The organism is Asticcacaulis sp. DW145 (genome assembly GCF_037101385.1).
GTDB lineage: Bacteria > Pseudomonadota > Alphaproteobacteria > Caulobacterales > Caulobacteraceae > Asticcacaulis > Asticcacaulis currens.
This window is the reverse complement of the sequence record NZ_AP029024.1, coordinates 1,502,798-1,957,063: the sequence shown is the minus strand read 5'-3', so window position 1 is coordinate 1,957,063 and position 454,266 is coordinate 1,502,798. Positions and strand designations below refer to the sequence as shown.

424 protein-coding genes, 4 tRNA genes, 3 other RNA genes and 2 riboswitches (1 of these 433 running past the window's edge) are annotated in these 454,266 nt (G+C 62.1%); of the genes, 235 read left to right on the top strand and 196 right to left on the bottom strand.

Annotated features, from left to right (window positions below):
- The first annotated feature begins 177 nt into the window (after nt 1-177).
- From zwf to AACH73_RS09030, 6 genes are all read left to right on the top strand, one after another.
- Nucleotides 178-1,659 (top strand): glucose-6-phosphate dehydrogenase, encoded by a 1,482-nt coding sequence (gene zwf / locus AACH73_RS09055; RefSeq protein WP_338734629.1) that lies wholly within the window; start codon nt 178-180, stop codon nt 1,657-1,659.
- Entirely contained in the window at nt 1,652-2,383 is a 732-nt protein-coding gene (pgl, locus tag AACH73_RS09050; protein ID WP_338734628.1) for a 6-phosphogluconolactonase, read from the top strand. Before zwf ends, pgl begins: the two co-directional genes overlap by 8 nt.
- 29 nt (nt 2,384-2,412) lie before the next feature.
- Nucleotides 2,413-4,230: a phosphogluconate dehydratase gene (gene edd, locus AACH73_RS09045; protein ID WP_338734627.1), complete on the top strand. Its 1,818-nt coding sequence runs from the start codon at nt 2,413-2,415 to the stop codon at nt 4,228-4,230.
- Nucleotides 4,231-4,236: 6 nt separating this feature from the next.
- Nucleotides 4,237-5,253, top strand: coding sequence for a glucokinase (locus tag AACH73_RS09040; RefSeq protein ID WP_272742490.1), 1,017 nt, complete (start codon nt 4,237-4,239; stop codon nt 5,251-5,253).
- 55 nt (nt 5,254-5,308) lie between these two features.
- The gene (gene eda / locus AACH73_RS09035) at nt 5,309-5,938 is read left to right on the top strand and encodes a bifunctional 4-hydroxy-2-oxoglutarate aldolase/2-dehydro-3-deoxy-phosphogluconate aldolase (protein ID WP_126421265.1); all 630 of its coding nucleotides are present in this window, start codon (nt 5,309-5,311) and stop codon (nt 5,936-5,938) included.
- 165 nt (nt 5,939-6,103) lie between these two features.
- Nucleotides 6,104-7,162: a LacI family DNA-binding transcriptional regulator gene (locus AACH73_RS09030; RefSeq protein ID WP_272742489.1), complete on the top strand. Its 1,059-nt coding sequence runs from the start codon at nt 6,104-6,106 to the stop codon at nt 7,160-7,162.
- 5 nt (nt 7,163-7,167) lie between these two features.
- Here the strand turns inward: AACH73_RS09030 and AACH73_RS09025 are convergent, their stop codons facing one another.
- The 3 genes from AACH73_RS09025 to AACH73_RS09015 all read right to left on the bottom strand — a co-directional run bounded on the left by AACH73_RS09025 (nt 7,168) and on the right by AACH73_RS09015 (nt 8,725).
- Nucleotides 7,168-7,485 (bottom strand): DUF6624 domain-containing protein, encoded by a 318-nt coding sequence (locus tag AACH73_RS09025; protein ID WP_338735724.1) that lies wholly within the window; start codon nt 7,483-7,485, stop codon nt 7,168-7,170.
- Complete coding sequence (locus AACH73_RS09020) at nt 7,437-8,201, bottom strand: hypothetical protein (RefSeq protein WP_338734626.1); 765 nt, start codon at nt 8,199-8,201, stop codon at nt 7,437-7,439. Before AACH73_RS09020 ends, AACH73_RS09025 begins: the two co-directional genes overlap by 49 nt.
- A gap of 83 nt (nt 8,202-8,284) precedes the next feature.
- On the bottom strand, nt 8,285-8,725 hold the full coding sequence (locus AACH73_RS09015) for a hypothetical protein (RefSeq protein ID WP_338734625.1): 441 nt from the start codon (nt 8,723-8,725) through the stop codon (nt 8,285-8,287).
- Nucleotides 8,726-8,822: 97 nt separating this feature from the next.
- On the opposite strand from AACH73_RS09015, the gene AACH73_RS09010 reads away from it, so the two are divergent.
- The 3 genes from AACH73_RS09010 to AACH73_RS09000 all read left to right on the top strand — a co-directional run bounded on the left by AACH73_RS09010 (nt 8,823) and on the right by AACH73_RS09000 (nt 14,088).
- The gene (locus AACH73_RS09010; RefSeq protein ID WP_338734623.1) at nt 8,823-11,414 is read left to right on the top strand and encodes an exo 1,3/1,4-beta-D-glucan glucohydrolase; all 2,592 of its coding nucleotides are present in this window, start codon (nt 8,823-8,825) and stop codon (nt 11,412-11,414) included.
- Between the two features lie 137 nt (nt 11,415-11,551).
- Complete coding sequence (locus tag AACH73_RS09005) at nt 11,552-12,472, top strand: 5'-methylthioadenosine/S-adenosylhomocysteine nucleosidase (RefSeq protein WP_338734622.1); 921 nt, start codon at nt 11,552-11,554, stop codon at nt 12,470-12,472.
- Nucleotides 12,473-12,768: 296 nt separating this feature from the next.
- Entirely contained in the window at nt 12,769-14,088 is a 1,320-nt protein-coding gene (locus AACH73_RS09000; RefSeq protein WP_338734621.1) for an NCS2 family permease, read from the top strand.
- Here AACH73_RS09000 and AACH73_RS08995 read toward each other — a convergent pair.
- The 5 genes from AACH73_RS08995 to AACH73_RS08975 all read right to left on the bottom strand — a co-directional run bounded on the left by AACH73_RS08995 (nt 14,085) and on the right by AACH73_RS08975 (nt 17,149).
- Nucleotides 14,085-14,324: a hypothetical protein gene (locus tag AACH73_RS08995; protein WP_272742483.1), complete on the bottom strand. Its 240-nt coding sequence runs from the start codon at nt 14,322-14,324 to the stop codon at nt 14,085-14,087. The two genes, AACH73_RS09000 and AACH73_RS08995, sit on opposite strands and share 4 nt — an antisense overlap.
- 113 nt (nt 14,325-14,437) lie before the next feature.
- Entirely contained in the window at nt 14,438-14,635 is a 198-nt protein-coding gene (locus AACH73_RS08990; protein WP_338734620.1) for a hypothetical protein, read from the bottom strand.
- 217 nt (nt 14,636-14,852) lie between these two features.
- On the bottom strand, nt 14,853-15,068 hold the full coding sequence (locus tag AACH73_RS08985; RefSeq protein ID WP_338734619.1) for a DUF6587 family protein: 216 nt from the start codon (nt 15,066-15,068) through the stop codon (nt 14,853-14,855).
- Complete coding sequence (locus AACH73_RS08980; protein WP_338734618.1) at nt 15,065-16,897, bottom strand: ferrous iron transporter B; 1,833 nt, start codon at nt 16,895-16,897, stop codon at nt 15,065-15,067. Before AACH73_RS08980 ends, AACH73_RS08985 begins: the two co-directional genes overlap by 4 nt.
- 15 nt (nt 16,898-16,912) lie before the next feature.
- Nucleotides 16,913-17,149, bottom strand: a complete 237-nt coding sequence (locus tag AACH73_RS08975) for a FeoA family protein (protein ID WP_013479430.1) — start codon at nt 17,147-17,149, stop codon at nt 16,913-16,915.
- A 225-nt stretch (nt 17,150-17,374) separates the two neighbouring features.
- Between AACH73_RS08975 and AACH73_RS08970 the strand changes: the two genes are divergently transcribed.
- From AACH73_RS08970 to AACH73_RS08955, 4 genes are all read left to right on the top strand, one after another.
- Nucleotides 17,375-18,643, top strand: coding sequence for a 3-phosphoshikimate 1-carboxyvinyltransferase (locus AACH73_RS08970; RefSeq protein WP_338734616.1), 1,269 nt, complete (start codon nt 17,375-17,377; stop codon nt 18,641-18,643).
- Nucleotides 18,644-18,832: 189 nt separating this feature from the next.
- Nucleotides 18,833-19,576, top strand: a complete 744-nt coding sequence (gene modA, locus AACH73_RS08965; RefSeq protein WP_338734615.1) for a molybdate ABC transporter substrate-binding protein — start codon at nt 18,833-18,835, stop codon at nt 19,574-19,576.
- 4 nt (nt 19,577-19,580) lie between these two features.
- Nucleotides 19,581-20,258 carry a molybdate ABC transporter permease subunit gene (gene modB / locus AACH73_RS08960; protein ID WP_338734614.1) on the top strand — a complete coding sequence of 226 codons (678 nt, stop codon included), beginning with the start codon at nt 19,581-19,583 and terminating at the stop codon, nt 20,256-20,258.
- Entirely contained in the window at nt 20,255-20,941 is a 687-nt protein-coding gene (locus AACH73_RS08955; RefSeq protein WP_338734613.1) for an ATP-binding cassette domain-containing protein, read from the top strand. Before modB ends, AACH73_RS08955 begins: the two co-directional genes overlap by 4 nt.
- 37 nt (nt 20,942-20,978) lie before the next feature.
- On the opposite strand, the gene AACH73_RS08950 is transcribed toward AACH73_RS08955, so the two are convergent.
- From AACH73_RS08950 to AACH73_RS08930, 5 genes are all read right to left on the bottom strand, one after another.
- Nucleotides 20,979-21,230, bottom strand: coding sequence for a hypothetical protein (locus AACH73_RS08950; protein ID WP_338734612.1), 252 nt, complete (start codon nt 21,228-21,230; stop codon nt 20,979-20,981).
- 71 nt (nt 21,231-21,301) lie between these two features.
- Nucleotides 21,302-22,063 (bottom strand): glucose 1-dehydrogenase, encoded by a 762-nt coding sequence (locus AACH73_RS08945; protein ID WP_338734611.1) that lies wholly within the window; start codon nt 22,061-22,063, stop codon nt 21,302-21,304.
- Entirely contained in the window at nt 22,053-22,865 is an 813-nt protein-coding gene (locus AACH73_RS08940; RefSeq protein WP_338734610.1) for an alpha/beta hydrolase, read from the bottom strand. The genes AACH73_RS08945 and AACH73_RS08940 overlap by 11 nt, the downstream gene beginning before the upstream one ends.
- 10 nt (nt 22,866-22,875) lie before the next feature.
- Entirely contained in the window at nt 22,876-24,570 is a 1,695-nt protein-coding gene (locus AACH73_RS08935; protein WP_338734609.1) for a beta-xylosidase, read from the bottom strand.
- A gap of 49 nt (nt 24,571-24,619) precedes the next feature.
- Nucleotides 24,620-26,986, bottom strand: a complete 2,367-nt coding sequence (locus AACH73_RS08930) for a glycoside hydrolase family 2 TIM barrel-domain containing protein (protein WP_338734608.1) — start codon at nt 26,984-26,986, stop codon at nt 24,620-24,622.
- A gap of 197 nt (nt 26,987-27,183) precedes the next feature.
- Here AACH73_RS08930 and AACH73_RS08925 point away from each other — a divergent pair, with 197 nt between their 5' ends.
- Nucleotides 27,184-28,095, top strand: a complete 912-nt coding sequence (locus AACH73_RS08925) for an SMP-30/gluconolactonase/LRE family protein (RefSeq protein WP_338734607.1) — start codon at nt 27,184-27,186, stop codon at nt 28,093-28,095.
- Nucleotides 28,096-28,230: 135 nt separating this feature from the next.
- The gene (locus tag AACH73_RS08920; RefSeq protein WP_338734606.1) at nt 28,231-30,345 is read left to right on the top strand and encodes a malate synthase G; all 2,115 of its coding nucleotides are present in this window, start codon (nt 28,231-28,233) and stop codon (nt 30,343-30,345) included.
- Between the two features lie 15 nt (nt 30,346-30,360).
- Here AACH73_RS08920 and AACH73_RS08915 read toward each other — a convergent pair whose 3' ends face one another.
- From AACH73_RS08915 to AACH73_RS08905, 3 genes are all read right to left on the bottom strand, one after another.
- On the bottom strand, nt 30,361-31,209 hold the full coding sequence (locus tag AACH73_RS08915; protein ID WP_272742468.1) for an IclR family transcriptional regulator: 849 nt from the start codon (nt 31,207-31,209) through the stop codon (nt 30,361-30,363).
- Nucleotides 31,210-31,272: 63 nt separating this feature from the next.
- A complete protein-coding gene (locus AACH73_RS08910; RefSeq protein ID WP_338734604.1) occupies nt 31,273-31,668 on the bottom strand; it encodes an MliC family protein in 396 nt (131 codons plus the stop codon).
- A 265-nt stretch (nt 31,669-31,933) separates the two neighbouring features.
- Nucleotides 31,934-34,120 (bottom strand): prolyl oligopeptidase family serine peptidase, encoded by a 2,187-nt coding sequence (locus AACH73_RS08905; RefSeq protein WP_338734603.1) that lies wholly within the window; start codon nt 34,118-34,120, stop codon nt 31,934-31,936.
- Nucleotides 34,121-34,328: 208 nt separating this feature from the next.
- On the opposite strand from AACH73_RS08905, the gene AACH73_RS08900 reads away from it, so the two are divergent.
- Both AACH73_RS08900 and AACH73_RS08895 read left to right on the top strand, forming a co-directional pair.
- The gene (locus tag AACH73_RS08900) at nt 34,329-34,943 is read left to right on the top strand and encodes a hypothetical protein (RefSeq protein ID WP_338734602.1); all 615 of its coding nucleotides are present in this window, start codon (nt 34,329-34,331) and stop codon (nt 34,941-34,943) included.
- Between the two features lie 3 nt (nt 34,944-34,946).
- Entirely contained in the window at nt 34,947-35,252 is a 306-nt protein-coding gene (locus tag AACH73_RS08895; protein ID WP_126421220.1) for a transcriptional regulator, read from the top strand.
- A gap of 83 nt (nt 35,253-35,335) precedes the next feature.
- Here AACH73_RS08895 and carB read toward each other — a convergent pair whose 3' ends face one another.
- Complete coding sequence (gene carB / locus AACH73_RS08890) at nt 35,336-38,632, bottom strand: carbamoyl-phosphate synthase large subunit (RefSeq protein ID WP_338734601.1); 3,297 nt, start codon at nt 38,630-38,632, stop codon at nt 35,336-35,338.
- Nucleotides 38,633-38,912: 280 nt separating this feature from the next.
- On the opposite strand from carB, the gene AACH73_RS08885 reads away from it, so the two are divergent.
- Together AACH73_RS08885 and AACH73_RS08880 are read left to right on the top strand one after the other, a co-directional pair.
- Complete coding sequence (locus AACH73_RS08885) at nt 38,913-39,716, top strand: PASTA domain-containing protein (protein ID WP_338734600.1); 804 nt, start codon at nt 38,913-38,915, stop codon at nt 39,714-39,716.
- Nucleotides 39,713-40,261, top strand: a complete 549-nt coding sequence (locus AACH73_RS08880) for a hypothetical protein (RefSeq protein WP_338734599.1) — start codon at nt 39,713-39,715, stop codon at nt 40,259-40,261. Before AACH73_RS08885 ends, AACH73_RS08880 begins: the two co-directional genes overlap by 4 nt.
- On the opposite strand, the gene carA is transcribed toward AACH73_RS08880, so the two are convergent.
- Entirely contained in the window at nt 40,258-41,430 is a 1,173-nt protein-coding gene (gene carA, locus AACH73_RS08875; protein ID WP_272742461.1) for a glutamine-hydrolyzing carbamoyl-phosphate synthase small subunit, read from the bottom strand. The two genes, AACH73_RS08880 and carA, sit on opposite strands and share 4 nt — an antisense overlap.
- A gap of 336 nt (nt 41,431-41,766) precedes the next feature.
- Here carA and AACH73_RS08870 point away from each other — a divergent pair, with 336 nt between their 5' ends.
- Nucleotides 41,767-41,958, top strand: a complete 192-nt coding sequence (locus AACH73_RS08870) for a hypothetical protein (RefSeq protein WP_272742460.1) — start codon at nt 41,767-41,769, stop codon at nt 41,956-41,958.
- Between the two features lie 42 nt (nt 41,959-42,000).
- Here the strand turns inward: AACH73_RS08870 and AACH73_RS08865 are convergent, their stop codons facing one another.
- Complete coding sequence (locus tag AACH73_RS08865) at nt 42,001-42,240, bottom strand: DUF2798 domain-containing protein (protein WP_338734598.1); 240 nt, start codon at nt 42,238-42,240, stop codon at nt 42,001-42,003.
- A 188-nt stretch (nt 42,241-42,428) separates the two neighbouring features.
- On the bottom strand, nt 42,429-44,384 hold the full coding sequence (locus AACH73_RS08860; RefSeq protein ID WP_338734596.1) for a sialate O-acetylesterase: 1,956 nt from the start codon (nt 44,382-44,384) through the stop codon (nt 42,429-42,431).
- Between the two features lie 343 nt (nt 44,385-44,727).
- Between AACH73_RS08860 and AACH73_RS08855 the strand changes: the two genes are divergently transcribed.
- The 7 genes from AACH73_RS08855 (at nt 44,728) to AACH73_RS08825 (ending at nt 53,578) form a co-directional block, all read left to right on the top strand.
- Nucleotides 44,728-45,789, top strand: coding sequence for a LacI family DNA-binding transcriptional regulator (locus tag AACH73_RS08855; RefSeq protein ID WP_272742458.1), 1,062 nt, complete (start codon nt 44,728-44,730; stop codon nt 45,787-45,789).
- A 229-nt stretch (nt 45,790-46,018) separates the two neighbouring features.
- Nucleotides 46,019-47,194, top strand: coding sequence for a fumarylacetoacetate hydrolase family protein (locus tag AACH73_RS08850; protein ID WP_338734594.1), 1,176 nt, complete (start codon nt 46,019-46,021; stop codon nt 47,192-47,194).
- Between the two features lie 87 nt (nt 47,195-47,281).
- Nucleotides 47,282-48,031: an SDR family oxidoreductase gene (locus AACH73_RS08845; RefSeq protein ID WP_272742456.1), complete on the top strand. Its 750-nt coding sequence runs from the start codon at nt 47,282-47,284 to the stop codon at nt 48,029-48,031.
- Between the two features lie 134 nt (nt 48,032-48,165).
- Nucleotides 48,166-49,077: an SMP-30/gluconolactonase/LRE family protein gene (locus tag AACH73_RS08840; protein WP_338734593.1), complete on the top strand. Its 912-nt coding sequence runs from the start codon at nt 48,166-48,168 to the stop codon at nt 49,075-49,077.
- A 9-nt stretch (nt 49,078-49,086) separates the two neighbouring features.
- Nucleotides 49,087-50,871: an IlvD/Edd family dehydratase gene (locus tag AACH73_RS08835; protein ID WP_338734592.1), complete on the top strand. Its 1,785-nt coding sequence runs from the start codon at nt 49,087-49,089 to the stop codon at nt 50,869-50,871.
- 328 nt (nt 50,872-51,199) lie between these two features.
- The gene (locus tag AACH73_RS08830) at nt 51,200-52,630 is read left to right on the top strand and encodes a sugar porter family MFS transporter (protein WP_338734591.1); all 1,431 of its coding nucleotides are present in this window, start codon (nt 51,200-51,202) and stop codon (nt 52,628-52,630) included.
- An 84-nt stretch (nt 52,631-52,714) separates the two neighbouring features.
- Nucleotides 52,715-53,578, top strand: a complete 864-nt coding sequence (locus AACH73_RS08825) for an aldose 1-epimerase (protein ID WP_272742452.1) — start codon at nt 52,715-52,717, stop codon at nt 53,576-53,578.
- Nucleotides 53,579-53,580: 2 nt separating this feature from the next.
- On the opposite strand, the gene AACH73_RS08820 is transcribed toward AACH73_RS08825, so the two are convergent.
- The 8 genes from AACH73_RS08820 to fucP form a co-directional block, all read right to left on the bottom strand.
- The gene (locus AACH73_RS08820; protein WP_272742451.1) at nt 53,581-53,994 is read right to left on the bottom strand and encodes a cupin domain-containing protein; all 414 of its coding nucleotides are present in this window, start codon (nt 53,992-53,994) and stop codon (nt 53,581-53,583) included.
- 205 nt (nt 53,995-54,199) lie between these two features.
- Nucleotides 54,200-54,937, bottom strand: a complete 738-nt coding sequence (locus AACH73_RS08815) for an SDR family oxidoreductase (protein WP_338734590.1) — start codon at nt 54,935-54,937, stop codon at nt 54,200-54,202.
- 169 nt (nt 54,938-55,106) lie between these two features.
- Nucleotides 55,107-56,306 carry a UxaA family hydrolase gene (locus AACH73_RS08810; protein ID WP_338734589.1) on the bottom strand — a complete coding sequence of 400 codons (1,200 nt, stop codon included), beginning with the start codon at nt 56,304-56,306 and terminating at the stop codon, nt 55,107-55,109.
- Complete coding sequence (locus AACH73_RS08805; protein WP_272741511.1) at nt 56,299-56,607, bottom strand: UxaA family hydrolase; 309 nt, start codon at nt 56,605-56,607, stop codon at nt 56,299-56,301. Before AACH73_RS08805 ends, AACH73_RS08810 begins: the two co-directional genes overlap by 8 nt.
- A gap of 14 nt (nt 56,608-56,621) precedes the next feature.
- Entirely contained in the window at nt 56,622-57,629 is a 1,008-nt protein-coding gene (locus AACH73_RS08800; protein ID WP_272741510.1) for an aldo/keto reductase, read from the bottom strand.
- Nucleotides 57,630-57,793: 164 nt separating this feature from the next.
- Complete coding sequence (locus AACH73_RS08795) at nt 57,794-58,573, bottom strand: IclR family transcriptional regulator (protein WP_013479394.1); 780 nt, start codon at nt 58,571-58,573, stop codon at nt 57,794-57,796.
- Nucleotides 58,570-59,424, bottom strand: a complete 855-nt coding sequence (locus tag AACH73_RS08790; protein WP_338734588.1) for an amidohydrolase family protein — start codon at nt 59,422-59,424, stop codon at nt 58,570-58,572. Before AACH73_RS08790 ends, AACH73_RS08795 begins: the two co-directional genes overlap by 4 nt.
- 1 nt (nt 59,425) lies before the next feature.
- Nucleotides 59,426-60,727 (bottom strand): L-fucose:H+ symporter permease, encoded by a 1,302-nt coding sequence (gene fucP, locus AACH73_RS08785; RefSeq protein ID WP_272741508.1) that lies wholly within the window; start codon nt 60,725-60,727, stop codon nt 59,426-59,428.
- A 296-nt stretch (nt 60,728-61,023) separates the two neighbouring features.
- On the opposite strand from fucP, the gene AACH73_RS08780 reads away from it, so the two are divergent.
- Nucleotides 61,024-61,971 carry a Gfo/Idh/MocA family oxidoreductase gene (locus AACH73_RS08780; protein ID WP_338734587.1) on the top strand — a complete coding sequence of 316 codons (948 nt, stop codon included), beginning with the start codon at nt 61,024-61,026 and terminating at the stop codon, nt 61,969-61,971.
- A gap of 144 nt (nt 61,972-62,115) precedes the next feature.
- Nucleotides 62,116-62,505, top strand: a complete 390-nt coding sequence (gene cdd, locus AACH73_RS08775; protein ID WP_272741506.1) for a cytidine deaminase — start codon at nt 62,116-62,118, stop codon at nt 62,503-62,505.
- 56 nt (nt 62,506-62,561) lie between these two features.
- On the opposite strand, the gene pyk is transcribed toward cdd, so the two are convergent.
- A complete protein-coding gene (gene pyk, locus AACH73_RS08770; protein WP_272741521.1) occupies nt 62,562-64,010 on the bottom strand; it encodes a pyruvate kinase in 1,449 nt (482 codons plus the stop codon).
- Nucleotides 64,011-64,600: 590 nt separating this feature from the next.
- Here pyk and AACH73_RS08765 point away from each other — a divergent pair.
- The 4 genes from AACH73_RS08765 to AACH73_RS08750 all read left to right on the top strand — a co-directional run bounded on the left by AACH73_RS08765 (nt 64,601) and on the right by AACH73_RS08750 (nt 69,246).
- Complete coding sequence (locus AACH73_RS08765) at nt 64,601-65,950, top strand: sugar MFS transporter (protein ID WP_272741505.1); 1,350 nt, start codon at nt 64,601-64,603, stop codon at nt 65,948-65,950.
- Nucleotides 65,951-66,146: 196 nt separating this feature from the next.
- Nucleotides 66,147-67,070 carry an ROK family protein gene (locus AACH73_RS08760; protein ID WP_338734586.1) on the top strand — a complete coding sequence of 308 codons (924 nt, stop codon included), beginning with the start codon at nt 66,147-66,149 and terminating at the stop codon, nt 67,068-67,070.
- Between the two features lie 15 nt (nt 67,071-67,085).
- Complete coding sequence (locus tag AACH73_RS08755) at nt 67,086-68,555, top strand: carboxylesterase family protein (RefSeq protein WP_338734585.1); 1,470 nt, start codon at nt 67,086-67,088, stop codon at nt 68,553-68,555.
- A gap of 193 nt (nt 68,556-68,748) precedes the next feature.
- The gene (locus AACH73_RS08750) at nt 68,749-69,246 is read left to right on the top strand and encodes a hypothetical protein (protein ID WP_272741502.1); all 498 of its coding nucleotides are present in this window, start codon (nt 68,749-68,751) and stop codon (nt 69,244-69,246) included.
- A 40-nt stretch (nt 69,247-69,286) separates the two neighbouring features.
- Here the strand turns inward: AACH73_RS08750 and AACH73_RS08745 are convergent, their stop codons facing one another.
- From AACH73_RS08745 to AACH73_RS08725, 5 genes are all read right to left on the bottom strand, one after another.
- Nucleotides 69,287-70,519 (bottom strand): ROK family transcriptional regulator, encoded by a 1,233-nt coding sequence (locus AACH73_RS08745; RefSeq protein ID WP_338734584.1) that lies wholly within the window; start codon nt 70,517-70,519, stop codon nt 69,287-69,289.
- A 267-nt stretch (nt 70,520-70,786) separates the two neighbouring features.
- The gene (locus tag AACH73_RS08740) at nt 70,787-71,761 is read right to left on the bottom strand and encodes a hypothetical protein (protein WP_338734583.1); all 975 of its coding nucleotides are present in this window, start codon (nt 71,759-71,761) and stop codon (nt 70,787-70,789) included.
- A gap of 120 nt (nt 71,762-71,881) precedes the next feature.
- Nucleotides 71,882-72,817 carry an alpha-E domain-containing protein gene (locus AACH73_RS08735; protein ID WP_272741499.1) on the bottom strand — a complete coding sequence of 312 codons (936 nt, stop codon included), beginning with the start codon at nt 72,815-72,817 and terminating at the stop codon, nt 71,882-71,884.
- Between the two features lie 225 nt (nt 72,818-73,042).
- Nucleotides 73,043-74,500 (bottom strand): circularly permuted type 2 ATP-grasp protein, encoded by a 1,458-nt coding sequence (locus AACH73_RS08730; RefSeq protein ID WP_272741498.1) that lies wholly within the window; start codon nt 74,498-74,500, stop codon nt 73,043-73,045.
- A 188-nt stretch (nt 74,501-74,688) separates the two neighbouring features.
- Nucleotides 74,689-76,614 carry a class II glutamine amidotransferase gene (locus tag AACH73_RS08725; protein ID WP_338734582.1) on the bottom strand — a complete coding sequence of 642 codons (1,926 nt, stop codon included), beginning with the start codon at nt 76,612-76,614 and terminating at the stop codon, nt 74,689-74,691.
- 369 nt (nt 76,615-76,983) lie between these two features.
- Here AACH73_RS08725 and AACH73_RS08720 point away from each other — a divergent pair, with 369 nt between their 5' ends.
- The 4 genes from AACH73_RS08720 to AACH73_RS08705 all read left to right on the top strand — a co-directional run bounded on the left by AACH73_RS08720 (nt 76,984) and on the right by AACH73_RS08705 (nt 83,042).
- The gene (locus tag AACH73_RS08720; protein WP_338734581.1) at nt 76,984-80,283 is read left to right on the top strand and encodes a transglutaminase family protein; all 3,300 of its coding nucleotides are present in this window, start codon (nt 76,984-76,986) and stop codon (nt 80,281-80,283) included.
- A 61-nt stretch (nt 80,284-80,344) separates the two neighbouring features.
- Nucleotides 80,345-81,235 (top strand): tetratricopeptide repeat protein, encoded by an 891-nt coding sequence (locus tag AACH73_RS08715; RefSeq protein ID WP_338734580.1) that lies wholly within the window; start codon nt 80,345-80,347, stop codon nt 81,233-81,235.
- A gap of 56 nt (nt 81,236-81,291) precedes the next feature.
- Nucleotides 81,292-82,170: an SIMPL domain-containing protein gene (locus AACH73_RS08710; RefSeq protein WP_272741494.1), complete on the top strand. Its 879-nt coding sequence runs from the start codon at nt 81,292-81,294 to the stop codon at nt 82,168-82,170.
- On the top strand, nt 82,170-83,042 hold the full coding sequence (locus AACH73_RS08705) for an SIMPL domain-containing protein (protein WP_272741493.1): 873 nt from the start codon (nt 82,170-82,172) through the stop codon (nt 83,040-83,042). Before AACH73_RS08710 ends, AACH73_RS08705 begins: the two co-directional genes overlap by 1 nt.
- 58 nt (nt 83,043-83,100) lie before the next feature.
- Here AACH73_RS08705 and AACH73_RS08700 read toward each other — a convergent pair whose 3' ends face one another.
- A complete protein-coding gene (locus AACH73_RS08700) occupies nt 83,101-83,766 on the bottom strand; it encodes a hypothetical protein (RefSeq protein ID WP_272741492.1) in 666 nt (221 codons plus the stop codon).
- A gap of 486 nt (nt 83,767-84,252) precedes the next feature.
- Here AACH73_RS08700 and AACH73_RS08695 point away from each other — a divergent pair, with 486 nt between their 5' ends.
- The 3 genes from AACH73_RS08695 to AACH73_RS08685 all read left to right on the top strand — a co-directional run bounded on the left by AACH73_RS08695 (nt 84,253) and on the right by AACH73_RS08685 (nt 87,262).
- Complete coding sequence (locus AACH73_RS08695; protein ID WP_272741491.1) at nt 84,253-85,434, top strand: patatin-like phospholipase family protein; 1,182 nt, start codon at nt 84,253-84,255, stop codon at nt 85,432-85,434.
- An 82-nt stretch (nt 85,435-85,516) separates the two neighbouring features.
- Nucleotides 85,517-85,933, top strand: a complete 417-nt coding sequence (locus tag AACH73_RS08690) for an Rrf2 family transcriptional regulator (RefSeq protein ID WP_272741490.1) — start codon at nt 85,517-85,519, stop codon at nt 85,931-85,933.
- A 3-nt stretch (nt 85,934-85,936) separates the two neighbouring features.
- Nucleotides 85,937-87,262 carry a BNR repeat-containing protein gene (locus AACH73_RS08685; RefSeq protein WP_338734579.1) on the top strand — a complete coding sequence of 442 codons (1,326 nt, stop codon included), beginning with the start codon at nt 85,937-85,939 and terminating at the stop codon, nt 87,260-87,262.
- Nucleotides 87,263-87,267: 5 nt separating this feature from the next.
- Here AACH73_RS08685 and AACH73_RS08680 read toward each other — a convergent pair whose 3' ends face one another.
- The 4 genes from AACH73_RS08680 to AACH73_RS08665 form a co-directional block, all read right to left on the bottom strand.
- Nucleotides 87,268-87,711, bottom strand: a complete 444-nt coding sequence (locus AACH73_RS08680; RefSeq protein WP_338734578.1) for an NUDIX hydrolase — start codon at nt 87,709-87,711, stop codon at nt 87,268-87,270.
- Nucleotides 87,712-87,822: 111 nt separating this feature from the next.
- A complete protein-coding gene (egtB, locus tag AACH73_RS08675) occupies nt 87,823-89,970 on the bottom strand; it encodes an ergothioneine biosynthesis protein EgtB (protein WP_338734577.1) in 2,148 nt (715 codons plus the stop codon).
- Between the two features lie 344 nt (nt 89,971-90,314).
- Nucleotides 90,315-90,389, bottom strand: a tRNA-Val gene (locus AACH73_RS08670).
- Nucleotides 90,390-90,839: 450 nt separating this feature from the next.
- Nucleotides 90,840-91,196, bottom strand: coding sequence for a response regulator (locus tag AACH73_RS08665; RefSeq protein WP_013479366.1), 357 nt, complete (start codon nt 91,194-91,196; stop codon nt 90,840-90,842).
- 110 nt (nt 91,197-91,306) lie between these two features.
- On the opposite strand from AACH73_RS08665, the gene AACH73_RS08660 reads away from it, so the two are divergent.
- Nucleotides 91,307-92,176 carry an N-formylglutamate amidohydrolase gene (locus AACH73_RS08660; protein ID WP_338734576.1) on the top strand — a complete coding sequence of 290 codons (870 nt, stop codon included), beginning with the start codon at nt 91,307-91,309 and terminating at the stop codon, nt 92,174-92,176.
- 354 nt (nt 92,177-92,530) lie between these two features.
- Here the strand turns inward: AACH73_RS08660 and AACH73_RS08655 are convergent, their stop codons facing one another.
- Complete coding sequence (locus AACH73_RS08655; protein WP_272741485.1) at nt 92,531-93,346, bottom strand: DUF599 domain-containing protein; 816 nt, start codon at nt 93,344-93,346, stop codon at nt 92,531-92,533.
- Nucleotides 93,347-93,559: 213 nt separating this feature from the next.
- On the opposite strand from AACH73_RS08655, the gene ppa reads away from it, so the two are divergent.
- Both ppa and AACH73_RS08645 read left to right on the top strand, forming a co-directional pair.
- A complete protein-coding gene (gene ppa / locus AACH73_RS08650) occupies nt 93,560-94,096 on the top strand; it encodes an inorganic diphosphatase (protein WP_272741484.1) in 537 nt (178 codons plus the stop codon).
- Between the two features lie 474 nt (nt 94,097-94,570).
- Nucleotides 94,571-94,828 (top strand): hypothetical protein, encoded by a 258-nt coding sequence (locus tag AACH73_RS08645; protein WP_272741483.1) that lies wholly within the window; start codon nt 94,571-94,573, stop codon nt 94,826-94,828.
- Between the two features lie 145 nt (nt 94,829-94,973).
- Here the strand turns inward: AACH73_RS08645 and AACH73_RS08640 are convergent, their stop codons facing one another.
- Entirely contained in the window at nt 94,974-95,156 is a 183-nt protein-coding gene (locus tag AACH73_RS08640) for a DUF1508 domain-containing protein (RefSeq protein ID WP_272741482.1), read from the bottom strand.
- An 88-nt stretch (nt 95,157-95,244) separates the two neighbouring features.
- Nucleotides 95,245-95,607, bottom strand: coding sequence for a DUF983 domain-containing protein (locus tag AACH73_RS08635; RefSeq protein ID WP_272741481.1), 363 nt, complete (start codon nt 95,605-95,607; stop codon nt 95,245-95,247).
- A 170-nt stretch (nt 95,608-95,777) separates the two neighbouring features.
- On the opposite strand from AACH73_RS08635, the gene AACH73_RS08630 reads away from it, so the two are divergent.
- The 9 genes from AACH73_RS08630 to AACH73_RS08590 all read left to right on the top strand — a co-directional run bounded on the left by AACH73_RS08630 (nt 95,778) and on the right by AACH73_RS08590 (nt 105,935).
- Complete coding sequence (locus tag AACH73_RS08630) at nt 95,778-96,728, top strand: metalloregulator ArsR/SmtB family transcription factor (RefSeq protein ID WP_272741480.1); 951 nt, start codon at nt 95,778-95,780, stop codon at nt 96,726-96,728.
- A gap of 31 nt (nt 96,729-96,759) precedes the next feature.
- Nucleotides 96,760-97,686, top strand: coding sequence for a methylenetetrahydrofolate reductase [NAD(P)H] (metF, locus tag AACH73_RS08625; protein ID WP_272741479.1), 927 nt, complete (start codon nt 96,760-96,762; stop codon nt 97,684-97,686).
- A gap of 17 nt (nt 97,687-97,703) precedes the next feature.
- The gene (locus AACH73_RS08620; protein ID WP_338734575.1) at nt 97,704-98,426 is read left to right on the top strand and encodes a class I SAM-dependent methyltransferase; all 723 of its coding nucleotides are present in this window, start codon (nt 97,704-97,706) and stop codon (nt 98,424-98,426) included.
- Between the two features lie 144 nt (nt 98,427-98,570).
- A complete protein-coding gene (locus AACH73_RS08615) occupies nt 98,571-99,635 on the top strand; it encodes a homocysteine S-methyltransferase family protein (RefSeq protein WP_272741477.1) in 1,065 nt (354 codons plus the stop codon).
- Nucleotides 99,636-99,642: 7 nt separating this feature from the next.
- The gene (locus AACH73_RS08610; RefSeq protein WP_338734574.1) at nt 99,643-100,632 is read left to right on the top strand and encodes an ATP-grasp domain-containing protein; all 990 of its coding nucleotides are present in this window, start codon (nt 99,643-99,645) and stop codon (nt 100,630-100,632) included.
- 117 nt (nt 100,633-100,749) lie between these two features.
- The gene (locus tag AACH73_RS08605; protein ID WP_338734573.1) at nt 100,750-101,142 is read left to right on the top strand and encodes a hypothetical protein; all 393 of its coding nucleotides are present in this window, start codon (nt 100,750-100,752) and stop codon (nt 101,140-101,142) included.
- A gap of 6 nt (nt 101,143-101,148) precedes the next feature.
- On the top strand, nt 101,149-103,806 hold the full coding sequence (gene metH, locus AACH73_RS08600) for a methionine synthase (protein WP_338734572.1): 2,658 nt from the start codon (nt 101,149-101,151) through the stop codon (nt 103,804-103,806).
- Between the two features lie 249 nt (nt 103,807-104,055).
- Entirely contained in the window at nt 104,056-105,306 is a 1,251-nt protein-coding gene (locus tag AACH73_RS08595) for a Xaa-Pro peptidase family protein (RefSeq protein WP_272741473.1), read from the top strand.
- Nucleotides 105,303-105,935 carry a DUF4272 domain-containing protein gene (locus AACH73_RS08590; RefSeq protein WP_272741472.1) on the top strand — a complete coding sequence of 211 codons (633 nt, stop codon included), beginning with the start codon at nt 105,303-105,305 and terminating at the stop codon, nt 105,933-105,935. The genes AACH73_RS08595 and AACH73_RS08590 overlap by 4 nt, the downstream gene beginning before the upstream one ends.
- Here AACH73_RS08590 and AACH73_RS08585 read toward each other — a convergent pair.
- Entirely contained in the window at nt 105,932-106,216 is a 285-nt protein-coding gene (locus AACH73_RS08585; protein ID WP_272741471.1) for a DUF1294 domain-containing protein, read from the bottom strand. The two genes, AACH73_RS08590 and AACH73_RS08585, sit on opposite strands and share 4 nt — an antisense overlap.
- Nucleotides 106,217-106,279: 63 nt before the next feature.
- Nucleotides 106,280-107,005, bottom strand: coding sequence for a hypothetical protein (locus AACH73_RS08580; protein WP_272741470.1), 726 nt, complete (start codon nt 107,003-107,005; stop codon nt 106,280-106,282).
- A gap of 182 nt (nt 107,006-107,187) precedes the next feature.
- On the opposite strand from AACH73_RS08580, the gene AACH73_RS08575 reads away from it, so the two are divergent.
- The 5 genes from AACH73_RS08575 (at nt 107,188) to rnpB (ending at nt 109,987) form a co-directional block, all read left to right on the top strand.
- A complete protein-coding gene (locus tag AACH73_RS08575; RefSeq protein WP_338734571.1) occupies nt 107,188-107,865 on the top strand; it encodes a TerB family tellurite resistance protein in 678 nt (225 codons plus the stop codon).
- Between the two features lie 238 nt (nt 107,866-108,103).
- On the top strand, nt 108,104-108,349 hold the full coding sequence (locus tag AACH73_RS08570) for a hypothetical protein (protein WP_338734570.1): 246 nt from the start codon (nt 108,104-108,106) through the stop codon (nt 108,347-108,349).
- Nucleotides 108,350-108,417: 68 nt separating this feature from the next.
- Nucleotides 108,418-109,155, top strand: coding sequence for an N-acetylmuramoyl-L-alanine amidase (locus tag AACH73_RS08565; protein WP_272741468.1), 738 nt, complete (start codon nt 108,418-108,420; stop codon nt 109,153-109,155).
- A complete protein-coding gene (locus AACH73_RS08560) occupies nt 109,156-109,527 on the top strand; it encodes a hypothetical protein (RefSeq protein ID WP_272741467.1) in 372 nt (123 codons plus the stop codon). It begins immediately after the preceding gene.
- Nucleotides 109,528-109,561: 34 nt separating this feature from the next.
- Nucleotides 109,562-109,987, top strand: an RNA gene (rnpB, locus tag AACH73_RS08555) — RNase P RNA component class A.
- A gap of 344 nt (nt 109,988-110,331) precedes the next feature.
- Here rnpB and AACH73_RS08550 read toward each other — a convergent pair.
- Nucleotides 110,332-110,622 carry a putative quinol monooxygenase gene (locus tag AACH73_RS08550; protein WP_272741466.1) on the bottom strand — a complete coding sequence of 97 codons (291 nt, stop codon included), beginning with the start codon at nt 110,620-110,622 and terminating at the stop codon, nt 110,332-110,334.
- Between the two features lie 397 nt (nt 110,623-111,019).
- On the opposite strand from AACH73_RS08550, the gene AACH73_RS08545 reads away from it, so the two are divergent.
- The 8 genes from AACH73_RS08545 (at nt 111,020) to murD (ending at nt 120,434) form a co-directional block, all read left to right on the top strand.
- On the top strand, nt 111,020-111,472 hold the full coding sequence (locus AACH73_RS08545; RefSeq protein ID WP_338734569.1) for a division/cell wall cluster transcriptional repressor MraZ: 453 nt from the start codon (nt 111,020-111,022) through the stop codon (nt 111,470-111,472).
- Complete coding sequence (gene rsmH / locus AACH73_RS08540) at nt 111,469-112,464, top strand: 16S rRNA (cytosine(1402)-N(4))-methyltransferase RsmH (protein WP_338734568.1); 996 nt, start codon at nt 111,469-111,471, stop codon at nt 112,462-112,464. The genes AACH73_RS08545 and rsmH overlap by 4 nt, the downstream gene beginning before the upstream one ends.
- On the top strand, nt 112,461-112,919 hold the full coding sequence (locus tag AACH73_RS08535; protein WP_272741463.1) for a septum formation initiator family protein: 459 nt from the start codon (nt 112,461-112,463) through the stop codon (nt 112,917-112,919). The genes rsmH and AACH73_RS08535 overlap by 4 nt, the downstream gene beginning before the upstream one ends.
- Nucleotides 112,916-114,715: a penicillin-binding protein 2 gene (locus AACH73_RS08530; protein ID WP_338734567.1), complete on the top strand. Its 1,800-nt coding sequence runs from the start codon at nt 112,916-112,918 to the stop codon at nt 114,713-114,715. The genes AACH73_RS08535 and AACH73_RS08530 overlap by 4 nt, the downstream gene beginning before the upstream one ends.
- 87 nt (nt 114,716-114,802) lie before the next feature.
- Nucleotides 114,803-116,266, top strand: a complete 1,464-nt coding sequence (locus AACH73_RS08525) for a UDP-N-acetylmuramoyl-L-alanyl-D-glutamate--2,6-diaminopimelate ligase (RefSeq protein ID WP_272741461.1) — start codon at nt 114,803-114,805, stop codon at nt 116,264-116,266.
- Between the two features lie 35 nt (nt 116,267-116,301).
- Nucleotides 116,302-117,690, top strand: coding sequence for a UDP-N-acetylmuramoyl-tripeptide--D-alanyl-D-alanine ligase (gene murF, locus AACH73_RS08520; RefSeq protein ID WP_272741460.1), 1,389 nt, complete (start codon nt 116,302-116,304; stop codon nt 117,688-117,690).
- 9 nt (nt 117,691-117,699) lie between these two features.
- Nucleotides 117,700-118,809 (top strand): phospho-N-acetylmuramoyl-pentapeptide-transferase, encoded by a 1,110-nt coding sequence (gene mraY, locus AACH73_RS08515; protein WP_272741459.1) that lies wholly within the window; start codon nt 117,700-117,702, stop codon nt 118,807-118,809.
- A gap of 218 nt (nt 118,810-119,027) precedes the next feature.
- Complete coding sequence (murD, locus tag AACH73_RS08510; protein ID WP_272741458.1) at nt 119,028-120,434, top strand: UDP-N-acetylmuramoyl-L-alanine--D-glutamate ligase; 1,407 nt, start codon at nt 119,028-119,030, stop codon at nt 120,432-120,434.
- Between the two features lie 124 nt (nt 120,435-120,558).
- Here murD and AACH73_RS08505 read toward each other — a convergent pair whose 3' ends face one another.
- Together AACH73_RS08505 and AACH73_RS08500 are read right to left on the bottom strand one after the other, a co-directional pair.
- The gene (locus tag AACH73_RS08505; protein ID WP_338734566.1) at nt 120,559-121,296 is read right to left on the bottom strand and encodes a TorF family putative porin; all 738 of its coding nucleotides are present in this window, start codon (nt 121,294-121,296) and stop codon (nt 120,559-120,561) included.
- A 47-nt stretch (nt 121,297-121,343) separates the two neighbouring features.
- Nucleotides 121,344-122,288, bottom strand: a complete 945-nt coding sequence (locus AACH73_RS08500) for a nitronate monooxygenase family protein (protein WP_272741456.1) — start codon at nt 122,286-122,288, stop codon at nt 121,344-121,346.
- 77 nt (nt 122,289-122,365) lie between these two features.
- Between AACH73_RS08500 and queF the strand changes: the two genes are divergently transcribed.
- Nucleotides 122,366-122,827, top strand: coding sequence for a preQ(1) synthase (queF, locus tag AACH73_RS08495; RefSeq protein WP_013479332.1), 462 nt, complete (start codon nt 122,366-122,368; stop codon nt 122,825-122,827).
- A gap of 247 nt (nt 122,828-123,074) precedes the next feature.
- Here queF and AACH73_RS08490 read toward each other — a convergent pair whose 3' ends face one another.
- The 3 genes from AACH73_RS08490 to AACH73_RS08480 form a co-directional block, all read right to left on the bottom strand.
- Entirely contained in the window at nt 123,075-123,512 is a 438-nt protein-coding gene (locus AACH73_RS08490) for a hypothetical protein (protein ID WP_338734565.1), read from the bottom strand.
- A gap of 115 nt (nt 123,513-123,627) precedes the next feature.
- Nucleotides 123,628-124,863 (bottom strand): hypothetical protein, encoded by a 1,236-nt coding sequence (locus AACH73_RS08485; RefSeq protein ID WP_338734564.1) that lies wholly within the window; start codon nt 124,861-124,863, stop codon nt 123,628-123,630.
- Between the two features lie 101 nt (nt 124,864-124,964).
- Nucleotides 124,965-125,597: a nitroreductase gene (locus tag AACH73_RS08480; RefSeq protein ID WP_338734563.1), complete on the bottom strand. Its 633-nt coding sequence runs from the start codon at nt 125,595-125,597 to the stop codon at nt 124,965-124,967.
- A 78-nt stretch (nt 125,598-125,675) separates the two neighbouring features.
- On the opposite strand from AACH73_RS08480, the gene AACH73_RS08475 reads away from it, so the two are divergent.
- The 3 genes from AACH73_RS08475 to AACH73_RS08465 all read left to right on the top strand — a co-directional run bounded on the left by AACH73_RS08475 (nt 125,676) and on the right by AACH73_RS08465 (nt 127,649).
- On the top strand, nt 125,676-126,347 hold the full coding sequence (locus AACH73_RS08475; RefSeq protein ID WP_338734562.1) for an NUDIX hydrolase: 672 nt from the start codon (nt 125,676-125,678) through the stop codon (nt 126,345-126,347).
- Nucleotides 126,348-126,362: 15 nt separating this feature from the next.
- Nucleotides 126,363-127,190 (top strand): serine O-acetyltransferase, encoded by an 828-nt coding sequence (gene cysE, locus AACH73_RS08470; RefSeq protein WP_126419648.1) that lies wholly within the window; start codon nt 126,363-126,365, stop codon nt 127,188-127,190.
- A gap of 258 nt (nt 127,191-127,448) precedes the next feature.
- Complete coding sequence (locus AACH73_RS08465; RefSeq protein ID WP_272741450.1) at nt 127,449-127,649, top strand: DUF3126 family protein; 201 nt, start codon at nt 127,449-127,451, stop codon at nt 127,647-127,649.
- Between the two features lie 6 nt (nt 127,650-127,655).
- On the opposite strand, the gene AACH73_RS08460 is transcribed toward AACH73_RS08465, so the two are convergent.
- From AACH73_RS08460 to rpmH, 5 genes are all read right to left on the bottom strand, one after another.
- Entirely contained in the window at nt 127,656-128,471 is an 816-nt protein-coding gene (locus AACH73_RS08460) for a DUF3445 domain-containing protein (protein ID WP_338734561.1), read from the bottom strand.
- A gap of 50 nt (nt 128,472-128,521) precedes the next feature.
- Nucleotides 128,522-129,217: a ribosome biogenesis GTP-binding protein YihA/YsxC gene (gene yihA / locus AACH73_RS08455; protein ID WP_338734560.1), complete on the bottom strand. Its 696-nt coding sequence runs from the start codon at nt 129,215-129,217 to the stop codon at nt 128,522-128,524.
- 208 nt (nt 129,218-129,425) lie between these two features.
- Nucleotides 129,426-131,402: a membrane protein insertase YidC gene (gene yidC, locus AACH73_RS08450; protein WP_338734559.1), complete on the bottom strand. Its 1,977-nt coding sequence runs from the start codon at nt 131,400-131,402 to the stop codon at nt 129,426-129,428.
- 19 nt (nt 131,403-131,421) lie between these two features.
- Nucleotides 131,422-131,760: a ribonuclease P protein component gene (gene rnpA, locus AACH73_RS08445; protein ID WP_338734558.1), complete on the bottom strand. Its 339-nt coding sequence runs from the start codon at nt 131,758-131,760 to the stop codon at nt 131,422-131,424.
- 514 nt (nt 131,761-132,274) lie between these two features.
- On the bottom strand, nt 132,275-132,409 hold the full coding sequence (rpmH, locus tag AACH73_RS08440) for a 50S ribosomal protein L34 (protein WP_013479320.1): 135 nt from the start codon (nt 132,407-132,409) through the stop codon (nt 132,275-132,277).
- Nucleotides 132,410-132,656: 247 nt separating this feature from the next.
- Here rpmH and AACH73_RS08435 point away from each other — a divergent pair, with 247 nt between their 5' ends.
- Genes AACH73_RS08435 through AACH73_RS08420 form a run of 4 tightly spaced genes read left to right on the top strand, consistent with a single transcriptional unit; the run spans nt 132,657 to nt 135,435 of the window.
- Nucleotides 132,657-134,300 (top strand): HAMP domain-containing sensor histidine kinase, encoded by a 1,644-nt coding sequence (locus AACH73_RS08435; protein WP_272741443.1) that lies wholly within the window; start codon nt 132,657-132,659, stop codon nt 134,298-134,300.
- A gap of 1 nt (nt 134,301) precedes the next feature.
- The gene (locus tag AACH73_RS08430; RefSeq protein ID WP_272741442.1) at nt 134,302-134,712 is read left to right on the top strand and encodes a DUF1801 domain-containing protein; all 411 of its coding nucleotides are present in this window, start codon (nt 134,302-134,304) and stop codon (nt 134,710-134,712) included.
- Between the two features lie 46 nt (nt 134,713-134,758).
- The gene (locus AACH73_RS08425) at nt 134,759-135,064 is read left to right on the top strand and encodes an autorepressor SdpR family transcription factor (RefSeq protein ID WP_272741441.1); all 306 of its coding nucleotides are present in this window, start codon (nt 134,759-134,761) and stop codon (nt 135,062-135,064) included.
- Nucleotides 135,061-135,435, top strand: a complete 375-nt coding sequence (locus tag AACH73_RS08420; protein ID WP_338734557.1) for an ammonium transporter — start codon at nt 135,061-135,063, stop codon at nt 135,433-135,435. Before AACH73_RS08425 ends, AACH73_RS08420 begins: the two co-directional genes overlap by 4 nt.
- Here the strand turns inward: AACH73_RS08420 and pip are convergent.
- On the bottom strand, nt 135,432-136,424 hold the full coding sequence (gene pip, locus AACH73_RS08415; protein WP_338734555.1) for a prolyl aminopeptidase: 993 nt from the start codon (nt 136,422-136,424) through the stop codon (nt 135,432-135,434). The genes AACH73_RS08420 and pip overlap by 4 nt on opposite strands.
- Nucleotides 136,425-136,476: 52 nt before the next feature.
- Here pip and AACH73_RS08410 point away from each other — a divergent pair, with 52 nt between their 5' ends.
- On the top strand, nt 136,477-137,697 hold the full coding sequence (locus AACH73_RS08410; protein ID WP_338734554.1) for an MFS transporter: 1,221 nt from the start codon (nt 136,477-136,479) through the stop codon (nt 137,695-137,697).
- 37 nt (nt 137,698-137,734) lie between these two features.
- Nucleotides 137,735-137,971 carry a hypothetical protein gene (locus tag AACH73_RS08405; protein ID WP_272741437.1) on the top strand — a complete coding sequence of 79 codons (237 nt, stop codon included), beginning with the start codon at nt 137,735-137,737 and terminating at the stop codon, nt 137,969-137,971.
- Nucleotides 137,972-138,317: 346 nt separating this feature from the next.
- On the opposite strand, the gene pheT is transcribed toward AACH73_RS08405, so the two are convergent.
- Nucleotides 138,318-140,699 carry a phenylalanine--tRNA ligase subunit beta gene (pheT, locus tag AACH73_RS08400; RefSeq protein ID WP_338734553.1) on the bottom strand — a complete coding sequence of 794 codons (2,382 nt, stop codon included), beginning with the start codon at nt 140,697-140,699 and terminating at the stop codon, nt 138,318-138,320.
- 54 nt (nt 140,700-140,753) lie between these two features.
- A complete protein-coding gene (gene pheS, locus AACH73_RS08395) occupies nt 140,754-141,827 on the bottom strand; it encodes a phenylalanine--tRNA ligase subunit alpha (RefSeq protein WP_338734552.1) in 1,074 nt (357 codons plus the stop codon).
- A gap of 454 nt (nt 141,828-142,281) precedes the next feature.
- Here pheS and fumC point away from each other — a divergent pair, with 454 nt between their 5' ends.
- Entirely contained in the window at nt 142,282-143,676 is a 1,395-nt protein-coding gene (gene fumC, locus AACH73_RS08390; protein ID WP_272741520.1) for a class II fumarate hydratase, read from the top strand.
- Between the two features lie 917 nt (nt 143,677-144,593).
- Nucleotides 144,594-144,929, top strand: coding sequence for a quaternary ammonium compound efflux SMR transporter SugE (gene sugE, locus AACH73_RS08385; RefSeq protein WP_303651422.1), 336 nt, complete (start codon nt 144,594-144,596; stop codon nt 144,927-144,929).
- Nucleotides 144,930-144,946: 17 nt separating this feature from the next.
- On the opposite strand, the gene AACH73_RS08380 is transcribed toward sugE, so the two are convergent.
- The 3 genes from AACH73_RS08380 to AACH73_RS08370 all read right to left on the bottom strand — a co-directional run bounded on the left by AACH73_RS08380 (nt 144,947) and on the right by AACH73_RS08370 (nt 149,529).
- Complete coding sequence (locus tag AACH73_RS08380; RefSeq protein ID WP_272741434.1) at nt 144,947-146,125, bottom strand: DUF1501 domain-containing protein; 1,179 nt, start codon at nt 146,123-146,125, stop codon at nt 144,947-144,949.
- Between the two features lie 93 nt (nt 146,126-146,218).
- Nucleotides 146,219-147,673, bottom strand: coding sequence for a DUF1800 family protein (locus AACH73_RS08375; protein ID WP_338734551.1), 1,455 nt, complete (start codon nt 147,671-147,673; stop codon nt 146,219-146,221).
- A 167-nt stretch (nt 147,674-147,840) separates the two neighbouring features.
- Nucleotides 147,841-149,529, bottom strand: a complete 1,689-nt coding sequence (locus AACH73_RS08370; protein ID WP_338734550.1) for a glycosyltransferase family 39 protein — start codon at nt 149,527-149,529, stop codon at nt 147,841-147,843.
- Nucleotides 149,530-149,691: 162 nt separating this feature from the next.
- On the opposite strand from AACH73_RS08370, the gene AACH73_RS08365 reads away from it, so the two are divergent.
- A complete protein-coding gene (locus tag AACH73_RS08365) occupies nt 149,692-150,423 on the top strand; it encodes a glycosyltransferase family 2 protein (protein WP_272741431.1) in 732 nt (243 codons plus the stop codon).
- 152 nt (nt 150,424-150,575) lie between these two features.
- A complete protein-coding gene (locus AACH73_RS08360) occupies nt 150,576-151,031 on the top strand; it encodes a hypothetical protein (protein WP_272741430.1) in 456 nt (151 codons plus the stop codon).
- A gap of 182 nt (nt 151,032-151,213) precedes the next feature.
- On the opposite strand, the gene AACH73_RS08355 is transcribed toward AACH73_RS08360, so the two are convergent.
- Together AACH73_RS08355 and phaR are read right to left on the bottom strand one after the other, a co-directional pair.
- Nucleotides 151,214-151,468, bottom strand: a complete 255-nt coding sequence (locus AACH73_RS08355; RefSeq protein WP_272741429.1) for a hypothetical protein — start codon at nt 151,466-151,468, stop codon at nt 151,214-151,216.
- A gap of 173 nt (nt 151,469-151,641) precedes the next feature.
- Nucleotides 151,642-152,286 carry a polyhydroxyalkanoate synthesis repressor PhaR gene (phaR, locus tag AACH73_RS08350; RefSeq protein ID WP_272741428.1) on the bottom strand — a complete coding sequence of 215 codons (645 nt, stop codon included), beginning with the start codon at nt 152,284-152,286 and terminating at the stop codon, nt 151,642-151,644.
- Between the two features lie 424 nt (nt 152,287-152,710).
- Between phaR and AACH73_RS08345 the strand changes: the two genes are divergently transcribed.
- The 3 genes from AACH73_RS08345 to AACH73_RS08335 all read left to right on the top strand — a co-directional run bounded on the left by AACH73_RS08345 (nt 152,711) and on the right by AACH73_RS08335 (nt 155,877).
- Nucleotides 152,711-153,904 carry an acetyl-CoA C-acetyltransferase gene (locus AACH73_RS08345; RefSeq protein WP_272741518.1) on the top strand — a complete coding sequence of 398 codons (1,194 nt, stop codon included), beginning with the start codon at nt 152,711-152,713 and terminating at the stop codon, nt 153,902-153,904.
- A gap of 205 nt (nt 153,905-154,109) precedes the next feature.
- The gene (gene phbB / locus AACH73_RS08340) at nt 154,110-154,835 is read left to right on the top strand and encodes an acetoacetyl-CoA reductase (protein WP_272741427.1); all 726 of its coding nucleotides are present in this window, start codon (nt 154,110-154,112) and stop codon (nt 154,833-154,835) included.
- A 253-nt stretch (nt 154,836-155,088) separates the two neighbouring features.
- Nucleotides 155,089-155,877: a DUF4908 domain-containing protein gene (locus AACH73_RS08335; RefSeq protein WP_272741426.1), complete on the top strand. Its 789-nt coding sequence runs from the start codon at nt 155,089-155,091 to the stop codon at nt 155,875-155,877.
- A 9-nt stretch (nt 155,878-155,886) separates the two neighbouring features.
- On the opposite strand, the gene gloB is transcribed toward AACH73_RS08335, so the two are convergent.
- A complete protein-coding gene (gloB, locus tag AACH73_RS08330) occupies nt 155,887-156,633 on the bottom strand; it encodes a hydroxyacylglutathione hydrolase (protein WP_338734549.1) in 747 nt (248 codons plus the stop codon).
- A 65-nt stretch (nt 156,634-156,698) separates the two neighbouring features.
- Here gloB and AACH73_RS08325 point away from each other — a divergent pair, with 65 nt between their 5' ends.
- Nucleotides 156,699-157,439 carry a methyltransferase domain-containing protein gene (locus AACH73_RS08325; RefSeq protein WP_338734548.1) on the top strand — a complete coding sequence of 247 codons (741 nt, stop codon included), beginning with the start codon at nt 156,699-156,701 and terminating at the stop codon, nt 157,437-157,439.
- A 362-nt stretch (nt 157,440-157,801) separates the two neighbouring features.
- On the opposite strand, the gene AACH73_RS08320 is transcribed toward AACH73_RS08325, so the two are convergent.
- From AACH73_RS08320 to rpmI, 3 genes are all read right to left on the bottom strand, one after another.
- Nucleotides 157,802-159,832 (bottom strand): phospholipase C, phosphocholine-specific, encoded by a 2,031-nt coding sequence (locus AACH73_RS08320; protein ID WP_338734547.1) that lies wholly within the window; start codon nt 159,830-159,832, stop codon nt 157,802-157,804.
- A 213-nt stretch (nt 159,833-160,045) separates the two neighbouring features.
- On the bottom strand, nt 160,046-160,405 hold the full coding sequence (rplT, locus tag AACH73_RS08315; protein WP_272741422.1) for a 50S ribosomal protein L20: 360 nt from the start codon (nt 160,403-160,405) through the stop codon (nt 160,046-160,048).
- 13 nt (nt 160,406-160,418) lie between these two features.
- Nucleotides 160,419-160,616 carry a 50S ribosomal protein L35 gene (gene rpmI, locus AACH73_RS08310; protein ID WP_013479283.1) on the bottom strand — a complete coding sequence of 66 codons (198 nt, stop codon included), beginning with the start codon at nt 160,614-160,616 and terminating at the stop codon, nt 160,419-160,421.
- 160 nt (nt 160,617-160,776) lie between these two features.
- On the opposite strand from rpmI, the gene AACH73_RS08305 reads away from it, so the two are divergent.
- A complete protein-coding gene (locus AACH73_RS08305) occupies nt 160,777-161,253 on the top strand; it encodes a GFA family protein (RefSeq protein ID WP_338734546.1) in 477 nt (158 codons plus the stop codon).
- Here the strand turns inward: AACH73_RS08305 and AACH73_RS08300 are convergent.
- A complete protein-coding gene (locus tag AACH73_RS08300) occupies nt 161,244-161,843 on the bottom strand; it encodes a glycoside hydrolase family 19 protein (RefSeq protein ID WP_338734545.1) in 600 nt (199 codons plus the stop codon). The genes AACH73_RS08305 and AACH73_RS08300 overlap by 10 nt on opposite strands.
- A gap of 167 nt (nt 161,844-162,010) precedes the next feature.
- On the opposite strand from AACH73_RS08300, the gene AACH73_RS08295 reads away from it, so the two are divergent.
- From AACH73_RS08295 to AACH73_RS08285, 3 genes are read left to right on the top strand one after another with little or no spacing between them, the layout of a single operon-like run.
- Complete coding sequence (locus tag AACH73_RS08295; protein WP_272741419.1) at nt 162,011-163,165, top strand: putative peptidoglycan glycosyltransferase FtsW; 1,155 nt, start codon at nt 162,011-162,013, stop codon at nt 163,163-163,165.
- A 48-nt stretch (nt 163,166-163,213) separates the two neighbouring features.
- Entirely contained in the window at nt 163,214-164,350 is a 1,137-nt protein-coding gene (gene murG, locus AACH73_RS08290; RefSeq protein ID WP_338734544.1) for an undecaprenyldiphospho-muramoylpentapeptide beta-N-acetylglucosaminyltransferase, read from the top strand.
- 60 nt (nt 164,351-164,410) lie between these two features.
- On the top strand, nt 164,411-165,469 hold the full coding sequence (locus AACH73_RS08285; protein ID WP_272741417.1) for an AI-2E family transporter: 1,059 nt from the start codon (nt 164,411-164,413) through the stop codon (nt 165,467-165,469).
- Here AACH73_RS08285 and AACH73_RS08280 read toward each other — a convergent pair.
- Complete coding sequence (locus AACH73_RS08280) at nt 165,466-165,756, bottom strand: type II toxin-antitoxin system RelE/ParE family toxin (protein ID WP_338734543.1); 291 nt, start codon at nt 165,754-165,756, stop codon at nt 165,466-165,468. The two genes, AACH73_RS08285 and AACH73_RS08280, sit on opposite strands and share 4 nt — an antisense overlap.
- Nucleotides 165,749-166,012 (bottom strand): type II toxin-antitoxin system ParD family antitoxin, encoded by a 264-nt coding sequence (locus AACH73_RS08275; RefSeq protein ID WP_272741415.1) that lies wholly within the window; start codon nt 166,010-166,012, stop codon nt 165,749-165,751. The genes AACH73_RS08280 and AACH73_RS08275 overlap by 8 nt, the downstream gene beginning before the upstream one ends.
- A gap of 244 nt (nt 166,013-166,256) precedes the next feature.
- On the opposite strand from AACH73_RS08275, the gene murC reads away from it, so the two are divergent.
- From murC to AACH73_RS08240, 7 genes are all read left to right on the top strand, one after another.
- Nucleotides 166,257-167,684, top strand: a complete 1,428-nt coding sequence (gene murC / locus AACH73_RS08270; protein ID WP_272741414.1) for a UDP-N-acetylmuramate--L-alanine ligase — start codon at nt 166,257-166,259, stop codon at nt 167,682-167,684.
- A 6-nt stretch (nt 167,685-167,690) separates the two neighbouring features.
- Nucleotides 167,691-168,119 carry a DUF4375 domain-containing protein gene (locus AACH73_RS08265; protein WP_338734541.1) on the top strand — a complete coding sequence of 143 codons (429 nt, stop codon included), beginning with the start codon at nt 167,691-167,693 and terminating at the stop codon, nt 168,117-168,119.
- A gap of 26 nt (nt 168,120-168,145) precedes the next feature.
- Nucleotides 168,146-169,072 carry a UDP-N-acetylmuramate dehydrogenase gene (gene murB / locus AACH73_RS08260; RefSeq protein ID WP_338734540.1) on the top strand — a complete coding sequence of 309 codons (927 nt, stop codon included), beginning with the start codon at nt 168,146-168,148 and terminating at the stop codon, nt 169,070-169,072.
- Nucleotides 169,073-169,106: 34 nt separating this feature from the next.
- Nucleotides 169,107-169,976, top strand: a complete 870-nt coding sequence (locus tag AACH73_RS08255) for an NAD(P)-dependent oxidoreductase (RefSeq protein ID WP_272741411.1) — start codon at nt 169,107-169,109, stop codon at nt 169,974-169,976.
- 91 nt (nt 169,977-170,067) lie between these two features.
- Nucleotides 170,068-170,490: a hypothetical protein gene (locus AACH73_RS08250; RefSeq protein WP_272741410.1), complete on the top strand. Its 423-nt coding sequence runs from the start codon at nt 170,068-170,070 to the stop codon at nt 170,488-170,490.
- A gap of 75 nt (nt 170,491-170,565) precedes the next feature.
- Nucleotides 170,566-171,381 (top strand): dihydropteroate synthase, encoded by an 816-nt coding sequence (gene folP / locus AACH73_RS08245; RefSeq protein WP_338734539.1) that lies wholly within the window; start codon nt 170,566-170,568, stop codon nt 171,379-171,381.
- A gap of 227 nt (nt 171,382-171,608) precedes the next feature.
- Nucleotides 171,609-171,902: a hypothetical protein gene (locus AACH73_RS08240; RefSeq protein WP_272741408.1), complete on the top strand. Its 294-nt coding sequence runs from the start codon at nt 171,609-171,611 to the stop codon at nt 171,900-171,902.
- Here the strand turns inward: AACH73_RS08240 and AACH73_RS08235 are convergent, their stop codons facing one another.
- Together AACH73_RS08235 and AACH73_RS08230 are read right to left on the bottom strand one after the other, a co-directional pair.
- On the bottom strand, nt 171,903-172,265 hold the full coding sequence (locus AACH73_RS08235) for a hypothetical protein (protein ID WP_272741407.1): 363 nt from the start codon (nt 172,263-172,265) through the stop codon (nt 171,903-171,905).
- A gap of 2 nt (nt 172,266-172,267) precedes the next feature.
- On the bottom strand, nt 172,268-172,507 hold the full coding sequence (locus AACH73_RS08230; RefSeq protein WP_272741406.1) for a DUF1653 domain-containing protein: 240 nt from the start codon (nt 172,505-172,507) through the stop codon (nt 172,268-172,270).
- A gap of 91 nt (nt 172,508-172,598) precedes the next feature.
- On the opposite strand from AACH73_RS08230, the gene thiD reads away from it, so the two are divergent.
- Complete coding sequence (gene thiD / locus AACH73_RS08225; protein ID WP_272741405.1) at nt 172,599-173,378, top strand: bifunctional hydroxymethylpyrimidine kinase/phosphomethylpyrimidine kinase; 780 nt, start codon at nt 172,599-172,601, stop codon at nt 173,376-173,378.
- A gap of 125 nt (nt 173,379-173,503) precedes the next feature.
- Here the strand turns inward: thiD and AACH73_RS08220 are convergent, their stop codons facing one another.
- Nucleotides 173,504-173,914, bottom strand: a complete 411-nt coding sequence (locus AACH73_RS08220; RefSeq protein ID WP_272741404.1) for a hypothetical protein — start codon at nt 173,912-173,914, stop codon at nt 173,504-173,506.
- A 228-nt stretch (nt 173,915-174,142) separates the two neighbouring features.
- On the opposite strand from AACH73_RS08220, the gene AACH73_RS08215 reads away from it, so the two are divergent.
- Entirely contained in the window at nt 174,143-175,321 is a 1,179-nt protein-coding gene (locus tag AACH73_RS08215) for a phosphoserine transaminase (protein ID WP_272741403.1), read from the top strand.
- 4 nt (nt 175,322-175,325) lie between these two features.
- On the opposite strand, the gene AACH73_RS08210 is transcribed toward AACH73_RS08215, so the two are convergent.
- Nucleotides 175,326-175,598: a hypothetical protein gene (locus tag AACH73_RS08210; RefSeq protein WP_272741402.1), complete on the bottom strand. Its 273-nt coding sequence runs from the start codon at nt 175,596-175,598 to the stop codon at nt 175,326-175,328.
- 303 nt (nt 175,599-175,901) lie between these two features.
- On the opposite strand from AACH73_RS08210, the gene AACH73_RS08205 reads away from it, so the two are divergent.
- The 3 genes from AACH73_RS08205 (at nt 175,902) to AACH73_RS08195 (ending at nt 179,427) form a co-directional block, all read left to right on the top strand.
- A complete protein-coding gene (locus tag AACH73_RS08205) occupies nt 175,902-177,191 on the top strand; it encodes an adenylosuccinate synthase (protein ID WP_272741401.1) in 1,290 nt (429 codons plus the stop codon).
- A 354-nt stretch (nt 177,192-177,545) separates the two neighbouring features.
- A complete protein-coding gene (locus AACH73_RS08200) occupies nt 177,546-178,346 on the top strand; it encodes a response regulator (RefSeq protein ID WP_272741400.1) in 801 nt (266 codons plus the stop codon).
- Between the two features lie 166 nt (nt 178,347-178,512).
- Nucleotides 178,513-179,427 (top strand): aspartyl protease family protein, encoded by a 915-nt coding sequence (locus AACH73_RS08195; protein ID WP_338734538.1) that lies wholly within the window; start codon nt 178,513-178,515, stop codon nt 179,425-179,427.
- A gap of 43 nt (nt 179,428-179,470) precedes the next feature.
- Here AACH73_RS08195 and AACH73_RS08190 read toward each other — a convergent pair whose 3' ends face one another.
- The 5 genes from AACH73_RS08190 to folE form a co-directional block, all read right to left on the bottom strand.
- The gene (locus AACH73_RS08190; RefSeq protein ID WP_272741398.1) at nt 179,471-180,349 is read right to left on the bottom strand and encodes an MBL fold metallo-hydrolase; all 879 of its coding nucleotides are present in this window, start codon (nt 180,347-180,349) and stop codon (nt 179,471-179,473) included.
- A gap of 114 nt (nt 180,350-180,463) precedes the next feature.
- Nucleotides 180,464-181,366: an RNA polymerase sigma factor RpoH gene (rpoH, locus tag AACH73_RS08185; protein WP_338735723.1), complete on the bottom strand. Its 903-nt coding sequence runs from the start codon at nt 181,364-181,366 to the stop codon at nt 180,464-180,466.
- Nucleotides 181,367-181,569: 203 nt separating this feature from the next.
- The gene (locus AACH73_RS08180) at nt 181,570-182,574 is read right to left on the bottom strand and encodes an RluA family pseudouridine synthase (RefSeq protein ID WP_338734535.1); all 1,005 of its coding nucleotides are present in this window, start codon (nt 182,572-182,574) and stop codon (nt 181,570-181,572) included.
- Nucleotides 182,575-182,672: 98 nt separating this feature from the next.
- Nucleotides 182,673-183,110: a biopolymer transporter ExbD gene (locus tag AACH73_RS08175; protein ID WP_338734534.1), complete on the bottom strand. Its 438-nt coding sequence runs from the start codon at nt 183,108-183,110 to the stop codon at nt 182,673-182,675.
- A gap of 244 nt (nt 183,111-183,354) precedes the next feature.
- Nucleotides 183,355-184,023 carry a GTP cyclohydrolase I FolE gene (gene folE / locus AACH73_RS08170; protein ID WP_272741395.1) on the bottom strand — a complete coding sequence of 223 codons (669 nt, stop codon included), beginning with the start codon at nt 184,021-184,023 and terminating at the stop codon, nt 183,355-183,357.
- Between the two features lie 218 nt (nt 184,024-184,241).
- Here folE and cysS point away from each other — a divergent pair, with 218 nt between their 5' ends.
- From cysS to AACH73_RS08140, 6 genes are all read left to right on the top strand, one after another.
- Nucleotides 184,242-185,633 (top strand): cysteine--tRNA ligase, encoded by a 1,392-nt coding sequence (gene cysS, locus AACH73_RS08165; protein WP_272741394.1) that lies wholly within the window; start codon nt 184,242-184,244, stop codon nt 185,631-185,633.
- Between the two features lie 3 nt (nt 185,634-185,636).
- A complete protein-coding gene (locus AACH73_RS08160) occupies nt 185,637-186,074 on the top strand; it encodes an SRPBCC domain-containing protein (RefSeq protein ID WP_272741393.1) in 438 nt (145 codons plus the stop codon).
- A 121-nt stretch (nt 186,075-186,195) separates the two neighbouring features.
- Entirely contained in the window at nt 186,196-186,615 is a 420-nt protein-coding gene (locus tag AACH73_RS08155) for an iron-sulfur cluster assembly scaffold protein (protein ID WP_272741392.1), read from the top strand.
- Nucleotides 186,616-186,701: 86 nt separating this feature from the next.
- Nucleotides 186,702-186,941, top strand: a complete 240-nt coding sequence (gene yidD / locus AACH73_RS08150; RefSeq protein ID WP_272741391.1) for a membrane protein insertion efficiency factor YidD — start codon at nt 186,702-186,704, stop codon at nt 186,939-186,941.
- A 133-nt stretch (nt 186,942-187,074) separates the two neighbouring features.
- Nucleotides 187,075-188,997 (top strand): threonine--tRNA ligase, encoded by a 1,923-nt coding sequence (gene thrS / locus AACH73_RS08145; protein WP_272741390.1) that lies wholly within the window; start codon nt 187,075-187,077, stop codon nt 188,995-188,997.
- A gap of 17 nt (nt 188,998-189,014) precedes the next feature.
- Nucleotides 189,015-190,010: a glycosyltransferase family 2 protein gene (locus tag AACH73_RS08140; RefSeq protein ID WP_338734532.1), complete on the top strand. Its 996-nt coding sequence runs from the start codon at nt 189,015-189,017 to the stop codon at nt 190,008-190,010.
- A 123-nt stretch (nt 190,011-190,133) separates the two neighbouring features.
- On the opposite strand, the gene AACH73_RS08135 is transcribed toward AACH73_RS08140, so the two are convergent.
- The 3 genes from AACH73_RS08135 to AACH73_RS08125 all read right to left on the bottom strand — a co-directional run bounded on the left by AACH73_RS08135 (nt 190,134) and on the right by AACH73_RS08125 (nt 192,779).
- A complete protein-coding gene (locus AACH73_RS08135) occupies nt 190,134-191,087 on the bottom strand; it encodes a DUF2807 domain-containing protein (RefSeq protein WP_272741388.1) in 954 nt (317 codons plus the stop codon).
- Between the two features lie 248 nt (nt 191,088-191,335).
- Entirely contained in the window at nt 191,336-192,337 is a 1,002-nt protein-coding gene (locus tag AACH73_RS08130; RefSeq protein ID WP_338734531.1) for an alpha/beta hydrolase, read from the bottom strand.
- A gap of 43 nt (nt 192,338-192,380) precedes the next feature.
- A complete protein-coding gene (locus AACH73_RS08125) occupies nt 192,381-192,779 on the bottom strand; it encodes a YccF domain-containing protein (protein ID WP_272741385.1) in 399 nt (132 codons plus the stop codon).
- Nucleotides 192,780-192,976: 197 nt separating this feature from the next.
- On the opposite strand from AACH73_RS08125, the gene AACH73_RS08120 reads away from it, so the two are divergent.
- The 6 genes from AACH73_RS08120 (at nt 192,977) to AACH73_RS08095 (ending at nt 198,106) form a co-directional block, all read left to right on the top strand.
- On the top strand, nt 192,977-193,174 hold the full coding sequence (locus AACH73_RS08120; protein ID WP_272741384.1) for a DUF4169 family protein: 198 nt from the start codon (nt 192,977-192,979) through the stop codon (nt 193,172-193,174).
- A 190-nt stretch (nt 193,175-193,364) separates the two neighbouring features.
- Nucleotides 193,365-193,613, top strand: coding sequence for a ribbon-helix-helix domain-containing protein (locus AACH73_RS08115; RefSeq protein ID WP_272741382.1), 249 nt, complete (start codon nt 193,365-193,367; stop codon nt 193,611-193,613).
- Between the two features lie 83 nt (nt 193,614-193,696).
- Complete coding sequence (locus AACH73_RS08110) at nt 193,697-196,015, top strand: UvrD-helicase domain-containing protein (protein ID WP_338734527.1); 2,319 nt, start codon at nt 193,697-193,699, stop codon at nt 196,013-196,015.
- On the top strand, nt 196,015-196,836 hold the full coding sequence (locus AACH73_RS08105) for a peptidylprolyl isomerase (RefSeq protein WP_338735722.1): 822 nt from the start codon (nt 196,015-196,017) through the stop codon (nt 196,834-196,836). The genes AACH73_RS08110 and AACH73_RS08105 overlap by 1 nt, the downstream gene beginning before the upstream one ends.
- Before the next feature lie 284 nt (nt 196,837-197,120).
- A complete protein-coding gene (locus tag AACH73_RS08100) occupies nt 197,121-197,756 on the top strand; it encodes a hypothetical protein (RefSeq protein WP_338734526.1) in 636 nt (211 codons plus the stop codon).
- Nucleotides 197,753-198,106, top strand: a complete 354-nt coding sequence (locus AACH73_RS08095) for a RusA family crossover junction endodeoxyribonuclease (protein WP_272741379.1) — start codon at nt 197,753-197,755, stop codon at nt 198,104-198,106. Before AACH73_RS08100 ends, AACH73_RS08095 begins: the two co-directional genes overlap by 4 nt.
- Before the next feature lie 10 nt (nt 198,107-198,116).
- On the opposite strand, the gene AACH73_RS08090 is transcribed toward AACH73_RS08095, so the two are convergent.
- The 5 genes from AACH73_RS08090 to adh form a co-directional block, all read right to left on the bottom strand.
- Nucleotides 198,117-200,276 carry a serine hydrolase domain-containing protein gene (locus AACH73_RS08090; protein WP_272741378.1) on the bottom strand — a complete coding sequence of 720 codons (2,160 nt, stop codon included), beginning with the start codon at nt 200,274-200,276 and terminating at the stop codon, nt 198,117-198,119.
- A 27-nt stretch (nt 200,277-200,303) separates the two neighbouring features.
- Nucleotides 200,304-200,825, bottom strand: coding sequence for a ClpXP protease specificity-enhancing factor SspB (locus AACH73_RS08085; protein WP_272741377.1), 522 nt, complete (start codon nt 200,823-200,825; stop codon nt 200,304-200,306).
- Between the two features lie 275 nt (nt 200,826-201,100).
- Nucleotides 201,101-201,453: a transfer-messenger RNA gene (gene ssrA / locus AACH73_RS08080) on the bottom strand.
- A gap of 16 nt (nt 201,454-201,469) precedes the next feature.
- Nucleotides 201,470-202,504: an alcohol dehydrogenase AdhP gene (gene adhP / locus AACH73_RS08075; protein ID WP_272741376.1), complete on the bottom strand. Its 1,035-nt coding sequence runs from the start codon at nt 202,502-202,504 to the stop codon at nt 201,470-201,472.
- Between the two features lie 256 nt (nt 202,505-202,760).
- The gene (adh, locus tag AACH73_RS08070; protein WP_338734525.1) at nt 202,761-204,278 is read right to left on the bottom strand and encodes an aldehyde dehydrogenase; all 1,518 of its coding nucleotides are present in this window, start codon (nt 204,276-204,278) and stop codon (nt 202,761-202,763) included.
- Nucleotides 204,279-204,517: 239 nt separating this feature from the next.
- On the opposite strand from adh, the gene AACH73_RS08065 reads away from it, so the two are divergent.
- Nucleotides 204,518-205,570, top strand: a complete 1,053-nt coding sequence (locus AACH73_RS08065; RefSeq protein ID WP_272741374.1) for a helix-turn-helix domain-containing protein — start codon at nt 204,518-204,520, stop codon at nt 205,568-205,570.
- Here the strand turns inward: AACH73_RS08065 and AACH73_RS08060 are convergent.
- The 5 genes from AACH73_RS08060 to miaA form a co-directional block, all read right to left on the bottom strand.
- Nucleotides 205,552-206,397: an MCP four helix bundle domain-containing protein gene (locus AACH73_RS08060; protein ID WP_338734524.1), complete on the bottom strand. Its 846-nt coding sequence runs from the start codon at nt 206,395-206,397 to the stop codon at nt 205,552-205,554. The two genes, AACH73_RS08065 and AACH73_RS08060, sit on opposite strands and share 19 nt — an antisense overlap.
- Nucleotides 206,398-206,667: 270 nt before the next feature.
- Nucleotides 206,668-208,479, bottom strand: a complete 1,812-nt coding sequence (locus tag AACH73_RS08055; protein ID WP_338734523.1) for an IlvD/Edd family dehydratase — start codon at nt 208,477-208,479, stop codon at nt 206,668-206,670.
- A 27-nt stretch (nt 208,480-208,506) separates the two neighbouring features.
- Entirely contained in the window at nt 208,507-209,658 is a 1,152-nt protein-coding gene (locus AACH73_RS08050; protein ID WP_338734522.1) for an aldose epimerase family protein, read from the bottom strand.
- Between the two features lie 229 nt (nt 209,659-209,887).
- Nucleotides 209,888-211,840 carry a prolyl oligopeptidase family serine peptidase gene (locus tag AACH73_RS08045; protein WP_338734521.1) on the bottom strand — a complete coding sequence of 651 codons (1,953 nt, stop codon included), beginning with the start codon at nt 211,838-211,840 and terminating at the stop codon, nt 209,888-209,890.
- A gap of 117 nt (nt 211,841-211,957) precedes the next feature.
- Nucleotides 211,958-212,812 (bottom strand): tRNA (adenosine(37)-N6)-dimethylallyltransferase MiaA, encoded by an 855-nt coding sequence (gene miaA, locus AACH73_RS08040; protein ID WP_338734519.1) that lies wholly within the window; start codon nt 212,810-212,812, stop codon nt 211,958-211,960.
- 77 nt (nt 212,813-212,889) lie between these two features.
- On the opposite strand from miaA, the gene AACH73_RS08035 reads away from it, so the two are divergent.
- From AACH73_RS08035 to AACH73_RS08025, 3 genes are read left to right on the top strand one after another with little or no spacing between them, the layout of a single operon-like run.
- Nucleotides 212,890-213,996: an Mrp/NBP35 family ATP-binding protein gene (locus AACH73_RS08035; protein WP_272741369.1), complete on the top strand. Its 1,107-nt coding sequence runs from the start codon at nt 212,890-212,892 to the stop codon at nt 213,994-213,996.
- A gap of 55 nt (nt 213,997-214,051) precedes the next feature.
- Nucleotides 214,052-214,366: a type II toxin-antitoxin system RelB/DinJ family antitoxin gene (locus AACH73_RS08030; RefSeq protein ID WP_272741368.1), complete on the top strand. Its 315-nt coding sequence runs from the start codon at nt 214,052-214,054 to the stop codon at nt 214,364-214,366.
- Nucleotides 214,363-214,641, top strand: a complete 279-nt coding sequence (locus tag AACH73_RS08025) for a type II toxin-antitoxin system RelE/ParE family toxin (protein ID WP_272741367.1) — start codon at nt 214,363-214,365, stop codon at nt 214,639-214,641. Before AACH73_RS08030 ends, AACH73_RS08025 begins: the two co-directional genes overlap by 4 nt.
- A gap of 19 nt (nt 214,642-214,660) precedes the next feature.
- Here the strand turns inward: AACH73_RS08025 and AACH73_RS08020 are convergent, their stop codons facing one another.
- A complete protein-coding gene (locus AACH73_RS08020; RefSeq protein ID WP_272741366.1) occupies nt 214,661-215,866 on the bottom strand; it encodes a heparan-alpha-glucosaminide N-acetyltransferase domain-containing protein in 1,206 nt (401 codons plus the stop codon).
- A 151-nt stretch (nt 215,867-216,017) separates the two neighbouring features.
- Here AACH73_RS08020 and AACH73_RS08015 point away from each other — a divergent pair, with 151 nt between their 5' ends.
- Nucleotides 216,018-217,112: an NADH:flavin oxidoreductase gene (locus tag AACH73_RS08015; RefSeq protein WP_272741365.1), complete on the top strand. Its 1,095-nt coding sequence runs from the start codon at nt 216,018-216,020 to the stop codon at nt 217,110-217,112.
- Nucleotides 217,113-217,358: 246 nt separating this feature from the next.
- Here the strand turns inward: AACH73_RS08015 and AACH73_RS08010 are convergent, their stop codons facing one another.
- On the bottom strand, nt 217,359-217,880 hold the full coding sequence (locus AACH73_RS08010) for a dihydrofolate reductase (RefSeq protein WP_338734517.1): 522 nt from the start codon (nt 217,878-217,880) through the stop codon (nt 217,359-217,361).
- A 153-nt stretch (nt 217,881-218,033) separates the two neighbouring features.
- A complete protein-coding gene (locus tag AACH73_RS08005) occupies nt 218,034-218,840 on the bottom strand; it encodes a thymidylate synthase (protein WP_272741363.1) in 807 nt (268 codons plus the stop codon).
- A 53-nt stretch (nt 218,841-218,893) separates the two neighbouring features.
- Between AACH73_RS08005 and ilvC the strand changes: the two genes are divergently transcribed.
- Nucleotides 218,894-219,898 carry a ketol-acid reductoisomerase gene (gene ilvC, locus AACH73_RS08000; protein ID WP_272741362.1) on the top strand — a complete coding sequence of 335 codons (1,005 nt, stop codon included), beginning with the start codon at nt 218,894-218,896 and terminating at the stop codon, nt 219,896-219,898.
- A 124-nt stretch (nt 219,899-220,022) separates the two neighbouring features.
- Here ilvC and AACH73_RS07995 read toward each other — a convergent pair whose 3' ends face one another.
- From AACH73_RS07995 to argB, 6 genes are all read right to left on the bottom strand, one after another.
- Nucleotides 220,023-220,466, bottom strand: a complete 444-nt coding sequence (locus AACH73_RS07995; protein WP_272741361.1) for a hypothetical protein — start codon at nt 220,464-220,466, stop codon at nt 220,023-220,025.
- 47 nt (nt 220,467-220,513) lie between these two features.
- Nucleotides 220,514-221,374: a 2,3,4,5-tetrahydropyridine-2,6-dicarboxylate N-succinyltransferase gene (gene dapD / locus AACH73_RS07990; protein ID WP_338734516.1), complete on the bottom strand. Its 861-nt coding sequence runs from the start codon at nt 221,372-221,374 to the stop codon at nt 220,514-220,516.
- A gap of 97 nt (nt 221,375-221,471) precedes the next feature.
- Nucleotides 221,472-222,275, bottom strand: a complete 804-nt coding sequence (locus AACH73_RS07985) for a DUF2145 domain-containing protein (protein WP_272741359.1) — start codon at nt 222,273-222,275, stop codon at nt 221,472-221,474.
- Nucleotide 222,276: 1 nt separating this feature from the next.
- Nucleotides 222,277-222,618 carry a hypothetical protein gene (locus AACH73_RS07980; RefSeq protein ID WP_272741358.1) on the bottom strand — a complete coding sequence of 114 codons (342 nt, stop codon included), beginning with the start codon at nt 222,616-222,618 and terminating at the stop codon, nt 222,277-222,279.
- Nucleotides 222,619-222,707: 89 nt separating this feature from the next.
- On the bottom strand, nt 222,708-223,358 hold the full coding sequence (locus AACH73_RS07975) for a pyrimidine 5'-nucleotidase (RefSeq protein ID WP_338734515.1): 651 nt from the start codon (nt 223,356-223,358) through the stop codon (nt 222,708-222,710).
- Between the two features lie 241 nt (nt 223,359-223,599).
- Nucleotides 223,600-224,541 carry an acetylglutamate kinase gene (gene argB / locus AACH73_RS07970; RefSeq protein WP_272741356.1) on the bottom strand — a complete coding sequence of 314 codons (942 nt, stop codon included), beginning with the start codon at nt 224,539-224,541 and terminating at the stop codon, nt 223,600-223,602.
- Between the two features lie 179 nt (nt 224,542-224,720).
- Here argB and AACH73_RS07965 point away from each other — a divergent pair, with 179 nt between their 5' ends.
- A complete protein-coding gene (locus AACH73_RS07965; protein WP_338734514.1) occupies nt 224,721-225,137 on the top strand; it encodes a cupin domain-containing protein in 417 nt (138 codons plus the stop codon).
- A gap of 116 nt (nt 225,138-225,253) precedes the next feature.
- Nucleotides 225,254-226,411, top strand: coding sequence for an ionic transporter y4hA (locus AACH73_RS07960; protein ID WP_338734513.1), 1,158 nt, complete (start codon nt 225,254-225,256; stop codon nt 226,409-226,411).
- A gap of 269 nt (nt 226,412-226,680) precedes the next feature.
- Here AACH73_RS07960 and rpmE read toward each other — a convergent pair whose 3' ends face one another.
- On the bottom strand, nt 226,681-226,905 hold the full coding sequence (gene rpmE / locus AACH73_RS07955) for a 50S ribosomal protein L31 (RefSeq protein ID WP_013479216.1): 225 nt from the start codon (nt 226,903-226,905) through the stop codon (nt 226,681-226,683).
- A gap of 134 nt (nt 226,906-227,039) precedes the next feature.
- Between rpmE and AACH73_RS07950 the strand changes: the two genes are divergently transcribed.
- The 3 genes from AACH73_RS07950 (at nt 227,040) to AACH73_RS07940 (ending at nt 230,679) form a co-directional block, all read left to right on the top strand.
- Nucleotides 227,040-228,890 (top strand): ABC transporter transmembrane domain-containing protein, encoded by a 1,851-nt coding sequence (locus AACH73_RS07950; RefSeq protein WP_272741353.1) that lies wholly within the window; start codon nt 227,040-227,042, stop codon nt 228,888-228,890.
- A gap of 283 nt (nt 228,891-229,173) precedes the next feature.
- Complete coding sequence (locus AACH73_RS07945; protein ID WP_338734512.1) at nt 229,174-230,034, top strand: SDR family NAD(P)-dependent oxidoreductase; 861 nt, start codon at nt 229,174-229,176, stop codon at nt 230,032-230,034.
- The gene (locus AACH73_RS07940; protein WP_272741351.1) at nt 230,035-230,679 is read left to right on the top strand and encodes a TetR/AcrR family transcriptional regulator; all 645 of its coding nucleotides are present in this window, start codon (nt 230,035-230,037) and stop codon (nt 230,677-230,679) included.
- Nucleotides 230,680-230,751: 72 nt separating this feature from the next.
- Here the strand turns inward: AACH73_RS07940 and AACH73_RS07935 are convergent, their stop codons facing one another.
- A complete protein-coding gene (locus AACH73_RS07935; protein ID WP_272741350.1) occupies nt 230,752-231,546 on the bottom strand; it encodes an inositol monophosphatase family protein in 795 nt (264 codons plus the stop codon).
- Between the two features lie 161 nt (nt 231,547-231,707).
- Nucleotides 231,708-232,274, bottom strand: coding sequence for an elongation factor P (efp, locus tag AACH73_RS07930; protein ID WP_272741349.1), 567 nt, complete (start codon nt 232,272-232,274; stop codon nt 231,708-231,710).
- Between the two features lie 164 nt (nt 232,275-232,438).
- Between efp and AACH73_RS07925 the strand changes: the two genes are divergently transcribed.
- Together AACH73_RS07925 and AACH73_RS07920 are read left to right on the top strand one after the other, a co-directional pair.
- Nucleotides 232,439-233,119 (top strand): hypothetical protein, encoded by a 681-nt coding sequence (locus AACH73_RS07925; protein ID WP_272741348.1) that lies wholly within the window; start codon nt 232,439-232,441, stop codon nt 233,117-233,119.
- Nucleotides 233,120-233,185: 66 nt separating this feature from the next.
- Nucleotides 233,186-234,349 (top strand): hypothetical protein, encoded by a 1,164-nt coding sequence (locus tag AACH73_RS07920; protein ID WP_272741347.1) that lies wholly within the window; start codon nt 233,186-233,188, stop codon nt 234,347-234,349.
- On the opposite strand, the gene thiE is transcribed toward AACH73_RS07920, so the two are convergent.
- The 3 genes from thiE to AACH73_RS07905 form a co-directional block, all read right to left on the bottom strand.
- On the bottom strand, nt 234,324-234,941 hold the full coding sequence (thiE, locus tag AACH73_RS07915; RefSeq protein ID WP_272741515.1) for a thiamine phosphate synthase: 618 nt from the start codon (nt 234,939-234,941) through the stop codon (nt 234,324-234,326). The genes AACH73_RS07920 and thiE overlap by 26 nt on opposite strands.
- A 76-nt stretch (nt 234,942-235,017) precedes the next feature.
- Nucleotides 235,018-235,536 carry a DUF1465 family protein gene (locus AACH73_RS07910; RefSeq protein ID WP_272741346.1) on the bottom strand — a complete coding sequence of 173 codons (519 nt, stop codon included), beginning with the start codon at nt 235,534-235,536 and terminating at the stop codon, nt 235,018-235,020.
- Between the two features lie 144 nt (nt 235,537-235,680).
- Nucleotides 235,681-235,905: a DUF1192 domain-containing protein gene (locus AACH73_RS07905; RefSeq protein WP_272741345.1), complete on the bottom strand. Its 225-nt coding sequence runs from the start codon at nt 235,903-235,905 to the stop codon at nt 235,681-235,683.
- A gap of 138 nt (nt 235,906-236,043) precedes the next feature.
- Here AACH73_RS07905 and AACH73_RS07900 point away from each other — a divergent pair, with 138 nt between their 5' ends.
- From AACH73_RS07900 to AACH73_RS07880, 5 genes are all read left to right on the top strand, one after another.
- On the top strand, nt 236,044-237,015 hold the full coding sequence (locus tag AACH73_RS07900) for an NAD(P)H-quinone oxidoreductase (RefSeq protein WP_338734511.1): 972 nt from the start codon (nt 236,044-236,046) through the stop codon (nt 237,013-237,015).
- Nucleotides 237,016-237,139: 124 nt separating this feature from the next.
- Nucleotides 237,140-237,850 carry a cell cycle transcriptional regulator TrcR gene (locus tag AACH73_RS07895; RefSeq protein WP_272741343.1) on the top strand — a complete coding sequence of 237 codons (711 nt, stop codon included), beginning with the start codon at nt 237,140-237,142 and terminating at the stop codon, nt 237,848-237,850.
- Nucleotides 237,851-238,052: 202 nt separating this feature from the next.
- Nucleotides 238,053-238,841, top strand: coding sequence for a type ISP restriction/modification enzyme (locus tag AACH73_RS07890; protein WP_272741342.1), 789 nt, complete (start codon nt 238,053-238,055; stop codon nt 238,839-238,841).
- Between the two features lie 232 nt (nt 238,842-239,073).
- Nucleotides 239,074-241,524: an alkaline phosphatase PhoX gene (locus tag AACH73_RS07885; protein WP_338734510.1), complete on the top strand. Its 2,451-nt coding sequence runs from the start codon at nt 239,074-239,076 to the stop codon at nt 241,522-241,524.
- Nucleotides 241,525-241,650: 126 nt separating this feature from the next.
- Entirely contained in the window at nt 241,651-243,609 is a 1,959-nt protein-coding gene (locus tag AACH73_RS07880) for a sialate O-acetylesterase (RefSeq protein WP_338734509.1), read from the top strand.
- 217 nt (nt 243,610-243,826) lie between these two features.
- Here the strand turns inward: AACH73_RS07880 and AACH73_RS07875 are convergent, their stop codons facing one another.
- Nucleotides 243,827-244,027, bottom strand: a complete 201-nt coding sequence (locus AACH73_RS07875) for a DUF465 domain-containing protein (RefSeq protein ID WP_272741339.1) — start codon at nt 244,025-244,027, stop codon at nt 243,827-243,829.
- Between the two features lie 239 nt (nt 244,028-244,266).
- Here AACH73_RS07875 and AACH73_RS07870 point away from each other — a divergent pair, with 239 nt between their 5' ends.
- From AACH73_RS07870 to AACH73_RS07860, 3 genes are all read left to right on the top strand, one after another.
- Nucleotides 244,267-244,845, top strand: a complete 579-nt coding sequence (locus tag AACH73_RS07870) for a UbiX family flavin prenyltransferase (protein ID WP_272741338.1) — start codon at nt 244,267-244,269, stop codon at nt 244,843-244,845.
- Nucleotides 244,838-245,344 carry a TIGR02444 family protein gene (locus AACH73_RS07865; RefSeq protein WP_338734508.1) on the top strand — a complete coding sequence of 169 codons (507 nt, stop codon included), beginning with the start codon at nt 244,838-244,840 and terminating at the stop codon, nt 245,342-245,344. Before AACH73_RS07870 ends, AACH73_RS07865 begins: the two co-directional genes overlap by 8 nt.
- A gap of 84 nt (nt 245,345-245,428) precedes the next feature.
- The gene (locus AACH73_RS07860) at nt 245,429-245,857 is read left to right on the top strand and encodes a DUF465 domain-containing protein (protein ID WP_272741336.1); all 429 of its coding nucleotides are present in this window, start codon (nt 245,429-245,431) and stop codon (nt 245,855-245,857) included.
- Nucleotides 245,858-245,899: 42 nt separating this feature from the next.
- On the opposite strand, the gene AACH73_RS07855 is transcribed toward AACH73_RS07860, so the two are convergent.
- Complete coding sequence (locus tag AACH73_RS07855; RefSeq protein WP_338734507.1) at nt 245,900-246,793, bottom strand: hypothetical protein; 894 nt, start codon at nt 246,791-246,793, stop codon at nt 245,900-245,902.
- A 244-nt stretch (nt 246,794-247,037) separates the two neighbouring features.
- On the opposite strand from AACH73_RS07855, the gene AACH73_RS07850 reads away from it, so the two are divergent.
- The 3 genes from AACH73_RS07850 (at nt 247,038) to AACH73_RS07840 (ending at nt 248,961) form a co-directional block, all read left to right on the top strand.
- Nucleotides 247,038-247,445 carry a thioesterase family protein gene (locus tag AACH73_RS07850; protein ID WP_272741334.1) on the top strand — a complete coding sequence of 136 codons (408 nt, stop codon included), beginning with the start codon at nt 247,038-247,040 and terminating at the stop codon, nt 247,443-247,445.
- A gap of 11 nt (nt 247,446-247,456) precedes the next feature.
- Nucleotides 247,457-248,281: a protein phosphatase 2C domain-containing protein gene (locus tag AACH73_RS07845; protein WP_272741333.1), complete on the top strand. Its 825-nt coding sequence runs from the start codon at nt 247,457-247,459 to the stop codon at nt 248,279-248,281.
- A gap of 116 nt (nt 248,282-248,397) precedes the next feature.
- A complete protein-coding gene (locus AACH73_RS07840) occupies nt 248,398-248,961 on the top strand; it encodes an OmpA family protein (protein WP_272741332.1) in 564 nt (187 codons plus the stop codon).
- Between the two features lie 200 nt (nt 248,962-249,161).
- Here AACH73_RS07840 and nagA read toward each other — a convergent pair whose 3' ends face one another.
- The 12 genes from nagA to AACH73_RS07780 form a co-directional block, all read right to left on the bottom strand.
- Nucleotides 249,162-250,298, bottom strand: a complete 1,137-nt coding sequence (nagA, locus tag AACH73_RS07835; RefSeq protein WP_272741331.1) for an N-acetylglucosamine-6-phosphate deacetylase — start codon at nt 250,296-250,298, stop codon at nt 249,162-249,164.
- The gene (locus AACH73_RS07830) at nt 250,295-251,194 is read right to left on the bottom strand and encodes a BadF/BadG/BcrA/BcrD ATPase family protein (RefSeq protein WP_338734506.1); all 900 of its coding nucleotides are present in this window, start codon (nt 251,192-251,194) and stop codon (nt 250,295-250,297) included. Before AACH73_RS07830 ends, nagA begins: the two co-directional genes overlap by 4 nt.
- Nucleotides 251,195-251,205: 11 nt before the next feature.
- Nucleotides 251,206-252,477: a sugar MFS transporter gene (locus tag AACH73_RS07825; RefSeq protein ID WP_338734505.1), complete on the bottom strand. Its 1,272-nt coding sequence runs from the start codon at nt 252,475-252,477 to the stop codon at nt 251,206-251,208.
- Between the two features lie 166 nt (nt 252,478-252,643).
- The gene (locus tag AACH73_RS07820; protein WP_338734504.1) at nt 252,644-253,780 is read right to left on the bottom strand and encodes a heparan-alpha-glucosaminide N-acetyltransferase domain-containing protein; all 1,137 of its coding nucleotides are present in this window, start codon (nt 253,778-253,780) and stop codon (nt 252,644-252,646) included.
- Between the two features lie 82 nt (nt 253,781-253,862).
- Complete coding sequence (locus AACH73_RS07815) at nt 253,863-254,600, bottom strand: GntR family transcriptional regulator (protein WP_338734502.1); 738 nt, start codon at nt 254,598-254,600, stop codon at nt 253,863-253,865.
- A 148-nt stretch (nt 254,601-254,748) separates the two neighbouring features.
- Nucleotides 254,749-257,001: an EAL domain-containing protein gene (locus tag AACH73_RS07810; RefSeq protein WP_338734500.1), complete on the bottom strand. Its 2,253-nt coding sequence runs from the start codon at nt 256,999-257,001 to the stop codon at nt 254,749-254,751.
- A gap of 113 nt (nt 257,002-257,114) precedes the next feature.
- Nucleotides 257,115-258,743 carry an ABC-F family ATP-binding cassette domain-containing protein gene (locus AACH73_RS07805; RefSeq protein WP_126420829.1) on the bottom strand — a complete coding sequence of 543 codons (1,629 nt, stop codon included), beginning with the start codon at nt 258,741-258,743 and terminating at the stop codon, nt 257,115-257,117.
- Nucleotides 258,744-259,074: 331 nt separating this feature from the next.
- Nucleotides 259,075-263,334: a translocation/assembly module TamB domain-containing protein gene (locus AACH73_RS07800; protein WP_338734499.1), complete on the bottom strand. Its 4,260-nt coding sequence runs from the start codon at nt 263,332-263,334 to the stop codon at nt 259,075-259,077.
- Nucleotides 263,334-265,526, bottom strand: a complete 2,193-nt coding sequence (locus AACH73_RS07795; protein ID WP_338734498.1) for a BamA/TamA family outer membrane protein — start codon at nt 265,524-265,526, stop codon at nt 263,334-263,336. Before AACH73_RS07795 ends, AACH73_RS07800 begins: the two co-directional genes overlap by 1 nt.
- A gap of 207 nt (nt 265,527-265,733) precedes the next feature.
- Nucleotides 265,734-266,123, bottom strand: a complete 390-nt coding sequence (locus AACH73_RS07790) for a hypothetical protein (protein ID WP_338734497.1) — start codon at nt 266,121-266,123, stop codon at nt 265,734-265,736.
- A gap of 114 nt (nt 266,124-266,237) precedes the next feature.
- Nucleotides 266,238-266,588: a DMT family protein gene (locus AACH73_RS07785; protein ID WP_338734496.1), complete on the bottom strand. Its 351-nt coding sequence runs from the start codon at nt 266,586-266,588 to the stop codon at nt 266,238-266,240.
- 144 nt (nt 266,589-266,732) lie between these two features.
- Nucleotides 266,733-268,622, bottom strand: a complete 1,890-nt coding sequence (locus AACH73_RS07780) for a hypothetical protein (RefSeq protein WP_338734495.1) — start codon at nt 268,620-268,622, stop codon at nt 266,733-266,735.
- 254 nt (nt 268,623-268,876) lie between these two features.
- Here AACH73_RS07780 and ruvC point away from each other — a divergent pair, with 254 nt between their 5' ends.
- The 12 genes from ruvC to ftsH all read left to right on the top strand — a co-directional run bounded on the left by ruvC (nt 268,877) and on the right by ftsH (nt 281,180).
- Entirely contained in the window at nt 268,877-269,455 is a 579-nt protein-coding gene (ruvC, locus tag AACH73_RS07775) for a crossover junction endodeoxyribonuclease RuvC (RefSeq protein ID WP_338734494.1), read from the top strand.
- Nucleotides 269,452-270,069, top strand: coding sequence for a Holliday junction branch migration protein RuvA (gene ruvA, locus AACH73_RS07770; protein ID WP_272741319.1), 618 nt, complete (start codon nt 269,452-269,454; stop codon nt 270,067-270,069). The genes ruvC and ruvA overlap by 4 nt, the downstream gene beginning before the upstream one ends.
- A gap of 65 nt (nt 270,070-270,134) precedes the next feature.
- Nucleotides 270,135-271,178: a Holliday junction branch migration DNA helicase RuvB gene (gene ruvB / locus AACH73_RS07765; RefSeq protein ID WP_272741318.1), complete on the top strand. Its 1,044-nt coding sequence runs from the start codon at nt 270,135-270,137 to the stop codon at nt 271,176-271,178.
- 184 nt (nt 271,179-271,362) lie between these two features.
- On the top strand, nt 271,363-272,067 hold the full coding sequence (locus AACH73_RS07760; RefSeq protein WP_272741317.1) for a MotA/TolQ/ExbB proton channel family protein: 705 nt from the start codon (nt 271,363-271,365) through the stop codon (nt 272,065-272,067).
- A gap of 13 nt (nt 272,068-272,080) precedes the next feature.
- Nucleotides 272,081-272,563, top strand: coding sequence for an ExbD/TolR family protein (locus AACH73_RS07755; RefSeq protein ID WP_272741316.1), 483 nt, complete (start codon nt 272,081-272,083; stop codon nt 272,561-272,563).
- 2 nt (nt 272,564-272,565) lie between these two features.
- Nucleotides 272,566-273,372, top strand: coding sequence for a hypothetical protein (locus AACH73_RS07750; protein WP_272741315.1), 807 nt, complete (start codon nt 272,566-272,568; stop codon nt 273,370-273,372).
- 13 nt (nt 273,373-273,385) lie between these two features.
- Complete coding sequence (gene tolB, locus AACH73_RS07745; protein WP_272741314.1) at nt 273,386-274,696, top strand: Tol-Pal system beta propeller repeat protein TolB; 1,311 nt, start codon at nt 273,386-273,388, stop codon at nt 274,694-274,696.
- Between the two features lie 294 nt (nt 274,697-274,990).
- Complete coding sequence (gene pal, locus AACH73_RS07740) at nt 274,991-275,545, top strand: peptidoglycan-associated lipoprotein Pal (protein WP_272741313.1); 555 nt, start codon at nt 274,991-274,993, stop codon at nt 275,543-275,545.
- 225 nt (nt 275,546-275,770) lie between these two features.
- Nucleotides 275,771-276,706 (top strand): CsgG/HfaB family protein, encoded by a 936-nt coding sequence (locus AACH73_RS07735; RefSeq protein WP_272741312.1) that lies wholly within the window; start codon nt 275,771-275,773, stop codon nt 276,704-276,706.
- A 215-nt stretch (nt 276,707-276,921) separates the two neighbouring features.
- Nucleotides 276,922-277,830 (top strand): tetratricopeptide repeat protein, encoded by a 909-nt coding sequence (locus AACH73_RS07730; protein ID WP_272741311.1) that lies wholly within the window; start codon nt 276,922-276,924, stop codon nt 277,828-277,830.
- 26 nt (nt 277,831-277,856) lie between these two features.
- The gene (gene tilS / locus AACH73_RS07725) at nt 277,857-279,101 is read left to right on the top strand and encodes a tRNA lysidine(34) synthetase TilS (RefSeq protein ID WP_338734493.1); all 1,245 of its coding nucleotides are present in this window, start codon (nt 277,857-277,859) and stop codon (nt 279,099-279,101) included.
- Between the two features lie 177 nt (nt 279,102-279,278).
- A complete protein-coding gene (gene ftsH / locus AACH73_RS07720; RefSeq protein WP_272741309.1) occupies nt 279,279-281,180 on the top strand; it encodes an ATP-dependent zinc metalloprotease FtsH in 1,902 nt (633 codons plus the stop codon).
- A gap of 49 nt (nt 281,181-281,229) precedes the next feature.
- Here ftsH and AACH73_RS07715 read toward each other — a convergent pair whose 3' ends face one another.
- Nucleotides 281,230-282,009, bottom strand: coding sequence for a phytanoyl-CoA dioxygenase family protein (locus tag AACH73_RS07715; protein ID WP_272741308.1), 780 nt, complete (start codon nt 282,007-282,009; stop codon nt 281,230-281,232).
- A gap of 397 nt (nt 282,010-282,406) precedes the next feature.
- Between AACH73_RS07715 and AACH73_RS07710 the strand changes: the two genes are divergently transcribed.
- The 7 genes from AACH73_RS07710 (at nt 282,407) to ligA (ending at nt 292,881) form a co-directional block, all read left to right on the top strand.
- Nucleotides 282,407-283,291: a cell division protein FtsQ/DivIB gene (locus tag AACH73_RS07710; protein ID WP_338734492.1), complete on the top strand. Its 885-nt coding sequence runs from the start codon at nt 282,407-282,409 to the stop codon at nt 283,289-283,291.
- Between the two features lie 12 nt (nt 283,292-283,303).
- Complete coding sequence (ftsA, locus tag AACH73_RS07705; protein ID WP_272741306.1) at nt 283,304-284,662, top strand: cell division protein FtsA; 1,359 nt, start codon at nt 283,304-283,306, stop codon at nt 284,660-284,662.
- A 419-nt stretch (nt 284,663-285,081) separates the two neighbouring features.
- Nucleotides 285,082-286,749 (top strand): cell division protein FtsZ, encoded by a 1,668-nt coding sequence (ftsZ, locus tag AACH73_RS07700; protein WP_338734491.1) that lies wholly within the window; start codon nt 285,082-285,084, stop codon nt 286,747-286,749.
- A 232-nt stretch (nt 286,750-286,981) separates the two neighbouring features.
- Nucleotides 286,982-287,875 (top strand): UDP-3-O-acyl-N-acetylglucosamine deacetylase, encoded by an 894-nt coding sequence (lpxC, locus tag AACH73_RS07695; protein ID WP_338734490.1) that lies wholly within the window; start codon nt 286,982-286,984, stop codon nt 287,873-287,875.
- 94 nt (nt 287,876-287,969) lie between these two features.
- Entirely contained in the window at nt 287,970-288,878 is a 909-nt protein-coding gene (locus tag AACH73_RS07690; RefSeq protein ID WP_272741303.1) for an outer membrane protein assembly factor BamD, read from the top strand.
- 51 nt (nt 288,879-288,929) lie between these two features.
- A complete protein-coding gene (gene recN / locus AACH73_RS07685) occupies nt 288,930-290,639 on the top strand; it encodes a DNA repair protein RecN (protein ID WP_272741302.1) in 1,710 nt (569 codons plus the stop codon).
- A 148-nt stretch (nt 290,640-290,787) separates the two neighbouring features.
- Nucleotides 290,788-292,881 carry an NAD-dependent DNA ligase LigA gene (gene ligA, locus AACH73_RS07680; RefSeq protein ID WP_272741301.1) on the top strand — a complete coding sequence of 698 codons (2,094 nt, stop codon included), beginning with the start codon at nt 290,788-290,790 and terminating at the stop codon, nt 292,879-292,881.
- Nucleotides 292,882-292,924: 43 nt separating this feature from the next.
- Here the strand turns inward: ligA and AACH73_RS07675 are convergent, their stop codons facing one another.
- From AACH73_RS07675 to AACH73_RS07645, 7 genes are all read right to left on the bottom strand, one after another.
- On the bottom strand, nt 292,925-293,179 hold the full coding sequence (locus AACH73_RS07675) for a hypothetical protein (RefSeq protein WP_272741300.1): 255 nt from the start codon (nt 293,177-293,179) through the stop codon (nt 292,925-292,927).
- A gap of 92 nt (nt 293,180-293,271) precedes the next feature.
- The gene (locus AACH73_RS07670; RefSeq protein WP_272741299.1) at nt 293,272-295,104 is read right to left on the bottom strand and encodes an aminopeptidase P family protein; all 1,833 of its coding nucleotides are present in this window, start codon (nt 295,102-295,104) and stop codon (nt 293,272-293,274) included.
- Nucleotides 295,105-295,176: 72 nt separating this feature from the next.
- Entirely contained in the window at nt 295,177-297,006 is a 1,830-nt protein-coding gene (locus AACH73_RS07665) for a TonB-dependent receptor (RefSeq protein ID WP_338734489.1), read from the bottom strand.
- A gap of 120 nt (nt 297,007-297,126) precedes the next feature.
- Nucleotides 297,127-297,317, bottom strand: a riboswitch (cobalamin riboswitch).
- Nucleotides 297,318-297,493: 176 nt separating this feature from the next.
- Nucleotides 297,494-298,528, bottom strand: coding sequence for a sulfate ABC transporter ATP-binding protein (cysA, locus tag AACH73_RS07660; RefSeq protein WP_338734488.1), 1,035 nt, complete (start codon nt 298,526-298,528; stop codon nt 297,494-297,496).
- Nucleotides 298,529-298,539: 11 nt separating this feature from the next.
- Nucleotides 298,540-299,385 carry a sulfate ABC transporter permease subunit CysW gene (gene cysW / locus AACH73_RS07655; protein ID WP_272741295.1) on the bottom strand — a complete coding sequence of 282 codons (846 nt, stop codon included), beginning with the start codon at nt 299,383-299,385 and terminating at the stop codon, nt 298,540-298,542.
- Between the two features lie 2 nt (nt 299,386-299,387).
- The gene (cysT, locus tag AACH73_RS07650) at nt 299,388-300,281 is read right to left on the bottom strand and encodes a sulfate ABC transporter permease subunit CysT (RefSeq protein WP_272741294.1); all 894 of its coding nucleotides are present in this window, start codon (nt 300,279-300,281) and stop codon (nt 299,388-299,390) included.
- A 13-nt stretch (nt 300,282-300,294) separates the two neighbouring features.
- Nucleotides 300,295-301,323 (bottom strand): sulfate ABC transporter substrate-binding protein, encoded by a 1,029-nt coding sequence (locus tag AACH73_RS07645; RefSeq protein ID WP_338734487.1) that lies wholly within the window; start codon nt 301,321-301,323, stop codon nt 300,295-300,297.
- A gap of 242 nt (nt 301,324-301,565) precedes the next feature.
- Between AACH73_RS07645 and metC the strand changes: the two genes are divergently transcribed.
- A complete protein-coding gene (metC, locus tag AACH73_RS07640; protein WP_272741292.1) occupies nt 301,566-302,738 on the top strand; it encodes a cystathionine beta-lyase in 1,173 nt (390 codons plus the stop codon).
- Between the two features lie 193 nt (nt 302,739-302,931).
- Complete coding sequence (locus AACH73_RS07635; RefSeq protein ID WP_272741291.1) at nt 302,932-303,663, top strand: YafY family protein; 732 nt, start codon at nt 302,932-302,934, stop codon at nt 303,661-303,663.
- Between the two features lie 165 nt (nt 303,664-303,828).
- Here AACH73_RS07635 and AACH73_RS07630 read toward each other — a convergent pair whose 3' ends face one another.
- The 7 genes from AACH73_RS07630 to AACH73_RS07600 form a co-directional block, all read right to left on the bottom strand.
- Nucleotides 303,829-304,305, bottom strand: coding sequence for an Hsp20 family protein (locus AACH73_RS07630; protein ID WP_272741290.1), 477 nt, complete (start codon nt 304,303-304,305; stop codon nt 303,829-303,831).
- A 258-nt stretch (nt 304,306-304,563) separates the two neighbouring features.
- Nucleotides 304,564-305,604: a class II fructose-bisphosphate aldolase gene (fba, locus tag AACH73_RS07625; RefSeq protein ID WP_272741289.1), complete on the bottom strand. Its 1,041-nt coding sequence runs from the start codon at nt 305,602-305,604 to the stop codon at nt 304,564-304,566.
- A 136-nt stretch (nt 305,605-305,740) separates the two neighbouring features.
- Nucleotides 305,741-306,934: a phosphoglycerate kinase gene (locus AACH73_RS07620; RefSeq protein WP_272741288.1), complete on the bottom strand. Its 1,194-nt coding sequence runs from the start codon at nt 306,932-306,934 to the stop codon at nt 305,741-305,743.
- A 49-nt stretch (nt 306,935-306,983) separates the two neighbouring features.
- Nucleotides 306,984-307,349: a hypothetical protein gene (locus AACH73_RS07615; RefSeq protein WP_338734485.1), complete on the bottom strand. Its 366-nt coding sequence runs from the start codon at nt 307,347-307,349 to the stop codon at nt 306,984-306,986.
- A gap of 60 nt (nt 307,350-307,409) precedes the next feature.
- Nucleotides 307,410-308,432, bottom strand: a complete 1,023-nt coding sequence (gene gap, locus AACH73_RS07610) for a type I glyceraldehyde-3-phosphate dehydrogenase (RefSeq protein WP_272741287.1) — start codon at nt 308,430-308,432, stop codon at nt 307,410-307,412.
- A gap of 180 nt (nt 308,433-308,612) precedes the next feature.
- Nucleotides 308,613-310,193 (bottom strand): ATP-binding protein, encoded by a 1,581-nt coding sequence (locus AACH73_RS07605; RefSeq protein WP_338734484.1) that lies wholly within the window; start codon nt 310,191-310,193, stop codon nt 308,613-308,615.
- 12 nt (nt 310,194-310,205) lie between these two features.
- Complete coding sequence (locus tag AACH73_RS07600) at nt 310,206-310,931, bottom strand: response regulator transcription factor (RefSeq protein ID WP_272741285.1); 726 nt, start codon at nt 310,929-310,931, stop codon at nt 310,206-310,208.
- Nucleotides 310,932-311,104: 173 nt separating this feature from the next.
- On the opposite strand from AACH73_RS07600, the gene AACH73_RS07595 reads away from it, so the two are divergent.
- Nucleotides 311,105-311,575, top strand: coding sequence for an EF-hand domain-containing protein (locus AACH73_RS07595; protein ID WP_272741284.1), 471 nt, complete (start codon nt 311,105-311,107; stop codon nt 311,573-311,575).
- 22 nt (nt 311,576-311,597) lie between these two features.
- On the opposite strand, the gene AACH73_RS07590 is transcribed toward AACH73_RS07595, so the two are convergent.
- From AACH73_RS07590 to tkt, 4 genes are all read right to left on the bottom strand, one after another.
- Nucleotides 311,598-312,299, bottom strand: a complete 702-nt coding sequence (locus AACH73_RS07590; protein ID WP_338734482.1) for a pseudouridine synthase — start codon at nt 312,297-312,299, stop codon at nt 311,598-311,600.
- The gene (locus AACH73_RS07585) at nt 312,296-313,300 is read right to left on the bottom strand and encodes a class I SAM-dependent methyltransferase (protein WP_272741282.1); all 1,005 of its coding nucleotides are present in this window, start codon (nt 313,298-313,300) and stop codon (nt 312,296-312,298) included. Before AACH73_RS07585 ends, AACH73_RS07590 begins: the two co-directional genes overlap by 4 nt.
- 87 nt (nt 313,301-313,387) lie before the next feature.
- Complete coding sequence (locus AACH73_RS07580) at nt 313,388-313,597, bottom strand: cold-shock protein (RefSeq protein ID WP_013479141.1); 210 nt, start codon at nt 313,595-313,597, stop codon at nt 313,388-313,390.
- A gap of 258 nt (nt 313,598-313,855) precedes the next feature.
- Entirely contained in the window at nt 313,856-315,814 is a 1,959-nt protein-coding gene (gene tkt, locus AACH73_RS07575; protein WP_272741514.1) for a transketolase, read from the bottom strand.
- Nucleotides 315,815-316,041: 227 nt separating this feature from the next.
- Here tkt and AACH73_RS07570 point away from each other — a divergent pair, with 227 nt between their 5' ends.
- Both AACH73_RS07570 and zapA read left to right on the top strand, forming a co-directional pair.
- Nucleotides 316,042-316,353, top strand: coding sequence for a DUF4164 family protein (locus tag AACH73_RS07570; RefSeq protein ID WP_338734481.1), 312 nt, complete (start codon nt 316,042-316,044; stop codon nt 316,351-316,353).
- Entirely contained in the window at nt 316,353-316,682 is a 330-nt protein-coding gene (zapA, locus tag AACH73_RS07565) for a cell division protein ZapA (RefSeq protein ID WP_013479138.1), read from the top strand. The genes AACH73_RS07570 and zapA overlap by 1 nt, the downstream gene beginning before the upstream one ends.
- Before the next feature lie 94 nt (nt 316,683-316,776).
- Here the strand turns inward: zapA and AACH73_RS07560 are convergent, their stop codons facing one another.
- Nucleotides 316,777-317,166, bottom strand: coding sequence for a glyoxalase superfamily protein (locus tag AACH73_RS07560; RefSeq protein WP_272741280.1), 390 nt, complete (start codon nt 317,164-317,166; stop codon nt 316,777-316,779).
- A 1-nt stretch (nt 317,167) separates the two neighbouring features.
- Nucleotides 317,168-319,447 carry a beta-glucosidase gene (locus AACH73_RS07555; protein WP_338734479.1) on the bottom strand — a complete coding sequence of 760 codons (2,280 nt, stop codon included), beginning with the start codon at nt 319,445-319,447 and terminating at the stop codon, nt 317,168-317,170.
- 199 nt (nt 319,448-319,646) lie between these two features.
- Here AACH73_RS07555 and ssrS point away from each other — a divergent pair.
- The 5 genes from ssrS to AACH73_RS07530 all read left to right on the top strand — a co-directional run bounded on the left by ssrS (nt 319,647) and on the right by AACH73_RS07530 (nt 323,643).
- Nucleotides 319,647-319,811: non-coding RNA, 6S RNA (gene ssrS, locus AACH73_RS07550), on the top strand.
- Nucleotides 319,812-320,112: 301 nt separating this feature from the next.
- A complete protein-coding gene (locus AACH73_RS07545; protein ID WP_272741278.1) occupies nt 320,113-321,132 on the top strand; it encodes a TerC family protein in 1,020 nt (339 codons plus the stop codon).
- Between the two features lie 173 nt (nt 321,133-321,305).
- Nucleotides 321,306-321,893 (top strand): 5-formyltetrahydrofolate cyclo-ligase, encoded by a 588-nt coding sequence (locus AACH73_RS07540; protein WP_338734478.1) that lies wholly within the window; start codon nt 321,306-321,308, stop codon nt 321,891-321,893.
- Nucleotides 321,893-322,726: a TIGR00282 family metallophosphoesterase gene (locus tag AACH73_RS07535; protein ID WP_338734477.1), complete on the top strand. Its 834-nt coding sequence runs from the start codon at nt 321,893-321,895 to the stop codon at nt 322,724-322,726. Before AACH73_RS07540 ends, AACH73_RS07535 begins: the two co-directional genes overlap by 1 nt.
- Before the next feature lie 158 nt (nt 322,727-322,884).
- A complete protein-coding gene (locus AACH73_RS07530) occupies nt 322,885-323,643 on the top strand; it encodes a YebC/PmpR family DNA-binding transcriptional regulator (protein WP_338734475.1) in 759 nt (252 codons plus the stop codon).
- 84 nt (nt 323,644-323,727) lie between these two features.
- On the opposite strand, the gene AACH73_RS07525 is transcribed toward AACH73_RS07530, so the two are convergent.
- Nucleotides 323,728-323,865 carry a hypothetical protein gene (locus AACH73_RS07525; RefSeq protein ID WP_338734474.1) on the bottom strand — a complete coding sequence of 46 codons (138 nt, stop codon included), beginning with the start codon at nt 323,863-323,865 and terminating at the stop codon, nt 323,728-323,730.
- Between the two features lie 232 nt (nt 323,866-324,097).
- Between AACH73_RS07525 and AACH73_RS07520 the strand changes: the two genes are divergently transcribed.
- The 7 genes from AACH73_RS07520 (at nt 324,098) to AACH73_RS07490 (ending at nt 331,785) form a co-directional block, all read left to right on the top strand.
- On the top strand, nt 324,098-324,898 hold the full coding sequence (locus AACH73_RS07520; protein WP_272741273.1) for a TVP38/TMEM64 family protein: 801 nt from the start codon (nt 324,098-324,100) through the stop codon (nt 324,896-324,898).
- A 189-nt stretch (nt 324,899-325,087) separates the two neighbouring features.
- Nucleotides 325,088-326,131 (top strand): rod shape-determining protein, encoded by a 1,044-nt coding sequence (locus AACH73_RS07515; protein ID WP_272741272.1) that lies wholly within the window; start codon nt 325,088-325,090, stop codon nt 326,129-326,131.
- Between the two features lie 235 nt (nt 326,132-326,366).
- Complete coding sequence (gene mreC, locus AACH73_RS07510; protein WP_272741271.1) at nt 326,367-327,437, top strand: rod shape-determining protein MreC; 1,071 nt, start codon at nt 326,367-326,369, stop codon at nt 327,435-327,437.
- A gap of 4 nt (nt 327,438-327,441) precedes the next feature.
- The gene (locus tag AACH73_RS07505; protein WP_272741270.1) at nt 327,442-328,065 is read left to right on the top strand and encodes a hypothetical protein; all 624 of its coding nucleotides are present in this window, start codon (nt 327,442-327,444) and stop codon (nt 328,063-328,065) included.
- Complete coding sequence (mrdA, locus tag AACH73_RS07500) at nt 328,062-330,041, top strand: penicillin-binding protein 2 (RefSeq protein ID WP_272741269.1); 1,980 nt, start codon at nt 328,062-328,064, stop codon at nt 330,039-330,041. Before AACH73_RS07505 ends, mrdA begins: the two co-directional genes overlap by 4 nt.
- A gap of 7 nt (nt 330,042-330,048) precedes the next feature.
- Nucleotides 330,049-331,212: a rod shape-determining protein RodA gene (rodA, locus tag AACH73_RS07495; protein ID WP_272741268.1), complete on the top strand. Its 1,164-nt coding sequence runs from the start codon at nt 330,049-330,051 to the stop codon at nt 331,210-331,212.
- A 33-nt stretch (nt 331,213-331,245) separates the two neighbouring features.
- Nucleotides 331,246-331,785 carry a hypothetical protein gene (locus tag AACH73_RS07490; RefSeq protein WP_272741267.1) on the top strand — a complete coding sequence of 180 codons (540 nt, stop codon included), beginning with the start codon at nt 331,246-331,248 and terminating at the stop codon, nt 331,783-331,785.
- A gap of 159 nt (nt 331,786-331,944) precedes the next feature.
- Here the strand turns inward: AACH73_RS07490 and AACH73_RS07485 are convergent, their stop codons facing one another.
- Nucleotides 331,945-332,652: an NAD-dependent deacylase gene (locus AACH73_RS07485; protein WP_272741266.1), complete on the bottom strand. Its 708-nt coding sequence runs from the start codon at nt 332,650-332,652 to the stop codon at nt 331,945-331,947.
- Nucleotides 332,653-332,656: 4 nt separating this feature from the next.
- On the bottom strand, nt 332,657-334,357 hold the full coding sequence (gene ggt, locus AACH73_RS07480) for a gamma-glutamyltransferase (RefSeq protein WP_338734473.1): 1,701 nt from the start codon (nt 334,355-334,357) through the stop codon (nt 332,657-332,659).
- Nucleotides 334,358-334,754: 397 nt separating this feature from the next.
- Between ggt and AACH73_RS07475 the strand changes: the two genes are divergently transcribed.
- Complete coding sequence (locus AACH73_RS07475) at nt 334,755-336,440, top strand: methyl-accepting chemotaxis protein (protein WP_338734472.1); 1,686 nt, start codon at nt 334,755-334,757, stop codon at nt 336,438-336,440.
- A gap of 118 nt (nt 336,441-336,558) precedes the next feature.
- On the opposite strand, the gene AACH73_RS07470 is transcribed toward AACH73_RS07475, so the two are convergent.
- Nucleotides 336,559-336,635 (bottom strand) — tRNA-Arg (locus tag AACH73_RS07470).
- Nucleotides 336,636-336,831: 196 nt separating this feature from the next.
- Here AACH73_RS07470 and AACH73_RS07465 point away from each other — a divergent pair.
- A complete protein-coding gene (locus AACH73_RS07465; protein WP_272741263.1) occupies nt 336,832-336,966 on the top strand; it encodes a hypothetical protein in 135 nt (44 codons plus the stop codon).
- Nucleotides 336,967-337,076: 110 nt separating this feature from the next.
- Here the strand turns inward: AACH73_RS07465 and AACH73_RS07460 are convergent, their stop codons facing one another.
- On the bottom strand, nt 337,077-338,375 hold the full coding sequence (locus AACH73_RS07460) for an MFS transporter (protein WP_272741262.1): 1,299 nt from the start codon (nt 338,373-338,375) through the stop codon (nt 337,077-337,079).
- Nucleotides 338,376-338,488: 113 nt separating this feature from the next.
- Between AACH73_RS07460 and AACH73_RS07455 the strand changes: the two genes are divergently transcribed.
- The 3 genes from AACH73_RS07455 (at nt 338,489) to AACH73_RS07445 (ending at nt 340,988) form a co-directional block, all read left to right on the top strand.
- Nucleotides 338,489-339,778: a DNA-directed DNA polymerase gene (locus AACH73_RS07455; protein WP_338734471.1), complete on the top strand. Its 1,290-nt coding sequence runs from the start codon at nt 338,489-338,491 to the stop codon at nt 339,776-339,778.
- Between the two features lie 77 nt (nt 339,779-339,855).
- A complete protein-coding gene (locus AACH73_RS07450; protein ID WP_272741260.1) occupies nt 339,856-340,113 on the top strand; it encodes a hypothetical protein in 258 nt (85 codons plus the stop codon).
- 5 nt (nt 340,114-340,118) lie between these two features.
- A complete protein-coding gene (locus tag AACH73_RS07445; RefSeq protein WP_272741259.1) occupies nt 340,119-340,988 on the top strand; it encodes an SDR family NAD(P)-dependent oxidoreductase in 870 nt (289 codons plus the stop codon).
- Nucleotides 340,989-341,045: 57 nt separating this feature from the next.
- Here AACH73_RS07445 and AACH73_RS07440 read toward each other — a convergent pair whose 3' ends face one another.
- Together AACH73_RS07440 and AACH73_RS07435 are read right to left on the bottom strand one after the other, a co-directional pair.
- On the bottom strand, nt 341,046-342,788 hold the full coding sequence (locus tag AACH73_RS07440) for a gamma-glutamyltransferase family protein (RefSeq protein WP_272741258.1): 1,743 nt from the start codon (nt 342,786-342,788) through the stop codon (nt 341,046-341,048).
- 36 nt (nt 342,789-342,824) lie between these two features.
- On the bottom strand, nt 342,825-343,583 hold the full coding sequence (locus tag AACH73_RS07435; RefSeq protein ID WP_272741257.1) for an alpha/beta fold hydrolase: 759 nt from the start codon (nt 343,581-343,583) through the stop codon (nt 342,825-342,827).
- Nucleotides 343,584-343,680: 97 nt separating this feature from the next.
- Here AACH73_RS07435 and AACH73_RS07430 point away from each other — a divergent pair, with 97 nt between their 5' ends.
- From AACH73_RS07430 to clpB, 4 genes are all read left to right on the top strand, one after another.
- On the top strand, nt 343,681-344,799 hold the full coding sequence (locus AACH73_RS07430) for a glycosyltransferase family 4 protein (protein WP_272741513.1): 1,119 nt from the start codon (nt 343,681-343,683) through the stop codon (nt 344,797-344,799).
- Nucleotides 344,800-344,951: 152 nt separating this feature from the next.
- Complete coding sequence (gene infC / locus AACH73_RS07425) at nt 344,952-345,473, top strand: translation initiation factor IF-3 (protein ID WP_272741256.1); 522 nt, start codon at nt 344,952-344,954, stop codon at nt 345,471-345,473.
- Between the two features lie 74 nt (nt 345,474-345,547).
- Nucleotides 345,548-345,895 carry a cupin domain-containing protein gene (locus AACH73_RS07420; protein WP_272741255.1) on the top strand — a complete coding sequence of 116 codons (348 nt, stop codon included), beginning with the start codon at nt 345,548-345,550 and terminating at the stop codon, nt 345,893-345,895.
- A 129-nt stretch (nt 345,896-346,024) separates the two neighbouring features.
- Nucleotides 346,025-348,604, top strand: coding sequence for an ATP-dependent chaperone ClpB (gene clpB, locus AACH73_RS07415; protein ID WP_272741254.1), 2,580 nt, complete (start codon nt 346,025-346,027; stop codon nt 348,602-348,604).
- Between the two features lie 95 nt (nt 348,605-348,699).
- Here the strand turns inward: clpB and AACH73_RS07410 are convergent, their stop codons facing one another.
- Complete coding sequence (locus AACH73_RS07410) at nt 348,700-349,560, bottom strand: methyltransferase (protein ID WP_272741253.1); 861 nt, start codon at nt 349,558-349,560, stop codon at nt 348,700-348,702.
- 129 nt (nt 349,561-349,689) lie between these two features.
- Here AACH73_RS07410 and AACH73_RS07405 point away from each other — a divergent pair, with 129 nt between their 5' ends.
- Nucleotides 349,690-350,721 carry a polyprenyl synthetase family protein gene (locus AACH73_RS07405; protein WP_272741252.1) on the top strand — a complete coding sequence of 344 codons (1,032 nt, stop codon included), beginning with the start codon at nt 349,690-349,692 and terminating at the stop codon, nt 350,719-350,721.
- A 90-nt stretch (nt 350,722-350,811) separates the two neighbouring features.
- Here the strand turns inward: AACH73_RS07405 and AACH73_RS07400 are convergent, their stop codons facing one another.
- Nucleotides 350,812-351,573 carry an SDR family oxidoreductase gene (locus AACH73_RS07400; RefSeq protein WP_272741251.1) on the bottom strand — a complete coding sequence of 254 codons (762 nt, stop codon included), beginning with the start codon at nt 351,571-351,573 and terminating at the stop codon, nt 350,812-350,814.
- Complete coding sequence (locus AACH73_RS07395) at nt 351,566-351,763, bottom strand: hypothetical protein (RefSeq protein WP_272741250.1); 198 nt, start codon at nt 351,761-351,763, stop codon at nt 351,566-351,568. Before AACH73_RS07395 ends, AACH73_RS07400 begins: the two co-directional genes overlap by 8 nt.
- 18 nt (nt 351,764-351,781) lie before the next feature.
- Between AACH73_RS07395 and AACH73_RS07390 the strand changes: the two genes are divergently transcribed.
- Nucleotides 351,782-352,255 carry an NUDIX domain-containing protein gene (locus AACH73_RS07390; RefSeq protein WP_272741249.1) on the top strand — a complete coding sequence of 158 codons (474 nt, stop codon included), beginning with the start codon at nt 351,782-351,784 and terminating at the stop codon, nt 352,253-352,255.
- On the opposite strand, the gene AACH73_RS07385 is transcribed toward AACH73_RS07390, so the two are convergent.
- Nucleotides 352,188-353,387, bottom strand: a complete 1,200-nt coding sequence (locus AACH73_RS07385; RefSeq protein WP_338734469.1) for an acyltransferase — start codon at nt 353,385-353,387, stop codon at nt 352,188-352,190. The genes AACH73_RS07390 and AACH73_RS07385 overlap by 68 nt on opposite strands.
- Before the next feature lie 157 nt (nt 353,388-353,544).
- Between AACH73_RS07385 and uvrC the strand changes: the two genes are divergently transcribed.
- From uvrC to AACH73_RS07365, 4 genes are all read left to right on the top strand, one after another.
- Nucleotides 353,545-355,461, top strand: a complete 1,917-nt coding sequence (gene uvrC, locus AACH73_RS07380; RefSeq protein WP_338735721.1) for an excinuclease ABC subunit UvrC — start codon at nt 353,545-353,547, stop codon at nt 355,459-355,461.
- 314 nt (nt 355,462-355,775) lie between these two features.
- Nucleotides 355,776-355,949, top strand: coding sequence for a YezD family protein (locus AACH73_RS07375; protein ID WP_272741247.1), 174 nt, complete (start codon nt 355,776-355,778; stop codon nt 355,947-355,949).
- Nucleotides 355,950-356,029: 80 nt separating this feature from the next.
- Nucleotides 356,030-358,402, top strand: a complete 2,373-nt coding sequence (locus AACH73_RS07370) for a TonB-dependent receptor (RefSeq protein ID WP_338734468.1) — start codon at nt 356,030-356,032, stop codon at nt 358,400-358,402.
- Nucleotides 358,403-358,480: 78 nt separating this feature from the next.
- Nucleotides 358,481-359,515 carry a sulfate ABC transporter substrate-binding protein gene (locus AACH73_RS07365; protein ID WP_338734467.1) on the top strand — a complete coding sequence of 345 codons (1,035 nt, stop codon included), beginning with the start codon at nt 358,481-358,483 and terminating at the stop codon, nt 359,513-359,515.
- Here AACH73_RS07365 and AACH73_RS07360 read toward each other — a convergent pair whose 3' ends face one another.
- Nucleotides 359,516-359,827: a rhodanese-like domain-containing protein gene (locus tag AACH73_RS07360; RefSeq protein ID WP_272741244.1), complete on the bottom strand. Its 312-nt coding sequence runs from the start codon at nt 359,825-359,827 to the stop codon at nt 359,516-359,518.
- A gap of 212 nt (nt 359,828-360,039) precedes the next feature.
- Between AACH73_RS07360 and AACH73_RS07355 the strand changes: the two genes are divergently transcribed.
- The 7 genes from AACH73_RS07355 to AACH73_RS07325 all read left to right on the top strand — a co-directional run bounded on the left by AACH73_RS07355 (nt 360,040) and on the right by AACH73_RS07325 (nt 367,091).
- Nucleotides 360,040-360,687, top strand: a complete 648-nt coding sequence (locus AACH73_RS07355) for an OmpW family outer membrane protein (RefSeq protein ID WP_272741243.1) — start codon at nt 360,040-360,042, stop codon at nt 360,685-360,687.
- A gap of 395 nt (nt 360,688-361,082) precedes the next feature.
- Complete coding sequence (locus tag AACH73_RS07350) at nt 361,083-363,467, top strand: glycoside hydrolase family 3 N-terminal domain-containing protein (protein ID WP_338734466.1); 2,385 nt, start codon at nt 361,083-361,085, stop codon at nt 363,465-363,467.
- 167 nt (nt 363,468-363,634) lie between these two features.
- A complete protein-coding gene (locus tag AACH73_RS07345) occupies nt 363,635-363,871 on the top strand; it encodes a hypothetical protein (protein WP_272741241.1) in 237 nt (78 codons plus the stop codon).
- 118 nt (nt 363,872-363,989) lie between these two features.
- Nucleotides 363,990-364,175 carry a (2Fe-2S)-binding protein gene (locus tag AACH73_RS07340; protein ID WP_013479094.1) on the top strand — a complete coding sequence of 62 codons (186 nt, stop codon included), beginning with the start codon at nt 363,990-363,992 and terminating at the stop codon, nt 364,173-364,175.
- Nucleotides 364,176-364,222: 47 nt separating this feature from the next.
- The gene (bfr, locus tag AACH73_RS07335) at nt 364,223-364,708 is read left to right on the top strand and encodes a bacterioferritin (RefSeq protein ID WP_272741240.1); all 486 of its coding nucleotides are present in this window, start codon (nt 364,223-364,225) and stop codon (nt 364,706-364,708) included.
- 113 nt (nt 364,709-364,821) lie between these two features.
- Nucleotides 364,822-365,730, top strand: a complete 909-nt coding sequence (locus tag AACH73_RS07330; protein ID WP_272741239.1) for a methyltransferase — start codon at nt 364,822-364,824, stop codon at nt 365,728-365,730.
- Between the two features lie 32 nt (nt 365,731-365,762).
- On the top strand, nt 365,763-367,091 hold the full coding sequence (locus AACH73_RS07325) for an alpha/beta fold hydrolase (protein ID WP_338734465.1): 1,329 nt from the start codon (nt 365,763-365,765) through the stop codon (nt 367,089-367,091).
- Between the two features lie 106 nt (nt 367,092-367,197).
- On the opposite strand, the gene hisN is transcribed toward AACH73_RS07325, so the two are convergent.
- The 8 genes from hisN to ubiA form a co-directional block, all read right to left on the bottom strand.
- On the bottom strand, nt 367,198-368,025 hold the full coding sequence (hisN, locus tag AACH73_RS07320; protein ID WP_338734464.1) for a histidinol-phosphatase: 828 nt from the start codon (nt 368,023-368,025) through the stop codon (nt 367,198-367,200).
- 196 nt (nt 368,026-368,221) lie between these two features.
- Complete coding sequence (locus AACH73_RS07315) at nt 368,222-368,605, bottom strand: helix-turn-helix domain-containing protein (protein ID WP_013479089.1); 384 nt, start codon at nt 368,603-368,605, stop codon at nt 368,222-368,224.
- Nucleotides 368,606-368,704: 99 nt separating this feature from the next.
- Complete coding sequence (locus tag AACH73_RS07310; RefSeq protein ID WP_338734463.1) at nt 368,705-371,569, bottom strand: insulinase family protein; 2,865 nt, start codon at nt 371,567-371,569, stop codon at nt 368,705-368,707.
- Between the two features lie 63 nt (nt 371,570-371,632).
- The gene (locus AACH73_RS07305; protein WP_338734462.1) at nt 371,633-373,222 is read right to left on the bottom strand and encodes a phospholipid carrier-dependent glycosyltransferase; all 1,590 of its coding nucleotides are present in this window, start codon (nt 373,220-373,222) and stop codon (nt 371,633-371,635) included.
- Nucleotides 373,223-373,282: 60 nt separating this feature from the next.
- Nucleotides 373,283-373,621, bottom strand: a complete 339-nt coding sequence (locus AACH73_RS07300) for a VOC family protein (protein WP_338734461.1) — start codon at nt 373,619-373,621, stop codon at nt 373,283-373,285.
- On the bottom strand, nt 373,618-374,262 hold the full coding sequence (locus tag AACH73_RS07295) for a 50S ribosomal protein L11 methyltransferase (RefSeq protein ID WP_338734460.1): 645 nt from the start codon (nt 374,260-374,262) through the stop codon (nt 373,618-373,620). Before AACH73_RS07295 ends, AACH73_RS07300 begins: the two co-directional genes overlap by 4 nt.
- The gene (locus AACH73_RS07290; RefSeq protein ID WP_272741232.1) at nt 374,259-375,050 is read right to left on the bottom strand and encodes a DUF3298 and DUF4163 domain-containing protein; all 792 of its coding nucleotides are present in this window, start codon (nt 375,048-375,050) and stop codon (nt 374,259-374,261) included. The genes AACH73_RS07295 and AACH73_RS07290 overlap by 4 nt, the downstream gene beginning before the upstream one ends.
- A 26-nt stretch (nt 375,051-375,076) precedes the next feature.
- The gene (ubiA, locus tag AACH73_RS07285) at nt 375,077-376,003 is read right to left on the bottom strand and encodes a 4-hydroxybenzoate octaprenyltransferase (RefSeq protein ID WP_338734459.1); all 927 of its coding nucleotides are present in this window, start codon (nt 376,001-376,003) and stop codon (nt 375,077-375,079) included.
- Nucleotides 376,004-376,223: 220 nt separating this feature from the next.
- Between ubiA and AACH73_RS07280 the strand changes: the two genes are divergently transcribed.
- Genes AACH73_RS07280 through AACH73_RS07270 form a run of 3 tightly spaced genes read left to right on the top strand, consistent with a single transcriptional unit; the run spans nt 376,224 to nt 377,961 of the window.
- Nucleotides 376,224-376,589 carry a PadR family transcriptional regulator gene (locus AACH73_RS07280; protein WP_272741230.1) on the top strand — a complete coding sequence of 122 codons (366 nt, stop codon included), beginning with the start codon at nt 376,224-376,226 and terminating at the stop codon, nt 376,587-376,589.
- Between the two features lie 5 nt (nt 376,590-376,594).
- Complete coding sequence (locus AACH73_RS07275; protein ID WP_272741229.1) at nt 376,595-377,161, top strand: DUF1700 domain-containing protein; 567 nt, start codon at nt 376,595-376,597, stop codon at nt 377,159-377,161.
- 17 nt (nt 377,162-377,178) lie between these two features.
- Entirely contained in the window at nt 377,179-377,961 is a 783-nt protein-coding gene (locus tag AACH73_RS07270; RefSeq protein WP_338734458.1) for a DUF2807 domain-containing protein, read from the top strand.
- A 43-nt stretch (nt 377,962-378,004) separates the two neighbouring features.
- On the opposite strand, the gene AACH73_RS07265 is transcribed toward AACH73_RS07270, so the two are convergent.
- On the bottom strand, nt 378,005-378,574 hold the full coding sequence (locus tag AACH73_RS07265) for a hypothetical protein (RefSeq protein WP_338734457.1): 570 nt from the start codon (nt 378,572-378,574) through the stop codon (nt 378,005-378,007).
- 138 nt (nt 378,575-378,712) lie between these two features.
- On the opposite strand from AACH73_RS07265, the gene AACH73_RS07260 reads away from it, so the two are divergent.
- The gene (locus AACH73_RS07260; RefSeq protein ID WP_338734456.1) at nt 378,713-379,075 is read left to right on the top strand and encodes a VOC family protein; all 363 of its coding nucleotides are present in this window, start codon (nt 378,713-378,715) and stop codon (nt 379,073-379,075) included.
- On the opposite strand, the gene AACH73_RS07255 is transcribed toward AACH73_RS07260, so the two are convergent.
- Together AACH73_RS07255 and AACH73_RS07250 are read right to left on the bottom strand one after the other, a co-directional pair.
- Nucleotides 379,068-380,429 (bottom strand): ATP-binding protein, encoded by a 1,362-nt coding sequence (locus AACH73_RS07255; RefSeq protein ID WP_338734455.1) that lies wholly within the window; start codon nt 380,427-380,429, stop codon nt 379,068-379,070. The genes AACH73_RS07260 and AACH73_RS07255 overlap by 8 nt on opposite strands.
- Nucleotides 380,430-380,617: 188 nt before the next feature.
- A complete protein-coding gene (locus AACH73_RS07250; protein ID WP_013479076.1) occupies nt 380,618-381,319 on the bottom strand; it encodes a response regulator in 702 nt (233 codons plus the stop codon).
- Nucleotides 381,320-381,565: 246 nt separating this feature from the next.
- Here AACH73_RS07250 and AACH73_RS07245 point away from each other — a divergent pair, with 246 nt between their 5' ends.
- Complete coding sequence (locus AACH73_RS07245; protein ID WP_272741224.1) at nt 381,566-382,888, top strand: nucleoside transporter C-terminal domain-containing protein; 1,323 nt, start codon at nt 381,566-381,568, stop codon at nt 382,886-382,888.
- Nucleotides 382,889-383,074: 186 nt separating this feature from the next.
- Here the strand turns inward: AACH73_RS07245 and AACH73_RS07240 are convergent, their stop codons facing one another.
- From AACH73_RS07240 to AACH73_RS07230, 3 genes are all read right to left on the bottom strand, one after another.
- Entirely contained in the window at nt 383,075-383,563 is a 489-nt protein-coding gene (locus tag AACH73_RS07240) for an Hpt domain-containing protein (protein WP_338734454.1), read from the bottom strand.
- Between the two features lie 187 nt (nt 383,564-383,750).
- Entirely contained in the window at nt 383,751-384,509 is a 759-nt protein-coding gene (locus tag AACH73_RS07235; protein ID WP_272741222.1) for an NAD kinase, read from the bottom strand.
- A 49-nt stretch (nt 384,510-384,558) separates the two neighbouring features.
- Nucleotides 384,559-385,512: a DUF2336 domain-containing protein gene (locus AACH73_RS07230; RefSeq protein WP_338734452.1), complete on the bottom strand. Its 954-nt coding sequence runs from the start codon at nt 385,510-385,512 to the stop codon at nt 384,559-384,561.
- A gap of 272 nt (nt 385,513-385,784) precedes the next feature.
- On the opposite strand from AACH73_RS07230, the gene AACH73_RS07225 reads away from it, so the two are divergent.
- From AACH73_RS07225 to AACH73_RS07215, 3 genes are all read left to right on the top strand, one after another.
- Complete coding sequence (locus tag AACH73_RS07225; protein WP_272741220.1) at nt 385,785-387,161, top strand: hypothetical protein; 1,377 nt, start codon at nt 385,785-385,787, stop codon at nt 387,159-387,161.
- A 223-nt stretch (nt 387,162-387,384) separates the two neighbouring features.
- Entirely contained in the window at nt 387,385-388,737 is a 1,353-nt protein-coding gene (locus tag AACH73_RS07220; protein ID WP_338734451.1) for a hypothetical protein, read from the top strand.
- Nucleotides 388,737-389,822, top strand: coding sequence for a D-Ala-D-Ala carboxypeptidase family metallohydrolase (locus AACH73_RS07215; protein WP_338734450.1), 1,086 nt, complete (start codon nt 388,737-388,739; stop codon nt 389,820-389,822). The genes AACH73_RS07220 and AACH73_RS07215 overlap by 1 nt, the downstream gene beginning before the upstream one ends.
- 67 nt (nt 389,823-389,889) lie before the next feature.
- Here AACH73_RS07215 and AACH73_RS07210 read toward each other — a convergent pair whose 3' ends face one another.
- Nucleotides 389,890-390,657, bottom strand: coding sequence for a PhoH family protein (locus AACH73_RS07210; protein WP_272741217.1), 768 nt, complete (start codon nt 390,655-390,657; stop codon nt 389,890-389,892).
- Between the two features lie 477 nt (nt 390,658-391,134).
- Between AACH73_RS07210 and AACH73_RS07205 the strand changes: the two genes are divergently transcribed.
- The 3 genes from AACH73_RS07205 (at nt 391,135) to AACH73_RS07195 (ending at nt 394,353) form a co-directional block, all read left to right on the top strand.
- Nucleotides 391,135-391,656 carry a gamma carbonic anhydrase family protein gene (locus AACH73_RS07205; RefSeq protein ID WP_272741216.1) on the top strand — a complete coding sequence of 174 codons (522 nt, stop codon included), beginning with the start codon at nt 391,135-391,137 and terminating at the stop codon, nt 391,654-391,656.
- A gap of 98 nt (nt 391,657-391,754) precedes the next feature.
- Nucleotides 391,755-393,869, top strand: a complete 2,115-nt coding sequence (locus AACH73_RS07200; RefSeq protein ID WP_272741215.1) for a TonB-dependent receptor — start codon at nt 391,755-391,757, stop codon at nt 393,867-393,869.
- A 97-nt stretch (nt 393,870-393,966) separates the two neighbouring features.
- Nucleotides 393,967-394,353: a zf-TFIIB domain-containing protein gene (locus AACH73_RS07195; RefSeq protein WP_272741214.1), complete on the top strand. Its 387-nt coding sequence runs from the start codon at nt 393,967-393,969 to the stop codon at nt 394,351-394,353.
- Nucleotides 394,354-394,422: 69 nt separating this feature from the next.
- Here AACH73_RS07195 and rnhA read toward each other — a convergent pair whose 3' ends face one another.
- Nucleotides 394,423-394,866, bottom strand: a complete 444-nt coding sequence (gene rnhA / locus AACH73_RS07190) for a ribonuclease HI (protein ID WP_272741213.1) — start codon at nt 394,864-394,866, stop codon at nt 394,423-394,425.
- 1 nt (nt 394,867) lies between these two features.
- Entirely contained in the window at nt 394,868-395,830 is a 963-nt protein-coding gene (gene ispH, locus AACH73_RS07185; RefSeq protein ID WP_272741212.1) for a 4-hydroxy-3-methylbut-2-enyl diphosphate reductase, read from the bottom strand.
- Nucleotides 395,831-396,009: 179 nt separating this feature from the next.
- On the opposite strand from ispH, the gene AACH73_RS07180 reads away from it, so the two are divergent.
- The gene (locus AACH73_RS07180) at nt 396,010-396,684 is read left to right on the top strand and encodes a Tat pathway signal sequence domain protein (RefSeq protein ID WP_272741211.1); all 675 of its coding nucleotides are present in this window, start codon (nt 396,010-396,012) and stop codon (nt 396,682-396,684) included.
- A gap of 108 nt (nt 396,685-396,792) precedes the next feature.
- Nucleotides 396,793-397,557: an NYN domain-containing protein gene (locus AACH73_RS07175; RefSeq protein ID WP_272741210.1), complete on the top strand. Its 765-nt coding sequence runs from the start codon at nt 396,793-396,795 to the stop codon at nt 397,555-397,557.
- On the opposite strand, the gene AACH73_RS07170 is transcribed toward AACH73_RS07175, so the two are convergent.
- A complete protein-coding gene (locus AACH73_RS07170; protein WP_272741209.1) occupies nt 397,554-397,739 on the bottom strand; it encodes a hypothetical protein in 186 nt (61 codons plus the stop codon). The two genes, AACH73_RS07175 and AACH73_RS07170, sit on opposite strands and share 4 nt — an antisense overlap.
- Nucleotides 397,740-397,899: 160 nt before the next feature.
- Nucleotides 397,900-397,989, top strand: a riboswitch (glycine riboswitch).
- 153 nt (nt 397,990-398,142) lie between these two features.
- Here AACH73_RS07170 and gcvT point away from each other — a divergent pair.
- From gcvT to AACH73_RS07140, 6 genes are all read left to right on the top strand, one after another.
- Nucleotides 398,143-399,264 (top strand): glycine cleavage system aminomethyltransferase GcvT, encoded by a 1,122-nt coding sequence (gene gcvT / locus AACH73_RS07165; protein WP_338734449.1) that lies wholly within the window; start codon nt 398,143-398,145, stop codon nt 399,262-399,264.
- Between the two features lie 42 nt (nt 399,265-399,306).
- A complete protein-coding gene (gcvH, locus tag AACH73_RS07160) occupies nt 399,307-399,675 on the top strand; it encodes a glycine cleavage system protein GcvH (RefSeq protein WP_126420758.1) in 369 nt (122 codons plus the stop codon).
- Between the two features lie 167 nt (nt 399,676-399,842).
- Nucleotides 399,843-402,689, top strand: coding sequence for an aminomethyl-transferring glycine dehydrogenase (gene gcvP, locus AACH73_RS07155; RefSeq protein WP_338734447.1), 2,847 nt, complete (start codon nt 399,843-399,845; stop codon nt 402,687-402,689).
- Nucleotides 402,690-402,971: 282 nt separating this feature from the next.
- On the top strand, nt 402,972-405,272 hold the full coding sequence (locus AACH73_RS07150; protein WP_272741206.1) for a TonB-dependent receptor: 2,301 nt from the start codon (nt 402,972-402,974) through the stop codon (nt 405,270-405,272).
- Between the two features lie 212 nt (nt 405,273-405,484).
- Entirely contained in the window at nt 405,485-406,774 is a 1,290-nt protein-coding gene (locus tag AACH73_RS07145) for an IS4 family transposase (protein ID WP_338734446.1), read from the top strand.
- 314 nt (nt 406,775-407,088) lie between these two features.
- Nucleotides 407,089-407,604, top strand: coding sequence for a PGPGW domain-containing protein (locus AACH73_RS07140; RefSeq protein WP_338734445.1), 516 nt, complete (start codon nt 407,089-407,091; stop codon nt 407,602-407,604).
- 49 nt (nt 407,605-407,653) lie between these two features.
- Here the strand turns inward: AACH73_RS07140 and AACH73_RS07135 are convergent, their stop codons facing one another.
- The 6 genes from AACH73_RS07135 to AACH73_RS07110 form a co-directional block, all read right to left on the bottom strand.
- Complete coding sequence (locus AACH73_RS07135) at nt 407,654-408,760, bottom strand: succinylglutamate desuccinylase/aspartoacylase family protein (RefSeq protein WP_338734444.1); 1,107 nt, start codon at nt 408,758-408,760, stop codon at nt 407,654-407,656.
- Between the two features lie 216 nt (nt 408,761-408,976).
- The gene (locus AACH73_RS07130) at nt 408,977-410,395 is read right to left on the bottom strand and encodes an NAD(P)(+) transhydrogenase (Re/Si-specific) subunit beta (RefSeq protein WP_338734443.1); all 1,419 of its coding nucleotides are present in this window, start codon (nt 410,393-410,395) and stop codon (nt 408,977-408,979) included.
- Nucleotides 410,395-410,730 carry a proton-translocating transhydrogenase family protein gene (locus AACH73_RS07125; RefSeq protein ID WP_272742769.1) on the bottom strand — a complete coding sequence of 112 codons (336 nt, stop codon included), beginning with the start codon at nt 410,728-410,730 and terminating at the stop codon, nt 410,395-410,397. The genes AACH73_RS07130 and AACH73_RS07125 overlap by 1 nt, the downstream gene beginning before the upstream one ends.
- Nucleotides 410,731-410,740: 10 nt before the next feature.
- Nucleotides 410,741-411,868 carry a Re/Si-specific NAD(P)(+) transhydrogenase subunit alpha gene (locus tag AACH73_RS07120; RefSeq protein ID WP_272742770.1) on the bottom strand — a complete coding sequence of 376 codons (1,128 nt, stop codon included), beginning with the start codon at nt 411,866-411,868 and terminating at the stop codon, nt 410,741-410,743.
- A 172-nt stretch (nt 411,869-412,040) separates the two neighbouring features.
- Nucleotides 412,041-412,880 (bottom strand): DUF817 domain-containing protein, encoded by an 840-nt coding sequence (locus AACH73_RS07115; RefSeq protein WP_272742771.1) that lies wholly within the window; start codon nt 412,878-412,880, stop codon nt 412,041-412,043.
- A 47-nt stretch (nt 412,881-412,927) separates the two neighbouring features.
- Nucleotides 412,928-413,170 carry an aa3-type cytochrome c oxidase subunit IV gene (locus AACH73_RS07110; RefSeq protein WP_272742772.1) on the bottom strand — a complete coding sequence of 81 codons (243 nt, stop codon included), beginning with the start codon at nt 413,168-413,170 and terminating at the stop codon, nt 412,928-412,930.
- 199 nt (nt 413,171-413,369) lie between these two features.
- Between AACH73_RS07110 and AACH73_RS07105 the strand changes: the two genes are divergently transcribed.
- Entirely contained in the window at nt 413,370-414,026 is a 657-nt protein-coding gene (locus AACH73_RS07105; protein WP_272742773.1) for a YitT family protein, read from the top strand.
- 3 nt (nt 414,027-414,029) lie between these two features.
- Here AACH73_RS07105 and AACH73_RS07100 read toward each other — a convergent pair whose 3' ends face one another.
- Nucleotides 414,030-415,853 carry a M3 family oligoendopeptidase gene (locus tag AACH73_RS07100; RefSeq protein WP_272742775.1) on the bottom strand — a complete coding sequence of 608 codons (1,824 nt, stop codon included), beginning with the start codon at nt 415,851-415,853 and terminating at the stop codon, nt 414,030-414,032.
- A gap of 197 nt (nt 415,854-416,050) precedes the next feature.
- Between AACH73_RS07100 and AACH73_RS07095 the strand changes: the two genes are divergently transcribed.
- Complete coding sequence (locus AACH73_RS07095; RefSeq protein WP_272742776.1) at nt 416,051-417,526, top strand: sigma-54 dependent transcriptional regulator; 1,476 nt, start codon at nt 416,051-416,053, stop codon at nt 417,524-417,526.
- Here AACH73_RS07095 and AACH73_RS07090 read toward each other — a convergent pair whose 3' ends face one another.
- The 4 genes from AACH73_RS07090 to ykgO form a co-directional block, all read right to left on the bottom strand.
- Nucleotides 417,527-418,114 (bottom strand): DUF3833 domain-containing protein, encoded by a 588-nt coding sequence (locus tag AACH73_RS07090; RefSeq protein WP_338734442.1) that lies wholly within the window; start codon nt 418,112-418,114, stop codon nt 417,527-417,529.
- Between the two features lie 54 nt (nt 418,115-418,168).
- Nucleotides 418,169-418,570 carry a hypothetical protein gene (locus AACH73_RS07085; protein WP_338734441.1) on the bottom strand — a complete coding sequence of 134 codons (402 nt, stop codon included), beginning with the start codon at nt 418,568-418,570 and terminating at the stop codon, nt 418,169-418,171.
- Between the two features lie 71 nt (nt 418,571-418,641).
- On the bottom strand, nt 418,642-418,911 hold the full coding sequence (locus AACH73_RS07080; RefSeq protein ID WP_013479044.1) for a DUF2312 domain-containing protein: 270 nt from the start codon (nt 418,909-418,911) through the stop codon (nt 418,642-418,644).
- Between the two features lie 192 nt (nt 418,912-419,103).
- On the bottom strand, nt 419,104-419,229 hold the full coding sequence (gene ykgO, locus AACH73_RS07075) for a type B 50S ribosomal protein L36 (protein WP_013479043.1): 126 nt from the start codon (nt 419,227-419,229) through the stop codon (nt 419,104-419,106).
- A gap of 271 nt (nt 419,230-419,500) precedes the next feature.
- Here ykgO and AACH73_RS07070 point away from each other — a divergent pair, with 271 nt between their 5' ends.
- From AACH73_RS07070 to AACH73_RS07015, 12 genes are all read left to right on the top strand, one after another.
- Nucleotides 419,501-420,724 (top strand): acyltransferase family protein, encoded by a 1,224-nt coding sequence (locus tag AACH73_RS07070; protein ID WP_338734439.1) that lies wholly within the window; start codon nt 419,501-419,503, stop codon nt 420,722-420,724.
- 9 nt (nt 420,725-420,733) lie between these two features.
- The gene (locus tag AACH73_RS07065; protein ID WP_338734438.1) at nt 420,734-422,011 is read left to right on the top strand and encodes a hypothetical protein; all 1,278 of its coding nucleotides are present in this window, start codon (nt 420,734-420,736) and stop codon (nt 422,009-422,011) included.
- Nucleotides 422,012-422,015: 4 nt separating this feature from the next.
- Nucleotides 422,016-422,318 carry a transcriptional regulator gene (locus tag AACH73_RS07060; RefSeq protein ID WP_272742782.1) on the top strand — a complete coding sequence of 101 codons (303 nt, stop codon included), beginning with the start codon at nt 422,016-422,018 and terminating at the stop codon, nt 422,316-422,318.
- Between the two features lie 80 nt (nt 422,319-422,398).
- The gene (locus tag AACH73_RS07055) at nt 422,399-423,727 is read left to right on the top strand and encodes a lytic murein transglycosylase (RefSeq protein WP_338734437.1); all 1,329 of its coding nucleotides are present in this window, start codon (nt 422,399-422,401) and stop codon (nt 423,725-423,727) included.
- Between the two features lie 745 nt (nt 423,728-424,472).
- On the top strand, nt 424,473-425,342 hold the full coding sequence (locus tag AACH73_RS07050; RefSeq protein WP_272742784.1) for a MotA/TolQ/ExbB proton channel family protein: 870 nt from the start codon (nt 424,473-424,475) through the stop codon (nt 425,340-425,342).
- 6 nt (nt 425,343-425,348) lie between these two features.
- Nucleotides 425,349-425,786: a biopolymer transporter ExbD gene (locus AACH73_RS07045; RefSeq protein ID WP_272742785.1), complete on the top strand. Its 438-nt coding sequence runs from the start codon at nt 425,349-425,351 to the stop codon at nt 425,784-425,786.
- Between the two features lie 83 nt (nt 425,787-425,869).
- On the top strand, nt 425,870-426,520 hold the full coding sequence (locus AACH73_RS07040; protein WP_272742786.1) for an energy transducer TonB: 651 nt from the start codon (nt 425,870-425,872) through the stop codon (nt 426,518-426,520).
- 354 nt (nt 426,521-426,874) lie between these two features.
- Nucleotides 426,875-427,588, top strand: a complete 714-nt coding sequence (locus AACH73_RS07035) for a hypothetical protein (RefSeq protein ID WP_272742787.1) — start codon at nt 426,875-426,877, stop codon at nt 427,586-427,588.
- Nucleotides 427,589-427,730: 142 nt separating this feature from the next.
- Nucleotides 427,731-428,507 (top strand): M48 family metallopeptidase, encoded by a 777-nt coding sequence (locus AACH73_RS07030; protein ID WP_338734435.1) that lies wholly within the window; start codon nt 427,731-427,733, stop codon nt 428,505-428,507.
- A 107-nt stretch (nt 428,508-428,614) separates the two neighbouring features.
- A tRNA-His gene (locus AACH73_RS07025) sits at nt 428,615-428,690 on the top strand.
- 124 nt (nt 428,691-428,814) lie between these two features.
- A complete protein-coding gene (locus AACH73_RS07020) occupies nt 428,815-429,897 on the top strand; it encodes an FAD-dependent oxidoreductase (protein ID WP_338734434.1) in 1,083 nt (360 codons plus the stop codon).
- Between the two features lie 63 nt (nt 429,898-429,960).
- Nucleotides 429,961-430,827, top strand: a complete 867-nt coding sequence (locus tag AACH73_RS07015) for a transglycosylase SLT domain-containing protein (RefSeq protein ID WP_338734433.1) — start codon at nt 429,961-429,963, stop codon at nt 430,825-430,827.
- Between the two features lie 133 nt (nt 430,828-430,960).
- On the opposite strand, the gene AACH73_RS07010 is transcribed toward AACH73_RS07015, so the two are convergent.
- Complete coding sequence (locus AACH73_RS07010; RefSeq protein ID WP_338734432.1) at nt 430,961-432,727, bottom strand: HAMP domain-containing sensor histidine kinase; 1,767 nt, start codon at nt 432,725-432,727, stop codon at nt 430,961-430,963.
- Nucleotides 432,728-432,916: 189 nt separating this feature from the next.
- Here AACH73_RS07010 and AACH73_RS07005 point away from each other — a divergent pair, with 189 nt between their 5' ends.
- Complete coding sequence (locus AACH73_RS07005; RefSeq protein ID WP_272742792.1) at nt 432,917-434,068, top strand: DUF2336 domain-containing protein; 1,152 nt, start codon at nt 432,917-432,919, stop codon at nt 434,066-434,068.
- Between the two features lie 38 nt (nt 434,069-434,106).
- On the opposite strand, the gene AACH73_RS07000 is transcribed toward AACH73_RS07005, so the two are convergent.
- From AACH73_RS07000 to AACH73_RS06980, 5 genes are all read right to left on the bottom strand, one after another.
- Nucleotides 434,107-434,787 carry an ABC-type transport auxiliary lipoprotein family protein gene (locus AACH73_RS07000; protein ID WP_338734431.1) on the bottom strand — a complete coding sequence of 227 codons (681 nt, stop codon included), beginning with the start codon at nt 434,785-434,787 and terminating at the stop codon, nt 434,107-434,109.
- Nucleotides 434,787-435,749, bottom strand: a complete 963-nt coding sequence (locus tag AACH73_RS06995; RefSeq protein WP_272742794.1) for an MlaD family protein — start codon at nt 435,747-435,749, stop codon at nt 434,787-434,789. Before AACH73_RS06995 ends, AACH73_RS07000 begins: the two co-directional genes overlap by 1 nt.
- Before the next feature lie 71 nt (nt 435,750-435,820).
- A complete protein-coding gene (locus AACH73_RS06990; RefSeq protein ID WP_272742795.1) occupies nt 435,821-436,630 on the bottom strand; it encodes an ABC transporter ATP-binding protein in 810 nt (269 codons plus the stop codon).
- On the bottom strand, nt 436,630-437,763 hold the full coding sequence (locus AACH73_RS06985; RefSeq protein ID WP_338734430.1) for an ABC transporter permease: 1,134 nt from the start codon (nt 437,761-437,763) through the stop codon (nt 436,630-436,632). The genes AACH73_RS06990 and AACH73_RS06985 overlap by 1 nt, the downstream gene beginning before the upstream one ends.
- Nucleotides 437,764-437,984: 221 nt before the next feature.
- Entirely contained in the window at nt 437,985-438,233 is a 249-nt protein-coding gene (locus AACH73_RS06980) for a DUF3253 domain-containing protein (protein ID WP_272742797.1), read from the bottom strand.
- Between the two features lie 39 nt (nt 438,234-438,272).
- Here AACH73_RS06980 and AACH73_RS06975 point away from each other — a divergent pair, with 39 nt between their 5' ends.
- Complete coding sequence (locus tag AACH73_RS06975) at nt 438,273-438,719, top strand: PaaI family thioesterase (protein WP_272742798.1); 447 nt, start codon at nt 438,273-438,275, stop codon at nt 438,717-438,719.
- A gap of 163 nt (nt 438,720-438,882) precedes the next feature.
- Here the strand turns inward: AACH73_RS06975 and AACH73_RS06970 are convergent, their stop codons facing one another.
- The 5 genes from AACH73_RS06970 to AACH73_RS06950 form a co-directional block, all read right to left on the bottom strand.
- The gene (locus AACH73_RS06970; RefSeq protein WP_338734428.1) at nt 438,883-439,527 is read right to left on the bottom strand and encodes a 3-oxoacid CoA-transferase subunit B; all 645 of its coding nucleotides are present in this window, start codon (nt 439,525-439,527) and stop codon (nt 438,883-438,885) included.
- A gap of 2 nt (nt 439,528-439,529) precedes the next feature.
- Nucleotides 439,530-440,237 carry a CoA transferase subunit A gene (locus tag AACH73_RS06965; protein ID WP_338734427.1) on the bottom strand — a complete coding sequence of 236 codons (708 nt, stop codon included), beginning with the start codon at nt 440,235-440,237 and terminating at the stop codon, nt 439,530-439,532.
- A gap of 85 nt (nt 440,238-440,322) precedes the next feature.
- Nucleotides 440,323-441,552, bottom strand: coding sequence for an FAD-dependent oxidoreductase (locus AACH73_RS06960; protein WP_338734426.1), 1,230 nt, complete (start codon nt 441,550-441,552; stop codon nt 440,323-440,325).
- A 3-nt stretch (nt 441,553-441,555) separates the two neighbouring features.
- Nucleotides 441,556-442,461 (bottom strand): bifunctional methylenetetrahydrofolate dehydrogenase/methenyltetrahydrofolate cyclohydrolase FolD, encoded by a 906-nt coding sequence (gene folD / locus AACH73_RS06955; RefSeq protein ID WP_338734424.1) that lies wholly within the window; start codon nt 442,459-442,461, stop codon nt 441,556-441,558.
- A gap of 33 nt (nt 442,462-442,494) precedes the next feature.
- Nucleotides 442,495-443,310 carry an N-formylglutamate amidohydrolase gene (locus AACH73_RS06950; protein ID WP_338734421.1) on the bottom strand — a complete coding sequence of 272 codons (816 nt, stop codon included), beginning with the start codon at nt 443,308-443,310 and terminating at the stop codon, nt 442,495-442,497.
- Nucleotides 443,311-443,439: 129 nt separating this feature from the next.
- On the opposite strand from AACH73_RS06950, the gene AACH73_RS06945 reads away from it, so the two are divergent.
- Nucleotides 443,440-445,284, top strand: a complete 1,845-nt coding sequence (locus AACH73_RS06945) for a monovalent cation:proton antiporter-2 (CPA2) family protein (RefSeq protein WP_338734420.1) — start codon at nt 443,440-443,442, stop codon at nt 445,282-445,284.
- Between the two features lie 416 nt (nt 445,285-445,700).
- On the opposite strand, the gene AACH73_RS06940 is transcribed toward AACH73_RS06945, so the two are convergent.
- Nucleotides 445,701-445,775 (bottom strand) — tRNA-Val (locus AACH73_RS06940).
- Nucleotides 445,776-445,830: 55 nt separating this feature from the next.
- Complete coding sequence (locus tag AACH73_RS06935; RefSeq protein WP_338734419.1) at nt 445,831-446,517, bottom strand: HAD-IA family hydrolase; 687 nt, start codon at nt 446,515-446,517, stop codon at nt 445,831-445,833.
- A 91-nt stretch (nt 446,518-446,608) separates the two neighbouring features.
- Here AACH73_RS06935 and glmU point away from each other — a divergent pair, with 91 nt between their 5' ends.
- From glmU to AACH73_RS06905, 6 genes are all read left to right on the top strand, one after another.
- The gene (glmU, locus tag AACH73_RS06930; RefSeq protein ID WP_338734418.1) at nt 446,609-447,985 is read left to right on the top strand and encodes a bifunctional UDP-N-acetylglucosamine diphosphorylase/glucosamine-1-phosphate N-acetyltransferase GlmU; all 1,377 of its coding nucleotides are present in this window, start codon (nt 446,609-446,611) and stop codon (nt 447,983-447,985) included.
- Nucleotides 447,986-447,988: 3 nt separating this feature from the next.
- Nucleotides 447,989-448,681, top strand: coding sequence for a ribose-5-phosphate isomerase RpiA (gene rpiA, locus AACH73_RS06925; protein WP_272742220.1), 693 nt, complete (start codon nt 447,989-447,991; stop codon nt 448,679-448,681).
- Between the two features lie 11 nt (nt 448,682-448,692).
- On the top strand, nt 448,693-450,069 hold the full coding sequence (gene gor, locus AACH73_RS06920; protein ID WP_272742219.1) for a glutathione-disulfide reductase: 1,377 nt from the start codon (nt 448,693-448,695) through the stop codon (nt 450,067-450,069).
- A 119-nt stretch (nt 450,070-450,188) separates the two neighbouring features.
- Nucleotides 450,189-451,469, top strand: coding sequence for an O-antigen ligase family protein (locus tag AACH73_RS06915; RefSeq protein WP_338734417.1), 1,281 nt, complete (start codon nt 450,189-450,191; stop codon nt 451,467-451,469).
- A gap of 115 nt (nt 451,470-451,584) precedes the next feature.
- Nucleotides 451,585-452,958, top strand: coding sequence for a 3-deoxy-7-phosphoheptulonate synthase class II (locus AACH73_RS06910; RefSeq protein ID WP_272742217.1), 1,374 nt, complete (start codon nt 451,585-451,587; stop codon nt 452,956-452,958).
- 134 nt (nt 452,959-453,092) lie between these two features.
- Nucleotides 453,093-454,266 carry the 5' portion of an MATE family efflux transporter gene (locus AACH73_RS06905; RefSeq protein ID WP_272742216.1) on the top strand. Its footprint extends 200 nt past the window's final position, so 1,174 of the gene's 1,374 nt are visible here — the first part of the coding sequence; the start codon lies at nt 453,093-453,095; its stop codon lies off the right edge, out of view.

The window sequence follows — 454,266 nt, the reverse complement described above, 5'->3', positions numbered from 1 at the left end:
GCGGAATGATCTAGTAAAAATCATTCCGCTCTAAAGCGTAATTCCCGGCTTGACCCGCAGGCGGGCGCGCGTTATGACAGCGCTGTCAAAAATTTTTTGACGCGCCGTGACGTTTGCGTAATAAGCCGCCTGCTAAAAAGGCCCGACGTCACCTCGCCAAGACCCAGGAACCCTATCGTGAGCTTATCGACTTCTTCCGCGAACCGTAAACCCGTCTTCGTCCTTGTCGGCGGCACTGGCGATCTGGCGCTGCGCATGTTGTGGCCGTCTCTGGCCATGCTGGATCAGGACGGCTTTCTGGACAAGGACCTGCGCATCATCTCGGTGGCGCGTGAGGCGGTGGACCGCCCGGCCTTCGTTGAGCGCGTGCGCGCCGCCGTGCAAAAGCGCATCGGGGTCGATCTCGAAGCGACCACGCTCGATCAGTTCCTGCCGCGCCTCAGCCATATCGCGCTTGATGCCTCCGACCCGCAATGGGGTGCCAAGCTCAAGGCCGAACTGGGCGAGGTCGAGGCGCTCAACGTCGTCTATTTCCTCTCCGTGTCGCCGTCGCTGTTCAAGCCGATCTGTGAGCATCTGGAAAGCGCAGGCCTGAGCAAGGCCCCCAATCGCGTCATTATCGAAAAGCCGCTGGGGCGCGATCTGGCCTCGTCGAAAGTGATCAACGATTCGGTCGCCCACGCCTTTGACGAAGCGCGCACCTTCCGCATCGACCACTATCTGGGCAAGGAGACCGTACAGAACCTGCTGGCCCTGCGCTTTGCCAACACGGTGTTTGAGCCCCTGTGGAACGCGCAGTCGATCGACCACGTGCAGGTGACCGTTTCCGAAACCGTCGGGACCGGCGATCGTCTGGGCTATTACGACGATTACGGCGCGCTGCGCGACATGGTGCAGAACCACTTGCTGCAACTGGTCTGCCTGCTGGCCATGGAGCCGCCGTCGAACTTCAATGCCGATGCGCTGCGTGACGAAAAGGTCAAGGTGCTGCGCTCCCTGAAACCGATCACCGCCGATACGGTGCGCGATGTAACGGCGCGCGGTCAGTACGGTCCGGGCTTTGCCGAAGGCAAGCAGGTCGCGGGTTATGAAGCCGAAAAGGGCTCGCCCTCCAACACCGAAACCTATGTCGCCATCAAGGCCGAAATCGCCAACTGGCGCTGGGCCGGGACGCCCTTTTATCTGCGCACGGGCAAGACCCTGCCGTCGCGCACCACCGAGGTGGTGATCCAGTTCCGCCCGGTGCCGCATTCGATCTTCGGGTCGGCGGCGCAGCCCAACCGTCTGGTCATCCGCCTGCAACCGGACGAAGACATCAAGCTGACGGTGATGAACAAGGCACCGGGTCTTAGCGCTGACGGTATGCAGCTTCAGCCGCTTGACCTGTCGCTGTCGCTGCAAAGCGCCTTCGACAGTAATGGTGACAAGCCGCCGCGCCGTCGCATCGCCTATGAACGCCTGATCCTCGATGCGCTGAACGGCAACAACGCCGCCTTCGTGCGCCGCGATGAGGTCGAAGCCGCCTGGGCATGGGTCGATGGTATTTCGGCGGCGTGGGCCGAAGCCTATCCCAAGCCGCAAATCTACCCCGCCGGGACCAATGGTCCGATGAGCGCCTATATGCTGCTCGACCGCGACCATCGGGTGTGGAATGACTGAGGCCCTGGGCATTCACAGCCTGCGCACCTTCGACAGCGCGGCCGAGGCTGAAACCGCCGTGCTGGCGGCCATTGCCGAGGCCCTGTCGGCCGCCATTGCCGAGCGCGGTCAGGCCCTGTGGATCGGGGCGGGGGGCGGTACGCCGAAGCCCGTCTATCAGCAGTTAGATACGCTGGACCTGCCGTGGGACAAGGTGACCCTGTCGCAGGTCGATGAGCGCTTTGTGCCGGTCGATGACGCAGCCTCCAATACGAAGATGATGGCCGAGGCCGCCGCCCAGGTGATCGCCAAAGGGATGCGCTTTGAGACCCTGATCCGTGATCTCAGCGACGCGGGCCGGTGTGCGCAACAGGCCGAGACCCTGCTGCGCGGTTTTAATACCGGCGAACCGCCCGTCTTTGACCTGACTCTGCTGGGCATGGGGCCGGACAAGCACTACGCCTCGATCTTCCCCGGCCATGCGCTCAATGACACGGTCTATGAGACGGACGCGCTGGTCCTGCCGGTCGCTCCGGCCAGCGGCGGCGCAGAGCCAAAACTGCCGCGCATCACATTGACCGTGAAGGCCCTCAACCGTTCCCGCCGGATCGTGCTATATATCACCGGTCAGAAAAAGCGCGACGCGCTCATGGCCGCCATCGCCGATCCCAACCCCGACACCGCGCCCATCGGTGCCTTCCTCGCCCAATGCCCCGTGCCCGTTGACATCGTCTGGTGTCCGTAACGGCCGGCCTTCAACAGCGAAAAGATAACATGACCACCGAGCTTCATCCCGTTCTCAAGTCCGTCACCGATCGCATCATCGCGCGTTCCAAGGCTATGCGCGCCGAATATCTGGCCCGCGTCGAGCGTTACAAGTCGCGTGAGCCGCGCCGCAAGAAGCTGTCCTGCGCCAACTACGCCCACGTCGCCGCCCCGATGACCGAGGCCGACAAGCTGGCTCTGGCGCTCGATAAGGTGCCCAATATCGGTGTGGTCACCGCCTATAACGACATGCTGTCGGCGCACGCCCCCTATTACCGCTATCCGGAAAAGATCCTCGACTATGCCCGTCACGTGGGCGCTACGTCTCAGGTGGCGGGTGGCGTCCCCGCCATGTGCGACGGTGTGACTCAGGGCAAGCCCGGCATGGAGCTGAGCCTCTTTTCGCGCGATGTTATCGCCATGGGCACGGCCATTGCGCTCAGCCACGACGCGTTTGACTCCGCCCTGATGCTCGGTATCTGCGACAAGATCGTGCCGGGTCTGGTCATGGGGGCGCTGGCCTTCGGGCACCTGCCGGTGATCTTCGTGCCGTCGGGTCCCATGCCGTCGGGCCTGCCCAATCCGGAAAAGGCCAAGATTCGCACCGCCTATGCCAAGGGCGAGGTCGGGCGCGACGCGCTGCTGGCCGCCGAAATGGCCTCCTACCATTCCGAAGGCACCTGCACCTTCTACGGCACGGCCAATTCCAACCAGATGCTGATGGAAATCATGGGCCTGCACGTGCCGGGCGCGGCCTTCGTGCCGCCGCGCGGTGAATTGCGTGACGCCCTGACGCGTGCGGCGGTCGAGCGCGCGGCGAAGGCTTCGGCGCTCAGTGATGCCCCCGCCTATATGGCCGATGTGATTGATGAACGCGCCATCGTCAACGGCGTCGTCGGGCTTCTGGCCACCGGCGGTTCGACGAATCACGCGCTGCACCTGCCGGCCATGGCGCGCGCCGCCGGTATTATCCTGAAGCCGGAAGACATGAACGACCTGTCGGGTGTGGTGCCGCTTTTGGCGCGCGTTTATCCCAACGGCTCGGCCGATGTGAACCACTTCCACGCGGCGGGCGGTATCGGCTTCGTCATCAAGGAACTGCTGTCGGCCGGTCTGCTGCACGGCGATGTCAACACCGTCTGGGGGCCGGGTCTGGCCGCCTATGGCAAGGAGCCGAGTTTACGCGACGGGCAACTGGTGTGGGTCGATGCCCCCGCCGAATCGCTCGACCTCGACATCCTGCGCCCGGTGACCAACCCGTTCTCGCCCGAAGGCGGATTGCGTGAGCTACGCGGCAATCTGGGTGTGGCGGTGACCAAGATTTCGGCGGTCAAGCCGGAACACCGCGTCGTAGAAGGCCCCTGCGCCGTTTTTGACGATCAGGACGATTTTTTGAAAGCCTTCAAGGAAAATAGGCTCCCGGAAGGCGATTTTATTTGCGTTGTGCGCTTCCAGGGGCCAAAAGCCAACGGTATGCCTGAGCTGCACAGCCTGACCCCCTCGCTGTCGGCCATGCTGGATCAGGGCCGCAAGGTGGCCCTCGTCTCGGATGGACGCATGTCGGGGGCCAGTGGTAAGGTGGCTTCGGCCATCCATTTGACCCCAGAAGCCGTCGAAGGCGGACCGATCTCAAAACTACGGTCAGGGGACATTGTGCGCGTGGACTGTGAAAACGGGAACCTGAGCTTCATAGGTGATGAAGCGCAATTGATGGCGCGGGAAAGCGCACCCCGACCGGCGGATGCCGACGGTCTGGGGCGTGAGCTGTTCGCGCCGTTCAGGCGTCTGGTCGGCGAAGCCGTCTCAGGCGGCTCCGTTTTCTGGTAAGGTATAATGACGGCGCTTTTTGACAATCAGACCACGTTTTCAGCCTCGTCACAGGTGTTCAAAGGGCTTGTCGGTGATATCGGCGGGACCAATGCGCGCTTTGCCATTGCCGAACGGGGCGGCGGTCAGACGAAGCTGACGGAGTTCAAGAGCTTCCATACGGATGGCTATAAGGACCTGTACGCCGTCATCGACGACTATTTCGGTGGTTTGAGCGGGCGTCCGGATCTCGATTTTTCGGTCATCGCCGTGGCCGGGCCGGTCAATGACGGGGCCATAAAGTTCACCAATCTCGACTGGCTGGTGACGGAAACCGAGCTGGCGCACCACACCTCGGCGCGAAAGGTGCGCCTGATCAACGACTATGCCGGTCTGGCCTATGCCCTGCCGCATCTTCAGGACGAAGACACGCGCCGCATCGGGCCGGTACGCGAAGGCAAGGGCAATGTGCACGCCGTCATGGGCGCGGGCACCGGCTTCGGCGCGTCTGTACTGGTCGGCGGACCCTACGGACCCTATTGCCTTTCGACCGAAAGCGGCCATGCCTCGTGGGCGCCGGTCAATGATTTCGAGCGTGAAATCCACCGCTTTCTGTCGAAAAAGCACGGGCGGGTGACCATTGAAATGGTGCTGTCCGGCCCCGGTCTGGTCAATCTCTATAAGGCCGTGACAAATGTGCGCGGCGAACCGACGCTCAGCCTGACGCCCGCGCAGATCACGCACCTCGACGGTCCGGATGCGCAGGGCTCGCGCTATACGGTGGAAACCTTCCTCGATATTCTGGCTTCGGTGTCGGGCGACCTCAGCCTGTGCCACGGCGCGACGGCGGGTCTGTTTATCGCCGGCGGTATCGCGCCCAAGCTGGCCAAATATATCGACGAAGCGCGCTTCCGTGCCCGCATGGAGGCCAAGGCCCCGCTGGTGGCCTATGTTGAGGCCATTCCGTCGCGCATCATCACCCATGAATGTGCGGCCCTGATCGGGGCGGCGAACGCCTTGACGGACGCCGAAATCCTCGCTTAGAGCCATATCCCTCCCTGCAAGGCCAGGGAGGGGAATTACACAACAAGGATACGCCATGACCAAGCCGCTCGACGTTCACACCATCATGACCACGGGGCCCGTCCTGCCGGTGATGGTCATTCCGGATATCGAGATGGCCCTGCCTCTGGCTGACGCCCTCATGGCCGGTGGCATCAAGGTACTGGAAATCACCCTGCGTACCGATTGCGCGCTGGACGCCATCAAACTGATTGCCAAAGAGCGCCCGGACGCGATTGTCGGCGCAGGCACGCTGCTGACTCCCAAGGACGCCGAAAAGGCCGCCGAGGCCGGGGCCAAGTTCGGCGTCTCGCCGGGCCTGACCAAGACTCTGGCCAAGCAGGACTCCCTGCCGCTGCTGCCGGGCGTTTCGACCGCCTCCGAAGTGATGAAGGCGCTGGAATGGGGCTTTGAGCGCCTGAAATTCTTTCCGGCCGTCCCGGCGGGCGGTGTGCCCATGCTGAAGGGCATCGGGGGCCCGCTGCCGCAGGTCAAGTTCTGCCCGACGGGGGGCATTGGCCTCAACAATGCCGCCGATTTTCTGGCGCTGGACAACGTCCTGTGCGTTGGCGGTTCCTGGGTAGCCCCGGAAAAGGCGATGAAGGAAGGTCAGTGGGGCGAAATCTCCAAACTGGCCGCCGAAGCAGTGCAGAAATTTGCAGGCTAAACGCCCCGAACCCCCGGATCAGATATGATCCATAGTGTGCATTGACGGCGCAGTGTCCTTGACAAGAGGGCCTGCGCCGTTCTTCTTTGGTCTGACCAAAAAAGGCAGGAAGGGAATCAGGGGATTGGCCGCGCAGGATAAACACCGCACCGCAGGGATTCGGGCATGAGAACGCCGAAGGACCGGGGTGTGCCGGGGGCCGGCGGGACATCGACCATCAATGATGTGGCGCGGCTGGCGGGGGTGTCGATCAAGACCGTCTCGCGCGTGATGAACAACGAGCCCAATGTGCGCCCCGAAACGCGCCAGAAGGTTCAGGAAGCCGCTACCCTTCTGCATTACCGCCCGAACCTGCTGGCCCGTTCACTGGCCGGGTCACGCAGCTTCCTGATCGGCCTGTTCTACGACAACCCGAACGCCGCCTATATTACCGACATGCAGCGCGGCGTTATCACCCGGGCGCGCGAGCAGGGCTATCACCTGCTGATCGAGCCGCAGGACAGCCACGCCCCGGATCTGGTATCGAAGATTTCCAGCCTTCTGGCCACCATCCGCCTGGATGGCGTTATTTTGACGCCGCCCCTGTGCGATATGGCGGTGGTGCTGCACGCCATCGAGGCGGCGGGCGTGCCCTATGTGCGCGTTTCGCCCTTCCTCAATCCCGGTCGCTCGCCCTGCGTGCGCATGGATGAGACTCAGGCCGCCTATGAGATGACGCGCCACCTGATCGCCATGGGGCACAGGGATATCGGCTTTATCCGCGGCCACCCGGAACACGGCGGCAGCCATCAGCGTTATGAAGGCTTTGTGCGGGCCCTGCGTGAAAGCCAGATTGAGCCGCGCCCGGAATGGGTCAAGCAGGGCTACTTCTCCTACGAATCCGGCGTCGAAGCCGGGCGGTCGCTGTTTGCGGAAAAGACGCGCCCGACGGCGGTCTTTTCGTCCAACGACTATATGGCGTTCGGGGTGATGGCGTCCGCTCAGCAGGCCGGTATCCGCATCCCGGAGGACGTCTCCATCACCGGCTTTGACGACGTGCCGGGCGCCATGCTGGTGTGGCCGCACGTGACGACCATCCGTCAGCCGGTCGAAGCGCTGGCCTATGCCGCCGCCGATATTTTGCTGACGCGTCAGGAAGGGGAAGAGGGCGAACCCGCGCCACAGGCCCCGGATCGCCTGCTGCCCTTTGCCCTGATCGAACGGCAATCGGTGCGCAGGGCGTAAGCCGCTTATTTCTCGGAGGGCGGGACCATGGCCAGTGTGCAGAAGGTGAAAATCGCCTCATACTCCGCCTGAGGCATAAGGCCGACCGAGGCCCGCCTCGCATCGAGCTGGTCCGGATTTTCAACCTCAAAAGCCTTCCATTTTTTGTCGCCTATGCAGCGCCCTTGTGTGCCGTAGCGCTGAGGCCGCTTTTCAGCGACGGCGACCCGGTCATAGAGGTAGGCATAGTTGCCGGGCGAGGTCTCCTTAAGAGGAACCAAAGGCTCAAGCAGGCTCAGTACCTGTTTCTGGAAAGCGACATCGTGATCGGCGTGCTGAACCAGAACCCACGCATTTTTGTCGGCATTGGCACCGTAAACCGATACGCGGAACCACCCGATTCCGCCAGTTGCGATTTCAGCCACATTGTATTGTCGATATCTGCGGCACAGGTGTGGGCATAGATGATCGCACTGAGATAAAGATGTACCGGCTCCGCAGCGCCTTGCGCCCAAAGGCGTTTTTCTGAGGTGATCTGCGCGGAGCGCCGCTCGAACTGATCGCGCGCTACGCGCTGCGCCAGTGTGCGGCCCTTTTCGGTTGGTTCATGCTGACTGGCGGCGATCTGACCGGCCACCGCATCGAAATCGGCCTCTGTCTTTTCCTGTTTTTGCAGCAAGCCCCAGATGCGATCCCAGTCGGCGAGACGCTTTCTGGCATCGTCGCGGTAGAGGGTCCACGTCGCGCGATCCGAAGCCGACAGGGCCAGCAGGAGGCCGGCGGAAACGAGCGCGTTCCATTGCGGCAGGCGACAGCCGGAAACCACGTCTCCTACCGGTATGTTGGCCTCTGCGTAGGCGAGGGCGGTAAGCGCCGTAAGGACAGCTCCCGTCTGATCGTCGCCAATCTCGGTCTTGAGGCTGTAATAGGTATCGAGATCCGGCGGCGGATGGGCGGCCAGTGCGCGGGCACGCTCTTCGGCCGTTTGGGCCAGTGCGGGCGTTATTACCGCCAGTGCCATCACGCCAATGGCGTAAAGTGTCAGAAAAACCCGTCTCATTGCCCCCCCCGATCGTGTCAAAAGGTCAATGAAAATGACCCTTCATGCCCCGGTTTATCAACTTATGCGCGTGGGGCGGGCGGTTAACAAGCAAAAAAAACCGGCAGACCGGATGAACCGGGCTGCCGGGTATAAGGCCATTGCCACCTGAATAATGCCAAATCCAGATGACGATTTAAAATCCTGCGGGCGCGCGACCGTGAAAAAGGGAAAGAAGCCGCGCTCAGCCAGGATTTTAAACTCAGATTCGAACGGTCGGAGGGACCGTTCAAAAAGGAGCACCAACGGGTAACAAAGGATTGCGATAATCTGACAGCGCTGTCAAGTGCGTTTTTGACGAAAGCGACGATAAGCGCGGTCAAAATTCGGCGCTGACGTGAAAAAGCCAGAAAAAATCCCCGCAGCGTCAATAATTTAAAGCCGGGGCTTTTTTTGACGCTGCGGGCGATAAAATCGTTTTCACACGCCTTTCCCTTGCCTGTCTGGGTGCCTCGTCGCTTGACGCTCCCTGATAGCGCTGTCATTAAGTGGGGCGGTCAGGCGTGGCGGTTGCACGCTGCCCGACCCGATATACAAATAAGACCGGCAAACGAAACGCCGCGGGAAGAAGGAAGAGAAGACATGCGCAAATCCATGAAGGGCGCGCTGAAAGCCAGCGTGCCCGCAGGCCTTTTGCTGACGGCCCTGGCGACTTCGGGCTGCGTCACCATTATCGAGAGCAAGGGCAAGGCGGAGCCGACACCTGTGGCGGCGACCCCGGCGGAGGTGGCGAAGCCCGCCGCCGTTGAGGTCAACCCCGTGTGGCCGACGACGAAGGATGCGGGTCTGATCGACGCCGATGTCGAAGCGAAGATCGACGCCCTGATGGCCGACATGACGCTGGAGGAAAAGGTCGGTCAGACCGTTCAGGCCGATATTTCGGCCATCAAGCCGGAAGACCTCAAAACATACCCGCTGGGCTCGATTCTGGCCGGTGGCAACTCGGCCCCCGGCGGCAATGAGCGCGCCACGCCGCAACAATGGCTCGATCTGGCCGACGCCTACTGGCGCGCCTCACTGGAATATCCGTCGAAGACGAAGATTCCGCTGCTGTTCGGGATCGACGCCGTGCACGGCCACTCGAACCTCGTCGGGGCGATCATCTTCCCGCACAATGTCGGTCTGGGGGCTACGCGCAACCCGCAACTGATGAAGGATATTGCCCGCGTTACCGCCTATGAAATGTCGCTGGCGGGCGTGGACTGGACCTTTGCGCCGACGGTCGCCGTGTCGCGCGACAAGCGCTGGGGCCGCGCCTATGAGTCGTATTCGGAAAACCCCGCCGATGTCGCGGCCTATGCCGGTAAGGTCGTCGAAGGCCTGCAAGGCGACACGGGCGGTGATGAGGGCATAAAGCCCGGACACATCATGGCTTCGGCCAAGCACTTCCTCGGTGACGGCGGCACGCTGAACGGCAAGGATCAGGGCGACGCCCAGATCAGCGAAGAGGAACTGGCCACTATCCACAATGCCGGCTATCCGCCGTCGATCGAAGCCGGGGCCCTGTCGGTCATGGCCTCCTTCTCCTCGTGGAACGGGGAAAAGCTGACCGGCAGCAAATATCTGCTAACCGACGTGCTGAAACACCGCATGGGCTTCAACGGCTTTGTCGTGTCCGACTGGAACGCGCAGGGTCAGGTGCCGGGGTGTACCACCACCTCGTGCCCGCAGGCCTTCAATGCCGGGATCGACATGTTCATGGCCCCGGATTCGTGGAAGGGCATCTATGAGAACACGCTGGCTCAGGTGAAGTCCGGCGAAATCTCCGAAGACCGCCTGAACGACGCCGTGCGCCGCATCCTGCGCGCCAAGATCAAGGGCGGCCTGTTCACGCTGGGCGCGCCCAAGGATCGCCCGATGGCCGGTCACTGGGAAAATCTGGGCAAGGCCGAAAACCGCGCCGTGGCGCGTCAGGCCGTGCGTGAGTCTCTGGTCCTGCTCAAGAACAATGGCTCGCTGCTGCCGCTGAAGGGCGGGGCGACGGTGCTCGTTGCCGGTGACGGGGCCGACAATATCGGCAAGCAGTCGGGCGGCTGGACCATCACCTGGCAGGGGACGGGCAATGCCAATTCCGACTTCCCCAACGGTCAGTCGATCTTCGGCGGCATCAGCGACGCAGTGAAGGCGTCGGGCGGCAAGGCCACCCTGTCGGTCGATGGAACATTTAAGGGCAAGAAGCCGGACGTTGCCATCGTGGTGATCGGCGAAGACCCCTATGCGGAGTTCCAGGGCGACCGTCCGAACCTCGACTACCAGTCGGGGGATCGCAAGGATCTGGCCCTGATCAAAAAGCTGAAAAAGGCGGGCATACCGGTGGTCACGGTCTTCCTGTCGGGCCGTCCGATGTGGGTCAACCCGGAAATCAACGCCTCTGACGCCTTTGTGGCGGCCTTCCTGCCGGGCAGCGAAGGCGGCGGCGTGGCCGATGTGTTGATCGGCGACAAGGCGGGCAAGGCGCGCAACGATTTCAAGGGCAAGCTCAGCTTCTCGTGGCCGAAGTTCGCCAATCAGCAGCCACTCAACCTCAACACGCCGGGCTATGACCCGCTGTTTGCCTATGGCTACGGCCTGACCTATGCCGACAAGGGTGATCTTCTGCCGCTGTCCGAAGACTCCGGTCTGAAAGACGCCGGCGTGGTCAATGTCGATACCTACTTCAATGCCGGCCGCGTGCGGGCACCGTGGAAGTTCTACCTCGCCGACGCCGATGGCGCGGTGACGGGTGATCACGGCACGATCAAGTCGCCGAAGGGCGTGGTCACTCAGGCCACGGTCGATGCCGGGGCTCAGGAAAACGGCCGCCTGCTGACCTTTACGGGTCAGGGCAAGGGCGAGGCCTATTTTGCCAGCGACGTGGTTGACCTCAGCCGTCAATCGACCGGCGAGCTGGCCATCTCCATCACCTACAAGCTTGATGCCGCCCCGACCGGTCCGGTGCTGCTGGCGCTGGGGCGTGACCGCTTCGTCTTCCAGGAAATGAATGTGGCCAGCCTGCTGAAGGCCGACGGTCAGTTCCATACGCTGAAGGTCAAGCTGAACTGCTTCGCCGCTATCGGTCAGAACATGGCCCAGATCGGTATGCCGTTTGCGCTCCGTTCGGAAAAGCCGCTGAAACTGACCTATACGGCGGTCAAGCTGGCCTCCAACGAAGGCGATGCGGTCTGCCCGAAATAGGCGACTCTTGGCCTCAACCCACAAGGCGCGGTGGAGCCACTCCACCGCGCCTTTTTTATGATCTGAGCCCGGATCGGATTCCATTTGCCAGAGGCCGTGGGTCGCGTTAGCTTTTCGCATTTGCGAAGGGGTGACGTATGCGGTTTTGGACCCTCTGTCTGGCGATGGTGATGAGCGTAATGATGACGATGACGGCGCAGGCGGCGGCCTATCTGGATAAAACCCCGCGCATCGGCGTCATCTCGGCCTTTGAGCCGGAATGGCAGGCCCTGATAGGGCGACTGAAAGACGCCCAAAGCTACAGCCTCAACGGCATGAAATTCGTCACCGGCACGCTGGAGGACAAGCCCGTTGTGCTGACCATGTCGAGCATGTCGATGGTCAATGCGGCGATGAATACGCAGCTCCTTATTGACCGCTTCCACGTCGAGCGCATCGTCTTTTCGGGCATAGCCGGGGGCATTGACCCGTCCCTGAAGATCGGCGATGTGGTCGTCCCGGCGCGCTGGGCGCAGTCGCTGGAAACCATTATGGGGCGCAAGACCGCCACGGGCTTCGTCAAGCCGGACTGGCTGACCTGGGCACCGTATGGCATGGAAGCCTATGGCATGATCATCCCCAATTCGGTGGTGGTGGGCAGCGCCAAACACGCGCCCGCGCCGAAGGTGTGGTTTGAGGCCGATCCGGCCATGCTGGCGGTCGCCGCTAAACTTGAGCAGACGGAACTGGCCCACTGTACGGCGGACGGGCGCTGCCTTGATCACAGGCCGCAACTGCATGTGGGCGGGGACGCGGTATCGTCGCCGGCCTTTGTCGATAATGCCGATTACCGCGACTATCTGCACCGGGCCTTCAATGCCCGCGTGGCGGATATGGAAAGCGCAGCCGTGGGGCAGGTGGCCTTTGCCAATGATGTGCCGTTCATCGTCTTCCGCAGTCTGTCCGATCTGGCGGGCGGTGACGAACACGCCAATCAGATGGCGACCTTCATGGCACTGGCCTCGGAAAATTCAGCAACAGTCGTGTGCCGGTTTATCCGGGCCTTGCCGGCACAATAAGGGCCGAAAGGTGCGCTTGCGTCTTCATACCTCCCCAGCGTGCTGGGGAGGGGGACCGCACGAAACGGCGCAGCCGTTGAGATGCGGTGGTGGGGTTAAAGCGGCGGGTTTTAACCCCACCGTCTTTGACGCCTAAGCGGCGTCAAATCCACCTCCCCTGAAATCAGGGGAGGAACTTAGAGCGGATTTCGTTAGGGCTGAATCGAAATTCCGCTCTAAGATTTTGTTTTGTCGCGCATTTGATTCCGAAAACCGTGGCACACTTTTCGGAATGCGCTCTATGGAGTGGGGACGATATGGGCTTTCTCGACAGATATTTTGGCCTGAGCGCACAGGGCACCACGGTGCGGACCGAGGTGATGGCCGGTTTCACCACCTTCCTGACCATGGCCTATATCGTGCTGGTCAATCCGGCCATCCTGTCGCAGACGGGGATGCCGCTGGCGGCGGTGGCGGCGGCGACCTGCGCATCGGCGGCCTTTGCCTCTATCCTGATGGGGCTGGTGGCCAACTATCCGCTGGCCATGGCACCCGGCATGGGGCTCAACGCCTATTTTACCTTCACCGTGGTCAAGGGGATGGGGCTGCCGTGGCAGACAGCGCTGGGCTGCGTCTTTCTGTCGGGGGTGTGCTTTCTGTTGCTGACGCTCGGCGGGGTGCGTCAGATGATCGTCAACGCCATCCCCAAGCCCCTGTTCGCCGCCGTAGCGGGCGGGATCGGCCTGTTTATCGCCTTTATCGGCCTGAAAGAGGCAGGCATCATCGTCGCCAGTCCGGCCACCACCGTGGCGCTGGGTGACCTCAAAACACCGGCCTCGGCGCTGGCCTTGCTGGGGCTGCTGATTATCGCCGTCCTGAGCGCCTGGCGCATTAAGGGCGCGGTGCTGATCGGCATACTGGCGACCACCGGAGCGGCGTGGGGTCTGGGGCAGGTGACCTATCAGCCCACGCCCTATGACCTCAAGGCGCTGACGGCGACGGCCTTTGCACTGGATATTCCGGCGGCGCTCGATATTGGCAAGACGGGCTTCGGCATCCTTGAAATCGTCTTCGTGTTTCTGTTTGTCGATCTGTTCGACAATGTCGGCACGCTGGTCGGCGTCTCCAAGCGCGCCGGGCTGATGCAGCCGGACGGCAGCATCCCGCGCCTCAACAGGATCCTGTTCACCGACTCGATCGCCTCGATGGCCGGCGCGGTAATGGGCACCTCGACCGTCACCAGCTATATCGAAAGCGCGGCGGGTGTGGCCGAAGGCGGCCGCACGGGCCTGACGGCGGTGGTGACGGGGTTGCTGTTCCTCGTGGCGCTGTTCTTCGCCCCCTATGCGCAGTTTATCCCTGCGGCGGCCACCGCTCCGGCCCTGATCATCGTCGGCGCGCTGATGATGGCCCCGCTGAGAGAGATCGACTGGGAAGACGCGGTTATCGCCGTCCCGGCCTTCCTGATTCTGATCGGGATTCCCCTGACCTTTTCCATCGCCAACGGGCTGGCCTTCGGCATCACGGCCTATGCGGTGATCAAGCTGCTGCGCGGTCAGGCGCGGCTTGGCGACTGGCTATTACTGGTGCTGGCCGGGCTGTTTGTGGCGCGCTTTATCTGGTTGAGTGCCGCTTAGGGGTTTGAAGTCCCCGTCTTGTCCACGCGATTGGCGTCATAGGCCGCATCCGGACCTTTGGCGGTTGGGCTGTCGCGGTTGGTGGCCGTAAAGGCGACGACAAATCCGATCAGGACGATCACAAGGGCGATAATGCCCCACGGCAGACGACGGCGCGGCAGGTTGCCGGGGCCTTCGGGGCCGCTGCGGGTCAGCGCGTCGCCGCGCGCGTGCAACGGGTCTTCGGAATGGGTCATGACAGGGCTCCTGTACAAAGACTCTCAGCATGCGCCCTGCGACGGAAAACCACAGTGCAAAAAGCCCGCTCGTTTGTAAGAATGCCCTATCGACGATCTGTGTTGCGTTGCATTCACAAACCCCATTGCGTTTGTAACTTTTGTTGAAGAGGCTTGCCGCTTAAGGCCTTGCGTTTTGCTGCATCGCAAACTAAATTGGAGATGTTCAGCGCGCTGCGCTGATTGCCCTTCCTGGGCGTTTCCTCCCTGTAAACTTTTAAGCCGCGCCGCAATGCGCGGCTTTTTTTTGCCCTGAGTTCGGCCAGTCTCAAAGACGCGCCCAGATGGGAATGATTTTAGATAGAAGACAAGCTCTCATAGCGCCTCCCCTGATTTCAGGGGAGCCGGGCGGCCGGTGCCGGTGGCGCGTAGCGCCGGGTGGGGTTAAAGCGGTGGTATTAACCCCACCGTCTTTTGTCGCTACGCTCCAAAATCCACCTCCCCTGAAATCAGGGGAGGTGCTTGGCGATTACATCAAAAGGCATTCCGTTACTTCTTAGGGGGCAAATCGAAATTCAGCGTCTTGCAGCCATTGCACGACGCGCAGCCGGAGTCGCACCCGGCGGCAGGTTTGGCAGCGGGCTTAAGCCCCAGACGGCGGGCCACGGCTTCAGCGGTTCTGGGGAACAGGCGGCGCGCCATCATGGCCGCAGCCACGGCCACAATGACCGCAACGATCAGCGTCTGGATCAGGTCGTAGCTCATCCCGTCACCATCTTCGTTACGCTATAGGTCAGGAACGAGGCCAGATAGGCCAGAGCGAACAGGTAACCGGCCGTAATCCCGACGAACTTCCACGAATTGGTTTCGCGGCGAATGACGGCAAGCGTCGAAAGGCACTGCGGCGCAAAGATGTACCAGGCCAGAAGCGAGAAGCCGGTGGCCAGCGACCATTGCGTCGCGACCGTGGCCTGCAACTGATTGGCCACGGCGTCTTCGGAACCGGAAATGGCATAGACGGTCCCCAGCGCCGACACGGCCACTTCGCGGGCGGCCATGCCGGGGATCAGGGCGATACAGATTTCCCACGTAAAGCCGATGGGGCGGAAGATCGGCTCGATGGCGTGGCCGATCATACCGGCGAAGGAATAGTCGATGGCCGGCTGCGTGGCATTGGCAGGCGGGCGCGGGAAGGTGGCCAGCACCCACAACAGCGTGTTGGCGGCGAAGATGACGCCGGTGATTCTGCGCATGAAAATGCCCGCACGCTCCCACAGGCCCAGCGCCAGATTGCGCGGATTGGGCAGGCGGTAGGAGGGCAGCTCCATCAGCAGCATGGCCGGGCTCTTGTCCGTGCGCAACAGCTTCGTCACCCAGGCGACGATCAGGGCCGACAGGATACCGGCGATGTAAAGGCCGAACAGCACAAGGCCCTGAAAGCTGAGGACGCCCCACACCTGACGCTCAGGTATGAAGGCGGCGATCAGCAGGGCATAGACGGGCAGGCGCGCCGAACAGGTCATCAGCGGCGCGATCATGATGGTGGTCAGACGGTCGCGAATATCGTGGATCGAGCGCGTGGCCATGACACCCGGAATAGCGCAGGCAAACGACGACAAAAGCGGGATAAAGGCCCGCCCGGTCAGGCCTGCCCGCGCCATCAGTGTATCGAGCAGGAAGGCGGCGCGCGGCAGGTAGCCCGACTCTTCAAGCACCAGAATGAAGAAGAACAGGATAAGGATCTGCGGCAGGAAGACCAGTACCGAGCCCACCCCGCTGATCATGGCGTCGGCGATAAAGCTCTGCAGCAGGCCTTCGGGCATATGGGCGCGTACCATGTCGGCGGCCCAGCCAAACAGGCCCTCAATCCCGTCCATCATCGGCGTCGCCCAGGCGAAGACCGCCTGAAACACCACGAACATCAACAGGGCGAGGATGGGCAGGCCAAACACCGGATTGAGCAGGACGCCATCCAGTTGGTCGTCGATCTTCGCCGTAAAGCTCGGCATGGTGACGGCGGCATTGAGAATATCGCGCACCTCAAGGTGCACGTCGCGCTCGGTCCCGGCGATCTTCGGGGCCTCGATCGACTGCGTATCGATGTGTTCGATCAGGTGTTTGGCACCGCCCCCGGCAATGGCCACGGTCTGGATGACCGGAATGCCCAGCCGGGCCTGAAGCCGGTCCTGATCAATATGGATGCCGCGCTTGTGCGCCGCGTCCATCATGTTGAGCGCCAGCACCATCGGGCGGCCCAGCTTGCGGATTTCCAGCACAAAGCGCAGGTTGAGGCGCAGATTGGTCGCATCGGCCACGCAGACGATCACGTCGGGCGCGCCGACTTCGGCCACCTTGCCCATACAGACGTCGCGGGTAATGATTTCGTCGGGGCCCAGCGCATCAAGGCTGTAGGCACCGGGCAGGTCCAACACCTTGATCGTGCGGCCGGACGGGGCGGTAAAGCTGCCTTCCTTGCGCTCGACCGTCACACCGGCGAAGTTGGCGACCTTCTGGCGTGCGCCGGTGAGCTGGTTGAACAGGGCGGTCTTGCCGCAATTGGGATTACCCACCAGCGCGATCAGCAGTCCGGACATCTCAGCACGCGCTCCTTACGCTGTACGCACCTGAACCCGGTCGGCTTCGGCGCGGCGCAGCGCGAAACGGGTAAAGCCAATCTGGATCAGCAGGGGTTCGGCCCCGAACGGGCCTTTGGCCACGACCTTTACCGGCTCATCGGCGACGAAGCCCAGTTCGCGCAACCGACGGCCGACGCGGTCATCGGCACCGAGATCGGCGACATCGACGACGATGGCGGCGCTATGCAGAGGCAGATCGCTGAGTTTCATATCGGGGACGCGGGTCAAACTTGCAAGTGAGAATGATTATAAAGTGGCTCTTACGCAATTGAAACCGTCCTGACAACGGTTTTGTCCGGGCATGTGATCTCAGGCGTCAGGTAAACGGTTTCAGATGCAATAAAAACAAGCGACTGCGCGGCCTGCGGCGGATGGCTGCACCCTTTACGAACGCCGTCTCAGTGTTTAGGAAGCGCCTGTATCGCGGAGTTTGTTATGAATATCGACGCCTTCCCTCAGCTTGAAATCGTGCCGGTCACGGGGCCGATCACCGGGGCCGTGGTGGTGCCGGGCTCGAAATCCCTGACCAACCGCGCCTTTCTGGTGGCGGCCTTGGCTAGGGGGGAAAGCACGCTGTCGGGGGTGCTGACCAGCGACGATACGGTGCATATGGCGACCGCCCTAAAGCAGATGGGGGTTGAGATCGAGGCGGTCGATGCCACCACGGTCAGGCTGCGCTCGTCGGGCAAGCTGAAAGCGCCGGCTGAGCCGTTGTTTCTCGGCAATGCGGGTACGGCGACGCGCTTTCTGACGGCGGCGGTGGCGCTGGCCGACGGGGCGGTAGTGATCGACGGCGACGCGCACATGCGCAAACGGCCTATCCTGCCGCTGGTCGAGGCCCTGACGCGGCTGGGGGTCGAGGTGTCGGCCCCGACTGGCTGTCCGCCGGTGACGGTGATAGCGCGCGGCGGCTTTTCTGGCGATGTCGTAGACATCGACGCGGGATTGTCGAGCCAGTACGTGTCGGCGCTTCTGATGCTGGCGGCCTGCGGCGAGACCGCGGTTGAGGTGCGGCTGCGTGGCGATCACGGCATCGGCGGGCGCGGCTATATCGACCTCACGCTCGGTGTCATGCAGGCCTTTGGCGCGAACGTCTCACAGCCGTCTGACGGCGTGTGGCGCGTGGAACCCACCGGCTATGTGGCGGCAGACTATCCTATCGAACCCGACGCTTCCTCCTGCACCTATCTGTGGGCGGCCGAGGTGCTGACCGGTGGCCAGATCGACTTTCAGATGGACACGGCGGCCCTGACCCAGCCGGACGCCAGGGCGCGCGACGTCATCATGAGCTGGCCGCACATGCCCGCCGTCATCGACGGCTCGCAGATGCAGGACGCCGTGCCGACGCTGGCCGTGCTGGCGGCGTTTAACCAGACGCCGGTGCGCTTTGTCGGCATCAGTAATCTGCGGGTCAAGGAATGCGACCGGGTGAGCGCCGTGTGCGACGGGCTGAACGCCCTGCGCGCCGGGCTGGCCCACGAAGAGGGCGACGACCTGATCGTCCATGCCGATCCGGCGCTGATCGGGGCGACGACAAAAGCGGTGATCGACACGCACAATGACCACCGCATCGCCATGTGCTTTTCGCTTGCTGGGCTGATGATGTCGGGCGTGGTGATCGACAATCCGAAATGCGTGTCCAAGACCTTCCCGACCTATTGGGACGTGCTGGAAAGCCTTGGCGTGGGGTTGAAGCATCCGTAGGCTTTAGCCACCAAAAACACGAAAAGTCACGAACACTGCGCGTGTAGAAACGGCTTTGCCCGCAGGGCCATTTTCCGTCTGTGACACACACAATAATCAGACGCTTCGCGCTTAGACTGCGCGCAATGAAGTTCGTGTCTTTTCGTGTTTTTCGTGGCTAAATTTTTCTTCCCATGCCAGCATGACCCCATGCAAACCCTTCGTCGTCTTCTGCTGATCGCCCTTGCGCTGTTTACCGTGCCGGCTTTGGCACGGGCGGAAGAGGTGCGCGTCGCCGTCGCCGCCAACTTCACCGACACAGCCAGACTGATCGCCAGCGCCTTTGAAAAGAAGACCGGCCACACCGTCACCCAGAGCTTCGGGGCGTCGGGTCAGTTTTATGCGCAGATCAAGAACGGTGCGCCCTTTGATGTCTTCCTCAGCGCCGATGCCGAACGCCCATTGCGCCTTGAGGCCGAGGGGCTGACGGTCAAGGGGACGCGCTTTGTCTATGCCTATGGCAAGCTGGTCCTGTGGAGCGCCGATACCCGCGTGGACGCCAAGGGCGCGGTCCTCAGCAAGGGCGCGTTGGACAAGCTGGCCATTGCCGACCCGGCGGCGGCCCCCTATGGCGTGGCGGCGGTCGAGACCCTGACCCGGCTGGGCCTCTATGACCGCCTGCAAGCGAAGATCGTAAAGGGCGGTAATATCGCACAGACCTATACCTTCGTGGCCACGGGGGCGGCGGAACTGGGCTTCGTCGCCCTGTCGCAGGTGCAGGGCAAGGGGGGATCGTCGTGGCGGGTGCCGGCCCACCTTTACACGCCCATTGATCAGCAGGCCGTGCTTCTGAGTACCAGCGCAAGTAACCCCGCCGCCAGGGCCTATATGGCCTTTCTGCGCTCGCCGGAAGCGGTGAAGATCATTCGTTCGCACGGTTACGAGGTCCGCTGAATCCATGTGGGAGGCCATCCGCGTCACCTTGCTGCTGGCCGCCGTGACCACGCCCCTGCTTCTGCTGCTGGCGACGCCGCTGGCGTGGTGGCTGGCCAAAGGGTCGGGGTGGGTGCGCGATACGGTGGCCGCCGTAGTGGCCCTGCCCATTGTCCTGCCGCCAACGGTGCTGGGCTTTTACCTGCTGATTGCGCTGGGGCCGCACAGTCCGCTAATGGTGGTGTTGCAGCCGTTTGGCGTTCGCACCCTGGCCTTCACCTTTACCGGGCTGGTCATCGGCTCACTGGTCTATTCGCTGCCCTTTGCCGTGCAGCCCATACGCAATGCGTTTGAGGCCATGGGGTCGCGCCCGCTGGAGGTTGCCGCCACCTTGCGCGCCTCGCCCTGGGACGCCTTCTGGTCAGTCGCCCTGCCGCAAGCACGGCGCGGCTATGTGACGGCGGCGCTGCTGGTCTTTGCGCACACCATCGGTGAATTTGGCGTGGTGCTGATGATTGGCGGGGCCATTCCCGGTCAGACCGAGGTCGTTTCCATCCGCATCTTTCAGGCGGTGGAACAGCTCAACTTTGCCGAAGCGCATCTGATCTCCGGCGGCCTGCTGGCCTTCTCGTTCGTGGCCCTGATGATCATGCTGGTCATCGACCGGCGCTTCGGCGCGCGCTCGGCGGGGATACGGCCATGATTCAGGTCGATCTGAGCGGGCGGGTCGGTGATCTTGCGCTGTCGGTGCGCTTTGAGGCCGGGTCCGGACTGACTGCGCTGATGGGGCCGTCCGGGTCCGGCAAGACGACGCTGCTGCGCGCTATTGCCGGGCTGGAGCGCCTGAGCGGGCGGGTACAGGTGGGTGATGCCGTCTGGCAGGCGGAGGACCACTTCGTGCCCGTGAACAAACGCGCTGTCGGCTATGTGTTTCAGGAGCCCTCACTCTTCAGCCACCTGTCGGTCGAAGGCAATCTCGATTTCGCGCTCAGGCGCAGTCCGAAAACAGTCGATAAAGGCGCGATTGTCGATCTGCTGCGTATCGGTGCCTTGCTGCCGCGTCAGGTGGCGCGGCTATCGGGCGGTGAGCGTCAGCGCGTGGCCATGGCGCGGGCGCTACTGTCCGGGCCGGAGCTGCTGCTGATGGATGAGCCGCTGTCGAGCCTCGATCAGGCGGCGCGGGCCGAAATCCTGCCGCTGATCCGCGATGTGGCTGAGCGCGTGCCGGTGCTCTATGTCAGCCACGACCCGCTGGAGGTGGCGCGCCTCACGCAGCAGGTTCTCTACATCCAGAACGGACGCCTGAGCGCGCGCCCGGCGGTGACGCTGGAGGGCCTGTCACAGGCCGAAATCGAGGCGCTGGCACTCAAGGCCTTGGGGTCATAATCTACACCTCCCCGACAAGTTGGGGAGGTATAAAGGATTACATACCCGTCGAGATGGCGGCGGTGGCATCGGGCACTTTTTGTAGTTCCGAGGCCGCGACCTTGCCGACCGGAAAGCGGTCATCGTCCCACACCACATGCACCATGTCGTCCCCGACCTTACGCGCTTCGCCGGGCGGCACGATCAGGTTGTCATCGGCGGGGTCATGGCTGACCGTGCCAAGACCCTTTTCGGCGTGTTCGACGCGCTCGCCGTCTTCAAAGCTGTGCGGGGGGATGTCGTCGGTCATGGGCACGCTCCTTGTCACAGAAGGCGCCATGATCGAAAAACCGGCATAAGGGGGCAATAGGATAAGCTGCGTCAGGGCATATACTGCCCGCCATTGATGTGCACGATCTGACCGGTGACGTAGCCGCTCATGCGATCGGAGGCCAGATAGAGCACCGTGCCCACGCAGTCCTCCGGCGTGCCGATGCGCCCCAGTTGCGTGGCGTTCTTCATCGCCTCCATGCGCTCGGCCAGCGTCGCCGCGTGGAAGGGCGTGCCGATGACGCCGGGCGCAATGGCGTTGACGCGGATGCCGCGTTTGGCGAGGTCGCGCGCCATGTGCCGCGTCAGATTGTGGACGTAGGCCTTGGCGCAGGCATAGTGGCCCGACCCCGGCCCGCCGCCATCATTACCGGCAATCGAGCCGACATTGATGATGCTGCCGCTGCCCTGCTGTTCGATCAGCGGCACAGCGGCCTGAGAGGCGTTGATCACGGCGCGCACATTGAGGTTCATCACCGTGTCATAAAGCGCGTCGTCGATTTCCATGAACGGACGGCGGCCGCACAGGCTGCCGGCATTGTTGACGAGGATGTCGAGCTTGCCGAGCTTTTGCACGGCCGCCTCGACCATGCCTTTCGCCGTTTTCGGGTCGGTCAGGTCGGCCTGCACGATGACTGCCGTGCCGCCCGCCGCCGTGATGGCGTCGGCCACGGCCTGAGCGCCTTCGGCATTGGAGGCGTAGTGGATGGCGACCGCCGCGCCGCAGTCGGCAAAGCCCCTGGCGACGGCGGCGCCTATGCCCGACGATGCGCCGGTGATGAGTACGGATTTGCCTTTGAGGTCATTCAACATAGGTGGTCCAGTCTGGAGTCGGCATCCGGGCCATCTGGCCCAGAACCGTGGGAGCGAGTTTGGTGAAGTCCGGATGATGGTCCGAGCCGGTGAGGGGCATAAAGCGCACCCTGACATGGGCGCTGCTGGCCGCCAGGCTCAGGGCCTGCCCCTCGCTGAAGGGGATCACGTCGTCCGCTGTGCCATGGATCACCAGAAGCGGCGCCTTGATCTGCGTCACGGCTTTGAGGTTGTCGAAGCGGTCGGGCAGGATCGGCCGGGCATAGGCCGGGGCCATGGCAGACAGGGTGGTAAAGGCCCCAAGTGTGACCACGCCGGCCACGTCTTCACGCGTTGCGGCCTCAAGGACGACCGCGCCCCCCAGCGAATGCCCGAACAGATAGACGGGTGCGCCGGGTTGCAGGGTGCGGCCATAGGCGAGGAAGGCGGCGGCATCGGCGCGCAGGCCCGTTTCGCTGGGCGTGCCCGGATTGTCGCCATAGCCGCGATAATCGGCAATCAGCAGTCCGTCACCCTGCGCCGCCAGCGGGGCGGCATAGCGGGCGGCGGTGTAACGGTTGCCGCCATTGCCGTGGAAGAAGACGATCAGACGCTTTCCGGCCTCACGCGGCGGGTAGTAATAGCCTTTGAGGTTCAGGCCATCGGCGGTGGTGACGCTGACCTCACGCGGGGCCTCGCCCGGCCATTGGGCCGAAGCGGGCAGGGGATCGGGCAGATAGACATAGCTGCGCACCACCGGGGCGCAGGCACTCAGGCAGGTAACGGCCAACACCGCCAGAATGGCGGGCAAAATGGGTTTCATGGGGATCCCCTTATTCGATAATCAGCAAGGTGACGCCTTGCCGCACCAGCCTCAGGTTCAGAGTGGCCTGTCCTTTTGCCACCGTCAGCGGTTGCAAGGTCTGCGGGTGCATTACGGACGCGGCTTCGAGCTCTTTATACTGATCCTGATCCGGTGAAGGCGGCGCGCCCATCCTTTGCCACGCGGTATAGGCATTGCCGGTATCCGGATCAACGCGGTATTGGGTAACCTTGCGCGAAGCGCCCTTGCCGAGACCGTTCAGGGTCAGGGCGATCTGGGCGTCCGGCCCTTTCAGGTCGTCATCATTATAGTGCCAAAGCAGCACGGCGATGCGTTGACCATCGCGCGTGGCCATGACGCCGACGTCGTTTTTCTGAGTGACGCTGGCCATCATCTCATCCAGCGGCACCTGCGCCGAAGAGGTGGCGCTGAGCCGTTCCGGTCCCAGCTTCGCATACAGGCGGAAGACATTGAGCACGGGCAGGTCGATGCCATTAGTGGCCAGTTGCCGATAGCCGGCAAACCACGGCTGATCTTCAAAGGTGAAGGCCCAGGTCAGGACGCCTTCCAGATTGACCTTATGCCGCTCGGACAGCTCCCAGATGCGGGCAAAGGAGGCCGCCGTATAGCTGGAATACATGGTGCCGTTGCGATAGCCATTGGCCTTGCCCGGACAGGCGGCGCAGCCTTCGGGGTCGCTTTCGCCAATAACAATGGCCTTGTCCTTCAGTTCCGGGACGGCGGCGATTTTTTTGAAGCCGGTGTCGATGGCCTTAAGCTGGCTGACCATGCCCATGCGGACGTAGCCCCCTTCCCTGGCATCACCGACGAAGGTCGGCTGCCCCTTGGCATGGAAGGCGAGGAAGTCCGTCGGCGTGCCGGTCTGTCCCGTAGCGTAGTTGGTGCCGGAGACGACGTGTTTTAAAAACCCGTCCATAAAGGCTCCGCCGGAACCGGCCACGTCCGGCCCACCCACCTGCGCTTCGGGCAGGGCGCGCTTGACGCCCGCGATGGCGTAGTCGTGCGTCTTGTAAAATTCTTCCGGCGTGCCCTTCCAGTAGGAGGGGCCGTTGGGCTCGTTCCACACCTCGAAATACCACGTCAGAACTTCGTCGCGGCCATAGCGTTCGACATTGTGCTTCGTCCACTGATAGACCAATTCCTCCCATTTGCCGTAGTCCTTGGGCGGAGAGTTCCAGCCGCCTTCGATCAGCTCATAGCGAAAGCCCGGCCGCCACGCATGGCGATAGGGGGTACCTTCCGGGGCCGACGACAGGGCCTCAGGCATAAAGCCGATCTGCAGATAGGGCCGCACGCCGCGCTGAAGATAGGAGTCGATGATCCTGTCGGTGATCATCCAGTTATAGACGGGTTTGCCGTCCTTATCTTCGGTATAGGCATTGGTGGAGCCCCACTTGAAGGCCGGAGTGCCGTCGCCGGTATTCAGCAGATTGTGGGCGCGGAAATAGATCTGCCGGGGTTTGAGCGCCCCCAGATGGTCGAGCAGTTTTTGCCCGTCCTTCATGGTGGCGTAGTTGGGCTCATCCGCTCCGAAAAAGCGCCAGACGGGTTTGAGGGGACCGATGGTTTGGGCGGCATCGACCGTCACGCTCACCGGGAAGGACTCTTGCGCCAGCGCCGGCAGGGCCAGTAAGGGCAAGGCCAGAGCGAGCAGGGCGGTGGTGAGGGCAAGAAGACGCATCATGGACATCCTGTGGCCCCTCTCCCGCGCGGGAGAGGGTTGAGGTAAGGTGTTACTCTTTCGCATCCAGCGTCACCGTGGCGGGTTTCAGGCCCTCACCGGAGACCGTGATGCGAATCTTGCCCGTTGTGTCGGTGGCACGCACCATGACCAGCGCCCGGCCATTCCACGCCTTGCGGCTGGGGCACGAGAAGAGGGTCGAGTCGGTGGGCGAGCCATTGTCAAAGGCCGCCAGTTGCCCCGCGCCTTCGATGGTCACACTCAGGGTCTGGGCCGCATCTGGCACGCGCACGCCGTTCTTGTCCACCACCTCGGCCCGGACGAAGCCCACATGATCAAAACCGGGTTTCAGCGCGGTCTGTTCCGCCGTCAGTCGCACCGCCACGGGGGCGGAGGCGGTCTTCAGCTCATCCTGCGCCACGACCTTCCCGGCGGCATCATAACCCACCGCGCGGATTGTGCCGGGGGCGAAGGGGACGTCGTATCTGATGGCACTGTCGTCGGCGTTCTTCGGCTTCCTGCCCAGCGACTTCCCGTTGAGGAACAGCTCGACCGTAGGCGTATTGGCGACGATTTCGACCTTTTCGCTGTGCGGGCCGTTGGCCTGCGGCGTCCAGTCATTGAGCACGCCCGGCCCCTTCGGCTGAGGCATGGCGACGCCCACCATGGTTGGCAATTCCGAGGTGTCGATCACTTCGGTGACACGGCGCCCGATCCTGACCACGGGGGTTTCCGCCCACCACGAGGCGCGCTCCCAGCCGATGGGCTTCACCACGTCCGTGCGGTCCACCAGCCCCGACGGGTTGGAAATAAGCGGCCACCCGGCACGGTCGGCTTCGCCCAGATAGTCCGCCCCGGTCCACAGGAACATGCCGGCATAGGGGGCATAGTCGCGCACCGGCACCCAGGAGGATCGGTTCTTGGAATTTTCCGTGCCGATGATCTTGCGCGTCGGCTTGTCCTTATGCGCCTGAATCAGCTCGTTTTCGCGATAGTTCTGCCCCACCACGTCCAGCAGGTCGGCTAGGCCGTTCGTATAGTCGCCGGTGGTGTTCGGGCGGAACAGGGCCATGGTCACCGGGCGCGACGGGTCTTCTTCGTGGAAGATGTTTTGCAGACGGGTCAGGATCGACTTGGCGACAATCGGATAGGGCGTATCGTGGATTTCATTGCCGATGGACCAGATGATGACCGACGGATGGTTGCGGTCGCGTCGGGCGAAATCGCGGGCGTCCAGCGACGACCAGTCGGTAAAGAACAGGTGGTAGTCCTTCGGGCTTTTGGCCACCGTCCACATATCGAAGGCCTCGTTCATCACTACGATACCGAGGCGGTCGCACAGGTCGAGGAATTCCGGCGAAAAGGGGTGGTGCGCCGTGCGGATGGCATTGACCCCCAGAGCCTGAAGGCCGCGCAACCGCCGCTCATAGAAGCTGAGCGGCACGGCCATGCCAAAGGCCCCGCCGTCGGCATGGATGGCCGTCCCTTTCAGCTTGATATTGCGGCCATTGAGCCAGAAGCCGTTATCGGCGCGGAATGCGATGGTGCGCACGCCAAAGGTCGAACGATCGGTTTCCAGCACCTCGCCCGTATCGGCCACCACCTTGACCTCGGCGGTATAAAGGTTCCCCTGACCGATATCCCATAGCTTCGGCTGGCTCAGCGCCCCTTCGGCACTCAGCTTGGTGACGCGCCCGGCGGGCAGGGTCTGCGCTGTGCCCTTGAACGTCCCGGCGGGCTTGCCATCCGGGCCGGTGAGGGTGATTTCCAGATGCGCCGTGCGGTCGGTCTTCGATTGATTGCGGAGGGCGCTTTCGACCTTCACCGCGGCCGATGCGGCGTCGATTTTGGGCGTCGTGACAAAGGTGCCCCAGCCATCGACATGGATGTCGCCAGTGACGATCAGTTTGACGTGGCGATAGATGCCGCCGCCAGCGTACCAGCGTGACGCCGGCTGAGCGGAGGTGTCGGCGCGCACGGCGATCACATTGTCACCGTCCTTCAGGTGGTCGGTGATCTCATAGCGCACGCTGGAATAGCCGTTGGGGCGATGGCCGACGTGCATCCCGTTGATCCACACGCCGCCGCGTTCCATAACGCCGTCCAGTTCGATAAAGACGCGCTTGCCCTTCAGCTCCGGCCTCAGGGCAAAGCTCTTGCGATACCAGGCCACACCGGTCGGTAACCAGCCGCCTGAGCCCGTCGAGGCCGCATTCTGATCAAACGGTCCGGCAATGGCCCAGTCGTGCGGCAGGGTGACGGGCTTCCAGTCGGCGGCCCCGCCGGCCACGCTTTCCGCGCCTTCGATATCGCCTTTGGCGAAGGTCCAGCCCGCATCGAAATTGACCGTTTCACCGGCCATGGCGCCGGATGAAGCCAGCATCAGCGCGGCCACAGCCACGACGTATCGTTTCAGCATGTTGTTTCCCTGTTTCGCCCGCCGTTTCCCGGCCTGTGTCGTTTAACGATGTGAAGCGCTGGTGCCGTCGGGGCGTTGCGCTTTTTTGGTTAGTAATGACTGAAATTGAGCAATGGGCAAGCGAATTATATGATGATTGCGGCGGGTTTGCCTTCGGGGGCCGCTCCAGTGTAGCCAGAGGAAAACGGAGATATCGCATGTGGCAACCGTCAGAGATTTACCCCGATCCGTCCATCGAAAGCCTCGATCCGCGCTTTGACGCATACCGCCTGTCGCTGGCGGCGGTGGAGCGGCTCTATGAAGGCACGCGCTGGGGCGAGGGGCCGGTGTGGTTCGGCGACGGGCGCTACCTGCTGTGGAGCGACATCCCCAATGACCGCATCCTGCGCTGGGACGAAGAGACAGGCGCGGTGTCGATCTTCCGCAAGCCGGCGGACTTTGCCAATGGCCACACGCGCGACCGGCAGGGGCGGCTGATCTCGTGTCAGCACGGCACGCGCTGCATTACGCGCACCGAATATGACGGCACGCTCACGACGCTGGCCAGCCATTATCAGGGCAAGCGCCTTAACTCGCCCAATGATGTGACGGTCAAAAGCGACGGCTCGGTGTGGTTCACCGACCCGCCGTTTGGCATCCTGGGCGATTACGAAGGCCATCGCGCCGACCCCGAACTGCCGACGCATGTCTATCGCTGGACGGAGGCGGGCTTAAGCGTGGTGACCGACGCTATCGACCGGCCCAACGGCATCTGTTTTTCGCCGGATGAGCGGCTGTGCTATATCGCGCAGTCGGGCGAACCCAAACGCATCTGGGTTTTTGAAGTGACGGGCGACAGCCTGACGAACGGGCGGGTGTTTGTCGAATGCGCGCCGGGGCAGCCGGATGGCTTCCGCTGCGACGAAGACGGCAATCTGTGGTGCGGGTGGGGTGGTGGGCCGGGCCTCAATGGGGTGCGCGTCTTCGCCCCGGACGGCACGGCCATCGGCCATATCCACCTGCCCAATCGCTGCGCCAATCTGGTGTTTGGCGGACGGGCCCGCAACCGCCTGTTCATGACGGCAGGACAGTCGTTGTTTGCGCTCTATGTGAATACGCGCGGGGCATAGTGCCAAAAGTGGAAATTATTTATCAAGCAAATTCATATATTTATATTAAAATTGAATTCTGGAAATAATTTCCGGAAAAATTGACCCCTTGGGCGATGAGCGGTTATCCTCGCATCAGTTAAAGAGGAAACCGCTATGGCCTACACCCCTGTCTTCGGTATCGAGGTTGATGACATCCTGTGGCGCTTTGTCCGCGAAGAGGCCCTGCCGGGCTCCGGCGTGGCGGAGGCGGCGTTTTGGGACGGGCTGGCGGGGCTGATCCGCGACTTCGCGCCGCGCAATGCCGCCCTTCTGGCGCAGCGCGACGCCTTGCAGGCGCAGATAGACGACTGGCACCGCCGCCACGCCTTTGAGCCGGTCGCTTATAAGGCTTTTCTAAGCGAAATCGGCTATCTGCGGCCCGAACCGGCGGCGTTCACCGTCACGACGGCCAATGTCGATGACGAGATCGCGCGCCTGAGCGGGCCGCAACTGGTCGTGCCGGTGTCCAATGCCCGCTATGCCCTGAACGCCGCCAATGCCCGCTGGGGCAGCCTCCATGACGCCCTCTATGGCACGGATGCGCTGGGGTCGTTTCCGGCGGCGGGCGGCTATGACGCCGCGCGCGGTGCCGCGGTGCAGGCGGCGGCCAAGGCCTATCTCGATGAATTTGTACCGCTGGAGGGTCTCAGCCACGCCGGTGTCACGGCCTATGCGGTCGTGGACGGACAGTTGCGGGCCAATGGCGCGCCGCTGAAAGACCCGTCGCAATTTGTCGGTTTCAGCGGCCCGGCCGACGCGCCGCAGTCGATCCTGCTGCGCCATAATGGCCTGCATATCGACATTCGTATCGACCGCAGCAGTCCGGTGGCCGATGCGGCGGGCGTCGCTGACGTCGTGCTCGAAGCCGCCCTGTCGGCCATTATGGATATGGAAGACAGCGTCGCCGCTGTCGATGCGGCGGACAAGGTCGGCCTCTATCGCAACTGGCTGGGCCTGACGCGCGGCGACCTGAGCGAGCAGTTCCACAAGGGCGGTCAGGTGCAGACGCGCCGCCTCAATCCCGACCGCACCTATACGGCCCCTGATGGTCAGGCCTTCACCCTGCATGGGCGTAGTCTCATGCTGGCGCGCAATGTCGGTCTGCATATGTATAGCGACATGGTGCGCCACAACGGGGAGGCCGTGCCGGAGGGGCTGATCGACCTGATGATCACCGCCCTGATCGCGCGCCACGACGCCGGCAGCAACAGCCGCACGGGCTCGGCCTATATCGTCAAGCCCAAGATGCACGGGCCAGACGAGGTGGCTTTTGCGGTCGCAAGCTTCGCCTTTGCCGAGCGCGCCGTGGGCCTGCCTGACCGCACGCTGAAGATCGGCATTATGGACGAGGAGCGCCGCACCAGCGTCAATCTGAGGGCCTGTATCGAAGCCGCCAGCGACCGCGTCTTCTTCATCAATACGGGCTTCCTCGACCGCACGGGCGATGAAATACATACTGCTATGGATGCCGGCCCGGTCCTGCGCAAGGGCGAGATCAAGGGTGCGGTGTGGATCAAGGCCTATGAGGACTCCAATGTCGATTGCGGCCTGATCGCCGGCCTGCCCGGCCACGCCCAGATCGGTAAGGGCATGTGGGCCGCCCCCGACATGATGGCCGATATGATGGCGCAGAAGATCGGTCATCCGAAGGCCGGGGCTTCGACCGCCTGGGTGCCGTCACCGACGGCGGCCACCCTGCACGCCCTGCATTATCACCGCGTCGATGTCGCCGCCGTGCAGGCGCAGTTGCGCGCCCGCCCGCGCGCTTCGGTTGATGATATTCTGACGCCGCCACTGGCGACGCGGACCTACAGTGCCGAAGAGATCGCCGAAGAACTGGACAACAATCTGCAGGGCATTCTCGGCTATGTGGTGCGTTGGGTCGATCAGGGCGTGGGCTGTTCCAAGGTGCCGGATATCCACGATGTCGGCCTGATGGAAGACCGCGCGACCTTGCGCATCTCCAGCCAGCACGTGGCCAACTGGCTGCGGCACGGCTGGGTGTCTGAGGCACAGGTGTTGGAGCGCCTGAAACACATGGCCAAGGTCGTCGATGCGCAAAATGCCGGTGATCCCTTCTATCGCCCGATGGCGCTGACCTATGACGGCGAGGCGTTCAAGGCGGCCTGTGACCTGTGTTTTGAGGGTGCGCAACAGGCCAATGGCTATACGGAGTTCATCCTGCACGCCCGGCGACAGGCGGCGAAAAAGGTGGTGGAGTTGGCATAACACCCTCTCTCCCGTTTACGGGGAGAGAGGGTTCAACAGGTGCCCGCCGATCAGCGCGCTGATGCGGGCGGCGGTTTCGCGCACCTGTTGCGCCAGTTGCGGCAAGCGCTCATCGCTGAGGCGTAAGGACGGGCCGGACAGCGATATCCCGGCGCGCGCTTCGCCATATTCATTGAACACCGGTGCGGCGACGCAGCGCATCCCTATATGCGCCTCTTCGTCGTCCAGCGACCAGCCGCGCGCCCGGATGGCGCTCAGATCGCCGCGCAGGGCTTCGGGGGTAATCAGGGTCTTGGGCGTGTATTGCGGCAGGTCGCAGCGCTTCAGCAGGGCCTCCAGAGTGCGGTCCTCAAGCTGCGCCAGCAGGGCCTTACCGATGCCGGACGCATGGGCCGAGCGGCGGTCGCCGATGCGGAAAAAGGCGCGGATAGGCGCTTCGCATTCGACCTGCGCCACGAACACCACCTCAAAGCCGTCAAGCATGGCCAGATTGACCGTCTCGCCCGTCGCCTCCATCAGGCGCAGCATTTCCGGTCGCCCGGCGGTAAGGATGCGGTTACGGCGCTGAAAGGCCATGCCGATACGCAAAGCCTCGATGCCGATGGACCATTTCTGCGACGGCTCATCCCAACTGACCAGATCGTGCGCCGACAGGGTGGCCAGAAGCCGGTGCGCCGTCGAGGCGGCCAGTCCCGCCTCACGCGACAGTTCGGTCAGGCTCATTCCGTCGTGGGCCGACAGGACTTTCAGCAGGCCCAGCGCCTTTTCCAGCGACTGATTGGTCGCCGGGGCGTCGGGCTTCAGCCGGTCTTCGCGCGGACGACCGCGCGGACGGGACGGGGTGGGTTCGGGAGACATGACCATAAATGGAAACTATTTCCAAAACGCCGCCCCGTCAAAACATTCCAGTCTATGCCTTGAGGGCTATCAGGCCTTGGTACAGACCTCGTCCGCCGAGCCCCAGGTGGCGTCATTGCCCTTGGTGTGCAGGCTATAGCCCGCGGCCTGATAAAGGGTGCCTTCGGTCGAGGGCGTCTTCAGCAGGGTGACCTTGCGGTTGCTGTCGGACAGGACCGTCACATCGGCCTTGTCGTCGGAAAAGACGACCGACAGTTTTGTGCCCATGGCGCAGGTGTAGCTGATCGGGTCGGAGACGGCGAAGTCGGCGGCGGCCGACGACATGGCGTCCTTGGCATCGGTGGCCATTTCGGACGTGGTTTCCTGTACCTCTTCGACGGCCTGCTGGGCTTCGGGCTTGGAGCAGGCCGACAGCGAGGCGGCAGTCAGCGTCATCAGGGCGACGGCAGTGGCGATCTTGCGCATGGGGGTGATCCTCCTTCAGTGGTCCTTCGGAGGTATCAGCCTGCGCGTAAGGAAACGATCAGATCGCCCCTTATCGAAGATTAACGAGAGGGAAGAAAAACCCCCTCTTCCGCCGGGAAGAGGGGGATGGAGCGGAATGATTTCTAATGGAATCATTCCGCTCAAGCCGCCATTGAGGCGGCGGCCAAGGTGGCGCAAGCCACCGCCCGGCGAGGGGCTAAACAAAAATCTAGATCATTATGTTTCTACCAGAAATCATAATGATCTAATCCATCAGCTTCTGCGCCAGATAGGTATATTCCAGCGCGTTCCGCTTGGCGGTTTCCTTGAGGTTGGCGGCTGCGGAGTGGCCGCCATCGGTGTTTTCGTAATAGAGGAAGGGCAGGCCCATATCCCCCATCAGCGCCGCCATCTTGCGGGCGTGGCCCGGATGCACGCGGTCGTCCTTGGTCGAGGTGACGAAGAAGGGCTCCGGATACTTCACCCCGGCCTTCAGGTTGTGATAGGGCGAGATGGTCTTGAGGAAGGCGGCTTCTTCCGGCACGTCCGGACGGCCATATTCGCCCTGCCACGAGGCCCCGGCCAGAAGCGTGTGATAGCGCAGCATGTCGAGCAGCGGCACCTGCACCACGACGGCGTTCCACAGGTCCGGGCGCTGCGTCAATTGCACGCCCATCAGAAGCCCGCCGTTCGAGCCGCCCATGATACCCAGACGACGCGGCGAGGTGATCTTGCTCTTGATCAGGTCTTCGGCCACGGCCTGAAAATCGTCATAGATGACCTGACGCTTGGTCTTGAGGCCCGCTTCGTGCCACTTCGGCCCGAACTCCCCGCCGCCGCGGATATTGGCCAGCACATAGGCACCGCCCTTTTCCAGCCACAGCTTGCCGATGGCTCCCGAATAGGACGGGGTCAGCGAGATTTCAAAGCCACCATAGGCGTAGAGCAGGGTCGGCGTATTGCCGTCCAGCTTCGTATCCTTTTTCATCACCACAAAATACGGCACCTTGGTGCCATCCTTTGAGGTGGCCCAATGCTGCTCGACCTTCAGGCCCTCGGCATTGAAGCGTTCCGGGCTGGCCTTCAGCTTGGTCACCGTCGTCTTGTCGGCGTCGGCGATGTACAGGGTCGAGGGTTGCAGATAGCCGGTGGACCAGGCGAACAACTGATCCGACTCGTCATCGGTCGAGCCGAGGCTGAGCGACGAGTTCTCCGGCAGGGGCAGGGGTTTCAGCACCCATCGGCCATTCACGAAGCTGACCGACTGCACCTGACCGGTGACGTTGGACAGGATCGACAGCACCAGATGGTTCTTCGTCTGACCGATGCCGGCGACGCTCTGATGGTCGTTCGGGGCGAAGATCACCGAAGGCTCGACGTTTTTGGGGTCTTTCAGCGCGGCCTTCAGGTCAAAGGCGATCACGGCACCGGAGGGGTATTTGGTGCCCTTGGCGCTGGTCCAGTCGTCTTTCAGCGAAAAGACGGCCTGACCCTTATAGTAGGCGTTCATTTCCGAGGTCAGCGGCAGGGGCAGCTTCACTTCGCCGGTCTCGGTGAACCAGGTCGTATCGACCTCAAAGAAGCTGGGGCGGCGCTCGGCATAGTCCATGACGTAATTGCCGTCGATGTCGCGCAGTACGGTGCGATAGGCCATCATGTCGGTCTTGTCACCGCGATGGATCTCCACCGCCTGATCGAGGCTCTGACCGCGCTTGAGCACCTTGGTGACGAAGGCGTAGCCCGACGGCGTCACTTCGCCCGGCGTCCATTCGCGTGCCACATAGAGTGTGTCCTTGTCCTTCCAGGTGACGATCTGCTTGCCTTCGGGCAGGCTGAAACCGCCTTCGACGAAGCTCCTGGTCGTCAGGTCGTATTCGCGCACCGTCACGGCGTCCTTGCCACCGTTCGACAGGTTGATCAGGCAGCGGGTGTTTTGCGGTGGCAGGCAGGACGCGCCCTTATAGACCCAGTTCTGGCCTTCCTCCTTGGCCAGAGCATCGAAGTCCAGCAGGATGTCCCACTTGGGTGCCCCGGCCAGATAAGAGGCCTTGTCCGTGCGGCGCCAGATGCCGCGCACATGGTCCTTGTCCTGCCAGAAGTTGTCGATGAAGCCGCCGGTGGCAAAGCCGGGCGAGGGGATGCGGTCGGTGGCTTCGACGATCTTCAGCACATCGGCTTCGTATTGCGCAAAGCGCGGATCACTGGTCAGGCGCTTCAGGCTGCGCTCGTTCTGCGCCTTGACCCAGGCGAGGGACTTTTCGCCCTCGACCTCTTCCAGATACTGACGCGGATCCGCCGCATCGGGCGTCAGGGTGGCGGGGTTGGCCGGAGTGGATTTGGCGACGGTGGTGATATTGGTCATCTGGGCCTGCGAGGTGAGGGGCATGGCTCCCAAGATGAGCAGCGAGGCGGCCATGCGCAAGGCCTGACGCGACAAGGACGTATTTGACATGTGGAGGGTTTCCCGTGGTTGGTTTTGTCTGAAACTAACCTCGCTTGCGCCCCCCTTGGCAAGCCCGGACGGCAATCTTACGAAAATATAATGACGAATGTGCATAGAGCACTTTACAAAGTAAAGTACTTCATCCATAACACACTCAGGCCGCTCACACAGAGGGCCACGACGAGATCAAACGCTGCCTTATGGAGGGGCAAACCCAATGGACTCGAACACACTCAAAAGCGATATCGACTATCTCAAGTCTCTGGCACTGGATGGCGGGCGCGCCCCGGTCATGAACGGCGGCGCGCTCTTTTGGGCCGGCATCTGTTTCTCGGCGGCGGCCGTGGTGCAGTATCTGGTCATGGACGGTGTTCTCACGGTTCCCAATCCGTGGTTTCTGGCCCTGAACTGGGGCGTAGCGGCGGCCATCTATGCCGTTCTGTGTATCGCCTCCGTCGCCGCCTCCAAGCGCCGCTACGGGGTCGGCAATGCCATGAACCGCGCCATCGGTTCGGTGTGGTCGGGCGTCGGCTTTGCCATCTTCGCCCTGTTCGTCACCCTGAATGCGGCAGGCGTCGGCATGAAGGCCATGGAACAGATGACACCCCTGTTCGCCCCGGCGATTGTCATCCTTTATGGGGTCGGCTGGTGGGTGGCGTCGGTCCTGTCGGGGCGCAAGTGGATGGGTTTCGTAGGCCTGCTCAGCTTCGCCAGCGCGCCATTCCTCGCCTTCGTCGGCGGTCAGCCGATCCAGATGCTGGGCTATGCCATCACCCTGACCCTCATTGCCACCATTCCGGGCCTGGTTCTCATGCGCTCATCGGAGGGCTGAGACATGCCGGATGAGTTCAATATCGAGCGTATCGACGACGTTATTCATGGCCGTCTGAGGCTGGGCATCATGGCCTTTCTCTCGACGGCCGGGTCGGCGGACTTCACGACGCTGAAAGCCAAGACGCAATCCACGGACGGCAATCTGTCGGTGCAGGTGCGCAAGCTGGAAGAGGCGAACTACGTCACGGTGGACAAGGCCTTTGTCGGCAAGAAGCCGGTAACGACCATCACGCTCACCGAAGCGGGCCGCGCGGCCTTTGTCGATTATCTCGACGCCATGCGTCGCCTGATCGACGAAGCGGGCTGAAACCCTATACCTCCCTGCACGTTAGTGCGGGGAGGGGGACCGCACGAAAAGCAAAGCCCCGGTTTTCACCGGGGCTTTCTTCGTTACGCGTATTCCTGAATGGACCGGACGTCGAGTTCGCCCTTAAGGCCCGATGCGATGGCCCGCACCGCCGCCACAGCGCCATTGGCCGTGGTGTAGTAGGGGATCTTCATCATCAGGGTCGTGCGGCGGATCGAGAAGGAGTCGAGCAGGGCCTGCTTGCCTTCGGTGGTGTTGAAGACCAGCGCGATCTCGCCATTCTTGATCGCATCAAGGATGTTGGGGCGCCCTTCGAGCACCTTCTTGATGGTGTCGATCTTCACGCCCTGCGTTGCCAGATAGTCGGCCGTGCCCGCCGTGCCGCACACCTCGAAGCCGAGGCTGAGCAGGGTGCGGATGGCCTCAACGATCACCGGCTTGTCCTGATCCTTGACGGAGACGAAGACGCGGCCCCCGGTCGGCAGCTTCGTACCGCCGCCCAGTTGTGACTTGGCAAAGGCGCGGGCAAAGGCGTCGATCATCTCTTCGCCATCGCGCACCCAGTCGAGGCCCATGACCTCACCGGTCGAGCGCATCTCAGGCCCCAGCACCGTATCGACATTGGCAAAGCGCGCGAAGGGGAAGACGGCTTCCTTGACCGCCACGTGGCGGTAATCGCGCGGCGTCAGGCCGAAGGACGACAGGGACTGACCGGCCATGACCTTGGCGGCGATCCCGGCCAGCGGCTTGCCCAGCGTCTTGGCCACGAACGGCACGGTCCGCGAGGCGCGCGGATTGACCTCCAGTACGTAGATCTTCGGGTCGGTGTAGGGGTTCATGATGGCGAACTGCACGTTCATCAGCCCCTTGACCTTCAGCGCGCGCGCCAGCTCGACCGTCTGACGCTCCAGCTCCTTCACCGTTTCCGGCTTCAGCGAGAAGGGCGGCAGCGAACAGGCCGAGTCGCCGGAGTGCACCCCGGCCTCTTCGATATGCTCCATGATGCCGGCAACAAACACACCGGTTTCATCGGCCAGCGCATCGGCATCGACTTCGATGGCGGCGCTTAAGTACTGGTCGATCAGCACCGGCGAGTCGCCGGACACCTGCACGGCTTCGCGCACATAGCGGGTCAGTTGCTCGTCGTCGCGGATGATTTCCATGGCGCGGCCGCCCAGCACGTAGGACGGGCGGATGACGATGGGATAGCCGACCTCATGCGCCGCCTTGAACGCCTCTTCCGGCGTGCGGGCGATGGCGTTGACCGGCTGGGTCAGGTTGATCTCTTTCAGCAGTTGCTGGAAGCGTTCGCGGTCTTCGGCCAGGTCAATGGCGTCGGGCGACGTGCCGAGGATGGGGATACCTTCGTCTTCCAGCGCCTGCGCCAGTTTCAGCGGCGTCTGACCACCGAACTGCACCACCACACCGGCCAGCGTCCCGTTCGATTGCTCAACCGCGATCAGTTCCAGCACGTCTTCGGCGGTCAGCGGCTCGAAATAGAGGCGGTCGGACGTGTCGTAGTCGGTCGAGACCGTCTCCGGGTTACAGTTGACCATGATAGCCTCAAGGCCCATGTCCTTATAGGCAAAGGCCGCGTGGCAGCAGCAGTAGTCGAACTCGATGCCCTGACCGATACGGTTCGGCCCGCCGCCCAGGATGATGGCCTTCTTACGGTCGGACGGTGCGGCTTCACATTCCGGCACCTGACCCAGAGCGCCGGATTCGTAGGTCGAATACATGTAGGCGGTCGATGAGGCGAATTCGGCAGCGCAGGTGTCGATGCGCTTAAACACCGGGCGCACATTCAGGCCGCGACGCGCAGCGCGCACGTCCTTTTCCGTGGTGCCGGTCAGCTTGGCCAGCCGCACGTCGGAGAAGCCCATGGCCTTCAGCTTGCGCAGCTCATGCGCGGTCTTCGGCAGGCCCAGCGCACCGATCTTCGATTCCTCAGACACGATGGTTTCGATCTGACGCAGGAACCACGGCTCATAGTGACAGGCCGTGTTGATCTCTTCGACGCTGAGGCCGTGGCGGAAGGCCTGAGCGATGACGCGCAGACGATCCGGCGTCGGACGGCCCAATTCGCGCACCACGGCTTCCTTGATGGCATGAACGCTGGCTGCACCGGCGACGCCGGGGATTTCGACCTCATCAAAGCCCGACAGGCCGGTTTCCAGACCGCGCAGGGCCTTTTGCACCGACTCGGCAAAGGTGCGACCGATGGCCATGACTTCGCCGACCGACTTCATCGAGGTGCCGAGCAGCGGCTCGGAGCCCGGATACTTTTCGAAGGCGAAGCGCGGGATCTTGGTGACGACGTAGTCAATCGACGGCTCGAACGAGGCCGGGGTGACCTTGGTGATGTCGTTGGTCAGTTCGTCCAGCGTGTAGCCGACGGCCAGCTTGGCGGCGATCTTGGCGATGGGGAAGCCCGTGGCCTTCGACGCCAGAGCCGAGGAGCGCGACACGCGCGGATTCATCTCGATGACGATCATGCGGCCATCGGCCGGGTTCAGCGCGAACTGCACGTTCGAGCCGCCGGTTTCGACGCCGATTTCGCGCAGCACGGCCAGAGAGGCCGAACGCATGATCTGATATTCCTTGTCGGTCAGGGTCAGCGCCGGGGCGACCGTGATCGAATCGCCGGTGTGCACGCCCATCGGATCGACGTTTTCGATGGAACAGACGATGATGCAGTTGTCCGCCTTGTCGCGGACGACTTCCATCTCGTATTCCTTCCAGCCGACGATCGACTCTTCGATCAACACCTCGGTGGTGGGGCTGAGGTCGAGGCCACGCGTGACGATGTCGCGGAACTCTTCCTGATTGTAGGCGATGCCGCCGCCGGTCCCGGCCAGCGTAAACGACGGACGGATGACGGCGGGCAGGCCGCCGATGGTCTTCAGCGCCTCAACCGCCTCTTCCCAGCTATGGGCGACGGCGGATTTGGCCGATTCAAGCCCCAGCTTGTCCATGGCGTCGCGGAACTTCTGACGGTCTTCGGCCTTGTCGATGACCTCGGCCTTGGCACCGATCATTTCGACATTGTACTTGGCCAGCACGCCGTTGTTTTCCAGCGCCAGCGCCGTGTTGAGCGCCGTCTGACCGCCCATGGTGGGCAGAAGGGCGTCCGGGCGCTCCTTGGCGATGATCTTTTCGACGAATTCCGGGGTGATCGGCTCGATATAGGTCGCATCGGCCACGTCCGGATCGGTCATGATAGTGGCCGGGTTGGAATTGACCAGAATGATGCGGTAGCCTTCCTGACGCAGGGCCTTACAGGCCTGCACGCCGGAATAGTCGAACTCACAGGCCTGACCGATGACGATGGGCCCCGCGCCGATGATCAGGATGGACTTGATATCTGTACGTTTGGGCATGTCTCGGTCTTTCTTTACTTTGGGGCCGCGTCCGGTCCGAAAACCGGCGCTGGCTTAGGGGGGGCACACCGCAAGGGACTGGGCGCGCAATAAGGTGCGGGCAGCCGTAAAGCTGTCCGTGTAGCGCTTGTTTCTGTTTTCAGGCTAAGCGGGTGCTTTAGTGCCTTAAGGGGGGGGATGCAACCCCTTTTCTCACGAAGATCGAGGTGAGGCTTTCGCGTCATGGCGAGGGTGAAAGAACAGTGGTAGGGTTAAGGCGTGCAATAGCCGGGAGCGGGGAATGCAGGTGGGTTTCAGACAGGCTTTGGGACTGATCCTGTGCATGGGTGCGCTCATGGATGGCAGCGCGCTGGCCAGCCCCCGGACGACGGTGGCCCAGGTGCCCGCTGACAAGACTGACCCGTGTAGCCCTCCGGCGATCCGCCGGGCGGCGGCGCAGCAAACGGCACCCGCCCTGACCGGTTGCCGGTACGAGGCGGTCGCCGCACCGGTGACCCGGTTTTTCATGACCTTGCCGGTGGCGCGCAAGACGGAGGATGAGGCCCCGATGGGGACGATCATCGGCCAGAACCCTCAGGCCGGACAACCGCTCAAGCCGGGTGGGCGGCTGGTGCTCAGTGTCTCGACAGGCCGGGCACCGAAAATGGAAGACGGCACATCTGTGGGTTCGGCAGGGGAGACATCAAACTCCGCAGGCTCTGTCTCTTCGCAGAGCGTACCGGAGCGTCCCGACACGCCGATACCGCAGGCTGAACCCCCGGCCACCCCCTCGTCTCAGGCGTCCGAAGTGCCGCCGCCGGCGCTTCCCGCTGACAAAACGCCCCCTGCGCCCATAGAAAACGCGGCACGACCACAAGAGACGACGCCCTTGCGCGACATGCCCACGCACATCCCATGGCTATGGATCGCCGCCGTTGTGGCGCTGGTGCTTTTTGCAGGGCTGGCCGTCGCCTCGGCACGGAAGCCACGCCGGATACGCGGCCGCGGCGGCTTGGCACCCAATGTGTCGCTGCGTCTGACGCCTGGTGCGGCGCGGCTAAAGGTCCGCGGATCGCTGGTCAGCGGACGAAAGGGGCGCTCATGAACGAGACGATCAACGATCTTCTCACGCCCGAAGCGCGTCAGCGGCTGGAGGCGCAGGTCACAAGGGCTGCGGACAAGGATCGCGCGCTGCATCGCTTCCTGAATGGCGTCCCACTGGCCAAAGGTCTTATTCGTACGGCTCTGGATACGGCTTTGCGCAGCGATCCGTTTGCCCTTCTGGCCGAGGGCTGGCGCACCTCAAAGGATATTCGTACCTTCTATCAGGGCGAACGCGCGCAACTGGGGGAGCCGGTCGTGGTAAAACTGGCCGCGCACGATATCGAGCGCGACCTGACGCCGGAAGTGGTGATCCATGTGGGGGCCGAGCGGCGTTTTCCGCTCAGGCTGGCCCTGACCCTGTGCGGGGCGTTCGAGGGTGTCGAACTGTCGATCCTCGACAGGGATATGATCGCCGTCGGGTCTGGGCGCTGCCATCTGTCGCTCAAGCTCCGCGTGGCAGGGCGTACTCTGGAAAGCCTGACGCTGGGCAAACTGACCCTGCCGGGCGAGCATCGATTGACGCCCGCCCTGCCGCTTTACAGCTAAGCCGCCACCTTGGCGTCGCGCATGTATTGCGCAAAACGCTCAAACAGATAGAGCGAATCGACCGGGCCGGGCGAGGCTTCGGGGTGGTGCTGGACGCTGAACACCGGCTTGCCGGCCAGAGCGATACCGCAGTTGGTGCCGTCAAACAGCGAGACGTGGGTTTCGACCACACCGGCGGGCAGGCTGTTGCGATCGACCGCAAAGCCGTGGTTCATCGAGACGATCTCGACCTTGTTGGTGGTCAGGTCCTTCACCGGGTGGTTGGCGCCGTGGTGGCCCTGTTCCATCTTGAGCGTCTTCGCCCCCAGCGCCAGAGCCAGCATCTGATGGCCAAGACAAATGCCGAAGACCGGCAGACCGGCTTCGACCAGCGTCTGAATCTGCGGCACGGCATAGGCCCCGGTGGCCGCCGGGTCGCCCGGACCGTTGGACAGCAGCACGCCATCGGGCTTCATCGCCAGAATCTCTTCGGCCGGGGTTTGAGCCGGGACGATCTTTACCGCCGCACCGACGCTGATCAGGGCGCGCAGGATGTTCTGCTTCACGCCATAGTCGATGACGACGACGTTGAAGTCCGCCTTCTGACCGTCCTTATGGCCCTCGGACCACTTCCACAGGTCGGAAGTCCACTGCGCCGCCTGCGTCGAGGTGGCGTCCTTGGCCAGATCCAGCCCGACAAGGCCCGCCCACTCGGCGGCCTTTTGCGTCAGGGCGGGGATGTCGAACTGACCTTCGGGGTTGTGGGCGATTACGCCGTGCGGCATGCCCTTTTCGCGGATGCGCTTGGTCAGCGCGCGCGTGTCGATCCCGGCGAGGCCGACCACGCCGCGCGAGGCCATCCACGCATCGAAGCTGAGGGTCGAGCGCCAGTTGGCGGGCGGCGTCGGCACGTCGCGGAAGATCGCGCCCCTGCCGGCCCGGCGGGGGTCATCGCCCAGTTGCTCCACGTCTTCGGCATTGACGCCGACATTGCCGACGTGCGGGAAGGTGAAGGCGACGATCTGATCCATATAGGACGGATCGGTGAGGATTTCCTGATAGCCGGTCATGGCCGTGTTGAAGCAGACCTCGCCCAGCGCATCGCCGGTCGCGCCACAGCCCAGGCCCTGAAACACGGTGCCGTCGGCCAGAACCAGAACCCCCGTAACGCCGGGAAGAAGGTCAGTCATGGTCAAATACTCCTATAGGAAGGCCAGAGGCGGGCAGGGCTGCGGGTAAACGGCCGCACACATAGGGATTTGGTCCCGCCGGGTCAATGACGAATTGCCCTCGGGCGGTCACGATTGTGCGCGGGGTCTGTCGCTCTGCGTAACATACCGGGACTCTACCGTGGAAAAGCCCGATTTCGCCTCATTGCGGCTTTATTTGGCGGCGATAGGTCTCGATCTTTTCCGGCGGGGGATCGCCCGGCGCGGTTTCGACTGTCTCGAAACGACGCCTCCACCTTTGACGCGCGTCCTATCCACAAGGCTTGACCTTTGGGATGCGTTTACGGGAGAGCCCTGATGTATCGAATCTTTTTCCTCAATGCCGAAGATGCCGAAGTGACCTCGGTGCCGTGGGGATCGGACCTCAATCTGGCCATCGACCACGCCAAGGCCCACCTGCCGGCCCACAGCCGCTGGCACGGCGCGACTCAGGCACGCATCTACGACGTCAACACGCAGCAACTGGTCTTTCAGTACCCCAATCCGTGATGTGTGCCCTCTCCTCCGGGGAGGAGAGGGTCTTTTTGAGGTTTATGGTTCGGCGACCACCAGCCTGACGATGCGTCTGACCAGAGGCAGCACCATCAGAAGTGTGGGGAAGGCGATCAGCCAGGACAGGCCCCAAGCGGGCAGCCAATGGCCGATAAAGCCTGCGGAAACCCCCACAGCCTTTAGCGTCGAAATCAGCGACACCACAAAAGTCATGAAGATCGACAGGATAAAGGGCAGGGCGAACGCGCCATAGCGCGCCGGTAAGCGTGGAAACAGCATAGTGTCTCTTTCGGGAATAATGTCAGCACAGGGCACCTTTGATCAGGCCCCGTCCACTGACGGGGGGTGAGGTGCGTTGCTTGACGTTACACGCTTACGGTCGGTTGCCGACGCCATCACTCTAGCAAAGGCGGTGAACGGGGGCAAGTCATGCCGCGGATGCCCCCGTCACCGCCTGAGCAATCGGCCTACGGGATGTCGATCTGAAACGGGGCGACCGGCAGGTCGCTGGCGCTGAAGAGATTGACATAGGGCGAGTCGGCCCAGCCATAGCGGACCTGTCTGGCCGTCGCCGCGCCTTTCAGCACCACCGCATCGCCTTCGACCGTGGCGCTGACATAGCGGCAGGCGCCGTCGCAGGCTTCAAAACCGATGGCCTGATCCGATGAATAGGTCAGGAGCTTTCCACCCGTGTCGCGGAACCGGATCACCACATCCGCGCCGCGGCGGGTGGCTGAGACGGGTTCGGGCGACAGGGCGACGGTTTCGCCATAGGCCGCCTTGCGCATCCCGAGCGCCACGCGCTCACCCACCACCTTTTTCTGAGTCGGATGGATGTCGGTGCGGTCGCCCACATCGAGGCTGACGGCCAGAGCGGTCTTCGCGTCGGCATCGACACTCAGGCGCTGGGATTCGCGTAAGGCCGCCCATTGCGACGGGGCGGGGCCGTTCACCACCGGCCCGAAATTGGCCAGTTGCACGACGACGACGGGCAGGTCGGGTTGACGGAAGCTGGCGCGCCAGTCGGCAAACAGGGCAGGCAGCAGACGGCTATATTCCCTGTCATTACTGGCATTGGCTTCGCCCTGATACCAAGCCACCCCCTTAAGAGTATAGGGGGCGATCGGCGCGATCATCCCGTTATAGAGGGTCGCCAGCCCGGAGGTGGGCAGCCACGGTGTGGTCGGCACATCGCTGAGGCCCGACATCGGTGTGGAAATTTTGTATTTCCATACTTCCGGAATTTGAATAATATTGCCATCGCTGAGGTAAAGTCCGCGGGGCTTGGGGTCACCCCACATGCCGCCACCGCCGCCCGTATCGACGGCGCGCAGAGCGATGACATTGCGTCCGGCCTTCAGCACGCCTTTAGGAATCTCATAGCGACGCGGTGTGTTCCAGCCTTCGCTGGAGCCTATGACCTGACCGTTGATGAAGGTGGTATCGGCATCGTCCACCGCCCCCAGCACCAGCGTGGTGGCCGATTTGACCTGCGCTGCGCTCAGGGTGATCTCGCTGCGATACCACACCACGCCGTCAAAACCCGCAAGGGCCGGGTCGCCCGACTCTTCCCAGAAGTGCGTCGTGTCCATGGTCTTCCAGTCGCGGTCGTCATAGGTGGCGGTCGCCCATTGGCGCTTTTCGGCCGCCTGAGGTTCGTGGGTATCCCACCAGGTCTGCGTCACCTTTTGCCAGCCCTTTTGCGCCGCCTGCGGGTCGCGGGCATAGAGGTTCAGCGTCTCAAGGCCGGTATCGTAGCTTTTGAGCTGACGCAGGGTCGATTGGCTCAGCCACGACTGGATCATGGTGCCGCCCCACGACGAATGGATCATGCCGATGGGGACGCCCGTCTTTGCCGCCAGCGCCTTCGACATGTAGTAGCAGACGGCGGAGGTGTCGCCGGTCGTTTCCGGTCCGACGGCGCGCCACGCCGGGGCCTTGGGCAGGTCGCTCAGCGGGCCGGCGGGTTGTGCGTCCTTTTCGACCGTGACGAAGCGGATACGATCATTGGCCGAGCTCATGATCTCGTTATAGGCATTGGTGGCGTATTTGGTGGTGAACTCCATGTTCGATTGCCCCGAACAGAGGAACACGTCCCCGACCAGAAGGTCTTTCAGTGTTGCTCCACCTGCCAGGCTGAGCTCGTAAGGGCCGCCTGCGGGCAGGGGGGACAGGGTCGCCTCCCAGCGGCCCGATGCGTCGGCCTTTGCGGTCGCTGTCTGACCGGCGATGCGCAGCGTGACCGTTTCGCCCGTGTCGGCGAAGCCCCATATCCGTACCGGGGCCTCTCGTTGCAGGACGGCGTGATCGCCAAAGATGGCGGCAAAACGCGGTGCAGCTTCAGCCGTCGCAGGCCCCGTCAGGGGGGCGATCAGGGACAGGCTCAGCAGGGCGCTGGTCAGGCGCAGGGATGTCAGTGTCATGGGACCGTCTCCATTGCGTGGGGGGGATAATCGTCGCTCGGTAAGGGCCGTGACGCACAGCCGCGTCCGGTCGGTTCAGACGTGAGTCGCGATCCGCAGGCGAGAGTCGTTACGCGCATTTGGGCGGTCATAAGGTCGTCTTCCCTGATCGTCTCGCTTCTGTTTTTCGGTCGAGATCGCGTCTTAGGCTTATGACAGCGTTTACTTTTTTTCAAGTGAGAATTTATTTCACCAATGAAAGCAAGGGGTCCGTCCCCCTTTACCTTTGCTGGTTTGACGTGCGACAATTGTACGAGTGTATCCGATTCAGCGTCCTGTGGCGCGGCACGCAAGGGGTAGAGCATTGGCGCGTAAGGTCAGTCGTCGCGGCGGTAATATCGTCACCATTCATGACGTGGCCCGGCATGTCGGCGTGTCGCCTATGACCGTGTCGCGCGTCATCAACGGCGAAAAGAACGTCCGCGAAGAGACACGCAAAAAGGTGGCCGAAGCTATCGAGGCGCTGAACTATTCGCCCAATATGGCGGCGCGCTCTCTGGCGTCTCAGGATTCGTCGCGCATCGCCCTGATTTATTCCAACCCGTCCATGTCCTTCCTGTCGGAACTGCTGCTGGGCATACTGCACCAAAGCTCGCAAAGCGGCTGTCAGTTGATCATCGAAAGCTGCGAAGGCCCCGAAGGCGTGGCCGACGTGCTCGACAAGCTGAAATCGCTGGGGGTGGATGGCGTGGTCCTGCCGCCCCCTCTGTCGGATTCCACGCGCGTGGCTAAGGCCCTGCGTGAGATGGGCCTGCCGTTCGTCGGGGTGGCGACCTCGCGCCCCTCGCCCGATGCGGCCAGCGTCTCCATCGACGATTTCAAGGCGGCCTTTGCCATGACGCAGCGTTTGATCGCGCTGGGTCATCGCCGCATCGGCTTCATCAAGGGTCACCCCAACTCCTACTACAGTCAGTTGCGGCACGAGGGCTACATCGCCGCCCTGACCAAGGCCGGTCTGACGCCGGAAGACAAGCTGGTCGGGCAGGGCTATTTCACCTATCGCTCCGGCTTCGATGCCGCCGAAAGCCTGCTGATGCGCGATGAGCGTCCGACGGCCCTGTTTGCCTCCAATGATGACATGGCCGCCGGTGCCGTGGCCTCGGCCCACCGGCTGGGCCTCGATGTGCCGAAGGATGTGACGATTGTCGGGTTTGATGACACCTCGATGGCCTCCTCTGTGTGGCCGGAACTGACCACGGTGCGTCAGCCGATCTCGGACATGGCGTCTTTGGGGTTGAAGATGCTGCTGGAGCAGATTCGCACGCGCCGTTCGGGGCAGCCCTACGCCCCGGTGCACGAAATCCGCGACTTTGCCATTATCGAGCGTCAGTCATCTTCCCCGCCGGGCGAAGACGCCACCGATTGACGCGTTACAAAATACACCCGCACGGGTCTCGCCTCTTGACAAGAGGCCCCGACTTCTGTGAATGGTAGCGCTATCACTCGCCTGTTTTCAACACGGCCGTCGCCGTGGAGTGTGGCGTGTGCAAAAAACAGAAATAAGTCCGGGGGTTTTCACCCGGATGCTACAGGTTGAGCAGAGTCCATTTCCTTCCGGCTGCCCGGACGATTCGTAACAGCAAAGGTTCGTCACCATGACCGATTCCCTCCCTGCCGCCATGCTCCCGGTGGATTGGCGCGACGCCACGCTGGTGGGACGTGTTCTTCTGCCCGAAGGCCCGACCCCGGTCCTGGTCAGGGGGGGCGAGGTGTTTGACATGAGCGCGGTGGCTCCGACTGTGGCGCAGCTTCTCGCCGCGTGGCCGGAAAAGGGCGCTCCCGCGGGGGGCAGGAGCCTCGGTAAGCTCGAAGACTTCGCGTTCCAGAAGTCCTGGGAAGGCCAATCGACCCTTCTGGCCCCCATCGACCTTCAGGTGGTCAAGGCGGCCGGCGTGACCTTCGCCGTGTCGGCGGTGGAGCGCGTGATCGAAGAACGCGCGCGCGGCGATTACAACAAGGCTCAGGCCATCCGTGACGATCTGGCGGCGCGTGTGGGCGGCGATATCCGCTCGGTCGTGCCGGGCACCGAAGCGTCCGCCAAGCTGAAAGAGGCGCTGATCGCCGATGGCCTGTGGTCGCAATATCTCGAAGTCGCCATCGGCCCGGATGCCGAAGTCTTCACCAAGGCGCCAGTCCTGTCGTCGGTCGGCTGGGGCGAAGAGGTCGGCGTGCGCTCCGACTCGACCTGGAACAACCCCGAACCCGAAGTAGTGATGGTCGTTGATCCGAAGGGCCGGGCGCTGGGTGCGACTCTGGGCAATGACGTCAATCTGCGCTGCTTCGAAGGCCGCTCGGCGCTCCTGCTGGGCAAGGCCAAGGACAACAACGCCTCGTGCGCGCTGGGGCCGTTCATCCGCATGTTCGATGAGGGTTTCACGCTTGATGATGTGCGTTCCGCCGTGCTCGATCTGCGCATCGACGGACCGGAAGGCTATGTGCTGGAAGGTCGCTCCTCGATGGACCAGATCAGCCGCGATCCGCTGGAACTGATCCGTCAGGCGCTCAGCGAGCATCATTATCCGGACGGCTTCGTCCTGATGCTGGGTACGCTGTTCGCGCCGACGCAGGACCGTGACACGCCGGGCCGCGGCTTCACGCACAAGGTCGGCGACATTGTCACCGTGACCTCGCCGAAGCTCGGCACGCTGGAAAATCGCGTCACCACCTCGAAAGACGCGCGCGCCTGGACCTTTGGTATTGTCGCCCTGATGCAGAATCTGGTTTCGCGCGGCCTGCTGAAGGTCGAAACCTTTAAGGCCGACGCGGCCTAGATGTAATTAAACGTGCATCCTTTATAAGAAACGCAGAAACCGTTTCCGGGTGCCCCTTGGTGTTTGTTTGTAGAAAGTCCAGAAGACATGTCGTCTGCCATCTATCCGAGCCTGAAAGGGCGTAAGGTTCTCATCACCGGCGGGGGGTCGGGTATCGGCGGAGGGCTGGTCAAGGCCTTCGTCAATCAGGGGGCGAAGGTGCATTTCATCGACCTCGTGGATGAGGTTTCCGCCACCATCGACACGGGAGTTCTGGGCGTTGCGCCGGTCTATCATCAGTGCGACCTGACCGACACGCCGGCGCTGGAAAAGGTGCTGGCGACCATTCAGGCCGACGGGCCGGTGACGATTCTGCTCAACAATGCGGCGCGCGACGACCGTCATTCGCTGTCGGAAATCACGTCGGAATTTTTCGACAAGAATATTGGCGTGAACCTCAAGCATATGCTGATGGTTACCCGCGCCATTGCGCCGGGCATGAAGGCTGCGGGCGGCGGGGCCATCATCAATTTCGGCTCGATCTCCTGGCACCTCGGTCTGCCGGACCTGACGCTCTATGAAACGGCCAAGGCCGGTATCGAGGGCATGACGCGCGCTCTGGCCCGCGAACTGGGCCGTGACAATATCCGCGTCACCACCATCATCCCCGGCAATGTCAAAACGCCGCGCCAGATGAAGTGGTACACGCCCGAAGGCGAGCGTCAGATCGTTGAAGCCCAATGCCTCGACGGCCGTATCGAGCCGCAGCACGTGGCCTCTCTGGCCCTGTTCCTCGCCTCTGACGACGCCGCCCTGTGCACCGGCCACGGCTACTGGATCGACGCCGGTTGGCGATAAGCCTGACCGAGGCGGTTTCGGTGGTTTGACTTGTTTATGCCTCCCTGCCCCTGGGGGCGGGGAGGGGGACCGTTTGATCTAGCAAATGGTGGTGGGGGAGGGGGTGTTGCCTCACTCTCCGTCGGAGGAAACCCATGACCCAACTGTTCCAACCGACCTGTGTTCTCGACCTCAGGGCCACGCTGGGCGAAGGACCAGTATGGTCGGCACGCGATCACGCCCTGTGGTTCGTCGATATCAAACAAAAGCGCGTCCACCGCTACGATCCCGACATCGGTTCGCATCAGTCCTTCCTCGCCCCGTCCGAGCCGGGCTTCCTCGCGCCCAAATCACGCGGCGGCTTTGTCGTTGGTTGCAAGACGGGCCTGTACGATTTCGACCCCAAAACCGGCACCTTTACCCTGCTGAGCCATGTCGAGCCGGGCCTGCCGACCAACCGCCTCAATGACGGCTTTGTCGATGCCAGGGGCCGCCTGTGGTTCGGGTCGATGGACGATGATGAAGAAAAACCCACCGGTCGGCTCTATCGCTACGACGCGCGCGGCCTGAAGGTGATGGACGACGACTACGTCATCACCAATGGCCCGGCGGTCAGCCCGGACGGCAAGACCCTCTATCATAACGATACGCTGAAAAAGCACATCTACGCCTTCGATCTCGACGACCACGGCGACATCCATAACAAGCGCCTGTTCGCGCAACTGGACGCCACGGGCAAAACCGGGGGCAAAACCGGCGCGCACGGCGAAGGCTATATGGATGGCCCGATCGTCGATAGCCAGGGCCAGGTGTGGGTCGGGCTGTTCTTCGGCTGGGGCGTGCATGTCTATGCGCCGGATGGGACTCTGATCCGCAAGGTTGATCTGCCGGTGTCGAACGTCACCAAGATCGCCTTTGGCGGCCGCGACCTGAAGACCGTCTATGCGACGACGGCGGCCAAGGGCTTAAGCGCCGATGATCTGAAATCGCAACCGCTGGCCGGGGGGCTGTTCAGCTTCCGCAGCGACGTGGCGGGTCAGCCGCAAAACGAAATAAATTTCCTCTGAGGGCAATCCATGAGCCGTAAACCCGCGACCCCCAATGGCCGTTTCCGTTCACAGGAATGGTTCGAAGCCCCCGGCCATATCGACATGGCGGCGCTCTATCTGGAGCGCTTCATGAACTACGGCATCACGCCGCAGGAACTGCGGTCGGGGCGGCCCATTATCGGTATCGCGCAGTCGGGGTCGGACCTCAGCCCGTGCAACCGCATCCACCTCGATCTGGCGCAGCGCGTGCGCGAAGGCATCCGCGATGCGGGCGGCATCTGCATGGAATTTCCCTGCCATCCCATCTTTGAAAACTGTCGCCGTCCGACTGCCGCCGTCGATCGCAACCTCAGCTTCATGACGCTGGTGGAAATCCTGCATGGCTATCCGCTCGATGCGGTGGTGCTGACGACCGGCTGCGACAAAACCACCCCGGCGGGCATTATGGCCGCCACCGCCGTCGATATTCCGGCCATTGTGCTATCGGGCGGGCCGATGCTCGACGGCTGGCACGACGGCGATCTGGTCGGTTCCGGCACGGTCATCTGGCGCTCACGCCGCAAGCTGGCTGCCGGTGAAATCACCGAAGACGAATTCCTCGAGGCCGCCTGTGCCTCGGCCCCGTCGGCGGGGCATTGCAACACCATGGGCACGGCCTCGACCATGAACGCCGTGGCCGAAACCCTTGGCCTGTCGCTGCCCGGCTGCTCGGCCATTCCGGCACCCTATCGGGAGCGAGGGCAGATGGCCTATGAGACGGGCCGCCGCATCGTCGAAATGGCCTATGAGGACCTCAAGCCCTCAAAAATCCTGACCAAGGCCTCTTTCCTCAACGCCATTGCGGCGGTGGCGGCGCTGGGCGGTTCGACCAATGCTCAGCCGCACATCGTGGCCATGGCGCGCCACGCCGGGGTGGAGCTGACGCCGAAAGACTGGATGGCGGCCTATGACATCCCGCTGATCCTCAACATGCAACCGGCGGGCAAGTATCTGGGCGAGCGCTTCCACCGTGCGGGCGGCGTCCCGGCCATCCATGTCGAGCTGTTGAAGGCCGGGATGCTGGACGGCACGGCGGCGACGATCACCGGCAAGACGATTGCCGAAAACGTCGAAGGCCGTGAAACCCACGACCGGGAAATGATCCGCACCGTGGCTGAACCGCTGATGGAGCGGGCGGGCTTCCTGGTGCTCAAGGGCAATCTGTTCGACTTCGCCATCATGAAGACGAGCGTGATTTCGCCCGAATTCCGTCAGCGTTATCTGTCTGAACCGGGCCGCGAAGGCGTGTTCGAAGGCCGCGCCATCGTCTTTGATGGCTCGACCGACTATCACGAGCGCATCAATGATCCGGCGCTGAATATCGACGAGCATTGCATTCTGGTCATCCGCGGTTCCGGCCCGGTCGGCTGGCCGGGGTCCGCCGAAGTGGTCAATATGCAGCCGCCCGACGCGCTGCTGAAAAAGGGTATCACCTCACTGCCGACCATCGGCGACGGGCGTCAGTCGGGGACGGCGGACTCCCCCTCCATCCTCAACGCCTCGCCCGAAAGCGCGGTGGGTGGCGGGCTGGCCTGGCTGCGCACAGGCGACACCATCCGCATCGACATCAATACCGGGGCCTGCGACATGCTGGTCTCCGCCGAAGAGATCGAAAAGCGCAAGGCGGACGGTATCCCGGCCTATCCGGAGTCCATGACCATGTGGCAGGAAATCTATCGTCAGACCGTGGGCCAGTTGCACACGGGCGCGGTGATGGAACCGGCGCTGAAATACACGAAGATCGCTGACAAGATGCCGCGGCATAATCATTAGTCAAAAATCTCCTCCCTGTTGCTGCGCAACAGGGAGGAGGGATGTTGCGCAGCATTTTTGCGGTAAAACCTAGTCCTCAGATGTTAGCGCTATCAGCTTTTCACTTGCCAGACTGAAAATTTAAGGCACATTAACCACGCCCGCCGCGCGGTGCGCTAAAGAACCGGTCTCACTTTTTGAGAGAGCGGTCTTTACGATTCGCTGCGCGCGGTTCAGTTTCATTGCGCCTATCCGCCACGCCCGACCACCAACGATACACAGGGACCAGAGAGCGGAAGGTGTCACACGTCTGCAATCCTTCGATTGCACTCAGGGAAGGGAAAATTGAATGTCCTCATCACTTGGAAAGGTGAATATGGGGCTGGTCATGGGGCTCGCCATCGGCGCGGCTCTGGGCGGCCTCCTGTTCGGCTACGATACCGCCGTGATTTCCGGCGCGGAAGAAGCCATCGTCCATAACTTCGTCACGCCGCGCACCGACCTCACCGAGGTGGCGCGCAACTCTCTGGCCGGTACGGCCATCGGCATCGCGCTTCTGGGCTGCGTGCTGGGCTCGCTGATCGCCGGGCCGCTGTCCACCTCGCTCGGCCGTCGCGCCGGGATGCTGATTGCGGCCTTCCTCTTCTTCGCTTCGTCAATCCTGTCGGGCTTTCCGGAACTGGGTCTGGCGCCTATCGGCGGTCTGGGCGTTGAGGGTCTGACGCCCTTCATGATCTATCGCTTTATCGGCGGGGTGGCCATCGGCATGGCGTCGCTGATTTCGCCGCTGTACATCGCGGAAATCGCCCCGGCGAAGCAGCGCGGCCTGCTGATCACCTTCCAGCAGATCGCCATCGTCGGCGGCATGTTGCTCGTCTATTTCGTCAATCTGAAGATCGCCGAATTCGGCACGGACGAGTGGGTACTTTCGACTGGCTGGCGCTACATGCTGGCCTCGGCCGGCATCCCGGCGGCCCTGTTCTTCCTCGCCGCCTTCCTGATGCCCGACACGCCGCGCTGGTACGTCATGAAGCAAAAGGAAGACAAGGCGCGCAAGTTGCTCAGCGAACTGAACGACCCGCGGGAAGCGCAGGCGACCATGGACGAGATCCGCGGCTCGCTGAACGAACATTCGGGCAAGCTGTTCTCCTTCGGCGTCGGCGTCGTCGTGATTGGCGTCCTGTTGTCGGTGTTTCAGCAGTTCGTCGGCATCAATGCCGTGCTCTATTACGCGCCGCTGATGTTCAAGAATATCGGTTCGGGCACCGATCAGGCCCTGTTCCAGACCGTGCTGGTCGGCGCGGCCAATGTGGTGTTCACGCTGGTGGCCACCTTCACCGTCGATAACTGGGGCCGCAAGCCGCTGCTGATCCTCGGCGCTCTGGTCATGGCTGTCTCGATGGCCGCGCTCGGCATCCTGTTCCAGCAGAAGCAGGAAGGTACGCTACTGCTGTACGCCGCCATGCTGTACATCGCCGGTTTCGCCCTGTCGTGGGGCCCGGTCGTGTGGGTGCTGCTGGCTGAAATGTTCCCCAACTCCATCAAGGGTAAGGCCATGGCCATCGCCGTGGCGGCTCAGTGGATATCGAACTACATCGTCACCTGGTCGTTCAAGGTGATCGACGGCGACAGCGCGCTGAACGCCACCTTTAACCACGGCCTCAACTATTACGTCTATGCGGCCTGCTCGGTGCTGGCGGCGGTCTTCGTCTGGAAGTTCGTGCCGGAAACCAAGGGCCGGACCCTTGAGGCGATTGAAAGCCTGTGGAAAAAGTCGTAACATAAAGAGACACAGTAAAGGGCGGCGGAGCTTCGATCAGGCTCCGCCGTTTGCGTCTGAAAAACAAAATTATGGAAATGCCACATGATCGCTCTTTCGACGCTGACCCTGACGGCGCGCGAAACCGCGCTGGAATTGAATCCGGATCTGGGCGGGGCCATTGAAGCCTTACGCCATAAGGGTCGCGACTATATGCGCCCAACGCCGGAAGACGCGCGCGACGTGCTGGAGACGGCGTCGTTTCCGCTGGTGCCCTTCTGTAACCGCATCCGCAATGGCAGCTTTTCTGTCGGCACGCAAAAGGTCAAGATGGCCCCCAATCTGGGTGACCATCCGCACACCCTGCATGGTCAGGGCTGGCGCGCGCGCTGGAGCGTGGTTGAGCAATCGCCGTCGCGGGCCGTCCTGACCTATCGTCATCAGCCGGACGAATGGCCGTGGGCCTATGAAGCGCGGCAGGTGTTTGAGCTGCGACCGGCCGGCCTGCGTGTCTGGCTGAGCGTCAAGAACCTCAGCCCCACCGCCATGCCCGCCGGACTGGGCTTTCACCCCTATTTCAACCGCACGCCGCGGACGCGGCTCAAGGCGCAGGTGGACGGCGTGTGGATGGCGGATGCCGACTGCCTGCCGACCGAATGGCACGCCGGTGTGTGGCGCAAGGACTGGACGCTGGGGGATTTCGTCAACGACACCGGGCTGATCGACCATTGTCATACGGGCTTTGCCGGGCGCGCCGATATCTATGAGGACGGTACGCCGGTCCTTACCTTACGCGCCTCACCGGATTGTCACTGGCTGCACATCTATGTGCCGCCGGGCCAGGACTATTTCTGCGCCGAGCCGGTCAACCATATGCCCGATCCCTTCCACCACGCCAATTCCGGCCTGCGCTGCCTCAAGCCCGGCGAAGTGGCGCTGATCTGGATGGATATAAGCCTGCACAGTTAGGCCTATTTCGTGCGGGCTTTCAACGGGTACGAAATAATAAGGGTCAGCGGCTCATCGCCCATCTGTGTGATGCTGACCTGCGCCCCCTCATAAAGATAAGCCGTCATGCCCTCGGTGAGGGTATGGGTCACGCCGTCCGATTCCACAATGCCGGTGCCGGAAACGACGTAATAGACCTCATCGTGGTCGATAGGGTGAACGCCGATGGCCGCGCCCTTATGCAGGCTGCGCTTGCGGAACTCCATACTGCGCTGTGGGGCCTTGTCGCTGATGCGCCAGGCGGTGGACATACCGATCTTACCGTGCGGAGGAGCCTCTTCGACCACCGTGTCCTTTTCGTCGATAATGACCATGGGCGGGGCTCCGAGGGCGAACGAAGGCAGGGCGATCAGCGCAACCGCAAAGATCAGGCGCATGGGGTTCCTCCTGTTTGGGAAGAGTTAGCCACGAAACGCAGTTCGGCGCAGCCAAAAACACGAAAAGACACGAACTTCATTGCGCTGATTAATCGTGCGAAGCGCCATAAATTACGCTTGCCGCAAATAATCAGAAGCCCTTCGGGCCCCATGTTCCTACGGTTCGGAGTTGGTGATTTTCGTGTTTTTGGTGGCTAAAAAGCCCTTACATCACCCAACCGCCGTCGATGATGTGGGCGCGGCCTGTGGTGAATTTGGATTCGTCCGAGCCCAGATAGACGGCCAGTGCCGCCAGTTCTTCCGGCTTGCCGAAGCGGCCCATGGCCTGACGCGCGGTGAAGTCCTTATAGGCCTGCTCAAAATCGCCCGTGTCGTGCAGGCGTTGCAGCAGCGACGGCGTCTCCACCGTGCCGGGGCAGATGGCGTTGCAGCGGATGCCCTGCGCCACGAAGTCCGCCGCCACCGACTTGGTCAGGCCGATCACCGCCGCCTTGGTGGCGCAATAGGCGAAGCGATTGGGGATGCCTTTGACCGACGAGGCGATCGACGACATGTTGATGATCGAGCCGCCCCCGCGTGCGATCATGTTGGGCAGGATGGCGCGGATCAGGCGGTATTGCGCCGTGACGTTCAGGCTGTTGGAAAAGGCCCAGTCCTGTTCGTCGCAATCGAGAATGGTCCCGGCGTGCACGAAGCCGGCGCAGTTATAGAGGATGTCGAAATTCGGGAACTCAGCGGCGATGGCCTTGACGGCTTCGGCGTCGGTGACGTCGAGCTTGCGCGCGATGACATTCTCCAGCGCCGCCAGTTCCGTCAGGCTGGCGTCGTTGATGTCGGCGGCGATGACGGTGGCCCCTTCGCGCACATAGGCTTCGACGGTGGCGCGGCCAATGCCTTGCCCGGCGGCGGTGATCAGGGCGGTTTTTCCGGAAAGTCGTGACATGGTGCGGTCTCTTGAAATCATTCCCCTCCCCCGTTTTATGGGGAGAGGGTTGGGGTGAGGGGCAAAGACTCTGACGGTGACGGTCTGCGCATTCAGAACCCCCACCACCGCATCTCAGCTTCGCTTCGTGCGGTCCCCCTCCCCAGTAAACTGGGGAGGTATAATTAGGTTACGCCCGGCGCAGCGGGAGGCAGGCCGGGCCCAGCGGGTCGAAGGCCTTATAGGTCAGGATGAACTCCTGATGGCCGAGCGCTTCGGATTTTGTCGGTGCGCCACCGGCGACGGCCAGCACGCTGTCGATAATCTCCTGCCCGACCTCATCCAGCGTGGCGCGACCTTCCATGATCTTGCCGGCGTCGATATCCATATCCTCGCTGAGCTTGCGATAGGTGTCGGGATTGGCGCAGACCTTGATCACGGGCGAAATGGCCGAGCCCACCACAGAGCCGCGGCCCGTGGTGAACAGGGTCACGTGCGCGCCACAGGCGATCAGTTCGACGATTTCCGCATTGTCCGAGATGTTGGGGAAGCCGAAACGCGGCTCACCATCCGGCACCACATCGAGCAGGTAGAGACCGCCCGTCGGCGGCAGATCACCGGGTTTCAGTATGCCGCAGATGGGCGCCGATCCCGACTTGGAATAGGCCCCCATCGACTTTTCTTCCTGCGTGGTCAGGCCGCCTTCGGCATTGCCTGGTGCGAACGACCCAAAGCCCATGACGGTGTAATAGGCCTCGGCCTTCTGAACGCAGGCTTCGAGTTCGGCCCCCAGTTCCGGCGTGACGGCGCGGCTGGCCATGATGGTTTCGCAGCCGACAAGTTCGCCGGTTTCTTCGAACACGCAGGCCGCCCCTTGCGCCCCGAACCAGTCGAAGGCGCGCCCGACCGCCGGATTGGCGGTGATGCCTGACGTGCCGTCCGAGCCGCCGCAGATGGTGCCGATGACCAGCTCCGACACCGCCATCTCGACCACCGGGGCCTGCGCGGCTACGGCTTGCAACCGGGCCACGGCCTCAAGGCCCTTCTGAATGGTCGAAAGCGTACCGCCCGACTGCTGGATGACCAGGGTTTCGCACGGCCGGCCCGACGCCTCGATGGCGGCCTTCAGGCGCTCACGGTTGAAGCTCTCACAGCCCAAAGAGATCAGCAGCACCCCGCCGACATTGGGGTGCGTGGTCACCGCCGACATCACCTTGAAGGCGTAGTCATTGGGATAGCAGCCCGGAAAGCCGATCAGGTGCACGTCGCTATTATCGGACTTGGTGACGATCTGGCGCGCCACGTGGTGGGCGCATTCGACCAGATAGGCCACGGCGATGACATTGCGGATGCCCTTTCGGCCATCAGGCCGCAGATAGCCCTTAAGCATGTGCACCTCCGGAGGCTTCGCGGGTGTGGGACGAGATATAGTCGCTTTTCATATTGTGCATGTGGACGTGGCCACCCTTGGGCGTGTCTTTGGTCATCGAGCCGATGGGCGCGCCGTATTTGAAGATCTTGTCCCCGGCCTTCAGATCACGCACGGCGACCTTGTGACCCACCTCAATGGCCTCGGTAATCGACAAAGCCTCGGCGCCTACCGTCACCACGCTGCCCGCCGCTATCGCCGCGCGGCACACCGCTACATTGTCAGAAGCGTGCAGTAAAATCAGAGGGGAGGGCAGGGACATGGACACTCGAACTCTTACGCTTGCGAAACATCACCGGCCGGCGCATCGGCGCGCAGCAGACCGGCGTCTTTCAGGTCGTGCCACAGCTCGGCAGGGATGGGATGGCTGAACAGCTCGATATTGCGCGCCACCTGCTGCGGGCGGGCCATGCCGACGACGGTACTGGCTACGACTGGATGGAAGCCGGGGAATTGCAACGCCGCGGCGGCCAGCGGCACATGGTGGCGGGTGCAGACGGCCTCGATGTCGCGCACGCGGCTCAGGATGGCCGTCGGCGGAGCCTCATAGTTGAAGTGCGCGCCTCCGGCCAGCAGGCCCGAATTAAACGGGGCCGCCGCCAGAACCGAGACCCCGCGCGCCGCGCAGCGTTCAAACAGGCCATCCAGCGGCGTCTGTTCCAGCAGGGTATAGCGTCCGGCCAGCATCAGGACGTCGATATCGGCTTCGGCTATAACCAGATCGCAGATGGCCGTCTCATTGACACCCAGCCCGATGGCCTGCGTCAGGCCCTGCGCCTTCAGTTCGTGCAGGGCGCGCAGACCACCGCCCAGAAAGGCGGCGAGGTGCCGGGCATGGTCGCTGCCGTGGGTTTCGACCCCCAGATCGTGGACCAGCAGCATGTCGATGCGTTGGCGCTTCAGCCGCTTCTGACTGTCCTCAAACGACCGCATTACGCCGTCATAGCTGTAGTCGAAGTGTTCATCGAAGGGGTCGCCATCGACAAAGCCGTGGCGTTCGGTGCCGGGCGGCGGGGCGGGGATGGGGGTCAGGACCCGCCCCACCTTGGTGGACAGGGTGGCGTCGGCGCTTAGGTCGGCGAGACGGCGCTCGGACAGGCCGTGGCCATAGCGCGGAGCGGTGTCGATATAGCCGATGCCGCCGTCCGTTACGGCCTTGAGCGTCGCTGCCGCCGTAGCGTCATCGACCGGGCGATACAGGTTACCGATGGCCGCCGCGCCGAAACCCAGCGCGCTGACCCGGACCTGTGTGCGGCCTATGGTATGGAGATCGCTGACTGGCACGGTGCATCCCTGTTCATTTTTAAAAATGATTATCGCTTATGAAAAAGTATGTATAGCCGACCTAACGCCGACGCAAGAGGCCTCAGACGCGATTGCGCCGAGCGCGCGCATTTTCCTTTTCGCTCATGAAATCAGCGCGCTGCCGATTTTTAAATTGGCAAAACCTATCCGCCCAGCGTGCGCGACAGCGCTGCCGCCGTGCCTTTCAGGCGCGCCACCGTGTCTTCGAGGCTCAGGCAGCCGTGCGTCTTTAGCCAGGGGATGGTCATGGCCGCGATGACCGTGGTGTCGTTCATCACCGGGCAGGACACGTCCAGCACGCCATCGACGAAATCGCTCTTGGCCTGCACATAGCCCTGATGCAGGGCGCGTTCGGCCACGGTTTCAAACAACTGCCATTCCTGCGGCGTCGCCGTGCCGCGCAGCATGTGCTTCATCTGCTCCTTCAGCTTGGGCGGCTGAAAGGCATAGAGAACGAGGCCAGAGGTCGATTGCACCAGTTGCCGCTGATAGCCGACGCGTACCGAAAAGCCGAGATCGCCCGGCGCTTCGATTCGGGCAATGACCACCATATGGTCGTCGGAGGCAATGGCCAGATGCACGGATTGGCGCACCTGTTCGGACAGGGCCTGCATCAGGGGCAGGGCCGAGGCCAGCAGGTTCTGGCTGGGGCCGCGGCTCATGCCCAGCGAGAACAGCTTGTTGGTCAGTTCCAGCCCGTCGCCCTTTTGCGATTGCGCCACATAGCCGCGATTCTCCAGCACCTGCACCATGCGGAACAGTTCGGACACCGAGCGGTCCAGCCGGTGGGAAATCTGCGACAGGGTCATGGGCCGTTTGTTGGCGGCCAGAAGCTCAAGCACGTCGAGTCCTTTTTCGAGGGCCGGTGCGCGGTATTTCATAGCCTTTTCACCGTCGCTGTGACGGGTATCTTCGCTGATCATGGGACCCCCTGTAGGTCATAAATTCTTTTTGCATTAGTGAAAAAGATGGCCTGACGCTCTGGCGGCGTCAATGGATTTAATTGGTCTGCAAGCCAGTCTTGCCATACCCGCCATTCGCCCTTCAGCCGCACCACGGGCCAGTCAGAGCCGAACAGCAGGCGCTGCGGGCCGAACGTCTGCAGCAGATGCGCCACATACGGAGCGGCTTCATCGAACGGCTGATCGGGGCGCATTTCGGTAAACAGGCCCGACAGTTTGCACACCACATTCGGGTGACGCGCGATGGCCGTCATGGTCTCGGTCCAGTCGCGCGTGTCTTCGGGCTGTGTCTGAGTCGTAGCGATCGGGGGCTTGGCGGCGTGGTCGATGACAATCCGCAAATCCGGATAGCGCTGCGCCACAGTATCTATGGCGGACAGATGGCGCGTAAAAACCAGCGCATCGAAGACCAGCCCCGCCGCCTGCATGGCCGACAGGGCCGGGGCGACGTCCGGGCGCAGAATCCAGTCGTCTTCGGGCAAGCCCTGCAACATCGGACGCAGGCCCTTGAGCTTCGGGTGACGGGCCAGTTCGGCGACCCGTGCCGCTGCGTCCGGGGCCGACATATCGGTCCAGCCGACGACGCCGAGGATCAGCGGCTCGCTTTCGGCGAGGTGAAGCAACCACTGCGTATCGGCGTCTGAGGGCTGCGACTGCACGGCCACCGCGCCGTGCAACGCCTCCCCAGCCGCCGCGCGCAGGTCCGCCGCCGCAAAGTCACGATAGATGGCCGTCAGGTCGGGAGTCGGCCATTCAAAGCCGTGGCGCCCGACCTGCCACAGGTGGAAATGGGCGTCGATGACCGGCGACATCTCAGTGACCGGTCATCTGTACGGGGCCCGTGGCGTCCTTCGGCGCGCGGAAGGCATAGAGGGCGATCACCGCAAAGCAGGCCGCCGTGACCACGAAGGCCGTGCGGATATGGCTGTGGTCGGAGATGAAGCCCATGACCGCCGTCAGGACCGCCCCGCCGACAATGCTCATCACCAGCAGCGACGAACCGGTCTTGGTCAGGTTGCCAAGCCCGGCGACCGAGGTGGCGAAGATGGTCGGGAACATGATCGACATGAAGAAGCTGGAGGCCACCAGCGCCCACAGGCCGTTTTCCCCGCCGGTCACGACGGCATAAAGCATCAGACCGATATTGATCAGGGCGAACAGGCCGAGAATCAGGGTCGGGCGCACCTTGGTCATCAGGCCGGTGCCGATAAAGCGGCCCACGGCGAAGGCGATCAGGGTGTAGTAGAGATAGGTGGCGGCCACCTTGTCGGTCAGGCCCATCTCGGCCTGCGCATAGCGGATCATATAGCTCCAGATACCGACCTGCGCCCCGACATAGAAGAACTGCGCCATGACGCCGAACATGAAGCGCGGGCGCTGGAGCAACTGAACGACCGACTGGAAGAAGCCGACCTCTTCGCCGCTGTCCTCGTGCGCGTTTTGCGTCGCCGCCGCCGGGAATTTCGACAGGAAGACCAGCAGCGCCCACAAAAGCACGACGCAGCCGATGACTAGATAGGGCCCCTGCACGGCTTTGACTTCGGAAATGTAGAAGGCCTGACGCGCGGCGTCGGTCATGGCGGCGAGCGCGGTCTCATCGTGTTCGATACCCGACAGGATGAAATGCTGGCCGATGAAGATACCGGAGAGAGCCCCCAGCGGATTGAAGCTCTGCGCCAGGTTGAGGCGGAAGGCCGCCTTGTCCGGCGACCCCAGCACGGTGATCAGCGGATTGGCCGAGGTTTCGAGGAAGGCGAGACCGGAGGCAATGACGAACAGGCCGCCGAGGAACCAGCTATACTGGTGATTGTTGGCCGCCGGATAGAAGATGAAGGCCCCGGTCGCGTACAGCAGCAGACCGACGACCACGGCGGTCTTGTAGCCCAGCTTGCGCATGACGAAGGCGGCGGGCAGGGCCAGCAGGAAATAACCCATATAAAAGGCCGACTGCACCAGACCCGATTGCAGATCGGTCAGCACAAAGGCCTTCTTGAACTGCGGGATCAGGACGTCGTTGAGGTTATTCGCCACGCCCCAGAAAAAGAACAGGCTGGTAATTAGGATCAGCGGCCACAGGCTTTTCAGGCCCCGGCCCGTCGCGGTTTCGGAGGTCATGTGCGTTTCTTTCCCATTGCGACCGGATCGTTGAAGCCGGTCGTCGTGGCGGGCAGGGCACCACATATGAAGTCTCTTGTCAAATATGAAATCAGCCTGACGTTACCGCTGCGGGGGTGCCGAGAGCCTTTGACAGGTTGTACAGGCGTGATATGGGCTTTTGGGCAATTGTCCGGGTTAATGGATTCAATTATCGTATAAATATTGCGGGAGCGGCTCGGGCCGTGATAACGAAGTCTTCCGCAGTACAGTCTGGCCGCAGGACAAGCCGGCCAAAGCACACATAGGAAGCGTCGATGTTCGGGAAGAAAAAGGTCAAGCCGTTGAAGATCGGTCTGGTGGGGCTGGGCAAGATTGCCGTCGATCAGCACATCCCGTCGATCCGCGCCAACACAGCGCTGGAGCTGGTGGCCGGGTGTTCGCCCAATGCCCGCCCGGACGGCGTGACCGCCTACGATTCGCTGGAAGAGATGCTGGCGGCCCACCCAGAAATCGAGGCCGTGGCTATCTGCACCCCGCCGCAGATTCGGCACACCATCGCCAAACAGGTCATCGCGGCGGGCAAGCACGTGTTTCTTGAGAAGCCCCCCGCGGCCACGCTGGGCGAAGCCGAGGCCATTGCCGATCTGGCGCGCACCAGGGGCGTGACAGTGCTGGCAAGCTGGCACTCGCGCTATGCGCCGGCGGTGGAAACGACCCGTCAGTGGATCGCCGGACGCAAGATCAAATCCATCCATGTCGTGTGGAAGGAAAATGTCCGCCAGTGGCATCCGGGTCAGAAGTGGATCTTCGAAGCCGGTGGCATGGGCGTCTTCGATCCGGGCATCAATTCGCTGTCCATCCTGACGCGCATCGTGCCGGAAAAGGTCATCGTCAAAAAGGCCGATCTGCATATTCCGGTCAATTGCGATGCGCCGATTCAGGTCGAGATGGACATGACGACCGAAAGCGGCGTTGCCATCCGCGCCGATTACGACTTCCTGCAAACCGGTATCCAGACCTGGTCGATCTTCGTCGAGTCCGAAAAGGGTGAAAAGCTGGAGCTGAGCATGGGCGGCACGGGCCTGACCATCGACGGCAAGGAGATCATGAAGGAAAAAGAGGCCGAATATCCCGGCCTCTATGCCCACTTTGAAAAGCTGGTGCGCGCGGGTCAGTCGGACGCCGACTTCTCGCCGCTGCGCATCGTGGCCGACGCCATGCTGCTGGGCAAGCGCATCGACGCCCCGGAATATATTGAATAGCGCACAGTGAAACGCGCTGCGTTTCACTGTGGACTGAATATAGTCAGCTCAGGTCTCGGGGCGGCCCTTCGACCTGAGCTGGCTTTTTTTGTAGATATTTATTGTGACTGGTGACAAGCTCTGCGGCCATAAACGGAGCCAGACTTGTCTCACGATCTGTTTGAAGCGGCCAAGGCCGCAGCGGCTTTCAGCCACTCCCCCTATTCCGGTTTTCCCGTCGGCGCGGCCATACGCACGCCGGACGGGCGTATCTTCAGCGGCACCAATGTCGAAAACCTCGCCTTCCCGCAGGGCTGGTGCGCGGAAACCTCGGCCCTGGCCCAGATGATCATGGGCGGCGCGAAACAGGTGGCCGAAATCGCCATCTTCGCCCCCAAAAAAGCCGCCTGCCCGCCGTGCGGCGGCTGTCGTCAGAAGCTGGCCGAGTTTTCCAACGGCTCGGCACAAATCCATCTGTGCGATGACGAGGGCATAGCCCAGACGGTCACGCTGGCGGAGCTTTTACCCATGATGTTCCGGACCGAACTGAAATAGCAAAGCCCGGCAGGTGATCCTGCCGGGCTTTGGTTTTGCGAACATCCAAACGGCGATCAGCCTTCGAATTCCGGCTCGTTCATCGCCGTGCGGGTCACCTTGGCGACGCGCAGCGCATTCGTCGAGCCTGACTTGCCGAAAGGCATACCGGCGACGATGACGATGTCCTGACCGGGTTCCGAAATCCCTTCTGTGCGGGCGATCTGATTGGCCACCTGCACGGTTTCCGACATGGAGTGCGTCACCGGCGCGGTCTTGGCGTGCACGCCCCAGGTCAGCGCAAGGCGACGGGCGGTCTCCAGATTGGGCGTCAGACCCAGAATCGGGGCCGTCGGGCGCTCACGCGCGACGCGCAGCGCCGTGTTGGCCGAATTGGTCAGGGCGACGATAGCCGAAGCCTCGATGGTCTGAGCCACCTGACGCGCGGCGGTAGCGATAGCCCCGGACACCGACTTTTCCGTTTCCGGGCGGCGGCGGTCGGTCTGCATGCGCCAGTCACCGTCCTTTTCGACGCGATCGACAATGCGGTCCATGATGGTGACGGCTTCGACCGGATACTGACCCGCCGCGGTTTCCGCCGACAGCATGACCGCATCGGCACCGTCATAAACCGCCGTGGCCACGTCCGACGCCTCGGCGCGGGTGGGGGTGGGGGCCGAGATCATGGATTCCAGCATCTGGGTGGCGACGATCACCGGCTTGCCCAGCGCACGGGCGGCCTTGATGATGCGCTTTTGCGCCAGCGGCACTTCTTCGGGCGGCAGTTCGACGCCGAGGTCGCCGCGCGCCACCATGACGGCGTCGCTAAGCGCGAGGATTTCGTCCAGATTGTCGAGCGCCTGCGGCTTTTCGAGCTTCGACAGCACCCAGGCGCGGCCATTGATCAGACCGCGCGCCTCAATGACGTCTTCGGGGCGTTGCACGAAGCTGAGGCCGATATATTCGACGCCGCGTTGCAGGGCGAACTCCATATCCGCGCGGTCTTTTTCGGTCAGGGCCGGGATGGGCAGCACCACGTCAGGCACGTTGACGCCCTTGCGGTCCGACAGGCGGCCACCGGTTACTACGATGGTTTCCAGATGGTCTTCGCGCACATGGGTAACGCGCAGCTTCAGCTTGCCGTCATCGAGCAGCAGGTGCGAGCCGATCTGCGCCGCGCCGATGATTTCCGGATGCGGCAGGTTGGCGCGCGTCAGATCGCCGGGCGTCGGGTTGAGATCGAGGCGGAAGGTCTGCCCCGGCGTCAGCACAATTGCGCCGCCCATGAAACGACCGACCCGCAGCTTCGGGCCCTGCACATCGGCCAGAATGCCGATCGGGCGACCGGTCTTGGCCTCCAGATCGCGGATCAGGTCGATATTGCGGCCGTGGTCTTCGTGGCTGCCGTGCGAGAAGTTGAGGCGGAAGACGTCGGCTCCGGCCTGAAACAGTTGTGCCAGCATGTCGGCATTGGACGAGGCGGGGCCGAGGGTGGCGACCAGTTTGGTGCGGCGGCGGCGAAGTATTTTCAAAGGACCAACTCTTCTTGGAACAGGGACGCTAAGGTCATTGCGCTTCGTGTGGCATTGGGACGGCTCTGGGCAGCTCTTGTTCCCCCGAAATGCGCGCTTTTGGGTTCGTGCAGACCAAAGTCGTGTTCTGTCCCTTGGGTCAAGTCACATTTTGAGTAACAAACGGCCAGGGTTTGACAAAAGCCCTGAGAAAGGAAGCGGTACTCCGAAGCCGATGTGGCGCGTCTTCGCCGTTTCGGCTTTGGTGACACTTATGTTGCGCAGCATAAGCGTGCGAGATGACAACATGTGAGGGAGGCCGGCGTCCCCAAATACCCCTCTGTGCAGAAGCCTGTGGTCCGTCCGGGCGCGTCTGTAGTAATGACATCGCTGTCAAAGCTGTGGATAATATCACCGTTATCTTGTCTGACAATTTGTCGTGCAAATGAAAGAAATTGTTGGTAAATGCCAGTTTGATCGTCACCGTTAAATTTTTCGATTGCAAAAATCCGGAATTGCTGGATTTTTGATATTTGATTTATTTAATCGGTGCGGGCCTAAAAAACGTCTGTGAAAAGTCACTCGCAACCTACAGGTAGGGGTACATGTCTGAATCATCCAGCACCGCCAAAGGCGGCAGCGGTCTCGCGCTAGCCGTCGTCTATGTGACCACGCTCTTCTTTATCTGGGCCGTCGTCACCAATCTGCTCGATCCGCTCGTGAAGACCATGAAGACCGTCTTCACCCTGACGCCCGTTCAGGCCATGCTGACCGGCTTCGCCTTCTTCATCGCCTATTTCGTCATGTCCCTGCCGTCGGCAGCCTTCCTGTCGCGCTTTGGTTACGCCAAGTCGGTCATGGTCGGGCTGGGCGGCATCGCAGCGGGGTGCTTTATCGCCATCGCGGCGGCCAAGCTGCACATCTACACCGTCTTCCTAGTGGCGCTGTTCACCATGGCGTCGGGCGTGACCCTGCTTCAGGTGGCGGCCAACCCGCTGATCGCGTCTATGGGTAAGCCCGAAGACTCGGCCTTCCGCCTGAACCTGTCGCAATCCTTTAATTCTCTGGGTGCGGCCTGCGGCCTCTTCTTCGGCGCGTCGTTCCTGCTGAACGGCGACATCTTCAAGAAGGACGTGGTCATCACCGAGGTGATGAAGCAGGAAGCTCTGGGCTTTGTGACCAACGTCTATATGGCCATCGGCGTGGCTCTGGTCATCTTCATCGCCCTGATCTTCATGGTCCGCGAAAAGATCACGGCGGCGGCCCCCAAGACCGGCCAGCTCGTGTCGCCATTTACCGCCCTGACCTCTAAGTGGGCGAATCTCGGCTCCATCGGCATCTTCCTCTATGTCGGTGCCGAAGTGGCCATCTCGCTCAACCTGCTGCTGTTCCTCGAACAGACCAGCATCCTGAACCTCGAAGCGCAGTCGGCCGGTCACCTGACCACCTTCTACATGCTGTTCGCCATGATCGGCCGTTTCGCCGGTTCGGCCCTGCTTAAGGTCGTGCGTGACTACGTTATGCTGACGGTTGTGGCCGTGGGTGCCATCGCCCTGTCGCTGCTCGTCATCTTCACCAAGGACATGGTGCCGTCGGAACCGACCGGCATGGTCAATGTGATCCTGACCAGCGTGCCGGTGACCACCGGTCTGATCCCGGCCTTCGCGGCCCTGCTGATCGGCCTGTTCAACTCGATCATGTTCCCGACCATCTTCACCCTGACTCTGCAACGTTCGACCGCGCCGACCTCGGCCACGTCGGGCCTCTTGTGTATGGCTATCGCCGGTGGTGCCGTTCTGCCGCTCGCCTTTGCCAAGATTCAGGAAATGACCGGCTCCATGTCGATGGGCTTCATCGCGCCGCTCCTCTGCTACGTCTATGTTCTGTGGTTCTCGTTCGCCTGCCGTAAGGCACCGACGCACGCCATCGAAGAAGGCGTATCCGGCGGGCACTAGAGCCTTCGGCGGCTCTGTTGAGCCGCTTCAGGTCTCTAGTCTTTTAGTAACGCCTGATGTGTTTCCGAAAAGTGGCCTCCACTTTTCGGCATGAGGCTCACCCCCCCCCCCTGCCGGGCGGTTCGTCACGGGGGCGAACCGTCCGGTATCTTCAACCATAAAAGACCCCGGCTGAGAAACTCCGGAAGGCAGACCTATGCTGTATATTGGCGTGGATTTTGGCGGCACCAAGATCGAAGCGGCGGCCTTATCCGACCGCGGAGACGTTCTGGCCCGCTGGCGTGAGCCCAATCCCGGCGATTACGATGCAGCCCTTCATCTCGTTAAAAATCTGATCGCGCGGGTCGAAGCCGAAGCGCGACAAACCCACCCTGATTTAGCCGATGTGCCCGCCAGCATCGGTATTGGCTCGCCCGGTTCGGTATCGCCGCGCACGGGCTTGATGCGCAATTCCAACTCCCTTTATCTGAACGGTCGCACCTTCCGCGAAGACCTTGAGGCCACTCTGGGCCGACCGGTGCGTCTGGCCAATGATGCCAACTGTCTGGCCCTGTCCGAAGCGATTGACGGGGCCGCCGCCGGGGCGTCCAGCGTCTTTGCTATCATCGTCGGTACGGGCTGCGGCGGGGGGCTGGTCGTCAACGGAAAACTGGTCAACGGGGCCAATGGCATTGCCGGCGAATGGGGCCACATGCCCCTGCCGTGGCCACAGTCCGCCGAATATCCCGGTCCCAAATGCTGGTGCGGTCAGCACGGCTGCCTCGAAACCTGGGTCTCAGGCACGGGCTTTGCGCGCGATTTTCAGCAGACGACGGGCCGCGACCTGAGGGGCGAAGAGATCATCACCGCCATGCGCAACGGCGATGCCGAAGCCAGGGCGGCCTTTCAGGCCCTGCTGTCGCGACTGGGGCGCGGCATGGCGGCCATCGTCAATATTCTCGATCCCGACATCTTCGTTTTCGGCGGAGGCCTGTCCAATGTGCCGGAAATCTATGACTCCTTGCCGGGCCTGATCCGGCCCTATGTCTTTTCCGACGGCTGGGACGCCAAACTGGCCCCGGCGCGCTGGGGCGACTCTTCGGGCGTGCGCGGTGCCGCCTATCTGTGGAAACAAGGCTAAACGGGTGAGGCGGGCATGAAACGGATAATGTTCGCCATCGGCCTGTTACTGGCGACGCCCGCCCGGGCGCAGGACGTCCCGCTTGTCCATCTGCCGCAGGGCGATCTGCGCGGTCAGACGCAGGACGGTATCAGCCGCTTCAAGGCCATTCCCTTTGCCGCGCCACCGGTTGCCGAGGCCCGCTGGACCGCCCCGCGCCCGCCGCAGCCGTGGACGGGTGTGCGCGACGCCACCGAGAGCGCGCCCGCGTGCGCACAGGTGTCCTATGGCTGGAACGATAAGGCCGCGCAGAGGGCGTCCGAAGACTGCCTCTATCTGGAAGTCGCCACCCCGGCCCTGAAACCTGCACATCCCCTTCCGGTCATGGTCTTTATCCATGGCGGGGGCAATCGCGCCGGTGACGGCGGCGGCACCATCTATTCGGCCCTGCCGTCGCAGGGTGTGGTGCTGGTGTCTATCCAGTACCGTCTCGGCGTATTCGGGTTCCTGTCGCATCCGGCCCTCAGCGCCGAACAGGGTGGGGCGTCGAGCAACTATGCCCTGATGGATCAGATCGCGGCCCTGACATGGGTGCGCGACCATATTGCGGCCTTTGGCGGCGACCCCGGCAATGTCACCCTGTTCGGCCACAGTGCAGGGGCGCAGGATGTGGGGCTGCTGCTGGCGGCCCCAAAGGCGCGCGGCCTGTTTCATAAGGCGATCCTGCAATCGGGGACACCGCAATTCGGCCTGCCGCCGCGCACCCTGACGCAGAACGAAGCGCTGGGGACCACTTTGGCCAAGGGCTTCAGCGGCGCAAAGCCCGACAGCGCTGCCGCCCTGAGCGACCTGCGTCACGCCCCGGCCAGCGCCTTGCTGACGGCAGCGGAAAAGCTCGACTCCCCCATCGACGACGACAGCTTCATCTGGCTTCAGCCCACGGTCGATGGCCGTGTCCTGCCGCGTGCCCCCGAAGAGGTATTCCGCGCCGGGGAGGGCGCGAAGATCCCCGTCATTATCGGCGTGTCGGCGCGCGAACTGGGGCTTTATGGCGATGTCGCCACCCGCATCCGTGAGGCCTTCGGGCCCCATGGCGAAGCGGCCATCAACATCTACAAAAAAGGCCCCGATCCGGTCACGGGCCCGCCCGACCTGACTCTGGCCACCGACCTCGCTTTCCGCTGCCCGGCCGACTGGCTGGCGCGGCAGCGCACGGCAAAGGGCGGGCAGGTCTGGCTTTATCAGCTTGAGGTCAATCGCCCGGCGGATCAGCCGGTGCATCACGGCTCTGAACTGACCTTTGTGTTTAACCGCAGGCCGGCCGGTGAGGGAGCGGGCTGGCCCGATCTGGGCGCGCGATGGGTCCGCTTCGCGCGTGAGGGCACGCCCGGTGACGACTGGCCGACCTATGGGTCCAAGGCCCGCAGCCTGCGCTTCACCGCTGCCGGGCCACAGGCGGCCATGGCCTTGCGGGGGCCTCTGTGCGGGTGGCTGGATCGCCCCTGAAACGGTTTGAGTACGCGTAACACCGAGGGGCATTGAAAATGCTCCTGATCTGACTTTCGCATACCGAAACGTGTGAAGCGGTTTTCGGGTTCAAATGCGCGGCATAAAAATGAGAACCGGGTTTCGCGTCCCTGCGAACGAACCCCGGCTCTGAAAAGACCGGAAGATCCGGCGTATTGATGAGGAGGACACGATGAAAGAACTGACACGCAAAGGGTTTCTGGCCGGTGGGCTGGCCCTTCTGGCCGCCGGGGCCGCACGGGCGCAAAAAGGCCCGATGCTGGCCTATGCCGACGGTCTGAAAGAGGGCTGGTGGATCGGCGGATGGGCCAAACAGACCCCGGCAGTGCCGCTGGAGGATCAGAAGCCGGTGGAAATCACCATGGCCGCCTGGAACGTCTTTACCTTCCAGACCTGGCAGAAGCTGAACGGCGCGGACTTCAAGACCCTGACCCTGCTGGTGCATGGCGGCCCAAAGGGCAAGCAGGAATTTACCCTGCGCCTGAGACTGGGGGAAAAGGCCTATGAAAGCCAGGTGACTCTGAAAGGCCTGAAGGGGAAGTGGGCGCGCTACGATGTGCCGTTCAAGGACCTCAAAATCAAGGACGGTCAGTTCGATACGATCGAACTGCGCAACGCCTCGGCGGAAACGCTTGAACCCTTCTACGTCAACTACGTGATTCTGCAATAACAGGCATGGCCGAAGAGGCTGAGCCTCTTTACGCCGGAAATCACGCCGACTTCATGAGCGCTTCTCGGATCGGCAGGAAGCGCTCATTGAACGGCAATATGCCCGCCCCGCAGGCACAGGCGTCGATGGCCAGGGCCGCCCGGCGCACGGGCGCTACCGGCGGCAAACGGCGATCCGACAGCCGGGCATAGAGGCTGTTCAGTCGCGCGCACAGGCCGTCGATGATCGCCGCCGGCATACGTCCGCCAATGAAGTGCGCTTCGGGATTGAGGGCGCAGTTGAGCGTCAGGAACGGCATATAGAGGTGCTGTGCCGCCTCATCGAGCCAGCTATCGACGACGGCCTGGGCCTGCGGCGACAGGCTTTCCAGATCGGCGGGCACGCAGGTGCGGATTCCGTGGCGCGCCAGACGCTCATAGAGGGCATAGAGGGAAACGACATCCTGAAGCGTCGTCTCGCTCTGCGCATCACTGCCGATGGGCAGGAAGCCAATTTCGCCGGAGCGGCCATCGGCCCCACGGAAATAGTGGCCGTTGATGACCAGCCCTCCGCCCAGACCGGCGGAGATCAGCGTGTAGATGAAGGAGCGCGATTGCATGCCGTGCCCGAACTGCATCTCGCCAATGGCGGCGGCCGCCGCGTCGTTTTCCAGCACGACCGGTGCGTCGATCAGACCGGCAAACAGGGCCTGCACGTCGATTTCCGACCACACCTCATAGGCTTCGGGGCGGTGGGGCAGGCGGACCCGACCCAGATCGTCGGGCATACCTATGCCCATGCCGATCAGGCGGTCGAAGTCGATCAGCCGCTTGCGCCGCAGGATGTCCAGGGTTTCGGCTACAAAGGCGCGCACCTCGTCCGGCATGGCGAAATGCACTTCGCGGCTGGTGCGAAAACGCACCTGGCCTACAAAGTCGAGCGCCACGATGGTGATGTGGTCGCGGTCGATATTGAGACCGATCGAGAAGGCACCGTCCGGATTGACGATCAGTTGGGTCGCGGGCTGACCCCGCCCGCCCGTCAGGCGTCCCGCCTTGAGCACAAGCCCTTCGTTGAGCAGACGGCGGGTAATGTTGGCAATGGCCGGGGCGGTCAGGTTGGTGATATCAGCCAGATCGGCCCGCGTGATGGGACCGCGCGCACGGATGGCCTGAAGCGTGACCCGCTGATTGTGGTCACCGGCGCGTTCCAGATTGGTTCCGGACAGCCCCTCCTCAGAGGCCGGGGTCCGGGCGGCCATGCGAAGATCAATTGGGAACGCTTCCAAGGTCATATGCTCGTTTCCGTAAGGCGCTGAGTCGCCCGGCGGCCGTCCTGCGGCGAATATCAAACAGAATCCCCCCACCAGATCGGCAAGCCGTCGCTTCCCAAGCCCTGTTCCGGAACCGATGGCGTCAAAGACAGGCTGTATTGGGTTGCCCCAATACGGCTGCCCCGTCAGCGATGAGGATCCTTCGGTGGTCCTATACAGGTTAGGCTGCTTCCGGCCGTCTTACAAGACGTTATGTCATACCTATTCTTGCCCGGAGACGGAGATAGGTCAGGCCGGGGTTTCGCTTAGCACCCAGTTTTCGCGATGGAGGCGGCGCTCGTCGCCCTGACCGATATCGCGGACAGACTGACACTCGGCGCGGCCGACCAGACCGGTATGCAGGCTGATGCGATAGCGGCAGGTAGTGCCGATATCGAGACGAATATCCCCGACCGGCACCGGGGCTTTTTTGCGCACCCGGGCCGTGCGCGCCGCCGTCTGCTCAAGAGTCGGGCGGATCTGGCGGGCGTAGGCGTCCAGCGCTTCGCGCGTCGGGCCGGATTCATAAAGGACTTCGGCCTGTCCGGCGGCCTCGTCCCACGCCGTCAGCGTCAGGGTTTCCCGCGCGCTGATCGTGCCGCCGAACGGGCCGTTGATCCGCGAATCCAGCCGGTAGGGGTTGTTAAGACTGAGGCCCAGATTGTGCGGAATGGCCAGAAGCGCGTCTTCGGGCAGGAACTGCTCGGCCGCCGTTTCTGCGGTCATGGGGCCATAGAGGGCATCGAAGGCATCGCCTTCGCGGGCATTGATCGCCCCGGTGCGGCGCATGGCGGCCTTAAGCCGGTTGCGAAGCTGCGGCCAGTTTTCGAGCCGCAGCGGCGTCAGGCTGACATCGGCAATATAGGTGATATCGCTGATGCTGGCGGCGGCCTGCATCACCTTTTCCAGCTCCAGCCGGTCCGTATCCGTCTCCGCGCCTTCGACGCGAAAATCATTTTTCAGACGGCTTTTGACGACGCGAAAGCCGTCCGGGTGGCGGGAAATCTGACTGAGATATTCCGCATTGAGTCGTGTCGTGACCACCTTGCCATCGGTTTCGGTCTGGGTGGTGCGCGTCAGGGTCTGCTTCACAGCGCCCCCTGCCGGCAGGGTGAGGCGAAGCTGGTAATATTCGACCTGAACCGGTGCCGCCGGTGTTTCTGCCCACGCCGTCGCCGCCATGCCACCGGCAATGCAGGCTGCGATGACAACCGCCCTGATCATGGTTCGCCCTTCCTGTTTTCAGGAACACACCCTTTAAATACGGTGTTTATGGCGCGACTTTGGGTCAACTCTGTGACGATCAAATCCGCCCAGAGGTCATTTGCCATGACCCTGAGGGGATCAGTCCTTGAAGAAGGTTTCGTACACGGACTGATCCAGCCGGTTCAGACCCAGCTGATATTCGTCGATGAACTCATGCAGGCCCGAGGCGATGAGGGCGGTGGCGTCGGCCTCCATCAGGCGGGTGCGCAGGGCCTTCATATCGTTGAGCGCGGCGCAGTGCGGCTTTTTCTCACAGATGGCCTCCATGCACACGGTGGCATAGTCCAGCGAGAAGCGCACCGAGCGCGGGAACAGCCTGGAGAACAGCAGGAACTGCGTCACGTCGCGGTAATTGATCGAATGGTATTCCTGCCGGTACATTTCCAGCGCATTGACCGATTTCAGCACCGCGCCCCACTGCACATTGTCATAGGGGCTATCGACCTGCTCTCCACGCGGCAAAAGCAGAAAGTATTTCACATCCAGCAGGCGCGCCGTCTTGTCCGCGCGCTCCAGCAACTGACCCATGCGAGCAAAGTGCCAGCCGTCGCCGCGCGACATGGCGTTGATCATCATGCCGGCAAAGTGGGTCCCCGACTGACGCACCTCGGTATAGTAGGCTTGCAGTGCCTCGACCGAGCGTTTGCGGCTGTGGGCCTGCGTCAGGTGGTAAAGCTCGTTGATTTTTTCCCATACTTCGACCGGGATCACTTCGCGCACCGTGCGGGCGTTTTCGCGCGCCCGGTAGATGGAGGACAGGATGGAGTTGGGATTCCTGTCGTCAAAGGTCAGAAAGCGCACGATGGATTTCTCATCGGCGGTGGCGTAGCGCTTGTTGAAATCCTCATCGTCGCCGGAGGTGGCGATCAGCGGATACCACTGCGTCTCCTCGACGCTCAGACCCAGATCGAGCATCAGGTGGGTATTGACGTCGATGAAGCGCGCGACGTTTTCCGCGCGCTCCAGATAACGCGACATCCAGTAGATTGAGTTGGCAACGCGGCTTAACATCATGCGGAATGTCCTGAACGGCGGTGGCCGCGGCTGCCACGGCAGTCTGTCGAATGGGCAAGGCGGAGCGGTATCATATCGTGTATTCCCCCACTTGTGGCGGAGGTGGCTCGGCGAAGCCGAGATGGTGGGGGGCTATGGATGCGGCACAAGGCCCCCACCACCCCGCCCTTCGGGCGCGGTCCACCTCCCCAGCAAGATGGGGAGGTATGGACTTTGGCAGAGCCTTCATTCCGCGACTCCGTAATAGTTCTCTTCGCCAAGCACCCAGGTGTCCTTCGACCCGCCGCCCTGAGACGAGTTAACAACCAGCGAGCCTTTTTTGAGCGCCACGCGCGTCAGGCCGCCAGGCAGGGTGAAGACCTCTTCGCCAAACAGCGAATAGGGGCGAAAATCGACGTGGCGGCCTTCGATCCCGTTGCCGATCAGGGTGGGGGCGCGCGACAAGGACAGGGTGGGCTGGGCGATATAGTCGCGCGGCCGGGCGCGTATCTTTTCGGCAAATTCCTTCTGCTCGGCCTTGGTGCTCTTGGGGCCGATCAGCATACCGTAACCGCCCGACAGGTTCACCGCCTTGACCACCAGCTTGTCGAGATTGGCCAGCACGTAGTCGCGTTCCTTATCGTCCTCGCAGATATAGGTGGGCACATTCTGTGCGAGGGCCTCTTCCCCCAGATAGTATTTCACGATCTTGGGCACGTAGGCATAGACGGCCTTGTCGTCGGCAATGCCGGTGCCGGGGGCGTTGGCCAGCGCCACCTTACCCTTCCGATAGGCGTTCATGATGCCGGGGACGCCCAGCAGCGAATCCTTGCGGAAGACCTGCGGGTCGATGAACTCATCATCAATGCGGCGATAGATAACATCGACCTGTTTCAGCCCTTGCGTGGTGCGCATATAGACGGTATCGCCCTCAACCACGAGGTCGGAATTCTGGCACAGGGGCACGCCCATCTGCTGCGCCAGATAGGCGTGCTCGAAATAGGCGGAATTGTAGATGCCGGGCGTAAGCACGACGATATTCGGCTCATCCTTGCCTTCGGGGGCGATGAATTTCAGAGTCTTATAGAGATGGTCGCCATAGTTGGAGACAGGGCGCACCTTCAGGGTCTGAAACGCCTTGGGCAGGATGCGCTTTTGCACGGCGCGGTTTTCCAGCACGTAGGAGATGCCCGACGGGCAGCGCAGATTGTCTTCCAGCACGTAGAATTCGCCGTCGCCATCGCGCACAAAATCGGTGCCTGAAATATGAGTCCACACGCCTTTCGGCGGCGACAGGCCCTCACAGGGCTTGAGGTAGCAGGCTGAGGAAAAGATCAGTTCGGCCGGGATCACCTTGTCCTTGAGAATCTTCTGATCGTTATAGATGTCCTGAATGAACAGGTTGAGGGCGCGGATACGCTGATTAATGCCGCGCTCCAGCTTGTCCCAGTCCGCCGCCGACACAAGGCGCGGAATGATATCAAACGGCAGGATTTTTTCGGTGCCCTTCTTGTCGCCATAGACGTTGAAGGTGTTGCCCGACTGATAAAGGATGTCTTCGGCCTGTTTCTGGCGGCGTTTCAGGTCGGCCCGGCTGAGCGCGTCCAGCTGCTCGACCAGGCCCGCGGCGGCCGCATGAGGCACGCCGTCGCTGGCGAACAGCTCGTCGAAAAACCCTTCGGTTTTATAGGATTCCAGACTCACGCGGGTGCCTCCCCAAAGCGAATAAACTCAAAAAAATACGCGTACTTTCAGACCTTTTTCCGATGCCCGTCAGCGCATCGTTACATAAAAAATCGAAAAATGCTGACGGGCCGGCCTCAGGCATTTTCACCGTCTTTTTCCACTTGAAAGTACCGCAGACGAAGCCAAGGGCACTCTCAAGTGAGTTATCATAGATAGACCTCGTTCATCGTCACCTGCACGCGCAACTCCTCCTTGCCGCCGCCGCGATAGATGGTGCCGGAGGTTGGCGTCGCATCGAGATAGTTGCGCCCACACGCCACACGCACATGGTCCTGCGACACGAGGCAGCCATTGGTCGGATCGAAGCCGCGCCAGCCGATATAGGGGATATAGACCTCGGCCCAGGCGTGGCTGGCGTCGGACTGAATCTTGTTCTCGTAATTGGCCCCGGTAAAGATGTAGCCCATGCGATAGCGCGCCGGGATGCCGAGAAGCCGCGCCAGCGTGATGAACAGGTTGGCGAAGTCCTGACAGACGCCCTTACGATTGGCATAGACATCAAAAGGCGTGGTCGAAAACGAGGTCGACCCGGGCACGTACTGATAGTCGCGGTATATGGTCAGGTTGATGTCGTTCAGCGTGTCCATGACGTGACCGGCATTGCGCTCGGAGAAGGCGCGCGCATAGAGCAGCAGTTCGGCAATCTGGGTTTCCGGCATTTCGAGCAGCAGCAAATAGGGCTCCATCACCTGAAGCTGCCACGGCATCCACGAAATGGGGAAGCGCGCCTGACGCTGTGCCGGGCCGTAATCGTCCGGCGCCTGTCCAAAAATCTTTACCAGAGAGCGGCACGAGACGGTCAGTTGCTTGTAGGGCTTGATGATCGAATAGTGGATGTTCTGATTACCGAACACGTCCTCAAAGCGCACATCCTCGCCTTCGGCCGAAATGGTCAGAGTCGAATGGATGACCTCCTGAAGCTGATCTTCGACCGGCAGCAGGCGGAAGGTGTGGGTCGAATGTTCAACGGCCTTCTCATAGGTGTATTCCGTCGAATGCACCACATCATAAAGCCGGTAGGTGAGGGGGCTGCCGTCCGGGGCGTGGGTGACCGAACGGGCATTGATCACGTTCGACTGCACGTGGCTCATGCTGGCCAGCTTGGCGACGATGGAGGCCTGCTGCGACTGGGCCTGCACGCTGGCGAACAGGGCGTTGCGCTCGGTGATCTTCTCCAGCGGCCCGCCCTGAAGGATGGGCGAAGACAGGGCCGACGGGCGGTCCGGCTGCTGCGGCGGCACCGGCAGTTTCGACGGCGCTTCCTTCTTGTTGGTCCAGATGACCGCGCCGCGCCGCGCGATGATCAGTTGCCCGCCCTGCATCGGCGTCCAGTTACCGGAGGCGAACGGCGAGGAGGCGAAGACCACCGCCGTGCGGAAGGTGTCGCGCGGATTGTTGAGCGCGAAGGAGGCGGCGTCCGACTGGAACCCCTCGGTGGCGTGCGGCGGCTTGATGCGGCTGTAATAAAGGCTCGACTGTGACTTGGAGCCGTAGAAGACCGCCACGGTCACGCCATCGGAAATGGCCATGTCGGCGGAACCCAGATCATCCAGTTGCAGGAACCAGCTCAGAAGCACGCTGTGGTCGATGGCCGCCAGCGTGCGCGCGCCGTAATCCTCTATCTTGCCCAACAGGAAGACCAGAGCCAGCTCTGAGTCTGTGCGCCCGAGCGGCTCCAGAAAGATCGACTTGTTGTGGTGTAGTCCCTTGATGGCTTCCTTGTCGAGGTTGCCATTGTGCATGAACACCCAGTCCTGACCGGCAAAGGAGCGGGTAAAGGGCTGGGTTTCCAGATGGGTATAGCCGGTGGCCGCGCCGCGCACCTTGCAGAAGAAGACGGTCGAGCGGAACCCTTCCCAGTCGCTCATCGCCCCTTTGAGCGAGACGGTGTCCTTGGCCGCCGGGTCCTTGGCCACCATTGCGGCCTTGTTATCCGCCGGGTACCATGCCAGACCCCAGCCGAGCGTATGGTCGCCCTTTTGCGGGCCGGTGCGAAACTTCAGGTCGATGAGCGGCGAACTTAAGCCGTCGAAACTAAACGCAAAGATGTCGCTCGAAATATCGCTGAACAACGGGTGGTCCTTCTCGCTCACAGAAAACTAAACGGCCTTGGCCGGGACTTGTCCATATGCCGTGCCGTATCAGAGTTACACATTTTTTTTGTCTTCGTTACAGTTCTGTGACGTGATTTTGTGGGGAAAGCGGACGTAAGCTGACGGATTGAAACGAAGCCTCTCACATCATACCTCCCAGCTAGCTGGGGAGGGGGACCGCACGAGGCGCGAAGCGCGAGATGCGGTGGTGGGGGCCCTCAAGCGGCCCGGCGATTCTGTAGATTACAGGTCGCAGGATATTTACCACCTCTCCCTGCCGGTGCAGGGAGGTGTAAGACTGCCATCTCTCCCTGCCAGAGCAGGGAGGGTGTAAGACTGGATGAGTGAATGACCATACTGACGGCGCTGCATCACGTTACTGACTACCGTTATGAGCGGCCGATCGGCATGGGGCCGCAGGTCATCCGGCTGCGGCCCGCCCCGCATACCCGCGCTCACGTGCAGTCTTACCGGCTGAAAGTCGAGCCGGAAAACCACTTCATCAACTGGCAGCAGGACCCCTTTGGCAACTGGCTGGCACGTATCGTCTTTCCGGACAAGGTGGCGCAGTTTCGCGTTGAGGTCGATTTGGTCCTTGAAATCAAGGTTTTCAATCCGTTCGACTTTTTCCTCGAAGACACGGCGACCCACTATCCGTTCAGCTATGCGGAGTCGCTCAAAGAGGAACTGACGCCCTACTTGGAGATCAAGGAACGCGACGCCCTGCTGATGGAGTTTGTGCGGTCCATGCCGGACCTTAACCCGGCGACGGGCGAAAAGTGGGGGACGGTCGATTTTTTGGTCGCCTTCAATCAGAAGGTCAATGCGCACCTCAACTACACCCTGCGCATGGAGCCGGGGGTACAAACCTCGGCCGAAACCCTGACCCTGCTTCAGGGCTCGTGCCGCGACATGGCATGGCTGGCCTGTCAGGCCCTGCGCCACAAGGGGTTCGCCACGCGCTTTGTCTCTGGCTATTCGATCCAGCTCAAGGCCGATGTCGAATCGCTGGACGGGCCGTCGGGCGTCAGCGAGGATGTCACCGACCTGCACGCCTGGTACGAGGTCTATCTGCCCGGTGCCGGCTGGATCGGGCTTGATCCGACGTCGGGTATGTTCACCGGCGAAGGCCATATCCCGCTCTGCTGCGCCCCCAACCCAACCTCGGCGGCCCCCATCACCGGCGCGCACGAACCGGCGCAGTCGCAGTTCAGCTATGAGATGGGGGTGACGCGCGTCTATGAATCGCGTCGCGTCACCCAACCCTATACGGACGGCGAATGGCAGCGCATCGACGCATTGGGGCATAAGGTCGATAAGGCCCTGACGGCGCAGGATGTGCGCCTGACCATGGGCGGCGAGCCGACCTTCGTGTCGCTGGACGACCGCACAGGCGATGAGTGGCATTTTACGGCCCTGTCTGACACCAAGAAGAAACTGGGTTTCGACCTGTTCAAACGCCTGTCGGCGCGCTTTGCCAAAGGCGCGCTGGCGCAGCACGCACAGGGCAAGTGGTATCCGGGTGAAATCCTGCCGCGCTGGGCGATGAACGCCTTTTGGCGGCTGGACGGTAAGCCCTTCTGGCTCAATGCGGACCTGCTGATCGACCCAGAAGCCGCTGCGCATGAGCCGCAGTTGACGGCGCGCACCTTCCTGCGCACGCTGGCCGGGGCGCTGGGCCTGCACGAAGGCCTCGTCATTGACGCCTATGAGGACATTCCGTACCACCTGTGGAAGGAGCAGCGCCTGCCGCTTGAGGGCGAGATGCTGAAGGCCGATGTCTATGAGGCGACGGAGCGCAAGCGGCTTCAGGCCCTTCTGGACAACGATCTGGGCCAGCCGACCGGTTTCGTCCTGCCCTTGCAGTACTCGGCGCGTTTCGACGGCTGGATGTCGAACCCGTGGCGTTTCCGCACCGAGAAGATGATGCTTTTGCCCGGCAACTCGCCGGTCGGTTTGCGCCTGCCGCTGGGGGCGCTGCCGTTTGTTGATCAGGTTGAGGTAGACGCGCATCTCTTCCCGCCGCGCTCGCCCTTCGCGCCGACCGAGGCCCTGCCGGAGGCGCAGGCTCTTGTGCCGCGCTTTGCCAGGGCTATCGGCACGGTAGGCGATCCGCAACGCTGGGCCGGGCCCAATGGTCTGGTGCGCTCGGCCCTGTGCGCCGAGGTGCGGCACGGTAAGTTGTTTCTCTTCCTGCCGCCGACCGCCTATGCCGAGCACTATTTCGAGCTGATTTCGGCCATCGAAGCGGTGGCTACGCACCTCAAGGTACCGGTGGTCATCGAAGGCTACGGCCCGCCGCGCGACCACCGCATCGAGTCCTTAAGCGTAACGCCCGACCCCGGCGTCATCGAGGTCAATATCCAGCCGGCGCGCGATTGGGACGAGCTGAAAGGCATCATCACTACGGTTTATGAGGAGGCGCGTCTGGCGCGGCTGGTCGCTGACAAGTTCCTGATCGACGGCAAGCGCGTCGCCACGGGTGGTGGCAACCACATCGTCATGGGGGCGCAGAAGCCGGAGGATTCGCCGTTTTTGCGCCGTCCCGACCTGCTGGGCTCGATGATCCGCTTCTGGCAGAACCACCCCAGCCTATCGTACCTGTTTTCGGGTCTGTATATCGGGGCGACCTCTCAGGCGCCGCGCATCGACGAGGCGCGCCACGAGTCGCTCTATGAGCTGGAAATCGCCCTGTCCAACCTGCCCAAGGGCGAGGCGGAACAGGCCCCGTGGCTGGTGGACCGGCTGCTGCGTAACCTGCTGGTCGATCTGACCGGCAATACGCACCGGGCGGAATTCTGCATCGACAAGCTCTATTCGCCGGATTCGGACCGCGGGCGGCTGGGTCTGCTTGAAATGCGCGGCTTTGAGATGTCGCCGCATCCGCAGATGAACCTCATTCAGGCGCTGCTGATTCGCGCCCTGATCGCCGTCTTCTGGAAAAAGCCCTATACGGGGAAGCTGGTGCGCTGGGGCACGCAGTTGCATGACCGCTTTATGCTAGGCCATCAGGTGCGTGAAGATCTCCATGAAGTGCTCGATTTTCTGAAAAGCCACGGCTATGCCTTCAGCCGCGACTGGTTCATTCCCTTCTTCGACTTCCGCTTCCCGTCACTGGGCAGTGTGCAGATCGGCGGCCTGACGCTGGAGTTGCGCGCTGGGCTGGAGCCGTGGCCGGTGATGGGTGAGGAGCCGTCCGGCGGCGGCACGTCGCGCGGCGTCGATTCCTCGGTCGAGCGCATGGAGGTGGTGCTGTCCGGCGCGGTAGGTGATCAGCACGTCGTCACCTGTAATGGCCGTCGCCTGCCGCTGCACCCGACGCGCGACGCCCATATTCAGGTGGCCGGTGTGCGCTATAAGGCCTGGGCCCCGTGGTCGAACCTGCACCCCAACCTGCCCGTCAATACGCCCCTGCAGTTCGATGTGATCGACACGCGGCTGGAACGCTCGGTCGGCGGCTGCCGCTATCACGTCATGCACCCCGGCGGGCGCAATTACGAGCAGTTGCCGCTGAATGAGAACGAGGCTGAGGGGCGCCGCCTGTCGCGCTTTGAGGCCCCAACCCATACGCCGGGCCGCGTGCGCGTGCCGGCCCTGCATATCAACCCGGACTACCCGATGACGCTCGATCTGCGGCGAAAAGACTGAGGCTTCTCACCGCCTCTGTCTGTGCTATGCCTGAACCTCTGACCCATAAGGGGGGTAATATATGCGTAAATCGACGGGTGGAGTCCGTGCCTGGTATGTGCTGCTGCCGGTTATTCTGGTGGTGGCGGTGGCCGCAGGGGTGTTTTTCACGGGCAAGACCGGGCCGACCGGTGAAAACGAGTGGGTCACCTTTATCAAGGCAAACACCGGGGACGCGCAGGCGCAGTATCTCAGTGGTCTACCCTATGACAAGCGTCGAGGGGGGATAGATGACGCGGCTCGCGCCTCAGGCTGGTACGAAAAAGCCGCCGCGCAAGGTCATATGGACGCGCAGATCGCACTGGCCGACCTGTACAATGACGATAAAGGCGTCGCCAACCGCGATAAGGCCTTCGCCCTTTATAAGGCAGTAAAAGCCCCTTCGCCTGACATCAAACGCAAGCTGGCCGAATTTTACCTGACGGGACGCGGTAGTGTTCCAAAAGACGTCGAAATAGGCGAGCGTCTGTTGCGCGAAGCTGCGCAAGCGGGCGACAAGGCCGCAGAAAAGGCGTGGGGACAGAGGCTCAATAGTGCGGGCGACCGCGAGGGGGCAAAGCTCTGGCTGATTAAATGCGCTGATCGCGGTGATACGCAATGCCTCACCGATATGGCTTATCTGTTTTACAACACCGGTGATCAGCCCAAAGCAATCAGCTATTTCAATCGCGCGGCGGATCGCGGAAACGCCGACGCGCAAATCCGCCTGAGTATGCTGTACTTTAACGGTATGGCCGTGAAAAAGGACCTGGCTGTGGCCTATAAATGGGCGCTTCTGGCCCGCAAGGGACCGAAGGGAAGTGCCGCCGTATCCGAAGCGCGTGAAGCGGTTCCTTTTATTGAAAGCCGGCTGACGCCCGATCAGAAGGTTGAAGGCCAAAAACAAGCCGACGCCTTCAAACCGGCGTCGTAAATCAGCCGCAATAGGGCATCAGCCTGTCAAAATCATCGCTATTCAGGGAGACGACTATGCGTAAATGGGTGTTGGGTATGGCTCTGCTGGCCGTGGCCGGGGGGGCGGTCGCTCAGACGACGACCAATAATTATCAGGCCTCGGACTACGACCGCGCGCCTTGGTGGATGAAGACACCGGTCATCACCCAGACGGGCTATGTGCGCACCGAAATCGACGCCAACCGCGCTAATTTTTCGGCCTCCTTCCTCGCCGTGGGCAAGACGGCGGATGAGGCGCAGCAAAAGGCCGTGGCGCAGACGCGCGCCCTGACCGATGCGCTGAAAAAGCTGGGCAAGGACGCGGTACGCGTCAACACCTCTTTCTCCATGCGCGTCCTCTATGAGCAGTACCGCGACAAGGAAGGCAACCGCATCGAAAACCAGCGCGGCGACAAGATCGAAGCCTATCAGGTCAGCATGGGCCTTGATGTAAAGGTCTATGATCTGCGGACGCTGGAACGCGCCTATGCGCTGGTGCTGGCCGCGTCGCCCACGGCGTCGCAGCCGGTCTATTTCTCGCTGGAACCCGATAACGCCACCAAGACCTGGCTGTACAATGAGGCGGTGAAGGACGCGGCGCGCCGGGCGCGTCAGGCTGCCGAAGCCGCGGGCGGCAAGCTGGGGGCGGTCAAGGTGATCGACCCGACGGGTCGCGCCTGTCAGACGGATATTCTGGCGCGGGGGGAACCGCGCGGCGGGCAGGATTTTGAGCCGACGACGGTGGCCTATGCGATGGCCCCGCCGCCACCGCCGCCCGCGCCCGTTATGGAGATGTCGGCTCGTGGCAGCGCGGTGGAGCAACTCGAAGCCAAGGCCGCGCAGAATGCCTTTATTCAGGCCCCGCCGCTGAATGAACTGACGGCGCAGGCCTGCGTTGTTTATGGGCTGAACTGATGCGCCGCGTGTGGATAGGCCTGTGCGCCCTGCCGCTGCTGGCGGCCGGGGCCGAGGCCGCGCCGCCTGTAAAGCCGGTCGAAAGCGCCGATCGCTTTGACGCCGCGCCGTGGTGGATGGAACGTGCGGTGCTGCCGCAGTCCGGCTATGCAGAGACGGAGGTCGAGGCCAATCGCGCCACCTTCGCCGCCCGGTTCAAGGGCACGGGCAAGACGGCCAGCGAGGCGCAGCGTCAGGCGGTCGCGCAGGCCGAAACCCTGATCTCCGCCCTGCGGCAGCGCCCTGCGGAGGCGGTGCGTGTCAGGACTGACTTTGCGGTGCAGGCCTTTTACGAGCAGTATCGCGACAAGGACGGGCGGCAAATCGCCAATGTCCGCGGCGACAAGATCCGGGGCTATGACGCCAACCTGACCCTGCGGGTTGAGGTGCGCGATATGGCCGTGCTGGAGCCGGTCTACGCGCTGGTTCTGGCGGCCGCCCCGACGCAGGTGGATCGCGTGGCCTTTGCCTTGCAGCCCGACAATGCTCTGCGGGACCGGCTGCGCAATGAGGCCGCGCGCGATGCGGCGGCACGGGCGCAAGGCGCCGTCGAGGCCACGGGCAGCACGCTGGGTTCTATTCGTCTGATCGACCCTTCGGGCCGCGCCTGCCGCGCCGATATTCTGGGGCGTGACACGCACGAGGACGACGACGCACCGCGTCTGCAAACCTCGATGAACATGAAACGAGCCACAGCGGATACGGCTGATGTCGTGGTATCCGGGAGCCGGGCCCCAACCCTCGAAGCCCGCGCGGCGGAAAATGCCTTTATTCAAACGCCGCCGCTGTATCGGGTTCAGGTGCAGACCTGCGTTGTTTATGATCTGAAGTGAAAAAGGCGGTCCCGCAAAGGACCGCCTTTTTTTTTGTTTCTGCCGTCACTCAGCCCGATCAGAATTTAACGGTCAGGCCCAGTTGCAGGACGGGCCACGTCTTGGCGTCCTTGACGTCGTTCTGAAGCTCCTGACGTTCCTTTTCCAGCGCCGCCTTGTAGGCCGGGTCATTGGCATAGGTGCCGTCCGAGGTCAGGGTCACGCTGGGGTCATCGCCCAGCACAGCCCCGGCCAGAACGCGGAAGCCAAACCGGCCATCCGAGCTGAAGGTGTTGTCGAAGCCCAGCCCGACAAACGGGGCACCGTCGCCCATATCGGCCTGCGCGCGCAGCGTGCCGATCTGCGCCGGGGTGAAGGGCACGCCACCGATATTGGTGGTGCCGGTCGGACGCGCGTCGAGTTTCACATTGCGATCACCGGTTACATAGCCGCCGGACACAAAGAAGGAATTACGGAAGGGGTGGACGTCAACGGCAAAGGTGAAGGGCTTGAAGTCCAGCTCGCCATTATAGTTGACGTCGTCCGAATTGAAGTCGTCACTGTGCTTCAGCACGTCGTAATCGGCGCGCAGCACAAAAGTGTCGTTCAGCTTGTAACGCGCACCGATACCGACGCCGGTGGTGCCGCCATGCACATCGACGGCGACAGGGCTGTTCTGGGCCGTAGCGGCGGTGGCGGTAAGGGCGCCGAGGGCTACGGCGGCGAGAAGGGCGGGCAGACGCATGAAGGCTATCCTTTGCGGGCTTAGAGCGCATTCCGAAAAGTGTGCAACGACTTTCGGAATCAAATGCGCGACAAAACAAAAGGTTAGAGCGGAATTTCGATTCAATCTGACCGAAATTCGCGCCCAAAAAACAGGGGGGCCGTAGGCGCAGATTAACCTTAAGGCTTAACCAAAGCCTTAAATCGCCTCGTTTTCGCCACGCGCCCGTGATGCCTTGCCAAAGGCTGCACGGTTTATACCAACGGCCGAAGAGGCAGACCGCCTCCGGCCGTTGAAACTCGAGAATTTCTCATATGTGTCAATGACATGAAAAATTCTCGAAAAGTATACCAAGAGTCATTTTCAATGACCCTTGGTATTACACGGCACGACTCTGCGCCGGGGCCCGGCCTGAGACCTTCAGATTTGTGTGAAGTGCCGTAAAAATGATGCGCGGGGCCGGATTCCGGTACATAAAGTCATAGTAAGCGTCCGGAGCTGCCTCTTATGGATCAAAGCCGTCACGATTTTGCCGCCGCCGAAGCCGTTACCAATCCCGGCGCGGCCTATGATCAGACGGTACTGGTGCTTCAGGGGGGCGGGGCGCTCGGTTCCTATCAGGGCGGGGCCTATGAGGTGCTGCACGCCGGCGGGGTCCGGCCCAACTGGGTGGCCGGGGTCTCAATCGGTGCCATCAATGCCGCCATTATCGCCGGCAATGCGCCGGACAATCGCGTCGAAAAGCTGCGGTCCTTCTGGGCGCAGATCACCTCTGAGAGCCCGGCGGACACGCTGAGCGGCTATAATCCGTGGCTGAAAAGCGCTTTTCGGCAATGGAGCGGCTATATGAGCGCGCTGAACGGCGTGCCCGGCTTCTTCCGTCCCGCCGCCCTGACGCCCTTTTTCGCGCCGTGGGCCCTGCCGTCGGAAACCAGCTTTTACGACGTGTCGCCCTTGCGTGACACCCTGTTGCAGCACGTCGATTTTGACCGGCTGAACGGGGGGGAGGTGCGCCTCAGTGTCGGGGCGGTCAATGTGCGCACGGGCAATTCGGTCTATTTCGACAGCCATCTGACACCGATCACGCCGGAACACATCATGGCGTCGGGGGCTCTGCCGCCCGGCTTTCCGGCGGTGACCATTGACGGCGAAGCCTACTGGGATGGCGGTGTCGTCTCCAACACGCCCCTGACCTATGTGCTGCACGAAGCGCCGGCGGGGCTGGATGGCGACACGCTGGTTTTTCAGATGGACCTGTTTTCGTCGCGCGGTGAGGTGCCCAAAACGCTGGATGAGGTCTATGGCCGCGTCAAGGATATCACCTATTCCAGCCGCACGCGCCTCAATACCGATGCCTTTCTGGAGCGCTATCGCCTGCGTCAGTCGATCCGGCACATGTACGAAAGACTGCCGCCGGAGGTGCAGGCCGAGCCGTCCGTGGCCGCCTGCTACGCCAGGGCGGCGCATTTTCGCGTCTCGCTGGTCCATCTGATCAATTCCGGTGCGGGCGATCACGGCCAATCCAAAGACTATGAGTTTTCACGCCTGACCATGAACGAGCACTGGGCGTCGGGGCGGGTGGATGCCGAACGCGCCATGAAGCGCCGCGTGTGGCGCGAACCCCCGCCGGAAAAGGACGGCATCCGCGTCTATGACTTTGCCGCCGAAGAGCGCGCCGGGCCCAGATAGGGTTTCGGACTTATGGCTTTCGTAACCGGGTTCGTGCTAAGACGCCGATACGAAACATAAAAATACAGGTTACCCCGCCGCCATGTTGTCTCAGCGTGCCAAATACGCCATTCGCGCCATGCAGGAAATGGCCCGTATCCCTGCCGGTCAGACGGTTCAGGCGGGCGAACTGGCCGAACGGATCAAGGCCCCGTTGCACTTTCTCGAAGGCATACTGCTCGAACTGCGCCGCGAAGGCTTCCTGATGTCGAAGCGCGGCCGTTCGGGCGGCTACATGCTGGCGCGACCGTCGGACATGATCAGCATGGCCGACCTGATTCGCCTGATCGACGGGCCTCTGGCCCTGACGCCCTGCGCCTCGCGCACCGCCTATGCCCGCTGTGAAGATTGTCCGACCCCGGATGATTGTCAGTTGCGTCTGGTCCTGCTGGCGGCGCGCGACGCCATGGCGCGTGTGCTGGAAAGCTCCACCCTCGCCGATCCGCTGCCGCGGGCCTGAGCCATGCGCAGAGCCGTTATCCGGGCGCTGAGCATGGGGCTTGTCGGCCTGAGCCTCCTCACCGCGGCAACGGCGCAGACCACAAATCCCCCCGAAGCCATTGACCGCGTGTGGGCGGGCCACAGCGTGCGCTTTGCCATGGCGGTGTCAAAGACGCATCTCTATGTCGCCTATTACGATGCCAACCGGCAACTGACGGTGGCGCAGCGCCCGCTGAACAATGCGGCGCACTGGATCTATCACAAGGTCGATACCTGGCTCGGCTGGGACAGCCATAATTCTGTCGCCATGGCGCTTGACCGGTCGGGTGCCCTGCACGTGGCGGGCAATATGCACGTCGATCCGCTGACCTATTTCCGCAGCGATGCGTCGGGCGATGTCCGCACGCTGAAGCGGGTGCCGGTGATGGTCGATGCCGCGCGGGAGTCGCAGATGACCTATCCAGTCTTTCTGCACAATGCCGAAGGGCGGCTGGTCTATAAGTACCGCGATGGCTCCAGCGGGCGCGGCAACGAAGTCTATACGGTCTATGACGAGGCCGCCGGGTGCTGGTCGGCTCTGACCTCGGCCCCGCTGGTCGATGGCGAGGGGCAGCGCAACGCCTATTTCGTCGGGCCGGTAGCGGGGCCGGACGGATGGTTTCACATCACCTGGGTGTGGCGCGACAGTCCGATGGCCGAAACCAATCACGAGCTGTCCTATGCGCGCAGCCGCGACCTGATCCACTGGGAAAAGGCCGACGGCGCGCCGCTCCCGCTGCCGATCCGGCTGAAGGACGCCGAAATCGTCGATCCGGTGCCTGTCAAAGGCGGCATGATCAACAACAACACGGTCATTGGCTTCGATGCCGATAAGCGCGTGACCATCACCTACCACAAATACGACGCCGCCGGGAACACGCAGATCTGGCTGGCGCGCCGTGAAGGCAAGAAGTGGAACCGCCAACAGATAAGTGCCTGGACCGACTACCGCTGGGACTTCAAAGGCGGCGGGTCGCTCAACAGTGAATTATTCGTCGAAGGGGCGCGGCCCGGTCCCGCCGGTCAGTTGAGCGTGCCGGTGACGCGATTGGGTCAGGCGCTGGAATTTGTCGTCGATGCCCGCACCCTGACGCCGATCGCGGAACGCCAGGTCGAAAGCCTCAATGCCCGTGCGGCGGCGCGCCTCGGGGTCACGGATGTCACCCGCGTTCAGACCGCGCAAACGACCGGCCCGGACGGGCGCGTCTATACGCTGGTCTGGCAGGCCCTGCCGCCCCATCGTGACCTGCCGCAACCGCGCATTCCGGAACCGTCCGACCTGATCCTGCTGACGGATATGCCGCAGTAAGGGGGTCAGCGTGCCTTGGGAAAGCGGTTGGCGAACCGCCGCACAATCTTGCGCAAGGATTCGATTTCGATGGCGTGCAGGGCCTGTTCCGGCGTCAGCCACACCATGCTGCGCTGACCCATTTCCGGCCACAGCGTCAGTTGCTGCGTCACCCGCATGGCAAACACCTCGACCGCGGGGATGAACTGTGCCGTGGGCTGACCCTGATCCTTCACATAGGCAAAGCGTCCGATGGGGTGCGGATCGACCTCACCCAGAATACCGGCCTCCTCAAAGGCTTCGCGCGCCGCCGTTTCCTGTGGTGTCAGGTCGGGAATCGGCTTGCCCTTGGGGATGATCCACTGCCCGCTGCCGCGTGAGGTGATCAGCAGAAACTCGACCTCGCCCCCGCGCGTCTCACGAAAGGGGAGGGCCCCAAACTGAGTCGCGGGCGGCGTGTGCTGATCCAAGCGGAGTGGTCCTGATAAATGTCCGTGTACGGGGCAATTATCTGTGTAGGCCGCCTGAGGCCAAAGCTCAAGTGCCGCTGCGTAAATATCTGGCCTGGCCCGGCGGGCGGCTCAGGACAGTACGAAAAGGCCGAAGGCCGGAGCCGGGCTGATCCACTGATGCGCGACCGTCCATCCGGCGTCATGGCACAGGGCGGCGAAGCTGTCCGGCGTGAACTTATGAGCATTTTCCGTATGCAGACGTTCGCCCGCCGCAAACGTGAAACTCTGCCCGGCGACGGCCACGCGCTGATCGCGGCGGCTGACCAGATGCATTTCAATCCGGGCGCGCTCAGCGTTCCACAGGGCCAGATGCGCGAAGGCGTCAAGGTCGAAATCCCCCTGCAATTCGCGGTTCATCCGCACCAGCAGGTTTTTGTTGAAGGCCGCCGTCACGCCTTCGGCATCATCATAGGCGGCGTGCAGCGTGGCTTCCTCCTTGACCATATCGGCCCCCACGATCAGTTGCGCCTGTGGCCCCAGCAGGTGCCGGAAGGCCCGCAGCAGGTCACGGGCTTCGTCCGGGCTGAAGTTGCCGATGGTCGAGCCGGGGAAGAAGCCGACGCACGGCCTGTTTTCAAGGGCGTCGGGCCGGGGCAGGGCCTGCGTGAAATCACCCAACAGCGGCACGACATTCAGATGCGGATAGGTGCTTTGCAGCCGCGCCGTCGCCGCGTGCAAGGCGTCCGGGCTAATGTCGATGGGCACATAGGTGCGCAGGGCCGGGCAGGCGTCGAGCAGAATCCGCGTCTTGTCGCTGGCCCCGCTGCCAAATTCGACCAGCACGGTTTCGGCGGTCCAGCCCGCCACCAGCGCATCGGCAATGTCGTGCAACAGGCGCGTTTCGGTGCGCGTCGGGTAATATTCCGGCGTGCGGCAGATGGCCTCAAACAACTCGGAGCCTGCCGCATCGTAAAAATACTTGGGCGAAAGGGATTTGGGCTGTGCCGACAGACCGGCGATCACATCGGCCGCGAAGCCCTCATCGCGGCTCTCTGCGGCGGTCTGATCGCGCGCCAGACGCAGACCCGCGCGCACCCAGCGCTTTTCCGGCGCGAAGAAGTTGCGATAGGTGGCGCGCGCATGACCGCCAGGCGTAAAGGCGCTGCCGCCGCGCAGGCTCATCTGCCCGCTCATGAACTTGCCATTATATTCGCCGACGGCACCCGCGCCCGGACGAAAGCCCGGATAGCCGAGATAGGCGCTGGCCGTCCATTGCCAGGCGACGTCATCCACCTGCTGCAAAAGGCCTTGACGCGCGGCGGCCTCCCATTCGGCCTCGGTCGGCAGACGCGCTCCGGCCCAGCGGGCAAAAGCATCGGCCTCGTAGAAGCTGATGTGCGTGACGGGGGCGTCCGGATTGACCGGGTGCAGGCCGCGCAGGCTGAAGTCTTGCCACTGCTCGCCGTCCGGCCGCCAGTAAAGGGGGGCGCGCCAGCCCTCGGCCTGCACGCGGGCCCAGCCATCGGACAGCCACAGCTCCGGCCGCGCATAGCCGCCGTCGTGCATAAAGGCCAGCCAGTCGCCATTGCGCACCAGCCGATCGGCGATCTGATAGGGCTCCAGCCAGACCTTATGGCGCGGCCGCTCATTATCGAAGGCAAACCCGTCGCCGGTCGCGCCGATCTCGACCAGCCCCCCGGCGCAAGAGATAAACCGGGCCTCGCCCGCCGGGGCGTCGGCAACAAAGGCGGGATCATAGGCCGGGGCCATCGGCGATAGGCTGAACAGGTGCAAAATGTCCATCAGCAGCAGTTCCTGATGCTGCTCCTCGTGCGCCAGACCGAGCGCCAGCAGGGCCTCGCTCTCGGCATCGAGCCCGGCGGCGATCAGGTCGCGCATATGATGATCCACGTGCTGACGATAGGCCAGGATATCGCTCAGGGTCGGTCGGGTGAGGACACCGCGCTGGGCGCGCGGCTGACGCGCCCCCTTGGCTTCGTAATAGGAGTTGAACAGATAGCTGTAGTGCGGATCGAACGGCGCATAGCCGGGGCGGAGACTGAGCAGAAACGTCTCAAAGAACCAGGTGGTGTGCGCCAGATGCCACTTGGCCGGGCTGGCGTCGGGCATGGACTGCACGACCATGTCCTCCGCCGACAGGGGCGCAGCAAGACGCAAGGTCGCGGCCCGCACCTCAGAGTAACGCCGGTCGCAGGTGCTCTGCGAAGCGTCAGTACAAAGCGGGCGTCCCGTGGTCGGGTGGCTGTGGCCGTCCATCTCAATCTCCCCCGTTGCGCACGGTGCCGCTGACTATATCGGTGTCGAATGTAAGTTTTAAATTCGCGGCGTCAGACTGCGCCTACGGCTGACCTGTTTGTGGCAGCAGGCGTTGGGCGCGGCGCGCCAAGGCGAGTACGAAAGGGGCGGGGAAAAGGTTACACGGCCGAAGCGGCGTGCGCCTGACACACAGTGCCTAGGATTGTGGCGGGCCCATAAGCGTATGTGGAAAAGGCGCGAAGCGACCAGCGACCAAGCGGGAGCGCAGCCTACGCGGCACCAAAGGCGAAGCCTTTGAGCTCAAACCGAAAAACATTTTCGATGTTTTGGAAAAATGAAGGAAATGGTGGACCCGACAGGGATTGAACCTGTGACCCCTACGATGTCAACGTAGTGCTCTCCCGCTGAGCTACGAGTCCACAATTGTGTTCGGCAACGCTGTGCCGGTGCGAGGAGCGGGTGTATAGCCGCCGAAAATGGCGGTGGCAAGGGCTTTTGCGATCAAAAATGTGGAAAGTGTGCGAAAGGGCGGCGTGGGCTGAAAGAGCCCCCACCACCGCATCCGCATCGGCGGTCTGATCACCGCCTTTGGCGGTTCGTGCGGTCACTCTCCCTACCAGAGGTGGGGAGGTATAATATAGACCGCGTAACCTAACCCCTCAGGCGGCGATCAGGCGTTCGACTTTGGTGACGATTTCGCCCGCGCTCAGGGAGCGAAGCGTTAGCGCCACTTAAAATCTGCGCGGGCCGCCCGCACTGGCCCATCAGGCGGCGATCAGGCGTTCGACTTCGGTGACAATTTCGCCCGCGCTCAGGGAGCGAAGCGTTAGCGCCACTTAAAACCTGCGCGGGCCGCCCGCACTGGCCCGTCAGGCAGCGATCAGGCGCTCGACTTCGGTCACGATTTCGCGCAGATGCACCGGCTTTTCGAGGACCTTGGCTTCGGGGGAGGCCTTTTGCGCATTGAGCGCCACGGCGGCAAAGCCGGTGATGAACATGATCTTGAGGCCCGGCTGGCGCTGCGAGGCGACCTTGGCCACTTCGATACCATCGGCGCCGGGCATCACAATGTCGGTCAGCAGCAGGTCATACGGCCCCTGATCGAGGGCTTCGATGGCGCTGTCGCCATCGGGGCAGCTCACGACATCATAGCCGGCGCGCTGAAGGGCGCGCGTCAGGAAGCTGCGCACGGAATTTTCGTCTTCCGCGAGGAGAATCTTGGTCATTAATCCCGGTCCTGTGGGAAAGGGGCCCCGTTTCGTCTGAGAGTAGATGATTAGGGCTCAGGTGTAAATTAGGGGTGAAGACAGCGCAGAATTGTCTTATCACGGGTTTAATGCCCGACCGTTCATCCCCAGCTCAGACCGTTCCTGCCGTCGATGTGCGCCGCCCGGCGGTGAGCGGCAGCGGGCTGGTCTTCGGCCTGCCGCATTCCGGGGCGTACCTGCCGGAGGCTTTTGTGGCGGCCGCGCGCTATGACGCGCCGCACCTGCGCATGACCGAAGACGCCTTTGTTGATGCGCTGGTCGGGTTTGAGGCGCTGGAAGGCGTGTGGGCCGTCCGCGCCAATTATAGCCGCGCCTATGTCGATGTGAACCGTCATCCGCTGGAGCTAGACCCGCGCCTGATCCGCGGTGCCCTGCCGAAAGGGGCGCTCAGTCAGTCGCTGCGCGTGCGCTCGGGTTACGGCGTCATTCCGCGCTGCCTGTCGGGCGGGCGGGAGATTCATGCTCAGCCGATCGCCTATGACGAAGCGGTGCAACGGCTTGAGGCGGTGCATACCCCCTATCACCGGGCCCTGACCGAGGTGCTGACCGAGGCGAAATCGGCGCATGGACGGGTAACGCTGATCGACTGGCACTCCATGCCGTCGGGCACGCTGAAGGGCGCGCCGGGCGCGGCGTCTTCGGCCAGACTGGCCGACATTGTGCTGGGGGACCTGCACGGTGAGGCCTGTGCAGCGGATCTGACGGCCTTTGTGCGGCAGGTGTTTGAGGCGCACGGTTTCCGCGTGGCGCACAACCATCCCTTTGCCGGGGGCTATACGCTGGAACGCTACGCCCGGCCGCACAAGGGGGTGGAGGCGTTGCAGATCGAGCTGAACCGCGGGCTGTACATGGATGAGGCGTCCCTGACCCTCAGCCCGCAGGCCGAGCGGATGCGCGTGGCGGTCGCGGCGGTCATCGACGGGCTGAAGCGAAGGTAATCCCAAGGGTCATTGAAAATGACTCTTGGTATGCCTTTCGAGACTGTCTCATGTCACTGACACATATGAGACAGTCTCGTTTCTTCAACGGCCGGATGCGGCCAGCATCTTCGGCTGTTGGTACAAGGGACGTATTCGGCCAAAAAAAAGCCGCGCTACACGAGCGCGGCTAAGTCTACAGGGAGGAAACGCCCAGGAAGGGCATCGACGTAAAAACGTCGAACACTCACTTTATACGCTGCGATGCAAAAATCCACAAGCTAAAAAACCATTTGTATGATCACGTATCGTTACAATGGTTCCGTAAGGAACGATTTTAAGTCAAGCAAACCTTTGCGTTATTTAGAAAACGATCTAGCCTGCTTTCGTTTCTATATTTGTTTCATCTTGCTGCGGCGCACCATTTTCTCTTTCCGCCTCGAACCGGCCCTCATAGATGGGGCGCGTGCGGGTCGGGTAGGGGTGGTCTTCGAGCAGTTCACGCATACGCCGCAGACCACGCGCCGCTTGTGAACGCGACTGCCGCCAGGCCAGAAGCACGGTGGCCCCGATACTGGCTATGGCCAGAGGGATCGGCCCGAACAGCCACGCGGCGGCGGCCAGCGAGAAGTAGTAGCCGCGCACCCCTTGCGAAAAATTGGACATGGCCGGTTCGAAGATGTCGGACACAGCTTCGGTAAAGGCCTGAGCGGTTTCGTTGTCGATATTTTCGGGCACGGCCCCCATGGCGGCCACCGCATAGTTGGTCTGGCGCAGGGCCCAGATGAAGTTGAGAAGGCCGCGCGACAGGCAGATCATCACCAGTGCCAGTTTCATCAGCAGCAGGGCCGAAGACGAGGTGTCGATGCCCAGCGCGTGCGCGCTCTTGTACGACAGGTCGCCGGTGAAGATGGCCCCGGCTACGGCCGCGATCAGGATGAGGTTGGCCGAGGCGAAGAAGCTCATCGAATTGACGCCATGACCGATCAGGTTGGAGTCGTAGAGCTTGAATGAGCGGATGACCATTTCCTTCATCCAGGCGCGCCGCACAATGGTCAGATCCTTGAAGATCACACCTGATTTTTTCGACAACGCCTTGAGCACGGGCTCATAGCCCAGCCAGCAGAAGATGAAGACCAGAAGGGCGCTGAAATCCTGCCAACTGCCGAACAGTTTGACGATAAGTTGCATGGGTGAGGTCTTTGTAAGTGTCTGTTGTTATCCGACTTTGGTCTAATTGAGGCGCTTCGCCGACGCCTGACAAGGGATAATTGCCTGCCGGGTAACAAATTGTAGCAAAGTTCGAAAAGAAAAAACGCAGACTTCGCTTGTGCGAGAGAGGCTGAACGCTTATGACAGCCCGCAAACAATATCATCAATGCCTTTTAACATTAAAGACATCCTATGAATCTCGATAAGATTTCCGTCGGCCCGAACGCTCCCTGGGACATCCACGCCGTCATCGAAATTCCGCAGGGCGGCATGCCCGTCAAGTACGAAATGGACAAGGATTCCGGCGCGCTGTTCGTCGATCGGTTCCTCTATACCTCGATGTACTATCCGGGCAATTACGGCTTTATCCCGCACACCCTGGCTGACGATGGCGACCCCTGCGACGTGCTGGTGGTGGGGCCGACGCCGGTCTACCCGGGTGTGGTCATCCGCTCGCGTCCGATCGGCGTGCTGCTGATGGAAGACGAGGCGGGCAAGGACGAAAAAATCCTGGCCGTGCCAGTGGACAAGCTGCACCCCTATTACACCAATGTGTCGAGCTATCGTCAGATGCCGGCCATCCTGATCGAGCAGATCACCCACTTCTTCGCCCACTACAAGGATCTGGAGAAGAACAAGGAAACCCGCGTCATCGGGTGGGGCGATCCGGAACAGGCGGCCCAACTGATCCGCGAAGGTCAGGAACGTCTGGCCAAGAAGATCGGTTGATCTGGTCTTCTGTGAAGTCCAAAGCCCGCCACACGGCGGGCTTTTTTTGTGCCTGTTTTGCAGCCTTGTGAAAATATGTCACATAATGAAATAGGGATTGACCTTCGGTAAGCCTCGTGCAATCCTTTCGAAATAAAGAAAAGGCTGCGGTAATTATTGCATTGTCGAATTGCATATATTCGCAAATGTCGATATTATTTCGCGAATAAAGCGCTTCCACTCGGATAAATTCGTTTATTGCGCCCGGTGGCGCGCATAAATTTCCCGCGTCTTTTGAAATTTCATTTAAAATCAAAGCCCAACTTGCCGGCCGACTTTCAGAGCGCAAAAGGGTCGCTTATGGATTTCGCAGGAAGGCGCATGATATTATGCCGTAACGGTATAACGCGTTGTATCCGCAGCCTGAGCGTGTGTTTGTACGGGACTGCGGTTTTTCCTCCCCCAAAAGACGTCCCCGTCAGAAGAATATCAAATATGTCCGATAGCTCATCCAATGTGGCGTCGCGCCTGTACGCTCTTGCCGTTGCGCGCGACACTGCCAATCTGGTCGATCTCGACGCCTCCCTCGCCCTGGCCCGCGCCTCGGTGCGGACCCTGATGGCCCTGTCGCCGCAGGCCGCGATGCTGATGCGCAGCTTCGCTCAGGAAGAAATCGACCGCCTGCACATGGAATGCACCGAAGAATCTCAGGGCTCGATCGCCATTATCCGCGATACACTGAATATGGCCTGAGATTTAGGCCTGAGATTTAGGCCTGAGATTTGGGCCTGAGTTTGGGGCCTGAGCCTGCATCGTCCGGTGAAAACGAAAAAAGCCCGCAGGCATCGGCCTTCGGGCTTTCTCGTTTTTGACAGTGGTGCCGGGAGACTGTCGCCGGCTACTCGGCCGTCTGGTCTTCGATTTCGGCGTCGGGCCCGTTCTTTTTGAGGGACTCGATGGCATTCTTGGCCGAGGCCTTGGAGGCATAGCCTTCGGTCCAGAAAATCGTCTCGGAATTATAGACGAAGTAGGCGACGAACTCGCCGGCCTTGTTCTTCTTGATCAGGAATTTGTGCGCCATCGGGGCCTCCGTTTATCCGTGTGACGCCCTGTGGCGTCGGCGTGAGAATTCTCCGCAAAGGAGATTCCGTCAAGCCCAACTTACGCTGTTATCGGAAGCGTTTGAGCCCGTGGTGCCAGATCAGGCCCAAGAACCCGCCCTTGATAAAGGGCAGCAGCAACAGGGTCAGGGCACCCATAATGGTCAGGGTCACCGGCACCACGATTTGCAGCGGAAAGTTCCAGAAAAACTCAAAGGCAAACATCGGCGCGATCACCAGATGCCCAACCAGCAGCATGGTGACATAGGCGGGGCCGTCGTCGCAGGGATAGGCCCCCAGCGGCGTCTGACAGTGGCTGCACGTATCCACCACCTTGAGATAGCCACGGAAGGCATGGCCTTCGCCACAGGCGGGGCAGCGGCGGCGCAGGCCGCGGGAAATGGCCGTCGAAAGTGTGGCTTTATCGGTCATGGGGCCTGAAACTCCGCTGTTATGGGTGTTGTTTATACGCTGATATGTGGGAAACCGCACGTCCCCCTGCCATGTGTAACGCTGTCGCAGGCCTGTCTATACCGTTCCGGATCGCGGCAAGACGATTTTAGGGCTTGCAAAATCACATAAAGACATCTTTATATGGTTATATGAAATCGAGCGACATACTGGGCGAAGCGGCGCTGCTGGAGGCGTTGAAGGCGATGGGGGAACCCACGCGCCTGCGACTCCTGCGTCTTTTAGCGCATGAAGAACTGTCTGTCATGGAGTTGGTGCGGATTCTCAATCAGAGTCAGCCGCGCATTTCGCGCCACCTCAAGCTGATGAACGAGGCCGGCGTCATCGACCGCTTCCCCGATGGGGCCTGGGTCTTCTATCGGCTCAGCGAGCACCCGGCCCTGACGCCGCTGATCGACGCCGTGCTGAGCGCGCTCGGCGAGGAGGGCAGCGCCGATCTGCGCGCGCTGGAAGAGGTGCGCGGACAAAGGCTTGAAGCGGCGCAGGGTTATTTCGAAAACATTGCGCCGGTTTGGGATCAGATCCGTTCGCACTATGTTGATGATGCTGAGGTCGAAGCCGCCATTCAGTCGCTGGTCGGGGATGCGCCGATTGAAACCATCGTCGATCTCGGCACCGGGTCGGGTCGGATGCTCAGCCTGCTGGCCCCGCACGCGGAATATGCCATCGGGCTCGACCTGTCGCAGCAGATGCTCAACATTGCCCGTGCCCGCACGCGCGAGGCGGGCCTGAGCGGTATCGACTTCCGCCACGGCGACATCCTCGCCACACGGCTCAATGGCCAGAGCGCCGATCTGGTCGTCATCCATCAGGTGCTGCACTTCCTGCCCGATCCGGGGCAGGCGCTGAAGGAGGCGGCGCGCCTGCTGAAACCCGGCGGTCGCCTGCTGATCGTCGATTTCGCGCCGCACCGGCTGGAGATCATGCGCGACGAATACCAGCACCGGCGTCTGGGCATAGGCGATGACGATATGAGCCACTGGCAGAAGGTGGCCGGGCTTAAGGCCCTGCGCAACCTGTCCCTGCCGCCGCATCAGGAGCCCGGTCTGACCGTGCGCATCTGGCTGCTGCAAAAGCCCTGATTATAGCCCCGACCTGTCCCAGAGAATCCTTATGGCCCCGCCGCCCGCCTTCGTTCAGTCTTCCATCGCCCGCAAGATCCGGGCCGGTGCCTCGCACCTCAATGTGTCGTTTGAGTTCTTCCCGCCCAAGTCGGCGGAGATGGAAGAGAGCCTGTGGGGCGCGATCCGTCGGCTGGAGCCGCTGAACCCCAGCTTCGTGTCGGTCACCTATGGGGCCGGTGGTTCGACGCGCGAGCGCACCCACCGGACGGTGAAGCGCATACTGGACGAAACCGCGCTGAAACCCGCCGCGCACCTGACCTGCGTCGAGGCTTCGCGCGAAGAGGTCGATGAGGTCATCCGCGAATACTGGAACGCTGGGGTGCGCCACATCGTGGCCCTGCGCGGTGACCCGCCCGGCGGGCTTCAGGACGGTCAGTACACGCCGCGCCCGGACGGCTATCAAAACGCCACGGAGCTTACCGCCGCCATCCGCCGCATCGGCGATTTTGAGGTCAGCGTCGGCGTCTATCCGGAAAAGCACCCGCAGTCGCCGTCTCTGGACTTTGATCTCGACGTGCTGCGTCAGAAGGTCGATGCCGGAGCGACGCGCGGCATCAGCCAGTTCTTCTTTGAGCCGGAAACCTTCCTGCGCTTTCGCGATGCCGTGGCCGATGCGGGGATCAGGATCGACCTGACGCCAGGCATCATGCCGGTGACCAATTTCAAGGGCCTGCGCAAGATGGCGGCGGCCTGCGAAGCCGCGGTGCCCGACTGGCTGGAAGACCTGTTCCACGGCCTCGATGACGATGCGGAGACGCGCAAACTGCTGGCTTCGGCGGTGGCGGTCGAGCAGGTGCTGGGCCTTGAGCGCGAAGGCGTCACCCATTTCCACTTCTACACGCTCAACCGCGCCGAACTGGTGTATTCGATCTGTCGCGTTCTGGGGCTAAGGGACGGTCAGATGACCGCCCTTTGAGCAGTGCCGGGGATGTTATGAGCCTGCAACCCGATTATGCGTCGATTACCCGCGACGACCCCAATGCGTTCAAGCGCTTTTTGCAGCATAAGCGCCTGAATGACGCGCTGGGGCTTCTGAAAGCCCGCCGTCCGGCGCTCAGTATCGACTACGGTGCCGGGGATGGCGAACTGGCGCGGCTGTTGCGGCTGATGTGCCCGGCGGGTGAGGTGGTGTGTTTTGAGCCTTCGGCGCAGTTGCGGGCGCAGGCTGTGGCCCATATCGGTGCGCTGAGTGGCATTAGTCTGAAGGCGGATGTGATGAATGTGGCCGATGGCTGTGCGGATGCCATCTTCTGCCTTGAGGTGTTCGAGCATTTGCCACCGCAGGAGACGACGGAGGCCATCGACCATATGCACCGCCTGCTCAAGCCGGATGGCGTGCTGATCGTCGGTGTGCCGGTCGAAACCGGTCCTGTGGCGCGCCTCAAAGGCTGGTGCCGCCGCCGCAGGCGTGTGGATTTCGACACCGATGCCCAGCGTATTGCGCAGGCCGCGCGCGGCGATATCCGTTTTGAGCGCTTGCGCGTGGACTTTGAGGGCGGCGGGGGCTACTACCCGCACCATCTGGGTTTCGACTACCGCGATCTGTTGCGGCGTCTGGCGACCCGCTTTGTGATCGAAACGCGCCGTTCCAGTCCGCTGGCGCTCCTGCCGCCGGAATGGAACAGTGAACTGAACCTGCTTCTGCGGAAGCGCTGATAACCTTCGCCTCCCCTGAGTTCAGGGGAGGTGGATTCGAGGCCGCAAGGCTTCGAAGACGGTGGGGTTAAACCCGCCGGTGTACCCCCCCTCCGCCGATTCCGGCGGTGTACCCCCTGAGATCAGGGGGGAAGGAGACAGAAAATGACCCGTCAGGAGCGCATAGACACCCTGAAAGCCGCCGCCAAGGAACGTATCCTGATCCTCGACGGATCATGGGGCGTGATGATCCAGCGGCGTGGCCTCGATGAACAGGATTTCCGCGGTGAGCGTTTCAGGGACCATGTCGGTCAGATGAAGGGCAATAACGACATCCTGTGCCTGACCCGCCCGGACATCATCACCGACCTGCATAACCAATACTATGCGGCGGGGGCCGACATCTCCGAGACCAATACCTTCTCGGCGACGACCATCGCCATGGACGATTACCACCTCGATGCGCAGGCCTGCTGGGACATCAATTACGAAGGGGCGAAGCTGGCGCGCGCCGCCGCCGATGCCTGGACGGCGAAGGAGCCGGAAAAGCCGCGCTTTGTGGCGGGCTCCATCGGGCCGCTGAACAAGATGCTGTCCATGTCGTCGGACGTGAACGATCCGGGGGCGCGCAGCGTCACCTTCGATCAGGTCTATGCGGCCTATAAGCAGCAGATTCGCGCCCTGAACGAGGGTGGGGTGGACCTCTATCTGGTCGAAACCATCACCGACACGCTGAACTGCAAGGCGGCGCTGAAGGCCATTATGGACCTTGAGGACGAGGGGCTGGACACGCTGCCGATCTGGATTTCGGGCACCATTACCGACCGTTCGGGACGTACCCTCAGCGGGCAGACGGCGGAGGCCTTCTGGAACTCGGTCAAGCACGCTAAACCGTTTGCCATCGGCTTTAACTGCGCGCTGGGGGCCGACCTGATGCGCCCGCACATTGCTGAGCTGGCGCGCGTGGCCGATACGCTGGTCGCCGCCTATCCCAATGCCGGCCTGCCCAACGCCATGGGGCAGTATGACGAGCAGCCGCACGAAACGGCGCACGAACTGCACGAATGGGCCAAGGACGGGCTGGTCAACATACTGGGTGGCTGCTGCGGCACGACGCCCGACCACATCAAACACGTCGCCGATGAGGTGCGCGGGTTTGCGCCGCGCGTCCCGCCGCAGCGCCCGCCCGCCCTGCGTCTGGCGGGCCTTGAACCGTTTGAACTGAATTGAGGTTGTTATGCGCCTGACCCTGCTTTTCGGCGGCCTGAGCCGCGAGCGTCTGGTGGCCGTCGCCACCACCCAGTCCCTGCACAAGGCCCTGCCCGAAGCCGATCTGTGGTTCTGGGACGAGGACAATCACGTCTATGAGGCCTCGTCTCTGGCGCTTCTGGGCCATCAGCGGCCGTTCGAGGTGCCCTTCCGCGCCGATGGCCACGATCTGGGGACCATTGATCAGGCGCTGGATCGGGCCGCCGCCGAAGACCGCGTGCTGGTGCTTGGCCTGCACGGCGGCATTGCCGAAAATGGCGAGTTTCAGGTCAAGTGCGAGGCGCGGGGTGTGCCCTTCACCGGCTCCGGTTCGGCGGCTTCGCATCTGGCTTTCGATAAGGTCTCGGCCAAGCGCTTTGCGGCTTGCGCCGGTGTGCCGTCCCCGGCGGGCATTGCGCTCAGCGACCTTGATGACGCCTTTGCCGAGTATGGCAAGCTGGTCGCCAAGCCGGCGCAGGACGGGTCGAGCTTCGGCCTGATCTTCGTCAACTCGACCAATGACCTGGTGGCGGTGCGCGAAGCTGCGAAAGAACAGCCCTATCTGATCGAGCCGTTTGTGACGGGGGCCGAGGCCACCTGCGCCGTGCTGGAGCAGGCCGACGGGTCGCTGATCGCCCTGCCGCCCATCGAGATCATCCCGGACCGCGGAGCCTTTGATTACCACTCCAAATATCTGTCCAACCAGACGCAGGAAATCTGCCCCGCGCGCTTTGCACCGGAGGTGATGGCGGAGATTCAGCGGCTGGCCATTGCGGCGCATAAGGCGCTGTCGTGCCGGGGCTATACGCGGTCGGACTTCATTGTCTCGGATAAGGGCCCGGTGTTTATCGAAACCAACACCCTGCCCGGTATGACGGCCTCGTCGCTGTACCCCAAGGCGCTGGCGGCGCAGGGCATCGGTTTTGTCGATTTCCTGCATGGGCAGGTCGATATTGCGGTCAGGCGGGCGGGGAAATAGTTTTCCTCCCTGTGCTTAGGGTGAGGTATAGCGCCCGCCACTACGACCTGAGTCTCCCCCTCCACCGCTTCGCGGTCCCCCTCCCCACGCTTCGCGCAGGGAGGAGAAAACAGGCAAATGACCCTAAATCCTTTTTCCGACAACTGGTCCGACCGTCTGCAGATCGCCGCCGATGTGCTGAAAGACGTCACGCCGGACGAACTGCGCGTCGATCAGCCGTTCTATGATGAGCTGACGCTGGTCCTGACCGAATACCGCCTGTGCGATGCCGCCTTTGCCGCTGCCGCGCCGCAGGTGCCCAATCCGCCGGAGTGGGGCCAACTGAGCGCCGCCGTGCATGGTTCGACCCCCAATGCCCTGCTGCTGCACATCCACGGGTGGCTGGCGCAGGCGCGGTGGATCGACACGCCACTGGTACGCGTGCACGCGCAGGGCCTGCTCGAACCGGCGCTGCGGCGACTGGCGGCCCATGTTTCCGACCTTGATATTACGCCCGTAAAAGACGATTAAGCGCGCATGACCACGATTATGACCCCCACCTTCATCAATATCGGCGAACGCACCAATGTCACGGGCTCGGCGAAGTTCCGTAAGCTGATCGTCGAAGGCAACTACACCGCCGCGCTCGATGTGGCGCGTCAGCAGGTGGAGGCCGGGGCGCAGATCATCGACATCAATATGGACGAGGGCCTGCTCGATGCGGTGAAGGCCATGACGACCTTCCTCAACCTGCTGGCCGCCGAACCCGATATCGCCCGAGTGCCGGTGATGATTGATTCCTCTAAATGGGAAGTGATCGAGGCCGGTCTGAAGTGCGTGCAAGGCAAGGCCATCGTCAACTCCATCTCGATGAAGGAGGGCGAGGACATCTTCCGCCACCACGCCCGCGAATGCCTTAAATACGGCGCGGCCGTGGTGGTCATGGCCTTTGACGAGGTGGGGCAGGCCGATACGGCGGCGCGCAAGATAGACATCTGTACGCGCGCCTACAACATCCTTGTCAATGAGGTGGGCTTCCCGCCCGAAGACATCATCTTCGACCCCAACATTTTCGCCGTGGCGACGGGGATCGAGGAGCACGACAACTACGCCGTGGACTTTATCGAAGCGACGCGGACGATCAAGCAGACCCTGCCCTATGCGCGTATATCGGGCGGCGTGTCGAACGTCAGCTTCTCCTTCCGTGGCAATGAGCCGGTGCGCCGCGCCATCCACTCGGTGTTCCTGTATCACGCCATCAAGGCCGGCATGGATATGGGCATCGTCAATGCCGGCGACCTGCCGGTCTATGACGATATCGACGCCGAACTTCGCGAAGCGGTGGAAGACGTTATTCTGAACCGGCCCCAGCGCCACAATGTCAGCAATACCGAATGGCTGGTCGATCTGGCTCCCAAATACAAGGGCGAGAAGGGTCAGGTTGAGGCGAAGACACTGGCCTGGCGTGAAGGCTCTGTCGAAGACCGTCTGAAACACGCTTTGGTGCACGGCATCACCGAATTTATCGAAGCCGATACCGAAGAGGCGCGGCAACAGGCTGAGCGCCCGCTGCACGTCATCGAAGGCCCGCTGATGGCCGGGATGAACGTCGTCGGCGACCTGTTCGGGGCGGGCAAGATGTTCCTGCCGCAGGTGGTCAAATCCGCCCGCGTCATGAAGCAGTCGGTGGCTTACCTCATGCCCTTCATGGAGGCCGAAAAAGACGGCGCCGAGCATCAGTCGGCGGGCAAGATCCTGATGGCCACGGTCAAGGGTGACGTCCACGACATCGGCAAGAACATCGTCGGCGTGGTCCTGCAATGTAACAATTACGAGGTCGTCGATCTGGGGGTCATGGTGCCCGCCGATCGCATCCTTGAAGAGGCCAGGAAGCACAAGGTCGATATGATCGGCCTTTCGGGCCTGATCACGCCGTCGCTGGATGAAATGGTGTTTGTGGCGCGCGAAATGCAGCGCCAGGGCTTCGACATTCCGCTGCTGATCGGCGGGGCGACGACCTCGAAAACCCACACGGCGGTGAAGATCGAGCCGGGCTACAGCAACGGGCAGACCGTCTATGTGCTCGATGCCTCGCGCGCCGTCGGTGTGGTGTCGCAACTCCTGTCCGACAGCGATAAGGCGCAGTTTATCGCCGATACGCGCGCCGACTATGAAAAGGTGCGTCTGGCCTATGGCAAGGGCGATCAAAAGCCGCGCTCCGACCTTAAAGAAGCGCGGTCAAAGAAGTTCGTTATCGACTTTGCGTCCGAAGCCCCCGTCGCCCCGACCTTCCTTGGGACGCGGACCTTTTCGCCGTATGACCTGCACGATCTGGCCGACCATATCGACTGGACGCCGTTCTTTGCCACCTGGGAGCTGGCCGGGCGCTTCCCGGACATCCTTGAGGACGAGATTGTGGGCGAGGCGGCCACCGCCCTTTATGCCGATGCGCAGGCTATGCTGAAGCGTATTCTGGACGAAAAATGGTTTGAGGCGCGTGGTGTGGTGGGCTTCTGGCCCGCCAATGCCACCGAAGACGACGATATCGAAGTCTATGAAGACGAGACGCGCTCAAAGGTCATTGCGCGTTTCCACACCCTGCGTCAGCAGATGAAGAAGACGCGCGACGATCAGTCGAACACGGCCTTGAGCGACTTTGTGGCACCCAAAGGCACGCCCGACTGGATCGGCGGCTTTGCCGTCACCGCCGGACATGGCGAAATGGAAATCGCGGCGAAGTTCAAGGCGGCGGGCGACGACTATAACGCCATTCTGGCCACCGCTCTGGCCGACCGTCTGGCCGAAGCCTTTGCCGAAGCCCTGCACAAGCGCGTGCGCCGCGAGCTGTGGGCCTATGCCGCCGACGAAGACCTTGATGTCGCCGGTCTGATTGCCGAGCAGTATAAGGGCATTCGCCCGGCACCTGGCTACCCCGCCCAGCCCGATCACACCGAAAAATGGACGCTGTTCGAACTTCTGGACGCGCGGGCGCAGGCGGGGATGGAACTGACCGAAAGCCTCGCCATGACGCCGCCGGCCTCGGTGTCGGGCCTTTACTTCGCGCATCCGAAATCGCACTATTTCGGCGTCGGCAAGATCGAAAAGGATCAGGTCGAAGACTATGCCCGCCGCAAGGGCTGGAGCGTCGATGAGGCGGAGCGGTGGTTGAGCCCGATCCTGAATTACGTGCCGTAATCTCTCCTCCCTACGCCTTAGCGTGGGGAGGTGCCGAGCTTGCGAGGCGGAGGGGCGACTCTTTCTCGGTTCCCGGCGCATAGCCTACAGAATCCTGTGCGCTGCAAATGGCCTGCGCTACCCCCCTCCGTCTTTGACGCTTCGCGTCAAATCCACCTCCCCATCGCTGCGCGACAGGGAGGAGAGGGCTTGCCAATCGCTTCAAACCCGCGCTAGGTCGTATACGATTTCGAGCGCAGGAGCGGGGTAATGCTGTCCAAACGGGCCTTTCTGAGCGGGGCGGTGGCTTCGGGTGTGGTCGTGGCATCGGGCGTGAAGGCCCAGACTCAGACCGTGACCCCGACTCAAGGCTTGCCCAATCTGGCGGCGGGGGCCACGCCCATCAGCGTGGCGGAGCGTCAGGCGCGCATCGCCCGACTGCAAGAGCAGATGCAGCGGCAAAAGATCGCCGGGTTGCTGATCGAAGGTGGCACGTCGCTGACCTATTTCACCGGCCTGCGCTGGGGGCGGTCTGAGCGCGTGACGGCGGCCCTGATCCCGGCCCGTGGCGAAGTGGTCATTGTCACCCCCTACTTCGAGGAATCGCGCACCCGCGAGACTCTGGAAGTGCCGGCCGAGGTCCGCACCTGGAATGAGGACGAAAGCCCCTATGCGCTGATTGCCGGTGCGTTGAAGGATCGCGGTGCGGCCAACGGGACGCTGGCCGTCGAAGGGACGACGCGCTATTTCATCATCGACGGCCTGAAACAGCAGGGGGCTTTCGAGGTGGTGTCGGGGGAGGCGCTGGTCGCCGTCTGCCGCCGCATCAAGTCGCCGGCCGAACTGGCCCTTATGCAGACGGCCAATGACATCACGCTGGCGGCGCTGCGTCACGTTCATGCGAACATCAAGGTCGGCATGGCGTCGCGCGATATTGCCGCCCTGATGAACGACGCCACGCGGGCGCTGGGGGGCGCGCCGGAGTTTGCCCTGACCCTGCTCAATGAGGCCAGCGCCTATCCGCACGGCACCAAGACGCCGCAGACCGTGTGCGAAGGCTCGGTAATCCTGATGGATTGCGGCTGTGCGCTGCTCGACTACGAATCCGACATTACCCGCACCTGGGTCTATGGCGAAGCGACGGCGCGGCAGCGCAAGGTGTGGGACACGGTGCGCCGCGGGCAGGAGATCGTGCTGGAAACGGCGAAGGTCGGCGTGCCGGTGGCGAAGCTCGATGCCGCCGTGCGCGCCTTTTATGACAAGGAAGGGTGGGGGCCGGGCTTCACCCTGCCGGGTCTGTCGCACCGCGCCGGGCACGGTATCGGCATGGACGGCCACGAAGCGCCCTATCTGGTCGGCAATGACCCGACGCCGCTGGAGGCCGGTATGTGCTTTTCGGACGAGCCGGGCCTCTATATCCCCGGCGAATTTGGCGTGCGGCTTGAGGATTGCTGGTATATGACGCCCACGGGGCCGAAGCTGTTTTCGCCTTTGGCCCGCTCACTGGAAGACCCGATTTGACGCCAAATGTGACTATAGACGCCGAAACCCGCAAGCAAAATTCGATCCGTCTGTTGAAGGCGCGAGGCCTGCCGGTCAGTGACAGCCTGCCCGAAATCGAAGAGGCGGCGGATGTGACGATCCGCTCCGGCGAAGCGATCGTCTATCGGCTTTTGTGCCTGACGGCGGTGGCGCAGGCGGCCTTTCTGGGGCGGCCGGGCCCGGTCCTGCCGTTTGTCGGCCGCTGGAAGCTCGACCCGCACCTGACGCCGCAGGAACGCACGCTTTTGCAAGGGGATGCGGTGTCTGAGGCCGATGCTATCCGCTTTTCGTGGCGGGTGGAGGCCATGGTGCCGCTGATGTGGGCGATCGGCCTGATCGATGAGCTGTGGTTTCCCGCCGAAGACGTCAACGCGCAGGAGATGCTCGACTACTGGCAGAACTTTGCGCACGACGATCTGAGCCGCATCGGCCACCGTGACGTCGAAGAGATACTCGATCAGGCCGATCTGATCTATCGGCTGCACGGGGCGGTGCGTGACGGGGCCGAAGGCGTCCTGCCCGATGTGGTGCGCGAACGCCACCACGCGCTCAACTGGCTGATCGGCTATGAGGGCGACGACTGGGACGACGTGCAGACGGATACTTAAAGCGTCTGGAATGCTATGATCGTGGCCGCCATCGCCAGCAGGTGCAGCCAGACGATCCTGTTGAATCTGCGCTTAAAATCGCGCTTGACGCTCTTGTGGCGGAACAGCCGCATGGACAACAGCGCCGCGGGCCAGCCGCCCAGCCAGCAAAGCCGCAACAGTGTCGCTTCCGGTACACGGCGTTCGCGCCGGATGGCGCGGCGCTTGTCGGCGGCCCAGACCTGAAACGTTACCAGATTGATCAGGGCCAGCCCGCCGAGGGCCAATATCCAGAGGGTCATGGTGGCAGAATAGGGCGGAGGGGATAAGAAGGGTTAAACCCGTTGTTATCCCTGGATAACAACCTATTCCCCGTCCTTCTTGCCCCAGCCGAGCTTGCCCATCAGGCCGGTGGCCCAGTTGCCGCTCGACTGGCCCTTGCCCGACTTGCCCGTCGGGCGGGAGGAGCCGATGGCGGCATTGGGGTCGGCGGGGGCCGGGGTGGCGCTGGTCTTTTGTGGCGTCAGGACATCGAGCGTCTGACGCTCGGTCGCGGGCTTCATCGCCTCGGCAATCAGCTTCGCCTCTTCCTCGGTCTGCATTTCCTTGAAGATATTGGGATGCCCCGAAAGCGCCTTCGCCGCGCGCTCGCAATCGCCGGGCAGGGACCAGTTGACATAGGCCCCCGCCGCCTGACCCTTGGGGGCCTTGCGCGCCTCTTCCCAGCCGTTGAAGCCTTTTTCGCGGGCGGCCTCAGCGCTCTTGCGGCCTTCCGGAGCCTCGCCCTTTTTCGACAGGGTCAGGGCCGCCTCATAGGCGCGCAGATACGAGGCGCCGATCTTTTCCATATCCTTGCTCAGCGGCTCGATATCCGAGATACGCTCCGCCAGGTCCATATGGCCGGACAGGATGCCATGGCACCACGCCACGCGGTTGAAATCGTCGGCGGGCGCGTCGGCGATGACGGGGGTGCGGATGACCTGTTCCTTGATGCCGGTGACATTGGTGGCGATAGGGCCGTCGTCGGTTTGTGCCATCGCCGAACCGGCCAGCAAGGCCATACACACAGTCGCCGTAATCGTCGCTCTCATGGACGCCGTCATCCTCATATTCAGACTCATCCCTTTGTCATGCGGACAAATTGGGGCGAAATCGCGTTTTATCGTTATTTTAGAGCGGAATGTCGCCGCGCGCACAGAAAAAATCTCTCTTACAGAAACTTAAGGGGTTTTGCGCCGTATAATCGCCTAGAGTGGTGCGTAGGAAAGTGAATATGAGTTTCTGGAAGACCCTCGCGCACAAGGCGGCCCACGCCTTCGACCCCGCCGACTGCACCGATTGCCCCAAGGGGCAGCCGGGCCGCGACCCGGCGTTCGCCACGGCGGTAACCGCGCTGGGGGCCAAGCTGGCTATGACCGACGGGCTTGTGGATGAGAGCGAGGAGCAGGCCTTTTTCGACGTGTTTCAGCCCGAACGCGGGGCCTATGACAATATCCGCCGCCTGTACGATCTGGCGCGCCAGACCAGTCTGGGGTTTGAATCCTATGCCCGGCGGCTGGCCAAACGCTATGCCCAATGCCCGCGCATCCTTGAGGACGTACTGGAAGGCCTGTTCCATATTGCGGTTTCGGACGGCCACCTGACCGACCGCGAAGAGACCTATCTGGAAACCGTGGCGCGTCTGTTCGACCTCAGCCCCGCGACCTATCGCCGCATTCGCGCTGACTATGCCGGGCCGGACGCCGACGACCCCTATCATATTCTGGGCATTCATCCGGATGTGGCCGACCATGAAATCCGCATCGCGCGTAACAAGGCGTTGGGCGATGTGCACCCCGATCGCATCCTGGCGCGCGGTCTGCCCTCTGAATATGTGGGGCTTTTCACCCAGAAGGCGGCACGGATCAATGAGGCCTACACGCAGATCCTGCGTGAGCGGGCGCTGCAATAGGGGCACGATCTGTGATGAAATCGATGTCTCTCTTAACAAGTCATAAAAAAGTTAAGTTAACGCGGGGTCAGATGGTTGACGTCGGCCTTAATCGTGCCAATCTGCTGTGGTGCAGTGCAGTCATCACCCATCCTGCATGGCGCGTAGTGAGGTTTGTAAGGCCATGAGCGATCTGATGTCCGTTTTCGGAAGTTTCACGCGACCCCATCCGTGGGCGCAGGTGCGTCGGAGGAACGCCATGGCCAGACTCAAGCACGTTTTCATGATGACCCTGATCGGGCTGGTCTCGCTGGCCGGTGCCGTCCTGGCGGTGATCTTTACCGGTATTCTGGCCGCTCTGGCCCTGATCGGCGTCGGCCTGATGGCGGTGACGGCCTTCTTTACACGCAAGCCCGTGCGCGTCACGGTCGATGCCAACAAGCGCAAGCGCGAAGACGGCGTGCTGGACGCGCGCAAGAACGGCTCGACCTGGGAAGTGTACTGAGCTTTTAAACCTTGAAGGTTTCGCGACCCCGGCCTATCAAGCCGGGGTTTTTTGTTGCGGATTTGCCGATGATTTCGCTGCCTTCCCCCAATTTCAATGCGCGTCCGTCCGTGCCCGACATGGTTGTCCTGCACTATACGGGTATGGAGACGGCGAAGGCGGCGCTGGACCGGCTGTGTGATCCGGCGGCGCAGGTGTCGGCCCATTACGTCGTCGATGAGGACGGTACGGTTTATCACCTTGTCGATGAGGAGCGCCGTGCCTGGCACGCCGGGGTCTCGGTGTGGAAAGGCGCGCGCGATATCAATGGCATGTCCATTGGCATTGAGCTGGTCAATCCCGGCCATGAGTTCGGCTATCGCGACTTTCCGCAGGCGCAGATCGACGCCGTGATCGCACTGCTGGATGGTATTCGCGGGCGCTGGGACATACCCGATCACCGTATTCTGGGACATTCGGACGTTGCCCCGGTGCGCAAGGAAGACCCCGGTGAGCGCTTCCCGTGGCAGGCTCTGGCCGAGGCGGGGCACGGGTTGTGGGTCGATCCGCCGCTGCCGCCAGAGGGCGTCATGGGGCCGGCACTCGATATCGGCGATAGCGGGCCGGGCGTGTTTGCGCTTCAGGGGGCGCTGGGCAAGCTGGGCTACGACCTCCTGCCGGGCGGCCCCTATGACGCGGAAACAAAGGCCATCGTCACGGCCTTTCAGCGCCATTGGGTACAGACGCGCATCGACGGTAAGGCGGATGCCCTGACGCGGGTGCGCCTGATGGCGCTGTTGCGCCATATCACGCTTCTGGAGGCGTAAATGAATTACCAACGCTGGGACTATGTGTTTTTGCTGATGTCGGGTCTGTGGGGCCTGATCGGCGTCATGCTGCTGGCGGCGGGCAGCCATGCCGACCCGCGCCTGACCTCGGCCGGCATGTTCCTGCTGTTTCACGCGGCGACGGCGATCGGTCTGGTCCATTCGGGCTTTATGGGGCCGCGGATGCGTCTGAACGTCCTGCTGCTGCTGATGGTCGGCAGCGGCGTGTTTGCCGCCGATATCTGCTCGCGTGTGCTGCGCGGGCAGGGGCTCCTGCCCAATCTGGCGCCCACGGGCGGTGTGCTGGTCATGCTGGGCTGGGCCGGGGTGGCTTTGGCTTCGGCCTTGAAGCTGACGGCGAAGAAGGCTTGATTTAGGTGCGGCTTTCCCGCACAAGGCGCGTGGATCAGATGACCGGGCGATCGCAGGAGCGAGAGCCTCATCCCCAAAAGTGCTTTGCGGTTTTGGGATAGAGATGAGGCGACGTTATCTTGAGGAAAGTCCGGGCTTCACGGTAATAGGGCGGCGGGTAACGCCCGCCAAGGGTGACCTTAGGGATAGCGCCACAGAAAACAGACCGCCCGGCGTCAGCCGGGTAAGGGTGAAACGGTGCGGTAAGAGCGCACCGCGCGACCGGCAACGGAAGCGGCACGGCAAGCCCCGCCCGAAGCAAAACCGAATAGGAACGGCGCGTCGGTTTTCCGACAGGGTATTACCGCCCCAGCACGTTCGGGTTGGTTGCATGAGCGCCGGAGCAATCCGTCGCCAAGATGAATGATCGCCAGAGGGCGCAAGCCCCGAACAGAACCCGGCTTACAGGTCATCTGATCCCCTCTCAGCCTAAAGTCCTGACGGACTTCAGGGTGGTGCCTGTTTCGTCAAATCAAGGCGCGAAGCGGTTCTTCGCCTTGATTTGGCAGATATGCCACCTCTTCGATTTACTCGAAGACGTGGCGGTTACTGAGCGAGGTCTTTTCCCCACGCCGTCAGCCGGGATCATTTTGGTGCGGTCAGAAGGTTGCGCCACGGCACGCTTCACCTTCTGGTCTCTCCAGACCAGATAATCGGGATCGCTATTTTCACTTTCTTCGAAACGAAGACTTAGCTCGATCTGTTTTGGGGGACTCAATGCGTGACATGAGCCTAATCTGGCAGAGAGAGGCGGGTTTAAGCCATCTAAATCCCGTGCCCGCCCACCGGTTCCGTCACGATGTGCTCACCAAACGCTGCGATCAGCGGCATGGCCTGCCGGATCGTTTCAGCCACGGCGGGCAGGTGCAGTGAGGCCTTGTGGCTGTCGGCGGAGTCCCACACCTCGGTGATCCACAGCTTGTCCGCGTCCTGTGGGTCCTTGGCCACCACATAGCTCAAGCAGCCGGGCATGTCGCCGACGCTGGCGGTCATCAGCGCGATCAGGTCGTCGCGCTTGCCGGGGTGGGCTGAAAAGCTGCCGATCAATCCGTACATCTGTGTCTCCTTATGCGTCGCATCCTGTCCTTTTCGAGAGACAAAACCTGTCAGCAGGCTGTGGAACCGCCCCTTGTGGATAAGCAAGGCTGCGCACAGGCATATGCACAGGCGCTGTTAATCTTTGTGAATGGCTTGAGTTCAGGATTTGTAAAGGTTTTCGCAACCCTTTATTCAGCTTGTTTGCATAAGTGTTAACAGGTTCCCTTTCTGTTCTATCCCCTTGTCCCTGTTCGATAAATTCTGAGCCGAAAGGCATAAAGTGTCAGTCAGAGTCATTGCGTCCCACTTCATCCCATGTTAACCCTAATTCGGGTCGGCGAAGCAGGGCTTTCGTCGGGCTTTGGGCATGGATCATACCGAATGAGGGAGCGGGCATTGGCCCGGACGCGCAGGGGTGTTTCTCTCCACGCACGAGAAGCAACTGGATGCGAAGCGGAGACTGCTGGTCCCGCAGGACTTCCGTGCGGCTGCGCTGGTGCCCTTTGACGGCATGGACGGCTTTGACGGCCTCTATGCCTTTGCCCTCAAATCGCTCGGCTGCGTCGAATGTGGCGGGGCGCAATTTTTCAGCCATTACAAGAAGATCGTCGATGCGCACCCCTTCGGCTCGGCGCCGCGCCGCATCCTTGAAGCGCGCATCTTCGGCGATATGGCGAAGCTCAATTTCGACACGGCGGGGCGCATGACCCTGCCGGACGCCCTGTGCGAGCAGTTCGGGCTGAAAGACTCCGTGCTGCTGGTCGGTCTCTATGACCGCTTTCAGATCTGGAACCCTGACTCCTATGCCGCGCATCTGGCGACGCAGGAGGCTGAGCTGTCCGGCGTGCTGACGGAGCTGGGCCTATGAGTGTTTCCGGGAACGAAGCGCCGCACATCTCCGTCCTTCTGAATGAGGTGATCGCCGCCGTCGCGCCTGAGTCGGGGCGCGTGGTGGTCGATGGCACCTTCGGGGCCGGCGGCTATACGCGCGCCTTCCTGTCGCGTGGGGCGGAGGTCATCGCCTTTGACCGCGACGCGCGCGTTCAGCCGTTTGTCGAGACGGTGCGCAGTGACTTTGGTGACCGCTTCCGCTTCGTCAATCGCCCCTTTTCGGAAATGGCCGAAGGGCTGGCCGAGCTGGGTGTCAATCAGGTCGATGCCATTGTGCTCGATATCGGTGTCTCCTCCATGCAGCTCGATGAGGCCGATCGCGGCTTCTCCTTCATGCGCGACGGGCCGCTGGATATGCGTATGGCCGTTGAGGGTCTGAGCGCGGCGGATATTGTCAATGAGTGGGCCGAAGCCGACATCGCCCATATTATCTGGCTTTACGGTGAGGAGCACAGATCGCGCGCCATTGCCGCCGCCATCGTCAAGCGCCGCAAGGAAGCCCCGTTTGCGCGCACGCTCGATCTGGCGGCCGTGGTCGAAAAGGCCGTGGGTGGGCGTCGCGGCGACAAGGTGCATCCGGCAACCAAGACGTTTCAGGCCCTGCGCATCGCCGTCAATGACGAGCTGGGCGAGCTGGAAACCGCGCTGGAAGTGTCCGAGCGCCTGCTCAAGCCCGAAGGCGTACTGGCCGTCGTCACCTTCCATTCGCTCGAAGACCGCATGGTCAAGTCCTTCCTGTCCGAGCGCGCCGGGCGCACGCCGTCGGGTTCGCGCCACGCACCGCAGGTGCAGACCGGCCCGGCGCCGACCTATCGCCTCGATTCGACCAGGGCGATTGCGCCGTCCGAGGCCGAGCTGAGCGTCAATCCGCGCGCGCGTTCGGCCAAGCTGCGCGCCGCGCGCCGCACCGGCCACCCGCCCTTTGCCCAAACCCGTAACGCGTCCCCTTCCCGGAGAGCCGTCAGATGAAAGCCCTGATGCGTCTGTTCGACCGCCGTATTCGCGGTGTCCGCCTGATCGAAGCCATAGGGCTTCTGCTGGCCCTGATCATGATCTTCTGGGTCTGCCTGTCCAAGGTCAAGGAAGGGCAGGAGGTCGCCCGCCTCAATGCGCTCAATGCCCAGATCGCCGAGGAGCAGGCGACCATCAAGCAGCTTAAGGTCAAGGTGGCCAATCTGGAGCAGCCGGCGCGTATCGAGGCGCTGGCGCGTCAGTATCTGGGGATGCAGCCCCTGTCGCCCAAGCGCGAGGCCGGGCTCGACAATCTGGTGGAAATTTCCCGCTCGGTGGCGCGCCCTGAAATCCACGCCGCCCCGCCGGTGACGGCGGTCACCGCCAAACCTTCGGTCATGACCGAAGAGGAAAGTGCGCCCATCGCCGCGCCGGTACCTGCGACCCCCGCGACCGGGGAGGGCACGCGATGAGATACGGACACCGCCTGTCGTTTATTGACTCGACCGCCTCTGGTTTTCAGTGGGTGGCCGATCGAATGTGGAAAGTCGAGCACGCCTTTGAGCGCGCCAATGCCGTCGCCTCTGACCGGCTGGCCAGCGCGCGGATGCGTATTTTCTTCATTCTGGTGGCCATTGGGGTCATCTATCTGATCGTGTCCGGTTTCGCGGTGAAGGCGGCCCTGTCGGGCGGTCATGGCGGCGTGGACTACAGCCTGCCTGCCGATGCGCGCGCCGATATTGTCGATCGCAATGGCGCGCTTCTGGCCACCGACATTTTCAATTACGATCTGTTCCTTGAGCCGGCGGATATTATGGCCGCTGACCGTCCGCTGGTGAAGCGTGCCCTGATCCAGCTTCTGCCGCAGATTCCGCGCGATCAGCTCGATTCGGCCCTGTCGGGAAACAAGCGCATGACGGTCATGCCGTGGCTGACGGCGTCGGACAAGGCGCGCATCCTCAGCTATGGCCTGCCCGGTGTCGGTTTTGAGCCGCGTCGTATGCGTGGCTATCCGCTGGGCACGGCCGGGGCCTTCTATATCGGCATGACGGAAAAGGCCGGTAAGGGTCTGGCCGGGGCCGAGCGCGCCTTTCAGGATCAGATTGCCCGTTCCAACACGCCCTTCCCGCTGGCCATGGATCTGCGCGTACAGGGCGCGCTGGAAAACGAGGTGCGTAACGTCGCCATGGCTCAGAGCGCCAAGGGGGCCATCGGTCTGGTGACCAATGTGCGCACGGGTGAAGTCATCGCCATGTCGAGCTGGCCGGAATTTGACCCCAATCAGGCCGGGCGCTATGCCGACAATAACAAGCTGAACCGCGTCACCAATTCGGTGTTCGAGGTGGGCTCGGTGTTCAAGGTGCTGTCGGTCGCTATCGGTCTGGAGTCGGGGACGGCTTCGCTCAACACCACCTATGACGCGCGCACCCCCTATCAGTTGGGTAAGCGCAAGATTTCGGACTACCACGCCGAAAACCGCATCATGACGCTGGAAGACGTCTTCCTCGTCTCGTCGAACATCGGGACCACCCTGATGGCCGAAAGCGTCGGCATCGACACCATGACGAAGTTCTACAATTCGCTGGGCCTGTTCCGCGCCGCCGATATCGAGCTGGCCGAAACCGCGTCGCCGCTTCTGCCCAAAAAGTGGTCGAAGGATTCGCTGGCCTCGTCCTCCTTCGGGCACGGCATGTCGATTTCGCCGCTCTCCTACGCGCAGGCCGCCACGGCGACTATGAACGGCGGCTATCTACGGCCCCTGACTCTCCGCAAATACGATCCGTCGCAGCCGCTGAAAGGCGAGCGCGTCTTCTCGGCCAACACCTCGCGTCAGATGCTGGACCTGATGCGCGTCAACGTCCTCAAAGGCACGGGCGGGCGCGCCAATGTGCCGGGCCTGCGCGTCGGCGGTAAGACCGGCTCGGCAGAAAAGGTCGTCGGCGGGCGCTATGACCGCACCAAGATCCTGTCCTCTTTCGTCGCCGTCTTCCCCACCGACGGCAATGTCGAGGATGACCGCTACATGGTGATGATCATGGTCGATGAGCCGACGGGCAATAAGGACACGTTCGGTCTGCGCACCGGCGGCTTTGTGGCCGCCCCGGTGGCGGGGCGCGTCATCGACCGCATCGCCCCCTTCCTCAATGTGGCGCGCAAGGATGACAAGTTCGCCGACTCGGAGTGGGTTAAGTCTCAGGTGATGAAGGAAGAGCAGACGGGCGGTGCCGCGGGAGCAGAAGCGGCTATGCCCGCTGCCGCCGGTCATTAAAGGGGTCGCGCCATTTTTCCGAAAAGTGGTGCCCACTTTTACGGATGGCGCTTCGGATGGTGCGCGTATGAACAAGGGAATGAAACCATGAGCGGGCTACGCCTGTCGGACATATTGAGGCGCGATCTGGACGTGGATCCGGTCGTGACCGGCGTGACCGCCGACAGCCGCAAGGTCGGACCGGGGACGCTGTTCTGCGCCCTGCCGGGTTCGGCGCGCGACGGTCGGGAATTTATCCCTCAGGCCCTGTCGCAGGGGGCGGCCGCCGTTCTGGCCCCCGAAGATACGCCCGCGACCGCGTCCAATATCCTGACGGCTTACGATGTGCGCCGCGCCTATGCCCTGGCGGCCAAGGCCTTTTATGGTGCGCAGCCCAAAACCTGCATCGCCGTCACCGGCACCAATGGCAAGACATCCGTCGCCACCTTCTGCCGTCAGATGTTCGCCCATATGGGCTACCATTCGGCCAGCGTCGGAACGCTGGGCATCGTCACTCAGAACGGCGCGGCAGAGCACGCCATCACACCGCCAGGCCTGACCACGCCCGACGCCGCCGACATTGCCGAGCATCTGGCCGCACTGGCGCGCGACGGCGTGACGCATCTGGCGCTCGAAGCCTCCTCGCACGGCATTGATCAGCGTCGCCTCGATGGCGTCACCCTGACGGCGGCGGGCTTCACCAACCTGACGCAGGACCATCTCGATTATCACGCCACCATGGAGGCCTATCGCGCCGCCAAGCTGCGTTTGTTCGAGCAACTCCTGCCGCGCGGCCGCACGGCGGTGCTCAATGCCGATTCCGACGCCTATAATGCCTTTGCCGCCTCGGCCATCACCGCCGGGGCTTCGCTGCTCAGCGTCGGCGAGCGCGGGCAGCACCTGACCCTGACCCACCGCGATCTGACGGTGGACGGGCAGATCCTCTACCTTGAGCATCAGGGCCGCAAGTTTGAGGTCAAGCTGAAACTGGCCGGCCTGTTTCAGGCGTCGAACGCGCTGGTGGCGGCGGGCCTGTGTCTGGCCGCCGGTCAGAAGGTCGAGCCGGTGCTGGAGGCGCTGTCGCACCTGACCGGGGCGCGCGGGCGGCTGGAGCGCGTCGGTTCGACCGGCAATGGCGCCGAAATCTATGTCGATTACGCCCATACGCCGGACGGGCTTGAGACGGTATTGAAGGCGCTGCGCCCGCACACGCAGGGGCGTCTGGTCTGTGTCTTCGGCTGTGGCGGCGACCGCGATCGCGGCAAGCGGCCGCAGATGGGGGCCATTGCCGAGCGGCTGGCCGACCGCGTGATTGTCACCGACGACAATCCGCGCTCCGAAGAACCGGCGTCCATCCGCGCCGAGATCATGGCCGGTCTCGCCGGAACGCAGTCGTCTAACGTGCTTGAGATCGGCGACCGCCGTCAGGCCATTTTCGAAGCCGTGGCCAGCCTGAAAACCGGCGATGTGCTGGTTGTGGCGGGCAAGGGCCACGAACAGGGACAGATCGTCGCCGGAAAGGTCTTGCCTTTCGACGACGCCGGTGTAGTGCTCGAAGCCTTGAACGCATAAACCCCCTCTCCCTCAAGGGAGGGGGAGGAGTAAAGATGACACCTCTCTGGACCGGAACCGAACTGCTCAAGGCCACAGGCGGCACCTTTGCGGGCCTGAGCGGCGACGCCAGCGCCATTCGCGCCACCGGCATCACCTTTGACAGCCGTCAGGTGCAACCGGGCGATATCTTTCTGGCCTTGTCCGGCGTGCGTGACGGGCACGACTTCGTGGCGCAGGCCTTCGCGCAGGGGGCGGTGTGTGCGATCACGCGCAAGCCGGTCGAAGGCGGCCCGTGCCTGATGGTGCCGGACGTGCTTAAGGCGCTGGAAAAGCTGGGGGCCTATGCCCGCGACCGCGCCCCGGCCCTGAGAGGGGCGGTGACCGGCAGCGTCGGCAAGACCTCGGTGACGCAGATGGTCATGGCGGCCCTGAGCCGCGCCGGACGCGCCCATTCGGCGGTCAAGAGCTTCAACAACCATATCGGCGTGCCGCTGACTCTGGCGCGTATGCCCGCCGATACGGAACGCGCCGTGTTCGAAATCGGTATGAACCACGCCAATGAGATCACGCCCCTGTCCGAGCTGGTCGAACCCGATGCGGTGATCATCACGACGGTCGGCGCCGTGCACACCGAGAACTTCCCCGATGGCGAAGAAGGGGTGATGAAGGCCAAGGCCGAGATTTTCGACGGCCTCAAATACGGCGGTCTGGCCATTCTCAACGCCGACAACCACTGGTTTGCCGAATTGAACGAACGGGCGAGCGAAATGGGCGCCAGGGTGCAGCGCTTCGGCGAGGCCGAAGGCTGCGACGCACGCCTGATCAGCCATGAGGTGGTCGATGGCCGCGCTCAGGTCACCGCCACTTTGCACGGGCGCGATATCGCCTTTACGCTGGCCCATACGGGCAGGCATCAGGCGCTCAACGCCCTGTCGGTGCTGCTGATGTGCGAAGCACTGAGGGTCGAGACGGCGACGACGCTCGCCGCCCTTTCGGCCTTTGAGGCGCTGGACGGGCGCGGGGCCGAGCACAAGATTGCCGTCACTGGCGGTCAGGTGACGCTCATCGACGAAAGCTACAACGCCAACCCGATCTCCATGGTGGCGACGCTCAACGCCTTGTCAGCGCGTCCGCTGGCGGCGGGCGGGCGGCGCATCGCGGTAATGACCGACATGCTGGAACTGGGTCCCGATGAGGCCGAGCGGCACGCGGGTCTGGCCCCGGCGCTGGCGGCGGCGGGTGTTGATCAGGTGTTCATCGCCGGACCGCTGATGCGTGCCCTGTGGGACGTCTTGCCGGAGGCGCAGCGCGGGGCTTATGCGGCCACGGCGGCGGAACTGCTGGAACCGCTGAAATCGGCCTTGCGCGCGAACGACATTGTTATGATAAAGGGCTCCAACGGATCGAAGGCGGGCCTGATTGCCAAGAGCCTTCTGATTTAGGGACACTCTATGTTTTATTTTCTGTATGAGCATTTCGCGGCGCTGGATCACTGGCCGCTGCTCAATCTCCTGAAATATCAGACCGTGCGCGTCGGCCTGGCCATCATCACCTCCTATCTGGTGGCGGTGGGTCTCGGCTCGCGGTTTATCCGCTGGATGCGCGCCAGACAGGGCAAGGGGCAGCCGATCCGCGAAGATGGCCCGCAATCGCACCTGCTGACCAAGAAGGGCACGCCGACCATGGGCGGGCTGATGATTCTGGCCGGTATTCTGGTGGCGACGCTTCTGTGGGCGGACCTGCGCAGCCTGACCGTGTGGGTGGTGCTGGGCGTCACCATGATTTACGGTTTTCTGGGCTTTATCGACGACTATGCCAAGGTGACCAAGCAGTCCTCGGCCGGTCTGTCGGGGTCGCAAAAGCTGATTGCGCAGTTCATCGTGGCCGGTATAGCGGCCGCGCTTTTGGTCTTTTACGGGCCGCAGTCGCCGACCTCATCGGGGCTTTCGACCTCTCTGGCCGTGCCGATCTTCAAGAATGTGCTGTTCAATCTCGGCTACTTCTACATCGTCTTTGCCGCCGTGGTCATTGTGGGCGCGTCGAACGCCGTCAACCTGACCGACGGGCTGGACGGGCTGGCCATCGTGCCGGTGATGATCGCGGCGGGGACGTTTGGCATCATCTCCTACGCCGTCGGCAACTATGTCTTCGCCAACTATCTTAACGTCCACTTTGTGCCCGGATCGGGTGAGGTGGCGGTGTTTCTGGCCTCGGTCATCGGCGGGGGCATGGGCTTTTTGTGGTACAATGCCCCGCCGGCCAAGATCTTCATGGGCGACACGGGTTCGCTGGCCCTGGGGGGCGGGCTCGGCATGACCGCCGTGGCCGTCAAGCACGAGATCGTGCTGGCCATTGTCGGCGGCCTGTTCGTGGTCGAAGCCCTGTCGGTCATGATCCAGATCGGCTATTTCAAGCTGACCGGCAAGCGGGTCTTCCTGATGGCGCCGATCCACCACCATTTCGAAAAGAAGGGCTGGGCGGAATCGACGGTCGTCATCCGCTTCTGGATCGTCGCCGGGATTTTGGCCATGGTCGGTCTGGCCACGTTGAAGCTGAGATAAAAGTGTAGCCACCCCACCCCCATTGGCTCCGCCAATGGTCCCCCTCCCCGGTAAACCGGGGAGGTACACGGTAGACCCCTTACACCTCCCCGCTGGCGGGGAGGGGGACCGCACGAGTTTGCGAAGCAAATGAGATGCGGTGGTGGGGTGGTTCTGAGTCATACCGGCCAGATGCAGTCAGCATCTTCGGCCGTTGGTATCGGTATGGAGACATCGGTTTGATCCCCGTCAAAGGTTTTGAAGGCAAGCGCGTAGCGATTTTCGGTCTGGGGCGGTCCGGCCTGTCGGCGGCGCGCGCGCTGAAGGCCGGCGGGGCCGAGCCGCTTCTGTGGGACGACAAGCCGCAGTCGATGCTCAGCGCCTCGAAGGAAGGCTTCACCATCGAAAACCTCAAGGTCGCCGACTGGTCGGAAATCGACGCCCTGATGCTGTCGCCGGGCGTGCCCCTGACCCATCCGGAGCCGCACTGGACCGTAAAGGCGGCGCAGGAAGCCGATGTGCCGGTCATCGGCGATATCGAGCTGTTTGCGCGCACGCTAAACACCCTGCCGGAAAAGCAGCGCCCGAAGACCGTGGCCATCACCGGCACCAACGGCAAATCGACGACGACGGCCCTGATCGGCCATATCCTCAAGGCTGCCGGGCGCGACGCCCATATCGGCGGCAATATCGGCATCGGCGTGCTCGATCTGCCGGAAATGCACGCCGGGACGGTCTACGTCATCGAAACCTCCTCCTATCAGCTCGACCTGACCCAAACCTTCCGCCCGGACGTGGCGGTGCTGATGAACTTCTCGCCTGACCATCTCGACCGGCATGGCGATATGGACGGCTATATCAAGGCCAAGAAGCGTATCTTCCTGAACCAGACGGCGCATCAGACGGCGGTGGTCGGCACGGACGATGAGTGGTCGCAGGCCGTGGTGACGGAAATGACCGCGCACCATTCGGTCAATCTCATCCCCATTTCATCGCGGCGCACCTTGGGGCGCGGCGTCTATGCGCTGAACGGCGTCATCTACGACGCCACGACCGACCGCGCGCGTCAGATCATCGACCTCAAAACCGTCCGCACCCTGACGGGCCGCCACAACTGGCAAAACGCCTGCGCCGCCTATTCGGCCTGCCGGGCGCTGGGCCTGACGGTCGAAGCGATTGTGGCGGGCATCCGGTCCTTCCCCGGCCTCGACCACCGGATGCAGGAGATCGGGCGCATCAAGAATGTGCGCTTCATCAACGACTCAAAGGCCACCAATGCAGATGCGGCGCGTCAGGCTATGTCAAGCTATGACGGCTTTTACTGGATCGCCGGTGGCCGCGCCAAGGCGGGCGGCATAGAGGAGCTGAAAGACCTCTTCCCGCGCGTGAAGCACGCCTATCTGATCGGTGAGGCGGCGGAGCTGTTTGAAAAGACCATCGGTACGGCGGCCCCCTGTACCCAGTCGCGCCTCTTGTTCACCGCCGTGGCGCAGGCCTTTGCGGCGGCGGAAAAGTCCGGCAAGGAAGAGGTGGTGCTGTTGTCCCCGGCCTGCGCTTCTCAGGACCAGTTCACCGACTTCGAAGCGCGCGGCGATGCGTTCAAAGAGGCCGTGGCCGACATCCAGCGCAGCCTGGCCTCGGCCTAGCGCGGTGCATAGTGCCGAAGGTTATGGCTAAGGCCACAGGCTTTGTGGCTATGGCGTACGCCCCCTCCGCCTGCTCGCAGGCTCGCCCCCTCCTCCCCATGCCTTCGGCACAGGGAGGAGGGAGTTAAAACCGTCGTTGCAAGGCCACCACGAAGCGGTCGCCGTGCGCTTTGGAATAGTCATGGCGGTTGGTGTCGTAATAACGCAGATCCAGCGACATTTTGGCATTCAGCGCCAGCGTTGCCCCGGCATTCCACGCCGTGTAGGTGCGTTTGGGCTCGGTGCGCCGCTCGCCGATGCCGCCTGACGCGCTCCAGCGATCCGACAGTTTCTGCGCCGCCCCAAGTTCATAATAGAAGGCCGCTTTGGTCGCGCCCGATGAATCCGGCGACCAGATGGTCAGCGCCTTCAGCGTCGTGCGCCCGAAGGTGCGGCTGGCCTCACTCTGCCACTCGACGAAGTGTGTATCGCTGCCCGGCCGCGCGCCGCCATTGACCTTATAGATGATCTGGCTGTTGAGGTGGATATCCGGCCCGACCGACCAGCGGCCACCGATGGCCAGCGCGCTCTGATCGTCGCTGCCGTCCGAACCGCGCACGGTCTTCAGGCGCGCCGACACATAGGCCCAGTCGCGCGAGGCGGTCACCGCCGCCGACACCTGCCCGTTGCCTTGCGTTTCTGAAATGCCCTTGCTGCCCGAATCCGTGGCCACACCCAGTTGCGCCCCGAACTTCCAGCCCTGCAAGGCCTCGGTCCAGTCATCGCTCCAGTCGGCTATGCCCGCCGGGTCGGCCATAGCCGGTGTGGCCATCAGCGCCGAAGCCACAGCCAGCCCGCGCCCAAGTTGCAATAAAAGTGTCACAATACTCGCGGTAACGGCGCTTTGTGTCGGCAATAAGGCGCGAAAACTCAGCCAACCTTCTGCGTAAACTCGGCGCGGGCGGCGTTAAACTCGGCTTTCAGCCGCGCGATCAATTCAGAGGTGGGGAGGATGTCGCGCACATTGCCCGTGCCTTGCCCCGCCGACCACAGGGTCTTCCACGCCTTGGCCTCGTCGCTCATCTCGTGGTCCATGTCCATCTTGGTGGTCATGTCCTTCAGCATGTCTTTGGTGATACCGTGGCTTTCGAGCGAGGGCAGCAGGAAGGAGGCGGGCACACCCGAAATGGCCGGCGTATAGACGATGTCCTTGGCCGACGACTGGGTCAGCATGGTCTTGTAGCCGTCGCTGGCCATGGCCTCTTCGGTAGCAATAAAGCGCGTGCCCATATAGGCGAGGTCGGCCCCCATCATCAGCGCCGCCGCCACGTCCGACCCGCGCGACAGGCAGCCCGACAGGACGATGGTGCCGCTGTACCACTGGCGGATCTCACCCAGAAGCGCGAAGGGGTTATAGGTGCCGGCATGGCCGCCTGCGCCGTTACAGACAAGGATCAGCCCGTCCACACCGGCCTCGGCGGCCTTTTGCGCATGGCGCACGGTGGTGATGTCGTGGAAGACTACGCCGCCATAGGAATGCACCGCATCGACCACGTCACGTACCGCCCCCAGCGAGGTGATGACCAGCGGCACCTTCTTTTCGACCGTCACCATCATATCGGCCATCAGCCTTGAATTGGTCGGGTGGACGATCATATTGACGCCGAAGCGCGCATCCTCAGGCGTCAGCGCCCCTTGAATTTCGTCGAGCCATTGCGCATAGCCTTCAGTGGTCCGCTGATTGAGCGCCGGGAAGGTGCCGATCATGCCGCTTCGGCACGTCGCAATGACCAGCTCCGGCCCGGAGACCAGGAACATCGGCGCGGCAATGGCGGGGAGGCTGAGGCCCGCTTTCAGGGTATCCGGAATGGCCATGGTCGTTTCTTGCCCTTAAGTAAACTGTTGTATTCGCTTAATTATTATCCTATTCGAATGAAAAGGAAAGGTCGTTCATGGCGCACTATACCGATAATCTGACGCAACTGGGCCAGCAGTTGGGCGCGCCGACCGACCCGGACAGCGCCGTTTTGGAGCGCGTACCCAATCCGCACGCCGATATTGACTATGTGGCGCGCTTTACCGCCCCGGAATTCACGTCCCTGTGTCCGGTGACGGGGCAGCCCGATTTCGCGCACCTGGTGATCGACTATGTGCCGGGCGAGTGGCTGGTCGAGTCGAAATCGCTGAAGCTGTTTCTGACGGCCTTCCGCAATCACGGGGCTTTCCACGAAGACTGCACCATCTATATCGCCAAGCGCCTGCGCGACCTGCTGGCCCCGCGGTGGCTCAGGATCGGCGGCTTCTGGTATCCGCGTGGCGGCATCCCGATTGACGTCTTCTGGCAAACGACCGAACCGCCGAAGGGCGTGCTGATCCCCGACTTCGGCGTGGCCACCTATCGCGGCCGGGGGTGAGGGTCAATTATACCTCCCTGCCCTTGGGCGGGGAGGGGGACCGCACGAGCCTGTCTGAGCCTTGGCGAAGACAGGTGAGATGTGGTGGGGGGGTGATTTTCTGAAATTCAAAAAGGGCAAGGCTGAGACGTTTTCAAAGGCCACCCACTCCCGCACCTGAGGCTTCGAGCGTTACGCGGTCCCAACGCTGGCGAAAGCTATACTTTCGCTGGCGCTATACCCCAAACACGTTGGGGAGGTATAAGAATTACGACGTGTCTTTGCGGGTCTTCGCGGGTGCGACGGGCGGCTCAAAATGCCGGGCCATGAACTGTCTGAGGCTTTCGGGGTCGCCCTTGGCGGCGCGATGCAGGGTTTTGGCCTTCAGGGCGAGCGCACGGGTGGCGATATCAAACTGCGTCTCTTTGCCGGTGGCAGGGGCCGGTGAAGACGCGGTCTTCCCCACCGCTACCGGTCGTTCGATACGGGCCACGGCGTTTTTGATCGCCTTGGCTTCGGTGGCGTCGCAGCGGGCATAGAGCCGCTCGATCAGCAAAGCGCGGCGGATGCCTTTTTCGATTTCTTCGCCGGTTTTGGGGTCTGCCTCACGGCTGAGCGCCAGCAACATCCGGTCGGCTATGGCGCGCAGATGCCCGCGCCGGGTTTCCGGTGTTAGAGCCTCGGGGATGTCTGCCGCTGTGTCCATCCGAGCGAGGATAGACCGCCGTCAAACAGCGGGGATAGATTTGTTCTGTCTCTCGCGCCAACGGGGGAGTGGAGAAACGGGTGCAGGGTCTGTGACCCTGCCGGCCGAAGGCACCTTATTCAGGTATTTGAATATGAATAAATTCGGCCGGGTGCGGGTAATCATTTTTAAGGCGCGCCCATTGCGCCGGGGTGATGCCATCGGCAAAAAGATACCGCGCGGGATAGGAGTCGGGTTCTATGGGTTTTTCACCGCAAACCTCCATCACCTGTGCCCATGAGCGCAGGATCGTTGTCCCCTCTTCTGGCCCCTGAACGACAAAGGCATCGACCTTTGGCATGAGAGCCGAAACGTCCCAGACCAATGAAGCCAGCAAGGTTTGGTCTTCGCTTTCCTCTTCCTGAAACGTCAGAATATCCGCGACGAAGACATCCCGTCCAGTGCGCTCCATGTAGCGTGCCAATGCAAAGTGCTGATCGCGGTAATCGAACAGGACCTGCTCCGTTTTCAGCGGCTTGAGCGCGGCCAGTGGACCAGAGAAATCCTCAATTAACTGCCACTCACCGTTTAAGAGCATGACCGGGGCGCAAGCGATGGGGCGCGCTTCTTCCAAAAAGATGTTCAGGGCCACTTTGGCCATGTGGCGGAGCGCCTCGGCCTCCTCTGACCCGGCGGTGAAAACCAGAGATCGCGACGCCACAATGGCAACAGGATGCCCTTTGAGGTCCAGATGCGTGAAAGCGTCGGGCATCAGAAGCAGCGATGCGTCAAGATAGTCGCCTGAGTCGGAAACGTAAAATCCTTCGTCCTGCAAGGCAAAGCGGACGGGCTTTTGTTGCCGCAGATTGTGAAGCGCCACATACCGCATCTCTTCGAACGTCCGCCCCCACTGTTGCAGGGTTTGATCGCTACAGGTGGCAATGCTGTAAGGGCTATCGACAATCAGAATCTCGCTCATGTGCTCACAAAAGGGCTTCTGAGCCATTTTGTAGGTGGGGGGATCGTCACCGAGGCCCTCCTGCATCCACATGTTTTCCATGAAGCCGCGATGGCGCAAAGAGGGTAGCAGAAGCGGCGACACGGCGTCTAAATCATCCATCTCGATGCGCGCTTGCGTCATCTCAAGGACCATGTTCAGCAAATGGTCGAGCAGTGCCGATTTGTCTTCGGCTTTTTGCCAGTCTGCATGGCTGTTCTGCAAAAAGAGCCGCTGATCCTGGCCGACAAGCAATGCAAAACCCGCACGGACATAGGTCAGGGGCTGCGTCCAGCCTTTCTTTTTGAAATGACGGATAACGGTCTGAGCGAAACGATCTTTGTCGTTTCCAAACACACGGTCAAGCCACCCCATAACAGCCACCTCTTTCACTCTGATCCATAAGTTGAGCCAAGAGGAAAAAGGTGCAGGGTCTGCGACCCTGCCCGCCAGAGGCTCTTCTACCGAGGCCTAAATCACCCCTCCCAGAAGCTCACCCGTTCGGCATAGTCCGGGCGATCGCGTTCCAGCGGCGCTTCGGTGGGCGTGCCGAGATAGATGAAGCCCGCCACCTCTTCGCCGTCCTTGAGGCCCAAAAGCGCCTTGGCCTCGGCGTCATAGGCGTACCAGTCGGTGATCCAGTTGGCGCCATAGCCCATGGCCCCCGCCGCGATCAGCAGGTTCTGACAGATGGCGAAGGCCGAGCCCATTTGCTCCCACAGGGGGATCTTGTGCGGCTGAACCGGCGAATAGACCACCAGCAGGGCTTGCGGCGGTGTGGAGAGTTTGAGGAGTGCGCCCGCCTGCACCTTATCACCGCGCGCTTCGGCCAGAGCGCGCAGCTTATCGACCAGCCGCGCCTTCGATTCCGGCGTGAAACGCACGATGCGCCAGGGGCCGATCTTGCCGTGGTCGGGCACGCGGAAGCCGATCTTCAGCAGCACCTCCATCTCGTCTTCGGACGGCGCGGGCAGGCCAAGCGTCGGGGCCGGGGTGGAGCGCCGCGTCAGCAGCAGGTCCAGGGTTTGCGCCGAGATTTTAGCGGGCAGGGGCGTGCCAAAAGGAATGGGAGCGAGGTCCAGTTGGCGAATATCGGCTTTGGCGGTCATAAAACACTCTTCATCGCAAATACGGTCTTGATCTCTTATAGGCCGCACTGGCAGGTTTTGACAGACCGGAGGCCCCTGATGAGCGATACCTTTTCCGACGACATTCCGCCGCGTGCCGTGTCGCACCGTCAGGAACACAGCCTGCCGGGCTGGGACTCCGCCGAAAAGGATGCCACCCGTCCGCGCTGGCGCACCCTTGTCGGGCGGACCGTCTATCAGACGCCGTGGATATCGGTCGAAAGCCATGAAACCGTGGCACCGACGGGTAAGCCCGCTCATTACGGCTTCGTGCACTTCCGTAACCGCGCCGTGGGCGTGGTGCCGTTGCACGACGACGGGACGGTGACCATGGTCGGGCAGATGCGCTTTGCGTTTGATGCCTGGAGCTGGGAAATCCCCGAAGGCGGGGCGCACTTCGACGAAGACCCGATGGCAGGGGCGCGGCGTGAACTGCGCGAAGAGACAGGACTTGAGGCCGCGACGCTCACCGAAATCCTGCGCTACGACCTGAGCAATTCGGTCACGGACGAGACGGCGATCCTCTATCTCGCCACCGGTCTGAGCGAAGGGGAAACCGACTGGGACGACACTGAAAACCTTGAAATCGCGCGGGTTGCCTTCAAAGACGTGCTCGAAGCTGTTATAAAAGGGCAGATACGGGACTCCTTAACCGTTGCGGCGGTACTGAGGGTGTACCATATGGCTGTCACAGGGGCGCTGGAGGCGTCGCTGGCAGCAAAGATTGTGTGAGGCAAAGGGTCAAAGATGGCGCAACCGTTTGAGGTGATTACACCGCAGGACAAGCCGATCTGGCTGACCCTGCGTCAGGAAGCCTCCGACGTGGTGGCGTCGGAGCCGGGTCTGGCCTCGCTGCTGCATTCGACCATCCTGTCGCACGACGATCTGGCCTCGGCCCTGTCCTATCATATGGCGCGCAAGCTGGCCGACGACACCCTGCGCGGCATGACCGTGCGCGAGATGGTGCAGCGCTATCTCAAGGCCGACAGCGCCCTGGTCGAGGCGGCGGAGGCCGATCTTCAGGCCGTCTATGAGCGCGACCCGGCGGCCAAGGGCTATCTGCAAACCTTCATGTTCTTCAAAGGCTTCCTCAGCCTGCAAGTCTATCGTATCGCGCACCGCCTGTGGCAGGACGGGCGCTTTACCATGGCGCACTTGCTGCAAAGCCGCGTGTCGGAGCTGTTCCAGATCGACATTCATCCGGCGGCAAAGGTCGGTAAGGGCGTGCTGATGGACCACGGTACCGGAATCGTCATCGGCGAAACGGCGGTGGTGGGCGATGAGGTGTCGATGCTGCACGGCGTAACGCTGGGCGGCACGGGCTCTGAACAGGGCGATCGTCACCCCAAGATCGGCCGTGGCGTGCTGCTGGGGGCCGGGGCCAAGGTGCTCGGCAATATCGAGATCGGTGAGTTTGCCAAGATCGCCGCCGGTTCGGTGGTCCTGAAGCCCGTCCCGGCGCACTGCACAGCCGCCGGCGTTCCGGCACGGCTGGTCAACTGCCAGACCTGCCCCGACCCGGCCCGGTCGATGGATCAGACGCTTTCGGACGTCATTTACGACTACGTGATTTAACTCACCCAAAAGTCTTGGCCTGCGGCCAATACATTTTGGGTGGGGTCAATATCGAGCAAAATTCTCTTGGGGCGGCCCGGCGAGAATTTTGCGCTTTAAGGCTTTAAGTGAAACACAAATGCTTGGGGAAGGGCGCGCCTTGGGGTTTGCCTCTGGCGGCGTTCGCGGCTAAACAGACACACACACCTTATCCCCGCCCCGCTGAAATCGTGCTTTGATCGCATCGTTCAGGGCCCCGCCATTCAAGAGACACATCACATGACGCCTGCAGAAATCACCAAGGTGCAAGCCTATCTGACCCAGACCTTCGGCACCAAGGGCCTTGAGGTCCGTGCCCGCAAGCAGAAGGACTCCGCCGAGGTCTATATCGGCGAAGACTTTGTCGGCGTCGTCTATGTCGATGAGGACGAGGAAGGCTCCTACCTGTTCGAAATGGCCATCCTCAAGGAAGACCTGTAATTTCCTTTAGCGGATAGGCGTACCCCTGAGGCGGTGCAGTAACCGCTCACGTTCGGTGCGCAATCCCTTATATTCGCTTTGCGCCTCATCGAGGGCTTCGATCTGACGGATCAGGCCTGCGGTGAGGCGTTCGCGTTCCGGATGGGCCTCAATGGCCTCCAGCGGCGTCAGGTGGATGCCGATGGTGAACAGCACCGCACCCGTCTGCGGCAGTTTACGCAAGGTCTGACGTTCAACGCGCACATAGACGGTGTCGGCGCGGTCGCCGCGTCCGAAGCGCTGCGGTGGGGACAGGTGGGGATGGTGCAGCGTGTCCGTGCCGTATAGCGACCAGTTCCAGCGAATGACCGGTTCATCGGGAAGCAGATTGTCGAAAATGCGCTCGATGATCGTGGCGTTGCGTGTCCCGGTCTGAAAATCGGGCACCGGGCCATGCACCTCATGCAGAGGCTTGCCCAGCTTGTCCGGCAGCGACCACGAGGAGGGGAAGCAGATGCAGCCGGCCGTCAGCCGCCAGCCTTCCGGCGATTTTTGCAAGATGGCCAGGTCTTCGGCCACCAGTCGCGCCGCGGCCATCAGCGGGGCGTCAGACGGCGAGGCGGGGGTGTTGAGCGTGCTTTCGATCAGACGCAGGGCTTCGGCTTGCGCGGCTTCGGAGCCCGGTTGCGCACCGAACACGGCGTCGCGGTCCTGGCTCAAGAGGCGTTCTTTTTCTGCCAGATAGCGGGGCAGGCGCTCATCACGCTCCAGCCACGCCGCGTCTCCCAGCGGGGCCAGACCGATACGAAACAGAGGCTGCGAACCGTCAAAGGGCGCGTGCATGAGCGCTATCTTATACCTCCCTGCCTCTGGCGGGGAGGTATGAATGAGACTTACGGCGCGACCGCGCAGGTCGTCATGATCTCGGCGCGCAGTTCGGGGATGCCGTGGCCTTTTTCCGAAGAGGTCGCCAGCACCACCGGGTGCGCCGCTGGCCGCTTTTTGATCTGGGCCTGCGTCTTCTCGATGACGGCCTTCAGCTCGTGCGGCTTGATCTTGTCGGCCTTGGTCAGGACGATCTGATAGGAGACGGCGGCGACGTCCAGCGCGTCCATCGGCTCATTATCGACCGCTTTCAGCCCGTGGCGCGCGTCGATCAGCAGATAGGCGCGTTTGAGGTTCGGCCGGCCGCGCAGATAGTCGCGCCCCAGATTCTGGAACTTCTTGACCTCGGCCTTGGACGCCTTGGCCCAGCCATAGCCGGGCAGATCGACCAGCCGCAGCTTTTCGTCTAGCACGAAGAAGTTGACTTCGCGCGTGCGGCCCGGCTCGTTGGAGGCACGCGCCAGGTGGTTTTGCCCGACCAGCGCATTGATCAGGCTCGACTTGCCGACATTGGAGCGCCCGGCAAAGGTCACTTCGGGCAGGTCGGCGGCGGGCAGTTGCTCGATCTTGGCCGCGCCCATCATGAAGGTGGCCGGGCGCGCAAACAGCACGCGGGCGGCTTCGAGCGTTTCGGCGGAATAGAGCGCCTCTTCAGCCGTCTCAGCGGCGGGCGTCTCAGCGTTATTTTGCGTTTCGTCGGTCATGGACGGGCCTTTAAAACCTATACCTCCCAACACGTGGGGGAGGGGTATCTTGCGAGCTACAAATAGCAAAGGGGTGGAGATTGAAGAACCCCCACCACCACATCTCGTTTGCCTTCGGCAATCTCGTGCGGTCCCCCTCCCCAGCAAGCTGGGGAGGTATAAGAAAGGACCGGCTCTCCGCGCAAAAGGCGGTAGGTAGCGGATCGCCTTAGTCCTTTTTCGTCCCGCGGGTGCGTTTGGTGCCGCCTGCCGAGCTGCCCGTGGCCGCCGGCTTGCGCTTGCGGGCCGGGGTGCCTTGGGTCACTTCGCCTTCGTGGATGGCTTCCTCCGCCACCTCGATGACGTGCGCCGCTTCGGACTTCGGCTTGGTTTTGGCGACCTTGCCCAGCAGGGTGTCGATCGGGTTTTCGACGCCCATCTGACGCATCAGGGCGTATTGCTGCGCCACGGTCAGGACGTTGTTCCACACCCAGTAGATCAGCAGGCCCGAAGCAAACGGCGCCATGATGAAGGTGAACATCACCGGCATGAAGGCGAAGATCTTGCGCTGCATGGGGTCCGGCATCGGTGGGTTCATGCTCTGCGACAACCACATGGAGGCCCCGTACAGCAGCGGCAGGACGCCGATGTGCAGCGAGGTCGCCATCAGCCCGCCGATGACCGGCAGGGTGGCCGGATCGTAGGGCAGCAGGCCGAACAGGTTGAACATCGTCGTCGGGTCCTTGCTCGACAGATCCTGAATCCAGCCGAAGAAGGGCGCGTGGCGCATTTCGATGGTGACGAACAGCACCTTGTACAGCGAATAGAAGACCGGCATCTGCACGAAGATGGGCAGACAGCCCGACATCGGATTGACCTTTTCCTTCTGGTAAAGGCCCATCATTTCAATCTGCATCTGCTGCGGATTGCCTTCGTGCTTCTTCTTCAGCTCCTCGACCTGGGGCTGAAGCATCTTCATCTTGGTCATCGACTCATAGGATTTATGCGCCAGCGGGAAGAAGATGAGCTTGACCAGAACGGTGAGGCCCAGAATGGCCAGACCGAAATTGCCGACATATTTGAACAGGAAGTCCAGCACGAAGAACATCGGGCGGGTGAAGAACCAGAACATGCCCCAGTCGATGGCCTTGTCGAACGACGGCAGGTGCAGCTTGTCCTGATAGGCGGCCAGAAGCGAGGCCTGCTTGGCACCGGCAAAGACACGATAGGTGACGCTGACCGGCTGACCTGGCTGCACCGTCACGGCGTCGGCGACATAGCCCGCCTGATAGAGGAAGTTGAAGTCCTTTTCGTCGGCCGGGGTCTGATCCGTCGCCTTCATGGCGGCGTGAATCTTCGCCTTCTGATCCGGAATGACCGCGGCCAGCCAGTATTTGTCGGTCAGGCCCATCCAGCCGCCGGTGGAGTCGGCCTTGAAACCGGCCTTCTTCTCGTCCTTTTCCCACTTGTGGAACTTGAATTCCGGGGTGGTATAGGCCTTGCCCGTGGCGTCCTTGGAGAAGGCCCCGATACCGCCTTCGTGTAGGATCATGTTCTTGCCGAGCGCGTCGGGCGCGCCCTGACGCACGACATTGGCATAGGGGGCCAGAGTCACCGCCGCGCCCGTGGCATTGACCACGGTATCGGTGACGGTGATCATATACTTGTCATCAAGGCTCAGGCGGCGTTCAAAGCGCAGGCCCGTACCGGCATCATAGCCCAAGACCACGTCCTTGCCCAGCGACAGCACGCTGCCCGACAGCACGGTCCACACGCTGTTGCCCGACGGCAGGCCCGGCACATTGGCCCCGACCCAGCCCGATTCGGCATAGTAGGCGTGCTCGGCCCCTTGCGGGCGGAACAGCTCGACATTGGGGGAGTCGGCCTTCAGCGTCTCTTTATATTGCTTGAGGAACAGGTCGTCGATGCGCGCCCCGGCCAGAGACAGCGAACCCTTCAGCGCCGGGGAGTCGATGGCGACGCGCGGCGTGGCGGCGACGGCCTGATCGCGCGTCAGCTTGCCTTCGACAAACAGCGACTCCGGCGTGGCGACGGGGGCCTTGGCGGCCTCGATCTTCTTCTGCGCCATGGCGGCGGCGCGTTCCTTCTCCATCTTGGGTCCGGCCACAAAGAACTGATAGCCGAACAGGATCGCCATGGAGAGGGCGAGGAAGATGAACATATTGCGATTGTCGTCGCGCTTCATGAGAGACTCTGAAGAGGGGTTAAACTTTGGGCGACAGCCTTATCAGGGCGCGTTTGACATCGTCAAGCAAACCTTGCCACGGGCAGGACTTGGTTGCGTCGCGCGCAATGAAGACATAGTCGTGACCGGGGCGGCCGTGGTCGGGCAAAAGGGCGCGGGCCGCTTCGCGCATCCGGCGCTTGGCGCGGTTGCGTTCAACCGAACCGCCGGTCTTTTTCGTGGCGGTAAAGCCTACGCGGATGGTGTCGTCCCCGTCATTGCGAAAGCGCGCCTGAATGACCACCGTCGGGCGCGCCTGATAGGCCGCCTTGTTGGCGGCCAGAAAATCGCTGCGGTTTTTCAGAACGGGAAAGGTCATTTGAACGTCTTATACGTCCCTGTATCTGAGGGGAAAAGGTGGGGAATGTATGTATAGACTCCATACCTGATCATCGCCGTTTGAACCTGGGTGGCGGCCTGTCTCCTCCCTGCGGCGTAAGCCGTGGGGAGGGGGACCGCTAGCGCAGCGCAGCGGTGGAGGGGGATGGCTCAGTTCTTACCACCCTCTCTAGAGTGATGTGCGGAAAAGTGTGAGCGGTTTTCCGCAAAAACATCGCGACAAAACAAAAATTTAGAGCGAAATGACGATTCCGCTTAAAGTCATTTTGCTCTTGTGATTCAGGCGCCTAATGATCAGGGTTTCGGGCTGAGGCACGGTCTTGAGTCATCCCCCTCCGCTTCGCTACGCTCAGCACCTCCCCATTGCTTCGCAACAGGGAGGAGAAACCGCGCTGCCTTAGACACCCACGCCAAGGGCAGGGGTGAACACAAACGAAAAAGGCCCTCGAATCGCTTCAAGGGCCTTTTCCTGTGTCGGTGGTCCGAACTGCGGGTTAGGCAGTCAGGCGCTTGCGGCCCTTGGCACGGCGACGGGCGACGACTTTTTGGCCATTCTTGGTGGCCATGCGCGCGCGGAAGCCGTGGCGGCGCTTGCGGACGAGACGGCTCGGCTGGTAAGTGCGTTTCACGGTTGTAGCTCCGGGGTTTGGACACGATAACCCAGTGTGTGCGAGCCATCGTTGAAAGAAGAGGCGGCGTCACTAAACCGTGAGCGCGGGCTTGTCAATGGCTATGCGCCGGGATTCGCACCTCAGACGCAGAATCTTTATGAGGCCGTGAGCGCGCGCCGGGTGATTTTACACTGACCCTTCACGGATTTGTGTTAATATGTGTCTCTACACATATGTCGTCTGAGCGGCCACACCCAAGAGCGGAATGTCGAGCGATCTGACCGAAACCCTTATCGAAAACGGCACGCGCAAGGATCTGACACCGGGCCGGCGGTTTCGCGTGGGCGCCCCTCTGTGGCGTGAAGCCGAGGACGGGGCGGCGGCCAGCCCGCGTCCGCGCAAATGGCACGACCACAGTCTGCAAGCCTTTCTGGCCAGGCGCTGGAAGGCGCTCAGGCCGCATCTGAAACGCGGCTGGACCGATTTTCGCTCATTTTTCAGCGGTCTGTCGGGCCACCTGCTGGCTTTGACAGCGGTGTTCGTGGCGGTGATGGTGGTCATTATCATGGTGCCGACGCTCGCCGCCTATCAGGAACGCTGGCTGATTGACCGCGTGCGTCAGGCCGAAATCGCCTCTCTGGCGCTCGATGCCTCGGCCGAAGGGGCGGTGTCGCGCGAATTGTCGAGCCAGTTGCTGAACAGCGTCGGGGCCTCCTATCTCGCCCTGCAAAGCGGCGGTGTGCAGTTCGTTCTGCGCGACCCCAGCAGCACGGTCGAACCCGATGTCATCGACATCCGTCATCAGGAGCGCGGCCTCAGCGACGACCTGACCTATCTGTGGGGGCCGTGGAAGACCCTGTCGGGGCGCGAAGACCGCCTGATCCGCACTGAAGCCGTACCCAAGGTGCGCAAGGGCACCGACATTATCGAAATCGTCGTCCCGGCCCAGCCACTGAAACAGGAGTTGCGCGAACAACTGGGGTCGATCCTGCGCCTGTCGCTCCTGATTTCGCTGGTCGCCGGTGCCCTGATCTTTGCCGCCCTGTCCTTCTTTGTGGTGCGTCCGGTGCGGCAACTGACGCGCTCGATCGCGCGCTTCAAGGAAAATCCCGAAGACGGTGCTGCCGTGCCGCAACTGTCCGGTCGTCATGATGAGATCGGGCAGATTGAGGAAGAGTTGTTCAAGATGCAGCAGGAGGTCGGCCACGCGCTGCGCACCCGCGCGCGACTGGCGGCGCTGGGGCAGGCGGTGTCGAAGATCAGCCACGACCTGCGCAACATGCTGACGGCGGCGCAGATGGCGTCTGAGCGTCTGGCCTATTCCGGCGACCCCAATGTCACCAAGGCCTTGCCGCGCCTGGAACGGGCGCTGGACCGCGCCCTGACGCTGGCGCAAAACGTGCTGAACTACGGCAAGACGGACGAAATCCCGCCGCGCATCCAGATTTTGCGCCTGAAAGACCTGTCTGAGGCCGCCGCCGAAGACGCCGGACTGGCGCTCAATGCGCGCACGCCGGACCGCGTGCGCTTTTCGCTGAAGGCGGAGCAGGGCTTTTTCTTTGAGGCCGATCCTGACCATATCCACCGCCTGCTGGTCAATCTGATGCGCAATGCGCGTCAGGCCATTGAAAACCAGCCGAACCGCAAGACGGTGGGGCGCGTGACGCTGAGCGCGGTCAAGACGGCGGAAGAGGTGATTCTGGTCCTCTCCGACAACGGGCCGGGCATTCCCGAGCGCGTGCGCGAAAAGCTGTTTCAGCCCTTTTCGACATCCCTGACCCCCGGCGGGTCGGGGCTGGGGCTGGCCATTGCGCGCGAACTGGCGCAGACGCATGGTGGCGATGTCAAGCTGATCGACACCGGACCGTCGGGCACATCCTTTGAGGTGCGTATCCCGCAGAAGGGGTGAGATGACAGAGAACGCCCCCAAACGCCTCTCTGGCGGCAATCCGCAGATCGCCAGAGGCTATGGCGATGCGCCCGTGCAGACCTATATCGCCGCCATGCCCGGCTGGAAACGCGCCATTGGCGCGCAGATGGATGCGATCATCACGCAGGCCGTTCCCGGCGTCGAAAAGGCGGTCAAATGGAACACGCCCTTCTACGGCCTCGAAAAGGACGTGTGGTTCACGGGGTTCCACTGTTTCGACCGCTATATCAAGGTCAGCTTCTTTCGCGGCACCGCGCTCGACCCGGTACCGCCGGGTCCGTCGAAACAGGCCGAGGTGCGCTATTACGATATCTACGAAGACCGCTTCGACCCCGAACAGTTCGCCGATTGGGTCAAACAGGCCAGCCAGCTACCCGGTGTGAGGGCGTAAGCCATCACGCTTGACATAAATTCGACGATTAGCTAATTATCGAATCATGAATCTGGTCTTCAAAGCCCTTTCCGATCCGACGCGCCGCCGCGTCTTGCAACTGCTGCAAGGCGGGCCTCTGAGCGCCGGTGATCTGTGCGACCATTTCGATGTGTCCAAACCCACCATGTCGGCGCACTTCGCCGTGCTGAAAGAGGCTGATCTGGTGCACACCGAAAAGGCGGGAAAGTCGGTCATCTATCACCTGAAGCTCTCGGTGCTCGAAGAGGCGCTGCTGGGCTTTGCCCATTCGTTCGGTCTGGGGTCAGACGCCGCAGAGCCCGGAGCTGTCAAGCTGGAGGTTGCGAAGTGAAAACAGACATCTTTGCGGGCCTCATCTGGGCCGGAGCCTTGATCGGTCTGGCCTTATTGGCCAGTTTCGCCCGATCGCACGGCTGGATTGATCCGGAAACCGCTCTGCGCGCAGTGGCTATGAATGGTCTGGTGGTCGCTTACTATGGCAATCGGGTCCCGAAGGTTATTGTCCCAAGTGCTTTGAGGCGGCAGGCGAACCGCTTCACCGGCTGGATGATGGTGGTCAGCGGCTTTATCTATGCCGGTTTTTGGGCCTTCGCGCCGCTGGACATGGCCATGATCTTTGGCACCGGTGCGATGGCGGCAGGTCTGGCTCTCTGTGTCCTCTACTGCCTGTGGATGCGGACGCAAATGCGGGCCAGCGTTTAGCTCACCACCGTTATCGCTTCGTCCGCCGCCGCGACGAGGCCATCGAGCACGCCGGGATCGGACGAGGAATGCCCGGCCTTTTTCACCAGATGGAATTTCGCTTCCGGCCACGCCCGGTGCAGGTCCCAGGCCGAGGTCATCGGCGTGACCACATCATAGCGGCCCTGCACGATCCACGCCGGGATGTTCTTGAGTTTGTGAACGTTTTCCAGAATCCAGTTATCGCTTTCAAAGAAGCCACGGTTCTGGAAGTACCACGACTCGATACGGGCAAAGGCCACGGCAAAGTCGGGATCGGTGAACTTGGTCGGGGCCTCTGGCGGGCCTTCGATCGACAGGGTATCGCCTTCCCAGCCCGACCACGCCAGCGCGCAACGCACGCGCTCAGCCGCATCGTCACCGTTCAGCCGTTTGATATAGGCCGCCAGCAGGTTCCCGCGTTCGGCCTGCGGGATCGGGGCCACAAAGCGCTCCCACAGGTCGGGATAGAGGTTGGCCGCGCCACCCTGATAGAACCAGTCCAGCTCCGATTGCCGCACCAGAAAGATGCCGCGTAGGATCAGGGCCGATACCCGCTGCGTATGGGTCAGGGCGTAGGCCAGAGACAGGGTTGACCCCCATGAGCCGCCGAACACCACCCATTTATTGACCCCCAGCCGTTCCCGCAGCGATTCCATATCGGCGACCAGATGCCAGGTGGTATTATCTTCCAGAGACAGGTCCTGTGAGGCGTGCGGCCGTGATTTGCCGCAGCCGCGCTGATCGAACAGGATGATGCGATAGGCCTTCGGATTGAAGTAGCAGCGCAGGTTGGGGCTGGTCCCGCCGCCCGGTCCGCCATGCACCACCACCACCGGAATCCCTTGTGGGTTACCGCTTTGCTCATAATAGATTTGATGTTTCCCCTCCGTCGGCATATAGCCGGTGTCGTAGGGTTCGATCTCCGGATAGAGACCTTTTGGCAATGTGACGACGGCTTGATCGGTCATAAGGAAACTTGTGCAGCGGGCTGTGGCGGTTGCCGCCGATCAAAGACCCATTATGCGCAGCGATTCAAGCCTTTTTGCCCTGGCGACCGTAAAGCGGCAGAGCCTTTTCTACGCCCTGATCTTTATCGGGTCGGGGGCCAGCCTGCCCTATATGCCGCTATGGTTCGCTTCAAAGGGCATGAGCGGGGCGCAGATCGGCCTGATTCTGGCCCTGCCGCTGCTGCTGCGCGCGGTGACCGGGCCGGTGATGGGGGTATGGGCCGAAACCTTCCCGCTGTTCCGGTCGCCCATGCTGCGGCTGGCCATAGCAGGCGGGCTGGCCTATGGCGGGCTGATGCTGTGGCCGCTGGCCGGGGAGGCGCGCTTCTGGCTGTTCGTCGCCCTGTGGGCGGTCGGCTATAGCTGCATCACCTCGATCAGTCCCTTGCTCGATGTCATGACCATCCAGATGTCGAAGCGCGAAGGCTTCAACTATACCGGTCCGCGCGCCGTGGGGTCGGCGGCCTTTATCGCGGCCAATATCGCGGTGGGTTACGGGCTGAACCTTTTGGGTGTCGATCTGATTATCATCTGGGTGGTTGTGCTGTGTTTTGCGGCGGCGCTGGCGGCGTGGCGTCTGTTGCCGGCGGCTCCGCGCCACGTCGAAGAGGGCGGGGGCCGCGCCCCGGCCTATCTGCCGCAGGAAACGGGGGCGCAGCGCGTCAGGGCCCTGCTCGGCAATCCGGTCTATGTCCTGTTGCTGGCGGCGATGGGCTGCGTGCAGGGGGCGCACGCCTTCTATTATGGCTTTTCCACCATTCTGTGGAAGGGGCAGGGGCTCGATGGCGCGACCTGCGGCTATCTGTGGGGGGCGGGGGTTGCGGCGGAAATCCTGTTCCTGATGTTCGGCTTTCGCCTCAGAAACCGCTTCGGCTCGTGGACCCTGTTGCTGGCGGCGGCGGGCCTCAGCGTCGTGCGCTGGTTCCTCATGGGGTTTGTGCCGCCGGTGGGCGTCCTGTGGCCTTTGCAGACCCTGCACGCCTTTTCGTTTGCCGCCTGCTATCTGGCCGGGCTCGATCTGGTCAACCGCATGGCCACGAAGGGCTCGGAAAGTCTGGCCCAGACGCTCAATGCCGCCTGGGTGACGGGCGTGATGATGGGCCTGTCCACCCTCGCTTCAGGGCCGCTCTATGACGCTCTGGGCAGCGGCGGCTACTGGGTGATGGCGGGCATGTCGGGTGTGGGGCTTCTGATCGCCGCCTATCTCTACCGTCGTCAGGTGCTGCGGCCGTAACGTTGACAATTTTCGAGCTTGGGCGGACACTGTGGGTATGACCGTTCGCCTCAACATAGACCTGCCTGATGACATCAGCGCCTTTGTCGATGCCCAATCGGCCGAGGGCAGCCCAGCCGACTATATCCGGCGTCTGATCGAAGAGGACATGATGCAGGCCGAAGTGATGTCCAGCCTGCTGCGGGGGCTGAATCAGGCTCGGCGTGGTGAGGTCGTGCCCCCAAGCGTGCTGGACGAGATCATAGCCGAACTTGAGGCTGCCCCCAAAGAATGACCGCTCCCTATGTGCTTTCGGCGGAAGCCGTGAAGGCGTTTCGAGACATCAGCCGGACCACCGCTGCCAGATGGGGAACGGATCAGGCGGCAAAGTATTTGTCGATCTTGATAACCGGATTTGAGGACATAGCCGCCAATCCGAGAAGAGGGCGGCTATACGCCTCCGAAAGAACCGGTGAGTTTCGGACGGCACCACGTCGTCTATATCATTGAGCCGAACGCCCCTGTGATCATCGCCGGGCTATTCCACGAAAGAATGGACTTACCGGCCCGTCTGGCCTTACTGACGGCAAAGCCGAGAAGATAACCCACCTCCCCATGCCTTCGGCACAGGGAGGAGATTTTTAGCTGCGCAGCACGGCTCCGGCCTTTTGGGCGGCGGCGACGATCTTTTGCGATACGGCGTCGATTTCCGGCTCGGTCAGGGTCTTGTCCGCCGGTTGCAGCGTGACCTCGACGGCCAGAGACACCTGACCCTCCGGCACGCCCTGACCCTGATAGACGTCAAAGACGCGCGCCTCGCTGATCAGGAGCTTGTCCGCGCCCCTGATGGCGCGCACCAGATCGCCGGACGCCGTACCCGCCGCCACAAGGAAGGCGAAGTCGCGCGTCAGCGGCATCAGGTTGGACAGGCTCAGCGCGCCTTTGGATTTGCCCGCCTTGGCCTTCGGCTGCGGCAGCAGGTCGAGGCGGATTTCAAAGCCGACATACGCCCCATCAAGGTCCATCGCCTTCAGCACCGACGGATGCAGTTCGCCAAATTCGGCCAGCACCGTCTTCGGCCCCAGTTGTAGGCGCGCCGAACGGCCCGGATGCCACCAGTCGCTGTTCGATCCCTGCACCAGTTGCAGCGAGGCGACCGGCACATTGAGTTCCTCAAGCAAGGCCAGCAGATCGGATTTCAGTGCAAACAGCGCGTCCTGACCGGTGGCGGCCCAGTGGCGCGCCTTGTCCGGGGCCTTCAGCGCGGCAATGACCGTCTTCTGATCATTGGGCTCAAGGCCGAAATAGACCGGCCCGATTTCAAACAGTTGAGCGCCGGGATAGCCCTTGGACGCATTGCGCCCGGCGGCTTCCAGCAGGTTCGGCAGGATGGACGGACGCATACAGTTCAGTTCCGAGGCAATCGGATTGGCCAGAACCAGTGCGTCATTACCGCCGCCGAACAGCTTGGCATAGCCTTGCGGCATAAAGGACCAGGTGACGGCCTCACTATAGCCAAAGGCCGCCAGCGCCCGGCGCGCCGTGCGGGCGCGGGCCTGCGACGGGGTCAGGACGCCGCCGTTTTTGGGGGCCACGGCGGGCAGGGGCGTCGCCGGGATGTGGTTGAAGCCGTAGATGCGCGCCACCTCTTCGACCAGATCGGCCTTGCCGTCCACGTCGCGGCGGAAGGACGGGACGCTGACGGTCCACGGCGTGGTCTTGGTGATGCCAAAGCCGAGCGCGGTAAGGATCGTCTCGACCTTCTCGTACGGCACGTCAAGGCCGGTCAGTTGCGCCACGTAGGCCGGGTCGAAGGCGACATCGGGCTTGCGCGCCGGGGCCTCGCCCGCCACGACGATTTCAGAAGCCTCTCCGCCGCACAGGTCGAGGATCAACTGAGTGGCCAGTTCCAGACCGGGCACGACAAATTCCGGATCGACGCCGCGCGCAAAGCGGTACTGCGCATCCGAGGTGATGGTGGTGGTGCGGCCCGTCTGGGCGATGCGGATGGGGTCGAACCAGGCCGATTCAAGGAAGACATCGACCGTCTCGAAATCAACGCCGGTCGAGGCCCCGCCCATGACGCCGCCCAGACCGATGACGCCCGAAGCGTCGCTGATCGTCGTCATGTCCGGCGTGACGGCGTAGGTCTTGCCATCCAGCGCCACGAAGTCAGACGTGTCGGCGGGCAGACCGGCTTCGATCACGCTGCCCGACAGCTTTTTCACATCATAGACGTGCAGCGGGCGGGCGCGGTCGAACGACAGGTAGTTGGTGATATCGACCAGCGCCGAGATGGGTTTCAAGCCGATCGAGGTCAGCTTGTCGGCAAGCCATTTGGGCGACGGGCCGTTCTTGACGCCGCGGATGACGCGCCCGGAGAACAGCGGGCAGGCGTCGCCATCGACCTTGACCGAGATCGGACAGGGGAAGGTGCCCTTGACCGGGGGGATGGGCGCGTCTTTGAAGGCCCCCAGACCCGTGGCGGCGAGGTCGCGGGCGATGCCATGCACGCCTAGCCAGTCGGGACGGTTCGGCGTCACCTCAAAGTCGATAACGGGCTCCAGCGCGAAGACGGCGCTGACCGGGGTGCCGACGGCGAGGTCGTCGGAAAGTTCCATGATGCCGTCGGAGTCTCCATCCAGCTCAAGCTCGGCGGCCGAACACATCATGCCGTTCGACACGACGCCGCGCACCGGCTTTTCGACCAGGGTGACGTCAAGGCCCGGCACATAGGCCCCGATGGGGGCATAGACGGTGGTCAGACCGGCGCGGGCATTGGGTGCGCCGCAGACGATTTCCTTGCGGCCATCGACCGTATCGACCTGAAGCACCTGAAGCTTGTCGGCATTGGGGTGGCGGGCGGCCTCAACGACCTTGGCCACCGTAAAGGGCGTCAGTTTGGCCGCCGGGTCGGTGACGTCTTCGACCTCAAGCCCGGCCGCGGTCATGGCGGCGGCGACGGCCTGAATATCGGCGTCGGTGTCGAGGTGATCTTTAAGCCAGCTAAGGGAGAATTTCATGTCTTACATTCCGGGGTCGAGGGGCCTTCCGGCCCCTCGTCTTAAATCTCTAAATCAGGAAAGGCCACTTGCCGGGTTCGGCGCGCTGAACCCGCTAAAGCCATAGTGGCTCAGCCAGCGCGTATCGGCGGCGAACATGTCGCGCAGGTCCGGCACGCCGTATTTGAGCATGGCCAGACGATCGACGCCCATACCGAAGGCAAAGCCCTGATACTCCTCCGGATCGACGCCGCAGGCCTTCAGCACATTGGGGTGCACCATGCCGGAGCCCAGAATTTCCATCCAGCGGTCGCCATCCCCGATGCGGATTTCCGCCCCGTTGCGCGAATAGCGCACGTCCATCTCCGCCGACGGCTCAGTGAAGGGGAAGTGGTGCGGGCGGAACTGCGTGATGACGGTGTCCGTCTCGAAAAAGCGCGACAGGAAGGTGTCGAACACCCATTTCAGGTGGCCCATATGCGCCGTCTTGTCGATGACGAGGCCTTCGATCTGATGGAACATCGGCGTGTGCGTCTGATCGGAGTCGCAGCGGAAGACGCGCCCCGGCACGATCAGGCGGAAGGGCGGCTTACCCGCGATCATCGAGCGGATCTGTACCGGCGAGGTATGGGTGCGCAAGAGCTTCCTCACCCCGTTTTCATCGGGGTTGAAGAAGAAGGTGTCGTGCATTTCGCGCGCCGGGTGCTTTTCCGGGAAGTTCAGCGCGGTGAAGTTATGGAAGTCGTCTTCGATGTCCGGCCCTTCGGCGACTTCAAAGCCCATCTCGGCGAAAATCGCCACCATCTCGTCCATGACCTGCATGGTCGGGTGGACGCCGCCACTGGCGCGGGGCGCGGCCGGCAGCGACAGGTCGATGCGCTCGGATTGCAGGCGGCGGCTGAGGTGCTCGGCTTCCAGCACGTCCTTGCGCGCATCGAGCGCGGCCTGAACCTGATCACGCACGGCATTGATGGCCGCGCCGGTGGCCTTGCGCTCTTCGGGGGGCAGGGCGCCCAGGGTTTTCAAAAGGCCGGAAATGCGCCCGGTCTTGCCCAGCGCCGACACGCGCACGGCGTCGAGCGCAGCAAGGTCTTGCGCGGTCAGGATTTCGGCTTCGATTTCGGCGGCCAGATCGGAATAGGTGCTCATGGTCTCACGGAGGAAAACGGATCGCCGTGTGTTTAGAGCGCAATGCGCCGTGAGTGAAGCGTTTTCTGCTCAGGCGGCGCGGGTTGGGCGGCAGGCATGAAGGTGTTGGTCTTTTCTCCTGCCTGTCGCGTAGCGCCCCGAGGCAGAGGGGGATGACTCCATCTTTATTCTGCTCTCAGGCGATTCAGGAGGAACGGATCAGGGTTCGGGGGACTGTCAGGAATTTCGTGTGTGGGCGTGCATAATGGGAGCAAAGGAGAACGGTTCCCCCCACCCCACAAAACCCCTTGCCCTTTTGGGGCAAATGTTCCACTGAAAGCCGCAGATTTTCAGGAGGGGTGCATCCATGTTCGGCTGGTTGTTCGGCAACAAAAAATCGAAGGCCAAAGCGGCTAAGACGCAAGTGTCTCAGGCCCCGGTCGTGGATGCCCCGGCAGTAACGGAGACTCCCGTCATGACCAAAGCGACACGTACCGAAACCGATACCTTCGGCCCCATCGAGGTCGATAATTCGAAATACTGGGGCGCGCAGGCGCAGCGCAGCCTCGGCAATTTCAAGATCGGCTGGGAAAAGCAGCCCCTGCCGGTGGTGCGGGCGCTGGGGATCGTCAAGCGCGCGGCGGCGGAAACCAATCAGTCTTTGGGCAAGCTGGACGCCACCATCGCCAATGCCATCATTCAGGCGGCCAACGAAGTGATTGAGGGCAAGCTGAACGACCACTTCCCGCTGGTGGTGTGGCAGACCGGTTCGGGCACGCAGTCCAACATGAACGCCAACGAAGTCATCTCCAACCGCGCCATCGAAATTCTGGGCGGTGAGATGGGCTCGAAAAAGCCGGTGCACCCCAACGACCACGTCAACATGTCGCAGTCGTCGAACGACACCTATCCGACCGCCATGCACGTGGCCTGCGCCGAGCAGATCGTGCATGACCTGCTGCCGGCGCTGAAGCACCTGCACGCTGCGCTCGATGCCAAGGCGAAGGCCTGGGCCGAGATCATCAAGATCGGCCGCACCCATACGCAGGACGCCACGCCGCTGACGCTCGGTCAGGAGTTTTCGGGCTATGCCAAGCAGGTCGAAAACGGCATTGCGCGCATTGAATCGACGTTGCCGGCGCTGATGCAACTGGCGCAGGGCGGCACGGCGGTCGGCACCGGGCTCAACGCGCCGATCGGCTTTGCCGAGGGCGTGGCCGAAGCCATTGCGCGCATCACGGGCCTTGGTTTCACCACGGCGCCGAACAAGTTTGAAGCGTTGGCGGCGCATGACGCCATGGTCTTTTCGCACGGGGCCATCAATACGGTGGCGGCGTCGCTGTTCAAGATCGCCAACGATATCCGCTTCCTCGGCTCCGGCCCGCGCGCGGGCCTGGGCGAACTGGCCCTGCCGGAAAACGAGCCGGGCTCGTCCATCATGCCGGGCAAGGTTAATCCGACCCAGTGCGAGGCGCTGACTCAGGTCTGCGTGCAGGTGTTCGGCAACCACGCCGCCCTGACCTTTGCCGGATCGCAGGGGCATTTTGAGCTGAACGTCTTTAACCCGGTGATGGCCTATAACTTCCTGCAGTCCGTGCGCCTCTTGGCCGACGCGGCTGTGAGCTTCACCGACAACTGCGTGGTGGGGATCGAGCCGCGCATCGACAATATCCGTAAGGGTGTCGAAAACTCGCTGATGCTGGTGACGGCGCTGAACGGGCGTCTGGGCTATGACGCCTGCGCCAAGATCGCCAAGACCGCGCACAAGAACGGCACGACGCTGCGCGAAGAGGCGGTCGGCGGCGGCTACCTGACCAACGAAGAGTTCGATCAGTACGTCCGCCCGGAAAACATGGTGCGTCCCGGTTAATTGGCGGGCCGGTTTCGGCAAAATACGAACGGGCGGAAGATCAGTCTTCCGCCCGTTTGTTTTTTGGTCGTTTGGTTTTGGTGTTTGGCTGTGCGGTGGGCATCAGCGCCTCCCTGTCGTTACGCGTTACTGGTCATTTAGAGTATTCGTCGGCTCAGTTGAGCCGCCTCAAGGCTCTAAATTTTTTGCTTTAGCGCGCTTTTTTATCCGAAAAGTGCGTCACACTTTTCGGCAAGCGCTTTGTCAGCATCGCTCAGATGACGAGCAGGGCGACGGTGGCGAGGGCGGCAAACGACAGGAAGAACAGGCCGGTTAATACGGTGGTCATGGGACTTATCCTTAAGCGATGGTGAGGAGCGAGATCACGCAGAAGGCGGTGATCGACAGGAAGTAGAGCGGGGTGAGGTAGCGTGTCATGTGTATATCTTTCGGTGTTTGTAAGTAATGGCTCAGATGCTGAGCAGGGCGAGGGTCAGGAAGGCGGCAAAGCTGAGGAAGGTGGCGCCGGTCAGAGAGATTTGCATGTCGATATCCTTTCGGTTTGATAAGTATTTGGTTTAAGTTTTGCTTGTGTGGGGCGGCGTTTCGTCCGCCGGTGAGGTGGGTATGCCGCAGCCCGCCGATAGTTTCAAATTAAATGAACGTCATGAACGGGATTTAATCATTTGATTTATTTAATGAATTTCGTGTAATAGCTTACAGGCCTGTAATGTGGCCAAAAGCTGAGCCCGATCAGGGCTTTATCCGGCGTGCCGCGTTTGCTATAGCGCATCTGTTCCCGACGAGACGCGCCGTACCGGGACCGGAGTCAGCGCATCCCCAAAAGTGCCACGCGGTTTTGGGGTACGGATGCGCGGTAAAAACGCCGGGCAGACAAGACGACGCTCCCTGACATTTTATTATCAAAGGCGTGCGTTATGACGACGGTCTTGCCGATGCCGTGGGTGTATCTGATTATTGCCGGGCTGCTGGAGGTGTGCTGGGCCATCGGGCTGAAATACAGCCACGGCTTTACGAAGCCTGTCCCGAGCCTGTTCACGCTGGTGACGCTGGCCGGGAGTATGTTTTTGCTGGCCAAGGCGGCGCAAAGCCTGCCCATCGGCACGGCGTATGGCGTGTGGGTGGGGATCGGGGCGCTGGGGGCGGCGATCCTCGGCATCGTGCTGTTCCACGAGACGGTAACGCCGATGCGGCTCCTGTTTCTGGGGATGCTGCTGGTGGCGATTATCGGTCTGAAGGCGACGGCGGCCTGACGTTGCGCGTGGCTCCGTCAGGCCCCCACCAACCCATCCAGCGGTTTGGCGCTCAGCGCGCCGGGGAAGACGTCGGTCTGTAACCGGCGCACATCGGCCCCCAGATGGTCGCGGGCCACGCCCATCACCACAGCGCGCAGGTCGGTGGTGGGGGCGAGGTCGCGTCCTTCGTAGAGCTGTGCGGCCTTAAGTCCCGGCCAGTCGGCGATGACGCGCCCGCCCCTGACCGCCCCACCGGCGAGGAAGGCCGTCGTCGCCTGACCGTGGTCGGAGCCCTGCGTGCCGTTAAAGCGCGCCGTGCGGCCAAATTCGGTCGCCACCAGCACCACGGTGTCGGCCCATTTCGGCCCCATGCCCTGTTCGAGTGCGGCCAGAGACTGATCGAGCCCCCCGAGAAGCTGCGTCAGGCGGCGCTGTTCGGCGGCGTGCGTGTCCCAGCCGTCAAAGGCCATGGCGGCGATGCGCGGGCCGTCGTCGCGCCCCATCAGCGCCGCTGCGCCCTTGGCCATATCGACCATGGCCCCAGCCGGGCCGCCGGTGCCGCTCATCGGGTTCATGCCCGACGCGATCTTGCCGGTGTCGATGCCTTCCTGAAGCACGGTCATCAGTGCCGGGTCGCTTTCGCCATAGAGCCGCAACAGGCGCGGGGCGAGGTCCGGATCGGCGGCTTTGAGCTGCTGCGGGGCCCAGCCGAGCAGGGGCGCTTCGCCGCGGATGACCAGCGGAGTCAGCGTGCCGACCGACAGCGACCGGGGCGCGGTGCCGATCTTTTCACCGTCCCCCAGCGACAGGATCAGGCGGTTGAGCCAGCCCGTATCGGCGTGGCCGGGGGCGTCATAGCCCGACTCCAGCACGTCCTGACCGTCGAAGTGCGAGCGATTGCGATAGGGGGTGGCCGAGGCGTGGACAATGGCCGCCTGACCCGCCCCATAAAGGCGCTTCAGATTCGGCATGGCGGGATTGAGGGCGAAAAACCCGTTGAGCGGCAGGGCGTCGCCCTCCCACGCCGGGGGGCGCAGGGCGGCGAAGTCGGGATCGCCCACCGGCGGCACGGCGGCGAGGCCATCCAGCGCGCCGCGCAGGATGATGACGACGAAGCGCGGATCACGTCCCGCGGCAAAGGCGCTCTGCGGCAGGACAGCCGAGGCAAACAGGCCGGTGGAGGCGACGAGGAAGGAGCGGCGGTCGAGAGTCATATCAAGCGCTTTCCGAAAAGTGGGACGCACTTTTCGGATTCAAAAGCGCGTCAGCAAAAATGTTAGCGCCGGTGTGGCGCAGCCATACGGGCGCTAACGCCTCATGAATTCGGGAGAGAGGAGCACGAGGGCCAGGCCCTGCGGACGGGTTTCGGCCAGAGCGACCGAGCGGCGGGTGGTCTCGGAGAGCAGGCCTTTCAGCCGCGCTTCGGCAAAGACGCGCGGATCGGTCCTTTCGGCGACGCGCTCCGATAACTGATAGGCGAGGTCGAGGCGGTTGTTCAGCCCTTCCGGGGTCGCCCAGACGCTGGCCAGATCGGAAAAACCGTTGGGGCCGGGCGGCTGCCACAGGGGCTGACCCAGCACACGCAGCGCCTGAAGGAAGCGCTGCGGCTGGATCGGCGTATCGAGCGCCCGCAGGCTGGCGATGACGTATTCCTGCGGGGTCCGCAGCTTGGCGCGCGGCGCGCTCCAGCTTTCGTCGGCCTCGATCAGGGCCGCATAGACGGCGCTGAGGTCGCCGTCAGTGTCAATGAACCGGCGGCTTAAGCGTTCGACCAGTGCCGGTGGCGGCTGATCGCTGACGAAGTGTCGCACCAGCTTGGTGGCGATGTGCTTCGCCGTTGCCGGATGGCGGGCGAGGTCTTCCAGCACGCGGATGCCCTGCTGTTCGCCGTCATCGGCATAGGTCTTACCCATGATCGTCTGCGGGCCCGGCTCGTGCGCATTGGGGTTGAAGCGGAAGCCGTCGCCCTGGCCCTCGCGGCTGAGGGTCCATCCCGTGATCACCTTGGCAAAACGGGTGACATCGGCCTGCGTGTAGCCGCCATTGACCCCCAGCGTGTGCAGTTCCAGGATTTCGCGGGCCAGATTTTCATTCAGCCCGCGCTTGCCATTGCGGTTGGCGCGGGCGTTGGGTCCGATCGAGGCGTCGTTGTCGAGATAGGCCAGCATGGCCGGATGGTGTTCAACGGCCAGCAACAGATCGCGGAAGCGGCCCGTAAGATGCGGGCGAATGGCCTCGCGCTCATAGGCCCCGGCCAGCACACGATCCGGCAGGCCCTTATCGACCGAGATGGCGAAATGGTTGGCCCAGAACATCACCAGCCGCTCATAAAAGCCGATGGGAGCGGCCCCCCAGGCCTTCAAACGTGCGGCCACCTCGGCCGAGGTAACCGCCTGCGGCAGGCGCTGATCGTCGGACGCCGCAGCCGGTTTGCCCGCCATATCGGGCGCGGCCATGGGGGCCCCGTCCATGCGCGGGGCTTCCTGAGCGGGGCTTCGGGTCTGTGCCTTGATCTCACGCTGGGCCTTGCGGGCCTGATTATAGGCGGCCAACTGCGTGAGTAACTCCGGTGTCGGCGGCAGGGCGCTGGAAAAGCCCAGATCGCGCTGCACGTCGCTAAGGGGCAGGCTGAGTTCGGGGGGCGAGGTCAGCTCCGCCATCAGCGCGCGCCGCGCATCACCTAAGGCCGCGTCGAGGCCCCGCGGTGTATTGCCCAGTCCGAAACGGCTGAACGCGATGGCGGCTTGGGTGTCCGGGCTCATGACGCCTCCTCTGTATCAAGCCTCATGCCGAAAAATGGGCACCCCTTTTCGGACGCACATGAGGCGTAAAGAAACACAGAGCGATGACGCGGCTCAACTGAGCTGACGAACGCTCTGATGTCAGAGGTGATACGCGGTGAGGCGGTGAGACCCTTCGGCCTCGGGTCTTACTTCTGTAACTGATACAGCGTGATTTTCACCGGGTCGCCGTTGGAGTAGTTATAGCCCTCGATAGTCTTCACGGCGCGTGGCTTCAGCCCGGCGGCGCTGACCGCTTTACGGAATTCGGCATCGTGGCGCGATTCGACGCAGACCGGACGGCCCTGTTGCAGGGCGGCCGCCGCCTGTTCCGGCGTGTCGGCCAGTTCGGTTTCCGTGCCCATGGCAAAGACGAAGGACGGCTCGGCAAAGCCAAGCGTGGCGACGGGACCGGGTTGCAGCCCCTGACGCGGATCGAGATCGGTTTCGACCAGCGCCGCTTCGAGATTGCGCGACATCCATAAGGGTTTGAGCTGTGACAGGGTGGCGACAAAACTCAGGTGGGCGATCACCCCGGCACCGATCAGACAGGCCAGAGCGGTGGTCATGTGCTGACGCCACAGGAACAGCGCCGCCAGACCGCCGATCAGCAGGGCGGCGGCGGCCACGATGGTGACCAGCACCGCCACGCCGGCATGGCCGAATTCCGACAGGCCATAGGCCGCAATGGCGGTGATCAGGAAGCCGCCGAACAGACCGAGGCCGGTATTCATCACCTTGGCCCAGGTCTTCAGCGGGATCGACAGGCCGAGCACAGCCAGCAGCACCAGACCGCCATAGGTCGGCAGCGGATAGTGGACCAGCTTGGTCGGGGAGGCTTCGAAGATCAGGAAGCCCGGTACGAACCAGCAGATGGCAAAGCGCACCGCCGGCTCGGCATAGCGTGACAGCGCCGTTTGCAGCGCTCCGCCCAGCAGGAAGCTCAGCGGGAAGAAGAGGATCGGCAGGGCCAGGGTGTGATAGCCCGGCCACGCGAAATGGCCCTCAGACCCCGATACCAGCTTGGGGGCGAAATCGTCGCCAATGGCCGTGCCCCAGAAGGCTCCGTCCGTGGCGATGGTGATGGCAATCGCCCACGGTCCGACGATCAGGGCGGTGATCAGAAGCCCCCAGGCCCAGCCGAGGTGTTTCAGCCAGTCGGCGGCCCCCGGTACCTTGGCTTTCAAATCCCAGCCCAGCAGCGCCAGCGCCGTCGCCGCGAACATCATCGGCCCGATCGGCCCCTTGATCAGCACCGATCCGGCAAAGGCCACCCAGAAGATCAGTTTATACTTGGTGAGCTTGGGCTTTTCGCTGAGGTCGCTGCGCTGGCGATAGGTGACGTAGATGCGCGCCAGCGCCATCAGGAACAGGGTCGTCAGGCCGCACAGCACCGCATCGGTCTTGGCGATAAAGGCTTCGGTGGACAAAAGGAAGGAGACGCCGAACAACACCCCGGCGATCAGCCCCTGCCGCCGGTCGAACAGGAACCCGGCCCCCCAGCTCATGGCAAAGGCCGCCAGCGCCGCCCCCAGCAGCGAGGGCCAGCGGTAGGAGAGGATATCGCGCGCCGCCACGTCGGATGTCAGGGCGGTGGAGGCCGCCTGAAGCCAGTGGATGCCGACCGGCTTCTTGTGCCGCGGGCGGTCCTGATAGCTGATATTGATGAAGTCCTTGGTCTCAAGCATCTGGCTGGAGGCCTGAGCGAAGCGCGATTCGTCGCGGTCGAGCGGCGGAATCAGCAGGGCGCAGGGCAGGCCGACCAGAAAGGCGATGATGGCCGCCAGAAGCGGGCCGCGCAGATCGGGGCTCAGGGGAGAGAAGGGCTTGCTCGACATAGTTCCGAAAGCTCGCAGACGCGAAATCCCGGTGCGGCGAGGCACCTGAATCTCAGGGAGGGTGTTCGGTTTACGCTTAACCGCAAACCTGATAAGACGCCAGACTCATATTACCGGCGGGCCGCTGACCGCCTGTTTCCTCCCTTAAAGAGCCGCTGCCCCATGTCTGTATCCGTGTCCGTTGTCGTCGCTGTCCACAACGAAGAGGGGGCCACTCCGCAGGTCGTTCAGGAGCTGAAAAGCGTGTTCGATGCCGGTGTGGGGGCCGGAAACTATGAGTTGGTCTTTGTCGATGACAAATCGACGGACAAGACGCCGCAGGTCCTGGAAGGACTGAAGGCCTCTGTGCCGGAGCTGCGCGTCATTCGTCACGAAAACAATGTGGGCAAGTCGGGCGGTGTGTTCACCGGCGTGCTCTATGCGCGCGGCGACATCGTGGCCATGATGGATGGCGACGGTCAGAACCCGGCCAGCGACGTGCTCAATGTGGCGCAGATCCTGCTCAGGGCCGCACCCAACGTCGGTCTGGTGGCCGGGGAACGCCGCCGCCGTCAGGACACGGCCTCCAAAAAATGGGCGTCTCGCTGGGCAAACGGCATCCGTAAGAGTCTGTTGAAGGACGGATCGAACGATACGGGCTGCGGCATCAAGGCCATACGCCGCGATCTGTTTCTGCGGCTGCCCTATTTCGACAATATGCACCGCTACATCCCGGCCTTGGTCAACCGCGAAGGCTATGATACGCTTTTTGAACCGGTCGAAGACCGGCTGCGCACGACGGGCAGCTCCAAATATACCAATTGGGGCCGCCTGAAAAACGCGCTGACCGACCTGCCGGGCGTCATGTGGCTGAACAGCCGCCGCCGTCTGCCGGGACGGACTACGGAGGTCTGAGCGCATTCCAAAAAGTGGGTACCGGTTTTTGGATTCAAATGCGCGATATATAATACCAGTACCTTTCCGGAAAAGGGGTTAACGGGATGGCTAGTCAGGAACAGCGAAACGCGGTAGTAGGTACGGCAGTCATCTCGCAAACGGGGAAGCAAATGGCGAACGCACCGGCTAAGAAGGACGAGGGTGGTTTTCTGACGGCCTTCCCGATGCTGGCCATTCCGGTTGCGGTGTACAATATCGTTGCCATGTTCCACATGTTCGGCAGCGACGCCAATTCGGCCTATAACGGCCTGACCCATGTGCTGTTTACCGTCCCCATGCCGTCAGCCGGCACGCAGTGGCTGGTTTCGATCGGTGATGTGGTGATCTTTATCGGCCTGATCATGCTGTTTTTCGAGCTTTTGAAATCAACCCGCTCGGACAGCGTGGCCATCGTCAACCACTCGCTGTCGATGATCCTGTTTATTATCTGTCTGGTCGAATTTCTGCTGCTGCGCCCGTTCGGCACCTCGACCTTTTTCCTGCTGACCACCATGACGCTGCTCGATGTGCTGGCCGGCTTTATCGTGACCATCATCACCGCCCGCCGCGATCTGGAGTTCGGCTGAGCCGGGGCACGGCCCTGCATCTGATCGTGGATACGGCTTACGTGAACAGCGTGAAGATGGTGGCGACCAGCAGGACGTCGAAGGTCTTGATCAGGATCGGCATGAAGGTTTGCATGGAGCGCTCCGCAACAGATGCGGGGTGCGCTGCAAAAGCCGTGCCGCAGGCTTAACGGCGCTTAACCTTATATCTTTTCCTGCTTGACGCGACCCGGTGCCGGGCGACGGTCGTTGGGCCCGGAATATTCGGACGCCAGATAGGTCTTTTTTGCCCGCCCCAGCGTCTCCGGCCCACCGCGCAGACCGCGCTTTTCGCCGCCGCCCAGCACCTGCGCCGCATAGTCCACATTCTCATAGGCCTTGTTGACCCGGCGTGCGGACGAGGGCTCATGGTCCACGGCGGGACCGGCAGGCACAGGAAGGTTGGGCTTTTTCGTCATTCTGTCGGCAAAAGAAAAAGGGCGGAAATTAGAGCGAAATGGCTTTAAGTTGAATCGCCATTTCGCTCTAAATATTTGCTTTGTCGCGATGTTTTTGCGGAAAACCGCTCACACTTTTCCGCACATCGCTCTAAATTCCCGCCCAATCTACACTCATAGTCTTAAAACAGAGTCTATTTGCGCGTCGCCAGCTGGTCGATCTGTGCCTTCATGGCCTCGATCTGCTGACGCAGTTCATTGACCTGATCGCTGTCGCGCGCCGGGGCTGCGGGGGTAGGAGCCGCGGGCTCAGCCGCTGGCGCTGCACCCGCCGGGGTACCGGGAGCCGCGCCCGGGGCTGCAAACGAGAAGGGCGAGAACATGCGCATGGCGCGGTCGAACATGGCCAGGTTCTGCGCCACCTGCTCGTCGAAATAGCCGAGGCCCGGCGCGCCGCCAAAGGCCTGCGAAAACTGCGAGCGGAAACGTTCCTGCTGCTTGGCAAAGCCATCCAGCGACATTTCCAGATAGGTGGGAAGAAGGTTCTGCATTGAATCGCCATAAAAGGAGATCAGCTGACGCAGGAACTGGATCGGCAGCAGGTTCTGCCCGCGGCTTTCTTCTTCGAAGATGATCTGGGCCAGCACGCCACGGGTAATGTCATCGCCGGTCTTGGCGTCATAGACCACGAAGTCGATATTCTGACGCACCATGTCCGACAGATTGTCCAGCGTCACATAGGAGCTGGTGGCGGTATTATACAGACGGCGGTTGGCGTACTTCTTGATGACGACGCGTTCCTGATCGCCGCGTTTCGCCTTCGTCTTGGTTTCGGTCATGCCTTGGTTCCTGACTCCCCCTGCACGGGTCCTGTGTGATGGCGTCTTCGCACTTCATATTGCGCAACATGACCGTGGCGCAGCCGCGAAAAGCGAAGACCTCTTCCGCCGCTTTTTGTGCTTATGCGGAAGACCTGCGCGTACTAAATGGCTATTCCCTCTGTTGTTCAAGGGGTCTGCGGCGATAAAGCGCGTGTGCGCGTGCAAAATACGGTAAATCCGGCGTGATGGTTGTGCACATGCGAAAAATTTGCGCTCAAAATCACGTGTTTGGAGACTTTTGCACATATTTTGTGTCGTGACACCGTCACGCCTTTGGGGCAGGGTCCGAACCGTCAACTCGCCGGATACGCGCGCAAATGAGCGGTTGCAGGGAAACGTCCGGTGTCATTTTCAAAAGGGAATTTTCATGTCGGTAAGCTCTGTGTCTGACGTGGTGATCGTGGCTGCGGCCCGTACACCGGTCGGTTCGTTCCTGGGTGGTCTCGCCTCTTTGTCGGGGGCGGAACTGGGGGCCCATGTGATCAAGGCCGCGCTGGAGCGCTCGGGCCTCAAGGCAGAAGAAATCGACGAAGTGATTCTGGGTCAGGTGCTGACGGCCGCGCAGGGGCAGGGCCCGGCGCGTCAGGCGGCGATCAAGGGCGGCCTGCCCCACACCACCCCCGCCTGGGGCATCAACCAGATCTGCGGCTCGGGCCTGCGCGCCGTGGCTCTGGCCGCGCAGCAGATCGCATTGGGCGACGCCAGGATTGTCATCGCCGGGGGTCAGGAAAGCATGTCGCAGGCCAACCACGCGGCCTTCCTGCGCAATGGTCAGAAGTTCGGCGACATATCGTTTGCCGACACCATGATCAAGGACGGCCTGTGGGACGCCTTCAACAACTATCACATGGGTCAGACGGCCGAAAACATCGCCGCCAAGTGGGAGATCACCCGTCTGGCGCAGGACGAATTTGCCGTCGCCTCGCAGAACAAGGCCGAAGCCGCCCAGAAGGCCGGCAAGTTTGACGCCGAAATCGCTCCGGTGACCATCAAGGGGCGCAAGGGCGACACGGTCGTCGATAAGGATGAATTCATCCGCCACGGCGCGACGCTCGACAGCGTGGCCGGTCTGAAGCCCGCTTTCCTGAAGGACGGTACGGTGACGGCGGCCAATGCGTCGGGCCTCAATGACGGGGCGGCGGCGCTCATCCTGATGTCGGCTGACGAAGCCGCGGCGCGCGGCCTGAAACCGCTGGCGCGCATCAAGTCGTGGGCCACGGCGGGTGTCGATCCGGCCATCATGGGCACGGGCCCGATCCCGGCCTCGAAAAAGGCGCTGGAAAAAGCGGGCTGGAGCGTCGCCGATCTCGACCTCGTCGAATCGAACGAAGCCTTTGCCGCTCAGGCCCTGTGCGTCGTCAAGGAACTGGGTCTCGACACCTCGAAGGTCAATGTCAATGGCGGCGCTATCGCCATCGGCCACCCGATCGGGGCGTCGGGCGCGCGCATCCTGACCACGCTGATCTTTGAACTGAACCGCCGCGCCGCCGAGGCGGGCAAGCCGCTGAAAGGCCTTGCCACCCTGTGCATCGGCGGGGGGATGGGCGTCGCCCTGACCGTCGAGACCATCGGGTAAGCCCCCCTGACGGGCTGCAAATAATCATCTTCCTGCAAGCCGGTGCTCACGTACTTCAGGTGTTGGTTGTGCTAACGCTTCGCTTTTTGAGCACAGCACGCGCGCCGGTTCTCGGAAGCTAATCATTTTGGCATTAGCCGAATTCACATTTCGCCGCGTCATGGCGGCTTACGCGCAAGCGGAATGACTAAAGGGATAAAAAAATATGAGCAGAGTTGCATTGGTTACGGGCGGAACGCGCGGTATCGGCAAGGCGATTGCCAAGCGCCTCAAGGACGCAGGCTTCAAGGTGGCTGCCGGTTACGCCGGCAATGAGGAAAACGCCAAGCGCGTGGCGGAAGAGCTGGGCGTCTTCGTGGTCAAGGGGTCGGTGGCCGACTTTGCCGACTGTCAGCGCGCCGTGGCCGAGGTTGAGGCCGCTCTGGGCCCCGTCGAAGTGCTGGTCAATAATGCGGGCATCACCCGCGACGGCTTCTTCCACAAGATGAGCCAGCAGCAGTGGCAAGAGGTCATCCACACCAACCTCGACTCGATGTTCAACATGACCCGTCCGGTCATCGAAGGCATGCGTGAGCGGGGCTATGGCCGTATCATCAATATCTCTTCGATCAACGGTCAGAAGGGTCAGGCCGGTCAGGCCAACTATTCGACGGCCAAGGCGGGCGTGATCGGCTTCACCAAGGCGCTGGCGCTCGAATCGGCGGCCAAGGGCATCACAGTCAACTGCGTGGCCCCCGGCTATACCTCGACCGAAATGGTCTCGGCCATTGCCCCGGCAGTGCTGGAAAAGATCGTCTCGGGCATCCCGGTCGGCCGTCTGGGCACGCCGGAAGAAGTGGCCGAAATCGTCGCCTTCCTGGCGTCGGATATGGGCAGCTTCATCACCGGTGCCACCATCGCGGTCAATGGTGGTCAGCATATGGCCAGCTAAGCCTTATGCAGGCTGTGCCGCCTATGGGCTGAGAACGTGTCCCTCGCCATCTCGATGGCGGGGGATTTTTCATACCTTATACCGTTGTGGCTTGTGTGTTTGAGAGCGGTTATCATTCGCGCGCGGCTTTGTGACAAAAATGCCGCAATCGCTTGTGATTCAACGGTTAGCGCCCCGGAGACACCGCGCTGCGGTCCTAATTCCGCCTATTTCCGTGCGTAGTTTGTGAGCAATGACACAGGCTCAGTTCACATTGCGTTCTCTCAGGCCCCAATCGCTCTGCCGGGGGCTTTGCCTTCTGATTCTCGCCCTGTGCCTGCCGTTTGCCAGCATGGCGCAGGCGCAGGCCGAACGCACCTTGCGCGACTCGCTGATCGGGCGGGCGACGCCCAATGACGGGCGCACCAATGCGCCGCCCACCGTGGCGCGCTTTACGACCGATCGCGGGGCCAGCTTCGTGCTCGACCGCAGCCGCCGCAACCCGCTGATCCAGTTCGATGGCGACAGCGAAGTGTGGGCCCTGACGCCGACGCCCGGTCCGATGGGCGACATCATCTTCAAGAACGATCTGGGCGAACCGGTGCTGAAGGCGACGCGCTGGGGCGGTATGATCCTGTTTTCCAAGGACCGCCCGACGGGCGATCCGGTGGCCGTGGCTGGCCGGGCCGAGGCCTTTGAGCCGGGCCATATGTCACCGTCGCAACTGTTTCAGCATCTGGTGCGGACCTCAAAACGCGCCTCGGCGGCCCTGAGCCGTCTGGTGCGCTTCGAAGCGGACGTCCAGACACCGGGGGCGGACTATCTGTTTGCCGATGCCGCAACCGTCACCGCCGACGCCATGGTCGAAATGTCGGGCACGGCCAGGGGACGCAAACTTCTGGCCCCCGTGCAGGAGGTCAAGCTGATCGAAGGCCGCCCGCCCAGCGCCTGGGTCGAAGGCGATACGCTGATGCTCAAGCTGGACCTCAGCAAGGGCTGGGGCGGCCGCCCGTCGTCCAAGCGCGTGATCAAGGTGCTGGCCAGCGGCGGCAATGCACCGTAGGGGTGCTGATCAGAACCGGTCCTTGGCCGCTCTGATTTCGCCAAACTTCGCGGCCTGAGCGGCAAAGCCGGCTTCTTTCAGCGGATAGACCACAAACGGATTGGTGGCGATTTCATCGGCCAGACGCATGGGCACGGTGGGTTCGCCTTGCGCCCGGCGGGCGCGAATGTCTGCACCGCGCGCTTCCAATGCCGGGAACGGTCCCAAGCTCTCAGCAAATTTCAGGTTCGACAGGGTATATTCGTGCGCGCAGTAGAGCGTCGTCTGCGGATCGAGCGCCAGCAGCCGTTGCAGGCTGCCCCACATGTCTTCGGCGCTGCCCTCGAACAAACGCCCGCAGCCCAGCGCAAACAGGGTATCCCCGACAAAGGCCACCTTTTCCGACGCTGCCGCATAACCGATATGGCCCAGCGTATGCCCCTTGAGGTCCAGCACGTCGAACACGGTCTGCCCCAGTGCGAAGCGGTCACCGCCGCTTAAAACCTGATCGAGCGGCGCGGCGCGGCGCACCTCTTCGGGACCGTAGATCAGACAGCCATAGCGGTCTTTCAGCGCCGCATTGCCGCCCGTATGGTCCGGGTGCCAGTGGGTATTGAGGATATAGTCAAGCCCCCAGCCCTGCGCCGTCAGCGCCGCGGTAACGGCCTCGGCATCCGGCGTGTCGATGCAGGCGACCTGACCCGACGCCTGATCGCGGACCACAAAGCCGTAATTGTCATTGAGCGCCGGAAACTGATGAATTTGCAGGGCCGACATGGCAAAATCCTCCCTCAACCGGGCAAAGCGTCCTATATATAGGTTCTGATCCCTGAGGACCCATCTTGCGCCGCATCGTTTCCGAACTGAGCCGTTTCTATGCCACGCCCGAAGGCGCGGTGACAAGACGCATGGTGGCCCAGAAGCTGGCCGAAGCCTGGCCCGATGTGGCGGGGTCTGACGTGCTGGGGCTGGGCTATACCACCCCCTATCTCGATGCGTTCAACGGCACGGCGCGGCGTGTAATCGCCGCCATGCCGGCGGCGCAGGGGGCCGAAATCTGGCCCGAAGGCCTCAAAAGCCGCTCGGTGCTGGTCGATGAGCAGCACATGCCGTTTCCCTCGGCCCTGTTCGACCGGATTTTTCTGATGCACGCGCTGGAGGAAGCCTCAAACCCCGAAGCCCTGCTGGTCGAGGCCTCGCGCTGCCTGACCACCAACGGTCGGCTGATTCTGGCCGTGGTGGCGCGCGGTGGTCTGTGGACCCACGCGGAAAAGACGCCGTTCGGTCATGGACAGCCCTTTTCGCGCACGCAGCTCGAAACCCTGCTGCGGGCGGCGGAGCTGGAGCCGATCGCCTGGTCCTATGCCCTCTATGTGCCGCCGTTGCGCTCGCTGCTGCGCTGGGCCCAGACCTTTGAGGAGTGGGCCCCGCGGGTGTGGCCCTATCGCGGCGGGATGATCCTGATGGAGGCCGGCAAGCGGGTGATCCGCGCACCGGTGCGCGGCACAGCGGTGTCGGTCATTGACGACATCCGCGACAAGCTGGGTGTACCGCTGCCGCAACCGACCCCGCAAGGGCATTAGGTCTCAATACAGGCCGGGGAGGGGAAATGGTATACGGACGGGCTTTGGTTGATAGGTATTTTGCGAGGGTGATGAGCGATATTTTCTCATCATCTCTGTTCTCGCTACACACCCGTTGCTTTTATCTGTGGTCTCATCCGCAAGCGGCTACACAGGCAGTCTTTGCACATTAAGCGTCCCCTCCCGCCGAAGCTAACCCGCATTTGGTGTGCGTTCTCTTCCCTATGCCGAAGGCTTGGGTATAGCCTCAGCAAAAGTATATTTTTCGGCCGCGATGGCTGAACGCAGCGAAACGGGATGTCGCCGAGCGATCACAGGCCACAGGCTTTTGGGGACTATGGCGTAGCCCCCACTTCATCACTTCAGACCGTCAGCTTCGCCGCGCCGAAGGCCGCCGGGTCGGACAGGGACGGCTTGCCGTCTTCGACATGGCCGGCCAGACGTAGGCGGTATCCCTCAGCGGTCAGGCTGAAATCGTACCAGCCGTGGCTGGCGGCCACATCGAAGCGCAGCGGCTGCCTTTCACCGGGGGCGAGGCTCAGGTTTTGCGCGGCCTGTCCATAGGCTTCGTCGCGCCACATCAGGCTCAGGGGCTTGTCGGAAGCATTGCTGACTTCAAACCCTTGCGGTCCGCGTTCACAGCCGAACAAGATGGTTGCGCCCTCGAACCGGCGGTGGAAGCCATTGGGGCCATTGACCCACAGCTTCACGGCCCCGGCGGGCAGCCTGTGCGTCTGACGGTTGCTGACCGTATACCGATAGGGGATAGCATCGCGCGCATTCAGGTCATAGAGGTGAAACACCGCTGAACGCTTGTCAGTGCCATTGTTGAGCATGACCAGTTCGCCGTCGCGGTTCAGACCGCATTGCAATTCATAAGGTGTCGCGCGGCGGGGGCGCAGGCCCTGTTCCTGCACCGGAGCGGTGAGGGCGTCGGGCGTTTTGGGGGTCGTCTTACTCCCCAGCTTGCGCGCCTGTTCGGCGCGGTCGGCGGTTTTGGGCAGGTGGGCAAAGAAGGGCTGATCGTTCGGCGTTTTGAAATCAAAGCACGAGGTCAGGTCGCCGCACACGGCGCGACGCCACGCCGATATGTTCGGCTCCTGAACGCCGAAGCGCGTTTCAAGGAAGCGGATGACCGAGGTATGATCGAACACTTCCGAAGCCACGTAACCGCCCTTCGACCACGGCGAAATGACGTACATCGGCACGCGCGGGCCCAAGCCATAGGGACGGTTTTTCAGCGCGTCGTCTCCTTGGTGATATTCGCGCTCCGCCCCTTCGGCATAGCCCAGCGGCTGTCCATTGGCATCCAGAGACGGCGGGGCGGGCGGCGGCACGTGGTCGAAATAGCCGTCATTCTCATCGAAATTGATCAAGAGGACGGTCTTCGCCCATATCTCCGGATTGGCGGTCAGGGCATCGAGCACCTGCGCCGTATAGTCGGCCCCCTGCGCCGGCGAGGAGGTCGAGGGGTGCTCGGAGCCTTCGGCCGTGCCGATGATCCACGACACCTGCGGCAGCTTGCCGGTCAGCACGTCTTCTTTGAGCTTATCGAGGTCGCGCGTGCGGATCGAACGCTCGGCAAGGTCCGCGAGCTTTCCGGAGGTGGCTTTATCGGCAGCCCGGTAGGTCTTGAAGCCGACCAGCGGGTTGTCGGTGAAATTGTCCTTCATGTTCTGATACAGGCGCCAGTCGATGCCCGCCGCACTCAGACGCTCCGGATAGGTGGTCCAGTCATAGCCGCCGTGGCCCTTCGGATCGGCGTCCATCTCGTCATAATCATTGACGATGACCGGGCCGTTGGGGCCGACATTGGTGCCCGTCCAGTGGACCACGCGGTTGGGATTGGTACCGGCGTGCATGGCGCAGAAATAGGCGTCGCATAGGGTGAAGGCTTCGGCCAGAGCGTACTGGAACGGCAGATCGGCGCGTTCGAAATGCGCCATCGCGTGATTGTGCTTGGACTTCGGCCAGTTGGTCAGACGCCCTTCGTCCCAGGCGGCCTGCGCGTCCTTGAAGCTGTGCGGCGTGCCTTCGACGCGCATCAGGCGGAAGTCTTTGGTGGTGTTGAGCGCAAACGGCGCGATCAGGCGGGTGGGGTCGTCCTCACGCGGCTGGGCGAAGACGGTGCGGTTAGCGTGGGTGGGCGTCGCCGGGGCCGGGATGACGAAGCGATCGCCAAAGCCCTGCACACCGTTCATCGTGCCGAAATAGTGGTCGAAGCTGCGGTTTTCCTGCATCAGGATGACGACGTGTTCGACGTCCCTGATCGTTCCGGTGCGGATGTGGGCGGGGATGTCCAGCGCGCGGGCAATGGCGGGGGGCAGGCTGCCCAGCGACGCCGCCAGAGCGCTGCTGAGGGTGGTGCGAAGAAAGGTGCGGCGGCTGGTCATAAGGCGGCTCCGATAGCTGAGCCTACGCAATAACGCGCCCGCATGACAGTTTTGTTGTCATCCGCATCTGAGGTGTGGTTGAGGAGAAAAACGAAAAACCCCGCGCCGTTGCTGGTGCGGGGTTTCCTTGTGTTCGGGTGTCTCTTTCAGAGACGGTCGCGCATCTGTGTCCGAAAACCGGTGACCACTTTCGGGATGCGCTCGCCAGAGAGATTACGCCGCCAGAGCAGCGCGGACCTTCTCGGCCACGGCGGTGAAGGCCGGGGCGTCGTTGGCGGCCAGAGCGGCCAGAGCCTTACGGTCCAGCTCGATCCCGGCCAGGTTCAGACCGTGGATGAACTGCGAGTAGGTGAAGCCTTCGACGCGGGCAGCCGCGTTGATGCGCTGGATCCACAGGGCGCGGAAGTTACGCTTGTTGACGCGACGGTCGCGGTAAGCGTATTGGCCGGCCTTATCGACAGCGGCCTTAGCAGTGCGGATGGTATTCTTGCGGCGGCCGTAGAAACCCTTGGCCTGCTTCAGAACTTTTTTGTGACGGGCGTGAGAAACAACGCCTCTTTTAACACGTGCCATGGTTCACGTCTCCTTAGGCGTAGGGCATGTAGGATTTGATCTTCGCGGTATCGGCGTCCGACATCACCTGCGTGCCGCGGTTCTGACGGATGTACTTGCCGTTGTGCGAGATCAGACGGTGGCGCTTGCCGGCGACGCCAGCCTTCACCTTGCCCGACGCAGTGAAGCGGAAACGCTTCTTGGCGCCCGATTTGGTCTTTAGTTTTGACATTTCATTTGCGGCGCGGGTAACGCCGTCCTCTTTATAGAGTTAGCACCCGCCAAGGCATGTCAGGGGCCCGGCAGGTCAGGAAGCGCGGGTCATTACAGGAAAAAGTCTGGTGTGACAAGCGCAGAATCCCTAAAAGCAAAAGCCTGATCAAGAGGGTGTCATGCAAACCGTCAATGTCCCGCCGTTTCCCTTGTCCGGCGGCTGCCAGTGCGGCCGGATTCGCTATCGCCTCAAGGCCATGCCTGTCGTCTTCTATCTGTGTCACTGCACCCATTGCCAGAAGCAGTCCTCTTCGGCCTATGGCGAGTCGATCCGGGTGCGCGCCGCTGATATCGAGATAGAGGGCCAGCCGAAGGGCTTTCACGTGCAGGCTGAAAGCGGCGCGCAAAAGGTCTGCGAATTCTGTCCGGACTGCGGCACACGGCTGTTTCACGGACGCCGCCCCGAGGGCGAAACCTTCAATATCAAGGGCGGTACGCTGGACGATGCGGCTTGGCTGCGTCCGGCCGGGCATATCTGGACGCGCTCCAGACAGGCCTTTGTGACGATCGGCGCGGATGAACTGAGTTTTGACAAGGGACCCGCTACCTATCAGCCCCTGATCGAACGCTGGCGGCAGATGACAGGTCAGACCTGAGACAGGGCCGCGTAAAACGCCTTTGCATACCCCGCCACGGTCTCCGCGCTTTCGCGGCCATTGATAATGGCGCGCGCCCCGGTCCAGTCGCTGCGGCGGGGCGTGAAATAGTCGCTGAGCCTTTTGCCCGTAAACAGGCCCGCGATCATGCCGGTAAAGAGAATGTTCAGCGCCACCTCCGGGTCCAGCGCCCGGTCGGGATCGCTGATCAGGTCTTCGCCGATGGCCTGACCGAAGCGCGCATAGTTGACGCGGTGGGTAATCTGTACCAGACCGCGCCCCAGCCACGACTTACCGGCCTTGTCCCGCCGCCAGTAGGGCGTCTTTACCCACGGTAGTCGCCCGGCGGCAAAGGCGCGCTCCAGTATGAGGATGGCCGCCGCATCGGACGCGGCGCCGGTTTCGCGCACGGGCTGACAGGTCCCGCCGGTCTCATGAAACGCTGTGGCCAGCATATAGGCCAGCCAGCGCGGGTCGGCGTCGGCGTGATCGCGGTTCCAGCGGGCGATCATAGCCAGGTGCCCGGTGGTACGGGCCAGTTTCGATTGCAAAGGGGCGGGCAGGGCGGTGGGGGCAAACCTAAGTGGCATGGCGGGCTCCGGCGGAAAACCCTATTGTCCGTCCGTTGCGCGCAGGGAGGATAAATGCGGCCTTTCGGGAAATCTTAACCCGGTATTAACCGCGTTTCCCGACTCTGCGGCTCAACTGTCCCGCGGGCTTGCGGGGCCTGTTTTCCCTTGCAGAACCGTACCCGCCCATGAATTCCGGCTTCGCACATCCGTTTACGCGCACCGACCGCTCGCCCTTGGCCATGTGGTGGTGGACGGTGGACAAACTGACGCTCGGCTTTGTGCTGCTGCTGATCTTCGCCGGGCTCGTCTTCTCTTTCTCGTCGTCGCCCGTGGCTGCGCCCAAGGTCGGCATTGCCAACGAGTTTTATTTCACCCAGCGCCATGTGCTGTTTGCCTTCGCCTCGGTGGCGATGATGCTCGGCATTTCGATGTTTTCGCTGAAAGGGGTGAAGCGGGCCAGCGTCGCCATCTATGGCGGGGCCATTTTCGTCATGGCCATGCTGCCGCTGATCGGCCACACCTCAAAGGGCGGACGGCGCTGGCTTGACCTCGGTTTTTTCAGTCTTCAGCCGTCGGAATTCCTCAAGCCCGCCCTGATCGTGCTGGTGTCGTGGATGTTCGCCGAAGGCCAGAAGGGCAAGGGCGTGCCGGGCGTCACCATCGCCTTTTGCCTCTATGCCCTGTGTATCGCGCTTCTGCTGATCCAGCCTGATGTGGGGCAGTCCATACTGATCACCGTGGCCTTCGGGGCCTGTTTCTATATTTCGGGCGTGCCGATGCGCTGGATCGTCGGTTTGTCAGCGGCGGGGGTGACCGGATTTGCCAGCCTCTACTTCATCCTGCCGCACTTTCGTGACCGTATTAAAGAGTTTATCGACCCGGACGGTGACCGCTTTCAGGTCGAACGCGCCGCGGCGGCCATCGCCAATGGCGGCCTGACCGGTACGGGCGTCGGCGAAGGCACCATGAAGCGCCTGATCCCCGACATGCATACCGACTTTATCTATTCCGTCGCAGCGGAAGAATACGGCCTGTGGATGTCGCTGCTGCTGATCGCCATCTTCGCCTTTGTGGTGCTGCGCGGCCTGTGGAAGGCCATGGCCATGCCCGACGCCTTTCGTCAAATCTCCACATCGGGCCTGTATATCCTGTTGGGGATGCAGGTGCTGATCAATATCAGCGTCAATCTTCAGGTCATTCCGCCCAAGGGCATGACCCTGCCGTTCATCTCCTATGGCGGGTCGTCGCTGATGGCTATGGGGCTGACCATGGGGCTGATTCTGGCCCTGACGCGCAAACGCCCGGCGGAAATCGAACCGGACGATCATACGCAGTGGTAACCAAGACCCTTGTCCCGTTTACGGGCGGGATTAAAAGAGCAAATATCTATGGCCCGTAAGAAAAAGCCCAAACCCCTGTCCGAAACGCCGCTGGCCGTGGTGGCTGCCGGGGGGACGGGCGGGCACATGTTCCCGGCCGAGGCGCTGGCGCGTGAGCTGATTGCGCGCGGCTGGCAGGTGGTGCTGGCCTCTGATGCGCGCGGGGCGGCCTATGCAGAGAAGTTCCCGGCGATAGAGCGCCTGTCGCTGGAAGCCGCGACCTTCAAGCGCGGCGATATCATCGGCATGGCCAAGGCGGCGCTGAAAATCTTTTCCGGTACGCAGCAGGCGCGCAAGGCGTTCAAGCGCCTCAAGCCCAGGGCGGTGATCGGCTTTGGCGGCTATCCCTCCTATCCGGCCCTGATGGCGGCCTTGTCGCGCAAGGACGTGACCCTGCTGCACGAACAGAATTCGGTGCTGGGGCGTTCCAATCGCCAACTGTGCGCCAGGGTCGATGCGGTGGCCTGCGCCTTTCCGGTGCTGAAAATGGCCCCGGCTGTGCTCGAAGGGCAGGTGCAGGTGGTCGGCAATCCGGTGCGCCCGGACATACGCGCGCTTTATGAGCAGCCCTATCCGTCTATCGACAAGGAGATCCGCCTTCTGATCACCGGCGGGTCGCAGGGCGCGAAAATTCTGTCGGAAACCGTGCCGCAGGCGCTGGCGCTCTTGCCGGTGTCGCTGCGCATCCATCTGCGGGTCGAACAGCAGACCCGTGCCGAGCAGATGGACTTTGCGCGCCAGACCTATGCCGAGGCCGATATCGAGGCTGAGGTGGCGCCCTTCTTTGACAATATGGCTGAGCGGCTGGGCCGCGCCCATATCGTCATCGGCCGGTCGGGCGCTTCGACCTGCTGCGAACTGGCTGTGGCGGGCAAGCCATCCCTCCTGATCCCGCTGAAAATCGCCGCCGACGATCACCAGACCCACAACGCCGACGTGCTACAGGCGGCCGGGGCCGCCGTGGTCCTGCGCGAAGACGATGTGACGGTCGAAAGCCTGAGCGAGGCCATCCGCGCCCTGATCGAAGAAGGGGCAGTGGGCCTTGAAAAACGTGCCGCCGCCGCCAAATCGGTGGCGCGGCCCGACGCGGCGCAGCAACTGGCCGATCTGGTCGAGCGCACGGTGAAGCGCAAACGGTCGGAATAATTGTTTCCTTATCTGCGAAGCCGCTAGATCAGGATGGTTTTGAGTGTGAGGGGGCGTCCCATGTTTTTTGCGCGTAACCGTCTCGATGCGGGCTTTGTCCAGAAGACGCTGTTTCTGCTGATGGTGGTGGGCTTGAGCCTTCTGGCGCTCAAGCTGATTGGCATCTGGCTTCTGGTGTTCGGTGCGGTGGTGGTGGCGACCGTTTTGCGCGCCACGGCGGAGCCTTTGGTCAAGTATCTGAAGCTCAAGGACAGCTGGGCGGTGCTGCTGGCGCTTCTGTTCCTCGTGTCGTTTCTGGCGGCGTCGGGCTGGCTGTTCGGCAGCGAGATCGTCCGTCAGACCAACAACCTGTCGCGGGAAATACCCGAAGCCTGGGCGCAGCTTCAGGTGCGCCTGCGCGCCTCCGATGTCGGGGCCACGCTGCTGGATCAGATCAACGGCTTAAGTCAGCAGGCGTCCGGCGTCCTGTCTCTGGTGCCCAAGATCGCGGGGGAAATCGCCTCATCGGTCGCCAACCTGCTCGTGGTGGTCGTGGCGGGCATCTTCATGGCCATGCAGCCGCGCAGCTACCGCGATGGGGTGGTGCGCCTGTTCCCCCGGTCGCAAAAGGACCGCGTGCGGGACGGTCTCAATCTGAGCGGCAAGGCGCTGCGTCTGTGGCTTTTGGGACAGTTGTTTTCGATGGTGCTGGTCGGGTCACTGACGGCCATCGGGCTCAGCATTGCGGGCGTGCCTTCGGCGGGGGCGCTGGGGCTGATGTCCGGTTTGGCGCAGTTTGTGCCGATCGTCGGGCCGGTGGTCTCGGCGGGGCCGGGCCTGCTGCTGGCCGCCTCAGAGAATATGACGACCTTTGTGGCGGCGCTCGTCATCTATGTCGGCGTGTCGCAGCTTGAGTCGAACATCATCACGCCGATGGTGCAAAAGCACGTCGCGGCCGTGCCGACCGTCATTACGCTGTTTGCTGTTCTGGGGTTCGGCTCGCTCTTAGGGCCGCTGGGGGTGCTGTTTGCGACGCCGCTGACCGTCGTGGCCCACACGCTTGTGATGAAGTTCTATGTCGGCGAAGTGCTGGGCGATCACGGGGCCGAGGCCGAGGTGTCGGGCGAGGCGGAAACCTAAAGATGACGCAGCGGGTCCTGCGAGTAGTGCAGGATGCGCAGGATATAGATGATATCTCCGGCCTGCCGGTAATAGATCATGTGCGACCCTTCGCGGAAGCAGCGCACGCTCTGACGAATGTCTTCACAGGTCCGCCCCATGGCTGGATACTGACCCAGAAGGTGGAAGGCCTCGATAAAGGCATTCTGATAATCGTAAGCCAGCTGAGCGCCAAAAACGTCCATCGTGTAGTCCGCGATGTCCATCAGGTCGCGTCGGGCCTCGACGCTGAGGCGGTAATCAGCCATGTTTTCTGAGCTCCAGCCGTTTCAGGTAACGCTTTTCCGCTTCCGCCCAGATATCTTCGACGCGGTCTTCGACAAAGCCGCTCGCTTCGGCCTTGTCCAGCATATCGCGCAGGCGGTCTTCGGCGGCTTGTTTTTCCTCATCGCGGCGCACCAGATCGCGGAAATATTCGCTGACATTGTTATAGTCGCCCTGTTCGACGCGGCGCTGAACGGTTTGCGCCATACGGTCGGTCATGGAGATGGAGAATTTGGCCATGGGATGCTCCTGTGTTTCCTCCAAAATAGCATCAAATCCGATCTGTTCCTATCTGATCCGACGGAATTAGGGCTTAAAAATCCTCCGTGACACCTGTGTCGCCGTGTTTTAGAGCGTATTTCGTCGAAATAGCGCTCTAACGTTTTGGTTGGTCGCGCATTTGAGTCCGAAAACCGTTGCACACTTTTCGGAATGCGCTCTAAAGCAGAACACCTTTCATCTTACCCCACGAGTCCATGCCTCCATGATTGCCCCTGCCAAGCTTCGTCCCACGCCCTTCGATCTCGGTCCCGTGCACTTTGTCGGCATCGGCGGCATCGGCATGAGCGGCATCGCCGAGATCATGATAAAGATCGGCTACAAGGTGCAGGGCTCGGACGCCAAGGCCTCGGCCAATACCGAGCGTCTGCAAAAGCTGGGGGCCAAAATCTTTATCGGCCACGAAGCGGCGCATGTCAGCGACGACGTGTCGGCGCTGGTTTATTCGACGGCGGTTAAACACGACAATCCCGAAATGGTCGCCGCACGGTCGCGCCGCATACCGCTGGTGCGGCGCGCCGAAATGCTGGCCGAGCTGATGCGCCTGCAGTTTTCCATCGCGGTTGGCGGCACGCACGGCAAGACGACGACGACCTCGATGGTGGCGGCGCTGCTCGACGCCGGCGGGTTGGACCCCACCGTGGTCAATGGCGGCATTATCAACGCCTATGGCACCAATGCCAAGGTCGGCGACGGCGACTGGATCGTGGTTGAGGCCGATGAGTCCGACGGCTCCTTCCTCCGCCTGAAATCGACCCTCGCCATCGTCACCAATATCGACGCCGAACACCTCGACCACTGGGGCGATTTCGAAGCTGTGAAGAAGGGGTTTGTCGATTTCGTCGAAAACATCCCCTTCTATGGCTTTGCCGCCGTTTGCGTCGATCACCCGGAAGTACTGGCCCTGACCGCCAAGGTCGAAAACCGCCGCCTGATCCCCTATGGCGTCTCGCCGCAGGCCGAGGTGCGCTGCACCAATATCGACTTCGGCCCGGAAGGCGCGACCTTCGACGTGGTCTTTTCGCCGGTGGGTGTTGAGCCCTTCACTTGGGCGGGTCTGAAACTGCCCATGACCGGCAACCACAATGTGTCGAACGCCACGGCGGCCATCGCCATCGCCCGCGAACTGGGCGTCTCTGAGGCCGATGTGCGCAAGGGGCTGGGTGCCTTTGGCGGCGTCAAGCGCCGCTTCACCACCACCGGTATCGTTAACGGCGTGCGCATCATCGACGATTACGGCCACCACCCGGTCGAAATCGCCGCCGTGCTCAAGGCCGCGCGTCAGGTGACACAAGGCAAGGTCATCGCCGTGGTGCAGCCGCACCGCTATACCCGTCTGCGCGATCTGATGACCGAGTTTTCGACCTGCTTCCACGACGCCGACAAGGTGATCGTCGCCGACGTCTATTCAGCAGGTGAAGCGCCGATCGAGGGCGTCAGCAAGGACGCACTGGTCGAAGCCCTGCACCGTCACGGCCACCGCAATGCCGTAGGCCTCGACGGCCCGGCGGCGCTGGCCGGCCTTGTGGCCGCTGAGGCGAAGGCCGGGGATCTGGTCGTCTGCTTGGGGGCGGGCGATATCACGCAGTGGGCCTATGCGCTTCCGGCGCAGTTGGAAGGGCTGACGGGGTAAAGACGCATGACGGGATATTGGAGACTTATAGAACCTTACTGGGAAAATGTAAGCATTTACGACGGCTATGATGTTTTCCGGAAGGCTTTCGATACTCTTCCTGAAAGTTCTCAGCATTTATTCGCCGCACATTGGGCTCAAAGTGAAATATATAATGGTGGGTTTGATCAGTTTTTCGACAATTCCACCGGGGTATTGGCATTAGAAGCGATTGAGCGCTTCAAAGCTTTAGGGATGCCAAAAATCGCAGCCTTGCTGAAGCATTCGGTTGATAGGCTCGGTGAAACCTACCCTCATGACCGGGAAGAGCGTCAGGAGAAGCTTGAGTCGTTGAGCGAAGGTTTTGAAGATGGGTTGTTTTTCGACCTGATAGATACAGAAGCGGGTGGATTAAAAATTGCTGCGGACCTCTACGCAAGTAAAGTCCTCAATTAACGACAATCTATTCGAAAGGCCCTAACTTGACGTCTTCTTCCACTATCTGGACCGACACTCTACCCGCCGTGCGCGGCAAGATCGTAAAGCAGGCCGAACTGGCCCCGTTTACGTGGTTCCGCGTTGGCGGCCCGGCGGATGTGCTGTACATCCCGGCTGATCCGGAAGACCTGAGCGATTTCCTGCGTCAGTTGGACCCGTCTGTGCCTGTCACCTATATCGGCGTGGGGTCCAATCTGATTGTGCGCGACGGCGGAATCGAAGGCGTCGTCATCCGCCTAGCCGGTAAGGCCTTCTCTGACATTCAGATAGACATAGAAAACAATCTGATCATTGCGGGGCCGGGCGCGCTCGACAGCGCTGTGGCGCGGGCCGCGGCCAAGGCCGGTCTGGCAGGTCTGGAGTTTTATGCGGGGATTCCCGGTACCATTGGCGGCGCTCTGACGATGAATGCGGGGTGTTATGGCCGCGAAACCAAGGATGTACTGGTTTCGGCCTGGGGCTATGACCGCACGGGTGAGATACGAACCTTCACTAACGAAGACTTTGGCTTCAGCTATCGCCACTCGGACATCAGTCCGGATATTGTCTGGATACAGGCGGTGTTTCAGGGCACGCCTGACGATCCGGCGGCCATCGCCGAACGCATGGACGCCATCACCGCGCGCCGCGAAACCTCCCAACCGATCCGCGAAAAGACCGGCGGTTCGACCTTTAAAAATCCGGAAGGCCATTCGGCGTGGAAGCTGGTCGATGAAGCGGGCTGGCGCGGCAAGCGCTTTGGCGGCGCCAAGTTCTCTGAGTTGCATGCCAACTTCATGATCAATGCCGACAATGCCACGGCGGCCGACCTCGAAGGCTTAGGCGATACGGTGCGCGCCGAGGTCAAGCAAAAGTTCGGCATCGACCTGCACTGGGAAATCAAGCGCATCGGCAGACCGGCGCAGGGTTAGGTCCGTCAATTCGGCGCATACAGAGGAGGCCGCCATGAAGATCGGTTTTATCGGTTTGGGCAATATGGGGGCGGCCATTGCGCCCAATCTGGTCAAGGCCGGGCATGAGGTCGCGGTGTGGAACCGTTCGCCGGAAAAGGCCGATTCGCTCGTTGCCATAGGTGCCCGGCGAGCCGCCACGCCTTACGAGGCCGGTCAGGCCGAGGCGGTCTTCACCATGCTGGCCGATGATGCCGCTGTCGAAAGCGTTTTGGAGTCTCTTTTGTCGGGCCTGCCGGCTGGCGGCCTCCACATTTCGCTCAGCACCATCAGCGTCGCGCTCGCCGACAGGCTGAGCGAAGCCCATGCGGCAAGAGGCCAGCATTTCGTCTCCGCCCCGGTGTTTGGTCGCCCACCGGTGGCCGCCGAAGGCAAGCTGTTTATCGCCGCTGCGGGCAGCGAAGCGGCCCTGGCTAGGGCCCTGCCATTGCTGGAGATCATCGGTCAGACCGTGCGGGTCTTTGGCGACACGCCGTCTGCGGCCAATCTGGTCAAGCTGACGGGTAACTTCCTGATCGTCAACGTGACGGAAGCGCTGGGCGAAGCCATGGCGCTGGTGGCCAAGGGCGGCGTCGATAAGGCCGACCTGCTTGAGTTTCTGACCTCGACCCTGTTCAGTGCGCCGATCTACAGAAACTATGGTGCCCTGATCGTGGCGGAAAGGTTTGAGCCCGCCGGTTTTGCGGCGGGGCTGGCGGCCAAGGATATGCGGCTCGCGGCGGAGGCGGCGCAGGCTCTGGAAGTGCCGATGCCGCTGAATGCATTATTGCGCGAGCGCCTGAGCCGTCTGGTCGAAGGCGGCGAAGGTCATCTCGATCTGACGGCCTTGTCCTTGCTCGCGATGCGGGACGCTCACCTGAAATAAGCGCTTGCCAGCCAGCTCATAAAAGTGTCGCGTTCTCGTGAAAGTTTGTGCGTTTAGTACCGCGTGTTCTCGCACTCATTAGGACGCTTCCATGAAAAAGCTCGTTATCGTCGCCGCCCTGTGCGGTCTGTTTGCCGCCCCGGCCTTTGCGCAGGCGGACAAGACCGAATGCCCCAGCGGCCATGTGGTCATCTACCGCGTCTCCAAGATCAAGCCGGGCGGCACCGTCGAAGGCTTCAGGCAAGCCGTCGCCGATAACCTCGCCTGGTACCGCAGCCACGGCCTGACCTCGAACATTCAGGTCGGCGGCACGGTGATGGTCATGGACCCCGCGACGCGCAAGGCCAGCCTGTCGCCGGATCAGGTGGTGACCCTGCATATCGACCCGCCGTCCTTCGGGTCAAAGGCCAATCCGCCGCGCGATGCCGCCTGGGATGCCTTTGTGGCCAAGTATAACGCCAACTCGGAAATGGTCAGCCAGACCTATATCTGTCTGGACACCCCGCTGCGTTAATCAGAGTCTGGCAGACCCCGGTTGCGGCGTGCGGCAAACCTTGTCACAAGGGGGCACACCGAACGAGGATGCGCTATGGGTCTGCCTGACCATACTGCCTACCCCCTGATCATGGGCGTTATCAATGCCACGCCGGACTCGTTTTCCGACGGCGGGGCCTATGATCCGGTGGCGCAGGGCCTGCGGCTGATCGCCGAAGGGGCGGATGTGCTCGATATCGGCGGTGAGTCCACCCGACCGGGTGCCGAACCCGTGTCCGCCGCTGAAGAGATCGCCCGTGTTGTGCCGGTCATTGACGCCCTGCGTGCCCGGTGGTCCGGCCCGCTCAGCATCGACACGCTGAAACCCGAAGTGGCGCGCGCCGCCTTTGCTGCCGGGGCGACCCTGTGGAACGACGTCACGGCGCTCAGCCACAGTCCCGACAGTCTGGCGACTGCCGCCGCCTTGAAAGGTCAGGTCATCCTGATGCACATGCAGGGCGAGCCGCGCACCATGCAGGCGGCACCCCACTATGACGATGTGGTGGCGGAGGTCGAGGCGTATCTGCTGAACCGTGCCGAGGCGGCGATTGCGGCGGGCGTGGCGCGCGAAAACATCTGGCTTGATCCCGGTATCGGCTTTGGCAAGACGCTGGATCACAATCTGAGCCTGATCCGCGCAACGCGGCGTCTGGCTTCGCATGGCTTTCCGTTGCTGATGGCCGCCTCGCGCAAGCGCTTTATCGCCGCGCTGGAAGACCGCGAAGGCGCGCCCCCGTCTGACGCCACGCAGCGTATCGGCGGCACGCTGGCCATCCATCTCTATGCGGTGCAAAACGGCGCGCGCATGGTGCGTGTGCACGATGTGGCCGAGATGCGTCAGGCCCTGCGTCTGTGGGCCGCGCTCGCCTGACAGGCGAAGTCCGGTTACGCCTGCAACGGTCCTATGTCTTTGAAATGTAACACTCAGCCGCTTTCGTACAAAAAAGGCGGCCAAAGCGGCGCGAAACGACTTTACAGCCCCGCCGGGTCCGGTGTTAACCTTTCGGCGTGCGCTGCGGGATAGGTGCGCAGGGGAAAACCGGTAGAATTATGATGAAGCGGGTACTGACGAAAAAACCTCAGTTCAGCAAGACCGTAATGCCTGATCGGCAAAAGCGTAATCTGAAGTTCAGCCATGCGCCGCAGGAGGTGGAGACGGGACCGCACATCCTGACCGGACCGGTCGAGATGGAGGTGCCGGCCTATGAATGGGCGACGCCGGAAGACACCACGCCGCCCGCCGTGGTCGCGCAGCAAAGCCGCAGCCTGTTCCAATGGATCGTGGCCATCCTTCTGCCGATTCTGGGCCTGGGCGTGATCGCACTGGCCGTAGCGGCTCTGGCGCAGGCCGGGGGCTATGACGCCGACTTCATCGCCTCGCGTCTGAGATAGTCAGTTGACCTGCGCGTAAATATCGAAGGCGGCGCGGAAGTCCGGGTTACGCACCACCGTGCCGCAGGTCAGCGCATAGTCGCCCGGATCAATCAGCGTATAGGCTTCGGGCACCAGAGGCAGGAAAAACGCTTCGCCCTGACGCGCCCCGACCAGCGACAGCACCAGCCCTTCCTTGCGATTGGCGCGCACGACGCGCCCGGCGACCAGCTCAAAGCTCAGAAGTTCGTCATTCGTGCCGATCTGATTGAGGCGCACGACCAGCATCTTGCCCAGCAGAACGCGCACCAGCGGGTCCGAGGCCTCGGCAAAGGCTTCGGGGATCAGTTCGTTCCAGCGTGAGTCGTCGGTGTTTTCGTTCATGATCACAGCTTGCGAAATCGCGGCACGATCTCACCGTCACTATCGACCGATTCGCAGAACATGGCCAAAGGCCGCACCCACAGGCGGGCCGGATCGGCCTGCACGACGGGCGCATAGAGCACCAGCACCTCTTCGGTTTCGGAATGGGTCACGCTGCCGTACACCACGTAGTCCTTTCCCTTATAGTGGCGGTAAAGGCCGGTGGCGAGGGCGCTGGGGTAGTCGGTGATCGGGCGGGTCATGGAGTCATTTCCTGCGTGGGGCGCTTCCCTTAACCGTGCCGGGGGACTAAGGAAAGTTATTTCGGTCACGGGTCGATCTGAGGAGTTAGCCATGCGTCGCGTACTGATCATAGCCGGTTCTGACCCGTCGGGCGGGGCGGGGATTCAGGCCGATCTGAAGGCCGTGACCTGCCTCGGTGGCTATGCCATGACGGCGATCACCGCCCTGACCGTGCAGAATACGCTGGGCGTCACCGACGTCATGCCGGTGCCCGAAGCCCTGATCACGGCGCAGGCCGAAGCCTGCCTGAGCGATATCGGGGCCGATGCGGTGAAGACGGGGATGCTGGGGACGACGCCGGTGGTCGAAACCGTGGCGGCTCTTCTCGATAAGGCGGGGGTGTTTGCGGTGGTCGATCCGGTCATGGTGGCCAAAGGCGGGCACCCGCTGTTGCCGGAAGAGGCGATTGACGCCATCCGCACGCTGCTCATCCCGCGCGCAGGGCTTCTGACCCCCAATGCCCCGGAAGCGGCCGTGCTGACCGGTATCGAGGTGGTGGACGAAGCCTCTCAGCAGCGCGCCGGCGAAGCCCTGTTGAAGATGGGCGCCAAAGCCGTGCTGATGAAGGGCGGGCACATTGACGGTGCCGAAGTGGTCGATTGGCTGCTGTGGGAAGACGACGCGCGGCGCTACGTGTCCGAGCGTATCGAGACGCAGCATACGCATGGGACGGGCTGCACCTTGGCCAGCGCCTGCGCCGTGCTGGCGCGTCCGGAACGCTCTCTGGGCGACAGTGTGGAACTGGCGCGCGATTACGTGATGGGGGCGATTATCACCGCGCCGAATCTGGGTGGCGGGCATGGGCCGCTCAGGCACAACTGGGTGCTTTGAGCGGGTCAGATGCGTCCCCTTAGGGTATGGGGGGACAGAAGGGGACGCATCCTTAAGGGGGCAGTGTTCCCGGCTGCCCCCGACCTTCAGGCGGGGCGGTTAGATCCACCCGAACCTGAAGCCTGTTAGCGACGCCAGGCGGTGTCGCGGTCGTTGCGCTCCCAGTAGAGCTTCTGTTCGAAGCGATCGAGGCGGTAATTCAGATTGGCCATTTCCTGACGGTCGATGCCGCGGCCCGAACGTTCATACTGATAGGACAGGCGCTGGATGCCGCTCAGTTCGCCGCTGAGACGGCCGTATTCGCTGCGCGTCAGGCGGCCCGACCGGCGGCCCATGTCGAGGCGGTCTTCGAGGCGGTCGATGCGCGCATCGACGTGGTCGTCACGGCGATCGCGGATATCTTCGCGGCGATCATAGCGGTCGTAACGATCATAGCGATCGTAACGGTCGTACTGGCCGGCGGCGAAGGCCGGGGTCATGGCGGTCAGGCCGACAATAGCGACGGCCGCGGCAGCAAGGGTCTTGAGTTGGGTCATGTGGGTCTCTCCAAAGGTCTCTTGTGTCACGCCGATGTTCAGCGTTGAGACCTTTATAGGGCCCGCGACTCGAACCGGACCTGAACGGTGCGGTTCATTTTCGGTTCAGGATTTGCGCCTTCGATTTCCGCTTGCACTTGGCTGGATTTGGACGCACAAGCCGGGCGTCTGCGTATATCGCCCGGCGCGCCGACCGGAAAGACAATTACCGAAGAAGAAGGCCTGACCATGAGCGCCAAACCTGCCACCATTCCCGAACGTCCGTGGTTTTCGTCGGGTCCGACGGCCAAGCGTCCCGGCTGGACGCCCGAAGCCCTGTCGGGCGCGCCGGTAGGCCGTTCCAACCGCTCAAAAGTGACGGTGGGCCGCATCCGCCAGGCGCTCGACATGACGCGCGACATTCTGCGCATTCCTGCCGACTATCAGGTGTTCATGGTGCCGGGCTCCGACACCGGAGCGTTTGAGGCCGCCATGTGGAACCTTTTGGGGGCGCGCAAGGTGCAGCTTATGGCCTTTGAAAACTTCGGTCAGTTGTGGGCCGACGACGCCACCAAACACCTCAAACTCGATGCCGAAGTGCTGTCGGCGCCCTATGGCGAGTTGCCGGACCTGACCCGGATCGACCCGAAGGCCGATCTGGTCTTTCCTTGGAACGGCACGACCTCCGGTGTGCGGGTGCCCAACAGCGACTTCCTCAACGGTCATGCGGCTCCCGACAGCGGTCTGGTCCTGTGCGACGCCACCTCGGCGGCCTTCTGCATGGACCTGCCGTGGGAAAAGCTCGACGTCGCCACCTTCTCCTTCCAGAAGGCGTTGGGGGGCGAGGCGGGAATCGGCGTGCTGATCCTGTCGCCCAAGGCCGTGGAACGGCTCAACACGTTCGATGCGGGCCGCCCCATCCCCAAGGTGCTGCGCCTCAAAAAAGGCCATGCGGCGGATATGGCCATTCTGGGCGGCGACGCCATCAACACCTTCTCGTTTCTGGTCATCGAGGACTATCTCGATTGCTTGCGCTGGGCGCAGCGTGAAGGTGGGCTCGACGGCCTGATCCAGCGCTGCGACGAAGCGGCCGGTGCCCTGTTCGACTGGGTGGAAAAGACGCCGTGGATCGACTTCGTGGCGGTGGATCAGGCGACGCGCTCAACGACCTCGGTGTGCCTTAAATTCGTTGATCCGGCCATTCAGGCCCAGCCTGCCGAGGCGCAGGCCAAACTGGCGGCGCGCGTCGGCAGCCTGCTGGAGCTGGAAGGCGTGGCGTTTGATATCACCGGCTATCGTGCGGCCCCGCCGGGGCTGCGCGTCTGGTGCGGTTGCACGGTCGAGGCCGAGGATGTCGAAGCCCTGCTGCCGTGGCTGGAATGGGCCTATGCGGCGGCCGTGGCCGAACTGGGGCTGGTGGCCGCCTGACCGCTCAGGCTTCGGGCTTGCCGCTCTTGTCGGCCTTCGGGCCCAGATCGGTGACCGCCGTGCCGAAGACGAGCAGCATCATGCCGTAGATGATGTTGCTCGTATCCCCTGAAAACGCTTTTAGCGACAGACAGATACCGCCCAGCACCATGCCCGTCCGCAACACCCACAGGCCCTGCTTGCGGCGCGCCTGCGTGCGCCCGCTCGCGCCCCAGATCATCCCTCCCAAGCCCACCAGCACAAATAGCCCGGCCAGTATCGTCAGTAATGTCCACATGTCTGCACCCTCCTTGTGTCAAGGGAGCTTGACACGGAGCGGTGGGTTAGTCAAGCGTCCTTGACATATCGCCCGGTGTCGGCGGGGAGTCGCGAATAACCGGCGTTCGCCTCATTTTACGGGTTACGAAGCCGCCGGTTTAAGGCTATGGCCCTGCCATAGATTGTGTCAGTCGCGCATTTGCTTCCAAAAACCGCTTCACACTTTTTGGAATGCGCTCTATAGGCTGCAACCGCCTGAATTTTGAATGTAACGCACCCGGACGAAATCCTCTCCGGCGGCGTTTTGCTGCGGAGTAAGAACTTGGCCAATGTGACCGTTGTAGGCGCCCAGTGGGGCGACGAAGGCAAAGGCAAGCTGGTGGACTGGCTGTCCAATCGCGCCGATGTGGTGGTGCGCTTTCAGGGCGGTCACAACGCCGGTCACACGCTGGTGGTCGATGGCAAGGTGTATAAGCTGTCTCTGCTGCCGTCGGGCGTCGTGCAGGGCAAGCTGTCGGTCATCGGCAACGGCGTGGTCGTCGATCCGTGGGCTTTGTTCGATGAAATCGGCCGCGTCGAGGCGCAAGGGTTGAGCATCACGCCCGACCTGCTGGTGCTGGCCGACAATGCCTGCCTGATCCTGCCTATCCACCGTGAACTCGATACGGCGCGCGAAGCGGCGGCTGGCGCGGGTAAGATCGGTACCACGGGGCGCGGCATCGGCCCGGCCTATGAGGACAAGGTGGGGCGTCGCGCCATCCGCGTGGCGGACCTCGAAGACTTTGACGGCCTCGATGCCAAGATCGAGCGTCTGCTGGCCCACCACAACGCGCTGCGCAAGGGGCTTGGGCTGGCTGAGGTCGATACGGCGGCGCTGATCGCCGAACTGAAGGCCATTGCGCCGCGCCTGCTCGCCTTCGCCAAGCCCGTCTGGTACGTGCTGGACAAGGCGAAGTCGGAAGGCAAGCGCATCCTGTTTGAAGGGGCGCAGGGCGCGCTGCTCGATATCGACCACGGCACCTATCCGTTCGTCACCTCGTCCAATACGGTGGCCGGTCAGGCCGCTGCCGGTTCGGGCATGGGCCCGCGCAGCGTCGGCTATGTGCTGGGCATCCTCAAGGCCTATACGACTCGGGTTGGCTCGGGCCCGTTCCCGACCGAGTTGTTCGACGAGATCGGTGAGCGCATCTCGCGCGTTGGCCATGAGTTCGGCACGGTCACGGGCCGGGCGCGCCGCTGCGGCTGGCTGGACGCGGTGCTGGCGCGGCAATCCATCGCCATCAACGGTATCGACGGCGTGGCCCTGACCAAGCTCGACGTGCTGGATGGGATTGAGACGCTGAAAATCTGCGTCGGCTATAAGGTCGGCGACAAGGTGCTGGACTATCTGCCCGCCGGGTTCCGGGCCCAGGCGGGTATTGAGCCGGTTTATGAAGAACTGGAAGGCTGGTCGGAATCGACCCAGGGCGCGCGCTCGTGGAAGGACCTGCCGGGCAATGCCGTGAAATATGTCCGCCGCATCGAGGAACTGATCGGTGCGCCGGTGGCACTGCTTTCGACCAGTCCAGAGCGAGAGGACACCATTCTCATGCGTGATCCGTTTGCGGACTAACGGTCGAGTGGTGGCCTCCGGAAACTAAAAAACCAGCGAGAGGACACCATTCTCATGCGTGATCCGTTTGCGGACTAACGGTCGAGTGGTGGCCTCCGGAAACTAAAAAACCAGCGAGAGGACACCATTCTCATGCGTGATCCGTTCGCGGACTGAGGGCGCAGAGACGATCAGACGGGGAAGGGCGACCTTCCCCGTTTTGCATTGTAAGGTGCGCCGACTATGCGTCAGACCGTCCGGTGACAGGTTACAGCAAAGCCGAACCTGTTGCGTGCAAACGTTTTTTGCCCTGCCGTAAATCCGGTATTTACTCCTCTGCGGTAAGGTGTCTTCCGAAAACGGAGAGACAAAAGCGTGTACGGTCAGAATCCAGCCACCGCACAAAAGCTGAGGGGAACGCTCAAGCAGGTCATGCTGGTGGAGGCGAATCCCAATTATGGCCGTATGCTTTCGGACATGCTGCGCATGTTGGGCGCCGAGCAGATCACCCTTTATCGCGACCACGAAGAAGCGCTCGATAAGGCGTCGGGGGTGATGTATTCGCTGATCGTTTGTTCGCATCAGTTACCGGAATGCGACGCACTCGCTTTCACCACGGGGCTGCGCCGTTCCAATGCCTCGTGCCGCAAATCGCCGGTGATTACCATCGCTCCTGAAATCACCATGAGCCTGCTCAACGATATTCGCGACTCGGGCGCCGATGAGTTCATGCGCAAGCCCTTCACCTGGGGCGACCTGCAAAAGCGCGTCGAACACGTGGCGCTCAAGGCGCGTCCGTGGATCGAAGCCGTGGGCTATGTCGGGCCGGACCGTCGCCGCTTCAACTCTGGCGACTATACCGGGCCGCGCAAGCGCGCCTCCGACAACAAGGATCAGAAGACCGCCCATATCGAACAGGCCGTCCGCATCCTGAAGGCGGCGTTCGAGCAGTATAATTCCGACCCGCTTCAGGCCCGCCGCGCCATGTACGCGCAGCTCGAAGTGCTGGTCCCGGCGTGCAAGACGATCGCCAGTCAGGACTTCTACAACAATGTGCGCATCATCCTGAACCAGTTGCGCGAAGAATGGCCGGACCTGAACGAGATCCGTCCGGCGGTCGCCAGTCTGGCGGCCTTTATGAAGATCGAAGACCGCCGGCCGTCCAACGCCGCCTGATCCGGCCGGATGGCTTTGGCGGGCAACGTGACCTGAAGCGGATTTCGTTCAGGTTGAATCGAAATTCCGCCCTGAACTTTATTTTGTCGTGCATTTCATTCCAAAAACCGTTGCACAGTTTTCGGAATGCGCTTTAGCCTCCCGTCAACGATAGAGGGGAAAGCGCATGATTACACGTCGCGATCTATGTCTGAGCGGCGCTGCGGCGGGGTTGGGACTGTTGGCCGGTACCGCCTCGGCGCAAGCGAAGGTCATTCGCGTGCCGCTCACCCTGTCGGATTCCAAAAAACCGATTGTCGAGGTCCGGCTGAACGGTCAGGGCCCTTATCGCTTTATTCTCGATACGGGAGCCAGTCACACGGTGATCCGTGCCAGCCTGGGCAAGGAGCTGGGTCTGGTCAGCACAGGGCAGGGCCGCAGCCACAGCCTCAAAGGCACCGAATTCATGACGCGCTACGCCGTGTCCGAGGTGATGATTGGCGGGGCGCTGCGCTTGCGTGACTGGCAGGTCTTTGGGTCATCAGGCTTTGAGGCGGCCGAACACGACGGGCTGTTGTCCGCCGATCTCCTGACGCGGCTGCCGTGTCAGCTGGATCAGAGCGGCGGCGAAATCCGCTACTATCTGGGGGGAGATATGCCGCTGGAGGGCTTTGCGCCGCTCGACAGCTATTACAAGACCGATATTACGGGGAATGCCGACAAGGTACATATCCGCCTGCGCTTTGCCGGTCAGGCCCTCGACTGCCTTCTGGATACCGGGGCCAGCCGCCCCCTCTATATCCGGGGCGATTTTGTCCGCCAATATAAGCTGTGGGACGCCTATCCGGTGCTGAACGAGAGTGCCCTGACCGGGGTCAATGGGCAGCAGGTCAAGGTGCGCCACGTCGAGGTGAGGGAGGTGCAGATCGGCGGCATAGCGGTGCCCCGCATGGTGGTCGCCCTGGGTGATCCGCATGACCGGGCCGCTTTCGGGGCGGAAGGCGACCGCGCCGCGGGCATAGTCGGCGCGCCCTTCCTGAGCGGTTTCGTGCTCGCCTTTACGGCGGCGCGCACGCTTCAGGTGCGCAGCGTCGCGCTCTAGGGCGGGCCTTTGCCGCGCACGCAAAGACCCGGCGCTTAGCCGCCTATTTCAGGGGCACCCAGACGAAGCTGTCGCCCCCGTTCTTGTCTTTCGTGGCCGCCACATGGCCGATCCCCGGATAGGGGAAGTGCGGGGCGAAGATCAGGGTTTTGGACCTCGCCAGTTCGCTTAGCAGGGCGTGGCGGCTGTGTTTGGCTTCGACCTTGTCGGTATCGAACTGGATCGACCAGTCGGGTCGGGCCAGCGAGATGATCGAGCTGTGGGCCGCGTCACCTATGTCCAGCAGCCGCTCCTTGCCCGAGGTGATCTCAAAGCCGCTGTGGCCCGGCGTGTGGCCCTTGATGGCGACCGCCTTGACGTGGGCGGTGATGGCGGCACCGGGCGCGAAGGTTTCGACCTGCGGCGTGATGGCGGAAACGAGCGCGGCCTGATCGGTCTGCCCTTTCAGAAACGCCCAGTCAGCCTCAGCCATGCGGATTTTTGCCTTGGGGAAGGCGGGCTTGCCGTCCCTGACCAGACCGCCGATGTGATCGCCGTGCGGATGGGTGATCAGGACGTCGGTGATGTCCGCCGCCGCGTGGCCGCTCATGCGCAGACTGTCGCCCAGCACGCCGCCGACGCCGGTGTCGATCAGGATCAGGCGGGCGCCGTCCTTGACCAGCAGGGCATCGACACTGAGGGTGATGCTGTCGGTCGGGGCATTATTGGCCCTCAGCACCTCAGCCACGGCCTGCGGGCTGGCATCGAGGCCGAACACCTTGCCGTCATTGGGGATGACAAATTGCATGTCGCGCAGGCTATAGACCTGAATGTCGCCAATCTTATACGGCGTGGCGTCCGCCGCCGGCGGGGCAGCGGTCTGCGCGAGCGCGCTGCCGGCCAGAAGGGTGGACGCGGTCAGGAAGGCAATCAGTCGTTTCATGTCTGGTCTCCGGCATAAGCCCAAAAAATACGGCGACCGCAGGTAAAACGGCCGCCGTGTCAAAATGAAATACGTCAGAGGCGGTCGGATCGCTCACCGCGACGCGCCTCTTTTTTAACCCTCAGCCGAGGCCATCATCGCCTTTTGCAGTTTCTCGAACGCCCGCACCTCGATCTGACGCACGCGCTCACGCGACACACCGAAGCGTTCGGCCAGGTCTTCGAGGGTCGTCGGGTTTTCCTGAAGGCGGCGCGCCGTCAGGATGGCGCGTTCGCGTTCGTTCAGTTCGCCCATCGCCTCTTCGAGCAGGCTCATGCGCAGCTTGTACTCTTCGGAGTCAGCCAGCACGGTTTCCTGCGACGGCGTGGTGTCGTCGGCCAGCCAGTCCTGCCATTCCGAATCGCCCTCAGAGGCGCGCAGCGGCGCATTGAGCGACGAGTCGGGCGACGACATGCGGCGGTTCATGCTGATCACGTCGTCTTCAGAGACGCCCAGCTTGGTGGCGATCTGCGTGACCTGTTCGTGGCGCATGTCGCCCTCTTCCAAGGCGCTGATTTCGGACTTCACCTTGCGCAGGTTGAAGAACAGCTTTTTCTGCGCGGCGGTGGTGCCCATCTTGACCAGTGACCACGAACGCAGGACGTATTCCTGAATCGCCGCCTTGATCCACCACATCGCGTAGGTGGCCAGACGGAAGCCCTTGTCCGGGTCGAACTTCTTGACCGCCTGCATCAGGCCGACATTGCCTTCGGAGATCACTTCGCCGATCGGCAGGCCGTAGCCGCGATAGCCCATGGCGATCTTGGCCACCAGACGCAGGTGCGAGGTGACGAGCTTATGCGCGGCCTTGGGGTCGGCGTGTTCGGCCCAGCGCTTGGCCAGCATGAATTCCTCGTCCTTGGCCAGCATCGGGAACTTGCGGATTTCCGACAGATAGCGGTTCAGGCCGCCGTCCGGCGACAGCACGGACGGATTGGGCATGCTGAGGGCATTCGAGGTCAGCGAGCTGGTGCTCATGGTAGCGTCCCCTTCGGACCCGTCGAAGGGTCCAGAATTTGATCCTGAATTGGTGTCCGGCATCGGCGCATCCCCCTGAGACGACAGCCGGTGGCTGCGCGTGTAGGACAGGCTTTTGTCTTCCTTTTCCATGTAGGTGCTCCGGCGGGGAAAAAAAGGCCCGGTACGAAATTTATTTTATGCGGACTGGTTCAAAAATAAATCTACAACGATTTCAGAGTCCTCAGAAGGTCCGTCATATCCGCGGGCAGGGGGGCCTCAAAGGCGAGACGCTCGCCCGTGATCGGGTGGACGAAGCCCAGATGCGCGGCGTGCAGGGCCTGACGGGTAAAGGACTGACCTTTCAGCGCCTCGGCCACTGCCTTGTGCGGTGCACCGGAACCATAGACCGGATCACCCAGACAGGGACAGCCCAGATAGGCCATGTGCACGCGAATTTGATGGGTACGCCCCGTTTCCAGCGTACAGCGCACGCGGGCCGCGACGGACTTGTCGCCGCCAAAGCGCTCAAGCGTGCGGTAATGGGTGATGGCTTCGCGCCCGCCGCTTTTCAGCACGGCCATCTTTTTGCGGTCGTGGGGTGAACGCCCGATACGCGTGGTGACCGTGCCAGAGGCGGTTTTCGGTGCGCCGCGCACCAATGCTTCATAGGCGCGGTCGATATCGTGACGCGAAAACAACTCACTCAGGCCGCGATGGGCGGCGTCGGACTTGGCCGCCACCATGACGCCGGAGGTGTCCTTATCGAGGCGATGGACGATGCCGGGGCGCAGGACGCCGCCTATGCCCGACAGCGACTCGCCGCAGTGGAACAGCAGCGCATTGACCAGAGTCCCATCCGCTGTGCCGGGGGCCGGATGGGCGGCCATGCCGGCGGGCTTGTTGACCACGATCAGGTGGGCGTCCTCATACAGCACCTCCAGCGGCAGGTTCTGCGCTTCGGGAATCGCCGAGACGGGGGCCGGAATGGTCAGGACATATGCCCCCACCCTGGCCTTGTGCTTGCCATCGGTGAGGGGTTGCCCGTCGAGGCTCAGTCGCCCCTCGCTGATCAGGGCCTGAAGACGGGCGCGCGACAGGTCGGGCAGCAGGGGGAGCAGCGCGCGATCAAGCCTGTCGCCCACCATTTCTGCGGTCAGCACAAGGTCGTGCGTCTCGCCATCGCTGGCCAGCGGCAGATCGTCATCAATGTCGTCGTCAGCGGTCATGAATACCTTTTCGCTCTCCCTTGAAGGCGAGGGCAATAACGCAAAACACGCCGGAAGCGGACTTCCGGCGTGTCATGGGATCGTTTCGGCAGTGTCGCTTACGACAGGTCTTCGTTGATCAGGGCGATCTTGAAGTAGCCGTTGTCCTGAAGCGTGTTCAGAACCGACATGAAGTCGTTGTACTCGATATCGGCATCGCCGCGCACCAGAACGCGCTCCTCGGTCGGGTTGGACGACTCCAGAGCCACAGCCAGATCGGCCGGAAGAGTGGCCAAAGAAGTCTTCTTGGCACCAATATACAGATCATCCGGGCCTTGGATCGAGATAAAGACCGGATCCTTGGGCTTCTCTTTCGGGGTGTCCGACGGAATGGGCGGCGGCATGTCGAGCTTGATCGACACGGTGGCCATCGGCGCGGACACCATGAAGATGATCAGCAGCACGAGCATGATGTCAACGAACGGCGTGACGTTGATGTCGGAATTTTGTTCGACGGTATAGCGAGAACCGCCGCCGCCACCGAGCTTAGCGCCCATGATGTAACTCCCTAAGTCCCTCTGACCGTCCCGGCGGGACGCCTTGAGGCATTAAAAGACCACCCGCCGGAAGCAGGCGCAAATTTCAGGAACTGATTTAGGACAAAGCTCGCGCAAATGTAAAGAGGTTCGTTCACGCGGGATTACAATTTCTTCATGACGCTTTTGCGAACATATAGCCTGACAGGCGAACGCCCGACGCTTTGGCAGCATCGGGCGTCAAAACCTTGGATTTTCAGCGCGATCAGGGCTGGCAGAAACGCATGAATCGGTCCTGAAGCGCGAGGTCGCTCTTGAACACGCCGGTGAAGCGAGTCGTCACCGTAGTGACGTTCTTGTGGTGGACGCCGCGGGTGGTCATACACTGATGCTCTGCGTCGATCAGCACGGCGACACCCAGCGGGGCCAGTGACTGCTCGATGGCGTCGGCGATCTGCTTGGTCAGGGTTTCCTGCGTTTGCAGGCGCTTGGAGAAGATTTCCACGACGCGCGCGATCTTGGAGATACCCACCACCTTGGCGGTCGGCATGTAGGCGACATAGGCCTTACCGAGGAAGGAGGCCATGTGGTGTTCGCAGTGCGATTCGACGTCGATATGGCGCAGCATGACCATGTCGTCATAGCCCTGCACGTCCTCAAAGGTGCGCGACAGTTCCTTGGCCGGGTCGGCCTGATAGCCGGAGAACCACTCGTCATAGGCTTCGACGACGCGCTTGGGCGTGTCGATCAGGCCTTCGCGCGTGGGGTCGTCACCGGCCCAGGCCAGAAGCGTGCGCACGGCGGCCATGGCCTCTTCCTTGGACGGGCGCTCGACATTGAGGATTTCGGAAAAACCCTTGCTGCGCGTCTGGGCGAGAGCCTGGGTCAGCGGGTCTTCGCTGTGCGGGCGGGAATTCGGGTCGAGGCTGTCCATACTTAATATCTCCGGAGGGCCGAGTGGCGCCGGGACGACGGTCCCGGTATGACGCGTGGCATCCCTCTGCCGGGGTCGCATACACAAGACCCCTTGAAAGTTTGCAGGCGGTTTACGATCCTGCGCAGGAATTGGATTGCCCTCGATATAATCGCTTGGAAGCCAACCCTTGCCGCGTCTATATGGGGCAAACTTCACGGAGTTCAACAGAAATCGTCATGAAACTGCGACTCAGCGACACGCTTAAACGCCAGAAGGTGGACTTTGTTCCAAAAAACCCGCAGCGCGTGACGATGTATGTCTGTGGACCGACGGTCTATAACTACGCCCACATCGGCAATGCGCGCCCGGTGGTGGTGTTCGACGTGCTGTTCCGTCTGCTGCGCCATCTCTACGGCGAAGAGGCGGTCATCTATGCCCGCAACATCACCGACGTGGATGACAAGATCAACCAGAAGGCCATGGCCGAAGGGGTCGATATCGACGTCATCACCTCGAAATTTGCCGACATCTACACTGCCGACATGCGGGCGCTCAATGCGCTGGAGCCGACGATCCAGCCGCGCGTGACCCAGAACATGAACGCCATCGTGGCGCAGATTGCGGCCCTGATCCGCAACGGCCACGCCTATGAAGCTGAAGGCCATGTGCTGTTCGATGTCGAAAGCTATAAGGCCTATGGGGCGCTCTCCAACCGCTCGCTGGATGACATGATCGCCGGGGCGCGCGTCGAGGTGGCACCTTATAAGAAGAGTCCGCAGGACTTTGTGCTGTGGAAGCCGTCCAAGCCCGGTGAGCCGAAATGGCCGTCGCCGTGGGGGGAAGGGCGTCCGGGCTGGCACATCGAATGTTCGGCCATGATCGAGGCCAATCTGGGCCTGCCTATCGACATTCACGGCGGCGGGCACGACCTGATCTTCCCGCACCACGAAAACGAGATCGCGCAGGGCGTTTGTGCCCAGCATGGCCATAGCCATCAGGAAGAGAGCTATGCCCGCTACTGGATGCACAACGGCTTCCTGACCATGGACGCTGAAAAAATGTCCAAGTCGCTGGGCAATGTGTTGCTGGTGCACGACCTGATCAAGGAATTTCCCGGTGAGGTGATCCGTCTGGCCCTGCTTTCGGCCCACTACCGCGCGCCGCTGGACTGGAATAATGATCTGCTGGTGCAGACGCGCAAGCGTCTGGACGGGCTTTACGAAGCTCTGCGTAAGGCCGCCGACGTGCCCGTGGTCGAGACGGCGGTGCCGGAAGCGGTGATCGAAGCCCTGTGTGACGATCTTTCGACGCCGCGCGTGCTGGCGGAACTGTCGGCACTGGCCAGTGCGCTGGAAAAGGCTTCCGAGGCGGACAAACCGCTGGCCAAATCGCAGCTTTTGGTGGCGGGGGCCTTGGTGGGCATACTGCAACAGGAGGCCGAAAGCTGGTTCAAGGGCGGGGCCGATGATGACCTGTCGGCAAAGGTCGAGGCCCTTTTGGAAGCGCGCAAGACCGCGCGGGCTGAAAAAAACTGGGCTGAGGCCGATCGTATCCGCAACGAACTGACCGCGCTGAACGTAGAGGTCATGGACGGCCCGGCAGGGGCCACATGGAAACTGAAGGCTTAAGACATGGCACTCAAGGTGGAAAAACGTATCGGTATTCAGACCCCGGTCGATACGGTCTATGAGATTCTTCAGGACATCGAAGGCTGGGCGCAGTGGTCGCCCATCCATAAAGAGGCCAAGGGCAAGCTGGGTTTCGGCGCGCCAGTACGCTTCATGGAGCATTATGAAGGGCTGGGGGACTGGGAGATCAATGGCTTCGTGTCAGACTGGTCGCCGCTGTCGCACATCCATATCGGCGTGCCGAAGAAATTTTACGAAGGCTCGCTGATCCGCTTTTATGAGTTGAACATCCTGTCGGACACGGCGTGCGACTTCGCCATCGGGGCACAGTTTTCGGGCTTCCTGTCCGAGCGTGAGGGGAAAAAATACCGCAAATACCTGCGCGAAGGCTTTGCCAAATTCGCCGAAGCCTTGAAGGTGAAAGCCGAAGGGACGATATAGCTCAAAAACCCCCTCGCCCCTATGGGGAGAGGGTTGGGGTGAGGGGGCTTGGCCTCGGACTCCCCCTCACCCGGCGCTGACGCGCCACCCTCTCCCCGTAGGGGCGAGGGGGAGGAAGTGAATGATCGACGAACTCTATTCCCGTGAAATTCTGCGCCGCACCACGCAATTGACGCACGTCGGACGGCTGGAGGCCCCGGATGGCGCGGCTGACCGCACCGCCAAGCTGTGTGGTTCGACCATCCATGTGGAAGTCAAACGCGCGGACGGCGTGATCACTGACTTCGCGCAGGAGGTCGAAGCCTGTGCCCTGGGTCAGGCCGCCGCGGCCATCCTCAGCCAGAGCGTCATCGGTGCTCCGATCACCGAGGTCGTCGCCGCGCGCGACGCGATGAAGGCCATGCTCAAGGGCGGCGAATTTGCCTATCCTGAGCGCTTTGCCGACCTCGCCATCCTTCAGTCGGTGAAGGACTTTCCGGCGCGCCACGCCTCAACGCTTCTGGCGCTGGAGGCCACGGTCGAGGCGGCGGGTAAGGCGTAATCCTCTCTGTGGCGTGGCCGGGAGGGAGTTGATTTTGTGTCCAAAATGACTCAAGTCTCTGATTTTCGCCAAAAAGGTATTGCCGCATGGGGCGTCTCTATGCCAAGGCCGTGAACACGGGGCTCAGGGCCTATAAGCTTAGCCTGTCGCCCCTGATCGGGCAGGCCTGCCGCTTTGCGCCGACCTGTTCGGAATATACCGCCGAAGCCCTGATCGTGCATGGCCCCATAAAAGGTTCATGGTTGGGATTTAAGCGTATTTGCCGGTGCCGTCCCGGCGGGGGCCACGGATACGATCCGGTGCCGCCAAAAGTTGGCAAAAACTGACTGCCGTCGCCTGTCGTAGGGGCGCGGCCAAATCTATAACCGCGCATTTGGTTCCGAAAACCGCTACACACTTTTCGGAATGCGCTAGACGTCCTGGTCTCTCGTATGGACTGGACACAGAGTGAGAAAAGACATGATTGACCTGACGTTTCCCGATGGCGCCGTTCGTTCCTATGAGCCGGGCGCAACCGGACGAACCATAGCGGAGGGTCTGTCCAAGTCTCTCGCCAAAAAGGCGGCGATGCTCCGCCTCAACGGAGAGCTTTACGATCTCGACCGCCCCATTGAGGGCAGCGCCGCCATTGAAATCCTGACGCGCGACGATCCGGCCCTGCTGGAGGTCATCCGCCACGACACCGCTCACCTGCTGGCGCAGGCGGTGCAGGAGCTGTTCCCCGGCACCCAGGTCACTATCGGTCCGGCTATCGAGGACGGCTTCTATTACGATTTTGCGCGCGATGAGCCTTTCAGCCTCGACGACCTGCCCAAGATCGAAAAGAAGATGAAAGAGCTGGTCGATCGCGACGAAAAGATCGTGCGCGAAGTGTGGGAGCGCGACGCAGCCATCCGGCACTTCGAGGAGATCGGCGAGCACTATAAAGCCGATATCATCCGTGACCTGCCCGGCACGGAGACCATCACCGTCTATCGCCATGGCGACAACTGGAAGGATCTGTGCCGCGGGCCGCACTTCCCGTCGTCGAAATTTATCGGCAAGGCCTTCAAGCTGACAAAGCTGGCCGGGGCCTATTGGCGGGGCGACCACAATAATGCGCAGCTTCAGCGCATCTACGGCACGGCCTGGGCGTCTGAGGAGGACCTTCAGGCCTATATCACGCGCCTCGAAGAGGCCGAAAAGCGCGACCACCGCAAGCTGGGCCGTCAGATGAACCTCTTCCATATGCAGGAAGAGGGGCGCGGCATGGTCTTCTGGCACCCGCACGGCTGGACGCTGTGGCGCACGCTGGAGGCCTATATGCGCCGCCGTCTCGATGCCGCCGGCTATGTTGAGGTCAAGACGCCGCAGGTGCTGGACCGCACCTTCTGGGAAAAGTCGGGCCACTGGGACAAGTATCGCCCCAACATGTTCGTCTGCGAGACGGTCGAAGGCGAAACCCTCAGCCTGAAACCGATGAACTGCCCCGGCCACGTGCAGATCTTCAAGGTGGGCCTGCGTTCCTATAAGGAACTGCCGATCCGCATGGCTGAATTCGGGGCCTGCCACCGTTATGAGCCGTCGGGCTCGCTGCACGGCCTGATGCGCGTGCGCGGCTTCACGCAGGACGACGCGCACATCTTCTGCCGTGAAGACCAGATCGTCGAAGAGACGACGAAGTTCATCACCCTTTGCCGTCAGGTGCACGCCGATCTGGGGATGCAGGCCGAGCATATCGCGCTGGCCACCCGTCCGGAGGTGCGCGCCGGGTCTGACGAATTCTGGGACAAGGCCGAGGCGCAGATGGCCGAGGCCGCCCGCGCGGCGGGCGTGGAACCGGTCATTGCCGAAGGCGACGGGGCCTTCTACGCGCCGAAGCTCGATTTTATCGTGCGCGACGCCATTGGCCGCACCTGGACCTGTGGCACGATCCAGCTCGACTACGTGCTGCCGGAGCGTCTGGGGGCCGAATATGTGGCCGAAGACGGCTCGCGTCAGCGTCCGGTGATGCTGCACCGGGCGATTCTCGGCTCGTTCGAGCGCTTTATCGGCATCATGATCGAGAACTACGGCGGTAAGTTCCCGCTGTGGCTGGCTCCCATACAAGTGGTAGTGGCACCCATCACTTCCGATGCTAATGATTATGCGCAACAGGTCGCGGCAAAATTGCGGTCGCAAGGTCTCAGAGTTGACACGGACCTGCGTAACGAGAAGATTAACTATAAGATCCGCGAACATTCTCTGGCCAAGGTGCCGGTGATTGCGGTGGTCGGTCGCAAAGAGGCCGAGACCGGTGAAGTGGCCCTGCGTTATCTGGGGCAGGAGGGGCAGACCGTATTGTCAGTCGATGCCGCCGCCGAACAGTTGCGTACCGAGAGCCTGCCGCCTGATCTGAAATAAGTATTTGAAGTCGCTACATGGAACGCACACTACCGCCTACGATCCGCGATCTACTTAAGGCCCAGAGGCTGGCGGCAGATGAGGCGGAAACGCTTGCGCCCGGGACCGACATCGTCCTGCCGTCGCGCGATACCCGTGGCGTAACGGTCGTCATTATCGCCTATCACTCCGGCCGCATCCTGTTTGATTCGATCGAACGGGTGCTGGCCGAACCGGCGGTGAAGCAACTGGTTCTGATCGACAACGGGTCTTCGGAGCGCACGGTTGAGCTGCTGCGCGATATCGACGAAGCGTATGAGCGGGTGCTGCTGGTGCAGGGGCATGGCAATATCGGCTTTGCGCGCGCCGCCAATATGGGGGCGCAACTGGCCAATCAGCCGTGGATCGTCTTCCTCAACCCCGATGCGATTCTCTGCGACGGGGCCATCGAAGCGATGGTGGATACGGCGCTCAAAACGCCCCGGCCGTGTCTGGTCGGGGCGCGTGTCCTCAATCCGGACGGTACGGAACAGCGCGGTTCGCGCCGGGGCGAGGTGACGCCGGTCACGACCCTCGTGTCGCTGATGCGCCTGCCCAAATATCTGCCCTTCCTGCGCAGCTACGAAATTCACCGCGAGGATGAGCCCCTGCCGGAAGCCCCCCTGCCGGTCGCAACGGTGTCCGGGGCCTGCTTCTGCATCGCCCGCGCCGATTTTATCGCCGTAGGCGGGTTTGATACCCGCTTCTTCCTGCACGTCGAAGACGTGGACCTGTGCTGGCGTATCCGCCAGAGGGGCGGAGCGGTGCTGTTCCATCCCACGGCTGAGGTCATTCACGAAGGCCACACTTCGCGAGTCGATCCCGTCTTTGTCGAGATGAACAAGGGGCTGGGGCTGGTCTATTATTTCCGCAAACGCGCCGATACGCTGTGGCGTAAGGCCTATGTGCTGGCCCTGTCGCCGTTGATCGTCGGCATTTCGGTGCTGCGCGCCGCACTTCGCCGTCGCCTGCGCGACGCGGACGATTTCAGCTGATCCTGTCAAGCGACCGAACAGGCTGACCGCCTCCGGTTAGAGCGCATTTCCGAAAAGTGTGCAGCGGTTTTGGCTTCGCCGAACGCCGTTTCGGGATCAAATTCGCTCTGATGCCCCTCGGGATTACTGCCCGCCGATGTCGATATCGCCGGAACCCAGCACTTTTTTCTGAACCGTACCTGTGGCGCGGGCGACGTAGATATCGCCGGAACCGACCACGGCGGCCTCGACCATCTTCGCTTCGCCGCCAAAATGCACGTCGCCCGATCCGGCCAGAGCGATCTTGAGCGTCGGGCTGCGCCCCTTGGCGACCACCACGTCGCCGGAGCCCGCCACGCTGATTTCAACCGGACCATTGACCGCGCCGATGCTGACATCACCCGATCCCGCGGTCGCCGCCGACAGCGTGCCGCCGACGGAGCCCACCGTGACGTCGCCGGAGCCCGACTGCGAGAGCTTGAGCGAGCGCACCGCGCCGATGCTGACATCGCCGGAACCGGCGCTGATGATTTCGCTGTCCCCGGCGCTGGCGGCGTGCGTGTCGCCCGAGCCATTGCTGAGGAGGGTGAGGCTGCCGCGCACGGGGCCGACATTCCAGTCCCCGCAGCCATGCAGGTTGAGCTTCAGGCTGCCGGTCTCGGACACATTGCCATAGACCGCGCCCGTGCTGACGATTTCGAGGTCCTGTGGTCCATAGACATAGACGGTCGGCAGTTCGGAGAGGTTGACCTGACCCATGCCAGCCACCCGCACCGTGGTGACGTTGCGGTCGCCGAGGGTGAAGGCAAACAGGCTTCCGCCACCGCCGCCGCACGACTGGCTGCGGCCACCGACATTGCCGTTGACGATGACGCGATCCCCCTGACGGCGCAGCGTAACCTGGGGCATGTTGCGGGGGCCCGACTTGACGCGCACGTCGATGTCCTGACGCGCCTGCGCCACCACAATCACGCGGGCGGCGAGATTTTGCAGCTCTATCCGGTTTTCACCGGCCACCGCCATCTCCGGTGCGAAGATCGGCAAGAGCAGGGTCAGGGATGTGCAGGCCAATACGCGCATCAACAGGGGTTCCAACATCGGCAGGTTTCCGAAAAGCCGGAGCCTGCCTGATCACACATCTCGCAATAGGCTATCAGGGTCAAATTAAACCTGAGTCATGAAAAGTATTTAACAAGGTTACAGTTGACCCAGGGATAAGTTTTCAAACGCATTTTCATGCCAACGACCCCTGATATTGAAGGTCTCCGGTCGCTGAGAAGGCGCGCATGTCTCAGAGGCATCAGGGGCACGAGACCGTCGCGGAAGATTTACAAAGACACCCGGCATCAGGCATTCGTCTGGCTATATAGGCCCTGCTGGCGAGCGAAATGCAGGAACAGGTCGCTCCACGGCACAGCCGGTGACAGAATGCCGAAGCCATGCCCGCCCCGGGGGTAAAGGTGCGTCTCTACGGCGACACCGGCGGCCTTGAGCGCGGCGCGGAAGGCCAGGGTGTTTTCCACCGGCACGGCCCCATCGTCTTCGGCGTGCAGCAGGAAGGCCGGGGGGGTCTGCGCCGTGACGTGGTTTTCGGTCGAATAGCGCGCCGTGATCTCCTCATTGGCCGTCGCGCCGATGAGGTTGCTGCGCGAGCCCGCATGGGTCAGGCCGGGCTTCATCGAAATCACGGCATAAAGGGGTGCGCACAGGTGAGGCCGGGCGTCTTCGGCGTCTATGGCATCGACGGCGGCATAGACGGGCGCGCCATAGCCCGTGGCCAATGAGGCGCACAGGTGGCCGCCGGCGCTGAACCCCATGACGCCCACCCGCGTCGGATCAATATGGAAGTCTTTGGCGCGTGCCTTGATCAGGCGCATGGCGCGCTGGGCGTCCATCAGGGGCACGTCCGATGCCTGCGCCCACCCTTCGGCGGGCAGGCGGTAATAGAGGGCAAAGACGGTCAGGCCCTGCGCTGAAAACACACGGCCGACATTATGGCCTTCGTTATCGACCGAAATGTAGGTGTAGCCTCCGCCGGGAATGACCAAGAGGGCCCCGCCATTGGGCTTTTGCGGACGATAGACGGCCAGCCGCGGACGCACCACACCGCTCACCAGCCGGCGCGGTGGCGGGTTCGGTGAGGTTTTGACCGCCTCGTTCAGGTCCGCCTTCAGCAGGCCCGTTGGCCCCTTGGGCCACAGATCGACATATTCCGTCGTCTCAGGCGGCAGAGGTGTGCCGCTGAGGTCTTTCAGCTCGCTGCCCAGGGTCTGGGCCACGGCGCCGGACGCAGAGGCCAGCCCCATACCCAGTCCGCCGGTCATCAGGGTGCGTCGGTCCAAATCCATCTGTCTCTCCGGAACGGGTTTCCGGCGTATCTACAGGACGGGATCAGGGCTTTTCAATGACGATCTTGCCGACCGGGGCCAGAGCCAGCCACGCCAGTTGCACGTTTTTGATGGCGAAGGGGATGCCGATAATCGTCACGGCCTGCGCCAGTGCCAGAGCCAGATGCCCCAGCGCGATGTACCAGCCGCCCAGAAGGATCCACACAATGTTCATCAGCGCGCCCGTACCGCCGGTCCCCATATCCCCCTGACCGGTCATCAGGTCGCGGTCGGCAATGGCCTTGCCGAACGGAAAGAAGCTGAATCCGGCAATACGGAAGGCCGCCCCGGCCCACGGCAGGCCAACAATGGTCAGGGCGAGCAGGCAGCCCCCCAGACACCAGGCCAGGCCCGCGGCAAAGCCACCGAAGATGAACCATAGGATGTTGAGAATAAGGGTCATGCGAAGATTCCGGAAGGGGCGAAAGAACGTGGTTGTATTTTTGACGTAACGGTGTTTTGATGAAAAATTATAAAGCGTTTCGCGCGGGGTGCAGCTTAATTATCTTTTAATCGCAAATGCGGCGCTGTATATTGAACGAACTTGGGTATGGCGTTTATAAATGTATGGTCCGGTCTGTGCGGTCCGGAGTGTGAACCATGAGTGACGTGATCAATCTGAACAAGGCGCGCAAGGCACGCCAGCGTGAGCGGGATAAGACGCAGGCCGCTCAGAACCGCGTTACCTTCGGTCTGCCCGGTCATCTGCGCCGCGCTGCGCGCGAAGACGAGGCGCGCCGCGATCGTCAACTGGACGGACAGAAACGTCAGGATGTGGATAAATCCGAAAATGGTTGACGTTTTTATGTAAAACGACAAGAGTTTACATGGGTTTTTCATCGCCCGGAGGGTAGCGGTTTAATAGTACCACAATAAAAAATTATACGTTTGTGGTTGTGCCGCCATCGTCAACTCAATTTTTTAAGTTTGCCGTATCGCCGGGGGACGCAGTGATGCAGCAAAGGCTTACCTGGACAGGAGGGACACTATGCCGGGTTTAAGAAAGAGGTCGGTTAATCTTGCCGGACACGCCACCTCCGTTGCGCTGGAACCGGAGTTCTGGGCGGTTCTGGAGACAATGGCGAAGGATCGCCGAATCAGTCTGGCGGCCCTGATTGCCGAGCTGGATACCAAGCGCGGGGAGAGCCTTCTGGCCTCCTTCTGCCGCCTGTCGGCCCTGGCCTTCGTTCAGCAGAAGGCGTCTGGGGGGAAGAAGCGTAAGGGCGAGACGGCCTGAGACGCTCAGCCGCCCTGTGCATAAGCCGGGCGGGCTGATGTTTCCGTTTGGTTCCGTCCGGCGAACGGGCTAGACTGGCCGGCATGAGCGAAGACGTTTCCATTCCCATCAGTCAGCGGGCCTCGGTCAACGGGGCCTCTTTCAGCAGCGATTTTTTCAAGGGGCTGAACCCCGAACAGGCTGACGCCGTGCGTTCGACCGAAGGGCCGGTGCTGGTTTTGGCCGGGGCGGGTACGGGCAAGACGCGCGTTTTGACCACGCGCATCGCGCACATACTGGCGCAGGGTCTGGCCAAGCCGTGGGAAATCCTCTGCGTCACCTTCACCAACAAGGCGGCGCGCGAAATGCGCGAGCGCACGACGCGGCTGGTGGGGCCGTCGGCGGAAGGCCTGTCCAATCTGGGCACCTTCCACTCGATCGCCGCCCAGATGCTGCGCCGTCATGCCGAGCTGGTCGGGCTGAAGTCGAGCTTCAACATCATCGACGACGACGATCAGACGCGCCTTCTCAAGCAGATCATGGAGGCGCGGCGCATCGACACCAAGCGCTTCCCGCCCAAGCTGATGGCGCACTTCCTCGATCAGTGGAAGAACAAGGGCCTGACGCCGGACAAGGTGGCGAAGATGACCGCCGACGAGGGCGCGCAGTTCGCCTTCAACAAGGGGCCGGAACTCTACGCCGAGTATCAGGAGCGCCTGCGGGTGCTGAACGCCTGCGACTTTGGCGACCTTTTGCTGCACACGCTGAAAATCCTCACTGAGCATCCGGACATACTCGAACACTATCACCGCCGCTTCAAATATGTACTGGTGGACGAGTATCAGGACACCAATATCGCCCAGTATCTGTGGCTGCGGATTCTCACCAATGCCAACCGCAACCTGTGTTGCGTGGGCGATGATGATCAGTCGATCTATGGCTGGCGCGGGGCCGAGGTCGATAACATCCTCAAGTTCGAGCGCGACTATCCGGGGGCCAGGGTCATCCGGCTGGAGCGCAACTATCGCTCGACCCAGCATATCCTGTCCGCCGCCTCCGGCCTGATCCGCGCCAACAGCGCACGTCTGGGCAAGACCCTGTTCACCGATCAGGAGGGCGGCGAAAAAGTGCGCGTGCAGGGCCTGTGGGACGGCGCGGCCGAGGCACAGGGCGTCGCCGAAGACATAGAGCGTCTGAAAAAGCAGGGTCGGGCCTATTCCGACATGGCGGTGCTGGTGCGCGCCTCGTTCCAGATGCGGGCGTTTGAAGAACGCTTCCTGATGCTGCAAATCCCCTATGTGGTGGTGGGCGGCCCGCGCTTTTTCGAGCGGGCGGAAATCCGCGACGCCATCGCCTATCTGCGTCTGATCCAGTCCGAAGACGACGACCTGGCCTTTGAGCGCATCGTCAATGTGCCCAAGCGCGGCATTGGCGATGCCACGGTGCAGAAGCTCTTGATGCAGGCGCGATTGGCCGGGCAGAGCGTCATGGCCGCGGTGCGTGATCTGGTGCAGACCGATGAACTGCCGGCGCGGGCCAAAACGCCGCTGGTCGGTTTCCTGCGCGATTACGACCGCTGGGTGGCGGCGCTGAAAAGCACAGCGCATGATGCGCTGCTCGATATGGTGCTGACTGAGAGCGGTTATTACGACATGCAGCGCGCCGATAAGACGTCGGGCGGGACGCGCATCGACAACCTCAAGGAAATGATGAACGCCATGCAGGACTTCGAAAACCTCGAAGCCTATCTGGAGCATGTGTCGCTGGTCATGGACCTTGAGCGCGACAATGGCGAAAACAGTGTGCGTATCTCGACCCTGCACGCCGCCAAGGGGCTGGAGTTTCCGGTGGTCTTCCTGCCGGGCTGGGAGGAGGGCGTCTTTCCGTCGCAGCGCTCGATGGACGAAAACGGCCTGAAAGGGCTGGAGGAGGAGCGGCGGCTGGCCTATGTCGGCCTGACGCGGGCGCGGGAGATCGCACGGGTTAGCTTTGTGGCCAATCGGCAGGTTTTCGGGCGCTGGACCAGCCAGATACCGTCGCGCTTTATCGACGAAATGCCGATTGAGCACGTCGAGGCGACGTCGCAGACCGGCTATACTCAGGCGGGCTGGCAATCGCAGGAAAGCCGCTGGGATCGTGCGGGTTATCAGCCGAACCACACGAAAAGTGAAACAAAAACCGAGGGCCGCTTCAGCGACCGTCTGTCGGGCGTGGATATGAGCCGACTGGAGAAAAAGCCGCAGCCGCACCGGCAACCGGCCGCCAAGCCGCAACCCTCCAAGGGCCTCAGCGTGGGCACCCGCGTCTTCCACAGCAAGTTCGGCTATGGTCATGTGGTCGAAACCGAAGGCAACAAGCTGGTGGTCAATTTCGACATTTCCGGCGAGAAGAAGGTCATCGACAGCTTCGTGGAGAAGGCGTGATGCAGGCGTGGGGGGCGGGGGCCATTGCGGCATTGGCGTTGCTGGCGACATCAGCGACCGCGCAGGACTGGATGCCGCTCGATGCGGACAACACGCTGGTCATGGAAACGACACAGGGGCGGGTCATCATCGTCCTCAGCCCGCAAATGGCCCCGCAGGGTGTGGCGCGCATCAAAGACCTGACGCGGCAGGGCTTTTATAACGGCCTGTTGTTCCACCGCGTGATCGACCATTTCGTGGCCCAGACCGGCAATCCGAACAATAAGGATGGTGGCAAAAGCGCCCTGCCGGACCTGCCTCTGGAGGCGGTGTTCAGACTGGCTGAGACGGTGCCGCACACGGTGGTGGCGCAACCCGACGGGGCGACGACCGGCTTTATCGGCGCGGTGCCCTATGTGGCGATGACCGACCGCCATATGCCGCCCGCCGGTGATGGCAGCCGCGCCGTGCGGGCCTGGGGGACGCATTGCCGCGGCGTGCTGGGCATGGGGCGCGGGGACGCCACCGACTCGGCCAATAGCGAGCTTTATCTGATGCGCGATACGGTCACACGCCTTGACCGCGACTATACGGTCGTAGGGCGGGTCGTGTCCGGTTTTGAAGTGGTGGCGGCGCTGAGGGTGGGCGAACCCCCGTCGCAGCCCGATGCGATGACAAAGGTGCGGCTCCTGTCCGACATGCCCGCGTCTGGGCGTCCGAAGCTGGAGATCATGAACACCGCCGGCGGGGCCTTTGCGACGCTGGTCAAGGCGAAGCGGGCCGAAAAGGGGGCCGACTTTTCGGTCTGCGATATTATGCTGCCGGTACACGAGGTGCGTTAGGCTTATTTAGGCGTGTATCTTGATTTTTGAGGGCTACGGGCGGATATTGAGAGTATGGCAGATACAGCGCAAAATACCCCCGCTGCGCGTAAGCGGTCTAAGTCGAAATTCTCCGGAACCGGACACTACGGTAGCGGATACCTTGGCGTGACCAAGGACGGGGTAAAAATCCTGCGGCCTAAAGGTCGCGTGGACAATATTACTCTGGCGCAAGCGCGTAGAGCGGTGGTGGCTGTACGCCAAGCACAGGCCAATGCGGTGAAGTCCGAGGACTGATTATTTGGATGAATGCCACAGATGTCTTCATTAACTGCCCATTCTCTGTGGATTATAGGAATCGTTTTTGGGCGATAACGTACGCGGTACTTCGATCAGGACTTGAGCCGCGTTGCGCACTTGAAGCTGATAATTCCATTGAAAACCGCTATGACAAAATATGTCGTCTGATCAGAGAGTGCCGTTTTGGTATTCATGATATATCGTACACAGGCTTGTACGGCGATCCAGATAGGGATGCAGATTATCCTTTGCCTCGCTTTAACATGCCTTTTGAATTGGGCTTGTTTCTAGGGGCGCATAGTTTTGGCGGGCCTAAGCAGCGCGCCAAAACAGCCCTTGTGCTCGATATAAAGGCTTTTCGCTATCAAAAGTTCCTGTCTGACATCGCGGGTCAGGACATCCGAACCTATAATGGGGGTGTTGAGGCATTGATTGCTGAGGTCTCTATCTGGCTACGTACCGAAGCGCGGTTGACTGAAGTGCCGGGTGGAAGCGTAATCGCGACGGAATATGCGGGTTTTATGGAGAGCTTCCCCGCCCTGTGTCGTGAAAGTCGTTTGGCCCCAAGTGAAGTCACCTTTCTGGATTTCAAACGTCTGGCTGCTGTGTGGATTGAGCAGGTTTACGGACAGGCTCAATGACCTGGACCGTCTTTGGTAAGGTGCGGGCGCGGGAAACCGATGAGGGGATCGAACTCTTCATTGATGGACTGACGACGCAGGCCAAATATTACAAGCCTCTGGTCTATGAGTTTTTCCGCAAAGAGTGGCGGGGATCGCGTCCGGCCTGGGGCGACTATGCGGTCGAAATCCGCATGGAGCACGTCGGTGATCCGCCGTGGATGGACCTCGATAACCTCGCCAAGGCGCTGCTCGATGCCATCAAGGGGTTTGTCTTTCACGACGACAGTCAGGTGGCGCGCCTGCTGGTCGAACGCTTCGAGGGCGAACGCGAGCAAATCCACATCCGCGTCTATGCGCTGAAACGGTAGGGTTTGGGGTTTAGCCCCACGGTGTGAGCGCGCCCCAGCTCATCAGCAGCAGGGCGTAGCTCAGCCAGCCGAGATTGAGCGCCGTATGCGCCGCCTTTTGCCACAGGGCCCAGCCGTCGGCATGGTAATTGGCCTCTTCATAGACGCGGTAGAGGTTGCCGAGCTGAAACAAGGTCGCCAGCGAAGCCACAACCGCCAGCCATGAGGCCATCTGCAACTGACCGCTGGGCCAGCGCGTAAACAGGGCGCTGGGGTCGCCGGTCAGGCCCTGACGCCAGCTATTGAACAGGGCGATGGCCAGTATCCACACGGCCGCAGTGGCGTAGGAAATCCACGTCGCCGCCACCTGCGCGTCGGTCGGGTGGTCGCGCTGTCCCACGCGGCTCAGCCCCATCAGCACCAGCACGCACGACCCCAGCATGAGCGCCGTCAGCACATAGAGGGTGGAGGGCCGGTGAAACCAGCCGACGCGCTCATAACGCGCCATATTGGCCGTGGTTTCAAAGGCGGTGGCGTGGCCGCCCTTCGGACGGAACAGAAAATGCAGACCGTCATTGCCGATCTGCGGCCCCAGCGGATTGACGTCCTGCGGCGTGAAAAAGCCACGCGCGGCGGCGGCGACATAGGCCGAAGACCCGTCGGGCGCGCTGACGATCAGGCGGCCCTGGGCATCGGCATCGACCTCCACTGTGTTGATCAGTCGCGTTACCGCACCTTCGAGCCCGCCATAGGCGCGCCGCGTCGAAACATAGGCCCCGCGCAAGGAATCGAAATAGGCGCGATCGGCCTCATAGCTCTGAACCGGCTGACGCGGGGCGGGGGTCGCGACGCCCTCGACGTGCTGGATCAGCAGTTCGGGATAGGCGCGTGTCAGGGTGTCGCCGGTTTCGGTATTGGCCGCAATGAAGATGCCCAGATTGCGCTCCGGCACCAGAATCATGTTGGCGTTGAACCACAGGGTCGCCCCGGTATGGCCATAGGTCTTCAGCCCCTGCGCGGTCTCGCCCATGCGCAGGCCCGACGCCCAGCCGTTATAGCCCTTCGGCATGGTCAGGAGCGGCGAGCGGAAGGCCTGAGCCGAGGCGGGGCCGAACAGGGTCGCGCCGTCAAAGCGGCCATTGCCCAGCAGAAGCGACATATAACGTGCCATGTCGGCGGCGGTGGTCGAAGCCCCCAGCGCCCCCGCCATCGGCAGGGCGTGGTCGAAGGGCTGAGGCCGGAAGGTCGCGCCATCCCAGATAAAGCCCTGCGACAGGCGGTCGGACAGGCCCCCCGGCATGGGTGCCGGCAGGCCTTCGGCGGCGGCATTGGGGTGGATCAGCGCCGGATCATAAGGTTCGCGCAGGGTGGTCGATGCGAGGCCCAGCGGCCGGAATATGCGCGCCTCCATCAGGGTGGGCACGTCTTTGGCCTCAGCCGTGCGGGCGGCCGCGCGGGCGGCCAGTGCCGCCCCATAGTTGGAATAGGTGGCGAAGCTGCCCGGTTCGCGGATGCGCTGCGGCGCATGACGTCGAAAATAGGTGTCGGTGGATTCGATGCGCCCGTCTTCGAGCCGGAAGAGATGCCCCAGAGAGGTGTCTTCAAACCCCGCCGTATGGGCCATCAGGTCGCGCATACGGATCGGCTTGAACCGCCGGTCCTTGGCAAAGATGTCTTCGGGCAGATAGGCGGCTACGGGGCCATCCAGCCGAATGCGTCCGGCCTCGATCTCCTGACGCACCGCGATCCAGGTAAAGGTCTTGGTGATCGAGCCGATGCGGAACAGGCTGGTCTGGGCATCGACGGCTCGGCGGGGCATCAGGCGATCATAGCCGTAGCCCTTGATCAGCAGGGGTGTGCCGCCCTGCACCACGGCGACCGTCACCCCCAGCACATGATCGCGCTGCATCAGGGCAGACACGGTGGCATCGGTGAAGGATTCGATATCGTCGGCGCTCACCGGCCGCGTGGCGGGCAAAGGCTCAACCGCGACCGGGGTCGGTGTGGGGCGGCGCGGGGTCGGGCGTGGCGTGCGTACCACCGGGACGTCCGGGGCCTGCGCGGCCGGGCTCTCCGTCACAGGCGCGGCGACGGGCAGCACCGGAGTCGCGGCGAGAACGGGCAGACCGATCCCAGCATACAGGCATCCGGCAGCGAGCAGGGCGATTAGGCGGGCAGACGGTTGGCGCATGTGGCGAAACCCTGCGGAAGGCGGCGGCTATTTCTTGCGGAACTGATCGAGCGAGACGACCTTTGGCCCGGTATCGGGGGGCGGGGCGTCCGGATCGGGTTCAGTGGTCGCGCCGGCCTCTGACGGCGGAGCTGTGTCCGCGATGGGGCCGCCGTCATCATTGGCCTCCAGCGGTTCTTCGACGTCGAACTCGAGAATGAACTGCACGCTGGGGTCATAGAAGCGGGTGATGGCCGACAGGGGGAAGCGCAGCACCTTGGGCACGCCGCCAAAGCTCAGGGTCACGCTGATGCGGTCGCCTTCGACCTTCAGTTCGCGATACTGGTGCTGCAGCACGATGGTGATGTCGCGCGGATAGCGGCGCAGCAGGTCTTCGGGGACGCTGACCCCTTCGGCGCGCGTCAGGAAGGTGACGTAGAAGTGGTGGTCTCCGGGCAGGCCCTGCGGGTGCGACGCCTTGATCAGGGCTTCGCGGATCACACCGCGCAGCGCGTTCTGGGTCAGGGTCGCATAATCCATGTGGTCAATGACGGACGGCGTATCGGTCATGTCGGGCGGGGTACCTGCATTGGGGGAGTGAATCTGCTCCAGACTTAACACGGTGCGGCTGAAACAAAACAGCAAAATGCCCGCAGGTGCGAGATTTCCCCGACTTGTGATGGCTTTGGAGAGAGGAGGTGCTGGACTTCTGTTGCCAGGCGTCCCCCATCTTCACTTACAATTGGCGCGGGCCTGATCGGAATGTGGAGGAAGTGGCGAGGTTCTGTTGCCAGGCCCCCAAATCCTGATTTAAGAACGCGAGGGCCTGATCGGAATGTGGAGGAAGTGGCGAGGTTCTGTTGCCAGGCCCTCGCCGGGCCCCGCCTAGGGAGCTTAAGCCCTAGGAGTTGAGGTGGATTAGATCCGCCGCATTACGCAGCAAGAGCTTGATCCGAAGCGAAGTTATCGTTCGCAACTATAATTTTGAGCCGATCACAGAGGCTCAAACTGAGGGAAGGCTACACCTTTACACGTCTGTCGATGCTGATCGGCCCCATAGGCTCCGCAAACGGAGGGAAATGGTGGAGCCGCCGGGAATCGCACCCGGGTCCAGTCCGCTTATTACGTGGGCGTTTATCCCCATAGTCCCCGAAGGAACAGGTGTAACATAAGGTCTCCGGCGCTTGAGGGAAAGGGCCGGAGACAAAAAAACGTCACGCCGTCAGGTCGAGCACGACGCGGCCTTCGATCTGCCCCTTGTGCATACGCGCAAAGATGTCGTTGATGTTTTCCAGCTTTTCGGTGGCGATGGTCGCCTTGACCTTGCCGTCGCTGGCGAAATCGAGCGATTCCTGAAGGTCGAGTCGCGTGCCGACGATGGAGCCGCGCACAGTGACGCCATTGAGCACCATGCCGAAGATGTCGAGCGGGAATTCCCCCGGCGGCAGACCATTCAGAGACACCGTACCGCCGCGCGACACCATGCCGAGCGCCTGTTTGAAGGCGGTGGTCGAAACCGCGGTGACGAGCACGCCCTGCGCGCCGCCATCCGTGGCTTTCTTGATATAGGCCGCCGGATCGGCTTCCGTTTTGGCATTGACCGTCACGGTCGCGCCCAGACGGCGGGCGAGGTCGAGCTTGGCGTCGTCAATATCGACGGCGGCGACGTTGAGCCCCATGGCCTTGGCGTACTGCACGGCCATGTGGCCCAGACCGCCGACGCCGGAAATAACCACCCAGTCGCCAGGTTTGGTGTCGGTGACCTTCAGCCCCTTATAGACAGTCACGCCCGCGCACAGGACCGGCGCGATTTCGGTAAAGCTGATGTTTTTGGGCAGGTGACCGACGAAGTTCGGATCGGCCACCACGTATTCGGCAAAGCCGCCATTGACCGAATAGCCGGTGTTGAGCTGGGATTCGCACAGGGTTTCCCACCCGCCCAGACAGTGGCGGCAATGGCCACAGGCCGTATAGAGCCACGGCACGCCGACGCGGTCGCCTTCCTTGACGTGCTTGACGCCCTTGCCCACCGCCGAAACGTAACCGACGCCTTCGTGACCGGGGATGAAGGGGGGATTGGGCTTCACCGGCCAGTCGCCTTCGGCGGCGTGCAGGTCGGTGTGACAGACGCCTGAGGCCTGAATGGCCACCTGAATCAGGCCTTCGCCGGGTTCCGGCACCGGCACTTCGTCGATGGTGAGGGGTTTGCCGAACTGGCGGACAACGGCCGCCTTCATGGTTCTGGCCATGCTGCGTTTCTCCTGCGGATGGGTATGATACCAAGGGTCATTGAAAATGACTCTTGGTATGCCTTTCGAGACTGTCTCATGTCGCTGACACGTATGAGACAGTCTCGAGTTTTCAACGGCCGGATGCGGTCAGCATCTTCGGCCGTTGGTATGAGAAGCATGATGCGCCGCAGGGGGCCGTGCCGCCATGCGACGGATGGGCGCGCGTAAAAACAGCGCGGGGGCTTCAACACCCACCGCGCTTTTGCATTTCCGATCAGAAGAAGCCGAGCTTGGCCGGCTGATAGGAGACGAGAATATTCTTCGTCTGCTGATAGTGGTCGAGCATCATCTTGTGCGTTTCGCGCCCGATGCCCGACTGCTTGTAGCCACCAAAGGCGGCGTGGGCCGGGTAGGCGTGGTAGCAGTTGGTCCACACGCGGCCGGCTTCTATACCGCGACCGGCGCGATAGGCGGTATTCATGTCGCGGCTCCACACACCGGCACCCAGACCATAGATGGTGTCATTGGCGATTTCGATAGCCTCTTCCACCGTCTTGAAGGTGGTAACCGAAACGACGGGACCGAAGATTTCCTCCTGGAAGACGCGCATCTTGTTGTGGCCTTCGAAGATGGTCGGCTTGATATAGAAGCCGTCCTTCAGGTCGCCGGACAGATGGTTGGCTTCGCCGCCGGTCAGCACCTTGGCGCCTTCCGCCTTGCCGATATCGAGATATTTCTGGATCTTCTCGTACTGCTCCAGAGAAGCCTGAGCGCCGATCATCGTGCCCATGTTCAGCGGGTCGCCCTGCGTGATGGCTTCGACGCGCTTGATGGCCTTTTCCATAAACGTGTCATAGATCGACTCGTGGACCAGAGCCCGCGACGGACAGGTGCAGACCTCGCCCTGATTGAGAGCGAAGAAGGCAAAGCCTTCCAGCGCCTTGTCGAGGAAGGCGTCGTCTTCGTCCATCACATCGGCGAAGAAGACGTTGGGCGACTTGCCGCCCAGCTCCAGCGTGATGTTGGTCAGGTTGTCGGCGGCGGAGCGCATGATCTCCTTGCCGACGCCGGTCGAGCCGGTGAAGGCGATCTTGGCGATGCGCGGGCTTTTGGCCAGCGGCGCGCCCGCCTCGATGCCGGTGCCGTTGACGATGTTGAGAACGCCCGGCGGCAGCAGGTCGGCGATCAGTTCGGCGACGACAAGGATCGAGGCCGGGGTCTGTTCAGCGGGCTTCAGCACCACGCAGTTACCGGCGGCCAGAGCGGGGGCCAGCTTCCATGCCGCCATCAGGATGGGGAAGTTCCACGGGATGATCTGACCCACAACGCCCAGCGGCTCATGGAAATGATAGGCGACCGTGTCGTGGTCCAGTTCGCCGATCGAGCCTTCCTGCGCGCGGATGCAGCCGGCGAAATAGCGGAAATGGTCGATGGCCAGCGGAATGTCGGCGGCGGTGGTTTCGCGCAGCGGCTTGCCATTGTCCCAGGTTTCGGCCTCGGCGACGAGGCTGAGATTGGCTTCGAGGCGGTCGGCGATCTTCAGAAGGATGTTGGAGCGCTCGGTCACCGAGGTGCGGCCCCAGGCTGATTTGACCTTGTGGGCCGCATCCAGCGCGCGCTCGATGTCCTGCGCGTCGGAGCGCGGCACTTCGCACAGCTTCTGACCGTTTACCGGGGAGATATTGTCCATGTAACGGCCATTGACCGGTTCGACCCATTCCCCGCCGATAAAGTTGCCGTAGCGGGTTTTGAAGGGTGTGGCGGCGGTGAGATCGCGTTCATGCTTGGTCATGCGAGTTGTCCTTATCTGGTGTTAACCCCTGAGGCACCCAGCCTGCGCCCCAGCGAAGGCCTGTCGCAAGCACGGACAAACATGATGCGCCGCAGCATCACGCGCATTGTGAAACCCCGCCAATCCCCGCTGTCGCAGGCTGCGTCACAGGTGTCGAATATGTCGCATTTTGCGACAGATGACAGATGCCCAAAGCGGGCGCATAATGCCTGCAACGAACGATAATGCGGCAGGAAACCATGACCACCGATCCGATCCGCGTCGAGGCGGCGCGCAAGGCCTTCTTCGAGAAGCACAGCCTGCCCGTGGATCAGGTAGGACACGCCATACTGCGCTCGTGGATACGCTGCGCCGATATGGGGCTGAACGCCGCCGCTGATCCGCGCACCGAAGCCCCTTCGACCAGCGATGTGCGCCTGCTGCATGAAAAGCACGAGGCTTTGCGTCGTATCTCGCGCCCGGAACTGGACGCCCTGCACGCCGAGGCACGCGAGCTTTCCGGCATCGTTATCCTGACCAATGCGCGCGGCGAAATCCTCGATGCCGTCGGCGATCCGGGCTTTGCGGGCAAGGCGGCGGAGGTGGCGTTGCGGCCCGGCGTTTTGTGGAGCGAGGACGGTACCGGCACCAATGCGATCGGCACCGCTATTGCCGAGCGCCGCCCGGTGGCCGTCAATGGCGCCGAGCACTATTTTCAGGCGCACCGCGTGTTAAGCTGCGCCGCGACTCCGATTATCGACCCGCGCGGCGCGGTGCTGGGGGTGCTCGACCTCTCGACCCCTGCCCATATGCAGGGCGGTCATATGCTGGGTCTGATGCGGCTGGCGGTCGAACAGATCGAACACCGCCTGTTCCGCGAAGGCTTCGAGTCGTGCCAGACCCTACGTTTCCATAGCGATTCCAGCCTGCTGGGGGCAGCGCGGGAAGGTATTCTGGTCTTCCGTGACGGGGTGGTGGTCGCCGCCAATCGCCGTGGCCTGTCGTTGACCGGGCGTAACTGGGACGATCTCGACAGCCTGCGCTTTGACGACCTGTTTGATGCCGGGGGCTTGCGGCCCGGCGCGCTGCACCTGCGCGACCACGAAGGGCGGCTCTATCATGCCCGCTGGGAGGAAGACGGGACGGCTCCGGCGTTAGCCCCACTGACCGAGGGGCGGCTGGACGATGTGGAGACGGCGGCCATCCGGCGCGCGCTTGAAGCGCATGGCGGCAATGTCAGCGCGGCGGCGCGGGCACTGGGTATCCACCGTTCGACCATTTACCGTAAATCGGGTCAGTCCAGTATCAGCTGACGGGCTTCCAGCGCTTGCAGGCGTTCGGCCTCACGCTGAGCCTCGACGATCTTTTCCGCCTCGATAGCGTGGGCCTTGAGCCGGGCGATGGCGCGCCACAGTTCGGCCACCTCTCCCTTGTCGTCGGTCTCTTCCGGCACCGGTGTATCGAGCTTGCCTTCCGACAGGCTGATGATGGTTCCGGCAACGTGGCGCAAGGGGCGCGTGATAAAGTGCATGATGGCGACTGCCGACAGACACAGTATGCCCGCAATCGACACCAGCGCCATGATCAGAAACGTCCGGCCGCGCTGTTCCGAAAAAGCCGCCGCCTCGGCCTGGGTCTGCGCCAGATCCTTGTGCGCTTCGGCCACCAGTGTGTCGAGTGTCTGCTGAAGACGGATGCGGTCTTCGCGCCCGGCCTTGCCCAGCGCCGTTACCTGCGCGATCTTGCCCTCATCGGTCAGCCTGACCATGTCACGGCGTTTGGTGAGGAAGTCACGGACCGCCGGTTCGATTTCGGCGTAGCGGGCGCGCTCCTCCGGGTCTTTTGACTGCCGCCACTCGTTCAGCAATCCGTCCAGTTCATCGAGATTGTGCGACAGGCGATCGCTAAACACCCTGGCCTCAGCCGTGTCCTGCGACAGGTAGATGCCGCGCGACTCCATCACGACATTGCTGACCATGTGATTGATGCGTTCGATGTCGTAAGCGTGTTCGTAGGCGGCCCCGTACTCGGTCATCATCGTCTTGTAGCGTTGCAGCGACACCAGGGCGAGACCGGTGATGAGCAGGGCCATGATACCGAACGAGCCGATCAGGGCCATCAGACGCAAACGAATGGACATAGGAAAGCACCCGCAAACACAGAACGCGATTGCCTCATGTGTACAGGATTAAGTGTAAAGATCGTGTTTACTGGAATTATTTCACTTGATACGGAGGCGCTATATTATTTTTTGCGGTAATATAGTGTATATAAAATCATCACGGATACGATTTTGGACCGTTAAAACACTTGTGAGTATAAGGCTAAATCGTAATCAGCCGTGTGCCGATATGAAAAACCGCCGGAGGCGCGGCCTCCTGCGGTGAATCAAGCCGTAGCAGACGTGGGTTTAGTGATTGTCTCGCGGCACACCGGCCCCGACCTGAGCGATGCGCTGATACTTGACGGCGGTTTCGAGGACCATGCCCGACCCCATCTGACCGACGACGCTGCGTTGCAGTTCCTGCCACGGCGTCTGGTGCGCCGGATACTGGAAGCCACCGGCGGCCTCAAGCGCGGCGCGGCGCTCGGCGATTTCCGCGTCAGAGATCAGGACATTGACCGTATTGTCGTTGAGATCGACGCGCACCTGATCGCCCGTTTGCAGGATGGCGAGGTTGCCGCCCGCCGCCGCTTCGGGAGAGGCGTTGAGGATGGAGGGCGAACCCGACGTACCCGACTGACGGCCATCGCCGATGCAGGCCAGCGAGGTGACGCCGCGCTTCAACAGGTAGTTGGGGGCGCGCATATTGACGACTTCGGCGGCACCCGGATAGCCGATGGGGCCAGCACCGCGCATGAACAGGATGCAGTGCTCGTCGATGTTCAGCGATTCGTCGTCGATGCGGTGGTGATAGTCTTCCGGGCCGTCGAAGACGATGGCGCGACCGGTAAAGGCGTTGGGCGAGGCCGGATCGGACAGATAGCGCTCACGGAATTCGGGGCTGATGACCGAGACCTTCATGACCGCCGAGTCGAACAGATTGCCCGACAGGACGCGGAACCCGGCGGCCAGCTTCAGCGGTTGCTCGAACGGGCGGATGACGCGCTCGTCCTCGATGACCGCATCTCGGCAGTTTTCGCCAATGGTCTTGCCGTTGGCGGTGATGGCGTTTTCATGGATCAGGCCGTGCTTGATCAACTGACCCACCACGGCGGGGACGCCGCCGGCATGGTGATAGTCTTCGCCCAGATATTCGCCGGCCGGCATCAGGTTGACCAGCAGCGGCACCTCTTCGCCATACTGCTGCCATTCCTCGATCTTCAGGTCCACGCCGATATGACGGGCCAGCGCATTGAGGTGGATGGGGGCATTGGTCGAACCACCAATGGCCGAATTGACGCGGATGGCGTTGATAAAGGCTTCCTTGGTCAGGATGTCCGACGGCTTCAGGTCTTCGTGGACCATATCGACGATACGCTTGCCCGTGCGGTAGGCGCATTCCTGACGGTCGCGGTGCGGGGCCGGGATGGCCGCCGAGTAGGGGAGCTGCATCCCCAGCGCTTCCGCCAGGCTGTTCATGGTCGTCGCTGTGCCCATGGTGTTGCAGTAGCCGGTAGAAGGCGCCGAAGAGGCCACCAGCTTGATAAAGCCCTGATAGTCGATTTCCCCGGCGGCCAGCAGTTCGCGGGCCTTCCACACGATGGTGCCGGAACCGGTGCGCTCACCCTTGTACCAGCCGTTGAGCATGGGGCCGACCGACAGGGCGATGGCCGGGATATTGACGGTGGCGGCGGCCATCAGGCAGGCCGGGGTCGTCTTGTCGCAGCCGATGGTGAGGACCACGCCGTCCAGCGGATAGCCATAGATGACTTCGACCAGGCCGATATAGGCGAGGTTGCGGTCAAGGCCTGCCGTCGGGCGCTTACCCGTTTCCTGAATGGGGTGGACGGGGAATTCGATAGGGATGCCGCCTGCTTCGATAATGCCGTCACGGATACGCTTGGCCAGCTCAAGGTGATGGCGGTTGCACGGGCTGAGGTCGGACCCGGTCTGGGCGATGCCGATGATCGGCTTGTCCGACTGCAACTCCTCCAGCGACAGGCCGAAATTCATGTAACGCTCAAGGTAGAGCGCCGTCATGTCGGCGTTTTCAGGATTGTCGAACCAGGCGCGCGAACGGAGCTTGGTCTTGGAACGGGAGAGGTTGCGGTCGGACATCGGTGTGGGGATTCTTTACTTCTTGGATTACTTGGCGACGAAGAGGTGGTGAACCGTCGTCTGGGTGTAGGTTTCGCCGGGGTTCAGACGGGTGGTCGGGAACTGCGGCTGGTTGGGGCTGTCAGGGAAGTGCTGGGCTTCGAAGGCCACGGCGTCGCCCATGCGGGTGACTTGACCGTTGCGGCCCGGAACCTTCCCGTCGAGAAAGTTACCGGTGTACATCTGAATGCCCGGCTCGGTGGTCAGGATCTTCAGGCCGCGGCCCGACTTGGCGTCGATCAGCGTGACGGCCTGTTTCGGAGTCTTGGTCACGCCGCCGCGCAGGACATAGTTGTGGTCGATGCCGAGGCCGATCAGGATTTGCGGATCACGGGCATCGCGCACCCGTTCATTGATTACCGCCGGCTTGGTGAAATCGAACGGCGTGCCCTTGACCGGGGCGATATTGCCGAAGGGGATGGCGGTTTCATTGGTGGGCAGATAACCATCTGATTCCAGTTGAAGCGAGGCTTCGAGCGCCGAGCGGCCGGAACCCACACCCGCCAGATTGAACAGGGCATGGTTGGTCAGGTTGACGATGGTCGGCTTGTCCGTCGTCGCCTTGTAGCGGATGGTCAGATCGTTGTTTTCATTGAGGCTATAGGTCACCTCGATCTTCATGGTGCCGGGATAGCCCTCTTCGCCATCCGCCGAGGTGTAGGTGAAGGTGGCCGAAGCCTCGCCCGTCTTGCCGCCGCTCTTGACCGAAGCCAGGGTCCAGTTGACCTTGTCAAAGCCTTTCAGGCCGCCGTGCAGGTGGTTGCCATTATTGTTGGTGGCCAGCGTATAGGTCTTGTCATCCAGGGTAAACTTGCCCTTGGCGATGCGGTTGGCGTAGCGGCCGACGGTCACCCCCAGATATTGCGGGGTTTCGACATAGCCCTTCAGGTCGTCATAGCCGATGGTGATTTCGGCGGCCTTGCCATTGCGGTCGGGCGCCCACAGCGATTGCAGGGTCGCGCCGTAGGTGATGACCTTGGCGGAAACGCCCCTGGCGTTTTTCAGCACCACGGCCTTGACCTCGCTGCCGTCAGACAGCTTGCCGAAGGTTTCGCTGGTGGCCGTAGCGGCCTGCGCGGCATTGACGCCCATCAGCGTCAGAACAAGCGCTGCGAGCGCAGACGAATTGCGGAGAGTCATGGCGTCAGGCCTTTCCCATCAAGGAGCTGTTTGCGTTTCCCATAGTCATGTGGCAGCGGTTCGCGCCGATGCCGTAACAGCCTGATTAAACCCTGCCTTTTAGTCAGACAATAGGCAAATGAGGTTTTTTAATTATATGATAAAATGGCGGAAGGCAAGAGATGTCGATCCCGCTATCTGGTTCTGAGCACAGCCGTGATTAGGGTCCAAACCTGATCGGGTTTGGACCCTAGGCCGGATTATACTTGCTAAGAAAGCTCAGCACGCTCTCTACGGTTTGCAAGCGGGCGGCTTCGTTGAGCCACAGGCGGTCCTGGTCGCGGATTTTAACCGTTTCATAAACCTTAGCCGCCGATTTGAGCGCGCTTTCCATATCCCGAATCTGAGCGGGTGGCACTTGCGAGTCTTTTTCGAGTTGCATCAGCAGCACTGGGGCCTGAATACGGCTGACCAATCTTACAGGTGAAATGGCGCGCAGATTCGTGGCTTCGCCAAGTGACCGGCGCAGGTACTGACCGGCGTATCTTTCACGCCCGCCCTTGCTTATGTCGATATAGTTGCGCCAGGCCTCAAGGTCATAGATACCGCTGATCCCGATAGCACACCGATAGACGTCGGGTTCAAGCGCCACACTGGCCAGCGCAGCGTAACCGCTGAAAGGACCGGTCCCCAGGATAGAGGCACGGCGTGCATCAATCAGGCCTTTTTCACCCAATTGTTTGACGCTATCCGACAGGTCGCTGAGGATGCGGCGGCCCCATTCGCCATAGCCGCGCCGTACAAGGCCCATACCATAGCCGGATGAGCCGCGATAATTGACCTGGAGCACCGCATAACCCCGTGAGGTAAGTACCGTTACCAGAGGATCGAACCACAGGTCGTCGCGCGAGTGCGGCCCCTCATGCGGCAGGACGATGACTGCGGGTGCCTTGGCTCCTTTTGCGGGCAGGCTGAGGTAGGTGTCGAGCGTAAGCCCGTCTGCGGTCGCAACCTTTACCGCTTGCTTTTCGCTCAGGTGTGCGGCGTTAAGGTGCGGATGTCGTTCGCCGATCGCCACCACTTCGGCGGTGGTGAAGTCCGCAAAATAGTAGGTGCCGGCGTCGTCTGCCCCTTCGACATAGAGCAGCAGTTTGCGCGGGTCTTCAGCCCAATCGACAATGCGATAGCGATAGCCCTGCATGGCCTTGGCGGCATTGAAGCCGACCTTTTGCAGGACCGGATCGAAAAAGTCGTAACGCGTCGTGTCTTCGTCATAGCGGATGCCGACCATCTGACGGGTGACGGGGTGTAGGACCATCGAAGGTTTGCGACCATTGAGAGCAACGGGTGACTGCGTGCCGTCCGGGCGCAATTCGATCCAGCGTGCTTCGGCTTCTCCCTGCGGGTCTTCGCCCAGATCGATAATAACACCCAGTCCATCATGCGACAGGCCTAGCAAACGGGGCACATTCAGCACCGGGACCTTCTGGGAGAGCACCTCTTTCCAGTCGCCGTTTATGTTAAATTTCAAGCTAAACAGGTTGCTGGTGAATATGTAATCAGCGCGGGCCACGGCGCTGCCGTCGCCTCTGAAGGCCCATCCTATGCCCCATTCGCTACGATCAATCTGGATCGGAAACCCATTGACCAAGTCGATCCGGTTGAGCACGAGGTGAGCAAATCCGGCCAGTGTTTGCGTTGTTCCCCCATTTGTCAGCGACTCTATCGTGGCCGGGCCGGCCATAATGGTTTTCTGTGCCTGCACGGAAGCAAGTGAGTAGCCGCCGGAGGTTTTGATACGCACCGCTGAGGCACCGGCGGTAGAATAACCGGCCTGTCTTTCATAAAGCAGGGTATTTTTTCCGCTGCGTGTATCAACCGTGATGATCTGATCGAGGTCGGAATAAAGCCCGGAACCGGTTTGCGTCGTGCGGCAGATATTGACCATGACGTGCGTATCGCTGGCCCAGCTCACCGAGCGCACATCGAAATCCCCCAGAACCAGACGACGCGATGTCTTGTCTTTCAGGGTATGAACGGCGACGATTTTTGTTTTACCCGAGCGCATGAGGAGGGCGATCTGCGTGCCGTCCGGTGACAGGGCGACATCATACATGTCCGGATCACCGATCACATCCTTAAGCGCGGGCCAGACGTCCGAAGCTCTGCCGGGGCGGCTAATCAGGGCCGCAAGGGCAGACACGGTGGCGCCGATCAAAAGGTGTCTGCGGTTTGTTGGCATAGTATGTCCCCCCATTGGATCGCTTGCAATCTATTGGAGAGGTAAGCGGTTAGGAAGAGGGAATATGTGAAATTCTGTTTACGGAAACTGATTGCCGAAAAAGGTCGTCTGGCGCTTGGCGTAGTTGCGGGTCTTCTGTTTGGCCAGATTGCGGGCCTCATCCAGCGTCATTTCGCCCTTCAGATGCGCCCAAAGCTCCGGCAGGCCCAGCACACGCAGAATGGGCCAATCGGCGTGCAGGCCGGCGTCCATCAGGGCGCGCACCTCGTCTAGTGCGCCGTGCGCGATCATCTGGTCAAAGCGCTGGTCGCAGCGGGCATAGAGCCCGTCGCGGTCGGGTTTGAGGATGTCGAAGCGATAGCTGCCCGGCGGCAGGAGGGGGTGGGTATCGGTCTGCCAGTCGCTCAAGGCGCGTCCGGTCTGCCACACCACCTCCAGCGCGCGGCACAGGCGCTGGCGATCATGGGGGGCCAGACGCGCCTCCGTGACCGGGTCGAGCTGGCGCAAGGTGTCGCGCACAAAGTCTTCCCCCTGTTCGTCATAGGTGGCGCGGGCACGCTCACGCACCTCAGACTCGATTTCCGGGATTTCGGCCAGTCCGCGCACCAGAGTGAGGAAATAGAGCCCGGTGCCGCCGACGATACACAGGGGCGTTTCGCCTGTCTGTGCGGCAGTAATAAAGGGCAGGGCGGCGCGCAGCCAGTCACCGGTGGACCACTGCTGATCCGGGGGCAAAAAACCATACAGCTCGTGCCGGGCCTGCGCGCTCTCCGCCGCATCCGGGCGTGCCGTCAGCCGCGGCACATCGGCATAGAGTTGCATCGAATCGGCATTGAGGATCACCCCGCCGGTCTTTGCCGCCCAATCCAGCGCGCGCGCCGTCTTACCCGAAGCGGTCGGGCCGCCCAGCAACAGAATGTGAGGGTCTGGCATCGGCAGGGTCTGCAAAAGGGGTTGTGTCGTTCCTATTTCCGCCTATACGGCCCTGAAGACCCAGCGGAAAGACAAATATGCCCGATCTCGACAAACAGCAGGTACTCGACGCGCTCAATACGGTCATCGACCCGGTGAGCGGGCAGGGGCTGGCCAAGGTCGGGCTGGTGCGCGGCCTGACCGTATCGGGCACGCGCGCGGGCTTCATGCTGGAGGTGCCGGCGGCGCAGGTCGAACGCTATGCACCGGTGCGCGAGGCTGCCGAGGCCGTGCTGGCGGCCCTGCCCGGCATCGAAAAGGCGCAGGTCGTTCTGACCGCCGAAGTGGCCGAACCGCACACGCCGCGTCCCGGTCCGCAGGCCAAGCTGTCGCCGCAGGCCGCCGATCAGGGCAAGCCGAAGGCCCCGGTCGCCACGACCCGCCCGGACCATGTCAGGTACGTCGTTGTGGTCGGTTCCGGCAAGGGCGGGGTGGGCAAGTCCACCGTCTCGCTCAATCTGGCGCTGGGGCTGAAGGCGCTGGGGCTGAATGTCGGCTGGCTGGATGCCGACATCTACGGGCCGTCGGGTCCGGTCATGCTGGGGCTCAACACGCCGCCGTCGTTCAGCGCTGACAAGAAGATGCTCCCGCCGGTCGCCTTTAGCCTGAAGGTCAATTCGGTCGGCTTTCTGGTCGATGCCGATCAGGCGATGATCTGGCGCGGGCCGATGGCGTCGCAGGCCCTGACGCAGTTGCTGACCCAGACGCAATGGGGCACGGCGGAAACCCCCCTCGATGTGCTGATCGTCGATCTGCCGCCGGGGACGGGCGATGTGCAACTGACCCTGACGCAAAAGACGCTGATCGACGGAGCGGTGGTGGTCTCGACGCCGCAGGACATGGCGCTGATCGACGCGCGCCGCGCCGTGACCCTGTTCGACAAGACGCAGATACCGGTGCTAGGTATCATCGAGAACATGGCCTATTTCGTCGGCGCCGACGGTACGCCGATCGAGATCTTCGGCCGCGGCGGCGCGCAAAAGATGGCGCAGACGCTGAAACGGCCGTTTCTGGGCGAAGTGCCGCTCGATCCGGCCTTACGTCAGGCAGCCGACCGCGCCACGCCGCTGCGCGATGGCCCGATGGCGGAACGGTTTGCGGAAATGGCCAGGGCGTTGTGGGGTGATCTGAACTCACGTTCCTGATGGCTGGTGTTTGTCGTTCAAATGAAGTACACTGCCTTTGAGAGGCAGGTGTGCAATGGCGGCAAGCGAAGTGGTGCAGGCGCGCGTTGACGGCGCGATCAAGGAACGGGCCGGGGCTGTGCTCAGCCAGATGGGGCTGACGGTTTCTGACGCCGTGCGTATTCTGTTGACGCGCATTGCCAATGAAGGGGCCTTGCCCGCCGGGCTGACCGTCGATCCGCAAAGCTATGACGCCTGGCTTCGTGATAAGGTCCGCGAAGCCATGGACGACCCCCGACCGCCTGTTTCCCATGCGGACGCCCACGCCCGCATGGCGGATATCAAGGCTCAGGCTCAGGTTCTGGCGCGCCGCGATGCGAAGGGCCAATGATCATTCAGTGGTCGGCATCGGCCCTTGATGACCGTATCCAAACGTTTCAGTTTATTGCCGATGACAGTGTAACGGCGGCCGCGAGGGTCGATGAGGCCATAGAGGCGGCGGCGGAACATCTGGCGGATTTTCCGGACAGCGGCAGACCGGGGCGTGCTCCGAAGACACGCGAATGGGTGCTGAACGGCCTGCCTTATCTGCTGATCTACAGCGTGGAAGGCCAAAGTCTCACTATCTGGCGCGTCTTGCATAACTCACGGCTGTGGCCGGAATAGACGTCCTGCAAGTCGGATTTCAGAGGTAGGACAGCCACCAGTCCTTGCGGCGCTGCTTCATCGCTGACCAGTAGTGGCACAACGGATAGAGCAGGCACAGTGTGATTACCCAGCACAGATAGGTCACCCACAGGGGCAAAAAGCTGTCGTCGGGGGCGGCGGCCGGGTTGAAAAAGGCGATGGCCAGCGGGTTGAACTGCGTCGCCAGGCTTTGACCCGCGATCATGTGAGCGGCCATAGACACAAGGTGCATGATGTAAAGGTGGCCCAGATAGGCCATCATCGGCACCGAGCCGAAAGTGCGCAGAATGGAGGCGACCTTTCCCGGCAGACGATCCAGACCGGGCGTCAGCAGGAAGACGATCCCCAGAGTCGCGGCTGTGTAGAGTAGCGACGGTGGGTATTTCGCCACATTGAAAAAGTCCATCAGGGTGTGCGCGGGCAAAGCCTGCACGGCCCAGGGGCGCGGGTCGCCGTACAGATTGCTGAGCCGCAGCAGGACAAAGCCAATGAACAGCCCAAGCCCGCACAGGGTCAGAATGCGATTGCGGTCGGGCTTAAGAAAGACATCTCCCATGCCATAGCCTAAGGCAATGACGCCTATCCACGGCAGCACCGGATAGAGCAGCAGGATGTCGAAACCGGCGAATTTGAAGATGTTGACCTGAAACAGGAAATGCCACAGCCCGCCGAACAGACCCAACGGATCGGCATTGATGCCGTCCGCCAGATCATGCAGCCCGATTATGGCTATCCCGATGGCGAGGACGGCCCGACGCGGCAGCCAGACCAGAGCCGAAAGCGCGATCATCGACCAGCCAATCGCCCACAATATGGCCAGAAACAGCGGCATGGGCAGGGCGAAGGACCAGCCGAAGCCGACCACCGTGACTTCAAGGACGATCAGCCATAGGCCCCGCGTCAGCAGAAAGCCCGACAGAGCCGCGCCGCTCTTGCCACGCACATTTTGCAGCCACGCCGACACGCCGGCCAGAAAGATAAAGGTCGGGGCACACAGGTGCGTCACCCAGCGCGTCAGATACAGGATGGTATTGGTCTGCTGAAAATCGAGCGGGTTGATCTTGAAGCCGCTGATGTGGGTGTAGTCGCGCACATGGTCGAGCACCATGATCACGATGATCAGACCGCGCAGTATGTCGATGGTCGCCAGCCGTTGGCCGGAAGCGCTCACCGGCTGCGCCACGGATGCGTCGGTTCCTGTCATGGCCTGCCCCCGCCATAAGGTTGACATATTTGACGTAACGCTAACCCAGAGTTTGCGGCGTGCAAACGTTTATTTTCAGACGGTCGGTGCTTGCGCCGGTTGAAGACGTAACCATATCCGGTGCGGTTACTTTTTTAAGCGGAGCCCCCATATGTCGCTCGACACTCTTTTCTCCCCCTTTGACCTGAAGTCGCTGAAGCTGAAAAACCGCGTGGTCATGGCCCCCATGACGCGGGAGTTTTCGCCGGGCGGTATCCCGACCGCGGATGTCGCCGCCTATTATCAGCGGCGCGCCGAGGGCGGGGTCGGGCTGCTTCTGACCGAGGGCACGGTGATCGAGCGTCCGGCTTCCAAGAATGAGGCCGGTATCCCCAACTTCTTCGGTGACGCCCTTCCGGCCTGGGGCAAGGTGGTCGAAGCGGTCCACGCCAAGGGCGGGCTGATCGCGCCGCAAATCTGGCACACCGGTGCGGCGGCGTCGCGCAGCAGCGACTATGATCCTCAGCCGAAGCAGAGCCCGTCGGGTATTGCGCTCGACGGCTCGCAAAAGTGGGAACCGATGAGCGATGCCGACGTGGCCGACACCATTGCCGCCTTTGCGCGCGCCGCCGGTGACGCCAAGAAGCTGGGTTTCGATGCGGTGGAACTGCACGGCGCGCACGGCTATCTGATCGACGAATTTTTCTGGGACCGCACCAATAAGCGCGGCGATCAGTGGGGCGGCGATACGATCGGCGCGCGCACTAAATTTGCCGCCGAAATCATCAAGGCCGTGCGCGCCGAGGTCGGGGCCGACTACCCGCTGATTATCCGCATTTCGCAGTTCAAAGGCGGGGTCTATGACGCCAAGGTCACCCACACGCCGCAGGAGCTGGAAGACTGGGTGCGCCCGTTGCTCGATGCCGGGGTGGATATCATCCACGCCTCGCAACGCCGCTTCTGGGAGCCGGAATTTGAAGGCTCGGACCTCAACTTCGCCGGCTGGGTCAAGAAGCTGACCGGGGCCCCGGTGATCACGGTGGGCAGCGTCGGTCTGGCCGAAGACTTCATCAACTTCTTCGGCGGGGCGCAGGCCAATCCTCAGGGGATTGACGAACTGCTGCGCCGCCTGGAGCGCGGGGACTTCGATCTGGTGGCTGTGGGCCGCGCGCTGCTGGCCGATCCGCAGTGGCTCAACAAGGTCCGCGCCGGGCAACTTGAGGACGTCAAGGCGTTCGACCGCTCGGCACTGGCCTCGCTTGTCTAACGCTGTCTACTCCCCCAGTTTACTGGGGGAGGTGGCACGCCGAAGGCGTGACGGAGGGGGGCGTTTCTAAAGCCCCCACCACCGCATCTCACTCACAAGAGCGCATTTCGTTCATTCTGAATCGAAATGTCGCTCTAAATTCCTGTTTTGTCGCGTTTTTTCACGCTCAACCGGTATCCACTTGAGCGAATAACGCTCTAGGTTCGCTCGTGCGGTCCCCCTCCCCAGTAAACTGGGGAGGTATAATTAGATGCGTTTCCGCTCATAGACCTTGAGTGTGAAGTCATAATCGTCGCCCTCAGCCTTCGGGCAGAATTCCGACTTCACCTCGCTCCAGTGTGCCGGGTCGATCTGCGGAAAGTGTGCGTCGCCCTCCAGCGTCGTGTGTACCTCGGTCACGTAGAGACGGTCGGCCTTCGGCAGGGTCTGTTCGTAAATATTGGCCCCGCCGATCACCACCACCTCATCGGCTCCGTCGTCAGCGGCTTGTTCGCGGGCAATATCAAGCGCTTCAAATAGTGAATTGCAGACGATGCCGCCCTCGGCCTCGAACTTCAGATCACGCGAGCAGACGAGGTTCAACCGCCCCGGAAGCGGCTTGCGCGGCAGCGAGTCCCAGGTGTTCGAGCCCATGATGATGGGTTTGAACTGGGTGATGGCCTTGAAAATCTTCAGGTCGGATTTCAGATGCCAGGGCAGGGCGTTGTCGCGCCCGATGACGCGGTTTTCGCTCATGGCGACGATAAGGGCGAGTTTGGGCTTGGGCATTCTGTTTTTCCTCCTCCCCTGCGAGCGGGGGAGGTGTCGAGCAAGCGAAGCGCGTCGAGACGGAGGGGGGAAAACGAAAGGGCTATGCCCTTTCCGTCGCGGACCTTGCTACGCAAGCGCCGCGCCACCTCCCCCGCTACGCAGGGGAGGAGATTACACCGCCACTGGCGCCTTCAACGCCCCGTGCGATTGGTAACCGATCAGTTCGATATCGGCATAGTCGAAGCCGAACAGGTCGGTCTTGGGAGCCAGTTTCAGCGTCGGGAAGGGCAGCGGATCGCGCGACAACTGGGTGTGCGCTTGCTCAAAATGGTTCAGATAGAGGTGCACGTCGCCGAAGCTGTGCACGAAGTCACCAACCTCAAGACCCACGGCTTGCGCCACCATGTGCGTAAGCAGCGCGTAGGAGGCGATATTGAACGGCACGCCCAGAAACACATCGGCCGAGCGCTGATAAAGCTGACACGACAGCTTGCCGTCCGCCACGAAGAACTGGAACAGGCAGTGGCACGGCGGCAGGGCCATGTCCTCGACCTCTGAGGGGTTCCACGCCGAAATGACGTGACGACGTGAATGGGGATTGGTTTTCAGGTTTTCGATCAGTTGGCGCATCTGATCAATCACCCGTCCGTCCGGTGCCGCCCATGAGCGCCACTGCTTGCCATAGACGGGGCCTAGGTCGCCGTTTTCGTCGGCCCATTCGTCCCAGATGCTGACGCCGTGATCCTTGAGGTACTTGATATTGGTATCGCCGCGCAGAAACCACAAAAGCTCGACCGCCACCGACTTGAAGTGCACCTTCTTGGTGGTCAGCAGCGGAAAGCCCTGCGACAGATCGAAACGGATCTGACGGCCGAACACGCCTCTGGTCCCCGTGCCCGTGCGGTCCATGCGCGTCACGCCATTGGCCATGATGTCGCGCACCAGATCGAGATACTGATATTCAGGGTGTCGGGACATGGGACGCTGCTCTATAGGGAGGGGACGATTCTCATTCCGGAGTATAGCCCGTCATGACTCTGCCCGTCTATTATGATCGCGACTGCGACCTGGCTGTGATCCGCGGTAAGCGCCTTTTGGTCATCGGCTATGGTTCGCAAGGCCGCACGCAGGCGCTGAATGCCCGCGATTCTGGCGTATCGGACATCCGTGTGGCGCTGAAACCCGGATCGGCCACCCGCGACAAGGCCGCCGCCGATGGGTTTGAGGTGGTGACGGTCGAAGAAGGCGTGCAATGGGCGGAAGCGATCGTCGTCCTGACCTCGGACGAAGCGCATCAGGCCCTGTTCCGCGATCAGGTGGGGCCGAACCTGCGGGCCGGTCAGGCGCTGATCTTTGCGCATGGGCTGTCGGTCAATTTCGGGCTGGTGAAGCCGCCGGCCGATGTCGATGTGCTCCTGGTCTCGCCCAAGGGGATCGGGCCGCGCATCCGCGACATCTATGAGGCGGGCGAGGGGGTCTTCTGCCTGTTTGCCGTGCAGCAGGACGCCACCGGTGAGGCCAAGGCCATCGGCCTGTCGTTTGCGGCGGCGCTCGGTTGCGGGCGTAAGGGCATTTTAGAGACCACCATGAAGGCCGAATGCGAAAGCGACCTGTTCGGTGAGCAGGTGGTCCTGTGTGGCGGTACGCGCGAACTGGTCACCACTGCGTTTGAGACTCTGGTGGCGGCGGGCTATCCGCGCGAGGTGGCGTGGTTTGAAACCTGCTACGAGCTGAAGCTGGTGGTCGATTTGCTGTGGGAGCGCGGCATGTCCGGCGGTTTTGAGAAGATTTCCAACACCGCCGAATACGGGGCCTATCTGACCGGCCCGCGCATTATCGGCGATGCCTCAAAAGCGGCTATGGATGCGGTGCTGAAGGACGTGCAGTCGGGCGATTTCGTCCGCGCCCTGATGGCGGATTATGATGCTGGCGCGGTCGATCTGAAACGCCGCCGCGCGGTACTGGCTGACAATGCGCTGGATCAGACCAAGCGTTATCTGGACGGGGTGGCGGCCGCCGCGAACGACAATGGCTGATTTAGATCGGTATGACTTTTAATGGAATCGTCATTCAAGCACCTCCCCTGATTTGGCTTCACCGAACTTCGTTTCAGGGGAGGCGCCAAAGCGATAAGCCGTTTCCACCTAAAATCGTCTCGCTCTAATCTCGGTTAGGTTTTGGACATACGCTCTGACTGGCGAGGGCGTGTTCCTGCGCACTGACGCGGCCATCGCGGTTGCAGTCCCAAACCCGGAATTGAAAGCGGATATCGGGAAAGTCGTCGCCAGAATCCCAGAATCCAGATGGGGCAAACTCCGCTTTCATCTCCTCGATACACTGATTACGGAACCTGCGGATCGTTTCGGGGTCTTTGGAGACGTCGTCGTAGCAGGTGCCGTCCACCCATTCGAGCGAAGCGACACGTCCATCATGATCGCGGTCGAAATGTCTGAGCGTCAGAGGCCAGCGTCCTTTTGCGTATTCGCTCAAGGTCAGGACGCCGTCCTTATTTTGATCGTAGGCGATAAACTCGGGCAGAGGATGGGTTACGGCGGACGGCACAGGCACCTGAACCGTCTCACCGGCCTGTGCGCTGCTGCTCACAGCTAGCAACGTCAGGCAAAATACCCTCACCCCCCGGCCGTACATACCTAATCCCGCAGCAGTTCGTTAATGCCGGTCTTTGAGCGCGTCTGGGCATCGACGCGCTTGACGATGACGGCGCAATAGAGGTGCGGGGCGTTCGGGTTTTTGTCATTGGCCGAGGGCATGGAGCCCGCCACCACCACCGAATAGGGCGGGACTTCGCCGTAAAAGACTTCGCCGGTGGCGCGATCGACGATGCGCGTCGATTGACCCAGATAGACGCCCATGCCCAGCACCGAGCCTTCGCGCACGATGACGCCTTCGACCACTTCGGAGCGCGCCCCGATGAAGCAATTGTCTTCGATAATGGTCGGGTTGGCCTGAAGCGGCTCAAGCACGCCGCCGATACCGACGCCGCCCGACAGGTGCACGTGCTTGCCGATCTGGGCGCAGGAGCCGACCGTGGCCCAGGTATCGACCATGGTGCATTCGCCGACATAGGCGCCGATGTTCACAAACGACGGCATCAGCACGACATTCTTACCCACAAAGGCACCGTGGCGGACGATAGCGCCTGGCACCGAGCGGAAACCGGCGTCCTGATAGTCTTCGGCCTTCCAGGTGGCGAACTTGTTGGGCACCTTGTCCCAGAAAGGACCGATAGGTGCCTGTTCAAACAGGCCACGCCCCGTGTGCATCAGGTGGTTGCCATTTAGGCGGAAAGAGAGCAGCACGGCTTTTTTCAGCCACTGATGCGTGACCCATTCGCCGTCGATCTTTTCGGCGACGCGGAAGCGGCCATTGTCGATCAGGCCCAGCGCCTTTTCCACCGCATCGCGCACCGGACCGGTGGTGGACGGCGACAGGGTGTCGCGGATTTCCCAGGCGGCTTCGATATCGTCGTGGAAGGCGGCGAGGTCGGACATGGCGGCTCTCATAAGGTCTGTCTAAGAAGGAATGACAGGGCCTTAAGACCTATGATCCTTCGGATCAAGGTTTCTTTTCGCTCACGCTTAGGCGCGGTCAGGGCGTGCGCCGGATCACATACGCCTCTGTGGCCAACTTATGTTTGAGCATAAACGCCGACAGGCTCTCATAGGTGGCGGTACGGATCGCGCCGGGGTGGTCGTCCGTGCGCAGGCGCGCATCGGCCATCGGCCCCAGCGTGCGTTGCAGGAAACCGGCCTTGACCGTGGTCGGTTCAAACCAGCGCGTCAGATTGGCCTTGATCTGCGGGTAGGAGTCGGTCTCCCACGCCGCCGCCGCGACAACATCCAGCACAAATTCGACGCAGTTCTGGTACTTCGCCTCCAGCGGATTGGACACCAGCGAATAGTCGCTGATGTGCAGGTGCGCATAGGCGGGCGTGCCGATCAGCGCCCGCAGCCGCCGCTGCATTACCGGCGTTGGCAGGATCACTCCGACATCGTCTTCGGCTGAGACGCCGGCGAAATTGAGCGGAAAGTCCTGCTTCAGATAGGATTGGCTGACCGGCAGGGTCTTTCCGTCGCCGTGATAGAGATTATAGACCGCATAGCCCTGAAGGTGGCGTCCGTCGGCGGTGGTGATGTCGCTGTGGACCCAGAAGGCCCCATGCGTATAGGCGATGCCGGGCGGCAGCTTGTCATGCGGACGGCTGGTGCGAAAGACGATGGCCACCCGCGCGCCTTTGGCCGCCAGATCCTGCTCGATCTGTTTGGCGAAGGCGGCGGCTTCCGGCGGGCTGAAATGCGGTTTGGCGTTGGCGGCGCTGTCGCCGGATTCGTTGCCCGCCCACGCGCCGGTAGGCAGGAGCAGGGATACGGCTAGCAGCGCCGCCCGCCACACCTTACTGCGCCTTCTTCTGGAGTTTTTCGGCCTCGTTTGGAACCTTCGGCGCGTCCTGCGCCACCACGGTTTCGGGGCTGACCTTCAGGGGCTTGTTGGCTTCGTCCCAGACGGCCTCGCCGGAATCGCGGATCGCCGCACCGGTGCTTTCGGCCGAGGCCCCCACGGCGACGAAGGGCAGGGCGGCGCTGCCGGCCACCACCATCACGCCGGCACCGGACAACTGGGCGGTGGCTTCGACGGAATGGGCCGCGGCCTTGGAGGTGTTTTCAAGGCTGTCCTGCGCGGCAGCGGGCAGGGCAAGGGCAGACGCGAACAGGATAAGGGCAATCGGTTTGAACATGACCATGATCTCCGTGACACGCCTGTGAACGGCGTTCATTGAACGTAGTTCAAGAGCATCAGCCCGTCAATCGAAATATTGAACATCGTTCATTCTGCAAGGAAGGCTTTCAGAGACGCCGCCCGGATATGCACGAACGCATCGGCATTGGCTTCGGCGTGCGGGCCGACGAGAATGGTGGTCATGCCCAGTTCGTGCGCGGGCTTGAGGTTCTTCGGGCTGTCTTCGAAGAAGGCGGTTTCAGGTCCGGTCACCGCGTGCTTTTGCATCATGCGGTGAAAGGTGGCCAGATTGGGCTTGGGGATCAGGTCCGCATGGCCCAGATGAAACACGTCCTCGAACAGAGGGGTCATCTCCAGCTTGTCAAGGATGCGATAGGCGTGCTGTTCGTCGCCATTGGTGAAGACCAGCTTGCGGCCGGGCAGGGCGGTGATGGCGGCATTCAGGGTCGCGTCGGGGACAAGGCCGTCCAGCGACACATCATGCACCTCATTCATAAAGGCATAGGGGTCGATGTCGTGATAGGCCATTAGCCCGGCGAGCGTCGTCCCGTGCTCATAGAGGTATTTTTTCTGGAGCGTTTTCGCCTCTTCGCGCGGCAGGCCCGTCTGGCGCATGACGAAATCGGTCATGCGGCCTTCGACCAGTGCCATGACCTCAGCTTCGGGCGGATAGAGGGTGTTGTCGAGATCGAACAGCCAGGTGGAAACGTGCGGGAGGTTTTGAACATGCGGGCTCATGCCGCCTGTTTCGGCGTTTTCGTTCGCCGTTTCAAGCCCCTTCTCCTCCCTGTGCCGCAGGCATGGGGAGGTGGCGCGCCGAAGACGTGACGGAGGGGGCGACTCAGACGAAGGGACGGAATGGGCCTCTATGACAGCTCTGCTGAGTCGCCAGCGCGGGGGATAAAGACGGAGTCATCCCCCTCCGTCTGCTCGCACGCTCGCATCCACCTCCCCATTGCGTCGCAACAGGGAGGAGGGGTTACGCATCCCGCGTGATCAGCGTGCCCGCGCCGTGCTCGGTAAACAGCTCGACCAGCATGGCGTGCGGGCGGCGGCCATCGAGGATGACCACGGCCTCCACGCCGGCGTCGATGGCGGCAATGGCGGTTTCGAGCTTCGGGATCATGCCGCCGACGGCAACGCCGGTTTCGATCAGGTCCTTGGCTTCCGACACCGTCATCTGACGGATCAGGCGCTTTTCACCGTCCAGCACGCCGGCAATATCGGTCAGCAGCAACATGCGCTTGGCGTTCATCTTGCCCGCCACGGCCCCGGCTACGGTGTCGGCATTGATGTTGTAGGTCGCGCCGTCTTCGGCCACGCCGATGGGGGCGATGACCGGCACATAGTCGTGCTCCAGATCGCCGATCAGGGTGCGCAGCAGCTTGTCGTCCACGCGCTTGGGCTCACCCACAAAACCCAGATCGACCACCTGTTCGATCATCGAATCCGGGTCTTTTTTCAGGCGCGTCGCCTTTTCGACGGTGATCAGGCTGGCGTCCTTGCCCGACAGGCCGACGCCGCGCACATCGGCTTCCTGACCGGCGCGCGTGATCCACGAGGCGATTTCCTTGTTCACCGCGCCCGACAGCACCATTTCGGCGATTTCCATGGTCGCTTCGTCGGTGACGCGCAGGCCGTCGATAAAGGTCGATTTGACGCCTGCCCGACCCAGCATGGCTGAAATCTGCGGCCCGCCGCCGTGCACCACGATCGGATGGATGCCCAGCAGTTTCAGCAGCACGATGTCCGAGGCGAAGATGCGCGCCGTTTCTTCCTGACCCATGGCGTGACCGCCGTACTTCACCACGACGATTTCGCGGTCGTAGATCTGGATAAAGGGCAGGGCTTCGGCCAGGGTTTTGGCCGTGGCCCAGCCGTTTTCTTCGATGGTTTCGGTCGTGGCGGTCTGAATGATCATTTCAGGAAGGATTACCTCGGGTTACACCTGACGGCGTATCAGCAAAAGGTGACAGTACGATGAGCGCGCGCATTACAGGATATGCGGCGGCGTGTCATTATCGTTTTATGCCTGAATCGTTTTATGCCTGATGCGCCGCAAAATTAAGGTTAAGCTGAGGGCTGCAAAGGAGAAGCGCCATGACCGACGCTCAGGCTATCATCGCCGAATTGCGGATGCAGGCGCACCCGGAAGGCGGGCACTATGTCGAAACCTTCCGCGATAACCCTTCAGGCGGGCGCGGGGCGTCGTCGTGCATCTATTACCTGCTTCAGGTGGGGGAGCGTTCGCACTGGCATCGCATAGATGCCGTCGAGGTCTGGCACTACTATGCCGGTGCGCCGCTGAAGCTCCGCCTGCATCACGAGGGGCGGGGATGGGAGGTGGTGTTGGGGCCGGATGTGCTGAGCGGGCAAAGGCCGCAGGGTGTGGTGCCGGTCGGCGGCTGGCAAAGCGCAGAGAGCCTTGGGGACTGGACTCTGGTCGGATGCACGGTCGCGCCGGGCTTCGATTTTGCCGGATTTGAAATGGCCCCGCCGGGCTGGGAACCGGGATAAACCGCACAAATCGCTTCCGTCCGGGTTTGAAACGGTGACCGGGCACCCTATGTCTGAAACGAGGCCTGTCGATCCGTCCGGGCCATCCCTTCGCCACACAGGAGCTACGCGACCGAATGCCAGAAACGCCCCCCGAAAGCCATAAGGATACGCCTACCCCTTCGTCGGCAGAGAGTGCCATGCTGCATACCCCCGCACACGCGGTTCTGCCCTTATGGACGCTGGTCGTACCGTTTCTGGGGATGGGGGCCTATCTGGCGCACCTGTCCTATCTGGGGCTGGCGGGCGTGATCGGGGCGGCGGTCATCATGATGGGCTGCGTTCTGGCCGCCGTGCACCATGCCGAAGTCGTGGCGCACCGTGTAGGGGAGCCGTTCGGCACGCTGGTTCTGGCCATTGCCGTGACGATTATCGAGGTGTCGCTGATCGTGTCGCTGATGCTGTCGGGGTCAGGCGATACGGCGACTCTGGCCCGCGACACGGTGTTTGCGGCGATCATGATCATCATGAACGGTATTGTCGGCATCTGTCTGTTGGTCGGCGGCGTGCGCCATCACGAGCAGCGCTTTGTGCTCAAAGGCGTCAGCTCCGCCCTGTGCGTGCTGGCGGCCATGGCCTCCCTGTCGCTGGTCCTGCCGAACTTCACCTCCTCTGTGCCGGGGCCGTTCTTTTCGCCGTCGCAACTGATCTTCGTCGCCGTGGTGTCGCTGATCCTCTATGGTGCCTTTGTGCTGGTGCAGACTTTGCGCCATCGCGACTACTTCCTGCCGTCGGGCGAGGGCGACCTGAAACCCGACGTCCATGCCGAGCCGCCGACGCTCAAAGAGACCCTGATCGCCTTTGGCGTGCTGATCGTGGCGCTGGCCGGGGTGGTGCTGCTGGCCAAGAGCCTATCGCCGCATATCGAAAAGGCGGTGGTGGGCGCCGGCCTGCCGCTGGCGGTGGTGGGGGTGCTGATCGCCGCCCTTGTGCTGGCCCCCGAAAGCCTGTCGGCCATCAAGGCGGCGCGCCGCAACCGTCTTCAGACCAGCCTCAACCTCGCTTTGGGCTCGGCGCTGGCGACCATCGGCCTGACCATACCGGCGGTAGCGGTCTTAAGCGTCGTCATGGGCTGGCCGCTGTCGCTGGGGCTCGATACCAAGTCGATGGTCCTGCTGCTGCTGTCGTTCGTGGTGTCGATCTTTTCGCTCGGCACCGGGCGCACCACCGTGTTGCAGGGCGTGACGCATCTGGTGATCTTCGCCACCTATCTGTTCGTGACCGTGGTGCCGTAAGCATCCGTCTCCCAGTGTGCAGGAAGAGAAGGTATCCACAGATGACACAGATTGCACAGATGGGCGCTTCGCGCCCCGAATTAATCCAGATAAAGCCGCCGTTAGACGCTCTTGATCTGTGAAATCTGTGAAATCTGTGGTTTTTAACCCGGGTTGAATGTGCCTGTCATCGACTTCACTTGGCTCTCCCGCTTTGCAGGGAGAGGGGCAACGAAAAACCGGCCCAGTTGCCTGAGCCGGTTTTGAAACTTTCAACGAAGTTTCGAGGCTTACTTCTTAAGGAAACCGCCGAACTTGTTGTTGAAGCGCGACACGCGGCCGGCGCGGTCGAGCAGGGTGTTCTGACCACCGGTCCACGCCGGGTGTGTGCGGGGGTCGATGTCGAGGTTCAGGACAGCGCCTTCCTTGCCGTAGGTCGAGCGGGTCTGATAGGACGAACCGTCGGTCAGGGTAACCGTGATCCAGTGATAGTCGGGGTGACCGTCTTTTTTCATCTCTATTAAGTCCTTAAAAACGTCCGGCCAGCAGGGATGCGGACGCGAAGAAAGGGTGAAGCTGTTACAGCGAAGCGCGGCTCATAGCGTAAGCGGCGTTGCGGCGCAAGCCATAACGCATTAAAGGCGGGTTTATGACCGCACAGACACCCCCGCACAGCGACGCCGACGCCCTCAATGACCGCCCCGGATCGGGGGCTGAACTGGTAGGGCAGATCACCTCCGCCGCGGCCGGGCGTGAAAAGACGCGCAACCTCAAGCCCTTACTGCGGCTTTGGCCCTATATTGCACGGCTGAAGCTCGATGCGGTCTTAGCCATCTTCTTTCTGCTGTTGTCCTCCGGTGCCACCCTGTCGCTGACGGTCGCCTCGCGCTACCTGATCGACAACGGCTTTGGCTCTCAGGATGGGTCGCAACTGAACCTGTGGTTCGGGGTGATGGCCGGAGTGGCGCTGGTGCTGGCTCTGGCGACTGCCTTGCGCTACTTCTACATCACCAAGCTGGGCGAGCGGGTGGTGGCCAATCTGCGCAAGGATGTGTTCAACCACATTCTGGGCCTCGATCCCGGTTTCTTCCTGAAAATCCGCACGGGCGAGGTCATTTCACGCCTGACCACCGATCTTCAGATCGTCGATACCCTGGTTTCGACCTCGATCTCCATGGCGCTGCGCAATGGTATTTCGTTTGTCGGCGGCCTGATCCTGCTGATGTTCGTCAGCCCCAAACTGACCCTGTTCGTACTGTGTATCTTCCCGGTGGTGCTGGTGCCGCTGTTCACCTTTGGCAAGCGGGTGGGGCAGTTGACGCGCCAGACGCAGGACAGCTTTGCTGCCGCCGTCGGCACGGCGGGTGAGACGCTGGACGCGCTGGAAACCGTGCAGGCCTTTGTGCGCGAAGACTATGCACGCGGCCGCTTTGGCGACGGTGTGGAAACGGCGTTTCGCCAGTCGCTGAAACGCATGGGGGCGCGGGCCCTGATGACGGCGCTGGTCATTTCACTGGTCTTTGGCGGCATTGCCTTTGTGCTGTGGCTGGGCTCGCGCGCCGTTCTGGCCGGAGAGATGTCGGAAGGGACGCTGATTCAGTTTGTCATGCTGTCGGTGCTGGTGGCCGGATCGGTCGGCTCTTTGTCGGAAACCTGGGGCGATGTGCAAAAGGCCGCCGGGGCCATGACGCGCATCGACGAGCTGCTCACGGCGCAGCCGACCATCGTTGCGCCCGCCAACCCGCTGCCTCTGCCGGAACCAGCGCGCGGAGCGGTGGTGTTTGATCAGGTCGATTTTGCTTATCCGGCACGCCCGGAACAGCCGGTCCTGAGCGGCTTTTCGCTGAGCGTGCAGCCCGGTGAGACGGTGGCTCTGGTCGGTCCGTCGGGGGCGGGGAAATCGACCGTGTTCAAGTTGCTGCTGCGCTATTACGAGCCCACGACCGGGACGATTGCGCTCGATGGCGTCGATATCGCCAAAGCCGACCCCAAGGCGGTCCGCCGCTGCCTGTCGCTGGTGGCGCAGGACGCCGCCCTGTTCTCGACCTCGCCCGCCGAGAATATCCGCTTCGGCCGCGAGGACGCGACGCCCGAAGAGATACAGACGGCGGCGATGAAGGCGCAGGCGCAGGCCTTTATCGAGGCCCTGCCGCAGGGCTTCGACACGCCTCTGGGGGAGCGCGCCAAGTCGCTGTCCGGCGGGCAGAAGCAACGCCTGTCGATTGCGCGGGCGCTGGTGCGTCAGGCCCCGGTGCTGCTGCTCGATGAGGCGACCTCGGCACTCGATGCCGAAAACGAGCGGCTGGTGCAGGATGCGCTGAACGAGGCGATGAGCGAACGCACGACGCTGGTTATCGCCCACCGGCTGGCCACGGTGCTCAAGGCAGACCGCATCGTGGTGATGGACGAAGGCCGCGTGGTCGAGCAGGGAACGCATGATGAGCTGGTGGCGCAGGGCGGATTGTATGCCCGTTTAGCTGAATTGCAATTCGGGGCCTGAGGCGCCTCGCGCGTAAGACAGCGGCTGGCATCAACAATTGTTACGGTTGTGCGAAAAAGGTATCATAAGGCCGCAAATCGCGTGATCGGGGATAAAAAGCCACTCATACGGGAAAAATTTTCCTGTTTAAACTCACGTATTTAACGGACTGAATACGTATTCACGTCTTCATATCATTGATATACTGAACGTATAGTTTTACATAGCGGCAACCCGGAACCTCCCCCCATCCGGATGAGTTTGGCCGTCCTCCCTGTACCGGCCCTTTTTGGGATAGCGTACTGTGTCAGATGATTTGTTAGAGCCCGATGGGGCTTCCGACGCGTTTGGAAGCCAGCGGGTGTGGTTTATAGCCGGGGCCTGGCATGGCCTTGGGCGCGAACTGGTGCGTGCTGCGCTCGAACGCGGCGATTTTGTGGTGGCCACGGGCCGCCGCCCGGAAACCTTTGCCACCGGGTTTGAAGACTATGCCCATGCGCTGGTGGCGCTGGCCATGGACTCTGATGACGCCCACGAAGTGCGTGTGGCGGTCGATACGGCCATCCGTTGCTTTGGCCACATTGATATTCTGGTCAACAATGCCTGCGCCAGCCTGATCGGCGCGGTGGAGGAGGCGAGCGACCTCGAAGTGCGCCGCCTGTTTGAAACCAATCTGTTCGGTGTGCTCAATGTGATGCGCGAAGTGCTGCCGCACATGCGCGAACGCCGCCGTGGCCATGTGGTGACCCTGGCCTCCGACTATCCGGAACAGGCGGCAGGCTTTGGCCTGACCCACGCGGTGCGCGGCGCGGTGATCGGCCTGTCCGAGTCGCTGACGCAGGAACTGAAACCGCTGGGGATTCAGGTGACGACCGTGGACCCCGGTATGCTGGGCGGCCCCGAAGCCCGCATCATCGCGCGTCAGGTGATCGCGGACTATGACACCCGGCTTGGGCCTGCGCGCCTGTGGCAGGAAGAGCTGGACGAGATGGTCATGGCCGGGCGTGCGCAGGCCGTGCTTCGCGCCATGGACCTCCCCGAAGCGCCCGGTCATCTGGTGCTGGGGGCGCGTGCTTATGAACGGGCGCTGCGCCGCCTGACCGCCCTTCAGGCCGAACTGTCGGCCTGGCGTAATCTGAGCTTGTATCAATCTGAGGCCGCGTAAATGACTATCGACCCTGTATCGCCTCCTGCCAAGCGCCCGCGCGGCCGCCCCCGTTCGGAAAGCGCGCGTGAGCAGATCCTTCAGGCGACGCTGGACCTGCTCGAAGCGGGCAATCTGCGCGACATTACCGCCGAAGCCATTGCGCGCAAGGCGGGGGTGTCGAAGGCGACCCTCTATAAGTGGTGGCCGAACAAGCTGCATATTGCCTTCGATGCCTTCATGGCACGTATGAGCGATGAGATCGTTGTCCCGGACACCGGGTCGTCGGAGCACGACTTCCTGATGGCGATGCGCGACGCCATGGCCTTCTATTCCTCGGCCGCCGGGCGCACCCTGGCGCAGTTGATCGCCGAAGGGCAGGGGGATGAGACCTTCAATCAGGCCCTGCTGGAAAGTTTCCTCAACCAGCGCCGCGAAGCCGTGGCGACCATCTGGCGGCGAGGGGTCGAGCGGGGCGATCTGCGTAGCGATATCGACATGCAGATGGGGCTGGACCTGATCTACGGGCCGCTGATGTTCCGCTTTCTGGCCGGGCGGTTCCATTCCATGAACGCCGAAGAGGCGGACAAGCTGATCGCCATCGTGTTCCGGGGCATTACCCCCGTCCGCCAGACTGCCGAGGCCGCCGCCCTGATCGACGCCTGACAAGGGTTTGGCTCACAACAAAAAGCCGCGCAGAGATCGCTCTGCGTGGCTTTTTGTCTTCGAGGCAATGGCTTACTTCGCCAGTTGCAGCTTTTCCAGCAATTGCGGATAAAGGTCGAGATTGGCGGCCAGCATTTCGCCGGTGATCAGCGGCGACTGATCGCCGTCCAGCGAGCCGACCTTGCCCCCCGCTTCGGTGATCAGCAGGGTGCCGGCAGCCATATCCCACGGCTTCAGACCGCGTTCCCAGTAGCCGTCCACCTGACCCGACGCCACCATGGCGAGGTCGAGCGAGCAGGCCCCCAGACGACGGATGCCCGCCGTGCGCTGCATGATCTGATGCAGTTCCTTCAGGGCCTGGGCGTGGCCGGTCTTGCCCACAAACGGCAGGCCGGTGGCGATCAGGCTGTCTTCCATCACCTTGCGGGCCGAGACGCGCAGGCGGCGGTCATTGTGATAGGCACCCTTGCCCTTTTCGGCCCAGTACAGGTCGTTGGTGATCGGGTTATAGGTCACGCCCGCGACGATCTCGCCATCGCGCTCCAGTGCCACGGTACAGGCGAACACCGGGATACCGTGCATGAAGTTGGTGGTGCCGTCGATGGGATCGACGATCCAGCGGTGCGTCTTGTCCGTGCCTTCGCGCAGACCCTGTTCTTCCCCCAAAAAGCCATAGCCGGGGCGCAGGCGGGTCAGTTCCTCGAACAGGGCGGCTTCGACGCGCTTGTCGGCAGCGGTCACGAAGTCGCCGGGGCCTTTGCGCGACACCTGAAGCTCGGTGATTTCGCCGAAGTCGCGGGACACGCCCTTGCACGCCTTGCGGATGGCGGCGACCATGGCCTGAATGAGGGCGGATTGGATTACCACGGCTTATTCCTTTAAGTTTGGCGGACGTGAGATTGCCGCCCTAACTAAAAAGTCACTTCAGGGCGAAGAACCGCTCAGAAGAACGGAGGAATGGCCCTGAAGTGACAATACTCAAATCACGAAAAACGTACCGGCACCTACACCGGGACTTTTTCGTGAGATCAATCGGCGCGGCGCATATATTCGCCGGTTTCGGTTGAAACGACGATACGCTCGCCCGTGCCCATGAAGGGCGGGATCATGACGCGCATACCGTTCGACGCCTTGGCGGGCTTATAGGAGGATGAAGCGGTCTGACCCTTGATGGTCGGCTCGGTTTCGATGACTTCCAGCACGACCGTGTCGGGCAGGGTCATGCCGATCGGCTTGCCTTCGTGGGATTCGATGACGACGATCATGCCGTCGTGCAGGAAGCGAACCTGATCTTCGCCCACCCAGTCCTTCGACAGCGAGATCTGCTCGTAGTTTTCCTGATCCATGAACACCAGCATGTCGCCATCTTCGTAGAGGTACGAATGGTCGCGTTGCTCCAGCACGGCGCGCTCAACCGTATCGTCGGAACGGAAGCGCTCGTTCAGCTTGGTGCCGGTGACGAGGTTCTTCATTTCGACCTGGGCAAAGGCGCCGCCCTTGCCGGGCTTCACGTGCTCGGTCTTCACGACGGCCCACAGACCGTTCTGATATTCGAGGATCATGCCCGGTTTGATGGTATTGGCGTTGATTTTCATGGATTCGACTTGTCAAGGAGCGAGCGCGGACGCCCAGAATAGTGTGCGCGCGTTACTACACGCTTACCCCCAACGAGGCAAGGGGGCCACGTCGCGGTGCCGGGAATCGACTTTTTATGACGGGCAGCGCATGGTAGGGACATCGAGATAAAGAGGAGCGTGACATGCTTAAGCCGACCGGACTAGCCCTTATGGCCCTGTTGACCCTGACGGCCTGTGGCAAACCGGACAAGCCGGCGGCCTCTGGTGACGCTTCGTCCACCGCCTCTCAGTCGGCGACGGAAAAGGGCGCGCAACCCCTGTCCTGCGAAGGGCCTGTCGGCAAATCCGCCACGGCGGCACAACTGCTTCAGACCTATGCCGGAAAAGCGCGCGAAGAAACGGTGCCGGGTCCGGAAGGCACGACCGAAAGCGCCATCGTCCTCTATCCCGACGATCCGGCACGCAAGGTCGTCGTTACCTTCTGGGACGAGGCCAAGACACAGGTGGCCGATGTGCGCATCGGTCGCGGCGCGGTGCAGTGGTACGGCCCCGGCAATATCCGCATCGGCTCCCCGCTCAAAGCGGTCGAAGCGGCCAATGGCAAGGGGTTCGATCTCTATGGTTTTGACTGGGACTACGGCGGCTATGCGGCGGACTTCAAGGGCGGCACGCTGGGCATGATGCCGGGCGACTGCGTGCTGAGCCTGCGCTTCGCCCCGCCGGAAGGCCACACCGGTCAGATGACCAGCGATATTGTCGGCGACACGCAGGTGGCGTCTTCCAACCCCAATATGCAGGCGCTGCAACCGGTCATCGTCGAAATGTCGGTCGGCTGGCCGTCACCTGCGGCGGCGGTGGAGTAAGACGCGCGTTGCGCTCTGGTTGACTGTGGGCGGGACCCTTTGTATCCCCTTACTCAGGGGTAGGGCATGTCAGTCGAAAAAAACTTTCGTCGCACGAAATACGACCGGCAGGAGATCATCTTGCTGCTGCTTTTCTGTGTGGGGATCTTCCTGCTGGGGCTGATCGTCTCCACAGACGAGCGCCTTTCGCTGCGCCTGCTCATATGCGGCATGAGCCTGAGCGGCGCGGTGGTCTCAGGGGTTACCTATATCAGCAGCTACTTTGCCTATCTAAAACTGGATGCTGAGGCGGTCGAATGGCGAGCCGCCTTCAAGGTTCACAGAGTGCGACGGCAGGAGGTGCTGGGTTGGGGGCTCAAGACCTCTAAATCCGTAACCCATATAGAGGTCCGGACCCTAGACGGCGACTTATGGCGTATAAAGGTGTCCTTATTTGGCGGCGCGCAAACCGCCCTTGCGGACTGGCTGAACGGGCTGCCCGATCTGGAGGCCACGGAGGAGACGTTCAAGAACAGGGCACTGCTCACCAACCCTGGCTTTGGTCCGACCGAGGTTCGTGAAGCGCGGATTTATAACCATAAAGCGTTTCTTGGCGTCCTCTCAGGCCTCTCCGGCATGGTGGCTTTCTGGACACTGATCAGCGGGTATCCGCCCGTTCGGGTGATTGCCGTGCTTATTCCGGTGCTGGTATGTGGGCTGCCAGCTCTGTCGGGTGGGCGGTGGTCGTTTTTCGGCCAACCCCGCCGGACCTTGCCCGTCTGGCATATAGCGGTCTGGCCTGTGGTGACGACAGCACTGGTCGCTTATTTCCGGTTTGAGCCCGTCGACGAGGCAGCGATCTTGGGGGGCGGTCTGGTCGCGGCGCTCGGTTTGCTGATCGTACAAAAAATGGGGGATCGTCGCGTCATAAGTTGGCTGATCCTGCCCGTAAATCTGATCTACGCCTTCAGTGCCCTCACCCTGGCCAACGGCGCCTATGAGACGGCGCCCCCGCAGTCTTTTGAAACGGAGGTGCTCAGCAAGACGTCCGGACGCTATGGGGCCAAGTTTGTGCGCGTGGAGCCTTGGGGGCCTGTAACGCAGGTCCGCAAGTTGCCTATTGGAACGCAGACCTATCGCAAGACCGAACCGGGGGACACCCTGTGCCTGACGCTCTACACCGGTGCGCTGGGCTGGCAGTACTATGACTGGAGGCGGTGTGGCCCTAAATCGCCGCCAGCAGCGCCCTGACGCCGGCCGCCGGGCCGTCCGGATGGGTCCAGACGGCGCCGGATACGGCGATAAAGTCGGCTCCGGCGGCGGAGACTTCGGCCGCATTTGCTGCGGTGATGCCGCCGATGGCGACGCAGGGGACTTCCATCGTCTCCTGCCAGATGGTCAGGGTGTCCAGTTCGGCCATGTGTTCGACCGTCTTGGTGGCGGTGGGATAGAAGGCCCCGAAGGCGACGTAGTCGGCCCCGGCCTCGGCGGCTTCCATGGCCAGATGGCGGCTATTGTGGCAGGTGACGCCGATCATGGCCTCGCCCCCCAGCCGCTTGCGCGCCTCCTTATAGGGTGTGTCGGACTGACCCACGTGCACGCCGTCAAGACGCAATTCCTTCGCCAGATCGACATGGTCGTTCATCAGCACCGCCGTACCGTGCCGGTGGGCGATCGGCGTGATCAGCCGCGTCAGCGCGCGGATTTCATCCAGAGACACGTCTTTGAGGCGGATTTGCAGGGCCGGGACCGGGCCAGCCGACAGGGCGTCGTCCACAGCGCGCGCAAAGGCGGCGTGGTCGGCAATGCTGGGTGGCGTGATGAGGTAGAGTTGCGAGGTCATCGCCTCGTCCTGCCCCAAAAGCGGGCCGGGGGCAAGTTTTTCCATCCCGCCCGCTTCGCTACAGCGGAGGAGGATATCAGAGATTGCCAAACGTGTTGCGCAGCAGGGCCATCTGATCCAGCACCGGATTGGTCTGCGGCTTGTCGGCTTCGGCTTCGACGAACATACGGCGGTCGAGGTGCGAGATGCGGTCGTACAGGCGGTTGGAGCGGTCCAGCAGTTCCAAAAGCCCCTGCGGCAGCACCTTGAGCTGATCGCCATATTCGCTCTGGGCGGCGGCCGACAGGCGATATTTTTCGTCGCAGGCGTCGCTGGCTTCCATATCGCCTTCGCGCACGGCGCGCTGCACCAGCAGCCACGAGGCAATCTGCATCAGGCGCGTGGTCAGGCGCATGGATTCACCGGCATACAGAAGAGCGTCTTCGCGGCTGAGGATGCGCGAGTCGCGACGGCCATCGCCATCCAGATAGGCCGCGGTTTCTTCCACCAGACCCATACCTTCGCGGAAGGTCCGGTCAAACAGGTCCGAACGGGCAAAATCACGCACGAGGTCCGCACGCTGGGACAGGGAAACTACGGCACCGGTATCGGACATGGCTGGCCTTCGGAAAATCTCAAAACACACAATACGAGAGTACGCAAACCGCACCCTTGGGGTCACCGCCTGTCCTGCAACGGGCGTGCCACCCGAAGCGATAAGACGGGGCGCGCACCTGCCACGCCGAACCCTAACAAAGCCCTAACTCCCCTTGAAGGAGAACAGGGCTTCTGCCGCGCTGCGCCCGGACTGCTTGGAGTCGAGCATGGTCCGGGTACGCACGATTTCGGCCTCAAGCGCGCCGATGCGCTCTTTAAGGTCGATCACCGAATAACCGCTCAGATCCTCACGGATCAAGGCATTCAGCGGCCCGCCCGGCCCTGTGCCTGAGCGAAAAGCGGAATGTAACGCTTCCTCGTCCGACATGCGGCGTCTCCTCTGGGGGTTATGTCGAGGCGCGAAAACCTTTGCAGCCAGCGCGCGAACCGTTGCGCCCGCCCCAAATGTCTCTACATAGCCTATAAAACCCCCATGGGGCGAAGAAAGCAAGCGGCACGGTTGATCATGAAAGCTATTCTCATCCGCGACGGCGGCCATTCCGCCGACGATCTGTATGTGGGCGATGTGCCGCGTCCCGAAGTGGGGCGGGGACATGTGTTAATTCGGGTCAGCCACGCCGGCGTGAACCGCCCCGACATCCTGCAAAGACAGGGCAGCTACCCGCCGCCGCCCGGTGCGTCGCCGATTATGGGCCTTGAGGTCGCCGGGACGGTCGAAACCGTCAACAGCGACGAAAACCTGTGGACAGCGGGCGACCGCGTGTGCAGCCTGGTCAATGGCGGCGGCTATGCCGAATTTGTCAGCGTCGATGCCCGCCACCTCCTGCCGGTGCCGCGCGGTCTGAGCGAGGCCGAAGCGGCGGGCCTGCCCGAAGTGTGCCTGACCGTCTATGCCAATCTGATGGAGCACGGGGCGTTGCAGGCGGGTGAGACCGTGCTGGTCCACGGGGCCAATTCCGGTATCGGCTCGATGACGGTGATGATGGCCAAGGGGTTTGGCGCCACCGTCATCGCCACGGTGCGCGGGGCGGAGCGGGCGGCGTGGGTGAAGGCGCTGGGGGCCGATCACGTGATCGACACCAGCGACAGTGATTTTGTCACCCCGGTCAAAGACCTTGGCGGGGCCGATGTGGTGCTCGACATCATGGGGGGCGACTACACGCCCAAAAACATCCTGTGCCTCAAACTCCGGGGCCGCATCGTGCAGGTCGGCATGATCCGCGGCAACACCACCCAAATCGAGTTGCCGCGTCTGATGCAGAAGCAGGGCATACTGACGGGCTCGATGCTCAGACCGCGCAGCGCCGACGAAAAGGCCCGCCTCAGCGCGGCGGTGGCCGAACGCGTGTGGCCGCTGATCGAAGGCGGGGCCATCCGCCCGGTGCTTGCCAAAGTGTTCGACGCCGCCGACGCCGGAGCGGCGCAGGCCTATCTCGATAGCGGCCAGCACACGGGCAAGGTGGTGCTGAGGTGGTGATCCGGCTACCCGTTTTGTCGCGGATAATCCTATTCCCTTCGATGAAAAATCGGTCTATAGCGGTGACAAGAATCCCCTCACGCCCGGTCGCAAAGGCCGGGCGTAGCTATTTGTGAGACTGAATATGGCCGAAATTCTGATGCCGAAAGCGACCGCCGTGTGGCTGGTCGATAATACCAGCCTCTCGTTCGAGCAGATCGCCGATTTCTGCGGCCTGCACCTGCTCGAAGTGAAAGGCATTGCCGACGGCGAAGTGGCGCGCGACATCCGCGGGGCCGACCCGATCGCCAATGGTCAGTTGACCCGCGAAGAACTGGACAAGGCGGAAAAGACCCCGTCCTACCGTATGCAGGCGCAAAAGAGCCGCCACGCCGAACTGCTTAAGCCGCAAAAGAAGGCCCCGCGCTACACCCCCGTGTCGCGCCGTCAGGACCGCCCGGACGCCATCTACTGGTTCGTCAAGAACCACCCGGAAGTCACGGACGCGCAGATTTCCAAGCTGCTCGGCACCACCAAGACCACCATCGAGCAGGTGCGCAACCGCACCCACTGGAACGCCGCCAACCTCAAGCCGGTGGACCCGGTGACGCTGGGTCTCGTCTCGCAGATCGAGCTGGACGCCGCCGTCAGAAAGGCCGCCGAAGTGAAGCGCAAGCAGGCCGAAAAGCTGGGCATCCCGCTGGACGATCCGTCGCTGCAACCGGCGGCCCCGGTCGTGGTGCCGTTCGATGAGGAAGAAGACACCTATAGCCGCAAGGCCGACCTGACGGTCGAAGACGTCTTCGGCTCGGCCCCGTCCAAGCCCGTCCACGACGAGGAAGACGACGAATACTGATCGGCCACGCGGCCATCAAAACGGAAAAAGCCAGCGGAAACGCTGGCTTTTTTTTGTGCGCGCGGGTCACGTAAATCTTATTCAGGGTTGCATCCGGCAATGCACCTGCGCCACTGTGGCGGCGGGAATCGACGCGGGGAGCGCCACCTTTGAGTCAGATACTGATCCAGCAGTTTCTCAACGAACTGACCACCCTGAAAAGGTGTCCGGTTCCCTGTCGGAATCGGTAATCCGCGAAGCCTTCAAGGACCTGCTCAAAGGCTGGGCCAAGCAGTCGGGTCTGGTCTTCGCCCCCGAACTGCGCATGGAAAGCGCGCAAAAGACGGCGGTCATCCCCGACGGCACCATTCTGCACGATCTGCGCGTGCCTCTGGGCTATTGGGAGTCGAAGGACACCCAGGACGACCTTGACGAGGAAATCCGCAAGAAGCGCCTGAAAGGCTACCCCACCGACAACATCATCTTCGAAAACTCGCACACCGCCGTCCTGATCCAGAACGGCAATGAGGTGATGCGGGCGCAGAACCTCAAACGCGACTTCCCGCGCGTGCCGTTGTATGAGGATTTTGCCCGCTGGCGCGACTGGGGGCAGACCCTGCTCGACCTGCATATCGGCTATGAAGGCGTTGAGCCGTTCGCTCTGACGCGGGTGGATACGCCGGATACGCGCGCCCGTGCGGCGGGGCTGAATCCCACCCCAAAGCTGAAATCCGACGCGCAAAACGGCATGATCACGCTCGATTCCGAAACCGTGCTGACCGGCGTGCCGCCTGAGGCCTTTGACTATCGCCTCGGCAACCGTTCGGCCATCGACTGGGTGCTGGATCAGTACAAGAAAAAGACGCCGAAGGACAAAACCATCCGCGAAAAGTTCAACACCTACCGCTTTGCCGACTATAAGGAGACGGTGATCGACCTGTTGCAGCGCGTCACCACGGTCAGCGTGAAAACCGTGGCTATCACCGAAGCGATGAGGGCGGTGAAGCGTTAGATTGTGGTGATGATGTAACGTTTGCGATCCTCCTCCCCCTATCGCGGGGAGGAGAAAACAGCCGCGTTAGACCTTAAATCTTCACCGCAGCCCGGAGCTTTGTGGCCAAAGCCGTGCGCGGCTTGTGCTTACCGTTCGCAACCGTCATCAAAACACTACCAAGTCGTTAAACGGTCGTCACACAACCGTCGGAAGAAAGAGCTCCCGTAATACATAATGGAGGGCTCCCCGCATGTCCGATTCCCGACTGACCGGCCGTCACAGCGACGGTGATCTTGAGTTCAATACCTCGAACAATCCGTCGCTGGGCGAGGTTATCCGTGAGCGTCAGTCGCGTCGTCAACTGCTGGGGGGCATGGTCGCTGTGGCCGGTCTGTTCGGTCTGAGCGCCTGTGGCGGCAGCGATGACGACAAGCCGTCGGCGGCGGTAATCAATGCCGGTCAGACCGGCGCCTCGACCTCGGGCCGCGTCGTGACGCTGAACGGCAGCGCCACTCAGGCAAAGAGCCTGACCTGGACGCAGGTCGCCGGGCCGTCGGTCACGCTCAGTGACGCCACCTCGGTCAGCCCGACCTTTATCGCGCCGTCGGTCGCCGCGACCACCAATCTGGAATTTCGCCTGACCGCCGTCGATGGTCAGGGCCGCAGCGTGTCTCAGGACACGCTGGTCACCATTAGCCCGGCGCAACTGGGCTTCAATGCGGTGGCCAAGAACAAGAACGACATCGTCACCGTGCCCGACGGCTATTCAGTCAGCGTGCTGTACCGCATGGGCGACCCGATCCTGTCGGGTGTGGCCGCCTTTGCCAATAACGGCACCGACACCAACTTTGCCGGTCGCGCCGGCGATCACCACGACGGTATGGCCTTCTTCGGTCTGGCCGCCACGGGCAATACGCGCGATGCCAACAGCTCGACGCGCGGCCTCCTGGTTATGAACCACGAAAACATCACGGCCTCTTACCTGCACGCCAATGGCCCGACCGCCGGGGCGGCGCGTCTGGAAGCCGAAGCGATCAAGGAAATCGAAGCCCACGGCGTCAGCGTCGTCGAAGTGACGCAGTCGGGTGGGGCCTGGACCTATGTGCAGGGTGGGGCGCTCAACCGCCGCATCACTCCGAATACGCCGATGGCGCTCAGCGGTCCGGCGCGCGGCGATGCGCAACTGAAGACCGTCTATTCGACCGATGGCACCGGGGCCCGCGGCACCATCAATAACTGCGCCAACGGCATCACCGCCTGGGGCAGCTATCTGACCTGCGAAGAAAACTGGGCCGGCTATTTCCGCCGCGCATCGGGCGACAACGCCAACCGCAGCGCCAAATCTGTGGTGGCGCTGAACCGCTATGGCCTGTCGCAAGGGGCCGCCGGGGCCAATAACTGGGCCACGGTCACCGCCGCCAACACGGCCGATCAGTGGAAGTTCTCCAAGTGGAACACCACGGTCGATACGACCAAGGCCGCTGATGGCACGGGCGACTATCGCAACGAAGCCAACCAGTACGGCTGGGTGGTCGAAATCGACCCCTATGACGCCAATTCGGTGCCGCGCAAGCGCACGGCGCTGGGCCGCATGGGTCACGAAGGCGCGTGGCCGGCCCCGTTTGTGGCGGGCCGTAAGCCGGTCTTCTACATGGGCGACGACTCGCGTGGCGAATATTTCTACAAGTTCGTGTCGGCCACGCCGTGGTCGGCGGCGGACGCCAATGCCACCGACCGTCTGGCCATCGGCGACAAGTATCTCGATAACGGCACGCTTTATGTGGCGCGCTTTGACGCGACGGGTCAGGGCGTGTGGCTGCCGCTCGTCTTCGGCACCGGCGTGCTGACGGCGGCCAATGCCACCTATGCCTTCGCCAATCAAGCCGATGTGCTGATCAATACCCGTCTGGCCGCTGATGTTCTCGGCGCCACCAAGATGGACCGTCCGGAATGGGCGGCGGTCAACCCGGCCAATGGCGAGGTCTATCTGACCCTGACCAACAACAATGCCTCGAACCGCCCGCTGACGGGCACCAATGCCGCCAACCCGCGTCACTATAACGATCCGGTGGGCACGACCAACAACTACGGCAACCCCAACGGCCACATCATCCGTCTGCGCGAAACCGGGGATACGCCGGAAGCCACCAGCTTCCAGTGGGACATCTACGCCTTCGGGGCCGGGGCCGACCTCGATGCGACCAATATCAATATCTCCGGCCTTGACGCCACCAACGACTTCTCCAGCCCGGATGGTCTGTGGTTCTCGCGCAGCAGCAACGCCGGCGGTCTGGTCAATCCACTGTTGTGGATTCAGACCGATGACGGGGCCTATACCGACGTTACCAACTGCATGATGCTGGCGGCCATGCCGGGCCGTGTCGGCGACGGCGGCGCGCGCACCATCACCAATACGGGCACGGGTGGCGCGACGGCCACGCAGAGCACATTTGTGGGTAAGGCCCCGGGGATGCAACTGCGCCGCTTCCTCGTCGGGCCGAAGGAGTGCGAAATCACCGGCATCGACACGACGCCGGATGGCCGCACCCTGTTCGTCAATATCCAGCATCCGGGCGAAAACGGTACGGCCAGCAATATCACGTCTAACTGGCCCTATAGCCAGTCGGGCACGACGGCAGGCCGTCCGCGTTCGGCCACCATCGTCATCACCAAGACGGACGGCGGCGTGATCGCGCTTTAAAATACTATTATACGACTAAAGTCGGCCGGATGCCTGTGGGTGTCCGGCCTTTTTGCGTTTGACCGGCAGGGGTAGGCGGGGTTAGCGTTAGCGCTAACAAAAACACACATACAGGGAGTGAGGACGATGCGACTCTGGCTTGCGGGATTAATCGCGCTGGGCCTGCCGCTGACGGCCCAGCCACAGGCACAGGCACAGGACAAACCCATTCAAAAGGCCCTTCTGGCCGATATGTTCCGCGACCACGCGGTGCTTCAGCGCGACCGGGCTGTCCCCGTCTGGGGCGAGGCGAAGCCGGGCGAAACGGTGACGCTGAGCTTCGGCTCCGCCCGTGTGACAGCGCTGACTGACGCGACCGGCCACTGGCGCGCTGACCTGCCGCCGCTGCCGGCGGGGGGCCCCTATGTGCTGACGGCGGCGACCGGCACGGCGAAACAGACCGTGTCCGATGTGCTGGTCGGGGATGTCTTCCTCTGTTCCGGTCAGTCGAACATGGAATGGAACCTGAAGGACACAATCGGCGCGGCGGATCAGATCGCCACCTCGCAGAACAATACGCTGCGCATGATGACGGTGCAGAAGACGCAGGCCTTTACCCGGCAATCGCATTTTGCCATCCCGACCGAATGGCAGATCGCTTCGCCCGCCACCACGCCCAACTGGTCGGCGGTGTGCTATAACTTCGCCCGCGATCTGCAAACCCACGTCAATGTGCCCATCGGCCTGATCAATGCCTCCTGGGGCGGGTCGAAGATCCAGCCGTGGATGAGCCGTGGCGCCCTGCAAAAGCTCGGCGGTTATGAGGACGGTCTGGCCATGCTCGACGCCTACGCGGCCGATCAGAGCAAGGCGGCTCAGACCTATGGTCAGGCCTTCATGCGCTGGTGGCAGGCTTCAAAGGGGCCGGGGACGCCGTGGGCCGTGACGCCCAGGGCGCTGAGCGGCTGGGCCGCAGCCCCGGACGTCAGCCGTAATTTCGAGGATTGGGGTGTCAAGGGCTTAAGCGACTATAACGGCCCGCTGTGGTACGCCACTACGGTCAGGCTCAGCGCTGCCGAAGCCAAACAGGGCGCGACCCTCAGCCTGGGGGCCATCGACGATATCGACCTGACCTTCGTCAATGGCGTGGCCGTGGGCTATACCTCCGCCCCACCGGAGCCGCGTCATTATAAGCTGGCACCGGGCACGCTGAAGGCCGGGGACAATGTGATCGTCGTGCAGGCGGTTGATCTGTGGGCCAAGGGCGGCATGTTCGGCGACGCCGTGCGCGAGCTGCGGCTGGCCAATGGTACCGCCAAGCCCTTGCAGAGCGGCTGGCACTACTGGCAACCGCCGCAAAACGTCCGCCAACCCCCGACCGCGCCGTGGGACCCGACCGGCGGTATGATCACCCTGCATCAGGCGATGATCGCGCCCATCGGGCCGTATGCCCTGACCGGGGCGCTGTGGTATCAGGGCGAGTCCAATACGGGTGAAGCGGCGAAGTATGAAGCGCTGATGGCCGGGCTGATGGCCGACTGGCGGCAGCAGTTCGGACCGGATACGGCCTTCCTTCTGGTGCAACTGGCCAATTTCGGAGCCATTCCCACCGCGCCCGTCGAGTCGGGCTGGGCCGGTGTGCGTGAGGCGCAACGTCTCGCCGCGCTCAATGACAAGCGGGCCGCCTACGCCGTCACCATCGACATCGGCAATCCGCTCGACATCCACCCGCGCGACAAGCTGACCGTGGGTAAGCGCCTGTCGCGCGCCGCGCAAAGCCTGATCTATAAGGCTCCGCTGTCGCCCTCCGGTGGCGTGCCCATCGAAGCCACCCGCGCCAACGGGCAGGTGACGGTGCGCTTTGCCCGCCTCGACGGGGCCCTGAAGACCAGCAGCGGTGACACGGCTGTGCGCTTTGAACTGTGCGGTGAGGGCGTCGGAACCTGTCAGTACGCCGATGCGCGTCTGGCCGGGGACGCGGTGGTGCTCAGCGGGCCGTCAGCCGCCATGGCCACCCGTGTGCGCTACTGCTGGGGGGACTCGCCGGTGTGTAACCTCACCGACGCCACACTGCCCGTCAGTCCGTTCGAGATTGAGGTGAAATAGGTAAAGCGCCTCCGTCGGGCAGGGGCCCAGAGCGCATTCCGAAAAGTGTGCAGCGGTTTTTTGGAATCAAATGCGCGACTAAACAAATGGCTGGAGCAAGATTTCGGTTCAATCTGAACGAAATCCCGCTCCAGCCCCTGCACCCGGATGGTTTGCAACAAAAAACGCCGGAGGTGTCCCCTCCGGCGTTCGTGTTTCAAAAAGCCATCACCCCCCATCACTGAAGGGTCTCATGCGGTCTTTCCTGTCGCAGAGTGGCTTTGATAGTGTCGATTTCATCCTTCAGTTTCAACTTCTTACGCTTAAGTTCCTTGAGATAGAGCGAGTCCGCCGAAGGCGAACGCGATTCGCGGGCGATGGTGTCCTTGAGGACCTGATGACGGTGATCAAGTTCACGCACTCTCGCTTCGATGCTCATGAGCTATCTCCTTTGCTCGTAAGACTGGGCCGGAAGAGGATACTGCCGACCGAAACCCCATCCCTTTTCCCACATCCTCCGTGGTCGGATCGAGGCCTGAACACGTATAGGAAACACCCAAAGCGCTTTACTGTGTAATCACGATCCATTACATCCGATCACGGATTTGCGAGATTCATATTTAGTAAAAGCTTAATCTTATGAGCCACTTATTGTGGCGACAAAAAGGACGCGCGGCAATGGCGGAAGCTAATCAAAGACTTATCGTGGCCATATCCGGGGCGTCCGGTGCGGTCTATGGTATCACCGCACTGCGAAGGCTGCGTGAGCTTAAGATCGAAAGCCATCTGGTCGTGTCGCGCGCGGCGGCCCTGTCCCTGAATGCCGAAACCGACCTCACGATTGGCGATCTCAACGCTCTGGCTGATCAGGTGCATAAGGTCGGCGACATCGGGGCGACGATTGCTTCGGGCTCCTTTCGCACCTTGGGGATGCTGGTCGCGCCGTGCTCGATCAAGACGATGAGCGAAATCACCACGGGCGTCACCTCCAACCTGATCAGCCGGGCCGCGGATGTGGTGCTGAAAGAGCGGCGGCGGCTGGTGCTGATGGTGCGCGAAAGCCCGCTGCATCTGGGGCACTTACGCACTATGACCGCCGTAACCGAGATGGGGGCCATCGTCGCCCCGCCGGTGCCGGCCTTCTACACCCGCCCGCAGTCCCTTCAGGAAATGGTGGATCAGAGCGTGGCGCGGGCGCTGGACCTGTTCGGGCTCGATGCCCCGATGACGCGCTGGAACGGGCTTAAGGGTGAGTGACTCAGGCACGACCTTCTGGGACTGGGCGCTGACAGCCTACGCCGGTGAGGGCGTGCCCTCATTGTGCCTTGAGCTTCAGGACACGCACGGGCAGAACGTGCCGCTGGTGCTGTTTGCCGTGTGGGCCGGGGTGCGCGGCGTGGCGCTGGACGAAGAGACGGCGGAGGCGGCGGTCGATATATCGCGCGCCTACGCCGATACGGTGGTCGTGCCGTTACGCACTATCCGTCAGCGGATGCGCGTTGTGGTGGGCGACATGGACGACGCCCACCGCGAAGCCTTGCGCAGCCGCGTCAAGGCACTGGAGATCGAGGCCGAACGCGCCCAGATGGAGGCTCTGGCGGCCTTGATAGGGGGCGGCTCCGCCGAGCCGGAAAAGACCGCGCGCGACAACCTGCTAGCCGTGGCGCGGCTATGGGCGCGGGTTGTGCCGCGAAATCCGCTCAATGCCTTCTGCGATGCCCTTTCGGAGCGCGGTTTTTTGAGGTATAATCCCTGATATTCACAGGCAGCCCGGTGCGCTTCACAGGGACGGCCTGATCACTCAGAACGTCCCCTTCAGAACGAACCGGAGCTGGTCCACATGCACGATGACAGCAATATCCGCGCTCTTTTCCGTCCCGACTCTTTGCAACTGGTGAAAAACACGCCGGTCGAATCGAGCAGCGACCTCGAACGCCGGGTGATCCATCGTGAAGACCTCGATCACACCAATCTGGAACTGGTGACCGAAGAGGCGCTGGAATACCAGAAAGACGACCTGGAACCCGTGCTGCGCGAAACCGATCCGGCCATTGCCGCTTTGCCGCTGGATGCCGAGACGGTCAATCTGCGCACGCAACTGGCGCACCTGCGTCAGGAGCACAAGGATCTCGATGATTCGATTCTGGCACTGGAAACCATGCCCTTGCCGGACCAGATCCTGATCGCCCGTCTGAAGCGCAAGAAACTGGCCGTGCGCGATCAGATCAGCACGCTGGAAGACCGCATCCGCCCGGACATCATCGCCTGATGTCTCCTCCCCATTGCGGCGCAACGGGGAGGAAGAAGACGTCTAATCCTGATCGCGCTGGCGGCCGCCGATGGCCCCCGCCACCGCCCCGATAAAGGCGCCGATCAGCAGCGAAATAAAGCTGTACAACATCACCTGGGCCCACGCTTTGCGGGCTTCATCGGCCGCTTCGAGCGCCGCGTTACGCGCAGTCTTGGCCTGTGCCAGAACCGTATCGACGCGGGCGGCGGCTTCGGCTTCGCTGAGATTGGTGCGTGCGGCAATCAGAGACGCGAGATAGGCCTTGTCCGCCGGCGACACGTCGCCATGTTCGATGCCATATCTGAGGATGCGTCCGGTTTCGGCGCTGACATCGGGCAGGGTCTGACCCGCCGGAGCCCCCGCGACCGGAGCGGTCGGGTTTGATGAGGCCCTGTACAGCATGTCGGTATAATAGGCCGTTGTCGGATCGGCCTTGTCACCTGAAGCGGCCCCGGCGGCGACCGTGGCCCCGGCCTGTACGCCCGAACCCACGACCGCGCCGGCGACGCTGGCCAGTACGGCGGCGGTAAACAGCGTGGCCACGGCCCAGGCAAGGAAGCCCTGCGCCGTATCGCGGAAGAAGGCTTCGTCCTTATCGACGCCGACATAGGTTTTGCGCAGCCGTCCGGCCAGATAGCCGCCCAGGGCCGAGGACAGCCACTGCATGACGATCAGCCATACGGCCGCCCAGACAGTCAGTTTGGTCGCGGTGTCACCCAGAGGCTCCCATGGGGAAACCGACGACAGGCCCAGCCCCTGTCCCAGCATCAGCAGCATCAGGGACAGGGCTGCGGCGGCCGCCGCTCCGGCCAGAATCGACGGCCAGCAGGCCCCGGAACCGGGCGTCACCTCGTAATAGTCGTCGTCGTAAAGGTCCGCCTGTGCGGATTGAACCGCCGGATCGAGCGTTTTCATATGATGGCCTCGATCAGCGGAACAAAAGCGCCAGCAGGATGATGACGGGGATCGGCACCCCCAGAAGCCAAAGCAGAACGGCACGGCCCATAATCGTATCTCCCTATGATGATCGGTGGCCTCAGCTTGGGCTTTTCGCGGTGGGTTTGCTGTGCCGGAAAGCGAGCCGTTTGTAATTTCGCCGTAAAAGGGAAGGGGTTGCCGTGCGTCGTTTGAGCCGCTACCAGCAATGCCGGAGGTGCCCATGCTCAACCGTGTCGAAGACGGCGTTTTCATCACTACGCTTAAGGTGCGCGATTCCGAATGCGACGCGCAGGGCGTCGTCAATAACGCCAACTATCTGGTCTATATGGAATATGCGCGACACGAATTCCTTGAGCATCAGGGGGTGAAGTTCGCAGACCTGATCCCGCAGAACATCTTTCTGATGACCTCGCACATGGAGATCGACTTCGTGAACTCGCTCACCGGCGGCCAGGTGTTCGAGGTGCGCTCACAGGTGCGGCGGGAACGCGCCAAGATCGTCTTCGATCAGCAGGTGGTGCGCGTCGCCGATCAGGCCGTGTGTATCCGCGCGCGCGTCGATGTGATCTGCAAGATCGACGGTCGCCTGACGCGCGGTGAGTGGTTTGACGCCTATATGCCGGTTTAAAGGAGCGCCTTATGCGTATCGTGTCTCAGGGGTCGGATCGCGGCGGCGTCTATAATGAGGATGCACTGGGCGCTTCGGGCGATGCGGTGTGGCTTCTGGATGGGGCTACGTCGCTGGGGCCGTCGCGCATGGCGGGGACCAGTGACGCCGCGTGGTTTGCGCACTTCGTTTCGGACAGGCTGGTCCACACGACCGGTAGCGTGCATGAGCGCCTGAGCGCGGCCATCGACGCGGCGCGGGCGGTTTACGAGGCCTTGGGCCCGTTGCCGGAGGCCCCGTGGGCCATGCCCTCGGCGGGCGCGGCGATGCTGCGGCGCGGCGGCGATATGCTCGAAATCGGCGTACTGGGCGATGTAAAGGTGTGGCTGATCGCCCCGGACGGTGCGGTGACGGCCCTGCCGGGCGGCGAGGTTCTGGAGGCGCTCGATGCGGCGGCACTTGAGCGATTGGTCGCCATGCGCGCCGAACAGGGACCGATCGGCCTGAAGGCGGCGCGGACGCAGCTTGATCCCCTGTTGTGCGATAATCGCTCGAAAATGAATACAGAGGGCGGCTACTGGGTGTTGAGCCTCGATACGGCCTGTCTGGCGGGGATGCAGGTGAAGACCGTTCCGGCGCTTGGGGTACGGTCCGTGCTGATGGCCACCGATGGATTTTACGACCTGTGGGGGGCCTATGGCGTGCCGTTCGCCGAAGTGTTGGAAGGGCTGCGGGCCGGGCAGGGCGAGGCGCTGATCGGGCGTCTGCGCGATATCGAACGCGCCGATCCGGAGGGGCTGCGCTATCCGCGCTTCAAGCCGCACGATGACGCCAGTTGGCTGCTGGTCGAAATATAAAGAGGCGATGTGGTTCGCGTCTTCCGGAAATAACGCGCCCTTTTTCGGTCTATTTTTGCCGTCTTATTTGACGGGCGTGGCGGAAATGGGTGGATTCGTGAACAGAAAGGTTTTCGATGACGCGTTTAAAATCCGGGGCCCTGCTTGTGGCGATCCCCCTTATGCTCTCGATGACGGCCTGTGCCAGCCACAAGTACGTCGATGAGAAGATTACGGCGACCAATGGCCGCATCGACCAGCAGGAGACCCGTCTCACCCAGCTCGATCAGACCACGCAGGAAGCGCTGAGCCGCGCCACCGCGGCGGGCAAGCTGGCCGAGGGCAAGTTCAACTACTCCGTCGTGCTGAGCGACGACTCGATCAGGTTTGACACCGACAAGGCTGTCCTGTCTGAGCAGGGCAAGCAGGTGCTGGCGGACCTCGCCGCGCGGCTGAAGCGCGAAAACAAGAATGTCTATCTGGAAATTCAGGGCTTTACCGACTCGACCGGTACGGACGACATCAACTATCGCCTCGGCAATGCCCGTGCCGACAGCGTGAAACGCTTCCTCAACAGTCAGGGCGTGGCGCTGAATCGCATGGCCTCCATCTCCTATGGGGCGGAACAGCCCGTCGCGCCGAACACGACGCGCGAAGGCCGCGCCGCCAATCGCCGCGTGGTGATCGTGGTCTTGTCCTAACCCAAAAACGCCCGGCTGATCGCTCAGCCGGGCGCTTCGTGTTTCGTTAGAGCGAAATGATTTCCAGTGGAATCATTTCGCTCAAGCCGCCATTGAGGCGGCGGCCAAGGTGGCGGAGCCCGCACCCGGCGAGGGGCTAACCAAAAATCCAGATCATTATGTTTCTACCAGAAATCATAATGATCTAGCGTCAAGCCGGTTTACGCGGCCTTGCGCAGGGCCTCGTCCGACCGACCGCCGATCCAGACGCCGCGCACCTGAAGGTCGGCATCGAGCCATACGAGGTCCGCACGCGCCCCAACCGCCAGATGGCCGTAGGTCTTGGGCAGCTTCATGAAGCGCGCGGGGGCTTCGGAGGCCATCATCGAAGCCGTTTCCAGCGGCAGGTCCAGCATCTGAACGCTGTTGCGCACCGCGGTAGCCATATCGAGATCGGACCCGGCCAGCGTGCCGTCCGGCCCGACGCAGACGCCGTTTTCGACGCGAATATCCTTACCCATCAGGTTAAAGTGCTTGGTGGCGGAACCCACCGTCGGCATGGCGTCGGTCACCAGCATAAAGCGGTCGTGCGGGCGGCTTTTGAGCGCGATCTTTAGGGCCACCGGATCGACATGCGCCCCATCGACGATGATACCGGCATAGATGTCGTCGCTTTCGAGCACGGCTCCGACGACGCCCGGTGCACGATGCGACAGGGGCGACATGGCGTTATAGAGGTGGGTGACACCGGTAATACCCGCCCCAAAGCCGCGACGGGCTTCGGCATAGGTGGCGTCCGTGTGCCCGGCGGCGATGATCACGCCCGCCTCGGCCAGCGCGCGGATGTCCTCCGGGGCAGCCAGTTCGGGGGCCAGAGTCAGCAGCACCTTGCCGGATTTGAGCGAGGACAACAGCCGCACGGCCTCGGCATCAAGGCGGCGGAACTTGCTCTCATCGTGGGTGCCCTTGCGCTTTACATTGAGGAAGGGGCCTTCGATATGGATGCCGAGCACGCCGGGTACGCCTTGAGCGATGGCGGCTTCGGTGGCGCGCAGGGCCTTGTCCACCACGCTCAGATCGTCCGAAATCAGGGTCGTGAAGAAGCCGGTCGTGCCATAGGTGCGATGCGCGGCCCCGATGGCGGCAACAGCTTCGGCGGTCGGGGTGTCGTTGAACAGCACCCCGCCACCGCCATTGACCTGCGTGTCGATAAAGCCCGGCAGCAGATAGCCGCCGTCGAGATCAAGCCCGCCAGTCTCAGCCCCGATGGCGGCGATATGATCGCCGTCGATGGTCAGGGAGCCTTCGACGACGCCGACCGGCGTGACAAGGCGGGCATTGGAAAGGGTCAAACTCACGAAACAACCTCACTAGTAACCGAACTCAGGCCATTGCCTGCGCCCTTGGCCATCAGCAGCGCGCCTTCGATGGCGTCCTGCTCCGGCGTGGCCAGAAGCGGCCGGGTCCACGGCGCCAGCCACGGCGTCAGGACTCCCGCCATGCCGCCGACCAGACAGATTTGCGCGGCGCCCAACTCATTCAGCCGGCGGATATAGCGGCCCAGATCGCGCGCCGCCTGTTCGATCAGGGCCACGGCCACGGCATCGCCGTCCTGGGCGTGCGACAGGATCAGCGGGGCCAGCGTACCATAGTCCTTCGGGCGCGCCGTCGTCGCCCAGGCCACGACCTGCGACGGCTGATCGTTGAAGCGCGCCATCACGGCATCGGTAAAGGCACTGCGCGGGGCGAGGCCGTCATAGGCGTGCAGGGCGACGCGAGTCGCTTCGCGGCCCAGAACCGCCGCAGAACCGTCATCGGAGACTTCAAAGCCCCAGCCGCCGACCGCATGGCCCTTGCCTTTGACCCAAGCATAGCCGGCGGAGCCGGTGCCGGTGATCAGAATCGCGCCGTCGCGGCCCGAAAAGGCGCCCAGAACGGCGGCGTGGGCGTCCGTTCCGGCCGACGCAGCGGCAAAACGCGGCCCGGCATCAATGGTGCGCGCCGCGTCTTCGGCGGTGGTGATGCCCGCCAGACCCAGACCGATCGCGGTGCGGGCAAAGGCGTCGCGCGTCAGTCCGGCCTGCGCCAGCGCCTGATCCGTCGCTTCGAGGATATGGCCCCAGACGAGGTCAAGGCCCAGACGGATATTGGCCGACCCGCTCATGCCTTCGCCCAGAAGGCGGCCTTCGGCGTCACGCAGACGCGCGCGGCAATTGGAGCCGCCGCCATCTATGCCGAGGAAGTACTGCGTCATATCCACGTCCCTTACCCCTTGGCCGCCACGCGGCTGCCGAACAGGGCGAAGAACAGGATGTAGAGGTAGGCCGGGCTCATGACGACCAGAAAGGCCGTCTGGAAGGGGATAACCTCCGCCAGACCGACATAGAGGCGCGGCAGGATGGCCCCGCCACAGATGCCCATGATCATCAGGGCCGAGCCGATCTCGGTATGGCGACCAAGGCCCCGGATGCCCAGCGGGAAGATGGCCGGCCACATCATGGCATTGGCAAAGCCCAGAGCGGCGACGAAACCGACCGAGACATAGTCCTTGGTCAGGAAGGCCCCCAGAGTGAACAGCACACCCAGAATGGCCGAAAAGGCGAGGTATTTTTCCTGCGAAACAAAACGCGGAATGACGATCCAGCCGACGATATAGCCGACCAGCATCCCGGCCAGGGTCAGCGAGGTGAACAGGACCGTGCGGTCAAGCGGCAGACCAAAGGCCGCGCCATAGGTGCCGATGGCGTCACCGGCCATGACTTCAACGCCGACATAGAGGAAGATACACAGGACGCCGAAGAACAGGTTGGGGTGGGCAAACAGGCCCTTGCCGCCTTTTTGCGAAGTAATCTCGGCCTTAGACTCGCCCTTCAGTTCGGGCAGGGGCGACTTCAGCACGAAGACAGCCAGCGCCACCAGCAGGGCGGCCATGCCCATATAGGGCCACAATACCTTCTGAGCGAAGCCGTTGAGCAAGGCTTCGCGGGCGGCGGGGTTGGCGGCGGCGTCAAGCTGCGCACCGAACTCCGTAATGCCGCTCATGACCAGAGCCCCGAAGATGAAGGGCGCAGCAATACCGGCCAGCTTGTTGAAAATGCCCATCACGGCGATGCGCTGGGCGGCGGACTCGATGGGGCCGACGATGGAGATATAGGGGTTGGCCGCTGTTTGCAGCAGGGCCAGCCCCGCGCCGATAGTGAACAGGCCCGTCATGGCACCGACATAGATGCGATGGGTGGCGAATTGCCCGAACATGATCGCCCCGGCGGCCATGACCAGAAGCCCCAGCGACATGCCCTTCTTCATGCCCGTCACCTTCAGGATGAAGGCCGACGGCAGGGCCAGCACGAAATAGGACATATAGAACACCATCAGCACCATAAAGGCGCCGATATTGTCGAGGTCGAAGGCGAACTTGACGAAGGTGATCAGCGGGCCGTTCAGCCAGGTCACGAAACCGAAGATGAAGAACATCAGGCCGATCAGGCCCATGGTGACAAACGGGCTGGGGGCTTTTTCCGGGAGAGTCGCATTCATGATCTATAGGACCTATTCTGCTTTTTGGTATTGTCCAGATAGGAGGCTAAATTCGCAATCCTGTCTATAGAAAACTTGGTTTCAGTTGTTTGCAGACGGATTTCCCTTGATTTTTTCGCCAAGGGATCATTCGAAATTGGATATGAATTGGGCTTATGCGCTCGGACTAAACCTTGATGATCCAGCCTTTGCGGCGCAGATATTCGACCGGCAGCCAGACGCAGAGGATGAACAGGCCGACCGCGAACAGGGCGGCCACGGCCTCGCCCACCGTGGTGCGGCTCAGAAAATAGATTTGGGTCAGCAAATCCCAGCCGAGCAGCGGGTTCATCAGAAAATGCAGCACATAGGCGGCAATGGCGTTCAGGCCAAAGGCGCTGGCGAAGGTTACGGGCAGGCTGAAGGGGCCCTGCAATGGGGCGTCGCGATTATCAAGACACGCATGGAGCGGTGCCAGAGCCAGGAAGGTGATCCCCGTCGTCACCAGCACAAAGGACGAGGACCAGATGTCCTTGATTACCGGGAAGATGAAACCCCAGCCGGCGCCGACGATCAGCAGAGCCGCGCCCGCTCCGGCGAGGGTCAGGGCGCTGCGCTTTTGCGCTCGCATCAGGAACTCACCCGCCGCCATGCCGAGCAAGGCCTGCGCGATGGCGGGCAGGGTGCCGAGCAGGCCTTCGGGATCGTAGCCCTCCGGGCCTTTGACGTAGTTATGGCCGCCCGCGCCGAACATCAGGCGATCGACCGAGGCGATGAAATTGTGGCCGCGCTCCCAGATATCGCCGGGCAGGCCATCAAGCGCCGGCAGCAGGCTCAGGGGCCAGTAGAGCAGGAGAATCGCCGCAGCGATCCCCAGCCGCGTCTTCGGTCCGCACCACAGGAACAATACCGCCGCCGCCCCATAAACGAGGCCGATGCGTTGCAGGACACCCCAGAAGCGCCAGGGCTCGCCATCGAAATGCGCCAGCCAGCCGAGGTTCGACAACAGCCAGCCGATGAGGAATAGCCGCACGACGCGCCATCCGATCTTGCGGGCCTGAGCGGCATCGAGGCCCGTGGTGATTTTCGCTTTGTGCAGGGCCATGGGGATGGACAGGCCGACCATGGTCAGGAAGGCCGGAAAGACCACATCGGCGATTTTTAGCCCCTCCCAGTGCGCGTGGAGAAGGAGAGGAAACACCTTGGCCTGAAGACCGTAATACATACCCGCCGTCGCATTGACGAGGATCATGCCGATCACGGTCAGGCCGCGCAGGACATCCAGAGAGGGCAGGCGTTGCCCCTGTGTGTGCTGATCGCTCATAGACTATCTCCCCGCCCGATTATCGAAAGAGGGGACGATGCCCGATTACACGCAAAAGTCAAAAGCCGCGTTGCGGGGTCGCTCAGAGATCGTTCAGTTCGGCGACCACATCATAGGCGTCGCCCCGGTAATAGCTCTGGGTGAACTCTGCGGCCCGGCCGTCGGCCAGAAAACCGCGCCGTTCAATAAACAGGCCGGGCTCTCCTGCTGTGACGCTCAGTTGTTCGGCCTGATCGCGTGAAAAGGAGATGGCGCGCAGCCGCTGAAGCGCGCGCACCGGGCGATGGCCTGAGGCCTCCAGCGCCGCATAGAGCGAATCGCCTACGGCTTCGATGGAGGGCAGGCAGTAGCCCGGAATGGTCGAATATTCGAGCGCCATGGTCGAATCGTCGGCGTAGCGGATGCGGTGGAAGCGATAGACCAGCGAACCGGGCGACAGACCCAGAGACAGGGCCTCTTCGGGGGTGACCGCGCCTTCAGACTTGCTGACCCAGACGCTGTGCGGTTTGCGCCCGCGCGAGATCATGTCTTCGGAGAAAGAGGACAGTTTGGAAAAGCTCTTTTCGACACGGGCGGCGACAAAGGTGCCCGCCCCGCGGCGACGCGTCAGAAGCCCTTCATTGACCAGCCCGTCAATAGCCTTGCGCACCGTGATGCGCGACACGTCGAAGGCTTCGGCGAGATCGCGTTCGGGCGGGATGGCGTCATCGGCCACAAAGACGCGCGCGCGGATGGCTTCGCGCAGCACCTTTTGCAGTTGCAGATACAGCGGAGCGGGATCGTTTTTTTCGAGGCGACCGACAGAGTCTATGATGGACATGGAGTTTAAGTCTCTCTCGCGACCTCTGCCGCTCTCAATCAAGCCGCAGGCGTGGGCGACTCAGACCCTGTATAATAGCGATCCGGTGGCGTCAAAGTCAAAGCCACAACCGGGGGCGGGCGTGTCATCCACCTGCGCCTTCAAGGCCTCAGCGCTGACCCGCCGCCAAAAGCACAGGGGACGCTTCGCTGAGGCAATAGGCCTGCGGCCGCCCGATCAGATAGCCCTGAACGGCATCGGCCCCCATATCGCGCAGCAGGTCCAGTTGGTCCTGCGTTTCCACGCCTTCGGCAATCACCGGGACGTGGATAGCGTGCGCCATGCCGATGACGGCCCGCACAATCGCCTCGGCCGGAATGCCGTGCTTGTGCATCTTGCGATCCGGCGAGGAGGTCAGGCCTTCGACAAAGCTGCGGTCGATCTTGATGACGTCAAAGGGGAAGGTCTGGAGATAGGAGAGCGATGAGAAGCCCGTGCCGAAATCGTCCATGGCGATACGCACGCCCAGCCCTTTGAGCTGACGCAGGATGTGCAGGGCGCGGTCGGTGTTTTCGATCAGCACGCCTTCGGTGACTTCCAGCTCCAGTCGTTGCGGACGGAACCCGGTACGGATCAGTTCCTGCTGCACATAGCGGGTGAGATCGCCTTCGAAAATCTGTACCGGCGACAGGTTGACGGCCAGTGTCAGATGCGTCGGCCACGTAGCGGCGGTTTCCAGAGCGCGCGACAGGATCCATTGCCCCAGCGCCGTGATCAGACCGGCTTCTTCCGCGACCGGAATGAAGTCGCAGGGCGAGATCGGCCCCAGTTCCGGATGCGTCCAGCGCACGAGCGCCTCATAGCCAATGATGCGGTTGAGGTTCAGGCAGAACTGCGGCTGATAGACCAGAGACAGGCCACGTTGACCGTGGGCAAGGGCATCGCGCAGATCGGCCTCAAGGCGTCGGCGTCGGCGCAGGGCCTCGGCCATGGTGGCATCGAAGGCGCGCCAGCAGCCGCGCCCGTCGGTCTTGGCGCGATAAAGGGCCATGTCGGCGTGGCGCGTCAGGCGGTCGAGGGTCGGACCTTCGTCCGGGTAAAGGGCAAAGCCCAGACTGGCCCCCACGTCCGGTCCCTGATGACCGAACTGGGCGTGCATGTCTTCATGCAGGGAGTTGACCAGCGCCTCGGCGCGGGCCTCAGCCTGCGCGCGACTGGCGACGCCGACCTGAAGAAAGACGAACTCGTCGCCCCCCAGGCGCGCCAGCACGTCGCCCGGTCCGGCCAGACGGCGCAGGGTTTCGGCAACGGTGATCAGCACTTCATCGCCCACCATGTGACCCAGGGTGTCATTGACCTCCTTGAAACGGTCAAGGTCGATGAGGTGCAGGGCCAGTTGCGTGTTCTGACGGCTGGCGCGTGCGGCCTCTTCGCTCAGGCGCGCCTGAAAGAAACCGCGATTGGGCAGGCCGGTCAGGGCGTCGTGATGCGCCAGATACTGGATGCGCTCCTGAAACGCCCCCTTTTCAAAGGCCAGGGTGCAGAGCTGCGTGCAGATATCGACAATGCTCTGCACGAACGTATTGAGGACAAAGGGCTTGGTCGAGTAGAAGGCGAAGGTGCCGATAACCCTGCCCGCCTTGTCCTTGACCGGCGTGGACCAACACGCGGTGTAGCCGAGCGGCTCTACGAAGTCCTGAAAAGGGGCCCAGAGCGGGTCGGTGCGCATGTCGTTGACCATGACGGGCTCGCCGCGCCAGGCGGCGGTGCCGCAAGAGCCGACGACCGGCCCGATGGGGAGGCCTTCGACCGCCGCATTGTACCAGTCGGGCAATGTCGGTGCGGCCAGCGGGCTCAGCTTGCCGTCGGTGACGCGCAGCACCGACATGCTGACATCCTGAACCATATGCCCGACCTCAAGGCAGAGCAGGGACAGGGTTTCATGCAGCGGCTTGTCCTGCAACAGGGCGTCCAGCACCTTGCGTTGCAGGGTGTCGTGCAGCTTGGCGTAGGTGATGTCGCAGACCGTAGCGATCAGACGGCGGCGCTGCGAGGCATCGTTGACCGCAGTGGCGCTGAATGACACCCACATGGGGTGGCCGTTCCGGTCGTGAATGAGCAACTCGCCCTTGCGCTGGCCCTCAAGGTGAACGGCGGTCAGTATCTCGTCAAGGTGGCGGCAGGAATCGGAGTGCAGATGGCACAGGTCACCCAGGGTATTGCCGCGCAATTCGGATGGGCTGAAACCAATCAGACGACGGAATTCTTCGTTGACGTAGAGAAAGCGCCCGCTGGTGTCCGTAATGACCAGAGCCGTGTCGATGGCATCGACGGTCAGCCCCTTAAGGCGCATCAGATCATCGGTCAGCGCATCGGTGTGGCTCGGAGCCTGAGGCGCGGAAGGGGTAAGCGGAACGGTCATGGGACTGCGATACTTAACCGCTGGATTGCGGAAGTAACCATGCTATCCGACTCGCGTGAACATTCCGGTAAACGACAGGGTTAACCGGAGGTTACGGCGTGTTCCGCTGAACATTACCCGTTGGGGTGCAGGCCCGGCGCTTCCTGACCGGTGCGCGCCACATATTCCGTGTAGCCGCCGCCATATTCGTGCACGCCGTCGGGCGTCAGCTCCAGCACGCGGTTGGACAGGGCCGCGAGGAAGTGACGGTCGTGTGAGACGAACAGCATGGTCCCTTCGAAATCGGCCAGCGCCGCAACCAGCATTTCCTTGGTCACCATGTCGAGGTGGTTGGTCGGTTCGTCGAGCACCAGAAGATTGGGCGGATCAAACAGCATCCGCGCCATGACCAGCCGTGCCTTTTCGCCACCCGAAAGCACCCGGCAGGGCTTTTCGACATCGTCACCGGAAAAACCGAAGCATCCGGCCAGGGTGCGCAGCGCGCCCTGAGGGGCCTGTGGGAAGGCGCCTTCCAGAGATTCGAAAATCGTCTCTTCGCCGTCGAGCAGGTCCATCGAATGCTGAGCGAAATAACCCATCTTCACACTGGCTCCGACGGTGACCGTGCCCTTGTCGGGCGTGGTATCCCCGGCCACCAGCTTGAGCAGGGTGGACTTGCCCGCACCATTGGCCCCCAGCACGCACCAGCGTTCCTTGCGGCGGACCTTGAAGTCGAGCCCGCTGTAGATGGCGTGGTCGCCATAGCTTTTGTGTACGTCGCGCAGGTTCAGCACGTCGTCGCCCGAACGCGGGGGACTGCGAAACTCGAACTGTACCGACTGACGGCGGCGCGGCGCTTCGACGCGCTCGATCTTGTCGAGCTTTTTGACGCGGCTCTGCACCTGCGCAGCATGGGACGCGCGCGCCTTGAAGCGCTCGATAAACTTGATTTCCTTGGCCAGCATGGCCTGCTGGCGCTCGTACTGCGCCTGCCTTTGTGCCTCGGTCAGAGCGCGTTGCTGGTCGTAGAAGTCGAGATCGCCGGAATAGGTAATCAGAGAACCGGCGTCGATTTCGATGACCTTTCCAATAATGCGGTTCATGAAGGCGCGGTCGTGCGAGGTCATCAGCAGCGCGCCGTCATAGTTTTTCAGGAAGGCTTCCAGCCAGATCAGGCTTTCGAGGTCGAGGTGGTTCGACGGTTCGTCGAGCAGCATACCGTCGGGCCGCATCAGCAGGATGCGCGCCAGGGCGACGCGCATCTTCCAGCCGCCGGACAAAAGCCCGACATCGCCGTCCATGCGCTCCTGACTGAAGCTTAAGCCCGCCAGCACTTCGCGCGCCCGCGCCTCCAGCGCATAGCCGTCCAGTTCCTCAAAGCGCGCCTGCACCTCGCCATAGCGCTCGATAACGGCGTCGAAATTGTCGGCCTGATCCGGGTCGGCCATGGCGGCCTCAAGCTCGGCCATTTCGGCGGCCAGCGCGCTCACCGGGCCGACGCCATCCATCACGGCGGCTACGGCGCTCTGGCCGGACATTTCGCCGACATCCTGACTGAAATAACCGATGGTCATGCCGGCATCTATCGACACCTGACCGTCATCGGGCGGTTCCTGCCCGGTGATCATGCGAAACAGCGTCGTTTTGCCCGCGCCGTTCGGCCCGACCAGCCCGACTTTTTCGCCCTTCTGCACGCCCATGGAGGCGTCGATAAACAGAATCTGGTGGCCGTTTTGCTTGCTGATATTGTCGAGGCGGATCATACAGGACTTACAGAGTAGAGACGGGGGAGGGCCGCGCGTTTTGCAGCGCAAGGCGGTTCGCACAGGCCTCTACAGCAGCACGCTATTTTAGGAAAGGCTGGCTCTTATGTTTCTGACAGAAACATAAGAGCCAGCTTTGGTTTGAGCCCTCGCCCGGCGGCGGCTTCGCCACCTTGGCCGCCGCCTCAATGGCGGCTTGAGCGGAATAATTTTTTGAGAAATTATCCCGCTAGAGCGAAATGCCTTTAGGTGGAAGCACCATTTCGCTCTAAATTTTTGTTTTGTTGCGATGTTTTTGCGGAAAACCGCTCACACTTTTCCGCACATCGCTCTAATAGTCCCGCGAGTATCGGAGATTGACGCTGGTGCCCGTCGTGGAGCCGACCTGTGTAAGGACCGACAGGACGCGCGACAGGGCAATCTCAATCTGGGTTGCCGTAAAGCCGCGCGTATCGGTGACGATTTCCACATAGATGTCATTGGTCAGGTACTGACCTGCCGCCAGCGCTGTGCCACGGCCCGTCGAGGCGTCGGCCCCCAGCACGCGCAGGCGGTCGATGCCGGTCACCGAGCGCAGCTTGCCCAGCGGGTTGAGACCTCCGCCCCCCTGAAGTGCCTGAAGCGAGGCCGCCAGTTGCAGGGCCTGCGTCGCCGACAGATTGCCGACATTCTGTCCGAACAGCAGGCGCGACAACACCTCGTCCTGCGGCAGGGCCGGGCTGGAGCCGAAGGCAATCTGAGGGTTCTGGGCCCGGCCCGACACGCCGATGGTGCCGGTCATGTCGCCGACCTTGGTGGTGGCGGTCAGGGCGATTTCCGGATTGGTCAGGCTGCCGCCGTCGAAGGTGATTTCCCCCTTGTCGAGTTCAAACTCGCGCCCGGAGAAGGCATAGGTACCGCGCAAGGCATTGAGCCGCCCCACTACGCGCGGGTCGCGCGTGGTGCCGCCGACGTTGAGGTTCATCTTCCATTCCGACTCCAGCCCCATACCGGAAACGAAGATCTGATTGTCGGCACGCAGGCGGATATCGAGGTTCCACAGGGTGGGGGCGACGTGAGTCGTCTTGCGCTCCACGACACGCGCGCCTTTGATCCGCACGCCCTCCAGCTCATCGACCTTCGAAGCGCCCTGGAAGACGACCTGATAGCGGAATTCCGGCAGGTTAAGATTGCCGCGAATCCATGGGCCGTTCTGCGCATCATTGGTGACATCGAGCGTACCCGACACGGTTGAGGCCAGCGCGTCAGACGCCGCCAGCCGTGCATTATCGAGTTTCGCATTCAGCTTGAGCGGGAAGTTGTCATCGGCGCTCAGACCCACGAAGCCGGTGGCCGAGACGCGACCGTCTCCGGCGCGGCCTTCGAACTTTTGCAGCTCCAGCCGGTCATTGGAGAAGCGGCCTTCCAGAGCGATATCGCTGATGCGCGTGCCGAAGGTCAGGTGCTCATAGGTCAGGCCGTTGCCGCGCACCAGACCGTTGAGGCGGGGCTGGCGCAGTGTGCCCGACAGGTCGGCGGCCAGCGCCACATTGCCGGTCATCTGCTGATCCCCAAGACCGGCGAGTGAGAACAGCACGCTGGAGGGGCCGTTGAAGCGCAGGCCGCCGGAGACGGCCCCGCTTTGCAACTGCTGCGTCCACGCGCCGTCCCCGCGCGGGTCGATGCTGAGGGTGAAGCGACCGATATCGGCCGTGCCCTGCCGCAGCAGGCCGCGCGCCTCGGAACGGTTTTCGCTCAGGGACGCCTGCATCTGGATGTCCAGCGGCGTCGAAACGCGGGCAATGGTGGTGCGCGTCAGATTATTGAAGCTGAGCTGCATCTGCGCCTGTGGAAAGGCCTTGCCGCGCTGGGTGTAGTCGAGCCCGCCGGACACGGTGCCATTGACCCCCAGATTGGGGTCGATGAGATTGAGAATGCTGAGGTCAAAGCGATCAAACTGCGCCTGCGCGCGGAGGACCTCGCCAAAACGTCCGGCCAGATTGACCTTGCCTTGCGCCGTCATCAGCACCGCCGGGGTCAGCACCCAGTCCTCACCCTGACGCACGACGCGGGCGGGGCGTTCCAGCGCAAACGGCACCTGACCGGCGCGACCGGACAGGGCAATCAGGGCGTCATCGGGTGACACCTGCGCATTGGCCGCGAGGTTGAAGGCGGTACCGGCATCGCCATTGGCGATCATCTGTACCGTGCCGCGCATCCCTTTGAGGTCGATGCGGGCGCGGGCCTTTTCGACGTAGGTCTGGCCATAGATCACGTCGGCCAGTTGCACATCGCCCTTGAGGGTCGGCTGGTCGTCCAGGCGCGCCGTGGCCTCTATAATGGCGCGCCCGATGCGGATTTCGGCCGCGCCGGGCAGCAGGGCATTGTTGGCGCGGGCCGAGACCTGCGCGCCCTGCACGGCGTCAAAGGCCAGCAGACGCGCCGTGCCGTTGATGCCCCGCCCGGTCAGGTTCAGCGTACCCGTAAAGGGGCCACTGGTCGATTGCACCACGCGGCCCTGCGCGCTGAAGCCCGCCACCTGCGCCGTGCGCACGTCGATGGCCAGCGGGCCGTCGCTCTTCAGCACCACCACGTCGGCCTTCAGCGGGCCATACTGTGAGCCGCCTTCGGCCGTAATGGCATAGCCTTGCGGCGTGGTATTGAGACGCGCCACCACCTGTTGCAGCCCCAGTCCCAGATCGGGCTTTTCCGCGCGCAGGGTCAGGGTGGGGGCCTTCAATGTCCCCCCGGCGTCGGCGCTCAACGGCCCGTATTTTGCCGACTGCGCCGCCAGTTTGAAATCGAGCCGCCCTTTCGACACGCGGCCGCTGGCCGAGGTCAGGCGGAAATCGGGCGCCGTCAGGGTCAGGCGTTGCAGCATGACATCGCCATTGGCGGTGGTGTTCATCGCGCCGGAGAATTTGAAATTGCCGCCAAAAAACGACTTCAGGCCGCCATTGTCGAGGCGCAGGCTTTCGCCATCGACCTTGCCCACAATGCCGAAGCCGCCGGCCTTGAGCTGACGCAGATCGGCATCGACAACCAGATTGAACAGGCCCACGCCATCGACCAGATACTGGTTGATACGCCCCTTAAGAGCGCCCTCGTAACGGCCCTCCGACGGCTGAGCGAGGATGATGGCCGTGCCATTGATCTTGTCCGAGCGGATTTTGAGATTGTCCGACAGGATCAGGCCGTCCGACCAGGCCAGATCGCCATTAATCGTGATATTGCTGACCAGCGACTCCGCCGCCGCATTCAACCCGGTCATGTGTCTGGCCGAGGCCTTGATCGGGATCAGGATATGGTCGCCATTGAGCCGCGACTTGCCCTCGGCGCGCAACTGATGCACCACAACGTCATTGAAGCCTATACTGCCGGCCGACAGCTTATAGTCGATCAGCGGGCGTTTGAACGCGCCATCCAGACGCACGCTTGCCACAATATCCTTGCCGTTCAGTCCCTTGGCGATATTGGCGGGTTTGAGCAGGGCGGCGTTGATCGTCAGATCACCGAACGCCCCTTTTCCCAGATCGACGCGACCTTTGGCATTAAGAGTCAGGGCATCGGCGGCCAGAGCCAGGGTGCCATCGGCGACGCGGTCTTTAAATGTGGTCGAAAGATCGACACGGACGGCCGGGGACAGCATGTCCGACAGCGGCGGCACGATGGCCTGCGGTCGCGCCGTGCCCTTCACACCGAACAGGCCGTCACGCGCCGTCAGACTCAGATCGGCCAGAGGCTGTTCCCCCGCCGTGCCGCTGAGGCGGCCGTTCCATGCCTTCCAGTCGCCCTTACCCTCCAGCCGCAGGGTCAGAGACGTCTCCAGTCTGGCCAGTCCCGTAATGGCACCGTCCTTCGGGGCATCGACCGCCGCACTCAGGTCAAAGCGGTTGGCATCGGGCTGCGCATCGAGCGTCAGGACGGCGCGATCACCGCGATCGCCGCTCAGGCGGGCGTCGATCAGGGCGCGCCTGTTTTTCAGATGGGCCGTGCCGCTAAGGTTCAGGGTCTGGGCGTCTCCGGTCACCGGCGGGGCCAGATAGAGGGCCCTGATATCGACCTTTTCGGCGTCGATGCGCAGATCGGGCAGGGTGAAGGGTTCGGACGGCGTGGTTTTGGCCGTTTCGCTCAGGGCGGGTTGCCGCAGCCATTCGACGCGCGGCGACGACAGTTCGCGCACATCCAGATGCTTGTTCAGCAACCCAAAGGGCCGCCAGTTGAGCCGCACCGCCGGGCTTTTGAGGAAGACGCCCTGCGCATCGGACAGGATCAGGTCGTGGATGGTGAAATCGCCATAGATCGAGCCGTCGATGCGCCCGACACCGACCCTCAGACCGTTATCGGGCTTGAGGCCGGTGATCTGAGAGACGATAAACCGCTTGCCCGGCGCGCTGTCGAGCGCGGCCACGCCGATCCCGCCCAGTACCAGCAGACCGCCCAGCGCACCCCCGGTCCACATCAGCGCCTTGCGCCACGTAAACGGCGTGCGCACCGGGGCGGGACGCTCCGGTGGTGGCAGGGTGTCGTCCGTTTCCGGACGCGCGTGGTCCTGTGCCTCGGTCGCCGGTTTTGCCGTTTCAGGCGTGTCGGGGGTCGGGTTCTGCGTCATCAGAAGGCCTGCCCGATACCGACATAGAGAGAGACGGGCGATTCCCCGTCGCGGCGTGAGATCGGCGTGGCGATGTCGATGCGAATAGGCCCGAAATTTGTATAGTAGCGCGCCCCGATGCCGACGCCAAAACGCAGGTCGGAGAACTGCGGAAACTCTTTGTCATAGACCTGACCGACATCGACGAACGGCACGATACCGATATTGCCGGTGCGATAGCGCGCTTCGAAGGCCAGCTCGACCGAAGAGCGCCCGCCGATCGGATTGTTGTTATTGGCCGGGTCGCGCGGCCCCAGTTCCTGATAGCCGAAGCCGCGTACCGAGCCGCCGCCCCCGGCATAGAGACGCCGCGACGGGGCGATTTTCGAGGTTTCGGCTCCGGCGATGGAGGCGACCTGTGCCCGCGTCGCCAGAACGACCTTTGGGCTGACTTGGCGGTATAAGGTGGCGCTGGCGACATTGGCGATGAAATTGCCCCCACCCCCGTTGAGCGACACGGTCGGCGTCGATTGCACGCCGGCGCGCCAGCCGCGCACCGGATTGAGCAGATTGTCCGAGCGGTCGTAATTCAGTTTCAACGGCACCGAGGCGTAGAAGTAGTCATCCTGCACATTGGCATTGCGTCGCTTGGAAAAGCCGGTTTCGCGCGTTGCCAGCACCTCGGCCCCGTAGGACCAGGTCCAGCGCTTTTGCCACAAAGGTGTCGAAACGCGCGACACATTCACGCTGAGCGAAATGGTCTGCGCCTCGTAGGAATCGTAGGCCTGATTATTGAAGGCGGCGCCATACTGAAAGGTGCGGTCGCGGCGTTTGGCGTTGGAGCGCCGGAAGGAGACGCCAAGGCCCTGTTCCTGCGTTCCGGCAATGACCGAGGCGATCAGCGCGCCTTCGGGCGGGCGGAAGTTGCGGTGCGTCCAGTTGAGTTCGGTGCGCAGGCCCTGACCGGTGGAAAAGCCGATATCTCCGGCCAGTGTACGCGGGCGTCCCGCATTCTGCGTAATCTTCAGGTCGACGACCGCCGTGCCATCGGGGTTCTTTTGCTCGGTCAGGACCGGTTCAACGGCCACCGAGGCGAACAAGCCGGTGGCCGACAGGGCCTGACGCAGATCGTCCATCTGACGGCTGTCGTACAGGTCACCGCTGTCGAAGCGCGACAGGACGCGCACATGGTCATCGCCAAAGGCCTGACGCTGCCCCTCGGAGCGAATAGCCCCGAAGCGGGCGCGCGGGCCGGTGGTGACGGGCAGGGTATAGTCGCCGGTGCGCGTCTGCGGGTCGATGAGTACGTCGCGCAGGCCCAGCTCGGCAAAAGGATAGCCCTGCTGCGGCAGGACCAGAGCCACATTGGCTTCGGCGGACTTGATCAGGGTGGCGTCCACCGGATCGCCCACCTTCAGCGGCAGATTGTCCGTAATCAGGGTGGGTGGTTCGGTGGGATCGGCCTTCACGGTTACTGACGACAGGGTGTAGCGTTCCCCGGCCCGTGCCGAGACGCGCACCTGCGCCCGACCCTGAGTGCGGCCGGTTGCGTCCTGAAGGCTCTCGCCCGGTTGCAGGATAGGGGATTCGATGCGTGCCACGACCACGGCGTCGTAATAGCCTTCGCCTTTCAGCAGGCGCAGCGCCGTCTGCTCATCCTCGGTCAGACGGGCGCGCAGCATGGCGGCATTGGCCGCTTCGCCCTTGCCGGACTGAAGGGCGCTGAGATCCTTGAAACGATTTTCGAGGCCCAGCGCCGCCAGGCCATCGACGTGCAGATCGTAGCGAATGGCGGGCGCAGCCTGCCGGGTTTCGCTCAGGATGACGGGGGCGGCATCGGGGTTGAAGCTGTCGAGTGGCGGCAGGGCGGCGGTCAGGGCCGGGTCGTCGGCGGGCGTCAGCGGCGGCAACTCTGTCGGTTGCGCAGAGGGATCCGGTTCGCTAACCCCCGATGGTGGAGGGGGAGGTGCCGCTGTCGCCGGTACCGTCGGTTGCGGCGTGCCGGTGGGCGATGTCTGGGCAGGCGCGCTCAGGGAGGGCAGGGCCTTTTCGAAATCGTCGTCGCTGATGATCGGCGTGTCGATCACCGGAGCACCGGTAGCCGGGGGCGTCGGCGTGGTGCGTGCCTCGGTCACGGGCTGAGCGGGTGTCTGGGCCGTCGCCTGTCCCGCCAACCAGGTAAATGCCATCAAGGCCGGAGCCGCCAGACGCAAAGGACTATCCTGTCAATCAATACTGCAAACCTGACGGACCCTGTGTAACGGCATCCGTCACCGGCTTTATGCACGCCGGATATATAAAAAAGCACTTAGATAATCTGTCGCTGCGCCCTCTGACGCCACCCCTGTCGGACGCAGGGCGTAAATCAAAAAGCGTCCGGCGTGAACCGGACGCTCTTGAGGCTCAGCCCTGCGGGCAGCCTATTTCTTCCACCACCAGCCATCCGACTTCTTGGGGTAGTCCTTGGGGATGTCGGTACGGCCGCGCGCCACGGTGGCGTCGGTGCAGGACACCGGACGCGAGCCGCCGACCTTGCCTTCCATACCGAGCGAGGTGGCGTCGGGCTTGTTCTGGGCCGTGACGGTGACCAGCTTGCCATCCTGATTCATATGGACTTCGGTCTTGCTCTGGGAATCGTAGGTCATGACCTGCGGGGCCGTGCCGTTCGGTTCAAACTGCGCCACGCAGGCATCGGCGCGCTGCGCTTGGGTACGCGCATCCACATAGTCGTAACGGGGACCACCGGGTTCACAGGCCGAAAGCCCACCCATCAGCGCAAACCCCCCCATGATTACCAATGCGCGTTTCATACCTATCCCTCGAAATGCGGCCGCAAAAATATGGTTAACGTCTATAGTGGCACAGATGCCGTCTGAGTCAAAGCCTTAGAATGTGACGTTTTTTGTCGGTGTCGCTTCCCCGCATCACCCCTTATAGAAGATGAACCCGGCCCCCAGCGCGATCAGGGTAAAACCGACAATATGCGTCCAGCGGATCGCTTCGCCCAGATAGAAGACCGAAAACAGCACAAAGACCGACAGGGTGACGACCTCCTGAATGGTTTTGAGCTGGGCCGCCGAGAAGACGCCATAACCGATACGGTTGGCCGGGACCATCAGGCAGTATTCAAAGAAGGCGATGCCCCAACTGACAAGAATGAGGACCCAGAGCTTTTCATGCTTGACCTTGAGGTGCCCGTACCAGGCGAAGGTCATGAAGATGTTGGAACCGATCAGCAAAAGCACGGTCATCAGACCGGGGGGCAGGGCAGGCATCAGGCAAAGTCTCACTGGAAAGGCATTCCCAAAGCCATTTCAATGACCGTGGGTATAAGCCGGACACACGGCTTTGACGCCCGCCATACGGCGTTCAGTTATAAGATTTCAAGCTGTCTTTGCCGGCAAGCGTCTTTTACCGCGTCAGGCGCTGAGGCGTTCGGCGTCGCGGCGGGCATTTTCGGCCATGGCCTTGAGGCCCGCATGATCCGGCACGCGCGCCGACAGTTCGGCGAAGACGCGATGGGCGTGCTGGTAGAGCGGGGCGGCTTTCGGCCCGTCGCCCATAAGTTCACGCACCTGCGCCTGCTTTGCCAGAGCGATGGCCAGAGCCGAGCGTTTTTGCAGATTGTCGGGGTCTTCGGCAGAGAGTTCGCCCCGGATACGGCTCAGCTCCTCAAGCGCCTGCGCCGTGTGGCTCAGGTGCCCGCCCGTCTGCGTCAGGTCGGCAAACTGCGTCAGCAGGTCAAGGCGCGTATCGCGATCGGCGACGACGCCCAGCGCCCGACCCAACACCGGGAGCAGCTTGCCCGTCTCATTGGCCATGCGATAGCGGTGGATGAGGTACATGTGGATATTGCCGTCGGCGGGGTCGAGGGCCGACACCTGCTCATAGGCGTGCATGGCCGCCGTATCGTCGCGGCCCATGTGCAGGGCGCCATAGATACGCCACAGCTCGGCGGCCTTTTCCGGCAGGCGGGCATCGGCAAAGGCCTGCGCCTCCTGCGCCATGACCGCCGCGCCGCCGCTCAGATCGCCCTGAGTGATGCGGGCAAAGGCTTCGCGGCTTTGCAGGGCGCTGTCGTGATAAAGCTGGCCAAGACGCACACGCAGTTCCCCTTCGGCGATGTCGCGCGTGGCATCGGGCCAGTGGGTGAGGGCCGCCGTCAGGGCGCGGTTAATCTCGGCCTGCGGATCAACAGGCTGCGGATCGGGGGTCACGACCGGAGCGGCCGGCAACGGCTCCGCAACGGTTTCGGCCACGGGCGTGATTTCGGGCGCGACCTCTCTGACCGGATGAGGGTCGGATACCGGCCGGGATTCGACCGGTGCCGATTCCAGAACCACGGAATCAAGCAGGGGGGCGTTGTCTGCAAAGGTTCCGCTATCCGAAAGGGCTTCCGACAGGGCCTTATACTCCGCCGTCGATTTGATCGGCGTATCGGTCATCAGTTCGCTGATCAGTTCAGGCCTGGCCACGCGCGGCGGGGCGTCGGAATGGACCTCCTGCGCGCGCACGGCGTGCACCTCCTCGACGCTGGTGACCGAGGTCGGATCAGGCTTGTCGATAAAACGCATGGCCGAATGGATAACGGCGTTGATGTCCGGCGCCGCCTCCGGTGCCGTGCGGGCTTCCGGCCCTTCGTGCAGCAGGGCGGCGGCGATGGGATCGCTCACCACAGCCTGTACGTCTTCGACCGGGGTTTCGACGGGTAGGACTTCGACGGGTGCGGCTTCGGCCTCTTCGGCGACCGCCGCTATCGGCTCGGGGGCGGTTTCGGTCGCAGCTTCCGGACGGAAGGGGATGATTTCGGCGCTGGGCAAGGGTTCGGACGGGGCCTGCGCTACAGGCTCAGCCGTGGGCTCCGCAAGAATCGTGGGCACAACAGGCACAGGCGCAGAGTCGAGCGGGGCTTCGAAGCGCAGTGACGCCTTGCGCGTATTATCGGCCACCAGTTGCGGCGTGGGCGGCGCGGCCGGGGTCGGATCTTCCAGGATTTCCGGCGCGATTTCGGAGATCGGTGCCGAAGCCACCGCTTCGACTGGGGCGCGTCGGGCGGGTTTGCGGCGGGGCACCATCAGACTGGCCACCGTGCCGACAACCCCCACCAGCAGGCCGACAAGGCCCAGAGCCAGCAGGCCGGACATGGACGGCGTGATACGCACCCAGTTGACCCAGTCGGCGAGATACAGCCCGGCGGACAGGGGAGCGCCCCCGTTAATCAGCGCGAAGGCCACCGCAGCCCCGGCCGCAATGGCAACACCGATAAACAGGCCTGCATTGGCGCGGGAATGTCCCTTGTGTGCCGCCATGTCCATAACCCCCATTAACCGTACATTGATAAACCTTAACCCCAAGCCGGTGTTCTTGACAATCGCTTCCTGCGCCAGTTTGGGGCAGGACCACCGCTCAAAGCCTGATTTTGGTTCCGTTCATGCCTGTCGGTGCAGATTTCAGGCCACGGTTCAGACCCGATCCAACCCATCAATCGCCGGGACTGAACACCTTGGGCGACGGCAAGAATTGCCGATTGCACAGGGCGCGGCGAAGGGGTAATGCTGAACGAATGCAGAACAACAGGATTCGCATTATCGGTCTCGACCCCGGCCTGCGCCGCCTCGGCTGGGGGATTCTGGACGTCGAAGGGGCGCGGCTGAACTGGGTCGCGCACGGCGTCATCCTGCCCGATGAAAAGGCCGAACTGTCGGTGCGCCTGCTTTATCTGTTCGAAGAACTGGGCAAGGTCATCCTTCAGTATCGTCCGCAAGAAGCGGCGATTGAAGAGACGTTTGTCAATATGAACCCCGCCTCGACGCTGAAACTCGGCCATGCGCGCGCGGCCGCCATGCTGGCCCCGGCGCAGGCGGGTCTGAGCGTGGCGGAATACGCGGCGCTGGATGTCAAGAAATCCGTGGTGGGGGCGGGGCGCGCCGACAAGGATCAGATCCTGTTTATGATCAAGCGTCTGTTGCCGCGCGCCGCGACGGCGGAAAACGGTCTCACTGCCGATATGGCCGATGCACTGGCCGTGGCGGTGACCCACGCGCATAAGCGCAAGCACAGGATGCTGGAGCGGACCCCGAAAAGTGGGGAGCGGTTTTCGGGAGCAGGGGCGCGACCCCTTAAGAAAGGGGCGGCGGCATGATCGGACGGTTGCGCGGTATTCTGCTGGAAATCGAAGAGGACGAAGCCCTGATCGAGGTGATGGGGGTCGGCTATATCGTCAAGTGCGGCGTGCGCACCCTGGCCAACCTGCCCGGCAATGGTCAGGAGACGATCCTGCACATCGAGAGCCAGACGCGCGAAGACGGCACGCGGCTCTATGGCTTTCTGTCGAAGGATGAACGCAAGACCTTTCAGCAGCTTCTGACCGTGCAGGGTGTGGGGCCCAAGGCGGCGCTGTCGGTGCTTGATATACTGACGCCACACGAACTGGCCCTGGCCGTGGCGCACGAAGACAAGACCAAGGTCAACAAAGCCAACGGGGTGGGGCCCAAGCTGGCTCAGCGCATCGTGATCGAACTGAAGGGCAAGGCGCTGGCGGTCGGGGAGGCCTTTGTGCCCATGGCCCCAGGCGTGGTTCTGGCCTCGGTGAGGCCGGCGGTCAGTCTCAACGGCGAGAGTGTGGCCGCCCTTATGGGGCTGGGCATTCCCGAGGCGCAGTCGCGGCAGGCAGTCGAAGCGGCGGTGAAGGCACTGGGCCCTGAAGCCGAACTGGCGGCGGTGATCCGGGCGTCTCTGAAGTTGATTGGTAAGTAATTAAGCGCGGCCCCAAAAGTGTGAAGCGGTTTTGGGATCAAGCCGCGCGTTATTAAGGATAACTCATGGCGCGTATCATTTCCGGCGAACCGACGGACGACGAGGTCGAAGCCTTTGCCTCCGACCGCGCCCTGCGCCCGCAGAGCTTTGATGACTTTGTGGGGCAGGCCCCCCTCAAGGCCAATCTCAAGGTCTTTGTGCAGGCGGCTGCGGCGCGCAAGGAAGCGCTGGATCACGTGCTGTTTTATGGTCCGCCGGGTCTGGGCAAGACCACGCTGGCGCAGATTGTGGCCAAGGAACTCAAGGTCGGGTTTCGTGCGACGTCCGGCCCCATGCTGGCCAAGGCCGGTGATCTGGCGGCCATCCTGTCGAATCTCGAACCCAATGATGTGCTGTTTATCGACGAAATCCACCGCCTGAGCCCGCAGGTGGAGGAAATCCTCTATCCGGCCATGGAAGACTATGTGCTGGACCTGATCATCGGCGATGGTCCGGCGGCGCGCACGGTGCGAATCGATCTAGTGCCGTTCACGCTGGTGGGGGCGACGACACGGGCGGGCCTGTTGTCGCAGCCGCTGCGCGACCGTTTCGGCATCCCGCTACGGCTGGAGTTCTACACGCCCGAAGAGCTGGTGCGCGTGGTCATGGGCACCGGGCGCAAGATGGGCGCGGTGATGAGCGAGGACGGGGCCTTTGAAGTCGCCTCGCGTTCCCGCGGTACGCCGCGCGTCGCCGGACGTCTGCTGCGCCGGGTGCGCGACTTCGCCACCGCCGAAGGGGCCGAAGTCATCGACAGAAAAGTCGCTTCGCGCGCGCTGGCCCGGCTTGAGGTCGATCCGTCTGGGCTCGATCAGCTCGACCGCCGCTATCTGACGGCCATGATCGAAAACTATAATGGCGGGCCGGTGGGGCTGGAAACCATCGCCGCCGCCATTGCCGAAGCGCGCGACGCCGTCGAAGACATGATCGAGCCTTATCTGATGCAGCAGGGCTTTATCCAGCGCACGCCGCGCGGGCGCATGGCCTGCGCACGGGCCTACATGCATCTGGGGCTCAATCCGCCGGCCAATGGCTCGATTGCCCCCTCGACCGGCGATCTGTTTGACTGAGGCTTCCGGATTTTCCGGAATTTTATGCCAAGAGCGCCACATTAATGTCGCCAAACCTATGTCAGGATGCCAAGCCTGTGGGTGAGGTGCCACGGCCCTGTAAAAACACCCATTTTGCGCCTTTAAAAATTTGGTCGCATGGTTAAGCTAGGGTCAATCGCGCCTATTGCCTCAGGAGTTGTTCATGGAAGCCGCCCACGCCGCCGAGTCCCTCAGCTTTATCGACCTGTTCCTGCGGGCCGACTGGGTTGTGAAGGGCGTCATGCTTCTTCTGGCGCTCGGGTCGCTGTGGTCATGGGCGATTATCATCGAAAAGGGCTTCAAACTGGCCAAGCTGAACAAGGAGGCGGCGGGCTTTGAAGCAGAGCTGGCCTCCGGACGCGCGCTTGAGGACATCGCCGCCAAGCACGGTACCCAGCCGACCGCGCCCTTTCCAAAGCTGCTGGTGACGGTGACGGCAGCGTGGAGCGAATATAAGGGCAAGAGCATTTCCGCTCCCGAAGGCGAACTGCTTCTGTCGCGCGTCGATCGCGAACTGAACCATGTCATTTCGACCGAGGCCGACGCCATGGAAGATGGCCTCAGCCTCCTGGCCGTGGTCGCTACCGCGGCCCCCTTTATCGGCCTGTTCGGCACGGTCTGGGGCATTATGAACGCCTTTTCGGCCATTGCCTCTCAGGGCGACACCAATCTGGCCACGGTCGCCCCGGCTATTTCCGAAGCCCTGTTCGCCACGGCCATCGGTCTGGGCGCGGCCATTCCCGCCTATATCTTCTTCAACCTCTACAATGCCAAGGTGGCGCGTTTTGTGGGCCGCCTCGAAGGCTTTGCCGATGAACTGATGGTGTCCGTCACCGGTCGCCTCGGCGGCAAGCTGGCCGGTCGCTGAGAGGGGCACGCACATGGCAATGGGTAATGCAGGCACAGGCGGTGGACGCCGGCGCGGCAGGCGGCGGGCGCGTCGTGGCGCGCTGGCGGAAATCAACGTCACGCCGATGGTCGATGTCATGCTGGTGCTGCTGATCATCTTCATGATCTCGGCGCCGCTTCTGACCTCCGGCATCAAGATCGAACTGCCCAAGACCGAGGCAGCGGCGTTGAAGGATGAGGGCGATCCTATCACGGTGTCGATCCAGCGTGACGGTGCGCTCTTTGTCATGGACGATGCGGCCACCTTCGATCAGTTGACGCCGCGCCTGATGGCTATGACCGACAACGACACCTCAAAGCCGATCTATGTGCGTGCCGAAGGGACCGCGCCCTATGAGACGGTGGCCAAGGTAATGGCGCGTCTGTCCACGTCGGGCTTTACCAAGATCAATCTCCTCACCGAAAACCTCGGCAAGACGCAGAAACCGGCCCCGGCCGGGGAGGCGGCACCGTAACCATGAAGATGGGTCGCGCCCTTATCGGTTCGCTTCTCCTGCACGCGGGTGTGCTGGCGCTTGCCTTCCTCAACTGGAACACCCTGCCGGAGGCCAAGCCGGTGGTGTCGGTGCCGGTGCAGGTCGTGGCCGAACTGCCTGAACGCTCGATGGCTGCCGCGCCCAAGGATGAGCAGGCCGTGCTGGAGCCGGTACCGGAGCCCGCACCGTCTGAGCCCGTGCCGACGCCTGAGCCAGAACCGGTCCCGACACCTCCGGCGCCGAAACAGCCGGTGCCTGAGGTGAAGAAGGACACCAAAAAGCCTGAGCCGAAGAAGCTGGAACCGGTGAAACCGGCCCCGGCCAAACCGGACCCCAAGGGGATGCAGAAGCCGAAGCCTCAGACGCTTGACCTCGATTCTCTGTCGCAGATGAAGTCGTCGCCGCCCAAGTCGAACACGCGCACCCCCGCGCGGCCGACGCGCACACCCACCGACGGGTCTTCGGCGCGGGGGAGCGCTGCGGCGGATACAGGGCCGGCCTTGAACGCGCTGACGGCGAAGCTGCAACGTCTGTGGTCGCCCAACTGCGATGTGCCGGGCGGTAATCAGGTGCGCGCCGTCATTGCCTTCACCATTTCGCCGAATGGCCGTGTGATCAAGGGGCCGGAGTGGGAAAATCCCCGCAACGATCCGGTGTGGCAAGCGGCCGCCGGTCGTGCACAGGCCGCGGTCAAAAAGGGTGAGTTGTACGACAATCTGCCCGACGGACTTTACAATCAACCTCTGGAAATCACCTTCAACGCGCAGAAGGCCTGCGCAGGCGCATAACGGGAGGCCCCATATGAAACCCTTAAAAATCGCCGCCGTCGCCTTGGGGACGTGGCTTGCCATAGCGGCGGCCCCTCTGGCCGCTTTCGCGCAGGCGCCGATCCGTGCTGAGGTCAATGAGGGCGTGATCGCCCCCCTGCCTATCGGCATCGACATCGAGTCGAGCGGCTCCGATCTTGGGGACAAGATCACCAAGGTGGTCATGTCGGACCTGGAACGGTCGGGCTTCTTCAAGCCGATCGACCCCAACGCCTTCATCGAGCAGAGCGTCGGCATCGACGCCACGCCGACCTTTGCCAGTTGGAAGACCATCAATGCGCAGGCGCTGGCCAATGGTGTCGCGCGCGTCGATGCCGAGGGGCGTCTTCAGGTCGATTTCCGCCTGTGGGATATTTTTTCGGAGAAGCAGCTTCTGGGGCAGTCGGTCACGGCAACGCCGGAAAACTGGCGCCGCATCGCGCACAAGATCGCCGACGCCATCTATGAAAAGCTGACCGGCGAAGAGGGCTATTTCGACACCCGCATCGTCTTTGTCGCGGAAAGCGGTGGCAAGGGTAAGCGCGTCAAGCGTCTGGCCATCATGGATCAGGACGGGGCCAATCCCTCCTATTTGACGGATGGCTCCTATAAGGTAATGACACCGCGTTTTTCCGCTGACTCGCAGGAAGTGGCCTATATGGTGCTGCGCGAGGATTCCGCGCGCATCTATGTCTTCAACATCGAAACGGGCCGTCAGGAGGCCGTCGGACAGATCAAGGGCATGGTCTTCGCGCCGCGCTTCTCGCCCGATGGGACCAAGCTGGCCTATTCGGTGGCGCAGGGCGGCAATACCGACATCTATGTAATGGACCTGCGCACGCGGGCCACGCGCCGTGTCACCACCGATCCGGGTATCGACACCTCGCCGTCCTTCTCACCGGATGGATCGACCATTGTGTTTAACTCTGACCGGGGCGGTTCGCCGCAAATCTACGCCATGAATGCCGACGGTACGGGCGTGCGCCGTATCTCGTTTGGCGGCGGTGTTTATTCGACGCCGGTATTCAGCCCAAAGGGCGACAAGATCGCCTTTACCAAGCAGTCCGGGGGCCGCTTCTCGATTGGCGTGATGGATGCCGGTGGCGGCAATGAGAAGCTGCTGACCTCCTCCTTCCTCGAAGAAGGGCCGACCTGGGCCCCCAATGGTCGCTACATCATGTTCTTCCGTGAGCCGCCGGGATCGCTGCCATCGCTGTGGATGGTTGAGGCTTCGGGGCGTATCGAGCGTCCGGTACCCTATGCGGGCGGCGCGTCCGACCCGGCCTGGTCACCGCGACTGAAATAGACGGGAAACCGCAGGGCCTGCCGCATCGGCAGGCCCTTTACCTACCGAAAACTGATTTTTGCCCGCCTATATTCCCATTTTGCGCGCGTAATTTTTGCCACAACACTGCTTTTTGAAGACTGTGATCGCGCCGTCGCAACATCTCTGCCACAAGACTGTTACACAGCGTAACTAAATGTGGGTTAAGGGTTTGACAAATCCGTTTTGAGGCGGAAAAGTAGGACCATTCATTTTCTCAGGAAATGGCTTGCTGTTTCCGTCAACTTTACAATTGTTCCAACAAGGGGTTTTTCGATGACCAAGTCTGTATTCAAACTCGCTCTGCTGGCCTGTGCCACGCTTTCGGTGGCGGCCTGCGCCGGTAAGAAGCCAGAAGTCGTGACGCCCCCGCCGGCCGTCGCCGAACAGCCGACCCCGGCCCCGGCCTATACGCCGCCGCCCGCCGCTGACACCACTCCGCTGCCGCCGACCGGCCCGGTTCCGGGTTCGCAGCAGGACTTCGTCGTCAATGTCGGCGACCGCGTCTTCTTCGATCTCGACCAGTCGTCGCTGCGCGAAGACGCCAAGGCCCTGCTGGACAAGCAAGCGGCCTGGCTGGTTCGCTATCCGGCCGTGAAGATCCGCATCGAAGGCAATGCCGACGAGCGCGGCACCCGTGAATACAACTTCGCTCTTGGGGCGCGTCGCGCCGAGACCGTGTCGCAGTACCTGACCGCAAAGGGTGTGGTACCGGCGCGCATCTCGACCATCTCCTACGGTAAGGAAAACCCGATTGCGACTGGTGACGACGAACAAGCCTGGTCGCAAAACCGTAACGCCCACACGGCTATCACCGAGGGCGCGCAATAAGCGTTCCGACGGCAAGCGCCGAATGACAGAAAAGGGTCCGGTTCGCCGGGCCCTTTTTCATACCCCGAACAGGGGAGGGGCCGCTCTCAGGCTTGCCGCGATCCGTGTCGCCTGCTATCGCAAGGGCGTAGAGTTCGTGTCGCCTCGCCCAGAGTCGCGTATTCGCTTGGGGCAGATGACCGTCATCAGAACACCATCCCGACAATTCATTCCAGGGGGTAAGATATGCACAGATGTTTAAGCGCCGTCGCGCTGGCGGCTCTGGTCGTGCCGGTTGCAGGCATGGCTCAGACGGCCAAGCCATCCAAGGTCCAGCAAACCCAGAACAGCATGATGGACTCAATCCCGAAATGCACCAAGAAACTGGGCACAATCTCCATCGTCAACGGTGACGATGAGCGCGGTTGGGCGCAAAACAATCTGGCGCCGCCGCAAAAGTTATTGCGGGTGATCGTGCAGAAGTCGGGTTGTTTCTCGCTGGTTGATCGCGGGGCCGGTATGAACGCTGCTCAGCGCGAGCGTGATCTGGCCGCCGGGATCGGGCTTCAGGCCGGCTCCAATGTCGGCCAAAACCAGATCAAGGCCGCCGATTTCGTGCTGGTGGCAGAGGTTGCGGCGGCGGACTCCAACACCGGTGGCGGTGGGGCGGCCGGTATTATCGGCGGCATGGTCGGTGGTCGGGCTGGAGCCGTCATCGGCGGTTTCCGTACCAAAAAGCTTGAGGCCAATACGGTTTTGTCCCTGACGGATGTCCGCACCTCGGAATCCAACTCGTTCGAAGGCAGCGCTGCCAAGAATGACCTGACCTGGGGCGTGGGCGGGGGCGTCGGTTTTGCCGGTGCGGTCGGCGGCGGCTACGAAGACACCGAAATAGGTCGCATTGTCACCCAGGCCTTCATCGTCACCTACACCAACATGGTCAAGGAGATGGGTGGACTCGACATTGGGGGGAAGGCGGCCGCACCGCAGCGCTCGTTTGTCGTGATGACGCCGACCAGCCTGCGCGCTACGCCGGCGACGACTGGCAAGATGATCCGCGCCTTGCCGAAGGATCTGCTCCTTTATCCGACCGGGAACAAGGACGGCATGTGGTGGGAAGTCATGGACGACAACGACAATGTCGGCTGGGTTCAGAATGACAAGCTGACCGCTGCGAAATAAGGCGAAAAACCCTGTCACTTTGACGGGGTTTTTTTATGGCCTTTTCCGCTTGCGTCGATGTAGGGGGTGTCATGAGATGCCGCTCTCTGGTCACATCCGGCGTCTTAATTTTGCCGGACTGCGCCGTCACGATGGAAACCGTCACAAAAATGGTTGACATCTGAGGCGCGCTCGTCAGGTATTTGAGGACGCGCCCCACAGGTTTCAGGACACGCATGACCCGCCAGAGTTTAAAGGCCACTCTTTCCGCCCTGACGATCGCCCTTGCCACGGCGGCTGCATTCGATGTGGCCGCGCCGACGCCCGCGCATGCCCAGCTTTTTTCCATCGACCAGAGCGAAGCGGACGACAAGTCGCCGCCGGTCGAGTGGGACAAGAAGCGTCTGGAGCGCCTGGACCGCAATGTCCGCAAGCTGGAACGCGCCATCACCAATTATGAGGGCAAGACGGGCAAGAATGCCGGACCGCCCGCTTTGATCGAGCCCGACCCCGAGGTTGTGGCGCTTCAGGCGACGGTGGAAATCCTGTCGCGCAAGGTGGATGATCAGGCGCAGCAGATCACCCAGTTGACGTCGCAGATCGAGGAAGCCGGTTTCGCGGCGCGCAAGGCCAATGAGAAGATCACCGGCCTTGAGGCGCGTATCGGCACGCTGGTGCAACGTCTCGATCTGGTCGAAGCGCATCTGAAGGATGTCGATGCGGCCCTGGCTGGCCCGCCGCCGCCCCCGCCCACCACGGGCACGGCCGAAGGCGATTTTAATCAGGCCTATGACCTGCTGACCAACGGGAATATGGACGACGCCGAGCGCGCCTTCACCGAGTTTACGACCAAGTGGACCAGCGCTCCACAGGCGGCTGAGGCGTGGTTCCGTCTGGGGCAAATCCGCACGGTCAAGGGCGATGTGTCCGGTTCGGTCGCCGCCTATGCCACCTCGCTCAAGGGCTGGCCCAAGACGAGCTGGGCCCCCGAAGCCACGGTGAAACTCGCGAACGCCCTGTCGCAAACCGACTCGGCCAAGTCCTGCGTCGCGCTGGCCGAGTTTAACAAGCGCTATGCAGCGGGCGCGTCGGCGGCCATCAAGTCGCAGGCCAAGGCGCTGGCGACCAAGGGCAAGTGCAGCTAATCAGTCCGGATTTAAGAGCGAGTCTTGTGGTCAGTCTGGAGGCTTTTCCGGACCTTGCCGCAAGCCTTTCGCGTTTTGCGACCTACCTTGATGGTCCGGCGCACCGGCCTGTCGGTGTGGCCGTTTCCGGGGGCGGTGATTCCGTGGCCCTGCTCCTGTTGCTGTGGCTGTGGGGGCAACGACCGCTGGAGGTCTTTACGGTCGATCATGGTATCAACCCGCTCGGTGCCCACTGGGCGCAGGGCGTCGAAGCGCTGGGGCGCGAACTGGGCGTGCCGGTTAGCGTCCTGCGTTGGGAAGGCGAAAAACCGCAGACCGGGCTTCAGGCGGCGGCGCGCCGGGCGCGGCATCATCTGATCCTTGATGCGGCTCGGGCGAAAGACATCCGCGTCCTGTGTCTGGGGCATAATGCCGATGACGTGGCCGAAGCCGCGGCCATGCGTACCGAAGGCTCGACGGTCGGCTCGCCGAAACCGTGGTCTCCTGCCCCCTTCTGGCCGGAGGGGGAGGGCGTGTTTTACCTGCGCCCGCTGCTGGGCATCGGTCGGGCGCGGCTGCGTGAGTGGCTGAGCGCGCTGGGCGTGGCCTATGTCGATGACCCGGCCAATACCCATCCGGCCTATCTGCGGGCGCGGGTCCGCCAACAGGGGGTGAAACCTGTTCTTGCGGAGCATCAGCGCGACGCCAACCCCGTTGCGCCGGAGCCAATAGCGGTGACCGGACGCACCGCGGGGGCCTATTTTCAACGGCCCGACCTGCCGTCGGCTGCCCTTCTCTCCGCGCTGATCGTCTGCGCCGGGGGCGGGGACAAACTGCCGCGTCAGGCCGAAATTGACCGCATCCTTGCCGGAGCTGCCGCTGGCCGCAAGCGCTTCACCCTGTGCGGGGCGCGCATCGCCGCCCATGACGGTGGCTGGCTGATCTGTCGCGAGCCCGGCGACCTGACCCGGAATGGGGCAAAGCCTCAGCGCATCGGCGATATCTGGGACGGGCGATACCGATTGCCCCCTTATGCGCTTGAGGCCGAAATCGTGCCGGCGGGAGGCTATCTCAATGCTCTGCCCCCGGAAGATCGCCTGCGTCTTAAGGCTCTGCCGCCCGCCGTGCGCGCGGCCATGCCGGTGGTGAAGACGGGGCAGACGGTACGCCTTCTGGCGGCAGGAGACTTGCAAGACGTGACTTACAACCGGTTGCGGGCGGCATTGGGACTGATCCGCTGCGAATCCGAAGCGGTTCATCCCGTGTTTTCCTGCGGAGAGCCGGTAGCGTAGCGTTAAAGAGCCTACTATATAGGTTCCAGACACGGACGGCTTCGCGCTGCTGTTGAGACCTGCGGCCGTCCTGGTCGCATATGAGACCCGCGGTCGTCCTGACCGCATATGAGACCCGCGGTCGTCCTGACCGCATGTGAGGACCCGCGGTCGCCCAGACCGCATGTGAGGAAACGTATGAATTTTCGTGCTCTGACGATTGTCGGGATTCTTCTGGCGGTTCTGCTGGTCGGCTATGCCGTCGTTGGCAAGGCCCCGTACCAGAACGCGCCGAAGGAAATGAGCTATTCGGTGCTCAAGGAACAGGTCAATGCGGGTCAGATCGTGGCGGTCGAGATCGACCGCGATCAGGCCACGGTCACCGACACCAACAAGCAGAAGCATAAGGTCGTCATTCCTTATCCGAACAGCGATACGGCGGACTGGCTCGATTCCAAGAATGTTAAGGTCAATATGAAGACCGTTACGACGCCGTTTCTGGTGTCGCTGCTGTCGGGCCTGCTGCCGATCTTGCTGATTGTCGGCCTGTGGCTGTTTTTCATGCGCCAGATGCAGGGCGGCGGTCGTGGGGCCATGGGCTTCGGTAAGTCGAAGGCGCGCCTTCTGACCGAGCACAAGAACCGCGTCACCTTTGCCGATGTGGCGGGCGTCGATGAGGCCAAGGAAGAATTGCAGGAGGTCGTCGATTTCCTGAAAGACCCGACCAAGTTCCAGAAGCTGGGCGGCAAGATCCCGAAAGGCGCGCTGCTGGTTGGTCCTCCGGGGACGGGTAAGACCATGCTGGCCCGTGCTGTGGCCGGGGAAGCGGGCGTGCCCTTCTTCTCGATTTCGGGTTCGGACTTCGTGGAAATGTTCGTCGGCGTTGGGGCCTCGCGCGTGCGTGACATGTTCGAACAGGCCAAGAAGAACGCGCCGTGCATCATCTTTATCGACGAAATCGACGCGGTGGGTCGCCATCGCGGTGCCGGTCACGGCGGCGGCAATGATGAGCGCGAACAGACCCTCAACCAGTTGCTGGTCGAGATGGACGGCTTTGAGGCTCAGGAAGGCATTATCATCATCGCCGCGACCAACCGTCCGGATGTGCTTGACTCGGCCCTGCTGCGTCCGGGCCGCTTCGATCGTCAGGTGACGGTGCCGAACCCCGACCTGACCGGTCGCGAAGCCATCCTGCGCGTGCACATGCGCAATGTGCCATTGGCCGTCGATGTCGATGTCAAGGTGGTGGCGCGCGGTACGCCGGGCTTCTCCGGGGCCGATCTGGCTAATCTGGTCAACGAAGCGGCTCTGATGGCGGCGCGCAAGGACCGCAAGCTGGTCACCATGAAGGATTTTGAAGACGCCAAGGACAAGGTGCTGATGGGGGCTGAACGCCGCTCGATGGCCATGTCCGAAGCCGAAAAGAAGCTGACGGCCTATCACGAAGGCGGTCACGCCATTGTGGCGCTCAAGGCTCCCGAAGCCGATCCGGTGCACAAGGCGACCATTATTCCGCGCGGCCGTGCGCTGGGTATGGTCATGCAATTGCCGGAAGGCGACCGCTATTCGCAGAACTATGTGCAGATGACCTCGCGTCTGGCCATCCTGATGGCCGGCCGTGTCGCCGAAGAACTGATCTTCGGCAAGGATCAGATCACGTCGGGTGCCTCATCGGATATCCAGCAGGCGACCCGTCTGGCCAAGGCTATGGTCACGCGCTGGGGCTATTCGGACGCGCTGGGCCTGGTCAACTACAAGGACGCTGAGGACGAGCATGGGGCCTTTGGCCGCGACGTGTCGGAATCGACGGCTCAGACCATTGATGGCGAGGTCAAGCGTCTGGTGCAGAGCGGCTATGACGAGGCCAAACGCATCCTGACCGAAAATCTCGACAATCTGCATCGTCTGGCGAAGACCCTGCTGGAGGTCGAAACCCTGAGCGGCGAAGAGATCGAAAAGGTCCTGCGTGGCGAAGAGATCGTCCGCGATGAAGACACGGGCATCCTGATCGAAAACACCACCCGTCTGGCAGTGCCGACGACCGATGATCCGGAGCCTCTGCCGGAGACCGTAGTGCCGGAGGTCAAGGAAGGGGCCTGACCCAATCAGCCCGTCCTTAAAAAGGCCCGTGCACACCGCACGGGCCTTTTTACGTGAGGGCCAGAGCGATCGCCTGTTCAACCGGCGATGGCCCGTCGGGGCTCAGAGGCACCGTGGGCAGCAGCGGAGGCTGGGCCATAAACCGGGGCTGGCTGCCTCGGTGGGGTTGCGCGGAATGCACAAGAAAGGGATGGCACAGATAGACCGTCCCGGCTGCCCCTGTGGCCAGAACCTCCTCGCAGTCGGCGGACTCTGCAAAGCCCGTCGATGCCAGTTCACCCAGGGTCAGGCCTGCCTCGCCCGCCGGGGCCAGCCGCCGCGCAATGCCGAGGTGTGAACCGGCGCGAATACGCGTCGGCGCGTCGGCCTCATCCACGTCCGAAAACAGGAAAAGCATCAGCAGGGCCCGGCCACGGGACTGAACATTGGCGCGCCATTGCAGAAAATCCGGATGTTCGGTGCCAAAACTGACGTCTATGTGCCAGCCGACATCCGGCGGCACCTCCGGCGAAGGGAATCGCACCGGAAAGGTGCCAAGTCCCGCCGGAGGATGCCAGCGACCGGGACCAATCAGTTGATCGAAGGCGGTGTGCAGGCGCAACGTATTGGCGGCAGCGGTAAAGGGCGCATCTGTGAAGTGCCGCAGCCGGACGACGGGGCGCGTCCAATGCTCAGGCCGATGCGGGTCACACCCCGTCGCGGCCCACAGGATGCGTCGCGCCTCTTCCGCCAGTGAGGACGGAAAAGCGCCCTCAAGACAGAGGAAGCCTTGGCGGATGAATTGCGTGATCTGCGCGTCGTTGAAGGTGCGGTAAGAAGGTGCAGACATGTTAAGCCTTCGGGAGGGGGATGCACGCAGGCACAAACGCTCAGACGGGCCGAATATCACCCTGAAGTGGCGCGCCGGGACGCGGATCAGGCCAGGTCGCGGACCAAGGGGAAAGCAAACATATTCATCGTGTTATCTATACCCGGCGTGTCAGATTCAGACAATCACTGGTAAGCGCCGTCGCATTTGAGGCTATCCCCAAAATATGCCTAACGAAAACCTGCCCGAACAGGCATTCGTTAGCGGATCGTTAAGGTTGTTGGGGTCTATTGATCCTCTCAGCCTCCTGTCTTTAGGGCACTGCCGTACCGGTTCAAAGAACCGCAGGGCGCGTCCGTGTTCCGGGCGGCTGAAGCGCCACCGGCCCTGACTGGGCGGACGATCACGAGGACAGAATATGCCAGCCGTCGTCAGAGGCGGGCGCCGTCAAGCGGCCCCGGTATCGAAAGCGTCCCCCCGTCAGGCGGCCCCGCGTGCGCACGGCGGGCGCAAGGCTGAGGCCGGGAAGTTCGCTCTGATCGGCGGCGTAGCTATGCCCAGTGAGCTGACGGCGTGGCTGGGGTTTCTGGGGGCGGCGGGCCTGATGGCCGTGGTTCTGCTGACCGGTGGGCGCGCCGAAGCCCTGCGCACGGGTCTGGTCAATTTTACCGATGCGCGTATCGCCTCCATCGGTATCAATCTTCAGAATGTCCGCCTGCAAGGCGTCTCTGACGTGGCGCGTGACGACATTCGCAAGGCGATGCGTTTTCAGCGCGGTCAGCCGCTGGCCCTGATGGACCTCAACAAGGTGAAGGCCGATGTGGAATCCGTGGGCTGGGTGAAGTCTGCGGTGGTGCGTCGTCAGTTACCGGATCAACTGATCATCAGCGTCGTGGAACGTCCGCGTCTGGCGGTGTGGCAGTACCAGAACAAGACCTATGTCATCGACGATACGGGCAAGGTCATTCCGGAGGCGCGTTCCGGCAACTTCCTCGACCTGCCCCTGGTGGTTGGCGAACAGGCCAATGCCGCCAGTGGTGACATCTTGCGCCTGATGCAGGCGCGGCCGGAGCTGATGTCGCGCGTCTGGGCGCTGGTGCGCGTCGATACGCGCCGCTGGGACATACGTCTGAAAAACAACACCATTATCAAGTTGCCGGCGCTGGATCAGGATGAGGCCCTCAACCGCCTCGACGGGCTGATCAGCCAGCAGCGTATCCTCGATCAGGGGTTGGCGGTCATTGATCTGACCGATCCCAATGCTCTGGTCGTCAAGCCGTTCGAAACCGCCCCCGCAGCTTAAGGTTCTCCGTCAATGTCGCGTCTTGAAGATCGCAAACTGGCCAAAGAAGGGCGTCACGTCGAAGCCGCCTCGCGTCAGCCCGGCGTGATGGCGGTGACGCCGGGCGTCGTCGCGTCTCTGGATCTGGGCGCTTCGAAGATCGGCTGCTTCATCATGAAGCCGGACGGCGTGCGCAGCGCCGACCATTCGATCCGTGTGGCCGGCGTCGGCTTCGTACAGTCGCGCGGTGTACGCGCGGGCAATATTATCGACATGGAAGCCGCCGCCACCGCCATCGCTCAGGCGGTCGAGCGCGCCGAAGCCATGGCCAATGTGTCGGTGCAGGGGGTGCGCGTTTCTGTGCCGGGGGCGCAGACCGCGTCGCATCGCGTCTTCGCTCAGGTGTCGGTCGGTGTGAAACCGATCTCGGATGATGATCTCAACCGCGCCATCGCTTCGGGCCTGGCGCAGGTCCGCTTCCCCAATCGTCGCCCCATCCACCTCCTGCCGGTAAGCTGGGCTGTCGATGGCCACAGCGGTGTGCGCGATCCGCGCAACCTGACGGGTCGTACACTGGGCCTTGAATTGCTGGTCGTCACCATCGACGAAAACGTCTTTAACAATATCATGCAGTGCGTCGGCATGGCGCACCTTGAGGTGCAGGCCATTGTCTCCGCGCCTCTGGCGGCGGCCGTCGCAGCGCTGGAAGAAGACGAGAAGGAGCTGGGCTGTATCTGCATCGACATGGGGGCTTCGTGCACCACGGCGGCGGTCTTCTATGGCGGCGCACTGGTGCATGTCGATTGCCTGAATGTGGGCGGCAGCCACGTCACGGCTGACATTGCGCGCGGCTTGTCCACCACGCTCGTCGGCGCTGAGCGCGTCAAGACGCTGCACGGTTCCGCCATCGCCTCGTCCAACGAAGACCGCGAAATGGTCGAAGCCCCGCCGCGTGGTGATGATGCCGGAGCCCCGCCGATCTCGGTGCCGCGCTCGATCCTCAAAGGCATTATTGCGCCGCGCGTCGAGGAAACCTTCGAATTGCTGCGCGAAAAGCTGAAAGCATCGGGCGTGCCGATCGACCCCGGCGCGGGTATCGTCCTGACCGGTGGCGCGTCGCAACTGGCGGGTGTGCGCGAACTGGCCATCCGCGTGTTCGACCGCCCGGTCCGTCTGGGCAAGCCCAAGCGCGTACCGCATCTGGCCGATGCCGCCGCCGGACCGGCCTTTGCCGCCTGCGCCGGGGTGATCCTGCGCACGCTTTATGGACCGCGCGATGTGGTCCCGGCGCGCAAGATCATGACCGCCCGCCTGTCGCCCAAGGACGCGCCCAGCGCCGCCAAGGGTCACGTGGTCAGTCGTGTGGTGGAGTGGCTGAAGCAGAATCTGTAACCGGTTGCCCGTTCAAGATAAAAAAATCCACAATTTTGACGGGGCGCCTGCGGGCGTCCCGTTTGCGTTTGGGCGGCATGCAGCTGCATGATGCGCGCGTTAAGGCAGGGGTAAGGATTCCTGATTCCGGATTAATCTTCTGTGCATAAGTGGCCGTAATTTGGGCTGTTTTTGCGAGGGCAGGGGTGAGGCGATTCGTTTCCGGGCTCAAAGATTCATCAATGGGTAACTTTTGTTAAAATTTATCTCAAAAAGCCCTTCAAAACGGCGCGACTCAAGTTATCGGGTAACTATTCATTAAGCATATTCGATGTCTCATGATCGATGCTTGTGAGCGCTTTTCGATAAAGGCGCCGGGTCGATAATTGGACGGGAACAAAGGTCGCCCGGACAGGGTCACGGAAGGTTGGTCTGATCACATGGCTATACATCTCTCGGCGCCGCGCGCCACGGAATTGAAGCCCCGCATCGTCGTGTTCGGCGTCGGTGGCGCGGGCGGCAACGCCGTCAACAACATGATCGAGGCGGGCCTCGAAGGGGTTGAGTTCGTCGTCGCCAATACCGACGCGCAACAGCTTCAGTTTGCCAAGACCGACCGTCGCGTTCAGCTTGGCGTCTCTCTGACGCAAGGTCTGGGCGCGGGTGCGCATCCGGAAGTCGGCATGACCGCCGCCGAAGAGTCGGCGCATGAGATCGGTGAGCACCTTGAAGGCGCGCATATGGTGTTTATCACCGCCGGTATGGGCGGCGGCACCGGCACGGGCGCCGCGCCGATTATCGCCAAGACGGCGCGTGAACGCGGTATCCTGACCGTCGGCGTGGTGACCAAACCCTTCATGTTCGAAGGCCGTCACCGTATGCGTCTGGCTGATGCTGGCATCGCGGAGCTGCAACGCTATGTCGATACGCTGATCGTCATTCCGAACCAGAACCTTTTCCGTATCGCCAATGAGCGCACCACCTTCGCCGAAGCCTTTGGCATGGCCGATCAGGTGCTGCATTCGGGCGTGCGCTCCATCACCGACCTGATGGTGCTGCCGGGCCTGATCAACCTCGACTTTGCGGACGTGCGCTCGGTCATGTCCGAAATGGGCAAGGCCATGATGGGCACAGGCGAAGCGACCGGCGATGACCGCGCCCTCCAGGCGGCGCAAAACGCCATCCAGAACCCGCTGCTCGACGAAACCTCGCTCAAGGGTGCCAAGGCGGTGCTGGTCAACGTCACCGGCGGTCTCGACATGACCCTGCTGGAAGTCGATGAAGCGGCTAACGCCATTTCGTCGGAAGTCGATCCTGACGCCAACATCATCTTCGGCGCGGCCTTCGATCCGTCGTTGGAAGGCAAGCTGCGCGTGTCGGTCGTGGCTACCGGCATGGACTCCGCTGCCGCTCAGCAACAGCCGCCGGTGCCGCAGGCTTCGGCTTCGACCCCGCCGCGTCAGTCTATCTACATCACGCCCGGCCGTCCGGGACAGGCCCAGCCGGTTCAGACGGTCGCCGTTCAGGCCCCGCTTTCTCAGGCCCCGGCAGCCCTTGCGCCGCAACCGGCTTCGGTTCAGCCCGCACCCGTGGCTGAAGCCGCTCCGCAACCGGCCTACCAGCCGGAAGTCCGTCCGGAACCTGTGGCGGCCGCACCGCGAGTGACCGAGCCCGCGCCGCAGCCGGCGCCGGTGGCTCAGCCTGAACCGCGCATTATTGCCAAGATTGTGGACCCGTCGGTCGAAGACGATTTTGACATTCCGGCGGTTCAGCCGACGCCTCAACCGGTGCAACGTGAGGTGCCGCAGCGCCCGGTCGCCGGTTACGGCACGGTGCGTGCGCCCGAACCTGCCCGGCCGAGCGTCGCCACGCCGCGCGAAGATGATCGTGGCGGCCTGTGGCGCGGCCTGTTCCCCAAGCGCAATGACGCCCCGGTTGCCCAGGCCCCGGACTATCGTCAGCCGTCGGCACCGATGCCGTCCCCCTATGCGGCGGCCCCTCAGGCGCAACCGGCGCCTCAGCCCGCCGCCAAGTCGGACGTGCTGCCCGGCATGGAAGCGGAGGATGATCTCGAAATCCCCTCCTTTCTTCGCCGCCTCGCGAACTGACAAAGACAGTAACTAGCTACAGCGATCAAACGCAGAAAAGCCCGGAGACGTCTCCGGGCTTTTCTTTTGCCGCGAACGCCTTAAGATTAGCCCGGACCCGTTGTGACAGGGGCGTTAAGCATGGCGTTACAAACCGTAATTCATGTTTAGTTGAGGCGACGGGGGGGCACGGCGTATAAACTGACGTGAGCGGAAACCTTTCCGCACGTCAATTTTTGGGTTTATGCGTTTCATGTCGCCTGACCACCACGAACATACGATCGCCGTTCCCGCCATTTGCGCGGGTGTCGGCCTGCACACCGGCCAGCGTGTGCGCCTGTCCGTGCGTCCGGCGTCGGCCGGTACAGGCATTGTATTCGTGCGTACCGACATCTGCGATCGTGATAACCGCGTGCCCGCACGCGCCGATCTGGTCACCCAGACCCGTCTCGGCACCGTCATCACCAATGCCGATGGCGTCTCGGTTTCAACGATCGAGCACCTGATGGCGGCCTTGTCGGCCCTGGGGGTGGATAATGCCCTCATCGAACTGGATGGCCCGGAAGTGCCGATCATGGACGGTTCGGCCCAGCCTTTCGTGCAACTGCTCGATCAGGCCGGGTTCCGTCGTCAGGCTCAGCCGCAGCAGGTCATCGAAATCCTCAAGCCGGTCGTTGTCGTCGAAGACGATAAGCGCGCAGCCTTCTATCCGGCTGACCGTTTCGAGATGCGCTTTGAAATCGACTTCCCCAGCGCCGTCATTGGCCATCAGGAAATCGAGCTGGTTGTCACCGAAGACAGCTTCCGCACCGAACTGGCAGCGGCGCGTACCTTCGGCTTTGTCGAAGGCGTTGAGGCCCTGCGCGCGGCCGGTCTGGCGCGTGGCGGCTCCATGGACAATGCCATCGTCATCGACGGTGATCGCGTTCTGAACGTCGAAGGCCTGCGGTTTGCCGACGAATTTGTGCGTCACAAGGCGCTGGACGCCATCGGCGACCTGTACGTTCTGGGTATGCCCATTCTTGGCAGGTTTGAAGGAATCCGCGCCGGTCACGGCCTTAATAATGCCGTGGTTCGTGCCCTACTGTCGCAGCCGGATGCCTACCGGATCGTGACCCGCGCCCCCGTGCTCCAGCAGGCTGGCTAAAACCTGTTGGCGTTTGCGGCGCGCCGTTGTAGAGCTATCCTCCACAAGCGCTAAGACTGCCGGGCGACTGATACCGGCCTGATGAGGATTTATCGTGCCGGCCTATACGACTTCGACCGCTTCTCCCTCCTTCGGCAAGACATCGGCAAAGCTTCTGCTCCTGACGGCGCTGGCGGCTGTGGCCCTTACGGCCTGTGCCGGCAAGCCCAAGCAGCGCACGCGTCTGGTGTATGAGGAGCGCCCGGTTGAGGCGCTCTACAATACCGGAATGCAGCGCCTGGACGAAAAGAGCTGGAACGAAGCCGTGGATTATTTCGAAGAGGTGGAGCGTCAGCACCCCTATTCGGAATGGTCGCGCCGCTCGATCATCATGGAAATCTACGCCCACTATCAGGCCAATGATTACAACGAATCGACGGCGGCGGCGGAACGGTTCATCAAGCTCTATCCGGGCTCGCCCCTGACGCCTTATGCCTACTATATGCGTGCGATCAACTATTTCGAACAGATCGTCGATGTGGGTCGGGATCAGGCCTATACCGAGACGGCGCAAAACTATCTGCGTGAGATCGTGCAGCGCTATCCGGGCACCGAATACGCCCGTGACGCTCAGGTCAAGCTCGACATGGTCTATGACCAGCTGGCGGGCAAGGAAATGGAAATCGGCCGTTTCTATCTGGCGCAGAACCAGCCTCTGGCGGCCATTGGTCGCTTCAAGACGGTCATCACCCGCTATCAGACGACCTCGCATACGCCCGAAGCCCTCTATCGCCTCGTCGAAGCCAATCTGATGATGGGCATTACCGACGAAGCCAACCGCAATGCGGCGGTGCTGGGCTATAACTATGCGGGCGACCGCTGGTATGGCGCGGCTTACAAGCTGATGCAGGAACGCGGTCAGCCGATGGACGTCAAGCCGCTGCCCGTCGCCGAAAAAACCAAACCGGCGAAAAAAGAACAAAAAGAGAAAAAGAGCTGGCTAAGCCGCATCAACCCGATGTAATCTGAGAGAAACAGCCGTGAGCCGACTCACGGCTTTTTCGTCAGGGTTTCCATGCTCACACGCCTGTCTATTCAAGACGTTGTGCTCGTTGATCGGCTGGATCTCGATATCCGGCAGGGCCTTTCGGTACTCACTGGGGAAACCGGGGCCGGCAAATCCATCATACTCGACAGTCTGGGTCTGGCCACCGGTGCGCGCGGCGATGCCGGGCTGATCCGCACGGGCGCGCCGCAGGCTTCGGTCACCGCCGAATTCGATCTGGCCGCCGGGCACCCGCTTTATGAATTTCTCGAAGACAAGGGGCTGGCCGTAGAGCCCGGTGAACCGCTGCTGCTGCGCCGGGTGGTCAGCCGTGACGGGCGCTCCAAGGCGTTCGTCAATGATCAGTCGGTCTCGGTCAGCGTGCTCAAGGCGCTGGGTGACGGCCTGCTGGAAGTGCATGGCCAGCATGAAACGGTTGGCCTGCTCGATCCGCGCACGCACGGAGCCATGCTCGATGCCTATGGCGGCTGCGAGGGGGCGCTGGCGGCTACGGCGGCGGCCTTCCGCACGCTGAAGGCCCTGCGGGATCAGTACCGCGACCTCAAGCGGCAATCCGACAATGCGACGGCCGAAATCGAAGAACTGACCCTGCGCCTTCAGGAACTGGACCGCCTCAACCCGCTGCCGGATGAGGAGGCGCAACTGGCGTCTGACCGCGCGCTTCTGGGCGCGTCGGAGCGGGCGCTGGAAGATATCAATGAGGCGCGCACCACGGTCGGCGGCGATCAGTTGTCGCAGCGCCTGTCCAAGGCCTTCCGCGCCCTCGATCACGCCCGCACGCGCGCACAGCAGGCCGGGGCAGGGGAGGGCCATGCGGTACTCAAGGCGCTTTCCGATGCCGCCGAAGCGCTCGACCGGACCCTGATTGCCGCCGATGAGGCGTTGGCCCTGATGGATGCGGCGGCCGATGCGCTGGACGTGGAGCCGGGTAAGCTGGACCGCGTCGAGGAGCGTTTGTTCGCCCTGCGGGCCATGGCGCGCAAGCTGAATATTCTAGTCGAAGACCTGCCCAAAAAACGAGTCGAGATCGCCCATTCGCTGGGGCGTATCGAAGACGCCGATGCCGAGCTGAAAAAGCTGGCGGCGGCGATTGCCGCAGCGGAGCAGGCCTTCCATGCGGCGGTTGAAACCCTGCGGCAGAAGCGTCTGGCGGCCGGTGAGGCGCTGAGCGCCGCCGTCATGGCCGAACTGGTGCCACTCAAGCTCGACAAGGCGGCCTTCCGCGTGGCGATCCGCCCGCTGGAGCCTGAAAAGTACGGTGCTGCGGGTGGCGATGTGATTACGTTCGAGGTGCGCACCAATCCGGGCGCCGACTGGGGCGGCATGGCGGCGATTGCGTCGGGCGGCGAACTGGCGCGCTTTGCCCTGGCGCTCAAGGCGGCTCTATCGACCCGTGGTGGCGAAGACGCGGCCGGTCCGGTGATGATCTTCGACGAGGTCGATCAGGGCGTGGGCGGTGCCGTGGCCGACGCCGTGGGGTTGCGTCTGCGTAAGCTGGCTCAGCGCTCTCAGGTGATCGTCGTCACTCATTCACCCCAAGTAGCGGCACGCGGCGATCAGCATTTGAAGGTCTCCAAGGCCGATGCCGGTGAGGGGATGCGCTCGCGCGTCGTCGAACTGAGTAAGGATGAGACGCTGGAAGAACTGGCCCGCATGTTGTCGGGTGCCGAAATCACCCCCGAAGCCCGCGCCGCCGCTATCGCGCTGGTGAAGGGGTAGAAACAGCATAGCCTCCCCCCTGATCTCAGGGGAGATGCCGGCTGAAAGCCGGAGGGGGGTTAGACAGGCGGCATTAACCCCACCGTCTTCTGCCGCTTAGCGCCAAAATCCCCCTCTCCTAAAATCAGGGGAGCGATAAAGACAAGACATGACCACACACGCACCCGACACGGCGCAGGCGCGCCACGCACAGCTTTCTGCCGAGATCAAACACCACCGCGATCTCTACTATAATCAGGAAGCGCCCGAACTCAGCGATGCCGAATACGATGCGCTGGAGCAGGAGCTGCGCGCGCTGGAGGCGCAGTATCCGGACCTGCATACGGTCGATAGTCCGACCGAACAGGTGGGGGCCGAGATTTCGAGCAAATTCGCCCCGGTTCAGCACGGCGTGCCCATGCTGTCGCTCGATAACGCCTTTGCGCCGGAAGACGTGGCCGATTTTGAAAAGAGCATCCGTCGCTTCCTGCGCCTGCCGCCGGAAGAGGCGCTGGCCTTCGCGGCGGAGCCCAAGATCGACGGCCTATCCTGTTCGCTCCTTTATGTGAACGGCAAGCTGTTGCGGGCGGCGACGCGCGGCGACGGGCGCACAGGTGAGGACATCACCGAGAACGTCCGTACCATCAAGGACGTGCCGCACGTGCTGAGTGGAACGGGCCATCCCGAACGCATCGAAATCCGTGGCGAAGTCTATTATCCGCTGGCCGAGTTCGCCGCCATGAACGCCAAGGCGGTCGAAGAGGGTGGCAAGGTCTTCGCAAATCCGCGCAATGCGGCGTCCGGCGCGCTGCGGCAACTGGATGCGACTATTACCGCCTCGCGGCCCCTGCGTTTCTTCGCCTACACCTGGGGTGAGGTCAGCAATCCGGGGTTTGTCACCACTCAAACCGAGGCGCTGGCCAAGTTCCGCGAATGGGGGTTTCAGGTCAATCCGCGCTCGGCCACGACCGAAAACAGCGATGGTTTGCTGGAGGTTTATGAGGCGATTCAGCGCGACCGGTCGGGCCTCGGTTACGATATCGACGGGGTGGTCTATAAGGTCGATCGGCTGGACTATCAGCGCCGGCTGGGCTTCGTCTCGCGCTCGCCGCGCTGGGCCATTGCGCACAAGTTCCCGGCGGAACAGGCCCTGACCCACCTGAAGGCCATCGACATTCAGGTCGGGCGCATCGGCACCCTGACCCCCGTGGCGCGGCTGGAGCCGGTGAATGTCGGCGGCGTGGTGGTGTCGAATGTGACGCTGCACAATGCCGATGAGATCGCGCGCAAGGATATCCGTATCGGCGATCTGGTCCGTGTGCAGCGCGCGGGCGATGTCATCCCGCAGATCGTTGGCGTCGAGCTGTCTGAGCGTCCGGACGGGACGGAGCCTTATGACTTCCCCTCGGTCTGCCCCTGTCCGCTGAAGACCGCTGTGGTGCGCGAACTGAACCTCAAGGGCGAGGAAGGGGTGGCGCGCCGCTGCACCGGCGAACACGCCTGCCCGCATCAGCGCGTCGAATATCTGAAATACGTTGTCAGCCGTAAGGTGCTCGATATCGAGGGTTTGGGCGAAAAGCAGCTTCAGAAGTTCAGCGAAGAAGGGTTGATCCGCGAACCGGCGGACATCTTCACACTGGAGGCGCGGGACAAGGCGTCCCTGACGCCGCTGCGTAACCGCGAAGGCATGGGTGAAACCTCGGCGCGCAATCTGTTCAAGGCTATCGAAGACCGCCGCCAGTTGCCGCTGGACCGCTTTATCGCCGCTCTGGGTGTCAAGGGGGTGGGGGAAACCACCGCGCGTCTGCTGGCGCGCGCCTACCACTCGGAAAGCGCCTTCCGCGACGCCATGACGGCGCTGGCGGCAGGGGACGAAGAGGTGAAGGCGGCGCTCGACAATATGGATCAGGTCGGGCCGTCTCTGGTAGCCGCGCTGATGGAGTTCTTCTCGAACGACCACAATGTCGGCATGTATCAGCGCTTTGTGGCGCAGCTCAGCGTACAGGACGCCGAAGCCGTGGCCGGGGACTCGGCGGTATCGGGTAAGACGGTGGTGTTTACCGGCACGCTGGAGAAGATGACACGCGACGAAGCCAAGGCGCAGGCCGAACGGCTTGGGGCCAAGGTGGCGGGTTCGGTTTCGGCCAAGACGCACATTGTTGTGGCCGGACCGGGCGCGGGGTCAAAGCTCAAAAAAGCGGCTGAGCTGGGGGTTCAGGTGATGACCGAAGACGAATGGCTGGCCTTTATCGGGGCGGCGTAAGGCCTTACCCCTCCCCCTGAAAAATCAGCGGAGGGGCATAAGATCAATCCACCGTCGTGGCGAAATAGGCCTGTTCCTGCGCCGTCAGTTGCGGTTCGGGGAACAGGGTGCGGTCGGCTACCGACACCACGCCAAACAGGGCGATCAGACCCGCCACAAAGCCTGCGCCGATCAGGAAATGCCTGCGGGCGGCCTTGCGCGCCTCGGCTTCGGGCGACAGGGCCCGCGCCGGGCTTTGCGTGACGGTGAACTGACCGAAGGTTTCGGTGGCGGGTTGAAAAACGGTGCTGGCAGGCATGGTATCCCTCCGCAGACTGATAGCTACGGATACACCTTACCCAACGCCGGATAAGGGCGCAGGTCGTTCTGATTTTGGGGGATATAAAGCCTTTATAAGGGCGCGCAGACGGTTTTGAGCCAATCCGCCACCTCCGGTTTTACGCGCGGCGACAGCAGGCGCAGCACCTCGGCGTGGTAATCGTCCATATAGCGGCGCTCGGCCTCGCTGAGCAGCGACACCTCGATCAGGCTGCGATCAATGGGTGCCCAAGTCAGGTTCTTGAAGCCCAGCATCGGGCGTTCACCGCCCACGATGGGGGCCGCTTCGGTGACATATTGCAGGTTTTCGATGCGGATGCCGAAGTCGCCGGCCTTATAGAAGCCCGGCTCGTTGGAAACGATCATGCCGGGTTGCAGGGCATAGGCATTGAGCGCCTTGGCGATGCGCTGCGGGCCTTCGTGGACGCCCAGATAGACACCGACGCCGTGGCCGGTGCCGTGGTCGTAGTCGAACCCGGCGTTCCACAGGAACTGCCGCGCCAGCACGTCGAGATGCGTGCCGGTCGTGCCGGCCGGGAAGCGAATGGTGGCCAGTGCAATGTGCCCCTTGAGCACGAGGGTGAACATGCGTTTGTGTTCGGCGCTCGGCGTGCCGATGGCCATGGTGCGGGTGACATCCGTGGTGCCATCGACGTACTGACCGCCGGAATCGACGAGAAGCAGATTGCCGGGCGCGATGCGGATATTGCTCTGTTCGGTGACCCGGTAATGCGGCAGGGCCCCGTGCGGGCCGAAGCCGGAAATGGTGTCGAAGCTGAGGTCCTTCACTACGCCTGAGGCGATGCGCAGCGACTCCAGCTTTTGCGCCACTTCGATTTCGGACGGCAGGGCGGTCTGCGCCTCGGTGGCCACCCAGTAGAGGAATTCGCTGAGGATGGCGCCGTCGCGGATATGGGCTTCGGTGGTCCCGGCGATCTCTGCGGCGTTCTTGCAGGCGCGCGGGACAAGGCAGGGGTCGTCGCCTGGAACGGCGGTGGCCCCGGCCCCTTCGATGGCCTGCACCCACCAGGCCGAGGACCAGTTGGGATCGACCAGCACGCCCTGACCGGACAGCGCCGTTAGCGCCGCAGGGATGTCAGACGGGGTTTTCAGTACCACCTCATTGCCCAGCCATTCGCCCAAACCGTCCGTGACCTTAGCCGATTCGAGGAACAGTTCTGCGGTGCCGTCGGCCTTGAGCAGGGCCTGCGCCAGCGGCAGGGGCGAACGGATGACGTCGCCGCCGCGCACATTGAACAGCCACGCAATAGACGATGGTGCGGTGATCAGGGCCGCGGCCACGCCCTTCTGACGCAGGCTTTCAGCCAGTTTGGTACGCTTGTCGCCCGACGGGACGCCGGCAAATTGCAGCGGTTGTGCCACCACCGGCGTCATCGGCTGGGCCGGGCGTGCCGCCCCCCAGGCGAGGTCAATGGGGTTTTCATCCACGGCTTTCAGGGTGACGCCGACGCTTGTGGCCGCCAGTTGCAGAGCCTTCAGCGCCGCGGGGCTGTGCAGGCGCGGATCATAGCCGATGACGCGGCCGCGCGGCTGAGCGGCGATCTGTTCAGCAATGGCGGTGGCGGTGAAATCGACGACCTCGAATACCGAAGGATCGGTCTGTTCGCGCGATTGCAGGGTGTAGCGTCCATCGGCAAACAGGATGGCTTGATCTTTGAGGATAAAGGCCGCGCCGGCGGAGCCCGTAAAGCCCGACACCCAGGCCAGACGCTCATTGGCGTCGGGCAGATATTCGTTCTGGTGCTCGTCTTCGTGCGGGACGATAAAGCCGTCGATACCGAGTCCGGCAAACTGCGCCCGCAATGCGGCGACGTGGGTCACGCCCTGCGACGGGTGGGTGGTGACGCTGTAGGTCTGAAAGGCGTGGGCGGTATCGGCGGTCATGGTGGGGGCCTCGGTCGATGGAGGCCCCCTATATAGACCGTCAGGATTTGGTTTCAAATCCTATCATCGGTCTCAATACCGGGCGCGCACGCCCAGCCACAGGCGGCGACCGACCGAGCCGTAGTTGGCGGCGGTCTCATAGTTTTCGTCCGTGGCGTTTTCGATGCGCCCGAACAGCGCCACCGTGTCGTTCAGCGCATAGCTAGCGCGCAGGTCGAGCAGGGTGTAGGCGTCCAGTCGCCGGGTATTGTAGATGTTCTCGAACGACCTGCCCGCATAGCGGACAGAGGCCCCCAGTTCGAGCGCCTCTGTTGCCTGCCACTCCACGCTGGCATTGGCCAGATGACGCGGCGCGCGCCCCAGATCGTTGCGGAAGGTGGCGCTGGTCCGGGCGTCGTCGCGGGCGATGATGTGGCTGTAATTGCCCGACAAGCGCACGTTCGGTGTCAGCCTCGCCTCGCCCTCCAGTTCGATGCCATAGGCCTGGGTGCGAGCGATATTGCCATAGCGGAAGGACGACATGTCATAGTCGATCTGGTTGTCGGTCTTGCGCCCGAACAGCGAGACGCCGAGGCGGCTGTCGTTCGGACCGTAATAATCGACGCTGAGATCGAAATTGGTGGCGTCTTCCGGTTTGAGCGCCAGATTACCGGACCAGCCGTCATAGAACTGATAGAGGCTGGGGGCCTTGAAACCTTGCCCCAGGCTGCTGCTCAGGACGAGGGAGGGCGACAGGGCATAGGCGACGGCGACCTGAGCGACAGTATGGCCGCCGAACACGGAGTGATCGTCATAACGCACACTGGCATTGATCGTCAGGGCCTGCGTCACGTCCTGCCGCCATTGGGCGAACAGGCCGTTGAGGGTGACGCGCTTGTTGAGGCCTGAGGCAATGGCCTGCGTGCGTTCGCTCGATGCGCCGAAGACCAGCTTGGACGCCTCCGACAGGGTCAGAGCGCCGGTGTAGTCGAAGCTGGTCTGACGCCCTTCGAACGGATAGGCGGTGGCATTGGCAAGGTCGGAGGTCGAGCGCTTCGTCGTGCTGTAGCTGAGGGTGAAGGTCTGTTTAAGAGCCCCGCCGAAGGCCTGATTGTAATAGCCGAGGCTGGTCAGATTTTCGTCCTGAAAGCCGGTGTCGCGGGTGTCGGCCAGCTGGAACGCTGCATTATAGCCATCGAAATCGTAGTCGCTTTCGGTCCGGGCCAGACGGGCGCGCAGGCCGGATGTGTCGCTCAGGGCGTAGTGGACATAGGCGTTGAGGTGTTTTTGCGTAAAGCCGTCCTTTTCCGCCCCGCCGCGCAGCGATGACACGCCGTCGTCGTCGATATAGGCCGCCGCCAGACGCCAGCTCAATTGACCGGTCTTTCCGCCCATACCCGCCTTGCCCACGATGTATTCATCAAGGCCTTCTACCGACATCTGCGCCTCAAGCGGGCGCTTGGGGGTGCGGGTCGTCACCGCCACCACACCGCCGATGGCCTGAGAGCCCCACAGGGTCGAAAGGGGCCCGCGCAGGATTTCGACGCGCTCGACATCATTCAGCGCCAGCAGGCCGAGGTTCAGCCCGCCGCCGATCATCGACGGGTCGCCCAGCTTCACGCCATCGACGATAAACAGGCTGCGGTCGCTTTCGGCCCCGCGAAAGCGCGCCGTCCCGGCCTGACCGGGACCGCCGGTCTGGGCGATAGAGACCGACGGTGTGCGGGCGATCAGGTCTTTCAGATAGACCGACTGGCTGCGCTCTATGGCTGCCGAATCGAATGTGGTGACGCTCTGGCCCACCTTCGACAGGGCAACCGGTTCGCGGGTGAGGGTGACGATCACCTCCTGCGGGGCGTCATCGGCCAGCGCAGGCGAGGTGAAGAGGGCGGCAAATGCGACGCCGCAAAGAAGAGTTTTCAAGGTCTTATGCCTATACACAACAGGACGAGCGCCCCGGACGAGCCAGCGCGCACCACGAATCGTCTCTGAGGAAGGCCTTTAATGAAAGGCTTATCCGCTCTTGTGGCACACCCCGACCACGCGAAGGACGACAGCAGGGGCAGGTCTCCTGGCTCACGTCTCAGGCGCGTCTCGCCGCCTTCCCGGTCCTGGAAATGACCAGTGGCGTGTGGCGGAACACTCGACGCTTACAGTTGCGGGGACAGCGCAGGCCTTGCACCTGCTTCCCTTTTAAGCCGCATCTCTGCGGCACCGTCTGCACAGGAGCGGGCGTAGGGGAGCAGGTGGGGAAGGTCAAGCCTGAGACGCGGAGGGGAGGTGGATAAGCGAAGACTGTGGCGTAAGGGCCGCTTGCGATGGCACCGTGCGGCCCCCGCCTGAGCGCGATTACCGCTCCATTGAACAGGACCATTGACGGATACGTTCGGGCAGAGAGCGGGCTATAGCGCTAAAACGCATAAACCTTGGACGGGCGCAGATAGACCGTGTCATTCAGGCGCAGGTCAGACGCCTCTGAGTCGTGGGCGTGCTGGGTTTCAAACACCTGCCCCGTCGGGCTTTGCAGTTCCAGACGCAGATTGGCCCCGGCGGGCAGGAGGGACAGCACCTTCGCTTCAAAGCCCGGTCCTTCGCGGAGCAGGTGGGTATCGAAGGGGCGGAAACGCACGGTCTGCGCGCCGCTGAGCGCCTTGGGGCTGACGACCGGGGCGCTGAAGCCGCCGAAATCGGCCACCCCGTCCGACAGGCTGGCCGGCACCTGATTGGAGGTGCCGAGAAAATCGAAGACAAAGGCCGATTGCGGATGGCGATAAAGCTCCAGGGGCTTGCCGATCTGTTCGATCTGGCCGTCTTTCAGCACCACCACGCGATCGGCGAGATCGAGCGCCTCTTCCTGATCGTGGGTGACGAAGAGGGTGGTGACGCCGGTTTCATCATGGATGCGGCGCAGCCAGCGGCGCAGATCCTTGCGTACCAGCGCATCGAGCGCGCCGAACGGCTCATCGAGCAGCAGGATGCGCGGATTGATGGCCAGTGCGCGTGCCAGTGCCACCCGCTGCCGCTGACCGCCCGAAAGCTGGCTGGGGTAGCGCTTGCCGAGGTCTTCGAGCTGAATCAGCTTTAGCAGGCGCAGCACCGTGGCCTGAATTTCGGCCTTTGACGGGCGGTCTTTTGAGGGGCGCACATTGAGGCCGAAGGCGATATTCTGCGCTACGGTCATGTGGCGGAACAGGGCATAGGACTGAAACACCATGCCGACGCGGCGGTCGCGGGCCGAGAGCGTCAGATAGTCGAGGCCGTCGAAGTCGATACGGCCCGTATCCGGGCGGTCGAGCCCGGCCAGCAGGCGCAAAAGCGTCGTCTTGCCCGAACCCGATGGGCCAAGCAGGGCCAGAAATTCGCCCGGCTGGGCTTCGAACGACACGTCGTTGAGCGCGGCGAAGTCGCTGAAGCGTTTGGTGATGTTTTTGACGACTAAGGACATATAAAGCTCAATCAGTGGCGGCGGTTGGCGGCCAGTTCGTCACCGAAGCGCCATTCCAGCAGGGTTTTCAGGACCAGCGTCACAAGCGCCAGACCGGCCAGCAGCGTCGCGGCCCCGAAGGCCCCCACACTGTCATATTCGTTGTAGAGCACTTCGATGTGCAGGGGCAGGGTGTTGGTCAGACCGCGGATATGGCCCGACACCACCGACACGGCGCCGAATTCGCCCATGGCCCGCGCTGTACACAGAAGCACACCATAGGTCAGGGCCCATTTGATATTGGGCAGGGTCACGCGAAAGAAGACATCCCAGCCCGAAGCGCCCAGCGTCACAGCGGCGATTTCTTCGTCCGTCCCCTGGTCCTGCATCAGCGGGATCAGCTCGCGCGCCACGAAGGGCAGGGTGACCAGAATGGTGGCGATGACGAGGCCGGGCAGGGCGTAGATGATTTTGATATTGCTGGCCTCAAGCACGCTGGCGAACCAGCCGTGCGCGCCGAACAACAGCACCCACACCATGCCCGAAATGACCGGCGAGATGGTGAAGGGCAGGTCGAGCACCGACAGCAACAGTCCCTTACCCGCAAAGTCAAAGCGCGTCACACACCAGGCGGCCGCTATACCGAAAACGGCATTGAGCGGCACGGCGATGGCGGCGACCGTCAGGGTCAGGCGAATGGCGCTGAGGGCGTCCGGTTGGACGATCGCCGACAGATAGGGCTGAACGCCCTGTTTGAAGGCTTCGGCCAGCACATTGACCAGCGGCAGGACGATAACCAGCGCCATCCACACGGCGGCCAGCGCCATCAGCAGGAAGGCGGCGGGGGTCTTGGGTTTTTCGGGGGCGCGGGCTCTCATGCTCAGGCGCGTCCCCGGCGCGAGAGCAGCAGTTGCAAGGCATTGACCAGCAGCAGGCTGAGGAAGGCCAGGCTCAGCATGGCCACCGCAATGGCGGCCGCCCCGGCATAGTCGAACTCTTCCAGCTTGATAACGATCAGCAGGGGCGTGATTTCCGACACGAAGGGCATGTTACCGGCGATGAAGATGACCGAACCGTATTCCCCGACCGCGCGCGCAAAGGCCAGCGAGAAGCCGGTCAGAAGGGCGGGGGCCAGCGACGGCAGGATGACGCGCAGGGTGGTTTGCAGCGGCGTGGCCCCCAGAGTGGCGGCGGCCTCTTCGACCTCGGCATCGAACTCGGCCAGAACAGGCTGCACCGAGCGCACGATGAAGGGCAGGCCAACAAAGACCAGCGCCACGAAAATGCCCAGCGGCGTATAGGCGATCTTGATGCCTAAGGGCGCGAACAGGCTGCCGACCCAGCCATTGGCGGCGTACATCGAACAGAGCGACACGCCGGCCACGGCGGTGGGCAGGGCAAACGGCAGATCGACCAGCGCATCGACCAGTCCCTTGCCCGGAAAGTCATAGCGCGTCAGTACCCAGGCCACGATCAGCCCGGCAAACAGATTGACCAGTGCCGCCAGAAGCGAGGTGGTGAAGGTCAGGCGCAAGCTGGCCAGCACGCGCGGATCGCTGATGGTTTGCCACACACCGTCCAGCCCGTGCTCCCACGGACGCGCCAGAAGGGCGGCCAGCGGCAGGACCACGATCAGCGACAGATAGGTCAGGGTGATGCCCAGCGACAGGCCAAAGCCCGGCAGGACGCGCGCCTTGTGCGTCGCCTTGGGCGGCTTGTAGCCTTCGGTGGCCAGCGGAACAGCGCCCGGCGTGGGGGTGGCGTTGACGGTCATAAAGGCCTTGGGCTTACTTGTTCAGCTTGACTTGCAGCGCATCGAAGGCCGCGCCCGCCGCAAAGAAATCGGCATGGGCTTTTTTCCAGCCGCCGAAGTCGCTGTCCACTGACAACAGGCGCAGTTGCGGGAACGTCTGCGTGAACTGCGCGGCGACGGTTTCGCTGACCGGGCGGTAGAAGTTTTCGGCAACCAGCTTTTGTGCGTCGTCGTCGAACAGGCCCTTCACATAGGCTTCGGCCAGTGCGCGCGTGCCCTTCTTATCGACATTCTTGTCCACCACGGCGACCGGCGGCCCGGCGCGGATCGACAGGGACGGATAGACGATCTCGAAATCCCTGGCGCCGCTGTCCTTCAGCGCCAGCAGGGCTTCGTTTTCCCAAGCCAGCAGGACATCGCCCTGACCGCGCTGCACGAAGGTGGTGGTCGAGCCGCGCGCCCCGGTGTCGAGCACCGGCACATTGCGATAAAGCGCTTCGATATACACGGCGGGGTCCTGACCGTTGGTTTTGGCCCAGCCATAGGCGGCCAGATAGTTCCAGCGCGCTCCGCCCGAGGTCTTGGGGTTGGGGGTAATGACGCCGATGCCGGGCTTGATCAGATCGCCCCAATCCTTGATGCCCTTGGGGTTACCTTTGCGCACCAGAAACACGATGGTCGAATAGTAGGGGGTCGAATTGTGCGGCAGGCGCTTGGCCCAGTCGGCGCTGATCAGGCCTTTTTCGGCAATGGCGTCGATATCGTGGGCCAGCGCCAGAGACACGATGTCGGCATCGAGCCCCTCGATGACCGCGGTCGTCTGCTTGCCGGAGCCGCCGTGGCTCTGATTGACCGTTACCGGCGTCTTCACCTTGGTGGCGAACAGCTTGTTGTAGGCGACATAAAGCTCGCGAGTCGGGTCGTAGGAGACGTTGAGCAGGGTCTTGGCCGTGACCTCACCGCTCTGACCGCAAGCCGCCAGAGACAGGGCCGAACCCGTAAGGCCAGCCGCTGCCGCGCCTTTGAGCAGCCAGCGGCGGGAAAGAGCAACAGATCGGGTCATGGTCGGTCTCCTGTACGGAAAAGGCCGGTTACGAATGCAATTTGGTAGGAATTTTACGCGCGTCTTCTGATAACGCCACAGCCTACCCCATGACGCAGCATATGCCAAATCCATGACAATTGGTCAGGCGACGATTTTTGCCAGGTCGGATTAGTCGTTCTAATCTGCGATCCGGTCAATCTTCACTTGCGCCTGACGCCGTTCAGCGGCAGAGCAGTCATCGTATACGAAAGGCCCTTCCCATGCGTGAAACCACCCGCGTCATCTCCCCGGTTCTGGATAAGCCCCGCAGCCGCCGCGCCGTCAATACGGGCGTCGAGCGCGGATCGACCGTGCTGATGGAAAGCGCCGAGGTGCTGTATCGTGACGATATCAAGCCGACCTATGGCACCGAAGGCCTTTCGACGCAGCGCGAACTGTGTCGCCTGCTGGCCGAACTGGAGGGGGCGGAGGAGGCCTTTATCCTGCCCAGCGGACTGGCGGCGCAGACCCTGCCCATCTTCGCGGTGCTGAAGGCCGGCGATCATGTGCTGGCGGTCAATTCGGCCTATCGCCCGGTGCGGCGCTTCCTCGATACGCAACTGGCGCGCTTTGGCGTCGATGTCACCTGGTATGCACCGTCAGCGACGCCAGACGAAGTGATGGCGCTCGCCACCGAAAAGACGAAGCTGATCTATCTCGAAAGCCCCGGCTCGCTGACCTTTGAAATTCAGGACATCCCGGCGATTGCGCAAGCCGCCAAAGCGCGCGGCATCCTGACCTTCTGCGACAACACCTATGGGGCGGGCGTCCTGTTCAAGCCGCTGGCGCACGGGGTCGATATGTCCATGCAGGCCCTGACCAAATATGTCGGCGGCCATTCCGACGTGCTGATCGGGTCGGTGGCGGTCAATGATCCGGCGCTGGCCAAGGCGATTTACGACGCCATCAAGGCGTGGGGCTTCTTCACTTCGGCCGACGAATCCTATCTGGCCTTGCGCGGTCTGCGCACCCTGCACCTGCGTCTCAAACAGTCGGGCGAGGCGGGTCTGAAGGTGGCGCAATGGCTCACCACCCGCCCCGAAGTGATCCGCGTGGTCCATCCGTGGCTGGACAGCCATCCGGGCAGCGACGTCTTCCGCCGGGATTTCAGCGCGCCCAACGGCCTGTTCCTGGTGGTGCTCAAAGGCGACGGCGAACCGGCTTCGCAGCGCTTTCTCAACGCGCTTAAACTGTTCGGGCTGGGTTTTTCGTGGGGCGGCTATGAGAGCCTCGCCGTCAATTGTGAACCGCAATTTATCGGCCGTCACAAGCTGACGCCCGAAGACCATGCGCCGCTGGAAGGCAGCTATGTGCGCCTCTATGTCGGCCTCGAAGACCCCGATGACCTGATCGCCGATATCGAACAGGCTCTGGATCATTTCGTTTCTTTATAGAAACGAAATGATCCAGATTTTTGTCTTTCAGTCCCTCGCCGGGCGGCGGCTCTGCCGCCTTGGCCGCCGCCTTAATGGCGGCTTGAGCGGAATGATCAGAAATCATTCCGCTTAGCGACTTTGTAGATTTTGTTTTTGCTTTGTTCCTTTGTTTGCGATATGTCCGTAGATGGACTGACGCAGGGGAAGGGATATGTCGCGCGCCGCCCGGCTTTTGAATTTGCTACAGATTTTGCGCCGGCACCGCTATCCGGTAACCGGTGACTGTCTGGCGCAGGAGCTGAACGTCTCGCTGCGCACCCTCTATCGGGACGTTGATGCCCTGCGCGCGCAGGGGGCCGATATCGAGGCCGAGGCCGGGGTGGGCTTCCTTCTGCGGCCCGGTTTCATGCTGCCGCCTCTGATGCTGTCGCACGATGAGATCGAGGCCATTGCGTTGGGCGTCAAATGGGTGGCCGGGCGCACGGACAAGGCCATCTCGGCGGCGGCGGTCAATGCGCTGGCCAAGATCAATGCCGTTCTGCCCGACGATATGCGCGACAGCCTGCAAACGACCGGCCTGATGGTGCCACCGCCGTGGAAGGACGCCGAGGTAACGGAGTTTGAGGACCGCTACCTCAAAATGATCCGGCAGGCGCTGAAGTCCGAACGCAAGCTGATCATGGACTATAGCGATGTAAAGGAGGCCACGACGGCGCGTATCGTCTGGCCCGTGGCGCTGGGCTTTTACGAGCGGGCGCGGCTGCTGGTCGGCTGGTGCGAATTGCGGCAGGATTTCCGGCATTTCCGCTCTGACCGCATCCGCAACCTGAGCGTCGCCGATGAGCGTTATCCGACCCGGCGTATGGTCCTGCTCAGACAATGGCGCGAGCAGGAGGACGCCATGTACCGGGCCTATGAGGCACGTCAGGCCGAGACGGCATAAAAACCGGAAGCGAGGGGCGCTTCCGGCGAAGTTTCGGAGGGGGAGAGAAAGAAGGGGCGGGTCGCATCCCTCATCAGAGAGACACAAGAGACGCGACCCGGTCGGTCAGGGATCAGGGGCACCGATACGCGCTGACCGAAGCGGCCGTCAGTGCAAGAACAACGCTTACTCTGCGGCTTCCAGCGCCTGCGGGGTGTTGCCGGAGGTCTTGATGGCGATCTGCTTCGGCTTCTTGGCTTCCGGGATTTCGACCACCAGATTAAGGGTCAGCAGCCCGTTGGCCAGTTCAGCTTCGGTGACGCGGATATGGTCGGCCAACTGGAAGCGGCGCTCAAAGCTGCGTTCGGCCAGACCGCGATGCAGGAAGGTGCGTGACCCGTCTTCGGCGTCCTTCTTGCCGGTGACGGTCAGGACGTTTTCCTTGACCTCGATATTCAGTTGATCGGGGCGGAAGCCAGCGACGGCGATTTCGATGCGGTAGGCGTCGCCATCCCCATCGGTACCAGTGGCGATGCGTTCGATATTGTACGGCGGCCAGCCCGGCGCGGTATCGGTGCGCGCGGCGGAGTCGAGCAGGCTGACCAGACGGTCAAAGCCAACGGCGCTGCGGTACAGGGGGGAAAAGTCGATTTGAGTACGCATGAAAGTCTCCTTATCCAAAGCGAGATCGACAGCGGCGTAGAGCTGTCTTGGGTTGTCGGTTGGAGCGCTGGCGCATCCCCGAAACGGGCGATGAAGCGGTCCAGAAAGACCCGGTGTCGGCGTCTTACGTCTATGGATTTGGGGAGGGTTGGGGCCGCTTCAAGAGGTGCCGCAAAATTTTATAAACAAAAAAGCGCAGGCGTGGGGCCTGCGCTTTTCGATAGTCGTCCCCCGAACGCGGGGGAGGTATGATCTAAATTAAGCCAGATAGTATTTCGCCATGCTCGACAAAGGCTTGGCCTTGATCTTCGAGGCATTGCCGGCGGTGCCGAACTGCACAAAGCGGTCATAGCAGACCTGCTGCATGGCTTCCTTGGCGGGCTTCAGATAGCCCCGCGGATCGAAACTGGCCGGGTTTTCGATCAGAAACTTGCGGATCGTGCCGGTGATGGCCATGCGGCAATCGGTGTCGATATTGATCTTGCGCACGCCGATCTTGATGGCCTTTTGCAGTTCTTCGACCGGCACGCCGTAGGTTTGCGGCATCTCACCGCCAAAGGCGTTGATCAGGTCCTGAAGCTCCTGCGGCACCGAGGAGGAGCCGTGCATGACAAGGTGGGTGTTGGGAAGGCGCTTGTGGATCTCGGCAATGACATGCATGGCCAGCACTTCGCCGTCGGGCTTGCGCGAGAACTTGTAGGCGCCGTGCGAGGTGCCCATCGCGATCGCCAGGGCATCGACATTGGTTTTGGCCACAAAATCAACGGCCTGATCCGGGTCGGTCAGCAGTTGCGAATGGTCGAGCACGCCTTCGGCCCCGTGGCCGTCTTCGGCCTCGCCCATGCCCGTTTCCAGCGAGCCCAGCACGCCCAGTTCGCCCTCGACCGACACGCCGCAGGCGTGGGCGAAATCGACAACGGTCTTGGTCACATTGACATTGTACTCATAATCGGCGGGCGTCTTGGCGTCGGCCATCAGCGAGCCGTCCATCATCACCGAGGTAAAGCCGTTCTGAATGGCCGTGGCGCAGGTCGCCGGCGAATTGCCGTGGTCCTGGTGCATGACGATCGGCAGTTCCGGATAGATTTCGACCAGAGCGTCGATCATCTTGGTCAGCATGATGTCGTGCGCGTAGTTGCGCGCACCGCGCGACGCCTGAATAATGACCGGGCTTTCGGCCTTGCGGGCGGCGTCCATGACGGCCAGCCCCTGTTCCATATTGTTGATGTTGAAGGCCGGTACGCCGTAATCGTTCTCGGCCGCGTGGTCGAGAAGCTGGCGCAGACTGATACGAGCCATGATAAATTTCCCTCTTTCATATGCTCAGTGAGGACCCTGCGGACTGGCCGGTTTCCGGTCTCAGGCCGCAAGGTCTGAAAATCATTTAAATATTAGTCCTTCTGGCTCCCTGACGCCAGAGCGATAGCCTTTTCACTTAACCGAGTGCGGAGACGCCGGGCAAGTCCTTGCCTTCCATCCATTCGAGGAAAGCACCGCCCGCCGTGGACACAAAGGTCATGTCCTGCGCCACACCGGCGTGGTTCAGCGCGGCGACGGTATCGCCGCCACCAGCCACGGCGACCAGCTTACCCGATTGCGTTTGTTCTGCCGCAAATTTCGCCGCTTCGACGGTCGCGGCGTCAAACGGTGGCAGTTCGAACACACCCAGAGGCCCGTTCCAGATCAGGGTTTTGGAGTTGGCGATGACGTCTTTCAGTTGCGTCACCGTTCTGGGGCCCGCGTCAAAAATCTTGTCGTCAGCGCTGAGGGGGGGCCCCAGATCGACCGTGCGGTTGGCCGCGTGCGCCTTGAAGTCCTGCGCCACGACGACATCGAGCGGCAGCAGGATGCGGCAGCCTTTGGCTTCGGCCTCTTTCAGGATTTCGAGGGCCGTGTCCTTAAGGTCTTTTTCGCAGAGGGAGCCGCCGACTTCGTGTCCCTGGGCATAGAGGAAGGTGTTGGCCATGCCGCCGCCGATGGCCAGCGCATCGAGCTTACCCACCAGATTTTTCAGCAGGTCGAGCTTGGTGGAGACTTTGGAACCGCCGACGATACCGATGGTCGGGCGCACGGGTGTGCCCAGTGCAGCGTTCAGCGCGTCCAGTTCGCGGCGCATCGACTCCCCGGCATAGGCGGGCAAAAGTTTCGCCACGCCTTCGGTCGAGGCGTGGGCGCGGTGGGCGGCGGAGAAGGCGTCATTGACGTAGATATCGCCAAGCGCGGCCAGTTGTGCGGCAAAGTCGGGATCGTTCTTTTCTTCGCCCGCATGGAAGCGCACGTTTTCGAGCAAGGCCACGCCTCCGGCGGGCAACAGTTTCAGGACATCGGCGGCGTCCGCACCCACGCAGTCATCGGCAAAGGCAACGGTGGTGCCCAGCAGTGCCGACAGGGCCGGGGCGACGAACCGCAGCGACATTTCCGGCACGACCTTACCCTTGGGGCGGTCGAAGTGGGCCAGAAGCGCGACTTTCGCACCTGATTTTTGCAGCTTTTCGATGGTCGGTAAGGCCACCTTCAGCCGCGTGTCGTCGGTGATGCGACCGTCTTCGACCGGCACGTTGAAATCGACGCGCACCAGCGCGGTCTTACCGTGAAGGTCGGATACATCATCAAGGGTTTTGAAGGTCATGGAAAGCTCATTATTGGATCGGGTAGGGGGGCGTGGGGCGACAAAAATATCAGGCAATATGCCCGCCAATATCCATCCATTCGCTTGCGCCAGGCAAGTTGCTGACGAGGGAAGCAAAGGCAATGGCGCCTATGATTATCAAAAAGGACTGGATAACGGTCAACACGACTGTAGTGCCTACGGATGGCTGCTGCTTATCGCCGGACAAGCGCCTTGCTTGTTCGGCTTTAGAGATAAAAATGATCAGGTAGACTACGGGAGAGAAGGCGAGTGGCATAACTATCAAAGGGCCAGCGTATGGCAAGATAAAGGCTAAGAATGTGACGGGTAGCCAGAGAGCGCCAACGAGAAAAGAAAGACCAAGCCAAAGTATGGGTCTGAAACCGATAGATTTTCCTTCAGATATATCAGCCACAACACATCCCCCGGATTGCAATAAAAACCCCGCCGGATCACTCCGGCGGGGCTTATCTTATTACAGGAACTTGCCCAGCGCGACGGCCGTGTCCGACATGCGGGTCGAGAAGCCCCACTCATTGTCGTACCAGGTCAGGATGCGCACGAACTGACCGTCGATGACCTGCGTCTGCTTGAGCGCGAAGGTCGAAGAGGCCGGGTTGTGGTTGAAGTCCGAAGAGACCAGCGGCTCATCGGTATAGGCGAGGATGCCCTTCATCGGGCCGTCGGCGGCGGCGATGATGGCGGCATTGACCTCTTCGACCGTGACCGGGCGCGACGGCACGATCTTCAGGTCCACCACCGAAACGTTCGGGGTCGGCACGCGGATTGACGAGCCGTCCAGCTTGCCTTTCAGGTGCGGCAGGACGAGGCCCACGGCCTTGGCGGCGCCGGTCGAGGTCGGGATCATGCTGAGCGCCGCGGCGCGGGCGCGATAAAGGTCCTTGTGCATGGTGTCGAGCGTCGGCTGATCACCCGTATAGGAGTGGATCGTCGTCATATAGCCGCGCTCGATGCCGCACAGGTCCGACAGGACCTTGGCCACCGGCGACAGGCAGTTGGTGGTGCACGAAGCGTTGGAGATGACCGTGTCTTCGGCGGTCAGGGTGTCGTGGTTGACGCCATAGACGATGGTCTTGTCGGCATTGTCGCCGGGGGCCGAGATGATGACCTTCTTCGCGCCGGCTTCGAGGTGGGCCGAGGCCTTTTCCTTCGACGTGAAGATGCCGGTGCATTCCATGGCGATATCGACCTTGAGCGCCGCGTGCGGCAGTTCGGCCGGGTTCTTGATCGCCGTCACCTTGATCGGGGCATAGGTCTTGCCATTGGCGGTGATGATCAGGCTGTCGCCATCGACCTTCACTTCGGCCGGGAACTTGCCATGCACGGAGTCGTAACGCAGCAGGTGGGCGTTGGTTTCGACCGGGCCGAGATCGTTGATCGACACCACTTCGATGTCGGTACGGTTGTTCTCGATGATCGAACGCAGAACCAGACGGCCGATACGACCAAATCCGTTAATCGCCACACGTAAAGTCATTGTCACATCCCTTGTGCTCAGGGCCGTCGAAACCGGCGGCAAATCCATGTTTTTGCGACCTTGGTTTTGTCACTAAGTCTCGCCAAGTCAAGCGTAAAATGCCGCGCTGCGGCGCGTGGTAGCGCTACCCGGTGCACGCCTTGTTTCGTAAGGTAACAGGGGCGGTTTGGACGATGCCCCTCAGGCCAGAGGCAGGCTGAGGATCGCATCCAGCCCCGCGATCTGACCGTTGGCATAGCGGTTACGCAGGATCAGCGTCCCCTTGTGCGCCTCGCTCAGGGCGCGGGCGACGCTGAGCCCCAGACCTGCCCCGCCCGTGTCGCGGTTACGTGAGGATTCCAGCCTGTGGAAGGGCTCAAACACCGTCTCCAGTGCCGTCTCCGGTATGCCAGGACCGTCGTCGCTTACCGTCACCACCACCTGATCGCCGTCGCGGTGCACGCTGAGCCGCGATCCGCCCGCATAACGATGGGCGTTTTCGTATAGGTTACACAGGATGCGTTTGAGCGCGATGCTGTCGGCCCTGACGGTCAGACGAGGTTCTATCGGACCCATCTGCACATTGTGCAGATCGGCCATGTCTTCGGCCAGACTTTCGGCCAACGCGCTGAGGTCGAGCCTTACCACGTTCTGCGCCATCTTGTCCGCCGAAGCAAAGGTCATGGCCGAACGGATCAGGCTGTCCATATGGGCGATGTCCTGAGCAATCTTGTCGCGCTCTCTGGCGGGCAGGCTTTCGATGCGCAGCCGTAACCGCGCCAGCGGGGTTTTGAGGTCATGGGCGATGGCCGCAATCACCGCCGTGCGGCTTTCGACGTGCTTACGGATGCGGACCTGCATGGCGTTCAGCACCTGCGTGGCCTGCCGCACCTCAGCGGGACCGCTTTCCTTCAGGGGTTCGGCGGCGGGATCGAAGTCGATCTTGGCGGCCCCTTCGGCCAGGGCCGCGATCGGCTGCGTCAGGCGGCGCGACAGAAGCCATGCCACGGGCGCAATCAGGGCGGCGGTCAGGAGAAAACCGAGCAGCAGACTGACCTGCCACGGTTCGGGAAACTGCCGAGGCAGGATCAGGTTGCGGTAACGTCCGTCCGGCAACTGAAGCGCCGCGCGGAAGGCGGGGAAGGTGATCTGCTCATTGAAGCCGGGCGGCAGGTTGTTGATCAGAAAAGCCTCACGCATGCGGTGCAGGGTCGCGCCATCCGCCACAGAGCCGGGGGGCGCGGCGGGCGGCTGTTGCGGACCGGGGCGACCGGTAAGTTCGACAACCATGCTGCGAACGACGGGGCCCTGATTAGCGGGGGCCTGAGTGTCCGGGCCGCGAGTGTCCGGACGATGCGGCCCCTGATCCGGCAGGCGAAAGACCATGCGGTCCGGGCCAAAGCGGTTGCGGCGAAAGTCCGGGCGGCCGTCGATAAAGACGCGGCTTTCCGGCACCTTGAGGGATTGAGCCAGCCTCTGGCGCATCAGCCGTTCAAAGCCATTTTCACCGAAAGGATGCGGCGGCTTTTCGCGGATAAAGGCGGGCGGAGTGTTGAGGGTTTCGGTTTTGAGCGTGCGGCCATTGCGCAGTTTCACCTGTCCTTCGCTCAGCGCCCTGGCCGCCTCGCTCAGCGTGTAGCCGGAGGGTTTGGGCGGCGGCATTAGCACCACCAGCGCAATATTGATCAGGATAGAGATAATCAGCACGAAGACGCACAGGCCCATGACCTGCGTAAAGATAGGCAGTCGGCTCAGGGCGCGGGGCAGGGAAGGCAGGGTCACGGTGGGAAGGGCTTACTTCAAGGGGCGGAACATGTAGCCGACGCCGCGAATGGTGCGGATGATTTCCTCACCATCGTTCGCCTCGTCGTTCAGCTTACGGCGCAGGCGCGAAATCTGCACGTCAATTGCGCGGTCGAAATTGTCGCTGTTGGGACCATGCAGATGATCGAGAATCTGATCACGGGTGAGGGCGCGGCCCGGTCGTTCCAGAAACACACGCAACAGTTCGAATTCGGCATTGGACAACGCCACCTGCACACCGTCAGGCCGTTGCAGCGTGCGCTTGATATTGTCCAGCGTCCAGCCAAAGAAGGCGGTGAAGGGCGAGCTTTCGGCCTGACCGCGCCCTTCGCCGCGACGCAGCACCGCCCGGATGCGCGCCAGAAGTTCGCGCGGATGGAACGGCTTGGCCAGATAGTCATCGGCGCCCAGTTCGAGACCCACGATGCGGTCGATCTCCTCGCCCTTGGCCGAGAGCATAACGACCGGTGGTCCGCCCTTCTGGTTCAGGCGCTTGCAGATCGACAGGCCATCCTCGCCCGGCATCATGTAGTCGAGCACCACAAGGCCGATATCGCCGCGTTGAAGCACCTTATCCATCTCGCGCCCGCTGGCGGCGGTGTGGACGTCAAAACCGTTCTGGCTGAGGAAGCCCGAAATCAGTTCGCGGAGGTCGAAATCGTCATCGACGACGAGGATGTGCGGGCGGGGGGCGCTACTGATGGTGTCGGGCGTCATGAGAGATCTTACGTGTAGTCGGGAACAGGCGTGACTTATGACGCGACATCTGGGTCGCAGAATGTCGGCCCGGACACACCAAGACACATTTTGGTCAAATTTCAACCAACACTGAAATTCTGAGGACATGTCGCCCGTGCATTCTGGGGCCTCCATATGTTGGGAGACACCCCATGACACGTAATCGCCTGTTCCTGTCCGGCCTTGTGGCCGGCAGCGCCCTGATCGTCGCAAGCCTGCCCGTATGGGCCGAAGACAAGGCGGCCCCGCCACCCCCGCCGCCACCGGCTTTCGAGGCGATGGACAGCAATCGCGATGGCCAGATCAGCAAGGCTGAGTTTGAGGCCTTCCGGCCTCCGCACTGCGCACCCGTTGGCACGGAAGGTCCCGATGCCAAAGGCCCGCCGATGGGGCCGCCCCGGCTGGAGACGCTGGACACGGACCATGACGGCAAGCTGTCATGGGCGGAGGTTTCGGTCCCTCTGAAAGCGCAATTCGATGCCGCCGATAGCAATAAAAACGGCTTTATCGACTCCGATGAACGTCCGGCCCTGCCCAGACCACCGCAGGGTCCGGACGGCAAGGGCCCCAAAGGAGACATCCTGAGGTTCCATCATGACGCGTGCGGGCCACAGAAGAAGTAGGCCGTTTTCTCAGCTTTTTTTCTCAGCTTTGCAGCAGACCGTCGCGTTCGGCGGTCGTCAGAAGCCGCCATTTGCCGGGCCGCAGATCGCCGAGCGTCAGATCCCCCATCTGCGCCCGGTGCAGGGCTTCGACGTGGTTGCCGACAGCGGCGAACATGCGGCGCACCTGATGATAACGCCCTTCATAGAGGGTCAGGCGCGCGGTCTTTTCGCCCGTCTGTTCCATGGTGGCGGGCTTGAGTGGTGTCTTTTCCGACTCGAGCATCAACTCACCGGAGGCAAAGATCGCCGCCTCATGCCCTTCGAGCGGGCGGGCCAGCGTCACCTCGTAGATTTTGGCGACGTGGTTTTTGGGCGAGATGATGCGATGCAGATAGTCGCCATCGTCAGTGAACAGCAGCAGGCCTGACGTGTCCGAATCGAGCCGTCCGACGGTGGACAGGACGGGCTTACGCTCGCTGAACCGATGTGGCAGCAGCTCATAGACCAGCTTGCCTGTGTCTTTCAGCGAACAGACATAGCCGGTCGGCTTGTTGAGCATCAGCACCACGCCGTGTGCTGGATCGAGCGCGCGCTCATTGAAGCGGATATCCTCATGGGCGGTTTTGGCGTCGTCTTTCAGGACGTTGCCTTCGGCGTCGGTGACGATCCCCATGCGGATATACTTCTGCACCTCCTTGCGCGACCCGTAGCCGAGATTGGCCAGCAGTTTGATCAGCCTCATTTAATCCCCCGATAGACCTTGTAGTCGCGGTCTTCGTGCAGCAGGCTGACGCTCTTGAAGGCGGCTTTCAGCCCGGCTTCATAGGGCAGGTGGCGGTTGGCGACCATATACAGGCTGCCGCCGGGTTTTAGCGCGGCGGAGGCGCTGCGGATAAAGGCCTGCCCCAGTTCCGGCTGATCGGCGCGCCCGGCATGAAAGGGCGGATTAGAGACGATAAAGTCGTAGGGGCCGTCGATACCCTTGGTCACGTCGTGCCAGCGGTAACGGACTCGTTCGCCATAGGCGTCGAGATTGATTTCGGCCAGTTCTATCGCCCGCTGCTCGGCCTCATAGAGATCGAGGCGTACTTCCGGATGGCGGCGCAATACCTCATCGCTCAGATAGCCGTAGCCGCCGCCCAGATCGGCGCCATGGCCGCTTAAGGCGGGCAGATGCGCCACCAGTCGCTCAGAGCCCGCATCAATGCGGTCCCAGGCGAACAGGCCGGGGCGGCTTTGGAAGCGCCCATCAACAATCGCGCGCGGTGCATCGAGCGTCCGCCACTGCGCCACCTGATCGGCGTTGATCGCGTCGGTGGTGGCCCAGAAGGCGCGGCACTTGTTCTTCGACAGCGAGGCGACCGTACCGCACAGGGTTTTCAGGTCGTTTTCGACCGTCTTGGCCCCTTCGAGATTGGACACGCAGGCCAGCACGATGCCGCCAGGTTCGGCGTTTTCGACGGCGCGGGCCAGAAGCGCGCGGTATTCCTCGCGCTGACGCGGCGGCACAACGATCACCAGCGGATAGCGTGCCGTATCGCTGGCCACGCGCAGGGTGAAGCCCGCCTGTTTCAGCCGGTCGTGTTCGGGTTTGAAGCTTTGTTCGCAGATCAGGCGCGTGCGGTCCACACCGCTTAAGGCTGCGCCATAGCGGGCGCGCAGGAAGAGGGCAGGGGTGGTAGGCCAGTCGATCAGGCCGTCATCGAACGGGCGGAACAGGGTATCGAGTACAGGGTCTTGCATCGGGGGCTTTTGGCACAGCCGCGGCGCAAATGCAAAAAAGCCGCCCCGTATGGAGCGGCTTTTTCATTCAGCAAAAGCTGAAAAGGCTTAGGCGACCTGAAGGTTTTCAGCCGACATCTTGCCCGAACGCTTGTCGCGGGCCAGTTCGAAGGTGACCTTCTGGCCTTCGTTGAGGCCGCGCAGGCCCGAACGCTCAACAGCCGAGATGTGCACGAACACGTCGTTGCCACCGTCGTCCGGCTGAATGAAGCCATAACCCTTGGTTCCGTTGAACCACTTAACCGTACCTGTGCTCATGATAAATTCCTTTCAAAGGCAGCGTGGTAGTCGTCGATCTATGAAAGGAAGTTCGCAGATACGGCCGGGGCCGCAGTAGAAAGTCGCAGTTCAAAAGTCGATGCCAAAGACCGTACAGGCATAGAGAGGGCGCGTCAAACACCAAAGGGCCGATCACGCGGCTTTGACCCGTGCAATCGGTTTCTGTGACCTTTTGACCTATGCAAAAGGCGCGGACCTAAGCCCGCACCTGATAAAGAGGGGCTCCAAAAGCCGTGATTACCCCGCCTTGGCCGCCAGTTTCGCCGTGACCTTCTCGACCACGGCCTCCTTGGTGATGCCGAACTGCTTATACAGCACGTCCTGCGGCGCGGAGCCGCCGAAGCTGCTCATGCCGACGAAGATACCATCCTGCCCGATAAAGCGCTCCCAGCCCAGCGATACCGCGGCTTCGATGGCGACATTGACCGGGGCCTTGCCAATGACTTCGGCCTGATATTTGGCGGGCTGACGGTCGAACAGCGCCCAGCACGGCGTTGAAACGACACGGGTCGGGATGCCTTGCGCTTCGAGCGCCTCAGCCGCCGCAACGGCGACCGAGACTTCGGTGCCCGATGAGAAGATCGACACCTTGGCTTCGCCGGAAGCGGCTTTCAGCTCATAGGCGCCTTTGGCCGACAGGTTGCCGCCCTGATGACGCACCGCCGGGACCTTCTGACGCGACAGCACCATCAGCGACGGCGTCTTGCGCTCAAGAAGGGCCGCTTTCCAGCATTCCGCCGCTTCGACAATATCCGCCGGGCGGAAGGTCAGGAGGTTCGGCATGGCGCGGAAGCTGGCCAGATGTTCGACCGGCTGGTGCGTGGGGCCGTCTTCGCCGACGCCGATCGAGTCGTGCGTCAGGACGTTGATGACGCGAATGCCCATCAGGGCCGCCAGACGGATTGCCGGACGTGAATAGTCGGAGAAGACGAAGAAGGTGCCCGAATAGGGGATGATGCCGCCGTGCAGAGCCATACCGTTCAGCGCCGCCGACATGCCGAATTCGCGGATGCCGTAGTGCACGTAGCGACCGTCATAGGCCGGGGCGTCAAAGGCGGTCATGCCCTTGACGAAGGTATTGTTCGAACCGGTCAGGTCGGCCGAGCCGCCGATCATTTCGTCGATGTGTGGCACAAGCTGCGCCAGAGCCGCCCCGGACGCCGAGCGCGTCGCATCGCCCGCCTTCAGTTCCAGTTGCTTTTCGATGTGGGCGTCCAGTGCCTCGAACGCATGGGCGGGCAGGTCGCCGGCCATGGCGCGCTCAAAGGCGTCGCGTTGCGGATGTGCCTTCAGGGCCGCTTCCCACGCCTTGCGCGGACGTGCGGCCTTGCGGCCGGCGGCTTCCCACGCCTTCTTGATCGGCGCGGGCACGGTCCAGGCCTCGGCCTCCCAGCCCATGGCCTTGCGCGCCAGTTCGATATCGCTGTCGAACAGGGTGTAGCCGTGCGAATGGGGGTCGCCTTCCTTGGGGCCAGCGCCCTTGGAAATCAGGGTCTTGCAGGCCAGCAGGACCGGCTTCGACTGCTGCGTGGCCCAGCGCATGGCCGCCGCGATCTTCGAATGGTCGTGGCCATCGACGGCCTTTACCGCCCAGCCAGCGGCCTTGAAGCGCGCCAGTTGGTCGCCGGTTTCGGCAATGGTCGCCACGCCGTCGATGGTGACGTTGTTGTCGTCCCACAGCACGATCAGCTTGTTGAGTTTCAGACGACCGGCCAGAGAGATGGCTTCGTGCGACACGCCTTCCATCAGGCAGCCGTCACCGGCGATAACCCAGGTGCGGTGATCGACGATCTCATCGCCAAAGCGCGCATTGAGGTGGCGTTCGGCCATGGCCATACCCACGGCGGTCGCCAGCCCCTGACCCAGCGGGCCGGTGGTGCATTCAACGCCCGCCGTATGGCCGTATTCCGGGTGGCCGGCGGTGGTCGAGCCCCACTGACGGAAGTTTTTGATGTCTTCCATCGACACCGACTTGAAACCCGTCAGGTGCAGCAGCGAATAGATCAGCATCGAGCCATGACCCGCCGACAGCACAAAGCGGTCGCGGTCGGCCCAGTCGGGCTTTTTCGGATCGTATTTGAGGAACTTCGTCCACAAAACGGTCGCCACATCGGCCATGCCCATCGGCATCCCCTGGTGGCCGGACTTGGCGCGATGCACCGCCTCCATCGACAGGACGCGAATCGCATCCGCCATCACGGTCGGGGACGACTTGGCAGTGGGGAGGCCAGGGATCGGCGGCAGGGACATGGCATTCTCAAACAAATACGGGGGGTGAGGTTGCGCGGTCCTTTAGCCCATCTGCCGGACAATGGCCATATTCGAGTTTTAGGAATTTGGCTCCGCAGGGGTGTCTAGGGCTAATTTTCGCCTTTCAGGCTGCATGACTTGTGAAGCAGGCCTTTAGGAAGTACAGTCAACCCATGGAAAATGCTCAGAACACGGCTCAGCTTTCTCCGGTCGCGGGCGCCAGTCTGTCAGCGGCGGTCGAGCGTCTGGACAATGCGCTCAATGCGCTGGAAACGCGTATACGCGATCTCAAAGAGCGCAGCGAAACCCAGGGAGGCGATTCGTCTCCGACAGAAAACGCCGCCGAGGCGCGCCGTCTTCAGGGGGAAATTGACGCCCTGAAGGTGCGTGAAAAAGCGCTCGAAGCCGCCGCCTCCGAGGCGTTTGAGGCACTGGGTGTCGCCGCCAAGGATATCCGTCAACTTCTCAACGAGCAGGCCGCCTGATGGCTGAGGTTACGGTCAAGGTCAATAACAAGCCCTATACGGTGGGCTGCGCCGACGGTCAGGAAGCGCGTGTGCAGGAACTGGCGCGCGTCTTTAATGACCACGTGGAAATGGTGGTGTCCGACGTCGGGGCGATCGGTGAGGTGCGCCTGTTCCTGATGGCGTCCCTGCTGCTGGTCGATGAGATGGAAGAACTGCGCGCACAACTCGAAGAGGCGCAGTCGGCGCAGGCGCGCATGTCCGCCGGAGCCTTTGAGATCGAACGCAAGGCGGCCTTTGCCATTTCCGACGCCGCCGAACGGCTGGAAAAGCTGGTCGGTGAAGTTTAAGGCGGAATGATTTCTCATGGAATCATTCCGCTCAAGCCGCCATTGAGGCGGCGGCCAAGGTGGCGCAGCCACCGCCCGGCGAGGGACTAAACATCTATGGGCGGCTTTCGTCGCTCACGCGTCCGAATTTAAGCAAATTCCCATGCGGGTCATGGACGTAAAATTCGGTCATGCCCCACGGCCTCGGCAGGATGGGCGACAGATGCAGACATTCCTTTTGCCTGAACTCTTCGTGCAGCCTGTCTATGCTGCCCCCGCGAATATAGACCGCGCTCTGTTCACACAGGTCGCGGCGATCCGTAAGCCAGAAGTGCAGTTCAATCGGTGAACCGAAGGCATCGCGTCTGAGGATCAGATAGTTGTGATCCTCAAACACGGTGGCGTCGAAACCCAGAAACTCACTGTAGAAGCTCTGGGTTTCGCTTAGTGACAGGCTGGGCAGGATAGGCAGAACCTCAAGGCGATCGTCCTCTGCCGCAGCCATGTTACTTCCCTCTCACATCGTACTTTTGAGCGTTCAGCGTGACGCTGGTTTTGCTGACGGCATCCGTGGCCGAGCGGGCGAGGATCACGTCGTAGGCACCGGCGGCGACGTTCCACGTCTTTGACGCGCTGTCGAAACTGGCCAGAAGGCGCGGATCAACCGCCACCGTCACCGTCTTCGACTCGCCGGGTTTCAGCGCCACCTTGTCCCAGCCGCCGAGGCGCTTGGGCGCTTCCCAGCCCGCCGAGGCCGGGGCCGAAACATAGACCTGCGGCACGTCCGAAGCGGCGACCTTGCCCGTATTGGTCACGGTGAAGCTGACGCTCAGCCTGTCCCCCGCCGTCGAGGTCTTCAGGTCGCTGTAGCCGAAGGTCGAATAGGTCAGGCCGTGGCCGAAGGCGAACAGCGGCTTAAGGCCCTTCTTGTCGAACCACTTGTAACCGATGGCTGCGCCTTCGATGTCGTAATTGACCTGCGTGCGGATCGTGTCGCTCTTGGGGTCACCGTCGAGCTTGGGGCGCGGCAACTGATCGAGCGAGGCCGCAAAGGTTACCGGCAGGCGGCCTGATGGCGAGACTTCACCGGTCAGGACGCGGGCAATGGCCGTGCCGCCCTTGGTGCCGGGATACCAGGCTTCGACCACGGCCCCGACCTTCGACAACCACGGCATGAAGACCGGCCCGCCCGTTTGCAGCACGACGACGGTCTTTTTATTGGCCTTGGCCACCGCGTCGATCAGGGCGTCGGCGTTTTCATCGAGCTTCAGTTCGGCGTCGATGGATTCGCCCGTCCACTGGGTGCCGAACACGATAACCACGTCCGCGCCTTTGGCCGCCTTCACGGCCGCCTTCACATCCTTGCCGTCATGATAGACGACGTCGGCCCTGGTGCGGGCTTTCAGCGCTTCGACCGGCGGGTCCGGATAGTAGGTGAGGGGGCCGGGGAAGGCCTTGGGGCCCAGGCCCAGATCCTTGACCGGGTTGCCGCCCTGACCGTAGACCTGCGACGAGCCGCCGCCGGAAATCACGCCCTTATCCGCATAGCCGCCGATGACGACGATCTTTTTGGCCGTCGTGGCCAACGGCAGTAGTCCGGTGTTTTTCAACAGCACTATGCCGCCTTCGGCATCAGCCTGAGTGACGGCGGCGTGCGCCTTGAAGTCGATCTGGTCCTCGGCCACCGGCACCGGCGTGTCGAACGCGCCGGTCGAAACCAGGCCCCACAGGATGCGGCGCGCCATGTCGTCGAGGCGCTCCTGCTTCACAAAGCCATTTTCCACCGCTTCTTTCAGCGGGCCCGCAAAATAGTTGCCTTTGTCGAACGGATAGCCCGACTGCTGATCGAGGCCGGCATTGGCAGCGGGAATGGTCGAATGGGTCGCGCCCCAGTCCGACATCACATAGCCCTTATAGCCCCAGTCCTTCTTCAGGACTTCGTTCAGCAGATAGTCGCTTTCGCAGGCATAGACATTGTTGACGCGGTTATAGGCGCACATCACCGAGGCCGGATTGCCGGTTTCGATGGCGAACTGAAACGCCAGCAGGTCGGATTCGCGCCCCGCCTTGTCCGAAATATTGGAGGAGGCGGTGAAGCGGTTGGTTTCCTGCGCGTTGTAGGCGTAGTGCTTGACCGTCGAAATGATCTTGTTCGACTGGATGCCGCGGATCTGCTCCCCGACGATGACGCCGGCCAGCAGCGGGTCTTCGCCACCATATTCGAAGTTACGGCCATTGCGCGGTTCGCGCATCAGGTTGACGCCCCCGGCCAGTTGCACGTTAAAGCCCGACAGACGCGCTTCGCGGCCGATCATCGCGCCGCCCTTGAAGGCCAGGTCGCGGTCCCAGGTTGCCGCCGTGGCCATGCCCGACGGCAGGGCGGTGCGCAGACGCGGCTTATCACCGACCTGAGAGGCGACGCCGACGCCTGCGTCGGTTTGCCACTGATTGGGGATGCCCAGACGCGGCACGCCGAAGACAAAGCCGGCCGATTGGTGGTGGCTTTCGACCGGCGGCTTCCAGTTCAGCCCGGCAATGTCGCCGCGCGCATTGAGCCAGTCACCGGCAGAGGCAAAGTGCCCGAAAACCAGTTTCAGCTTTTCGTCCTGCGTCATTTCCTTGAGCAGAAGCTCGACGCGGGTGTCGGCGTCCAGACGGGTGTCGGTCCACGGCGTGGCCTTGGGGGCTTCGGCCGCCGCAGGCGCCTGAGCCAGGGCGGGAACGGTGGAGACGAAGGCGAAGCCGAGGGCGGCCGTCGCCAGCAGGCTGAGCTTGAAACTGCGCATGATCAGTGTCCCTGGAATGATTTTGTTATGGGGAGATTTCATAATCCGGGATTGAATGTCTGTGAAGTCATTTTTTATGACATCGGTGTCGTGTTTGTCTGGCTCAGGACAAGGTCATCGCTTTATGATGGATTTACAAAAGCCTGCGCTGGTCCCCCTTGTAAGGGCGCAGTGTTGCGCCTAGATTGTGTGATGGCGGGTCGTGCTGCGGCTCACGTCAGCGAACACCTAATCCTTCTGACCTTAATCTCTTAGAACGGGAGCTGTCCCTGACTGGGATCGTGGTCCCTATCATATGGCTCCCACCTGATACGTCAGGTCTGAGTGGATTTAAACGCTTCGCAACGGTTCCCGTGGCGCCGCCACCCTTTTGGGGTGGCTAAGTCGTATTTTTAAGCCTCTCTTGGCGCCGCCATCACCCATGCAAGTCGGGCTTGCGGGGATTTAAACCGCACAATCGTTACAAAGCCAACTTGACAGCCACCGTCTTCGTCTGAAATAAGACGGTTATCCTCAGGGAGTAGCCAGATCGCCGTGTGCGATCGTTTGATGTCGTCAACACGAGCGTAGCTCCGGCATCAGACACCGTTTCGGCGGCGTGGCGAGACTGAGGACGGGTCCGATGGGCCTGTCCTTGTCAACCTCTGAGAGATTGAGTCTCACCTATGGAAACCATTGCTACGCCCCTGATGTGGGGGACGTTCGCGGCCTTTGTCGTCGTCGCGTTGTTTATCGACTTTTTTGCCCTCAACAAACAGGGCGCGCACAAGGTCTCGATGACCGAAGCGGCCATCTGGTCGCTGATCTGGGTCGCCACCTCCTTCGTCTTCCTCGGCATCATGTGGTGGGAGATGGGCGGTCTGACGGGCGATGCCGCCGCTCAGGCGCTGGCCAATACCAAGGCGCTGGAATTTACCACCGGCTATCTGGTCGAAAAGGCGCTGGCGGTCGATAATATCTTCGTCTTCCTGATGCTGTTCACCTATTTCGCCGTGCCGGCAGAGTATCAGAAGCGCGTGCTGATGATCGGGATTCTGATGGCGCTGGTCCTGCGCGCCGGCATGATCGTGGTGGGGGCGTGGCTGGTGGCGCAGTTCCACTGGGTGCTCTACGTGTTCGGCGCGTTTCTGGTGTTCACCGGCTTCAAGATGTGGCTGGCCGCCGGTCAGGAGCCTGATTTGGAAAGCAATCCGGCCCTGAAATGGGTGCGTAAGACCTTCACCATCTCCCCCAATTATGATGGCGAAAACTTCTTCACCCGCCTGAATGGCAAGCGTATCGCCACCCCCCTGCTGATCGTGGTCATCCTGATCGGTATTATCGACGTGGTGTTTGCGGTGGACTCCATCCCGGCTATCTTCGCCATCACCACCGACCCGTTTATCGTCCTGACGTCTAACGTCTTCGCTATTCTGGGCCTGCGCGCCATGTACTTCCTGCTGGCCGGGATGCACGAAAAGTTCCACCTGCTGCCCTATGGTCTGGCGCTGGTGCTGGTGTTCGTTGGTGCCAAGATGCTGCTGATCGACGTCTATAAGATCCCGATTGTGTGGTCGCTGACGGCGACGGCCTCGATACTGGTCCTGACCATGATCCTGTCCATCCTGATCAAGCCGAAGGGCGACGCCCATCCGACCGGGGCCTTCCCCTTCGATTCGAAGAAGACAAACGACACAGACAACTAAGCCTGCGCCCCCTTCGGTTCCCTCCGGAGGGGGCTCTTGCTTTTTACGGTCTGGCATGGCCTTAGAGCGTGTTTCGTTCAGATTGAATCGAAGCCACGCTCTAAATTTCTGGTTTAACGCGCTTTTTTATCCGAAAAGTGCGTCCCATTTTTCGGAAAGCGCTCTACACGCTCATGTCAGACGCCAAAGCCGCCATGCGCAGAGAGATGAAAGCCCGGCGGGCCGCGCTGGCCGCCGCATCGCCGGATGCGGGCGAACGGATGGCCGAGGCCTTTGTGACGCGCGGGGTTTGGCCCAGAGCAGCGGTCGTGGCCGCTTTTTACCCCATCAAGGATGAGATCGACCCCCGACCCCTGCTGCGGCGCTTTCAGGCGCGCGGTTACATTCTGGCCTTGCCCCGTATCGAAGCGGAGGGGCGTATGATCTTCTGCGCTTACACTCTCGACGAGCCGCTGCTGGCGGGGCCGTTCGGCACGCAGCAGCCCGACCCCAATGCGCCGGAGGTGTTTCCCGATCTCATTCTGGCACCGCTTCTGGCCTTTGATCTCCAGGGGGGGCGGCTGGGCTATGGCGGCGGCTTTTACGACCGCGCTTTGGACTATCTTCGCTCCGTAAATCGGAGTAATGAAAATCCATTGCAGGTATGGGGCGTGGCCTTTTCCGCTCAGGAGGTCGCCCGCGTGCCCACCGAACCCCACGATCAGCGTCTCGATGCCGTCCTTACCGAACAGGGCGTGATAGAGATTAGAAAGAACACCTGATGCGCTTTGCTTTTTTCGGTGATGTGGTCGGCCGGGCCGGCCGCGACGCCGTTTCCGAACATCTGCCCTTTGTGCGCCGGGCCCTCGACCTCGAATTTGTCATCGTCAATGCTGAAAACGCTGCTTCCGGCTTTGGCGTGTCGGAAAACACCGCCAATCAGTTGTTCGAGGCTGGTGCGGACTGCCTGACGCTCGGCAACCATTCCTGGGACCAGAAAGAGGCCCTGACCTATATTGTGCGTGAGCCGCGCCTGATCCGCCCCCTCAACTATCCGCCTCTGGCCGATGTGCCGGGGCGGGGAGTCAATCTGTTCGAAACGGCGTCGGGCAAGCGGATTCTGGTGATGAACGCGCTGGGTCTGGTGCATATGGCGTCGATGGACGACCCGTTTGCGGCGGTGGACAAGGCGCTGGAAAGCGCGCCGCTGGGTCTCGTGGCCGACGCGGTGGTGGTCGATATCCACGCCGAAGCCACGTCCGAGAAGATGGCCATGGGGCATTTTTGCGACGGACGCGCCTCACTGGTGGTGGGCACCCACACCCATGTACCGACCGCCGACGCGCAGATCCTGCCCGGTGGCACCGCCTATCAGACCGATGCCGGGGCCTGCGCCGATTACGACAGCGTCATCGGCATGGACAAGGAAGAGCCGCTGCGCCGCTTTACCACGCGCATCGGCAAGGAGCGCTATAAGCCCGCCTCCGGCCCCGCGACCCTGTGCGGCGTCTTTGTCGAGACGGATGACAAGACGGGACTGGCCACGCGCATCGAGCCCATCCGCCTAGGCGGACGGCTTAAGACGGTGTTGCCAGAACTTCAGGTTTCGGTTTAGAAGCAGCGCATTCCGGTGATGTACGGCCCTGATGAAGGGCCAGACTCCCGCCAAAAACAATCATGTGAAAATCTCGACGGGCCGCCCCGAGAGATTTATCGCCTTATGGAGCCACGTAAACGTTTCGGCTCCGCCGAACTTTTACGTGAGTGAATCCCATGGCTGGCCATAGTAAATTCAAGAACATCATGCACAAGAAGGGCCGCGCCGACGCGGCCCGTTCCAAGCTGTTTTCCAAGCTGGCGCGCGACATCACCGTGGCCGCTAAGTCGGGTATGCCTGACCCGGCCATGAACCCGCGTCTGCGTCTGGCGGTCAACAACGCCAAGGCCGAGTCCATGCCAAAGGACAATATCGACCGCGCCATCAAGAAGGGGGCGGCCGGTGAGTCCGACAATATGGAAGAAATCCGCTACGAAGGCTTCGGGCCGCAGGGCATCGGCATCATCGTCGAAACCCTGACCGATAACCGCAACCGTACCGGCGGCAATGTGCGCTCGTACTTCACCAAGTTCGGCGGCAATCTGGGCGAAACCGGCTCGGTCAGCTTCATGTGGGACCGCATGGGTCAGATCGAGTATCCGCTGAAGGCCGGGTCTGCCGACGCCATCATGGAAGCGGCCATCGAAGCCGGGGCTGCCGATGTCGAAACCGATGAGGACGAGGAAGACGGCGGCCACCTGATCTTTACGGCCTATGAAGACCTCAACGCCGTGACCGAAGCCGTGGCCAAGGTGCTGGGCGATCCCAAGTCCACCAGGTTCATCTGGAAGCCGCAAACCCTGTCGCCTATCACCGGCGACCCGGCCAAGACGCTGATGAAGCTGATCGACGCGCTCAATGACGATGATGACGTACAGGCGGTCTATGCCAATTTCGACATCTCGGACGAAGAGATGGAAGCGCTCAGCGCCTGATCTTTCCGTTATGATTTTACACAACGAAAAGGCCGCATCGGTGTTCGATGCGGCCTTTAAGCGTTTGAGAGGGCGTTGTTATGATCAGAGGGCGATCAATAGCGCCACCGCCGCCCACACGGTTATCGACAAGCCCGTAATGCCGACAAGACCATAGGCAACCGCCCGGTCGTACACGGCGTGAGAGGAAGACGATTGTGCCTGCGACAGGGTGAAACCCATGAGGGCCTCCATTACTTTTGACAGTAAAGTCGGAAACTGCGCCGCTTGGCAATGGGGGGAAATAAAAAAATTACACAAGGGTCAAAAGTGACGCCGAGCAAGCTGTGGATGACCGCGCGCGGGCATTCGGCCCGACCCTGAGCGCAAGGGTTTTACCCGATCGGTCCACCGCGCAGAAACTTTGTACCGGTCGTATTGATTTCGATTGCGGTCCGTCGCACATAGCGAACTCATGACCGAAACGCCTGACCCTCACGACGCGGGGCGCGATCGCGCCGACAGCCCGCTGCCCCTGTGGCGGCGCTGCTGTAACTTCCTGTTCGAAATGGACGCCAAGACGGCACGTGCCATCTGGGTGACGCTGGCCCTGTTTGCCATGATCGGCGCCATCTTCCTGATCGGCAAGACCGATTTTGGTCATGAGGTGACGCACGAGTTCGAGCTGTGGATGGCCGAATATCGGGATTCCCCCTGGGGCATTTTTATAGTCATCGCGGTTTTTACCCTCTCCGCCTATATCGGCGCGCCGCAGTTCGTGCTGATCGCGGCGTGCGTGGTCGCCTTCGGGCCGTGGCTGGGTTTTCTCTATTCCTGGGTGGCGACCGTCGTATCGGGTGCAGTGACCTTCTACACGGGGCGTCTGATCGGGGCGGAGACCTTCAACCGTATCGGGGGCGGCCATCTGGGGCGACTGTCGGATTATATCGGGCGTAATGCCTTTTCGGCCTCGTTTATCGTGCGCAATGTCCCTTCGGCGCCCTTTATCATCGTCAACATGGCCTTTGGGGTGTCGAAAGCCCCGTTCACCGGCTTTCTGCTGGGGCTGGCGCTGGGCTCGATACCGAAGACGGCTCTGGTGGCCGTGTTTGGGGATGTCTTCACGCGCATCGTCGAAGGCGGCGACTGGAAGGGGACATTGCTGATTGCCCTGATCGGTCTGGTCTGGCTGGGTCTTGTGGTGCTGACGCGGCATCTGATCGACAAGTGGCGCGAAAGCCGCAACCCCTCCGGCGGGACTGACGAAAATCAATAGTTTACAGGCGTGCGTTTCAAGGTGATTCGAAGTTTTTTTTTGAAGGCCTTGAAATTGACGCGAGATAAGGGCAAGGGAGTTTTCCCCTTGCGGACGGCGCGTGTTTTTCGCGGCGCGACGCCCTTACGGGGCCCCTGCGCCGCCGGTATCCCGGCCACCTCCCAGACAAATTTCTCGCGGTAGTGCTCAATGTTAAAGCCCTTCTTCGGCAGCTTCTCCAACGATATCGCCATCGACCTCGGCACGGCCAATACGCTGGTCTATCAGAAGGGGCGGGGCATCGTGCTCAATGAGCCGTCGGTGGTGGCGCTGCGCAATATGGGCGGACGCAAGGTCGTCCACGCGGTGGGCATTGAGGCCAAGCAGATGCTGGGCCGCACGCCGGGCCATATGGAAGCCATCCGTCCGATGCGCGACGGGGTCATTGCCGACTTCGAAGTCGCCGAAGAAATGATCAAGTACTTCATCCGCAAGGTCCACAACCGCAAAGGTTTCGTGAACCCCAAGGTCATCGTCTGCGTGCCGTCGGGGGCCACCGCCGTGGAGCGCCGCGCCATCAACGACTCGTGTCTCAACGCCGGGGCGCGTCGCGTCGGCCTCCTGCCTGAGCCCATGGCCGCCGCCATCGGTGCAGGCCTGCCTATCCACGAGCCGACGGGTTCGATGGTCGTCGATATCGGCGGCGGTACGACCGAAGTCGCCGTCCTGTCGCTGTCGGGCGTCGTCTATGCCAAGTCGGTGCGCGTCGGGGGCGACAAGATGGACGAGGCCATCACCAACTTCATGCGCCGCAACCACAATCTGCTGATTGGCGAAACGACGGCCGAGCGCATCAAGAAGGACATCGGCACCGCCCGTGTTCCGCATGATGGCGAAGGTCTGGCCATCGAAGTGAAGGGCCGCGACCTGATGCAGGGCGTGCCGCGCGAAGTGCGCATCAGCGAGCGCCAGGCCGCTGAGGCGCTGGCCGAACCGGTGGCGCAGATCATCGAAGCCGTGAAGGTCGCACTCGAAGCCACGCCGCCCGAACTGGCGGCCGATATCGCGGACAAGGGCATCATGCTCACCGGCGGCGGTGCGCTGCTGCGCGGTCTTGATGCGGAAATCCGCGATCAGACGGGCCTGCCGGTGACGATTGCCGAAGACCCGCTGTCATGCGTGGCCATTGGGTGCGGCAAGGTGCTCGAACATCCGCGCTGGATGAAGGGCATCCTCGACTCGACGATGTTCTGATACCACGGTCGTTGAACATGACCCATGGTTCTGGGATTGAAGAGGAAGAGGGCGGAGCCGAAAAATCGGTGGTCCTGTCATCGAACCGTCTACAATTTCCTTGATAGTTTCGGACCGAAACTTGCAGTATCTGTCCTCTGAATGAGGGTCCGGGTGGATCCGGAGGGATGTCGGCGTGCGATACGGGGATAACCAGCCTTTTGAACATCTGAAGCTTCCCATTACGTGGGGGGTGATGATTCTGGTCGCCGCCATCTGCGTGGTGGGGGCGCTGATGTTTCTGGGGGACCGGCGTGGCGGGCTTGACGCCGCCTCCTATGGCAACCGCGCCGGGTTTGATCGCGCCGCCGCCAAGAGCAACAATCTGCTGTCCACGCCGGCCCACTTCGTCAGCGACCGCACCAACGGCATTGAAGACTATTTCTTCGCCGTCAGCGAAAACCGCGTCCTCAAGCAGAAGATCGTCGAGCTGGAAAAGTACCGTGACGCCTATCGTCAGGCCAAGGAACTGAATCGCCGCTACGAGGTGCTGCTCAACCTGCGCACCGAGCCGGAGGTCGAGAGCATCACCGCCCGCTCAGTCTCCGTATCGCGTGGCCCGTTCAACAATAACCGTCTGATTGACGCCGGGACGTCCAAGGGGCTGGCCTTCGGTAATCCGGTGATCAACGAACATGGTCTGGTCGGTCGCGTGGTCGGCGTCAGCCCGGACGTCAGCCGGGTGCTGATGGTCACCGATGTCGTCAGCCGCGTGCCGGTCATGGTGGCGCGCACCGACGCCCGTGCCATGATGGTGGGCGATGGCGGCGGCTTCCCGCGTCTGGAATTTGTGCGTGGCGGCCCGGATGTGCTGAAAAAAGGCGATCAGATCCTGACCTCCGGCGATGGCGGCATCTTTCCGCGTGGTCTGCCGGTGGGCGAAGCGCGCCGCGGTGTCGATGGTGTGTGGCGCGTCGATCTCTACACCAATCGCGGCCCGATCGATCTGGTCAAGGTTCTGAAATTCAAAGATTTTACGCAGCTTCCGCGCGCCGAAGAGGTCTTGCGCACTCCGCTGGTGACCGACCTTCTCCCTGCGCCTCCCGCCCCCTCGGCGGCGTCGCACAGCCCCAGCGCCTCAAGCGCGAGCGCGTCGTCTGGCGCGGCCTCCAGCAGCGCTGCCCCGGCGTCTTCCTCTTCGACGTCTCCGTCTTCGGCGGTGCCGCGTCCGCGGCCGGCCGCGATGTCACAGCCCGTGGCCCCGCGCCCGCAACCCGCTACCGAGGCTCCGGCTTCGGCTTCGCCCGCCAGCGTCAGCGGAGGCTGAGGCCATGCTGGCTCCGCAACGCCGCCCCCGTTCATCCTCCACGCGCAGCATGACGCCGTCGGCCAGCCGCCGTGCGCGCCTGTATAAGGCCCTGTTTGAAAACCGCACGCCGCGCCGGGGCTCCGGCGGCATAGTCGGGCCGCAGGACTGGTTGTTCTATCCGGCCCTGATGGCGATTCTGGCGACCGTAGTGCTGGCGACCGACCTCCCTCTGTCCTTCGGCCTCGACCTGCCGGAGCCGGTGTGGCCGGTGGCCCTGGCCTTCGCCTGGCCCCTGATCCGCCCCAGCTTTATCGCGCCGCTGCTGCTGGGGGTTATGGGGCTGTTCCTCGACTATTTCTGGGGGGCACCTCTCGGCTTTTACGTCATCAGCCTGATGGCGGTGCACGCGGCGACCCTGCTGATCCGCAGCTACATCGTGGGGCAGGACACCTGGGTGGTCATCGGAGCCTATTCGCTGGCGGTTCTGTTGTTCTTCACGCTGGGCGTTGTGCTGACCACGCTCGATTCCGGCGTTGTCCCGCGCCTCATCAGCGTTTTCGAGCAGATGTTCGCCACCTGGTGTCTGGTGGTATTCGTGCTGATCCTGCTGGATCGCTTTCTCAACAGCGATGTGAGGTTCAATTGAGCGAACCCTCCATCTTTTTTGAGGACGTTAATGAGAAGCAGGGGACGTTTCACCGCCGCATCTTTCTGATGGGCGGGGTGACGGCGCTGGGCATTTTTGCACTCGGCGGGCAACTGGCCCTGCTTCAGATCGTGCAGGGCGGCAAGTACAAGCGCCTGTCGGCGGCCAATCAATTCAATTTCCGTGTGGTGCCGCCGCCGCGCGGAAAGATTCTGGACCGCAACGGCAATGTCATCGCCGGAAACCGTCCCTCCTTCCGCGTCCTGATTATCCGCAACGAAATCGACGACCTCGACGACACGCTGGATCAGATTTCCTACGTCCTGCCGCAGGTGCAGGACAACCGCCGCCGCATCGTGCGCGACATCAACCAGTCGCAGCGCTTCGTGCCGACCGTCGTGGCGGCCGATCTGACCTGGGAAGAATTTTCGCGCGTCAACCTGTTTGCTGCCGAAATCCCCGGTGTGCAGGCGGTGATGGATGAAATCCGCGTCTATCACTACGGCGGAGCCTTTTCGCACGTCGTAGGCTACGTCTCGAAAATTTCCGAAAAGGACCTTGAGGCCGAAGGCGAAAACCCCGATCCGCTGCTGCTTCATCCGGGTTTTCGCATCGGAAAGCAGGGGGTGGAAAAGGCCTTCGACAAACAGTTGCGCGGCGTGGCCGGGGCGCAGAAGATCGAGGTCAATGCCAGTGGCAATATCGTCGCCGAAGACCCCGACGGCACACGCCCGCCCACACCGGGCGAGGACATCACCCTGACGCTGGATGCCGAGGTGCAGGCGCGTGCGCTTGAGGTGTTCGAGCAGGATTCCGGCAGTGCGGTGCTGCTCAACATTCACACCGGCGAAATCCTGTGCATGGTGTCGGCCCCGTCCTTTGACCCCAACCTGTTCGTGTCGGGCATTTCGTCCAAGGCCTATAAGCTGCTGAATGAATATGAGCGGCGGCCTCTGCTGGACAAGGCAATCGGTTCGACCTTCGCGCCGGGTTCGACCTTCAAGATGGCCTCGGCCCTGTCTTTCCTCGACTACGGTATCGACCCGACCGAGAAGGTGGTCTGCCGCGGGTCCTACCGCTTCGGTAATCGCACCTTCCGCTGCCATGGCGTGCATGGGGCGGTCGATATGCGCCACGCGCTGAAGTTTTCGTGCGACACCTATTTCTACCATATGTGCAACCGCCCCGGCGTGGACCGCATCGCGGCCACCGCGCACAAGCTGGGGCTGGGCGAACTGTTTGAACTTGAGATCGAGGGGCAGAAGAAGGGACTGGTGCCGACGACCGAATGGAAGCGCACCTATTTCGACGGCACGAAAGGCCGCCCCAAAGACCCCAAATGGCACCCCGGTGAAACCCTTTCGGTGGCCATCGGTCAGGGCTATACGACGGTTTCTGCCCTGCAACTGGCTGTCTATGTGTCGCGTATCGCCAATGGCGGTAAGGCCGTCACGCCGCACCTGATCAAGAAAATCGGCGCGGTGGATAAGGATTTTGATTTCAAACCGCTGGGCATACCGCCGGAGCATATCCAGATCGTGCGCGACGGCATGGAGATGGTGTCCAATGACGCCGACGGCACGGCGTTCCGTAATTCGCAGCTCAATCTGGGCGACATGAAGATGGCCGGCAAGACCGGGACGGCGCAGGTCATCAACTATGATCGCGCCGGCACGCGCAAGGCGACGCAGTGGAAGAACAAGGACCACGGCCTGTTCGTCTGCTACGCCCCGGTCGATAATCCGCGTTACGCCATGGCGGTTATCGTGCAGCACGGTATCGCCGGGGGCCGCTTTGCCGCTCCGAAGGCGCGTGAAATCATGAAGGTCGCCCTGCTCAAGGACCCTGAACTTCAGGCGCGCATCGTCGCCCCGCCACCACCCGAGCCCGTCGAAGCCGCTGAAACCGCGCCGCCCGAGGTCGAAAGCACCGAGGTGGCACCGGAAAGCATCGAATACATCCCTCCCGTACCCTGAGGTTCCCATGGCCGAAAGCGCAATGACCCGGCGGGGCGAACGCGAACGTTATGATATCAAGCTGCTTCAGGTGGACTGGGGCTTTGCTCTGGTGCTGTCGCTGATTGCCGGGATCGGCGCGCTGGTCCTCTATTCGGTGGGCGGCATGTCGTGGGAGCCGTGGGCCTATAATCACGTCCTGCGTTTCGGCCTGTGCTTTGTGGTAATGATCCTGCTGTCGCTGATAGATCTGCGCTGGTGGATGCTGCTGGCTTATCCGGCCTATGGGGTGTCGCTTTTGTTGCTGGTGGCGGTCGAACTGGTCGGGGATGTGCGCATGGGCGCACAGCGCTGGCTGGAGATCGGCTCCTTCTCCATGCAGCCGTCTGAATTTATGAAGCTTGCCATCGTCATGGCGCTGGCCCGCTGGTACCACGAAGCGGGGACCAAGGACGCTGTCCTGTCTTGGAAGCTGTTTATCCCCTTCACCATGATCATGGTGCCTGTGCTTTTGGTGGCGCACCAGCCCGATCTGGGGACGGCCATGCTGATCCTGCTGACCGGGATTACGGTGATGATTGTCGCGGGGCTTGACTGGCGTGTGATTGCCACCGCCGCCGTGGGCGGGATCGTGGCCGTGCCCTTCTTCGTCATGTTCGTGATGCACGATTATCAGCGCAAACGCATCCTGACCTTCCTCAATCCCGAAGCCGATCCATCGGGCGACGGCTATCACATACTGCAATCCAAGATCGCCATCGGCTCCGGGGGGCTCCTGGGCAAGGGGCTGGGGCTGGGGTCGCAGTCGCAGTTGAGCTTCCTGCCGGAAAAGCATACGGACTTCATTCTGGCGGCGGTGGGTGAGGAACTCGGCTTCCTTGGGGCGTTCACGGTCTTCGCCCTCTATGCGTTGGCCGTTTTTATGGCGCTGCGCATCGCCTCGCTTTCGCATTCGCATTTCGGACGACTGGCCGCGGCCGGGGTGACGGCCACCTTTGCCCTCTACGTCCTGATCAACGGGGCCATGGTCATGGGGCTGGCCCCCGTGGTCGGTGTGCCTCAGCCGCTTCTGTCCTATGGCGGCTCGGTGATGACCACGGTGATGATCGGCTTCGGCCTCGTTATGGGGGTCAAGGTGCACCGCTATCAGGAATTGCCGCGCACCCAGTCCTTCCTGTCGCATTTTGAATAAAAAGCGCTTCCGGCAGGCGCGAAAGAACAGATTATGGATTTTGAGGAACTGATCGAACTGGCGCGCGACTCCTATGTGGGGCAATTCGCGCATTTTGCCGATGTGCAGGCCAAGGCCCATCCGGGTGGCGTGGCCGAGGTCAAGCTGGAGGTCTCGGTCGAGGCCGGGCTTTACCGGTCGCTCTATTGCGCCGACTATATGACGGGCCCGGCGGAGGACGACGCGCCGCAGATCGTCGAACTGTCGCCCGACGAAGAGGTGGCGTTTGATCCGATTGTGGTGACGCTCAATGAACTGGAAATGACGGTCGAGGCGCTCGACTGGCACGAGATGAATCTGTCCCTGACCGGTGCGCCGGAAACGCTTCAGGGGCTGGAAGCGTGGTTCGAGACCTGGTTCGATCCGGAAGACCGCAATGTTGATCTCGACTCGCGCTTTTCGGGCCACATCCACTCGCTGCTGGTCGATGCCGACCACCTGCACGTCGATTTTGGCACGGCCCCGGTGCAGGCCCTGATCGACCTGCTGCTGCTGATCGAGATGAACGGCTGCACGGCGGTGCGGGTGTTTTAAATCGCGGCTTTCATAGTGCAGTTAAACCACAGATTACACAGATTTCACAGATTTGCGCTTTGCGCCTTTAACTCTTCCAGTCTGCGTCCCGGTCAGTCCTATCAATCTGTGTAATCTGTGAAATCTGTGGTTCTTCACAGAGTGAAGGTCGAAACCACTCTAAAGCAGCCTTTCAATATAGGCCGGCACCACCTCAGTGGCGGGACCGTACAGGCGCTCTTGAAACAGGCTGTGGCCCTGAGACGGGTCAAGGTTCAGTTCCACCGTGTGCGCTCCGGCGCGCGTGGCCTCCTGCACGAAGCCCGCTGCCGGATAGACATTGCCCGACGTGCCGATGGAGATAAACAGGCCGCAGCCCGACAGGGCGTCGTAGATGCGATCCATCTGAAACGGCATTTCGCCGAACCACACGATGTCCGGGCGCAGGCCCAGCGTCCCGAAGGGCGAGGGCGTGTCGATATGGATGTCGCCCCTCCAGTCACACGTTTTGCCCGTTTCGACGCAGCGCGCCCGCAGAAGCTCCCCGTGCATGTGGATCAGGCCAAAACCGCGTTTCGGCGTGACACCCCGATGCGACCGGTCGTGCAGATCATCGACATTCTGCGTCACCAGCAGCACGTCGCCGTCATAGGCCGCCGACAGTCGCGCCAGAGCCTGATGCGCCGCATTTGGGACCACGGCTTTCAACTGCGCCCGGCGTTGATTGTAGAAGTCGTGGACCAGAACCGGATTGGCCGCGAATCCTTCGGGCGTGGCGACGGCTTCGACGCGGTGCCCGCACCACAGCCCGTCGGAGGCGCGAAAGGTCGGCACGCCCGACTCAGCGGAAATGCCCGCACCGGTGAGGATAACGATCGAGGGTCGCACGACCTTATTGCCCTGTCAGCACCACGCCTTCGCGGCGCGGATCGGCTCCGCCGTCGATGCCGCCGTTGCGGAACATGACGCCGTGCAGGCCGGAGTTTTCGCCCTGTACCTCCTGGATCGTATAGCCCATGTCCTTCAGACCTTGCAGAATCTCCGGCTTCAGGCCGGCCTCGATGCGGATGGCCGCCGGGTTGGCCACGATGTTCGGCAGGGCGACGGCCTCCTGCACGCTGAGATTCCAGTCGAGCATCCCCACCAGCGCCTTGAGATTATAGGACAGGATGGACGACCCGCCCGGCGAACCGATCATGCCGATCAGGCGCTTGTCCTTATCGAAAATCAGCACGGGCGACATGGAGGAGCGCGGGCGCTTGCCCCCTTCGACTGCATTGGCGACCTTCTGACCGGCTTTTGTCACCGGGGTGAAAGAGAAGTCGGTCAACTGATTATTCAGGAAGAAGCCGCCGACCATGCGACCCGTCCCGAAGATACTTTCGACCGTTGTGGTCATGGACAGGGCATTGCCATAGCGGTCACGGATGACGAAGTGCGTGGTCCCGGCGGGTTCCTGCGTTGCGTCTTTTGCCCAGGCCACGGCGGTGGGGGGTGTGCCGTAGGTCGGGGCCGGTGACGCCTTGCCGATGGTGATGGTGGCCGCACGACTGCGCACATAGGCCGGGTCGCGCAAGCCTGTGACCGGCACGCTGACGAAGTCGCTGTCGGCCACGTACTGATCGCGGTCGGCATACATCAGCCGCTCGGCTTCGATAATCACCTGCCAGCCGCGCGCATCATTGACCCCGTAGGCGTTCATCGGGAAGGCTTCGACGATCTTCAGCGCCTGAAGCAGCGACACACCCGACGAGGGCGGAGCCGGCACGCAGATAATATAGACGCGATAGGTGTCGCAGACCGGTGCCCCGGACTTGGGGAAATACATCTTGAAATCGAGCGGTTGCAGATCGCCGGGCAGAGGCCCTTCGTGGGTTTTGGCGATCATGGCCTCGACCAGCGGCCCTTCGCGGAAGATGACCGCGCCCTTGTCGGCCAGGGTGCGCAGGGTTTGCGCATAGGCCGGGTTTTTCAGCACATCGCCGGTCTTTTTGACGCCACCCTTGCCGTCACCGAAATAGGACTTCACGTCGGGCGTCTGGCTCTGCGGGAAGCGGCCGCTGGCCAGATAGTTCCCTAGACGCGGCGAAATGACAAACCCGTCTTCGGCCAGCTTTTCCGGCGTGTGGAACAGATCTTTCCACGCCAGCTTGCCGTGCTGGGCATGGGCCATGTCGAGCATCAGCACCGCCCCCGGTACGCCGGTAGCGCGGCCCGACACCACCGCTTCGCCAAAGGGCAGGGGCGTGCCATCGGGCTTGAGGAACAGGGTGCCGTCGGCGGACTTCGGCGCGGTTTCGCGGCCATTATAGGCGGTGGTCTGACCCGTCTTGCGGTCGTAATAAACCATGAAGGCCCCGCCGCCGAGGCCGGAGCTTTGTGGCTCGACCAGAGACAGGGTCGCCTGAACGGCGATGGCCGCATCGACCGCCGTGCCGCCGCGCGCCAATATCTCCATGCCCGCCCTGGCCGCCAGCGGATTGGCCGCCGCCACCACCGGCGTAAAACGTTCACGCGGTGCCGGGCTCAGCGTGGCACAGCCACTCAGACCCAGACCCAGCGCGACGGTGAGGAGGAAACGGCGTGACAGCATGGGGAGGGGCTTCCGCAGGGATCAAAACACTCAGTCACACCTTATAGGAAACCCATCACGCGCCGGCTAGTGTCCTGAATCTGAAATTCGAATGCGCTTGATATTGCTCACTGGCGAATTTCAGATTCAACGGGACGCTAGCAACTTATCGTATCTATTATCGTTTTTGAATTTGAAGTTCGCCCGGCTCTCGATATCAGACTGAAGCGAACTTCAAATTCACGATAATAGGGCAGGGCAGAAAAATACCGGTCCCGCACAGCGTGCTTTCCAATCCTTTGCAGGCATAAAGGTACCGTTTTTATGGCAGATGCTGCCATCCGTTACCACTTATTAACCTTGTTACGAAATGTTCAGTAACGGCGTTTTTGGACGATTCAAAGTGGACGGGGCCTCTATGCTGAACAATTTATCTATGCAAATCAAGGTGATCGTGCTTCTGGCGCTGATCGCGGCCGTGGGGGTGGGGGCGGTGCTCTACACCGATAGCTCTCTGGGCGGTAATATAGACAAGTACGATCAGGCCCTGACGGGACCGGCGCCCGGTACGGTGGCGCTGGCGCGCTCGGGTCGTCACGCGGCCTGGACGTCGCGCTCGATTCTGAAAGCCATTATCGCCACAGACGCCACCAAGCTGGCAAAGGCGGAGAAGGACATCGAAGACGGCAAGGCCAAGTTCAACGCTGAAATGGACAAGGCTGAAAAGTTTCTGCCTAACAAGGTTTCTGAGTTCAAACCCCTGCGCGAAAAATACAATGCGGCCATGAGCAGCGCCTGTGCCGAGGTGGCCAGTCTGGCGCAGGCCGGTCAAAAGGACGCGGCCATTGCGGCGATGGACAATGGCTGCGGGCCGCAATTGCTGGAGGTCATGACCGGCGTTGCCGGTGTGGTGGATCGCACGATTGAAGAAAACAACGCCCTCGCCGCCAGCCTCCAGAAAAGCGCCGATACCGATATTCGCAATGCCAATATCTTCGGTCTGATTGGCCTGCTGGTCGCCGGCAGCTTTGCCGTGTGGCTGACGCGCACCGGCATTTCGGCGCCTGTGGTTCGCCTTGATGGCCTGATGGGCCAGATGGCCAAGGGCAAGCTCGACGTCGTTATCCCCGGTCAGGAGCGTCGCGACGAGATCGGTTCGATGTCGCGCACCGCCGAAGCCTTCCGTCAGGGCCTGATGGAAGCCGAAACCCTGCGCGCCTCCGCCGAGCAGCAAAAGGCGGTGGCCGAGGCCGAGCGCCGCGCCGCCATGCTGAGGCTGGCTGATGATTTCGAAAAGTCCGTGGGTGGTATCGTGTCTCTGGTGTCTTCTGCGGCCACCGAAATGCAGGCGGCGGCTTCGCAACTGAGCGCCACGGCGCAGGAAGCCTCCGCGCAGTCCATCGCCGTTTCCGCCGCCGCCGAAGAGGCCGGGGCCAATGTCACCTCGGTGGCGGCCTCTACGGAGGAGCTGGGCGCCTCGGTCGGGGAGATCGGGAGACAGGTGGAAACCTCGGCCTCGGTCGCCGCCAATGCCGTGCGCGAAGCCGAAGAAGCGCAGACCGTGGTCAGTGAACTGAACGAGACCGCGGCCTCCATCGGCGGTGTGGTCGATCTGATCGCCGGGCTGGCCAACCAGACCAATCTGCTGGCGCTCAACGCCACGATCGAATCGGCACGCGCCGGTGAAGCGGGCAAGGGCTTTGCGGTGGTGGCCGCCGAGGTCAAGGCGCTGGCTTCGCAGACCGCCAAGGCTACGACCGATATCTCCGACAAGATCGCCAAGATCCAGGACGCGACCAACCGCGCGGCGACGACCATGCGTAACATCGCCGGGACGATCCAGAGCCTGAACCATTCCAGCACGGCCATCGCCTCAGCCGTGGAGCAGCAAAGCGCAGCGACGCAGGAGATCATTCAGGCGGTCAATCAGGCCTCGGTCGGAACGCAGGAGGTGAACTCCAACATTGCGGGCGTGGCGCAGGCCGCCGAACAAACCGGTGAAGCCGCGGTGCAGGTCCAAAACTCATCGGCCGAACTGGCCACTCAGGCCGAGCGCCTGCATCATGAGATGGACAAGTTCCTGCAAACGGTCCGTGCCGCCTGATCGCGGTCACACGGCCAACAGAACAAGCCCCGTCAGAAATGGCGGGGCTTTGTTTTGTGGATTTGGCGAATGCGCAAAAGAAAAGGCTCCCCGCAGGGAGCCTGTCTTTGAAACGGAATGGCGCACTCGAAGAGATTCGAACTCCTGACCCTCAGATTCGTAGTCTGATGCTCTATCCAGCTGAGCTACGAGTGCGTGTCCATTTCGTGTTCCCGCCTCAGCGGCGAGGGCCGGACAATTAGTCTCTTGGAATTTTAAACGCAAGGCCTTTTAAAAAGTTTTCCCCCGATTTTGCGTTTTTTTTGAAAGAGGCGGTGTCGTTGCGGGACAGGACAGCGGGCATGGCTTTTGCACCTTCGTGGGTCCGTTGACTCATTTCGGGACAATGACCGTGGCGATCAAACTCAACTATGCCCCCCGGCGGGACGATTCCGGCAAGCGGCCCAGGTCGCCGCTCGTGCGTCCGCTCGACATCATTCTGGGCCTGAGCATAGGAATGGCTCTGGCGGCCTTTCTGATCTTCTAAGCGCATTCCGAAAAGTGGGAACCGGTTTTCGGGTCAAATGCGCGACCAGTCAGAGCGCATTCCGAAAAGTGGGAACCGGTTTTCGGGTCAAATGCGCGACTTGCTAAAACTTACCCGGCGTTCAGCTTGCGCTCGACCCGGGCGACGCGCAGCGCCAGCAGGGCGGCCGTAAAGCACATGGCCGCGCAAAACCACAGAGGGCCGTTCGCTCCCATCTGACTGAACAAAAAGCCCGCTACGACCGGTCCGGCGATACGGGCAATGGCGCCCGTCGATTGGTTGAGGCCCAGCATGGCCCCCTGACGGTCGGGGGGCGTTGATTTCGAGATGATCGCTGAAATCGAGGCGAAGATGACGGCCTGCCCCAGGGCGGCCAGCATGACCAGCGGCGTGACCAGTATCGCGACCTGATTGATCCCCTGAAGGAAGAAGCCCATACCGAAGACGATCAGGCCCAGCACCAGTATGCGCGCCTCGCCATAGCGGCGCACCAGCGGGCGGGTGAAGACCATCTGCATCAGGGCGGCGGTCACCCCGATGAACAGAAAGACCAGACTGACTTCGCGCGGGCCCCACTCATACCGCGCCTTGGCCCACAGGCCGAAGGTGGCCTCAAGCCCGGCGAGGGCGGCCATGTAGAACAGGGTGGATAGAATCAGGCGGCTGATGATCGGATGGCGGCGGGCTTCGGCGAAGGTGGCGCGAAAATTCTGCGGGGCCGCGTGGGTGCGCACGCGGCTTTCGCGCACATAAAAGAGGATGCCAAGCGTTGCCACCGCCGACAGGCCGGCGGCGAGGAACAGGGGCAGTCTGAAGCCCGCAGCCCCGGCCTCTTCGTGGGCCAGAAAGCCGCCAATGACCGGCCCGATGACGAAGCCCAGTGAAAAGGCTGCCCCGATCAGGCTCATGCGGCCCGCGCGCTGATGCGGTTCGGACATATCCGACACATAGGACTGGATGCACGACACATTGCCGGAGCCTATGCCGTTCAGGAAGCGGATAGCGATGGCCCACCACACATTGGGCGCGAAGGCCAGCAGCACATAGAAGAGGATATTGGACGCCGTGGTGATGACCAGAACCGGTTTGCGACCCCACTTATCCGACAGACCGCCCCACAAGGGCTCGGCAAAGAACTGCCCCAGCGAATAGGCGGCGAACATCAGCGTCACCTGCCACGGCCCGGCCTTCAGAGTCTGGGCGAAGAAGGGCATCAGCGGCACCAGCAGGCCGAACCCCACCAGATTGATGAAAACGACGGCGAACATGACGCTGAGCGCGCCATTGTCCATGATGGCGCGTTTGAGCGTCGGCTTACCGCCTTTTGTGTCGGAGGGGGTGGCGGTCTCGGCGTCTGGTTCCGATACGGACGGGTCCGGTCGGGGCGTCTGGGGCTTCGTCACTGACATTCACACCCTATAGTGCATTTGGGTGCAGGTGCGAAAGCCCCCGCCGTTCACCTTCCACCGGTGCGCGCGATTTGGGGGTCGTCTGAGCTTGACTCGCCTAAAATGTTCTTGTTATGTTCCTTTTCATGCAGAAGACGCAGACCAGACACTGGGACGACGGGAGCGGGCTGAAATGGCTCTATCTCGACATGAACAGCTTTTTCGCCAGTTGCGAACAGCAGGCGCGGCCGCATATGCGCGGTCAGCCGCTGATCGTGGTGCCGGTGAAGAGTGACTATACCTGTGCCATCGCCGCCAGTCAGGAGGCCAAAAAGCTGGGGATCAAGACCGGCACCTCGGTGGCGGTGGCGCGGCAACTCTGCCCGAACCTGCACGTCGTCGAAGCGCGGCCGGATGACTATGTACGCATTCACCACCGCATCCTTGAGGAGGTCGATCACGTCATCCCCGTCGAAAAGGTCTGTTCGATCGACGAGGTGGCCTGCCGGCTGATGGGACCGGAGACGGTGGAGGCGGCGGCGCGCGCCCTGGGGCATCGTATCCAGAGGCGGATTTTGTCCAACATCGGTGAATGTCTGACGGCGTCCATCGGCCTGGCCCCGTCGCGGATGCTGGCCAAGACGGCGGCGGATATGCAAAAGCCGCTGGGGATGACGGTGCTGCGCCGTGATCAGTTGCCGGGGCCTTTGCTCGATATCGACATCGGCGATTTTCCAGGCATAGGTCCGGCCATGAAGGCGCGGCTGCACCGGGCGGGCATCAGCGATCCGCGGCAGCTCTGGCACCTTAGCGCCAACCGCATGCGTCAGCTGTGGGGCGGCATCGGCGGGGATCAGTTCTGGTACGCCTTGCATGGCATCGACCCGCCGGAGACCGAAACCGAACGCGGCAGCATCAGCCATTCGCACGTTCTGGCAGCCGAACTGCGTCCGGTGGACGCTGCGCGCGCCGTCGCCCGGCGACTCACGGCCAAGTGCGGGTCTAGGCTGCGGCGCATGGGCTATAAGTGCGGCGGCCTGCACCTGTCGATTCGCGGCACGCAGGAGGGCCGGGCGCAGGCGGAGCGCCTGTTCATGACCACGGCCGACAGTTTCCGCTTGCTGGAGGCCGCCGATGCGCTGTGGGATGTGTGTGTGCGGACCCTCAACCAGACGCGTATCAAGAAGGTGTCGGTCACCTGTCTGCGTCTTATTGCGGCCGATACGGCCCCGGACCTGTTCGGCTACAGCCCGGCAGCGGACGAGGACCCGCGCCATATGCGCCTGCTGGCGGCAATGGACGCCCTCAACCAGCGCTTTGGCAAGGATCGCATAAGCATAGGTCCCAAGCCGAAATTGCATGAATTTGTGGGTGCCAAGATCGCCTTTAACCGCGTGCCGGAAACGCCTGAGTTTTGGGAATGAGGCCAATCTTGTGGTCCCGACCTGTGGCCAGACAGTTTTGGGTTCTCAAACGCGCGGGCTAAGGCTATAGCTGCGGCATGAATGACAAGGTCTTCTATACCGGTGCGGCGGTCATCGCCCTTTTGATGATCGCGCTCAGCTTCGTCTGGCCGCAGGGTCTGGGCGTGCGCTCACCCGCGCCGTTCGGTCATGAGATTGTCCTGCCCGATGTCGTGCGCGCCCAGCGCGAAAAGGCCGAACGCAACGCCCGACGCAAGGCCGAACAGGCGGCGGAACGCGCCGCCAAGGCGCAGGCCTCAGCCGAAGCATCGGCCTCTGCCGCCTCGGCGCAATAAAACCGATGACGCGCGTTCTGGTGTTCGGCTACGGCTTTATCGGCGCGGCCTTTGCCGCTCTGTGCCGCGCGCGCGGGTATAGCCTGTCGGCCACAGCCCGCACGGCGGAAAAGCGAACTTGGCTGGCCGGGCAGGGCATCGACGCCGTGGACCCGCTCAGCCCGCAACTGAGCGATATTGCGGCAAAGGCCGATCTCATCCTGATCACACCTGCACCGGATGACGCGGGCTGTCCGGCCTTTACGGCGCTGGAGGCGACCCTGCGTCAGGCCCCGCGCCAATGGCTGGGCTATCTCTCGACCACCGGCGTCTATGGCGACCGGGGGGGCGGCTGGGCCTTTGAGGATCAGCCTCTGACGCCGCTGTCCACCGAAGGCCGCCGCCGCGTACAGGCCGAAACCCAATGGCTGTCGCTAAGCGCGCAACACGACGTGGCGGTGTTTCGTCTGCCGGGCCTGTATGGCGTGGGGCGCAGCGTCATCGAACGGCTGCGCGACGGGACAGCACGACGTATCCATAAGCCGGGACAGGTCTTTTCGCGCCTTTACGATACCGACTGCGCCGACGCCTTGCTACGCAGCGCCGATCGTCGGCGCGCCGGTGCGGTCTATAATCTGTGTGATGATGAGCCGGCTCCGGCGGATGCGGTTCTGGTGTGGGCGGCGCAGACCTTTGGCTTTGCGGTGCCACCCGAAATCCCGTTCGACGCGCCGGACCTGAGTCCCGGAATGCGGCGCTTCTATGCCGAAAACAAACGCGTTTCCAATGCCCTGGCCAAGGCCGAACTGGGCTGGCGACCGGCCTTTCCGACCTATCGCGAAGGCCTGCGCGAAGTCTGGCGCTTAGTGCGGAAAGTCTCCGTCATCCCGCACTAAATTTTTGTTTGTCGCGCAATTTTTCCGTAAAGTGGTGCCCACTTTATCGGATTGCGCTTAATAGGCCAGAGCTAGCCCGTCCTTCCGCATTTCGGTCGCCGCCCCGTAGGCCCGACCCAAAGGATCGGCCTGCGTCACGATGGCCTGATAGCCGCCATAGGTGCCGGGCGACGGCTTGATCGACCAGCCGAGCTTTTCCAGACCGGCGCGCGTTTCCAAAGGCACGCCGCTTTCGAGATTGAGCGTGCCGGTGCCTTCCGCCACTTCGCCCGTGGGTTCCGAAGACCCCTCGTGGTGCCAGCGTGGCGCATCGCCCGCCTCCTGAAGCCCCAGCCCGTAGTCGATCAGGTTGACCAGAATCTGCGCCTGACCCTGCGGCTGCATGTCGCCGCCCATGACGCCGAAGCTGAGCCACGGCTGGCCGTCTTTGCAGGCAAAGCCGGGGATGATGGTGTGGAACGGCCGCTTGCCCGGCGCGTAGAGGTTGGGCGAGCCGTCGCGCAGCGAGAAGAGTTCGCCCCGGTCCTGAAGCATGAAGCCCAGACCGTCCGGCATCAGGCCGGAGCCCATGCCACGATAGTTGGACTGAATCCAGCTCACCATCATGCCGTCTTTGTCCGAGACAGTGAAATAGGTGGTGTCGCCGCGCGCCGGGGCCTCATAGGGGACGATGCGCGGCAGGATGGCATCGGGACGAATTTTTGCCGCCTGTTCCTGCGCATAGGCCTTGGACAACAGGGCCTCGACCGGGATTTTGGAAAAGGCGGGGTCGCCAAAGAATTTGGCGCGGTCCTCAAAGGCCAGACGCTTGGCCTCGATCTGGGTGTGCAGCGAGGCGGTGGTCTGAAAGCCCATGCCTTTCAGGTCGAACGTCTCAAGGATATTCATCATCTGAAGCGTGGACAGGCCCTGCGTATTGGCCCCCAGCCCCAGTACCTCGATGCCGCGATAGGTGGTTTTCAGCGGCGTCGTGTCTTCGCCGCGGTGCGCCATCAGGTCCGATTTGCGCAGGTGCCCGCCGATGCGGCGGAAATAGGCGTCGATCGTGTCGGCGATCTGCCCCTCATAGAAGCTGCGCGCGCCGTTTTCGGCAATATAGCGATAGGTACGGCCAAGGTCCGGGTTGCGGAAGATTTCGCCTTCGCGCGGGGTGCGCCCATTTGGTGCGTAAACCTTCAGGAAGTTCTGAACCTCCTCGATGCCGGAATCGGGGTTGGTAAAGCGCCGGTAGCTGGCATTGAGATAGAAGGCGATGGTCTGGGCCACCGGTACGCCGCGCTCACACAGGGCGATGGCCGGGGTCAGCACATCGGCGAATTTCAGCCGGCCATAGCGGGCGTGCATCTGCCCCCAGGTGTCCACCGCGCCGGGCACGGAGACCGAGACGCTGCCCCACGACGGGATGTGGCCGTTCTTCGCTTTTGAGCGCACATAGTCGAGGCTCATGCCCTTGGGCGAACGGCCCGACCCGTTGAATCCTACCACTGTCTTTTGCGCCGGGTCCCACAACATGACATAGGCGTCTCCGCCGATGCCGCAGGAGATGGGCTCAAGGAAGCCGAGCGCCGCATTGATGGCGATGGCGGCGTCGATGGCCGAGCCGCCCTGACGCAGAATGTCTATGCCGATCAGCGTGGCCATAGGGTGGGCCGTGGCGGCGGCCCCTTGCGTGCCCCACACGGTCGAACGTCCGGCGAACTTCGCTCCGGCGATGCGGTCCCCGCCGTGCAGCGGGTCCAGCGCCAGAGCCGGGGTGGCGGCGAGGGCGGGCAGGGCGGCAAAGAATGAGCGACGGCGCATGGGGGACTCCAGCTTTGCCCTATCTGGTATCAAATCTTACGGCTTGGCAAGGGGCCGCAGGGCGCGCACCGTATCGACCAGCCGCCGCAAATCGGCGGGTCCGGACAGGCGGTGATCACCGCCCTTGATCAGTTCCAACGTCACGTCTTTTGACGACAGATGCTGCGCCAGCCGCAGACCGTGCGGCCACGGCACCACCTCGTCCGCAAGGCCGTGCAGGATGCGCACCGGCCCGTCGAAGGCGAGCGGCTGATCCAACACCCGGTGGTCGCGCGCCTCATCGAAAAAGGCCTGCGACATGGGCACATCGTAGTCGTAGCCGCGCAGGTGGAAAAAGCCGGAAACCTCCAGCGACCGCCGGTCTTCGGGCGATAGCGACGGCAGCATCAGTTCGGTGGCAAAGTCAGGCGCCGGGGCGATGAAGACGGCGGCCTTCACCCGTTCGGGCCGGTCGCGCATCAGAAGCGACGCCATCCAGCCGCCCATGCTGGAGCTGATGATCAGCAGGGGCCCGGCGGTCAGGTGATCCACTACGTCCAGCACATTCTGCCGCCACTGACCGACGCGGGCCTCTTCCCAGCGACCGGGGCTTTCCCCGTGCGCGGCATAATCAAAGCGCAGGAAATCCCAGCCTTCGGCGCGGGCGGTCTGCGCCAGCGCTTCGGCCTTTGAACCGGTCATATCCGACTTGAAGCCGCCCAGCCACAGGACGGTGGGCCCTTCGCCTCTGACGTGGCGGTAAGCGATCGACGCGTTGAGAAACTGCGTGCTGTCTTGATTTGGCTCGGTGCTCATGCGCATAAGCCTTAATTGCCCGGAGCCTCTCGAACAAGCGCTTATGCCCCTGAAATCCTCCCCTTCATCTTCTCCTTCGTCCTTCCCCTATACCGTGATGCAGGTCGTTCCTGAGCTGGATACAGGTGGCGTGGAACAGACCGTGGTCGATGTGGCGCGCGCAGTGATCGAGGCCGGGGGGCGGGCCATAGTGGTCTCGAAGGGTGGACGGCTTGAGGGCTATCTGAAACAGATCGGCGCGGTGGTCGTGCCCTTGCCCGTGCATTCGAAGAACCCCTATGTGCAGTTCAAGAACTACTATGCGCTGCGGTCGCTGATCCGCCGGGAAAGGCCCGATATCGTGCACGTGCGCTCACGCGCCCCGGCGCTGTCGGCGCTGCCCGCGGCGAAGGCCGAAGGGGTGAAGACCGTCACCACCTATCACGGTATATATAAGGCCGGGTCAGGGTTTAAGCGCTGGTACAACGGGCGCATGACCACGGCGGATGTGGTGATCGCCAATTCCGACTATACGCGCGATCATGTACTGCGCGCGTACGACCTCGACCCGGCCAAGGTCATCGCCGTGCCGCGCGGCGTGGACCTCAAAAAGTTCGATCCGGCGGCTGTGGAGTCCGCGCGCCTCGACAAGCTGGCCACGGCGTGGGGTATTGAGCGCGGGGATGGCCGCACACGGTTTTTGCTGGCCGGGCGTCTGACGCGCTGGAAGGGGCAGACTCTGGTGATCGAAGCGCTCAGAGGGCTGGGGCGCAGCGATGTGCAACTGATCCTCGCGGGTGACGATCAAGGGCGTAGCGACTATACGCAGGAATTGCGCGCACTGGCGGCGGGGCTCGGCCTGGAAACGCAGGTGAAGATCGTCGGCCACTGTTCCGACATGCCCGCCGCCTATACTCTGTGCGATTTTGCGCTGGCCCCCTCGCTGGAGCCCGAAGCCTTCGGGCGCACGGCGGTCGAGCCGCAGGCCATGGGCCGCCCGGTATTGGCGGCTAAACACGGCGCGACGGCGGAAACGGTCGAAGACGCGGTGACCGGCTGGCTGGTGACACCCGGCGATGTCACAGCCTGGGCCGATGCCCTGCGGGTGGCGGCCCTGACCTCGGCCCCGGCGCGCGCCGTCATGGGGGCCGCTGGCCGGGCACGTGTGCATGAGCGTTTCAGCATGGAAACCATGTGTGCGGCGACCCTTGATATCTACCGCTCGCTGCTTACATGAGGTGAAGCGGCAACTGGCTGAAAAATTAACGCCTTGCGCGCCATAAAGGGGATTGATCACCCCTAGGCCCTTCCTATAATTAGGCCCCAATTCCGGACAGGTGAGTCCGGTTCGTTTAAACAGTCTATGGAGACATCCCTATTCGTCGCCCAATGCAAGCTCCGCCCGCGAAAGACGGCCCCCGTATCAATCAGGACATCAAGGTTCCGCGCGTCCTTTTGATCGACCAGAACGGTGAGAAACAAGGCATCATGCCGACGTCCGCCGCGCTCGAAGCCGCCGAGGAAGCCGGTCTTGATCTGGTCGAAGTCTCCCCGACCGCCGACCCGCCCGTCTGCAAGATTCTCGACTACGGTAAGTTCCGCTTTCAGGAGCAGAAGAAGAAGGCCGAAGCGCGCAAGAAGCAGAAGGTCGTCGAAATCAAGGAAATCAAGCTCCGCCCCAATATCGACAAGCACGATTATGAGGTGAAGGCCAAGGCCATGACGCGCTTCTTCGAAGAAGGCGACAAGGTCAAGGTGACGCTCCGCTTCCGTGGCCGTGAAATGGCCCACCCGGAACTGGGGATGAAGCTGCTCAATCAGGTCAAGGCCGACTTCGAGGCGACCACCAAGGTGGAATATGAGCCCAAGATGGAAGGCCGCCAGATGATCATGATTCTGGCCCCGAAATAGGCTTTCGGCTTATTTGATGGAATTGAAACCGGCTCCGATGTTTAATCGGGGCCGGTTTTGTTTCCGAGGTGTGCATGTCTTTGATTCTGTTCGATCGCAACGCCCTGCCTGAGCCCGAAACCGGTGCGCCGGCTGCGGAGCGCGTCGTGTCCGGTGATCCGCGCTTTCTGACGTGGAACCTCGACACCTCCGAGGATGAAAAGACATATGCCGGCTTCTGGCAGGCGACGCCGGGCGCGTGGCGCGTCGTTTATGACGAGTGGGAATATTGCGAAATCCTCGAAGGCGTCTCGATCCTGCACGAGGACGGCAAGGCCCCGCTGCGGCTGGAGGCCGGGACGCGCTTTGTCATTTCGCCGGGCTTCACAGGCGTGTGGGAAGTGGTGGAGACCACGCTGAAGACCTATGTGATCCGGCTTTAGCTGCGACAATAATTCCCCTGTGAATCCCCCTTGTGTGGCGCGAAGATCACACCATATCGGAGGAGATGAGCGGTTGCTTCCGTCGAAGGGCCGGTCACATCCATCCGCCTCTAAAGGGGAAGCCAGACGATGAATATCGAAAAATACTCTGAGAAAACTCAGAAACTTATCCAAAGCGCGCAGGCCATTGCCCAAAGCCGCAACCACCAGTATTTCACCCCGCTGCATCTGCTCAAAGCCCTGACCGAGGACCGCGAGTCCGTGGCGCGGCCTCTGATCGAGCGCGCGGGCGGACGCCCCGAAGCTTTTGTCGGCGCGGTCGACACGACGCTGAACAAGCTGCCGTCCGTCACCGGTGGCACGCAACAGCTTTACATGCACAATGATACCGCCAAGGCGTTCACCGAAGCGGAAAACGACGCCAACAAGGCGGGCGATGCCTTCGTCACCGCCGACCGTCTGCTGGTCGCCGCGCTGAACAACAGCGACGGGGCGGCCCTGCTTAAGGCGGCGGGCACGTCGCTGGGGGCGCTGAAAGACGCGCAGAAAGAGTTTCGCAAGGGCAAGCCCGCCAACTCCGCCAATGCCGAGGCCGGGTTCGACGCGTTGAACAAATATGCGCGTGACCTCACGCAGGCCGCGCTGGATGGCAAGATCGACCCGGTCATCGGACGCGACGAGGAAATCCGTCGTACCATTCAGGTGCTGGCCCGCCGCACCAAGAACAATCCCGTCCTGATCGGTGAGCCGGGCGTGGGTAAGACGGCCATTGTCGAAGGGCTGGCCCAGCGCATCGTCAATGGCGACGTGCCGGAGTCACTGAAAGACAAAAAGCTTTTGTCGCTCGACATGGGCGCGCTGATCGCCGGAGCCAAGTACCGCGGTGAGTTCGAGGAGCGGCTGAAGGCCGTGCTCAACGAAGTCACGCAGGCCGAAGGCCAGATCGTGCTGTTTATCGACGAAATGCACACCCTGGTCGGTGCCGGTAAGTCGGACGGGGCGATGGACGCTTCGAACCTGTTGAAACCCGCTCTGGCGCGCGGTGAACTGCACTGCGTGGGGGCGACCACGCTCGATGAATACCAGAAGCACGTCGAAAAGGACCCCGCTCTGGCCCGGCGCTTTCAGCCGGTCTTTGTGCAGGAACCGACGGTCGAAGACACTATCTCGATCCTGCGCGGCCTGAAAGAAAAGTACGAGGTCCACCACGGCGTCAAGATTTCCGACAGCGCCATCGTGGCGGCGGCCACCCTGTCGAACCGCTACATTGCAGACCGCTTCCTGCCTGACAAGGCCATCGACCTGATCGACGAGGCCGGTTCGCGCGTGCGCATGGCCGTCGATTCCAAGCCGGAAGAACTGGATGAACTGGACCGCCGCATCGTCCAGCTCAAGATCGAGCGCGAGGCCTTACAGAAGGAAAGCGATCAGGGCTCGAAAACGCGCCTGGAAAAGCTCAATGAGGAGCTGGGTGATCTGGAGGGCAAGTCGGCGCAACTGACTGCCCGCTGGCAGTCGGAAAAGGACAAGGTCGGGGCCGCTTCGCGCGCCCGCGAAGCGCTGGACCGCGCGCGTATTGAGCTTCAGTCGGCGCAGCGTTCGGGCGACCTGCAACGGGCGTCGGAAATCCTCTACGGCCAGATTCCGCAACTGGAAAAAAGGGTCACCGAGGCCGAAACCAAGTCGGAAGAGGCGCCGCTGACGCCGGAAGTCGTCGATTCGGCGCAGATCGCCCAAGTGGTGTCGCGCTGGACCGGTATTCCCGTGGACAAGATGCTGGAAGGCGAGCGCGACAAGCTGCTGCGCATGGAGGACGAACTGCGTAAGCGGGTCGTTGGTCAGGACGAGGCCCTTGAGGCCGTGTCCGATGCCGTGCGCCGGGCGCGGGCGGGCCTCAAAGACCCCAACCGTCCCATCGGCTCCTTTCTGTTTCTGGGGCCGACGGGCGTCGGCAAGACCGAGTTGAACAAGGCTTTGGCTGAATTCCTGTTTGATGATGAGACTGCCATCACGCGCCTCGACATGTCGGAATATATGGAAAAGCACGCGGTTTCGCGCATGATCGGCGCGCCTCCGGGCTATGTTGGCTATGACGAGGGCGGGGCGCTGACCGAGGCCGTGCGCCGCCGGCCCTATCAGGTCGTGTTGTTTGACGAGGTCGAAAAGGCGCATCCGGACGTGTTCAACGTCCTGCTTCAGGTGCTGGACGACGGCCGGCTGACGGACGGGCAGGGGCGTGTGGTCGATTTCCGCAACACCCTGATCGTCATGACCTCCAATCTGGGGTCGCAGTATCTCGTGAATATGGAAGACGGTCAGGACGTCGAAATGGTGCGCGGTCTGGTCATGGATGAGGTCAAGCGCCACTTCCGGCCGGAATTCCTCAACCGCATCGACGAAACCATCCTCTTCCACCGCCTCGGCCGGGGGCAGATGGGCAATATCGTGCGTATTCAGCTCAAGGGCCTGGAAAAGCTGCTGAAGGATCGTCAGATGACCCTCGCCATCGACGACGCGGCGCTCAACCACCTCGCCGAGCTGGGCTACGAGCCGGCCTATGGCGCCAGGCCTTTGAAGCGGGTAATCCAGAAGCAACTGGTCGATGCCATTGCTAAACGCATCCTTGTGGGTGAGTTTGCCGATGGCGACGTGATCAGCGTCAGCTTTGACGGCGATCATCTGGTGATCGGCAAGCCAACGGTGAACTGAGCAGGGCTCGCCCCTGCACCCGTTATTTGGAGCAGAAGGTCCCGCCGCGGTTCACGCGGCGGGGCTGTCTTACGTAGAATCAGGGCAGGGTTTTTCTACCACCCCAATTCCGCCTCACCGCGCAGGATCGCTTCGACCTCTGGTGTGTGTTTGCGCTCGCCTTCGTCGTGCAGGATCAGCGGCGGCAGGAGGCGCAGCTGCGCCTTGCCCAGCCGTTTGGCTCGCACCAGTATGCGCTTGGCCTCCTTATCGGCAAAAGGCTGAATGGGGCGGATGATAAACGACCCGCATTTCGGCAGGCCGCTTAAGATATCCGCAAGCCGGTCGGCGCGGTGGATGAACACAATCTCCCCGCCATCGACCACGGCGGCCTGCGCAAAGTCGAGCCACGCCTGAAGCCCGTCATCGGCGATCCACGCCGGGCGCTTTAACTCATGCGGGGCGCGCAGCGTTTCCGGGTCGTCGAAATAGGGCGGATTGCTCAGGACAAGGTCAAATCGCGGCAGGTCGAAAGCGCGGTAACCCATACCGATGTCGCCGTGAATCGCACGATGGTCACCGCCCGCCTGCGCCAGATTGACTTCGGTCAGGGCAAAGGTCGCCGCATCACGCTCTATTCCTATGGCGCGCACCTGCGGACAGCGCGCGCCCAGCGACAAAATGACGCCCCCCACGCCGCAACCTAACTCTAAAGCGCTCACGGCTACTTCGCTGCGCTCAGGCCTTCGCGAGAGCGGCGAAGGGTCGCCGGGGCCCGCTTGGGCCCTGTTGGAGGGCTGGGCTACGGGGGATGAGTGAGGCCTCTTTTCGTGAATGATACCCGCCGCCCCTGCCGCCAGCAGCGCCCCGTCCATGCCGATTCGATAGCCCTTCGCCGGTTGCCACAGCCGCACCCGACCGCCCAGCAGGGTCGTCGGCAGGGCATCGGCAGGGGGCGAGAAGGCGGTCTCTGGCAAGGGGTGTGTATCCGGGACTGTAGCAATTTTATCGGGATATAGCACAAACTCGCCGCGCGGGGCATGGACTAAGCCGTAAAGGAAGTTTAAGGGGTTTAACACTTTCCAAGTGTGCCGGAGTAGTGGGTTTTGGATACGGCCAATATCGAGAAAACGCACAAATCCCCCCCCGCTGAGACTGCGGGCAAGGCGGATGTCGAGGCGCTTGTGCGCCTGTGCGCCGACGACATGGCGGCGGTCAACGCGATCATTACCGAGCGTATGCAAAGCGACGTTGCGGTGATTCCGGCCCTGGCCGAACACCTGATCAGCGCCGGCGGCAAACGTTTGCGTCCGCTGCTGTGCGTGGCGGCGGCGCGTCTGGCCGGGACGACCAATATTCACCACCAAAAGCTGTCGGCGGCCGTCGAGTTTATCCATACGGCTACCCTTCTGCACGACGACGTGGTCGATTCCAGCCAGTTGCGCCGGGGCAAGGTCGCAGCCCACCTTATCTGGGGCGCACCGTCTTCGGTTCTGGTCGGTGACTTCCTGTTTGCGCGGGCCTTTGAGTTGATGGTGGAAACCGACTCGCTTCAGGCGCTGGGCATCCTGTCCAAGGCGTCGGGGGTTATCGCCGAAGGCGAAGTCCTGCAACTGATGAAGGCCTATGACGTCAATCTGACAGAAGAGACCTATATCGACATTATCTCGGCCAAGACCGCGGCTTTGTTTGCGGCGGCTTCGGAAAGTGGTGCCGTGGCGGCAGGGGCGTCCCCGGCGCGACAGCAGGCCCTGCGCGACTATGGTCTGAACCTCGGTCTGGCCTTTCAGATCCAGGACGATGCGCTCGACTACGGCGGTACGGCCCAGAGTCTTGGCAAGAATGCCGGTGACGACTTTGCCGAAGGCAAGGCGACCCTGCCATTGATTTTGGCCGTCAAGGCGACGCCGCAAGCCGCTGATTTCTGGCACCGCACCGTCTCGATGCGCGAGCAGACCGAGGGCGATCTGGCGCAGGCACAAGCCCTGATCGTCGAATCGGGAGCGATGACCCAGACGATGGAAACTGCCCGCCATTATGCGCAAAAGGCCAAGGACGCGCTGAAAGGCTTTGAGGCCTCGGACTGGCGCACAGCGCTGGAAGCGTTGACCGATTACAGCGTCGAACGCACGAAGTAAGCGCACAAGTTTACACCTCCCTGCCTATGGCGGGGAGAGGGCCATAACGCGCCAAGCGATAGCGCGAAGACCATCGGGGCTGGTGAGGCGTTACAGCCCTTCCATATCCGGTGTCTTCCAGCCCAGATGCTGGCCCGAATCGACGCAGATCATCTGGCCGGTCACCGAAGAGGCCTCGGCCAGAAACACCACGGCCTCGGCGATCTCTTCCGGTGTGACCCGCTTTCGCAGCAGGGTAGAGGCGGCCTCGGCCTCGAAATCGGCTTCGGTTTGGTGGATGGAGGGCAGGGTGGGGCCCGGCCCTACGGCATTGACGCGGATGCGCGGGGCCAGTTCCTGCGCCAGCGTGCGCGTAGCGTGCCACAGCCCAGCCTTTGACAGGCCGTAGGAGAAGAAGGGCGGGGAGGGTTTCAGCACCCGCTGGTCGATCAGATTAACAATGGCCGCCCGGTCGGGCAGAGCGTCCTGCGCCGCAAACCCCTGGGCCAGAAGCACCGGTGCCAGCAGATTGGTGTTCATATGCGCGTGCCACCGCTCGACCGTCAGTGTCCCGGCGCGATCATCGAAAAACACTGAGGCATTGTTGATCAGCAGGCTGAGAGGCCCCAGAGCGGCCACCGCCGCAGGGATCAGCGCCTTGACACTGTCGGCGTCCGACAGGTCCGCCTGAAGCGCTTCGGCGCGCACACCTGACGCGCGCAACTGCTCAACCAGAGCCAGAGCATCGCTGGCGGAGGTGCCGTAATGAACGCCGATATCATAGCCGCGTTGGGCGAGGGCAAAGGCCACAGCCCGACCGATGCGTTTGGCCGCACCGGTAACCAGAGCGACTTGGGGACGCGATTTAGTCAATACGGCCAAAATCGATGTAGTTGACGATCATGTAGAAGGCGATGAAGCCCGCAAAAATACCAATGGCCAGCATTTGAAACGCTCCGGTCGATCCTGTTTTCATCTGATTAAGCGCCTTGGGCGGGGAACTCAAGCCTTGTTGCGTCCGGGACGCTGAAAAAGCTCCGCGACGGGTTGCGGGCGCGAACATTTATATTATCTTTATCACATGGAAAACTGGAAGCGCCTTGTCGAGCCGTACACGCGGCCCCTGTTCTTTGCCCATTCGCGCATGACGCGGGGCAAGACCCTGGGCGTGCGCGGCCTTGTGGTCGAAGACGAGCGTCGCGTCCTTTTGATCGAGCACACCTATCTCGAAGGCTGGTGGCTGCCGGGCGGCGGTGTCGATGCGCTGGAAACCGCCGGAGACGCCGTGGTGCGCGAACTGCGCGAAGAGGCCGGCATTGTCCCTCTGGAAACGCCGCGCCTGCTGTCCATCCATTCCAATGAACGCTTCTTTCCCGGCGATCACGTGCTTCTGTATCGCATTGACCGGTTTGAGCGCGGGGAGATGACGTCGCAGGGCGAAATCAAGACAGTCGATTTTTTCGATATTGACGCCCTGCCGGCCAATATCAACGGAGGCTCTTTACGGCGGATACAGGAAGCTCTGCGCGGGGCGTCACCGGACCCGTTGTGGTAGGGGCGGGCTCGGCGGACAAATCGCCCGTCACGGCGTGAAGCTCCGGTTTGCGTGCGGTCCAGCGCCCAATCAGGCGACGCAACACATCGCGTGAAGGCTTTTCAAAGCCATAGTGGGCGAGCGCCCCCAGCGCCACCGTTACGCCAATGGCTGCCCCCAGCCAGTGCACCCGCTCCCCCGGCAGGGCCAGACCGAACTTCGGCAGGGTGCGGAAGGTACCGAACAGCACGACATCGTGGATCAGGTAGATGGCATAGGACCACACGCCGCTGAGATAGACCGGACGCCATGACAAGGCTTTGGCCACCGGGCCCTCGTCATCGGACAGGGCCATGATCAGGCCGGCAAACAGGCCGACCAGAATCAGGTCCGAAGGCCGCCACGCGATCAGCAGCAGCGATGCGACGACGAAGAGGATGGCTGTGCGCGACGGCACCATGGCCCGGAAGCGATAGGCGACCATGCCGACGAAGAAGCTGAGCAGACAGCGCAGCATCGTGCCGCTGGCGTAGGAAGCGGCGATATCGAGCGGGCCGGAGCGGCGCACGGTTTGGCCAAACCACAGCGGTCCGTGCGCGACTAGGGCCAGCAGGCCGAGGGCCAGTGCGGTCCACACAAGCGCGCGTTGCCAGGAGCCTTTGATCGCGCCGATCACCAGCAGCGGAAAGACCAGATAGGCCGCCCATTCCGTCGAGATCGACCATGACGGGCGCACGATGGAATTGGCCAGCCCCCAGGCTTGAGTCATGGTCAGGTTGGGCAAAAGGCCGTGCCAGACGTCTTCGTAATAATAGCGTTTGCCGAGAACGGTCGGGATCAGGGCGGCGGTAATCAGCGTCATCAGCGCAAACAGCGGCCAGACGCGCGCCACGCGCATCAGGATGAACTTGCGGAAGTTCGCCCATTGAAAGCCTGTGTCGAACAGCTTGCCATAGGTCATGGCCATGACGAAGCCGGACAGGACAAAGAACAGATCGACCGAAATATAGCCATGCCGCACATAGTGCTGCCAGGGATCGGGAAAGCGGAAATAGCCCGTGGCGTGATAGAGCACGACGAACAGGGCCGCGACGCCGCGCAGGCCGGTAAGGGCGCGGATTTCGGACGATCGGGCGGCAGGCGTGGCGGTCATGCGATCACGATTTTGTGTGCGGTGTCCCTCCATGACGCCATGCCTTGACGAAGGCAAGTCAATTCCTGTGGCGCACCTTTGCAATTGTGTCATTTAAGAAGAGAAGGTGGATGCGGATGTTCTTGCCCCGTTCCGGCCCTTCGCCTATATCGGGAGCATGTCCGACCTGCCGACCGATGCCTTAACCGAAACCCTGCCGACCGATGAGCCCCTGACGGGGGCGGCTCTGATCCTGCGTGAGGCGCGGCTGGCGGAAGACAAGCCTGGCGTCTATCGCATGATCGGCGAAAACGACGAGGTGCTCTATGTGGGTAAGGCCAAGTCGTTGAAAAAGCGCATCCTTCAGTATGCGCAGGGTCGCGTCCATGCCCAACGCATCGCGCGCATGGTCTATCTGACGCGGTCGATGGTGATTGTGCGCACCCAGACCGAGGGCGAGGCCCTGCTGCTGGAGGCGCGCCTGATCAAGGCGCTTAAGCCGCGCTATAATGTGCTGCTGCGCGACGATAAATCCTTTGCCGAGATACTTGTGCGCAAGGACCACGCGGCGGCGCAGATCACTAAGCACCGCGGGGCGCACGCCATTCAGGGCGAATATTTCGGCCCCTTCGCTTCGACTCAGGCGGTCAACCGCACGCTCGACACGCTGCAACGCGCCTTCCTACTGCGTACCTGCACCGACAGCGTCTATGCCTCGCGCACGCGGCCCTGCATGTTACATCAGATTCGCCGCTGTTCGGCGCCGTGCACGGGTGAAGTCAGCCTTGAGGATTACGGCGCACTGGTGGGACAGGCCGAGGCCTTTCTCAAAGGCCGCTCGCGCGTGGTCATCGACGACCTGACCAAGCGCATGATGAAGGCCTCAGACGATATGGATTTCGAGAAGGCGGCGCACCTGCGTGACCGGGTGCGGGCGCTCAACCACGTCTCCATGACGTCCTCCATCGGCATTGGTGAGGCCGAGGCCGACGTTTTTGCGGTGGTTAGCGAAGGTGGGGCGGCCTGTGTTCAGACTATCTTTTTCCGCGCGGGGCAGAACTGGGGCGACCGCGCCTACTTCCCCCGCGTGCCCGACAGCGGCGAAGAGGCCGACAGTGCCGAGGGCGAAATCCTCGACGCCTTTCTGGGGCAGTTCTATCAGGACCGCCCGGTGCCGAAGCTGATCCTTGTCTCTCACCCCTTGAGCGAGCCGGACCTGATGATGGAGGCCCTGTCACTGCGCGCCGGTCGTAAGGTCGAGATCCATTGCCCGCGCCGGGGCGAAAAGGCCGATGCCGTGGCCCATGCCCTCAACAACGCCAAGGCGGCCTTGGGGCGGCGTATGGCCGAACAGTCGGCGCAGACGCGCCTGTTGAGAGGCGTGGCGGAGGTGTTTGAGCTGCCCGCCCCGCCCAACCGCATTGAGGTTTACGACAACTCGCACCTTGGCGGCACGCACGCCGTTGGCGGCATGGTCGTCGCGGGGCCCGAAGGCTTTATGAAGGGGCAGTACCGTAAATTCACCATCCGCGACCTCGATAAGATGACGGCCGGTGACGACTACGCCATGATGCGCGAAGTGTTCCGTCGTCGGTTTTTGCGTCTGAAGAACCGCGCGGAAGATGCGACAGAGGAAGAAGGCTTTGGCCGTCCGGATCTGGTGCTGGTCGATGGCGGGCAGGGGCAGCTGGAGGCCGTTCTGGACGTGATGCGCGAACTCGGAATGGACGATATCCGCATTGTCGGCGTGGCCAAGGGGCCGGATCGCGACGCCGGGATGGAGCGCTTCTTTATGCCGGGGCGCGCCCCTTTCATGATGGAGCCCAAATCGCCGGTCCTGTACTATCTTCAGCGCCTGCGCGATGAGGCGCACCGCTATGCCATCGGAGCCAATCGCCAGAAGCGCGACGCCGCGATCACCAAAAATCCGCTGGATGAGATCGAAGGGATCGGTCCTCGTAAAAAGCGCGCCCTGCTGGCCGCCTTCGGGTCAGGCCGGGAGGTGGGCAAGGCGCGTATCGAAGACCTGCGCAAGGTGGAGGGCATCAATGAGGCCCTGGCTCAGCGCATCTACGACTTCTTCCATGGCGCCTGAGCGGAATTAAAACCGTTTTAAGTCGAATTTGGATTAGAATGGCTAAAGCCGGGCGAGATTGTGGCGGGCTTTTGAGGTGCCGCTTTTGGTAATCTGTGCGTGTGGATTCATCGTGGGCATTTGCAAGTGCTTAAAAATATCTGTTTAAATACAAATAAATAAATTCAATTCTCTCTTGCTTTTTGCGTGCATACGCCCCTCTGCGGGGGTGTTCGGACACAGGATCATTTCTAAACTCTGCCAGAATTCATTTGACGGAAACGGGGTTATAGACGACTTATTTGATGGTAATTATCGCCGCTGAGGTAAACACCATGAGCCCTCTGCATCACCTGACCGCGCCGCGCCCTCTCTCCGACGCGGAACAGCATATTCTGAATGCCATCAGCCAGATCCGTTATGGATCGGTCGAAGTGGTCATCCACGACTCGCGTATCGTTCAGATCGAAAAAAGCGAAAAGGTCCGTTTCGAGACCCGCCGCGATTAGTCCGCTTAAACAAAAGAAAAGCACCGCGCCCTGACCGGACCGACCGGAAGCGTCGCCTTTCACACACGAAGGTTTCCTCCATGTCTATCTCCCCCTCCGCTGCACAGGCGGGGAAGGTCGCGCTTGCCCTTCTGGCTGGTGTGACTTCGCTCGCCCTGACTGTACCGGCTTTTGCCGCTGATGATGAGGCCCCCGCTGCTGCCGACCGGAGCAAGGCCGAAGTCACTGACGTCTATGTCACCGCCCGCCGCAAAAGCGAAAACCTGCAAAAGGTGCCGATCGCCGTCTCGGCCATCTCCGGTGAGCAACTTGAATCCGCCGGCATCTACAATGTAGAGAACCTGCAAAAGGTTCAGCCGAGCCTGCAATTCATCTCGTCCAACCCACGCAATACGGCGACGACCATTCGCGGTCTGGGGTCGGGCATTGGCCTCACCAATGACGGGCTTGAGCAGGGTGTCGGCATCTATGTCGATGAAGTCTTTTATGCCCGCCCCGGCTCGGCCGTTGTCGATCTGATCGACATTGAGCGCGTCGAAATCCTGCGCGGCCCGCAAGGCACCTTGTTTGGTAAGAACACCACTGCCGGCGCCCTCAACATCACCACCCGCGCCCCCAGCTTCACGCCGGAAGGCCGTGTCGAGGCCAGCGTCGGTGACTATGGCTTTCTGCAAACCAAGGTCAGCCTGTCGGGTCCGCTCAGCGACACGGTGGCGGTGCGAGTCGCCTTTGGCGGCACCAAGCGCGATGGCCTGTTCAAGAACACCTATCTGAACGTCAAGCAGAACGATCTGAACAGTCAGGTCCTGCGCGCCCAGTTGCTGTGGAAGCCGTCGGATAAGCTGAATGTGCGCCTGTCTTACGACTTTGCCTATCAGGACCCGGAAGCCAATACCCAGACCTTCGTGCGCTATGGCGCGTCGCTGCGGGCCGCCAATCGTCAGTTTCCGGCCCTGGCCGCGGCGCTCAACTACGCGCCGCCGTCCACCAACCCCTATGACCGGCTGGTCGATGTCAATTCGCCGCTGGAAGCCAAGCAGGTGATCAATGGCCTGTCGGGCACGGTCAACTGGGACCTGGGCGATGTCACCCTGACCTCGATCACGGCCTATCGTGACTGGGACTGGACGCCGCAGAACGACCGCGACTACACCTCTCTGTCGATCCGTACCAAGTCCAACAACTATTCCGAACAGCAGCAAATCTCTCAGGAAGTCCGTCTGGCCTCCAATGGCGATCGCAAGGTCAACTGGGTGGTCGGGGCCTATGGCTTCAATCAGCGCGTCGAAACCAATGGCGTGGAACAGTGGGGCAAGGACGGTGCCTTCTGGCTGATCGGCACCAGTGTGCCCTCGAACCTGATCGACGGCATGACCTCCAACACCCACGTGGTAACCAAGGTGCGCTCCTATGCCCTGTTCGGGCAACTGACTTGGAATGTGACGGACCGTTTCCGTATCACGCCGGGCCTGCGCTACACCTATGAGGAAAAGGACGGCAGCTTCCGCCAGATCGTCACCGGCGGACTGGCGACCACAGTTCCGGCCCAGATCACGGCCAAGAACAATATCGCCCCGACCTATGCCTATACGGCCGATTATCAGGACGACAGCCCGTCGGGTCAGATCAACTTCGCCTATGACCTGACGCCCACCGTGCTGGGCTATGTCAACCTGTCGAAGGGCTATAAGTCGGGCGGTATCAATGCCGCTGGTGTGCCGGTCGATGCCAACTTCCAGCCCTTCACCGCCTCCATCGTCGTCAAGCCGGAAGAGGTGGAGACCATCGAGGCGGGCCTGAAGACGCAGTTCTGGGACAAGCGCGCCACGGTCAATGTCGCGGTCTACAGCACCGACGTCAAAGATTATCAGGCGACGGTGGTGGACGGTAATCTGGGGGCCATTCGTCCCTACCTCGCCAATATCGAGAAGGTCGAGGTGCGCGGCGTCGAACTGGACGGCAAGTTCCGTCCGACGGATAATTTGCTGATCTATGGCTCGGTGAGCTATACCGATGGCAAGTACGCCTCGTTCAGGAACGGTCCGGCCCCTCTGGAGCTGCAAACCTCCAGTTCCTCCGTTGCCGACCTCAGCGGCAAGGACCTGCCGGGCCTGTCCAAATGGGCGGGGTCTGTCGGCTGGGAATATAACCACCCGGCGACCATCGGCAAGCTGAGCGGCGATGCCTATTTCAGCGGCGATGTCTCCTACCGCTCGGACTGGAACTCCGATCCGTCGGTATCGAAATATACGGTCGTCGAGGCTTCGACCATTGCCAACTTCCGCGTCGGCTACCGCGCCAGCGGCGGCACCGAGGTCTTCCTGTGGGCCAAGAACGCCTTCAACGAAGAGTATCTTCAATTCCTCAGCCTTCAGGCCGGGAACTCCGGCGCCATCTATGGCCAGCCCGGCGACCCGCGCAGCTTCGGCGTCACTGTGCGTAAAGCGTTCTGATCAGCGCACTGAGCCTGATCAGATCAAAGACCTGACAGTCGGGCGTCTGCGCACCTGTGCAGACGCCCTCTTCACTGGATGACTTTCATGACCACACCTGTCCTTGACCGCCGCCACCTTCTGACCAGCGCCACCGCTCTGACCTTGCTGTCGGCCTGTACACCCGCGCCGGCGGCGAAAAAGCCGGCTCTCGAACTGCTTAACGTCTCCTATGATCCGACACGGGAATTCTACGAAGAGTTCAACGGGCTGTTCGCCAAACACTGGCAAGAGAAGACCGGGCAAGAGGTCGTGATCCGTCAGTCACACGGTGGGTCCGGCAAACAGGCGCGCGCGGTGATCGACGGTCTTGAGGCCGATGTGGTGACGCTGGCCTTGTCGGCCGACATCGACCGCCTCGCCAAGGCGGGCCTGACTGATCCCAACTGGCAGGCCCGGCTGCCGCATGAGTCGGCCCCTTATACCTCGACGATTGTGTTTCTGGTGCGCAAGGGGAACCCGAAAGGCCTCAGGGACTGGGGTGATCTGATCCGCCCCGGTGTGGAGGTCATTACCCCCAATCCCAAGACCGGCGGCGGCGCGCGCTGGAACTATCTGGCGGCCTGGGCGTGGGCGCTCAAAACACGCGGCGGCGAAGCGGGTGCCGAAGAGTTTATTCGCCAGCTCTATGCTCATGTCCCCGTGCTCGATACCGGCGCCCGCGGATCGACCACGACCTTTGTCCAGCGCGGGCTCGGCGATGTTCTTCTTACCTGGGAGAACGAAGCCCATCTGGCGGTGAAGGAATTAGGCGCAGGAGACGCGCTGGAGATCGTGACCCCGCCGACCTCGATCCTGACCGAACCGCCGGTGGCCTGGCTCGACAAGGTGGTCGCCAAACGCGGCACGGCTGAGGTGGCCAAAGCCTATCTGGAGTATCTCTATAGCCCGCCCGCGCAGGACCTTGTCGGCAAATATTATTACCGTCCGCTGGAGGCGGCCGCAGCAACCAAATATGCGGCACAGTTCCCGTCGATAGAACTGACCACCATCCGCGATCTTGGCGGCTGGCCCGCGGTTCAGGCCCGACACTTCGACGACGGGGGCCTTTTCGACAGTCTCACCTCTAAATAATCAGCCTTCCACCGGCAGGCCCGCAGCGATCCAGCCATTGATGCCGGGTGCGAGATGCGCGTCGGTAGTGAGACCGAACGCCTGCGCGGCTTCAATGGCGCGCAGCGAACGCACACCCCCGGCGCACATGAAGATGATCTCCTTGCCGTCCTGTGGCAGTTCGGCCGGATGAAAGGTGGACAGGGGCAGGTTAAGGCTGCCGGCGACGCGCACGCGCTCATACTCATACACCTCGCGCACATCAATCAGGTGGATCGCACCGCTGTCGAGGGCGGCCTGAACTTCGGCGGGTGTGAGATTGCGAACGGACATGCCTTTACCTTTCAGAGCGGCTACGTTCCGGTCATACAATCCTTGTGCCGCCGCCGCAATCATTGAGTATCCATGAAATAAATGTGGTTATTTGTCGCGCGACGACCGGTCCCTGAGGCAGGCTGACGCGCGGCGTAATGCGCAGGTCACAGCCGTGCGGCGGGCGGTTAAACCCAACTTCGAAGCGAAACGCACGAAGAGGAGTATTCGCCATGAAAATCGCTTATCTGATCGGTGCCAGCCTTCTGGTTATGGGCCTTGCCAATGGCGCTTCGGCGCAGGAGTTCAAACCCAAGGCCAAGGGGCAGTTCATCGTCACCACCCGCATCACCAGCGTCGCCCCGGACGAAAAGGGCGACATCAAGACAGCCGCAGGCGTCGATAGCGGTCTGGATGTCAAGGTCAAGGACGACACCATCCCCAGCCTCGGCTTCACCTACTTCTTTACCGACCATATCGCCGTTGAGGCCATTCTGGGTACGTCCAAGCACGAAGTGCGCGCCGTTGGTGGCACGACCGATGTGAAGGTGCATACGACGCGCGTCCTGCCGCCGGTCATCGCCGCCCAGTACCACTTTAACCCCAAGGGCCGCGTCAGCCCCTATGTGGGGGCGGGCGTCAACGCCATGATCTTCTACAACAGCAAGGACTATAACGGCTTCAAGGTGAAGCTGGATGATGGTCTGGGCTATGCGCTTCAGGGCGGCGTCGATATCGCCCTGAAGGGTAACTGGGCACTCAACGCCGACGTGAAAAAGGTATGGTTCAACACCGATGCCAAGATCAATGACGGCGCGCTGAAGTCCAAGGTCGATCTGAACCCGGTCGTCGCTTCGGTCGGTCTGGCCTACCGTTTCTAGAATCTGGGACGCGGGGTCCGGTCTCCTCGGAGCGCGCCCCGTGCTTCAGATAGCGGCGGACAGCCTTGCGGGTTGTGCTGTCCGCCGTTATTTTCGTAAGCGTAGTAAAAAAAGCGACATCGTTCTCTGTGAACGGTGTCGTTTTTTATGGGCTGCGTCGGACGCGCGGGCTGCAATCGATACCGCGCGCAAACTATCTGGTAGCGCTATCATTACCCCCTTTCCAAGCCCCGGTATATCGGTTATGCAAGTCGTCAATAAGAGCGGCGGCAGGGCGGAATCCTTGTGCGGCGCAATAAATATAGCCGTGGTGTGGAAAGTGTGCGGTCACACAAAACGGTCAATCAGAAATGTGAAACGGGATGCGTCCCGCGACGACCACAGGGAGACAAGTCATGACCTTGCAACTGAACCGACGCCATTTTGCTGCCGGTGTCAGCGCTACCGCTCTGGCGGTTTCGGCCGCTTCACACGCCGCCACGGACAAACCGCTGTATAAGGACGCCTCGGCCTCGGTCGAAGCCCGCACCGCCGACCTGCTCAAGCGTATGACGCTCGAGGAAAAGGTCGCCCAGATGATGTGCATCTGGCTGCAAAAGGGCAAGATCCAGAACGATAAGGGCGATTTCGATGCCAAAAAGGCCAGCGAAGCCTTCCCCAATGGTCTCGGCATGATTGCGCGCCCGTCCGATCGCCGCGGCGTCGAAAACACGCAGGCCAATGCCGGTGCCGATGTCGGCGTGGTCAACCGCAATCCGCTGGAAACCGCCACCTATATCAATGCCGCTCAGAAGTGGGCTGTCGAAAAGACCCGTCTCGGCATTCCGATGTTCATGCACGAGGAAAGCCTGCACGGCTATGTGGCGCGTGACTCCACCTCCTTCCCGCAGGCCATCGGTCTGGCGTCGAGCTTCGATCCGCAACTGGTTGAGAAGGTGTTTTCGGTCTGTGCCCGCGAGATGCGCGCGCGCGGGGCCAATCTGGCGCTGGCACCGGTGGTCGATGTCTGCCGTGAGCCGCGCTGGGGCCGCGTTGAAGAGACCTATGGCGAAGACACCCACCTGATGGGCGTGATGGGCAAGGCCGCGGTTACCGGCTTCTCAGGCACGGATCGCAAGCTGGCCAAGGACAAGGTCTTTGCCACGCTGAAGCACATGACCGGCCACGGCCAGCCGGAAAACGGCACCAATGTCGGCCCGGCACCGATTTCCGAGCGCACCCTGCGCGAGGTTTTCTTCCCGCCGTTTGAAAAGATCGTCAAGGAGACCCCGATCGCGGCGGTCATGCCGTCCTATAACGAAATCGACGGCGTGCCGTCGCACGCCAACAAGTGGCTGCTCGACACCGTGTTGCGCGGTGAGTGGGGCTTCAAGGGCGTGCTGGTGTCCGACTATTTCGCCATCAAGGAAATGATCAGCCGTCACCATCTGGTGCCGGATATGACCGAAGCCGCCTATCGTGCCGTCAAGGCCGGGGTGGATATCGAGACGCCGGACGGCGAAGCCTATCCGAACCTGATCAAGCTGGTGCAATCAGGTCGCGTATCCGAAGCCGAGATCGACGCCATCGTTCACCGTATTCTTGAGCTGAAATTCCTCGGCGGCCTGTTCGAAAACCCCTATGTCGATGCCAAGCAGGCTGACAAGCTGACGGCGACGCCCGACGCCATTGCCCTGGCCCGCGAAGCCGCCGTGCGTTCAGCGGTGCTGCTGAAAAACAATGGCGTCCTGCCGCTGGATGGCAAAAAGGTCGGTAAGCTGCTGCTGCTCGGCACGCACGCCAAGGACACGCCCATCGGCGGCTATTCGGAAATCCCGCGTCACGTCGTCTCCATCCACGAAGGGCTGGAGAAGGAAGCCAAGGCGCAGGGCTTCACGCTGGAATACCGTGAGGCCATCCGTCTCACCGAAAAGCGCGACTGGGCGGCGGACCAGGTGAAGTTCGTCGATCCGGCGGTCAATGCCAAGCTGATCGCCGAGGCGGTCGAAGCCGCCAAATCTGCTGACACCATCGTAATGGTGCTGGGCGACAATGAGCAGACCTCGCGCGAAGCCTGGGCCGATAACCACCTCGGTGACCGCGAGTCGCTGGACCTGATCGGGCAGCAGAACGATCTGGCGGCCGCCATTTTTGCGCTGAAAAAACCGACCGTGGTCTTCCTGCTCAATGGCCGTCCGCTGTCGATCAACCTGCTTCAGGACAAGGCCGACGCCATCATCGAAGGCTGGTATCTGGGGCAGGAGACGGGCCACGCCGCCGCCGACCTGCTGTTCGGGCGCGCCAATCCGGGCGGCAAGCTGCCCATCACCTTCGCGCGCAATGTCGGTCAGTTGCCGGTCTTCTATAACCACAAGCCGACGGCACGCCGGGGCTATCTCGATGGCGATGTCACGCCGCTCTATCCGTTCGGCTTCGGCCTCAGCTATACCACCTTCGACATTTCGGCGCCGCGCCTGTCGAAGGCCAGTATTTCGGCTAACGAAAGCCTGACCGTCTCGGTCGATGTGACCAATACGGGCAAGCTGAAGGGCGACGAAGTGGTGCAACTCTATATCCGTGACGACTATTCGTCGGTCACGCGCCCGATCAAGGAGCTTAAGGGCTTTAAGCGCGTGACGCTGGAACCGGGCGCAAAGACCACGGTGACGCTCAGCATCACCCCGGCCGATCTTGCCTTCTTTGATACCGACATGAAGCGCGTGGTCGAGGCCGGTACCTTCACCATCATGGTCGGGCCCAACAGCCGCGACCTGAAAACGACTACCCTGACCGTGGCGTGACGGTCGGGTCTGGCGGATGCCGCAGCCCCTGCGGCGTCCGCCATTTTCCTGTTTTGGGCGGCGGCTTGATAGGGCCGGGGCCTTCTGCTAGAGCGGCTTTCTGATGAAGGCCGCTCTGTCTGTTTGGGAATCTGACCCTGACGGGCGGCAAGCCATGGAGTTTCCTTTTGACCACCCTGACTGTCGCTGAAGCGCTCGAAAACGTCTACACCTCGCTGATCGACGACAATGCGCAACTGGACACGCACATTGCGGCGCTGAAGACCGCTCTGGCGGCTGAGGGGCAGAAAGAAGCGATCGTCGAGCCGTCGCGTCTGGCGCAGAACAACCGCGCGGGTCGCAAGCTTATGCAGTCCTATTTCAAGAAGCGCGGCGTTACTGTGACCTTCAAGGAACAGGCCTGAGTTTTTGAGAAGCATTCGCGAACTTCGCGTTGCGAGTGACTTGCAATTGAATGTGGGTGATGCTATCTGAGACGCATTCTCAGATTTGGCTCTGTATGCCGGACTCACAGGTTCCCTCGTGTACGTTTGCAATTGTAACGCTATCCGCGAAAGAGACGCGCAAAAGGCCATTTTATCGGGGGCAACCACGGTAAAAGCCGTCTTCAACCATTGCCAGACTCGTCCGCAATGCGCCAAATGTGTCTGCGACATCCGGCAGATGATCGAGGACGTCAGCGCCACCGTGCGGCTGGCGGCTGAATAGACAGCGTTTTCGGCCCTGCCGCCACCGTCAACCCCAGGAGTGCGGCCATGCAGGGCAATCCGGCGATTATCAAGCTTCTCAACACCGTCCTCACCAATGAGCTGACGGCGATCAACCAGTATTTTCTCCATGCACGTATGCTGGAAAACTGGGGCCTGACCCATCTGGGCCGCATCGTCTATCAGGAATCCATCGAGGAGATGAAGCACGCCGATCTGCTGATCAAGCGCATATTCTTTCTGGAGGGCCTGCCCAATCTTCAGGACCTGCACAAGCTGAGGATCGGAGAAACCATCACCGAGTGCCTGACCGCCGATCTGTCGGTCGAAACGCGCGGTCATGGCGTCCTGGTCGCCGGCATCAAGCAGTGCGAAGACGTGCAGGACTATGTCAGCCGCGACCTGTTGAGACACATCCTCTCGGACACCGAACATCATATCGACTGGCTGGAAACGCAGCTCGGTCTGATCAAACTGATGGGCGAGCCCAACTACCTGCAAAGCGCCATGAAGGAAATCGAGGGCGAAGCCTGATCCGCTGCGTATCGCTGGCGCTTGTTGGGGCTTTTGTCCCGCAAGAGGCTTCACAGGGCGCAGAAACCGCTTTAGGTTTCGACGACTGAAAACGAGTTCTTCCGGGTAGCCGATTGGCGCGTGACCATTCCAAACTGAGTTTCGACCGGCGCGGCGTCTTGCGTCTGGGTTTGACGGCGTCGGTGCTGGCCTGCGGCGCGGGCCTTGTTGCCTGCGGCCGCAAGAGTGAAACCGCGCCCGCCAGCGGGGCCGCCGAAGAGGGCACTTTGCCGTGGGCCGTCGGGGGGAAGTGGCGCAACGACATCGACCGTCAGCGCGACAAGTTCCGTCACCCCATTGAAACGCTGGAATTTTTCGAGATCAAGCCGCGCGACACGGTCATAGATATGTGGCCCGGTGCCGGCTATATGACCGACATTCTGGCGCCGTGGCTGGCGCGCGGCAAAGGGCGCTATGTGGCCGCCCTGATCGAAAACGAGGCGACGGCCCCGGAGGCCGCGACCCTGACCGCCGAATATCGCCGCCGTTTTACCGCCGACCCCAAGCTCTATGGCGAACTGGCCTTTTCCGCCTTCGGGCCGCAGACGGGGGCGCTGGCCGATGCGGAAAGCGTCGATTCCGTTCTCTTCCTGCTGGTGCTGCATGACTGGATGGCCGCCGGTCTGGCCGAAAAAGCGTTTGCCGATGCCTTCGCGGCGCTCAAGCCCGGCGGTCTTCTGGGCATCGAGCAGCATCGCGCCGACGTCGGCAATGCGCAGGACCCGGCAGCCACCAATGGCTATGTGCAGGAGCCTTTCGTCAAGCAACTGGCGGCCGAGGCGGGATTCGAGTTCCTTGAAGCGTCCGAGATCAACGCCAATCCCAAGGACAACAAGGCCCATCCCTTCGGTGTGTGGACCCTGCCGCCCTATCGGCTGACGGCCCCGCGAGGGGAGCCGCCAAATCCGGATTTTGATGGTACACTGTACGAGTCCATCGGTGAAAGCGACCGGATGACGCTTAGATTCCGCAAGCCCGCCTGATACACTGACTGACCCTGTTTGAGACCGCACCCGTGACACGCATCGCTTCCCTCTCCACCGCCGCGCCGCTGATGGCGATACCGGAATACCGGCCGCCCGAAGGGGGCGTGGGTGAATGGTTCCGCGGGGCAGGGGGGCTGCGGCTGCGGCTGGGCTTCTGGCACCCCAGGGGACCGGCGCGCGGTACCGTCTTCGTCAGCCCCGGTCGCGCCGAACCGATCGAGAAATATTATGAGGTCGTCGCCGATCTGCTGGAACGCCGTTTCTGCGTCGTCGTACACGACTGGCGGGGGCAGGGGCTGTCGGCGCGTTTATTGCCCGACCGTCTCAAAGGTCATGCGCGTTCCGAAGACGAGTTTCTGGATGATTATCAACGCCTGCTCGACGGCTTTGAGGACCGCGCGCCCAAGCCGTGGGTGATGCTGGGCCACTCGATGGGCGCGGCCCTCAATCTGGCGACCCTGACGCGCGGTGAGGAGCGTTTCAGCGCTGCCGTCTTCATCAATCCGATGCTGCGCATCAAGACGGGCAAACATTCCCTGTGGTCGGTGATGTTTCAGACCGACTGGAAGGTCAAACACGGTCAGGCCAGTGAGTACGTGCCGGAACTGTTTGACGATCCGTTCGAACACACCTTCGAAGAAGACGCCCTGACCCACGATGCGGTGCGCTATAATCTGTGGCGCGAACAACTGTTTGCCTGTCCGCATCTGGCGGTGGGCACGCCGACCTGGGGCTGGCTTTTGTTTGCGCTGCGTATCGGCGACACCCTGCTCAAGGACAAGGGCAAGGTGCTGAAGAAGATCCGCGCGCCGGTTTCGGTGGTCATTTCTAGCGACGACAGCCTGATGATGAAGCAGCCGACCAAGGCCTTCGTCAAGAAGCTGACCAAGGGACGCTGCATCGAAATTGCCGGGGCCGACCACGAGATTTTGATGGAAACGGACGCCTATCGCCGGGCCTTCTGGGCCGAATTTGACGAGTCGATCAGCTTCAACCTGCCCTCGGAGGCCCTGCCCGCGACCCCGGCCGGAGTGCCTGTGGCCGAGGTGGAGGTCAGCGAACCTGTGGCCCCTGCTGCGACCGAAGTGTTTGATTCGCACGTCCCCGCTGAGCCCGTGCCTGAGACAGTGGTCGGTGCTGAGCCCGCGGACACCGAAGCGCGTCCGGTAACGGCGCAACCGATCTTCTCTTCCTATGAACTGAACGACATCCCCGTCTATGCGCCGCAACCGCCGCCGGAACGCTTGTCGGTGCCGGAAGGCCTGCGCGCCAAGCGGGATGAGGTCGAGGTCGAGGACTGGGAAGAGACCCCAGCAGAAACCGCCGAAGGAACGCCAGCCGACGTTAGAGCGAAATGACTTTAAGAGGAATCGCCATTTCGCTCTAAATTTTTGTTTTGTCGCGATGTTTTTGCGGAAAACCGCTCACACTTTTCCGCACATCGCTTTAGCGCCCAAACCGTAATCAGTGCACTTCTGCGGGCTTTGAGGCGGGGGACAGGTGCTCGATAGCGGCCTCAAGCACGGCGCGTGAACCGGCGGCCATGACCTGACCACCATAAGGACCAACGGGCGCACCCGCCCAGTCGGTCACCACACCGCCGGCGTTTTCGATCACCGGAATGATGGCGTCGATGTCCCAGGCCTTCAGCCCCGTTTCCAGCGCGCCGTCCATCGTCCCCTGCGCCACCATGGCAAAGGCGTAGGCGTCGCAGCCATAGCGCATCAGCTTGGACGCCTTGCGCAGAGCGGTAAAGGCGGGCTCTTCGTCACCCGAATAAAGGTGGGGGTCGGTGGTGGCCAGCACGGCCTGATCCAGCGCAGCGCAGGCGCGCACCCGCAGCGGCGTCGATCCCGAATGGGTGATCAGGCGCGAACCGAGGGGCGAACCGAGGAAGATTTCCTTAAGGAAGGGCTGGGCGATGACGCCCATAATCGGGCGGCCCTTATGGCGCAGGCCGATCAGGGTGGTCCAAAGAGGCAAGCCGGAGATAAAGGCGCGCGTGCCGTCGATGGGGTCCAGCACCCACACATAGTCGGCTTCGGTGCGCACCGTGCCGTATTCTTCGCCAATAATGCCGTGATCGGGATATTCGGCCTCGATCAGGGCGCGGATGGCGCGTTCGGCCCCCTTGTCGGCTTCGGTCACCGGGTCAAAGCCGCTCGAATGGCCGGGCTTGCTCACTTCACCCAGTTCGACGGAACGGAACAGCGGCAGGGCGACGCCCGCCGCTGCTTCCGCCAGACGAAGGATAAAGGCTTCCAGAGTTTCGAGTTCGGCTGAGGATGCCATAGATCACCTTGTGCACGTTGAATCGCGCGCATGTGTAGGCGTCCGCCGGGCGGAACTCAATACTTATACCAACGGCCGAAGATGCTGACGACATCCGGGCCGTTGAAAACTCGAGAATGTCTCATATGTGTCAGCGACATGAGACAGTCTCGAAAGGCATACCAAGAGGCATTTTCAATGCCTCTTGGTATGAAGACTAGGCCGCGGTTTCGGTTTCGGTGTTCAGCGATTTGGCCAGATCGAGCAGGCGGCGGCGCGGACGCTCCGACAGGCGGTAATAGGCCTGAATGAGGTCGAGCGTTTCCTTGCGCGAAAACACTTCGATGCCTTCGTTCTGCACGGCGGCCACTTCGGTCGTATTGTCTTCGAGGCCATCGTAGAAATAGGTGACCGGGGTTTCCAGCGCCTTGGCGAGCTGGAACAGGCGGGCGGCGGAAATGCGGTTGGCCCCGCATTCGTATTTCTGGATTTGCTGGAAGCGGATGCCGACAGCCAGCGCCAGTTGCTGCTGGGTCAGACCCAGCAGGCGACGGCGGCGACGCAGACGCTTGCCCAGGTGCAGGTCGATATCGTTAGCCATGGAGTTATCCCTCGTTCTATCTGTAAGCGTGCCGTTCCGGGACGGCTCGCCTGTGAGGGTTCAAATGGCGTGCCAGCGTTATGAGCGTCTGGCGGGGGATCAGGAGGCCTTGGAGTCGCTTTTCGGCACAGGTAGCACCACGGTCTTCAGCGCTTTGGAGGGGTCAAGGTAGCGTTTAGCCAGCGCCTGAAGATCGGCGGGGGTAAGCGAATCGAGCAGGGCCTGACGCTTCAGTACATAGTCGCGCTGACCGGCATTGGCGTCGATTCCGGACAGGGCCGCCAGCCAGTAGCCGTTATTGCGATCCTCTTCGGCCATGCGGCGCGACAGCAACTGTCGCCCGCGCAGCAGTTCGTCATCGGTCACCGGCGCGCTTTTCAGCCCGTCGATCAGGCTGAGGAAGCCGGTATAGAAGCTGCTTTCAGCCCCCGGATAGAGTTGCACCGTGGCCGACAGATAGCCGAAGTCTTTAAATCCTGTGGAGGGCACATGGCGCGCCAGAGGCACGTAGGTGGTGCCGGTTTCGTCACGCCCCGCCTCATAATGGCGCAGGCTCAGAACCTCGGCCAGCAGGTCGAGCCCCAGACCGGTCTTCGGGTCGCTGTAGCGGTCGGTGGTGGGGAAGGCGATCATCATCAGCGCCTGTTCGGCACTGCCCTGATGATACAGGGTCTTGTAAAGGCCCGTGGTCGGAAAATGCGCCGTCTCCCCGCCGTCGGGGGCGGGGGTGTAGCGGGCGGGCAGGGGCGGCAGGACACCAAAGGTGGCATCCAGCGCCGGGCGGGCCTGTTCGGGCGTGATATCGCCGACAATGACGATTTCGAGCGGGGTGTCGTGCAGGGAGCGCCGGATCAGGTCGGCAATGCGGTCGTTACCAAGGCTCAGCATGTCCGCCTGCGACAGGGGCGTCAGGCGCGCATCGCCATCATAGACCAGTCGCGGCAGGTGCATGGCCATGACGCCCGACGGGCTGGCCGAGGCGTAGGTATAGTAGGCGGGCATGGAATGGCGCAGGCGTTCCAGATAGGCCGGATCGAAGGCGGCATCGGAATAGAAGGCGCGCAGTAACTGCATTTCGCGGGCAAAATCGTGCGGCGTGCTTTGCCCCATCAGGACGGCGGAGTCTTCGGTGAGACGATAGGCAAGGTCGAAATTCATCCCCGCCAGCGATTCTTCGATCTCGCTGGCCGACATTTTGTTCAGCCCGCCCTGAAAAATATCATAGAAATTCAGGGCAAAGGCCGCATCGGGCGTTTTGGGTGACAAACGCTTCAGCCCGCCCAGAGCTCGCACGCTGACCATTACCGACCCGGCTTGCAGCTTTGACGGCTTGATCGTCACCTTAAGGCCATTGGCATAGGTCAGGCGCGTCGTGCCCAGCGCCGCGTCCTGTTCGGTGCGGACCGGCGCGACCGGTGCGCCGAAATCGGCATAGGCCCAGGCCTTGTCCGTTTCCGCCTCCGGCGCGGCGACGGGGGCTTTTTCCAGCACCGCATAGGTCTTTTCAAGGGCTGCGGCGTCCAGCCCGGCCACCGGGGCGGGCCCACTCAGTGAGATCAGTGGGCCGTCGCGCTGCATTAGCGACTTCATGTAGGTGTTGATCGCCTCACGCGACAGGTCGGGCTTAAGCTCCTTGTAGAATTGCAGGTCCTGCGCCGGGGAATTGATGACGTAACGATCCTCGATCGAGCCGGCGATCATGTCGGCGATCCATTCGTTCGCGCGCGTGGTGGCGCTATCGACCCGTTGCCGCAGTCCGGCCTCGTAATCGGCGGCGGCGCGGGCAAATTCCGCCTCGCTGAAGCCGTATTCGCCGACCTGTCGCGCCAGGGTCAGGGCCTCGGTAAGGGCCTTTTGCGTTTCGCCCGGCTTGGGCATGACCATCAGGCTGAGGCTTTCGCCCGTGCGCTGAAAGGATTGACGGTTGAGGCCGACGCGGGCAAGGGCGCTGTCCGGGCGGGCGGCCGCGCGTTCCAGACGGTTGTTCAGCGCCGCCAGCGCCAGATGCTCACGCATCATGTCGCGCACGGCCGCGCGGTTCTGAAAGCGCGTATCGGCGGGCTTCAGCCAGGCAATGTCGATGATCTCCGGCAGGCCGGGTTCGAAATAGGTGGTACCGCGCGGCCCTTTGGCTATGTAGGCCCCGGCATCGCGCACCGCGGGGGCCGGAGTCTTGGCCTTCCATGTGCCGAAGGTCTTTTCGATACGCTTTTCCAGCGCGGTCGGGTCGATATCGCCCACAATGATCAGGGTGGCGCGGTCGGGACGGTAGAAGGTGTCGTAGAAGCGGCGGATCTGCTCACGCGGCGTATAGAGCACAATATCCCGCAACCCCTTTTGCGGCCGCTCCGGCAGGAGCTGACCGGCAAAGGCCGTGCGCAGCCAGTCGTCATAGCGACGCTGAAGCGGCTGATCGGCAGTGTTCAGTTGCGTCACCACCAGCGCGCGGTCGCGCTGATCCGCCGTTTCCGGAAAGCTCAGGCCGAAGGCCACGTCTGACATGACGTTGAAGCCGGTGTCGAGCGTCGCCGCATCGTTGCGCGGCAGGGCGATCTGATAGCTGGTTTCGCCTTCTCCAGTCTGGGTCTGCTGACCCGCCCCCATCTGAATGCCCTGACGCTCAAGCTGACGGAACAGGTCGCCGTCGGGATAATGGGTCGAGCCGGAAAAGGCCATGAAGGTGATGAGGTAGGCAATGCCGCTTTCCTCATCCGCTTCGTCCAGCGGCCCGGCCCCGATGCGCAGACGCATCACCACCTTTCCGGGTTGGGCGACATTCGGATAGAGGACGTAGGTCATGCCGTTGGACAGGCGGCCAAAGCGCGCCTGCGGATCGACGGGCAGGTCGGAATAGAGATGGGCGAATTGCGCACCGGGGGCACCGGCTTTCAGGGGCTCGGCCATCGCGGTGCCGCTCAGCCCGGCCGCCAGCATCAGTCCCAATACCAAAGCCTTCAGTGTCATCCGTCACTCCTCTGTTGACGATGACCTTATCAGGCTTTGGGGCCTTTTGAAGACGGTAGCCGATTAAGATGAGACTGAATGGGCCGGTTTCGGCTTGGGCTGACAGGTCACCATCTTGAAGGGAATATTGCGGGCTTCGCAGGCCGAACGGGACAGGGGCTGGTGGTAGGTGAGGGGCGATATCCAGATAAAGCCCGCCGCCGCCCCGACGCAGACGACACCCAGCACATAGTCCTTATGCGTCTCTATCCACGCAAAACGGCTTTTCAGCACCTGATAGAGCAGGGGCAACAGCATGAAGCTGAGCAGGAGGGCGGCAAAATAATGATAGATATACATGACCCGCTGCGTGCCGAGCCAGATGTGGACCCCCATAAAGACGATCCACATGCCCAAAACCGCCGCGGCAATATCCATCTCATGCGTATCGAGCCACGGCTTTTTCTGAAAGGCGCGCTGCGCCAGCAGGACCAGCGTGGCTAAAAGCGCCAGCCCGCCCAATGTCCAGTTGAACAGGTTGCCCGCCATCTGCACATAGCTGGTGCGGCCCTTGTTGGCGTCCCAGCGATAGGTGATGTTCTTGTTCATCAGCGGCCACAGGGCCGGATTTGAGCCGTTCTTTTCCGTTTTCACAATGCCGGTGAAGTCATTGTTCATGAAGCGGAAATAGCCGTTGGTGGCGTCGTAGAGCACCTGGGGGGTCAAAGGCCCGCGTTTTTCCAGCCACGCCTTGTACGGCTCGGTGATAAAGGGTGCATCCTTGCGCCCGGCATCGGTCTTGAAGTTCGGCGCTACCGGATTGGCGACAGTGTGCAGGACAAAGACGGAGACCATAATGACCGTGAAACTGGCGGCCACTGCCACGGCCTTGGCGGTGATGTGGCCAATCGTGCGGTCCATGGGCCAGCGACTGCGCATCAGGTCGCGCAGGGCCGTGAAGCCCGGCAGGGCCAGCAGGACCACCGTATTGACCTTGACCATAAAGCTCAGTCCGATCAGCGCGCCGAACAGGGCCGCGTGCTTCCAGGTGTCTTTTTGCGGGTCGCAGAAGGCACGCAGCCATATCAGTATGCCAGCCAGCGCAAAGGTGATCTGAAACGGATCGAGGTGCCCGGCGCGAAAATGCACGATCAGCGCGTTTTCAAACACATACAGCAGACTGAATATGGCCGCGGAAAAGGCCTCGCGGGTCAGGGTGAGACAGATCAGGTAAAACAGAACCGCGCCCGCCACGCTGAACAGGCCGCCCATCAGGCGCACGCCGGTGAAGCTGTAGCCGTCGGGAATTTTGCGGGTATCGGTCTTTTTGACCTCTGCCAGAAAGCGGCTGTCGGCCTTATGGGCATCTCCGGCCAGATCGCGGCCGACCTTCATCAGCATGAAGCCCAGAGGCGGATGTGACGCGTAGGAGGCGATATGGCCTTCGTAGCGCTCCAGCGCTGTGACGTAATAGCTTTCGTCCCAGAAGGCGTGCGGCGGATCATTGAGATCGCGCGCAAAATTAAAGCTGGCCAGACAGAGGATGGCAAACCCCAGAAGCCAGCGCAGAACGGGCTCACGCCCCAGAACGCGCATCAGCGGCTCGTCGCCCCATTTGCCGCTGCGGATTTGCGTCCAGCGGGTTTTGACATCGGCAAGCAGGGTGTCGGTCATTTCAATACGCGCGAGTGGGGCCCCGGCCCTTATGGCAAGCCGGGGCAGGGGCGGCAACCCCTATTTGTCGCTCCACACGCCCAGTTCATTGCCTGACGGATCGGTGAAATGAAAACGGCGTCCGCCGGGGAAGCTGAATATGTCCTGAGTCAGTTGCCCGCCCGCCGTCACGACCGTGTCGCGTGAGGCTTCGAGATTTTCGGAATAGAGGATAACCAGCGGCTTGACCGGCCCGTTATCGGCGTCAAACCCACCGTCCAGACCGGCTTCGGACAGGGCGGCATAGGTCGGGCCGTAGTCAATGAAGCGCCAGCCAAACGCCGTCTCATAGAACTGTTTGGTTTCGGGCAGGGCGGTGGCCTGCCATTCGACATAGTCGATCTTGTGATGTGTGCTCATATGAGGCTCCAGACACTGGCGGGTTTCACCGCGCGGTCTTCGATTTGGGTATCGGTATGAATGTCAAACGTGGCCAGCCGTCTCAGCCCTTCGCCGGGGAAGTAGCTGCGATGCGGGTCGCCGACATAGACAGCGATACCCTGCGCCCGGCCTTTACGCAGAAATGTCAGCATGGCGGCGGTCATCGACTTTTCGTAGCAGATATCCCCAGCCAGAATGACATCGACAGCCGGGGGCTCGCCCGATAAGCGGTCCGCCCCGTCAAAGGTGACATCCACGCCGTTCAGGGCCGCATTGAGTGCCACGGCGGCCCCGGCAAACGGGTCGATATCATTGGCGATGACCTGCGCTGCCCCCAGCTTCGCCGCCACTATGCCGACCAGCCCGGAACCACAGGCCAGATCGAGCACCCGCTTGCCCTGAACGGCCTGCTGGTTTTGCCGGAGCCACAGGCCGAGCGCCTGTCCCCCCGCCCACGGAAAGGCCCAGAAGGGCGGAGCCAGACCGTTTTGCGCCAGTTCGGCCTCGGTCATCTCCCACAGGGCCGTGACTTCCGTTGCCTGATAGAGGCTCAGATCGGGCAGGGACGGGACCGGCAGAGGGGTGGTGTGGGCGCGGATAAACGCCGCCGGTTCGCTCATTGCACGGCAGGTGCGGGCACAGGCTCCCCGGCGAAATCTGTCGCATAGGCCGGGCTGATCAGGCCGCGCAGCACCGCCTGGGGCACACGGATCTGATAGGCACCCTCGGCATAGGGGCCGACCTCGTAGGGGGCGAACAGGGCCTCAATGGCGCCGATCTTGCCGGCGGTGGTCGAAGGCACAAGCGCCAGATGGCTTTCGATCAGCCTGGGGCAGGTAAAGCCCGTGGCTGTCTGGGTCGTCGGGGTCTGATTGCGGCGCGAACGCTCGGCCTCGATCTGACGGCAGAGAAACGCGTCGGCGGCCGCAAGGTCGGCATTGGGTGCAAACAGCAGCCGCGCGTCGATCGCCTGTCTGGCCGTCTTGTCCCACAGAACGGTCTGATAACTGGCGTTGGGGTGCGCCCCGCCGGTAAATTCCGACTGCTCGGCATAGAGGGAGGCCAGATGCTCGGACTGAGCGGGCAGGGTCCATTTGATCGCGCGGAAGTAGGGCGGCGGTTCGGAGCCCGCAGCGGTCAGTTCCTTGCGATCCTTGGCTGCCTGATCGGCAAAGGCGGTGAGTTCGCTTTGGCCGTCGGCAAACAGGCGATTGTGCAGTTCCCCAAAGGCCTTGATCGCTTCGGGGAAGGTCAGCCTGACCTCGGCGTCGGGGGTCGTCTGCGCAAATTCAAGCGGTGCGGCCGCCACAGGCGGCGCGTCCTTGTGCGTCTCGTCCCTGCGCGAGCACGACGCCAGCGTCAGCGCGCAAAAAGCGACCATGATCAGCAGGTGCGGTCTCATCCGCATGTCTAACTCCTTAGGGTCGCCCATGATTAAACTGACCAGTGCCCGATCAGAATGGCCGCGACCCACAACAGACCGGTTTCGCGATTCGCCTTGAACAGCTTCAGAAGACGCCCGTTGTCATCGATTCGCAAGGTGTTGACCTGCCAGAAAAGGTGCAGGCACACGGTCGCCAGCCCGGTATAGAGCGGCCAGCTCAGGCCGCCGATGATGGCCCCCACCCCGGTCAGGGCCACGGCGGCGGCATAAAAGAAGGAGACGCCGTTGCGGCCCTGTGCCCCAAGCGCGCGGGCCGAGGATTTGACCCCGATCATGGCGTCGTCCTCTATGTCCTGATAGGCGTAGATGGTGTCGTAGCCCAAGGTCCAGAAGATCAGCCCGGCATAGAAGATAACCGCCCCCGGATTTAGAGTTCCGGTCATGGTCGCTACGCCCATCAGAAAGCCCCAGTTGAAGGTCAGGCCCAGCCACGCCTGCGGCCACCAGGTGATACGCTTCATAAAGGGATAGGCGGCGACCAGACCCAAGGACGCCACCCCCAGCCAGATGGCGGTCAGGCCCAGTTGCAGCAGGATAAGGAGGCTGATCAGCGAGGACAGGGCGACGAACAACAGGGCCTGTTTGGGGCTGATCTGTCCTGACGGGATGGGACGCAAGCGCGTGCGTTCGACCTGTGCATCGAAATCGCGGTCCACGAAGTCGTTATAGGCACAACCGGCCCCGCGCATCAGGGCCGAGCCCAGAGCAAACAGGACCAGCTTATAGAGCACCTCCAGCGACCACGGATTCGCGGCGCCAAAAACCAGGCCCATCGCGCCCGGCAGGAACAGCAGCCAGATACCGATGGGCCGGTCGAAACGACCGAGCCTCAACCACGGGCGCAGGGGGGCGGGCGCATAGAGATCGACCCAGTTGGCTTTGGGGGCATCTGGGAGGGCAAGGGGATCGTGAGTCATGTGCCCTCATTTGCGCCTTTCGCGGGCAGGTGTCGAGGCCCAAGCCGCGTTCCTTTTCGTTTCATCGACGCACACTAGGTTTGGCAAGCTACCTGTTGGTAATGGCTACTACATTACAAATGGTACATGTTTTAAAATGGTATCTTGCAATAAATGATAGCTTGTCATATACACCTCTTCATCACGGGGCGCATACGGCTCCGTCGAAAGGAAAGCGGAGATGGCTGAAACCATTGACATTCAACTGAAGAAAGGCGTGCTCGGCCTGTGCGTGCTGGCGCTTCTGGCCCGCAATGAGAGCTACGCGTATGAGATCGCCTCTACCCTGTCCGACGCGATCGGCATGGGCGAAGGCACCATCTATCCGCTGATGCGGCGGATGCAGAGCGATGGGCTGGTCGATACGCGGCTGGTGGAGTCCTCATCGGGGCCGTCGCGCAAATATTACCGTCTGACCGAGGCCGGTCACGCGGCACTGGCGGCGCAGGCCGCCGAATGGCGCGGCTTTGCCCGCAGCGTCGATGCGCTGCTGGAGGCCGCACCCACTGAGCCGCAACCGGCTCCTACTGAAACGCAAGAGGGGTGAGGGACATGACCCGCAACGAATTTATCAACCGGCTCAAGCAAGGCCTTATCGGTCTGCCTGCCGCCAGCATCGCCGACGTGGTCTCCGACTACGAAGCTCACTTCACGGACGGCGTGGCGGCCGGTCGCAGCGAAGCCGAAGTGGCCGCGGCGCTCGGCGATCCGTCGCGTCTGGCGCGCGAACTGCGGGCCGAAATCGGCCTGAAACAGTGGGAAGACACCAAGTCGCCGTCTTCGGCGGTCAGCGCGGTGTTTGCCGTTCTGGGCCTTGGGGCCATCGACATCCTGATCCTGCTTCCGCTGCTGATGGGTGTGATCGGCACCCTGTTCGGTTTCTTCATGAGCGCCATCGGTATCTTTATCGCCAGCGGCGTGGTCTTTGCCACCGGGGCCTTCTGGATGCCAGGCGGCGTGTTCGCCGCGCTGTTGGGCGGGGTCGGCGGCATGGCTCTGGCTGTCACCATCGCCGGCCTCACGGCTATCGTCAGCGTGTGGCTGGTCAACGGTCTCGTCTGGTACGCCCGTCTGCACTATCGCCTGCTGAAACCCGCGCTTGACGCGCAGAACGCCTGATCGGAGGAGGGAAGACCATGATGATCCGCAAACTTGCCATTATTTCCGGCTCCGCCTTCGTCCTGTCGGTCGCTTGCCTGGCCGGTGCCGCCGGTCTGGCCAGCCATGACATCGCCAAAAACGGCGGGGTGTGGACCCTGTCGGAAGCCGGGGACAAGCACATCCGCTTTATGAAGACCACCAAGGCCGAGATCGCGCCGTCGGTGACGCGTACCCTTGGCTGGAGCGGCAACGAACAGCTCAAGATCGAGCTTCCAGCCGAGGTGGTTTACACGCAAGGGGCCACGCCTTCGGTAACCGTCAATGGCCCCAAGGCCCTGACCGACCGGGTGCGCCTCGAAAACGGCCGTCTTTATCTGGCCGATGGGCCGGATATCGAAAAGGTGGTGCAATTCCGCTTCGGGGAGGGGCATATCGAAGCTCACGCCAGCGACGAGTTGAAAATCGTCATCACCGCGCCTTCGGTTCGGGATTTCGAGATTTCGGGCTCTGGCGATCTGCGCGTCAGCAATTATGACCAGCCCGCCATCGACCTGCACATCAGCGGATCGGGCTCGGCCGAGGTGACGGGCAAGGCCCAGGCCTTGAAGCTTGATATCACAGGTGCCGGTCAGGCGGATCTGTCGGGCCTGAGCGTCGAGGACGCCGATGTCAGCATCTCCGGTTCGGGCGACGCCACCATTGCCCCGACGGGCAAGGTCAAGGTCGATGTGTCGGGTTCCGGCAATGTCGATCTGGAGACCCATCCCGCTCAGCTCGATACCCGCATCAGCGGTGCGGGCAGCGTCGAACAGGACTAGAACCGAAAAGGCCTCTCCGTCAGCGGGGAGGCCTTTTTGATGTTTATGCCCGCAGCGCGTGACGGCCCCTGGCCGCGGGGACGACACGCGCAAAGGGGCGGGGCCCGAACAGGGTCATTTCCATACCGGTTTCGAGTATGTCCCCGCGTTTGGGGGTGCGCAGGAACAGGTCTTCGTCGGGAGTGACGACATAAAGCCCTTCCGGCGCATAGACGACCACAAGGCTTTCGCTGCGCAAAATACCTTCGCCCCACAGCTTGAACTGTGCATAGTAGGGGGCCTGACGCCAGGCGTCCGGGCGTGCCGGGTCCACATCGACATTCAGCGTCGTGCCATTGGGTTCAAGACGCAGGACAAAGCCGGCCGTATTGGGCCGCCACAGACCGTTCAGGTCATCGTGTTTCAGCCACAGGCATTTGAAATCCTGACAGATTTGCGGATGAAGTCCCCAGATGCTGCACCCATCGCTTTCGCGGGTATGGTGACACAGCGTGCCGGCCTTCTTGCCCACGTCCTCGACATCATAGACCTTGCAGCACAGATTGCATTCCCCGCACGCCTTTAGCGGGGCGCGTGAACGGGGGGCCGTTCGATGCGTATGGGCCTTGGCCATGGGAACCTTCTGCTCTGGAGAAGCCGATATTTTTGCGGCTTTAGCGTGCAGAATGGCCCCATATGGTCAATAAAGGGTTAGAAAACAGGGTTAACAGGGCTTCGCTGCGGCAGGCTGGCTCGGGAAAGGCATGTAAAAATGATCGACCATATGAATCTGTTTGTGTCCGACCGCACGCAGAGCAAGCGCTTCTATGAGGCGGCCTTTGCCCCGCTGGGGTACCGTGTGGTCATGGACGGTCCGTGGGGGACGGGTTTCGGTACGCACAAACCCTATCTGTGGCTGGCTGACGGGCAACCGACCGACCACATGCACGTGGCGGTCGTGGCCGAAACACGTGAGGCCGTGGAGGCCTTCTACGCGGCAGCGATGGCGGCCGGGGGGCGTGACAACGGCGCGCCGGGGATTCGCGCCCACTATCATTCGGACTATTACGGGGCTTTCGTGCTTGATCCGGACGGCCACAATATTGAGGCCGTCTGCCACAAACCCCTTAGATAAGCGGGATGCCTATATCGGCGCGCAGGCCGCCCAGCGGGCTTTGATCAAGCCCCAGTTCGCCGCCGTGGCTGCGCACCGTGTCGCGGGCGATGGCCAGACCGAGGCCCACGCCCTTCTTGTTCTGATTGCGTGAATCGTCCAGCCGCGAAAACGGCTTGAGCGCCTCTTCGCGCTTTTCAGGCGGGATGCCGGGGCCATCGTCATCGACGTAGATATGCAGCGATTGTTTGCCGCCCGGCTTGTGCTCGATTTCGGCAGAGACGCGCACCTGAGTGGCGTAGTGAAAGCCGTTCATCACCAGATTGGACAAGGCGCGGCTCAGCGCCATGATGCGGATCGAGGTTTCGACATCTTCGGCCAGGGGCACGAACTCCGGCTGATGACCCGCGCGCCGCGCCCCTTCGACCACCGTTTCCAGTAAGGTGTTGACCGAAGTGATTTGCGGGCTTTCCTGCATTTCACCGCGCGCAAAGGCCAGATATTCGTCGATCATATAGGCCATTTCCGACACGTCCTGCTTCATGCGCTCGGTCGCCGGATCGGCCGGGGCCATGGCCAGTTCCAGCTTCAGCCGCGTCAGGGGCGTGCGCAGGTCGTGGCTCACCGAGGCGAGGAGGGTTGTGCGTTGTTCGATATGGCGCTGGATGCGCGACTTCATCTTCAGGAAGTTCTGCGCGGCGGCGCGCACCTCGGCGGCGCCATAGGGCTTGAAATTGGGGTCGTCTTCGCCGCGTCCGAACTTTTCGGCGGCGACGGACAAGCGCTCGATGGCGCGCACCTGATTGCGGATAAAGAGGATCGACACGGCGGTCAGAAGCAGGGTCGCCCCGGTCATCCACAGCACGAAGATATGGGCTCGGGTGGCGAAGGCGCGTTCACGCGGGGCAATGACGCGGATCACACCGCCCTTGACCTTGACGCGGATATCGACGGCCCCTGCATAGCGGGTGGTGTCAAACCAGAAGGGATCGTCCAGTTGCTCATTGAGCGCGCGCTTCAGCGAACGATCGAGTGCCGCCCACGCATTGCGCCGGCGGTTTTCGGGCAGGGCTCGGCCGGGCTGATAGACGATGGATAACTGCATCGACTTCTGCGCGGCGGCGGAGATGGTGGCCATGGTCTGCGGCGTGGGGTCGGCCTTGTAGGCATCGACGGCCCAGGCGACATCGCCGACCAGCCCTTCCGACAGCTTGGCCGTGACGGTTTCCCAGTGCATGTCGAAAAAGGCCCAGGTCACCGCCACCTGCATCAGGGCGACCGGCAGAACGATGATCAGTAGGGCACGTCCCCACAAGGTCTTGGGGATCTTGCGTTTGAGGAACTGCGGCCAGAATTTGAGACGGGGTATGCGCATACAGACCTTTACGCTTTGACGCTGATCTCCAAATTGCAATGACCTCCTCATTGCGATTTGGCAAGGGCGACTGCCCGCCGCCGCCTACGCGGCGAGCCCCGGCCTATTCATAGGCCGGTGTTTCACCCAAATTGTGCGCAGAGCGCACGGGCGGCCTCTGAGCGCATAGATGAGGATAAGGCGAGGCCTTAATCCGGCGCCAGCATATAGCCCTTGCCGCGCACGGTTTGCAGGTAGCGCGGATTCTTGGGATCGGGCTCAATCTTGCGGCGCAGGCGGGTGACCTGAACGTCCACGGCGCGCCCTGTGGTATCGACGCTGTCCTTGGCAAGGTCCATGCGATCCACCGGCACATTGGCGCGCTCAGCGAGATATTTCAGAAGTTGCGCCTCGGCCTCGGTCAGGCGCACCATCGCCCCGTTGCGCGTCAGTTCGGCGCGTTCAAGATCAAAGGTGATCTGCCCCATGCTGATGGTCTTCGGCAGGGCGGGTTTGACGCCGGTGCGGCGCAGGATCGCTTCGATCCGCAGCAAAAGCTCCTGCGGTTCGAACGGCTTGGACAGATAGTCGTCGGCCCCCAGGCTCAGGCCCATGATACGGTCGTCGGGCAGGCCGCGCGCCGTCAGGATGAGGATGGGGACGTTGGAATGTTGCCGCACCCATTTCGACAGCGAGAACCCGTCTTCGCCGGGCATCATCACGTCGAGGATCAGCAGGTCGAAATCCAGCAGTTGCAGCATCCGCTTGGCGGCGTCGGCATGGGCGGCGGCGGTGACGCGGAAGCCCTGACGCGACAGGAACTCCTTGAGCAGGGTACGGATACGATCGTCGTCATCGACAACCAGCAGGTGGCGAACGACGGCGTCATTGAGGCCGGGCTGAGGGCTCACGTTTAAGTCCTGTCCTTGTTATGGGCGGCGCCCGGAGGCTTGGGCCGGGGCGCTGTCATCGGCGAGACTACAGGCCCACCGGGTGATTTGTCATCAGGATTTGTCGCCTTTTTGTCATAGCCTCTCGCCGACGGCGAAAATAATATCGGCTATGCGAAGAAACCGCTTGCCATGGTTTCAATGGTTATCGGATATTTACGGTTTGGGCGGCGCAATCGTGTGCACAGCCGCCAAGGGATAGTGTACATGCCGTCTTACGGAATGCTGAACGTCCAGAGTATACTGGGCATTGGGATCATGCTGCTGGCCTGCTGGCTGCTTTCGGAAAACAAAAAGAAATTTCCGATCTTTCTGACCATCGGGGCCATCGGTGTGCAGGTGGCGCTGGCGGTGCTGCTGTTCGGTTTTCCGCAGTCTCAGGCCGTGCTGGACGGCATCAATTCCGGCGTGGACGCCCTGGCGGCGGCCACCAATCAGGGGACGCAGTTCGTCTTCGGCTATCTGGGTGGCGGGGCTCAGCCCTATACGGTGCAAAATCAGGGGGCTCTTTTCGTCTTTGCCTTTCAGGTCTTGCCGCTGATCCTGGTCATCTCGGCCCTGTCGGCCCTTTTGTGGCACTGGCACATTCTCAAATGGATCACGCAGGGTTTCGGGTTCATTTTCCAGAAGACCATGGGCCTTGGCGGGGCGTCGGCTCTGGCGGTGGCCACCAATATCTTTCTGGGCATGATCGAAAGCCCCATCGTCATCCGCGCCTACCTGTCGAAGCTGTCGCGCTCCGAAGTGTTCATGATGATGGTGGTCGGTCTGGCCACTGTGGCCGGTTCGACCATGGTGGCCTATGCGCTGATCCTTAAGGCGACCCTGCCCAATGCCGCCGGTCACGTGTTAGTGGCGTCGATTATTTCGGCCCCGGCGGGTGTGCTGTTGTCGCGCATCATGGTGCCTGAAAAAGACGGCGAAGGCGGCGTTGTCGCCGATTATAACTCGTCGCTGAAGTACGACAGCGCCATCGACGCCATTTCCAAGGGCACGGCGGACGGCCTGATGGTGGTGATGAACATCTCGGCCATCCTGATCGTTTTCGTCGCCTTCGTGTCGCTGATTAACATCGTGCTGGGCATGTTCCCGCATGTGGGCGGTGAGCCCCTGTCGCTTGAGCGCGGTCTGTCCGTCGTTTTCGCGCCGCTGGCGTGGATTATCGGCGTGCCGTGGGAAGAGTCGCAAAAGGCCGGCTATATTCTGGGCACCAAGCTGACCCTGACCGAATTTGTTGCCTTCCTCAAACTGGGGGCCATTCCGGTCGATCAGATGAGCGAGCGCACGCGGATGCTGATGACCTATGCCATCTGCGGCTTTGCCAATCTGGGTTCGGTGGGGATTACGGTCACGGGGCTGGGCGTGCTTATGCCTGACCGCCGCGAGGAAGTGCTGAGTCTGGTGTGGAAGGCCCTGTTTGCCGGCTTTGTCGCCACCTGTCTGTCGGCGGCCATTATCGGTGCGCTGCCGGATGCGCTGTTCGGCCTTAACGCGCCCAAGGCCCCGGTGGTGGCGGTCGCGCCACGCTGATCGTATTGATAATACCAACGGCCGAAGATGCTGACCGCATCCGGCCGTTGAAGACACGAGACTGTCAGTGACATGAGACATTCTCGGATGGAATACCAAGAGTCATTTTCAATGACCTTTGGTATAAGGATACGCAAAAAGCCCCGGCGCAAACCGGGGCTTTTCTTTGTGTCTCAGGCCTTGAGATCAGGCTTCAAGCGCGTCCATATATTCCTTGACACGTGCTTCCAGCGTTTCGGCGAGGGTGACGCCCACCGGATGGTTCTCGTCCTTGATCTTGCCGCGGACGATGGCGCGGATGGCGTCCACATGGGCGTCGATCAGGACGCGCGGTGACTGCATACGGATGGTTTCGTCGTCCAGCATTTTGCACACCGAACCGGCGATGCGCGTGATCAGCGGATAGCCATAGGTGGTGCCCAGACCCTTGAGATCGTGGCAGCGGAAATAGAGGGCTTCGGCGTTCTTCGGGCTCAGGCCATCATTGCGAATGGTTTCCTGCGCCCTTTCCAGCTTGGTGACCTCATCATCCAGCCAGTTGTCGAACTGATCGGACAGGGAGGACAGGGCTTCTTCCGCCTTGGCAAGGGTGGCCGGATCAAGCGCACCCATCTTGCCGCCAACCTTGGCGCGGAGGGTATTGGGGATCTGGATGACCTGGGCTTTTTCGGACATGGGAGCTTATTCCGTGGGGCTGTTTCATCAACCCTAACCGCAAACCCCTTTAGGAAGCCCTAATGCCGTGCATTTTTTCCTTCGCGGCCTTGGTGATAAGGGGATTGAGCCGGTAACATACCCCTCAGAGCACCCGCGTGTGCAATCGAATCGCCAGCCCGCCATGCCGTTGCGACAGGGATGCGCTCTAACTCGAAAACTGTTCGGTCAGCACGCGCTCATCATAACCGTTGCCCGCATCGAAGAGGATGGTGGCAGACAGTTCAGGCACTTCGACGATTTCCACCTCGCGGATGTGGCGCACTTCGAAGGTGTCGGCCGACGCGGCCACCGGGCGTTTGTCGCATTCCAGCACCTCAAACCGCACCTTGGCCGAATGCGGCAGGAGGGCACCGCGCCAGCGTCGCGGGCGAAAGGCGCTGATCGGGGTCAGGGCGAGGGCCTGCGCGTCCAGCGGGATAATGGGGCCGTGGGCCGAGAGATTATAGGCGGTCGAACCGGCGGGCGTGGCGACCAGCGCGCCGTCGCAGATCAGTTCCTCCAGCCGCGCCTTGCCGTCGATCAGGATGCGCAGTTTGGCGCTCTGATGCGTCTGACGCAGCAGAGACACCTCATTGAAGGCCAGCGCCTCCTGCACCTCGCCACGCCCATTGGTGGCCGTCATGCGCAGCGGGCTGATGCGGGTGCGTTCGGCGCTTTCGATGCGCGCCATCAAATCGTTTTCACGATATTCGTTCAACAGAAAGCCGATCGAGCCCATGTTCATGCCAAAGATGGGCAATTCGTGACGGAAATGGCTGTGGACGCATTCCAGAAGCCAGCCATCCCCGCCCAGGGCGACGATCACGTCCGGGTCGTTGGCCTCACCGTACCGTTTGCGCAGCACCGCGCAGGCGGCCTGGGCTTCGGGGCGTTCGGAGGCGGTAAAGGCGAGTTTGAGGGACATGAGGCAGGGTCTGAACAGCAGGGGACAGCCGTCTTAGAACGGATTTCGTTCAATGGGAATAGATGGCCATAAGCCTTTGCCGCGCTTCGCGGGCACTGAGATCGAACAGGCCGCGGACAAAGGCCAGGTGACGATCATTGATGCGCGGATGTCCGTCATTTAGCGCCTGAACCTGCGTCAGCACGTCAGCAAAGGCCGCCCGGTCGATGGCGGCGGCGCTCAGCAACAGTACCAGCGGCACCGCCGAGTCCTGGCTGAGGGCGCGATCCACGAGCGCGCGATCCAGTCCGGTCAGTCGCGACAGACCTTGCCGGAAGGCGAGGAAGTCGCCGCGTTGCAGACGATGCAGGGTTTGCGCCGCATCGCTGGGCGGTGGGGCCTGAAAATGGCGGGCGTGCAGGCCGTCGAAGCGGGTCAGAAGTGTGTCGCGCAGGCCCGGCCCCACCACATCCAGCAGCCGGGCGGCGGCAGCCCGCGTCAGTAGGGGGTGGCGCGTCAGCGGGGCGCGCAGGGCGATATCGGTTCGGGCGTGCGCCGCCAGAGCCTCGAACGCGGCGTCATGGAGGCGGAGGTGCCGGTTGTTGAGCAGGGCGGTGGCCGTGGCGGTATCGGCGGTCGCAATCAGGGCGTCGATCACGGACGGGCTGAGGGTCGGTCGCAACGCGATCAGACGGGCGCGCTCGCCGCTGGTCGCGATCAATTTCAGAAGCGCCTCGTCCCTGAGCACAGGGGAGCGCAGCAAAACCGATGCACCACTTTGTGGTAACTGGCACAGGGCGGCGATCAGATCCGGATCGGCCCAGTCGGCCTCCGCCAGATCATCGAGCACAGGCTGCGCCCTGTCGGGGGGCAGGCTGGCAATCAGTTCGGACAGTCGCGCGACGAAACCCGGCGGGTTTTCGTCGGGCAGTGCCGCCTGTCGCCGGGCCGCCGCGTTCAACTGCATCAGATGCAGCAGGATGCGCACCTGTGTGACAGGGTGCAGGCCGCTGGCTTCGGGCACGTCCGCAGGCGCGCGCGCTTCGGGAGCGGCACGGGTCAGGGCGTCAGGAGCCGGTGCGGCGGCGGAAATGGCAAACCTCCGGGCGATTCGGTCAGAGTGTACAAGGTTTTAACCTTTAGGGTGAAGACTTGCTTAACTTCTGAATCACGTGACATCGCCGGCGGTATCACCGCGATGGCCCATAATTTTGACACGCATGTTAATGTTGTTTCAACGCTGCATCCGTAGGCTGATCGGGACGGTGTTGTAAGTATAGGTCTGGTGTGTCCGGCATGTCTCAAGACATCCTTTCGACAGGGCAAGACGGCGCAGCGGAGCCCGAACGGCTGCTGCTGCAACGCGAGGACGCGGTGATGATCATCGAGCGCCTGCGCGAAACCCGTGTCAGCGCACAGGGCCACGCCTTCTTGCTCAAGCTGGATGCCCTGATTGTGCGGCTGGGGTCCAAGTGGGACGTCAAGAGCGAACTGGTCTATGAACATCTAAAGACCGGTTTCGAGCGACGCTTTCAGGAGCCCAACTGGTGCCTGCGTATCAATGACGATGCCTGGCTGGCTATTATCCCGACCGAAGGGTCGCGCCGGGGCGCTTTGTCGGTAACCGAGATGTGGCGCGATCTGGGCAATTTCTTTGTCGGGGATGTCTCCGAACTGCCCGTTCCGCTCTATGAGGTGCAGGTAGAGGACGTCGATCGCTTCCTCCTCAATCCCATCGACCTCAAGACCTGGTTCGACCGTCCGGAAGCGGGGCCTGAGCGCGTGAAGCCGATCACCGGCGCAACGACGGGCGAAGCCGTCCGCACCCCCGGTCAGGGCCCGCAAATGACCAATATTCAACGTCCGGTCATGGTGGCGGCCACTGTGACGCTGGCCAACCGGACGCTGCGCATCGCCTCTTCGAACGAGCCTCTGTTCGAGATGAAGAAGATGGTGATGATCGGCCACCGGCTGGAGCCTATGGTCGTTGAGGCGTCGGACAACACGCTTCTGGATCGCAAGGCGCTGGCCAATATGGACTGGGGTCTGCGCGAACTGGTCGATATCACCAATATCGAGCAGGGGCTGAAGATATTACGGATGCGCGAGGCCGATCAGCGCAAGATGCTGATGGTCGTGCCCGCGGCCTTTTCGACCTTTGCTTCCCAGCGCGCGCGCCAGAAGATCACGCACGAAGTGGCCAAGGCCGCCAGCGATATGGGCCTCAAGGTGCTGTTTGAGGTGCGCGGTCTGGACGGTGTGCCGCCGCACCGCGTTCTGGAAATCGTCTCGCTGATCAAGCCCTTCTGCATGACCGTCGTCGGTCACGTCTCTTCCGACCGCAAGATTATCGCCGCTCTGGCCAAGTGCGGTCTGTCGGGGGTTTGCATCGAGTACGACGGCGTAAAGCGCGACGACGACGCCCTGAGCGAATATCTGGGCCAACTGGCGGCCGCTGCCAAGCAGGCTGCGGGTGCGTGCATGGTGCAGGGCTTTGACAGCTATCGTCAGATGGCGGTGGCGCGTCTGGCGGGCATTACCCATGCCTCGATGAAGGCGGCGGCCATGATGTCACCGCGCGGGGCCGTGGCCACGGCCAAGACCGTTGCCGAGGGCCTGACCGTCACGCCCGAAGGCCGTGCGGCGCTCAGCGCCCTGGAACGGCCAGAATGATACCGCGATAATACCCGCGACCGAAGAGGCTGAGCGTCTGGGGTCGTTGCGCCTTTGCCCCCGCCTGTGGTTTTCCCCTACCTGTGACCTGAATGCGCCACTTTTCGCCCTGCGCAAAGTGTCATGATTTGGCGATTGCGCTTTCGTTAATTATGGTTAACGGTGTTTGCCGGCTGTTTGATTTCTTATAAAAATTTTTCGTGAACGGTTCAGGGTGGGGGACATGCTGCTGCCGGAGTCCATTGATGTTGCCGCAGGACTGGTCTTCATCTACCTGCTGATGAGCGTGCTGGCGACGACGGCGCGTGAAGCGGTCGAAGGCTTTTTCAAAAGCCGGGCGCGCAATCTGGAACGGGGCCTGATCGAACTTCTGTGCAACCTGCCCAAGGAACACAAGCTGCGCTTCGACCGTAAATCCGGCGACAAGCTGCACGGTTTCGAATTCCTTGAAGGCTTTTATAGCCATCCCCTGATCATGACCCTCTATCGCGGCAACTATAAGCCGCCGACCCGCCGCCGCTTCTTCGAAGGGCGCAAGCTGCCGTCCTACATTCCGGCGGAGCATTTCGCCTTCGTCGTGCTGGATATGATCAGCGAAAAGGGCGGTCAGACCCAGTCCGGGCGCATCGACCCGCAGGCCGTTCTGAACGCCACCAATAATCTCAACAATCCGCGTCTGGCCAAGGTGGTGCAACTGGCGGTCAATACGGCCGACGGGGATATGAACAAGGCGCGCACCTTTCTGGAGCAGTGGTTCAACGCCACCATGGACCGCGTGTCCGGCTGGTATCGCCATGAGACCCAGACGATCCTGTTCTGGTTCAGTCTCATTGCCTGCGTGGTGATGAACGTCAACACGGTGGTGATTGCCGATACGCTCTACCGCTCGCCCAGCCTGCGCAAGGCGGTCGAGGCCTCGGCCCAGCAATATTATACCGACACGGCCGCCAAGGGCGTGGAGGCGACGGCCAGTCTGGATAACCCCCTGAGCCGCCTGGGTCTGCCTCTGGGGTGGAACGCTACCACCATGGACAGTATGCAGCACCTGTTCCGCTTCTGCGGCAATGACACGCCCCTGCACGACAACCGCAAATGCCCGCCCAGCAAGGAGCCGACGACGCCTGCGCCCGATTTCCGCGCGGACCGCCCGGATCAGTGGTGGCACAATACGCAACTGGCCGTCGGGCGCACGGTCGAAATCTTCACCAACGCCTATAACGGGACGCCTACTCTGGGCGACAATGCGCTGTTTAACGTGCTGCCGATGATCGCCCTCGTTTCGGGCTGGGTGATGACGGCGTTTGCCGTGACGTTGGGGGCGCCCTTCTGGTTCGACGTGCTGAGCAAGCTGATGACGGTGCGCTCGACCTTCAAAGGGGGCGCGCCACCGCCGGCATCGACCTTCACGCCGCTTCAGCCTTTCGCGGATGAGACGACGATGCGGGTGATCACCCTGCCGACCTCATCGGCCACCACCACCACCGCGACCGCCCCGGCCCTGACAGCGGTTCCGGCTCAGGCGGTGGAGGCGGACGACGCCTTGCCCGATCCGTCGCTGCGGCCGAGGGACTACTGATGATTACGGCGGAGACCCTCAAGGCCCTGTCGCCGCAGGCCAATGCGGCGCGCATCGCCGTCTATGCTCCGGCACTGGAGGCGGCGCGGGTCGAATACGGCATCGACACGCCGCGGCGACTGGCGCACTTCATGGCGCAACTGGCGCATGAGTGCGATAACTTCCGGGCGCTGGTCGAAAACCTGAACTACAGCGCGCAGGGCCTCTATAAAACCTTCCCCAAGCGCGTGGGCTCGCTGGAAAACGCCCAGCGACTGGTCAATGAGGGTAAGGCCGCGATTGCCGAAGCCATCTATGGTAACCGTCCGGAACTGGGCAATGTCGAGCCCGGCGACGGCTTCCGCTATATCGGACGCGGTTTTGTCATGATCACCGGTAGGGCCAATTATACGCGCTACGGCGAACTGACGGGTCTGCCGCTGGCCGAGCAGCCGCAAAAGCTGGAAGAGGCGGAAACGGCGGCGCGCGCTTCCGGGGCTTTCTGGCGGGCCAAGAACCTCAATGCGCTTGCCGATACCGACGACCTTGTCGGCATTACGCGCATCATCAATGGTGGCACCAACGGTCTCGATCACCGCAAGGCGCTGTACGAACGCGCCAAACAGGTATGGCCGGAGCCGGTCCTGCCGCCCAGCTATCCCGGCTATACGCCGCTCAGCCAGTATTTTACGCTGGAAGAACTGACCCAGTCCGATATCGCCGAGCGCAACGGGATCGACAATACGCCGACGCCTGAGCATCTGGCCAATCTCAAGGACACGGCGCAGCGCATGGACAAGGTGCGCGCGCTTCTGGGGCAGCCGGTCACGGTGCGCAGCGGCTATCGCGGCCCGGCGCTCAATGCCAAGGTCGGTGGCTCAAAGACCAGTGCCCACATGATCGGGCGTGCGGTGGATTTTGTATCGCAGCGCTTCGGTACGCCGCTCGATATCTGCCGCAAGATCATGGCCAGCGATATCGTCTTCGATCAGTTGATCTATGAAGGGACATGGGTGCATATCGGCTTTTCCGATACGCCGCGCCGTCAGGCCCTGCGCGCTGATTTCAGCGTGACCCCGACGGCCTATCGCCCGCTGGTGCTGTAGTTTTTTCCGTGGTTAAAAGAAAAAGGGCAGGGAAAACCCCGCCCTTTCCCTTCAAAATTGCCTGCGTCTAAAGAACGCCGAGCATCTGGGCCACCAGCGGGTGACGGACAATATCCTTGTCCTTCAACTGCACCACGGCCACGGTGTCGAGCGTTTCGAACTTCGCCGCCACATCGGCCAGACCCGACAGACCGGGCAGCAGGTCCGACTGGTTCGGGTCCCCGGTGACGATCATGGTCGAATTCCAGCCGAGCCGCGTCAGCAGCATTTTGAGCTGCGTATAGGTGCAGTTCTGCGCTTCGTCGATGACCACGAAGGCGTTGTTCAGCGTGCGGCCGCGCATATAGCCGACCGGTGCAATCTCGATCAGGCCTTCCTGCATCAGCGCCTTGACGCGCTTCATGCTGAGGCGGTCGGTGAGGGCGTCATACAGCGGGCGCAGATAAGGGGCCAGCTTGTCCTCCATATCGCCGGGCAAAAAGCCGATCGACTCCCCGGCCTCGACCGCCGGGCGCGACAGGACGATGCGTCCGACCTTCCCGGCTTCCAGCGCCTCCACGGCCTTGGCGATGGCGAGGTAGGTCTTGCCCGTCCCCGCCGGCCCCAGCGCCAGAACGAGGTTTTTCTCGTCGATGGCGGTCAGCAGTTGCGCCTGTCCGTCGGATTTGGCCTTGATCGTTTTGACGTAGCTCTGATCCCGCTCTTCATTCGCCGGAGCGACCGGTGACCAGCTCCCGTGATGCACGGAAATGCGGCGCACCTTGGTGTCGCGGGCATATTCCTCGGCATCGAGAGTACCTTCGCGCAGAAAACGCTTGGTGGAACGCTTGGTCATGACAGCCTCCTTAAAAAAGAGCGCCAGCCGGAACGCAGTGCAGGCGTCCGGTCAGTGCGCGTCAGCAAGAGCGGGATTTGAGGCACAAAAAAAGACGAAACCGGATAAGGGTTCGTCTTCGCGTATGCGTCAGGGGAGGAAAGGCGGGCGCGTCCGGGTGAGTCGCATCCTTCGGACCGCACCGCCGGGGGCGGGGGAACGATTTCGGGTGCAAACACATACCTGTGAGCCACTGAAAACCTCATAAAAGGTAACGGGCCGGATGTCGCCGGGTCCTGTTGGGGGGCTCAGATGATTCCCCCTCAAGAACACTACCAGATTCCGGCACAATCCTTACCCAGTTCTTAAAACGCCTGTGGAAAACTCTTGTGCAGCCGCGAAATGTCGAACTGGGTCCGCCGGGACACACAGGCGCTTGCCACGTCGCCTATCCGGCGCGCATAAGCATAAGGAAACAATCGGGAGGAAAGGATTGGCATGACGGTTTTCGCTTTGGACGGGGTGGCCCCGCAACAGGGGGACGATGTCTGGATCGCGCCTTCGGCCCAAGTGATCGGCGATGTGCGCCTGGGGGGCGGTGCCAGCGTGTGGTTCAACGCCGTCCTGCGCGCCGATAATGAGCCCATGACGATCGGGGCGCGCAGCAGTATTCAGGACGGCTCGGTGCTGCATTCCGACCCCGGATCGCCCCTGACGATCGGCGAAGGGGTCACCGTTGGGCACAAGGCCATGCTGCACGGTTGCACGGTCGGCGACAACAGCCTGATTGGCATCAATGCGGTGGTGCTCAATCGCGCGGTGATTGGCCGGAACTCCATCGTCGGGGCCGGGGCGCTGGTGCCGGAAGGCAAGGTCTTTCCGGATGGCGTGCTGCTGATCGGGGCTCCGGCACGGGTGGCGCGCGAACTGACCGAAGAGCAGATCGCGCGGCTTAGACTGTCGGCGGATCATTATGTGTGGAACGCCCGGAGATTTGCCAAAGGCCTTACCCCCCTCTGATCACGCGCTCGTGTGTCTCTAAGGTTGGGTTTGTCGGAATCTCGCCTTGATTGCGTGTGTCAGTGGGTTAAGGGGATACCGACAGTTTGGGGGGCTCGATGAAGAGACGCTTGGTTTATGGGGCCTCGGCGGCCGGGCTGCTGGCAGGACTGGCGCTGGCCACCGGAGCACTGGCGCAAACGGCGACGCCAAGCGCTGCGCCCACGACTCAGACCGCCTCCGCAACGCCGGCCAAACCCGGCGAACCGATTGAAGAAATTACGGTCACGGCCAGCAAATCCTCAGGCACGCGCATCGACCGTCGCGTCTATGACATCAAGACCGACCCGCAGGCGACCACCGGACAATTGAGCGATGTGCTGTCCAAAGTCCCCTCCGTCACGGTCACCCCCGATGACAAGGTCTATCTGCGCGGCGATTCCGGCGTCACCATCTGGGTCGATGGCAAGCCACCGGCAGAGGGCAAGCAGGTGCTGCGTATGCTGCCGGCGTCGGAGATCGAGCGCATTGAGGTCATCACCAACCCTTCGGCCCAGTATGCGGCGGCCACCAGCAAGGGCATTATCAATATCATTACCAAAAAGCCGCGCGGGAAGGTCGTGCGCAGAGGGTCTGCCTCGCTCTGGGCGCACTCGCGTGATCGCTATGGGGCCACTCTCAGCTATGACGACGGCAAGGGGCCGTGGTCGTGGGGGCTGAACCTGTCTGCCAATGGCGGCCCGACGAAAAATCGCTCGTTTTCCACACGTGACTATATCAATGCGCAGGGGCAGGTGACAGGCCGTCTGCGCGAAGAAGGCATCAGTATCGGCGACAACCAATGGCGCAATGTCGGTTTGCGCGGGGGCTACAAGCTGGGGCCGCGCAGTGCGCTGAAGCTGAAGGTCAGGCAAAGTGAGGCCAGTTGGACCGGCAATAATCTGACGGCCTATGACGACAGCGCCGAAGGGAAGACGAGTGAACGTTCCTATGAGCCGTGGTTCATGCGCCTGTGGGCTTACGAACTGAACTACACCTTCGCCGACGATAAAGGGGAAAGGCTGACGGTCGAGGTCAGCGACGAACTCAACCACACGCGCGATTCCACGCTCTATGAATATATGGGCGCGAGTACGGGCACCAATCGCGTCAGCGATATTCAGCGCGACCATGGGCAGGAGATCAAGGCCGATTACGAGAAGCCGCTGGGGGGTAACAAACTGCTCAGTGCCGGTTTCGACTGGCAGAGACAGAGGCTGCATATGGCGCGATCACTCGACAGCGATATGCCCGGCCTGATCGACTACGACAGCCGCTTTGCCGGTCGCCAAACCACGGCCGCGGCCTATGTGACCCTGCAATGGCCCCTGTCGGGCAAGTGGACGGCCATGCCGGGTCTGCGTGTCGAAGATCGCCGCCGCGATATTGCCGGGCGACGAGGCGGGGAGACGGAATGGTTCCCCTCCCTGCACCTCAGCCGCGCCTGGGGCGAAGACGGCAAGATACGCTTCAGCTATAGCCGCCGCCTCGATCCGATCAATCTGGGCCAATATGACCCGCAAATTCTGCGCGGGTCATTGACCTGGGCGCAGAGCGGCAATCCCGATCTGGCGCTCGTCCTCGTCAATTCGCTCGAGGCCAGCTACGATTGGGAGCACAAGGACTCGTCGTGGGGCGCGAGCGTGTTCATGCGTGAAGCCAGTAACGCCATCGAAAACGTCAACACCCTGATTGACGGTGGCGTCATCCTGTCACGCCCGGTCAATCGCGGCCAGACCCAGTATGCTGGGTTTGACGTCAACTGGCGCTTTCCGGTCAAACGTCTGCCGGGCAAGGGCCGCTGGAGCCAGAGCGGCAGCGCCAGCTTTACCCGCGACCGCTCAGACTCCATCGAGGCGGGCGGGTCGCGTGAGGCGACCTTCTGGATGCTCAAGCCGATGGTGCAATATGACGGCCCCAAGCGCGCGGGCCTGAGCGGCGACCAGTATCAGTTTTCGGCGACCGTGATGCAAAATCGGGGCTTACAGTCGCGTTCGGGTGTCAACTGGAGCACCGAGATCAGTTGGTCGCATCCGCTGAACAAGAAGCTGACCCTTGTGGCGACGGGCACCAATCTGCTGGGGCGTCAGTCAAATGAAACCCGAACGGTGACGGCACGTTACCGGACCGAAGCGGAGCAGTTCTTCTATAATCGGGCGGTGAAACTGGCGCTGAACTATAAATTCGGGAATTAAGCGCCGTGGAACCGATTGCGTTCGACGGCGGCTCTTGAAGCCCGGCGCTGACGGTCCAATGTCTGTTCCGTAGCCTTATCTTCACAGGAGAGAAATCATGTCTGCCCTTCATTGTCCCGTCTGCCGGGGGGATTTCCGTGAGGTTTTGAAGGAGGGCATACTGATCGACGTCTGCACCCAGTGTCGCGGCGTCTGGCTGGATCGCGGTGAACTGGAAAAGCTGTTGTCGCTCGCCGCCGGGGGCCCTGTGGCGCAGCCCGCGCCGCAACCGGCACCCTATGTGCCGCCACAGCAACCTCACTATCAGCAACCGCCGCAACCCTATCCGCAACAGCCCTATCATCAGCAGCGTCCGCCTGAGATGGACAAGTACGGGCGGCCCGTCGAATACGATAAGTATGGCCGCAAGATCGAGTACGACAAGTACGGCCATCGCAAGAAGAAAAAGGGCTTCGATATGCTGGATATTTTCGACTTCGATTAGGGAAAAAGACAGGGGGCCTCGATTTCGCGCGACCGCTTCGCGGCGGGAGCGCCGGGCCCCACAATCTTTTTAAAACGCCGCCGTCGCTTCCGTAATCGCCCTGTTGGCTAGCCCGTCGGCGCGTTCGTTCATCTCGTGTCCGGCGTGGCCTTTTACCCAGTGCCAGTGAATCCTGTGCCGCTGACGGGCCGCATCCAGGCGCATCCACAGGTCGTCATTCTTCACCGGCTTCTTGTCGGCAGTCTTCCAGCCGCGCGCCTTCCAGCCGTGAATCCATTCCTTGATGCCTTTGAGGACGTACTGGCTATCGGCGTGCAAGTCGATTTCGCACGGCTCTTTCAGCGCCTCCAGCGCCATGATGACGGCCATCAGCTCCATGCGGTTATTGGTCGTCTCGGCTTCGTAGCCGTAGAGTTCCTTCTCATGCGGGCCGAAGGTGAGGATCGCGCCCCAGCCGCCCTTGCCGGGATTACCCTTACAGGCCCCGTCGGTATAGATGGTCACCTTCTTCATCTCAGGCGGACGCTTCGGTCAGCACGCGCGGCAGCTTGAAAGTCACCGTTTCACGCACGCCGTTATCTTCGCTCATCGACACGTCAAAGCGCTCATGGATGGTGCTGATCAGTGCCTCAATCAGGTTTTCCGGCGCCGAGGCCCCGGCGGAAACGCCAACCGTCCTGGCGTCGGCAAACCAGCCCCAGTCCACCTCGGACGCATCGTCGATCAGATGCGCCGATCTGGCCCCCGCGCGCAGGGCCACCTCGACGAGGCGCTGCGAATTGGAGGATTTTTTGGACCCTATAACGAGGAAGAGGTCGCAGTCTTCGGCGACGCGCTTCACCGCCTCCTGACGGTTGGTGGTGGCGTAGCAGATGTCTTCCTTGTGCGGCAGGGAGATGTCGGGGAAGCGCGCCTTCAGCTCGGCCACGATATCGGCGGTGTCATCGACCGACAGGGTGGTCTGGGTAACGAAGGCGAGGTTTTGGGGATCAGCGGGCTGAAAGTTGCGGGCGTCATCGACGGTCTCGATCAGCTTGACCACACCTTCGGGCAATTGGCCCATGGTGCCGATGACTTCGGGGTGCCCGGCGTGGCCGATTAGCAGGATTTCACGCCCGGCCTCGTGATGGCGCTCGGCCTCCACATGCACCTTGGACACCAGCGGGCAGGTGGCATCGAGGAAGAACATCTGACGCGATTGCGCCTCGGCCGGGACCGATTTCGGCACGCCATGCGCCGAAAACACCACCGGGCGATCCGGCGGGCACTGATCCAGCTCCTTGACGAAGACCGCGCCTAACCCTTTCAGGCGATCGACCACGTGTTTGTTATGGACGATTTCATGGCGCACATAGACGGGCGCACCATAAAGGTCGAGGGCGCGTTCGACGATCTGGATGGCGCGATCGACCCCCGCGCAGAAACCGCGCGGTGTCGCCAGCTTGAGGGCCAGTTTGGGGGGAGGAGCATCAGGCATGGGTGTTAGATAAGCGTTTTCGCCGTCGCGCGCCATATGGATTGTGCATCATGCACAACACCGCTTCGCCATGAAGTCGCCCACATCCCTCTTTAGCTCTTTGAAAATCGCAGACGAGACGCTACTAAGTGGGGGCGCTTCGCCGCGCCCTTTCGCCTTTTCAAGCTCAAGAGACCTGAATGTCTTCCAAACTGCGTGCGCTTCTGATTGGTCTGTCACTGGCCGGTGTCGCTTCGGCGGCGATTCTGCCTGACCTCGCCGCGGCGCAAAGCCGGAACCGCGACAAGGACCGTGATCAGAGCGAGGACGATGCCAGCAAGCGCGCCAAGAAGGACGCGGAATGGGAGCAGAAGGACCTGCGTCTGGCCAAGCGCCGCGCCGATGGCCCGTGCCCCTATGTGAAGGTGCTCTACGAAGCGGCGCGCTATCATGAATTCGCCGACAACAAGGAAGCCTCTGCCGACGCAACCTGGACCGGTCAGATCAACGGTGTGGCGTCTGACTGCGCCTATAAGGGCGATCAACCGATCGAGATCTCCATGGTCATCGGTTTTTCTCTGGGCAAGGGGCCGAAGGCACCCGACGACACCAACACCTACCGCTACTGGGTGGCGGTGACGGACCGCGACAAGGCGGTGCTGGCCAAGGAATATTTTGACCTGCCGGTGCGTTTCAACGGTCAGCAGACCGTGGACGTGGCCACGCGCGTTGAAAACATCGTCATTCCGCGCGCCTCTTCGACCGTGGCCGGTTCGAACTTCGAGGTACTGGTTGGCTTTGACGTGACGCCGCAAATGGTGGACTTCAACCGTCAGGGCAAGCGCTTCCGCTTCGCCAAGGTCAAGCCGCAATAATTCGTCGGTTGGGTGAAAATAAAACTGTCACCCGAAAGATACTGACAAACGCCGAAACATGCGCTTTAGTGTTAGCAGAGGGTTAACGCATGCGTCGTTTCGGGGTCTATGTCGCAGCCAGATAAAGCCAAAAGCAATGGCACGGCACCGGGAACGGGACGGGGCAGGGGAGGCGGTTTCAGGCTGCCCTTCTTCCGCAAACGCGCGGCTGTCTATTATGATGGCTTCAACCTCTATCACGCGGTTGATGCCTATAAGCGTCCCTATCTGAAATGGCTGGATCTCAAGGCGCTGGCCTGGGCCATTACGCCGGAAAACGAAGTCGTCAAACGCGTCGTGTGGTGCTCGGCCTTCCGTCCGCAGAACAAGTCGAAAATGAAGCGCCACGAAGACTATATGCGTGCGCTTCAGGCCTCCGGCGTGTTGTGCCGCATGGGGCATTTTGTGTCGGCCATCGACGGCTGCAACGCCTGCGGTCATCAGTGGCATCTGGCCATCGAAAAGCAGGGCGACGTCAATCTGGCCTTGTCGATTGCTTCGGACGCCGAAGATAATCTGTTCGATGTCTGCTATCTGGTTTCCGCTGACGGCGATCATGCGGCGACGGCGCGTTATCTCAAGGAGCGGTTTCCGAAGAAGGAACTGGTGCTTGTCTGTCCGCCCGGCCGCTACCCCAACAAGCACATTCTGCGTTTTGCCGATCGCGTGGTCGAAATCGGGCGTGAGCACCTTGAGGCCTCGCTGCTGCCGCAGATGACCCGATACCGCACGCGCTTGCTGGGGCCGCAATCGACCATCGAACGTCCGGAAGCCTATGATCCACCGGAACTGCGCGAAAAGGGCCACCTCAAGGTCGTGGTCAATAACGGTTAGGGGCTCTGACGCCGGTAGAACCGCGCCAGTACGAAAGCCCCGAACATCAGGGCGCTCAGGAAAATCACCAGAAAGGCAAGGGTGTCGATAGCGACCTTACCCTGCGCACTGCCGTGAAAGAGGTCGCGGACTTCGACGCTGAGCGTGGCTGCGGCGGGTTCGGCTTGAGGGGTGGTGGTCATGGCTTGGTTCCTTGGCTGATGCGCTGAGTGTAGGCATAGCCACCGGGGACGGGGACAGGTTGCAACTCCCGACTGTGAGCGAAGGGCGGCGAGAGACATGGAGCGAGAGACGGGTGCGAGAGGGGGCTATTGACTCTTTGGCCCGCCTCACGCACAAGCGGGATGACACACGGGAGAGTGCATGACTCGTCATGCCGCCGAAGGCGCAACCGCCCCGGAAACGCTCAGGCCAAAGGACCGTAAGTCATTCTACACGCTGGAAAGTGATGTTTTAGAACATCCGCCGACGGAGCAACGGCCCCTCCACCGGGTCTAAATCTCTCAGGTCACAGGGACAGCGGGGGCAGACTTTTTTAGTGAAAAGCTCTGCGATTCCGCACGTTTGCTAACCCTGAGGCCGCGCATGACAGATGTCGCTCTGAAATCCACTCCGCTTGAGGACCGTCACGTCGCGCTGGGTGCGCGCATGGTGCCGTTCGCCGGCTACAACATGCCCGTTCAATATGAAGGCGTGATGGCCGAGCACAAATGGACCCGCGCCGAAGCCGGTCTGTTTGATGTGTCGCACATGGGGCAGGCCCGCCTGACCGGCGCAGATGCCGTCCGCACCCTCGAAGCCCTGACGCCGACGGATTTCGCCGCGCTGAAGCCCGGCAAGCAGAAATATTCACTGCTGCTCAACGAAGCGGGCGGCATTCTCGACGACTGGATGGTGTCGCGTCCGGAAGAGGAGGGTTTCTTTCTGGTGGTCAATGCCGCCTGCAAGGATCAGGACTTCGCGATTATCGCCGCCAGCCTGAAGGGCGACAGCACTTTTGACATCCTGGCCGACCGCGCGCTTCTGGCCTTGCAGGGGCCGCGCGCTCGCGAAGTGATAGCGCAGGTCTGCCCCGCCGCCTGTGAAATGTACTTCATGGACTGCGGCACGTTTGAAATTCTGGGCGAAACGGCCTTTGTGTCGCGCTCTGGCTATACGGGCGAAGACGGTTTTGAAATCAGCTTCCCCGCCGCCCGCGCTGCCGAACTGTGGGACCTGCTGCTGACCTTCCCGCAGGTGAAGCCGATCGGTCTGGGCGCGCGCGATTCGCTGCGCCTCGAAGCCGGGATGCCGCTCTACGGCCACGAAATGGACGAAACCTATGGCGTGGTCGAGTCGGGCCTGAGCTTTGGTATGTCGAAGTCGCGTCTGGAACGCGGCGACATCCGCGGCATCGACCGTATCCGTGCGGAGCGCGAAAACCCGCAACGCACCCGCGTGGCGCTGCGCGTGCTGGAAGGCCCGCCCGCCCGTGACGGGGCTAAAATTCTCAACGAGGCGGGTGAGGCCATCGGCATCGTCACCTCCGGTGTGCCGTCGCCGACGCTCGGCTATTCGATTGCCATGGGCTATGTGCCCGCCACGCAATCGACGCCCGGTACGCAACTGAAGCTGGAGGTGCGCGGCAAACCCTATGCCTGCGAAGTCGTCACCATCCCCTTCGTCCCTAACTCATATCATCGCCGCCCTCAAGCAGCGAAGCGGTAGGGCAACATGAACTTTAAACCCAAGGCTTAAGAGGTCGTCATCATGAAATTCACCAAGGAACACGAGTGGGTCAAGGATCAGGGCGACGGCACGGCCTTCGTCGGCATCACGGCCTATGCCGCCGACGCGCTGGGCGATGTGGTCTTCGTCGAGGTCCCTGAAGCGGGCAAGACTCTGACCAAGGGCGACGCCTTCGCCGTGGTCGAGTCGGTCAAGGCCGCCTCTGACGTCTATGCGCCGGTCGATGGCGAGGTCATCGAAGGCAATGGCGAGCTGGGCAATGCGCCGGAAACCGTCAATGCCGTGCCGGAAGCCGGTGGCTGGTTCGCGAAAATCAAGCTGACCAACCCGTCGCAGCTTGATGCGCTGATGGATCGCGAAGCCTACGAAGCCTATCTGGCGACTCTCTGAATTATACCTCCCCAGCTCGCTGGGGAGGGGGACCGCACGAGGCGCGAAGCGCGAGATGCGGTGGTGGGGGGCTCGAATACAACCCCGCAACCTGCTTTTTTTGCTCCCTCTGGCGGGACAAGCCCGCCACCTCCCTTGCTTTGCAGGGGAGGATGTAAGGATTAGTCATGTCCAAGTCCAATCAGCCCGTCGAACAGGGCGCCTTTGTCCGTCGTCACATCGGTCCGTCCGAAGCCGAAATCTCCGCCATGCTGGCGGCGCTGGGGGTGTCCGATATCGACGCCCTGATCGACCAGACCATCCCCGTGGCCATCCGCGAACGTTCTCCCATGGGCGTGGGCGAGGCAATGGACGAAGAGGCGGTGCTGGCGCATCTGCGCGGCATTGCGGCGGAAAACAAGCCGTTCGTGTCGCTGATCGGCCAGGGCTATTACGGCACGCTGCTGCCGGGCGTCATTCAGCGCAATATTCTGGAAAATCCCGCCTGGTATACGGCCTATACGCCCTATCAGCCGGAAATCAGTCAGGGCCGCCTTGAGGCGCTTCTGAACTTCCAGACCTTGTTGTGCGATCTGACCGGGCTGGACGTCGCCAATGCCTCGCTGCTCGATGAGGCGACCGCTGCCGCTGAGGCCATGGCGCTGGCGCGTCGGTCCTCGAAGGTCAAGGCTGACCGTTTCTTCGTCGATGCCGACTGCCACCCGCAGACCCTGGCCGTCATCCGCACCCGCGCCGAACCGCTGGGGTGGGAGATCGTCGTCGGCAATCCGGAAACCGACATCGACGCCGAGGTTTTCGGCATCCTGCTGCAATATCCCGGCTCGTCGGGTGAGGTGCGCGATTTCCGTCAGGTGATTGCGTCTGCCAGAGCGAAGGGCGCGGTCGTGTCGATGGCCGCCGATCCGCTGGCCCTGACGCTTCTGACCTCGCCGGGCGAACTGGGGGCGGACATCGCCATCGGCTCCATGCAACGTTACGGCGTACCGATGGGCTATGGCGGCCCGCACGCCGCCTATATGGCCGTCAAGGACGCGCTGAAGCGTTCCATGCCGGGCCGCCTCATCGGCGTGTCGGTCGATAGCCGCGGGGAGCCGGCCTATCGTCTGGCCCTGCAAACACGTGAACAGCATATCCGCCGTGAGAAGGCGACCTCCAACATCTGTACCGCTCAGGTGCTGCTGGCCGTCATCGCTTCCATGTACGCCGTCTATCACGGTCCGGAAGGGCTGAAGGCTATCGCCTCGGCCATCCATGAGAAGACCAATGCCCTTGCGGCGCATCTGCGCGGTCTGGGCTTTGAGGTCGTGACCAGGGCCGCCTTCGATACAATTACGGTGAAGACCGGTGCCGACACCGCCGCCATCCACGCGCGTGCGGTGGCCGATGGCATCAACTTCCGCCGCGTCGATGACGCCCATATCGGGGTGTCGCTGGATGAAAGCGTGACGCCCGCCGTGCTGGCGCGTGTTATCGCAGCCTTTGCCGCTGGCAAGGACGGCGGCACGGGCGAGGGCGTGGCCATTCCGGCGGCCCTGCGGCGTTCGGACGACATCCTGACCCATCCGGTCTTCCACCTCTATCGCTCGGAAACCGAGATGCTGCGCTATCTGCGTCGGCTGTCGGACAAGGATCTGGCGCTCGACCGCACCATGATCCCGCTGGGGTCGTGCACCATGAAGCTCAATGCTACGACCGAGATGATCCCCATCACGTGGCCGGAGTTTTCGAACCTGCACCCCTTTGCGCCGAAGGATCAGGCCAAGGGCTATCAGCGCATGTTCGACGCGCTCGAAGCCTATCTGTGCGGCATTTCGGGCTATGACGCCGTCTCCCTGCAACCCAATTCAGGCGCGCAGGGTGAATATGCGGGCCTTCTCGCCATCCGGGGCTATCACCTCTCGCGCGGCGATTCCCACCGTGACATCTGTCTGATCCCCGCTTCGGCGCACGGCACCAACCCGGCCTCGGCCCAGATGGTCGGCATGAAGACCGTGGTGGTCGCCTGTGACGAGGACGGCAATGTCGATATGGCCGATCTGAAGCTCAAGGTCGATCAGTACGCGGCCAATCTGGCAGCCATCATGATCACCTATCCGTCCACGCACGGCGTCTTCGAAGAGGCGATCAAGGAGATCTGCGACCTCGTCCATGCGGCGGGTGGTCAGGTCTATCTCGACGGGGCCAACCTCAATGCGCAGGTCGGCCTGTCGCGTCCGGGGCACTACGGCTCGGACGTCAGCCACTTCAACCTGCACAAAACCTTCTGCATCCCGCACGGCGGTGGTGGCCCCGGCATGGGCCCCATCGGCGTCAAGGCGCACCTGAAACCCTTCCTGCCGTCGGACCCGCAGACGGGCGAGGCGGGGGCGGTGTCGGCAGCCCCCTATGGTTCGGCTTCCATCCTGCCGATCTCGTTTGCCTATATGCTTCTGATGGGCGATCAGGGCCTGCGCAAGGCGACCGAGGTGGCCATTCTCAACGCCAACTACATCGCCGCGCGCCTCGAAGGTCACTATCCGGTGCTCTATCGTGGCGAAAAGGGCCGCGTGGCGCATGAGTGCATCATCGACCTGCGCCCGATCAAGGACGCCACGGGGGTGACGGTGGACGATGTGGCCAAGCGCCTGATCGACCACGGCTTTCATGCGCCTACCATGAGCTTCCCGGTGCCGGGCACGCTGATGATCGAGCCGACGGAGTCCGAAGCCAAGACGGAGCTGGATCGCTTCTGCGACGCCATGATCGACATCAAACGCGAAATCGACGACGTAGCCAATGGCCGCTTCACGGCGGAGCAAAGCCCGCTGCGTCACGCGCCGCACACCATCTTCGATCTGGCCGCCGATACGTGGGACCGCGCCTACAGCCGGCAGGAAGCCTGCTTCCCGACCAGGGGGGCGATGACCAACAAGTACTGGTCGCCGGTCAACCGCATCGACAATGTCTATGGCGACCGCCATCTGGTCTGCTCGTGCCCGCCGATGGAAAGCTACATGGACGAGGCGGCGGAATAATCCGCCGACTCGGACAGCGTGTGACCGCACGCCGCCGCCCCTGCGGCGAGCCAGACGACGTTTGAGCGGGTAAACTCCGAGTCTGCGACGTAGCCTGAGCGGTTCTTTCGCGTTGCGGCAAAAAAGTTACGCACCTGAATCCCAATGCCCGCAACCGATTGCACTTTCGGTTGCGGGCATTGTCGTATATGCGTCGCAAAAAAATCAAAAAACCGAGATTGTTACAGGGTGGACACGCTCCTAGGCAGGGCAACCTTAAACGTTTCATATGGGGTTGTTCCTATGTCCAAGCTGATGGCCGCCAAGTCCGGCCTGCTTTTGTCCACGGCGCTCGGCGTCCTGTCGCTGGCCTGCGCCGCGCAAGCGCAAGAGTCCACGTCGCCAGCGGCTCAGGCCGCCGATCCGCAGGAGGTGATCGTCACTGCCCAGCGTCGTTCGGAAAACATCCAGCGCGTGCCGATTTCGGTGGCGGCGCTGAACGGCGACGCGCTGCGCAACCTGCAAACCTCGGGTGAAGACGTGCTGGCCCTGTCGGGTCGCGTGCCGGGGCTTTATGCCGAAACTACCACGGGCCGCATCTTCCCGCGCTTCTATATCCGTGGCCTTGGTAATATCGACTTCTATCTCGGTGCGTCTCAGCCCGTCTCGATCATTCAGGACGAGGTGGTGATGGAGCACGTCGTGCTGAAGTCCACCCCGGTCTTCGACGTGCAGCAGATCGAAGTTCTGCGTGGCCCGCAAGGCTCGCTGTTCGGCCGCAACACGACGGCGGGTATCATCAAGTTCGATTCGGTCAAGCCGTCGGAAGACTATAAGGGCCGTCTGTCGGCCGCCTACGGCACCTATGGCACTCTGACCGTCGATGGCGGCGTCGGTGGTGCCCTGATCCCTGGCAAGCTGTCGTTCCGTCTGTCGGCCCTGATGCAGAGCCGCGACAACTGGGTGGACAACACCTATAGCGGCGTCAGCGCCGATGCCACCCAGTCGCCGAAAAACAACGCTCTTGGCGGCTATGAGGACGGCAATGTCCGTCTGCAACTGCTCTACACGCCGACCGAAGACCTCTCGATCCTCGCCGCCGTGCATGGCCGCAACTATAAGGGCACCTCGACCCTGTTCCGTCGTAAGTCCCTGACCAAGGGCTCCAACGAACCGGCGGGTGACTGGGACAAGGTCGCCTATGACGAGGCCCAGAACAATCCGCAGGCCTATCACACCAATGGCGCGTCGGTGAAGGTCGATTACGACTTTGGCGGCGTCAAGCTGACCTCGATCAGCGCCTATGAAACCGCCAATGGCTACAGCCGTGGCGACACGGACGGCGGCAATGCCGGTCAGGACACGCTGGCCTTCTACGGTCAGAGCATGGGCAAGCTGAACAACCTCGACCAGTACACACAGGAACTGCGTCTGGCCAGCGACACCAGTGGCAACCTGTCGTGGCAGGTCGGGGCCTACTATTTCGAATCGAAGGACCTGACCGACTTCTATCAACGCGCCTATTTCACCGGTGCCAACCCGAACAACTGGGTGCGTCTGAAGAACGAGAACAAGTCGTCGGCCGTGTTCGGTCAGATCGCCTATAAGGTCACCCCGGCCCTGACCCTGACCGCCGGTGTGCGTCAGACCGAAGACATCAAATCGACCCGTTTGCTGAAGACGGCGGACACGGCGGTCGGTGCGGTGACCTATGGCGGTCGTCGCAACGTTAAGATGGTCGGCAAGGAGCCGAGCTGGGACCTGAGCGCCCTCTATGAGGTCAATCCGGACATCAGCCTGTTCGCCCGCGTCGCCCGCGGTTTCCGCGGTCCGACCATTCAGGGCCGTTCGGCGGTGTTCAACTCCGACTTCACCACGGCGGATTCGGAAACCACCACCTCGGTCGAAACCGGCATCAAGAGCCGCCTGTTCGACCGCACCCTGCGCCTTAATGCCTCGGTCTTTGCCTATCAGGTCAAGGACATCCAGCTTAACGGCAACGACTCCAACGGCAACGGCGTGCTGTTCAACGCCGACAAGGCCAATGCCTACGGTCTGGAAGCCGAAGCCGAATGGCGTCCGATCACCAATCTCAGCCTGACGGGTGGCGTCAGCCTCCTGCACAGCGAGATCAAGGACAAGAAGGTCTATGCTCAGGTCTGCGCGCTGAACACCGTGCCGGCCAATCCGACCAATACGGTCGTGTGCACCGTGCAGGACCCGACCATCACGGTCGGCCGCAACACCTTCGCTCAGATCGACGGCAACCCGCTGCCGAACGCACCGGAATATACGGTCAACTTCGGCGCGCGCTACAGCCTCCCTTACGGCGCCAATGGCGAGTTGTTCGCTTCGACCGACTGGGTGTTCCAGGGCTATACCAACTTCGTCCTCTATAAGACGGCGGAGTTCTATTCGGACAACACCTTCGAAGGCGGTCTGAAGCTCGGCTATATCAACCATAAGGACGGCTATGAGTTGGCCGTGTATGGCCGCAACATCACCAATGAGAAGAACCTCAAGGGTGTGATCGAAAACTACATGGCCTCCGTGCTGAACGAACCGCGCATTGTCGGCGTCTCGGTCAGCGTCAAGATGCCGTAATCCGCAGCCGGGCTGAGCTAATACCAAGGGTCATTGAAAATGACCCTTGGTATTTCATTCTCGTGTCTTCAACGGCTGGATGCGGTCAGCATCTTTGGTCGTGGGCATTACAAAAAGGCGGTCCTGCGGGGCTAATGCGGTTCACTTAAGAATCATTCAGTAAAATATATGAGCCAGGATGGTGATTCGTTCATCATTCTGGCTTTACTTTCATGCGCGCTCGCATTGGACATCATGTTGATTTAACGGCTCTTTCCCGCTCGGTCGATGTGGGGTGGATCTCGCAGGCCTTAGCGGCGACAGGCAAGGCGAGTGTACGGCGCCGCAAACTTCCTGCGGAGCAGGTGGTGTGGCTGGTGATAGCGCTCGCTCTTTATCGCCATCAGTCGATTGCGGATGTGGCTGCCCATCTTAGCCTTGCTTTGCCCGACGAGGTGAATCCCGATATTGCCAAGAGTGCCCTGACCCAGGCCCGGCAACGCTTGGGTCAAGCCCCTTTGGCGCAGCTCTTTGCCATATGCGCCGCCTGCTGGGACGAGCGGCATCAAAACGGTCGAGCCTGGCGCGGACTTACGCGTTACGCCGTGGATGGAAGCACGTTGCGGACGTCCGACAGCGAGGAGAACCGTGCACATTTTGGCGCTCAAAGCTACACGTCGGGCGTTGTTGCCATTTATCCGCAGTTACGCCTGCTGACGTTGACGGCCCTTGCTACACATCTGGTGCGCGACGCGGTGTTTGGCGCCTACGATACAAACGAGATGCTCTACGCTAAATCCCTTGTTGACCAGGTGCCGGACCATTCTCTGACAGTCTTCGACAAGGGATTCTTTAGTGCTAGTCTTTTGCTGCGGTTGCAGACCCAAGGCACGCAGCGCCATTGGTTGATCCCGGCCAAAGCAAACTGCGTGTGGGAGCGCCTGGATCAAACCCCGGGTGACTATCGGGTGCGTAGGAAGGTGTCACCGCAGGCCCGCCAGGCTGAACCGGGATTACCCGCCTCATGGGAGGCCAGGGCGATCGAGACGACCACGCGACATGGCAAAAAGCGCATCCTGCTGACATCCCTGATGGATACCAAGGCCTATCCGGCCAAGGACATCGTCCATCAGTACGAGGAACGCTGGCGCATCGAAACCAGCTATCGCGAACTCAAGCAGGAGCTTCTTGGCAGTGAACTTACCCTGCGTAGCGGAACCCCCGAAACCGTCTGCCAAGAGGTCTGGGGGGCATTGCTGGCCTACAATCTGGTCCGATTGGAAATGGCCGAAATCGCCGTCGAAGCCGAAGTTCCGCCAACTCAGCTCAGCTTTACCGCCACATTGCATTATCTGCGTCAGGAATGGGGATGGATGGCGATCGAAGCACCCGGAAAAATCCCAGCACATCTCGTCAGGCTGCGAAACAGACTCGGCGATTTGTTACTCTCAACAAAACGGGGGCGTGTCGTCAAAACTTTGCCCAGAAAATACGACCGGAGAACTGTATCGGCCCTTAAGTGAACTGCATTACTCCGACCGGGGCGGCTTTTTTCATATGAGTATGTGTGGGTGTGACTTCAAAATCACGTCGGTGGTTTTCACGCCACGTATCGCGGCTATTACGCAAAGTGAACCCGATTAAGGCGAAAGGGCCGCAATTTAGACCTTAGAGGCTCTTTATAAAGACAGCGACGATTCCCATATCGCGATCACGGCCAGATTATTAGGCTGAACTTACCATATCATAACCTTGGTATGGTAGCCTTGAAGGGCTGCTGACAGAATTTGATCCTAAGACGGCTAAAAAAGCCCTTACAGGATAGCGGAGCTGAACGATGAGCGGGCCGAAGGGCTTATTGACGGGACTTTTCAAACCTTCCTCCGGGAAGGCATCGAAGTCGCGCGCCCTGATGATCGTTCCGGACAAAATCGGTAAGGCCAGCGGCAAGACGCGCCGCAAAAGCCCGGTGCGCAGCGGGGCCAGCCGGCTGTGGCGCGGTGTTCTGGTCGGGCTTGGCTTTCTGATCGTCGTTCTGGGGATTATCATTGCGCCCTTGCCGGGGCCGATGGGCCTGCCGATTTCCATAGCCGGGCTGGTGATTGTTCTTCGCAATTCGTACTGGGCCAAGCGGCAGTTTATCCGTAGCCTGCGGCGTCACCCCAAATGGCTGACGCCGGTGCGTCGCCTGTTGCGTCCGCGCGCCAAGTTTTTGTCGATCATCTGGCATCAGATGCTGCGTACGGAAAAGCTGGTCCTGTCAAAGGCCAAGGATCGCGTCCTCGGGCCGGTGCGTCGCCGCTTCCTGCGCAAGGCCCGTCGCCACAGTTTCCGGACCCGCTCCGCCAGCTAATGCCTCCAAAGAAACCTCCCGATCGGTGATCCGGGAGGTTTTTTTATGCCTATTTCTTTGGCGGGCAACCGGTCTGAGCGCAGACCCCCTTGGCGTCCCACCAGATGAGCCTGACGGTCATCTGACCCGGCTCGACGCGCGGATCGGTTATGTGCGACAGGACCTGTCCATCGTGCGGGGCAAGGACCCGGCCGGTTTCACGCCCCAGTCCGTCATGCACTGTCGCCAGCAGGTCGCCCGCCTTCACCGTGTCCCCCAGCCTGACCTCCAGATAGGCGTAACCGCCGCGCGGAGAGGTGACATCGAGCGTGGTATTGCCGACGAAGCCGGTTTTCAGCGCTTCGGTTTTGCCGGGGATCATGGTGTGGGCGCGCATCAGATTGCGCAGCCCCTTGACCCCGCGCTCGATCATGGCCGTGTCGAAGGTTTCCGCCCCGCCCAGTTCCAGAGTAATGGCGCTGAAACCGTGGGCATTGAGCATGTTTTCCACCGCGCCATCGACGCCGGGGTCCATATTGATCACGTCGGCCCCGATCAGGTCGGCCATGGCCCGTGCGCCCGCCGTTTCGGCAAAGATATACATGGGGTAGGTCGAGCCTTGCGACTGTGTGTGCAGATCGACGGCCAGATCGGCATTGCCGATAAACAGCTTCGACCACAGGCGGCTGGCATAGAGGTCAGACGGGCTGCCGTGCGGATTGCCGGGCATCAGGCGGTTGAGATTGGCCCCGCCTGTGCCTCCGGTCGAGCTAAAGGCGCGCGTCGAATGCAGCAGACCCGGCGAGTTGAGCCCCGGAATGGCCACAATACTGCCCGACAGGGTGGCTGGATCGGTCTCGGCCACCAGCCGGTCGATAACCGCCAGACCGTTCAGTTCGTCACCGTGTATGCCCGCCGTCAGCAACAGCCGGGCGCCGGGTTTGGCCCCTTTGATAACGATAACCGGCACGTACCAGCCCTGACCGATGGCCTGATCCGAAACACGGAACCACAGCCGGGTGATCTGACCGGCAGGCAGGTCGGCAATATCGAGCTGATCAATCACCGGCGCGCCGTCCACCCGGTCGCCCGTATAGGTGGTCGCCGCCTGAACGGGCAGGGTAGCGACGCTCAGGGCCAGCAGCGAAGTGAGGGCAAGCGGGATCAGACGTTTCATGACAGGGCTCCGGTAACAGAGCACACTAGACCGGCCTGCGCCCAAATGACAAGCGCCCGGTCATGACGGATCAGACCGGGCGCGTGACAGGCGGGAATGAAGCCCAGAGGGCCTTGACGATCCCTTCGACCATCTTCTTCGCATCGGCAAACACCTCCTTCACAAAACGATTCACAGGATCGTTTTGTGAACTCGACCCCCGCCGATGCGAAATGATCAGAGGGCTTTGACGATCCCTTCGACCATCTTCTTCGCATCGGCAAACAGCATCATCGTATTGTCGCGGAAGAAGAGTTCGTTTTCGACCCCGGCATAGCCTGACGACATGCCGCGTTTGACGAACAAAACGGTCTGGGCCTTTTCGACGTCGAGGATGGGCATACCAAAAATGGCCGAGGTCGGGTCGGTCTTGGCCGCCGGGTTGGTCACGTCATTGGCCCCGATGACAAAGGCGACGTCCGCCGTGGCAAACTCGCTGTTGATGTCCTCCAGCTCGAACACCTCATCATAGGGCACGTTGGCTTCGGCCAGCAGCACGTTCATATGCCCCGGCATACGGCCCGCCACAGGGTGGATGGCGTATTTGACTTCGACGCCTTCCTCTTTCAGCTTGTCGGCCATTTCACGAAGGGCGTGCTGGGCCTGAGCCACCGCCATGCCGTAGCCCGGTACGATGATGACCTTCGAGGCATTCTTCATGATGAAGGCGGCGTCATCGGCGGAGCCCTGCTTGACCGGGCGCGTCTCTACCTTGCCACCGCCGGCGGCCGCTGAGGTATCGGCGCCGAACCCGCCCAGAATGACCGAGACGAAGGAGCGGTTCATGCCCTTACACATGATGTAGCTGAGGATGGCCCCGGAGGAGCCGACCAGTGCGCCGGTAATGATCAGGGCGATGTTTTCCAGCGTGAAGCCCAGGGCAGCCGCGGCCCAGCCCGAATAGGAGTTGAGCATCGAGACGACGACCGGCATGTCCGCCCCGCCGATAGGGATGATCAGGGTCACGCCCAGCACCAGAGCCAAGGCGAAGATCAGCCAGAAGGCCCACTGCGCCTGACCTGCCGTGGCGATCAGCACGCCGATCAGCGCGAAGAGGGCCAGACCCAGACCGATATTGATGGCATGGCGCGCCGGCAGGATGATGGGCGCACCGGACATGTTGCCGTTCAGCTTGGCAAAGGCGATGACCGAACCGGTAAAGGTAATGGCCCCGATCGCGACGCCCAGGCTCAGCTCGATGATCGATTGCGTCTTGATGCCAAGGCCGGAGTCGATATGGAAGGCGTCCGGCGCATAGAGGGCCCCCACGGCCACCAGACAGGCGGCCAGACCGACCAGCGAGTGGAAGGCCGCCACAAGCTGCGGCATGGAGGTCATCGAGACCTTTCGGGCGATGGTCGCCCCGGCAAAGCCGCCCACGGCGACACCGCCCAAAATCAGGGCGATGGTGATCAGATCAATCTCATTACCGATAAACAGGCCCAGAAGGGTCACCCCGACGGCCACGGCCATGCCGACCATGCCGTAGAGATTGCCCTGACGCGAGGTTTCCGGCGACGACAGGCCGCGCAGGGCCAGAATAAACAGCACACCTGAAACGAGGTAGGCGAGGGCAGAAAAGTCAGCGAAAGACATCAGTGTGCCCCTTCGTTTTTAGCCTGAGCGGGACGCTCTTTTTTCTTGTACATGGCCAGCATCCGGCGCGTGACCATGAAACCGCCGAAGATATTGACCGCCGCCAGCGCGCTGGCGAGAGCGCCGGAGCCCTTGGCAAACCAGGTGCCTGCGCCGAAACCGGAGGCCGCTGCGGCGATCAGAGCGCCGACGATGATGACCGAGGAGATAGCATTGGTGACCGCCATCAGCGGCGTGTGCAGGGCCGGGGTCACCGACCAGACGACGTAATAACCGACAAAGACCGCCAGCACGAAGATGGCGAAATGGAAGACGGTGGGATTGATGTGTTCCACGGTGTCCTCTTTAATTTTTCAGATTGGGGTGCACTACGGCACCGTTTTGCGTGACCAGAGCGGCCTTGAGGATTTCATCCTCAAAATCCGGGCTCAGCGCGCCGTCCTTGATCAGCAGCCCCACAAAGGCCTGAAGATTTTTGGCATAAAGCGCCGAGGCGTCATTGGCGATGGCCGCCGTGATATTGGTCGGGCCGTAGATCCTGACGCCATTCGTTTCGACCACGCTGTCCGGCACACAGCCTTCGACATTGCCGCCCTGCGGGGCGGCGATATCGACCAGCACCGAACCGGCCTTCATCGAGGCGACCTGCGCCGCCGTGACCAGTCGGGGGGCCGGGCGGCCGGGGATCAGGGCCGTGGTGATGACGATATCCTGCTTGCCGATATGGCCGCTGATCAGTTCGGCCTGCTTGGCCTTGTAGGCATCAGACATTTCCTTGGCATAGCCGCCCGCGGTCTGGGCGTTTTTGAACTCTTCGTCCTCGACCGCGATAAACTTGGCCCCCAGCGATTCGACCTGTTCCTTGGTGGCCGGGCGCACATCGGTGGCGGAGACGACCGCCCCCAGTCGCCGCGCCGTGGCGATGGCCTGAAGCCCGGCCACGCCGACCCCCATCACGAATACCTTGGCCGGGGCGACGGTGCCCGCCGCTGTCATCATCATCGGAAAGGCCTTGCCGTACAGGTGTGCGGCTTCAATGACCGCGCGATAACCGGCCAGATTGGCCTGCGACGACAGGGCGTCCATCACCTGCGCGCGGGTGATGCGCGGGACGAACTCCATGGCGTAGGCGCTCGCACCGGCCTCGGCCAGCGCTTTCAGCGCGTCTTTTTCGCGATAGGCGTCGAGCAGGGCGACGACGGTCGCGCCTTTTTTCAGCGTCTTTGCCTCAGCCGGGGATGGGCCGCGCACCTTGAGCAGGATGTCTGCCGACGACCATACGGCTTTGGTGTCCGCAATCTCTGCGCCCGCGGCGGTGAACGCTTCGTCGGTAAAGGCCGCGCTAAGGCCCGCGCCGGTTTCCACAACAACGCGCTGGCCGCTGGCGATCCATTTTTTCACCGTGTCCGGTGTCGCGGCCACCCGCGTTTCGCCGGTCAGGCTTTCCTTTGGTATTCCGATGACAAGAACCAAGTGTCTCTCCCCGGATTTGTCTGATTACATCAGAAAAATCCTCACAATTGCAACGATTTACGCCACTTTATTCTTCTTATACTTTGGCCTTACGGCCTCACCGGGGTTTAGTAAAGACAGTTTTAGAGGCTCAAGCGTTGAGCCAGGCTGACCTCCGGCAGATGTCAACCTATCACGGTTCAGCGGATTTACGGTCTTCAACTTCCTGTGGGGCGCGTGGGGATATGACGAGGCTGACCATGACGAAACTGAGGACCAGCAGCAGCGCCCACGCCCCCATCTTGTGCAGGCTGACCATGTGCCAGACGTCCTGATCCGGATAGACCCAGGTGCGAGTCGCCGTGCCGATGTTTTCCGCCACCCACAGGAAGAAGGCCGTCAGGGCATTGGCGAGGATGAAGGGCATCCGGCGATCCTTTTGGTCAACGCGGAAGACGATCCAGCTTCGCCACCATAGCCCGCCGATGGCGGCGAACAGCAGATAGCGAAAATCCCACATGTAGTGATGGGTGAAGAAGTTGAGATAGATCAGCGCCGCCAGCAAATAGGTAGCCCATAAGGGCGGATAGTGGGTGTATCTCAGGTCCATCACCCGACTGGCGCGGGCGATGAAGGAACCGACGCAGGCATACATGAAACCGGTAAATAACGGCACACCCGCGATGCGGATGACGGCTTCGTCCGGATAGGCCCACGAGCCCATATGCGTTTTGAAAATCTCCATCACCGTGCCGACGACGTGATAGAGAAAGATGACCCGCGCCTCCTCGAAGGTTTCCAGCCGCAGGACCAGCATCAGGATTTGCAGGATGACCGCCGCGACGAACAGGAAGTCGTAACGCAGCAGCGGGGCCTTATCCGGCCAGAACAGGTGCGTGACGATCAAAAGCCCCAGCATGGCCGCCCCGAACAGGCATGACCACGCCATCTTCAGACCGAACAGGATAAATTCGGCCAGAGCTGGCGGTAAATGACCCAGCGTGCGGTGGATGACCCGGCGCGCCGGTTGCAAAAAAGGCCCCAGCGGGTGGGGCCTTTGGCTTTGATCTGTCGGCGGGGTCAGTGGGCGTCCGGCTTCTTTTTGAGCACCAGGAAGCCGATCACGGCTACCACGGCGGCCACGAAGCCGGCGATGAAGAAGCCTGCCCCCTTGACGGCGAACAGGAGCACGAAGAACAGGATGCCGACGGCGATGATCAGGCTGCCCCACTTGGTCAGACCCATGAACAGGTCGTAGGTTTCCGACTGTTCGTGGATATTCATCTCGCCCTTGTGGTAGTCGCCCGATTGATGTCCGGCCATTGGATTCGTGTCCCTGAGAAGTCTGTCGTTCGTACTTTCCTACAAAAGCGCGGCTTTGCGGTCAACGGCTGATGGACGCGGGCGCTGAAATCGCTTAAAACAGTTGCAAGTGAAATTATAAAAAAGGGCTCCGGATCAATCCGGGCAGGGATGAACGACAGGCGGGTGGGAGAGCCACACGCATGATTTTCGCCAGACTATGATTTTTGCCAGACTCTGGGCGGCGCTGAAGCCCGGCAACACCAATGACGGATCGACGGTGCGTCTCAAGCATACGCCGCTGGAGGACGCCTATGCCTTCGCCATCGGCTGTTCGATGATCGTGCTGGGGATTGTGCTCCTGAAGACCGTGGGGCTGGTGACCGGCGGGGTGGCCGGGATTGCGCTGCTGGTCTCCTATCTGATCCCGCTGCCGGTCGGCGTGCTGTTCATGCTGATCAATGTGCCCTTTTTCATCTTTGCCTATCTGGGCATGGGCCGGGTCTTCATGATCAAGACCATTATAGTCTCTCTGGCCATTATGGGGCTGGCCGTGCTGATGCCGACGGCCGTGCATATCGACTATGTGCAGCCCCTGTTTGCCGCCGTCTTCGGCGGGACGATCATCGGCATGGGGATATTGTCGCTGGCGCGGCACGGGGCCGGGGCCGGGGGGACTGGCGTTCTCTGCCTCTATCTGCAGAAAAAGCGCGGCATCAATGCCGGTCAGACGCAACTGATCATCGACCTGATCATTATGGCGGCCTCGATGTTCGTCATACCGGGGGAGCGGCTATTGTACTCGGTCGTGTCGGCGGCGGCCATGAGTCTGGTCATGATGAGCTGGCACCGCCCGGAGCGCTATATCGGGCGGTGAAGATTACACGAGCGCCTCGAACTGGTCGATCAGGCCTTTCAGCCGCTGACAGCCCATCTCCCAGAAAGCCTTTTCGCGCGGATTGAGGCCGAACGGAGCTAGCGCCTCGACATAGGTCTTCGTCCCGCCCGCCGACAGGAGCTGCGCGTAGAGCGGGGTGAAGGCTTCGGGGTTTTCGCGGCGCTTTTCCATCAGGGCCGACACCAGCAGGTCACCGAAGGCATAGGCATAGACGTAGAAGGGCGCGTGGACGAAGTGGCTGATATAAGCCCACCAGTATTCATAACCGTCGTTCAGCTTCATCGCTGGCCCCAGTGACTCGCCCATCACCTCAAGCCACAGGGCGTTCAGCCGATCGAGCGGCACCTCGCCCTCAAGACGTTCAGCATGGAAGCGTTCTTCGAAGCGGTGGAAGGCGATCTGCCGCACCACGCTGTTGAGGCCATCCTCGATCTTGCCGGCCAGAAGCGCCTTCTTGTCTTCGGGCGATGCGTCGGCGACCAGATATTCGAACACCAGCCCTTCTGCAAAGATCGACGCGGTTTCGGCCAAAGTCAGCGGCGTGTCGGCCAGAATCGACCCCAGCGGCGCGGCCAGAGTCTGATGCACCGCATGGCCCAGTTCGTGGGCCAAGGTCAGCATTTCGCGCCGCTCCCCCGTGAAGTTGAGCATCACATAGGGGTGGTGGCTGGACGACACGGGGTGGGCATAGGCCCCCGACGACTTGCCCTCGCGCGGCTGGGCGTCGATCCACGGCTTTTCAAAAAAGACGGCAGCGCGTTCGGCAAAGTCCGGCCCCAGACGGGCGAAGGAATCGAGCACAATACGTCTGGCTTCATCCCAGCTATACAGCTTCGGGGCGGCGCTGGTCAGGGGGGCATTGCGGTCCCAGAAATTCAATACCGTCTTGCCCATGACCTTCGCCTTCAGCGCATAGTAGCGGTGCGACAGGGCGGCGTAGGATTCGCTCACCGCTTCGGCCATGGCATCGACGGCATCACCATCGACCTCATTGGCCAGATGGCGCGAGGCGGCGGGTGTAGCGAACTTGCGCCAGCGGTCTTCGACCTGCTTTTCAAAGGCCAGCGTATTGAGCGCCAGAGCCAGCACCGGCGCATTGTCCTTCAAGGCCACAGACAGGCCTTCGGCAGCGGCCTTGCGCACAGCCTCGTCAGGCGAGGACAGCCGCGTCAGGGCGTCATTGAGCGTTAGGATTTCGGGCTTCGACTTCGGGCCGATTCTGACGCGCAAACGGGTCAGGGTCTCATCGAACAGGCGCACCCACGAGGCGGCACCGGGCATCTTTTCCAGCAGCAGCTTTTCCAGATCCGCCGACAATTCGTGCGGGCGGTTGGCGCGGATACGCCGCAGCCACGGCCGCCATTTTTGGGCCTTTTCGGTGACGCGCAACGCCTGTTCGATCTCCCAGTCTTCCAACTGGTTCAGTTCCAGCGACAGGAACAGGCTGTCGGTCGAGATCAGCGCCGCCTTATTGCGCAGGTCGGCATCGAGCTTGGCGATCTGCGTATCCTCACGCGCGATGGTCGAAGCGAGGGTGGTATAAGCCATGGCTCCGGCCATGCGGTCCGAGGCCCGCTCATAAAGCGTGGCCGCCTGATCAATCAGCAGGCCCAGCCGCTCGGCATTGCCGCGCGCCGCAACGAAATTGCCCTGAAGTTTCTGAAGCTCTTTCAGCGTAGTGGCGGCGGCCGCGAAATCGGCAGCGATCTTCGGATCGTCCACACCGCTATAGAGGTCGGTCAGGTCCCATATCGGCAGGGTTTGGGACAGGGCAGGGGCGGAATCGGTCAATACGGGCTTGGTCATGTCTTTGGCTCTAACCAAAACAAAATTCAAAAGCGAGAGGGAAAGCGCTGAAACACAGGTGAGAGAGGCGAGTCTCTCAACGGCACATTAACCTTGTCTCTCAACGGGATTTTCAAGGCTTTGGCTTACAAGCTGTCTCAAAATAAGCCGTGTCCACCTCCGATTGGACCGGTAAACCCGATGAGATGGTGTCCCGAATGGCCAAAACGATCCTGATTTGCGACGACGATCCCACCCAGCGGCGGCTGATTCAGGCCGTTTTGGAACGCGAGGGCTTTGCGGTCGTTCACGCCGAGAACGGACCGCAGGCCTATGATCGCCTGACCACCACCTCCGGCATCGACGCGGTTATCCTCGATCTGGTCATGCCGGGGCAGTCGGGTATCGACACGCTCAAGGACATCCGCGCGGCGGGCATCCGCACGCCGGTGGTGGTGCTGACGGCGTCGGGCGGCATCGACACCGTCGTCAAGGCCATGCAGGCCGGGGCGCAGGACTTCTTCATCAAGCCCGCTTCGCCGGAGCGTATTCTGGTCAGTGTGCGTAACGCCCTGCAGATGGGTGATATGGCTGCCGAGGTGACGCGCCTGAAAAAGCAGGTCACCAACCGCACCTCGTTCGATGATCTGGTCGGCACGTCTTCGGCCATGCAGATGGTGCGCCGTCTCGGCGAACGCGCCGCCCGTTCGGGCATCCCCGTACTGATCCTGGGGGAAAGCGGCGTCGGTAAGGAACTGATCGCGCGCGCCATTCAGGGCTCGTCGGATCGCGCGGGCAAGCCTTTTGTTGCCGTGAACTGCGGCGCCCTGCCGGCCAATCTGGTCGAATCCATTCTGTTTGGCCACGAAAAGGGCTCCTTCACCGGGGCTTCGGAAAAGCACCTCGGCAAGTTTCAGGAGGCCAGCGGCGGTACTTTGTTCCTCGATGAGGTCGGTGAACTACCGCTCGATATGCAGGTCAAGCTGCTGCGCGCCCTTCAGGAGGGCGAAATCGACCCCGTCGGCTCCAAACGCCCGGTCAAGGTCGATGTGCGCATCATTTCGGCGACCAATCGCAACCTTCAGGATCAGGTCAAGGCGGGCCATTTCCGCGAAGATCTCTTCTATCGCCTCAATGTCTTCCCGATCGAAGCGCCTTCCTTACGTGAACGCCGTGAGGATATTCCGGCTCTGATCGAACACTTCATCCGTCGCTTCAATGTCGAGGAGGGTAAGCGCGTGGCCGGTGTGGCGTCGGACGCCATGCAGCTTCTGTGCAGCTACGACTGGCCCGGCAATGTGCGTCAACTCGAAAACACCGTCTATCGCGCCATTGTGCTGGCCGACACGCCGCATCTTCAGGCCTATGACTTTCCGGCCATTTCGGGCCAGCACCTTCCGCAGGCCGCAATGCCCGCGCCGGTGGTGCCCGCAGTCATTGTCGAGCATCAGGCGGCGATGACGCAGCTTGATGCTGGACTTGAGGCTTTGGCCGATCAGCCGGTGAAGATCCTCGACGGCGCAGGACACCTGCGCAAGCTGGAAGACATCGAACGCGACCTGATCGAACACGCCATTAGTGTCTATGCCGGGCATATGTCCGAAGTGGCGCGCCGCCTCGGCATCGGCCGTTCGACGCTCTATCGCAAGGTGCGCGATTGCGGCCTTGAAGGCATGGTTAAGGAAGCCGGCTGATTATTTGAAATCCCTGATCAAGGACTCCGCCACAGGGGCCGGGTGTCCGGGCTTGATGAAGCTCAGGGTCACGCGGCCCACATGCACGCCGAATTTCGACACATCGGCGCGGTTGATGGCCACGCCATCGGCAATAAGGTGCGACCAGTCGTCGAAACGCACCTTGATCGTGCCGCCCTGATAAGGGAGGTTGAGCAGGTACCGGATGCGCAGCGCATCCCCGCCGGTTTCGATGCGCGCCGTTCCGGCCACATCCTGTGCGCGGCCTTCGTAGAGGCCATTGCCGATTTTGCGGAAGGTCCAGGTGCGCGTCTGACGCTCTCCGTCGTTCCATAAGAAGCGCTCATCCAGAACGAAGCCGTCGGCCGTCGGCGTGCCGCGCGTCACCACGCTGAAGGTGCGACTGACCTTGCCGCTGCGGTCCTCGAACACGCCATAGGCGCGCGTCTCACCTGTAAAATAGGACTCAAGCTCGAAGGACGGTTGCGGGCGGCTATTGTTCGCCACATCCAGCGAGGCACAGCCAGAGAGGCCTCCCGCGCCAACGGTGGTCAGGGCCAGAGCAAACAGAAGGGCACGTGAACGCATCGGAGGCTCCATTGATATCTGCTCATCAAAGTACGCTATCGGAGACGCTTCAGTTCAGTTTTCCTCATCGGCAGGTTTGACGGCGCGCGCTTTCACCTTCTGACGAATTTCACGCAGCTTGACGCCCTGAAGCAGGGAGAGGGTGCCGTTTATCGCCCCTTTGTCCGGATCGGCGAAGGCGCGGCCGTAGGTCTTTACGCGGTCGCTGACGCTGTCGATAAAGTCGTTTTCCCATTCGGACAAATCGACGCCTGCCTCGGCGGCGGCCTTTTTGGCGCGTTCCAGCGCCCGAAGGGTGCGCTTTTGCAGGACCTTCTTTTCATCGTGCGGGCAGGGGGGCGGTTTGGGCGCAGCCGACCGGGCAGACAGGCCGCCCCGCGATGACAAAGGGGCCTTTGTCTTCAGTTCGCTCTTGCGCGTCAGCCCCTTACCGGGCGTTTTGGATTTGAACGCCATTTGCGCATGACACGCCGCTCAGGCCCTTGGGTCAAATAAAAAATCCTCTCCTTTGTCAGGAGAGGATCACCTCACAGCCCGCCAATAGCTGAAAGATAAAGGTCGAGCAGGGTTTCTTCTTCCTGAAGCTTGACCTTGTCCTTCTTGCGAAGACTGACCACCTTGCGCATCACCTTGGTGTCAAAGCCTTCGCCCTTGGCCTCGGCATAGACGTCTTTCAGATCGCCAGCGATGGCGGCCTTGTCTTCTTCGAGGCGTTCGATGCGCTCGATAAACGATTTCAGGCGGCCTTGCGCGGCGGCGGTGATAACGTCGGGGTGAGCGGACTGATCGTCGGCCATGAAACTATCCTTCAAAGGGAAAACGGAGGTCCCGTTCACCATAAACCATGCGAATCACCCGCTCAATACGCCGCGATTCGGCAGCCGCGCCTGAGCTGTGGATGAATTCTGCGGCGGTGATAAACGAGAAAAGCGTCCGGAGCGAGCTCCGGACGCTGGATTCTGTAAGCCTTCAGGCCTAATCGGCGTCGATTAGCCTTGCTTGGCCTTGAAGCGTGGGTCGGTCTTGTTGATGACATAGACCACGCCCTTGCGACGGACGATCTTGCAGTCCCGGTGACGGGTCTTCAGCGACTTCAGCGAGCTACGGACTTTCATGGTCCCAACCTTTGACTAAGTAATGACTGAGGCTTTGACCGAATTCGCGCAGCCCGTGCGGGGGCGAAGCCTTCAAGCCATGTGTGAGGCGGGGTACCTACGCGAAGCGCAGGCACAAGTCAACAATCTGTGAGCGGCTTTTTGCACAATTCACCGGGAAATCCACGCGACCGGCAGGCTTGATCATTTTTAGACTGGTTTAAAAGTTAAACTGGTTTATATAATCCGGCGCAACGGCGTTATGGCCGGGGTCACGCCGGAGGAGGGCGCCATGACACAGGACGGACAATTGACGGAAGGGCCGCGCTTTTATGCGCTGGATGCGGTCAGGGGCGGGGCCCTGTTTTTAGGGGTCGTGCTGCACGCCGGGCTGGCCTATATGTCGCCCCCGGCGTGGGTGGTGGTAGATGCGGCCGCCGACGCGGCGGTCAACCCGCTGTTCTTCACCATCCACATGTTTCGCATGAGCCTGTTCTTTGTACTGGCAGGCTTTTTTGCACGGCTTCTGTACCGTAAGCGCGGGGCTGCAGGTTTTTTCCTGGACCGTTTAACGCGCGTGGCGGGACCTCTGGTCCTGTTCTGGCTGCCGGTACTGGCGGCGATCATCACCGTGGCCATACTGGCGGCGCTGAAGGCCAATCCGGCGCTGGCGACCCAGCCGCCTGCGCCGCCGCCCGCCCTGACAGCCGAGACCTTTCCCCTGACGCACCTGTGGTTTCTGTACATGCTTCTGCTGCTGTATGCGGTGTGTGTGCCGTTGCGCGGATTGCTGGCCTTTATCGACAGCGGCGGGGCGTTGCGCCGCGCAGCCGACGGCGTGTTTGGCTTTGTCATCCGCTGGGACCTGACGCCGCTGGTATTTGGCCTGCCGCTGTGGTTGCTGATTCAGGTGCAGCCGCAATGGGACCACTGGCTCGGCATCCCGACGCCGGACAAGGGCTTTGTCCCCAATGCGCTGGCCTGCGCCGCCTATCTGTCGGCCTTCGTCTTTGGCTGGTGCCTGCATCGCAATGCCGACCGGCTGGAGATAGTGCGCAAGAAAGGCTTTCTGAATCTCTTTTCAGCGGTGGCGTTGACGCTTCTGGCCCAGTGGCTGGGCGGGCATCAGGCCGAAACCGATGCGGTGACAGGCGGCGCGTGGCGGGCGCTTTATTCTGCGGCCTATGTGCTGGGTCTGTGGAGCTGGTGCCTCGGTCTGATCGGAGTCGCCCTGCGCTTTCTCGATCACCCGAGCCGCTTCTGGCGCTACATTGCGGATTCGGCCTACTGGGTCTATCTGGTCCATCTGCCGCTGGTGATGCTGATGCAGTATGCGCTGCTCGACCTGTCGGCCCCCTTTTTCGTCAAGCTGCCGCTGGCGGTGTTCGGGACGCTGTTTCTTTCGCTGCTCAGCTATCAGCTTCTGGTAAGGTACAGCTTCATCGGGGCGATTCTGGACGGTCGCAAGCGCGTTTCGCGCAAGCGCCAGCCGCCCGCAACAACCGCTACAGTCTGATTGCTGATCATGGGTCGGGTCTTTTTTAAATCGCGCGCCTCCGATCCGGCGGATCTGGCCTTCGTCAGGTCCTTTGCCGGGGAGGGGCCGCGCGCTCAGGCGTCGGCGGGACTGGTCTTCTTCTGGGCTGGTCTGCTTTATGGGCTTCAGACGCTGGTCTATGCCGCCATTGAGGCGCACTGGCTGAGGATCGTGCCGCCCTTCGGTCTTTGGCTGGCGATCGGCCCGACCCTGCCGTTTCTGGCGGTGATCGGCTATGTCGCCTGGCGCGATCGCAAAGGGAAGAGCGGCGTGGCGACCCGCGCCCTGACGGCCAGCTACACCTCGGCGGGGCTGATGAATCTGGTCATCGCCGTGACCTTCGGGGGGTTGGCCCTGAGCCGTCAGTCCACGGCCATCTGGCTTCTCTATCCCGCCGTCATCTGTGCCATGCAGGGGGCGGTGTGGTACGCCGCCAGCCTGATCCGGCGCAGGCTGTGGCTGGGGATTGTGTCTGCCGGATGGTTCGTAACGACCCTTGCTCTGACTTTGCTGATGTCGCAGGTCGCTGCCTATCTGCTGTGGCTGGGGCTGGCCCTGCTGGGCCTGATGGCGGTGCCGGGGTACGTTATGATGCGGATCGCGGCGCGCGAGGGGGCTGTGACGAAGGGCGAACCCGCCACCGGCGCGGTCAGCGACCCGCAGGCGGCGCGTGAAGACCTGGCCTTTATCCAGACTCTGGTCAATCGCGGGGATCAGGTCCAGATGTCCGGCGGCCTTCTGCTTCTGTGCGGGGGCCTGCTCTATGGCCTGCAATGCCTTGTGCACGGGCTGGATATGAGCGGGCGGATCCGGCTGCCGCCCCTGGGGCACCTGATCAATGGCGTCCTGCCGACGCTTCTGTTTCTGATTGTGCTGGGGATCGTCCTGTGGCGCGACCGGCACAAGACGCACGCCAATGCCGGCAGTCGTGCCCTCAATGCTGCCTTCGGAGGTGTGGGCCTCGCCAACCTGTTTATGAATGTGGTTTTCGGCTACACGGCCTTTACCCAGAAGACGTGGCTGATCTGGATGCTCTATCCCATTACCCTGTGTGCCCTGATGGGGGCGGGGTGGTACGTAGCGGCGGTGGCCAAGCGTAAATTGTGGCCGGCTCTTGTCTGCGCCGGCTGGTTTGCTACGGCTTGCCTGCTGGCGGCGCGCGTCGAAACGCCGGGCTATCTGCTGATCCTGTCGGGCGCGCTCGCCCTGCTGATGGCCTTACCCGGCTATCTTCTGATGCGTTTCGACGCCCGCAGGTCGGCGTGAGCGCATGAGCGGCTTTGACGTCAACCGGCTGGATGATGCGATCCACGGCCGCCTGCGGCTGGGGATCATGGCCTATCTGGCCGATGCCGGAGCCGCCGATTTCAACGAGCTGAAAGGCGTGCTCGAAGCGACGCAGGGTAACCTGTCGGTGCATCTGTCCAAGCTGGAGGACGCGGGCTATGTCGAGATCATCAAGGGCTATCAGGGGAAGAAGCCGTTGACGCGTGTGCACATCACACCGGCCGGGCGGCAGGCCTTTGCCCGCTACATAGAGGTGTTGTCCGGGCTGGTCGAAAAGCGCTCATAACGTCTTGTTTACCGCTTTGCGCTTGGAAATGACATCATTCCAAGGCTAAGATTCGCGCCTGTATCGGAAGGATGATCTGTATGAAGCGGCGTGTGCTCAGTCTGTGTCTGTTCCTTGGGGCCTGCTCGACGGCCTCCAGCGTACCGACATCCATCGAGAACAAGCCGCAGCCGCCGCGCGCTGAAACCGCCCAGACGGGGGATAGGTCGCAGACGCCTGCGAAGCCTGCCCCGGCCTCCGTCCCGGTCACTTACGCGACCTTTGCCGACTGGCGTGAGGCCTTCGTCAGCAAGGCGGTGGCCAGAGGCTATGATCGCGCCTTTGTCGAAGGTCTGCTGGCCGATGTGCAGCCGAAAGAGGCCGTGGTCAGGGCCGATACCGGTCAGCCGGAATTTTCCAAACCCATATCCTCCTATGTGAAAAATGCCGTTTCGGCGGCGCGCATCCAGACCGGGCGCGAGCGGGTCAATGCCAATCCGGATATCGCCGCCATTGAGGCGCGCTATGGCGTGCCGCGGGAAATACTGGCGGGTGTCTGGGGGATGGAAAGCGACTATGGCCGCGTTCAGGGCGATATCGACGTGGTGACCGCCTTTGCGACTCTTGCCTATGACGGGCGTCGCCGCGACTGGGCCGAGTCACAGTTGTTCAGTGTGCTGTCCATTATAAAGAGTGGCAAATCCACCCGTCAGGAGCTGAAGGGGTCGTGGGCAGGGGCAATGGGGCAAACCCAGTTCCTGCCGGAAAACTATCTGAAACTGGGGCAGGACGGTGACGGCGACGGGCACGTCAATATCTGGACCTCCGATTCGGACGCCCTGGCCTCGGCGGCCAATTTGCTGAAAAGCGAAGGCTGGCGTCCGGGGCAGGCCTGGGCGGTTGAGGTGACGCTCCCGGCGGATTTCGACTACTATCTGGCCGAGACTGAAAGCCAGACGCCGGATTGGTGGGCGCAAAAGGGCGTGGTCCGTGCCGACGGCGGCAACTGGAACGCCAGCGAGAAGACGGCCCCGGCCGTGCTGATTCTGCCGTCGGGGGCCAAAGGGCCGGCCTTTCTGGCCCTGCCCAATCATTTTGCCATTCGCAAATACAATAATTCTACGGCCTATGCGTTGGCGGTGGGGCTGAATGCCGACGGGATTGCCGGACGCGCTACGTTGAAAACGCCGTGGCCGGATGAGCAGCCCCTGTCTCTGGCCATGCGCAAGAATGTCCAGACGGCGCTCAACACGGCGGGCTTCAATGCCGGGACCGTCGATGGCGTAATCGGCATCGGCACCCGCAAGGCGCTGCGCGAATGGCAGAAGGCCAACGGCCGCGTGGCGGATGGCTATCTCAGCTACGAACTGGCCAGCGAGCTGTCCGCCAAGGTGAGCGGCTACACCATACTGGGGCCCTCGGGGCGCTGAACCCTCTCGAAGCCCTCCTAGGCGTCACCATACCTTCCGAACACGGTTAATTGCTGCATTGCGGGAAAATTTCCCGCTTCGGGTAAATTTTTACCGATGATAGCGGTATCTTTCACGCAATGCCGGGCGATAGACGCCGCGAATCCGCCCTCTTTTTGAAACAGATGGGGTCAACGGGTTCGTAAAAACGTCTTTATAAATTTGACACATAGCGTTGAAAGCGACCGGTTTTTCGCGTTTCCGGCGCAAGATTGCCGAGGGTTTCGTCGCTGAATTAAAAAAAATTCATCAGGCGAGAAAATATTCCACCGCGCATCCTTTGCCTTAACTATCGGACATGTTTGGGTTTTTGGCATAAACTCGTACAAAATGGCTTGCCTGTGGCCCAAATGTTACGCGCGGTGGCACGATAAGCACCTTGACGGGGTGAGGGAGGATTGCTTTTTTAGTCCGCAAATCACTTTGTAACCATTGGTGTAACAGAGGGATCGTCCATGCCCGGTCATCCGGCAGGGCAGGGGCAAAGGTTTGTGCGCAGCGCAGCCGGATGCGGGCGAAGATTCGTAACGGTGCGTAACACAAGAGAGGTTCACGACGGGACATGCGACCCCAGAAGGGAAACATGCACTGGCGTGGTCCGCGTTCTAAACATGTCTTAGGCTTAAACCAGGGGGTTCACGCTGCCCCCGAAATCCTTGGTCAGCCCTCCTACCGGGGGTTATCCTTATTCAGGAATTGGCGAAAAATGCTCGAACACAAGAAACACAATCCGCTCATTGCTCTGCTCGGCGCCGCTGCGCTGTTCGTGAGCGTTCCGACGATCGCCGCCGCGGCTGCGGCTACGTCGCCTGCCGCTGCCGAAGCTCCGGCCGCTGCCGCTCCGGCTGCTGCCGAAGAGTCGTCCACCTCGTCCGCTTCGGGCGGCCATGGCAAGATCACCGTTTCGTCGATGTTCATGCAGGCCGTGCCGGTCGTTAAGGCCGTCATGATCGGCCTGATCCTCGCGTCCGTCATCTCCTGGACCATCCTGGTCATCAAGCTGATGTTCTTCGCGAAGCTCAACAAGTCCTCGAACAACTACCTCGAAGCCTTCCGCGGCGCCCGTTCGATCGCCGACATCAACCGCATCTCGACCTCGGACGAGTTCGCTGGCAACCCGATGGCCGACATGGCCGCCGTCGCCACCGAAGAAATCCAAATCTCGAAGCAAGCCGGCCTTCAGGTTTCGGGCGAGCACCGCGACTCGACCCTGCACCGCGCCTCGTCCTCGATCAACGCTGTTCAGGCTGGTCTGGCCAAGCGTCTGTCGGGTGGCCTGACCTTCCTCGCTTCGACCGGTTCGATCGGGCCTTTCGTTGGTCTGTTCGGTACGGTTTACGGCATCATGAACTCGTTCATCGGTATCGCTGACTCGGGTACGACCAACCTGGCCGTCGTGGCTCCGGGTATCGCCGAAGCCCTGCTCGCCACCGGTATCGGTCTGGCTGCCGCTATCCCGGCCGTCGTCATGTACAACATCTTCAACACCTCGATCGCTGCCTACGGTACTCGTTCGGAGCAATTCGTTTCGGAACTGATGAACTCGCTGTCGCGTCAACTCGACAAAGGGGCGTAAGTACTCATGGGAGCCAAGCTATCCTCTGGCAGCGGCGGCTCGAAGTTTCATATCGAGCAGAACAGCGAAATTAACGTTACGCCGTTCGTCGATATCATGCTGGTTCTTCTGATTATCTTCATGGTGGCCGCTCCCATGGCCTCCGTGTCGATCGAGGTGAACCTTCCGACAGCCGTCGCCCCGCCGCAACAAAACCCGCCCAAGCCGATCTATATCTCCATCCAGCAGGATGGCGGTGTGTTCATCGGTGATCATCAGACGTCTCTGGCTGATCTCGGCGCTGACATGAAGATTCAGGTCGGCAAACGTGATCCGGACAAGGAGCGCATCTTCATTCGTTGCGACCGCAAGACCCGCTATGCGGACTTCATGCAGGTGATGAATGCCCTTCAGGACAATGGCTACTACAGCGTTGCTCTGATCGGTGAAGATGGTAACAAGTAAGAGGGCCTGAGACTATGGAAGAGACCCCCCACAGGCGTCGAGATCCTATTCTCGACCCCCCGATTAACAAGGACAAAACGCCCTTGTTCGTCGGTATTGGCGTGGCGATCGTGGCCCACGTGGGACTGGCCTACTACATCTATCACGAAAAGTTCGAAATCAAGCCGGTGGAATATGAGGACACCAAGATTGATACTGAACTGGTAGATCTGGCGCCGCCCCCGCCGCCTCCACCGCCGCCGCCGCCGCCGCCGCCTGACATGCCTCCGCCTCCGCCGAAGCTGCAGGTTCGCGAACCGGTGATCCAGACCGACGCACCTCCGCCGCCTGCTCCGATCCAGATCGAAGCGACGAAGAAGGAAGACCGCGTCGAGTATAAGGGGCCGCCGCAAATCGTCCCGGGACCTCCGCCGCCTCCGGCTCCGGTCGTTCCCGCTGGTCCGCGCTACACGACGGCTCAATGGACGCCGCCGACGTCGGACCAGATGCTTGACCTCTACCCGCCGCGTGCTCAGGACGCGGAAGTTGAAGGCGAAGTCACCATTGACTGCGTCCTCAGCTCGGAAGGCAAGATCACGGGCTGTAGCGTCGAAAGCGAAAAGCCTGCGGGCTATGGCTTCGGTGCGGCGACCGTGAAGGGCTTTATGCGCTACGCCAAGATCAAGAAGGGCACCGATGGTGAACTTCGTGACGGCGACCACAAGAAGTTCCGCTTCAAGTGGACCCTGCAATAGGTTCCTGATCCTTATTCAGAAAAGCCCTCCGGTCTCGCCGGGGGGCTTTTTTGTTGCCTGTTTCCTATGCGACAGGCAGGCACGATAGCGGAAAGAGGTGGTGTACTGAACGGACGGATGGGATCGCTCCGGTCACCTATGCCGTGATCACGAAAAAGGCATTTGAACTTAACAATGCTAAGTGATATGTTTCGCTAAGTGATCGGATCGTCCTATCACCCCGTGAACGTTCTGAGGCGAGGGGGCCTTGAGAAGCCGGGGCCTATACATCGAAAAACATGCCGACCCCGCTCGGCCGCCGACCGTTGCCTGCTTTCCGGACAGGCGCGGATAATCAGGAAAGGAAACCCCCGCATGGCATCCGCTCTCATCCCCCCGACCCGTAACCCGCTGTTTCAAACGCCCGCGCAAAAGCGTCTGTCACCTCCCGTCGTGATGGGTATCGCCGTGGCCACCCTTGTCCATCTGGGGCTGGCGGCCTACATCATCCATGAGCGCTTTGAAGTAAAACTGGCCGAAACACCGGATGGCACCAAGGTGATGGAAGCACCGATGGTGATTATCGAGCCGAAACCTGCCCCTGTTGTCGAAAAGCCCAGAACGCAGAGCCCGCCCATTCGCCTGAATACCCCGGACCATATCTCACAGCCGGTTGAAAACCCATTGCCTGTGGTAGAAACGCCGACCAGTTTTCCCGAAACCGTTGGCCCCGTGACCAGCTATTCGGCGCAACCTGGTCCGGTGGTTGAAAGCGGCCCGGTCCAGGCGACTGGTCCTACCTATGTCAAGGCGGTGTGGTCGCGCTTCCCCGATTCGGCCACCTTGCTGGAATACTACCCGGCCCGTGCCATGGATGCCGAGGTCGAAGGGGCGGCAACGCTCGCCTGTACGGTGCGCGATACCAAGGGCCGGGTAAAGTGCGAGGTCCTTTCCGAAAGCCCCAGAGGCTATGGATTCGGAGATGCGGCGGTGCGTGCCGTGGAAGCCAAGGGCCGCGCCGATACCTCCAATGGAGCGGTCGAGGTCGGTGCCACCATGCGCGTCAAGATGGGCTTTGCTCTCCAATAGGCGCGATGCCCATATCTGTCCAAAGGCCTCCGGTTTTCCGGAGGCCTTTTTACGTGCGGCTTATGCGTCAGCGGCCGGCATTTATTGACCGTCCCCTTCTGACACGCCATTATGTTTCAGGAAAAATCCGAGGGAGCCGTCCATGCCTGCGCGTCTGAAATCCATCCTGAGTCCAAGAAGCCTGACCTTCGCCGCCCTGATTACGGTCGCCGGAACTCTGGTGGCGTGCGAAACGAACGACACCCTCGGCCGCAGCCAGTTCCTGCTGGTGGACAATGCCGATCTGGAGCCCTCAGCGCTGCAAGGGTGGCAGGAGTTGATGCGAACCTCGAAAATCTCCAGCGACGCTGCGTTGAACCGCCGGGTGAAGACGGTCGGTGCCAAAATCGTTGCGGCGGCAGGTTATAATCCCAATCAGTGGGAGTACGTGCTGTTTCAGGACGATCAGCCCAACGCCTTCGTCATCCCCGGCAATAAGGTCGGCGTGAATACCGGCCTGTTCAAGGTGGTCAAGAATGACGACCAACTGGCGGCGGTTCTGGGGCACGAAACGGCGCACGTGCTGGGCAAGCACGCTGCTGAACGTTATTCGCAGCAGGTGGGCACGCAGATCGCGCTTCAAACCGCTGCCGGAGCGACCTCGGGCCGTACCCAGCAGATCATCGCCAATTATGGCGGCATGGGCGCGCAACTGGGGCTGCTGCTGCCCTATTCGCGTAAGCATGAACTGGAGGCTGACCGGATCGGTGTCGATATCATGGTCAAGGCGGGGTATAAGGCCTCGGAGTCCATCGCCCTGTGGCGCAATATGCAGGCTCTGAATCAGGGCAAGCCGCCGGAATTCCTTTCGACGCACCCGTCGGACAATACGCGCATCGCGCAACTGGAAACCTATATCCAGTCAAAGGGCTACAAGTAGGCCCGCCGGATGTGCAGTTTTTTTCACCGCTTATTGCGCTGGCGGGTGAAATTACCCCTTGATCGGAGGGCCGTCGCGGTTTAGAGGATCGGCCCTCACGATGGTCTGCCGTCTTAGCTCACTTGGTAGAGCGCCAGATTGTGGCTCTGGAGGTAGCTGGTTCGAAACCAGCAGACGGTACCATCGTGATAAAGCTCCCCAAAAACCTCGGACCTGGTTGTCAACGGGCGGATTGACGCAAGGGTCGCGTGCGCTCTGGTCCTGCGGGCAAATCCGGATATAAGGCAGGCCTTAAAAGGATCTGCTCATGATTTCGTCTTTCAGCCTTATCGTCATCGGAGGCGGCATTACCGGCCTCAGCGTCGCCCTGCGCGCGCTGGATTATGGGTTGGCGGTCACCCTGATCGCCAAAGACCGGGTCGAAGACACCACCTCGGCCCTGTCGGCGGGCATGATTGCCCCGGCGATGGAGGCCCTGACCGAGCCGCAGCCGGATCTGTCCTATGCCCGCTATGTCGCGGCGCAAAAGCACTGGCCGGTCTTTGCCGCCGATCTGGGCCTCTCGGAAATTCTTGAAATGGCGCAGCCTGCCGTCTGGGTGTGGTCGAGTGAGGCAGGGCCTTCGCCCGACGAAATGATGGCGCGCTTTACCGCTCTGGGGGCCAAGGGGCAGGTGATGGCCGAAGACGACCTCGCCCGACTGGGGTTTCAGGCCCCCCTTCAGGGGATTGAGATCATCGGCGAGTGGCTGATGGCAGCTGCGCCCGTACTGGCCTTTATGAAAACGCAGTTCGAGGCGCGCGGCGGGCGCTGGATCGACGCAGAGGTGGCGCAGGTCGCCCCCCGCAGCGTAGTTCTGTCTGACGGCAGGATCTGTGAAGCCGGGCATGTGGCGGTCTGCGCGGGCTATGGTGCGGCAGCCTTTGCGGAGGCTGTGCCGTCATTGAAAGCCTTGATGCCCATCAAGGGCCATCTGCTTGACCGCGAAGGCCGCAGCGACCCCGCTCTGGCCGGGCGGATGGTGCGTTCGCCCTGGGGCTACTGGGTGTTTCTGGACGGTCTGACCAAGTTTGGCGCCACTATGCAGGCGGGCCGGGCGGATGCGGCGGTGGAGCCCGGCGTCATCGACTCGCTGAAAGACAAGGCGCGCAAATTCACGCCTTCGACCGTTGCGGCGCTTGAGGGCGTTACGCCGCGCGTCGGGGTGCGGGCGGCCACCCCCGATCACTGGCCTATGATCGGACGCGACGCCAGCGGTGTCTATGTGGCGACCGGTATGCGTCGCAATGGCTGGATATATGGCCCCTATGCGGCCAGCGTTCTGACGGCGCTGATCACCGGACAGGAACCGCCGGAAGGGGCCGAGGCCTACGCCCCACAGCGCTTTTGATTCACACCTCGTTAACCTCCATCGGGCAAAATTTGCCCATCTTTTGGTTAATGCGCTCTATCCATGTCCGGTCCCGCGTCCCCTGTCCCCGACTCTTCCGGCCTGTCGCCGCGAAAGCAGAGTGTGGTTACCGCCATTACGCGGGCGGCCCAGCGGACGGGTGTGGATTTTTCTTACCTGCTGAAAACCGCGCAGCGCGAAAGTTCTCTGAACCCCAATGCCAAGGCCCCGACCTCTTCGGCGGCGGGCCTGTTTCAGTTCATTGAGCAGACATGGCTGGCCACCATCAAGAAGCACGGCGGCAAGCATGGCTATGGCGGCTATGCCGACGCCATCCGACAGGGCGGCAATGGTCAGTACTACGTAGCCGATGCCCAGGCGCGTCAGCAGGTGCTGGGCCTGCGTTACAATCAGGACGCTGCGGCGGCCATGGCGGCTGAAATGACCGCAGGCAATGCCGCCTATCTGAAAGGGCGCACCGGACGCAACCCGACCGCCGGTGAGCTTTATGCGGCGCATTTTCTGGGGCCGGCGGGGGCCGCTAATCTGATTGAGGCGGTGGAACGCCGTCCGGGGGCGACCGCAGCGGCTTTGTTTCCCGCGGCGGCCAATGCCAACCGCTCGATCTTTTACCGCAATGGGGCGCCTGTCAGCGCGGCGCAGCTTATGGCCAATCTCAATTCAAAGGCCGGTGGCACCGTGCAGATGCACCTGCCGGACGAGACGGACAGCGGTATGCTGCCGGAGGGCGACAATAAGGGCTTTCTGCTGGCGCGTCTGCAACGGGTACAGTCCGAAGCGCAACTGCTGAATATCGCCTTTGGCAGCGGAGCGGGCGATCAGAGCCTGCTGTTCGCCACCCAGCTTTTGTCTGCCTTCGGGCCAGACAAGGAGAGCCGCGAAGAGGGCGGCGGCAGCGGCTTTGTCTAGAGCGAATTTCGTTCAGGTTGAATCGAAATTTCGCTCTAACTTTTTGTTTTGTCGCGCATTTGATTCCGAAAACCGTTGCACACTTTTCGGAATGCGCTCTCGCGCCTTCGGTTCCTCTAAAAAAACCTACGATCTAGCTGGCCGTAAGCGCGCGGCGCAGGGCGTCTTCGGATTGCGGCAGCAGCAGGGGGCGCACACCGAGGGCGCTCAGCGGCTCCGCCTGCTGACCGTCGGGCAGCAGGGCCAGAATGGTCAGGGTTTCACGCGCCTGCGTGGCGCGCAGCCGCTCCAGCCACTCCGACAGCTTCTGACGATGGCTGTCATTGTCGAGATCCTCGAACGCCCCTGTGGCGATCAGCACCGCGTCTATATCCCCCTTGGCGGCCAGCGAGACGGCGCGCGGGCGCGTGGTGGCGGTCAGACAGCGATGACCCAGTCCTTCCAGCGTGTCACGCAATTCGACAGACCGCAGAGAGTCGTTGGAAATCAGCATGACCTTCAGACCCCTGACGGGCTCAGGGACATCCGTTTCGGGCGCGCCGACCGGGCGAGGGACGGCGGCGGTGGCGTCATAGGGCAGGTCGATCCAGAATTTCGAGCCGACGTCCGGCGTGCTCTGCGCGCCGACCTCACCATGCATCAGCTCGGCCAGACGGCGCGACAGGTTGAGCCCCAACCCGGCCCCTGAATAGCCGGCGGAGGTGCGCGCAATCCGTTCATGCGGCAGGAAGGCGCGGTGCAGTTCGTCCGCTTCCAGCCCCGGTCCCGAATCCACCACCTCCAGACGTAACCGCCCGTCTGCGGGCGGCAGCAGTTTGACCTCGACCTTGCCCTTGGGCGTGTACTGGATGGCATTGGCCAGAAGATGCGAGAGTATTTGCTCGACGCGCACCGCATCGCCGATCGCGGCACCGGTATTTTGGGATGGCGGCAGGGTCAGGGTGAGGTCCAGCCCCTTGGCATCGGCCATGTCGTGAAATCCGGCAGTGACGTGGCGGATCAGGCCCTCAAGGTCGAGCGGGCGCGGGTCCAGTATCATCTGGCCGGAACGGGCCTCATCCTCATCCAGCGTCGTCGTGATCAGGCCCAGCAGGTGTTCGATCTCACTGCGCGCGCTTTCGACAAAGTGGCGCGGCGCGGGGGCGCGGCTAAGGTGCGACAGGCCTTGCCCCAGGGTCTGGTCCACGCTGCGCAGGCCCGTGGCGATTTCGCGCGACAGGGTCTGCATCAGGGCCATCTGATCGCGGGTCAGGCTGTCGCGCGCCGTAAGGGCGGCTTCGCGTTCTTCCAGCGTGCGCCGCTGGGCAAAGGTAAGGTGATAGTGTTCCTGAAGGTGACGGTTCATGATCAGCCCAAGAGCCAGTGCCATGGCCAGACCGCCGGTGACCAGCCCCGTCCACTCGCCGTCGGGATGGGTGAGATTAAGCGCCAGTATTGGGCCCGCCATGGCCAGAGGGGCCAGTGTCAGCAGAAACAGCAGGACCGGGGCGCTGAAAAAGATAATGCCGACGGCGCCGCCGGCACAGAGCGTGGCAAATACCTGCGCCGCCTGACCGCCCCCAATGCAGCTCAAGGAGGCGACGAGCAGGCTCAGCGCCCACAACGCCCCGCACAGCCATTGGCGACGCAACCGGACATTCAGACTGTGGCGGGTCGGACATTCGTCGGTTTTCAGCGACGGCTTGAGCAGGAAGAAGGCCGCCCAGACGCAGGCGAACAGCGCGATATTCAGCGCGATTTCCAGCGGCGACATGAAATAGTTGGCGCCCCAGATGTAGGCGGGCAGCCCGGTGGCGAAAAAGCCGAGCGCATAAGGCAGCAGACGCACCTGCGCCCTAAGACCGTAATCAAGGACGATCTGGTCATCAGACAGGGCGGCGGCGGGCGTGAACTCGGACATGCACAGACTATGGCGCAAACTGATTGCGGTCCCGTTACCGAACCGGGCAGGGCTCGAAAAAATTAACTTTTGATGCGGAGTGCACCTGCCGCAGGGACTTTGGTAAGTATTCGTTAAGGGGCGGGGCGGACAATCCGCATAAGCGCGCCGCAATGACTCGTGCGGTGCGAAATTGTCAGGACCTTTCCCATGACCGCTTCGCGTAGCCTGCTTTCCGAAACGGATGTCGCCCGACTGGTGCGCAGTGACAATGCCGATGACCGCGCCGTGGCCACGCACAAGGTGTGTCGCCTGATGGAGCGCAGCGAACTCAGCGAGGTCGAGCGCGCCGCGGCACAGGAAATCATCCGTCTGCTGGCCGACGACGCCGCCGAACTGGTGCGCAAGTCGCTGGCCGTGACGCTGCGTACCTCCAGCCTTCTGCCGCACGATGTGGCGGTGCGCCTGTCCCGTGACGTGCAATCGGTCGCCGTGCCGGTCCTCAGCTATTCCCCCGTCTTTACCGATGAGGACCTGGCCGAAATCATCCGCTCCGGCGGGCCGGTGCGTCAGATCGCGGTGGCGCGCCGCGAAACCCTGTCCGAGCCGGTGACGACCGCTCTGGCGCAGCACGGGGTGGAGGAGGCCGTGGTGATTGCCTGCGCCAATACGCAGGCCGTCTTCAGCGACAGCGGGATGACGGCGGTTCTGGACCGCTTTGGCGACTCCGAAGTCGTGCAGAACACGCTGGTCAATCGTCCGCACCTGCCTGTGTCCGTCACCGAAAAACTGATCCATCTGGTCAGTCAGTCGCTGAAGGAACAACTGGTGTCGCGGCATGCCATTCAGCCGGAAACGGCGGTGCAGATTACCGAGGCGACGCAGGAACGCGCCACGCTGGATGTCGCCGACCAGACAGGCGCCAGCCGTGATCCGGCGGCTCTGGCCCGTCACCTGGTGATCGCCGGACGCATGACGCCATCCCTGATCCTGCGGGCTTTGGCGCGCGGCCATATGGTCTTTTTCGAACATGCGCTCGCCGAGTTGTCGGGCGTCCCACATGACCGCTGCTGGCTGATGGTGCATGATGCCGGGGCTCTGGGCCTGCGCGCCATCTATGATCGGGCGGGCCTGCCGGCGCGCATGTTCCAGACCTTCCGTATCGCGGTGGACACCTACCATGCGCTGGCCAGTGAAAACGCCGATCCGGACGTGATGCGCTTTCAGGCACGCATGATCGAACGCTTCCTGACGCAGGTGCCGTTCGCGCCGCGCGAAGATCTGATCTATCTCTATGAGCGTCTTGACCGCGACGCGCGTGGCCGCCGCCGGGGGGCGAAGTCCGGCCTGCAAGCCGCCTGACCAAAGAAAAAGCCCGGTCGTAAAACCGGGCTTTTTCGTTATTGAGCCGGGACTGTCTCTCTGGCTTTGGCTTCGGCCACCGCCGTCTCCGTAAAGCCGATTAGGTCCACCGTCACGCGCGAGGCGGCGGTTTCAAACCCTTCGATCAGCGGGGCGAGATTGCCCTTGCGCACGGCGACTTCTGAGGCGATGAACTTTTCCGCCATCACCTGCCGGTCCTTCAGGCGGACCAGCCGGGCATCCAGCGCCACGATGACCGTCGGGCGGCGTTTGGCGTAGGCGGCTTCGAAGCGGCGGACCGTGACGTCGAGGCGGTAGTCACCGGACACGCGTCCCTGATCGCCGAGGCGCACTTCGGGGCTGGCCTGACGGGCGAACCCTTCGGACATCAGGTCGCGGAACTGCCCCTGGGCGGTACTGGCCCAGCGGCCACCGGACACGAAGGACACCTCATTGCCTTCGGTAGTGACGATGCGGTCACCGGCCGACGCGCGCGGGAAACCGTCGAAATTAACGAAAACATCGACCGGTTTGGCGTCGGGCGAGGCGGGCGGTGCCTTGACATCGCCCTTTTCCAGCAGGGCCGGATTGAAGCGGATGCTGTAAAGCTGAACCGGTTTGACTTCGGGCAGCAGGGTGATGCAGCCGGTCAGTCCGGTGGCCAGCCCGGCGGTCAGCAGACTGAGGGCCAGAGAGCGGCGTGTGGTGCGCGTCATCATTACGGGTTGACCTTTCTCTCTTTGGCTTTGGGCTTGTCGAGCAGACCCTGCGGGCTGGCGCGAACCTCTTCGACCAGATCTTCGACCGAGCGGGTCGCCTGATTGAGGTTACGCAGGCTATCCGACAGGGCGGGAAGGGTGGTTTCCGATACCTCATTGATCGGACCCTGCGCCGCCTTGGACAGGTTGGCCACCTCGGTGGCCGCATTGGCCAGTTGCGCCGCCGCTTCGTCAATGCGGTTCATGGTCTGGGGCACACGATCCTTGACCAGAACATCGGCGGAATTGGCCAGCTTCGACAGGTTTTCCGCCGCGATACCGGCCTGCACGATGGCCTCATGGGCGTCATCGAGCAGTTGCTTGCGATTTTTGAGGTCTTCGGTCACTTCGCCAATATCGCCGGTGATGTCCTCGATATTTTTCATCGTCTTGGAGAAGGCGTTGAGATTTTCGTCGGACATCAGGCGGTTGATGCGGTTCAGCGACTCATAGGCGCTTTCGATCACGCCGCCTGACCCGGCCAGCAGCTTGTCCAGCCGGCTTTCGGTCGCGCGAATGACCGGATTGGGGGCCCCAAGACCCGGCGCGCGCTTTAAAAGCGCGGCCTCTTTGGAGCCCGGCGAAATTTGAATGTAATTGAGACCGGTCACGCCCAGCGGCTCCAGCACGGCGGTGGAATCGACGCGCACAGGCGTGGTGGAATCGACGCGTACAGTGGCGATCACCTGAGCCGTATTGGCCTTCCCGAGCCGCAGTTCGCGCACCTCACCGACCTTGATGCCGTTGAAATGCACTTCGCCCCCCTCGGTCAGGCCGTTGACGGAGGAATTGAATACGACGTCGTATTCCGAATAGGTTTCGTTGAAACTGCCCTGGATCAGCCAGAAGGCAAAGACAAAGGCGGCCGCCGTGAGCACCAGCGTGATCAGTCCGACAACCGCATAATGGGCCTGTCTTTCCATTTACTTTCCTCTCGTCACGGCGCGTGTAGCGTTCAGGCTCGCCGTGTTGGCGTGGACACAAACTCGGCAGGTCATGACGCGTCTCCTGTACCCCGGCTTTGCGAAGACCGGCCGCGCGGGCCGTTGAAATACTCATGTATCCACGGGTGGTCCGACTGTTCCAGCACGCTCGGTGGGGCCTGCGCCACCACGCGCTTGTCCGCCAGCACCGCCACTTCATCGCAGATCGCGTAAAGGCTGTCGAGATCGTGGGTGATCATGAAGACGGTCAGGTTCAGACTGTCGGAAAGTTCGCGGATCAGCGCGTCGAACGCCGCCGCTCCGATGGGGTCGAGGCCGGCGGTCGGCTCATCAAGGAACAGAAGCTCCGGATCGAGCACCAGGGCGCGCGCCAGCGCCGTGCGCTTGATCATGCCTCCCGACAGTTCCGAAGGCCGCTTGTCGGCGGCGTCGAGCGGCAAACCTGCCAGCGCCATCTTCATCAGGCCGATTTCGCGCATCTGAGCCGGTTTCAGCCGGGCATATTCGGTTAGGGGCACACAGACATTTTCAATGACGCTGAGCGCCGAAAAGAGAGCACCGCTCTGGAACAGAACGCCAAAGCGCGACTGCATAAGGCGCAACTGTTTCTCGTTAAGCCGGGTGATGTCCTTGCCGAACAGGTGAATAGCGCCTTTGGACGGCTTTTGCAGGCCAAGGATCGAGTTGAGCAGCACCGTCTTGCCGGTACCGGAACCGCCGACGACGCCGATCACCTTGCCGCGCTCGACCGTCAGTTCGAGATTGTCATGGACGATGTTGGAACCGAACTGGTTACGCAACCCCTCGATAACGATGGGCGGTGCGGCCGGGGTGGAGACGGGTGAGGGGGCTTCGGTCATCAGAAGTCAAACCCGTTGAACATCATGGCGACGATGGCGTCGATGAGAATAATTGTGAAGATGGCCTGCACCACGGCGCGCGTCACCTGACGGCCCAGCGAAATGACGTCTTCGGTGACGTTCATGCCCAGTCGGCAACCGATAATGGTGATGGCAATGGCAAACAGCGGCACCTTGATCATGCCGACAAAGAAATTCACGAACGGCACATATTCCGTCATGCGGATCGAAAAGAAGTGCGGCCCATAGCCCAGTTGCGCCCACACCACGACAAAGCCGCCGAACAGACCCGCCATGGACCCGGCGAAGGTCACCAGCGGCATGGTCAGGATCAGCGCGGCGAGGCGTGGAAAGATCAGGGCGTCGAACGGGTTGATCCCCATCACGCGCATGGCGCTGATTTCCTGATTCATCTTCATGGCGCCGATTTCAGCGGTGAAGGACGAGGCTGAGCGCCCGGCGATCAGGACGGCGGCAATGACCGGACCGAATTCGCGCAGGACCGAAATGCCGATCAGTTCAACCGCGAAGACCGCGGCCCCGAACTGCTGAAGCTGTAGGATGCCGAGAAAGGCGATCACCGCACCCACAAAGAAGTTTGTGACGCACACGACCATCAGCGAACCGAAACCCGCCTGCTGCATCTGGGCCACGAGCGGCGTCCAGCGGATGCGTCCCGGCGTAATAATCGACAGGAAGGCGGTAACGACCAGATGTCCGATAAAGATATTCAGGTCGCGCAGATCCTTTAAGCCCTCTTCGGTCCGGCGGCCCAGTCGGGCCAGTCGGGCAATGATCGGATTGGGCTTTTGCTGCGCCGTTGCCTTTTGCGCCTCGACCACCTTCGGCTGAATGTCGCGTATGAGCGCATAGACAGCACCGATGCGCGGATCGTCGGCAAACAGGGTATCGTCGCCATGCTCACCCAGGGCAGTGCGCAGGGCATAGGCCCCGGCCGTATCGAAGCCGGTCAGCGACTGGGTCTCGATGCGAATCTCTCGCGCGGATTTCAGCGCCGATTTCAGGCGCTCGCCCGCGTCGCGCAGGCCGATGGCGGTCCAGTCCCCTGTCAGGCTGACGACCCTTGCCTCCCCACCCGGCGGCGTCTCAATTTTAAAATCAGCCTTCGACATCAAACCTGAGGGTAAAAGCAAAACGCGTTACGCGCCACTCTTCAATCCATAGCGGATATAGCGCCGAAAAGATAAGGTTCCGGAAATAAGGAGACAATAGGCACTCCCTTTCCGTAAGGACAGTCCTGTCCTTTGACGGGCAGTCTATCGTACTCTGAGGGAATTGCGCAGCGTAATGACGAACACGCCCGTCAAAGAGGCGCAGGAGTGGGGTAATGTGGTTATTCCGCACCCGCCAGACGGATACGCCAGATGCCGCGGATGCCGTCGAATTCGACCACCTTACCCTTGCGCACCACCTCGATGCGCCCGGCTTCGACCAGTTGCCCGATGGCGGCGCGCACCTGCGGCAACTGACGCCGCCAGTTTTCGGCGTTTATAGTTTTGGCGACTTGATTGGGGCTCAAGGTTTCCTTATCTCCCAACTCGGTCAGGAGTTCGATAATCAGCTCTTCCACCGGGTTCGACATGGGGCCCAATCTTCTTGTGTGTTTGAAACGAGGTATGCAATGGCCGATCAGCCCAAACCCCTTCAGGTCAAGGACGGCGATTTCAAAGGGTGGTTCCTTTCGCCCTTCCATGACGACTATGTCAACCATATCGGGCCGTTTTATTATCTGCCCGGCGCGGATGGCACAATGCAGGTGGCGCTGAAGGTCGAACAGAGACACCTCAATGGCGGCGGTATCATGCACGGCGGCTGCCTGCTGTCGCTGGCCGATACGGCGCTGTACGTCTTTGCGCTTGACAATCTGCAAACCTCAGGCGGCGTGACCATGCAACTGGATGCGCAATTCCTCAGCCCCGGCAATCTGGGCGACATCGTGATTGCCACCGGTGAGATTACCCGTGCTGGTCAATCGACCATCTTCGGCCGGGGTCAGATCAAGGTCGGCGACCGCATGGTCATGACCTTCTCCGGCGTCATCAAGCGCGCCAGCAAGTCGGGGGCCTAAGGATTTTGGCCACGAAAAACACGAAAAGCACCAAAGGCTGCGGTATTGATCTTGCCCGAAGGGCCATTATTGAGCCGCCCAGAGATACGCTTGGCGCTTCGCGCCGAAGGATGAACGTCGCTTTTCGTGCTTTTCGTGTTTTTCGTGGCTGATCTTCCAACCCTTAACGCAGCGCGACCTCATAGGTGGCCTGTGTCCGGGCGGCGATGTCGTCGAGGGTGACATCTGGGGCCAGTTCGACCAGCACGAGGCCTGAGCCGTCGGGCTTGACCTCAAACACGCCGAGCGTCGAGATGATCAGATCGACCACGCCCGCCCCGGTCAGGGGCAGGTCGCAGCGTTTCAGCACCTTCGACTCGCCGTGCTTATTGGCGTGTTCCATAACGACCACCACCCTCTGCACTCCGGCGACGAGGTCCATCGCCCCGCCCATGCCCTTGACCAGCTTGCCCGGTATCATCCAGTTGGCGATGTCGCCGTTTTCGGCCACCTCCATCGCCCCCAGTATGGTCAGGTCGATATGGCCACCACGGATCATGGCGAACGAGTCCGACGACGAAAAATAGCTCGTTTCGGGCAGCTCGGTGATGGTCTGCTTGCCCGCATTGATCAGGTCGGGATCGACCTCATCCTCATACGGAAACGGCCCCATGCCCAGCATACCGTTTTCCGACTGAAAGGTGACGGTCATGCCCTGCGGGATGTGGTTGGCCACCAGAGTCGGGATGCCGATGCCCAGATTGACGTAGAAACCGTCCTGCAATTCCTTGGCAGCGCGCTCAGCGAGTTGGTCACGGGTCCAGGGCATGATCAGGCTCCTTCTCTCTGACGCACAGTGCGCTGTTCGATGCGCTTTTCGAACGTGCCCTTGATCAGGCGATCGACATAGATGCCGGGCGTGTGGATGGTGTCGGGATCAAGCGAGCCCACCGGCACGATCTCCTCGACCTCGGCGACGCAGACCTTGCCGGCGGTGGCCATCATCGGGTTGAAATTGCGCGCCGTCCTGCGGAAGATCAGATTGCCGCGCTCATCGGCCTTCCACGCCTTGACGATGGAAAGGTCGGCGACCAGACCCGTCTCCAGCACGTAGGTCTTGCCATTGAAGTCCTTGAGTTCCTTGCCTTCGGCCACCAGCGTGCCGACGCCGGTGGCGGTGTAAAAGCCCGGAATCCCGGCCCCGCCGGCCCGAATCCGTTCGGCCAGGGTGCCCTGCGGATTGAACTCCAGCTCCAGCTCGCCCGCCAGATACTGCCGCTCGAACTCCTTGTTTTCGCCGACATAGGACGAGATCATCTTTTTGATCTGACGGGTGTTGAGCAGCATCCCCAGCCCGAAGCCATCGACCCCGGCATTGTTGGAAATGGCGGTAATGCCGGTCACGCCTGAGTCGCGCAGGGCGGCGATCAGGTTCTCCGGGATACCGCACAGGCCAAAGCCCCCGGCCATCACCGTCATCCCGTCAAACGTCAGCCCCTCCAGCGCACTCTTCGCGTCCGCATATATCTTCGACGGCATCGGCCTCTCCCGTTCGCGTATCTGATGAAGGCTAGACCGAAACGCTACCCCCTGTCATGCGTAAATTGCCGCAATGCAGCAGGTTTTAGCGGGTGGTCTGCAAATAGGGTTTCAGCGAGGCGTCGGCATCAGCAATGACGCTGTCTTCCACCGCCACGGCCTTATGAATCAATTGCTTGCCTGCCATAAAATCTGCCGGGCGATTGACGCTTTCGACGCAGATGACCTGCTGGCTATCGTTCAGGTGAAACACGCTGAACGCACCCGTCACGGGATCACCGCGCGTGATCAGTTTGGCACCGGCGCGCGTCAGGCCGGCAATCTGGAGCTTGTAGTCGTACTGATCGGACCAGAACCACGGCACTTCGGGCGGCGGGGCCTTGAAGCCGGTGATGGCGGCGGCCGCCTGTTTGGCCTGTTCCAGCGCGCTCGGCACGCTTTCCAGCCGATAGCGGCCCTCGTACCACGGCTTGACCTCCCGCGAGGTGACGTCGCCGATGGCAAACACATCTGCGGTCGAGGTGCGGGCTTGGTGATCGACGACAATGCCGTTTGCGCAAGTGATCCCGGCAGCCTGCGCCAGATCATCGGCGGGCAGGGCCCCAATGCCTACCAGCAGCACGTCGAATTCATGCACCGCGCCATCGGCCCTATGCACGCGGCGCAGGTCACCTTCGGCACTGACGCGCACCACTTCGGCTCCGGTGATCAGATTGACGCCGTTATCGCGGTGGATGCGCGTAAAGGCCTCCGACAGAACGGGTGAGGCGACGCGCGCCAGAATGCGGCTTTCGCGCTCAAACACCGTCACCGCGCTGCCCAGCTTGCGCGCGGAGGCGGCGACTTCCAGCCCCACATAGCCCGCACCGATCAGGCCGATGCGTTGGCCGCCCTTCAGGTGCGGCTTGAGCCATTCGGCATCGGTAATGGTGCGCAGCAGGTGATAGGGCGTCGCCTCCGCACCGGGGCAACCAAAAGGCCGCGCCTTTGAGCCGCTAGCGATAATCAGGTGCTCATAGCCGACGGGTTCGCCATCAATGGTGACGGTCTTGTCCTTCGTGTCGATGGCCTCGACGCGGCGCTCAAGCCAGACGGCGATATTCGCTTCGTCATAGAAGTCCTGCGGCCGCAGATAGAGGTCGTCGCCCGACGCCTCGCCTTTCAGCCAGGCCTTCGACAGGGGAGGGCGCTGATAGGGCAGGTGCGGTTCATCTCCGATCAGGGTGATCGGACCTTCGTAGCCGTACTGGCGCAGGAAGGCCGCCGCCGATCCGCCGGCGTGGCCTGCCCCGATGATGACGACGCCCGCGCTCATGTTTTACAGGTCGCCGGGGACGGGCAGGCCGTGCTGTACGCAGGCCGCTTGCAGGGTATTGTTGAGCAGGCAGGCAATGGTCATCGGACCCACGCCCTTCGGCACCGGCGTGATGGCCGTGGCGCGTGGCAGGGCGGCGTCGAAATCGACATCGCCCACGATCTTGCTTTTGCCCTCGACCTCGATGCGGTTGATGCCGACGTCGATCACATAGGCCCCGTCCTTCACCCAGTCGCCCTGAATGAATTTCGCACGCCCGACGGCGGCGACCAGCACATCGGCGGTGCGGCACAACTCCGGCAGGTTGGTGGTGCGTGAATGGGCGATGGTCACGGTGCAGTTTTCATTGAGCAGAAGCTGCGCCATCGGCTTGCCCACGATGTTGGAGCGCCCGACGATCACGGCATTAAGGCCCGACAGATTGCCGTCACCGTGCGTTTTCAGCGCGTCCTTCAGCAGCATCAGCGAGCCCAGCGGCGTGCAGGGGACAATGGCATCGAGGCCCACCGCCAGACGCCCGGCATTCTGCACATGGAAGCCGTCCACGTCCTTCAGCGGGTCGATGGCGTCGATGACCTTTAGTGACGACATGTGCGCCGGCAGGGGCAGTTGCACCAGTATGCCGTTGACGCTGCTGTCGGCATTCAGATCGCCGATCAGTTTCAGCAGATCGGGCTCGGTGGTGTCCGCCGGCAGGACGATGGTGCGGCTTTCCATGCCGACGGCCTTCGTCGTCTCGCCCTTGTTCTTCACATAGATCTGGCTGGCCGGGTCTTCGCCGACAATCACCACCACCAGACAGGGCGTCAGGCCGTGTTCGGACTTCAAGGTCGCCACGCGCCCGGCGATGCGTTCGCGCAAACCTTTGGCGTAGCCGAAGCCGTCGATAATATTGCCGCGCGTGCTCATGGGAACCCTCTGGAGCCGTTGGAATTTCGCGGCTCAATTGGCCTGTTTTGCTGCCGAAATCAAGGTCTCCAGCAACGGTTTCAGCGTTTGCGACAAAGGCCGGGCGCGTTGCGGGTCGAAACGGGTGGGGTCGTTCATGTCGAGATAGCAGCTTTGCACGATCTCGATTTGCAGCGCGTAGATGTGGTCTTCCGGGCGTCCGTGACCGCGCGTGGTGAAGCCGCCCTTGAATCGCCCGTCGAGCACGCTGGTCCAGTCGGTCGTGCGCTGCATCCAGCCTTGCAAGGCTTCGATCACCATAGGCGGCAGGGTGCGCCCGCTGTCGGCCCCGAAGCTGAGGTCGGGAAGCGCGCCGTCAAACAGCAGCGGGATGGACGGGCGGATCGAATGGGCGTCGATCAGCAGCGCAAAGCCGTGGCGCTGGCGCGTCGCCTCCAGCACCTTTTCCAGTCGGGCGTGATAGGGAAACCAGTACTGAAAACGCCGCTGTTCGGTCTCGGCGAGGCTCGGTTCCTGCCCTTCGAGATAGATGGGGTTGCGGTCGAAATCGCTCAACGGGCACAGGCCGGTTTCAAACATCCCCGGATAAAGGGGCGAAGAGTGCGGATCGCGGTTGAGATCGACAACATAGCGCGAATGGGTGGCAAACAGGGTCGTCGCCTCAAGCTCTGCCGCAAAATCGTACAGGCGATGGACGTGGAAGTCCGTCTCCATGACCGATAGCCCCACCGGATTGAGCCGGGCAGCGATGTCCGGCGGCAGATAGGTCCCGACGTGCGGCGCGGCGATGACCAGCGGTCCGTGGCGTTCGGTCAGGGTGAAGAGGTCCGGAGACGGGGGCGCACTCATGATCACAGTTGAGACGACCGGCGACAGACTGTCAACCGCAGCGGCCTTGCGAAGCCTTTTTGCCAGTCAAGCTATTGTGAAAGCCCCCCGAACGCCCCTATCTTCTGACGACGATTGCGGAGACGGCGCGTGGATACGGGATTACTGCTGAATGTGTTTGTGTTTCTGGCGGCGGCCTGTCTGGTCGTGCCGCTGGCGGCGCGATTCAAGCTGGGGGCGGTGCTGGGCTATCTCATCGCCGGTATCCTGATCGGGCCGTCAGGTCTGGGCTTTATCGACCGCGTCACCTCGACCATGCACTTTGCCGAATTCGGCGTGGTGATGATGATGTTCCTCATCGGCCTTGAGTTGGAACCGGCGCTCTTGTGGCGGCTGCGGCGCACCATCGTCGGCATGGGCGGGCTTCAGGTCGTTTTATCGTCTCTGGCCCTGATGGGGGCCATTCTGGCGCTTGGCCGGTTCGGATTTAATCTGAGCTGGGAGACGGCGCTGGCCATCGGCATGGCGCTGTCCATGTCGTCCACGGCGCTGGTGCTTCAGATGCTGGAAGAAAAGCATCTGATGCAGACCCAGGTTGGCGAAACGACCTTCTCCGTTCTGCTGTTTCAGGACATTGCCGTCATCCCCATCCTGATCATCATTCCGTTGCTGGCGGCGGGCGGCGGGCAGGCTCCGGCGGCGCATGGGGCCAGTCTGGTGGAACACCTGCCGGTGTGGGCGCAGGCGCTGGCAGGTCTCTCCACCATCGCCATGGTCATTGCGGGCGGGCAGCTTCTGTCGCGCTACTTCCTGCCGCGTATCGCGCGTACCAATCTGCGCGAAGTGTTCACGGCCACCTCTCTGGCGCTGGTGGTCGGGGTGACGCTGCTGATGCAACTGGTCGGCGTATCCCCGGCGCTGGGGGCATTCCTGGGGGGCGTGGTTCTGGCTAACTCTCCTTATAAGACGACGATTGAAACCGACATCCAGCCGTTCAAGGGGCTGTTGCTTGGCCTGTTTTTCATCTCGGTCGGCATGGGGATGGACGTCGATCGTCTGCTGACCCAGCCGGTGCAGCTTATGCTGGCGGTCTTGGGGCTGATGGCCATCAAGGGCCTGATTCTGTATGGTCTGGCGCGGCGGTTCGGCATGGACAATATCGCCGGGGCGGGGCTGGCCCTGTCTCTGGCACAGGGTGGCGAGTTCGCCTTTGTCCTCTTTCAGTTGTCCGGGCAGTTAGGGCTTCTGACGCCCGATCTGCGGCGCTTCCTGACGCTGGTGGTGGCTATTTCCATCGGCATCACCCCCATCTGTCTTGAGCTGTTTACGCGCTATGTCGTGCCGCGTTTCCTCTCGCTCCTGCCCGAACGCGCGCCCGACGCCATTGAGGAACGCAACAGCGTCATCATCGCCGGGTTTGGCCGCTTCGGTCAGATCATCGGGCGCTTCCTGCGCTCGCAGGGGGTGACCGTGACCATTCTGGAGAACAATCCGGACCAGATCGAGCTTCTGCAACGCTTCGGAATCAACCGCGCCTATTTCGGTGACGCCACGCGGCTGGACGTGCTGCGCAGCGCCGGGGCCGATCAGGCGCGGATGCTGATCGTCGCTATCGACGATGCCGAAGGCGCGGTGAAGATCGTGCAACTGGCCAAGGAAAACTTCCCGCACCTCAAGGTGTTCGCGCGGGCGCGCAACCGTCGCCACGCCTATGAGCTGGACCGGGCGGGGGTGGACTACTACCACCGTGAGACGCTGGATTCGTCGATGGCGGTGGCGCGCGAGGCCCTGATCAGCATGGGCGCGCCCAAGGCCCAGGTCGAACGCCGCGCACAGGCCTTCCTGCAGCACGACATCGTGACGCTGCGAAAATCCTTCGCGTTCTTCGATTCCGAGCCTGACCTGGTCAACTTCACGCGCCTGAGCCAGAAGGAACTGGAGCGCATCCTGACCGACGACGAGTCCGACAGCGCCGAAGCGACCAAGACGGCTTAAGTGGAGCAAATCCAATAAGAAAAATCACAGCACCCTGCCATAAGCGGGGTGAGAGGATTGGAGCGGAGCGACTAGCGAGAATTTTTTGATGATCTAACGCTTCGCTTTTTGAGATCGGACGCTAGCGCAGCCTGCGCGGTGCCCTGAGGGCGAAACCGGTCTTCAAGGAGATAGGGCGAAGCCTTTGAGTGCAAATAAAATCACAGCGCCCAAGCGGGCGCCGGCGATCGTTCGCCGCCGCAAGATAGCCCTTTGGGTCGCGGCGAGCCAACAGCATCCACGACCATAAGGGTGAGAGAATTGGAGCGAGGCGACTAGCGACCAAGCGGGAGCGCAGCCTGCGCGGCGCCAAGAGGCGAAGCCTCTGAGCGCAAACTCAAAAGATCATTTTCGAGTTTTCGGAGAAAACGAGGAAATGGTGGACGCGACAGGGATTGAACCTGTGACCCTTCGCGTGTGAAGCGAATGCTCTCCCGCTGAGCTACGCGTCCATCCAAAGCAGGGAGCGCGCTTATTAGTCGCTGCGCGCCGCCCTGACAAGAGCTTTTATCGCAGGATAGAGGCGATGGCTGTGGGCAGTTCGTCGAAATGGTCGATCAGGGCGGCCGGTGACATCGCCTCCATCGGCGTATCGCAATAGCCAAAGCTGACCAGCACACAGGGGACGCCTGCGTTTTGCGCCGTCAGATGGTCGGTTTCGGAATCGCCGATCAGCAGCATCTTTTCCAGCGGCAGGTTGAGATCGTCGGCGCAGGCCCTCAGGTGACCGGCATCAGGCTTTTTGAGCGGCACACTATCTGCCCCGCGTACCGAGCCGAAGCGCCCGATCAGGCCGAGCCGGGTCAGCAGCAGTTCCGACAGGGCCGTCGGCTTGTTGGTGCAGACGGCCAGCGTCGCCCCGGCGGCGCTCAGTTGATCCAGAGCGGCCTCAAGCCCCGGAAAGGCGTGGCTTTCCTGATCAATGCGCTCGCGATAGAGGTCGAGAAAGCGCCCGACCATGGGCAGTTCAGCCTCTTCACTCAGGGGCACATTAGCTGCCGCAAAGCCGCGCTGAATCAATGAGCGCGCCCCGCGCCCGACCAGACTGCGTGCCGCTTCGTAGGGGAAGGGCGGCACGTCGTATTCGGCCAGAATGGCGTTAAGCGTGCCGATAATGTCCGGCGCGGTTTCCACCAGCGTGCCATCGAGATCGAAGGCGATACCGTATCCGCTCAGGTCGGGAAGGGTCGTCATGGGCAAAATCGCTCCGGCGGGTGTTTTTCACGTTCAATTCGCCGGTGCTTTGGTCTAAATCGGGCCAAACGGCAACAGGTGAATCACGACAATGAGCCAAAACCGCAAACGCGCCGCCATCATTCTGGCGGCTGGGCAGGGCACGCGCATGAAATCGACGCTGCCCAAGGTCCTGCACCGGGTGGCCGGTCGGGCCATGATGGACCTGGCGATCGACGCGGCTGAAGGGCTGAACTGTGAGCGCATCATCGTCGTGGTCGGGGCCCATTCGCCGCAGGTGGGCGACAGCGCGCGTCAGCGTCTGGGGGCCGACAGCGTGGTGGTGCAGGACCCGCCGCTGGGGACGGGTCATGCCGTGCTGGCGGCCAAGGCGGCGCTGAGTGATTTCGACGGTCAGGTCGTGGTCTCCTATGCCGATTGCCCGCTGATCGACACGCAGACGCTCAAGACCGTGTTCGATCTGGCCGAGACCGCCGATCTGGCGGTGCTGGGCTTTGAGGCCGCCGATCCGGGGGCTTATGGGCGTCTGGTCATCGAAGGGGCGGACGACCTCAGCGCCATCGTCGAAGCCAAGGAGGCGACGCCTGAGCAACTGGTTATCCGCGCCTGTAATTCCGGCGTGCTGGCGGCGGATCGCGCCACCCTGTTCGCCCTGCTCGATGAGGTGAAGAACGACAATGCCAAGGGCGAATATTACCTGACCGACGTGGTAGGCATCGCCAGGGCGCGCGGGCTGAAACCCAAGGTTTGCTTCGTGGCTGAAGAGGACGTCACGGGCGTCAATTCTCAGGTCGAACTGGCGGCTGCCGAGGCCATCTGGCAATCGCGCCGCCGCAAGGCCCTGATGCTGAACGGCGTGACCATGCCCGCGCCGGAGACGGTCTTCCTGTCGTGGGACACGCACATCGCGCCGGGCGTGGTGGTGGAGCCCAATGTCGTCTTTGCCGAAGGGGTGAGCGTTGCCTCAGGGGCGGTTATCCGCGCCTTTTCGCACCTTGAGGGGGCCAGCGTCGCCGAAGGGGCGCTGATCGGTCCCTATGCCCGTCTGCGTCCGGGGGCCGATATCGGCAAGGATGCGCATATTGGCAATTTCGTCGAGGTGAAGAACGTCAGGATCGGTGAGGGGGCCAAGGCCAATCACCTCAGCTATCTGGGCGATGGCGAGGTGGGCGCGAAGGCCAATATCGGCGCGGGCACCATCTTCTGTAATTATGATGGCTATTTCAAACACCGCACGGTGATCGGCGAAGGGGCCTTTGTCGGCTCTAACGCCTCTCTGGTCGCGCCGGTGACGGTGGGGGCCGGGGCCATTACCGGGTCGGGTTCGGTGATCACAGAGGATGTGCACGCTGACGCCCTGGCCTTCGAGCGTTCGCGTCAGACCGAAAAGGCCGGATGGGCCAGGGCCTTCCGCGAACGTAAGGCGGCGGAAAAAGCTGCCCAAAAAGCAGAAAAGCAGAAAGGTTAAGTCATGTCCGCCGATACGCAGAAACAGGCCGCCGGGCTGGCCGCCATTGACCATATCGAAAACGGCATGAAGGTCGGGCTCGGCACCGGCTCAACGGCCGCCTGGTTCGTCAAGGCGGTGGCCGATGCGGTGCAGGGCGGCCTGAAGCTGACGCTCGTTTCCACCTCGAACCAGACGACGCATCTGGCGCAGTCTCTGGGGCTGGAGATCAAGGATATCAACGATGTGGGCAAGCTGGATGTCTGCGTCGATGGCGCGGACGAAATCGGGGCCGGGCTGGCCCTCATCAAGGGCGGCGGCGGGGCGCTTTTGCGGGAAAAGCTGATCTGGGAAATGGCCGACCGCTGCATCGTCATCGCCGATGCGGCCAAGCATGTGGGCACGCTGGGGGCCTTTGCCCTGCCGATCGAAGTCGAACCCTTTGCCTATAAGGGCACGATCAACCGCATCTGCGACGTGCTGAGCGAGTTTGACATCGCCAAATTGCCGGTTTTGCGGAAAAAAGGCGGTGAGCCCTTTGTGACCGACGGCGGCAATCTTATCTTTGACGTGCCGTGCGGGGCGATCCCTGATCCTACCGGACTGGCCAGCGCGCTGAAAGCCACCACGGGGGTCGTCGATCACGGACTGTTCCTCGATCTGGCTGACATTGCGCTGATCGGCACCGATAGCGGCGTCGATATCCTCCATCCGTAAGAAAGCGCGACATGTCCACATTCGACTATGATCTTTTTGTGCTGGGGGCTGGCTCCGGTGGGGTGCGCGCGGCGCGTCTGAGCGCGCAACTGGGCCTCAAGGTCGGTGTGGCCGAAGGCGACAAGCCGGGCGGCACCTGCGTGGTGCGCGGCTGCGTCCCCAAAAAGTTCATGGTCTATGCCTCCGAAGTGCCGGAGCAGGTGGCCTATGCGCGCGGCTTTGGCTGGGAGGCGCAGACGGGCCGCTTTGACTGGACCAAATTCCGCAATGCCAATCTGGCTGAGGTGTCGCGCCTGTCGGACATCTATGCCGCCAATCTGGTCAAGGCCGGGGCGGACCTGATCCCCGCCTGGGCGAAACTCACCGGGCCGCATACGGTGCACCTGACGCCGACCAATGGCGACGCCCCCTATGAGGTGACGGCGAAGACCATCTTAATCGCCGTCGGGGGGCAGCCCTTCGTGCCGGAAGCGGTGGAGGGGCATGAACTGGCCATTACCTCCAACGAGATGTTCCTGCTGGATAAGCTGCCGAAATCCATCGCCATTGTCGGTGGCGGTTACATCGCCGTCGAATTTGCGGGCGTCATGAACGGCTTTGGCGTCGATACGCATATCCTCTATCGCGGCGATCAGATCCTGCGCGCCTTCGATCAGGAGGTGCGCGAGCACCTGACTCAGGAGATCGGCAAGAAGGGCATCAAGGTCATGTGCCACGCCGATCCTAAAAAGCTGGAAAAAACCGATAAGGGTATAAAAATTACCCTGACCGACGACACCGAATTGACGGTCGATCAGGTGCTCTATGCCACCGGTCGCCGCCCACACACGGAAGGGCTGGGCCTGACCGATGTCGGGGTCGAACTGGACGGCGACGGGGCCGTGGTGGTTGACGCCTATTCGCGCACCGCGGTTGAGCATATCTTTGCCGTAGGCGACGTCACCAATCGCTGCAACCTGACGCCCGTCGCCATTCGCGAGGCCGTGGCCTTTGTCGAGACGGCCTTCAAAGACAATCCGACGGCCTATGACTACGCCAATATTCCGACGGCGGTCTTTTCGCAGCCGCAAATCGGCACGGTGGGCCTGACCGAACAGGACGCCGTGGCACGTGGTATCCGGGTCGATATCTACACGGCGCGCTTTAAACCGATGAAAACGGCCTTCGTGGCCGGTGAAAGCCGCACCCTGATGAAGCTGATCGTCGATCACAAGACCGATGTGGTGCTGGGAGCGCACATGGTGGGGCCGGACTCGGCGGAAATCATCCAGATGGCCGGCATCGCCGTGAAGGCCGGCCTGACCAAGGCCCAGTGGGACGTGACCTGTGCCGTCCACCCAACAGCGGCGGAAGAGTTCGTCACCTTACGCGATAAGCGGATGGCGTAACTGCTTCTATACCTTCCCGGTTTATCGGAGAGGTATAGTTTTAGTTGATTGCGCGTCTGTCTTATTTTTGCACCAAATCGGGTGTACCGGCGGCTGTCCACGACAAAAGATTGCAAAATATGGCTCCGGCTGACACCTCCAAATTCCAGTTGCCGTCCTATACCGGTGTGATCATGGGGATCACGCTGGTGTTTCTGGCCCTCTTCACCTACGCCGGGCCTCTGGGCTATGCCCTGACGGCGACCTTCGGGGGCCTGCTGCTGCTCGGTTACTGGCGGCAGGTGCGCTGGTTCGGGTGGGTGGGCCTCACGCTCGGCCTGCTTCTGATCTGGCTGGTGTCGCGCTCGACCCTGCTCTACGACCTCCACAGCGGGGCGGATTTCAGCCGTTACAAGACCTGGGAAGATCAGGAATGGCTGAAAATCATTCTGGAGCCCCTGTGGTACGGGGCGCTTATTCTGGCCGCGTGGGCGATGAAACCCAGGACGGCGTCCGGCCTGATGACGGGCCTGCTCTATGCCTATATCGGCCTGTGCGCCCTGATCATCGTCGATGCCCTGTCGGGAGCACGCCTTTATCAGGTCCTGTCGGCCGCCCTCTATAAGCCCATCCGGCCCGACCTCGCCATGGTCAAGGTGTCGCTGGCCACCTATGCCTTCGTGCTGCTCTACTGGCCGCTGATGCTGGCCGGGAGGGATAAGCCCACTTTTTTCAAGGCCGTGGCGCTGGCCGCCTGCGTGCTGGCCCCGCTGGTGACCGATGCCAATGCCCCGACTCTGGCGCTCATCGTGTCGTTCGCCGTCTTCTGGATCGTGCGGCGTTTCCCGGTGGTCGGCGGTCTCAGCATCTATAAAATCATGGCGACCCTAGTGGGGTTCAAAATCCTGTTTACGCCGTTGATTATCGACACGATCCGCCGTCTGGGGCTGGGGGACGATGTCCGGCGGATTCTGCCCGCCTCATGGGACGCCCGCCTCGATATCTGGGAATTCGCCGCACAGAAAATCCTGCAAAAGCCGTTTCTGGGTTGGGGTTTCGATTCCAGCCGCCACTTCGGCAAGCCCATCCCCCTGCACCCGCACAATATGTCGATTCAGGTCGGGCTTGAGCTCGGCTATATCGGCCTGTTCCTGCTGGCGGCCGTGTGGGTGCTGCTGATCCTGCGCATCGGGCGCGGGGCACCTGAGGTACGCGAAGGTGGTTTCACCGAACTGCGCGATCTGACGGAGGCTGGCGAAGCGGTACAAACCGATCCGCGCCCCTATGCGCTGGCGGCCCTGTCGGCGGTATTTGTCATCGCGCAACTCAGCTTTGGCATCTGGCAGGAATGGTGGCTGGCCCTGATGGCGCTGGTGACGGCGATCTATCTGATGGCGCGTAGCGCCTCCCAAAAAGACTAAAAACCGGCGTGTAGTTGCGGAATATACTATAAAATACTGTGTTCTCAGCGGCTTTTGGCAGATTTCGACGATTGTTGATATTGAGTTTGCTTCGGCCTCCGCTTAAATAGCGCCCATGAATAAGTCCTGGTCTCCCCATAGCTGGCGCGCGCGCCCCGCGCTCCACATTCCTGACGATTACCCCGATGCGGCGGCGTTACGTGCCGCTGAGGCCGAAATCGCCACGCTGCCGCCGCTGGTCTTCGCCGGTGAAGCCCGCCGCCTGACCTCTGCGCTGGGTAAGGTCGCCAATGGCGAAGCCTTCCTGTTGCAGGGCGGCGACTGCGCCGAAAGCTTCAAGGAGTTTTCGGCCGACAATATCCGCGACACCTTCCGCCTGATCCTTCAGATGGCCGTGGTGCTGACCTTTGCCGGCGGCAAGCCGGTGGTCAAGCTGGGCCGCATCGCCGGTCAGTTCGGCAAGCCGCGCTCCTCGCCAGTGGAAACCATCGGCGATGTGACCCTGCCCAGCTATCGTGGCGACAATATCAACGGCATGGAATTCACGCCGGAAGCGCGCATTCCGGACCCGCAGCGTCTGGTCAAGGCCTACCATCAGTCGTCCTCGACCCTGAACCTGCTGCGCGCCTTCGCTAATGGCGGCTATGCGGACCTCTACAACATCCACAAGTGGACGCTGGGCTTCGTGTCCGGTTCGCCGCAGGGTGAGCGTTACCGCGAACTGGCCGAAAAGATTTCCGAGACGCTGAACTTCATGTCGGCCATCGGTATCACTTCGGACAAGGCGCAGGAAATCCGTCAGGTCGATTTCTTCACCTCGCATGAAGCGCTGCTGCTCAATTACGAGCAGGCCCTGACGCGCGTCGATTCGACTTCCGGCGACTGGTACGACACCTCGGCCCACTTCCTGTGGATCGGTGAGCGCACCCGTCAGCTCGATGGCGCACACGTCCACTTCATGCAGGGGATCAAGAACCCCATCGGCGTCAAGTGCGGTCCGACGCTGGAACCCGACGATCTGAAGCGTCTGATCGACGCGCTCAATCCGGAAGGCATTCCGGGCCGCCTGACCCTGATCGGGCGCTTCGGTTCGGACAAGGTGGCTGAGCGCCTGCCGCGTCTAATGAAGGCGTCGCGCGAACACGGTGTGCCGGTGGTGTGGTCGATCGACCCCATGCACGGCAATGTCATCAAGGCGGCCAATGGCTACAAGACGCGCCCCTTCGACCGCATCCTGTCGGAAGTGCGTTCCTTCATCGACATCGCGGCGTCAGAGAACGTTCATCCGGGCGGCTTGCATCTTGAGATGACCGGTCAGAACGTCACCGAATGTCTGGGTGGCGCGCACGCTCTGAGCGAGGACGAACTGAGCCACCGCTACCACACGCACTGCGATCCGCGTCTCAATGCCGATCAGGCGCTGGAACTGAGCTTCCTCGTGGCCGAGCGTCTGCAAGGCCTGAAAGACAAGGTGACCAAGGCCGCTTAAGCCTGACGTTGCGTGGACTATGAAAAGGACCGCTTTTGCGGTCCTTTTTTTGTGCTGGCCCGCTGACGTGTCTTGTCAGCAGATACGGGATCACAGCGTTGATGCGGAAAGCGAAACCGGCTACAGGCGGGGGCATGACCAGAGCCCTCTACACCGCCGCCTTCAAGGAACTGATTCATCTGTCGTGGCCGGTGGTGGGGTCGCGTCTCGGCTTCATGCTGATGGGGCTGATGGACACGCTGATCGTCGGGCACTACAGCGCGGCGGAACTGGGCTATCATTCGCTGGCCTGGGCCCCGACCTCGATCTTCCTCGTCACCTCGATTGGCCTGCTGGTCGGGATTCAGGTCAAGACGGCCCACTTTATCGGGGCGGATGAGCCGCACCGCATCGGGCCGGTGTTTCAGCGCGGCATGGTCTATGCCATCATCCTTGGTCTTTTCGCGGCGTTGGTACTGTTCCTCGCCGGGCCGGGACTGCTGCATCTGGCCGTTAAGCCGGACATGGCTGATGGCGCGTCCGGCCCTCTGCTGGTCTTCGCCCTGTCCATGCCGTTTTACATGATCGCCGTGGCGGGATCGGAATTTCTCGAAGGCCTGGGGCGGACGCGTCCGGGCCTTATCTTCACCTGGGCGGGCAATGTCATCAATGGCGTACTGTTGCTGCTGCTGGTGCCGGGCGTCGTCACCCTTCCGGGCATCGACAGCGACGGGGCGATGGGGGCGGCGCTTTCCACCCTGATCGCGCGCGCCTGCGTCATGGTGGCGCTGATCGTCTATGTCCTAACGCTGCCGGGCATTGCGCAATATGGCCTATTGAAGCGGCACACACCTGACCTGCAAGGCGGGCGGGAACAGCGTCAGATCGGCTATGCGGCCGGGGCATCCTACTTCATCGAGGTGGCGGCCTTTGCCGGCATGACCCTGTTTGCCGGGCGCATTTCGCAAGAGGCGGTCGCCGTTTGGGCCATTGTGCTCAACTTTGCCTCCATCGTCTTCATGGTGCCGATGGGGCTGGCTATCGGCTGTTCGGTGCTGGTCGGGCGCGCCTATGGGGCCGGGGATATGCCGGGGCTGGCGCGTATGGGCCGGGTCAGTTTTTCGGCGGCGGCGGCCTTCATGATGGGCGTCTGTCTGGTGGTGCTGATCGGGTCGCAGTGGATCGCGGCGGGCTATACGTCGGACGACGCCCTGCGCAGCGGAGTGCAGGCCGCGCTTTTGCTGTCCTGCCTGTTCTTTGTGCCCGATGGTGTGCAGGTGGTGACGGCCCAGGCACTGCGCGCGCGTCAGGACGTCGTGGTGGCACCGG

Bases quoted from the DNA above. Each gene is read 5' to 3' on its own strand.
- AACH73_RS08840 (WP_338734593.1), top strand. From the start codon at position 48,166: ATGACCCAACTGTTCCAACCGACCTGTGTTCTCGACCTCAGGGCCACG.
- AACH73_RS08895 (WP_126421220.1), top strand. From the start codon at position 34,947: ATGCCGGATGAGTTCAATATCGAGCGTATCGACGACGTTATTCATGGC.
- AACH73_RS07270 (WP_338734458.1), top strand. From the start codon at position 377,179: ATGATGATCCGCAAACTTGCCATTATTTCCGGCTCCGCCTTCGTCCTG.
- AACH73_RS07895 (WP_272741343.1), top strand. From the start codon at position 237,140: ATGGCCGAAATTCTGATGCCGAAAGCGACCGCCGTGTGGCTGGTCGAT.
- gcvP (WP_338734447.1), top strand. From the start codon at position 399,843: ATGTCCAAGTCCAATCAGCCCGTCGAACAGGGCGCCTTTGTCCGTCGT.
- AACH73_RS08580 (WP_272741470.1), bottom strand. From the start codon at position 107,005: ATGAGAGCGACGATTACGGCGACTGTGTGTATGGCCTTGCTGGCCGGT.
- AACH73_RS07755 (WP_272741316.1), top strand. From the start codon at position 272,081: ATGGCAATGGGTAATGCAGGCACAGGCGGTGGACGCCGGCGCGGCAGG.
- AACH73_RS08210 (WP_272741402.1), bottom strand. From the start codon at position 175,598: ATGTGGACATTACTGACGATACTGGCCGGGCTATTTGTGCTGGTGGGC.
- clpB (WP_272741254.1), top strand. From the start codon at position 346,025: ATGAATATCGAAAAATACTCTGAGAAAACTCAGAAACTTATCCAAAGC.
- AACH73_RS07215 (WP_338734450.1), top strand. From the start codon at position 388,737: ATGATTACGGCGGAGACCCTCAAGGCCCTGTCGCCGCAGGCCAATGCG.
- AACH73_RS08485 (WP_338734564.1), bottom strand. From the start codon at position 124,863: ATGGGGTGGCTTGACCGTGTGTTTGGAAACGACAAAGATCGTTTCGCT.
- egtB (WP_338734577.1), bottom strand. From the start codon at position 89,970: ATGGACGGCCACAGCCACCCGACCACGGGACGCCCGCTTTGTACTGAC.
- mraY (WP_272741459.1), top strand. From the start codon at position 117,700: ATGTTTTATTTTCTGTATGAGCATTTCGCGGCGCTGGATCACTGGCCG.
- AACH73_RS07045 (WP_272742785.1), top strand. From the start codon at position 425,349: ATGGGAGCCAAGCTATCCTCTGGCAGCGGCGGCTCGAAGTTTCATATC.
- AACH73_RS08955 (WP_338734613.1), top strand. From the start codon at position 20,255: ATGATTCAGGTCGATCTGAGCGGGCGGGTCGGTGATCTTGCGCTGTCG.
- AACH73_RS07095 (WP_272742776.1), top strand. From the start codon at position 416,051: ATGGCCAAAACGATCCTGATTTGCGACGACGATCCCACCCAGCGGCGG.
- AACH73_RS07390 (WP_272741249.1), top strand. From the start codon at position 351,782: ATGGAAAACTGGAAGCGCCTTGTCGAGCCGTACACGCGGCCCCTGTTC.
- AACH73_RS07035 (WP_272742787.1), top strand. From the start codon at position 426,875: ATGGCATCCGCTCTCATCCCCCCGACCCGTAACCCGCTGTTTCAAACG.
- AACH73_RS08820 (WP_272742451.1), bottom strand. From the start codon at position 53,994: ATGCGCCTGATCTTTGCGGTTGCGCTGATCGCCCTGCCTTCGTTCGCC.
- ligA (WP_272741301.1), top strand. From the start codon at position 290,788: ATGACCACACACGCACCCGACACGGCGCAGGCGCGCCACGCACAGCTT.
- AACH73_RS06975 (WP_272742798.1), top strand. From the start codon at position 438,273: ATGGCCGATCAGCCCAAACCCCTTCAGGTCAAGGACGGCGATTTCAAA.
- AACH73_RS08645 (WP_272741483.1), top strand. From the start codon at position 94,571: ATGTCCGATAGCTCATCCAATGTGGCGTCGCGCCTGTACGCTCTTGCC.
- AACH73_RS08720 (WP_338734581.1), top strand. From the start codon at position 76,984: ATGACCATACTGACGGCGCTGCATCACGTTACTGACTACCGTTATGAG.
- AACH73_RS07300 (WP_338734461.1), bottom strand. From the start codon at position 373,621: ATGAGCACACATCACAAGATCGACTATGTCGAATGGCAGGCCACCGCC.
- AACH73_RS07365 (WP_338734467.1), top strand. From the start codon at position 358,481: ATGACTTTCATGACCACACCTGTCCTTGACCGCCGCCACCTTCTGACC.
- rpoH (WP_338735723.1), bottom strand. From the start codon at position 181,366: ATGAGCACCAGCTCGCTGACCTCGAATGCCCTCAGCATGCCCAATCCG.
- AACH73_RS07305 (WP_338734462.1), bottom strand. From the start codon at position 373,222: ATGACCGACACCCTGCTTGCCGATGTCAAAACCCGCTGGACGCAAATC.
- AACH73_RS08135 (WP_272741388.1), bottom strand. From the start codon at position 191,087: ATGTTGGAACCCCTGTTGATGCGCGTATTGGCCTGCACATCCCTGACC.
- AACH73_RS08235 (WP_272741407.1), bottom strand. From the start codon at position 172,265: ATGAACGAAAACACCGACGACTCACGCTGGAACGAACTGATCCCCGAA.
- AACH73_RS08465 (WP_272741450.1), top strand. From the start codon at position 127,449: ATGACGCCTGCAGAAATCACCAAGGTGCAAGCCTATCTGACCCAGACC.
- AACH73_RS08655 (WP_272741485.1), bottom strand. From the start codon at position 93,346: ATGCAACTTATCGTCAAACTGTTCGGCAGTTGGCAGGATTTCAGCGCC.
- AACH73_RS06960 (WP_338734426.1), bottom strand. From the start codon at position 441,552: ATGAGCGCGGGCGTCGTCATCATCGGGGCAGGCCACGCCGGCGGATCG.
- AACH73_RS08815 (WP_338734590.1), bottom strand. From the start codon at position 54,937: ATGTCACGACTTTCCGGAAAAACCGCCCTGATCACCGCCGCCGGGCAA.
- miaA (WP_338734519.1), bottom strand. From the start codon at position 212,812: ATGCCAGACCCTCACATTCTGTTGCTGGGCGGCCCGACCGCTTCGGGT.
- AACH73_RS07600 (WP_272741285.1), bottom strand. From the start codon at position 310,931: ATGACGCCCGACACCATCAGTAGCGCCCCCCGCCCGCACATCCTCGTC.
- AACH73_RS08870 (WP_272742460.1), top strand. From the start codon at position 41,767: ATGTATCGAATCTTTTTCCTCAATGCCGAAGATGCCGAAGTGACCTCG.
- ruvB (WP_272741318.1), top strand. From the start codon at position 270,135: ATGGCGCGTATCATTTCCGGCGAACCGACGGACGACGAGGTCGAAGCC.
- AACH73_RS08025 (WP_272741367.1), top strand. From the start codon at position 214,363: ATGATCATTCAGTGGTCGGCATCGGCCCTTGATGACCGTATCCAAACG.
- rpiA (WP_272742220.1), top strand. From the start codon at position 447,989: ATGTCCGCCGATACGCAGAAACAGGCCGCCGGGCTGGCCGCCATTGAC.
- AACH73_RS08950 (WP_338734612.1), bottom strand. From the start codon at position 21,230: ATGACCGACGACATCCCCCCGCACAGCTTTGAAGACGGCGAGCGCGTC.
- AACH73_RS07905 (WP_272741345.1), bottom strand. From the start codon at position 235,905: ATGTCGGACGAGGAAGCGTTACATTCCGCTTTTCGCTCAGGCACAGGG.
- folD (WP_338734424.1), bottom strand. From the start codon at position 442,461: ATGAGCACGCGCGGCAATATTATCGACGGCTTCGGCTACGCCAAAGGT.
- AACH73_RS07085 (WP_338734441.1), bottom strand. From the start codon at position 418,570: ATGGCGTTCAAATCCAAAACGCCCGGTAAGGGGCTGACGCGCAAGAGC.
- hisN (WP_338734464.1), bottom strand. From the start codon at position 368,025: ATGGCATCCTCAGCCGAACTCGAAACTCTGGAAGCCTTTATCCTTCGT.
- AACH73_RS06990 (WP_272742795.1), bottom strand. From the start codon at position 436,630: ATGACCGAAGCCCCCTCACCCGTCTCCACCCCGGCCGCACCGCCCATC.
- gor (WP_272742219.1), top strand. From the start codon at position 448,693: ATGTCCACATTCGACTATGATCTTTTTGTGCTGGGGGCTGGCTCCGGT.
- AACH73_RS08110 (WP_338734527.1), top strand. From the start codon at position 193,697: ATGAGCGAAGACGTTTCCATTCCCATCAGTCAGCGGGCCTCGGTCAAC.
- AACH73_RS08945 (WP_338734611.1), bottom strand. From the start codon at position 22,063: ATGTTGAATGACCTCAAAGGCAAATCCGTACTCATCACCGGCGCATCG.
- AACH73_RS07875 (WP_272741339.1), bottom strand. From the start codon at position 244,027: ATGAGCATCGAAGCGAGAGTGCGTGAACTTGATCACCGTCATCAGGTC.
- AACH73_RS08660 (WP_338734576.1), top strand. From the start codon at position 91,307: ATGCCCGACCGTTCATCCCCAGCTCAGACCGTTCCTGCCGTCGATGTG.
- AACH73_RS08490 (WP_338734565.1), bottom strand. From the start codon at position 123,512: ATGGACACAGCGGCAGACATCCCCGAGGCTCTAACACCGGAAACCCGG.
- AACH73_RS07950 (WP_272741353.1), top strand. From the start codon at position 227,040: ATGACCGCACAGACACCCCCGCACAGCGACGCCGACGCCCTCAATGAC.
- AACH73_RS08030 (WP_272741368.1), top strand. From the start codon at position 214,052: ATGGCGGCAAGCGAAGTGGTGCAGGCGCGCGTTGACGGCGCGATCAAG.
- AACH73_RS08760 (WP_338734586.1), top strand. From the start codon at position 66,147: ATGCTGTATATTGGCGTGGATTTTGGCGGCACCAAGATCGAAGCGGCG.
- AACH73_RS07395 (WP_272741250.1), bottom strand. From the start codon at position 351,763: ATGTTCGCGCCCGCAACCCGTCGCGGAGCTTTTTCAGCGTCCCGGACG.
- AACH73_RS07760 (WP_272741317.1), top strand. From the start codon at position 271,363: ATGGAAGCCGCCCACGCCGCCGAGTCCCTCAGCTTTATCGACCTGTTC.
- AACH73_RS08860 (WP_338734596.1), bottom strand. From the start codon at position 44,384: ATGACACTGACATCCCTGCGCCTGACCAGCGCCCTGCTGAGCCTGTCC.
- carB (WP_338734601.1), bottom strand. From the start codon at position 38,632: ATGCCCAAACGTACAGATATCAAGTCCATCCTGATCATCGGCGCGGGG.
- AACH73_RS08560 (WP_272741467.1), top strand. From the start codon at position 109,156: ATGAATTACCAACGCTGGGACTATGTGTTTTTGCTGATGTCGGGTCTG.
- AACH73_RS07295 (WP_338734460.1), bottom strand. From the start codon at position 374,262: ATGAGCGAACCGGCGGCGTTTATCCGCGCCCACACCACCCCTCTGCCG.
- AACH73_RS07825 (WP_338734505.1), bottom strand. From the start codon at position 252,477: ATGAATGCGACTCTCCCGGAAAAAGCCCCCAGCCCGTTTGTCACCATG.
- AACH73_RS07260 (WP_338734456.1), top strand. From the start codon at position 378,713: ATGATCGACCATATGAATCTGTTTGTGTCCGACCGCACGCAGAGCAAG.
- mreC (WP_272741271.1), top strand. From the start codon at position 326,367: ATGATTCTGGTCGCCGCCATCTGCGTGGTGGGGGCGCTGATGTTTCTG.
- rpmE (WP_013479216.1), bottom strand. From the start codon at position 226,905: ATGAAAAAAGACGGTCACCCCGACTATCACTGGATCACGGTTACCCTG.
- AACH73_RS09005 (WP_338734622.1), top strand. From the start codon at position 11,552: ATGCGGTTTTGGACCCTCTGTCTGGCGATGGTGATGAGCGTAATGATG.
- rnpA (WP_338734558.1), bottom strand. From the start codon at position 131,760: ATGACCTTTCCCGTTCTGAAAAACCGCAGCGATTTTCTGGCCGCCAAC.
- ubiA (WP_338734459.1), bottom strand. From the start codon at position 376,003: ATGACTCACGATCCCCTTGCCCTCCCAGATGCCCCCAAAGCCAACTGG.
- ftsA (WP_272741306.1), top strand. From the start codon at position 283,304: ATGTCGCGTCTTGAAGATCGCAAACTGGCCAAAGAAGGGCGTCACGTC.
- AACH73_RS07855 (WP_338734507.1), bottom strand. From the start codon at position 246,793: ATGAAAACGCTCGATCCGGCGGTTCAATCCGCACAGGCGGACCTTTAC.
- ppa (WP_272741484.1), top strand. From the start codon at position 93,560: ATGAATCTCGATAAGATTTCCGTCGGCCCGAACGCTCCCTGGGACATC.
- AACH73_RS07310 (WP_338734463.1), bottom strand. From the start codon at position 371,569: ATGACACTGAAGGCTTTGGTATTGGGACTGATGCTGGCGGCCGGGCTG.
- AACH73_RS08690 (WP_272741490.1), top strand. From the start codon at position 85,517: ATGTTGTCTCAGCGTGCCAAATACGCCATTCGCGCCATGCAGGAAATG.
- AACH73_RS07430 (WP_272741513.1), top strand. From the start codon at position 343,681: ATGCAGGTCGTTCCTGAGCTGGATACAGGTGGCGTGGAACAGACCGTG.
- yidC (WP_338734559.1), bottom strand. From the start codon at position 131,402: ATGAAGCGCGACGACAATCGCAATATGTTCATCTTCCTCGCCCTCTCC.
- AACH73_RS08880 (WP_338734599.1), top strand. From the start codon at position 39,713: ATGAACGAGACGATCAACGATCTTCTCACGCCCGAAGCGCGTCAGCGG.
- AACH73_RS08005 (WP_272741363.1), bottom strand. From the start codon at position 218,840: ATGTCCCGACACCCTGAATATCAGTATCTCGATCTGGTGCGCGACATC.
- AACH73_RS07005 (WP_272742792.1), top strand. From the start codon at position 432,917: ATGACCGCTTCGCGTAGCCTGCTTTCCGAAACGGATGTCGCCCGACTG.
- AACH73_RS07585 (WP_272741282.1), bottom strand. From the start codon at position 313,300: ATGCAAGACCCTGTACTCGATACCCTGTTCCGCCCGTTCGATGACGGC.
- AACH73_RS07580 (WP_013479141.1), bottom strand. From the start codon at position 313,597: ATGAGCACAGGTACGGTTAAGTGGTTCAACGGAACCAAGGGTTATGGC.
- AACH73_RS07790 (WP_338734497.1), bottom strand. From the start codon at position 266,123: ATGAAACGCGCATTGGTAATCATGGGGGGGTTTGCGCTGATGGGTGGG.
- AACH73_RS07145 (WP_338734446.1), top strand. From the start codon at position 405,485: ATGCGCGCTCGCATTGGACATCATGTTGATTTAACGGCTCTTTCCCGC.
- AACH73_RS06915 (WP_338734417.1), top strand. From the start codon at position 450,189: ATGGCTCCGGCTGACACCTCCAAATTCCAGTTGCCGTCCTATACCGGT.
- AACH73_RS08190 (WP_272741398.1), bottom strand. From the start codon at position 180,349: ATGAAACGACTGATTGCCTTCCTGACCGCGTCCACCCTTCTGGCCGGC.
- AACH73_RS08460 (WP_338734561.1), bottom strand. From the start codon at position 128,471: ATGCACGCGCCCTTTGACGGTTCGCAGCCTCTGTTTCGTATCGGTCTG.
- rodA (WP_272741268.1), top strand. From the start codon at position 330,049: ATGGCCGAAAGCGCAATGACCCGGCGGGGCGAACGCGAACGTTATGAT.
- gcvH (WP_126420758.1), top strand. From the start codon at position 399,307: ATGAAATTCACCAAGGAACACGAGTGGGTCAAGGATCAGGGCGACGGC.
- AACH73_RS09020 (WP_338734626.1), bottom strand. From the start codon at position 8,201: ATGAGACGGGTTTTTCTGACACTTTACGCCATTGGCGTGATGGCACTG.
- AACH73_RS08935 (WP_338734609.1), bottom strand. From the start codon at position 24,570: ATGATGCGTCTTCTTGCCCTCACCACCGCCCTGCTCGCTCTGGCCTTG.
- AACH73_RS07445 (WP_272741259.1), top strand. From the start codon at position 340,119: ATGACGCGCGTTCTGGTGTTCGGCTACGGCTTTATCGGCGCGGCCTTT.
- AACH73_RS08320 (WP_338734547.1), bottom strand. From the start codon at position 159,832: ATGACCAGCCGCCGCACCTTTCTTCGCACCACCCTCAGCAGCGCTCTG.
- murC (WP_272741414.1), top strand. From the start codon at position 166,257: ATGATTGCCCCTGCCAAGCTTCGTCCCACGCCCTTCGATCTCGGTCCC.
- AACH73_RS08255 (WP_272741411.1), top strand. From the start codon at position 169,107: ATGAAGATCGGTTTTATCGGTTTGGGCAATATGGGGGCGGCCATTGCG.
- AACH73_RS07060 (WP_272742782.1), top strand. From the start codon at position 422,016: ATGAGCGGCTTTGACGTCAACCGGCTGGATGATGCGATCCACGGCCGC.
- AACH73_RS07135 (WP_338734444.1), bottom strand. From the start codon at position 408,760: ATGAAACGTCTGATCCCGCTTGCCCTCACTTCGCTGCTGGCCCTGAGC.
- AACH73_RS07420 (WP_272741255.1), top strand. From the start codon at position 345,548: ATGTCTTTGATTCTGTTCGATCGCAACGCCCTGCCTGAGCCCGAAACC.
- fumC (WP_272741520.1), top strand. From the start codon at position 142,282: ATGACCAAAGCGACACGTACCGAAACCGATACCTTCGGCCCCATCGAG.
- AACH73_RS08570 (WP_338734570.1), top strand. From the start codon at position 108,104: ATGGCCAGACTCAAGCACGTTTTCATGATGACCCTGATCGGGCTGGTC.
- AACH73_RS07130 (WP_338734443.1), bottom strand. From the start codon at position 410,395: ATGTCTTTCGCTGACTTTTCTGCCCTCGCCTACCTCGTTTCAGGTGTG.
- AACH73_RS08195 (WP_338734538.1), top strand. From the start codon at position 178,513: ATGATTACACGTCGCGATCTATGTCTGAGCGGCGCTGCGGCGGGGTTG.
- AACH73_RS07210 (WP_272741217.1), bottom strand. From the start codon at position 390,657: ATGACCAAGCGTTCCACCAAGCGTTTTCTGCGCGAAGGTACTCTCGAT.
- AACH73_RS08265 (WP_338734541.1), top strand. From the start codon at position 167,691: ATGACGGGATATTGGAGACTTATAGAACCTTACTGGGAAAATGTAAGC.
- AACH73_RS07805 (WP_126420829.1), bottom strand. From the start codon at position 258,743: ATGATCCGCCTCGACAATATCAGCAAGCAAAACGGCCACCAGATTCTG.
- folP (WP_338734539.1), top strand. From the start codon at position 170,566: ATGGGTCTGCCTGACCATACTGCCTACCCCCTGATCATGGGCGTTATC.
- AACH73_RS07050 (WP_272742784.1), top strand. From the start codon at position 424,473: ATGCTCGAACACAAGAAACACAATCCGCTCATTGCTCTGCTCGGCGCC.
- AACH73_RS07475 (WP_338734472.1), top strand. From the start codon at position 334,755: ATGCTGAACAATTTATCTATGCAAATCAAGGTGATCGTGCTTCTGGCG.
- AACH73_RS08095 (WP_272741379.1), top strand. From the start codon at position 197,753: ATGACCTGGACCGTCTTTGGTAAGGTGCGGGCGCGGGAAACCGATGAG.
- AACH73_RS07175 (WP_272741210.1), top strand. From the start codon at position 396,793: ATGTCGCAGCCAGATAAAGCCAAAAGCAATGGCACGGCACCGGGAACG.
- AACH73_RS08120 (WP_272741384.1), top strand. From the start codon at position 192,977: ATGAGTGACGTGATCAATCTGAACAAGGCGCGCAAGGCACGCCAGCGT.
- AACH73_RS07730 (WP_272741311.1), top strand. From the start codon at position 276,922: ATGACCCGCCAGAGTTTAAAGGCCACTCTTTCCGCCCTGACGATCGCC.
- AACH73_RS07355 (WP_272741243.1), top strand. From the start codon at position 360,040: ATGAAAATCGCTTATCTGATCGGTGCCAGCCTTCTGGTTATGGGCCTT.
- AACH73_RS08585 (WP_272741471.1), bottom strand. From the start codon at position 106,216: ATGACCCTCTGGATATTGGCCCTCGGCGGGCTGGCCCTGATCAATCTG.
- AACH73_RS07530 (WP_338734475.1), top strand. From the start codon at position 322,885: ATGGCTGGCCATAGTAAATTCAAGAACATCATGCACAAGAAGGGCCGC.
- AACH73_RS07055 (WP_338734437.1), top strand. From the start codon at position 422,399: ATGAAGCGGCGTGTGCTCAGTCTGTGTCTGTTCCTTGGGGCCTGCTCG.
- AACH73_RS08425 (WP_272741441.1), top strand. From the start codon at position 134,759: ATGAATCTGGTCTTCAAAGCCCTTTCCGATCCGACGCGCCGCCGCGTC.
- murG (WP_338734544.1), top strand. From the start codon at position 163,214: ATGGCCCGTAAGAAAAAGCCCAAACCCCTGTCCGAAACGCCGCTGGCC.
- AACH73_RS07195 (WP_272741214.1), top strand. From the start codon at position 393,967: ATGTCTGCCCTTCATTGTCCCGTCTGCCGGGGGGATTTCCGTGAGGTT.
- AACH73_RS07920 (WP_272741347.1), top strand. From the start codon at position 233,186: ATGTCAGTCGAAAAAAACTTTCGTCGCACGAAATACGACCGGCAGGAG.
- AACH73_RS07200 (WP_272741215.1), top strand. From the start codon at position 391,755: ATGAAGAGACGCTTGGTTTATGGGGCCTCGGCGGCCGGGCTGCTGGCA.
- AACH73_RS09040 (WP_272742490.1), top strand. From the start codon at position 4,237: ATGACGGCGCTTTTTGACAATCAGACCACGTTTTCAGCCTCGTCACAG.
- rpmI (WP_013479283.1), bottom strand. From the start codon at position 160,616: ATGTCAAAACTAAAGACCAAATCGGGCGCCAAGAAGCGTTTCCGCTTC.
- AACH73_RS08295 (WP_272741419.1), top strand. From the start codon at position 162,011: ATGAATTCCGGCTTCGCACATCCGTTTACGCGCACCGACCGCTCGCCC.
- AACH73_RS08500 (WP_272741456.1), bottom strand. From the start codon at position 122,288: ATGGCCATTCCGGATACCCTGAAAGCGGGCCTCAGCCTCCCCGCCATT.
- AACH73_RS08885 (WP_338734600.1), top strand. From the start codon at position 38,913: ATGCAGGTGGGTTTCAGACAGGCTTTGGGACTGATCCTGTGCATGGGT.
- AACH73_RS07520 (WP_272741273.1), top strand. From the start codon at position 324,098: ATGACCGAAACGCCTGACCCTCACGACGCGGGGCGCGATCGCGCCGAC.
- AACH73_RS07840 (WP_272741332.1), top strand. From the start codon at position 248,398: ATGACGCGTTTAAAATCCGGGGCCCTGCTTGTGGCGATCCCCCTTATG.
- AACH73_RS07100 (WP_272742775.1), bottom strand. From the start codon at position 415,853: ATGACCAAGCCCGTATTGACCGATTCCGCCCCTGCCCTGTCCCAAACC.
- AACH73_RS07205 (WP_272741216.1), top strand. From the start codon at position 391,135: ATGACGGTTTTCGCTTTGGACGGGGTGGCCCCGCAACAGGGGGACGAT.
- AACH73_RS08920 (WP_338734606.1), top strand. From the start codon at position 28,231: ATGGCCTACACCCCTGTCTTCGGTATCGAGGTTGATGACATCCTGTGG.
- rplT (WP_272741422.1), bottom strand. From the start codon at position 160,405: ATGGCACGTGTTAAAAGAGGCGTTGTTTCTCACGCCCGTCACAAAAAA.
- AACH73_RS07960 (WP_338734513.1), top strand. From the start codon at position 225,254: ATGCCAGAAACGCCCCCCGAAAGCCATAAGGATACGCCTACCCCTTCG.
- AACH73_RS08115 (WP_272741382.1), top strand. From the start codon at position 193,365: ATGCCGGGTTTAAGAAAGAGGTCGGTTAATCTTGCCGGACACGCCACC.
- AACH73_RS07645 (WP_338734487.1), bottom strand. From the start codon at position 301,323: ATGACCCGATCTGTTGCTCTTTCCCGCCGCTGGCTGCTCAAAGGCGCG.
- AACH73_RS08765 (WP_272741505.1), top strand. From the start codon at position 64,601: ATGTCTGAATCATCCAGCACCGCCAAAGGCGGCAGCGGTCTCGCGCTA.
- lpxC (WP_338734490.1), top strand. From the start codon at position 286,982: ATGTCGCCTGACCACCACGAACATACGATCGCCGTTCCCGCCATTTGC.
- murF (WP_272741460.1), top strand. From the start codon at position 116,302: ATGACACCTCTCTGGACCGGAACCGAACTGCTCAAGGCCACAGGCGGC.
- AACH73_RS08405 (WP_272741437.1), top strand. From the start codon at position 137,735: ATGACCGTTCGCCTCAACATAGACCTGCCTGATGACATCAGCGCCTTT.
- AACH73_RS07440 (WP_272741258.1), bottom strand. From the start codon at position 342,788: ATGCGCCGTCGCTCATTCTTTGCCGCCCTGCCCGCCCTCGCCGCCACC.
- AACH73_RS07020 (WP_338734434.1), top strand. From the start codon at position 428,815: ATGATTTCGTCTTTCAGCCTTATCGTCATCGGAGGCGGCATTACCGGC.
- ruvA (WP_272741319.1), top strand. From the start codon at position 269,452: ATGATCGGACGGTTGCGCGGTATTCTGCTGGAAATCGAAGAGGACGAA.
- AACH73_RS08795 (WP_013479394.1), bottom strand. From the start codon at position 58,573: ATGATCAGCGAAGATACCCGTCACAGCGACGGTGAAAAGGCTATGAAA.
- AACH73_RS08010 (WP_338734517.1), bottom strand. From the start codon at position 217,880: ATGCCCAAGCCCAAACTCGCCCTTATCGTCGCCATGAGCGAAAACCGC.
- carA (WP_272742461.1), bottom strand. From the start codon at position 41,430: ATGACTGACCTTCTTCCCGGCGTTACGGGGGTTCTGGTTCTGGCCGAC.
- AACH73_RS07140 (WP_338734445.1), top strand. From the start codon at position 407,089: ATGAGCGGGCCGAAGGGCTTATTGACGGGACTTTTCAAACCTTCCTCC.
- cysE (WP_126419648.1), top strand. From the start codon at position 126,363: ATGGCGCAACCGTTTGAGGTGATTACACCGCAGGACAAGCCGATCTGG.
- AACH73_RS08160 (WP_272741393.1), top strand. From the start codon at position 185,637: ATGGCACTCAAGGTGGAAAAACGTATCGGTATTCAGACCCCGGTCGAT.
- AACH73_RS08995 (WP_272742483.1), bottom strand. From the start codon at position 14,324: ATGACCCATTCCGAAGACCCGTTGCACGCGCGCGGCGACGCGCTGACC.
- AACH73_RS08900 (WP_338734602.1), top strand. From the start codon at position 34,329: ATGGACTCGAACACACTCAAAAGCGATATCGACTATCTCAAGTCTCTG.
- modB (WP_338734614.1), top strand. From the start codon at position 19,581: ATGTGGGAGGCCATCCGCGTCACCTTGCTGCTGGCCGCCGTGACCACG.
- AACH73_RS06935 (WP_338734419.1), bottom strand. From the start codon at position 446,517: ATGACGACCCTTCCCGACCTGAGCGGATACGGTATCGCCTTCGATCTC.
- AACH73_RS08375 (WP_338734551.1), bottom strand. From the start codon at position 147,673: ATGAGCCCGGACACCCAAGCCGCCATCGCGTTCAGCCGTTTCGGACTG.
- AACH73_RS08140 (WP_338734532.1), top strand. From the start codon at position 189,015: ATGGAACGCACACTACCGCCTACGATCCGCGATCTACTTAAGGCCCAG.
- bfr (WP_272741240.1), top strand. From the start codon at position 364,223: ATGCAGGGCAATCCGGCGATTATCAAGCTTCTCAACACCGTCCTCACC.
- AACH73_RS07000 (WP_338734431.1), bottom strand. From the start codon at position 434,787: ATGATGACGCGCACCACACGCCGCTCTCTGGCCCTCAGTCTGCTGACC.
- adh (WP_338734525.1), bottom strand. From the start codon at position 204,278: ATGACCAAGCATGAACGCGATCTCACCGCCGCCACACCCTTCAAAACC.
- AACH73_RS08970 (WP_338734616.1), top strand. From the start codon at position 17,375: ATGAATATCGACGCCTTCCCTCAGCTTGAAATCGTGCCGGTCACGGGG.
- AACH73_RS08695 (WP_272741491.1), top strand. From the start codon at position 84,253: ATGGATCAAAGCCGTCACGATTTTGCCGCCGCCGAAGCCGTTACCAAT.
- yidD (WP_272741391.1), top strand. From the start codon at position 186,702: ATGGGGCGTCTCTATGCCAAGGCCGTGAACACGGGGCTCAGGGCCTAT.
- AACH73_RS07540 (WP_338734478.1), top strand. From the start codon at position 321,306: ATGTCAGACGCCAAAGCCGCCATGCGCAGAGAGATGAAAGCCCGGCGG.
- AACH73_RS08130 (WP_338734531.1), bottom strand. From the start codon at position 192,337: ATGGATTTGGACCGACGCACCCTGATGACCGGCGGACTGGGTATGGGG.
- AACH73_RS08085 (WP_272741377.1), bottom strand. From the start codon at position 200,825: ATGACCGATACGCCGTCCGTCATTGACCACATGGATTATGCGACCCTG.
- AACH73_RS07070 (WP_338734439.1), top strand. From the start codon at position 419,501: ATGACACAGGACGGACAATTGACGGAAGGGCCGCGCTTTTATGCGCTG.
- AACH73_RS08745 (WP_338734584.1), bottom strand. From the start codon at position 70,519: ATGACCTTGGAAGCGTTCCCAATTGATCTTCGCATGGCCGCCCGGACC.
- AACH73_RS07315 (WP_013479089.1), bottom strand. From the start codon at position 368,605: ATGGCTAACGATATCGACCTGCACCTGGGCAAGCGTCTGCGTCGCCGC.
- cysS (WP_272741394.1), top strand. From the start codon at position 184,242: ATGAAACTGCGACTCAGCGACACGCTTAAACGCCAGAAGGTGGACTTT.
- modA (WP_338734615.1), top strand. From the start codon at position 18,833: ATGCAAACCCTTCGTCGTCTTCTGCTGATCGCCCTTGCGCTGTTTACC.
- AACH73_RS08665 (WP_013479366.1), bottom strand. From the start codon at position 91,196: ATGACCAAGATTCTCCTCGCGGAAGACGAAAATTCCGTGCGCAGCTTC.
- ilvC (WP_272741362.1), top strand. From the start codon at position 218,894: ATGACTCTGCCCGTCTATTATGATCGCGACTGCGACCTGGCTGTGATC.
- AACH73_RS08015 (WP_272741365.1), top strand. From the start codon at position 216,018: ATGTCGCTCGACACTCTTTTCTCCCCCTTTGACCTGAAGTCGCTGAAG.
- glmU (WP_338734418.1), top strand. From the start codon at position 446,609: ATGAGCCAAAACCGCAAACGCGCCGCCATCATTCTGGCGGCTGGGCAG.
- recN (WP_272741302.1), top strand. From the start codon at position 288,930: ATGCTCACACGCCTGTCTATTCAAGACGTTGTGCTCGTTGATCGGCTG.
- AACH73_RS07630 (WP_272741290.1), bottom strand. From the start codon at position 304,305: ATGCGTACTCAAATCGACTTTTCCCCCCTGTACCGCAGCGCCGTTGGC.
- AACH73_RS08715 (WP_338734580.1), top strand. From the start codon at position 80,345: ATGCGTAAATCGACGGGTGGAGTCCGTGCCTGGTATGTGCTGCTGCCG.
- tkt (WP_272741514.1), bottom strand. From the start codon at position 315,814: ATGGCGGATGCGATTCGCGTCCTGTCGATGGAGGCGGTGCATCGCGCC.
- AACH73_RS07595 (WP_272741284.1), top strand. From the start codon at position 311,105: ATGACACGTAATCGCCTGTTCCTGTCCGGCCTTGTGGCCGGCAGCGCC.
- AACH73_RS08750 (WP_272741502.1), top strand. From the start codon at position 68,749: ATGAAAGAACTGACACGCAAAGGGTTTCTGGCCGGTGGGCTGGCCCTT.
- AACH73_RS07225 (WP_272741220.1), top strand. From the start codon at position 385,785: ATGTCTCAAGACATCCTTTCGACAGGGCAAGACGGCGCAGCGGAGCCC.
- AACH73_RS08380 (WP_272741434.1), bottom strand. From the start codon at position 146,125: ATGACTCTCGACCGCCGCTCCTTCCTCGTCGCCTCCACCGGCCTGTTT.
- AACH73_RS08020 (WP_272741366.1), bottom strand. From the start codon at position 215,866: ATGACAGGAACCGACGCATCCGTGGCGCAGCCGGTGAGCGCTTCCGGC.
- AACH73_RS08595 (WP_272741473.1), top strand. From the start codon at position 104,056: ATGCTGTCCAAACGGGCCTTTCTGAGCGGGGCGGTGGCTTCGGGTGTG.
- AACH73_RS08035 (WP_272741369.1), top strand. From the start codon at position 212,890: ATGCCCGATCTCGACAAACAGCAGGTACTCGACGCGCTCAATACGGTC.
- AACH73_RS07290 (WP_272741232.1), bottom strand. From the start codon at position 375,050: ATGCGGATGAGACCGCACCTGCTGATCATGGTCGCTTTTTGCGCGCTG.
- AACH73_RS06995 (WP_272742794.1), bottom strand. From the start codon at position 435,749: ATGGAAAGACAGGCCCATTATGCGGTTGTCGGACTGATCACGCTGGTG.
- AACH73_RS07975 (WP_338734515.1), bottom strand. From the start codon at position 223,358: ATGAGCCCGCATGTTCAAAACCTCCCGCACGTTTCCACCTGGCTGTTC.
- metF (WP_272741479.1), top strand. From the start codon at position 96,760: ATGGCCCCGCCGCCCGCCTTCGTTCAGTCTTCCATCGCCCGCAAGATC.
- AACH73_RS07275 (WP_272741229.1), top strand. From the start codon at position 376,595: ATGACCCGCAACGAATTTATCAACCGGCTCAAGCAAGGCCTTATCGGT.
- AACH73_RS08685 (WP_338734579.1), top strand. From the start codon at position 85,937: ATGCGCAGAGCCGTTATCCGGGCGCTGAGCATGGGGCTTGTCGGCCTG.
- thiE (WP_272741515.1), bottom strand. From the start codon at position 234,941: ATGACCTCGCAACTCTACCTCATCACGCCACCCAGCATTGCCGACCAC.
- AACH73_RS08620 (WP_338734575.1), top strand. From the start codon at position 97,704: ATGAGCCTGCAACCCGATTATGCGTCGATTACCCGCGACGACCCCAAT.
- tolB (WP_272741314.1), top strand. From the start codon at position 273,386: ATGAAACCCTTAAAAATCGCCGCCGTCGCCTTGGGGACGTGGCTTGCC.
- AACH73_RS07820 (WP_338734504.1), bottom strand. From the start codon at position 253,780: ATGAGCGATCAGCACACACAGGGGCAACGCCTGCCCTCTCTGGATGTC.
- AACH73_RS07435 (WP_272741257.1), bottom strand. From the start codon at position 343,583: ATGAGCACCGAGCCAAATCAAGACAGCACGCAGTTTCTCAACGCGTCG.
- AACH73_RS07965 (WP_338734514.1), top strand. From the start codon at position 224,721: ATGACCGACGCTCAGGCTATCATCGCCGAATTGCGGATGCAGGCGCAC.
- fucP (WP_272741508.1), bottom strand. From the start codon at position 60,727: ATGACCTCCGAAACCGCGACGGGCCGGGGCCTGAAAAGCCTGTGGCCG.
- AACH73_RS07105 (WP_272742773.1), top strand. From the start codon at position 413,370: ATGATTTTTGCCAGACTCTGGGCGGCGCTGAAGCCCGGCAACACCAAT.
- AACH73_RS08230 (WP_272741406.1), bottom strand. From the start codon at position 172,507: ATGACCCGCCCGATCACCGACTACCCCAGCGCCCTCGCCACCGGCCTT.
- AACH73_RS07815 (WP_338734502.1), bottom strand. From the start codon at position 254,600: ATGTCCATCATAGACTCTGTCGGTCGCCTCGAAAAAAACGATCCCGCT.
- AACH73_RS07235 (WP_272741222.1), bottom strand. From the start codon at position 384,509: ATGTCCCTCAAACTCGCCTTTACCGCCTCCGAACGCCCCGAAGCCCAG.
- AACH73_RS07545 (WP_272741278.1), top strand. From the start codon at position 320,113: ATGGAAACCATTGCTACGCCCCTGATGTGGGGGACGTTCGCGGCCTTT.
- AACH73_RS08410 (WP_338734554.1), top strand. From the start codon at position 136,477: ATGCGCAGCGATTCAAGCCTTTTTGCCCTGGCGACCGTAAAGCGGCAG.
- eda (WP_126421265.1), top strand. From the start codon at position 5,309: ATGACCAAGCCGCTCGACGTTCACACCATCATGACCACGGGGCCCGTC.
- AACH73_RS08155 (WP_272741392.1), top strand. From the start codon at position 186,196: ATGATCGACGAACTCTATTCCCGTGAAATTCTGCGCCGCACCACGCAA.
- AACH73_RS08805 (WP_272741511.1), bottom strand. From the start codon at position 56,607: ATGTCCCTGCCCTCCCCTCTGATTTTACTGCACGCTTCTGACAATGTA.
- gap (WP_272741287.1), bottom strand. From the start codon at position 308,432: ATGACTTTACGTGTGGCGATTAACGGATTTGGTCGTATCGGCCGTCTG.
- AACH73_RS08565 (WP_272741468.1), top strand. From the start codon at position 108,418: ATGATTTCGCTGCCTTCCCCCAATTTCAATGCGCGTCCGTCCGTGCCC.
- AACH73_RS07800 (WP_338734499.1), bottom strand. From the start codon at position 263,334: ATGACGCAGAACCCGACCCCCGACACGCCTGAAACGGCAAAACCGGCG.
- AACH73_RS08825 (WP_272742452.1), top strand. From the start codon at position 52,715: ATGATCGCTCTTTCGACGCTGACCCTGACGGCGCGCGAAACCGCGCTG.
- AACH73_RS07535 (WP_338734477.1), top strand. From the start codon at position 321,893: ATGCGCTTTGCTTTTTTCGGTGATGTGGTCGGCCGGGCCGGCCGCGAC.
- uvrC (WP_338735721.1), top strand. From the start codon at position 353,545: ATGTCCGACCTGCCGACCGATGCCTTAACCGAAACCCTGCCGACCGAT.
- AACH73_RS08790 (WP_338734588.1), bottom strand. From the start codon at position 59,424: ATGTCGCCGGTCATCGACGCCCATTTCCACCTGTGGCAGGTCGGGCGC.
- AACH73_RS08370 (WP_338734550.1), bottom strand. From the start codon at position 149,529: ATGTCGAGCAAGCCCTTCTCTCCCCTGAGCCCCGATCTGCGCGGCCCG.
- ftsH (WP_272741309.1), top strand. From the start codon at position 279,279: ATGAATTTTCGTGCTCTGACGATTGTCGGGATTCTTCTGGCGGTTCTG.
- folE (WP_272741395.1), bottom strand. From the start codon at position 184,023: ATGGACAGCCTCGACCCGAATTCCCGCCCGCACAGCGAAGACCCGCTG.
- AACH73_RS07880 (WP_338734509.1), top strand. From the start codon at position 241,651: ATGCGACTCTGGCTTGCGGGATTAATCGCGCTGGGCCTGCCGCTGACG.
- AACH73_RS08735 (WP_272741499.1), bottom strand. From the start codon at position 72,817: ATGATGTTAAGCCGCGTTGCCAACTCAATCTACTGGATGTCGCGTTAT.
- AACH73_RS08050 (WP_338734522.1), bottom strand. From the start codon at position 209,658: ATGACTCTCCGCAATTCGTCTGCGCTCGCAGCGCTTGTTCTGACGCTG.
- AACH73_RS07980 (WP_272741358.1), bottom strand. From the start codon at position 222,618: ATGTTCAAACCGATTGCCCTTATCCTGTTCGCGTCTGCCCTTGCCCTG.
- AACH73_RS08975 (WP_013479430.1), bottom strand. From the start codon at position 17,149: ATGAAACTCAGCGATCTGCCTCTGCATAGCGCCGCCATCGTCGTCGAT.
- cysT (WP_272741294.1), bottom strand. From the start codon at position 300,281: ATGACCGTCAACGCCACCCCCACGCCGGGCGCTGTTCCGCTGGCCACC.
- sugE (WP_303651422.1), top strand. From the start codon at position 144,594: ATGACGACGGTCTTGCCGATGCCGTGGGTGTATCTGATTATTGCCGGG.
- metH (WP_338734572.1), top strand. From the start codon at position 101,149: ATGACCACGATTATGACCCCCACCTTCATCAATATCGGCGAACGCACC.
- AACH73_RS07750 (WP_272741315.1), top strand. From the start codon at position 272,566: ATGAAGATGGGTCGCGCCCTTATCGGTTCGCTTCTCCTGCACGCGGGT.
- AACH73_RS07090 (WP_338734442.1), bottom strand. From the start codon at position 418,114: ATGCGTTCACGTGCCCTTCTGTTTGCTCTGGCCCTGACCACCGTTGGC.
- AACH73_RS07080 (WP_013479044.1), bottom strand. From the start codon at position 418,911: ATGGCCGACGATCAGTCCGCTCACCCCGACGTTATCACCGCCGCCGCG.
- AACH73_RS07870 (WP_272741338.1), top strand. From the start codon at position 244,267: ATGGCGGAAGCTAATCAAAGACTTATCGTGGCCATATCCGGGGCGTCC.
- AACH73_RS08535 (WP_272741463.1), top strand. From the start codon at position 112,461: ATGAAAGCCCTGATGCGTCTGTTCGACCGCCGTATTCGCGGTGTCCGC.
- AACH73_RS08175 (WP_338734534.1), bottom strand. From the start codon at position 183,110: ATGGGCGCTAAGCTCGGTGGCGGCGGCGGTTCTCGCTATACCGTCGAA.
- AACH73_RS06970 (WP_338734428.1), bottom strand. From the start codon at position 439,527: ATGCCCTGGACCCGTGACCAACTCGCTGAGCGCGCTGCCAAGGAATTG.
- thiD (WP_272741405.1), top strand. From the start codon at position 172,599: ATGCGTCGCGTACTGATCATAGCCGGTTCTGACCCGTCGGGCGGGGCG.
- gcvT (WP_338734449.1), top strand. From the start codon at position 398,143: ATGACAGATGTCGCTCTGAAATCCACTCCGCTTGAGGACCGTCACGTC.
- AACH73_RS08550 (WP_272741466.1), bottom strand. From the start codon at position 110,622: ATGTACGGATTGATCGGCAGCTTTTCAGCCCACCCCGGCAAGCGCGAC.
- AACH73_RS08940 (WP_338734610.1), bottom strand. From the start codon at position 22,865: ATGAAACCCATTTTGCCCGCCATTCTGGCGGTGTTGGCCGTTACCTGC.
- AACH73_RS08530 (WP_338734567.1), top strand. From the start codon at position 112,916: ATGAGATACGGACACCGCCTGTCGTTTATTGACTCGACCGCCTCTGGT.
- AACH73_RS07860 (WP_272741336.1), top strand. From the start codon at position 245,429: ATGCACGATGACAGCAATATCCGCGCTCTTTTCCGTCCCGACTCTTTG.
- AACH73_RS08850 (WP_338734594.1), top strand. From the start codon at position 46,019: ATGACCGATTCCCTCCCTGCCGCCATGCTCCCGGTGGATTGGCGCGAC.
- AACH73_RS07245 (WP_272741224.1), top strand. From the start codon at position 381,566: ATGCCGTCTTACGGAATGCTGAACGTCCAGAGTATACTGGGCATTGGG.
- AACH73_RS07735 (WP_272741312.1), top strand. From the start codon at position 275,771: ATGCACAGATGTTTAAGCGCCGTCGCGCTGGCGGCTCTGGTCGTGCCG.
- phbB (WP_272741427.1), top strand. From the start codon at position 154,110: ATGAGCAGAGTTGCATTGGTTACGGGCGGAACGCGCGGTATCGGCAAG.
- AACH73_RS07900 (WP_338734511.1), top strand. From the start codon at position 236,044: ATGAAAGCTATTCTCATCCGCGACGGCGGCCATTCCGCCGACGATCTG.
- AACH73_RS07350 (WP_338734466.1), top strand. From the start codon at position 361,083: ATGACCTTGCAACTGAACCGACGCCATTTTGCTGCCGGTGTCAGCGCT.
- AACH73_RS07525 (WP_338734474.1), bottom strand. From the start codon at position 323,865: ATGGGTTTCACCCTGTCGCAGGCACAATCGTCTTCCTCTCACGCCGTG.
- AACH73_RS08365 (WP_272741431.1), top strand. From the start codon at position 149,692: ATGTCTGTATCCGTGTCCGTTGTCGTCGCTGTCCACAACGAAGAGGGG.
- AACH73_RS08480 (WP_338734563.1), bottom strand. From the start codon at position 125,597: ATGACCGCCAAAGCCGATATTCGCCAACTGGACCTCGCTCCCATTCCT.
- AACH73_RS07030 (WP_338734435.1), top strand. From the start codon at position 427,731: ATGCCTGCGCGTCTGAAATCCATCCTGAGTCCAAGAAGCCTGACCTTC.
- AACH73_RS07490 (WP_272741267.1), top strand. From the start codon at position 331,246: ATGGATTTTGAGGAACTGATCGAACTGGCGCGCGACTCCTATGTGGGG.
- AACH73_RS08630 (WP_272741480.1), top strand. From the start codon at position 95,778: ATGAAATCGAGCGACATACTGGGCGAAGCGGCGCTGCTGGAGGCGTTG.
- AACH73_RS07810 (WP_338734500.1), bottom strand. From the start codon at position 257,001: ATGACCGTTCCGCTTACCCCTTCCGCGCCTCAGGCTCCGAGCCACACC.
- AACH73_RS08830 (WP_338734591.1), top strand. From the start codon at position 51,200: ATGTCCTCATCACTTGGAAAGGTGAATATGGGGCTGGTCATGGGGCTC.
- phaR (WP_272741428.1), bottom strand. From the start codon at position 152,286: ATGACCGAAACCAAGACGAAGGCGAAACGCGGCGATCAGGAACGCGTC.
- adhP (WP_272741376.1), bottom strand. From the start codon at position 202,504: ATGGCCAGAACCATGAAGGCGGCCGTTGTCCGCCAGTTCGGCAAACCC.
- AACH73_RS07385 (WP_338734469.1), bottom strand. From the start codon at position 353,387: ATGACCGCCACGCCTGCCGCCCGATCGTCCGAAATCCGCGCCCTTACC.
- ggt (WP_338734473.1), bottom strand. From the start codon at position 334,357: ATGCTGTCACGCCGTTTCCTCCTCACCGTCGCGCTGGGTCTGGGTCTG.
- AACH73_RS08125 (WP_272741385.1), bottom strand. From the start codon at position 192,779: ATGACCCTTATTCTCAACATCCTATGGTTCATCTTCGGTGGCTTTGCC.
- pip (WP_338734555.1), bottom strand. From the start codon at position 136,424: ATGACCGATCAAGCCGTCGTCACATTGCCAAAAGGTCTCTATCCGGAG.
- AACH73_RS08240 (WP_272741408.1), top strand. From the start codon at position 171,609: ATGCCTGATCGGCAAAAGCGTAATCTGAAGTTCAGCCATGCGCCGCAG.
- cysW (WP_272741295.1), bottom strand. From the start codon at position 299,385: ATGAGAGCCCGCGCCCCCGAAAAACCCAAGACCCCCGCCGCCTTCCTG.
- AACH73_RS07515 (WP_272741272.1), top strand. From the start codon at position 325,088: ATGTTAAAGCCCTTCTTCGGCAGCTTCTCCAACGATATCGCCATCGAC.
- AACH73_RS07780 (WP_338734495.1), bottom strand. From the start codon at position 268,622: ATGGCGGCACACAAGGGACATTCCCGCGCCAATGCAGGCCTGTTTATC.
- AACH73_RS06980 (WP_272742797.1), bottom strand. From the start codon at position 438,233: ATGTCGAACCCGGTGGAAGAGCTGATTATCGAACTCCTGACCGAGTTG.
- AACH73_RS07265 (WP_338734457.1), bottom strand. From the start codon at position 378,574: ATGGCCAAGGCCCATACGCATCGAACGGCCCCCCGTTCACGCGCCCCG.
- rnhA (WP_272741213.1), bottom strand. From the start codon at position 394,866: ATGAAGAAGGTGACCATCTATACCGACGGGGCCTGTAAGGGTAATCCC.
- pgl (WP_338734628.1), top strand. From the start codon at position 1,652: ATGACTGAGGCCCTGGGCATTCACAGCCTGCGCACCTTCGACAGCGCG.
- AACH73_RS08355 (WP_272741429.1), bottom strand. From the start codon at position 151,468: ATGACGAAAAAGCCCAACCTTCCTGTGCCTGCCGGTCCCGCCGTGGAC.
- AACH73_RS08740 (WP_338734583.1), bottom strand. From the start codon at position 71,761: ATGATCAGGGCGGTTGTCATCGCAGCCTGCATTGCCGGTGGCATGGCG.
- AACH73_RS07370 (WP_338734468.1), top strand. From the start codon at position 356,030: ATGTCTATCTCCCCCTCCGCTGCACAGGCGGGGAAGGTCGCGCTTGCC.
- AACH73_RS08755 (WP_338734585.1), top strand. From the start codon at position 67,086: ATGAAACGGATAATGTTCGCCATCGGCCTGTTACTGGCGACGCCCGCC.
- AACH73_RS07830 (WP_338734506.1), bottom strand. From the start codon at position 251,194: ATGACGCAGTACTTCCTCGGCATAGATGGCGGCGGCTCCAATTGCCGC.
- AACH73_RS07455 (WP_338734471.1), top strand. From the start codon at position 338,489: ATGTTCCTTTTCATGCAGAAGACGCAGACCAGACACTGGGACGACGGG.
- AACH73_RS07170 (WP_272741209.1), bottom strand. From the start codon at position 397,739: ATGACCACCACCCCTCAAGCCGAACCCGCCGCAGCCACGCTCAGCGTC.
- AACH73_RS07850 (WP_272741334.1), top strand. From the start codon at position 247,038: ATGCTCAACCGTGTCGAAGACGGCGTTTTCATCACTACGCTTAAGGTG.
- AACH73_RS08910 (WP_338734604.1), bottom strand. From the start codon at position 31,668: ATGCGCAAGATCGCCACTGCCGTCGCCCTGATGACGCTGACTGCCGCC.
- AACH73_RS07785 (WP_338734496.1), bottom strand. From the start codon at position 266,588: ATGCCTGCCCTGCCCCCCGGTCTGATGACCGTGCTTTTGCTGATCGGT.
- AACH73_RS08980 (WP_338734618.1), bottom strand. From the start codon at position 16,897: ATGTCCGGACTGCTGATCGCGCTGGTGGGTAATCCCAATTGCGGCAAG.
- AACH73_RS07925 (WP_272741348.1), top strand. From the start codon at position 232,439: ATGCTTAAGCCGACCGGACTAGCCCTTATGGCCCTGTTGACCCTGACG.
- AACH73_RS08360 (WP_272741430.1), top strand. From the start codon at position 150,576: ATGGCGAACGCACCGGCTAAGAAGGACGAGGGTGGTTTTCTGACGGCC.
- AACH73_RS08905 (WP_338734603.1), bottom strand. From the start codon at position 34,120: ATGTCAAATACGTCCTTGTCGCGTCAGGCCTTGCGCATGGCCGCCTCG.
- argB (WP_272741356.1), bottom strand. From the start codon at position 224,541: ATGATCATTCAGACCGCCACGACCGAAACCATCGAAGAAAACGGCTGG.
- AACH73_RS07280 (WP_272741230.1), top strand. From the start codon at position 376,224: ATGGCTGAAACCATTGACATTCAACTGAAGAAAGGCGTGCTCGGCCTG.
- AACH73_RS06965 (WP_338734427.1), bottom strand. From the start codon at position 440,237: ATGCCGTCGAAGATATATGCGGACGCGAAGAGTGCGCTGGAGGGGCTG.
- AACH73_RS08605 (WP_338734573.1), top strand. From the start codon at position 100,750: ATGACCCTAAATCCTTTTTCCGACAACTGGTCCGACCGTCTGCAGATC.
- AACH73_RS08810 (WP_338734589.1), bottom strand. From the start codon at position 56,306: ATGCTTAAGGGCTATCTGCGGCCTGATGGCCGAAAGGGCATCCGCAAT.
- AACH73_RS08430 (WP_272741442.1), top strand. From the start codon at position 134,302: ATGACAGAGAACGCCCCCAAACGCCTCTCTGGCGGCAATCCGCAGATC.
- AACH73_RS08180 (WP_338734535.1), bottom strand. From the start codon at position 182,574: ATGACCGCTGACGACGACATTGATGACGATCTGCCGCTGGCCAGCGAT.
- AACH73_RS07015 (WP_338734433.1), top strand. From the start codon at position 429,961: ATGTCCGGTCCCGCGTCCCCTGTCCCCGACTCTTCCGGCCTGTCGCCG.
- AACH73_RS07180 (WP_272741211.1), top strand. From the start codon at position 396,010: ATGTCTTCCAAACTGCGTGCGCTTCTGATTGGTCTGTCACTGGCCGGT.
- AACH73_RS09015 (WP_338734625.1), bottom strand. From the start codon at position 8,725: ATGACAGCGCTATCAGGGAGCGTCAAGCGACGAGGCACCCAGACAGGC.
- edd (WP_338734627.1), top strand. From the start codon at position 2,413: ATGACCACCGAGCTTCATCCCGTTCTCAAGTCCGTCACCGATCGCATC.
- AACH73_RS08090 (WP_272741378.1), bottom strand. From the start codon at position 200,276: ATGCGCCAACCGTCTGCCCGCCTAATCGCCCTGCTCGCTGCCGGATGC.
- AACH73_RS07590 (WP_338734482.1), bottom strand. From the start codon at position 312,299: ATGAGGCTGATCAAACTGCTGGCCAATCTCGGCTACGGGTCGCGCAAG.
- AACH73_RS07635 (WP_272741291.1), top strand. From the start codon at position 302,932: ATGTCGCGCGCCGCCCGGCTTTTGAATTTGCTACAGATTTTGCGCCGG.
- AACH73_RS07505 (WP_272741270.1), top strand. From the start codon at position 327,442: ATGCTGGCTCCGCAACGCCGCCCCCGTTCATCCTCCACGCGCAGCATG.
- ispH (WP_272741212.1), bottom strand. From the start codon at position 395,830: ATGCCTGATGCTCCTCCCCCCAAACTGGCCCTCAAGCTGGCGACACCG.
- AACH73_RS08925 (WP_338734607.1), top strand. From the start codon at position 27,184: ATGTGGCAACCGTCAGAGATTTACCCCGATCCGTCCATCGAAAGCCTC.
- AACH73_RS07845 (WP_272741333.1), top strand. From the start codon at position 247,457: ATGCGTATCGTGTCTCAGGGGTCGGATCGCGGCGGCGTCTATAATGAG.
- ykgO (WP_013479043.1), bottom strand. From the start codon at position 419,229: ATGAAAGTCCGTAGCTCGCTGAAGTCGCTGAAGACCCGTCACCGGGAC.
- AACH73_RS08275 (WP_272741415.1), bottom strand. From the start codon at position 166,012: ATGGCCAAATTCTCCATCTCCATGACCGACCGTATGGCGCAAACCGTT.
- AACH73_RS08985 (WP_338734619.1), bottom strand. From the start codon at position 15,068: ATGAGCTACGACCTGATCCAGACGCTGATCGTTGCGGTCATTGTGGCC.
- AACH73_RS08700 (WP_272741492.1), bottom strand. From the start codon at position 83,766: ATGCGTCTGCCCGCCCTTCTCGCCGCCGTAGCCCTCGGCGCCCTTACC.
- AACH73_RS08250 (WP_272741410.1), top strand. From the start codon at position 170,068: ATGAAAAAGCTCGTTATCGTCGCCGCCCTGTGCGGTCTGTTTGCCGCC.
- AACH73_RS08055 (WP_338734523.1), bottom strand. From the start codon at position 208,479: ATGTCCGACCGCAACCTCTCCCGTTCCAAGACCAAGCTCCGTTCGCGC.
- AACH73_RS07620 (WP_272741288.1), bottom strand. From the start codon at position 306,934: ATGACCTTCAAAACCCTTGATGATGTATCCGACCTTCACGGTAAGACC.
- AACH73_RS08060 (WP_338734524.1), bottom strand. From the start codon at position 206,397: ATGTCCATTCGTTTGCGTCTGATGGCCCTGATCGGCTCGTTCGGTATC.
- AACH73_RS08845 (WP_272742456.1), top strand. From the start codon at position 47,282: ATGTCGTCTGCCATCTATCCGAGCCTGAAAGGGCGTAAGGTTCTCATC.
- AACH73_RS07150 (WP_272741206.1), top strand. From the start codon at position 402,972: ATGTCCAAGCTGATGGCCGCCAAGTCCGGCCTGCTTTTGTCCACGGCG.
- AACH73_RS07065 (WP_338734438.1), top strand. From the start codon at position 420,734: ATGGGTCGGGTCTTTTTTAAATCGCGCGCCTCCGATCCGGCGGATCTG.
- gloB (WP_338734549.1), bottom strand. From the start codon at position 156,633: ATGTCGGCCCTGCAAATTCATCAGTTTCCGGCGCTCAATGACAATTAC.
- AACH73_RS07675 (WP_272741300.1), bottom strand. From the start codon at position 293,179: ATGCCTGCCAGCACCGTTTTTCAACCCGCCACCGAAACCTTCGGTCAG.
- AACH73_RS08285 (WP_272741417.1), top strand. From the start codon at position 164,411: ATGTTTTTTGCGCGTAACCGTCTCGATGCGGGCTTTGTCCAGAAGACG.
- cysA (WP_338734488.1), bottom strand. From the start codon at position 298,528: ATGTCCTTAGTCGTCAAAAACATCACCAAACGCTTCAGCGACTTCGCC.
- pal (WP_272741313.1), top strand. From the start codon at position 274,991: ATGACCAAGTCTGTATTCAAACTCGCTCTGCTGGCCTGTGCCACGCTT.
- AACH73_RS07220 (WP_338734451.1), top strand. From the start codon at position 387,385: ATGCTGCTGCCGGAGTCCATTGATGTTGCCGCAGGACTGGTCTTCATC.
- AACH73_RS07715 (WP_272741308.1), bottom strand. From the start codon at position 282,009: ATGTCTGCACCTTCTTACCGCACCTTCAACGACGCGCAGATCACGCAA.
- AACH73_RS08865 (WP_338734598.1), bottom strand. From the start codon at position 42,240: ATGCTGTTTCCACGCTTACCGGCGCGCTATGGCGCGTTCGCCCTGCCC.
- AACH73_RS07940 (WP_272741351.1), top strand. From the start codon at position 230,035: ATGACTATCGACCCTGTATCGCCTCCTGCCAAGCGCCCGCGCGGCCGC.
- AACH73_RS08575 (WP_338734571.1), top strand. From the start codon at position 107,188: ATGAGTTTCTGGAAGACCCTCGCGCACAAGGCGGCCCACGCCTTCGAC.
- AACH73_RS07570 (WP_338734481.1), top strand. From the start codon at position 316,042: ATGGAAAATGCTCAGAACACGGCTCAGCTTTCTCCGGTCGCGGGCGCC.
- AACH73_RS08705 (WP_272741493.1), top strand. From the start codon at position 82,170: ATGCGCCGCGTGTGGATAGGCCTGTGCGCCCTGCCGCTGCTGGCGGCC.
- AACH73_RS07555 (WP_338734479.1), bottom strand. From the start codon at position 319,447: ATGCGCAGTTTCAAGCTCAGCCTGCTGGCGACGGCCGCCCTCGGCTTC.
- rsmH (WP_338734568.1), top strand. From the start codon at position 111,469: ATGAGTGTTTCCGGGAACGAAGCGCCGCACATCTCCGTCCTTCTGAAT.
- AACH73_RS08915 (WP_272742468.1), bottom strand. From the start codon at position 31,209: ATGGTCATGTCTCCCGAACCCACCCCGTCCCGTCCGCGCGGTCGTCCG.
- AACH73_RS08215 (WP_272741403.1), top strand. From the start codon at position 174,143: ATGAGCGCCAAACCTGCCACCATTCCCGAACGTCCGTGGTTTTCGTCG.
- fba (WP_272741289.1), bottom strand. From the start codon at position 305,604: ATGGCTCGTATCAGTCTGCGCCAGCTTCTCGACCACGCGGCCGAGAAC.
- pheT (WP_338734553.1), bottom strand. From the start codon at position 140,699: ATGAAATTCTCCCTTAGCTGGCTTAAAGATCACCTCGACACCGACGCC.
- AACH73_RS08280 (WP_338734543.1), bottom strand. From the start codon at position 165,756: ATGGCTGATTACCGCCTCAGCGTCGAGGCCCGACGCGACCTGATGGAC.
- AACH73_RS07670 (WP_272741299.1), bottom strand. From the start codon at position 295,104: ATGACCGCCGATACCGCCCACGCCTTTCAGACCTACAGCGTCACCACC.
- AACH73_RS08220 (WP_272741404.1), bottom strand. From the start codon at position 173,914: ATGACCCAACTCAAGACCCTTGCTGCCGCGGCCGTCGCTATTGTCGGC.
- AACH73_RS07255 (WP_338734455.1), bottom strand. From the start codon at position 380,429: ATGCGCATACCCCGTCTCAAATTCTGGCCGCAGTTCCTCAAACGCAAG.
- AACH73_RS09030 (WP_272742489.1), top strand. From the start codon at position 6,104: ATGAGAACGCCGAAGGACCGGGGTGTGCCGGGGGCCGGCGGGACATCG.
- AACH73_RS08525 (WP_272741461.1), top strand. From the start codon at position 114,803: ATGAGCGGGCTACGCCTGTCGGACATATTGAGGCGCGATCTGGACGTG.
- AACH73_RS07710 (WP_338734492.1), top strand. From the start codon at position 282,407: ATGCCAGCCGTCGTCAGAGGCGGGCGCCGTCAAGCGGCCCCGGTATCG.
- AACH73_RS08105 (WP_338735722.1), top strand. From the start codon at position 196,015: ATGCAGGCGTGGGGGGCGGGGGCCATTGCGGCATTGGCGTTGCTGGCG.
- AACH73_RS07010 (WP_338734432.1), bottom strand. From the start codon at position 432,727: ATGTCCGAGTTCACGCCCGCCGCCGCCCTGTCTGATGACCAGATCGTC.
- AACH73_RS07885 (WP_338734510.1), top strand. From the start codon at position 239,074: ATGTCCGATTCCCGACTGACCGGCCGTCACAGCGACGGTGATCTTGAG.
- queF (WP_013479332.1), top strand. From the start codon at position 122,366: ATGGCGCACTATACCGATAATCTGACGCAACTGGGCCAGCAGTTGGGC.
- pheS (WP_338734552.1), bottom strand. From the start codon at position 141,827: ATGAGCACCTATTCCGATCTGGCCGCCGAAATCGAAGCCGAAATCCTG.
- AACH73_RS08635 (WP_272741481.1), bottom strand. From the start codon at position 95,607: ATGACCGATAAAGCCACACTTTCGACGGCCATTTCCCGCGGCCTGCGC.
- dapD (WP_338734516.1), bottom strand. From the start codon at position 221,374: ATGTCCGACCTCGCCGCCTTCCACGACGATATCGAAGCCGCCTGGGAA.
- AACH73_RS08930 (WP_338734608.1), bottom strand. From the start codon at position 26,986: ATGCTGAAACGATACGTCGTGGCTGTGGCCGCGCTGATGCTGGCTTCA.
- AACH73_RS08300 (WP_338734545.1), bottom strand. From the start codon at position 161,843: ATGCCACTTAGGTTTGCCCCCACCGCCCTGCCCGCCCCTTTGCAATCG.
- AACH73_RS08305 (WP_338734546.1), top strand. From the start codon at position 160,777: ATGCAAACCGTCAATGTCCCGCCGTTTCCCTTGTCCGGCGGCTGCCAG.
- AACH73_RS07240 (WP_338734454.1), bottom strand. From the start codon at position 383,563: ATGTCCGAAAAAGCCCAGGTCATCCAGATCCCCAATACCCTCCGCGCC.
- zapA (WP_013479138.1), top strand. From the start codon at position 316,353: ATGGCTGAGGTTACGGTCAAGGTCAATAACAAGCCCTATACGGTGGGC.
- infC (WP_272741256.1), top strand. From the start codon at position 344,952: ATGCAAGCTCCGCCCGCGAAAGACGGCCCCCGTATCAATCAGGACATC.
- AACH73_RS08640 (WP_272741482.1), bottom strand. From the start codon at position 95,156: ATGGCGCACAAATTCCTGATCAAGAAGAACAAGGCCGGCGAGTTCGTC.
- AACH73_RS07910 (WP_272741346.1), bottom strand. From the start codon at position 235,536: ATGTCCGATACCGGTGCCGTAGTTTCCCTGTCCCAGCGTGCGGACCTC.
- ruvC (WP_338734494.1), top strand. From the start codon at position 268,877: ATGCAGAACAACAGGATTCGCATTATCGGTCTCGACCCCGGCCTGCGC.
- AACH73_RS08615 (WP_272741477.1), top strand. From the start codon at position 98,571: ATGACCCGTCAGGAGCGCATAGACACCCTGAAAGCCGCCGCCAAGGAA.
- AACH73_RS08835 (WP_338734592.1), top strand. From the start codon at position 49,087: ATGAGCCGTAAACCCGCGACCCCCAATGGCCGTTTCCGTTCACAGGAA.
- AACH73_RS07375 (WP_272741247.1), top strand. From the start codon at position 355,776: ATGAGCCCTCTGCATCACCTGACCGCGCCGCGCCCTCTCTCCGACGCG.
- AACH73_RS07560 (WP_272741280.1), bottom strand. From the start codon at position 317,166: ATGGCTGCGGCAGAGGACGATCGCCTTGAGGTTCTGCCTATCCTGCCC.
- AACH73_RS08610 (WP_338734574.1), top strand. From the start codon at position 99,643: ATGCGCCTGACCCTGCTTTTCGGCGGCCTGAGCCGCGAGCGTCTGGTG.
- AACH73_RS08710 (WP_272741494.1), top strand. From the start codon at position 81,292: ATGCGTAAATGGGTGTTGGGTATGGCTCTGCTGGCCGTGGCCGGGGGG.
- AACH73_RS06910 (WP_272742217.1), top strand. From the start codon at position 451,585: ATGAATAAGTCCTGGTCTCCCCATAGCTGGCGCGCGCGCCCCGCGCTC.
- AACH73_RS06985 (WP_338734430.1), bottom strand. From the start codon at position 437,763: ATGTCGAAGGCTGATTTTAAAATTGAGACGCCGCCGGGTGGGGAGGCA.
- AACH73_RS06950 (WP_338734421.1), bottom strand. From the start codon at position 443,310: ATGAGTGCGCCCCCGTCTCCGGACCTCTTCACCCTGACCGAACGCCAC.
- AACH73_RS07110 (WP_272742772.1), bottom strand. From the start codon at position 413,170: ATGGCCGGACATCAATCGGGCGACTACCACAAGGGCGAGATGAATATC.
- AACH73_RS07450 (WP_272741260.1), top strand. From the start codon at position 339,856: ATGAATGACAAGGTCTTCTATACCGGTGCGGCGGTCATCGCCCTTTTG.
- metC (WP_272741292.1), top strand. From the start codon at position 301,566: ATGCGTGAAACCACCCGCGTCATCTCCCCGGTTCTGGATAAGCCCCGC.
- AACH73_RS08435 (WP_272741443.1), top strand. From the start codon at position 132,657: ATGTCGAGCGATCTGACCGAAACCCTTATCGAAAACGGCACGCGCAAG.
- AACH73_RS08475 (WP_338734562.1), top strand. From the start codon at position 125,676: ATGAGCGATACCTTTTCCGACGACATTCCGCCGCGTGCCGTGTCGCAC.
- AACH73_RS08065 (WP_272741374.1), top strand. From the start codon at position 204,518: ATGACCACCGATCCGATCCGCGTCGAGGCGGCGCGCAAGGCCTTCTTC.
- AACH73_RS09000 (WP_338734621.1), top strand. From the start codon at position 12,769: ATGGGCTTTCTCGACAGATATTTTGGCCTGAGCGCACAGGGCACCACG.
- AACH73_RS07460 (WP_272741262.1), bottom strand. From the start codon at position 338,375: ATGTCAGTGACGAAGCCCCAGACGCCCCGACCGGACCCGTCCGTATCG.
- ftsZ (WP_338734491.1), top strand. From the start codon at position 285,082: ATGGCTATACATCTCTCGGCGCCGCGCGCCACGGAATTGAAGCCCCGC.
- thrS (WP_272741390.1), top strand. From the start codon at position 187,075: ATGATTGACCTGACGTTTCCCGATGGCGCCGTTCGTTCCTATGAGCCG.
- efp (WP_272741349.1), bottom strand. From the start codon at position 232,274: ATGAAAATCAACGCCAATACCATCAAACCGGGCATGATCCTCGAATAT.
- AACH73_RS09010 (WP_338734623.1), top strand. From the start codon at position 8,823: ATGCGCAAATCCATGAAGGGCGCGCTGAAAGCCAGCGTGCCCGCAGGC.
- AACH73_RS07360 (WP_272741244.1), bottom strand. From the start codon at position 359,827: ATGTCCGTTCGCAATCTCACACCCGCCGAAGTTCAGGCCGCCCTCGAC.
- AACH73_RS08100 (WP_338734526.1), top strand. From the start codon at position 197,121: ATGAATGCCACAGATGTCTTCATTAACTGCCCATTCTCTGTGGATTAT.
- AACH73_RS08780 (WP_338734587.1), top strand. From the start codon at position 61,024: ATGTTCGGGAAGAAAAAGGTCAAGCCGTTGAAGATCGGTCTGGTGGGG.
- yihA (WP_338734560.1), bottom strand. From the start codon at position 129,217: ATGACCGACGAAACGCAAAATAACGCTGAGACGCCCGCCGCTGAGACG.